The following is a 456,477-nucleotide window of genomic DNA, read 5'->3' as shown; positions in this document are numbered from 1 at the left end:
GCCGAAGGCGATGGTGGTAATGAAGCCGGACACCAGCACCGCGCCCGCCAGCCACCACGCGCCGATATCGAGCGACGCCTTGACCAGCATGGCCTTGGGCCAGAAGCCGGAGAATGGCGGCAGTCCACTTGCTGCGAAAAACAGGGCAAGCGACAGCCCACCGAACAGGGGCGCAGCGACCCAAAGGCCGGCAAGCTTTTCCAACCGATAGGAGCCGCCAAGGCGGGCGGCAATGCCGGCCAACAGATAGAGTGCCGTCATCAGCACGATCGAATGCAGCGCATAGGCGATTGCCGCGGCCAGCCCCGCTTCGCCACCGATGGCAATACCGGCCAGCATGTTGCCGATGCCGGCAATGACGACGAAGCCGAGGAGACGGCGGATATCCGATTGCGCCAGCGCGCCGAGCGCGCCGAGAACCATGGTAAGTGCTGCGGCGATGGCGATGACGAGGCTCAGTGCCTCGCGCTCGACCGGCAGCAGCATGACCATGACCCGGAACAGGGCGTAGACCCCGACCTTGGTGAGCAGGCCGGCAAACAGTGCCGAGACCACGATGCGGGGCGTATGATACGACGCAGGCAGCCAGAAGTTCACAGGGAAGGCTGCCGCCTTCATGCCGAAGGCCAGTAGAAAGAGGCCGGCCAGCGTCATCAGCGGCGCGGTTTCCCGGAGTTCGTCGGCCTTGGCGGCGATATCGGCCATGTTGAGCGTGCCGAATACGGCGTAAAGGTAGCCGACGGAAATGAGGAAGAGCGTGGTGGCGATGAGGTTCAGCACCGCATACTTCAGCGCCCCGTCGATCTGTTCCCGCTCGGACCCCAAGATCAGCAAGCCGAAGGACGAGATCAGCAGCACCTCGAACCAGACATAGAGGTTGAAGATGTCACCCGTCAGAAAGGCGCCGGAGACGCCGGCCATCATCACCATCAGGAAGGGATAGAAGCCGTAGCGACGACCGCTCGAACCGATGTCCTTCAACGCATAGACGCCGCCGGCAAGCGCCACCAGCGCTGACGCAAATGCCAGCAGCGCGCCGGTGAGATCCACGGTAAAGGCGATGCCGAAGGGCGGCAGCCAACGGCCCATCATCATGGTCACCGGCCCTTCGGAAATAACCCGCGCCAGAAGCGCCGCATCGGTGAGCACCAGCGCGACGAGGCCGGGAATGGCGACGTAAGGATGCAGCCGGATCGAATGGCGCATCATCAGGAGCACCGCACCGCAGAACAGGCAGAGCGCCACCGGCAGGATGACCAGCCAGTCACCGGTCGCGGTCGGCTCCATCACGAGCGCGCGGGAGAGATCGACGGGGGAGGATACGGCCATCAGGGAAGTTCCCCCGCCCGCATGGAGCATCGACCATCAGCCGAACGGGTGAGCATCTTCGCAAGATCCATCGTCAATACCCCAATGGCGGCAGCGGCTCGGCCTTCGGTTCGGCGGCGCGCATGTCGTCGGTGTCGTCGGTTCCGAGGTCCTGATAGGCGCGGTAGGCGAGCACCAGCAGGAATGAGAAGAAGGAGAAGGAAATCACAATGGCCGTCAGGATGAGGGCCTGCGGCAGCGGGTTGGCGGCATTGGCGGAAAGTGTATCGGCACCGGCCGGGATGATCGGCGGCACCTCGCGGGTCAGCCGGCCGGCGGTGAACAGCAGGAGGTTGACCGCATTGCCGAGGATGGCGATGCCGAGCAGGATGCGCACGACATGCTTGGACATCATCAGGTAGAATGCGGCGGCAAAGAAGATGCCGACGAGACCGCACAGCAGGACTTCCATCAGTCCAGCCCCCTTTCTTCCAGCGCCAGCGCAATCGAGGTGATCGCGCCGACAACGACGAGATAAACGCCGACATCGAAGGACATCACGGTAGCCAGCGGAACCTCGACGCCGAGGACTTCAGGATAGATCCACAGCCCGGTCATGAACGGCACGCCGAAGGCTGCGGAGATGAGGCCGGAAAGCGTCGAGAGCAACAGCCCCGCTCCGGCAATCGACAGCGGGTGAAAACGAAGCGACCGGCGCACCGCCTGCACGCCGAAGGCGATGCCATAGATGGCGAAGGCAGAAGCCGCGATCAGCCCGCCGATGAAACCGCCGCCCGGCTCGTTATGGCCGCGCAGCAGCACGAAGACCGAAAACATCAGCATCAGCGCGGTGATGAACGGGGCGAAAACCCGGAAGATGACCGTATTCATGGCGTCTTCTCCCTGCCGGCATTTTCAGCCTCGATGGCGGCAACCGATTTCTGTCCGGCAGCGACGGGCGTCACCCGGATGCGGATCAGCGCGAGGATGGCGAGGCCGGTAATCATCACCACCGAGATTTCACCGAGCGTATCCGTGCCACGAAAATCGACAATGATGACGTTCACGACATTGGCGCCGTGGGCGATCACCTTCGAATAGGTGTTGAAGAAATCGGTGAGCGCGGTGTCGAACGGCACCTGCGATGCCTTGAGAAGAAGCAGCGAGAAGCCGAGGCCGCAGGCAATGGCAATGCCGCCATCGACAACACGCTCGATCAGGGTGCGGTGATCGGCGGGCGAGAGCCTCAGCCGGGTCATGACCAGCGCGAGGATGACGACCGACAGCGTCTCCACCATGAATTGGGTGAACGACAGGTCGGGCGCGCCGAACAGCAGGTAGATGACGGCAACGGCAAAGCCCTGAATGCCGAGCGAGACGATGGCCGTCAGCCGGTCCTTCGAGCGCAGCACGGCGGCGAGACCGATGACAGCGATGGCGAAAAGCGCCAGTTCGTGGAAATGCACGTCGTCAGGCCAAGCGGGCATCTTCGGCAGTTCATCGAAGGCGAAAAGCGGGATCAGCAGCACCAGCGCGAGAAGTGCGAAGGTGAAGGTGACATAGACATCAAGCCGGCCATTCTGGATGATCCGAGTGACGCCGAAGGCGAAGCGCACGAGGCCCCGAATGAAGACATCGAAGCCGCGATCCGGGCCGGGACCGAGAATGTCGAGCAGGCGCTCCATGGCCTGACGGGCGCGGGAAAGGCCGAGATAGACGAGGACGCCGAGGATGACAGTGATGCCGGAGAGCGCCAGCGGCAGACCGATATGCGGTTCAAGGGAGATGGTGACGTTCTTCGTCACGCCGGAAACGGCGCTAGCCATGGGCGAGGAAACCGCCCAGTGCCATGCACCCGAGAAGACGGCAGCGGCGAGACCGCCGAGCGCCAGAGCGAGCGGTCCGAGCCAAAGGAGCGCCGGTCCTTCATGGGCGTGTTTCGGCGTTTCCACCTTCCGCCCGAGGAAGGGTTTCAGGGCGACAGCAAAGGCAATCGCGAACATCAGTGCGTTGCCGATGATTGCGGCGAGCGTGAAGACGACGGAACGCGGGCCGGAGCCCGCGAGCGCCGCATAAATCTCTTCCTTGGCGAGAAAGCCGAAGAAGGGCGGCAGACCGGCCATGGAGATGGCGGCAAGAAGGGCGGCGGCGAAGGTGACCGGCATGGCGGCGCGCAGACCGCCGAGCTTCGTCACGTCGCGGGTGCCGGCCTCGTGATCGATAAGGCCGGCGACCATGAAGAGCGCGCCCTTGAACAGCGAATGGGCGACCAGATAGAGGACGGCGGCCTCGACCGCATAGGCCGAACCGAAGCCGGTCAGCAGAACCAGAAGGCCGAGCGAGGCGACGGTGGTGTAGGCCAGCATCAGCTTGAGGTCGGTCTGGCGGATGGCGAGCAACGCGCCGACGAGCAGCGTGATGCCGCCGAAGAATGGCAGCAGGATTTCCCAGGCGGGCGTGGCACCCATCACCGGATTGAGCCGCATCAGCAGATAGACGCCGGCCTTCACCATGGTGGCCGAATGCAGATAGGCCGAGACCGGGGTTGGCGCCTCCATGGCGTTGGGCAGCCAGAAATGGAAGGGAAACTGCGCTGATTTGGTGAAGGCGCCACCGAGCACCAGAAACAGCGCCGCCATGTAGAAAGGGCTCTGGCGCAGGATATCGTCGGCATGAACGAGCAGCGAAAGCTGGGTGGTGCCGGTGATGTTCCAGATGAAGATCAGGCCGGCCAGAAGCGCCAGTCCACCGCCGCCCGTCACCACCAACGCCTGCAGCGCCGCGCGGCGCGAGGCCTCCCGCTCATGATCGAAGCCGATCAGCAGGAAGGAGGTGATCGATGTCAGTTCCCAGAAGACGAAGAGCATCAGGAAGCTGTCCGACATCACAACGCCGAGCATGGAGCCCATGAACATGAGGATGAAGGAGAGGAAACGCCCCTGCTGCGGATGGCCCTTCAGGTAGCCGCCGGAGTAAAGCACGATCAGCGCGCCGATGCCGGTGATCAGCAGCGCGAAGGTGAGCGAGAGACCATCGAGGAACCAGGAAAAGCTGAGATTGAGGCTCGGCACCCAGGCATAGCCGCCCGTGACCACCTCGCCACCGGCAATCTCCGGCACGAAGCGCAGAAGATGGATAAAGATGGCCAGTGGAACCAGCGCGATGAACCACGCAGCATTGGCGCCCAGGCGGCGCACGGCGACCGGGGCGAGAAGCGCGGCCGCAAATGGCAGGGCCATGGCAAGAAAGGTCAGGGCAACCCCATCTCCTGTCATCAATACTCCCCTGCTGCTTCCCGCAGCCTGATCCCCCGACGTCATTTGAGTGTCCGTTGTTAAGATATATGGTTGGGAGCCTCAAGCGAGTTCGCAAAGTGACGGGAAGAAACCGACGGACAACGTGTTCAAAATTAATTGAACTCGATCGGTGGACTGGCCGTGGCGGCGTAGCAGCGAATGGCGACCCCGCTGCCCGAAGCCGGGGCTATTCGGCGGTGCGGCTCTGTGGGGACTGCGCGGGAAGTTAGCCGCGCGCCGCAGACCACTTTCGGCGCAGGTAGACGATCTGCGCCGAAAGGCCGACCACGAGGAGGATGAGCAAACCAGCCTGGAAACCGAGGAGCAGCGGCGCATCGAGCGAGGTCACGAAGGGATGCCCGTCAGGCACCCGCCGCAGGATCTCGCTTACTGTCGGCAGCATCAGGAGGAAGACCGACAGGCTGAGACAGACGGTCTCGATATAACGCGCCAAGCGCGGAGAAACCGGCAGCAGCCCCGCTCCATAACCGGCAAGCACCAGCAACGCTGTAATGAGGCCGATGACATAACTGACCGGCTGGTGGGCGACGAAAAATACCGTGGCGGCACCGATCAGCATCGACACGAAATAAACGCCACCCGGAATGGACCGGGGCACGATGCGCCCATGACGGGCGAACATATAGAAGGCGACGGGGATGGCAGGCAGGCTGCCGAGTGTGTGCAACCAGCCGAGCGGGGAGATACCGAACATGCAGAGATCCTTTCACGGGTGTCGAAACGGGAATAAATCTACCTATCAGTTGGTAGGCAAATACAGCAAAAAGAGACGCGCCGCGCGGCATCACCCGCGAGCCTCGAGACGAAGAAGCAAGGGGTCGATGATCGCCTCGAACACTGCGGGATCACCATAGGCACGGGCCGACAGCATGGCTCCGTGTAACGTGGCCATGAAAACCTCTGCCTCCGCCTCAGCGGTCCCGGAAAGCGTGATGACGCCCTCTGCGCCGCCCCGCCGCAGCACCGAGGTCAACCAGCGCGACAGGGAACGGAAATGGGCCCTCACCTCCACGACGACATCCTCCGGAAGCACCGGGATCTGGGATGCCAACAGGGCGCAGACGCAGAAAGGTTCCGTGACATCGACAATGCAGGCCCGCCAGTATCCGGCATAGGCGCGCAACTGCGCCATTGGGTCGGATACGTTACGCTCGAGCGCGGCAAGCCCCGCTTCCGCCTCCTCGCGATAGCGCATGACCAGGGTACGGACCAGATCGGATTTGGCCGGGAAATGGTGATGGATACTGGCCTTGCGGATGCCGACGACATTGGCGATGTCGGCATAGCTGAATCCGTTGTAACCGCCTGCAATGATTAGCGTGCGAGCACAGCGGAGAATGTCGTCCGAGGTGGTGGAAAGGTTGCTCATGGGAGCTTATCTACCTACCAATAGGTAGACTGTCAATCCCGTGGCTTGAACGCTGCCCTGACCTGCGACGGTATACCGGGTGGAGCGGCGTCAGGTCAGCGATCCTGTCGAGGTATATGCAATCGGATCCCGCGTGTCCGACATTGCCGCCGATGGGTCGGTGTCCTATCTAGGAGGAAAACAAGGAGATGATCATGGCAGACCCCGTCAAACCGAAGATCGAGAAGAGCGATGCCGAGTGGCGCGAGCAGCTGACGCCGGAACAGTATCATATCCTGCGCGAGCACGGTACCGAGCGGGCCTTCACCGGCCCCTACTGGAACTCGTCCGAAAAAGGCCTTTATCGCTGTGCGGCCTGCGATGAGCCGCTGTTTTATTCCGACACCAAGTTCGATGCCGGCTGCGGCTGGCCGAGCTATTTCGAGCCGGTGAAGCCCGGCGCCGTGACCGAGCACCGCGATGCTTCCTACGGCATGGTGCGCACGGAAATCCGCTGCGCCAATTGCGGCGGCCATCTCGGCCACGTCTTCCCCGACGGCCCGAAACCGACCGGCCTGCGCTACTGCATCAACGGCCATTCGATGGTGTTCGAACCTGAGGCTTGATGAAAAGGCTCGACTATACAAGCCATTGATGGCGCGTTGCATGACACAACGACGCTCCGGCTTCCCATCTGCCTTGCCAGGCATCTCCCCCACAAGGAGGAGACCAACGTGTGACTAGTGTCGCATCCTTCGGCTAACCAATGAAGAAGGAGTCCACCCTGTATCCGGTGAACATGGGCAGGGCGACACCCCGATGTTTCCCCCCGTGTGGGGGAGATGGTCGGCAGACCAGAGGGGGAAACGGCGAGCACACGGCCCAAACCGACACTCCATTGTACCGAGCGAGCCTCCCCACTCACTCCCACAAAACCGCTTCGCACTTTTGCTGGAATTGCTCTATTTCTTTGTTTTGCGCATTTCCGGACGCAAAACCGGTTCCCACTTTTGCTGGAATTGCTCTAAGTTCCGCGCCACAGCATCCAAGGGAATCATCCGCGTGAGCAATGTCGTCGAATTCAGGAAACCGCCGAAGCCCAAGGAACCGAAGAAGGTGCCGCCGGGGCTGAAGAAAGCCCTGATCGTTGCCGGCATCATCGCGGCTTTCGTGTTGGTCTGGGGCTATTTCAACTTCTTCGGCGGCTGACCGGCCGTATCGGTGGCCATCGCGACGGCATTCTCTCCGCGCCAGCGCGTCGGGTTCATGCCGGTTACCCGCAGGAATTCGCGGTTGAAATTCGACTTGGTCATGAAACCGGCCTCGAAGACGATGCGGGTGACGGGCATATCCGTTTCAGCCAGAAGCCGGCAGGCCTCGGCGACGCGGAAATTGTTAACGTATTGCGAAACGCTCATGCCGTGGACACGGTTTACCGCATGGGAAACGGCGCGGGCCGGCAGGCCCATGCGACGGGCGAGCTTGCCGAGATTGAGGCCGGTATCGGCATAGAGGCGCCGTTCGCGGATCAACCGGTCGAGACCGGCAGCAACCGCCTCGTCCTCGCATGACACCTCCGGCGTCGCAGAATATGCCTCGGGACCTTCTGCTGATGTCTCCTCCGCCTCGCCAGACCCTTCTTCCGTGCCGGCAACGACGGCTGCAATGCCGAGCAGGAGCAGGATGACGGTGGTTGCCGCCGAGACCACCATGGCGGAATGCCGCCCGCCGCCGACCGCCATGTCGAGGCTGATGGCGACGTCGGTCAGAGCCGACGAAATCAGCGCAAGGGAGGCCAGCACCAGCGAGCGATGAGAACGCAGCGAACCGTCGAGGCGCGAGGCGACGAGGCCATCTGTGCCAAGGCGAGCAATCCAGGCGAGCGCTGCGCCATAACCCAGGAATTCCGCGATGATCAGGAGATCGATGGAGCTGCGCCACACCGGAAGCAACGCGGCAAGCGCCAGCGTCGGCACGAGATGTGGCCAGTCGCGGAGCGAAATGCCGCTTCCCTCCTCGCGGGCGAGATCGCGAAAGGCAAGATAGGTCAGCGGCGGCACGAGGCTCGCCAGCAGCGACAGGAGCGGCAGGATGGCCATGACGCCATAGCCCCAGCGCAGGCCGACCAGCAGGGTCTGCACCACATAAAGCGCCACCAGCAGCACGAAAAGATGATTGCGGGCAAGGCTTTCCCGCCCCTGCAGCAGGAGCCGCACGAGAAAGGTGGCGAGGAAAAGCGAGACGGCAAACGATAGCGGTACGAAGATCATCGGCAGGTCGGCGGGCATGAGGAATGAGATCTGATGTCGCCATATGGCCCGAAAGCGTGTTCAAGGTCGACCTGAAACGCGATCAAGGTCGCGGCCGCGACGCCCGGCATGCTCGATGGGGACGTCCCCACATCCAAAGGAGCACGCCCCATGAAAGTCCGAACCGCCCTCCTCTCCATCGCCGGCACGATCCTCGCGCTCGCGCTGATCGATGGAGCCGTCGCCTTCATTTCCACCCGCGACAGCCTCGCAGGCCCCGTCGATCTTTCCGGTGTATCGACGATCCGCATCGAGGGATCGGCAAGCGACATCCGCATCACCACCGGCTCCGAAGGCCCTCATCTCGCCGAACTGAAGGGCGAGCGCCGTGGCTGGGGCGCCATATGGCATTCCAGCTGGTTTTCCGATGCCTGCCCGGCGCGCGGCGAGATGCGGGTCGATGGCAACACGCTGATTGTCGATGTCGGAAGTACACCGCGTTTCTTCGACTGGTCGGACTGCACCATGGAGCTTGCCGCCGACATTCGGCCCGACTCGGCCGTCGTCATCGACCAGAAGGCCGCGCGCACCCGGCTCGACGGAGACTTCTCCGTGGTCGACATCCGCAGCGACGCCGGCGATATCAGCTTCAACGGCCATGCGGAAAACCTGACGATCTCAGGCGCGGCACTCAGGGCGCGGATCACCTTCAAGCGGGTCATGCAGAACGAAACGATCGCGATTTCCGGCAAGATGCTCGATGCGACGCTGCGCTTCCTGCAGCCAACGGCGGTCAGCTATCTGGTGGAAGCAACCGCCTCCTTCGTGGACAGCGCCCTGCCGAATACGCCGGGGGCAAAACCGGCAATCACCATCCGAGGCGAGATGCTGCGCGCGCGCATCGAATGACCTTGCCGCAATCGCATCGGCGAACACGTGGTGTGCGTCGCAAACAGAGCTTGTCAAAAGGCCATATTTCCAGAGTATTCTAAGCAAGATTGATTCGTATTATCGGTAATCGATGGTTTCGCTCGCGCTCGTTCTCTGGCTGCTGCCCGCCGCGCTCTTCATGGGGTTGACCTATGTGGAGGGCACGGCGAACGGCAATGGCTGGGATGGCGCCCGCATCCTCGGACTTGTCGCAAGCTTCCTCTGGCCGGCAGCCCTGCCGGCCTTTCTCGTCTATGCGAGTTGGTATTATCGTCACAACAAGGGCACACCGCCCGAGATGCGCCGCTACGAGGGCAATGGCGATCTCGCCGTCTTTGAAGGCTTTACAGCCTCAGTTCCATCGCGGCCAGATCGAGCCAGCGGCCGAACTTGATGCCGACTTCCCGGTGAATGCCGACGAGGCGGAAGCCAAGGCGTTCGTGCAGGGCGATCGAAGCCTTGTTCTCCGCCTCGATCGCCGCGATCATCACATGCATGTCCGCGGCCTTCGCCCGCGCGATCAAATCCAGCATCAGCTTTTTGCCGATGCCCGCGCCGCGGCAATCCTTGTCGACATAGACGGAATGCTCGACGGTGTGGCGATAGCCGTCGAAGGCCCGCCACTCGCCATAGGAGGCGTAGCCCGCCACCTTGCCGTCCTTCTCCGCCACCAGCACCGGAAAGCCTTTTGCACGGCGCAACTCCAGCCAGACGCGGCGGTTATCGACATCGATCAACACCTCGTTCCAGATCGCGGTCGTGTGCTCCACCGCATGATTGTAGATGTCGCGGATCGCCGGGAGATCGGCCTCGACGGCATCACGGATGAGAACGGGTTGCTGCATGACAAATTGTCCACTATATTGACGATATGTCTAATTTATCAGACGATTTCGACCGCTGTCTAGGGGAAAGAATCCGTACCGAACGGACAGCGCGCGGCTGGTCGCTCAGCGATCTTGCCGAACGCGCCGATGTTTCCCGGGCGATGATCAACAAGGTGGAGCGGGGCGAAAGCAGCCCGACGGCCGCTTTTCTCGGCAAGCTCGCCGGGGCGCTGTCGCTCAGCGTCTCCACCCTGATCGCACGGGCCGAAGCAAACGGCAGGCGGCTTTTCCGGGCCGGCGACCAGCCGGTATGGACCGACCCGGAAACTGGTTACGTGCGGCGACAGGTTTCGCCCGCCGTCGACATGCCGCTCGAAATCGTCGAGGTCTCCCTGCCCCCGGGCGCCCGGGTTCCCTATGATGCGGCGGCCTTCGCCTTCCTCCGGCAAATGATCTGGGTGCAGGAAGGCAGCCTCGTCTTCCTCGAGGGAGAGACCCGCCACCACCTCGAGGCAGGAGACTGTCTGGCGCTCGGCCCGCCCACCGACTGTGCCTTCATCAATGAAAGCGGCGAAGCCTGCCGTTACGCGGTCATTCTGCTCAAGGGGCGGTGAAGGGCGCACCGGCTTCCCTGACGCGCATCAGAAAGACCAGACCCTCTCGCATCACTTGAATGTTCGCAAGAATCACCCTCAAGTTGTCGTGGTTTCATTAGCCATTTTCGACGGAGGCCTCCATGCCAAACTTCATTGTGCCGCTTGTTATTCGTTATTTCTTGATATCGCTCGCGTTCACCGCAGCCCTGATAGCACTGGTTGCCCTGCTTCTTCATTTCAATGTAGTCGAGAAAGTGGGATCAAGTGCCGGTACAAGTGTAACTTTCGCCAGCGGGTTGCTAACCGGAGCATATTTTCGCAAACGCGAGGGCCGTCTCGCGGAATGGGACGAGTGCTGGCGGATTTCGACCGTTTTGTTGTTGCCGCAACTCGTGCTGGCGTTAATTTCACTGGCCATCTCCTATGCAGCAGGTGGCCTTCCCTTTGACGCATCATCACTGGCCTCAGGCACGCTTATCGGGATACTCGGCTTTGCCATCGTTTTTGGCTCACTACTGAACTGGATCGTAACCGCCATCTCATTCCGTTTCGGATCGAAAATGGCTCCAAGATCAGCAAAAGGCTGGCGAAACCTCAAAGGGTGATCGCAGTAAACACCGCCGAGTAATGCACCATGGCCGCGGTTAGCACGAAGCCGTGCCAGATGGCGTTCTGGAAGCGCAGGCGCTCCCAGACGTGGAAGATCACGCCGGCCGAATAAATGATGCCGCCAGCGAGGATGAGCGTCATGGTGATGCCGGGCAGGATCTGCGAAATCGGGCCCATGGCGAGCGCGCCGCTCCAGCCCATTGCGAGATAGAGCAGGATCGCCAGCCGGTCGTAGCGGCCGGGGTAACGACACTTCAGCCAGATGCCGATGATGGCCGTGAGCCAGATCGCGCCGAGCAGCGCCATGATGCGCCAGTCATCCGAACCCTTGACCAGAAACGGCGTATAGGTGGCGGCGATCAGTACGAAAATCGCGGAATGATCGAAGCGGCGCAGCATCCACTTGGTGCGTGAATTCGGCCACATGTTGTAGGTGCAGGAAACGCCAAGCGAGATGACGAGGCCGAGGCCATAGATCCAGGCCGCCGCCATTTCCGCGTGGGAAGACCAGACCGTCGCATAGAAGATCAGAGCGGTGGCCCCGACCAGCGCGAAAACCACGCCGAGGGCGTGGACGATGCCATCGGCCACCAGTTCGTGAAAATCATAGGGCCGCCCGAAGCGGAACTGATCGGTCATCGATGCAAACTTTCATTCATGCAAGGTCTTAAAGCTGAAGCACCGTGCGCCGATCCAGCACACAAGACACACCACAGCTCCCTGTATCAACGCATCGGGTCCTCCAGAAAATCGACCCCGATTTTCGGGCCAATGCGCCAAGGTTTCATCATGGGCGAATTCACCGGCCGGAACAAGTCAACCTTCGGACGGATCTGGAATACTCCGTGAGCACAGGCAAGCGCAATTCAGGGAAACCGCCGGCCTTTGACGGCAAACCTCCTCGGCTTGCGAAGCACCCGCCTTTCCCTTACCAATCCGGTATTTAGCGGTTTCACACTTCGAGGATCGACGACATGCGCTTCACCGTGCTCGCCACATTCGCGGCGCTGATTACCTATGTGTGGTTCATGGTGAAGGTGGCGCGCGCCCGCAAACAGTTCGGCGTCGAGGCGCCAAAGGTTTCCGGCAATGCGAATTTCGAGCGGATCTTCCGCGTCCAGCAGAATACCGTCGAGCAACTGGTGCTCTTCCTGCCTTCCCTCTGGCTGTTCGGTTATTATACCTCGGATGCCCTCGCGGGCCTGCTCGGCCTGTGCTGGACGGCCGCGCGCGTGCTCTATGCCTCGGAATATTATGCCGACGCCAGGAAGCGTGGACCGGGCGCGGCTCTCACGACGCTGATCGGCATCGTGCTGCTCGTCGGCGGCACGATCGGCGCATTGCTGAAGATGTCTTGACTTTCGCGGGAGAGGGCAAGAAGGCGCGTATGCGTCCCCGGACTGCTGAAAAAGTCCGTATTGAGCGCAGTCCTCCCCTTCTCTGTCATGCCGGACTTTTTCCGGCACCCAGCAGCGCGATGTCCATCGCGCAAGAGACTCTTTTGCGATCACGGACTTGATCGCGCTGGATTCCGGCTCGAGGCCGGAATGACGACAGTGGATGCTGCAGCGCCGGATCACAAAGATCGGACCAACCAAGACTTCCGCAAGTAGTCCGGGGACGCATACACGCGCCCTCGCACTATTTCATTTGCCGACACCCTTGCCTACTTGCCGGAGGCGCATTCCTGGCAGAAGGGCGCGTAGGGCACTGCCGCGAGGCGCTGCTCGGAGATCGGCTGGCCACACTTGACGCATGTGCCGAAGGTGCCGTTCGCGATGCGGTCGAGCGCCGCGTCGATCGCCTTCAGCTCCTTCTCGCCGACGTCGCCGAACTCCTCAAGGACTTCGTCGTTTTCAGCCTCGATGGCCTGCTCCTCGCTATCCTGATCCCGTGGCCGGCCAAGATCGGTGTCGATCTTGTGCAGGCGGGCCAGGATTTCCTGCTGCCGATCCTTGAGGATCTTTTCGTATCTTGCGGTGTCCATCCCGGATGTTTCCTCAATGTCTATATTTTCTGTCTGTTCTCCCGCCGTTCAGCGGTCAACAAGAACCGAGCATTTTGCGTGACGGACGACGCGGTCGGCGGTGGCGCCGATGAAGTAGTTGGCGAGATCCGGAATATGCGAGGCGATAATGATGAGATCGGCGCCGTGCTCGCCGGCAGCGGCCAGGATTTCACGCGCCGGAGCGCCCGAACGGATCTCGACGCGGGCGTCGATTGCGGTCTTTTCCTTGAGCTCGACCAGCTTCGCCTTGCCGTCCTTGATCGCGCCTTCGATGACATCCACCGGCAGGTCGATTGCCAGATAGCCCGGCATGTCCTCGACCACCGTCAAAAGAATGATTTCACCACCGGCATCGAGCAGCGAAGCGGCCTTGCGCAGGATCTTCTCGCCCTTGTCGAGCTGTCCGCAATCCACCGGAACAATAATTTTCTTGTACATGACTTTCTCCTTTTATCTGCGACCGTCCCCGCCGCGTTTCCTCTCTTTGTCCGTACCATGGTTCGCCGGGCCTCTTCCCGCATTGATCAGGATCAATTTTGGGCACCTGATTAAAGCGAAGGACCGTCAACAATCATCGAACGATAAATCCACTTTATCCGGTCTTACGTGAACGATGCGACGTATTCATATTAGACCCAAGCAGAGATGAGGAAAAGGATCGGTCTGCACGGACGGGCGTGGCGCAAGAGATGCCGCAGCCGCTGGCCGAAAACAACAAGCGTCGCCGATCCCCAGGAGATATCCATGACAGACACAAATACGATCAACGTAACGCAGAGCTTCGCGCTGACGCGGCCGGTCCATGTGGGCCGCAGCCATCTGGTGGTGAGCGATCTCGACCGGGTGAAGCAGTTCTACGAAACCATGCTCGGCCTTCAGGTAATCGAGCAGACGGCAAGCGGAGCCGTGCTCGGCGCGGGCGGCAAGCCGCTCCTGATGCTGACGACCGCAGGCAATGTGCAGCGCGCCCCGCGCAACGCCGCCGGCCTGTTCCACACCGCCTTTCTGCTGCCCGACCGCAACGAACTCGGTCACTGGCTCGCCCATGCCGTCGCGCATGGCGTGCGCCTTGACGGCGCTTCCGACCATCTGGTGAGCGAGGCGATCTATCTCTCCGACCCCGAGGGTAACGGCATCGAGGTTTATGCCGACCGTCCCGTCGGGGACTGGACGTTCCTGTCGGATGGAACCGTCGAGATGGCGACGCTGCATCTCGACCTGCAGGGTCTCTATGACAACGCTCCGAAGACCCGGTGGGGTGGCATGACGGACAGGGCGGCAATCGGCCACATGCATCTGCAGGTCGGCAACATTCCGGAAGCCAACCGCTTCTACGAAGGCGTGCTCGGGCTGAAGAAGATGGCCGTCTATCCCGGCGCAAGCTTCTTCGGGGCCGGCACCTACCACCACCATGTCGCCGCCAACATCTGGAACAGCCGTGGCGCGACCAGCCGCGAGGGAGCCATGTCCGGCCTCTCGGACTACTCGCTGACCTTCAACGACAGGAAAGCGCTCGATACCGCGCTCGCCACGCTGGAAAGCCTCGAAATCCCGGTCACCCGCTCGGCCGAGGGGCATGTGCTGAAGGATCCGTGGGGCATCGGCCTGACGCTGACCGCAGCGGAATGACGAAACCTCCTGAAAGAAGCAGGATTTCGGGATTTCTCCCGCCAGCATATTCACTTTACACCGAGTTCGACACCCTTAACGCGTCTCGGGGTGCCTAGGCGATTCTTTAGCCAGCATTCATGCTTCTTGCGCACATAGGAGAATGCCTTGCAGGCATTCTCCTCAAGGCAACTCACGAAACACTGAATGTAATCGGTCTTCTGGAAGCGCTTGTAGTCTCCCCCCGGCAGGTCGACGTCTGAATAACTGGTAAAATCGGAAACAATGACATCTTTCGACTTGGACGACGTATAGGCAGCTAATGCGTCGCTGTTGCGGATCAACGCGACTACGTCGTATTTCAGGAAGCAAACGCTGTATTTGGTGTTATATGTGATGGCCTTGCATTGGGCATCGCTTTCGCAAGCAGCTTTGCAGCCGAGATACGAGATGTCCGGACGGTTAGTATAATCGAAACCGATGGCGTCATAGCCGCTCATCTCAAGCATCACTGGAGCCAATGCTTGTTGGGGCGCGTTACTTTTCCTGACGTCACTTAAGTCAGCGGGTACGCTGGCCTCCATATTACCGAAACACTGGATATAATAGACCGATGGCGAAAGTTTATCTGCGAGATCCGCAGTTGATGACGGTGGCTGGTCAACAGTGTGATCACCCGAGGTACCCGTTATGCTTTGAGACTGGAGAAAAAGCTCGGCCACCGATGCGCGAATGGCGAAATTGACATTCTGGGCTGTGATACCGATGGCGTCAGCAACTTGCTTGGACAAGGTGGCACTGGTTATGCCTATCAGCATACCATCCTTATCCACGACAGGGCCGCCAGAATTACCGGGCTGAATTGGGGTCGATATCTGTATATAGCGTGTATCGTTCTGCGGACCGGCAAGAGCATTCACGTTTCCGGTCGTGATCTTGATGGAATCAGACAGAAGGCCGGCGAGCGGATATCCTATGGCAACAATATCCTCCCCCAAGCGAACTGGCGCGCGGCGGAACTCCAACGGCATCAGCGGCTTTGTCGATGAGACTTGTATCAGCGCGAGGTCATTAACAGCATCCACCCTGGAAGCAGAGACCGTTCCCACGCCTTTCACATCCACCCGCTCGCAACCATCGATCACATGCGCATTCGTTAGAATCCAACCGTCCGATGTGACAGCAAAACCAGTTCCCGAAGATTTTACCCCTTCGGCTTGAACGCAACAAAAACAAGATACGAACATCAACGCAGCTATCGCCGAAAGCTTCACCATCGCCCTACCCTCATGGTGAAGGAAGACTAGACGCCCAGCGGGAGGGTTTTCAACCTCTTCTTGTAAAACGGCCTGAACGGCGAAGAATTCAGCCGGCTATCGACGGTGGCGGAGTGATGGCATCTGTCTGCTCACGGTCCTCACTCCTGGCCTGAGCCTTCGGCGCCATGAGGCAGATGGATTGCTGGCGGCCCCGGAGCGGTTCGGAACTCGTGATTTCCCACAGATCGTTCTCGTTTGCCGCCTCGACCACCTGGCCGGAGGCCAGAAGGGGCACGCAGAACTGCTTGGTTGCCTGCTCTATGCGTGCGGCGACGTTGACGGCATCGCCGATCACGGTGAACTCACGGCGTTCGTCATCGCCGACGATGCCACAATAGACCTTGCCCCGGTGAACGCCGATACCCACCGAGAAGCGATCCGCCGCCTCGACGGAAGCGTTGCGTTCATCAATCAAGCGGAGGATCTCGCGGGCGCAGTTCAGGCTTCTCGCGGCATCGTCTCCCGAGGGATGGGGCACGCCGAACACCAGCATGGCGCCATCGCCCACGAACTTGTCGATCACGCCCCCATGGGCGCGGGCGGCCCGCTGGACGATGGAGCGAAAGGAGCGAATGAGTTTCGTCACCGCCTTGGGATCGAGCCCTTCTGCCATATGGGTGGAGTTGCGGATATCGACGAAAAGGATCGCCACGATCTGCTTGCGCCCCTGCCGCCACTCGTCGCTTTCGGTCACCAGCGGTACGATTTCCGGCGGCAGGAAGCGTGACAGTTCGGAAGTGGCGTAAGCCTCCCGTCGGGCGCGCCGCAGCAACGAGCGGGAACGATACATCACCACCACCGACGCAAGGCCCGTAAGCACGATGAGGGAGAGGCGGGCAATCGATGGCAATGGCGAGAACAGCGACGCGACGCCGGCGGTAACGGCCGTCTTCTCGCTATCCTCCCAGGGAAGGACAAAAGCGACGAGTACGAGCGCGAGGAAAAACAGGAACGTGGACCAGATCTGGATCGCCGGCTGATAGCGCAGCGCGCCGACCGTAAGCAACAGCGGAATCGCCCAGGTTACGGGGGCAGCAAAGATCCAGTTGCCCGAAAGACCATGGAAGGTCAGCGACAGGTAGCAGACCGTTGCCAGCATGGCGGCATCCATGAAGGCGAATACATAACGCATCCAGGAACTGAATTTGCCGAGTCTGATCAGGAAGAGCGCCAGAAGACCGCTGAGTGACAAGGTTGCCAGCGACAGCACGGACGGGACCTGCCAGCGCGCCGGCCCACCCCCCAGGCCGAACAGCGGCTCGATGAAATGCGGCATCAGCAGTACCAGAGCACAGAAAAGTCTGAGAACCGCAAGCGCCCTCTCGGCCTCGATTTCCGCATCCGGGATCGACTTCAGCGTGGTCAGTCTTCGCGCCGGAGATTCCATCGGAAAGTTTCCTCGGAGGGTTCGTTCAGGAGCGCCGTTTCATATAGGAAATTCTTCGGTAAACGCCAGAGCGCATCTGCGCGGCTAGCGCAAGGGCCCTGCCTCCTTAAGAAGCCCGGCCCGCCGTCCTGCCTGTCCCGAATCCCGTAATACCCTTCGTTTCATAATACGCCTTTTTCTGCTCGTACATCAGCATATCGGCGCGCTTGACGACGGCTTCCATGGATTCGCCGGGTTCGCTCGTCGCGGCCCCCAGCGACATTCCGAGCGGTGCGGTGGAATAGAACTGGTTATTGATCTTCAGAAGCTCGTTGATGGTATCCACCATGGCGGCTGCAGCCTTGGCGTCAGCGCCCGGCATCAAGACCGCAAATTCGTCGCCGCCGATCCGTGCCGCATGGTTGGGCTGGGAGACCGCACCGTTCAGGATCTCGCCGAACCGGCGCAGCAGGGCGTCGCCGGCATCGTGGCCGAGCTGGTCGTTCGCCTCCTTCAGCCCGTTCAGGTCGATCATGATCACCGAAACCGGGCGAAGCGGCTTGCGCTCCAGCCGGTTGATCTCGTCGGCGTAGAAGGCGCGGTTGTAGAGCTTCGTCAGCACGTCGTGCTTGCCGAGATATTCGAGATAAGCCTCGGCCTTCTTGCGAGCGGTGATATCCGCCAACGCCACCTGCACGCGGGACCAGTCCTTCTCATGTCCGGGAAAGACGGCAAAATGCAGCAGGATATGCCGCTCGGACCCGTCCAGTGCGTAGTTGATGACCTCGCGATGATGGAAGAGATTGCCGTTCCACAGCTCCATGAGCTGCTCGCGGAAGGGCTTTTCCATCTCGTCGCGGAAGATCTCGTTGAGACGCTGCAGCAGTGTCTGCCTGTCTGGAGCACAGAACAGATCGAGCGTCGCCTGATTGACGTCGAGGACGCTGATCTCGCTCATGCACTGGCGCACGAATTCCGGATGTACATCCATGAAGGTCCGGAAGTCGGTGATACCACGTTCGCGGACTTCCTCTATCAGCGACCGGATGGAACTGAAATCCTCGACCCAAAGCGACACCGGCGAATGCTCGAAGATACCTTCGGCGTAACGTCTCTGGATGTTTTCCGCCCTCCGCGCCTCTTCCCGGACGGTCACGTCTTCCGTCGTCAGGAGCAGCTTGCCGAGTGTGGTCTCGTATCCCGGCATGACGGCACCGCGAAGCTGGATATCCAGCCGCTTGCCGGAAAGGGTGTAGTTCACCGTCGCGCTCGAGAAGGTCTGCTTTCCGTCGAAGAGGTCGGCCAACTCATTGATATGGGTCTCGAGCATGTCGTCACGGAACACCTTTGCAGTGTTTGCCCTGAGATGATCGAGGTCATCGGCCTCGAACAGATCGAGCGTCTTCCGGTTCACGTCGAGCACGCGGATTCGGCGGGAACATTCCGAAACCCGCGAGACCTCCTCCCGCAGAAAGGCTTTGATATCCGTTACCCCCTGCGCGCGCCAGATATCGAACAGGGCTTTCACCTCGCTGAAATCCTCGATCCACATGGCGATCGGTGCGAGGTTGAAAATATCGGAATCAAATGCCTCGGGCATTGAACCTCCTGGGATCGAGGTTGGAAAGCATGCCGCTGCGGACTTGTTCCCGGCGACACCCGCAGCTTTAGCACTCAATGGTAAACACATCTTAAGGGAAGCGGTAACGGGCGACATTGCCACGTATGCCCGAAACGGACCTCGACAATGTTCCGATGGCGTCGCCCTCTGCCTACTGCCGCACCGCTCCGGCCACTTCCGTCCCGTCGAACATGTCCAGCCGGACGAAGACGGCACCGCGGGCCTTGAGAGCCGCCACACCCCTTGCAACACCCGCGCCCGAGTCGCGCTCCGGGTGGTTGACGTGGGATATGATGACGTCGCCATCGCGGGCAGCGGCGATGCGTTTGGCAACGGCGCCCGCAGGCAGCGAGGCGCCCTGGTCGCCGTTCAACGAGAACCCGGCGATGCGGTAGCCCAGCCCTTCGATCGCGGTCACGGAAGCCGGGGTGTAACGCGCCGTCGCGCCCCGGAACCAGTGCGGCGCGGCAATGCCGTCCTTAACCATCCATTTTGCGCCCTCCTCGACCTCGCTTACCACCGCCTCCATCGATCCTGCGGTCGGAATGCCGTAGACGGTTCCGGGACGATCAATCGCCGGCACATGGTTCAGGCCATGGTTTTCAAGCTCGAAGAGGTCCGGCCGGCTCTTGAGCAAGGCCAGCGCCTCGGCGTTCCTGCGCAGCCAACGGGCGGTGACGAAGATCGTCGCCGGGATCTGTTCGTCCAGCAGCACCGAGAGGATGCGCATGTCGACATGGCCGGAACAGGCATCGAGTGTCAGCGCGACGTGGGGGGCTGCGTGGTTGCCGCTCCATGGCACATTGAGACGTGGCTCCAGCGTGCCCTTGACCTCGGCTCCCGCGACAGCCGGCGGAACGGAGGGATCCGAAGCCATGGCGCGCGGGGCGGCAAGACCGCAGGCGAGGCAGGCGCAAAAAGCGCGGCGGGACAGGAGCATTGATCGGCGCATGAACAAAAAACCACCAGGAAGGACGAGAATCGCGGCGTCGAGCGCTCGTCATGAAAGGTCGGGAATGCTTCTTCCCGGAGCAAGCCAAAATTGTGGCGGGAAACGACCAAAAGCCGAGACAAGATCCTGTCGAACACAGTTGCAGGGATGCCCAACCCGTCAAGAAATATGCGATCGGAAACAAGATTATCCCGAGCAAAAACAGGGTTTCGCGTCATTTTTCCGCCACTCGCAAAAATCGTGGCCACGAACATTTTTCATTTCTTCATTGCATTACGTACGAGAAGGCCTATATTGCCTTTATCGAAGATTGCTTGTGACTTTGTCTAAGTGCTACGGCGCACGGTCAGATTTCCGCTCAACATCGATCAAGCCGGACGAATATCTCCCCGGCGAACTATACGATTGAAAGGAAATCGTTATGAATACCGGCACCGTAAAGTGGTTCAACAGCACCAAGGGCTTCGGCTTTATTCAGCCTGACGAAGGCTCCACCGACGTTTTCGTTCACATCTCGGCCGTTGAACGGTCTGGGATGCGTGAACTGACCGAAGGTCAGAAGATCTCTTATGATATCGTGCGCGACAAGAAGTCGGGCAAGAACTCGGCAGACAACCTTCGCGCTGCCTGATTGTCATTCGCCCTCGCTGACCACGGATGTACTGGCAGCAGCAGAGCGACACGCTCCAGGGTTTGAGTGACGAGAAGAGGTCGGGTTTATTCCCGGCCTTTTTGTTTTGTCCCGATTCCGTCTTTCATACGCAAGAGATGCTGCAAACAGGCATCTGACGGTTACTGCATCACGTACGCGCCTGCCTCCACGAACTGGATCGGGGGCGGATTTATCGTGACACCCGAAACAGGATAAGGCCATGAACTCTACAAACCCCGCAATCGGCAATGTGGTCGTTCTCAAAGACGGCTCCTCCGGCAGGGGCAGGAACCGAACTCCTTGCCGGATCGTTGCCATATTGCCGTCAGACGGCGGTGAAAAGCAGTATCGTGTTCGTTTCGAGGCAGAAAATTTCGAGCGGCGTATCGTGCTTTCGGATATCGATACTCTGGCAACGGAATCAGTGCTTCCGCAAAAGCCGGCGGGAAACACCCAGGACGAGCCATGGCTCAAGCCTTCCGCCGTCCGCACCAGCCGCTGATCTTCGGCGGCATTTCTGATAACCATAGACCTTAACCGTAGAAGGCGGTCCAGTACCGCAGAAAGGAATTCAATTGCAGGTTCTCGTTCGGGACAACAATGTTGATCAGGCTCTTCGCGTTCTCAAGAAAAAGCTGCAGCGCGAAGGCGTATTTCGTGAAATGAAGGCGCGCAGCGCCTATGAAAAGCCTTCGGAAAAGCGCGCCCGCGAAAAGGCCGAGGCCATTCGCCGCCAGCGTAAGCTTGCCCGCAAGAAGATGCAGCGCGAAGGCCTCCTGCCTGCGCCGAAAAAGGCGGTTCGCCCGGCCCGCTGACCTATCTGCCCTGGAGAGCCGTGGGTCTCTACGGACCCAGGAAGGCGCTCTGACCGTTTGACTCTGCGCATCGTGTAATCCGGAAGCGATTGCCACTCTCGGGCCGATGCGCCAGGCTTTGCGCCCGCACCGCGGGCGCATGCCCCATCCTCGGAGGATCCCCCGTGACTGCAACCAAGGATAAGTTCTTCAAACCGGAACGAATGAACGCGGGCGACAAAGCACGCGCGACGGACAACACGGCCCGCCAGATCATCGAATCGGAAGCCACGGCCCGTGACAAGAAAACCGAGAAGCTGAGAGCGCTCCGCCTCGAACGGGAAGCGGTGGAAGGCCCTATGGAAAAATCCGGTCAGAAAGCCGGGAAAACGACCAAGAAGGCAACCACTGCGCGATAATACAGCCTGTTTGCTCGTTTCCATGATGAAAACGCTGGATTTCACTTTGAGACTTCCGCGCCTCATCGACGCCGCCAATGCCAACCCAGGCCGAGTGCGCGTCGAACAGCCCGCCGCCACGACATACATTCCGCGCGCCTGCCTGTCTCTGATCTCGAGATATTTCCCGTAGAGCATTTCAGATCGCGACAGTCTCGCATCCACTTTCCTATCTTCCCATTTTTTCCCCAATTCCGAACGCAAACCGGTTTACACGTTTGGCCGAATTGCTCGATAAACGGACAGATGATCGTCCTTCATCGCCATTCAGCCCATTCATCGGAAACCAGTTCGTCATGTCTCCAGTCCTCCGCCGGATCGTCTATGTCTGCGCCTTCGAGGGGCTTGCCCTCTTATCCAGCACGCTCATCTTCGCCATGCTCGGAAATGACGCCGCATCCTCCGGCATTGCGGCGATTGCCGCATCGGCGGTGGCTGTGTCGTGGAATTTCGTTTTCACCACGCTGTTCGAATGGTGGGAGGCCCGCAATCCGGTGAAGGGTAGAAGTCCGCGCCGCCGGGCCGCTCATGCGATCCTGTTCGAAGGTGGACTGGCGATCGTGCTGACCCCCGTCCTGTCCTGGACGCTCGGCATGCCGATAATGGAGGCCTTCGCCACCAATATCGGGCTGCTCGCCTTCTTCCTCGCCTATACCTACCTGTTCAATCTCGGCTTCGACAAGCTGTTCGGCCTGCCTGCCTCCGCCCAGCCGCAGGGCTGAACTGCCCTGCGGATCTGCGGAGTTTGCCGCGCTATCGCTTCGTCGAGACGAGGCAGAAATAGGCGCCCTGCGGGTCAACGCATTGCAGGATGAAGCTGCCTCCGGGCACTTCCTGCGGCCCGAAGATTATGGTGCCGCCGCCTGCCTTAACGCGCTCCAGCGCCGCATCAATACCATCGACATTGACGTAATAGCCCCAGAAGGGCGCTGACACCTCCGCGGGCTTGGTCATCATTCCGCCAATCGGGGTGCCCTCCTGGGCAAAGCACTGGTAGACGCCCATATCGCCCATGTCGACCGCCATATCCTTGGTCCAGCCGAACATCTTCGAATAGAAGGCGAAGGCCTCTTCGCCATTGCCGGCCATCAATTCGTGCCAACCGAAGGTGCCCTGCGTGCCGGTCGCCGGCGCTGGCGGCATGGGACCATCCGGCATGTTCGGCTTGAAAAGACTGAGCACCGCCCCTTGCGGATCGGCGACCACAGCGAAGCGGCCAATGCCCGGAATATCCTGCGGCTGGTGATGTACCGCGCCGCCATTATCGGCAAATTCCTTCGCCTTGGCGTCGACATCGTCGACCCAGACATAACCCGTCCAGTTGGGCGGGATGTTGCGCGCGGTAAATTCCGGCGTCAGTTCCATCACGCCGGCGACGCCCATCTCGAAGCCCGGCACGTTGAAGAGCGTGTAGGACATACCGGGCATGCCGCTGTCCTTCGCCGTCCAGCCCGTGACCTTCGAATAGAAGTCGGTCGCCGCCACCGGATCGGGCGTCATCAGTTCGTACCAGATAAACCCGCCTTGCATGGGAAAAATCCTCTCTCTTTTATTGAGCCCGATTGTGTCGCTCCGGGAATGCCCGGTCTCTCGACGGGAGGGTGTAAGCTAGCCTCGCCGCCTCATTTCGCTGGTCATGAAGGTCCTGAAGGTGCCATCCGGCTGGCGCACGCTGCCGGAAAACTGCCGGTGGTCATCGTCGATGAATTTGATGACGTCGTGATAAATCGCCGTCTTCGAGGGATCGTCGAAATCCGGTCCTTCGGCTTCGAGCGTCAGCGTTTTGCCGTCCGGCTCCAGCCAGCCCTTGTAGACCCAGAAGGTGTCCATCATCGAGCCGATCCAGGTGCCTACATAATGGCCGGCGCGGGGATCGTAGCCGAGCGTCATGACCACCGAACCCCTCTGGCCATCGGGCATGACGCCCCCGCCCTCGCAGACGAACCAGAGACCGCCGACCGCATGCACCTTCTCGGTCCATGCCTTTTCGGGATCGGAGGGATCGTAATTGCCGTCGCTGGTCGTGGAGGTCACGATCCAGTCACCGATCAGTTTTTCAAGGAAGCGGTGCTCCTCCCGAGGTTTTGATGTTTCCATGGCCGGCCCTCCCTGCCGGATGCATCAGTGGCAACAACTCGCCGCCTTCGGCTTCTCCTCGTATTCATCATGGCGGCGGACGAAATCCATCGTCGATCCTTCGTTGCGGCCCTTCGGCGCGCGGTCGAGGATCATCAGCGTACCGATCAGCTCTTCCGGGCCGCGCGCATAGCTGGAATAGGTATGGAAGACATTGCCGGCGGCATCCCGGTAAAAGCTTGAGAGACCCGGCAGTTCGTCATGCGCCTGTTCCGTCGGCGTTTCCGTGAAATTGTAGGTCACATGGCCTGATGCCAGTTCCTCCGGGGTGAAGGACACGTGGAAATCCCGGTTGAAATCATTGCTGAAGGCCGACACCCAGGGGAAGCGCCAACCCATGCGCCGCTTGTAGGCCTCGATCTTTTCGATCGGAGCGCGTGACACGCTGACCAGCGTTACATCGTGGTGGTTGAGATGCGGCAGCGAGCCATCGAGATGATCCGCCAGGAAAGAGCAGCCGGGACAGCCTGCCTCCCAATCGGGGCCGAGCATGAAATGGTAGACGATCAACTGGCTGCGTCCGTCGAACAGGCCCGCCAGCGTCTTCGGCCCTGAAGGCGTGTCGAAAACATACTCCTTTTCCACCTTCACCCAGGGCAAGGCGAGCCGCTCGGCATTTAGCCGATCGCGGGCGTGGGTGACCTCCTTTTCCTTCTGCAGGAGCGCACGGCGCGCCTCCAGCCATTCCTGACGGGATACGACTGAATGTTCCATTCCTTCCTCCTCCGAAGATCTGCACATTCTGCGGCTCGCACAAGGCTACACCTCACGCCAAGACCATCAACGCTCCACTCCCCGGATCGTTCCACCTTGACATTTACGTTGATATCAACATATTTATGACATGTCAAACCAGCCCTCGATTCCCTTCTCCACAACCATCCATGTTCGCGATACCTGCCTTTGTCTGCATGCGCAGCGGGCAGCCCGGGCGCTCGCGCGCCGTTTCGATATGGCCATGAAGGGGGTCGGACTGACGAACGGGCAATTCTCGCTGATGATGGCGCTCAATCGGCCAGAACCGCCGCCCATGGGGCCAGTGGCGCATCTGCTCGCCATGGACCGCACCACCCTCACTGCCGCCCTCAAGCCGCTCACCCGCCGAGGATGGGTCTTGATCGAAGCGGATCCAAGGGACAAACGCGGCAAGCGGCTGCGACTGACCGAAGAAGGCACCGCCATACTCTCGGCCGCCCTACCGATCTGGCGAGAAACACACGCAGCCGTCGAAGCCGAACTTTCCTCGGGCGACGCGGATGGGCTGAGGCAAGACCTGATGGAAATTTCGCGATAGCGGAATGGCGCGCGTCATCCCGATGCGGGCACTCTTCCCCTGCCCTCCAAGGTGAGGAGTTGAAGTCACCATGTTCCGGGAGAGTCATGGGACAGCCAGCGTGTCCTCGCGGCAGCCGCCTGACGTCAATCAGCAGCCCGACCCCGTTCTAAATCTAACGGCAGTCGCATCCCGATTGCGTTGTGACAGACCTGAGCGGCCTCGTCTAGCCCGTCACGGTATTACGAAACGCCCGCCTCTCTTAACTCCGCGCCCGGAATAGAACGAAGAAAGGCCGGCATGAAGCCGGCCTTCAGACTGCTGACAAACTCTTCACCGAAACCAACGCGATCAAGTCCTTGATCGAAAATACCTCTCTTGCGCGATGGACATCGCGCTGCTGGATGCCGGAACAGGCCCGGCATGACGGAATAGGATGCCTCGGCTTTCAATAACGACCTTTGTCAACAACCTGAAGGCCGGCGTGAAGCCGGCCTTTGGCGGTGGATCCGTTGGGATATTCCGATGTCCGCGAAAGGCGGACCCGGAAGAAAATCAGGCGACCGAGACCGGAACCTCGGTGGAGGTGCGCATGGCGTGGCTGTAAGGGCACACGATATGGGCGGCTGCTACCAGCTTTTCGGCAACTTCGTGCTCGATGCCGGGGATCTCGGCAGTGATCGCGACTTCAATGCCGAAGCCGGTGCCGTCTTCGCGCGGGCCGATGCCGACGCGGGTGGTGATCTTGGTGTCTTCGGAAATCTTCACCTTTTCCTTGCCGGCGACGAACTTCAGCGCGCCGAGGAAGCAGGCGGAATAACCGGCTGCGAAAAGCTGTTCGGGGTTCGTGCCGGTGGCGCCATCGCCGCCGAGTTCCTTCGGAACGGTCAGCGTGACGTCGAGTACGCCGTTGTCGCTCACTGCGTGGCCTGCGCGGCCACCGGTGGCGGATGCCTGTGCGGTATAGAGAATAGCCATTTCGTATGCTCCTTTTGCTGGTTTGACCGGCTAACCGGGTTGTGCGGGTTGGCGATGCGCATTATGTATCGTACAATTGAATTGTGCGCAACTATCTTTTTTCACATTGCTTCCGAAACCGGAATTGACGACAATTCCACTGCGCACGGATAAGGGGCTCGATCGGCCATGGACGACAAGGAACTAGAAAAAGAACTGAAGCTGGATCGGCAGATCTGCTTTGCGCTCTACGGTGCTGCGCACGCCTTCACGCGGGCCTACAAGCCGCTGCTTGAGCCGCTCGGCCTCACCTATCCGCAATATCTGGCAATGATGGCGCTGTGGGAGGAGGACGGCCTGCAGGTGAAGGCGCTCGGCGAACGCCTCGGTCTTGATTCAGGCACGCTTTCGCCGCTGCTCAAGCGACTGGAACAGGCGGGATACGTCACGCGGCAGCGCGACAAGGTCGACGAACGCCAAGTCTTCATCATGCTGACGGAAAGCGGCCGGACGATGAAGGCAAAGGCTGTCGGCGTCATGCGCGCCATCGGTCAGGCGACCGGCTGCACGATCTCAGAACTGGAAAGCCTGCGCGACAATCTGAAAATGCTGAAAAACCAGCTCGACGCGCTCTCTTGAGGAGAGCGCTCATTCCGCCTCCCCTCCCCTTGGACGGGGAGAGGAAGGATCACGGCACGCCTTGTACACCGATCTCCCGGACGGGAGAACGACGGCTTACTGCCAGACGAGAATGCGGGCCTTGTTCGGCACGCGGTCGTAGAGGTCGATGATGTCCTGGTTCATCAGGCGCACGCAGCCGGAAGAGACCGCCTTGCCTATGGAGTTCCATTCCGGCGAACCGTGCAGGCGGTAAAGCGTGTCCTGGCCGTTCTGGAAGATGTAGAGCGCGCGGGCGCCGAGCGGGTTCTTGAGGCCCGGCGGCATGCCGCCATTGGCGGCGGAATACTTGGCGAGCTCCGGCTGGCGGCCGATCATCTCATCCGGCGGGGTCCACTTCGGCCACTTCTGACGCCACTGGATGACGCCGGCGCCCTGCCATGCAAAGCCCTCACGGCCGATGCCGACGCCGTAGCGCATGGCGGTGCCGCCGGATTCCACCAGATAAAGGAAGCGCGAAGGCGTATCGACGACGATGGTGCCGGGCGGCTGGCCGGTCGGGTCGACGACGCGCTGGCGATAGTAGCGGGGATCGATCTTCTGGTAGGGCACGGCCGGGATGACGAAGTCGTTGTCGTAGATCTCGCCATACATGGTGTCGAGTTCGGCCGAACCCGCCTGCATGGGGGAACTCATTACGGGGCTGCCGGGGCCGCCGCGATAGCTCACGGCAAAACCGCCCGGAGTTACGACGGGGCGCGTGGAGGCGCAACCGGCCAGAAGGCTGGCTGCACCTAACCCTGATAACGACAGAAAGGAGCGGCGGGAAAAGCTGCGCGAAGACGACATGGGCAAGGGAACTTCCTATTCAGAGACGACGCGAAACAACCGCAGAGCAAGACGCTCGAACCCGGTTTGTTCCGACATATCATGCAATGCAACAGGAATGTATTAACCTTGCAACGGAAGACCGGCTCAACTTTGCGAGAGGTGAGTGAATTTTTCATGAGGCGATGCGCATGTGCATCGCATGCACCGGCAGAGCACACCCCTCATCTTGCATCCGTGCCATAAAAGACCATTCATACCGGTGTCATGACAGTACGGGATATTGTTCTCGAATTTCGATATCGTATTTCGAGTGCTGCGCCATTCATGGTGGAAAATGGAACATCAGGAGCTTCTTTCAGGCTTCATCCGGCTGCATGTGCTGCATCACGCTGCCGAGAGCGACCTGCACGGCCTGTGGATGATCGAGGAGCTGGCGCATCATGGTTACAGGGTGAGCGCCGGCACGCTCTATCCCATGCTGCACTCCATGGAGAGGAAGGGTTATCTCACCTCCCGCACCGAGAAGATCGGGCGCACGCATCGCAGGATCTACAACGCCACACCCTACGGGATCGCCGCGCTGGACATGGCCCGTCAAAGGGCAAGGGAACTGTTTCGTGAAATCACCGGCTGAAACCATGAATGACGCTGTTGCCGACCATCCGCAGGGTACGCCGGAAGAAGTGTTCCGGGCTTTCCTCAAGCTCGGCCTGACCTCCTTCGGCGGCCCGATCGCCCATCTCGGCTATTTCCGCGACGAACTCGTGGTGCGCCGCAAATGGATCGACGAGGCAGGCTATGGCGATCTCGTCGCGCTCTGTCAGTTCCTGCCGGGACCGGCATCGAGCCAGGTGGGCTTTGCGCTCGGCCTCCTGCGCGGCGGTCCGCTCGGGGCGCTGGCCGCATGGGCGGCCTTCACTCTGCCTTCCGCGCTGCTGCTCATCTCTTTTGCCATGGCCGCGACAGCCTTCGGCGGCCCTGTCGGAAGCGGTCTGCTGCACGGATTGAAGATCGTGGCCGTGGCCGTGGTGGCCCAGGCTGTGTGGGGCATGGCGAAAAGCCTGACACCGGATCGCGAGCGCGCGGGCATCGCGCTTGCGGCCGTGCTGATCGTGGTATTTTCGGCAAGCGCTATCAGCCAGATCGGTGCCATCGCGCTCGGTGGCATTGCCGGGCTGCTGCTCTGTCGCAACGGCCCCGCCACGACGACCGGACATCTCTCGTTTCGTGTGTCGCGCCGTTTCGGCGCAGCGTGCCTCGTAGCCTTCTTCCTGCTGCTCGCCCTGCTGCCCGTCATCGCCTCGACTGCCGGAACACAGGGGCTTTCGCTGTTCGACGCCTTTTATCGCGCCGGCTCCCTCGTCTTTGGCGGCGGCCATGTGGTGTTGCCGCTGCTGCAGGCGGAAGTGGTCGACCGGGGCTGGGTCAGCGCCGGTGATTTTCTCGCGGGCTACGGTGCGGCACAGGCGGTTCCGGGACCGCTTTTCACCTTTGCGGCCTATCTGGGCACGGTTTCGGGACCGGCACCGAACGGCTTCTTCGGAGCCGCCATCGCGCTTGCCGCAATCTTCCTGCCGGGGTTCCTGCTGCTTCTCGGCGCGCTGCCGTTCTGGGATGAATTTCGCAGGAGACCGGTCGCGCAGGCCGCCATGCGCGGCGCGAATGCCGCCGTGGTCGGTATTCTGGGAGCCGCTCTCTACAGTCCGGTCTGGACAAGCGCGATCCTCGCACCGCGCGATTTTGCGCTGGCGCTGACCGGTTTCGTTCTTCTTGTGGTGTGGAAGACGCCGCCCTGGATCGTCGTGGCACTGCTGGCGGCGGGAGGTATGGGACTGGCCCTCCTCTAAGGGAAAACCCCAGAGCGTGGAAACGCTGCCGCTATGCGGGGAGCGGCAGCGGCGGCTGTCAGATGACGACGATCTGCGCCTTGGGTCCGACGCGGTCGTAAAGGTCGATCACATCCTGATTGAACATGCGCACGCAGCCGGAGGACGTTGCCTTGCCGACCGACTGCCAGTCGGGCGTGCCGTGCACGCGGTAAAGCGTGTCCTTGCCGTTCTGGTAGATGTAGAGCGCACGGGCGCCGAGCGGATTGTTGAGGCCGGCTACAGCACCGCCGCGCTCGGCGGAAACGCTGCGAAGATCGGGCTGGCGCTCGACCATGTCATTGGATGGCGTCCAGTGCGGCCATTTCCGCTTCATTTCGATCACGCCACGGCCCGACCATGCGAAACCGTCGCGGCCGAGGCCGACGCCGTAGCGGATCGCCTTGCCGTTGGCCTGCACGAGATAGAGGAAGCGCGCCTTGGTATCGACGACGATGGTGCCGGGAGCTTCCACCGTCTGGTAGCTCACTTCCTGGCGCAGGTAACGGGCGTCGACGCGATCGAGCGGGATTTCCGGCAGCGTGTGGCCTTCATCGCTGATGAGCCCGTAGACCACCTTGTGCAACGGATTGGTGACCGGCAGGCCGTAGGTCTGATGGAATTGTGTCTGGTACAACTCGCGCTTCTGCGGCACCGGCTGGGTGGCCGCAGGCTGAACGCGGGCCGGATCGTAAAAGACCGGAGCAACCTCGTCCTGGAAGACGTCGACATTCATCCGGCTCGTATCGGTCACGAACAGGCAGCCCGACAGGCCGGAGAGCGCAAGGCCGCTGACGGAAAGGCCGAGAGCCCGCAAGACGAGTGCGGAACGCGAAGAGGACCGCGTGGAAGAAGGCCGAGACACCATGATTCACCGTTTCTAGCCGACAGAATTTCCGGCACATTGGCAAACGCGGCTGGCGCGAAGCTTTCCTCCGCGCAATCTTCAGCCCTTTCCAGCCTTTCTGCCGACCGGCAAACGTACGTTTTTCAGCATGATCGAGGCGATGAGGCCAAGCCCGATCATTCCGGATGCCGTCAGGAACAACGGAAGGAAAGCATCGGCATAGACCTCGGCGATCGCGGCGCGAGTCGCATCCGGCAGGGAGGCGAGAACGCGCGGGGTCAGTTCGCGGAAATCCACACCGCCCGGCAGTTCGATGGACGCGCGGGCGAGGTGCGAGCTGATGATAGCCCCGTAGATCGAGATGGCGATCGCCGCCCCCGACATGCGGGTCAATGTCACCGTTCCGGTCGCGGCGCCGACATCGCTACGCGACGCGGCATTCTGCACGCCGACCACCGGCACTTGCTGGCCGATGCCGACGCCGATGCCCTGAAGCAGCATGACGGCGGCGATGAAGAAGAGCGGCGTGCCGGCATGCAACTGACTGAAGATGGCCATGCTGACGACACCGGTTGCGGTCGATGCGATGGCGAAAGGCTTGTAGAGGCCGGTATGCGAGATCACGCGACCGGCAGCCAGCGAGCCCGTGGCAATGCCGCCGGTGAGCGCGATAAAGAACAGGCCGGCGACGGTCGGCGACAGGCCGGTGGTCGTCTGCAGGAAGAGCGCCACGTAGTTCACCGAGCCGATGCCGATCGCGCCCGACACTAGCGAAATGACGAGCAGCAGATTGACCGTGGGATTGGCAAACAGCGAGAGTGGAACCACGGGTTCATCGACGCGACGCTCGACGAAAACCCAGCCGAGCGCGCAGACAACGCCGAAGGCGACGACGGCAAGGCTCTGCGGCGCAACCAGCGAGCCGAAAATCTGGGCGCTATCGGCCCACAGCACGACGCTTGCAACGGCGCCGGCCAGAAGCAGAGCACCGGCATAGTCGATCTTTGGCCGGCGGTGGGGCTTTCGATACGGCAGGAGAAATGCCAGCCCGCACAGCACAAGGATGCCGATCGGCAGGTTGACGAGGAAGATCGAACGCCAGCCGAAGAGGTCGCTCAGCGTGCCCCCGAGAACGGGGCCGACAGCGCCAGACGCCATCAGCACGAGGCTGGCATAGCTCTGGTAGCGGGCGCGCTCACGCGCCTCGAAAAGATCGGCGTTGATCGAGAAGATCGACACCATGATGCCGCCACCGCCAAGCGCCTGCAAAACGCGGGCTGCGATCAGCGTATCCATGGAGATCGCCATGCCGCAGACGAGCGAGCCGAGGGTGAAGATCGCCACCGCGGCCATGATGACGTATTTGCGGCCGAAGAGATCGCCCAGCTTGCCATAGAGCGGCATGACGGCGCTGGTCGTCAGCAGGTAGGCCGAGCCGACCCAGGCGAATCGCTCCAGCTCGCCGAACTCGCCGACGATGGTCGGCAGTGCGGTGGAGACAATCTGGTTGTCGAGCGTCGCCATGAACATCGACGTCAAAAGCAGCAGAAACACGAAAAGACGCATGCGCGGGTCCGGCACCAGCGGAACGAAGAGTTCTGCTCGGGCCGCCTCCGCGGCCAGCTTCTGCGGGGATTTCACATCCATGACGGGGGCTCCGGATTGAGGATTGTCAGTTTATGTGACTTTCGCAAATATTTGTCAATCGCACATATATGACAATAGCATCAAATTGCTTTGAGCTTCGCCGCATCTCTGCTATGGATTGGGAATGAACGACATGACCGACCAAACCGGCTCGCAGGAGCCCGCAATAGACGAGACGATCACCCTTATCGGCCGCTCGATGGGACGCATGCGGCTGATGATCGGCCGCCGCTTCATCGGCAAGCTGGCGATCAGCCGGGTCGGCGCGAGCATGGAGCTATCCCATCTCGACGTCATCGCCATGGTGCGCAGACTCGGGGACGGACAGGAAGTGACGATCGGCGCAATTGCCGAGCAATTGCGGGTCGATCCTTCCCGCTCAAGCCGGATCGTCGCCGATCTCGTGCGGCAGGGCCTCTTGAGACGCGAAGTCTCGCAGGAGGACGCCCGGCGCACCATCGTGGTGATCACGCCGTTCGGGCAGAAGCTTCTGGAAAAGGTGGACGAAGTGAAGCGCGAGACGATCCGGGAGATCGTTGCGGATTGGCCCCAAGGGGATATCGAACGTTTCGCCGAACTCTACGACAGGTTCATCAACGGCTTCGACCGTCGGCTGCAGCAGTTCGAGGCGGAAAACGTGGATCAGGCCGCGGATGATGATATGGCTTATGGAACGGCAAGATCTGCCTCCCGGAAATAATCAATTTATCGCTAAAACGTTTCCGCGTTTCTGCGAACCGCGAAAACCCTCTACCTGCTTTGTTTTTACGCATTTCCGTACGCAAAACCGCGAAACACTTTTGCTGGAAATGCGTTAATCGGCGGAACAGTGTCCCGGCCGGCCCTCCCCCAAGAAGGCCGGCCGGAGCCGGGCACGTTGGCAGCTACGATATGCTGTCGCCAGTCCGCCTAAAGAGACGCCAGCAAGCTGGACGCGCCCGTGTATCCTCGTGCATTCGCCGCACTCAGGCCGCAGCCGGAGGCTTCATCGCGGTGTAGATCTTCTTTCCCAGCACTGCCGCAATCGGCAGCGCAAGCACACAACCCGCGATAAAAGCGCCGGCGATCTGCCATGGCTCCATCATGCGCATTGCCAACACCGCGGTAACAGCACCTCCGCCCAACACCGTGGCACAGAGAATATACAAGACTGCTGCGAGACGAAACATCCGACCCTCCATCGTTCATCGCTAAAATTGAAACTATGCTTTCCTTGCAACACAGCATTGATCTGGCTCAAACGGTTTTTCCGCAGGGCAAAATGGCGTTTTTGTCGCACCGTTTGCCTTTGGATTGCCCCTCTCCTCTACCACCCATATCCGTCTTAACCGTGATCGGCGGCAGTGCTTGCCGCGCAACGTCGTTTCCGCCAAGTTCCGGATACTGAACAGGAGGCGGCATGCTGCGGCGACGCACGGTGATGATGGGGCTTTCGTCCGCCTTCATGGCGATCGATCCGCTGCGTCCTGCGCTCGCAAAGGCACAATTGCTGGCGCAGGCCGATCTTCGCGGCGCAATCGATGCAGGCGAAGCCGGCATTCTGCCGGGTGCCACAGACAACCAGAGCCGCAAGCTGCAGGCGCTGATCGATGCGGCTGCGGCCAGCGGCCAGCCGATCTTCCTGCCAGCCGGCACCTACCGTGTCTCCAATATCGAGCTCCGGGAAGGCACGCAGCTTTCCGGCGTGCCTGGCCTCACCCTGCTCTCCTATGGCGGCGAAGGGCATCTCATTTCCGCCCGTGACCTGAAGCACGTCTCGCTCACCGGGATCTCGCTCGATGGCGCGAACCGCTGGCTCGGCGACTACACGGAAGCGCTCGCCGCCTTTCGCGGGGTCAGCGATGTCAGGATCAGCGATTGCACGATCTCCGGCAGCCGCAAGCACGGCATTCAGTTCGAGCGCTGCGGCGGGCGGCTGGAACGCAGCCGCATCACAGGGGCCGGCGGCGCTGGCGTCATGGCCATCGAGACGAAGGCGATGGCCTTTTCGGACAATGAAATCGCCGATTGCGGCAATGGCGGCATCCTCGTGCATCGCTGGACGAAAGGCGAGGACGGCGCCATGGTCACCGGCAATCGCGTGACCCGGATCGGCGCGCGGGACGGCGGCACCGGCCAGAACGGCAACGGCATCAATCTCTTTCGCGCAGATAACGTGATGGTCAGCGGCAATCATGTTTCGGACTGCGCCTTTTCCGCCATACGGGCGAATTCGGCCTCCAATGCCACAATCAGCGGCAACCAGTGTTTCCGCTCCGGGGAGGCCGCAATCTATGCGGAATTCTCCTTCGAAGGTGCCTTGATCGCCGACAACCTCATCGACGGGGCAGCGTGCGGTATTCTGGTCGTCAATCTCGACCAGGGTGGCCGGCTTGCGAGTGTAACAGGCAATATTGTCCGCAACCTCTCCGAAACCGGCCCCTATGTGCATGACGGCGCGGGTTTCGGCTTCGGTATCGCCGTGGAGGCCGATACGGTCGTCTCCGGCAACGTGATCGAAAACGCGCCGAAATGGGGGCTGATGCTGGGCTGGGGTCCCTATCTGCACAACATCGTCGCCACCAGCAACGTGATCCGCAAGGCCGGTCGGGCCGGCATCGCCGTCTCGGTGGTCGAGGGTTCCGGCGACGTCGTCATTTCCGGCAACATCATCTCCGAGGCTCCGGCCGGGGCCATACTCGGCTATCGCTGGAACGACAAGGCGACCGGCGAACTGATCGACGGCAAGGAAAGCTTTCCGCACCTCACCATCGAGGGCAACCGGCGCTCGTAAGGGATAACGGTCAGCTTCTCTGCAGTGCCAGATGAGTGCCGAGCCCGACAAGGATGGTGCCACCTGCCCGCTGGACCAGTTTCCGGGCGGGACCGGACTGCTTCAGCCTTGCCACGATCATCCCGGCCAGCAGGACGCTGACGATATCGGCGAAGGTAAACATGGCATTCACCAGCAGCCCGAGAATGGCGAACTGCGCCCAGACCGGAAGCGATGCGCCGCTATCGACGAATTGCGGCAGGAAGGCCATGAAGAAAATGGCCGTCTTGGGGTTCAGCACCTCGACGGTAACGCTCTGCACGAAGGCCCTGCCCGATAAACCGCCCTTGCTGTGGGAGACTTCTCCTGTCTGCGCATCCTTGGAGCGGAAGAGCGAAATGCCAAGCCAGATCAGATAAAGCGCGCCCGCGAGCTTCACCAGCATGAAGGCCACCGGAACCGCATGAAACAGCACCGACAATCCGGCCGCGGCAGCGAAGATATGCGCATAGGAACCGATATGAATGCCGAGTACCGCCATGAATCCAGCCCTGCGCCCGCCGGCCATGGTGCGGGCGGCCGCGTAGAGCATCGCCGGCCCGGGGATGAAGGCGAAGAGCGCGGTGGTCACGAGGAAAGCAAGCAGTACATCGAGAGACGGCATTCACCCTTTCCTTGCTTCGTCGCAACCGGTGTTCTCAAAACAGGCGAACAGCATTCCACCAGGTCGGTCAAGAGCAGCCGTGTGGGGAGACCGAATCCTGCGAAAGGCCGGTCAATCGATCAAGACGGATCAGACAGTCTAAACTCACAGAAATGTTACAATTTCACTCTTATTCCACCAAGGATAAATCCGGAAGAACTTGGCCTCTCTCCACAATTTTCGAATAAACGTAAGAACTGCTTAAGGCAGATATGTTTGCATGCGATCAGAGCAACACATTCCGATCGCCATGTTTACAAAACTGCAGAATGCCATTCTCGAAATGATCGCAACCGGCACTCCGCTGCAGGAAACAGTCGATTTCCTCTGCCGGAATGTCGAGGCGACCATTCCCGATATCGTGTGCTCGGTTCTGATGATCGATCCTCAGAACCGCCTGCGGCATCTGGCCGGCCCCTCGCTGCCAGCGCAATATGCTGCCGCAATCGATGGTGTGCAGATCGGTCCGGAAGTGGGCTCCTGCGGTACAGCGGCCTTCACCGGCAAGCCGGTGACCGTGACCGACATTTCTACCCATCCCTACTGGGCAAATTACAAGCATCTGGCGCTCTCCGTCGGGCTGGTTGCCTGCTGGTCAACGCCGATCATCACGTCCGGCAAGGTGCTCGGTACCTTCGCATTCTACTTCCGCAAGACCCGTGGTCCCTCGCCCCTGGAGAGAAAGATCGTCGAGGCCAGCGTGCATCTCTGCGCTATCGCCATCGAGCGCGATCAGCGCGTGGCAGAGCGGCGCAGACTCGCCGAAACGGATGCATTGACACAGCTTCCCAATCGCAGCCGATTCAACGAAGTGGTGGCCGAACATGACGATAGCGGCAACTCCTGGGCTATCCTGCTCGCCGACATCGACAATCTGAAACTGGTCAACGACACCTTCGGTCATCTCGCCGGCGACGACCTGATCCGCACGGTTGCCGCGCGTATGGCCGAGATTTGCGAGCCGAGCCTGGTATTCCGGCTCGGTGGCGATGAATTCGCCGTCATCGTCTGCACCGCCGGCGGCACCACCCCGGGCGAGGTCGCCGAACGCCTGATTGCGGCGATCAAGCCCCCATGCATCTGCGCCGATCATACCATTTACCCATCCGTCACCATCGGAGGCGCCATGGCGCTCGCCGGGGAAAGCGCCCAGCAGGTTCGCCAGAATGCCGACTATGCGCTCTACCATGCCAAGGAGCGGGCGCGCGGCAATTATATCGAATTCGTGCCGGGGCTCGGCACCGCCATCGCCAAACGCTTTCGCGCCATTCAGGACGTTACCGAGGCTCTTCGCGAAGAGCGTATCGACGCCTATTATCAGCCGGTCATCGAATTGGCGACGGGCCGAGTGGTGAGCCTCGAGGCGCTTTGCCGCCTCAAGACCCACGCCGGCGATGTGATCGCCGCCGGTTATTTCCACGAGGCGACGAAGGACGCCAATATCGCATTCCAGCTGACCGACTGCATGCTTGCCAAGGTCGCGGATGACGCGCGCCGCTGGCTGGACGACGGTATTGCCTTCGGGCGGATCGGCATCAACCTCGCAGCTGCGGATTTCTATCGCGGAGGCCTTGCCTCACGCATATCGACGGCTTTCGGTGAACGGGGCGTGCCACTCGACAAGGTGATCGTGGAGATTACGGAATCCGTCTATCTCGACCAGCGCGACCAGATCGTCGCCTGCCAGATCCGCGCGCTGCGGGCGACCGGCATGGCGGTTGCGCTCGACGATTTCGGCACCGGGTTCGCCTCTCTCACCCATCTGTTGACGGTGCCTGTCGATATCATCAAGATCGACAAGACTTTTGTTCAGCGCATGATCGGCGACCACGCGGGCGCAGTCATCATCAAGGGCCTCATCGACATCGCCAATGGTCTTGGCATCAAGGTCACGGCGGAGGGCATTGAGACAACGGAACAGCTCGGCTCGCTTCAGGAGCTCGGCTGCACCGACGGACAAGGTTTCCTCTTCTCCCGAGCCGTCGACCGCGCCGAGATTGCCTCCCTGCTGAAAGAACGGGGCACAGCCCAGCCACACCCTTCCTGCCCCTCCCTTCTCGGCGCGACCGGTTAACTCCCTCTATCTTGCCCCTTCGGAACAGGCGACGGCGCAAGGCGGATGAGCGCCAGCGCATCCGGTGGCGGCTGGCGTTCGACCCTTCGATAAACCCGGCAATCGGCAGTGCGCGAAAGAAGCCTCTGATTGACCATCTCGCGGCGAAGGAGCGCATGATCGCCGAAGGCATGGCGGCGTTTCAGAAGGTCATTGACCTGCCTCTCAGTCATTTCTTCCCCAGCCGGGAATTCGGACCACAGCCGCCAGAGGCAAAGCTGCTGCAGGCTGGTCTTGGCCGGCCAGCGAGCCAGCTCACCCGCCGCATCGAAACAGCGCGCGGCAACCTCCACCTTCTGGAAATCGACCACAGGCGCTTCCGCGAGTGGTTCGGCCATGCGGCTTTCGGCGGCCCTTGCCGCCTTCAGATGCTGATAATTGCGATAGCCTGCCGCGCGCGACAGGATGTTCAGGATCTCGACATGACCGGGCTTTTCCGCGCGGGCGTCGAGCTCCCGCTTGATCGTGCGGGCAAGGGCCGAAAGATCGGGCGCCTCATAGGCATGAATGATACGCGACATCGTCTTTTCCTCGATATCGTGCCCAGAAAACCAGACTGGAAAAACCAGGGTATTCGGTGGTCACCGACTTCCGACCGGGCACTGGAAAAGTGGCTGTCGTGAAAATCGAAAAGTCAGGTTTAGCTCCCCTTTCGGGGCGGTGACGCCTGGGTGAACTGCGGACCCGAAGCAAATCCATAAAATTTCGGCTCCTCGAAGTCAACGATTGCGGCATTTCCATCATTAGAATTCATGTGCGGATCACAGCGGTTGAGCTTTTCATCCGAACGGCAGACGGATAGCCTTCGGCCCGCACCAACAGGGAAGAAATCATGCTGACCATCTACGGCGTCTACAAATCACGCGCGACACGCACATTCTGGCTGGCCGGAGAGCTTGGCCTCACCTTCAAGCAGGTGCCTGTCATCCAGGCCCGCAAGCTTGCCGATCCGCTGGCCGTGGACGCGCGGATCAACACCCGTTCGCCGGAGTTTCTGGCGGTCAATCCGATGGGGGCCATCCCCACCATCGACGATGACGGGCTGAAGCTCACCGAAAGCCTCGCGATCAACCTCTACCTCGCCAAGAAGCATGGCGGTCCGCTTTCGCCCAAGGATCTCGCCGAGGATGCGTTGATGATCCAGTGGTCGTTCTTCGCGGCGACCGAGATCGAACTCAATGCGCTGAAGATCTCGACGGCCAATGCCGAGGGACGGCTCGGCACCGATGCCGGCAAGGCGGAAGCCGATGCCGTCAGCCGCCTCCTGAAGCGCTCCTTCGGCGTGCTGGAAAAGCAGCTTTCCACCCACGACTACCTCGTCGGCAACCGCTTCACCGTCGCGGACCTGAACGTGGCGGAAATCGTCCGCTATGCCCAGCCCTACCAACCGCTGATGGAAGAGCATCCGCATGTCGCCGCATGGCTGAAGCGCTGCCAGGACCGCCCGGCCTTCAAGGCCATGTGGCTGACCCGCGCCGACGAACAGGAATAAGGGCCTCCCTCCTTGCGAACCGGAAAGAGGAGGCCTTCCGGCCTTTTTCGGGGCGCTGGCGAGCGCCCTTTCGGACATATCCTTGGGTCCGCCGACGCTCCCCCAAGGTCGTCATCCCGGCCCTGAGCCGGGATCCAGCGCGATCAAGTCCCTGATCGCAAAAGAGTGTTTTGCGCGATGGACATCGCGCCGCTGGATGCCGGAACAAGTCCGGCATGACGGAGACGGGAGCCTCGACGATCGATACGAGACTTTGTCAGTAAGCTGAGGGAGGCCTTTGGTCCTCCCTCGCCTTTTATCCAGCCAAGGCGTTACCTCGCCTGCCACAGGCAGACGGTAACACTCAGGCGCAGCCCGGCACGTCCTCCAGCCGGTGCCAGACCGGAATGCCGCGCTCGTTGGCGATCCGCACGTCGTTGTCCGCCCCCTTGGAAGCGCCCGGCAGGCGCAGCACACCCTCGCAAAGTTGAAGAAGACGGCCCGCGACCGGGTGGAATATCTCCTCGTAGAGATCGTCACCAACGCTCTTGCCGCCCGCCGCATGCCAGACCGGCAGCGCCACCCACTCTCCGATCATCGGCACGTGACCGGCCCTGAACAGGGCATGGGACGGCGCTTCCAGGCGCTTCAGGTTTTCGGCCATCTTCGCGGGATCATCCCCCGTTCCCGACCGGTAGGGACCTGCAATCAATATCAGCATTTCGTGCTCCTTTCATGTCGCATTGCTGAAACATGCGTGAATCTGCACGAATTTTCTGGAATGTCGAATCATTTCATGCATTATAACGCAAATACACAGACAAAAACGCAGGAAGCCGCATGCTTACCGATCAGCGCCGCGCCCATATTCTCGAAACCTTGCGACTGACAGGCCGCGCGCTGGCGAGCGAACTGGCCAAAGAGCTTTCGGTTTCTGAAGACACGATCCGGCGGGACATGCGCGATATGGCAACGGCGGGATTGCTGCGACGGGTGCATGGCGGGGCGCTGCCTGTTACGCCCGAGCTGCCGGATTTTTCCGCCCGCCAAAGCGTTTCCACGAGGGAAAAGGCAGCGCTCGGCGCACGCGCGGCAGCCCTTGTGAAGCCGGGGCAGATGATCTTCCTCGATGGCGGCACGACGACGGCCGAGATCGCCCGGCGATTGCCGAAGGACATGCCGCTGACCGTCGCCACCCATTCGCCGACGATTGCCGCCGAATTCGAACATCACCGGCAGATCGAGGTGATCCTGATCGGCGGGCGGCTTTACAAGCATTCCATGGTGGCGGTGGGTGCGGCGGCGATGACCGCCATCGACGCGATCCGCCCCGACATCTTCTTTCTCGGGGTTACCGCCGTGCATCCCTCACACGGTCTCTCGACCGGCGATTTCGAGGAAGCGGCAATCAAGCGGCATATCCTGACGGCGAGCGCCGAAACCTACGTGCCGGTGACCGAAGAGAAGATCGGCGCGCTCTCACCCTGCCTGATCGCGCCGCTCTCGAACATCGCCGGCCTGATCGTACCCTCAGGCATGGACGCGGAACGGCTCGCACCCTATCGCGAGGCAGGGACCGAGGTGATCGAGGGGTGAGGTCTCAGGAGCTTCGAGCTTCGATGCCCGCCGAAACGTATCTTGATGGCGGAAGTCCGGCGAAGCGGGTGAAGGCTGTGCTGAAAGCGCTGGCGGAGCGGTAGCCGACCCGTTCGGCGATTTCCTGAATGCCGATATTGCCCTTCGTGAGAAGGTTTCTCGCCAGCGTCATCCGCCAGGAAATCAGGTATTCCATGGGCGCCACGCCCATGGCGCGGCGGAAGCGCTTGAAGAATGCGGATCGGGAGAGCGCGGCTTCGCCCGCCAGTTGTTCCATTGTCCATTCCCGGGTCGGATGTTCGTGAAGCAGGCGGATGACGGGTGCGAGGCGCTCGTCGCCGAGGCCGCGCAGAATGCCGTGGGGTGCCGCCTCACCCGAGGTCGAGCGCAGCGTCTCCAGGAGCAGCACTTCCAGCAGCCGGGCGAGGATCATCTCGCGCGCCGGCCTTTCGTTTCGGGCTTCGTCGGTCACGAGCCCGACGAGGGCCGACAGCCTTTCGTCTCCGCGGATATGAAAGAACCTCGGCAGCAGGGACAGGAGCAGTTCCGCATCCGGCGATCCGAAGGAAAAATGCCCGACCAGCAGCCGTGCATTGGCGGGCGCATGCGGATCGCCGTGCCTGATCTCGCCCGGAAGCCGGGTGATCGTGCGCGGATCGACCGTCCCATCCAGCGTCTCCCCGCTGCCCGACATGGTGAAATTGTGCATGCCGGGAACCAGCACGAAATCACCCGCGCGCAGTTCGACTGGGGCGTTGCCATCCACCGCGAGGCGGGAAGCGCCCTCGATCACCACGCAATAGAACGGGTTTCCCGGACCATCGCGGGTGACGCTCCAGACGCCGCCGCCGCTGACCGCTTTGGACAAGCCCGCGCTCGGCTGCAGCAATGTGACCATCTCGGCGAGCGGATCGCTCAAACGACACTCCTGATAATGTTTGACGGACGATGCATTATGTATCGCATCACCAGAACGATCTACCCTTCTTTCATCCGATATTGAAAAGGAAAAGAAGCATGAAGACCGTTCTCATTACCGGAGCATCCTCCGGGTTCGGACTGGAAACCGCAAAGTTCTTTCTCGAAAAGGGCTGGAGGGTCGTGGCGACCATGCGCAACCCGCGCGCGGACATCCTGCCTCCTTCGGAAAACCTCGGCATCCTCGCTCTCGACGTCACGGATGCCGTCAGCATCCGCAACGCCGTCGAGGCAGCCGGCCCGATCGACGTTCTGGTGAACAATGCCGGCATAGGCTGGCTGAATGCTGTCGAGGGAACACCTATGGAGGTCGTGCGCGACATCTTCGAGACCAACACTCTTGGCACCATCGCGATGACGCAGGCGGTGCTGCCGCAGTTTCGGGAGCGCAGGCAAGGCGTCGTCATCAACGTGACATCGAGCGTGACGCTGATGCCCCTGCCGCTGCTTTCGGTCTATACCGCCAGCAAGGCGGCCGTGAATGCCTTCACCGACGTTGCCGCGCTGGAACTCGAGCCCTTCAACGTGCGCATGAAGATCGTCCTGCCCGGTCGTGCACCGGCAACCAGTTTCGGTGACAACGCCCGGTCAAGGATACAGGAACATGGCGGCTTCCCGGAAGCCTATGCCTCAGTGGTCAAATCCGTGTTTGCCGCGTGGGAGCAGCAGGGAGAGGCGGACATCACCCACGCAGCTGACGTCGCTCAGGCGATCTGGCGTGCCGCGACCGATCCATCGTCTCCCATGCGCATTCCGGCGGGTGCGGATGCGGTTGCGCTTGCGGGATAGTCAGACGAGTGGTTGCAGAAACAATACGAGCGGGCCTTGCCGGATTCATAGACGCCCGCAAGTAATTCGGTGAAACGGCAGTAGATCGTTGAATGGCGACCCCTCATCCGGCAGCAGCAGTTCAATCGCAAATCAAGGCATGGGCGTGGAGCCCCTCCCCCTTGTGGGGAGGGTTTGGGGGGCTTAGCTCCGTAGCAAACCCCCTCCCACCTGCCGCCCCCCACACAAGGGGGAGGGTTAAGAATGCTGCAACGCCTTCGCTTCGTCTCCTCCCGCTTGAGGGCGAAGGCTCGGTTCACGCGGCTCGGCACAGGTCAGCGGATAGGCCGAACCTCAGTCGAACAGCACGTTGGTAACGCGGACATCGCCGACGTGCAGGCCGATCCAGTTGTGCATGGAGTGGTTGGCCATGCCCATCAGGGCCGCGTGCTCGGCGCTGTCCTTTTCGAAGTAGCGGGCTAGAAGGGCGGCGATCATGCTTTCGGCGGCGCGGCTTGCGCCGTCTTCGCACTTGACGGCGAGCGATAGCCCCTTTTCCGGCAGGATGGCGCAGAACACACCTTCAGCGCCGGTCTTGGCGAAGATCTTGCCGGGCGCGACCTGCATCAGGCGGGTGCAGAAGCGGCCGGTGCCGGCGACATAGAAGGGTTCGGCCATGCAGGCCTCGATCAGGCGTTTCGAGGCTGCCGCACGTTGCGGCCCGATGCCGTTGCCGGTCGCCATCTTGGCGAAGCCGCGGGCGAGATCGACGAGCGGAACGGCATAGGTCGGGATCGAGCAGCCGTCGGTGCCGCAATTGTCGCGTGATAGCGGCGTGCTGGTCAGGTCGGCCATCACGGCGCGGATTTCCACCTGCAGCGGATGTTCGTAACCGGCATAGCCGCGCGGATCGTCGCCGGCATGGCAGCAGGCGCAGATGAAGCCGGAATGCTTGCCGGAGCAATTGTTGTGAAGGGCGGTCGGCTTTTCGAGCGTGCGGGCCTGATGGATCAGCGTCTTCTGCTCGAAGGACCAGTGGGCGCCGCATTCCAGCACGCTTTCGTCCCGCCCTGCCCGCTTCAGCATGGAGGCGGCCAGCGCCACATGCTCGTCCTCGCCGGAATGAGAGGAACAGGCAAGCGCCAGTTCCTTATTGCCGAAGCCATAGGCATCAGCGGCACCGGTTTCGATCAGCGGCAGCGCCTGCATGGCCTTGCAGGACGAGCGGGGGAAGGTCGGCGTCTCGATCTCACCGGCGGAATAGACGACATTGCCATCTCCATCCACCACCACGGCCAGACCGCGATGACGGCTCTCGACCAGTTTGCCTCGGGTAACTTCGACGGTGACGGGGGTGTGCATGACTTGCCTCGAGAGAACGATGTGAACGAGACAGCGTGATAGCCCGCATTCAGGAAATTGCCAACGGTGCCGTGTCCTGCCGGTTCAACGATATGCCGGAGACGAATTCCCGGACCATCCGCGCCACCAGCCCCGCATCTTCCCAATGGATGTTGTGCCCGCGTCCCGGCAAGGCCACGGCCGTCGATGACGGAGATGAAACGAAAGCATTCGCCAGCGCCCGCTGATGCTCCGGTCCGAACAGCGGGTCATCCTCGCCCGAAAGGCAAAGAACCGGGCACGTCACCTGCCCGGCCGTCGCGGTCCGGTTCGCGTCCGCGAGCCCGGTGAAAACGCGCTGCCAGACGGCGGCCTGCATTGCCGCCGCCTCAAGCCGCGCATGGCTAAGAAATTCCGGATCGACCGGACGGGCGCAGGCATGCCATTCGTCGAAAAACGGATCGGCGGGATCGATCGGGTCCGCCAGGGACCGGATCGCAGTCGAGATGTTTCCATCCTCGGCAAGGCGCGGCGTGAGCGAGCTTGCCAGGATCACGAGGCCCTGCGCCCGCTTTCCGAGCCGCGCACAAAGATCGACCCCGACCACGCCCCCCATGGAATGGCCGAGAACGATAGCCTCACCACGTCCAAGATGATCCAGCAGGGCCTCGACGTCTTCGGCAAACCCATCACATCCCGGCGACTGCCGCGCAGCGGAAGAGCCATGGCCCGGCAGATCGGGGATCAGCAGGGAAAACTGGGGCCAGAGCAATGACGCAAGTTCGGCATGGCTGCGGCTGCTGTCGGTGAACCCGTGCAGGAGAACCAGCAACGGCCCGGCGGCCCCTGCGTCGGATGCTTCATGGACATAGGCCAGACGCCGCCCGTCAGCGAGTGTCAGGCGGCATTTCTTCTGCTCCCAGCCGGCATGATCCACGGACATCAGAGACCCAGCGCGCCCTTGACGGCATCCAGTCCCGGCTTGCCATCGATGGTTTCGACGCCGGCGAGCCATGCCTCCAGCCGCTGCGGCTCATCCTTGATGGCCTTCACCGCCGCTTCCTCCGGCCCCATGCCGTCATCGATCAGGTAACCCATGCCGCGATTTTCGAAATCGACATCGAATGCGAGGTTGTTCAGGAGCTTCGCGACATTCGGGCATTCCCCGGCAAAACCCTTGCGAACATGCGTCGAAACGGTCGCGGCACCATAATCCGGCCCATAGAACTTATCGCCGCCGGTGAGATAACGGATCTGGAAGGCCGAGTTCATCGGATGGGGCGCCCAGCCCTGGAAGACGATGAACTCTTTGTTCTTCACCTTTCTGCGGACCTCTGCCAGCATGCCCTGCTCGCTGGATTCGACCACCTCCCAATCCGAAAGGCTGAAGGACGGATCGGCTATGACATCGAACATGGTGAGGTTGGAGCCGGGCTCGATGCCGTACATCTTCTTGCCGAACTGGTCGGAGAACTTGTGCAGGTCGCTGAAGTCGTGGACACCGGCTTCGTAGACGTAGTCCGGCACGGCGAAGGTGTATTTCGCACCCGTCAGATTGACCCTGACGGTCTCGACGCTGCCCTTTTCCTGATAGGCCTTGAAGTAGTTGACCATGGCCGGTTCCCAATAGCCCAGGAACACGTCGAGATCCTTGTTTTCAAGGCTGCGGTAGATCACCTCGACGCCGAGCATGTTGGTTGAGGGTTCGTAGCCGAGTCCCTTGAGCAGGGTCATGCCGATCCCGGTGGTGAAGGCAAGGTCGTTCCAGCCGGGTTCCGCCATGCGCACCGCCCGACACGAGGCCGGATCGGCGGCGAACGCGAGATGGCTCGACCCCAGCAAGGCGATGGCCAGCACCGATATTCCCATAGGCTTGAACATGCTGCTCCCCTTTATTGTCCATATGGATAATTTATTGACCAATGGGTCAACTATTGATCTTTCCGGAAAACATGTCAACGGTTGCCTGACTGTGGAGACAGCCATGAAACTGACCAGAATCAGCGTGATCCGCCGCCGGGAACTCAGGCTTGCCGCCTATGAGGTTCTGCAGAAGGAAGGGATATCGGGCGCAACGCTCGAAAAGGTGGCTGCCCACACCAACTCGTCCAAGGGCATCGTGCTCCACTATTTCCGCAACAAGCAGGAACTCTTCGAGCACGCGATGCGGGAAGCGAATTCCCAACTAAGGGATGCGGTGGCGGCGCGGCTGCGGCTCGCGACCACGCCGCACGAGCGGCTGGCGGCCGTCATCGAAGGCAATTTCGAGGAGCGTTTCTATCAGCCGGCCACCTGCCATGCCTGGCTGTCGCTTTGCGCCGAGGTGCCGCGCGAGCCGCAATTCGCCCGCATCCAGAAGGTCATCCACGCCCGGATGCGCAGCAACCTGATGTCGGCACTGGTTCATATCCTGCCGAGGGAGGAGTGCAACGAGGTATCCCTCGCGCTGACGACGCTGATTGATGGATTGTGGCTGCGTCTCGGGCTGGACAGCGGCGGCATCACGCGGGAAACTGCGCTTGCGCAGGTCTATGCCTATCTTCGCTATCGCCTGCCGGGCGGCTGGCCTCTTGCCGGGTGAGGCGGGAAACTGGCGTTCCAGGCCCTCTGAAGGATTAAAAGCCCAAAAACAAAAAGAGCCGCACGAGGCGGCTCTCCATGAGGTTTAGTCCGTTTGCGGACCCGGAGCGGAACATCCGATCCGAAAGAAGGCTGGTCAGGTCGAGGGCTGCCCCGTCAAGACCGACACCTTTCCGATGTCAGCAACACAGACCGAAATCTCATTAGACATTGGATCACCTTCCTTTCTCTACGTTGTCGATAACCCAAAGGTAGGAGCGTAGAACACATTCCGCAAGGCACGTTGTGTAACGGTTGGCGGGCATAAGTGAGTTGCAATTGGCCGGCGAAACCTTAACATTCGCATGCTTCTCGACGCTGCGTCGCAGCCTCACGCGGCCATCATTGCGGTCTTCCCCTGCACTTTACGCCAGTTTCAGCATGATCTTGCCGATGTGCTTCGAGCTTTCCATCAGGCGATGGGCCTCGGCCACCTGCTCGAAGGGCAATACCGAATGGATTACCGGCGTCACCTTTCCGGCCTCGATCAGCGGCCAGACATCGCTTACGAGCTCATCGCGAATGCCGCGCTTTTCCTCGGCCGTGCGGGGGCGCATGGTGGAGCCGGTCACGGTGAGCCGCTTGATCATGATCGGGGTGAGGTCAACCCTTTCCACCAGTGAGCCGCCGAGGAAGGCGATGATCGAAAGGCAGCCATCCTTGGCAAGGCTGGACAGGTTCTTCTGGAAATAAGCAGCGCCGATCATGTCGAGGATAGCGTCGACGCCGCGTCGGCCCGTCTCGGCCTTGATGACCTCGACGAAATCTTCCTCACGATAGTTGATGGCGCGCTTTGCCCCGAGGTCGAGACAGGCCTGACACTTTTCCACCGAGCCGGCGGTCGCGAAGACTTCGGCGCCAAATGCCTTTGCGAGCTGGATCGCGGTCGTGCCGATACCGGAGGTGCCGCCATGGATAAGGACCGTCTCGCCTTCAGTCAGCCCCGCCATCTGGAAGAGGTTCGCCCAGACGGTGAAGAAGGTCTCGGGAAGGGCCGCAGCCTTCACCGCATCGAAGCCCTTCGGAAAGGGCAGCGCCTGCCCGGCCGGAACCGCACAATATTCGGCATAGCCACCGCCATTTGCCAACGCGCAGACCTTGTCGCCGATGGAGAATTCATCGACGCCATCGCCGAGCGCCACCACTTCGCCCGCAACCTCCAGCCCGAGAATGGGGCTTGCATCCTTCGGCGGCGGATAGGTGCCCTGGCGCTGCGCGACATCCGGACGATTGACGCCCGCGGCTTCAACCCGAACAAGGATCTCGCCGGCGCGAAGCGTCGGCAACGGACCGGTTGCGATAACCATCTCTTCGGGAGCACCGAAAGAGGGAAGATCGACGTAACGCATGCTGGCGGGAAGCGACATCATCGGGTCTCCTGGGTTCCAGAGCATTTTTAGACGATAACAGAACCGTCTTCGATGCTCTCTCTGAGTGTCTGCATGCAATTCCGGACGCAAAACCGGATCCTGCTTCGGCTGGAATTGCTCTGGCGCGATGACACGACATAGGACACGCCGGACCTTCTGAAAAGGAGGCTCATTGACGCGCGCGACAAATCGCATCGCCACCGCATGCAACATTTGCCGGTAACCGGAAGGAAGGACCGCCCGCGAAAAGTGGATTTAGCCGCACCGGACATGAAACCCGGCGGATGATTTGAGGGCTCACAGACCGACCGGCAGGTCGCGTTCCTCCGCCGCGCCAAAAGCCCTGACCACAAGGCCCGCGTCGCTTTCCTTGGCCAGTTTCTTGAGTTCGGCGATCTCCGCGCCCACCCTGTTTAGATCGTCGATCACGAAGCCTCTCGGCAGTTCAAGCACGCCGATCGAGCAACGCATCAGCGGGAAATCCCGTTCGCGGCCGTGACGGTCCAAGCCTCGGATACGCCCCGCGCTACGATCGTCCTCCGAATAGAGCTGGACCACGTCGTCGTGGAAATCGGAGAGCAACCGGTCAAGGATTTCGGACAGTTCCTCACGGCTCCAGTCACGCACGCCGATGAAGAAATCGTCGCCGCCGACGTGGCCGAGGAAATCGCCTTCGGAAAAGAAATAGCGGCGCAGCAGCGCCGAGAACAGGCTGATGGCGTGATCGCCCATCTGGAAGCCGTAGTGATCGTTGAACGGCTTGAAATTGTCGAAGTCGCAATAGCAGAAATGACGGTCCTCATCGCCGTCCCGGCCGCTGTCCTGCATGAAATCGCGAATGGCGCGATTGCCCGGCAGACCGGTCAGCGGGTTCTGGTCCTGCGCCGTCTTCAACTGCTTTTCGTTGATGATGCGGATCAGCGAGGCGGCGGAAACGACACCGGCATAACGCATGTTCTCGGTGAGGATCACGCAATCGCTGCCGTCCATGTTGGCGAAGATCGTCATCAGGCGCTCGGCATCGGCATCGAGACCGACGATCGGGGCGCGGTCGACGAAATGAGAAATGGAGCGCTCGTAGACCTTGTTCTTCAGCAGGTCGCGGCCGAAGGGCTGGTAGATGTATTCCTTGAGGTGAAATTCGTTGATGATGCCGCGCGGCTCGCCATTGGCGTTCAGCACCGGGAAAAAGGACTGGCGCGGATTGCGCCGGAAAAGATCGAAGACGCTGTCGATGCTCTCATGTTCGAACACGGTCGGCAGACGCTCGATCTGCTTGCGGATCAGCACCTCGTCAAGCGACTGGGTGGAGCGGCGAACCTTGCCGATGTCCTGCAGATGGGGAAAGGCGGGCTTCAACTCGTTGAGCAGCGTGGTGGGCCGGGCGACGAACCAACCCTGCACGAGATCGACGCCGAATTCCCGGCAGGCGATGAATTCCGCCTCCGTCTCGATGCCTTCCGCGATCACCCGGACACCGAGCACATGGCAGAAGTTGACGATGTTCTTCACCAGGTGCCGCTTGCGCGGATTGCTGTCCATATTGGCGACAAAGTGCCGGTCGATCTTCACATAGTCGACCGGAAAATCGCAAAGCAGCTTCATCTCGCCATGGCCGACGCCGAAATCGTCGATCGCCAGCTTGAAGCCGGACTTCCTGAGCCGCGCCACAAGACCGGAAAACTCGGGAACGGAGGTGTTGTCGAAGCGTTCGGAAAGCTCGAAGCAGACTGAAGACGGCGGGATATTCGCCTTTCTCAGATGTTCGAGAATGCTGTCAACCAGATGGTCGCCCTCGGGGATCAGGCGGACATCGAGATTGAGAAAGAGCGTGGTGTCGGAAAAATCCGGAAGGGTAGCGAATTTCGCCAGCGCACGGCTGGCAAGCATCTGCTCAAGCGCAAGAAGCTGGTGGCTTTGCGCGGCCTGGTCGAGAATGTCGAGCGGGCTTTCGAAGCCGATCCGCTCGTGGCCTCTCATCAGGGATTCGTATCCGAAAACGGCGCCGGTACCGACTTCGACAATGGGTTGAAAGGCATTTTCGATGACCAGTTTGGCAAGCGCCAGCAACTGGTCATTGGCGAAGCGGCGCAAAACGCCGGCCTCCACCACTGCGCCCGGAACCATTTCTTTTTCTCCAAAACTGTTAATTTTTATGGCGTCAATGTGGCCTGCACTTCGTCAAGAAAACCTTTCCCGTACGTGAATGCTTCATGAAACTTTCATGACAATGTTCAAGCCGCCGGAGGCATCGGGAGCACCGGCGGCGGAGGGTTTCACCGTTTCAGTGCGAGACCGAGCGCAACCAGCGACCAGCCCTGCATGATGAGGTCGATTGCAAGGAAAAGGCCGAGTATCCACAAGCTGTTGACCGGCCAGCCGATGGCGATGATGATGCCGGCGAGCATGGTGACCACACCGCTCAGGACGATCCAGCCCCAGCCTTCCGCGCCCTTGAGTTTGAAGCCGACCCAGAGGCGAACGAGGCCGGCGAACAGCAGCGCAGCACCGATAAGCAGGGTCAGGATGGCCGAGGCAAGCAGCGGGTTGGCGAAGGTCAGGAGACCGGCCATCAGGTAAAGCAGCCCGCTCAAGGCCCAGAACAGCACGCTTTCCCAGCCTCGCACCTGGAAGGCGTGAGCCACATGCAGCGCTCCCGCGACAAGCATCAGCGCGCCGACATAATAGACCGAGACAACGGTGGCGAGAAAAAGGTTGGCAAGCGCGATGCCGCCGAAGATCAGCATGATGACGCCCAGCGCCACCAGCCAGCCCCACTTGGCACGCAATTCGGAAAAACGGACAGGCCTTGTTTCGTCAAGCATCACGGCATCTCCTTTAATCAATTGATCTAATTGCCTACCATCGCGCTTTCAAACTCTCGTGACAATAGAAGATAAAAGATAGCGCCCGAAAGCGACGGTGACAGGCCGGATCGTGACGCATTTTTTATTGATTGATGAGTCAATCAAAAATAAACTGACAGCATTACGACGGGTATTCCGGAAGGATCTTGCATGCCGAAAATCGGAATGGAGCCGGTGCGCCGCAAGGCGCTGGTCGATGCAGCGCTGCGCGCCATCGGTCATCATGGCTCGCTTTCCGTCACCATGTCGGAGATCGCCCGGCAGGCGGGCGTTTCGCCGGCTCTGGCGCATCACTATTTCGGCTCCAAGGAACAATTGCTGATCGAGACCGTGCGGGCGCTGCTGCGCCAGCTGCGGACCGATGCTGTCGCCGCACTGCGGCAGGCGCGAACGCCCCGCGAGCGGCTTTCCGCGGTCATCCGGGTGAGCTTCCATGCCGACCAGTTTGCCGACGAAACGGTCGCCGCATGGCTCGCCTTCTATGTCGAGGCGCAGCGCTCGGAAGAGGTCCGCAGGCTTCTGGAGGTCTATGCCCGACGCCTCAACTCCAATCTCGTTTCGGCGCTGAAGCCGCTTGCTTCAGCCGGTGACGCAAGCCGCATCGCAGAGGGCGCAGCCGCGATGATCGACGGGCTCTATATCCGGCAAAGTCTGAGGTCGGCACCTGTCAGCATCGAGGCGTCGGTGGCGCTCGTCGAAGACTATATCGAGGGGCAGCTGGCGGTATCGCGAGGCGGCATTTCATGACGACACCTCGTCGGACCGAGGCGGAGGGCGGTGCCGCCACACAGCACCAGACAAGAAATACCGGGGAACGAAGCCAGTGACGCAAAAGCCGAACATTCTGATCATCATGGTCGACCAGCTCAACGGGAAGTTCTTTCCCGATGGGCCGGCGGACTTCCTGCATGCGCCGCATCTCAAGGCACTGGCCACCCGTTCCGCGCGGTTCCGCAACAACTATACGTCATCGCCACTCTGCGCCCCTGCCCGCGCCTCCTTCATGGCGGGACAGCTGCCGTCGCGCACGCGCGTCTACGACAACGCCGCCGAGTATGTCTCTTCGATCCCGACCTTTGCCCATCACCTGCGTCGCGCCGGCTATTACACCGCGCTATCAGGCAAGATGCATTTCGTCGGGCCGGACCAGTTGCACGGTTTCGAGGACCGGCTGACCACCGATATCTATCCGGCCGATTTCGGCTGGACGCCGGATTACCGCAAGCCGGGCGAGCGCATCGACTGGTGGTATCACAACATGGGATCGGTGACGGGCGCAGGCGTCGCCGAGATCACCAACCAGATGGAATATGACGACGAGGTCGCGTTCCTCGCCAATCAGAAGATCTACCAGCTTTCCCGCGAGAACGACGACAAGGACCGCCGCCCGTGGTGCGTCACCGTTTCCTTCACCCATCCGCACGACCCCTATGTCGCCCGGAAGAAATACTGGGATCTCTACGAAGGCTGCGAGCACCTGACGCCGGAAATCGGCATGCTCGAGAAACAGGACCCGCATTCCGAGCGCATCCTGAAATCCTGCGACTATGCCAGCTTCGACATTACCGACGAGAACGTGCGCCGCTCGCGCCAGGCCTATTTCGCCAATATCAGCTATCTCGACGACAAGGTGGGTGAACTGATCGACACGCTGACGCGCACACGCCAGCTTGACGACACGCTGATCTTCTTCTGCTCCGACCATGGCGACATGCTGGGCGAGCGCGGGCTGTGGTTCAAGATGAACTTTTTCGAGGGTTCGGCACGCGTGCCGCTGATGATCGCCGGTCCGGGCATTACAGCCGGCCTGCATGTCACACCTACCTCGAACCTCGACGTGACACCGACGCTCTGCGATCTCGCCGGCATTTCCATCGATGAAATCATGCCGTGGACCGATGGCATCAGCCTCAAGGGCATGATCGACGGCGCGGTGCGCACCGCACCCGTGTTGATGGAATATGCGGCGGAAGCCTCCTACGCGCCGCTCGTCGGCATTCGCGAGGGCAAGTGGAAATACGTCCATTGCGAACTCGACCCGGAGCAGCTCTTCGATCTGGAGAGCGACCCGCTGGAGCTTGAGAACCTCGCCGCCGATCCGGCCCATGCTGACGTTCTCGCCGGCTTCCGCGCCAGGCGCGAGGCGCGCTGGAACATGGCCGAATTCGATGCCGCCGTGCGCGAGAGCCAGGCGCGGCGCTGGGTGGTCTACGAGGCACTGAGAAACGGCGCCTACTTTCCCTGGGATTACCAGCCTTTGCAGAAGGCGTCCGAGCGCTACATGCGCAACCACATGAACCTCGACAATCTCGAGGAATCCAAACGCTATCCGCGCGGAGAGTGACCATGCTGACAGTCTGGGGCCGGAGAACATCGATAAACCTGCAGGCGGTGATGTGGACGATCGCAGAACTCGGACTCGAGTATCGGCGGATCGACGCCGGTTTCACCTATGGCGTAAACGACACGCCCGAATTCCTGGCCATGAACCCCAACGGTCTCGTTCCCGTGCTCAAGGACGGGAACGACGAGCCGCTGTTCGAAAGCGCCGCCATCGTGCGTTATCTGGCCAGCAGATACGGCACCGGCCCGTTTTGGCCCGAAGACCTGTCGGCGCGCGCGCAGGTCGACAAATGGGCAGAATGGTCGAAGGTGACCGTCGCGGCGCTGTTTCTTGATCGCATCTTCGTGCCGCTCGTCCGCACGCCCTCTGCGAAGCGCAACCCGCAGGCGATTGCCGAGGCGGTCGTGCTGCTCATGAAACGGCTCCCCATCGCCGAGGCACAGTTCGGCAAGCACGACTTCCTTGCAGGCAACGACCTGACCGTTGCCGACATCATGTTCGGCCAGATGCTCTATCGCTACTATGATCTCGACATCGAGCGCGCCGACCTGCCCAAGCTGAAAGCCTATTACGCCCGGCTTTGCGAACGCCACGCCTATCGCGAGCACGTGATGGTCAATTTTGACGAAGTGAGAGTGAAATCATGAAAGCCCAGCCCCCCGCCTCCCATTTCATCGACGGCGAATATGTCGAGGACACAGACGGCACCGTCATCGAGAGCATCTATCCGGCGACGGGTGAGGTGATCGCCAAGCTGCATGCGGCAACGCCCGCCATCGTCGAGAAGGCGATCGCGTCCGCCAAGCGCGCGCAGAAGGAATGGGCGGCGATGAGCCCGATGGCGCGCGGCCGCGTGCTCAAGCGCGCCGCCGAGATCATCCGTGAACGCAACCGCGAGCTTTCCGAGCTTGAAACGCTCGACACCGGCAAGCCGATTCAGGAAACCATCGTCGCCGATCCGACTTCCGGCGCGGACGCCTTCGAATTCTTCGGCGGTGTCGCACCCGCCGCCATGAACGGTTCGCACATTCCGCTCGGCGGTGATTGGGCCTATACCAAGCGCGTGCCGCTCGGCGTCTGCGTTGGCATCGGCGCATGGAACTATCCGCAGCAGATCGCCTGCTGGAAGGGCGCGCCCGCCCTCGTCGCCGGCAATGCCATGGTGTTCAAGCCTTCGGAAACGACGCCGCTCGGCGCGCTGAAGATCGCTGAAATCCTGATCGAGGCCGGCCTGCCGAAGGGCGTCTACAACGTCATCCAGGGCGACCGCGACACCGGCCCGCTGCTCGTCAACCATCCTGATGTCGCCAAGGTTTCGCTGACCGGCTCGGTTCCGACCGGCCGCAAGGTGGCGGCAGCCGCCGCCGGCGGTTTGAAGCATGTGACGATGGAACTCGGCGGCAAGTCGCCCCTGATCGTATTTGACGACGCCGATGTCGAAAGCGCCATTTCCGGTGCCATGCTCGGCAACTTCTACTCCACCGGACAGGTTTGCTCGAACGGCACCCGCGTCTTCGTGCAGAAGGATATCAAGCAAAAGTTCCTCGCCCGCTTGAAGGAGCGCACCGAGGCGATCCTGATCGGCGATCCGCAGAAGGAAGAGACCCAGATGGGACCGATGGTCTCCTGGGCGCAGCGCGAGAAGGTGCTGGGCTATATCGAGAAGGGCGAGGCCGAGGGCGCAACGCTTATCACCGGCGGCGGCATTCCGAACAACGTTTCCGGCGAAGGCTATTTCGTCCAGCCGACCGTGTTTGCCGATGTGACCGACGACATGACCATCGCGCGCGAGGAAATCTTCGGGCCGGTGATGTGCGTGCTCGATTTCACCGATGAAGCGGAAGTGCTGGAACGCGCCAATTCCAGCGAATTCGGCCTCGCCGGCGGCGTGTTCACCGCCGATCTTTCCCGCGCCCACCGGGTGGTCGACCAACTCGAGGCCGGCACGCTGTGGATCAACACCTACAACCTCTGCCCGGTCGAAATCCCGTTCGGCGGCTCCAAGCAGTCCGGCTTCGGCCGCGAAAACTCGCTGGCAGCCATCGAGCACTATTCCGAGCTGAAGACCGTCTATGTGGGTATGGGCAAGTGCGAGGCGCCGTATTGAGAGCGCTTAACCGGACAGATGGCATCTCAAGCGAGATGCCTCTCCCGTTGCCGCTTGCGCTGCATGTGGCGTTCGAAGACGAATACGCTGCAAACGGCGCAAGCGCCTACGGAAAAGAGCAGGCTAGTGCCGGTAACTTCGTGCAACAGCAGACCCAAGAACATGCCCATTGCAAAGAAGAGTGCCCGAATCCGCCATATCCGCATTCGGTAAAAGATGGAGCGGACCTCACGGCGATCGCGGTAGATATTGTCGATCCCGGCACTGTTCTGTTCTCGCGAACGCTCAGCCTCCAACCGCTCGCCTTCGACCGCGTTCAGCTTTCGCAGCAGTTTATCCTGAAAGCCTTCCTCGGCCATTCGATACGCGCCCCCCTTGAGACGAATGTCCCCAAAGAGGTCGCATCGGCGCTTCGGGATTTCAACCGATACGCGTCACCAGATGCCAATAATTTCAACCATGCCTAACAAAGCTTGAGCGGACCAAGACCATGCAAAATGCAGATTTCATCATTATCGGTTCCGGCTCGGCGGGTTCGGCCATGGCGTACCGGCTGTCGGAAGACGGCAAGCATACGGTCATGGTGCTGGAATATGGCGGGTCGGATGCCGGGCCGTTCATCCAGATGCCGGCGGCGCTCGCATGGCCGATGAGCATGAAGCGCTATAACTGGGGCTATCTCTCCGAGCCCGAGCCGAACCTCAACAGCCGGCGTATCACCGCGCCGCGCGGCAAGGTGATCGGCGGCTCGTCCTCGATCAACGGCATGGTCTATGTGCGCGGCTCCGCGGAAGACTATACCCGCTGGGAAGAGGCCGGTGCGAAGGGCTGGGGCTATGCCGACGTACTGCCCTACTTCAAGCGCATGGAAAGCTCTCACGGCGGGCAGGACGGCTGGCGCGGCACTGACGGGCCGCTGCACGTCCAGCGCGGGCCGGTGAAGAACCCGCTGTTCAAGGCCTTCGTCGAGGCGGGCAAGCAGGCGGGTTTCGAAACGACGGACGACTATAACGGCGAGAAGCAGGAAGGCTTCGGCCTGATGGAGCAGACCATCTGGAAGTCGCGCCGCTGGTCCGCCGCCAATGCCTATCTGAAGCCGGCGCTGAAGCGACCGAATGTCGAACTTGTGCGCTGTTTCGCCCGCAGGATCGTGATCGAGAACGGTCGTGCGGTCGGCGTGGAAATCGAGCGCAATGGCAAGATCGAGGTGGTCAAGGCGAACCGCGAGGTGATCGTCGCCGCCTCGTCGTTCAACTCGCCGAAGCTGCTGCTGCTCTCCGGCATCGGGCCGGCCGCGCATCTGAAGGAGATGGGCATAGAGGTGAAGCTCGATCGTCCCGGCGTCGGCGCCAACCTGATGGACCACATGGAATTCTATTTCCAGCAGGTCGCGACCAAGCCGGTCTCGCTCTATTCCTGGCTGCCATGGTTCTGGCAGGGGGTCGCCGGCGCGCAATGGCTGTTTTCCGGCACCGGTCTCGGCGCATCCAACCAGTTCGAAAGCTGCGCCTTCGTGCGGTCCGCGCCGGGCGTCAAGCAGCCCGACATCCAGTACCACTTCCTGCCTGTCGCGATCTCCTATGACGGCAAGGCGGCGGCCGACAGCCACGGTTTCCAGGTGCATGTCGGCTATAACCACTCGAAGTCGCGCGGCAGCGTGACGCTGCGGTCCTCCGACCCGATGGCCGATCCGGTGATCCGCTTCAACTACATGAGCACCGAGGAGGACTGGGTGAAGTTCCGCCATTGCGTGCGGCTTACCCGCGAGATCTTCGGGCAAAAGGCGTTCGATCCCTATCGCGGCTCGGAGATCCAGCCGGGCGAGCACGTGCAGACGGATGAGCAGATCGATGCCTTCCTACGCGAGCATCTCGAAAGCGCCTATCATCCTTGCGGCACCTGCAAGATGGGTTCGAAGGACGATCCCATGGCGGTGGTCGATCCGGAATGCCGTGTTATCGGCATCGACGGTCTTCGCGTCGCGGATTCGTCCATCTTCCCTGATATCACCTACGGCAACCTCAACGGCCCGTCGATCATGACCGGCGAAAAGGCCTCGGACCACATCCTCGGCAAGCAGCCCCTGCCCCGCTCCAACCAGGAACCGTGGATCAACCCGCGCTGGGAGACCAGCGACAGATGAAATGACAAAAGCCGTCATCGACGGGTGACGGCACTTGCCTTCTGCCAAGTTGGGGGTCTAAGGCTTAGGGCCTGTGCCCGGCCGGAGAGTAGGTTCATTGCTTCAGCGCCCCGGCGCCGCAATTTCCGCTCCGCCGAGACGCAAAGCCTATGCCGAACAATTACAAAAAATCGAAACTGCTGCGGCGATCCCGCGTGATGTGGGGTTCCTGGCGAGTATGGAAGCCGCGCGCCGTGTTCTGGGCGGGGGCGTTGGCGATCGGTGTCATCTCGGTGGCCTTCGCCAAGCTCGCCGATGGCGCGCAACATCTGTTCAACAGCGTGCTCAATGCCGGACAATGGTCGTTCCTGCTGCCGCTTGTCCTGACTCCGCTCGGTTTTGCTCTCTGTTCCTGGCTGGCGTTCACGGTTTTTCCGGCGTCGCAAGGCTCCGGTATTCCGCAGGCAATCGCCGCCCGGCATCTGCGCGGCGATGAGGAACGCAGACGACTGCTTTCGCTCAAGCTTGTGCTCGGCAAGATCCTGCTGACGGTGAGCGGGCTCTTCTTTGGCGCATCGATCGGGCGCGAAGGCCCGACTGTTCAGGTCGGGGCCTCCATCATGCTGCTTTCCGCCCGTATCGGCGGAATGGCGCAGGCTCAAGGCCTCATCCTCGCCGGTTCGGCAGCCGGCATCGCCGCCGCCTTCAACACGCCGCTTGCCGGCATTGTCTTCGCCATCGAGGAAATGGGCCGCACCTATCAGGCGCGGGCGAACAGCCTCGTGCTGACCGCCGTGATCCTATCCGGCATCTCGGCGCTCGGGCTTGTCGGCAGCTACACCTATTTCGGCGCGACCTCGCTTTCGGTCGGAACGGCGCGCGAATGGTTCGCCGTCATTGCCTGCGGCATCGTCGGCGGCGCTTTCGGCGCGATGTTTTCGGCAGGCGCGCTTCGACTGTCGCAACGGATCAAGCGATGGGTGCAGACGGCCCCGCTGAAGCGCAGCGTGGCCGTTGCGACCGGTTGCGGGATGCTCGTCGCCATCATCGGCGTTGCCGCCGGCGGAAGCACTTTCGGCACCGGATATGAACAGGCGCGCGGCGCAATCGAAGGCGATGCGCTGCCCTATGGCTATTTCGTCGCCAAGCTCGCCGCCACTTTCCTGTCGATGGTCTCGGGCATTCCGGGCGGCATCTTTGCACCGTCGCTCTCGGTCGGCGCAGGGCTTGGCAGCAGCATCGGCCAGCTGCTCGGGGTCAGCATCGGTCTTTCCGCCGTGCTCGGCATGGCCGGTTACTTCGCCGGCGTGGTGCAGGCGCCGATGACCGCATTCGTCATCATTCTGGAAATGACCGACAGCCACGAGGGCATCATAAGCCTGATGGCAGCCGCCATGCTCGGCTACGTGACCTCGCGCATGATCTCGCGCGAACCGCTCTATCACGGCCTTTCCCGCGCCTGGATTGCAGAAGGCGTGCGTCTCAAGCGCGCGCTGGCCAAATCGGAGAATGAAGCGACCTGAACCGCAAGCGACTTCTCATCAATGCCAGCCTTTCAACGGAAGGCTGACACTGACCAGTTTCTAGGAAAACAGGTCGCCTCCAACGCTCGGGCATGCCTTCACGCAAACCGGTTCTCGCTTTCGCTGGAATTGGGCTAACCGGAGATCAGGTCGCCTTCCTGCCAGCGTTCCTTGCCCCAGTTGCGCAAACGCATGCGTGGCGCGATCAGGGAGGCGATGAACGGGGCGGAGACGAAGCTGATCACGACAACCGCCGGGATGAGGTATTTGGCCTGAGCCGCGAGAGCGGGTATCATCAAGACCATAACGGCGCCGACGCCGAAAACCACGGCGTTGATCATCATGGCGCAAATGATTTTCAGCCAGGTGTTGGTACTGAGCATAGCATAAACTCCCTTGGATTGTGATGTCCGTAGAAGTGTCGAAACCGCGTAAAGGTTCCCGTTTCCGCCCAGTTTCAGCGTTAGCACTGCCTCTCTCTCGAGGTTCGAGGACATCATTCACCGTGCAGCCGCCACCCGATCCAGTCCCCCTCCTTCCCTTTGCTAACCTGTTTGCCGATCCCAACTTCGTATTCGGGAAGTGGGTAGGTGGAGATAGCAGGGACGGAATAGTCCAGTTGCCGTTCTATGCCTTCTCAAAAGGCGCTCAGGATTTTCTGCGGGCCGTGGACAAGGGAAACTGGGTGCGTCCGGATGTAAACTGGCGTGGCGATGCCGAAGGCGAAAGATATCATCACCTCTGCTCGGAACCAGCTGCCGTTGAAACGGCGACCGTGGACGAAATCGCGCTCGTCCTTACCTCCCTGGTTCGTGGCGACCGGTACAGTGAAGGCATGCTGGCCAAGGCCTTTGAGGAAAGACTGATACAACGCCTTCTGGCCCGGATCGAAGCGTTGGCTGGCCAACGCCACCGCATTGAAAAACCTCGGCGTTTGGTCCAGATACCGGAAAGGTCAACAGTAGAGAGAAAACGAATGAACACAACAAAGCGTATCTTCATTTCCCTTCTGATCGGTCTTGCCGTGGCAGGCGGAGCCATGGTGAAGGACAAGATGACGAACGCCGAATGGGTGGTTTCACCAGAGCAGATCGCCGCAGCCAAGGCAGAGGGCAAGGCCGGTTTCGAGAGTTCACCGGGAACCGTTACCGTTCTGCCCATCCGTAGTGAGAAAGCCGACATCCTGCCGCTCACATGGGCGATCTTCGGAATTGCTGCTGCCGCAGTGTCCTTCGTCGTGCTGCGTCGCAAGTCGGCGTAAGGACTGAATCGGGCCTCGGAGACCTGACGCGAAACCTCAATTTTTGCACGAACCAATGCGTCAAAGGACTTGGGTGACCTTGCCTGCCGGGTCTTCGTTCTTGTTAAGGGGCCAGGTCTGAGACCGGCCCCTTTATTCTGCGCGCCGAGCGCTGCACCTCACTTCCGAAACAGCTTCCACCGCGTCGGGCGGAAGCGGATTTCGGCACCGACGGCGACCGGAGCGTCCAGCGGTACTTCAACCTCCAAATGATAAGGATCGTGGCCCTCATTGGCGATATCGATTTCGGCGATGCGGGTACCGGCGAGACGGCGGCAAGCCGTGACCTTGCCGTAGAGCGATGTCTTGTCATCGATGATTGCCACATCCTGCGGGCGGAAGAAGAGTTCTCCCGCACTGTCTGAACCCTGCTCGGAGATGCCGATCGGTTCGCCCTGAAACAGGACGGTGCCCTCGCGAACGGTCACGGGGATGTGGGAGGATTCGCCGATGAATGAGAAGACGAAGGGCGAGTTCGGCGTGTCGTAGACGTCGTCCGCCGAGCCCACCTGCTCGATTTTACCCTGGCTCATGACCACGACGCGGTCTGCGAGTTCAAGAGCCTCTTCCTGGTCATGAGTGACAAAGAAGGTGGTGTGGCCGGTGCGGTCGTGGAACTCGCGCAGCCAGCGGCGCAACTCCTTGCGCACCTTGGCGTCGAGCGCGCCGAAGGGTTCGTCGAGCAGCAACACCGTCGGCTCGATGGCCATGGCGCGGGCGAGCGCCACGCGCTGGCGCTGGCCGCCGGAAAGCTGGGCCGGATAGCGCTTTTCGAGGCCGGTCAGATGTACCATGTCGAGCAGATCGGAGACGCGCTTGCGGATTTCGGCGGCCGGTGGACGGGTCGCCTTCGGGCGGACCTTGAGACCGAAGGCGATGTTGTCGGCAACCGTCATGTGGCGGAACAGTGCGTAATGCTGAAAGACGAAGCCGATATGACGTTCCTGCACCGACTTTTCCGAGGCGTCGTTCTGGCCGAAGAAGATCTGGCCGGCGGTCGGCCGGTCAAGGCCGGCGATCAGGCGCAAAAGGGTGGTCTTGCCCGAGCCGGAAGGGCCGAGCAGCGCGATGAGTTCGCCGGAGCGGATCGACAGGGAAATGTCGTGCAACGCCGGGAACTGGCCAAACTCCTTGCGGATATTCTTGATGTTTACATCCATTGGGGAGAGACCTTTCAGTGTTTCCGGCTTGCCGCGATTTCGTCGCCGTAGTGCAGCTCGAGAATGGACTTGAGCGCCAGCGTGACGAGGGCAAGGAGAGCGAGGAGCGTCGAAACCGCGAAGGCTGCGACGAAATTGTATTCGTTGTAGAGAACCTCGATGTGCAGCGGCATGGTTTCCGTCAGGCCTCGGACATGGCCCGATACGACGGAAACGGCGCCAAACTCGCCCATGGCGCGCGCGTTGCAGAGCAGCACGCCATAGAGCAAGCCCCATTTGATATTGGGCAGCGTCACATACCAGAAGGTCTGCCAGCCGGAAGCGCCGAGCGAAAGGGCCGCCTCCTCGTCGCCGGAGCCCTGTTCCTGCATCAGCGGGATCAACTCGCGGGCGATGAAGGGGAAGGTCACGAAAACGGTCGCAAGCACGATGCCCGGCACGGCGAAGATGATCTCGATGCCGTAGCTTTTCAGCCAGGGGCCGAGAAAGCCCTGTGCGCCGAACAGCAGCACGTAGACCAGACCGGAAATGACCGGCGAAATCGAAAACGGCAGGTCGATCAGCGTGATCAGGAAGGTCTTGCCGCGGAATTCGAACTTGGCGATCGACCACGCGGCGGCGATGCCGAAGACGAGATTGAGCGGCACAGCAATGGCAGCGACGGTTAGCGTCAGGCGAATGGCCGAGACGGCGTCCGGCTCGGCGAGCGAGGCGAAAAACTCCTCGGCTCCCTTACGGAAGGCCTCGACGAAGACGACGACCAGCGGCAGCACGACGACCAGCAGCATGAAGGCGACGGCGATTGCCGTCAGTACCCAGCGCCAGACCGGCGTTTCGGTTGCGGCTTCGTGGAAGCTGGAACGGGAGGCATGAGCTTTATCGGACATTGCTGTACCTCCTGCGGCTCCACATCTGCAGAAGATTGATCAAGAGCAGCATGGCGAACGAGATCAGCAGCATGATCGAGGCGATCGAGGTGGCGCCGGCATAATGGAACTCCTCGAGGCGGATGACGATCAAGAGCGGTGCGATCTCCGAAACATAGGGGATATTACCGGCAATGAAGATGACCGAACCGTATTCCCCGACGGCCCGGGCAAAGGCCAGCGCGAAGCCGGTGAGGATCGCAGGAACCAGCGCCGGCAGCACGACGTAGAACAGCGTCTGGAAACGGCTGGCCCCAAGAGTGGCGGCGGCTTCCTCGACTTCTCGGTCAAGCTCCTCCATCACCGGCTGCACGGTGCGCACGATGAAGGGAAGGCCGACGAAGATCAGGGCAACCACGATGCCGGCCGGCGTGAACGCGATCTTGATGCCGAGCGGCGCGAACAACTGACCGATCCAGCCCTTCGGCGCGTAGAGCGCGGCGAGCGAAATGCCGGCGACAGCGGTCGGCAGGGCGAAAGGAAGATCAATCACCGCATCCAGCAGGCGGCGGCCCGGAAACCGGTAGCGTACCAGCACCCAGGCGGTGATCACGCCGAACACCACATTTATGCCGGCGGCGATCAAGGCCGAGCCGAAGCTGACCTCCAGAGAGCGGAGCGTCCGTTCATCCAGCGCTATCGAAATGAACTCCTGCCAGCCCAGTTCGGCGGAACGCCAGACCAGGGCGGCAAGCGGGATCAGGATGATCACCGTGAGGTAGAAGATGGTATAACCGAGCGTCAGGCCGAAGCCCGGCAGAATGCTCGGCTGTCGCCAGTTTTTCATGAATGTTCCCGTCATCGCGTCATCGCGCTTTTCATCATGCCTGCAAATCTTCATGCGACAAGCCCCGACCGTTCAAGATCGGGGCCTGCCGTTCGGGAGGATCGCCAATTTACCTGGCGGGCTTGTAGATCTGGTCGAAGATGCCGCCATCGCCGAAGTGGGTCGGCTGTGCCTTGGCCCAACCGCCGAAGATCGGATCGTCGATGGTGACGAGATCGAGCTTCGGCAGCTTCAGCTGGTCGGCTGGAACGAGTTCCGGCTTGGAAGGGCGGTAGAAGTGCTTGGCGGCAATCGTCTGGCCTTCAGCCGAGTAGAGGTATTCGAGATAGGCGTCGGCCACCTTGCGGGTGCCCTTGGCATCGGCATTGCCGTCCACGACGGTGACCGGCGGTTCGGCCAGGATCGAGAGCTTCGGCACGACGATGTCGAAGCTGTCCTCGCCGAATTCTGCACCGGCGAGATAGGCCTCGTTTTCCCAGGCGATCAGCACATCGCCGATTTCGCGCTGAGCGAAGGTGACGGTCGAGCCGCGGGCGCCGGTGTCGAGAACCGGAGCGCGCTTGTAGAGATCGGCGATGTATTCCTTGATCTTGGTCTCGTCGCCGTTGAACTCCTTGTTTGCCCATGCCCAGGCAGCAAGATAGTTCCAGCGGGCACCACCCGAGGTCTTCGGGTTCGGCGTAACGATCTGCACATCGCCCTTCACGAGATCACCCCAGTCGTGGATGCCCTTAGGGTTGCCCTTACGGACCAGGAAGACGATGGTGGAGGTGTAAGGAGAAGAGTTGTTGGGCAGGCGTTTGCGCCAGTCCGCCGGGATCTTGTTCGTCGCCTTGGCGATCGCGTCGATATCGCCTTCGAGGGCGAGCGTCACGACATCGGCATCGAGGCCGTCGATGACGGAGCGGGCCTGTTTGCCGGAACCGCCATGGGACTGCTGGATTGTGACGGTCTCACCCGTTTCGGCTTTCCAGTGTTTGGCAAAGGCGGCGTTATATTCCTTATAGAACTCGCGCGTCGGGTCATACGACACATTGAGGAGCTTCGTGTCTGCGTAAGCCATCGTAGCGGCGCTGGCACTCAGAGAGAGCCCGACCAGAAGGCCGCTTACCTGTTTCAGAAAGCTGTTCATGGCACTCGTTCCTTTCCTCTTTATCCCTGCCCTAAACTCTACCGGTCAGGTCGTGTTAGTCAACGCGGCCGAAAAAATAGCAAAACAGTACCTCCACGCGGCATCGCTCGGAAAATGATGGCCCAAAATGCGCATTCTCCGAGGAGAAAATCGTTCGCCAAAGCGGCCAATCGCAGAAAAACCGATTTCACGAGTCTGCACTTAAACGGCTGCCAATGACAGTTTTTTGCGTCGCAGCGTTATTTTGACTGTCAGTTCGCCCGCTCGAGCACGGCCGGTATCGGCGCATGCTCACCGAGCGGGTCGGCGAATGTCGTGGAGAACAGTACCGCCCGGGTCTCATCCGCGACACGGGCGAAGACGTGGCGGATCTCACAGTCGTTCTCGCCGTCGCAATCCTCGCAGCGGCGATAGGCAGTGAGCGAAAGGCAGGGCAAGGGCGCAATCGGTCCGTCGATCAGGCGCAGCACTTCGCCATAGGTGATCTCAGATGCGGGACGCAGCAGAAGGTAGCCCCCCTGCTTCCCACGGCGACTTTCGACGAACCCTGCCCGCTTGAGATCGAGAAGGATCTGCTCGAGAAACTTCTTCGGGATCTTCTGGCGGTCGGCAATATCGGAAATCTGCACGGGATCGCCGGTCTCGGCACGAGCCAGCACGGTCAGCGCCCGGAGCGCATATTTCGCCTTTTGGGAAATCATTGGATATCACCACTTGCCGCGAACCCGTATCCGCGTTTCGTCGGGATAGCGGAATTCGGACGCTTTTTCAAATCCCAGCCGTGGGTGTGAGAAGACAATGGCATTTTCGAAATTAAGTCTATTGATTTAGTAGAGTTAATGCACTACAGTTCGTCTCGGTCTAAATTCGGCGTTCAGCGCCTTGGGACTACCGCGCGACAAAACCGGGACGAATTCCCGCCTTTGTTCGCGCGAAGAGAGATATTTGCTCTTCATCTTCGTCTGCTTGAAAGGCAATTCCTGTTCGCATCCTGCGAAATACGGAATAATCCGGCCATCAGCAGGAAGAGAATTATGAGCATTCAAAATTCCCCCGAAGCCATTGCATCACTGGATGCCACCCTTGCCAAGGCCGATCTCACGGAGCGCCTGCGCCTTGTGTCAGCACTAGGCGGACGTGCCGTCTTCACCACCAGCCTCGGCATAGAGGACCAGGTCATCACCGCGGCCATCGGGCTTGCGGGACTGCCGATCGAGGTCGCCACGCTGGAAACCGGCCGGCTGTTCCAGGAAACGGTCGATCTGATCTCCGAAACCGAAGAACGGTTCGGCATCACCATCGCGAAGTTCGGGCCCGAGCAGGACGATATCGACGCCTATGCGGCGAAGTATGGCCTGAACGGCTTCTACGAAAGCGTCGAAGCCCGACACGCCTGCTGTCATGTGCGCAAGCTGGTGCCGCTCGGCAAGGCACTGGCCGGCGCCACCATCTGGATCACGGGCCTGCGCCGCGCACAATCCGGCAACCGCGCTGCAACGCCGTTTGCCGAATATGATGCGGAACGCAATCTTATAAAGGTCAATCCGCTGGCTGACTGGTCGATCGAGGATATCGACGCCTATGTCGAGTCTCAGGCGGTTCCGACCAACCCGCTGCACAAACGCGGTTATCCCTCCATCGGCTGCGAGCCCTGCACGCGGGCGATCAAACCCGGCGAGCCGGAGCGCGCGGGACGCTGGTGGTGGGAGAACGACGAAAAGCGCGAATGCGGCCTGCATGTCCCCGAAGCGGCGGCAACGCCGATCGCATCCAACATCGCCTGACCAAATCAGCCACAAGGGCTATCGAGAACGGATCCGGCCTTCCGGATCAACAGGACAGTACAATGCACCATTCCGAGTTCGATCCGCATTCCAAGGATATACCGGCCAAGCCGCCGCTCGATCCGCATCTGAAGGCGCTGGAAAACGAGGCCATCCACATCTTCCGGGAAGTGGCCGCCGAGTTCGACAAGCCGGTCATGCTCTATTCGATCGGCAAGGACAGCTCCGTCCTCCTGCATCTGGCGCGAAAGGCCTTCTATCCGGGCCGCGTGCCCTTCCCGCTGCTGCACATCGACACCGGCTGGAAGTTCAAGGAAATGATCGCGTTTCGCGACGAGATGGTGGAGCGCTACGATCTGGACCTGATCGTGCACACCAATCCGCGCGGAGCCACCGAGAACGTCACTCCCTTCAGCCATGGCTCGGCGCTCTATACCGACATCATGAAGACCGAGGCCCTGCGCCAGGCGCTCGATGCCGGCCAGTATGACGCGGCCTTCGGCGGCGCGCGTCGCGACGAGGAAGCCAGCCGCGCCAAGGAGCGTATCTATTCCTTTCGCACACCAGACCACCGCTGGGACCCGCGCAACCAGCGCCCCGAACTGTGGAACATCTACAACGGCATGATCCGCAAGGGCGAAAGCGTTCGCGCCTTCCCGCTGTCCAACTGGACCGAGGTCGATATCTGGCGCTACATCCAGGCGGAAGACATTCCGCTGGTGCCGCTATACTACGCCGCCAAGCGTCCCTATGTGGAGCGCGACGGCATGATGATCCTCGCCGAGGACCCGCGGCTCGAACTCCTGCCCGGCGAAGTGAAGCAGGAAGGCATGATCCGCTTCCGCACACTCGGCTGCTTCCCGCTTACCGGCGCCATCCGCTCGCACGCAACGACGCTGGAAGACGTGATCGCCGAGCTTGAAATCGCCACCGTATCAGAGCGTCAGGGCCGGGCCATCGACCGCGATCAGTCGGGTTCGATGGAGAAGAAGAAACGCGAAGGATATTTCTGAGATGACCGCAAGCGTAACCGTACTCGCCACGGCGATCCCCGAGGCTCAGCCGGCTCCCGTCACCCGCGATTCGCGTCCGCTGAGGCTCATCACCTGCGGCTCGGTGGACGACGGCAAGTCGACGCTGATCGGCCGTCTCCTGTGGGACACCAAGGCGGTCAAGGAAGACCAGGCAGCGACGCTGCGCCGTGAATCCTCCGGCAAGCAGAACGATCTCGGCCTGCCCGACTTCGCGCTACTGCTCGACGGCCTGCAGGCCGAACGCGAACAGGGCATCACCATCGATGTCGCCTATCGCTATTTCTCCTCGGAGAAGCGCTCCTTTATCGTCGCCGACACCCCCGGCCACGAGCAGTATACCCGCAACATGGCGACCGGCGCCTCGACCGCCGATCTCGCCGTGCTGCTGGTCGATGCGCGCGCCGGCCTTCTGGAACAGACGCGCCGCCACGCCACCATCGCCTCGCTGATGGGGATCAAGCAGTTCGTTCTGGCGGTCAACAAGATCGACCTGACCAATTACGACCGCGCCGGCTTCGAGGTGATCTCGAACGAATTCCGCACGCTCGCCCTTTCGCTCGGCGTGCGTCAGGTGACCGCTATCCCGATGTCGGCGCTGAAGGGCGAAAACGTCGTTTATTCCGGCGATGCCGTCATGCCCTGGTATGACGGTCCGACGCTGGTCGAGGCGCTGGAACTCGCCACCCTGCGTTCGGCCCAGACCACCGGCTTCCGCCTGCCCGTACAGCGGGTCAGCCGCCCGGGCGAAAGCTTCCGCGGCTATCAGGGCACGGTTGCCGGCGGCGCTGTGAAGCCGGGCGATGGCGTTGCCATCCTGCCGTCGGGCCAGATCGCCAACGTCAAGCAGATCGTCACCTTTGACCTCGTGCGCAATGCGGCCGTCGCCGGCGACGCCATCACGCTGGTACTCGACCGTCAGGTGGACGTCTCGCGCGGTGACATGATCGTCTCGCTCGACAGCCAACCGCAGACGGGTCTTGCCTTCGACGCGCAGATCGTGGCGCTGCAGCCGGACGGCATCCAGCCCGGCAAGCGCTACTGGCTGAAGAGCGGTTCGCGCCGCCAGCGCGTTCTGGTGCAACCGATCTCCCAGCTCGACCTGAAGTCGGGCAAGTGGAACCACGCCGAGGCGCTGCCGATGAACGCCATCGGCAAGGTGCATCTCGCCTTCGACGAAACCGCGATCTTCGATCCTTACGAGCAGAACCGGGCGACCGGCGCCTTCATCCTGATCGATCCGGACACCAACAACACGGTGGCCGGCGGCATGGTGACGGCGAAGCGCTCCGATCTCGGTGCACTGAACGCCAATGACGGCCGGGTCATCCTGTCGCTGCCGGCCGATCTCGCCGAACAGCTGATGGCGACCGAACTGCTCGCCAGCCGCCGCGACGAGGTGGAAACCCGCCGCGTCACCAATGCGGTCGCCCGCGACCTCTTCGACGGACTGGAAGGGTAATCATTTCGGTTTCGAAATCCACGGCGGGTAGCGAAAGCCAGCCGCCGTCAGACTGCTGACAAACACCCTTTCAGATTGTCTTTTGTGACGACAGTGCCACGTCCACGGTCGTCATTCCGGCCTTGAGCCGGAATCCAGCGCGATCAAGTCCTCGATCGCAAGAGAGTCTTCTGCGCGATCGACATCGCGCAGCTGGATGCCGGACCGAGTCGGGCATGACGGAGAAGGGTGCGTCAGCGATCAATACGGGACTTTGTCCGCAACCCGGCGGCGGGTGGCGAAAGCTGCCCGCCGTTTTCGTTTAAAAGAAGCCCTTTCGGGCAAAAGCGGGCCGCGATCAAACCACCATATCGAAGACCAGAACACCGGAGAGGCCGCCGTCGGTGGCCCGGACGATACGCTCGCCGACTGTGATGTGATCGGGATGACGAAGATAATAATCGCGGACGGTCTCGTCTTCGAAGGTCACGACAAAACCGTCGAGATATCCACCGTTCAGGCCTTCCGGCGAGACGTTCGCGCCAAACTTCACATCGATCATGCCGGGCACGACCTCCTTCAGCGCAACGATGGCATCATAGATCGCCTGTTTCTCGGCAGCCTGCGTGGCAGCCTTGAAACGCAGGAATACGCTGTGCTGAATCATGGATGTCTCCCTTCCTTGTCGTTGGCGGCAGGATAGGGAGAATGAACCGGTTGGCAAGGTACGAATGCGACGCAGCGTTTCGTTCCGGGGGAGCGTATCCGCTCGGTCCCCGTTCGCGCAGGAAATCCGCATTTTCCAACGCTCAAAGAAGGCCGCCTACTTCCCCTGCAGGAGCGCCTTGCCGAGATTGGGTTTCTTGAAGGGTTCCATGCCCTTGCGGGCAAGCTCGTCGGCGCGCTCGTTTTCCGGGTGGCCGGCATGGCCTTTGACCCAGTGCCACTTGACCTTGTGGCGCTGGTTGGCAGCGTCGAGCGTCTGCCAGAGTTCGCCATTCTTCACGGGCTTCTTGTCGGCGGTTTTCCAGCCGTTCTTCTTCCAGCCGAAGATCCACTTGGAAATGCCGTCCATGACATATTTGCTGTCGGTGTGCAGGTCGATCTCGCACGGGGTCTTGAGGGCGTTCAGCGCCGAGATTGCCGCCAGCAGTTCCATGCGGTTGTTGGTTGTCTCGGCTTCGCCGCCGAACAGTTCCTTTTCCACCTCGCCATAGCGCAGGATCGCCCCCCAGCCGCCGGGGCCAGGATTGCCCGAGCAGGCGCCATCGGTGAAAATCTCAACATGTTTCATCGGGTCATTCCATATTCGGCCGCGAATGCGATCTTCTGGTGGAAGCGCAGCTTGTGCAGATATTCGAGCGGGTCCTTCTTGACCACCAGCGCGCCTGCCGGCGTGGTCAGCCAGTCATAAAGGCGAGTGAGGAAGAAGCGCAGCGCCGACCCGCGCGAGAGGATCGGCAGTGCGGCGGCTTCGGCATCGGACAGCGGGCGCACCGACTGATAGCCCTCAATCATCGCCATGCCCTTGGTGACGTTATAGGCGCCATCCTTTTCGAAGCACCAGGCGTTGATGCAGATCGACAGGTCGTAGACGAGGAAATCGTTGCAGGCGAAATAGAAGTCGATCAGGCCGGACAACCCGTCTTCCAGGAAGAACACGTTGTCGGGGAAAAGGTCGGCATGGATGACGCCTTCCGGCAGGTCCTTCGGCCAGTTTCCGGCAAGGAAGGCGATCTCGCCGCCGATCTCGCCTTCCAGCCCCTTCTCCACCTCGTCGGCGCGGTCCTTTGACTTCGCCCACAATGTCTTCCAGCCTTCAAGCGACAGCGCGTTGGGGCGTTTCAAGGTGAAGCCTTCGCCCGCAACATGCATCTGCGCCAGCGCCTTGCCGACTTCACGGCAATGCTTCGCCTCCGGCTTCCTGAGCCACATGCCTTCGAGGAAGGAAATAAGCGCCGCCGGGCGGCCGGAGAGTTCCCCTAAAAGAGCACCATCCTTGCGCGGAAGAGGCAGCGGGCAGGACAGCCCGCGATCGGCCAGATGATGCATCAGGCCGAGGAAGAAGGGCAGATCGTTCTTCTCGACGCGCTTTTCATAAAGCGTCAGGATCAGCGGTCCCTTCGAAGTGTGCAGCAGGAAGTTGGAATTCTCCACCCCCTCGGCAATGCCCTTGTAGGACAAAAGCTCGCCCGCCTCATATTGCGCGAGGAAATCCTTGAGGTCGGTTTCGGTAATGTCGGTATAGACTGCCACTTCTTATGTCCCGCGATCCGTTCCGTGCTGCCGGCAATGATAACGCAAGGCATACACAGGGGGATGGGCGAGTGCCAGTCCCGGAACGACACGAGGCACAGGTTTCCGGGGCCGGAGAGAACGGAGCGCGTCGTCACAGCGCCAGAGAAACCCCGGCAGCCATGGCATCCCTCTCATTCGAGGGCGTCGCATCGGGATCGCGATCACGGGCAAAGCGACGGGGCGAACAGCCGACGATCCGCTTGAAGGCGGTGCTGAAGGCGGCCTCGGACTCATAACCCAGAGCGGGCGCGATGACGGAGACGGGTTGATCCGTGTTCTCCAGGCGGTCGCAGGCGAGCAGCATGCGCCAGCGCGCGAGATAGTCTATCGGCGCCATGCCGACGACCTGCCGGAACCGTTCGGCAAAGCTTGAGCGCGACATGCCGGCGACGAGGGCCAGCGCCTCGAGCGTCCAACGCTGGCCGGGCTCATCGTGGATCGCGCTCATCGCTCTGCTCAACTGCCTGTCCGACAGGGCGAGCAGCCAGCCGGCGCCGACCGAGCCTGCTCCATCCGCCAGATGCAGGCGCAGCGCCTGCACCAGAAGCATATGGGCGAGATGCTGGAGCACCAGAAAGCCACCGGGCTGCGGCTCCCGCATCTCCTGCATCATCCGCTCGACAGACCAACGCAATCCCGCCTCACCATTCTCATCCCTGATGACCACAATGGGCGGCAGGGCCTTCAACAAAAGGCCGGCATGCTGGCTTTCGAGGCCGAAGCGGCTGCTCACGGAGGAGAACGTGTCCCCATCATTGAGACGTGTCACGCGCCCAGGGCGCGAGGGATCGAAGATCCGGGAGGCCGGGACCGGCTTCACCTCCTTGCCGCTTGCCATGAGGAAGGGCCGACCGCTCGGAAGGAGCACGAAATCGCCCGTCTTCAGCCAAACGCCATCAGTCACACCTTCGACCGAGAGCCAGCATTCACCGGCTATCACCGCGACGCATTTTATGCCTTGCTGCTGGTCGGGGAACTGGATCGCCCACGGGGCCGCCGCCTCGAAACCCGCCGACAGATAGTTTTTCGGTTTCAGTAGCGACAACACGTTAGATAGCGGATCCATGAGCACATCTCGGACGATCGAAAAGATACTGCGGATTATAACGCATAGATCGTCCGCAGCAACGAGCTATCCTGTCACCAAAGCGGCCAGGGTGCCGCACGGCACAGGAAGGTAAAGATCATGCGCGTTTTTGTAACGGGAGCCACGGGCTTCGTCGGCTCGGCGGTGGTGCGGGAACTGATCAACGCAGGGCACAGCGTTCTGGGGTTGGCACGCTCCGACGCATCGGCTGCAGCACTTCTCGCCGTAGGAGCGGAGGTCCATCGCGGCGATATCGAGGATACGGAAAGTCTCGTGCGGGGCGCAGCCGTTGCCGATGGCGTCATCCATACGGGGTTCAATCACGACTTTTCCAAGTTCAAGGAAAACTGCGAAAATGACCGTCGCGCAATTCAGGCGCTTGGTTCGGCGCTGACCGGATCGGACCGGCCTTTGATCGTGACGTCGGGCACCGGCCTGCTGGGCGGACCGCATCTTGCGACAGAGGCGGATGACGTGCCCGCCTCCGCCGCAATACCCCGCGTGGCGACAGAAGAGGCAGTCGCATCCGTGGCTGCGCGAGGCGTTCGCGTCGCCGTCGTGCGGCTTCCACCCTCCGTCCATGGCGATGGCGACCATGGCTTCGTGCCGATGCTCATAGACATCGCCCGGCGCTCTGGACTCTCCGCCTATATCGGCGAGGGCACGAACCACTGGGCGGCCGTTCACCGGCTCGATGCAGCGAAGGTCTTCCGGCTGGCGCTCGAACATGCCACGGCCAGCGCGCGCTATCATGCGGTGGGCGAGGAAGGCATTCCGTTCCGCTCCATCGCCGAAGTCATCGGCCGCCGCCTCGGCATACCCGTGGTCGGCAAGTCAGCGGAGGAAGCAGCGGCGCACTTTGGCTGGTTCCAGCATTTCGCCGCGATGGACAGCCGGGCTTCCAGCCAATGGACCCGGGAGACCCTTGGCTGGCAACCGGTACAACAGGGCCTGATCGCCGACCTCGACAGGCCGGCATATTTCCCGGTTGAAGAAGAGGCGCGGCGGGGCGCGGGCGAATAAAACAGGCGGAATGCTCCGATATACGATCGTTTTTCCGGCTACGCCGGGTGGGAATATGCGGAAGCCTAGCCCGGCCCTTCGCTAGGGCTCAGCGCGTTCGTTGCTAAAAACGATCCTCTGGATCGTTTTTCCGGCTACGCCGAACGGGAACATGCGGAAGCCTAGCCCGGCCCTTCGCTAGGGCTCAGCGCGTTCGTTGCTAAAAACGATTCACTGGATCGTTTTTCCGGCTACGCCGTCGCAACTCACCCATTCACCCACGCCATGTCTTCGTGGGTGAGTTCGATCGAGCGCAATTCGCGGTTCACGAGGAAGTGCTCGTTCTCGATGGAGAATTCGGCGAGTTCGACGGTGGTGTCGTAGCGGGCCTTAAAGGCCTCGATGATCTCGTTGACGATGACCTCCGGAGCGGACGCACCGGCAGACAGGCCGACGGAGCGGATCGGACCCAACGCATCCCAATCGATCTCGGAAGCGCGCTGCACCAGAAGCGACTGCTTGGCGCCGGCCTTCAGGGCGACCTCGACCAGCCGCTTGGAGTTGGACGAATTGGGCGCACCGACGATCAGGAAGAGATCGCAGCCGGGGGCCGCCTGCTTCACGGCTTCCTGCCGGTTGGTCGTGGCGTAGCAGATGCTATCGGCCGACGGGTCGTTGAGGTTCGGGAAGCGCTCGCGGAGCTTGGCGATGACGCCGACCGTGTCATCCACGGAAAGGGTCGTCTGGGTGACATAGCCGAGATTGTCGGGATCGGCGGGCTGATAGGCCTGCGCATCCTCGATGGTCTCGATCAGCGAGACCGTGCCTTCCGGCAACTGGCCCATGGTGCCGATCACTTCCGGATGGCCCGCATGGCCGATCAGGACGACGTGGCGACCGAGGCGCTGGTGACGCATGGCCTGCTTGTGCACCTTCGACACCAGCGGACAGGTGGCATCGAGATAAAAGAGATTGCGGGCGCTCGCATCCGCCGGCACGGATTTCGGCACGCCATGGGCAGAAAAGACGACCGGCTGCGCACGATGCTCTTCCGGGATCTCGTCCAGTTCCTCGACGAAGACGGCGCCCTTGGCTTCCAGCCCCTCGACGACATAGCGATTGTGCACGATTTCGTGGCGCACATAAACAGGCGCACCATAGCCCTTCAACGCCAGCACGACGATCTGGATGGCGCGATCCACGCCGGCGCAGAAGCCGCGCGGGCCGCAAAGCCTTATCGTCAGGGGCGATCGGGAGACGTTCACATTCATCAATGGCCTGCCAGCAGCACGAGGATCAAGGAGACGACAGCGGGAAGCGCCTGGATATAGAGGATCTTCCGCGAAGCCGTCACGCTCCCATATAGGCCAGCAACGAACACACAGCCAAGGAAAAACAGCTTGAGCTGAAATGCAAATTCCGGTGAGGGATGCGCGAGCGACCAGAAAAGACCGAGCGCCAGAAAGCCGTTGTAAAGCCCCTGATTGGCGGCAAGAACCTTCGTCGCCTGCGCCTGCTGCGGCTTCATGGCAAAGGCTTTCAACCCCGGTGGTTTCGTCCAGAGAAACATCTCCAGCACGAGAATGTAGACATGTTCGAGCGCCACCAGCGCGACGAGAATATTTGCAATAGTGGTCATGATTTCCCCTCCCCCTTCGGCCGCCAGGCTACGGCCGTCCAGACCATTTCAGGCAAAAACGGAATCGCCTTCAATGCTCCATCTCTTCGTTTTGACGCAATTCCGGACGCAAAACCGGTTCCCACTTTTGCCGGAATTGCTCTAATTCTTGCGGCGGACGAAGGCGAAGGCGCAGACAAGCGCCAGCGCGAAGGCCAGTCCATACCACGTGATCGCATATTGCAAATGGCTGTTCGGCAGGTCGATCTGGGTCACCCCTCCGCGCGGCAGGCCGCCCGGCACAGGCGTCGCATCGGCATCGAGGAAGAACGGCAGCACGGCATCTCCCGGCAGGCCGACGCTAGCGGCCATGCGATCGAGATCCTTCCAGTAAAAGATGTTCTTTGCCTCGTCATTGTCCGGCACCATGAAGCCCGGCTTGCCGGGGAGCCGGGCGCGGGCAAGGCCTGAGATAGTCTGATCGCCCTGCAGCGCGCCTTGCGGCCGGTTCGTGGGCTCCTTCAGGTCATAGGGCACGAAGCCGCGATTGACGAAGAGATAGCGGCCATCGGAAAGCGCCAGCGGCGTGTAGATGTAAAAGCCTGCCTCGCCATTGAAAGTCGCGAGGAAATGCCGCTCCTTGTCGTTAAGATAGCGGCCTTCGGCGCGGGCAGCCCGATAATCGACATCGCCTCCTTCGCGCAGCACGGCCTCGAGGCCCGCAACGTCGAGCGGATCGGCATGGCGACGCGCCTCGATATCGGCGATCAACGCTTCCTTCCAGTGGAGACGCCGGACCTGCCATGTGCCGAGCGAAAGCAGAATGGCCATGGCGACCGCCACCGCGACGACGGTCACGGCAAAACGCCAGCCGCCGCTCTTGCGGCCGGGAACCCCGGTGTCAACCACGGTCGATCGTTCCCTGTGCGGCACTGTTTTTATACTGAAGCGCGATCAAAAGCGCCTTGATGGTCCGCAGCAGCCAGAGCGAAACGAAGATCGCCATGGGGCCGAAGAGCACGAAATGCAGCCAGACCGGCGGCTGATAGTTGATCTCGGTCCAGACCGCGAGGCCGACCACGATGAGATCGGCAAGCAGGATGACGAAGATCGCCGGGCCATCGCCGGAATCGGCAAAGGAATAATCGAGCCCGCAATTGCTGCAACGGGGCTTGAGCTTGGTCAGACCATCGAACAGACGCCCCTGCCCGCACCGCGGGCAACATGCCGAAAGCCCGGCCTTCACCGGATCGACCGGGGCGAAATGCGAATTATCCTCACTCATGATCTTCCTTCCCTTAAAGCGCCATGCGTCCATTCGGACGCGTAAAGGACGCTCCAAACTCCTGTATCTACGCATCGAGCTTTCCGAAAAGCGACTCCGATTTTCAGGCCGATGCGCCAGCATGCCGGGGCGGCGACGTGAGGCATTCGCCTCAGGCGCTGTCATACCCGGTTATATCGCTCGTACCGGCATCCGCAAAATGCGGCCTCCATTCCGGTTAGCCCAAGAAAAACGGCGCCCGCAGGCGCCGTTCGATTTCATCTTTTCATGATACGTCAGCCGGCCAGCGGCGCGCCCCAGCCACCCCAGATATAGATGGAGAAGAACAGGAACAGCCAGACCACGTCGACGAAGTGCCAGTACCATGCGGCGGCCTCGAAGCCGAAATGCTGCTTCGGCGTGAAATCGCCCTTGGCGGCACGCAGCAGGCAGACGGTCAGGAAGATCGTGCCGACGATGACGTGGAAGCCATGGAAGCCGGTCGCCATGAAGAAGGTCGAACCGTAAATCGAGTCCTTGAAGGCAAACGGCGCATGGGCATATTCGTAGCCCTGCACGAAGGAGAACAGCAGCCCCAGGACAACCGTCAGCGCGAGACCGTTGACAAGCCCCTTGCGATCACCATGAAGAAGCGCGTGGTGGGCCCAGGTGACACAAGTGCCGGACAGCAGCAGGATCACGGTGTTGTAGATCGGCAGATGCCAGGGATCGAGAACTTCGATACCCTTCGGCGGCCACTGACCGCCGGTGAATTCCACTCGGCTCGCCTGGATCGCCTCATGGGGGAACAGGCTGGCATCGAAGAAGGCCCAGAACCAGGCGACGAAGAACATCACTTCGGAAGCGATGAACATGATCATGCCGTAACGCAGGTGCAGCGACACGACGCGGGTATGCGCGCCCTCATGGGCTTCCTTGATGGTATCCGCCCACCAGCCGATCATCGTATAGAGCACGACGGCCAGGCCGATGAAGAACAGCCACGGATGGGCGAGTTCGAGGCCGAACAGCTTGAACGAGCCACCATTCAGGTAGCGCATGTAACCGACGCCGCCGAAGGTCATGAGGAATGCGCCGATCGATGCCGTGATCGGCCACGGGCTTGGAGCAATGATATGGTAGTCGTGATGTTTCTGATGCGCTTCGGCCATTTCAGCAATCCCCGAATGTCAAAATTTCCCTAGGGCCCGGCGAGCCGGACCCCTCCTCTCATAATTTCGGCTTTTCAGTCCCATCCTGCGGCAAGGCCGAAGCCACCGGCTTCTCCCCCTTGTCCGGATAGAAGGTATAGGACAGCGTGATCGTGCCGATATCCTTGGTCTCGACCGCCTCTGTGATGGCGGGATCGACGAAGAAGACGACCGGCATTTCCAGCGTCTCGCCCGGCTTCAGCTCCGTTTCCGTAAAGCAGAAGCACTGGACCTTGTTGAAGTATGCGGCCGCTTCCATCGGCGTGACGTTGAACACCGCCTGCCCCTTGGTTGCATAGGGCGAGCGATTGGTCGCAGTGTAGCTGATCTGGACGGTTTCGCCGATCTGCGGATCGATCGAGCGCTGGACCGGCTTGAAATCCCAGTTCAGCCCATTCGACACGTTGGCGTCGAAGGTGACCTTGATCTTCTTGTCGAGAATCACGTCGGACGCCTGCTCGACGCGCTGGGTCGTGCCGTTATAGCCGGTCACCTGACAGAAGAGGCGATAGAGCGGAACCGAGGCGAAGGATACGCCCACCATGCAGCCGACAAAAATGAGACAAGCGGCGAGGATCGTGCCGTTACTACGCCGTCCCTTCCCTGTCTCACCGGATGTCATCGTCAAGGTCCCCTCCCCCTTTGGCCTAGCCCATGTTGCCGATTTTAATCAGCGTCACGACGTAGAACAGAACCACCAGCCCCGCGAGCACGAGGCCGAGTGCAATGTTGCGCCCGCGGCGGGATTTCTTCTGCGCCTCATTTAGCTTGACCGTTTCCATCAGGCAGCGCCTCCGAACATGGCGGCAAGCGAGGCGACATAGTGGTCGACCAGCAGGCCGGAGAAGATGGCGAACAGGTAGAGAATGGAGAAACCAAAGAGCTTCTTCGCCGGCAGCATCTTCTCGTCCCCGTCAGGCATTCGCCAGACGGAGATGGAACAGAGCACGAGCAGCGCACCGAGCACGCCGGCGAAAATCCCATACCACAGTGACGAGAGTCCCGTGACGGTCGGCACGACGCCTGTAACGGCGGTGAGGACGGCATAGAGAGCGATCTGACGCTTGGTCGTTGTCTCGCCGGAAACATTCGGCAGCATCGGCACGCCGACCGCGCCGTAGTCACGCATCTTGAACAGCGCCAGCGCCCAGAAATGGGCAGGCGTCCAGAGGAAGATGATGAGGAAGAGAACGATGCTGTCGAGCGAAACGCCGCCGGTCACGCAGGCCCAGCCGACCATGGGCGGGAAGGCGCCGGCAGCACCGCCGATGACGATGTTCTGCGGCGTCGAGCGCTTCAGCCACATCGTATAGACGACGGCATAGAAAAAGATGGTGAAGGCGAGTAACCCGGCTGCGAACCAGTTCACGGCGAGCCCGAGGATCGACACGGAGAAGACGGAAAGCACAAGGCCGAAAGCCAGCGCCTCGTTTGGCGCGATGCGCCCGGCGGGAATGGGGCGGGTCGCGGTGCGGCTCATGACGGCGTCGATATCGGCATCATACCACATGTTCAGCGCGCCGGAGGCCCCGGCGCCGACCGCGATGCAGAGGATGGCAATGGCGCCAAGAACGGGATTGATGTGGCCCGGCGCCAGCACAAGGCCGGCAAACGCAGTGAAAACCACGAGAGACATGACGCGCGGCTTCAAGAGCGCGAAGAAATCGCGCGCACCCGCCTCCGAAAGGCGAACTTCGCCTTCGAACCCGAGTGTATCGCGATTGTCGATGACTGCCATTGTCTGCGTCCTGTCCTTCGATCCCTTTCGGGCATATTCTGCCGGGTGCCGCTCGACCGGGGAGCGGCACCCGCTATTCGTCGTGGGCTAATGCCCACGTTTACTTGATGCGCGGCAGCTGTTCCCACTGATGGTAAGGCGGCGGCGAAGAAAGCTGCCATTCCAGCGTGGTGGCACCCTCACCCCACGGATTGTCGCCGGCGACACGCTTCTTGGCGAAGGCCTCGAACACGCCGAAGAGGAAAATCAGAACGCCGACGCCCGAAATGTAGGAACCGATCGAGGAAACATAGTTCCAGCCGGCGAATGCATCGGGATAGTCGATATAGCGGCGCGGCATGCCCGCGAGACCCAGGAAATGCTGCGGGAAGAAGACCATGTTCACGCCGATGAACATAACCCAGAAGTGCAGCTTGCCTATGAACTCGCTGTACATATAGCCGCTCATCTTCGGGAACCAGTAGTACCAGGCCGCAAAGATTGCAAATACCGCGCCGAGCGACAGAACGTAGTGGAAGTGGGCGACCACGTAATAGGTGTCGTGCAGCGAGCGGTCGAGGCCGGCATTGGCGAGCTGGACGCCGGTAACGCCGCCCACGGTGAAGAGGAAGATGAAGCCAATCGCCCAGACCATCGGGGTGCGGAAGGTGAGCGAGCCGCCCCACATGGTCGCAACCCACGAGAAGATCTTGATGCCGGTCGGCACGGCGATGACCATGGTGGCGAACAGGAAGTAACGCTGCGCGGCGAGCGACAGGCCGACCGTGTACATGTGGTGCGCCCACACGACGAAGCCGACGGCGCCGATCGCGACCATGGCATAGGCCATGCCGAGGTAGCCGAAGACCGGCTTCTTCGAGAAGGTCGAGACGATGTGGCTGATGATGCCGAAGCCGGGCAGGATCAGGATGTACACTTCCGGGTGACCGAAGAACCAGAACAGGTGCTGGTAGAGGATCGGGTCGCCGCCGCCTTCCGGCGCGAAGAAGGTCGTGCCGAAGTTGCGGTCGGTCAGCAGCATGGTGATGCCGCCGGCGAGAACCGGGAGCGACAAGAGAAGCAGGAAGGCGGTGACCAGAACGGCCCAGGCGAAGAGCGGCATCTTGTGCAGCGTCATGCCCGGAGCGCGCATGTTCAGGATGGTGGTGATGAAGTTGATCGCGCCGAGGATCGAAGACGCGCCGGAAACGTGGAGCGCGAAGATCGCAAGGTCCACCGCCGGGCCGGGCTGGCCGGAGGTCGCAAGCGGCGGATACATGGTCCACCCGCCGCCGACGCCATAGGCGCCTGCCGGTCCCTCGACGAACATCGAAAGCAAAAGCAGCAGGAAGGCCGGAACGATCAGCCAGAAGGAGATGTTGTTGAGGCGCGGGAAGGCCATATCCGGAGCGCCGATCATAATCGGGATCATCCAGTTGGCGAAACCGCCGATCAGCGCGGGCATAACCATGAAGAAGATCATGATAAGCGCATGCGCGGTGGTGAAGACGTTGAACATGTGCTTGCCACCGTCGATGGCAGCATCGCCTTCAAAGCCGTAAACCATGGAAGCCAGACCGTGGAAGATCTGGATGCCCGGCTCCTGCAGTTCGGCGCGCATGGCGACCGACAGCGCACCGCCGATGATACCGGCGATGATCGCGAAGATCAGATAAAGGGTGCCGATGTCCTTGTGGTTGGTCGAAAAGAACCAACGATCCAGAAAGCTCATCTTGTGGTCATGGTGCTCGTGAGCATCGTGTGCGTGATCGTCGTGGGCAACAGTTCCAGCCATCGTCCTCACTCCCCTTAGTTCGAGACGTTTTCTGCGAGCTGGACGGCCTTGTCCCCGCCGTCGACAGCTGCCATCAGCGCCTTGTTGGCGCCCTCAAGATCCGAGCCGGCCGCATCCAGCCAGGCTGTATACTTCTCCTCAGAGACGACGCGGATCGCAATCGGCATGAACGCATGGTCCTTGCCGCAGAGCTCCGAACACTGGCCGTAGAACAGGCCTTCGCGCTCGGCCTTGAACCAGGTCTCGTTCAGGCGACCGGGAACGGCGTCGATCTTCACACCGAAAGATGGCATTGCAAAGGAATGGATCACGTCGGTCGGAGCGGCAGTGACGAGCAGGCGCACGGTCTTGTTGACCGGGATCACCATTTCGTTGTCGACAGCCAGAAGCCGCGGGTAGATCGACTTGTCTTCCTTGCCGGCGGCCGAGCGGTCCTCCTCCTTCAACAGATAACTGTCGAAGGCCAACTCCTTGTCGCCCTGATATTCATAGTTCCACTGCCACTGGGTGGCTGTCGCCTTCAGCGTCAGGTCCGGATTTTCCGGCTGGGTCAGCTGGGCTGTCAGGAGATTGAAGGAAGGAATCGCGAAAAAGAGAAGGATCAGAACCGGACCGACGGTCCAGACAACCTCGATCACCGAGTTGTGGCTGGTCTTGGACGGCACCGGATTGGCGCTCGCCCGGAACCTGATCGCCACATAGATCAAAAGAGCTAGCACGAAGAGAGTGATTGGAACGATAAACCACAGGGTATACTGCTCGAACCAGCGGATTTGCTCCATGATCGGGGTCGCAGCCGGCTGCAGGGTGCTCTGCCAGGGCTGCGGCTGGTCGGCAAAACTGCCGGAAGCGAAAAGCAGACAGCCCAAGGCGGCCGCTGCTGCGCGTGCTCTCATCATCACGGTTGTCTCTCCCAAAAGCGATTGATCCATATCAAATCAAAACGCAGAATTCATGCTATCCTCAATGTTTCAAACCACAGATCGGCCACAATCGCAATACGTTCGGCTAATACTGGACGCGGCATTTTTGCGCATCGTCAAATCCAAAACGCTCCCGCTTGCAGCGAGGCAATAAAGGATATGCCCGCCCACGCGGAAAGCCGACTAGCGAAGATCACCATGGTCCCAATTATGCCTCACTCGGCTGGAAAAGACGGGGCGGGGCTTTCATTTTCCCCGTCCGGACGACAAGAATGTCCGGGATGATTCGATTTCCAGAGGTACCCATGGGTCTTCCGAGACTTTTCCGGTCGGGTTTGACCGCAAGCGCCATCGCGATCGCCGCTCTTTCGATGCCGGCCTATGGTCAGCAACAGCAGCCCGGCACGATCCGCTCCAATCACGGCGCATGGTCGGTCATCTGTGATACGCCCGCCGGCGCTTCCGGCGAGCAATGTGCGCTGATGCAGAACGTCATCGCCGACGACCGGCCGGAAGTCGGCCTTTCCGTCGTCGTGTTGAAGACCGCCGACCGCAAGGCAAAGGTGTTGCGCATTCTGGCGCCGCTCGGCGTGCTCTTGAAAGACGGCATGGAACTGTATGTCGATAACAACAACATTGGCCGCGCTTATTTCACTCGCTGCTTCTCCGAAGGCTGCTATGTCGAGGTGGAGATCGACGACGAGCTGATGAAGATCCTGCGCGCTGGCAAGAACGCGGTCTTCGCACTGCGTGAATCGGCGGACCAGGATCGGGTCGGCATTCCGATCGAGCTGACCGGCTTTGCCGAAGGCTATGACGCCCTGCCCTGATCCGGAGCGGGCATTTCCCGATACAGGACTTCAACCTGACAGCCGCGGGCTTTCGCCTTGCGTGCTGCGCCTTGCCGTTGGCGACCGATGCGCCTACATCGGGGAACAGATGCGCGCGCCCTAAGGAGATACGACGATGACCCAGGACCTTCTCAGCCTCTTCGACTGCGACGAGGATACGCTGCGCCGCAGCGTCGCCAAGGCGCTCGAAGGCGCGGATGACGGCGAACTCTTCGTCGAGCACGCCCAGGCGGAATCGCTGACCTTCGACAATGGCAGACTCAAGGGCGGCTCGTTCAACACAGACCAGGGTTTCGGCTTGCGCGCGGTCGCCGGCGAGGCGGTGGGCTATGCCCATGCGGGCGAGCTTTCCCTTTCGGCGCTCGAACGCGCGGCCGATGCGGTCGGCGCCGTGACCCGGGGCTATGGCGGCTCCTATGCTGCGGCTCCTCAGGGCACCAACCGCAAGCTTTACGGCGAGGATAATCCGATCGGCGCGCCGACCTTCGAGGAAAAGGTGAAGCTGCTCTCCGAGATCGACGCCTATCTGCGCGACAAGGACGACAAGGTTCGCCAGGTCACCGCCTCGATTGCCGCGAGCTGGCAGGTGGTCGAGATCCTGCGCGCCGATGGCCACCGGGTGCGCGACATCAGACCGATGACCCGGATCAACATCTCCGTCGTGGCAGGCTCCGGCGACCGGCAGGAATCCGGCTCTTTCGGCACCGGTGGCCGCATGGCATTCGGTGACTTCCTCTCGGAGGAAAGCTGGCGCAACGGCGCGGACGAGGCGCTACGGCAAGCGCTCGTCAACCTGGAAGCGATCGATGCGCCGGCCGGGACCATGGACGTGGTGCTCGGCGCCGGCTGGCCTGGCGTGATGCTGCACGAGGCCGTCGGACATGGCCTCGAAGGCGATTTCAACCGCAAGAAGACCTCGGCCTTTGCCGGCCTGATGGGCGAAATGGTGGCCGCGCCCGGCGTTACCGTCGTCGATGACGGCACCATCGACGCACGCCGCGGCTCGATCACCGTCGATGACGAGGGCACTCCCTCCGGCTATAACGTGCTGATCGAGAATGGCCGCCTCGTCGGTTACATGCAGGACCGGCAGAACGCCCGGCTGATGGGCATGAAGCCGACCGGAAATGGCCGCCGGCAGGGCTATTCCCACCAGCCGATGCCGCGCATGACCAACACCTACATGCTGGGCGGAGACAAAACGCCGGAGGAGATCATTTCCTCCGTCAAGAACGGCATCTACGCCGTCTCCTTCGGCGGCGGGCAGGTCGATATCACCTCCGGCAAGTTCGTCTTCGGCTGCACCGAGGCCTATCTGATCGAGAACGGCAAGATCGGCGCGCCGGTCAAGGGCGCCATGCTGATCGGCAACGGCCCGGAAGCAATGAAGCGCATTTCCATGGTCGGCAACGACATGATGCTCGACAAGGGCATCGGCAATTGCGGCAAGGGCGGCCAATGGGTTCCGGTCGGCGTCGGCCAGCCGCATCTGCGCATGGACAAGGTGACCGTCGGCGGCACCCGGGCCTGATCCTCCGGTGCGGGCGGGGTCCGCTGAACGGCGGCCCCTCTTCTACATATCGGATCCCTGAAATGCCGAGTTCCGCCCCTCAGCTATCCGGGCGGAACCGCCACTTACGCTCGATCGCGTCATCGAGCGCCACTCCGTGATGACGGGCGAAAAGCAGCACATGGCCGAGCAGATCGGCGGTCTCGTCCTCCAGCAGACGATGCAGTTCCGCCTCGCCCATACCCTTGCTGCGGCTACGGCCGCTCACCCGGTTGACGACCTGCGCCAGTTCGCCGGTCTCCTCCACCAGCTTCAGCAGAAACCAGTCGGCATCCCGCTCCACCCCATTGGCCGCGGCATAATTGGCCGATGCCCTCTCGAATTGCGCAATCAGGTCGAGAATCATTTTGTTCCCTTTATGTTCTTGACTTTGTCGCGCGTTTCTGGAAGATTGTCCACCAGAGCTTTTCCATGAAGACGGGTCACGGAAATGCTTCAGCCTTTTGTTTTCAAAGCATTTCCAGACGCGCTACTGTTTCACGTTCTGGCCGGGCGTGCCCGCTCAAACGCAAACGAGCCCCGTAGGGCTCGTGGTCAAATGATACTCCGGAAGGAGGGAATACGGCGCCGCAGCGTTATCCGCGCGCCGGCATCAAGACGCAATCGTAGCGGTTCTTGACCAGCTTTTCGCAGGCAGTGCGGGCTTCGTCCTTGGTTTCGAAACCGGTGAAGCGGGCGCGGTAGAAAGTGGTGCCATTACGGGTGACGGCCTCGGTATAGGTGTCGAGACGGTTCAGGACGCCGCCGACCTTGGTCTTGGCATCGGCCAACAGGGACATGGCGGCTTCGGCGCTGGTGGCAGCAGCGATCTGGACCTGCCACTTGCCGCTCGGTTGACCGGAAGAGCCTTGAATGGAGGTCGCAGGTGCAGTCTTGGGTTTGCCCGTCTGAACCATGGAGGCGGAGACGGTTGCCTTCGGCGTGATCAGTGGGACGTCGCTTGCCATGGCGGCGCTGGCGACTTCCGTCGATTCGGCATAGGCGCTGCCATAGCGGCTTGCGGGAACAGGTGCGGTGCCGTTTGCCATTCCGATGACGGCGGCCACGGCATCCTGGCCGGCACGGGGTGCAGGGACCGGAACGGAAGGCTGGTCGTCGAGACGGGCAACGTCGACCGTCGCAGCCGGGGCGGAACCGGCCGAACGGCTGGCGAGGAGCTTGGAACCTCCGGACGCCTTGCGGATGTTGGCAGCGATCAGCTTTTCCATGATCCGGTCACGGCTGGCAGCGGAACGGCCGCCCATGACCACGCCGATAACGCGGCGGTCGCCGTCGACCACGGCGCTGACGAGGTTGAAGCCGGAAGCATTGGTGTAACCCGTCTTGATGCCGTCCATGCCCTTGTAGCGGTACATCAGGTTATTATGGCCATTGATGGTGCGGCCACGGAAGGCAAAGCTCTTGGTGGAGAACAGCTTGTATTCCTGCGGGAAGTCACGCAGCAGCGCGATGCCGAGGGTGGACATGTCGCGGGCGGTGGTGATCTGGCGATCATCCGGCAGGCCAGAGGCATTGACGAAAACGGTCTTGGGCATGCCGAGCGAGCGAGCCTTGGCGGTCATCATCGCGGCAAAACGCTCTTCCGTGCCGCCAAGCTTTTCGGCCATGGCGGCCGCAGCATCGTTGGCGGACTGAACGATCATGCCAAGAACGGCTTCGCGAACGGTGATGGTGTCACCCGGCTTGACGCGCAGCTTGGTCGGCGGTCGAGTGGCGGCATATTTCGAGAAGGTGACCGGGCTATCCCAGGACAGTTTGCCGCGGCGGATCGCGTCGAACGTCATATAGACGGTCATCATCTTGGTCAGCGATGCCGGATGATTGAGAGCATCGGGATTTTCTGAGGCAAGGACCTCACCCGTGCGTGCGTCAAGGAGAAACTGGGCGCTGCCGGCAAAGGCGGAGGAGGCAGTGGAAGCGATCGCAACAAGGAACGTAAACGCGATCAACAACTTATTCATGACACCTCCAAGGGCAGGCTAAATTTTGCAGAATGTCGGGACACCGGCGAAGCACTTCGTCTTGCTCGAAGCGAGGTCTGACTAAAGCAGAAATAAGGCGAGAATTGTGCAGTGCGGCCACAAGATCACCAAAGTTAACTAAAAGTTTCATGTTGTGAGTTAACAGACGGTAAATGGTCCGAAGCTGGATCATTCACCGGTTTTAGAGGCTCACGCGGCGAGAAAACCGCCGTCAGCCGCCAGCACGTGGCCGACCACGTAGGAAGACTGGTCAGACGCCAGCCAGACGACGGCTTCCGCCAGTTCCTCCGGCTGTCCCATGCGCCTGAGCGGCAGGCCGGCCGCAACCGTCGCCACATCGCCGACGCCGGCCGCGAGCATCATGTCGGTCACCACCCGGCCCGGCGCCACCGCATTGATGCGGATGCCCCGCGCGGCGTTCTCGATTGCCGCCGTTCGCATCATGGCGATCACAGCCGCCTTGACGCATTATAAAGTGCAAAGCCGGGATTCGGATTGCGCACCCCGCTGACGGAGGCATTGATGACGATCGCTCCGCCGCCGGTCTTCAGCATGGCGGGAATCTGGTGGCGCAGGCAATGGAAGACGCCGCGGACATTGGTATCGAACACGGCGGCGTAGGTCGCGTCGGCCTGTTCCTCGACCGGAGCACGCCGTTCCTGAAAACCAGCATTGTTGAAAGCGACATCCAGCCGGCCGAAGCGGGAAACGGTACCGGCAACCATTTGTTCGACATCGGCCTCGCTCGTCATGTCCGCCCTGATGAAGCAGGCCTCGGCACCGAGATCGCGGCAGGCGGCTGCAACCGCCTCGCCTTCCGCTTCCCGCCGCGCGGCGATAACCACCGCGCGAGCCCCCTCGCCCGCCATCTGCAGAGCCGTCGCCTTTCCAATCCCCGTTCCGCCGCCAGTAATGAGGCAGACTTTTCCTTCCATGCGATTTGACTGTGACATGCGGCTTGAACTCCCGTTGCTGCGGATGGTTGATCATTCGGCATTTATTTGACGGAGTCCATAAAAAATGAACGTCCAACCTCTAGGTGCGGAGAATCATTGGGCGAATGGGTGTGACGACCGACACAGACGATGTTCCACAAATGCAGCGGCACTTCGGTGGCGATGCGCCAGGAGTGGGACATTGCGGTCACCGCAGAACATTCTATCTTGCGATGTCGCAAAATCCGGAAACATGGGCCGCCTTCATCGGGAATTTTGCGACCGCCCCATTCCCATATTGGTTTACCCTGGGACGGGAACGCATTTGAAAACCTTACTGGAGACGAAGCATGTTTACCCACGTCATGATTGGAAGCAACGACCTCGAGCGGGCCAAAAGCTTCTACGACGCCACCTTCACCGCATTAGGCGGCCGGCACGGTGAGATGGATGCGAGAGGCAGGCTGATCTATGCTCACGAGGGCGGTCTGCTAATGATCACGAAACCTATCGATGGCAAGCCGGCGACCGCGGCCAATGGTGGGACTATCGGTATCGCCGCCGCGAGCCGCGACCATGTTCTGGCGTGGCATGCCGCCGGTACCGCGCACGGTGGCACAGCGATCGAGAGTCCGCCCACGGAGCGTCCAAACGGGTCATTCGTCGCATATCTCCGCGATCCTGACGGAAATAAACTGACCGCACGCACTCTGCCGTCGAAATGAGACAGGCGCCGGCAGCGCCTGGTGGATAGTGTGATTAACGCTCAAAGGCGAGTAGTCGTGGAATGTCGATTCGGGCCAGTTGCGGACGAAAATCGTTTCCACAACGGCATCTCGCCCCCATCTTGGCTCTGCTCCCCTTAACCCTCCACCGCCGCCATCTCGGTGAGCGCCACGGCGCCCTGCCCTTCATCCGCGAGGCAATCGCCGGGATTGATGACAGTGCATTTGGTCATGGAAAGGCAGCCGCAGCCGATGCAGCCGTCGAGGTTGTCGCGCAAGGCTTCCAGCATATGGATGCGGTGGTTCAACTGCTGCGACCAGCGGGTGGCTATCTTCTGCCAGTCGCGGTGATCGGGAGCACGGTCCTTCGGCAGAACGGAGAGTTGTTCCGCCACTTCCGCCAGCGGCACGCCGAGCTGCTGGGCGACCTTGATGAGGGCGATGCGGCGAAGCACGGCGCGGTCGAAGCGCCGCTGATTGCCTTCCGTGCGGTGGGAGGCGATCAACCCCTTGCGTTCATAAAAATGAATGGCCGAGACGGCCACACCGCTGCGACTTGCAATTTCACCAACCGTCAGGCCCTGCATTTTTTCTTGCTCCGGCTCTTTACCTCAACTTTGGTTGAGGTTGTAGCATCCGTCCGCAATGATGACCATGGAGAGGAAATACCGGGAAATGGATGCAGGAATGGAAGGCACAGACGGCATGGAACAGCACGGCACAGGAGCTTCCGATGTGAGGACATCCACAGGCCGCTGGGCGGAACTGCTGACACCCCGCTATCTCGCGACCACCACCATGTTGTGCGTAGGCGTGGCGCTCTATGCCTTCAACGGCTTTCTCGTCAGCACCGTGCTGCCGACGGCTGTCCGCGAGATTGGCGGCGCGGCATTGCTGCCGTGGTCGCTGACCCTTTATCTGATCGCCTCGATCGTCGCCGGCGCGAGTGCGGCGCTGCTCAAGCAGAGATACGGCGCGCGAAAGGTGCTGTTCGCCGCAGCAGTCGTTTTTCTCGCCGGCACGCTTACCGCCGCTGTGGCGTCGGACATGGAGACAGTGCTTGTCGGGCGCGTTTTTCAGGGCATCGGCGAAGGGATCATCGCGGCGATCTGCTATGCCCTGATCCCTGAAATGTTTCCGCCGGCTCTGGTGCCGAAGGTCTTCGGTGCGGAGGCGACCGTCTGGGCCGTTGCCGCCTTTGGCGGACCGGTGCTTGCGGGATCGCTCACGGAAACCTTCTCCTGGCGCGTCGCCTTTCTCGTCAACGCCCCGATCATCTGCCTTTTCCTGCTTCTCGCCGCGGTGATGGTGCCGGGCGGACGTAGGACGACCGGCGGCATGACCCTCAGCTTCCCAACCCAGCGCCTTGCCCTGCTTTCGGCCGGGCTGCTTGTCATGCTGGTCGCCGGGCTTGCGCCTTCGGCACCGGTCGCGGCAACGGCAGTCGCTACATCGCTCCTCCTGATCTTCGCCGCCGTTCGTCTCGACCACCGCGCGAATCAGTCGATCCTGCCGAAGGGCGCGTTTTCGCTCGGTTCCACACTCGGCCTCGGTCTCTGGGTGGTGCTGCTGATGCCGCTTTCGCAGGCAACGAGCGGTGTCTATCTTGTCTACTCGCTGCAAAACCTCTTCGGCTATGGGCCAACCCATGCTGGCGCGCTCGGGGCGCTGATGGCGATCAGCTGGAGTCTCACGGCCATCGGCGTCGCCAATCTCAGGCATGAAGGCGCAAGGCGGGCCACCATATGGGTGGGCCCCCTGCTGCTGGTCTGCGGCTTCACGGCTCTTGTCGCCGCCATTGCCGCCGGCAGCACCGGGCTGCTCGTTGCGGCGCAGATCACCATTGGCGCAGCCTTCGGTCTGAGCTGGGGCTATCTCAGCCAGATGCTGATGGAAACGACGCCGGAACGGGAACGCGACAAGACCTCGGCGCTTCTGCCCACGCTGCAATCGGCCGGCTATGCGCTCGGCGCCGCTATGGCGGGGCTATGGGCCAACGGCGCCGGACTTGCCTCAGCCGATACGCCGGAGGCCATGCGAACGATCCTGACGCTGACATTCGGTCTGGCGCTTGTGTGGGCAGTACCTGCCCTCCTCGCTGCCCGCCGGGCCGTCAGGCTTGCCGGTGCTGCACTCCTGACATCATGAGGTTGCTTGCGTCCTGATCGCGATGTGGCCATGCTTCCTGGCGGGTGCTGGCCAAACCCGGCAATCACGACGCGAGAACAGGCAGCGGGCCGTTCAGCAACGCTTAACGGCCCGCCCTTACTTTCGCTGCAGCGCAATGTTCAACCGGGCGCGAAACGGGGAAAGACGATGTCGGCACGACTGAACAGGATGTTGCGGCAGACGGCGATCACAGCCGGGCTCGAAGCCTCGCATGTGCTTTCCCGTCTCGGCGCAATGTCCTCGGCACGAGGCCGCGGCGCGATCTTCACGCTACATCATGTGCGGCCTCACACTCCGCGGCTTGCTGAACCCAACCGCCACCTGGAAATCACACCGGAATTCCTGGAACTGGCCATCCTGCAGTTAAAGAGCGACGGATATCGTTTCGTGGCGCTCGACGAGATCCCGGCGGCTCTCACCTCTTCCAACACCGGGCAGCCCTTCGCCGCCTTCACGCTGGACGACGGCTTCAGGGACAATGCGGAACATGCGTTGCCGGTGTTCGAAAGACACGGCGTTCCCTTCACGATTTTCGTCGCCCGCGGTTTTGCCGAGCGCAGCCATACGCTGTGGTGGGAAACACTGGATGAACTCGTCAACAATACGAGCCGCTTCACGTTGGCCGATCCCTCGGGCGGTCGGACGGTTTTCGACATCGCAGACCGCGCCGCCAAAATAGCCGCCGGAGATCGTATCGGCGCGACCATTGGCGGACCGGGGGAGAGCGAGGCGATTGCCGCGCTCGATGCCGCAGCGGTTGAAGCGGACGTCGACGCGCGGATGCTGGCAGACCGGCTGGTGATGACGCCGGACGAACTGAAGGCGATTGCCACCCACCCGCTGGCGAGCCTCGGCGCCCATACCGTCAGCCACCGGGCGCTCACCTTTCTCGACGATGCGACACTTGCAGAGGAGTTGTCCTTCAGCGCGGATTATGTCGCGGCGCTCACCGGTCGCCGTCCCACGAGCTTTGCCTATCCTTATGGAGACCGCCGCAGCGTCGATGCGCGAACAACCGCCGCCGTCAGCGCCGCCGGCTTCAGGCTTGCTGTCACAACACATCCGGGTGTGCTCCGGGAAAAATCCCTGGAAACGCCGATGCAATTTCCTCGCATCTCGCTCAACGGCTTCTATCAGAATCCGCGTTACGTCTCGGCGCTGGCTTCGGGCATTCCCTTCGCCCGCCGAGGATAACAGGGCGGCCCTGACACGTTAAAGTGAAAGGGCCACTTTCAGTTTTCGGTGGTCCTGCCTCAGGGGTACATACGCACCTTGGTCCAGGGCGAATCCAGCGTCTCGCGGCGGAATTCGATTCGATCATGCAGGCGGAACTTGCGATCGTGCCAGAACTCGATCGACTGCGGCTTGATACGGAAGCCGGACCAATAGGGCGGACGAGGAATATCGCCGAGCGCGAAACGGGCGGTATATTCGGCGACAGCCTTTTCCAGCGCGAAACGCCCCTCGAGCGGGCGGGACTGCTTCGAGGCCCATGCGCCGATGCGGCTTCCGAGCGCACGGGAGCGGTAATAGGCGTCCGCTTCCTCGTCGGAAACGATCTCTACCTCGCCTCTTAACCGCACCTGCCGGCGCAGCGACTTCCAGTGGAAGCACATCGCCGCCTTCTTCTGACCAAGAATTTCCTGCCCCTTCTGACTTTCGAAATTTGTGTAGAACACGAAACCCCGGTCATCAAATCCCTTGAGCAACACCATTCGCACATTCGGAAGACCGTGCTCGTCGACAGTGGCAAGTGCAACTGCGTTAGGATCGTTGATTTCCGAGGCTTCAGCGTCCTTCAACCAGTCTGCGAACAGCGCAAAAGGTTTCGACTCCTCGGTGAAGTCACCGGTTGTTAACCCCATTTCTGACATATTGCTTCAAATGCTCCAGAACGACATCATCTCGGCCCAGGGTCAAATCACTGGACAGGACGCCCATTGAGAGACATATCAAAGTGCGACGAGCGCCAAAAGGGTAACAGGATCGCAATGAAGCGAATGTTTGCCGTGTTAATTTTGACGCTCCCCCTTTGCGGGTGCTTCGGCGGCAGCATGGATCTCTTCGGTTCAGACAGCGTCGATCGTTCGATCTCCACCAATACGGTGGCAACGAAGCGCAACACATCCAGCACCTCTGACGAACTGACCGTTCAGAACGCAGTTTCGTCGGCCGATCTCGACAAGAATGCCGGAAATCCCCTGCCCTGGGCGAATGCCGCAACCGGCAGTGCCGGCGTGGTGACGGCAATCCAGGAGGAAAGGGACAACGGCATCGTGTGCCGCAACTTCTCCACCACCCGTCATTCCTATGAGGGGATCGCCTATTTCGCTGGAAAGACCTGCACCACCGGCTCCGGCCAGTGGCAACTCATGCGTTTCGATCGCAGTTCATAGTTCGGAAACCATATTCCCGTCAGGCCCCTTGCCGGGGAATGCGCCGTAACCACTGATTAGCATCTTCTTGTGATAGTTTCCGCTGTATTATGCCGAAACCGCCATGAGTTGGGCGGCACGGTGCGTTTTTGTTCATGCCGGCGCGTCAGATGACGGGATGCACGGCCGTTTGTGTTTACTGGTGGCTTAAATGCGCGATCTGTATTCTGTACTCGGCGTGAGACGAGACGCGGGAGCCGACGAAATCAAGGCGGCGTGGCGTACGAGGGCAAAGTCCGTCCATCCCGACCAGAACCGCGAAGATCCGAATGCTAATCAGCGTTTCGCCGAGATCGGCCGCGCCTACGAGGTGTTGAAGGATCCGAAGAAGCGCAACCATTACGACCAGCAGCGCAGCAAGGTTGAAGCGATGGAGCGCGAACAGACCATCATGCAGCAGCGCGAATCCGCGCGCGAAGCAGCACGCCAGGCGGCTGAAAAGGCCAAGGCCGCAAAGGCCAATGCCGAGCGGATCATGGCCGAGCTAGCCAAGGCGGAAGCCGAAAAGAACCGGGCCGAAAAGGTAGCACAATCGACAGCACAGGCTGCGCAGGCCGCGGCGGCTCAGGCTGCAGCCGCGCAGGCTGCCGCTCAGGCGAAAGCCACGCAGACCCCACCGTCCGGCCAGTCATCCGGTGGATCCGGTACTGCCTCCGCCGAGCAGCCGAAGGCAGGCCCCGTCGGCGAGACGCCTGAAGAAATGGTGTCGCGCATCTTCGGCGACACGCCGGAGGCTGCCGCCGCCGCTGAAAAGCTGAAGCGCGAAAACGAAAGCAAGGGCGAGAAGGCCGAAAAAGCCGACAGGACCGACAAAGCTGAAAACGCCGACGCCGCAGCGACCGCATCGAGGCCCGCCTCCATCTTTGCTCCGGTGGAACTCATCAGTTCTCTGGTGCGCCGATTCCGTGGTGTGCAGCCGGCGCCGGAAAAAGCTCCCGACCTGCATGTCGAGGCACTGGTTACCATAGACGACCTGCTGGCGCAGAAGTCCGTTCCGGTCACACTCGCCGACGGGCGAGAACTGCGCGTACCGCTTTCCGGAGTGAGCGAAGGCCATGTCGTCCAGCTCAAGGCACAGGGTCACAAGCTGCCGAACATGGCGCGCGGCGACGTCTATGCAACGATCCGCGTCACGAAGGACGAGAAGTTCCGGGTCGACGGATTCGATATCAGGACCGTCCTGCCGATTACGCTGGAAAACGCCGTCCTCGGTTGCGACACGCAGGTGGAAACACCAGCTGGACCTGTGGATATCACCATTCCCGCCTGGTCGAATTCCGATCAGGTCATCCGGCTCGAAGGCCAGGGACTTCCCGACGATACGGGTGGACGCGGCGCCGTTCTGGTCGAACTGCGCGTAAAACTCTGGGAAAAGCCAGACGATAAGGTAACCGACCTGATGCGCGTGATGCGCGAGGGGCTTTTTCTGTGAAGCCTTTGTAACAACTACACCCTTTGTTACGGCCCCTAACAGTTGATGATCCTGTCCAATCTTGAACCACGGATCGGGCTATGCCATAGGCAGGATCACTCGAAAGTATCAGGGAGCAAAACATGGCTCAAGGTTCCGGCCTTATGGCAGGCAAGCGCGGCGTCATCATGGGCGTCGCAAACAATCGTTCCATCGCATGGGGGATCGCGAAAGCCTGCCGCGACCAGGGAGCCGAAATTGCCTTGACCTGGCAAGGGGATGCGCTGAAAAAGCGCGTCGAGCCGCTTGCCCAGGAACTGGACGCGTTAATGGCAGGCGACTGCGACGTCACCGATCTCGCCAGCATCGATGCCGTCTTCAAGACGCTCGAGGACAAGTGGGGCAAGATCGATTTCGTCGTGCATGCCATCGCCTTCTCAGACAAGGACGAACTGACCGGCCGCTACATCGAGACCACTCGCGACAACTTCCAGCGGACCATGGACATCTCCGTCTACTCGTTCACGGCTGTCGCCGCGCGCGCCGAAAAGGTCATGAATGACGGCGGTTCCATCCTGACGCTCACCTATTACGGCGCCGAAAAGGTGATGCCGCACTACAACGTCATGGGCGTCGCCAAGGCCGCGCTCGAGGCGTCGGTGCGCTACCTGGCCGTAGACATGGGCGGCCGTGGCATCCGCGTCAACGCAATCTCGGCCGGCCCGATCAAGACGCTCGCAGCGTCAGGCATCGGCGACTTCCGCTACATCCTGAAGTGGAACGAGTACCACTCGCCGCTGAAGCGCAACGTCACGACCGACGAAGTCGGCAATTCCGGCGTGTATCTCCTGTCGGATCTGTCCACCGGCGTTACCGGCGAAGTTCATCATGTCGATTCCGGCTACCACACGGTCGGCATGAAGGCCGTTGACGCGCCGGATATTTCCGTCGTCAAGGAATAGTAAAGTCTGAGGTTCTGGCCGTGCTCATCTACATGATCCGTCACGGCCAGACCGACTGGAATGCCGAGGGTCGCCTGCAAGGGCAGAAAGATATCGGCCTCAACGATCTCGGCCGGGCGCAAGCCAGCGACAACGGCCGCAGGCTTCTTGAAGAACTCGGCGATCAAGCCGGAAACTTCGACTATGTCGCCTCCCCTCTCGGCCGCACGCGCGAAACCATGGAGCGGGTCCGCGCCGCCATGGGCTTTGATCCAGAGAACTATCGCCTCGATGAACGCCTCAAGGAAGTTTCCTTCGGCGACTGGGAAGGCTCGACCATTCGCGAGGTCAAGCAGCACTCACCTGAGAGGGTGAAGGAGCGGCGGCTGCACAAGTGGGACTTCATACCACCGGGCGAGGCTGCCGAAAGCTACGAAATCCTGTCATGGAGAGTTGGCGCCTGGTTGAATTCCGTGGAGCGCCCGACCGTCTGTGTCACTCATGGAGGCGTAGTGCGCAGCGTCTTCCGTCTTATCGGGCAATGGTCCAAGGATGAGGCCTGCGACATGAACGTGCCGCAGGATCGTATCCTGAAAATCGACAGGGACGGCTCCCTCGTCGCCTGGCTTTGAGCGCACCCTGCCCTTGACGCAGCGTGTCGCGTGACCGGTGTTACTGAACCACTTCCAGATCGTCGACGACGCGCTTGCCATCGACTTCGGTGTAGAAGACGATCACCTTCACGCCACTCTGCAGCCCGTCGAAATTGAACTCTTCCGGCAACGAGTAGGTCTTGCCGTCATCGAGCACGAGGCTGAGGTTTTCGACATTCACGGACTTGATGGTGGCTTCCACGTCGGAGCTGCCCGCCAGGACGCTAAGCGGAGACAGGAAACTCGCCGTTGCCAGAAGAACTGCAATCATGACCCGCATGCGATAAACTTTCGTCAAAAACGACTGATTCAGAATGTGTTTCAAAATAAGCCTCCAGAATGTGGCAAAAGTCGCCCGCAATGGTGTCAATTTCGGTGTGATTGATGACCGGAATTGAGGCCACGATCAAGACGCCGTGAAGCTTATCCCTGACCTGCCGTCAACTTTCCGCGGAAAGTCCGGAAAATCGCGCTTCTCAGGTCAGGACACAGCACCGAAATGACCTGAACGGACGACCGTAAATATTTCTCATTCAATGCTAAATTAACTACCGCTCCCTAGGATCGTTTGACATGCAGCAAGGGGTTCCGGGGACTTGAATTACAGCAAGACGATCATGGCGCGCGACGGAGAGGAACGATCCGGAGCGAGTTTCCTGCTGCTGGGTGGTGCACTCCTCAGCATGGCCATTGTCGGCGCCGGATTTATGCTCGACAAGTGGTCGACCGAAGCGAGAATCGGGGCGGTACGGCAGCATGTCGCCGAAGACCTCCGCCTGGTTCGCTCGTCCATCGAATCGCGCATCGCAAACGATCTAGCGGCGGCCAATCATCTCGCCGACATGATCGCGGCCGATCCAAACATTTCCACGACGTCGCTGACATCGATGGCCAAGAACCTCGTTTCGAGAGCCTCACATATCGATAGCGTGGTGTTCCGCCCGGGCGAGCGTCCCGGCAATACACCCGTCATCAAGATGCTTGGCGACCACACGCTGCTGCTCGACGTTCCCGTCCTGCTCGAGCCCGAGGAAGACAAGCGCTACTGGGGCTCCGTCGTCCTGTCGATGAATACCGCGAAAACGGTTGAGGCAAGCGGCGTTGCCGATCACGCAATCATCACGCCAACGCCCCATCTGGAGAATGAACATCTCGCCTTCTCCATCCGCGAGATGCGTGGCGATGGACCTGGCCGTTTACTTTTCGGGTCGGCTGAAATCACTCGCGATGACCCGGTCACCGAGCGGATCGATGTGCCCGGCGATAGCTGGGAACTTCTTGCCGCCCCGATAGGCGGCTGGAAGGCAACATTGGAAAACCGGCTGCCTGCACGACTGGGGATCATTGCCGCGGTTATTGCGATGATCGTTCCCGTCATCGTCACGCTGACGCTGCTCCGCGAGCGAAACCGCAACATTGCGCGGCTGAAAGCCCGCGAGGAGGCGCTGTTCGAAGTAACGCAACGTCTCAATCTGGCAATGGAAACCTCCAATATCGGCATATGGGAGCTGGAGGAAAAAAGCGGACAGATCTATTGGGATGAACGCGCAGCCGCCCTTCATGGCTGCGCGGCGAGCGCCGTCGACCGACAGGACAGGCTGGATGACTGGTATGGAGCCCTTCACCCCGAAGACCGTGAGACGATCGAACTGCGGATCTTCGCCAGCATTTCGGCCATCGGTAAACAGACTTGGGACATGCAATATCGCATTGTGCTTGCCGACGGTACGGTCCGTCACCTGCGCTCGGTCGGCGCGCACAGCATCAGCGCAAGTGGTGTGGACCGGCAGATCGGCATTGTATTCGACATCACCGCCGACGCCATGTTTACCGAGACACTCAGGGTCGCGAAAGAAACCAGCGAAATCAAGAATGCCGAGCTTGAGCTGGCGCTCGACGAACTGTCGATGCGCGAACATCAGCTGATCGAGCTTTCCCAGAAGCTCGATCTTGCGCTCGCCTCCTATAATTGCGGTATCTGGGAAGGAGATCCCGTCAGCACGACGGCGATCTGGGATGAGCGGATGCACCAGCTCTACAACGTGCCGAACAGGAACCGTCCGGTGACCCGGCACGAATGGCTGTCGGCGCTACACCCCGATGATCGACAAACGGCGCAGCTAGCGGCCAATCGCGCTATCAACGCTTCCACCGCAGTCAACACTATCCAGCGTATTCTGCTGCCCAACAACGAGCTGCGTTATGTGCGCTCTGTTGGACAGGTGCATGTCGGCAAGGACGGCAGGAAGAAGATTGTGGGCATCGCCTTCGACGTCACCGCGGACGCCAAGATCGCCGAGGAGCTGAGAACTGCGAAGACGGAAGCCGACGCACGCAACATCGAACTTGAGCTGGCGAAGAACCGCATCGAGTTCAACGCCCTGCATGATCCTCTTACATCGCTTGCCAATCGCCGCAAGCTCGACATGGAGCTGGAGGAGCTGACCCGGCAAGGCAGCAAACAGAGAACCCGGTTCTCGATCCTTCACCTCGACCTCGACCGCTTCAAGGAAATCAACGACACGCTCGGCCACGCCGCAGGCGACGCCATGCTGGTGCATGCCTCACGCGTGTTGAACCGCACCGTCAGCCGCGGCGATCTGGTCGCTCGTATCGGTGGCGACGAATTCGTCATTCTCGCCAAGCGCCAGACGTCGCCGCAGGAGTTAGCCAAGCTCAGCGAGACGATCATCCGGGAAATGTGCAAGCCGATCGATTTCGAGGGCTTCTCCTGCCGCTGCGGCGTGTCCATCGGGATTGCCCAGTCCTCGGGCCTCTTTCCCGATGCCGGCAAGGTATTGATCAACGCCGATATCGCTCTCTACCAGGCGAAGGAAAAGGGACGGAACCGCTTCGAATTCTTCACGCCGGATCTGCAGGCCAATATCTTTGCCCGCAAGCGCATGGCGGACGAGATACTCGCCGGTCTCGATCACGACGAATTCACCGTCTGGTACCAGCCGCAGTTCGCAGCCGACTCCATGGAACTGACTGGCGCCGAGGCGCTTGTGCGCTGGAGACACCCCGTTCACGGCATCCTGCCGTCGAACGAGTTCCTCAAAGTCGCCGAGGAGCTCAACGTGCTGGCGCGCATCGACCAGCTGGTGCTGGAAACCGCGCTCAAGGACCAGATGCGCTGGACCGCTCTCGACCTGCGACTGCCGCGCATCTCCGTCAATGTTTCCTCCCGTCGCCTGCATGACGAAAACCTCGTAGCTCAGCTCGAGGGGCTGAGCATCACGCCGGGTTCGATCTGTTTCGAGCTGGTGGAATCCATCTTCCTCGACGAAAGCGACGATGTGACGACCAGCAACATCGAGAGGATCAAGGCGCTTGGCATCGACATCGAAATCGACGATTTCGGCACCGGCCACACTTCCATCGTCAGCCTGTTGCGCCTGAAACCCAAGCGCCTGAAGATCGATCGCCAGCTCGTCATGCCGATCGTCACCTCACCGCAGGAACGCGCCCTGGTGCGCTCTATCATCGAGATCGCCCGCTCTCTCGGGGTGGAAACCGTGGCGGAAGGCGTGGAAAGCCACGAGCATGCGGCATTGCTTCGCCAACTCGGGTGCGATTTCCTGCAGGGCTATGCTTTCGCCAAACCTCTGCCCTTCGAGAACTTCACCCGCTTCGCGCAGGATCTTCCCCGGCGAAAGGCCTCATAAAGGCGACGCTGCGTTTCCAAGAAATGCTTGTCGCGCTTGGCGGTTTTCCACTATGAGTGTGCCGCAGTGAAAGCCGAGGCACCCGGAAACGGCGCAGGCCTCCCGCAAACCGGTTCGTCTGACATGTCCCATAACACCTTCGGCCATCTCTTCCGCGTCACCACCTGGGGTGAAAGCCACGGTCCCGCCCTCGGCGCTGTGGTCGACGGGTGCCCGCCCGGCATCCGCTTCACCCAGGACGATCTCCAGATCTTTCTCGACAAGCGCAAGCCCGGCCAGTCGCGCTTCGTAACGCAGCGCCGGGAAGACGATATCGTCAGGGTTCTCTCGGGCGTCATGCCGCAGGAGGACGGTTCGATGATCACCACCGGCACGCCGGTGTCGCTGATGATCGAGAATACCGACCAGCGCTCGAAGGACTACGGCGAGATCGCGCGGCGCTATCGCCCCGGCCATGCCGACTACACCTATGACGTCAAATACGGCATTCGCGACTATCGCGGCGGCGGACGCTCGTCCGCCCGCGAAACGGCAGCGCGCGTTGCCGCCGGTGCACTTGCGCGGCAGGTCATTCCCGGCGTCACCATTCGCGGCGCGCTGGTGCAGATCGGCAAGCACAAGATCAACCGCGCCAACTGGGATTGGGCGCAGGTGAACGAAAACCCGTTCTTTGCGCCCGACCCGGAAATCGTCCCCGTTTGGGAAGCCTATCTCGACGAGATCCGCAAGGCGGGCTCCTCCGTCGGCGCCGTTGTCGAAGTGATCGCAGAGGGCGTTCCGGCCGGTATCGGCGCGCCTGTCTACGGCAAGCTGGATCAGGACATCGCGTCGAACCTGATGTCGATCAACGCCGTCAAGGGCGTGGAGATCGGCAACGGCTTCGGCGCGGCCGAGATCACCGGCGAGGAAAATGCCGATGAAATGCGGATCGGCCCGGACGGCAAGCCGCTTTTCCTTTCCAACCACGCGGGCGGCATTCTCGGCGGCATTTCCACCGGTGAGCCGATCATCGCGCGCTTCGCCATCAAGCCGACCTCCTCGATCCTGACCGAGCGCCGCTCGATCGATGCCGATGGCCACGAGGTCGAGGTGCGCACCAAGGGTCGCCACGACCCCTGCGTCGGAATCCGGGCGGTTCCCGTCGGCGAAGCGATGCTCGCCTGCACGATCGTCGATCATTATCTGCGAGACCGCGGCCAGACCGGCCGCCTGAAGTGAGGCATTCCCATGAGCTATGACCAGAGCCGCGTCGTCGACGCCATCCGCGCCTTCGAGGCCGGCGAGATCGTCGTCGTCACGGATGACGACGACCGCGAAAACGAAGGCGACCTGATCGTCGCCGCCGTCCACTGCACTGCCGAGAAGATGGCGTTCATCGTGCGCCACACCTCCGGCATCGTCTGCGCCCCCATGCCGAAGGAGGAAGCCAAACGGCTGAACCTCAACGCCATGGTTGCCGAAAACGACAGCGCACACACCACCGCCTTCACCGTGACCGTCGACTTCAAGCACGGCACCACGACCGGCATTTCCGCCGAGGACCGCACGCTGACCGTGCGTAATCTCGCCAACCCGAATGTCGGCCCGGCCGATTTCGTCCGCCCCGGCCACATCTTCCCGTTGGTCGCGCGCGAAGGCGGCGTGCTGATGCGTTCCGGCCATACCGAAGCGGCCGTCGACCTCTGCAAGCTGGCCGGCCTGCCGCCGGTCGGAGTGATCGGCGAACTGGTCAACGACAACGGTACCGTCAAACACGGTCCGGAAGTGTTCGATTTCGCCGAGCAACATGGGCTGAAGCGCGTTTCCGTTGCCGACCTTATCGCCTATCGCCAGCGCAAGGAAACGCTGATCCAGCTCGCTTCGAGCTTCGCCGTCGAGACGCCTTATGGTCCCGCGAAGGCGCATGCCTATTCGCTGCCCTGGGATCCGATGCAGCATCTTGCCATCGTCTTCGGCGACATCCGCGACGGCGTCGACATTCCGGTGCGCCTGCACCTCGAACATGTCGGCCAGGACGTGTTCGGCAAGGATCGCCAGATCGACGCCATCATGAAACGGATTGCCGAAGCTGGTCGCGGCGTCATCGTTTACCTGCGCGAAGGCTCGGTCGGCGTCGGGGTCTCGACCACGGCCCGCACCGGCAATTTCGACCGCGAAGTGCACAACGAGGCCCAGCAGCGCGAAAGCGAATGGCTGGAAATCGGTCTCGGCGCGCAGATCCTGAAGGATCTCGGCGTCACCTCCATTCGCCTTTACGCTTCGCGCGAACGCCACTATGTCGGCCTCGAAGGCTTCGGCATCCGCATCAGCGGAACCGAGATCGTCTGATACGGCAATCCTTCCGCCTCCGGACGCCGGAGGCGGAAGGTTCGCCTTAGAGCGCCGGCCTTAGCCGGAGATTATCTCGCGAAACGTCTGGCGCCGGCGACGCAGAGAATGACGGCCGCGGTGACCGCGACCATGGACCAGCTCACCGCCTCGCCCAGCAGGGTTGCGGCCAGCACCAGCCCGAAAAATGGCTGTAGAAGCTGCAGCTGGCCGACGGCGGCGATACCGCCCTGCGCGAGCCCGCGATACCAGAATATGAACCCCACCAGCATGCTGAAGACCGAGACATAAGCGAGCCCCAGCCATGCAGGCCGCGCCGCATCAGCAAAGGATTGCGGCATGGTGAGAAATGCAAGCGCGGCCATGACCGGCAGCGACAGCACCAGCGCCCAGGAAATGACCTGCCAGCCGCCGAGCGTGCGGGAAAGCCTCGCCCCTTCCGCATAGCCGAGCCCGCAGACCACGATAGCCGCGAGCATCAGGAGGTCGCCGACCGGCGAAGTGGAGCCACCCTGCATCAGCGCAAAGCCTGCAACCAGCGCGCTGCCGAGGCAGGAGAACAGCCAGAAGGCCGGCCGAGGCCGCTCACCGCCCCGCAGCACGCCGAAGGTCGCGGTGGCGAGCGGCAGAAGCCCGATGAAGACGATGGAATGGGCCGAAGTGACATGTTTCAACGCCAGCGCCGTCAACAGCGGAAAGCCGACGACGACACCGAGCGCCACGACCGCCAGCGAGACGAGATCCGCACCCTTCGGGCGCTTTTCGCGAAAGAGCACAAGCAAGACCAGCGCCAGGGTGCCAGCGATTGCCGCACGGGCGACCGTCAGGAACACCGGATCAAAATCGGCCACCGCCGCGCGGGTCGCGGGCAGCGAGCCGCTGAAGATCAGCACCCCGATAAAACCGTTGATCCATCCGCTCGCCGTCCTGTCCATCATGTCTTTCCTTCGTTCACTGTAACGACAGGTGATAGGCGATGCCGGATGGATTTTTCAGGCACAATTCATTACAGTTTCAACAAACTGTAATGGTCAAATTGGCAGTACGGATGCTGAACACCATCGAAACGGATACCGGGACGCGGGTCGGGCAGGTCATGGCAACCATCCGGCAGCGGATCAGTGCGCGGACGCTTGCGCCGGGGGCGAAGCTTCCCTCGATCCGCGGCCTTGCCAAGATGATGGTGGTTTCCACCTCGACCGTGGTCGAAGCCTATGACCGGCTGGCCGCGGAGGGGCTGATCCTGTCGCGGCGCGGTTCGGGTTTTTATGTCGCCGGACACCTGCCGCCGTTGACGCTTGCGGAAATCGGTCCGAAGCTCGACCGCGCGGTCGATCCGTTCTGGGTGTCGCGGCAATCGCTCGAGGCGACCGAAGATGTGCTGAAACCGGGCTGCGGCTGGCTACCGGCCTCATGGATGCCGCAGGCGGAGCTGCGCCGTTCGCTTCGTCACATCGCGCGGGCGGACGACAGGGTGCTCACCGACTACGGCACGCCACTTGGCCTGCTGCCGCTGCGGCACCTCCTGTCACGGCGCATGGCGGAGCATGGCATAGAGGTGCTGCCCGACCAGATCATGCTGACGGAATCGGGCACGCAGGCCATCGACCTGCTGCTGCGGCTTCTCGTCGAGCCGGGGGACACCGTGCTGGTCGACGATCCTTGCTATTTCAATTTCCTGGCGCTCTTGCGGGCCCATCGGGTGAAGGTCGTTGGCGTACCCTATACGCCTGGTGGCCCCGACATGGCACTCTTTGCTGCCGCACTCACCGAGCATCGGCCGCGCCTCTACATCACCAATTCGGCGCTTCACAATCCGACCGGCGCGACGCTCTCGCCCGTCAGCGCGCACCGCATCCTGAAGCTTGCCGATCAGGCCGGGCTGACCATCATCGAGGACGACATCTTCGCCGATTTCGAGCTCGAGCCCGCACCGCGTCTGGCAGCCTTCGACGGTTTCGAACGGGTCATCCATATCGGCAGCTTCTCGAAGACGCTGACGGCTGCGGCCCGATGCGGCTTCATCGCCGCAAGACGGGACTTTATCGAGCGGCTGATCGACCTGAAGATCGCCACCTCCTTCGGCGGCAATGCCCTTTCGGCCGAACTGGTGCTCGCACTGATGAAGGACGGCACCTACCGGAAATACATGAACGGACTGCGCGACCGCCTGTCGCGCGCCATGGGAGAAACCGACCGCAGGCTGCGGGCGCTCGGCCTCAAGCCATGGATCGAACCGCGCGGCGGCATGTTCCTCTGGTCAGAACTGCCGGAGGGCCTCGACGCCGCCGACGTCGCCCGCCGGGCGCTCGCCGATAACGTCGTCCTGGCCCCCGGCAACGCCTTCAGCGTTTCGCAGACGGCGACGCGGTTCCTGCGGTTCAATGTTGGGCAGTCAAGTGATGCGCGAGTGTTTGCGGCGGTCGAGAGGGCGATGCGGGGGTGACGGGGGCCTCCCGACGTTTCCATGCATTAGAGTTCTGCGTGAGTCTGCTATCGGCCCAAAGCTATGATTGGCCGTCGAAAAAGGCGGCTCAAGCAATCTGATTTTCGATCGAGGTTTTATCGATCACTGAAAACACATCGGCTATTTTGCCGCCCTTCACCTCGTAAAACACGTTTTCTGCAAAGGAAATGCGTTGGCCGTTGATCTCCAAGCCAAGGAAGTTGCCTTTTGGTGAGCAGTTGAACATCAACCTCGCCGCAATAAGGGGCGGGTCGCAGGCCAGACGATCTATGACGAAACGTAGGTCGGGGATGTCCTCGAAGTCTTTGATCAGCATCGAGCGGTAGCCTGACAGCCCGAGCGGTCGACCATTGTGTTTGACATCGTCGGCAACATACCGCCCCAGCTCATCCCAATCCTGTCGATTTAAGCAACCTATGTACGCGCGATAAAAATCTTGCAGTGTCATGTTGCAGATACCATCAGATGAATCCCTTTTACCGTCGTGTGAACCAAGACGAGCGGAATACACGTTGTCATGCGCTCGCATCATGGGTCGCAAGGCTCACAACACTAACCTCAGTTTCCTCCAGTTTTACGGCAGTCGCGACGTCCGGTTTTGGCGCATTGTATTCGAACGTTCAAAGGCACCAACGGCGATCCTAAACATCTAGATGCGCCAGCTTATCCGGATTCTTGACGATATAGATCGCGAAAATCTTGCCGTCGCGAATGCCCAAAGCTGTTGTTTGGAGAATACCATTAGGATCAAGGCTTACAAATCCCGGCAAGCCGTCGATATTGGCGGTTCGCAGCAAGGTGGGCGCGGCTGCGGCCTTCCGCTGAGCGTGAACGAATAGTCGCAGCGCACGCTCCAAGCCGCGAATGACCTCTCGGAACGCCAGCACCTTGCCACCGCCGTCGCTATGTATCTCTACATCGCGCGCGAGCAATGCCGAAAGCGAAGTGACGTCGCCGTCACGCGACGCAGCAAAGAAAGCGCGGGCAATTCTCTCCGCCTCTTCCGGCCCGACTCTATAGCGTGGTCGTGCATCCTGAACATGCTTGCGAGCGCGCGAAGCGAGTTGCCGAACGGCCGCAGGGTCGCGATCAAGCACGACCGCGACCTCAGTCAGCGCTACGTCGAACACGTCGTGGAGCAGAAATGCTGTCCGTTCCAGCGGCGAAAGTCTCTCCAACGCCACCATCAGCGTAACGGTAACATCGTCAGCAACGGCTTCCTGCGCATCAAGAGGCTCGACCAGCGGCTCTGGCAGCCATGGGCCGACATAGATCTCGCGGCGGGCTCGCGCAGACTTCATCCGATCCAGGCACAACCGGGTGACGATGCGCGTGAGATAGGCGGTCGGGGTCTGAACTTCCTCTTCAACGCGTTCCCAACGCAGCCATGCATCCTGGACGACATCCTCCGCCTCGCTGATCGATCCCAGCATGCGGTAGCTGAGGCGCAGCAAGTGTTTGCGTTCTTGTGTGAAGTCCACAAGCCGTTGGTCGCTTGGCGACCCAACAACGTTCGCTTCATTGGCCATCATCGCCCTACGGATTTTGAGAGCCCGATCCGTCTCGTTCCTGCCGTACTGCCTCATGACACTTCCTCGTACCCGACCGCCAGCCCCTTCGACGCGCCAGGCCGCGCGAGTGTGACATGGCACATGCGAAAAATAAAATCAGACGAGCATGTCACGCCTCCTATTGCCGCGTCGTCAACCGAGCAGCGCCGCAGGTTGGCGCCAATTCAAGGAGACCATCATGAATGAGACCACGCGCCTCAACTGGTACGAGGTAGCACCCGCTGGAGCCAAGGCCCTGTTCGGCATCCATCACTACGTCACACACAACACGAATCTGCCTGAGGAACTTGTCCATCTGGTGTTCCTGCGGGTATCGCAGATCAACGGCTGCGCACATTGTATCGACCTGCACACCCGCGATCTTCTGAAGACGATGGCGGCCGACAAGGTCACTCTGGTCCCGGTATGGCAAGAGGTGCCGCACCTATTCTCCGAACAGTACCGCGTGGCGCTGGCCTGGGCCGAGGAGGTGACGCTAGTCAGCGAGACGCATGCTTCCGACCAAGCCTACGCTGCCGTTTCAGCAGTTTTCGAGCCTAAGGATTTGGTGGATCTCACAATCACAATCGCGGCGATGAACGCCTTCAACCGGCTGGGCGCACCCTTCAGGCTGCCGGTGAAGGCGCAGCCCTGAAGATGCGCGGGCGCCGTTGCTGAACCACGACGGCGCCATAGCGCTTGAGCAACCTCTGCTTATTGGCCCCGCTTGCTTGCAGTTCTGCGACCGCGGCGAGGTGAAAACAATCCCTCATCTACACGCCAGGGCAAGTCCCGTATTGGCGTAAGGCGGTCGAGCACATGTGCCCACACTCACCCCAGCCAGTCCTGCCTCAGCACCACCGTTTCAACGACCACGAAGCGGGCGGGTTCAGCTTGGAGTTTTTTGAGCACCCAGGCAGACGGTTTGACGCCCCGGCACCTGTGACCTTCCAATAAAGACGGCCATCGGTTCAGACGACCTTGCGGGCCATACCAACGGAGCGAGGTGCGGTTTCCGCGAAGCCGAACTGGGCGTAGAGGCGGTTGGCCGGGACGTCGGCGATCAGGCTGACATAGGCGGATTTCGGCAGCGTCGCGATGAAATCGGAGAGAGCCTGCATGATCCACTTTGCCAGTCCCCTACCCTGATGCGCCGGGTCGATGGCGATGTCGGTCACCTGAAAAAAGCAGCCGCCGTCGCCGATGATCCGGCCCATGCCGACCACCTCCTCGCCCCGCATCAAACTGACGCCGAAGATCGAATTCGGCAGGCCCTTCTCCGCCGCCTCCCGGGAAAAAGGGCTGAGGCCCGAGATAAGGCGCAGGCGCAGGTAATCCTCGATGCCGGGCACGCGGGCTTCGATGCGGTAATCGCTGTTGTCGGACATAAGTCCCCTCCCTTTTGAGATTTTATCCCCGCCACCCCTGGCGCAGCACCACTGTTTCGACGCCGGCGAAGCGGGCGATGCGGGTGAGTTCGGCCTGCAGCTTTTCCAGCCGGCCGGCGGAGGGCTTCACGCCCTTTTCCAGCCAGAGCCGTTTGACATCGAGCACACCCGTCTTGCGGTCGGCCTTCATGTCGATGCGGCCGATCAGGCGGTCGCCTTCCAGAAGCGGGAAGACGTAATAGCCGTATTCGCGCTTCGGCTCCGGCACGAAGATCTCGATGCGGTAGAAGAAGCCGAATAGACGCTCGGTGCGGTTACGGTCGCGGATCAGGGGATCGAAGGGGCTGAGCGTGCGGATGCGGGCCGATGGTTCGGGCGCATCGAGCAGTGTTTCCAGCCCCTCGGCGAAGGCGAAGGATGAGCGCGGCTTGCCGCCATCGACCGTTTGGATCGCCACTTCCTCCAGTTCGTCGCGGTGGCTTTCCACCCAGAGCTTTGCCTCCTGGGGACTGACCAGATCGAAGAAGGCGGCGATTTCGCCCGAGGTGGCAAAGCCCAGCCGCGTCAGGGCGCTTCGACAGGCCCAGTCGACAAAGGCGTCGTGATCGACCTCCGCCTCGAAATGTTCCTTGGGAATGACCCGTTCGGACAGATCGTAGATCTTCTGGAAATTCTCCCGTCCGGCAATCGCCAGCTTGCCGGTGTGCCAGAGATATTCGAGCGCCGTCTTCGAAGGATGCCAGTTCCACCAGCCGCCGGACTTGTGTTCCTTGGCCTTCACCTCGCGCGCCATGACCGGGCCGTTTTCCCGGATGCGTTCATAGGTTTGCTGGAAGGCCTGATCGAAGCCCTCGCCCTGCCATTTGCGCCAGTTTTCCAGGATCTTCGCCTCACGCCGCACGAAACGGTGCTTCCAGTAGGGAAAGAAGGCCGACGGAATGATCGAGGCGTCGTGCGTCCAGTGTTCGAAAAGCGTTCGGTCCTTCTCGATCAGGGCGGACAGATGCTCCGGCCGATAGGTCTGGTTGCGCGAAAACAGGATCTGGTGATGGGCGCGCTCCACCGTCGCGATGCTATCGATCTGCACGAAACCGAGGTCATGCACGAGATCGAGCAGCCCCGCCTTGCCAAGCGCCAGATGCGGCGGCCGGGAAAGCCCCTGCCGCTCCATGAAGATCTTTCGCGCCTGCGCATTGGAAACCGGAATCGCCATGAGCAGGAGGCTAGCGAATGTTCATGATATGTTCAATGCGTGATGCGAGTTTATTATTTCGCTTTCGTCGCGGGTCGGAGCAATGGCCCCTCACCCCGCCCTCTCCCCGCAAGCGGGGCGAGGGAGACGAAACGTTGCCACAAGTTCCTTCTCCCCGCCTGCGGGGGTGAGGAGCGGTCCGCGCAGCGGAGCAATCGATCAGGTGAATCGATTGCAGCGACGAACGCCCGGAGCCCGAGCGACGGGCCGGGCTACAGGGGGATGAGCGGCATTTCCCCGCTGCTTCGATGCATATTCCCCTCCCCGGCCCCAAGGTCTATAGAGACCTCCACTTGAATTTCTGGCACTTGAAAGTCGGGGGAAGCCGCTTGCAGATCACGTTCGACCGGGCCGAGGTGCGTTTCGGCGCGCATGTGGCGCTTCAGCCGCTCGATCTTGCGCTTGAGGAACACCGCATCGGCGTGATCGGTCTCAACGGTTCGGGAAAGACGACCTTCGCGCGGCTGATCAACGGGCTGGTGAAACCTTCCGCCGGACGCGTGACGCTTGACGGGCTCGACACGGTGAAGGACGAGAAGGCGGTGCTTTCCAAGACCGGCTTCATCTTCCAGAACCCGGCCAACCAGATCATCCTGCCGATCATCCGCGACGACATCGCCTTCGGGCCGAAGAGCCGGGGCATCAAAGGCGAAGCTCTGACGCAAGCGGTCGACGGTGTTTTGACGCAGCTCGGCATTACCCATCTGGCGGACCGGCGGCCGCATGAACTCTCGGGCGGCGAGTTGCAGCTTGCGGCGCTTGCCGCCGTGATCGTCACCGGGCCTGATATCGTGATCTTCGACGAGCCGACCAACCAGCTCGACCTCAGGAACCGCGCCATGGTGCAGGCGGCAATCGATGCGCTGCCGCAACAGGCGATTATCATCAGCCACGATCTCGACCTTGTTTCCGGCTATGGCCGTGTGCTGGTGTTTCATCAGGGGCGGCTCGCCTTCGACGGCGGGCCACAGGATGCGATTGCCCGCTACCGGAAGCTTGCCCTGCCATGAGAAGCCTTCATGTTGCCGGCAAGAGCCCGCTACACCGTCTGCCCGCAGCGCTAAAGATCGCCGGGCTGGCGCTTGCCGCCGTTCTCATATTCCTCACCCGCGATCCGCGCTTTCTGGTGCCGGCGCTCGTTCTGTCGAGCGGGCTTTATTTCAGCCTCGGCCAGCCGATTGCAGCCGCGATCAGGCCGCTTCGTCCGGTAATTGCGACGATCCTACTGGTCGGTCTCTTCCATCTTCTGCTGACAAGCTCCGAAGAGGCCATGGTCACGACACTCCGGCTTTCCATGCTGATGATGCTGGGCGCTGCCGTCACGGCCTCCACTACGGTCTCCGCCTTCATCGACACGATTACCCGCGCCGCCTCGCCGCTGGAGCGGCTGGGGCTCGTCAAGGCTGCAGATATCGGGCTTTCGGTCGGGCTGGTGGTCCGTTTCGTGCCGGAGATCCTGACGCGCTACGAGGCGATCCGCGAGGCGCATCGGGCGCGGGGTATCCGGCCGAAAGTCACCACAATCCTCGGGCCGCTGATCATTTCTACACTGAAGGACGCCGACAACATTGCGGCCGCCATTGACGCGCGCGGCATTCGCGGCCAATGAGCAAGGGCTGGGGGAAATTCGCAAGGCCGCCGCGATTGCGGGCGGGCCTAAGCAAGGGAGACACAATGAACACCCGCGACCTCGTCCTCGTTTCACTGTTTGCCGCAATCATCGTGGCGCTCGGCCTTATCCCGCCGATCACGCTCGGCTTCATTCCGGTGCCGATCACGCTGCAATCGCTCGGGGTGATGCTGGCCGGCGTCATCCTCGGGGCTAAGCGCGGGGCGCTGGCGCCCCTGCTCGTTATCCTGCTGGTGGCCATCGGCCTGCCGGTGCTCTCGGGCGGTCGCGGCGGTCTTGCCGTCTTCGCTGGGCCGACGGTCGGCTTTCTGATCGGCTGGGTTCCCGCCGCCTATGTCACCGGCCTGATTGCCGAACGCTTCGCGCGGCCGGCCATGGCGGCGCTGCCGCAGACGCTCGGGTTCTTCGCGGCGGCCGCCATCGGCGGTGTGGTGGTGCTTTATCTCTTCGGCATCGGCTATCTCGCCTTCGGCGCGGGCCTCGGGCTTGAAAAGGCGTTCCTCGGCTCGATGGCCTTCATTCCGGGCGATCTGCTGAAGGCTGCCGTCGCCGGTCTCGCCGGCCGCGCCGTAATGGTCGGCTATCCGCTGTTGCCGCAGCGGGCCTGAAAGATCGCGACAGGCTTCAAGCCGTCAGCCCTTCCTGAGCGCGGTGCCGCCCTCGCCGGCGGCATCGTTTTGTTTCGCCGCCCCGTGTCGGGCGGCGACATGCCTGAAGCCCTCGATCTGCATCCGCAGGCCGAAATCGAAGCGCTCGTCGCTGCTCTCGCCGGTGATTTCCGCCATCACAGAGACGGCGAGAGGATAGGCTTCCAGCAATTCCGGCGGATGGGCCGCCGCTTGCTGCTTCCCCTGCTTTTCCGTGAATGCCTGCTCCTCTATCGCAAAGCCGAGCACGTAATAGAGCAGTGTGAACGTGCCCCAGGCCGCCAGGCGCTCGTCGCCGCTCGCCTCCTTCAGACATTCCATCACATGAGACCCGACCCGCAGCACATTGCCGGAGACGGGAAACGTGCCGGCGAAGACGCGTGCGGCATCGCGACGTGACAGCAGGGCGCGGCGCAACTCGTTTGCGATTGCCGCGAGACGCGTGTCCCACGGTTCGCCCATCCGCATTTCCACCGCCACGGGCATCAGCAGGGCTTCGGCCATTCCGTCGAGAAGGGCATCCTTGTTGGCGAAATGCCAATAGAGCGATGGTGCCTGGATCTTCAGCGTTTCCGCCAGCTTGCGCATCGTCAGACCTTCCAGACCGCTCTCATCGAGCAGGCCCAGCGCAGTGGCGATCACCTCTTCCTTCACGACAGCCATGATTTTTCTCCATCGATCTCGCTTGACTCCCTAACATCGTTAGATCAACCTAACAACGTTAGATTGGAGATATGTCATGCAAAACTTTCACGAAGTCATCATTGTCGGCGCCGGGCCAGTCGGGCTTTGGCTTGCCTGCGAGCTCAGGCTCGCAGGTGTCGATGTCCTGGTCCTCGAGCGCCGCACGGAGCGCAGCCGGCAATCCCGCGCCCTGACCATTCACGGGCGCAGCATCGAGCTTTTCGCTCTTCGGGGTCTGGAGAAACGTTTCCTTGACGCCGGCCGGCCGATCCCGAGCGGTCATTTCGGCGTGCTCGACACGCGGCTCGATTTTTCCACCTTCGACAGCCGCTTCCCCTTCACGCTTTACCTGCCGCAGTCGGATACGGAGGCGCAGCTGGAAGAACGCGCCATTGAACTCGGCGCCAGAGTGGTGCGCGGCGAGAGCGTTACCGAGATCGAGGAGCAGGACGGGCAGGTTCTCGTTTCGACCGAGGGGGCGGTTCATGCCTGCGCCTTTCTGGTCGGCGCGGATGGTGCGAGAAGCATCGTGCGGGAAAGCGCCGGCATCCCGTTTTCCGGCGCACCGGCCCGCCACACGATGATGCTTGCCGATGTCGTGCTGGCCAATCCGCCGGCACGATCGGTCCTGTCGACGGTCAACGAAAACGGATGCGCCATGGTGGCGCCGCTTGGAGACGGGCAGCATCACCGCATCGTTCTGGTCGATCCCCTGCGCAGCCATGTGACCCGCACCGAACCGGTGACGCTTGAGGAAGTCACGCAATCCGCCCGGCGCATTCTGGGCAGCGATTTCGGCGCTCGCGATCCGATCTGGATGTCGCGCTTCGCGGACGAGACGCGCCTTGCCGACAGCTACCGGCGCGGACGTATCCTGCTTGCCGGCGATGCCGCGCATATCCATGCGCCGGCGGGCGGTCAGGGCATGAATGTCGGACTTCAGGACGCCATGAATCTCGGCTGGAAGCTGGCCATGGTGGTGCGCGGCCATGCTCCCGCATCGCTGCTGGACAGCTATGGCGAAGAACGTCGCCCGGTGGGTGAAGGCCTGTACAAGAACACGCTTGCCCAGGTCGCGCTGATGACCGAATTCAACCCGGCAACACTGGCGCTCAGGGAAGCCCTGAACGGGCTGTTGCAAATCCCGGCGGTCAACCACCGGCTGGCGGCGGAGCTTTCCGGCTTCGGCATCCGCTACGGTCGGATGGATACCGACGTCGTCGGTGCCGACCATCCAAAGGCGGGCACATCGGTTGGCGATGTCGACCTCGTGCTCGACGACGGCTCGGAGACCACGCTTTACCAACTGATGCAGGATGGCCGGTGGTTGGATCTTTCCCTTCAGCCGGGCACTCGCGCCGCACGCCCGCATTGGCTGCGTGAGGAGAATGTCGCGACCATCTCCGCCCACGCGAAGAGCGCCGCCCTGCCCGCCGATCTGCCCATGGGTCTGCCGGTGGCAATGACGATCCGGCCTGACGGATACCTCTATGCGGCAGCGTGAGATAGTGTCTATCGAAAGGCTCGACCCGCCGAGCCTCACGCAATCCTTCATCGGTCACATCGCCCAGATCGCCATTGCGCCACCTGCGTCAAGGCTTGCGGCGATCTCCGGACAGGTGGCGCTCGATGCGGACGGGAACCTCGTCGCGCCCGGCGATCATGCCGGGCAGGCGCGTCAGTGCTTCGCCAATATCCGGCATGCACTTGCTGCCATCGGGGCAGAACCGGAGCAGATCCTGCAGATGCGCATCCACGTCGTGGGTCATCGGCCGGAGCTGATCGGCCTCATATTCGAGGCGGGGCGAGAGGTGTTCGCCGAGCGCTGGCCGGTCACCGCCAGCACATGGATCGGCGTGGAAACCCTTGCCACGCCCGAATGGCTGGTGGAGATCGAGGCGCTGGTTACTGTTCCATCCTCGCCGTGATTACCCGGCTTCCGCTGACTCAACCCCGCCGCTGCATCCACCATGCGGCGGCGGCAAGCCCTATGCCCCCTAGCCACGGCGCGAGTGAGACGGCGAGCGCCGCGATATAGGTTTCGTAGGATTGCCCAGCCAAAAACCACTGCAGCAGCAGGGCTGCAATCCATCCGCCGACTGTGGCTGCGAACACCCAGGCTATACGGGTCTTCGCTCCCGGTGCGGCTCTTGTTTCGGGATTGCGCTTGCCGGAGACGATCCAGTACCAGATGCCCGCCATCAGAGCGCTGATCACCGCTACCAGGGGGCAGATGAAGAATGCCAGTCCCATGGCATTGGCGCCTTCGAGTTGCGACACCTCGAAGACATCGAAGGCCGCAAGTCCCACGCCGAGTGCTGCCAGATAACCGCCGACCAGAGCGGCGAGCATGACAAGCAGCGTTTTCAAAAGTCTCATCCCCATCGAGAACCTCCCCTTCCCCGAAAGCAGTTCCGAGCCGGTTTGCAGCCTGCACCGGTTCTTCACCAAAACCGATACGTTTCTCCGTATTGCCGCCCACCGCCCTCGCTTCCTAGGATCATCCCTGCTTGAAGGAGTGTCCAGTCCGTGTTTCCTGCTCACGGGGAAGCGGCGTCCACATAAGGTGGAGGACAGCAAGCGGACCCACCAACTTCGGGAGGAACTGCCATGAAATGGACTGCACCGAAATTCATCGAAGTCAGCTGCGGCATGGAAATCAACCGCTACGCACCGGCGGACGGTGACGAACCCGTCCTGTTCTGATCGCCCGGCGGGCACGGGGCGATGAGCAAACTTCGTTTCCTCGTGCTCGGCGCGGCCGCCGGCGGCGGGTTGCCGCAATGGAATTGCGGCTGTCCCAACTGCATGGCGGCGCGCGATCCGGCATCGGGCGTGACGCCGCAGACGCAATCGTCGCTGGCTGCCAGCGCCGACGGCGAACACTGGGCGATTTTCAACGCCTCACCGGACATCCGGGCACAGATTGAAAAAAATGCCTGCCTGCACCCGCGCGGCCTGCGCGGCAGCCCGATCCGTAGCGTCGTCGTCACAAACGGCGACATCGACCATATCACCGGCCTCTTGACACTTCGGGAAAAACAGCCGTTCACGCTGTTTGCCACGGCGGCGCTGATGGAGACGCTTCGGCAAAATCCGGTCTTCGAGGTTCTGGACCCGGCCCTTGTGGAGCGGAAGACGATTGCGCTCGACACCGTATTTTCTCCCCTTGCCGGGATGCGGATCCGACTGTTTTCCGTGCCCGGCAAGACGCCGCTCTATCTGGAGAAGGAAGGTCTAAGGCTCGGGCAGGAGAGCGAGGATACGGTCGGGGTGGAATTCCTGATCGGCGAACGACGGGCCTATTACATTCCCGGCTGCGGGGCGGTGACGCCGGCACTTGGCGCTCGTCTCAAGGGGGCCGACCTCGTCTTCTTCGACGGCACCGTCTTTACCGACCACGAGATGATTGCTGCCAGTGTCGGCCACAAGACCGGGCGGCGCATGGGACACATGCCGATCACCGGCGCGGGCGGTAGCCTGGCAGCGCTTTCCGCGCTTTCGCTCGCGCGGAAAATCTACGTGCACATCAACAATACCAACCCGATCTGGCAGGCCGGACCGGAGCGCCGGCAGGTGGAAACCGCGGGCTTCGAGATCGGCCATGACGGCATGGAGGTGAGTCTTGCAGACATCAGCATCCCCGCAGATATCGACGTCGCCTGAAAAAGCCGCCTTCGAGGCGCGTCTCAGGGCCATCGGCGCGGCACGCTATCACGACAAGCACCCCTTTCACCGGATGCTGCATGGCGGCGACTGTTCGATGACGCAGGTGCGCGCCTGGGTCATCAACCGCTATTACTACCAGAGCCGCATCCCGATGAAGGACGCCGCTTTCCTGTCCCGCTGCGAAAATCCCCGACTCCGGCGCATCTGGCGCAGCCGCATCGAGGATCATGACGGAGGCTTGACGGAGGGCGGCGGCATCCGGCGGTGGCTCCGGCTGGCGGAAGCCGTGGGGCTCGATCCCGATTATGTCGCCTCGACCCGCGGCGTTCTGCCGGGCACCCGTTTCGCCGTCGACGCCTATGTGCATTTCGTGCGGGAAAAGACACTGCTGGAGGCCGTGGCCTCGTCGCTCACCGAACTTTTCGCGCCGGCTATCCACGAGAACCGCATCGCCGGGCTGCTGAAACATTATGCCTTTGCCGACGACGCCGCCCTTTCCTACTTCCGCCAGCGGCTGAACGAAGCGCCGCAGGACGTCGCCTTCGGGCTTGCCCATGTGCTCGACCATGCCGACACATTCGAGAAGCAGGATGCGGCGGCGGCGGCGCTCACCTTCAAGACCGATGTACTCTGGTCGCAACTGGACACGCTGCATTCGGCTTACGTGGCGCCGGCGCGCATTCCGCCCGGCGGCTGGGACGGACGCGAGGGCGTGACGGGAGATCTCGACGACCAGCCCTTGCAGGGGGCGGCGGAATGAGCGGAAGCGACGCCCCTGCTGCCCCGGCAGTCACAGTCGATGGCGACACCGTCGCAAGGCTCGCCCGAGGCGTGAAGCTGCGGGAGGATCCGGTTCGCGGGCAGACCGTGCTGCTCGCCCCCGAACGGGCGCTGGCGCTGGACGAGATCGCGGTCGCCATTGTCCGAGCGCTGGACGGCAAGCGTAGCCTCGACGAGATCGCCGGGGATTTTTCCCGGCAGTTCGATGCGCCGAAAGAGGCCGTACTCGCCGATGTCGTGGCTTTCATCCGGGAGTTTTCCAACCGGCGACTGCTGGAGCTTGCGTCATGAACGAGCACTCAAGCCCCGCCCGCTTCGTCACCCAGCGTCCCGCGCCGCCGATCGCCATGCTGGCGGAACTGACCCATCGCTGTCCGCTCGCCTGTCCCTACTGTTCCAACCCTCTCGAACTCACCCGCGCCTCGGAGGAACTTTCGACCGTCGAGTGGATTGAGGTCTTCCGGCAGGCCGCCGGTCTCGGCGTGCTACATCTGCATCTTTCCGGCGGCGAACCCGCCTCGCGCCGCGATCTCGTCGATCTGACGCGGGCTGCAGCCGGTTTCGGCCTTTACACCAACCTCATCACATCGGGCATCGGGCTGACCGAAGCGCGCATTACCGAACTTGCCGATGCCGGTCTCGACCACCTACAGCTTTCGCTGCAGGGCGCGACGCCGGAAAAGGCCGATGTCGTCGGCGGTTATGCGGGCGGCTTTGCACGCAAGATCGCCGTTGCCGGCTGGACGCGCGGCGTGGGTATACCGCTCACGGTCAATGCCGTTTGCCACAAGCAGAACATGCGTGAACTCGAGGCAATGGTGGCGCTCGCCATCGAACTCGGTGCGCGCCGCATCGAGATCGCCACCGTGCAGTTTCACGGCTGGGCCGAACGCAACCGGCTGGCCCTGATGCCGACCCATGCACAAGTGGAAGCCGCGAACGCCTTCGTGGCGGAAGCCCGCCGCCGGCATGAAGGCGTGCTGGTGATCGATTATGTCCCGGCCGACCATCATTCCAGCTATCCGAAGGCCTGCATGGGCGGCTGGGGATCGAGCGGGCTGAACGTCACGCCATCGGGCCGGGTTCTTCCCTGCCATGCGGCTGAGACCATTAATGGGCTGACCTTCGACAACGTGCGGGAACGCGGGCTTGCCGACATCTGGTACGAAGGGAGCGCCTTCAACGCCTTTCGCGGCGATGACTGGATGCGGGAGCCCTGCCGAAGCTGCGCCCGCAAGCACATCGATCACGGTGGTTGCCGCTGCCAGGCCATGGCGCTTGCCGGCGATGCGCGCGCGACGGACCCCGTCTGCATGCACTCGCCGCTCCACGCAGCGCTTGCGGCGGCAGCCGAGGAGGATGGCCTCGCGGAACCTCCGGCCTTCGTCTATCGGGGTCGGCAGCCCTCCATCCAATCTTCATAGGACCACCTGCTCGCCCGCCACCCGGAGCTTATCGATGAACTGCGTTGAAATTGGCGATCGTCAGTTCCAAGGCGGGAAAGCTTTGTCTAAAACGCGGCGCGATCTTTCAGATTCGCTTCTCGCGTTTTAGTTCATTGTGTTGTCGCATGTCGTTGTTGCAAAACCGCTGCACACTTTTGCGCGACATGCTTTATGGTGCGTCGAGAAAATCAGACGGGGGGACAAGACATGTCGGCAATATTTGCGCGCATCGTCGCCATGATCGGCGCGGCGATGATCCTGATGCGGCGCTTCGGACAGAGCCCGGAAAGGCCGGCCATCGGCGGCGCACCGATCATTCCCGAAGCGAAAGCCCAGCGCATTCCGACGCTAAAGATGCCGACTGCGCGCGGCTGGATCGACGGCCACACGCCAACGGCGGCCCTCGGCCTGAAGGTCAACGCCTTCGCCAAGGGACTGAAGCATCCGCGCTGGATCCATGTGCTGCCGAACGGCGACGTGCTGACGGCCGAGGCGCTCGGCGTCGATGGTGGCCGGATCAGGACGCCCTTCGACTACGCCATGTATTCGACGATGAAGCGCGCCGCAGCCGTCGGCGAAAGCCCAAACCGCATCACGCTGCTGCGCGACGCCGATGGCGACGGCGTGGCCGAGGAGCGTCATACCTTCATGGAAGGACTCAACCACCCGTTCGGCATGGCGATGCTGCATGGCACCTTCTATGTCGGCAACACCGATGGCGTTGTCGCCTATCCTTATAGCGAAGGCGCGACCCATATAGCCGCGCAGGGACGCAGGATCGCCGATTTCAAGCCGGCCGGACACTGGACACGCAGCATTCTTGCAAGCCACGACGGCAAGAAGCTGTATGTCGGCGTCGGTTCGCTCAGCAATATCGCGGAAAACGGCTTCGAGGCGGAGGAAGGCCGCGCCTGCATCTACGAACTGGATCTCGAGACGGGGCATAACCGGATTTTCGCCGGCGGCTTGCGCAATCCGGTAGGCCTCGCCTTCGAGCCGACCACCGGCGACCTGTGGACCGTGGTCAACGAACGCGACGGCCTCGGCGACGAGACGCCGCCCGATTACCTGACATCGGTGAAGGATGGCGGTTTCTATGGCTGGCCCTATTGCTACTGGGGCCAGACAGTGGACGACCGCGTGTTGCAGAATCCGGGGCTGGTCGCCAGCGCCATCCGGCCGGACTATGCGCTCGGTGGGCACACCGCCTCGCTCGGCCTCTGCTGGCTTCCGGCCGGTACCCTGCCCGGCTTCCCCGACGGCATGGTTATCGGCCAGCACGGCTCGTGGAACCGCTCGACGCTCGCCGGCTACAAGGTGATCTTCGTGCCCTTCGAAAACGGCCGGCCTTCCGGCCCGCCGCGAGATATCCTCACCGACTTCCTCGCTCCCGACGAGAAGCATTCCTACGGCCGCCCGGTCGGCGTCACGATCGGCCCGGATGGCTCGCTGCTTGTGGCCGACGATGTGGGTGACGTGATCTGGCGGGTGACGGGAGCCTGAGGCGACGCTGAAGCAAAAAAAGAAAGGGCGGTTGCAAGACCGCCCTTTTCCGTTTGAAACCAGCAATAGCGCGTCGGCTCGAGAACTATGCCGCGCGGGCTGCCCGGACGGGTTGAGCGAACGAGGAGCGTGCAGGTTGCTGCCCGTAGCTTGCGCCATCGAGACGGAAATGCTGCGCCAGTCCGGCGAGGTTCTCCGCCTCATGTGCCAGCGACTGGCTGGCCGCATTGGTTTCTTCCACCATCGCAGCATTCTGCTGGGTCATCTGATCCATCTGGTTGACAGCAGTATTGACCTGGCTCAGTCCGACGGACTGCTCCTGGGTCGAAGCTGCAATCTCGTTCACGAGCGCTGAAATCTCGATGATCTGACGGACGATCTGATGCAGGGCTTCGCCGGTCTTGCCAACCAGAGAGACCCCCTGACCAACCTGCTGCGACGAGGTGGTGACCAGCGTCTTGATATCCTTCGCGGCGTTTGCGGAACGCTGCGCTAGCTCACGGACTTCCTGGGCAACGACTGCAAAGCCCTTGCCGGCTTCGCCCGCACGAGCGGCCTCGACTCCAGCATTGAGCGCAAGAAGATTGGTCTGGAAAGCGATTTCGTCGATGACGCCGATAATCTGACCGATTTCTTTCGACGACGCTTCGATCTGCGACATCGCAACAACGGCGTTTTCCACGATCCCACCGGACTGCTCTGCGGACGCACGGGCATCCACGGTCACATCCGCCACCTTGCGCGCGCCCTCGGCGGAGCGTTTGACAGTTGCGGTAATCTGCTCAAGCGCAGCGGCCGTTTCCTCCAGAGACGCGGCCTGCTGTTCGGTGCGTCGCGAAAGATCGTCGGAAGCCCGGCCGATCTCGACGGCGCCGCCCCTGACCGATCCGATCACGGTCACGACCGACCTCATCATTTCAAACAACTTGTCCGCCGCGACGTTGAAATTGGTCTTCAGCGACATCGCCTTGGGCTGCATCTCGGCAGTGATACGATGTGTCAGGTCGCCGGATGCAAGCGCGGCAAGCCCTTCGTTGATTGCCTCGATAGCGATGCGATCGTGCTCGGCATCAACGGCAGCCTTCTGCTGCATCAACATCTGTTCGTGAACGTCGGTCAACGAGCCACAGGCGCGGATGGTCCGGCCATCCGGCTGATGAATACAGCCGCCTGTCGCCCGGAACCAGCGATAGGTGCCGTCTCGCATCTTCAGACGATAATTGACCCGATAGCGAACCTTGCCGGTCCTGTCCTTGAGATGCTCGCCGAAAGCTGCAAAGGTCGGCTCTACATCCTCCGGATGCAGCCTGTCGGCCCACGACTGTACGACGTTCGGGAATTCCTTTTCGGTCTCGAAACCGATCATCCGGCGAAACTCCGCCGACCAGGTCCAGCGACTTTGCGGATGCATCGCGTCGCCGTTGAGCAGCACGGCTTCCCAGAGGCCTACTCCAGACGCCTCGTCTATCAGATTCGAACGCTCGGTGATAACAGCCAGACGGTTCCTCAGTTCATTAAGCTCTTTCGACTGACGACCGTTAAAAAACGCCATGCTTTCCCCCATCACGTTGGAATAACGTGCAAATTTTCGCCATACAGGCGGCATCACTAAACAGAATATTGCTTAAAAAGTCATGAATGTTAGACATTAGACCAAGTCGACCGAGCCTCTGTCACGACTGCTGTCGGGAGGTTATAATCAGTAAAGACACTTTGACGGACGGAGACATTGCTGACGGGAACACTCCCGCCCTTGTCGCGTTGTCAGGCAGCATTACGTGGGGCTTTCCAACATGAACGACGGATCGAAGGGATCTGGCTCCAGCCAGGAAACCACGGAGGCACGAGCGACGCGGGTGACGGACGTACGCCGCAGGGCCCCCCATCGCGTAAAAGCACGCAAGACCGCACTCGATCTCGCCATGATCTGGTCCGTGATCGGCATCTTCGTGATCCTTGCGGTGACGGCAATCCAACTCGCCTCGAGCGTGCTGATACCAATCACGCTTGCCGTGGTCGTCGGACTGATCCTCGGGCTTGCGGCGGACAGGCTGGGAGCGCTCGGCATTCCCTCCATGCTTTCCGCGCTCATTCTAACCACACTTTTTGCGGCCCTGATCTTCTTCATCGCCAACACGCTGATCGGACCGCTAAGCGACCTTGCCGCCAGCGCGCCCACCATGGCGGAAAAGGCAGTGGACCGCATCCTGCCCTATCTCCAACGCATCAAGTGGCTTCATATCACCAGCGCCAGCTTTCGCTCCGGCCCGATGTCCATGGAGGCGCTGATCGAAAACAGCAGCACCGTGCTTTCGACGGTCGCCGCACGGGTAACGCCCGCCGTGGTGCAAACGCTGATCTTCTTTGCCGCTCTCGTTCTCTTCCTCGGCAGCCGCCACGCCATCCGCAAGACGTTGATCGTCGCTTTCCGCGACCGGGCACGGCGACTTGCAGCAATCCGCACCTTCAACGCCATCGAACAGGCTCTCGGCTTCTACTTCGCCACGGCGTCGCTGCTCTACGCCGTGGTCGGTATCTCCATGACGATCATTGCCTGGGTAGGCGGGCTCGACATGCCGGTGCTCTGGGGCTTTTTCGCCTTTCTGTCGAGCTTCGTGCCCTTCCTCGGCGTCGCCGCCATGACGACCGCGCTTGCGATTGCAGGACTTCTCACCCATGACAGCCTGCTCTTCGGCCTGTTGCCCGCAGCCGCCTTCTTCGCGGTGCATATGGTGATGGAAAACCTGGTCACTCCGGCGGTCATGGGCCGACGACTGGAGATCAATCCCTTCGCCGTCTTCGTCGCCATTATCTTCTGGACATGGCTTTGGGGTGCCATAGGGGCGATGCTGGCAGTGCCGCTTTCGCTGATTGCCATCACCATCACCAGCGAATTGCTGCCACAGAACCGCATTCAGCCGAACCTCCCGGACTGACGGGCCTCCCGGTAATCGGAGGCACTTCAAGATTTTCGGCTAATTTGACAAAACGCAATCTCAACCTTCAAATCTTCGTATATATGATTTTTTATATGCAAAGCAAACGGGAGGTTGCTTCATGGCGCATGTCGTCGTACTCGGTGCCGGTCTCGGCGGCACCATCATGGCCTATGAACTGAGAGAGGCGCTGTCACGTGACGACAGAGTCTCGATCGTCAACAAGGGGACGAGATACTCCTTCGTGCCGTCAAACCCGTGGGTTGCCGTCGGCTGGAGGGACAGAGAGAGTATCGAGGTCGACCTGGAACCCGCATGTCGAAAACGCGACATCGCGCTCCATCCTCAAGGTGCCAAACGGCTGCACGCCGCAGAAAACCGCATCGAACTCGCGGATGGCGGCTTCATCGACTACGACTATCTTGTGATTGCTACGGGACCGGAACTCGCTTTCGACGAAATTCCCGGCTTCGGGCCTGACGCCAACAGCCACTCTGTCTGCCATATCGATCATGCGCTTGACGCCCGCGCGGCGTTCGAAAAGTTGCGAGCCAAACCCGGTCCGGTGGTGATAGGTGCGGTGCAAGGCGCTTCGTGCTTCGGCCCGGCCTACGAATTCGCCTTTATCCTAGAAAAGGCATTGCGGGATGCGAAAGTCCGTGATCGCGTGCCGATGACATTCGTCACATCGGAACCGTATATGGGCCATCTCGGTCTCGATGGTGTCGGAGATACCAAGAGCCTGCTGGAAAGCGCATTGCGCTCCAAACACATCAAATGGATCACCAATGCCAGGGTCAAGGAGGTCGGTCCCGACAAGGTCACCGTCGAAGAGGTAAACGAGGACGGATCCATCAAGGTCACGCATGACGTGCCGTCCGTCTACACCATGATGCTACCCGCCTTCCGCGGGGTGGAGGCAGTGCGTGATATCGAGGGGCTCACCAATCCGCGCGGCTTTATTCTGGTCGACCGGCATCAGCAGAATGGACGGTATCCGAATATCTTTGCTGTCGGAGTCTGTGTGGCAATCGCTCCCACAGGAAAGACACCCGTCCCTGTCGGCGTGCCGAAGACAGGGTTCATGATCGAGAGCATGGTAACGGCAACAGCAAAGAATATTTCTGCGTTGGTGCGCGGTGAAAAGCCGAAGGCACAGAGTACATGGAACGCGGTGTGCCTTGCCGACTTCGGCGATAGCGGCATCGCCTTCGTGGCGCAACCGCAGATCCCGCCTCGCAACGTCAACTGGTCATCCCAGGGAAAATGGGTTCATGCCGCGAAGATCGGGTTCGAGAAATATTTCCTGCATAAGATAAAAAGCGGACAAGCCGAACCCTTCTACGAAAAGCTCGCGTTGCAAGTGCTCGGCATAGACAAGGTGAAAGCAGTCACGTTCGACCAGGAATGACAGACGCGACCAGGAATGACAGACGAAACTGTCGGGCGGCTTCAAGCTACGAGGCCGCCTCTTCCTGAGGCGGGGTATCACCCTGCGCAGCAAGACGGTCGGTCACGTCGTCGGCAGTCATCGGGCGGCCATAATAATACCCCTGCACATAACGAATACCTGCTGCCTGCACCGCCCTCAGTTCGGCTTCCGTCTCGACACCCTCTGCCAGGCATGCGACGCCGAGATTGGCGGCAAGATCCGCAATCGCGCGGATGATGTTGCGGCCGACGGCTTCGTCCTCCTTGAGGCCGGTCACGAAGCAACGGTCCATCTTGATCCGGTGCAGCGGGAAGCGATGGATATAGGCAAAGCTGGAATAGCCGGACCCGAAGTCATCGAGAGCGATCTGGCAGCCCATCGCGTCCAATATCCCGAGCGAACCGCGTGCACGCTCGAAATCGGTCATCATCGATGTTTCGGTGATTTCCAGGATCAATCGTTCCGGCGCAAGTCCACTTTCCTGGACAAGGCCAACGATGTTTGCGATGGATCGTGGTGAGACAAGGTCGACGGCCGAAAGATTGAAGGAAAGCTTGACGTCTTCCGGCCATGTCACCGCAGCCGCCAACGCTTTCTGCAGAAGAATGCCCGTCATCTGTTCGATCAGGCCCGAGCGTTCGGCGGCAGCGATGAACCGGGCAGGATTAACATTGCCGAGCGTTTCGCTGCTCCAGCGGGCAAGCGCCTCGAAACCCACAATCTTCTGCCGCATGAGGTCGTATTGTGGCTGGAAGACCACGGAGAGCTCCCTGGCGAGATCGCTGCTGCGCAGTGTCTGGTCGATCCGCCCGAAGTCGTTCATCTCCGCTTCATGGCAGGCCGAGAAGATCAGCACACCGCCGCGGCCTCCCCGCTTGACGCAGGACAGGGCATGATCGGCACGCTCATAGATCTGGCGAACCGTTTCGCCGTTGGTCGGATAATGGGCGAAGCCGATCGATGCGGAAATCGAAATGCCGATGCCGGAAATCACGAAAGGCTGGCGCAACCTGTCGCATATGTCGCGGCCTACCGCGTTCAGGGTATCCCTGGTCAACACCTTCGGGATGGCCAGTGCGAACTCGTCACCACCAAGGCGCGCAATCAGATAGGCCGGAGGACAGACGGTCCTGATACGTTGTCCGACTTCGACCAGAAGGGCATCGCCGATGGCGTGCCCGTGCAGGTCGTTGACCGGCTTGAAGCCGTCGAGGTCGATAATGCCGACATAGACAGGGCTGCCGGTTTCCGACGCGCTCGCCACGAAGGCCTCGAGGGTGGAGAAGAAATGGCGCCGATTCGGCAAGCCGGTCAGGGAATCGATATCGGCCTGGAACTCGGCACGCGTACGCAAAAGGTCCGCCGCGATACGCGCGCGAACAGCCTTGAGAATGGCGGTCCGCATCAAAAGCGCCATTCCGACAGCGGCGAAGGTGCCCGCAAGACCGATCAGCGTATGTTGAAAGAAAATCTCCGGACCGGCGCGGTTTGCGAACCAGAGCATCGTTGCAAGAGACAGCGCGGATGAAGCGACGATAATCCTGACGCTGATTCCGGAGGTCGCAAAAAGCAACGTAGCGAACACGAAATAGACGAGTTTCTCCGGAATGAAGTCCATGAGAAGCGTAGCGGTGATGTTGAGGTAGACCAGCAGGTTCATCACCAGATTGGTCAATTCGAGCCGATGATAATCGCCATCACGCGTCAACCACTTCTCATGAAGATAGAGGCTTACAACGAAGGTCACGAAGGATAGAGCACCAAGCTTCTGGAAATGCTCGCCGTCCTGAAAAAGGAAGTGAACGACGGTGATCAGACAATAGTAGACAGCCGCCGGAGCGAGGAAACCCCGTATGATGGGCCGGAAGGCGCTGGCCATCTCCTGACGGAGGATGTCCGCGGGAATGTTGGCCACGACCTCTTCGTTGTCATCGGGGAAGATTGAGGGCCGCGCCGGGTCCGGGGATATCATTCTACTGCTGACCAATGCTGGATTACTTGTGAGAAGGCGTTTGAGGTCCGGCCCAGCCTTCATGCCAGCTTTGATCGCATCGGATCCATCCAGACAGTTTCCTGTTTAGCAGCAACCCATTGAAGAAAAATAAACGCCGCAGACCATTCCATGGCCATCCAACGGGTTTCTAGCGCCGAACCTTGGTATTAAGGCCACAGCGGCAAGTATAGCTTGGCAAGGTGCTTACATGAGCACAAAGCCCTTTGGTTCCGGCAGCGGCGGGAGATCCTTTTCACCCAGCGCCTCTCGCAGGTTTATCTCGATCGTCTCCGCAATGGCTCCTATCGGCAGATCGTTCGGGAGGTCGCCGAACGGCTCCTCCAGTTCGTCACCAAGAGCGTCGAGACCGAAGAAGGTGTAGGCAACGAGAGCCGTTGCGAAAGGCGTGAGCCATCCCAACACATCGGCAAAACCGAAGGGCAGAAGGAAGCAGAAGATATAGGCAGTGCGATGCAGGAGCAGCGTGTAACCGAAGGGAACCGGCGTGAAGCGGATGCGTTCGCAAGCTGACAGGACCGACGACATATCGTGAAGGCTTGATTCCAGTACGGAATATTCGATGTCGCTCAGAGCTCCCGTCGCCTTCAGCCGTGCTGTCAGGCCGCCCATTTCCCGCAGGATGAAATCCGGCCGGTTGCGGCTTTCGAGAAAGGCGACGTGGCGCTCCTTCGGCAAGCGCAGGAGGATGCGGCCATGATCGCCGCCAGGGCGCAGATGGATCAGCAGCGTATAGGAAAAGGCGATGGCGAGTTCCAGCAGGCGGCGCCGCGCAACCGGTTCTCCATCGAGCATCCGTCCCTCGAGGATCAGCGATTGGCGGGCGAGGCTGCGAACCGCGATGACCAGTTGCCCCCAGTGCTTTCGTGCCTCCCACCAGCGGTCGTAACAGGCGTTATTGCGGAAGCCGAGAAAGATGGAGAGCGCGATGCCGACCAGCGCAAGCGGCGCGCTGTTGAAGCCCGGAACCAGAGCCGGCCAGAACCGGTGCGCCAAAATCACCAGCGCCGACAGGCCAAAGACGAACAGCACCTGCGGAAAGATCATCGGCAGGACCGAGCCGCGAAGAATGAAGAACAAGGCGAGAAGACCGGGCCGGTCGCGGACGATCATGGAACGTGAACCTCTGTTACCCGGGGACCGGGCCTGACATTCGTCTATCGCTTTCATAGGCGATTTTGTCCAGCGTGCACCGGCAACGCATGGCGCCGGAAACCGGAAGAGCCAATTCAAACGGTTCAATCCACGCCTTGCGTCGATGTTACTCAATCCGTTTGAAAATATGGAATTATATTAGCGCAAAATTTCTTGACATATATACTCATGTTTGCGATCCGAGGCGCCGAAATCAAGACAGAAACTGTCCACTTTTCGAAAGGTTCTCGCGATGCTTTCTGATCGCCTGCTCACGCGCCTTGCCGTTTCGGTCGCGGCTATCGGCTTTGCCGCCACGGCTTCCGCCGATCCGATCACCATCGTCGACCAGGCGGATCGCACCGTCACGCTTCAAAAGCCGGCCGACCGCATCGCCTCGATCCCGATCCCGATGGCATCGACGATCATTGCCATGGATGGCGGCACCTCCAAGCTCGTCGGCATGAACCCGACGGCAAAATCGGCGATCGTGGAAGGCGTACTCGGCAGGATCTTCTCCGAGGCGAAGAACATTCCCTCCGACATCACCGCGCCGAACTTCATTCCCAACATCGAGGAACTGGCGGCCACCCATCCCGATCTCGTGATCCAGTGGGCGGATTACGGCGCCGATCTGGTCGACCCGATCAGCAATGCCGGCCTCAACGTCGCGCTGATCTCCTACGGCACCGAGGAAAAGACCCGTTACTACCACAACATGGTGGCGACCGCGTTGGGCAAGCCCGAGCGCGCGGCCCTGATCAATGGCTGGCGCGATACGGTGGCCAACGAAATGGCTGCCAAGGCGAGGGACATTCCCGCCGACAAGAAGCCGAAGGTGCTCTATCTCGGTCGGGCGCTCGAGAACCTCACGGCATCGGGCAACAAGGGCAACTACAACGCCTGGTACATCGACCTCGTTGGTGGCGTGAACGCATCTTCCGACGTACAGGGCAACGGCACGACGATCAGCCCGGAGCAGATCGCCGAATGGAACCCCGACGTGATCCTGCTCAACAGCTTCGAAGCCAAGCTCGGGATCGACCGTATCTATAACGATCCGATCCTCTCGCTCACCAAGGCCGCCAAGGAGCGCAAGGTCTACAAGATGCCGCTCGGCGGCTATCGCTGGGATCCGCCGAGCCAGGAAAGCCCGTTGACCTGGATGTGGCTCGCCAACCTGCTGCATCCCGACGTCTTCACCTACGACCTGCGCGGCGAAATGAAGAAGGCCTACCAGACCCTCTACAACTACGACCTCAGCGATGCCGATATCGACGGCATCCTGTGGATGGACATGCAGGGTGCGGAAACCGCCTACGCCCAGTTCAAGGCCAAGTGAAATGAGCGCGGTCGCGACTGAACCGGTGCGGAGCGGTGTCTCCGCACTGAGGATCGGCATCTTCGGACTGATGATCGCGGGACTGGTCGCGACCATGCTGTTTTCCATCGGGGCCGGCCGGTTTTCCGTCTCCGTGCCCCGCATCGCGGAAATCCTCCTCAACGGAGCCCTCAACCCCGGCACGATCCCGGACGAGATGGACGAGCGCATCGTGCTGCTGGTGCGCCTGCCACGAGTCTTGCTCTCGGCGCTGTCCGGCGCGGCACTCGCCGTTGGCGGCGCGTCGCTTCAGGGCGTCTTCCGCAATCCCCTCGTCTCACCGCAGGTGCTCGGCATCAGCCAGGGTGCGGCCTTCGGTGGCGCGCTTGCGATCCTTTTCGGCTATTCCGGCATCGTACTGCTCGGCATGTCGTTCATTCTCGGGCTTGCCGCGCTCATCCTCGTCGGCGCGCTTGCCCGGATCAACGGACGCACCGAGATCATTACGGTCATCCTTTCCGGCATGGTGGTCGGCGCGATGTTTGCCGCGCTGGTTTCCATCGTGCAGTTCGTCGCCGATCCGAACACGTCGCTGCCGGCCATCGTCTACTGGCTGATGGGTTCGTTTTCGACCGCCACATGGGCAAGGCTGTGGCTTGCCGTCCCCGGCATGGCGCTCGGTCTCTTCGCCGTCTGGCTGCTGCGCTACCGGCTGAACCTGCTGGCACTGGAAGACAGCGAGGCACGTTCGCTCGGTGTCAATCCCGACCGCGAGCGCTGGATCGTCTTTGCCGCCATATCGTTGATGACCGGCACATCGGTCGCGGTCGCCGGCATCGTCGGCTGGATCGGCCTCGTGGTGCCGCATGCCGCGCGCATCCTCGTCGGCGAGGATCACAGGGCGCTGATCCCGGCATCGGCGCTGCTCGGGGCCGCCTATCTCACCTTCATCGATACGCTGGCCCGCACGCTGACAGCGGCCGAAATCCCGCTCGGCGTGCTGACCGCGCTGATCGGCGCTCCGGTCTTCGGCCTGCTTCTGCGGCGTCACTTCAGGGAGGCGAACCGCGCATGATCGGCCTCGAAAACGCTTCGGTCACCTTTGGCCAGCGCACGCTCTTCCGCAATGTCAGTTTCTCGGTTCCCGTCGGCCGTTCACTCGCCATCCTCGGCCCGAACGGTCGCGGCAAGACCACACTGCTGAGAGCTCTTCTCGGCTTCCAGCGGCTTGCCGACGGCAGCCGTCACGCGCCGAAGGTCGCGGGTTATGTGCCCCAGCATGGGGCATCGCAGGCAAGGCTTTCCGGCCTCGATGTCGTGGTGATGGGCCGCGCGGCTCATCTCGGACTGTTCGGCCAGCCGCGCCGCGAGGACAGGGACGCGGCAGAGGGAGCACTAGCGGAAGTTGGCGCTTCGGCACTTGCCGGCCTGCGCTACGACCGGATGTCGGGAGGCCAACGCCAGCTGGTGCTGATTGCCCGGGCGCTCGCCACAGGATCGCAGGCACTGGTATTCGACGAGCCGACCTCAGCGCTCGATCTCGGCAATCAGGCAAAGACACTGGAACTCTTGGATGCGCTGCGCCTTCGGCGCAACTACGCCATCATCTTCACCACCCACGACCCGAACCACGCACTCGCCGCCGCAGACGACGTGTTGATGATGATGCCGGGCGGACGTGAGGTCCACGGCACCGTTGCCGACATGATCGAGCCGGAGCGGCTGACCGAGCTTTACGGCGTCCCGATGCGCTGGGTCGATGTCGCCGGACCAGTTGGCGAAACACGCCGGGCAATCCTGCCCGCATTCGCCGGAATTGAGGCAGCATGAGCACGATCTATCTGAAATCCGCCTATGGCAAACCGTCGCCGGGCATTCTGGACGCGGCGGCGCGCGGCGATGTCGTCATCGTCGAGCAGAAGGATCTGACGGCGGAGGTGCTCGCCGCCCACACGGGCCTCATCACCGGACAGCAGCTCGACCAGAACGCCCTTCTGGCGCTGAAGCCCGCGCTCGAAGCCTTTCTCGATGCCGGCGGACGCTGGTTCTTCAACGGCCATGTCGTGCGCGCCCTAGTGGACGGGATGGCACAATACCGGCCAATCGACGCTCCAAAGCGGGCGGATTTCGATCTCTCTTCCATCAATCCGCATCCGCTCTATGACGGTCTCGACCTGAAAAAGCTGGAAGCCAACAAGGGCGTGGCCGGTTTCTATGGCCGCGGCTGCAATCCCCTGCCGGAGGGTGCCGTTGCCATCAACGGGCTGGGACCGGCTCAGGTGCCGGTCGACTGGGTCTGGGCGCGGCCGCGTGGCGGGCGCATCTTCTCCCATGCCGGCAACGACCTCGCCAGCATGGGGATGGAATGGGGGCTGGCCCCGGGACTTTCCGCCCGTATCCTCGACTGGGTCAATGGCGGCCCCTGCCTCGATCCCTGGCCCGCAAATTCGGCAAAGCCTTCCGACAACCTGCCGCTGGCAGAGGCGGAGGCCTATACCGGCCCGAAATCCTCAGGCAAGACCGGCCGGCGCATCGTCACCCCCTCCTCCGGCACCTACTACAATATCCGCAGCCTCGAAGGGCCGCGCTATGCCGGGTATTTCGACGTGGTGACGGCACCAGAGAAACTCGGCGAGGTGCTGCGCCCCGACGATGTGCTCTGGGTTCCCTGCCGCACGCCCGCACATCGAATGATCGCGCAGAAAGACGTCGTTGCACACCATCTCGCCGCCGGCGGCACGGTCGTCGCGCTCGGGGAAAGCCATTCCGACCTTTGGCTTCCGGCCATCGACTTCACCGAGACGCCGACGAACTGGTGGTGGTGGCTCGACCCCGAGGCCGATCTCGGCGTGACGGTAACCGATACAGCTGCCTCCCACCCGCTGATGAAGGATATCGGCGACAAGGAGGTCACCTGGCATCTGCATGGCTGGTTCGTGCCGCCCGAAGGTGCCGAAGTTCTCGCCCGTGACGGAGAAGGCCGCGCGATCCTCTACGTCGACGACGTCTCGACACCCGGACGGATGATCATTTCCTCGCTCGATCCGATGTTCCATCACGGTTCGCATTTCATGCCGGCGACGACCCGTTTCCTCGACCGGTTCATTCCCAATCTGAGGGCCTACACCCATGCATGACACGATTACCGTCCGCGAAGGCGGCAAGAACCTCACTTTCACCTTCGCCGATATCAACGCCTATCACGGCGGCGGATTTCCGGGCGGCGTGGTGCATGGATTGAAGGCGATGCAGGCGGCTTTTCCCCTTCTCGCCGACACGCCGCCGGAGCGCCGCGAAATCACCGTGGTCACCGCATTTCCAGGCCCCGGCGGTCGTGATGCCATCGAAATGGCAACGCGGGTCCTGACGGACGGGCGGCTGACGGTCGACCGAAGCCTCGGCGGCAAGGATGTGATTTCCGATCCTCCCGGCCCCTATGTCTGGCGCTTCACCTACAGGGGCAAAACCGTCGAGGTGAGGATCAAGCCTGGCCATGTGCGCGAGGAGTTCGTCACGCTCGGCGCCAAGAAGGACAAGACGGAAGACGAAACCGCTCGCCACGAGGCGCTGAAGGTCGAGATGGCCGAACGTCTTCTGCCGCTGCCGGCAGGCGACATCTACGTGGCGAAGGTTCTCTGACGTCGTCCCCCCGGAATACCGGAGCGGGCCAAGCCTTTCCATCTCGGGAAAAGATCGCCGGCGGTCAACACCGGCGATCCGCGTCACACGACTGTCATACCGGCGGCCTATTCCCGCGGCTGGTTTTCATGATGTGTAGAACATGCCCTCAGACAGTCTTCTTCCCCGCCTCCGCTTCGGCCTGATCGCCGATCCGCAATATGCGCCGATCGAACCCAACCTGACGCTCAATCGCTACTACGCAAAGAGCCTCGACAAGCTTGAGGCCGCGATTGCCCGGCTGAACGCCGAGGATCTCGATTTCGTCGTCACGCTCGGCGACGTGATCGACCGGGATTTTGACAATTTCGACCGCGTGCTCGACGTCTATAGCGGCCTTCGCCACCGAACGCTCTTCCTGCCCGGCAATCACGATTTCGCCGTCGCACCGGAACATCTGGCGGAAATCCACGACAGGCTCGGCATGCCCTCGCCCTATTACGATTTCGTCTGCAAGGGCGTGCGCGTGATCCTCACCGATGGCAACGAGGTTTCGCTGTTCGCGCCACCGCCGGGCGACGCCCGTCGACAGGAGGCCGAGACCCGGCTTGAAGCATTGCGCGCCGCCGGCGCCGCGAACGCCCAGACGTGGAATGCCGGCATGAGCGCTGCGCAGACCGAATGGCTGGACGAACGGCTGAAACTTGCCGAAGCGACAGGCGAACCCGCGATCGTGATGGGCCATTATCCACTCGCTCCGGCAAACGATCACAATCTCTGGGGTGCCGAAGAGGTGGCTGGCGTGATCTCAAGATCGCCTGCGGCTCTGGCCTATTTCTGCGGTCATAACCACGCCGGCAATTACGGCCTGCTGAACGGCACCCATTTCGTCAACATGAAGGGCATGGTCGACACACCGGACGAGAATGCGTTTTCCGTGGTCGAACTGTTTGACGAACGGCTGGAAATCCATGGGTTCGGCCGCGAGGAAGACCGCCGGCTTTCCATCACGTCGGCGAATACCGCATCGATTGCCGGCTAGGCCATCTGGACGCGTGCCGGCGCGGCACTTGCCTCCAGCATCCTGTCGGTCGCAAGCGTCAGGCCATAGGCCAGCAGCAGCACCAGCGGTGCGAGCGGCAGCCCTTTCAGGCCAAGCAGAAGGGTAACGAGCGGCACGAGGGCGACCAGCACCGAGAGTATGATGCGCAGCATGGCGAGGCTCCGGGGAAGCGCCGGCTCCGGCCGGGCGGCAAGGGCCGCGAGAGCCGCCAGCGCGCCGAGATCATGGCTTTGCGTATAAGGCGAGATCAGGAAGGTGGCGTAGAGCAGGCTGCGGGAACGGGCAAGCGGCGACTGGAGCCGCATCAGGCTCCAGATAAAGGCCGCGATGGCGGCCAGCGCCACCGGCATATGAAACAGCCGGGCAGCTTCGGCGGGGAAGCCGAGGCTACGCATGGAGCCGAAGACAGAGGGCACCAGATTGGGAAAGAACCCGCCCAGATTGTTCATCAGGTAGATCTGGTAGGGCGCATTGAACGCGGCATAGCCGATCCAACCATTCACGCCGACAAGCGCAAGCGACAGCGCCACCATCACGAGAGCCGTCGCCACCGCGGCGAGGAAGGTGCGCCAATTGCCCTCGAAGATCAAAAGGACCGGCAGCAGAAGGCCGAGCTGCGGCTTGATCGTCAGCACCCCGATGGCGATGCCCGCGAGTACGGGATGACGATCGCGAAGGCCGAGACCGTAAAGCATCAGGGCCGCGGTCAGATAGCCGCTATCGGCAGCGAGGATATTGGCCAGAAGAAAGGGCAGCAGGAGCAGTGCCGAGAACGGCGGGAAATCGCGATCCTGCAGGCTGACGGCATGACCGTAAAGCGCCAGTGTCGCCATCAGGAAGACGAGCGCCGAAGGCAGATAAGGCATAAGGGAAAACGGCGCGAAAACCAGCAGCGCATGGGGAAGATAGCTCCAGTACTGCCAGCCGGCCCCGACCCCAAACACCGAGAGCACATGGGTAGAGTAGACTTCCGCTCCGCGGAAAAGCTCCATCGCATTTCCCGAGAGCAGCAGCGAGGATCCCAGCCACACATTCACATGGTTGCGGCCGGCAAAGACATCGGCATCGGGATTGATAAGGCCGAGCATAAACCCGACTAGAGCGGCAAAAAGTGCAATCCCGGCAAGCGAAATAATCAACAGAAGCGGCCGCTGCCGCCATCCTTTACGCCATGCCTCCTGCGACCCCGTCGTGATCATGCCAAACTCCCCGTTGGATGCGTCATCATATGGTTTCGCTGTTAAGAAAGCACAAAACCGGAATATTGCACTCAGGAATCCCTCATTCCCGAGCCATCAACCCATCCATCCATCCAGCGCCTTCTCAGCATATCCCCCTCTCCCCGGAAGAAAGTCGGCGCCAGCGAGCAGACGATAACCCGATCCACACGGAAATTGCGGATCGCCGAACGCAGTTCGCACCAGCCAACGAGATTCATCGTATCAGAATAATAAATCAGCGCTATCGGCCGCACACGACGCTCGGTCTGCCGGTCTCCGGCATCCCGATAGGTCAGATCGAGGGACTGCTCGTCCCGGATAGCTCCGCGAACGGCAGCAAGATCGAGCGTCGCGGGGGTGGCCGCCACGCTTCCCCAGGCCTTCAGCACCGGCGCCTGCAGGCTGCGCCTCAACGGCTCCGGCACGGCAGCGGAAATCTTGTCGTTGACGGTGCGCGCCGCCGTCTTGAGTGACCGATCCCCGGTTCGATCCAGAAGGGCCAACCCAAGCACGATCGCCTCGGTTTCCTCGACGGAAAACATCAGCGGCGGCAGGTCGAAACCGGGGCGCAGAATGTAGCCAAGGCCACGCTCGCCCTCGATAGGCACGCGCATCGCCTGCAATGCGACGATGTCGCGATAGATCGAGCGGGGCGTGACCTCCAGCCGCTCGGCGATTTCGGCCGCAGTGACCGCATGGCGGGAAAGCCGAAGGATCTGAATGATCTCGAAGAGACGCGCAGCCTTTCTCATTTCCTCAACTCCCGGCGAGACAACTGACACAATGATGTCAGTTGGGGACTTTTAAGAAAGCCCACAAACTCCTGTGAAACCGGAAATTTTTGACCTCCGGTGGACTTTCTTACCCGAGGATACTGACATGGACTACACGCAAACGCTCTGGCTGTTCTTTCTGCTGGTTTTCGGCATCATCATAGTGCCGGGCATGGACATGATCTATGTCCTGGCAAGCGCTCTTGCCGGAGGACGCAAGGCCGGCTTTACCGCGACGGCAGGCATGATGGCAGGTGGAACAGTGCATTCGCTTTACGGTACGCTCGGCACCGGCATCCTTGTCGCTTACGCTCCGCGTCTGTTCCTGCCCCTCGTGATTGCAGGCGCAATCTACATGATGTGGATCGGCCTTTCGCTGGCAAGAGGTACAATTACCGTCGGCACCGTCGATGGGGCGGGGCCAACTACGCTCCTCACCACATTCCGACGGGCGGTGACGACCTGCCTGCTCAATCCCAAGGCCTATCTCTTCGTGATCGCGGTCTATCCTCAATTCCTGAAACCCGTCTATGGACCGATCCTTGCGCAGGGTCTCGTGCTGGGGCTGATGACCGTTACTGTGCAGGGCGGCGTCTATGGCGCGGTGGCCTTGGCTGGTGACAGAGCCCGCCACCTGCTGACCGCGCGGCCGGCGATGACGATCTGGATCGGGCGCGCTGCCGGCGCCCTGCTGATCGTCGCTGCCGCGCTCACGCTAATCCACGGCGTCACCTCGGCCACCTAGTTTCCCGGAGAGATTTTTGGATAAAAATCAAATCTTTGACATCATTTTCGAGCATCACCGGAATGTGACTTCATTCCGCCTTGTGAATTTTGCAAACATCCAGTTGCCCCTCAGGCGCCCCCAGAACCGCCGGCACGTCCGGCCGACACAAACGGAGAAATCGATGAAGCTGAAACTTGTCATGGCCGCTGCCGCCATCGCCTGTCTCGGGATGAGCGCCGCGATCGCTGCGAACGAGGCGCAGGTCGTCCGGCAGGAGATGATGAAGAAGGTCGGTGGCGCAATGGGCGCTATCGGCGCCATCGCCAAGGGCGAGAAGCCCTTCGATGCAGAGGTCGTGAAGGCTTCGCTGACCACGATGTCGGAAGTCGCCAAGGCATTCCCCGACCAGTTCCCGGCCGGTTCGGAAGTCGGCCTCGACACCGAAGCCAGCCCGAAGATCTGGGAAAACATGGATGACTTCAAGGCAAAGGCACACGCCCTCGGGGCCGCCGCTGATGCGCAGCTCGCCGCCATGCCGGTCGACCAGGCAGGCGTCGGCGCGGTCATGAAGGCCGTCGGCAGCACCTGTGGCGACTGTCACCAGTCCTACCGCCTGAAGAAATAAGCGTCAGGCGAAATGCCGGTCGCCGCGCTTTGCATAAAGCAGAGCCGGCACCGGCATTTTGCCGCGTTATTTTTACAAGACAAGAGAGGCTGGAGGGTGCCATGGCATCGAAACTGCTGAAGGGACTTGGCGCCCTGGTCGCACTTGGCGCGGCGGGAGCCGCTGCCTTCGTGTTCATTACCGCGCCGACGAGACAGGATCCCTCGCACTGGGCCGATCTCGGCGAACCCGATCTCGTCAACGGACGAGACGTGTTTTTCGCCGGCGGCTGTGCAAGCTGTCACGCGGCATCCGGCGCGGAAGGCGATGCTCGCCTCATCCTTTCCGGCGGCGCGCCGCTGAAAAGCCCGTTCGGCACGTTCTACGCGCCCAATATCTCCAGCAGCCCGACGGCCGGCATCGGCAGCTGGACGCTTGCGCAATTCGGCGACGCCATGACCCGCGGCGTCGGTCGCAACGGCGAACATCTTTACCCGTCATTCCCCTACGGCTCCTATGCGCGCATGACGCCGAAGGACATCAACGACCTCTACGGCTTCCTCAAGACGGTGCCGGCCAGCGACGCCGTGGCGCCCGCGCATGAGTTGCCGTTTCCCTTCAACATCCGCCTTGTTCTCGGCGGCTGGAAACTCCTCTATTTCAACGACGCGCCGCGCGTCACGCTCACCGCGCGAGACGATAAGTTGAAGCGTGGCCAGTATCTGGTCGAGGGACCGGGCCATTGCGGCGAATGCCATACGCCGCGCGACGCGCTTGGCGGTTTCGAGGCCGGCAAATGGCTGGCCGGCGGCCCGAACCCGGAAGGCGAAGGTAAGATCCCCAACATCACGCCCGGCTCGGAAAGCATCGGCTCATGGTCGGAGGGCGATATCGTCGGCTATCTCGAAACCGGCTTCACGCCCGAGTTCGACAGCGTCGGCGGCTCCATGGTCGAGGTGCAGAAGAACATGGCGGCGATCACCGCCGATGACCGCGAGGCGATCGCCGCGTATCTGAAGGCGATACCGGCAGTGAAATAACACGATCCGGGGGCGTGGCGTTTCGCAAAGAACGTCACGCCGACCAGCCGGAAAGCAAGGCCGGCATTCCCCCACAGCGCCGAAAGCGTCGCTGCGAGAATTCTAAAATACAGCATCGCGCAAGCCTCACCCGACAGAGTGTCCGCCGTCACTTGGAGAGCGAAAACGGCATGAGCATAGAACGACGTCGGATGGAGAGCGCATTGCGCTCGCTGCTCGACAACTATCCCGACCCTGCCCTGCATCGCTGGGTCAATGAGACCGTTACCGCCTTCGAAAAACGTCTGTCCGGCATCGTAGACCCGCGCGAACGGGACCACGCCCAGCAGGCGGCACTGATCCTGATCAAGACGACGCTGCAGAAATGGTCGGAAAATCCTCCGGTCCGGCACTGAAGCAGAACGGCCTCACCCCCCTGAAATTTCTCGCCCGTTGCATGACTGGCGACTGACACGGCCTTTGCAGCCTCCGATAGTGGCTTCCGATGGTTCCCCGGAAGCGGCGCTTCGGGGATTAATAGGGAACACGATAGGGACGACCCTGACGGGGCTCGATTCGTGGCTGCCCCCGCAGCTGTGAGCGGTGAACGCCTGAACGACAACGCCACTGGAGCAATCCGGGAAGGCAGTTCAGGGGTCATGACTGCTCGGCGCATTAAGCGGCTATTTCCGCCGTCGCTTCGAAGCCTGATCCGATATGGCAGGAAGCCCCTGCCCCGAATTCGACTGGCGCATCGATGTCGATGCGCTGGTCTTCCTGCATGAAGCTTCAGGCTGCCGCAGCTTCGTCCACCGTCTGGCGTTTCGCAGCCTGACGGGACAGACCTCTCCGACACCTCAGGACTGCATGGACTGGTTCGGCCAGCATCACCCGGCCTTCCTTCTCGCCGCCGATCGCAAGCTCAGACGCGAAAGACCCGAAGGCGACGCCTTCAGCCTGAACAGCCGCGACATCCGCCGCGCACTGGAAGTGCTCTAGACCGCGTTTCGATCCGAATGAATCGGACCGTCGGCCTAAGGCTTTCTTTTTGCGCCATAATCTTATCGATCTTCGCTTCGCTCCGGTCGGATTATGCTCCAGGCCGCGTCATATCATCGATGCTCGGCGGAGAATGCCGTGATTTCGCTCTCGGCAGCCGGCCCCCAGAGGCCCAGCGCCTTCAGCACTTCCGCGGTAAACGTCACCGGAGAATTGCCGGGCGCGGTCACAATGCCGCCATCGGAGACGGCCTGCGGCCGGTCGACGTATCGCCCGGCACCGTGATAGCCGGGATATTTGCTGTGCGAGGCAAGCGAATTGCCGGTATGGGCGACACCATCCAGAACGCCGGTCGCCGCAAGCGCGCTTGCGGCCGCGCAGATGCCGCCGACGATCTTGCCCTTCGCATGGAAACCGTTCGCAAGCCCGGAAAAATCGAAGGCCTTGCCTTTTTCCCAGGCATAACCGCCGGGAATGACCAGCGCATCGGAGCTGGCCGGATCGATTTCGGCAAAGCTGATGTCGGGCGTCACCTTGAGACCGCCCATCGAGGTTACCGGCTTGCCATCCGGCGAGGCTGTGAGAACCTCACAATCCAGATAGTAGCGCGCGGCGGCCATCAGGAGTGCGGGTTCCCAATCGGCGAAGTCGTCCTGCAGGGCGACGATAATACGGGGCATGCGATTTTCCTTCGCAAACAGCGTTTCGTAAGCGGTCGAGACTCAGGACAGGGCCTGCATGTAGCGCATGCCCGTGACCGGACGCGGAACGAAATCCATGTGCTCGTAGAAGCGATGGGCTGCGAAGTTACCGGTGGCGGCGCTGACGGAAAGGTAGTCGCAACCGGACTGGCGCGCCATCTCTTTCGCACGCGCGACAAGATGCTGGCCGATGCCGTTACCGCGCTGGCCGTCACGGACATAGAGGTGATGCAGGTCCATGCCGCGCTTGCCTTCCTGGGCCTTGTAGAGCGGCACCAGAATGGCGTAGCCGATCAGGCCTTCGCCGCTATCGGCAACAAGGGCGGAAATCCATGGCATGGGGCCGAAGAGGTCGCGCTCCAGCTTTTCCGGCGTCATGGCAGAGGCGTCGCCATGATGGGCGGCGAGCGATGCAATCATTTCGTTGAGCGCCGGAAGATCCTGACGCTTGGCAGCGCGGATGATCACGACTGGGGGCCGTGGCAGGGTGATATCGTTATCTTCAGTCATTTTCGCTTCCCTTTTCGGTTACCGCCATCAGGAGAAGCTGCTGAAAACAACAAGGCCGCCTGACGGCGGCCTGTTGACAAGATGATCTGTCGGGCCGCCGGTTACCGGTAGGCCCAAAAATACGTGCAGGAGATGAGTGCGCGTGCGTCGATCATGGCTGCATGCAATGCACCCATTTCAATCGATTGTCAACGGCCGAAACATGAGCGTGCCGAAGCAGGCGTTTTCTGCAGAATCGTAACGTCATCGTGCCTTGCCTTTGCCGAAAAGCGCGCAAAAATAGCGGGGCTTGGATCTTGTGGATCGCTGTCATGACGTCTGATCGGAATTTCGAAAAAACAATCTCGCGCCGAGCCGTTCTCGGTGGACTTCTCGGCACGCTGATGCTGCCCGACATCGCCAGCGCACTCGATACACCCGTGAACCCGCCACTGATCGGCAGGGACTACGCGCACGATCGGCAAGCCTTCCGCACCCATCTTCTGACCAGGGGACCGGCACCGGACAAATACGAGACACTCGACCCTCCGGCCAATGCGGAGCGCGTCTTCTACACCTCCGGCCATAATGGCAACCTGCATCTTGCGGCATGGGTTTCGAAGCACCAGCCGTCGCACAAGCTGCGCCCCGGCGTCCTGTTCCTGCATGGCGGCAATGCCATGGGCGCCGGCCACTGGACGCTGATGAAACCCTATATCGACTCCGGCTACATGGTCATGATGCCGACGGTTAGAGGAGAGAACGGGCAGGCCGGCTCATTCTCCGGCTTCTATAACGAGGTGAACGATGTTCTGGCCGCCGCCGATCATCTCGCCGGCATGCCGGGGGTCGATGGCAACCGCCTGTTCATCGCCGGCCACAGCATCGGCGGCACGCTGACCATGCTGTCAGCCATGGCGTCGAACCGGTTCCGCGCCGCCGTTCCCATTTCCGGCAATCCCAATGCCTTCCGCTTCTTCCGGCGCTATCCGGAGGATATCCGCTTCGACGACAGCGATGTCCGCGAGTTCGAGGTTCGCACCGCGCTCTGTTATGCGCAGAGCCTGAAATGCCCCACATACCTGATGCACGGCACCAAAGAGCCGCATCTCAACCAGGGCGCCAGATTGATGGAAAAGCGGGCGAAGGCCGCCGGGCTTGCGATCGAGGCCAGCCGGATCGAGGGCGATCACACTACCGCCCTGCCGAAGGCCATATCCCGCTCGATCACCTTTTTCCGCAGCGTGGCCGCCTGATCCCAGGGAGCTTAACGGACAACCGGATTGCCGGCCTTGTCGGTCAGTCGCTTTTCGAATCCGACCTTGGTCAGGAGGAGATCCTTCTCTGCATAATGCACCACGTCGTCCGGACCGCGCGTGCCGACAACCAGATAGGTGACCGGCGCAGTCGAACGATTTTCCAGACAATGGCCAACCGCAACGCCAGCCTTGAAGGTCGCCGCGTCGCCTGGGTGCATCTCGGTCGTCTCGCCCCCTTCCAACAATGTGACCGTGCCGGACACGACCAGGACGAATTCATCCTCTCGCTCGTGCCAATGCTTGTGCGAGGAGCGTGAGCCGGGAGGCAGGGTTTCCAGAAAGGCACGGAACTGGGTCAGCCCTCCAGCATCGCTCAACAGCCGGGCCGAATAAGGGCCAAGCTCCACATAAATCCCCTCGCCTGCCCCTCGCTCCAGCGCAGCATCCTCCTGCCTGATCACCGGCATGCCCATCTCCTCAATGTTCGTGGTTGCACAGGCCGTGGTCGGACAGCGCTCGAATGACATAGCAATCGCCAACGCTATGCCCCCCGCAATGGGAGGCGATGCGCTCCAGTTCATCCTCCAGCTTCCTGAGGCGGGCGATCTTCTCGCGCACCTCGATCAGTTGTTCACGGGCGATATCGTCGGCGCGCTCGCAGGGTTCGTCGGGATGGCGGCTTAACGCCAGCAGCTCGCGGATTGCATCGATCGGGAAACCGAGATCGCGGGCGTGGCGGATGAAGGCCAGCCGCTCGAGATCGGCCTGCTCGTATCGACGCTGATTGCCTTCCGTGCGGTCGGCCGCCGCGATCAGGCCCATCTGCTCGTAATAACGGATCGTTGGCACCTTGACCCCGGTGCGCCGGGACAAATCTCCAATCGAGAACATTCCTGCGTCCTCTCCTGCCCTCAAAAACCTCTAGTCTCTAGAGAAGTTAGGACTTACCACTCGTGGAATCAAGAAGCAGGATTGCCGACACGAAAAAGGCGCCTAAGGCGCCTTTGAACTATCCGTATATGAGCGCCCCTCAGGCGTCATATTCCTCGAGGCTCGACTCGTACTCCCGGTAGAGGTCCTCTACCTTCTTGGCTTCACTGCGGTCATCCGACACCATAACACGTTGCGTTATGGAGGGCACAGGCTTGCGCCCGCCTTCAACCACCCAGAGAGTACTTGCCAGGGAGTTCGAAACCAACGAACTGCTGAAACCACCCGAACCGGCGTTGCGCGGCGTCGACACGGGCGCCTGCTCGCTTGCACCATCCTCGCCCTCGATGGAGGTCGGGATATATCTGTTCTGGTAATAATAGCTGTTCAGACTGCTGTCGATTCGCATGTCGGAAGCTCTCGTTTCAAAAGTTAACCATTCGTTAACCATCGAACCTTGCGCGAAACTTGCGTCATGCAGGTGAGGGACACAAACAAGGCTTGCCTAAAATTCAAAAGCGCGAACCGCGCCGCGAATCGGAACAGGCGCGACAAGGTCGCAGCAGGGTGACAAACCTACGGCGCAAGACGTTTCTTATGTCTGAAAGGATTTCGGCGGCCCGGATCAGGCCTCACCGAGGGCGTGCGCCATTTGCGACAGCTTGGCAACGGTATTGATATTGCGCGCCGTGCCGTGCCTGAGAACCGGCAGTTTCAGCCGCGACCGACCGACACCGATCGGATAATGCACATAGATCTCACGACCGAGGACGACGACCTCCTCGCCATCGGGCGCCATCAGACCAGACAGCGCATTATCGGGTAGCAGTTCTGCGAAGAAGGTCACCAGCAACTGACTCGGGATTGCGTCAGGAAAGGGATTGGCAGCGAGGATGGCGTCGAGTTCAGAGGCGCTGCGCACGAAAACACCGGGCGGCTTGCCAAGCCTTTCAGCCAGGCTCGCATCCAGCCGCCCCGCGACAGACGTCGCGTCTTCATCGTCACGGAAGATCAGGTTGCCACTCTGGATGTAGGTCGAGACGTCGCGAAGCCCGAGATCTTCCGCAAGCGCCCTCAACTCACTCATCGGGAGCTTTCCGGTGCCGCCGACATTGACGGCCCGGAGCAAGGCAATGTGGACGGTCATGCCATGGCTCCCTTTAAATCCTGACGCATCGCGCCCGGAAAAGGGGCGCGATGCGTCAGCCGTTACATCTTCCCCGCCACCTTGATGGCGAAGGCATATTCGAACGCGATTTCCTCGAGGCGCTGGAAGCGGCCGGACTTGCCGCCGTGGCCGGCGGCCATGTTGGTCTTCAGGAGGATCGGAGCTTCGCCTGTCGCCTTCTCGCGCAGCTTTGCCACCCACTTGGTCGGTTCCCAATAGGTGACGCGCGGATCGGTGAGACCGGAGAGTGCGAGGATCGGTGGATAGGGCTTCTCGCCGACATTGTCATAGGGCGAATAAGCGGCGATCCAGCGATATTCCTCTTCCGACTCGATCGGGTTGCCCCATTCCGGCCATTCCGGCGGGGTGAGCGGCAGCGTGTCGTCGAGCATGGTGTTCAGGACATCGACGAAGGGAACGGCGGCGATGATGCCGGCGAATTTCTCCGGCGCCATGTTGGCGACCGCGCCCATCAGCATGCCGCCGGCGGAACCGCCCTCGGCGATGATGTTCTCGTAGGAAGTGAAGCCCTCCTTCACCAGATGATCGGCGGCGGAGATGAAATCCTTGAAGGTGTTGACCTTCTTCTCCATCTTGCCGTCTTCATACCAGGAGAAGCCCTTGTCCTTGCCGCCTCGAATATGGGCGATGGCATAGACGAAGCCGCGGTCGGCAAGCGACAGGCAATTGGTGTTGAAGCCGGCCGGAATGGTGATGCCGTAGGCGCCGTAACCATAAAGCAGGCAGGGCGCGGAACCGTCGAGCTTCGTATCCTTGCGATAGAGAAGCGTGACCGGGACTTTCTCGCCGTCATGGGCTTCGGCGAAGACGCGGCGTGTGACGTAATCATCCGGATTATGGCCGGAAGGAACTTCCTGCGTCTTCAGCAGAACACGTTCACGCGTCACCATGTTGTAGTCGAAGAGCTGGGACGGCGTCGTCATCGACGAATAGGAGAAACGGACGACGTCGGTGTCGTATTCGGCGGCACCCTGAAGGCCGAGCGAATAGGCCTCCTCGGCGAATGCGATGGAATGTTCCTCGCCGGACTTGCGGTCGCGGATCATGATGACCGGCAGACCGTCGCGGCGCTCCAGCCACAGGAGATGGCGGGCAAACGCCATGTGGGAAAGGATCAGGCGACCCGGCTCGTGCGGGACGATCTCCTTCCAGTTTTCCTTGCCCGGCGCTTCGACCGGGGCCTCCATGATCTTGAAGTCCTTGGCGCCGCCGTCATTGGTGAGGATGTAGAAGACGTCGCCGCCTTCGGTCATCGAATACTCGATGCCCTCCTCCCGCTTTGCCACCAGCTTCGGCGCCGCCGTCAAATCCTTGGTCGAGAGCAGGTAATATTCGGAGGTCTCGTGGTCGTGGATATCGATGTAGATGTAGTCGTCGAGCAGCGAGCCGCCGACGCCCATGAAGAAGCCGGGATCTTCCTCTTCATAGACGAGCCGGTCCGCGGATTGCGGCTGGCCGATGATGTGATGGAAGACCTTCGACGGACGGTGGTTCTCGTCCTGAAGCGTATAAAAGAAGCTCTTGCCATCAGGCGCCCATGCGCCGCCGCCGCCGGTATTCTCGATCACGTCGGGCAGATCCTCGCCGGTTTCGAGATTGCGCACGCGCAACGTGAAATATTCCGAACCCTTGTCGTCATAGCCCCAGATGCCGAAGGCATGGTCGCTCGAATGATCAATGCCGGCGAGACGGAAATAGTCCTTGCCGGCGGCCTCCTTATCGCCGTCGAGCAGAAGCTTCCGACCCGATTCGTCCTTGTGGTCAGCGTCGCGGGGAATACGGAAATAGCGCGGCTGCTCGCCGCCGGTGACGAAGGCGGTGCCGTAGGCAAAGGGGCCGTCCTTCATCGGGATGGACGAATCGTCCTCCTTGATACGGGCTTTCATTTCGGCAAACAGCACCTTCTGGAGGTCCTTGGTATCAGCCATCGCCGCTTCCATATAGGCGTTTTCAGCCTCCAGATGCTTGCGCAGCTCCGCATCGAGCAGGCTCGGATCCTTGAACATCGCCTGCCAGTTGTCGGCCCGCATCCAGGCATAATCGTCAGTGCGGGTGATGCCGTGCCGGGTGTCGGTGACGGGCTTTTTGGCAGCACTCGGGGCAGCGGGCAGATTGTTGAAGACGGACAAGGCAGAACCTTCCTTCGCAAGGAAAACATGTTGGCTTCAAAGAGAGATAGAGAGGGGCAGCGCGGCGATCAAGGCGAAATCCGGCGGGGTGGAGAATGTTCCGGGCTGCGACAGGCAAGCGGCCTCGGGGTGGTTTTCCACGGTTTGATCGGGATCAATGCGCACGCTGCGACACCTTGACCTCCCCTGTCGCCTGATTTGATAAACGTCTATTTTTCCTCACTTTTGTACCAAATTCATCAAGCAAAAGTGATCAGTACTGCCCGCGACGGTCTCATTTGTGACGATTTGTCACAGGGTGGCCACTTAACCTTTTTCAAAAATGGGAGCAGGAAGGCCTCCGAAGAAGATCCTCCCAAGCTTTTTCTTCATAACGGACGGTCGCGCGGTCGGAACTTTGGCCGCCGGCCGTCAAGCAACAACCGCCAACCTGCATCGCCCCGGGCGAAGCGGGAGTGCTCTTGCTCGCCATGAAGAACGATATGACCATTCTCAAGAAGACTTTGCGCATCGCGCCCGTTCTTGCAGCGGCGTCGCTGCTTTCGGGCTGCAACTACGTGCTGCTCGATCCGTCGGGCTGGGTCGCGGAACAGCAGCGCGATCTGCTGATCTACTCGACCCTGCTGATGCTGATCATCATCATCCCCGTGATGATCATGGGCGTCTATTTTCCGTGGCGCTACCGTGCCAACCGGCCGGATAACACCGATTACGAGCCCGACTTCGATCATTCGACGAAGTTCGAGATCTTTATCTGGGGCGTTCCGGTCCTGATCATCGCCGCCCTCGGTACGCTGACCTACATCTACACCCACAAGCTCGACCCATACCGGCCGCTCGATGCAAGCTTCGGCAAGCCGATCGAAGTCGAAGCCGTCGCGCTCGACTGGAAGTGGCTGTTCATCTATCCCGAGCAGGGCGTCGCGACCGTGAACGAGCTGGCCATTCCGGCCGGTCGTCCGGTCAACCTCAAGCTCTCCGCTTCCTCGATGATGAACGCCTTCTCCGTACCGGCGCTCGCGGGCATGATCTATGCCATGCCGGCCATGGAAACGAAGCTGCACATGATCGCCGACAAGCCCGGCACCTTCTACGGCCGTTCGGCCAATTATTCGGGTCCCGGCTACTCGCAGATGGAATTCCAGACGCTCGCCATGACCGATGCCGACTTCGACACCTGGGTTTCCAAGGTTCGCGGCAGCGGCGTCGAGCTCACCCAGGATGCCTATATCGAACTGGACAAGCCGTCCTTTTCCGTTCCTGTCGCCTATTATGCCGGCGTGATGCCGGATCTGTTCCAGCGCATCGTCGGTCTGTGTGTCGAACCCGGCAAGGTCTGCATGCATCAGATGATGATGCAGGACGAGCAGGGCGGCGGCGGCCTCGACGGCCTGAAGGACAAGGGCCTCTACGAATACGACGAACACCGGGCACAGGATGGCCATGGCGAACTGATCACCTCCCAGCGCGAGACCCCGAGCGCCGAGACGATCGCCAAGGCAGCAGCAATCAACCAGCTCTGCACCTCCGAGACCCTGATCAGCGCCGCGGCTGCCGCCATGTCGCTCGCCCCCGAGAAAGGAGCTGAAAATGCTCTCTGAAAACCTTCAGCACCTGATCTTCGGGCGGCTGGATCTCAACGCCCTCCCTCTCCACGAGCCGATCCTCGTCGGCACCTTCTGTGCCGTCGTGCTGGGTGGCATCGCGCTGCTCGGCGCGGTCACCTATTTCGGCAAGTGGGGCTACCTCTGGAACGAGTGGTTCACCTCCGTCGATCACAAGAAGATCGGCATCATGTACATCATCATGGCGTTCATTATGTTCGTCCGCGGCTTTGCCGACGCCCTGATGATGCGCGCCCAGCAGGCCATGGCGGCCGGCGGGGCCGAGGGCTTCCTGCCCGCGCACCATTATGACCAGGTGTTCACCGCCCACGGCGTCATCATGATCTTCTTCATGGCCATGGCCATGATCACCGGCCTGATGAACTACGTCATGCCGCTGCAGATCGGCGCCCGTGACGTGGCCTTCCCGTTCCTGAACAACTTCTCGTTCTGGATGACGGCCGCCGGTGCGATCCTCATCAACATCTCGCTGTTCGTCGGCGAATTCGCACGCGTCGGCTGGCTTGCCTATCCGCCGCTGTCGGGTGCCGCCTACTCAACCGGGGTGGGGATGGATTATTACCTATGGGCGCTGCAGATCGCAGGCGTGGGTACGACGCTATCGGGCATCAATCTGATCGCAACCATCTTCAAGATGCGCACGCCGGGCATGACCATGATGCGCATGCCGGTCTTCACCTGGACCTCGCTCTGCGCCAACGTCCTGATCGTCGCCGCGTTCCCGGTCCTGACCGCTACGCTCGCCATGCTGACGCTTGACCGCTACATCGGCACGCACTTCTTCACCAACGACCTTGGTGGCAACCCGATGATGTACGTCAACCTCATCTGGATCTGGGGCCACCCGGAAGTGTACATCCTGATCCTGCCGATGTTCGGCGTTTTCTCGGAAATCGTCGCCACCTTCTCGGGCAAGCCGCTCTTCGGCTACCGCTCGATGGTCTATGCGACCGCCTGCATCATGGTCCTGTCGTTCGTCGTCTGGCTCCACCACTTCTTCACGATGGGCTCCGGCGCCAACGTCAACACCTTCTTCGGCATCGCCACGATGATCATCTCGATCCCGACGGGCGCCAAGATCTTCAACTGGCTCTTCACCATCTACAAGGGCCGGGTGCGGATGGAAGTACCGATGCTCTGGACGGTCGGCTTCCTCGTGACGTTTACCATCGGCGGCATGACGGGCGTTCTGCTCGCGGTTCCGCCGGTCGACTTCCAGCTGCACAACACGCTGTTCCTCATCGCCCACTTCCACAACGTCATCATCGGCGGCGTGGTCTTCGGGGTCTTCGCCGCGATCACCTACTGGTGGCCGAAGGCGTTCGGCTTCAAGCTGGACGACACCTGGGGCAAACGTTCGTTCTGGTTCTGGTTCATCGGCTTCTACTTCGCCTTCATGCCGCTCTATGCGCTCGGCCTGATGGGCGTCACCCGCCGCGTCTCGCAGTACATGGACACCGCCTGGCAGATCTACTTCATCGTGGCCGCCTTTGGCGCAGTCCTGATCGCACTCGGCATCGCCTGCACCTTCATCGGCATCGCCGTCTCCATCAAGAACCGCGAAGCCCTACGCTGCGGTCCCGATCCGTGGAACGGCCGTACGCTGGAATGGGCAACGACGTCTCCGCCGGCCCCTTACAACTTCCCGCAGACGATCCGTGTCCATGGCATCGACGCCTGGTGGAGCATGAAGAAGGAAGGCTTCCGCTGGTCGACGACCTACCGGCCGATCCACATGCCGAAGGGAACCTCGATGGGCCTCATCCTGTCGTTCTTCTCGCTGGTCCTGGGCTTCGCGCTGATCTGGTACATCTGGTGGCTGGCAGCTCTCGCCTTCCTCGCCGCGCTCGTCACCGGCATCGCCCATACCTTCAACTATGACCGCGACTACTACATCCCGGTCGAAGAGATCGCCAAGCAGGAAGCGCTGAGCAAGGAGGCGCTGGCATGAACATAGCCGTCAAGATCAACTCTCCCGTCACCGTCGTCGAAGAAGACGACGATCACGGCCACCACAGCAGCCCGACCTCGATCGGCTTCTGGGTCTACCTGATGAGCGACTGCATCATCTTCGGATGCCTGTTCGCCACCTATGCCGTGCTCGGCCGCTCCTTTGCGGGCGGCCCGGCACCGGCCGACCTGTTCGAGCCGGGCTTCGTGCTGGCCGAAACCGTCCTGCTGCTCTTGTCGTCGATCACCTTCGGCCTCGCCATGCTGCAGATGGACAAGTCCAACAAGTCGGGCGTGCTCGGCTGGCTCGCCGTTACCGGCGTGCTCGGCCTCGGCTTCATCGTCATGGAAATCTATGAGTTCCATCACCTGATCGAGATCGGCGCGGGCCCGCAGCGTTCTGGCTTCCTGTCGGCCTACTTCACGCTGGTCGGCACCCACGGCGTTCACGTCACCGGTGGCCTCATCTGGCTCATTACGCTGATGATCCAGGTCAGCCAGCGCGGTCTGGTCGAAGCCAACCGCCGCCGCCTGACGACGCTCAGCATGTTCTGGCACTTCCTCGACCTGATCTGGATCGGTGTCTTCTCCTTCGTCTATCTCGTGGGGATCGTACAATGAGCTCCAACAGCCACTCCACCGCTCACGCAGACCACGCCCATGGCGGCCATGACAGCCATGGCGATCACGGCGGCCACGGCAGCCTCTCGACCCTGATGATCGGCTTCGCGCTCGCCGCGATCCTGACCATCATCCCCTTCGGCTTGGTCATGGCCGAAGTCGAGATCAGCAAGACTGCGATGATCGCGATCATCATGGGCCTCGGCGCCGTGCAGGTCATCGTGCATCTCATCTACTTCCTGCACCTGAACAACAGCCAGGAAGAAGGCTGGACCATGGCGTCCACCATGCTCACCGTCATCATCCTGATGATCGTGCTGGCGGGTTCGCTCTGGGTCATGCACAACATGAACGCGAACATGATGCCCATGGGCAACGACGCGATGCAGCAGATGATGGGTGACGCCGAGACGACCGGTATTGCGCCGGAACCGGGCGCCGAACATCAGTCGCATTGATGACACTTGCGGGCGCCAGAATGGCGCCCGCTTCGTTTCAAGGACCGCTTGCCATGGCCGACCGCCTCTCGATCATCACCCGCCCGCGTTTCTGGATCGTTTCGGCGCTTGCAGCACTACTGACCACCGGCTTCGTATCCCTCGGCATGTGGCAGGTGCACCGGCTGTACTGGAAGCTGGATCTGATCCACAAGGTCGACGCGCGGGTCGCAGCAGCCGTGGTTCCCGCTCCCGCTAAGAGCGAGTGGGGCTCAATCACCCAGAGCAACGACGAATATCGCCACGTCACGCTGACCGGCATGTTCCTCAACGAGGACGAGGTGCAGATCTATACGCCAACCGTTCTTGGTCCCGGCTACTGGATCCTGACGCCGCTGAAGCGCGACGACGGCACAGTGGTCATGATCAACAGGGGCTTCGTGCCGGAGAACCTTAAGGACCCTGCGAAGCGCACGCCACCGCAAGGGGTGGTGACCGTCAACGGGTTGCTGAGGATTTCGGAAGATCGCGGCTGGCTGTTTTCACGTCCCAACGACGCCGAAGGGAAGAAGTGGTTTCGCCGAGATATCGGCTCTATCACCAAGACGCTCGGGCTTTCTCCCGCCGCGCCCTATTTCGTCGATCAGGAGGCCGGATCTGATCCGAGCGCATGGCCACGTGGCGGCATGACCGTGCTCAATTTCCGCAATTCCCATCTGTCCTATGCGATCACATGGTTCGCCATGGCAGCCATGACCCTGTTCATGTACGGCATATTCCTGCGTTTCGAGGGCTTCTTCGGCAAGAGCCGCGCACGCCCGGAAGGTCACGAAGCCGACGACGACGAGTGGGAGTGATTTCCCCTCCCCTCGCACGCCGACGGCGCTATGCGCTTCAGCCGTCGGTGCCGTGGGTCGAACGCGCCCAGTCCATGTAGAGGTCGAGAGCCTTGCGCGCGACCGGGCCTTCCTGGAACTGGCGATCGTCGAGACGGACGACCGGAACCACCTTGGAATAGTTACCGGTGGTGAAGACTTCGTCGGCGTTCATGAAGTCCTCGACCGAAAGCGTCACCTCACGCACATCGAAACCCGCCTGACGCAGCAGACCGATGATGCGGGCGCGTGTGATGCCGGCGAGGAAGGTGCCGTTCGCAACCGGCGTCATAACCACACCGTCCTTGACCATGAAGACATTCGAGGATGCCGTCTCAACGACATTGCCGTTCATGTCACGCACCAGCGCATTGTCGAAGCCGCGGCCGTGGGCCTCATGCAGCATGCGGCCGGAATTCGGATAGAGGCTGCCGGTCTTGGCGCCGGTCATGGCCGATTCCGGCGTCGGGCGACGGAAGGGCGAAAGCGTCAGCGACGACGGCTTGGCCGTGTTCATCGGAGCCTCGAACAGGCAAAGGGCGAAGCGGGTGGATTCAGGATCGGCGGCGACGACCGAGAACGGCGCGCCATGCTCGGCCCAGTACATCGGCTTGATGTAGATTGCCGTCTTGCCGTCGAACTTCTTGACACCTTCCCAGGCGAGCTTCTCGATATCCTCCGCCGCCACCGTCGGCTTCATTCCCATGGACAAGGCCGAACGATTGATGCGCTGGCAATGCAGGTCGAGATCCGGTGCGATGCCGTCGAACCAGCGGGCACCGTCGAACACCGTCGAGCCCAACCACATGGCATGCGACACCGGCCCGATGAGCGGAGGATTGCCGGAGATCCATTCTCCGTCAACATAGGTCCAGGTTGCGGTGCGGGCGGATGTATCGACGGCCATGGCGGTCTCCTGTTCTTGTCGTTGAAGCCATCAAGGGCAGGCCATGCCTTAAGGTCAAGGACAAACTCCGCGCGAAAAGCCAATTGGCAACAATCCGTGGCGCGGGCTTTTCGCTGCGCAAGATCTTTTCGTTGAATCAACAGCTTGTCAAATATATCGATCAAAATTAGTGATCGGTCGCATACCTTCGCGCCGCCGTTGCGGCGTGGCATAGTCCGGTCAATGGTTCGCCTTCGATCCGGCGATAGTCAGACCCAGGTGGGGAAGAGATGACAGCAGCCTTCGTCTTCGATGCCTATGGCACCCTGTTCGACGTGCATGCGGCCGTGCGCCGTCATGCCGAACAGGCCGGTCCCGACCATCTGCGCTTCTCCGAGATGTGGCGGGCCAAGCAGCTGGAATATTCCTGGGTGCGCACGCTGATGGGCAGTTATCGTGACTTTTGGAAGCTCACCGAAGAGGCGCTCGACTATACCTTCGCCCGCATGCCGGAGGTCGACCGGTCGCTACGCGCCGACCTGCTTTCGGCCTACTGGAAGCTCGACTGCTATCCCGAAGTGCCGGCGGTGCTGAAGAGCCTCAAGGCCGGGGGCGCGAAGGTCGCGATCCTCTCCAACGGCTCGCCGGACATGCTGGCCGCGGCCGTGAAGAACGCCGCGCTGGACACCGTGATCGACGATGTCTTCTCGGTCGATGCGATCCGCGCCTACAAGACCGCGCCCCAGGCCTATGACATGGTGACAACCGGCTACCGGCTCTATCCCCATGCTGTCTCCTTCCAGTCGTCCAACCGCTGGGACATCGCCGGTGCAAAGAAATTCGGCTTTCGCACGGTGTGGATCAACCGCACCGGCCTGCCGGACGAATATGCCGATCACGGACCGGATCTCATCCTGCCCTCGCTGGAGAGTCTGCCGTCGTAATATTGTCGCCACTGCCAGCCAGACATGGGCGACATCAATTCAGGGAGAACGTCATGGCATGGTCAGCCGAGCAATATCTCAAGTTCGAGAATGAACGCACCCGTCCCGCCCGCGACCTGCTTGCGCAGGTGCCACTTGGCGAGGCGAGCCATGTCTTCGACCTGGGCTGCGGCCCCGGCAATTCCACCGAACTCCTGACCGAGCGCTTCGGTGCGGGCGCAGTCACCGGGCTGGACAGCGATGAGGACATGCTGGCAAAGGCGCGCAAGCGGCTGCCGGACACACCCTTCCTTCAGGCCGATCTTGCGAGCTGGACCCCGCCTCAGCCCGCCAGCCTCCTCTATGCCAATGCCGTGTTCCAATGGCTTCCTGATCACCTGTCACTACTGGAACGCCTGATGGATCACCTGACACCCGGCGGCGTGCTCGCGGTACAGATGCCCGACAATCTCGACCAGCCAACACATCTGCTGATGGAGGAAACGGGCGCCGCCGGACCATGGAAGAACGCATTTTCCGGAGGACGCCTGAGGCGTGCGCGACTTCCCTCCCCCGCCAGCTACATGGAACGGCTTTCGCCAAAAGCTGCCCGCGTCGATGTCTGGCACACCATATACTATCACCCGATGGCCAATGCAGAGGCAATCGTCGAATGGGTGAAGGGCACCGGGCTTCGCCTCTATCTCACCGCTGCCGGGGCCGAAAACGAGGCCGCCTTTCTTGCCGATTATACCGACCGCATCCGGCAGGCCTATCCGCCCATGGCCGACGGCCGGGTGCTCCTGAAATTCTCTCGCTTCTTCGTCGTGGCGGTGAAGGCGTAACTTGTGTAAGAAACGCTTCGTCAATCAGGAGGGTCAACCGCCGGCCCTTCCATTCCGAAAGCACGCCCGATGAACAAGCCCTGGAAAAACCCTGTCATTCTTGCGCTCGGCGAGGACGGCGGCGACGTGACGATCGACACGACGGAGGCAGCCTCCTGGGCGATGATCGAGGACTGGCCGACCGAGGACGGACCGGCGCTCGACCGGGCGCTTCTGGTCTGCGCCGCCGTACAGGCCGGCAAGAAGACGGACGAGGACGCCCGTCAGGCCTTCATCGCCGCAGCTGTCGAAGCCGGGATTGCCATGAAGAAGTAAGCCGGCGCGCGGGCTTTCTTGTCCAACCCCCCGCCAGTTATTTACCTTACGCATTTTGCGGCAAGCAAACCGCCGAGCGCTGCTGCCGGAATCGGCCCAGTCCTCACTTCACCGCGCAGATGGCGTAGCGGTGCTGGGTGGCGCGTTCGAGGCCCTTCAGGAAGCTGAAATTCTTCTTCTGTGTGCGATGGATCGCCCGCATGTCGGTATCGACTGTGACAGTCGAGAAACCGGCCTCCCGCAAAAGGCTGGCGACCGCCTCGGCACGCGCGCCTTGTGAGAAATAGACCCGTGACAGGATGCTCTGGTGGGTCTCGGTCATCGCACCGGTCAAAGGACCGTTCTGCGGCTTGGCATCTGTGCTGCCCAGGCGGGAGGCAATGCCGGCGAGATGTTTGGCGATCCTGGCGACGAGGCCCGGATTGACGAAATCGCCGTCCACCACCAGCAACTTGCCGCCCGGCTTCAGCACACGGTGCCACTCGCGGAAGGCGGAGAGCGGATCGACCAGTGTCCAGACCAGATGACGGTTGGTTATGACATCGTAAGAGCCATCGGGCTCCATGGTATTTTCCGCATCACCCATCAGAAATCGGATCTGCCGACCGCGCGCCTTGGCCTTGGCACGCGCCCTTTCCAGCATGGGCTCCGCCCAGTCCATTCCCGTCACCTTGAAGCCGAGGTCATCCAGCAGATGCGAGACGACGGCAGTGCCGCAGGCAAGATCGAGCGCCGCCCTGCTCTCGCCTCCACCAAGATGACGGCGCAGCAGAGCGTGCCAGGCGGCTCGCTCCTCTTCCGAGAAAATCTCATGGCCGGGCTGGCTATCGAAGGTCTCGGCCCGCAGCGACCAGTAGGCTTTGATCTCGTCGCGAAGATCGTGGTTCGAAAGAGCTGCGGCAGTCTGCATCTCGGGAATTCCCATGAAATATGAGTGACATTGGAAGCTTTCTAAAAGATATTAGTTGACTATGAAAGTCATAAAATAATAGATCGCACCGAATTCCACGGAACAGGAGAGGACGACGTGCTCCATTTGAACAGGGTGGCCACCGCCGCCACGATTTCGCTCGCGCTTTTTTCAGGTATCGCGGAAGCAGGTGAGACGATCAGGATCAAGGACATCACGGGTCGTGAAGTCGAAGTCAATGTTCCCGTGGAGCGGGTCATTCTCGGTGAAGGCCGCCAGATCTATTTCACCGGCGCGCTCGATACGGATGCGCCGTTCAAGCGCGTCGTCGGCTGGCGAGACGACTTCCAGAAGGCCGACCTCGACGGCTACAACATCTATCTCCAGAAGTTCCCGGAGATGGCGAAGATCCCGACCTTCGGCGGCATGAAGGACGGCACATTCGACATCGAGCAGGCCGTGGCTCTCAAGCCCGACGTCATCATCATGAACACGGAAGCGAAGTCGGCGACCGAGGAAAGCGGCTATATCGAGAAACTCGCCAAGGTCGGCATTCCGCTTGTTTACATCGACTTCCGTGAGAAGCCGATGCAGAACACCGATGAATCCATGCGCATCATCGGCAAGCTGTTCGGCAAGGAAGCGCGCGCCGAGGAGTTCGTGAAGTTCCACGACGACCAGCTCGCCCGCGTCACCGACACGCTCGCCAAGGCCGGCGATATCAAGAAGCCGGTGGTCTTCATGGAGCGCGCCGGCGGTTATTCCGACGATTGCTGCATGTCCTTCGGCGATGAGAACTTCGGCAAGATGGTCGAGCTTGCCGGCGGCATCAACCTGGCCAAGGACATCATCCCCGGCACCTTCGGCACGGTGAACCCCGAGCAGATCATCGCCTCCAACCCGGATCAGGTAATCGTCACCGGCGCGAACTGGGAACTCTACGTGCCGGGTGGCGCATGGGTAGGCGTCGGCCCGGGCGCAGACAAGGCCAAGGCCGAGGAAAAGCTCGCGGCCCTGATGAAGCGCCCCGCCTTCACCGGCATCGAAGCCGTCTCGGAGGGCAATATCCACGCCATCTGGCACCAGTTCTACAACAGCCCGTACCAGTTCGTCGCCGTGCAGCAGATCGCGAAATGGCTGCATCCGGACCTGTTTGCCGATCTCGACCCGGAAGCGACATTCAAGGAACTGCATGAGCGCTTCCTGCCGGTCGCCTACCACACCGGTTATTTTGCCTCGCTGAAGGCCGGCCTCTGAACCCGGAACGGGCCGGCAACGCATGTCGCCGGCCCTCCACCCGGATAAGAACGCAAGACGGAAGGATGCACTGATGGCTGTTGCGACCGAAACCATGCCTGCAATCGAGGGGCGCAACCAATATCGGGCGATCTCCGCCCGGCGTCTGACGATCCTCGGCCTGATGTTGGCCGCGCTCCTCGTCAGCGTCGCAGCCGATATGGCGCTCGGCCCGGCCCGCTACACGCTGAACGAAGTCGTCTCCACCATCCTGTGGCCGTCCTCCGCGGGCGACCAGTTGCGGGTGGTGATCTGGGACATTCGCATGCCGGTGGCGCTGATGGCGGTCACCGTCGGCGCCTGTCTTTCGCTCGCGGGCGCACAGATGCAGACGATCCTCGCCAATCCACTGGCGAGCCCCTTCACGCTTGGCATTTCCGCCGCCGCAGGCTTCGGCGCAGCGCTCGGGCTGGTGGCAGGCGTTGCGATCTTCCCGACCGCCGTCCAGTTCATGATCCCGATCAACGCCTTCCTGATGGCCATGGCGGCGTCGCTGTTCATCTACGGCGTCTCGACGCTGCGCGGCGTCACGGTGGAGACCATCGTGCTGCTCGGCATCGCGCTGGTCTTCACCTTCAACGCCCTGCTCTCGCTGCTCGAATACCTCGCTTCAGAACAGGCGCTTGCCGCGGTCGTGTTCTGGACCATGGGTTCGCTCACCAAGGCGACATGGACCAAGGTTGCGGTTACCGGCGTCGTGCTGGTTGTCTGCGTGCCGCTTTTCGCGCGCAACGCCTGGGCGCTGACGGCGCTGCGTCTCGGCGACGACAAGGCCGCATCCTTCGGCGTCAACGTCAAGCGGCTCCGGCTGGAGACCATGATGCTCGTCAGCCTGCTGGCGGCCATTCCCGTCTCCTTCGTCGGCACCATCGGCTTCATCGGGCTCGTCGGTCCGCATATCGCCCGCATGGTGGTCGGCGAAGACCAGCGCTTCTTCCTGCCGGGATCGCTGATCTGCGGCGCGCTGCTGCTCTCTGTCACCTCCGTCGTCTCGAAGATGCTGATCCCCGGCGCGATCCTGCCGATCGGGGTCATCACCGCGCTCGTGGGCGTTCCCTTCTTCTTCTCGCTGATCTTCACCAACCGGAGGCGCGCATGGTAGCCCTCAGACTCGAAAGCCTCGGCGCTCGCTACGGCAGCAACCGGATCTTCGAAGACATCTCCACCGGCATCATCGAGGGCGGCGGGCTGACGGCTGTGATCGGTCCGAACGCCGCCGGCAAGTCGACGCTGTTCAAGCGCATCGCCGGCCTGCTCAAAGGCGAAGGCGTGGTGCATCTGAGCGGCGAGAGTGCACTCTCTCGACCGATCTGTTACATGCCGCAGGACACAGGCGCGAACGCCGTCCTGACCGTCTACGAATCCGTGCTGCTGGCCGCCAAGCAGGGGTCCGGCTGGAAGGTCGCCGACGACGAACTCGCCGATATCGACCGCATCCTGTCGTCTCTCAAGATCTCCGATCTCGCCTTCCGCGACCTTGGCCAGCTCTCGGGCGGCCAGCGCCAGCTCGTCGCCATCGCCCAGGCGCTGGTACGCAAGCCGGATATCCTTTTGATGGACGAGCCAACCTCCGCGCTCGATCTCTTCCGCCAGATCGAGGTGCTGCACTACATGCGCGAACTCGCGCGTGAGAGCGGCATCGCCGTGCTGATCGCGCTGCACGACCTCAACCACGCCATGCGCTACTGCGATCAGGCGATGGTGGTGGCCAATGGCCGGCTCGTGGCAAGCGGCCCGACGACAGAGGTTATCACCGCTGACCTCCTGCGCAAAGTTTACCGGGTCGACGCCCGCATCGAGAACTGCACGCAGGGGCGGCCGCTGGTGATTGTCGATTCCGCATTGGGCTAGCTTTATCACGCCGCCAGCCTTGAAGTCGGCGGCGAACGGCTCATTTTAAGGTCAGGCCTATGGCCCGGGCATCGTCTCGGGCCTTTTTACATTTGCACCCAAAGGAGATTTCCATGCAGATCGTTACTGCGAACGGCGCTCACATCCCTGCTCTCGGTTTCGGAACCTTCCGTGTTCCCGGTCCTGAAATCCTCAAGATCCTACCCCTGGCGCTAAAAGTCGGCTTCCGGCATGTGGACACCGCCCAGATCTACGGCAACGAGGCGGAAGTCGGTGAGGTCCTGAAAAATTCCGGCATTCCGCGCGGCGATATCTTCCTCACCACCAAGGTTTGGGTCGACAAATTCGCCGACAAGGACTTCATCCCCTCGGTGGATGAAAGCTTGAAGAAACTCAAGACCGACCATGTCGATCTGCTGCTCCTGCACTGGCCGAAGAGCCCCGTGCCGCTTGCCGACCAGATCGGCTCGCTCAACGCGCTGGTCGATGCCGGGAAGGTCCGGCACATCGGCGTGTCGAACTACAATACCGCGCTGATGGCGGAAGCCGTGCGGCTTTCCAAGGCGCCGATCGTTACCAACCAGGTCGAGTACCATCCTTACATCGACCAGACCGCCGTGCTTTCGGCCGCCCGCAGCTACGGCATGTCGGTGACGGCCTATTATCTCATGGCAGACGGTCGCGTACCGAAGGATACCCTGCTTCAGGACATCGGAGCGCGCCACGGAAAGACCGCCGCACAGGTGGTGCTGCGCTGGGCGATCCAGCAGCAGGGCGTGATCGCGCTTTCCAAGACCTCGACCGAAAGCCGGCTGGCGGAAAACTTCGCCGTGTTCGATTTCTCGCTTTCGGCCGAAGAGATGGACGCAATCCACGGGCTCGCCCGCCCCGATGGGCGGATCGTCAATCCGGGAAACCTCGCCCCGGCTTGGGATTGAGCTAACCGGGATTGAACGGCGAGCGTTTCCCGCTCAGCCGATCCGTCCGCCTGGCGCCTCGACGATCAGGTCAACAATCCAGCGGACGATGGGCATGACCACCAGCGCCGTGGGAAAGGCCACGACGTAAGACATCGCCCATGCCTGCAGGATAATGGCGCCGAGATCCGGCGCCATTCCCGTGGCGCGGATCGTGGCGATAGAGGCCACGATCCCGGACATCAGGAAAGACAGGATCATAGGCATGACGATATGCCGGCTACGTGCCGGCAGCTTCCGGCGTCCCGCGCGGGCGGGCTTTTCAACCGCGAGAGCGGCAGGCGTCACCCCGCTCACGCCAGCCACTCCCGCGAGATGGGCTCGGCGGATCTGAGGAAGCCCAGCTTGAAGAAGGCCTGAGTGTAGGGCTTGGCCAGATGCTCTTCCAGCGCGGCATTGTCGGCGAAATCCTCGACCAGCAGGAAAGCCGCATCGTCAGCCAGCGAGCGGTAGAAATCGAATTCCGCGCAACCCGGCTCTTCAACCGTATCCTTGCGCAGATCCAGAAGCGCGAGGCGCAACTCTTCCTGCCTTCCCGGCTCCATCGTCAGCCGAACGACGCGCCTCAGGCGGCGGGTTTCCTGATTGTCCGTCATGGGTAAACTCCTTTTTCCAGCGGTTCTGGTCTGCTATTGCCCGAGAGCCGCATTGGGCGCTATTCCCTAATACGGCACATCAAATGGGCAAATTCGCACAATGCTGGATTGGGACGATCTCCGCTTTTTCGTGGCGCTTGCGGACGAAGGTTCGCTATCGGCTGCTGCCCGCCGCCTCAAAGTCGATCACGCCACCGTCGCACGCCGGGTGCAGGCGCTGGAGGAGAAGGCCGGTATCCGGCTCTTCGACCGGCGCCCCCGCCGCTACCTGCTGACGGAAAAGGGTCGGCTGGTTGCCGAACGGGCGCGGCGCATGGAGGGCGAAGTCTTCGCGCTGGAACGCGATATCCTCGAAACCGAGGGCGAGGCGCCGGTGGAGATTTCGGTGAGCGCGCCGCCGGTGCTGACCTCATTTTTCCTGACGCCGAGGATCGCGGCTTTCTACGAAGCGAGGCCACGCATCAGGCTGCGGCTGGTGGCCGATGTGCGCAACGTCTCGCTGACCCGGCGCGAGGCAGATATCGCCGTCCGTCTCAGCCGGCCCACCGATCCCAGCCTCATCATCCGCAGGGCCGGCAGCGTGCGTTACCTGCTCCTCGCCTCCCCTGCCTATCTCGCGACGAGAAAGCCCGAGCAATACGGCTTCATCCTGTTCGACGAATTACTGGACGAAACGCCCCAGCAGGTCTGGCTCAAACGCATTTCGGCCGGCCGGGAGACGGTGCTTCGAACCAACGATCTCAGCGTTCAATGCGCAGCCGCCGCAGCAGGCGTCGGCATCGCCGCCCTGCCCGATTTCGTCGCAGCAACCTACGGCCTGCAGGTCGCCGGCGGTGAGGGAGAACACATCACGCGGGATATCTACCTCACCTATCATCACGACCTGCGCGACAGCGACACGATTGCCGCGACGGTCGGTTTTCTCGCCGAATGCCTGCGGCCGGAACGGCGAGGCCGAGACGGGCCATCCGGGCAATGATCGCCGCCCGGAATTTCCGGTCATTTCTTCGGCGGCACCATCTCGGTCTCGATCTGAAGCGCCACGTCCTCGCCGAGGGCGGGGACCGCGAAATCGAGACCCCAGTCGGTGCGCTTGACGATGCCGGTCGCGGAGAAACCGAGCCGTGGCAGCTTGTCCATCGGGTGCTTGGCAACGGAGCCGTTGAAACGGACGTTAAGGGTCACGGGATGGGTTTCCCCGCGAAACGTCAGGTCGCCGGTCACGGTGCCGGTGTTCTCGCCCGTCAGTGTGATGCTGTTGGCCTTAAACGAAATCGGCTTTCCGGCCAAAAAATCAGGCGTCGCGCCGATCTTCCTGTCGAAATCCTCGACCTGCGGGAAGGGAAAATCCGTTTTGACCGAAGTCGGGTCTATCGAAACCGAGAGCTTTGATTGCGCAGGGTTTTCCGCATCCCACGCAAGATTTGCGCTGACGGTGGAAAAGCGCGCGGTATAGTTGGACAAGCCGAAATGGCTGATCCGCCATGTCAGGCTTGTGTGAGCAGGATCGGAAACGTAGGTCCCGCTGGGCGCCGGCTTTGTCGCCGCCTCGGCCAAGGCCTGAACCGGGGCGGCGAGGAGAAAAACGAGGGCAAGTCTGTACATCTGGTGGTTTCCTTCATGGTTACGCTGCTGCCGCGATCAAGCGGCGAGCGCGATCCGGTCCGAGAGATCGCTGAAAGCCTTTTCGGAAAGGCTCGGGCGAACGGCGAACTCGATGATGGCGCAGAAGATTTCCGGCGGCGTGTTCTGCTGCATGGCGGAAAGCATCGCGGCCCGCTCCGCCGGGTTCATGGCCGGCACCATCAGGCGCAGGAAGGCCATGTTCTTTTCCGGCGACATGGAGGCGACGATGTGCATCTCGATCGTCGCGAGTTCCTCGTCTGTGCAGATCCTCCAGAGTTCCGGAGCCGTTACCGTTTCCTCCTCGTGCATGTGAGCAAGGTCTTCCGCAAGATAGGCGGCGAAGGCGAGGTAGAGCTTGCGACCGGCCGCCTGCTTGTGCATCGGCCAGGCCTTCTCGATGTCGCTCGCCAGTTTTTCGAGCGTGGCGAAGGCGGCGCGGTGATCGTCGTGCTGGTCCTCGATTGTGGTGGTCGAAGCACCGCGCGCCCGCAAAACGCCGTGAATATGCTCGTCCTCATGCATCACATGGGAGGCTGCGAAGACGATGAAGCTGCGCAGGTTGCCGAGCACGGTTTCGGCCTCGTCGGGGTTTTCGAAATCGGTCGAACCGATGCGGCAAAGCATGTCACAGCCGGCCTTGCGCAGGCCCTTGTGAATGGCGCCGTAGAGATCGTAACGGCCGGAGAGATCGGGAATGGCGGTCATTGAAACGCCGTGGGAAACGCTATGGGAAACGTCATGGGTCATGGGGTTTTCCTCCTTGTCTTCAGCCCGGACGGAACAGCCCGCCGGTGCGATGGGCAGGCTCTTAGGACACCCCGCCTCGACCCGCTTCCTAAATGCTTCCTAACGACGGCGGCTCGTTGCTAAAATTTTCCTATTTTCCTAAGATTGCGCTCAAACAGGGGAAGAGCGGTGATCGAGGCGGGGGTCGCAAGTTTCATCGAGGGGCGGGTGATGATCCTCATCGCCACTCGCAACGACGCCCATCGGCCGATGATCGGCCGGGCGACGGGCGCGCGTTTCGATTCCGCCAATGGACGAATTTCGCTTCTGGTCTCCGCCAGCCAGTGGCCCGATGCAGTAGCGCATGCCGTGCCCGAAGCGCCGATCTCGGCCACCTTCGTAAAGCCGGACAATTACAAGGCCTACCAGATCAAGGGACCGATCATTGAGGTACGCGAAGCCGACACCATCGATGAGGCCCGCGGCAGCCAATACGTCTCCGACATGCTTGCCGAAATGGGCGCGCTCGGGGTAAGCCGACTGCAGCTTTCCAGCACGCTCAGTGATCGCGACCTCGTGCGTATCACCTTCTTTCCGCGCGACCTGTTCGTCCAGACGCCGGGCCCTGAGGCCGGACGCCGGCTTGGCGAAACCGGAAACACAAAGCCATGATACGGCTCAGCACCATCCGCGACGCTTTCGAGGGCGTGATACCCTCCGTCATCGCGACCACCGACCGGGAGGGCATGCCGAACGCCTCATACCTGTCGCATGTCTATTACATCGATGACAGCCACGTGGCGCTTTCCAACCAGTTCTTCTCCAAGACGGCGGAGAATGTGGCGGTGAACGGCCTCGCCACCGTCATGGTGGTCGACGGGCATCTCGGCCTGCAATACATCCTCGACCTCGTCTACGAGACCTCGATGACCGAAGGCCAGGTGTTCGAAACCGTCAGCGCGCATCTCGACGTGATGAGCGTGGAACAAGGCATGGGCGGGATCATGAAGCTCAGAGCGGTCGACATCTACCGGGTGGAGGACTGTCGGCTCGTGCCACCGGCCCACCCTCTGGAGGAGCCCTCGCCGGAGGCGGAGGATCGGCGCGACCATCTGGATCTCACCCGCCGACTCACCGTGCAGCTTGCGGCGGAAACCGATGCCGAGCATCTGCTGGACAAGGCGCTGGAAGGACTGGAGACACTCTTCGGCTTCCGGCACTCGATGGTTCTGGTGCCGGACGATGAGCGGAAGCTGCTTTCGACCATTGCCAGCCGCGGCTATGACCGCTTCGGCTTCGGTTCGGAAGTCGCGTTCGGCGCCGGCGTGATCGGTATGGCGGCAGCGACATGCCGGCCGGTGCGCATCAGCGATTTTCGCCGCAGCCGGCGCTACGTCAACGCCGTCGGTTCAGCAAGCGGCATCACCGGCGTGGACCCGCTGCCGCTGCCGGCGCTTGCCTCGCCGCTCAGCCAGCTCGCCGTGCCGATGGTGGCGCAGGGACGGCTCGTCGGCGTACTGTTCGTAGAGGCCGAGCAGGCGTTTGCCTTCCGCCACCGCGACGAAGAGGCGCTGTGTATTGTTGCGGGGCATCTGGCGCTCTCGATGACGCTGGCGGGGCAGGAACGCGACCGGCCGGAGAGCGAGGTAGAAACGGAGGAGCCGGCGCCGGTCGATGCTATCCCTTCGGCCACAGGGCCGCTGCGTATCCGCTTCTATCCCCGCGACGGCTCGATCTTCATCAACAATGACTACCTGATCCGCGGCGTGCCGGGCCGGCTGCTGAAGCATTTCGTCGAGGAATATGCCAAAAGCGGGCGGCAGGATTTCCTCAACCGCGAGATCCGCCGCGACCGGAACCTGCAGCTTCCCGACTTCAAGGACAATCTGGAAACGCGTCTCATCCTGCTTCGACGGCGGCTTGAGGAAAAAGGCGGCCCTATCCGTCTCGGACGCGCCGAGCGCGGCCACATTCGGTTCGAGATCGAGGGCATGCCGGAACTTGTGGTCGTGGAGGAATAGCCGGCGATTCAGCCGATCTTTCGTGGGAAATCGCGAGTCTGACGTCCTCCAATGGCTTTCTGCACGCTCTTGTGCCATAAATGGCGGCGACACGAGGATATCGCGCCATAGGAAACGCTTCGACAGAGCAGGAAAATTCGCATCTCAGCGCCGCGGCAGCTGCCGTGTCGGGGCTGATGTGTATGTTGTTTGCTGCTCTGTTTGCCGTGGCGAGCGCAACCCCATGGCCGGACATCGACACGCGGCGGACGCAATCGGTGGACGCCCTGTCCACCAGTTCCAAGCCCGCGCTTGCCGGCAAGCGCGATCCTGCCCGTATCGTCCTGACAGCAGATCAGCGACAGGGTAGCAAGGCGCGGACATCGGACAATCCCGATGCCTCCGGTGCCGTACACGGTATTGAACTGCCTGTGTCCGTGTGGGCTTTGCAAACCATCGAGCGGGGCCGCAATCCCGATCATCTCGCGCCACCAAGCGCCTTCAATCCGCGCGCGCCTCCGTTCAAGGCCGCCTGATCCTTCATCCGACATTTCATCGGCACATCGTAAACGCGGTCGGACAGCCATGGCTGTTCGCTGACCGCACAAATGGATGCATAAAATTGAGAAACTCCACATGGAAGGTGGTGAGCTATATCCTCATCATCCTCGCGGGCATGCTCGTCGCGCTGCCCAACGTTCTGTCCGACAAGACTCTTGCAAGCCTGCCTAGTTGGCTACCGCACCAGAAGGTGTCGCTCGGTCTCGACCTGCGCGGCGGCTCGCATCTGGTTCTGGAAGTCGATCGCCCTTCGCTTGAAAACGAATGGCTGCAGAATCTGATGCAGGAATCGCGGTCCAGCCTGCGCGATGCCAAGATCGACACACGCACGGTCCAGCGCCAGGGCAACGCCATCCTGATCACGCTCGCCGATCCCTCGCAGCGAACAGCGGCAAAGCAGGAACTGGAAAAGCTCGGCAATCAGGTCACAGTCGGCGTCCGTACCGGCCTTGACCTAGACATCACCGATTCCGGCGACAACGGCATTACCGTCAAGCCGTCGGACAACGGCATCACCCACCGGATGTCCAGCGCCGTCGACCAGAGCCTTGAAATCATCCGCCAGCGTGTCGACCAGGTCGGCGTCGCCGAGCCGACGATCCAGCGCGTCGGCGGCGACCGGGTTCTCGTCCAGCTTCCGGGCGAGCAGGACCCGACCAACCTTCGCGCGTTGCTCGGCTCGACCGCCAAGATGAGCTTCCATCTACTCGGCAACCAGGGCGACCGAGGCGTCCGCATGCTGCAGGACGAACGCGGCCAGACCTATCCCGTCCAGGAGCGCGTGCTGCTTTCGGGCGACCGCCTGACGGATGCGCGGGTCGCTTTCGACCAGCAGAACAACCAGCCGGTCGTCAGCTTCCGCTTCGACCAGACGGGCGCCACCCGTTTTGCCCAGATCACCCGCGAGAATGTCGGCAATCCGTTTGCCATCGTGCTCGACGACAAGGTGCTCTCCGCGCCCGTCATCCGGGAGCCGATTACCGGCGGCTCCGGCCAGATCTCCGGCGCCTTCACGGTTTCCGACGCAACGACGCTCGCCGCCCTCTTGCGCGCCGGCGCGTTGCCAGCCAAGCTGACCGTCATCGAGGAACGCACCGTCGGCGCCGATCTCGGCAGCGACGCCATCGAGATGGGCATCATGTCCGGCCTCGTCGGCTTTGCCCTCGTCGTCGGCTTCATCATCGCACTCTATGGCAGCTGGGGGCTGCTGGCGGTCATCGCGCTGACCCTCAACGTCATCCTGACATTCGCCGGTCTGACGCTCTTCGGCGCAACGCTGACGCTGCCCGGCATCGCCGGTATCGTGCTCGGCATCGGTCTTGCCGTGGACGCCAACGTTCTCATCAACGAGCGTATCCGGGAAGAATGCCGCAAGGGCCGAAGCGCCTTTGCCGCCATCGATCTCGGTTTCGACAAGGCCTATTCGACCATCATCGACAGTAACGTCACCGCGCTGATCGCAACCGTGCTGTTGTTCTGGTTCGGCTCCGGCCCGGTTCGCGGCTTTGCCGTGACCATGGGCCTCGGCATCGCGATCTCGATGTTCACGGCCGTCTCGGTCGTCCGTGTCGCCATGGTGGCGATCGCCAACCGCTACAAGATGAAGACGATCAACATCCGACCGCTGCTGCCGCTCAAGCTGATCAAGGACGGCACGAAGATCGACTTCATGAAGGCCCGCCTCGTCGGCATCGGCATTTCCGCCGTGCTGTCGATCACCTCCATCGCGCTCTTCATCTCGCCCGGCCTGAACTACGGGGTCGACTTCAAGGGCGGTATCCAGATCGAGGTATCGACGCAGGAGCCGGCCGATCTCGCCGTCTATCGTTCCGGCATCGAAAGCCTCGGCCTCGGGGAAGTCGCGCTTCAGGAATTCGGCGACCGCAACCACATGCTGCTACGTCTCGAACGCCAGCACGGCCCTGAAACGGCACAGACCGAAGCCGTCGAGAAAGTTCGCGCGAAGATCGCCGAGATCAACCCAAGCGCCAAGATCGAGCGCACCGAAGTCGTCGGCCCGAAGGTCAGTGGCGAACTGGCAACCGCCGGCATCCTGTCAGTCGTGCTCGCCAGCCTTGCTATGCTGGTCTACATCTGGGTCCGCTTCGACTGGCCGTTCGCCGTCGGCGCGATCGCGACGCTCGTGCTCGACGTGACGAAGACGATCGGCTTCTTCGCGCTGACGGGACTGGACTTCAACCTGACGGCAATCGCGGCACTGCTGACGCTGGTCGGCTATTCGGTGAACGACAAGGTCGTGGTCTACGACCGCATGCGAGAAAACATGCGGCTCTACAAATCCATGCCCTTCCGCGACCTGATCAACCTGTCGATCAACGAAACGCTGGCCCGAAGCCTTTATACCTCGGCCACCGCCTTCCTCGCCATGCTGCCCATGGCGATCTGGGGCGGCAGCGCGGTGGAAAGCTTCGCCGTTCCGATGATCTTCGGCATCTTCATCGCGGCATCGTCTTCCGTCTTCATCGCAGCACCCATCCTGCTCTTCCTGGGCGACTGGCGCACCCGCAGGCAGAAGACCCACGCAGCAGCCGGCGAGCCGCAGGCGGAACAGGGCTGAACGAACAAGGCCGGCGGCGCTGCACGTCGCCGGCTCCCAAGGCAGCATCACCGACACGAATTTCCTTTGCCGTGCCGAGGCGCCGGTCGTCCGGGCAAGACTGGACATATCTGCACTGCTTTGCCATTCAGAGGTGGATCGTCACCGGGCCTGTCGATATGACGTCGGCCTGAAAGGCGAAACTCGATCGGGATAGGTGGTCAGCTAGCGTGACGGGTAACGGCAAGAGCTTTGTAAGTCCGGGAAACTTTCGCCTGTCGCGTCTGCGGCGGATGTTCAGCCTGGAGCGTATGGCGCTGATAACCCGCCGCACCGAATTCGGCCTTGCGGCGGCCGGCGCCGTCGTCGGCCTGTTGGCCGGACTGGTGGTCCTGGCCATGAGCTACATGACTACCCTCATGCACCGCGTGATCTTCGGTATCGAACCTTCTGCAAGGCTCAGTTCCTCGCAATTCGAAAACGACCTCACCCTTCTCATCGCTCCGATCGGCGGCGGGATCCTGCTCGGCCTCCTGCTTTATGTTCTCGCCAGCAAGCGAAAGCGGAAACTGGTCGATCCGATCGAAGCGAATGCCCTTCACGGAGGACGTCTGTCCCTGACCGACAGCGTGCTCGTTGCAGTGCAGAACATCATTTCCAATGGCTTCGGCGCATCGGTGGGGCTTGAGGCCGGCTACACGCAGCTCGCCGCCGGCATCGCATCAAAGCTAGGGATCAGGTTCAAGCTGCGGCGCTCGGACCTGCGAATGCTGGTCGGATGCGGGGCGGCTGGTGCGATCGCGGCCGCCTTCAATGCACCGCTGACCGGCGCCTTCTATGCCTTCGAGCTGATCATCGGCTCCTACACCATCATGGCGCTGACACCGGTGGTGGTCTCGGCGCTTGTTGCCACCTTGACCGTTCGCCTGTTCGCCTCTCCCGATTTCATCGTCAGCATCGGCGAATTCGGTGTTGTGGTCCCCGCCGACTTCGTACCTGCGATCCTGCTCGGAATTGTCTGCAGCGTCGTCGGCATCGCACTCATGCAGACTGTTTCCTACGTCGAGGAACTGGCGCGCAAAAGCTCGGTCCCACCGCCGTTGCGACCCGTTCTGGGTGGTGTCGCGGTCGGTGTGCTGGGGATGATCTCGCCGCAGGTCCTATCCGGTGGCCATGGCGCCCTGCACCTCAACCTGGCGCAGGATACAGCGGTCATCGCACTGCTTGGCCTTTTCCTGTTGAAGGCGCTGGCTTCAGCGATTTCCATCGGCTCTGGCTTCCGGGGCGGCCTGTTCTTTGCATCGCTGTTCATGGGAGCACTCCTCGGCAAGCTTTTCGCTTTCGCAGCTCCCTATTTCCAGGAGGCAACGCTGACGCCCGTGATTTATGCCATCGTCGGCATGAGTTCCCTCGGCGTTGCCGTCATCGGCGGCCCTTTGACCATGACGTTTCTCGCGCTGGAAGTAACGGGCGATTTTCCCATCACGGCACTGGTGCTGGCGGCAGTCATCACCTCGTCCTTCGTCGTGCGGACCACCTTCGGCTATTCCTTCGCGACCTGGCGCTTCCATCTGCGTGGAGAGACGATACGCAGCGCCCATGATGTCGGCTGGATCCGGAACCTCACCGTCGACAAGCTGATGCGCGCCGACGTAAAGACCGCAGACGCCGACATGAGTGTGAAGGAGTTCAGGAAGGTCTATCCCCTTGGCTCCACCCAAAGGGTCATACTGACGGATGAGAGCGGCAAATATGCAGGCATCGTGCTGGTTCCCGAGGTCCATGGCGGGCTGGTCGAGCAGGATGAGGCCGATAAGAGGATTGTCGAATTCGTGCGCAACAGGAAGGACGTGCTCCTTCCCCAGATGAATGCCAAACAGGCTGCGGCGCTGTTCGACGAGACGCACAGCGAAGCGCTTGCCGTCGTGAACAACCTGATCGAACAGAAGGTCATCGGTCAGCTCAGCGAAAGCCACACGCTGAGACGCTACAGCGAAGAGCTGGACCGCCGCAGGCAGGAGGTGTCAGGCGAGATCTGATCTTTGGCGAGAACCATCCTGCCCGCAAAGAAAAAGCCGCCGGACTTTCACCCGACGGCTTTTCGATTCAATGAGGGTTGCCTGGCTCAGACGAACTGGCTGAGGCCCGGAACGGAGGCGACGACTTCGTCGACCGCTTCATCGCCGGCATATTCGCGGGCAACCACGATGGTTTCCTTGGCGAGCGTTGTGATCTCGCCCATGCCGAGGCCCTGGGCCATGAGCTGCTGGCCGAGGCCCATGATGCCGCCACCGCCGATGGCGCTCATCAGGCCGCCGAGCAGGCCCTTACCCTCACCTTCGCCGTTGTACTTGGCCACAAGGTCCATGGCGCCCGGAATGGCTTCGATCATCTTTGCGACCGGACCGTCAGCAGCTTCGCGCTGCAGGAAGCCGAGCATCATGCCAACGGCCTTTTCGGCAGTCTCGGGTTCAATGCCAACCTTGTCGGCGATGCGGGTAACGAGTTCGTTCATGGTCTGCCTCCTGCGGAAATTTGACGTTAACGTCAACGTAATTGAACTGTTCTGCGAACTCAAGCGTCGGACAGCGACCCGTAGCAGTTTTCCTCGCCCGGTTGTGTTCCACGCGCTGTTGTCGATGTTTCACACTATCCTTATAAGAGCAAGGTGATGAATCGATGAAAGTTGTCGCATGCCGGCGTTGCGCCGTCGGGCGCACGGAAACAGGGAAGACAGGCATGCTCGAGAACGGGAAGCTCTACATCGGCACAAGCCGCAATCCGGACGACAGCCTCAACAAGCCGGAATATCTGGAGCTGAAATTCGGCAATCGCCACGGCATCGTCACAGGCGCTACCGGCACCGGCAAGACGGTGACGCTGCAGGTGCTGGCGGAGAGCTTCTCAAATGCCGGAGTGCCGGTGTTCTGCGCCGACATCAAGGGCGACCTTTCCGGCATCGCGGCCATGGGAGAGGCCAAGGACTGGGTGTCGAAGCGTGCCGAACAGATCGGCTTCAACGACTTCGCCTTTCAGGAATTCCCGGTCATCTTCTGGGATCTCTACGGCGAAAAGGGCCACCGCGTGCGCACCACCATCGCCGAGATGGGACCGCTGCTGCTGTCGCGCCTGATGGATGCCTCGGAAGCGCAGGAAGGCGTGCTCAACATCGCCTTCAAGATCGCCGACCAGGGCGGGCTGCCGCTGATGGATCTCAAGGACCTGCAGGCGCTCCTCAACTACATGGGCGAGCATGCGACGGAGCTTTCCAACCAGTTCGGCCTGATCTCCAAGTCGTCGGTCGGCTCACTGCAGCGTGGTCTGCTGGTGCTGGAGCAACAGGGCGCCGAACACTTCTTCGGCGAACCGGCTCTGAAAATTTCCGACATCATGCGCACGACCAATGACGGACGCGGCGCGGTTTCCGTGCTGGCCGCCGACAAGCTGATGATGAACCCGCGGCTCTACGCCACCTTCCTGCTCTGGCTTCTTTCGGAACTGTTCGAAGAGCTGCCGGAAGTGGGCGATCCGGACAAGCCGAAGCTGGTCTTCTTCTTCGATGAGGCGCATCTGCTCTTCAACGACGCGCCGAAGGTGCTGACCGAGCGGGTCGAGCAGGTCGTGCGCCTGATCCGCTCCAAGGGCGTCGGCGTCTACTTCGTCACCCAGAACCCGCTCGACGTGCCGGAGACCATTCTCGCACAGCTTGGCAACCGCGTGCAGCATGCGCTGCGCGCCTATACGCCGCGTGAGCAGAAGGCCGTGAAGACCGCCGCCGACACCTTCCGACCCAACCCGGCCTTCGACTGCGCAACGGCGATCACCACGCTCGGCACCGGTGAGGCGCTGGTTTCGACGCTGCAGGACAAGGGTATCCCGTCTATGGTCGAGCGCACGCTGGTGCGCCCACCATCGGGCCGCGTCGGCCCGCTTTCAGACAGCGAGCGGCAGGCTGTCATCAATGTCAGCCCGGTCGCCGGTCTGTACGACAAGGATATCGACCGGGAATCCGCCTACGAGATCCTGACGGAACGCGCCCGCAAGGCAGCGGAAGCGGAAGCCGCCAAGCGTGCGGCAGAGGAACAGGCGAACCAGAGCGGGAGCAACGACAGCGCCGCCGGCCGCTGGACGCTGCCGGGCTTCGGCAATGACAGCCAGGATGAAGCCCCGCGTTCGACCTCGAAGAACGGCAGCAACGGCACGCGCCGCTCTTCCGGCTATCAGCGCGAAACGGTTATCGAGGCCGCCATGAAGAGTGCGGCCCGTTCTGTCGCCACTTCCGTCGGCCGTGCGCTCGTGCGCGGGATTCTGGGCAGCCTGCGTCGCTGATCGGGATCGACTGGATGCGGTGGGAGAGCGGTCGCTCGCTGGCAGCGGCCGTCTCGGACTGCACTCAAGCCCGGTTTGAGCATGGCGCAAGCTATCTTCTCCGTCATGCCGGACTTGTTACGGCATCCAGCAGCGCGATGTCTATCGCGCGGGAGACTCCAGCCACTCCATAAATCCTGGAGTCTTTTCGGCTCGTGGACACTCGCCGGCTGGATGCCTGTAACAAGCACAGAAATGACGGGCGCGATAATTGCATCATGCTCGCCTGAGGCCTGGCCTCCTGTAGCCCTCCGAAAAGCCTGGTGAGATTTCAGCCCAAGCCGCCGCGCGCTTCACGGCAGGTAGGTGTAGAGCCAGTCGCGGATATCTTCCGGCAGCGGCACCGGCTCGCCCGTATCGGGGGCGGTTGCGATCCAGAGCATTTCGATCTCGGCCGCGAGCCGGTTTCCCGCTTCCACGGTCACGCTGAAGCCGATGGATTTGCCGCCGATCTTGTCGATATGCACCGTCAGTCGCGCCTCGTCGTCGAGCCTTAGCGGCTGGTGGAAACGACACTCGATCTTGCTTGCGATGAAATGCGGCTCATCCTCCAGCGGAGGCCGGTAGCGCCAGAAATGGGCAAGGGCCGCTTCCGCGTGGACGATATAGGCGGCGTTGTGCATGCGGCCATACATGTCGATGTCGCGGAAGGGTACGCGAAATCCGGAAACCTCCACCCGCTCGATATCGTCCATCACACCCAAGCCTCTGTTTCCCAACCAATTTAGGCCATCTAAGACCATTCAGCCCGTCATAACAAGGGCAAGGCTTTTCCGGTTCATTCCGAAGTCTCGGGGAAAAATGGCACCAACGGTGGATCATGACCGTGCGCTGCACTATGTTCGCCGCAGGCCGAAGGACCTGTATCGATGACCACACGCCTCTACGAACATGCCGTTTTCCTCGAGCATCACACGCCGCCCGGACATCCCGAGCGGGCGGACCGGCTGCGTTCGCTCAACATCGCGCTTGAGCATCCCAATTTTTCCGGGCTCGCCCGAAAGGAAGCGCCCATTGCCAACGAGGATGCGGTAACGCTCGTCCATCCGGAGGAATACCTCTTCTCGATCATGCGGCAGATCCCCGAGGAAGAGGACCGCATCAACCGCATCGAGAACGACACCTATGCCTCGCCGCAAAGCCTGAAGGCGGCGCTGACCGCCATCGGCGGAGCGATGGCCGCCGTCGACGATGTGATGGGCGGCGATCATGACAATGCATTTGTCGCCTCGCGCCCGCCGGGCCACCATGCCGAGAAGGCGAAGGCCATGGGCTTTTGTCTCTTCAACACGGTGGCGATTGCCGCCCGGCATGCGCAGCAGAAGCATGGCGTGGAGCGCGTCGCCATCGTCGACTGGGACGTGCATCACGGTAACGGCACGCAGGACATTTTCTGGGACGATCCGTCGGTCCTCTTCTGCTCCACCCATCAGATGCCGCTCTATCCCGGCACGGGAAAGAAGGACGAAACCGGCATCAGGAACAACGTGGTGAATGCGCCGCTGTCACCCAATGTCGGCTCGGAGCATTTCCGCGAGGCCTTCAAGAGCCGCGTGCTGCCGGCGCTGCACGACTTTTCGCCCGACCTGATCCTGATTTCGGCCGGCTTCGACGCCCATCACCGCGATCCGCTTGCGCAGATCAACCTCGTGGGCGAAGATTTCGACTGGGCGACGGGACGGTTGATGGAAGTCGCCGACCGTTTCGCCCATAACCGGGTCGTCAGCGTTCTCGAAGGCGGCTATGATCTCGAAGGTCTCGCCGAATCGGCGGGCCTGCATATCATGAGACTGATGAAGGGTTGAGTATGTCCGAAAGCGCCGTTCCCGCCGATATCTCCGGCTATTCCTTCGAGAAGGCGGTTGCCGAACTCGAAAGCATCGTCGCGCGGCTCGAACGCGGCGACGTGGCGCTGGACGAGTCAATTACGATCTATGAGCGCGGCGAACTTCTGAAGAAGCACTGCGAGGCCCTGCTCAACGCCGCCGAAAACCGGATCGAGAAGATCCGCCTCGACCGCGCCGGCAAGGTTCAGGGCACCGAGCCGCTCGACCGGGAATAACCCTCACCCCACCAAGGCACAGGCCAACCGCATATGGACCCCATCGCCACGCTCCTGCATCTCATGGCCATCCACATTCTGATGGCCATGCTGCCGGGGCCGAATACGGTGGTGGTCAGCTATTGCTCGGCCAGCGTTTCCCGCCGAGCAGGGCTGGTTGCCGCATTCGGCGTCACCTGTGCTTCCCTCGTCTGGCTTTCGCTCAGCCTTGCGGGCATCAGCATGCTGCTGATGCAGGCCGGCGAGCTTTACCGTATCGTCCGCCTCGCGGGTGCGGCCTATCTCATCTATGTCGGCGTGAAGATGCTGCGTTCGCGCGGCGGCGGTCTGGAAAACACCGGCAGGCCCGTCTATCGCTCACCCTTTCTTGCCGGTGCTGTGACCACGCTCAGCAATCCAAAATCGGCCGTGTTCTGGACCAGCGTATTCAGCGTTGTGCTTCCGGCCGGAGCGCCCGGTTGGTTCTACGGCACAGTTCTCGGCGTGATCGGCCTGCAGGCCTTCCTGTGGTACAGCTTCGTGGCACTCGCCTTCTCGACGCCGTTCAGCCGCCGGCAGTATGCCCGCGTCACGACCGTGCTCAACCGCATCTCCGGCGCCTTCATGATCTTCTTCGGCATCCGCATCGCCGACGAGGTGCGCCGGGAATTCGTGGCCCGCATCTGAGGTCCGGCCCGGCGGAGAAATATACGCCGCCTTATCAGGCATAACCGCACTGTCCTTTGCAGGAATTCAACCCTACATTAGCGACCGACGCAAATATGGAGGCCAAGACCCATGTCGTTCTTTCCCGGAAATGATCCCGTTCCCGGCGATGCATTCGCCTGTGACGCCATCGAGCACCTGATCATTCCGCGCACCAGCGATCTCGGCGGCTTCTCGGTGAGGCGGGCGCTGCCTTCGGCACGCCGCCGTCTGGTTGGTCCCTTCATCTTCTTCGACCGGATGGGCCCTGCCCTCCTGAAGGCCGGCGAGGCGATGGATGTGCGTCCGCATCCGCATATCGGGCTTTCCACCGTCACCTATCTTTTCGACGGCGAGATCAAGCATCGCGACAGCCTCGGCACCGAACTGGTGATACAGCCCGGTGACATCAACCTGATGACCGCCGGCCGCGGCATCGTGCATTCCGAGCGCACGCCGGAAAAGCTGCGCGGCAATCCCTTTTCGATTTCCGGCCTGCAAACATGGCTGGCCCTGCCCGACGACAAGGAAGAGATCGACCCCGCATTTGCCCACACCGAAAAGAACGCCATGCCGACCTTCGATGCCGCCGGAGCGAGCGGCCGCGTGGTGATCGGCAGCATCGGCGGGCTGACATCGCCGGTCAAATCCTATTCCGACACGCTTTATGTCGATGTGACACTCGTTCCCGGCGGCAGCTTCCCCTTCGACGCCAGCCACGAGGAACGGGCAGCCTATGTGCTATCAGGCGAAGTGGAGATTGCGGGCGATGTCTTCGCCGCCGACCAGTTGCTGGTTTTCCGTCCGGGTGACGCAATTACGCTTCGCGCCGGCGCTGCGGGCTGTCACATCATGCTGTTCGGAGGAGCAGCACTCAATTCGAAGCGCCACATCTGGTGGAATTTCGTTTCCTCCTCCAAGGAACGCATCGAACAGGCGAAGGAAGAATGGCGAAGCGGACGCTTCGATATCGTTCCCGGCGACGAGGAAGAGTTTATTCCTTTGCCCGAAGGCTTTTGACGGCTATATAAGCCCTTCGGCCTCGTTTGTGAGGCATCGCGCTTTTGTCGTCCGGCTAAATCCTGTAAAGGCGGACGACACGCCGAAAATGAAGACAAGCTCAAGAGTTACGCGCCAGTGACACCCCTTCCCGAGACTCCCTTGCTGGACAAGGTCAAGCTTCCCGCAGACCTGAGAGGTCTTGACGACCGCGACCTGCCGCAGCTCGCAGCTGAACTCCGCAAGGAAATGATCGACGCAGTGTCGAAGACCGGCGGCCATCTGGGCGCAGGTCTCGGTGTGGTTGAACTCACCATCGCCATTCACAAAGTCTTCGAAACGCCTGACGATCGCCTGATCTTCGACGTTGGCCACCAGTGTTATCCGCACAAGATCCTGACCGGCCGTCGCGACCGCATCCGCACGCTGCGCCAGGAAGACGGGCTTTCCGGCTTCACCAAGCGCGCCGAGAGCGAATACGACCCCTTCGGCGCGGCCCATTCCTCGACCTCGATCTCGGCCGGCCTCGGCATGGCGGTCGCCTCCGATCTTGCCGGCACCGACCGCAAGGTGATCGCCGTCATCGGCGACGGTGCGATGTCGGCCGGCATGGCCTATGAGGCACTGAACAATGCCGGCGCGCTCGATGCGCGGCTAATCGTCATCCTCAACGACAACGATATGTCGATTGCCCCGCCGACCGGCGCGATGAGCGCCTATCTGGCCCGCCTTGCCTCCGGCCGGACCTATATGGGCTTTCGCGAAATCGGAAAGAAACTCACCGCCTATCTTGGCAAGAACGTCGACCGGGCGATCACCCGCGCGGTCGGTCATGCCCGCGGCTATGTCACCGGCGGCACGATGTTCGAGGAACTCGGCTTCTATCACATCGGCCCGATCGACGGCCACTCCTTCGAGCACCTGCTCCCGGTTCTGCGCAATGTGCGCGACAACGCGCTTGGCCCCGTGCTGATCCATGTCGTGACGCAGAAGGGCAAGGGCTATGCCCCGGCCGAAGCCGCCGCCGACAAGTATCACGGCGTCAACCGGTTCGACGTCATCACCGGCGCTCAGGCGAAGGCAAAACCGAATGCACCGAGCTATACCTCGGTCTTCGGCGAAACGCTGGTGCAGGAAGCCCGCCTTGACGACAAGATCGTCGGCATCACCGCCGCCATGCCCTCCGGCACCGGCCTCGACAAGCTGCAGGAGGTCTTCCCCAAACGGACCTTCGACGTCGGTATCGCCGAGCAGCATGCCGTCACCTTCGCTGCAGGACTTGCGACGGAAGGCTACAAGCCTTTCTGCGCGCTTTATTCCACCTTCCTTCAGCGCGGCTACGACCAGGTGGTCCATGACGTTGCGATCCAGGGCCTGCCGGTCCGCTTCCCGATCGACCGCGCCGGTTTCGTCGGCGCCGATGGTCCGACCCATGCCGGTTCATTCGATACCGGCTTCCTCGCCAGCCTGCCCGGCTTCGTGGTGATGGCGGCTGCCGACGAGGCGGAACTGAAGCACATGGTGCGCACGGCCGTTGCTTATGACGACGGCCCGATCTCCTTCCGCTATCCGCGCGGCGAAGGCGTCGGCGTACAGCTTCCCGAACGCGGCGAAATCCTGGAAATCGGCAAGGGCCGTGTGATCCGTCAGGGCAGCAAGGTGGCGCTCCTCTCCTTCGGCACCCGCCTTGCCGATTGCATGCTGGCGGCCGAAGATCTGGAGGCAGCAGGGCTTTCCACCACGGTTGCCGATGCCCGTTTCGCCAAGCCGCTCGATCACGACCTGATCCGCCAGCTTGCCCGCCATCACGCCGTGCTGGTCACGGTCGAGGAAGGTGCGGTCGGCGGTTTCGGCTCGCAGGTCCTGCACTATCTCGCGACCGAAGGCCTGCTCGACAGCGGCCTCAAGGTGCGGCCGCTGGTTCTGCCGGATATCTGGATGGATCAGGCAAAGCCCGAGACCATGTATGCCAAGGCCGGTCTCGACCATACGGGCATCCTGAAAACCGTCTTTGCCGCGCTCGGCCAGAGCGGCGTTGGCGTCAACGCGGCCGGATAACATTTCCGGCGAACAGAGGGAGGCCGGCATGCGTTCTTCCATCGCCGCCAGTTTCTTGGCGCTGGCCTCGGCCTTCGCCGTCGGCCCTGCTGCCGCCGAGGACGCGGTGCAGATCCAGCGCAACATGGAAGCCTTCCTCAAGGCTGAACCGGCCTGCGCCGAATTCACCGACGAGTGCAGCATCTGCAAGGTCACGGACGGTCAGCCGGTCTGCTCGACGCCATCGATCGCCTGCATCCGGAAAGACTATGTCTGCACCCGCAAGAGCGGGGAGTAGTGCAGACGCGATGCGACTTGGGTCGTCGCGCGTTTGCTGCTCGTGGCTTCTACCAACATCATCTTCACGATCAGCAAAGTGCGGCTGACACCGCCTTGTCCCGGCAATCTATGGGGCTTGAAGCACGATGGTGCCTTTCACGAGCTACAGCAGCTAAGCACCCGTAATCTTGTGATGAGCGATTCCAATCAGAACCCTCAACAACAGAATATTGTAATGCAAAAATCCAAACATACAAACAATCAAAAGCAGATATTCTATCGAATAGTAAATATCAAAATCATATCGTCCATACACAAAATCTTCAAATTTGCCATTTTCAAGTTTCGGAAAATATAAAAAAATAATCGATAAACAAATAAAAATCACAAATAATATGTTTATTAATCTTGGAAAATCATCTAAATTATACACGTTTCTATTTATCGACATAATTAATATTAAAATTGTGTATAATACCATAATAATAAATATTATCGCATTACTAAAACAAACATAATTTTTATTAACTTCAATTATATCTAAATAAAGCAATACCTTAAAAATTACATCATAAAAAAATGAAAAAGTCATCACCGCAAGCATTATGCGATCATCTATTTTCATTTTAGGATTTTTTTCGAAAAAAATATATTTATTTCTCATCTTTATAACTATACAGCATTCCCTGAATTTCGTTTTTTGATAAAATTGCGACCCGATCATACGCGGTCGTCTTACTTTGCCTGGCATCGATAACTTTATAAATTGAACCCGTAGTCTCTTTCAAGCAAAGCCTATACCGCGTACACAAATCGGTAGCCGCCGAGGACGCGGCGCAGGTTCAGCGCAACATGGAAGCCTTCCTCAAGGCGGAACCGGCCTGCGCCGAATTCACCGACCAGTGCAGCATCTGCAAGGTCACGGACGGTCAGCCGGTCTGCTCGACGCCATCGATCGCCTGCATCCGGAAAGACTATGTCTGCACCCGAAAGAGCGGCGAGTAACGGCGGCAAGATCGCAACGGTTTCGTCGCCCTGAAATCGGGGCAGCGTTGCTCCCGCTGGACTTCCGCCCCGCGCCCCGGTAGACCGGAGCCCAATCCAGACAAGAAATCGTAAGAACGCAGCCCAAACCTGCGCCCCCACCTGCGCCCCAAGGGAGGCCGTGATGCAGATGTCCGCCATTGCCGAAGACTTCGCGCCCGACTGGGCGGCGATTGCCGTGGTGATCCTGGGCGTCACGGCGTTTTCCGTCGGACAGGGTCTGACCTATCCGCTGATCGCGCTGGTGCTGGAAAGCCGTGGCGTTTCGTCGAGCCTTGCCGGCCTTAACGCTTCCGTCTTCGCGGCGGGCCTTGCCACCTCGACCCTGCTGATCGGACGGCTGACCACGATGCTGAGAGGCGACCGGCTGATCGTCGCCGGCCTTATTGGTGCGTCCGTGTCGCTGACCGCATTCGCGATGTTCGACGCGGTCTGGGTGTGGTTCGTCGCCCGTTTTCTGCTCGGGGTCTCCACCAGCATCATCTTCACCATCAGCGAGGCATGGCTGAACACCGCCTGTCCCGACCGGCTGCGCGGCCGGGTTTCCGGCATATACGGCGCCAGCATGTGCGCGGGCTTTGCCGCAGGGCCGCTTGCCATTCCCTTCGTCGGCACGGAAGACGGCTTCGCCTTCGCGCTGGTTGCCGTCTACATCGCCTTCGTGGCCTTCGCATCGGTAATGCTCGGACGTTTCGCCCGGACAAGGCCGGAGCGATCGTCGGCTGGCGGACTGATCCAGTTCGTGCGGCTTGCGCCCATTCTGGTGCTGATGGTCGTCGCCTTCGGCTTTTCCGACATCGCGGCGATCTCGACCATTCCGCTCTACTTCGTCGAGCGCGGCTATTCCGAGAACTTCGCCGCCTTCGTCGTGACCATGGTGGCGCTGCCGACGGCGCTTGCGCAGCCGTTGGTTGGCTACCTGCTGGACCGCATTCCGCGCGGGATCATCACCGTCGGGTCTGCCGTCACCTGCGGCGCAAGCTTCATGGCCTTGCCCCTCCTGACATCCGAAATCGCGCTGCTGGTCACCGTCTCCGTGCTCGGGGCGGCAAGCTTTTCGCTCTATACCTGCGCGCTGACCCTGCTCGGCGACCGCTTCCGCGGCGGCCTGCTGGTTTCGGGCGCTGCCGCCTATGGTCTTGCCTATGCGATCGGCAGTGCTGCCGGTTCTGGTGCGATGGGCGTCATCATGGATAGCGTGTCACTGGATGCCGGACCGCTTTCCATCGGCATCACCATGCTGGTCTTCGCCGGCATATTCGCCTTCGGCCTCGCGCGTCGTCCAGCGGCAAGGAAGGGCTGAGCGATGCTCGAAACCTCGCCTCCCGAAATCTTCGACTGTCAGTCCTGCGGCGCGTGCTGCGCCTATTCGGCGGAATGGCCGCGCTTCTCGCTGGAAAGCGACGAGGAAATCGCCGCCATTCCCGAGGCGATGATCGCGAAGGACGAAAGCGGCATGAAGTTCGAGAACGGACGCTGCGCGGCACTGACCGGTGAAGTCGGCAAACATGTCGGCTGTTCGGTCTACATGGTGCGCCCGCATGTCTGTCGCACCTGCATGCCGGGCGACGAGGAATGCAAGATCGCCCGTGCCGAATTCGGCTTCAGCCTTGCGGGCCTGCCGGATCCGGATCGTTATTTCAGCTGATCGCCCGAGCCTGCATACAGCTCAGTTCTTGGGAATGGTGACGGAAATGGTGTCCGCCGTCAGCTCGCTGCCGAGTTCGACGGTCTGGGCTTGCTTATCGTAGACGCAGATATAGCTGACCGTGGCGTCGCCACCCTTGGCCTTGCCGCTGAGGACCGCCAGACCGAAGCGTTCCGAGCCGAAGGGATCGACCGCAATCGCGGCCTTCTCGATCATCGGCTCTGCAGCCTCGATGCACTTCTTCTTCACATCGGCGGCGAACTCTTCCCATGCGCCATCGGACGAAGCGAGTGCCGGAACGGTAAGCGCAAAAAAGGCCAGTGAAGCAGATAGGCTGCGGCGCATCGAAAGCTCCTCAAGGTTTTGTTTCGACTGTTTTTAACGGACTGAAATGAATGCTGCGTGAAGAGGGTCGCCGGCAGTGAATTCTTTCTCCGGAATGGAACAATTTTGACCTTTGGCAGGTTGCCTCCCGAAGGTTCCGCTCCTATGTTCCGGTCACCCGCCGAATTCGCAATCTGTTGCCAAAAGGAGATTTTACCATGGCTTTTGAATTGCCCGAACTTCCCTACGCCTACGACTCGCTTGCGCCGTTCATGTCGGCCGAAACGCTGGAATATCACCACGACAAGCATCACAAGGCTTATGTCGACAACGGCAACAAGCTTGCTGCCGAAGCCGGCTTGGCCGACCTGTCGCTGGAAGAAGTCGTCAAGAAGTCCTTCGGCACCAACCAGGGCCTCTTCAACAACGCTGCCCAGCACTACAACCACGTCCACTTCTGGAAGTGGATGAAGAAGGACGGCGGCGGCAACAAGCTTCCGGGCAAGCTGCAGGGCGCTATCGACAGCGACCTCGGCGGTTACGACAAGTTCAAGGCTGATTTCATTGCAGCCGGCACCACGCAGTTCGGCTCCGGCTGGGCATGGCTTTCCGTCAAGGACGGCAAGCTCGCTATCTCCAAGACCCCGAACGGCGAAAACCCGCTGGTTCACGGCGCCTCCCCGATCCTCGGCGTCGACGTGTGGGAACACTCCTACTACATCGACTACCGCAACGCTCGTCCGAAGTATCTCGAAGCCTTCGTCGACAGCCTGATCAACTGGGACTACGTTCTCGAACTCTACGAAGCCGCAGCGAAGTAATCCTCGCCGCCGTTTCACCGGCTTGTCGGAACACCCGGCACGGAAACGTGCCGGGTGTTTTGCTTTTCATGTACTGGCTGGAAAGCCTTCCGCTCAGCCGGCGGGCTTGAGCGAGGAGATGATGTCCAACAGAACTTTGCTATGCTTTTCCTGCTCACCCTTGGTTCCCCAATAGGTGACGACGAGGAGCTTGCCACGCTTCGGCGAGACCAGTGACACGCCAATGCTGACATCACCGTCCTTGTCGGTGCCGCTCCAGTCGAAATTGGTCATTTCCATGCCGTTGAACTTGTCCTCGGACTGCTTTTGCGTCGCGGGATCGATCTTCACGCCGTTATCTTCCAGAAAGGCGAAGACATCATCGATCACCTTGTCCGTCGTGTCGCTTTCGGCGACGTCGATGGAGAGATAGATCGCGCCGTCATCGGAGGTCGCCTCGATGCCGGATTCCGTTTCGGACGGACCCCAGTTGTCGGGAATGGTTATGGATGCGATCGGCTCGTCGCTTGGGAATTCAAGCGTCGCAGCCTGGGCTGCGCCTGAGAGTGAGAAAGCCAGGATGGCAGCGGCAAGGATGGTCTTCATCGGTTGATACCTGCTGAGAGGAAAGATTCGGAAGCGAATGCCTCGTGTCCCCCGCGTACCGTGTTCCCCGACGCAGCCAGGTCCTGCTTCATTCGCCGATTGCTAGCGATAGCCCGAGATCATCGAGCTTGCCTAACTTTTTTGGGGAGAACACCGGACCGATATCAGGAACATTCCCGCCCCTTTCGCGTTCTCCCCGTCGAGAAGTTTCAACGAGACCGAAAGGAAGAGACGATGGCTTCGACCAACAACAGCGACATCATGAACGAGTTGCGCAGCCTGCAGGCACAGGTCATGCATTTCAAGGATCTGCTGGCCGAGGAAGGGGACCGGGTGTCGGGAGAAGTGCGCGGCCGCGCCGCCACGGCATTGAACGGCGCCTCGCGCAAGGCCCAGGACGTCGCGGCTTACGCCAAGGACGAGGCCGGCACCGTTGCATCGGTCGTGCGGGAACATCCAGCCGCCACCTCGACCGCGCTGGTAACCGTCGGCATTCTCGGCGGCCTGATCGGCTATTTCCTCGCCAGCGCTACCCAGCCCACGCGCAACAGCAGCAGCTGGAACTGGCGCTGAGGTCCACATAGCAAGGTGGCCGCTCGCGCTGCCGCCGATAGCCTGTAACAAAAAAGCCCGGCAATTCGCCGGGCTTTTTTGTTGTGACTTAATGTACAGGATCAGAATTCCGACCATTCCTGCTTGGCTGCCGTCGCCGCCCCTCCACCAAATGCGCTGGAGATGCGACCTGCGAGAGCGCGCGCGGGAGACGCCGCGGGTTTCGCATCTCGACCGGCCACGCTCGGAGCGGAAGCCTGACGCTCGGAGCCGAGTTGGAACTGCGCCAGCAGGGCATTGAGCGAGGCCGCTTCGGTCGCCAGCGAATGGCTGGCTGCCGTCTGTTGTTCCACCATGGCGGCGTTCTGCTGAGTGCCCTGGTCCATCGAGTTGACGGCGGTGTTGATCTCCTGCAGGCCGGTTGACTGTTCGCGGCTTGCGGTAACGATCGCCGACACATGGTCGCTGATTTCCAGAACCGCCTGCACGATCTTTTCAAGCTCGGTTCCCGTTTCATCGACCAGCGCCACGCCGTTACCGACCTGTGCGGAAGAGGTCGAGATCAGCGACTTGATTTCCTTTGCTGCGTTCGCCGAACGCTGGGCGAGCTCGCGCACTTCCTGGGCGACGACCGCGAAACCCTTGCCAGCCTCGCCGGCGCGGGCTGCCTCGACGCCGGCGTTCAGCGCCAGGAGGTTGGTCTGGAAGGCGATGTCCTCGATTACGCTGATGATCTTGCCGATCTCGCCGGAAGACTTCTCGATCTCGGTCATGGCAGCAACAGCATTGCCGACAACCTGACCGGAGCGCTCGGCGCCGGCACGGGTGCGGGCAACGAGAGCGCCGACATCCTCGGCGCGGCGAGCCGTATCCTTGACCGTGGTGACGACCTGTTCGAGAGCGGCCGCGGTTTCCTCGACGGAAGCCGCCTGCTGTTCGGTGCGCTTGGCGAGGTCGTCAGCCGAGGCGCGGATTTCCGATGCACCGGCATTGATCGCGGCGGCGTTGTCGCCAACGGAACGAAGTGCGGCCTGGAGCTTGTCCAGCGAGGCATTGAAGTTCAGCCGGAGAGCATCGAGACGGGCGGCGAAAGTCGAATTGATGCGATAGGCGACGTTTCCGTCCGCAAGCGCCGTGAGGCCGGTGGCGAGCTGGTCCATGGCGAAGCCGATCTCTTCGGCCTCGCGAGCCTTCTCGGCCTCGGCGCGGCGACGCTCCTCTTCGGCCTGGGCACGCATGGCTTCCGTTTCTCCCGACAGGCGCAGCTTCTCGATGGCAGCGTCCTTGAAGACGACGACGGCTTTCGCCATCTTGCCCACTTCGTCACCCCGGTCGAGGGCCGGAACATCGACGTTGTGCTCGCCATCTGCTAGGCGCGTCATGGCGGCGGTCATGCCGACGATCGGTACGACGATGGCGCGGGAAAGCTGCCAGATGAGGAATACGGCGACGACGCCCGCGATGCCGCCACCGACGACCAGCGCGAGCTCCAGGTTGAAGTGGGCGCTTTCCAGAGCCTGATGGTTGCGGACGGATACCTCGCTGATCTGGGTCTTGATCTTCGCGGCTTCAGCGCGGAAGGCATCGAGCTGACCCTTGGAAGCGTTGCGGCCGATCTCGACGATCTCGGAAATCTGCTTGTCCGTATCCTTGCGAGCGGCGAGCTGCGGCTCCGAAAGCTCCTTGTGGAAGATGTCGGCTGCGGACTTCATCGAATCCAGCGATGCGACGATCGACGGCATGTCGGCAGCCGCCTTCCTCGCTTCCGCGATATAGGTCAGCATCTTCTCACGATTGGCAAATACGTCGGCATAGGTGCTTTCGCTGCGAAACAGCAGGTAGCCACGCAGGTTAACCGCCTGCTCCAGCATGGTTTCCAGTGCCATGTCGGAGAGTGCGAGGACGTGTTCGGACTTGCCCTGTTCCTGCGCGGCAAGCTTAGCGCGATAGGCCTCGACGAAGACAATGGCGGTCGCGATGAAGCAACTGGCCATGATGCCGAGGAAAGTCAGGATCAGCTTCTTGTTGAGTGAAAGGTTCTTCAGGGACATGCAATCAGTCTCTTTCGCCTGGCGATCAACGAGAACAGTTGCATTGAACCGAACTCTACCGCCGCATCGGGCATGATTGCGCTTTCGATCGGGAATACCGATGAACCGCTCCGAAAGCGGGCCATGGATACCCCCGACGAGGCCGCAGCGCGATCCATCATGGATGCACCCAAATGTGCGGCCTTACAGGCAATCGACCGAATATAGACCGATTGCCCTTATTTTTTGGTTATGAACTATAGACAAATTGCGCCCTTCCCCGGAGAGAGAGAAGTGCTTTCACTTAGGCTCATTCGGAAGCTACCAGCAGCAGGATATCGAGATCCCTTTCCGGATAGAAATCCTCGGCCTTCATTTCGAAGGTGGTCGGGCCGGTCTTCTTCACACCCTCGCCGCAGAAACTGACGAAGTTGTTCGGCTTGCCCTTGTCGATGGTCAGCTTGAAGTTCTTGATCGGGCCACCCCAGTTGGCCCCTGTCGTCAGGACATAGGAGATCCAGTTTTCCGTGTAGTATGGTCCTTTCCCGTCCTGGCTGGCCTTTTCCAGCTTTGCCGCCGTGCGCATGAAATCGTCATCGAGACAGTAACGCGTCTTGTATGTCTCATAAGCGTATTCGGTCGGTTGACCATTCTCTATGAAGGTCATGGCGACCGTGCCGCCGACGCTTGGCGTGTAGGAATGATGAACTTTCACATCCTTGCCGGCGGGAAAGGTCGTCTTCCACCAGTAGGCGGATTTCAGGGTCCAGAGCGGCGCCGGGTGATGTTCCCAGCCATTGCCGGTATCATAGGCATCGTCATAGACGAGGCCGCGCGACATCCAGTCGGCCAGCACGTCTTCCGGTAGTTTTTCGAGAGCGGGGGCGGTCGCGTCACTGAAAGGCTGGAGAGGTACGCCCTGCGCGGTCACCACATCCGTCATATCAATACCTGTGGCATAAACGCGCTGCTGGAGTTGCGGCGTAATCGGCTGCCCGTCCTGGGTGACGGAAAAGCCGAGGAAATTATCCTTTTCCAAGTCCGGCAGAGATATGTTGACATCCGGCCCGGCGGTGATGTCCGGCATGGGAAAGGCGACATAGGATACAATGTCCTTGTCGGTGCCGTTGTGGAAGACGTAGTTGACCTCGACGCGTTCAGACGAAATGAAAAGCTCTTCCGACGTCATCTCGACTTCAGTGGTCTGCACATAGACCAGACCGCCGGTTTTCACTTCGGCCATGGTGTCATTGGCAAGCACAGGCATTGCCCCCAGAACACCAATAGCGGCCAACAGAGCCTGCTTCATCATCTCTCTCCCTTTTGAGCCATCCGGCGACACGCATCGCGATACGCCGAGTTAGCGGGGCAAAGACGTGAAGGTCAATCGTGGAAGGTCACAGGCACTCGCTTCCTTTCAACGAAAAACCCTCCAGCCATGAACCGGAGGGTTTCGCTCTATTCAATCGTGTTCGAGCGCGCTCAGAATTCCGTCCACTCGTCAGCCTTGAGGGCTGTGTTACCCTGAACCACGGGCATCGAGCGGCGGGCGACCGGTGCCGGGGCCGACTTCGGCGCGCTGCGGATCGCCGGAGATGCCTCGGCCGGAGCCTGACGGCTGCCAGCCAGCCTGAAGCGGGCTATCAGATCGCTCAGGCGCGCGCTTTCCATGGCGAGGCTTGCGCTTGCGGCATTCGATTCCTCGACCATCGCAGCGTTCTGCTGGGTCACCTGGTCCATCTGGTTGACGGCGGTATTAACCTCGCTCAGACCGTTCGACTGTTCCCGTGCCGAGGTGGCGATGGCGCTCATGTGATCGTTGATGATGAGGATGAGCTCCTCGATCGACTTCAGCGCGACGCCGGTCTCGCGAACCAGCTTGACACCGTTCTGCACCTCGCCGGCAGAGTTCTGAATGAGACCCTTGATCTCCTTCGCGGCCTGGGCCGAACGCTGGGCGAGTTCGCGGACCTCCTGTGCCACGACGGCAAAGCCCTTGCCCGCTTCACCGGCGCGCGCTGCCTCGACGCCGGCATTGAGGGCCAGCAGGTTGGTCTGGAAGGCGATTTCGTCAATCACGCTGATGATGTTGGAAATCTGGCTCGATGAGTCCTCGATCCGGCTCATGGCACTTACCGCTTGAGAGACCACAGCACCGGAATGGGTGGCGCTAGCCGTTGCCTTGGTCGCGACTTCACGGGCCTCTTCGGCCCGCCGGCTGGAGTTGGAGACGTTGACGGTGATCTGGTCGAGCGCGGCAGCCGTTTCCTCAAGCGAGGCAGCCTGCTGTTCGGTACGGCGCGACAGATCCTCGGCACCGGCCGAAATCTCGCGGGTACCGTTATCAATGGTGCGGGTCGCACCGGCGACGGCGGCCAGTGTTTCACCAAGCTGTTTCACTGCCGAGTTGAAGTCCGCCTTGAGGCCCTCGAAATCCTCGGAAACCTGTTCGGTGATCTGGAAGGTAAGGTCACCGCCTGCAAGGCTCTTCATGCCGACCGCAAGGGCACTGGTGGCTTCGAGCAGCTTGCGGCGAGCTTCTTCCTCGGCACGACGCTGAAGAACGACACGCTGTTCCTCGTTCGAGCGGCGCTGTTCCTCGGCCTCTTGCGACAGGCGGATGTTTTCGATAGCGGCTTCGCGGAAGATCTGGACAGCACCGGCCATGGCGCCAATTTCGTCGGTGCGCGTGGAGAATGGTACCGGCGACGCCGTGTCGCCACCGGCCAGCCGGCGCATGGATTCGGTGATCTTCTGGATGGGCGCGGCAATGCCGACCATGGCGAAAATCGCTGCTACTATAACAATCGCAAAAACGATGGCGACCGTGACATAGGTCGATATGACAGCCGAATGATAGGTGCTCTTGGAGATTGCGACGGACTTTGCAGCGCCATCGACATTGATCTGCACCAAACCTTCGAGGAGCCCCAGAATGGGCTGCATCATCTTGCGCATGTCGTCCAACACGGCCAGCGCCTCGTCATTGCGGTTGCTGCGGGAAAGGTCCAGCAAATCCGCGCCGCGCTTGTTGTAAGCGTTCACGCCATCCCTGATCCGGTTCAACAGGTCACCTTCTTCCTTAGAAGAAACGAGCGGCTCGTATTGCTTGAGCGCGCTTTCAAACCGCGCCAGCCGACCTGCAACCATCTTGTCGGCTTCGGCGATAGCTTCCGGCGTACGCGCAGTCACATGGTTGAGATAGCCGAGACGAAGGTCGAAAATCGCGGTTTCCAATTCCTTGGCCGCCTTGACGCTGGGCAGCCAGTTTTCGGAAACGTCTGTTGAAGCCTTGTCGATGGCTTCAAACGAACGGATCGTCAGCCAGGCGAAAGCACTGGTGATAAGTGCGATCGCGACAAAAATTGCAATGAGGGAGGTCTTTATGTTCGGGCGCGACATGCGGTGCCTATCCTGGGTCCGGCCGTTGCCGGCGGGGTGAATACCTTCGCCGCGGTCTCGACGTCATGGCGTCCGCTTGCACTTCTTCGCCGCATCCATCGCGGTGCATCCTGGCGACTGCGCGCCATCGGTGTATCTATCCGACATGAATAAAAATTCTCTAAATTTCCAATACCTACTATACGAAAGTTGATGCTTCCGAGCGGGCGGAGATTGTTCCAGCAAACCGTCTCAACCGACTTTATCTCCCTTGCAGGCGCGCTGCGCGGGCGAATCCCAACAAAGCACTTGCGCTCCGGCGTGCATGTCGCCATTGACAGGCGATGTCATCAAAGCCCGAACCCCAGCGCCTCGACCAGCTTCTGGTCGCCCTCGACCTCTTCGCCAGCCGCTCGCGCGCCCGCGACGCGATCCAGCGCGGCACGGTGAAGATCGACGGCAAGGTCGTCACCAAGCCGAGCCTTGTGTTTTCGGCCGATCATGAATTCTCGATCGACGATCCGGCACAGGACTACGTGTCGCGTGCCGCACTGAAGCTCGTCGCGGGTCTCGACCATTTCAAGCTCGACCCTGAGGGACGCGAATGTCTCGATGTCGGGGCCTCGACCGGCGGCTTCACCGAGGTCCTGCTGAAGCGCGGCGCGGGCCATGTGACATCGATCGATGTCGGCCATGGGCAGTTTCATCCGCGGCTGGCGAGCGACGAGCGCGTGACCAATATAGAGGGTCTGAACGCCCGCTACCTCGAGCCCGAGGACATCGACGACCGACCCATCGACTTCATCGTATCGGACGTATCGTTCATCTCGCTGAAGCTGGCGCTCGCACCCGCTCTCGATCTGGCCGAACCGGGCAGCCACTGCCTGCTGCTGGTCAAACCGCAGTTCGAGGCGGGCCGCGATGCGATCAGCAAGGCTGGCCTCCTCAAAGAGCCGGAAAGCGCACCTCTCGTCGCCGCCGAACTGGAGCGCTGGCTTGTCGAAGACATGGGCTGGGAAAGCCTCGGTCTCATCCCCTCGCCCATTGCGGGCGGCGACGGCAACGAGGAGTTCCTGCTGGCGGGCCGCAAGCCGGAGGACGAGGAATGAGTACGGAAACCGTCACCATCGACAGCCTCGGCGCGCAGGGAGACGGCATCGCCCATGGCGCAGCCGGACCAATTTACGTTCCCTTCTCGCTGCCCGGTGAAAAGCTCGCCATCGCCCGCATCAAGAACCAGGGCACGATCATCTCCTATACCGAGACATCAAGCGAACGCATCGCACCCGCGTGTCGCCATTTTGGCCCTGACGGTGTCGGAGGAAGCTGCGGTGGCTGTTCGCTGCAGCATATGGCCAAACCCGCCTACAATGCCTTCAAACGGTCGCTCGTCGTCTCAGCGCTGAAGTCCAAAGGCATCGACGTGCCGGTTAACGAGATCATCGAAGCCGATCCGGGCCAGCGTCGGCGTGTGGTGTTTGCAGCACGGCGAACCGAGAAGGAACTGCTGATCGGCTTCAACCAGGCGGAAAGCCACCACATCGTCGCCATCGAGGAATGTCCCATCGCCTCGGCAGGCATCCTGTCGAGGCTCGATGCACTGAAGAAGATCGGTTGGGCCGCCACGACCAATGCCGAGCCCTTCCGGATGACGGTGATCGAAACGCTTTCCGGTCTCGATATCGCGCTGGATGGCATCAAGACGCTCGCCGACAAGGAACGCCGCGCCATCACGGAAACGGTGCTTGCGATGCGCGGCATAGCCCGCGTCTCGTTTAATAGCGAAGTCGTGATCGAACAGCAGAAACCGGTTCTCGATTTTTCCGGCGTCGCCGTTTTTCCGCCGCCCGGCGCCTTCACCCAGGCCACCATCGCCGCCGAGGAAGCCATGGCGCAGCTGACGCTTCAGCATGTCGGCAAGGCCAAGCGCGTCGCCGATCTCTTCGCCGGCGTCGGCACGTTTGCGCTCAGGCTCGCCCGCACCGGGCAGGTGCTCGCGGTTGAGAGCGAGGAAAAGGCGCTGAAGGCGCTCGACTTCGCCGCACGCAACACGCAGGGGCTGAAGCCCGTCAAGGTCGAGAAGCGCGATCTTTTCCGCCGGCCGCTGATGACCGCCGAACTCAAGACCTTCGACGCCGTGGTCTTCGACCCGCCGCGCGCCGGCGCCGAGGCGCAGTGCAAGGAACTCGCGCGCTCCACCGTCAAGAAGATCGTGGCCGTGAGCTGCAATCCGCTCTCGCTTGCCCGCGATCTCGCGCTGCTGACAGCCGGCGGTTACCGCATCGACAGCGTGACGCCGATCGACCAGTTCCTGTGGTCGCCGCATGTCGAAGTCGTGGCAACGCTCAGCAGGAGCTGAACCTTCGCTCAATAGGTGTAGAGCGTACCCGAGCCTGTGACGTTGGCGCAGCGGCAACGGCCGCCAACGCGACCGGGCTCGGCCGGGCAAGTGAACTGTCCGCTGATCTTGGCGCTGGCCGGCGGATCGACCGCGCAATAATAGCGTTGCGGACGCACACCGGGCTGCGGCTTCGGCCGGTTGGACTGGCTGTTGACGATGGTGCCGCCGCTCTGGGCAAAAGCCACGGCCGCCGTCAGCGGCTCCAGCATGGCGGTGGCGGTCACGATCAATGCGAGGGCGAGGCTTCCAGCTGAAATCTTCACCGTTCGGCTCCTCCGTTTTTCCTCCGGCGATAAGAGACCGCCAGTGATTAAAGAAACACCAAGAGGCGAGATTATGGTCTCGCCTTGTCCCCTGTATTCTCACGTCATCTGTCTGGGATTTATCAGCGCCCCTTCATGAAGCTCTGGAAAGAGGCCATGGCCTCGGCGCTCTTCAGGCGTTCTATGAAATAGGTGAGTTCCTCTTCCATGCGGGCGAGCAGTGCGCCACGGTCGCCGCGCAGCAGGTCGCGGGTGATGCGCATGGCTTCCGGCGGCTTGGCGGCCAGCGAGGCTGCAAGCTTCAAGGTCTCTGGCTCGACGGCTTCGGGGGCAACGATCTTCCAGATCAGGCCGGCATCTTTCGCCTCGGCGGCGGAGAAGCCTTCACCTGCGGCGAGCAGGGCAAACGCCCGCTGCTGCCCCATCATGCGAGGCGCAAGCAGGCTGGAGCCGGCTTCCGGCACCAGAGCGAGATCGACGAACGGGGTCTTGAACAGGCTGCGTTCGGAGGCAATCGTCATGTCGCAATGCATGTTGATGGTCGTGCCGATGCCGATGGCAAGACCATCAACGCCCGAGACAACCGGCTTCGACACGCTCCAGATCGCCTTCAGCACCTCGAAGGCCGCCGGCTGATCGACGGTTCCGGCCATGGCATAGGCGAGGAAGTCGGCCATGTCGTTACCGGCGGAGAAACAGCCTTCCGTTCCCAGCAGCGCAATGGTCCGGATCGCCGGATCCGTCTCGCCTTCGAGAAGACCGGCGGTCATCTTCTGGTACATCGCCCTGGTGATGGCGTTCTTCTTTTCCGGGCGGTTGAAGCGGATCACCAGAACACCGGGATAGGCCTCGGGGCGTTCGATCAGGATATGGTCAGTCATAAAATCTTTCCCAGTTGGCGTTGCATTCCCGATTAAGGGAGGCTGATTCAAACGAAAACTCCCGCTCCGGCCTGCCGGTCCTCTCTCCCGCAGGTGGGGGAGAGCCTTAGGAACCGTCCTGCGCCCCAACCGGATCAAAACGGTGACGGAGGCCAAGCCCCTGCCCCTTTTGTAGGGAAGGGCTGGAGACGGGTACTAGCCGAGAAGTGCACGAGCGGCCGTCAGGCTCGCTTCACCGTTGATCACGCGATCCTTCAGCGCGGCCGTTTCGGCAATCAGGTTTTCGGCGGCAAAGCGGCAAAGCGCAACACGTTCAAAACCGCCGGTTTCAGCGTCGGCGAGCGCGCCCTTGGCGAGATAGGCACCCGTCAGCGCCAGGCCGAACAGCCGCTGGTAAGGGGTGGCGCCCGCAAGTGCTGCGGCGGTGTTGCCCTCGGCGATCCGGACGAGCAGCCATTCGGTCGCCTCATCGAGATCAGCAAGGCTCGCCTCCAGACGGTCGGCCGTGGTGCCGAAATCGTCCCGGTTCAAGCCACGAACGGAGGAGACGATTTCCCTGAGTTCGGTGATGAAGCCCCTGACGTGGTCGCCGTTCGACAGCGGCAGTTTGCGGGTGACGAGGTCGATTGCCTGAATACCGTTGGTGCCTTCATAGATCGGGGCGATGCGGGCATCACGCAGGTAACGGGCTGCACCCGTTTCCTCGATGAAGCCCATGCCGCCATGAACCTGAATACCGAGCGATGCGACATCGACGCCGGCATCGGTGGCGAAGGACTTGGCAATCGGGGTGAGTAGCGCCGCGCGCTCCTGCCAGTGGGCGGCGCGGTCCGCCCGCGCGTGATGGGCCATGTCGGTTGCGTGGGCGCAGGTGTAGCAGATGGCGCGCGCGCCCTGGGTCAGCGCCTTCATCGTCACCAGCATGCGAGCGACATCGGGATGCTCGATGATCGGGCTCATTCCCCCGGTCTGGCCTGAACCCGACCAACCCGGGGCCTTGCCCTGCGTGCGTTCCTTCGCGAAAGCCACCGCCTTCTGGGTGGCGGCCTCGCAAATCGCCACGCCCTGCATGCCGACAGCCAGACGGGCATTGTTCATCATGGTGAACATGCAGGCGAGGCCCTTGTTCTCCTCGCCGATCAGGTAGCCGATCGCTCCGGCTTCATCGCCGTAGCGGCCATCGCCATAGATCATGGTGCAGGTGGGCGAGCCATGGATGCCGAGCTTGTGTTCCAGCGAATGGCAATGGAGATCGTTGCGGGCCCCCAACGAACCATCGTCATTAACGAGAAATTTCGGCACGAGGAAGAGCGAGATGCCCCGCGTGCCGGCTGGCGCATCCGGCAGGCGGGCCAGAACCAGATGGACGATGTTGCGGGTGATTTCGTGCTCGCCCCAGGTGATGAAGATCTTCTGGCCGAAAATGCGATAGGTGCCGTCGTCACGGCGCTCGGCGCGGGTCTTCATCACGCCGAGGTCCGAACCGGCATGGGGTTCGGTCAGGTTCATGGTGCCGGTCCATTCGCCGGAGACCATCTTGTGCAGGTATTTTTCCTTGAGTTCGGCGCTGCCGTGAGCCGTCAGGGCCTCGACGGCACCCATGGTCAGCGTCGGACCGAGCGCGAAGGCCATGGAGCCAGAATTCCACATTTCGAGTGCCGCGACGTTCAGCATGTGCGGCAGGCCCTGCCCACCATAAGCGGTCGAAGCGACGAGCGAATTCCAGCCGCCCTCTGCCCAGTGACGATAGAGATCCGCCCAGCCATCCGGCACCTCGACCTTGCCGTCCACGAGACGCGCGCCCTGCCTGTCGCCGATTTCGGCAAGCGGCGCGACTTCATCGCTGGCGAAGCGGCCGGCCTCTTCAAGGATGGCCTCCACCAGATCGTCGCTGAGATCACCCAACTGCCCCTCTTCCAGCGCATCGGCCATGCCCGCCACGTGTTTCAGCGTGAAAGCGATTTCCTCAACCGGTGCCTTGTACATGGACAGCCTCCTGCTTTGCCGTTGCCCCATCGGACCCTTTCTCCACCCCCGGAAAGGATCCCGCAACTGGTCTTTTGGCTAGTTTATTTTTACGTAAACGTCAAATCTTTTGCTGAAGCTCCCTCTTCGAACACCTCTCCTCCTGCCAGCCGGAAGGCGTTCAGCGGCAAGCCGATCCACCCAAACTTGGGCGATACAGCGCCGCCCGGATTGCCGTACCTCATTGGGATTACTGCGATCCCGGATGCCATCTATGACCCTCGACCGATCTCTCTCACTCGTGACCGCGATCCTGCTCACCATCATTCTCGGACTGGGGGGCTACATCGTGGTCGATGGCACTCGCCAGCAGCTTGAAGCCGCCAAGGCCGACGAAATGCAGGCAACCGCCCTGCTGCTCACCTCGTCGATGGCGCAATCGGCCAGCCTTTCGGCAACCCATGCCGACCGGATCGCGAAGGACCCGCTCGTCCTCAATCTGATGAAGCAAGGGGACCGGGACGGACTGACCTCGCTTCTGAAACCCACCTATGACGCGCTGGCCAGCGAAGCCGGCGTCAACATGCTGCATTTCCACACGAGCGACATCAAGAGCTTCCTGCGCGTGCAGGATCCGAAGAATTTCGGGCAGGATCTTTCGACAATCCGCCCGATGATCCTTGCCGCCAACCGCAGCCATATCCTTCAGAAGGGGCTGGAGGTCGGGCTTGCCGGTCTCAGCCTGCGCGCGGTCGCCCCGATGCTGGAGGGCGAAACACTGGTCGGCACGGTGGAAGTCGGCGTCGACCTCAAAGCACTGCTGGAAATCGCCAAGTCTGCATCGGGCGCCGATTACGCCCTGTTCCTCAGCCCGGCGATGACCGGCATCACCCCGAAGGACAGCACCGTGAAGGCCGAAGGCGCCGGACTTGCCATCGAATCGGCAACCGACACCGCGCTTTTCCAGAAGCTCTACGACCGCCGCGCCATCGGTCTTTCCCGCGAGCCGACATCCGCCATGGTGGAGCTTGACGACCACAGATACGGGACTTTCGCGCAGCCGCTTCTGGACTATTCCGGCCGGATGATCGGGACAATCTTCATTGTTCGCGATTTCTCCACGATCGAAAGCGGTTTTCTGCGGTCAATCGCGATGGCAGCGATCATTGCCGCCGTCGGAGGCATCTTCGTCTTCTCGATCGTCACCGTAGTCCTGCGGGCAGTTTTGATCCGTCCACTTGCCGATCTCGTCGACCATGCGGAAACGCTCGCATCGGGGAAGATCGAAGGCGTTTCATCCGAAAGCAGCGGTCATGGCGATCTCCGGCGGCTCAGGGACGCCATCGACAGGCTGTCAGCTGGCAATATGGGCGCGGATAGCAAAGCCCATCACGGAGATGCCCCGTGAAGCCGATCCTTCTGCGCCTGATCCTCGCCACTGCCAGCTGGCTCGCTTTCGCCTTGGCGGGAACGGCGATGGCGGATGAGACCCCTCGCCTGCCCAAGGGCATTCATCTGCCGCTCGCCGTCCATTCCTCAATGAGGGTGCTGGACATTTCCAGGTTCAACGAGACCTCGGGCGAAGCCTCGATGACGATCGAGACCACCGAACGCTGGAAGGATCCGACCCAGGCTTTCGATCCCAAGACCACCGGCTTTGCCCGTTTCGACTATGTCGGTGCCGAGGCCGAAGCGAAGCTCGCCAGCATATGGACGCCGGCGACAGAGATTGAAAACCGCATCGGCGAGCCCAGATCCGGCTCCGTCGCCTTGACGATGCGGGCGGACGGCACGGTGACCCGTATCCGGCGGATCGATGCCGATTTCCGGGTTGAAGTCGACATGACGACGTTTCCATTTGACCGACAGATCCTGACACTCTCGCTGGTCACGCCGCGACACTCGGCCGACGAGGTCATCTTCGTGATGAACGATATCGACCGGGAACTTGCATCGGTCGCATCCGAGCTTTCAGCCAACAGCTGGACGGCCCGATCGCTGCAATTCGTGATGGAGCGTTTCTACGGATGGAATGCCAAGCCCTTCGTGCGGATCAAGGCATCGACGGAGATACAGCGTAAATGGCAGCATTACGTGCTGCCGATCTTCGTGCCTTTCGCTGCGGTTCTATCGGTGTCACTGTTCCTGCTGTGGGCACCGGCACGATTGTCGGGAGACGAGGCCTCGATGACCTATTCCGCCTTGCTGGCGCTTGCGGCTCTCGGCTTCACCTACGAATCGAGCTTTCCAGGGGCCATCTCGATGAACTCGCCCGTCGCCTTCATGGTCTCGCTCGGCTATTTCTATCTGGTGGTGGTATTGCTGATCTCGATGCTTTTGACCGACGCCAGTTTTCCCGGCCGGAGACGATATCCGCATCTGGTGGAAGCCATCCGCGACAACATTCGCTTCTCGGTTCCCGCAAGCTTCCTGCTTATCTGCATCTGCTCCGTGTTGTTGTCGCTGCTGTGAAGCAAGGGCTGTAATCGAACTGTCACAATGCAGGCATAGAAGCGCTGGCGGGCCGTTTCCGGAGCAGATCGATGCATCCCCTCGCCACGAAAATTCCCGGCCTCGTCTGGGGCTATGTGATCAATGCGTCTTCCGGTCGAGCTACCCGCTTTTCGCCCGAAACCGACCCCACCGACATCAGGATCGATGAAGGCAGTTTCGTCTGGCTGCATCTCAATCTCGCCGATGCGCGCTGCACCGCCTTTCTCGAGAACTTTCCCGGCCTGAGCGAGCCGGCGCGGGCTGCACTGACCACCCACGAAACACACGCGGCGCTGACCGTGGACGAACAGGCATTCTACGGCACCCTGGTCGATTTCCAGCGGGAGTTCGACGCCACCACCCGCGATATCGGCTGGCTGCATTTCGCGCTGTCCAGCGGCTTCATCATCACGACGCGACTGCAACCTGTCAGATCGATCGATCCCGTGCGGGCAGCAATCGAAAAGAACGCGGCGAAGTTTCGTCAGCCGATCCAGATCTTCGAAGCGCTGGTGGTGGAGTTCCAGCGAGGCATCATGTCAGTGGTGCTGGAACTGACCGATGAGCTGAACGCCATCGAGGATTTCGTCTATGATAGCGAACTTCGTGACGAGCGCCGGCGGCTCGCGCCAGTGCGGCGCGTCGTCGTGCGGCTGCACCGGCACCTGCGCACCGTGCTGGCGCTGATGCGCCGGGCAGCGGCAACGGACGACGATGAATTGCCACCGGGCTTCGAGGATGTGGCGGAAAGGTTGGTGAACCGTCTGGAGGCCGCCGACAACGACGTCTACGCGCTACAGGAGAGGGCAAGATTGCTGCACGAAGAAATCGATTCCAAGCTTTCCTCGGAAACCAACCGTCACCTCTACATCCTGTCGCTAATGACGGCCTTCCTGCTACCTCCGTCGCTGGTCACCGGCTTCTTCGGGATGAACACCTCGTCACTGCCGTTTGCCGAGGGCATCGGCGGCACGCTCTGGGCCGTCGGCTTCATCGCCGTCTCGATCCTTGCTGCATGGCTGATCCTCAGGCGCGCCGGCATCCTTTGAAACGGGCATCCCCTCAAAAACGAAATGCCCGACCAGCGGCCGGGCATTGTCAACTCAAACGAAGTGCCTGCAATCAATAGTAGGGAGACAGGCACTGACGGCGTGGGCCGTAGTTCGGCTGGAAGGTGTTGCTGTAGGAATCATAGGAACGATAACGGGCATAGCACCACTCATAGTGCCGTGGGTTGATGCCCGTGGCACGGCGGGGCGCAGCCGGCGGCGCAGCGATGGCTCCGCCGATAATGGCGCCTGCGCCGAAGGCTGCGAGCGGATACCACCAGCCGTCATTATGACGACGGTAGCCCGGGCGGTAATCGCGATAGCCACGGTGGCCGTGATAATATCCCGGAGGCGGACGGCGATAATAATCGACCGCCGTCACATCGGACGTTGCGGTGACGGGCGCAGTCACCGGCATCGCCTGCGACGGCACGAAGCTCGTCAGGACGACAGCGGAAGCCAAGGCAACAGCAGCCCAGCGCTTCATCATGTTTGTCATATCGGTTCTCCATTCCCTGCTTTGTCAGGATGTACAAGGCGTGTCTTGCACGACGGGCGAAAACAATCACGGGGTCGACAAGACGTGACAGTACGCTATCCGGTCCATCCTGAACCCATTATTAACATCATAAAGCTGTAGGGAACTTGCGACACATCACTATTGATTGAAGACCAGCCCCGAACTTCGCTTTAGCGAACGGGAAACGCAGCACACGGATCATTGTTCCGCTGCCTGCTCGGGGGGCACTAAGAAAAGCGGCGGATTGCTCCGCCGCCTTTGATGAGGATGGTCATGCGCCAAGCGGGACCGCTGTCTCAGGCTTCTATTTCCAGATCACCCTTCGGACGCGAGCAGCAGGCGAGAATGTAGCCCTCGTCGATCTCGTCATCGAGGATGCCGCCGTTGTGGTTCATCTCCACCTCGCCGGAGAGTTTCATCACCTTGCAGGTGCCACAAAGACCAGACTCGCAGGCAGCGCCAATGCGCACACCCGCTGCACGCGCGGCCTGCAGGACCGTATGACCGGGCTCGCAAAGACCTTCCTTGCCGGACATGGTGAAGGCGACCTTGGTTGCAACGGCGCCATCGGAGTGGTCGGCAACCACCACCGGCAGTTCCGGGGCAACCGGCTGGAAGGCTTCCTCGTGGTAGTTCTTCATGTCGAAGCCAGCGCCCGACAAGGCTTCGCGAACTGTCGCCATGAATGGTTCGGGGCCGCAGCAGAACACGGTGCGCTCAAGGAAGTCGGGAGCGAGAAGCGCGATCTTCGCCTTGTCTATCCGTCCCTTGAGACCCGACCAGAGCTGACCACGGGCAATCTGCTCGACGATGAAGCCGAGCGTCAGGTTCGGCATCTCGCGCGCCTTGGCTTCCAGCTCCCAGCGGAAGATGATGTCATCCGGCGAACGGGCGCAGTTCAGGAACACGATGTCGCTGTCGGGCGCACGATCGCCCATGTCACGGGTCATCGACACCATCGGAGTAACGCCGGAACCGGCCGAAATGAAGAGGTACTTCCTGCCGGGGTGCTTGGCGTAGGAGAAATCGCCGAGCGGACCGATCGCCTTCAACTTCATTCCGGGCTTCAGGTTGTCGAACATCCAGCGGGTGCCGATCGAATCCTTCTGCGCCTTCACGGTCACGGCGACCGTGTAGGGGCGCGAGGGGCTCGACGACAGCGTGTAGGTCCGCATGACCGGTTCTGGCGACGCCGGGATCTCCAGCGTGACGAACTGACCGGGCAGATAGCGGAACCAGTGGCCGGACCGGTCGGGCCGGAATGTGAAGGTCATCACATCCGGCGCCTCGGGCGTCACGGCCACACATTCGAGGCGATGCTCCCTGTCGGACCAGGGACGCATCTCATCGACATGACGATAGGTCACGGCAACTGTCATCTCAGGCGACCGCGGACAGGCGGGCCTTGTCGCCCTGCAGACGGTTGATCATGAAGTTCGAGTACCATTCGACGAACTGCATGACGCCGCCTTCGTGGTCGGCCGAATACGGACCCGGCTCATAAGCCGGGGAACGGATGCCGAAGGCGTTTTCTTCGACGATGGCGCGGTCCTGATCATTGGTCATGTTCCAAACGTGCGTCAGGTCCTCGACGTTGTAGTCGACGCCCTCGACGGCATCCTTGTGGACAAGCCAGGTGGTGGTGACCGCGGTTTCCTCGGCCGAAATCGGCAGGACGCGGAAGGAGATCGCATGGTCGCCCAGCATGTGGTTCCAGGTCGTCGGGTAGTGGAACAGCAGCATGGTGCCGATGTGGGAAATCGGAACGTCGTCCGACAGCGGACGCTTGATGGCGCGCTTGCCGTCCATGGTGTAGCTCTCGGCATCCTGGATCAGCGGCATTCGGGCAACGCGGAACTGGCCGGTCGGGTCCATCTTGAACTCGCTCGGAAGGCCGGCAGCTTCGCAACGGGCCCAGTGCTCGGAGATGAACGGATCGTCCTTGGCGCCCTGAACGCCGGTTGCCGTCGGAGCTTCCGGGTAGGTACGGCAGAGTTCCGGGTGGTTGCCGGCACAGTGGTAGCACTCGCGGTTGTTTTCCCAGACGAGCTTCCAGTTGCCCTTCTCGATGATGGTGTTCTTGTGGGCTACCTTGGCTTCCCAAAGGCGATGGGGCTTCATGTAGGGCTCGATGGTCGCGCGAACCGGAGCAAAATCGGACGGCTCCTGGGCGAGGCAGACGAAGATATAGCCGCCGACGCTTTCGCAGGCGACATGCTTCATGCCGAACTGCGCCTTGTCGAAATCCTCGCCCATCTGCCGAGCGAAGACCAGCGAACCGTCGAGGTCATAGGTCCACTGGTGATAGGGACAGACGAGCTTGGCGGAAGCGCCGCTTTCCTTGGTGCAGACGCGGTGGCCGCGATGCCGGCAGGTGTTGTGGAACGCGCGGATCACGCCGTCCTTGCCGCGTACGACGACAACAGGGTAATCCCCGATCTGGACGGTGAAGTAATTGCCCGCCTTCGGGATCTCGCAGTCATGGCCGATGAACAGCCAGTCGCGATACCAGATGGTCTCCATGTCGAGCTTGAAGTAATCCTGGTCGATATAGAACGGCTGCTCGAGGCTGAAGCCTTCGCGGCGGTTCTTCAATTGGCGCAATACCGTGCCCTGCAAATCCATCGTCGTCCTCGTTTCGTTACGGCAATGGCGAGGGACGAGTACATGCACGGGACCGGCCCCTGGGAAAAGACCGACCGAACCTGTCTCGGGCCGCCCGCCGCGACCTTCAATCTTTTCTCTCTCGAGGCTGGTTTCCGGGCTCTGGAGACGTCCGGGTGACCGGACTGCGTGGAGCGCCTTCCCAGGAAGACTTCCCAGTGGCTTTTTGCCCTTACGCTTTTCTCCACCACCGTTGCGGGGGCAGCGCCGGATTTTGACCGGCTTCCCAATTTCCCGCCCTCCCTAGCAGGGCGGCACCTTGAGCTTGAAATTATCTAATCACAATTACTTAGGTTTCGCTGCATTGCGAAACGACACGGCATCAAATGTTTGCGACATGAACGCAGATGTCAGGCTTGCGTGACATTTCCAGGAATATTTCATTTTTTCATGCAGTTAAGAAATTCACCTCCGGAAACCCGGGCAGTCCATGGCGCAAAATGACAAGGAAAAATACGCGACATTCGACGCACCTCGCGCATGGCAAGCCTCGCGAAACCGTAAGCGCCGATAATTGCGACAAATTGTCGTTAATCACTCTCGTTCTAGAATCATCCCGGTTGCCACTCCCGATCGAGCCTCGCCATGCAGAAGCTGAGATACTACGCCGCCCCGAAGAAGCCTTCCGCGCCGCTGACACCATCGACGCGGGCCGTGCACACGGAGTTCCTGCGCACGGGACGTATTCTGCGCCGCCGGGAAGACTGGCTGCCGGAAGAGAAACGCTACCTCACCCATGAAGAGGTTGCCGAAAGAACGGGTCGGCGGCTCGAAACCGCCGGCGAGACCACTCACAGCCGGATCAACGGATTTCACCGATCGATCCAGTTCCCGAAGCTGATCTTTCACAAGACACTCGATAACAGGCCACATCTCGGCTACTGCCATGTCACGGCGGCGCGGACGAACTTCGCGAAATACGCCGATGTGAAATGGGCCTTCTACATAGCTAATTTCTTCGCCGAACTGGGCGAAGGCGACCAGTTCTTCGAACAGATCCGGACGAACTATTCGCGCATGTATTTCGCCGTCGCAATCCAGCCGGACCAGTCGAGCAAATCCATGGCGATCGACCGCTCGATCCGCGAGAACGGGCTATTGTTTCGCACCCACGATCCGAAGGAAGCGCTGAAGAATGTGCTGATGCTCGGCGCGCGCGATGCGCAACTGCGCAAGATCATCGCCAGACTCTAAAGTCATTCCAGGCGAGCCTCAGAAGCGACCGACGGGGGACTTCTTGTAGATCAGCCAGTCCTTCGGCACGTAGTCGTTCGCGCCGTAGATGGTGACCGTGTTGCCACCGGCGGCGCGCGAGGATGCAAGCGCTTTTTCCGCGAAATTGGTCAAATCGAAGGCGTTGGGGGCCTGTTCCGACAGGCAGATGCCGAAGGACATCAGCACCTGGCCAAGCGCACGGCCATTGCCGGAATTGACGACCGCCGTCGCCTTCAGCTTGGAGCGTATCAGATCGACGATACGGCTCACCTCGTCCTGCGCGGATGTATAGAGCAGCATGCCGAAACGACCACCATCGAAGCGACAGGCGATATCGCCTCCGCCTGCCACAGCCTGCATGACCTTTGCCACCTGCTTCAGGAAACGTTCCGCGACGGCCGGGCCCATCTGCTCGGAAAGACGGGCGAAATCATCGATTTCGCCAATGGCAATGCCGCACAGCACTGGCATTTCGGGATTGGTGTAAACCTTGGCGACAGCCTTGTTGAAGGCGCGACGGCTGGAAAGCCCGGTCAGCGGATCGACGAACTTGGTGGCTTCGGCCTCGTCTGCCTCACGCTGCATGTCGGCAAGGGCTACCGTCTTGTCGACAACTGCCCTGACGACATTGCTGTTCTGGCTGGCGCGCTTTTCGGTCGCGACCTTTAGCGCCTTGATCGATTGACCGAGTTCCGGGTGATCGTCCTCCGCGACCGTCTGGATGACCTTGGAGGCATCGCCGATCAAGCGACCATAATCGCTGAGAGAGACCTTTTCCTCGTTTAGCAGGGAGATGAAGTTGCTCATCTCGGCGCGAACCTGGCCGTTCTGGCGAGCCAGAAGGCCGTCCTCGTGATGGTGCGGAAGGTATTTGCGGCCGAGCGCATCGAGCGCTTCCTGTGTCTTCACCTTGCCGAGCGCGATGAAATCGCGAACCAGTTCCGGATTACCACCCGCATACGCTTCGTAGACCAGTTCGTAATTTCTGGGCAGGCCGTCGATTCCCATCTGATGCATGGCGGTTGCGACACGAAGAGCGATGCTTGAGGCGGGATTCTTGACTTGCTGCATGGTTCTTTTTTCCGGCGGGTGAAGGCGAAAGGCTGGAACGGGCGGACTATAGGCGCAACATTTCTTTCTTTCGGTTACGTCGGTAGATAAAGTTTTACGGATACGCTCCGACGGTGTCCCGACGCCTGCCGAGAACTGTGGAAAACCCCTGTAGACGCCTATGAAATCAACGTTTGCTCCCACCCGCCAAGACGCGCTATTGACGGCGGAACACATGACGAGAAGGCGTTGATACATGGCTCGGGTGATACCGATCGACAGCGATAGGCAAGGCGTAATCGATGCGGCCATCGAGATCCTGTCAAAGGCGCGACCCGTAGCGCTGCCGACCGAGACCGTTTACGGGCTGGCGGCCGACGCGACCGACCCGGTGGCGATCACCAGCATCTATGAAACCAAGGGCCGGCCGCGCTTCAATCCGCTGATCTGCCACATGGCGGATCTCGCCATGGCGGAACGCTACGCCGACTTCGATCCCATTTCCCGTGCGCTTGCAGCCCGTTTCTGGCCGGGGCCGCTGACGCTCGTCGTTCCGCTCAAGGCCGGAAGTTCCATCCACCCGCTTGCGACCGCCGGGCTCGACACCGTGGGCATCCGGGTGCCCAAGGGATTTGCCGGCGACCTGATCCGCGCCTTCGACAGGCCGCTGGCCGCTCCCAGCGCCAATTCCTCCGGCAAGATCAGCCCGACCACGGCGGAGCATGTGGAGGCCGATCTCGGCGGGCGCATCGACCTCATCGTGGATGGCGGCCCCTGCCCTGTCGGCGTCGAATCCACCATCGTCAAGGTGGAGGACGGCCGGATACGGATGCTGCGTCCGGGCGGAATTGCCGCCGAGGACATAGAAGAGGCGACCGGGCTTGCTGTCGAACGCCTGAAACCCGCCGGCACGGCTGCAATCGAAGCACCCGGCATGCTCGCCTCGCATTACGCCCCGAACGCCCATGTGCGGCTCGACGCGCAGTCCATTGCCCCGGGCGAGGCGTTGATCCGCTTTGGCGATGCTGAGATCGCGGGCGAGAAGGACGCATCCATCGTGCTGAACCTCAGCCGGCACGGCGATCTGGCAGAGGCGGCGGCGAACCTCTTCGGCTATCTCAAGCAGGCCGACCAGGCCCGCCCTTCCGGCATCGCGGTCATGCCGATCCCCATGCAGGGGCTTGGCGAAGCGATCAACGACCGACTGAAACGCGCCGCGGCTCCCCGCAGCGCATAGGAGAACAATGTGAGCAGCGCCCCCCTGTCCGAAACCTTGAAGGCCTTCGTGGCGATCGTGGGCGAGGCCAACGCGCTGACCGCCGCATCGGACATCGCACCCTATCTCGTGGAAAGCCGGGGGCTCTATCACGGCTCCTCGCCGCTGGTGCTGAAACCCGGATCGACGCAAGAGGTTTCCGCCATCATGGCGCTCGCCAGCCGGACGGGCACGCCCATCGTGCCGGCCGGCGGACGCACGGGCCATGTGGGCGGCCAGGTGCCGCGCGACGGCCTGTCGGACGTCGTGCTCTCGCTTGAGCGCATGAACCGTATCCGCGAGATCGACATTTCCGGCGATGTGATCGTGGCCGATGGCGGGGCCATCCTCGCCGACATCCAGAAGGCAGCAGCCGAGCACAACCGTCTGTTTCCGCTCTCGCTCGGCTCGGAAGGCTCCTGCCGCATCGGCGGCAATCTCTCCACCAATGCCGGCGGAACCGCCGTGCTGGCCTATGGAAATGTCCGGCAGCTTTGCCTCGGGCTGGAGGTGGTTCTGCCGACCGGCGAGATCTGGGACGGGTTGCGACGGCTGAAAAAGGACAATAGCGGCTACGACCTGCGCGACCTGTTCATCGGCGCGGAAGGCACGCTCGGCATCATCACCGGCGCGGTCCTGAAGCTCTTTCCCCGCCCGCGCGGCCATCAGGTTGCCTTTGTCGGCCTTGCTTCGCCTGGGGATGCACTCGCGCTGTTCGAACGCGCCTCGACGCTCTGCGGCAGCGCTCTTACCGGTTTCGAGATCATGCCGCGCATCGGCATCGACTTCACCACGAAGCACATCGCCGGCGTTCGCGATCCTCTGCCCTCGGCCCACCCATGGTATGCGCTGATCGATATCTCAACCTCGGATTCCGCCGAAACCGCGGAAAGGATGATCGCCAGTCTGCTGGAAGAAACCCACGACACCGGACTGGTGAAGGACGCGGTCATCGCCTCCTCACTCGCCCAGCAGGAGGCCTTCTGGCGCTTGAGGGAAAGCATGTCCGATGCACAGAAGCCGGAGGGCGGCTCGATCAAGCACGACGTCTCCGTGCCCGTTTCCAGCGTGCCGCGTTTCCTCGCGGATGCGAATGCGGCGGTGATGGCCCGCATGCCCGAGGCCCGCATCGTTTCGTTCGGCCATCTCGGCGACGGAAACATTCATTACAACATCAGCCAGCCGATCGGCGCCGACAAGGCTGCGTTCATTGCCCGCTGGCGGGAGATGAACGCCATCGTGCATGCCGTCGTTCATGCGCATGGCGGCTCGATTTCGGCCGAGCACGGCGTCGGCCAGTTGAAGCGCGACGAACTGGCGGCAAGCCGTCCGGTTATCGAAACGGAACTGATGAAGCGTATCAAGCTGGCTTTCGATCCAGCCGGCATCATGAACCCAGGCAAGATGGTTTCGACGCAATGAGCGGAGACAAGATCAAGCTGACACTCAGGCTCGACCTGCCGAACGGGGTTCGCCTCGGTCCCGGCAAGGTGTCGCTGCTTGCCGGCATCGCCGAGCACGGCTCGATCCGGGCAGCGGGCGCGACCATGGGCATGTCATACCGCCGGGCATGGCTGCTCGCCGACGAAATCAACCGCATGTTCAAGGAACCATCGATCTTCACCCGCCACGGCGGCAAAAGCGGCGGCGGCGCAGGATTGACGCCGTTCGGAGAAACATTGCTCAGCCGTTGCCGAAAGATGGAGGCTGAGAGCCGCACGCTTCTCACCGACGATCTCTCATGGCTTGAGGACATGAGCGCACCGGACTTTCAGCCCGCAGGCAGTGGCGCGAAGGATGCGCACGAGGATTAGCTCATCGGGAAACAGAGAGTGGTGCTCTGCGGTCCCCCAATAGCCCCCCCCGCAAAACGCCCCCTTATCGAGGCCCGTCTCTCACCACCGGCTGCCCTATTTTACCGCACCGCCTGCCGGAAAATGGCTTCGGAGGCGAGCGATACGGTCTTGAACAGCAGATGCACGGGGGAACCGGTGGCGAGGCCGAGGCTCTTGGCGGACCGGCGCGTGACCTCGCAGATCATCTGCTCGCCGCCGCAATCGACCGAGACCATGACAGAGTTCCCTTCCTCGCGCAGACCGATAACGACGCCGTGGAGTCGGTTGAGCGTGGAAATGCCTTCCGGCAGGCTGGTCGCAACGACGATTTCGCTGACCGGCACGAAGACGCGGATTCGGGTGCCGACCGCCACATCTGTCTTTCGGAGAAAGAGCGGCCCGGCCGCGCTTTCGGCAAGGGTAATGCCATCCTCGGCGCTCTGGTCGGTAACCGTCGCATGCAGGAAATTGCCCGGCTGGACGCCTGCGCCCGGGGCCAGAATGTCGAGCACCTCGTCCGGCGCACCAATTGCGGTGGCGCGCCCGCGAAAAAGCGCGATCACGCGTGTCGCAAGGCGGGCAACCTCTTCCAGCGAGTGGCTGACATAGAGGATCGGAATGCCGACCTCGTCGCGGATGCGCTCGATGTCGGGCAGGATCGCCGCCTTGAGTTCGACATCCAGCGCCGACAGCGGCTCGTCCATGAGGAGAAGGCGCGGGTTCGACATCAGCGCCCGACCGAGCGCCACGCGCTGCTTCTCGCCGCCCGACAGGCCGGAAGGACGCCGTGTCAGCAGGCGGGAAATGCCGAGCAGATCCGCCACGCGGTCAAGGCTTTCGGTCCGCTCTGCAGCGGGTACGAAACGCGTACCGTAAAGCAGGTTCTGGCGCACGGTCAGGTGCGGGAAGAGCCTTCCCTCCTGAAAGACGTAGCCGATACGACGGCGATGGGGCGGCACGAAGTGGCCGGTCGCACCATCGCTCCAGACCTGGTCATTGAAAACGATTCGTCCCTTCGTCGGACGCACCAGACCGGCAACGAGATTGATGAGCGTGGTCTTGCCGGAACCGGACGGGCCAAAGAAGACGGTCAGCCCCTGCCCGACCGAAAAATCGGCCACAAGATCAAAACTTCCCTGATTGTGCTCGATATCGATAGTCAGCATCAGGCGCTCCCCATCCTTGCGGCCAGCCGCCGCGACAGAACCTCGGATGCCACCAGCGCCGCTAGCGAAACGGCAATGGAAATCAGCGTCAGGCGCATGGCCTGGAGATCACCGCCCGGCACCTGGGTATAGGTGTAGATGGCCGAGGCCAATGTCTGGGTTTCACCGGGAATGTTGGAGACGAAGGTAATGGTTGCGCCGAACTCGCCCATCGCCTTGGCAAAGGACAGCACCGTACCGGCAGCGATGCCCGGCAGGATCAGCGGCAGCGTGACAGTCAGGAACACCCACACCGGCGGCGCACCAAGCGTCGAGGCTGCCGATTCAAGCTTGCGATCGACGGCATCCAGCGACAGGCGGATGGAGCGCACCAGCAGCGGAAAGCCCATGACGGCGGCGGCCAACGCAGCCCCCGTCCAGCGGAAGGAGAAGACCAGCCCGAACCACTGGTCGAGAAGTGCACCGATGGCACCGCGACGTCCGAAGGTGATCAGCAGCAGATAGCCAGTGACGACCGGCGGCATGATGAGCGGCAAATGCACGATGCCGTTCAACAGGGTCTTGCCGTAAAAATCACAGCGCGCCAGAAGCCATGCGACGAGCACCCCGAAAGGCAACGAGAAGGCCACGGCGGTAACCGCGACCTTCAGGCTGAGCAACATGGCTGTGGTTTCTTCAGGAGTAAGCGTCACCCGAACGATGCCTTGACTGCGATAGCGTCAATATCAATTCGTCTTGGAGAGCACCGTGAAGCCGGCGGCGGTGAATATTGCCCTGGCCTTTTCGCCATGCAGGTATTCGAGGAAGGCCTTGGCGTCAGCATTCTTCGATTCCTTCACCAAAGCAGCCGGATAGACGATCTCAGGATGGCTTTCTTCCGGGAAACGGTCAACGACCTTTACGTCCTTGTCGGCCTTGGCGTCGGTTTCATAAACGATACCGAGCGGGGCTTCGGCGCGGGAAACGAGGAGAAGTGCGGCGCGAACACTATCCGACTGGGCGATGTCAGCCTTGACGCTGTCCCATACGCCGAGCTTTTCCAGTGCCGCCTTGCCATAGAGACCGGCCGGAACCGATTCCGTGTTGCCCATGGCGAGCTTGCCGCCGGCGAGAAGATCCTTGAGCGGGAAGCCTTCAGCGATCTTCGTGGTCACGTTCGAATCTTTCGGCGCAACGAGAACGATACGGTTGCCGAGCAGGTTGGACCGAGTGTCGGCGGCGATGAGGCCCGCCTTGTCGAGATAATCCATCCACTTCAGGTCAGCCGAAAAGAAGATGTCTGCCGGCGCGCCTTCCTGGACCTGCTTGGCGAGAGCGGAGCTGGCTGCAAAGGAAACGCTGGTTTCCTTGCCGGTTTCGGCCTTCCAGGCGGTGGAGATATCACCCAGCACTTCCTTGAGGCTGGCGGCGGCAAAAACGGTTACCGGTCCGTCGGCAAAAGCGGAGGATACCGGCTGGACAAGGAAGGCGGCGGCGACGACTGCGGCCTTGGCAACCACGCGGAAGGAGCGAAACGAAACGGACATAAATGACCTCTCTAGCTATCGATATATTTTGTTGGCTATATCGATAGCGAAAAAAAGGCAGCCGGACAAGAGAACCGAACCCGCCATCTCCCTAATTTGACTTGAAGCGAAACGCCTTTGCAGCAGGCACTGAAAGCCCGCCGCAACCGCTGCGGGCTTGCCGCGCCGTCGTCCCAAACACCGACACCTTGTCACCTATATTCACTTTTTCGAAACCTTGCCTCGTCTGAAAATGCTAACCATTTGGCGCAGCAAAGTTTTTTTAACCGCGATTTTTAAGCTGTCCGGAACAGGGCCTCGGTAAGGTCAGGCTACAGAGGACGAAAAGTCCCGATCAGAAGAACGCATGAAGCGCTCTCGGGTAAAACAAGGGTAGCATGAAGATGACGAACACGGTTTTGAAGCCCGCATGGGCAGGGGCAACGTTGCGACTGGATCCGTCCCGTTTTCCGCAGCAGGTCACCTACGCATTGCGCGGAGCGTCCGGCGATGTCACCATTACGATTGACGAACGGGGCGCAGTCCTCAGAAAGATCCTGCAGGGCAGCGGTTTGCCGCTCTCGTTCGCGCTGCCGGCCCGCGCCTTCAAGGGGGTCGCTGCCCGCGCGATCGACCATGGAGACGGAGAGGTTACCGTGACACTCGAACTGCACCATGAAGACCCGGAACTCTGCATTCCGCTGCTGGTCGCCCATGATCTCTGCGATATCGCCGCAGACTGGCGCAACTGGTCCGACGCCTTCCGCATTCCCATGCTGATGGTCGAGGCCGATGGCGTTGCCCGTCCGCTCGAGGAGCACCTCGGCGACGTCCGCGCCCGAGAAACCCAGCCGCGCCGCCGCCATTCCTATTTCGCCGAACGCCGGCCGCGCTTCCTCGTGCGCCGCACCACCGGGAAGCTGGGCGTGACCATGAAGATTTCCGGCAAGGAAATCATCGCCCGCAACTGATCCGTTAACAGGGTCGGCACATACAAAAGGGGTCCGAACGGCGTTCTGACCCCTTTGTCGTTTCAGAACGGAACACAGGTCAGGCAGCAGCTGCGCGTTCGACCTCGACCGTGACATGCGACAGGTCGGGAATGCGGGCGAGTTTCTCGCGATAGTAGGACGGGGCGTGCGGTTCAGTCGCCGTCAGCGAAACGATGGCGCCGTGATGGCCGGGGCCAAGCTGCCAGACATGCAGGTCAGCGATCGTCGCCCCCTCCGGTTCGATGATTGCGCGAATTTCATCCGGCAGGTCCTCGCTGCGGGGAACGTAATCGAGAAGGACACCACCCGCCTGGCGCATCAGGCCATAGGCCCAGCGGGCAATGATGACCGTACCGACGAGGCCGATGATCGGGTCGAGCCAAAGCCAGCCGTAAAAGCTGCCGGCAAACAGACCGGCAATGGCGAGAACCGATGTGAGCGCATCGGCGACCACATGCACATAGGCAGCTCGCAGGTTGGTGTCGCCACCGCCATGGGCGTGACTGCCTGCATGAGCATGGCTGCCGGCGTGATCGCGTTGGCCATAATGATGACCGTGGCCGGCGCCGTGATGGTCGTGATCGTCCCAGAGCAGCCAGGCGCAGACGAGATTGATGACGAGACCGAGGACAGCAACCGCGATCGCCTCGTTGAAATCGATGGCCACCGGATTGCGGAAACGCATCAGGCTTTCCCAGCCTATCAGCAGCGCCACCATGGCCAGCACGATTGCGCTCGAGAATGCCGCGAGATCGCCGAACTTGCCGGTGCCGAAGGTGAAGCGCTCGTTGCCGACATTCTTCAACGCATAGCGATAGGCGAGCGCCGAGATCAGGATGGCGCCGGCATGGGTTGCCATGTGCCAGCCATCCGCCAGCAGGGCCATGGAACCGAACAGCGTTCCGGCGGCGATCTCGCCCACCATCATGACCGTGGTGATGGCGATGACCGCCCATGTCTTGCGGGCGTTGCGCTGGTGGTCCGCGCCCAGGAACATGTGTTGATGGCTTGCGGGCAGTCGCGGCTGGCCAGAAATATGGGGATGCTGATGGGGGTGAAAATGCGGATGATGGTGATGGTGATCGTCGTGGTCGTGCGTCATTTCAGATAGCTCCTGATGACATCGATGAGTTCTGCAGCCCCCCTGGCGCGCTCGGGGTTTTCCTCGCGGTCTGGATTGACCACATGTTCGCGGATGTGATCCTCGATCAGTTCCGCCGTCAGGCCGGTGATCGCGCCACGGACCGAAGCGACCATATTGAGAACGTCGCCGCAGGGCGCTTCCGCCAGCAGCGCGGTTTCGATGGCTTCCATCTGCCCCTTCATCCGCCGGACACGGGCGAGCAGCTTTGCCTGATGTTTTATCGTATGACTCATAATATAGGGGGGTACCCTATTTTGAGACAAAAGGCAAAAGCAAATCGCCCGGCAATTCCGGGCGATGGATCAGGTCTTCATGCAGTCTGGAAAATCAGGCGAAGGGAATTGCCAGAAGCAGGCCAGCAAAGAGGATCAGGCCGACGCGGTTGTTGGACTTGAACAGGGCAAGGCACTGGTCTGCATTATCGATATCGATAACGACGATCTGCCAGACCAGCATGCCGAGCGCGACAAACAGGCCGAGATAGGCGAAGAAACCTACACCCGCCGCGATGAAGGCTGCCAGAAGCAGCAGGAAAGTTATGCCGTAAAGGGCAATCAGCCAGTAACGTGTATCATCTCCGAACAGCCGCGCGGTGGAGCGAACACCAACGAGTGCGTCGTCCTCCTTGTCCTGATGGGCGTAGATCGTGTCGTAACCGATCGTCCAGGCGACGGCGGCAACGTAAAGCAGCACGGCGGAGAGCGATAGCGCGCCCTGCAGACCGGCCCAGCCCATCAGCCCACCCCAGGAGAAGGCGAGACCGAGGAAGAATTGCGGCCAGTCGGTAAAGCGCTTGGCGAAGGGATAGATGGCAACGATCGCCAGCGACAGGATACCGAGGACGATGGAAAAGCCGTTGAAGCAGAGCAGCACCGCCAACCCGACCAGCGCCTGAGCCAGGATGAAGATCTTCGCTTCCTTGCGGCTGACGCGGCCCGACGGCAAGGGCCGAGAGCGGGTGCGCGCGACCTGCATATCGATATTGTGGTCCACGAGATCGTTATAGGTGCAGCCCGCCCCGCGCATGGCCACCGAACCGACGAAGAACAGAAAGAGATGAAAAAAGAAGAGCGAAAAGGACAGACGCCCTTCCGACGCCAGCGCATTGGCGGCCATGGCCGACGACCAGAAGCACGGCCACATCAGCAATTGCCAGCCGATCGGCCTGTCCCAGCGCGCAAGCTGCGCGTAGGGCCACCAGCTGCGAGGCAGGGTTCGGTGAACCCAATTATCGGAACGCGCATCGGCGACGCGGCCGGCGAAGTCATCTGTCTGTTGCATCAGGCCATCTAAGGGCGCGGCCGGAGTCCGGTCAAGCGGGATCGCCGCCCGCCGCTACAATCGACGGCAATTCAAGATTGCATTTATTTTTATAATGCAATTTTTAAAAGAATTCACATTGCATCGGATCGATATCAATGATTGTATTTTTTAATAATGCAATCATTGGGGGAATCAATGCGAGATCACATGCTACTCATCGCAACAGGCGCAGCGCTCGCCGGCTGTACCGTAACAGGGGCGCCCAAACCGCCCCCGCAAGCGACGCTGGAAAGCATCCAGCCTCGTGGCTATGCGTCGGTAGCGCCGACGAGCGGAATCGAGGTGGGGCACCTCTACTTTTCAGGGCAAGGCAACAGACCGAAATTCGTCACTGGCAACGGCACCGTCTACAATGCCATGTGCTACGACGACTTCCTGAAAACCGGTGCGCTGAAAGAGATTGACCAGCATGTCATCGTCGAAGAGCCGGTCAGGGTGGTGAAAAAGACTGTGGATGCGAGCCGGACATATGGCGCAGCTCTCTCCACGGGTGAGCTGTGGCGCATTGGTCAGGTTTCCGCAGATGCAGGAGGCAAGGGTTCACGCGTCTATACGCTGGAGAACGTCCGCGAATTGACCCTGACGGATGCGGGCGCGAAACTCGTGATGGCGAAGATCGGCAACGAATGCCGCGCGCTTATCAAGGAACGAAAAGCACACGGCAGCGATGTCATCCTCGTTCTCAACGCGCTGCGCGCCGATAAACTCACGGACGTCACCAACCAGTATGCCGGGGCCTCGGCGGGCGCTGCCGTCGGCGGCACAGTGACGACTGCGGACGGCAAGACAAAGGTCACAGGTCGTGGCATCGGCGGGACGCTTGAGGGCCGTAGCGACGACACCACCGAGTATTCCTACGTCGTGGTGTCGATCAACCCCGACAAAATCTAGACGTTCCGCGTCAGGTGTTTCCTGAGGCGGAACCGTTTCGGGCTGCTGCCGGAAATGCCGACACTGCTTCGGCCTCAATCGAGGCTGAAGCCGAACTTGTAGCTGGCGGAAACGCCGAACATGAACTGGTTGCGGGAGCCGCGTTCCTGAACCAGCGAGCTGTCGCCGGCGGTGCCAACCAGTCGGGAGTATTCGGCAAAGGCGCTGGTGGAGAGCTGTTCGGTCGCCTTCCAGGTGAGCGCGGTGCCGACACCGACTGACTGCCAGCCGCCATCCGGATCATACTGGCTGAGGCCGGATGCTGCTGATTCCTCGGCATTCACACCATAATAGGCCTTGGAGTAGCCGCTCGTTGCGTAACGGGCGCGCGGACCACCGGAAAGCTGGATATCCGGGGCGATATCGGTGAAGACATCCGCCGAAAGATCGGCAACGAGGCCGTCATGGCTGCGGATGCCCTGGCGCAACTCGCCACGCAGACGGACAAAATCGGTCGGGTAGACATCGACGAAGCCGCCGAGTTCGGCGCCCCACTTGACGTCGGAAAGTCCCTTGATGTCGCGGTAGTCATCGGAATCGCGCGCGGGCACGAACTTGCCGGCGATACCGGCGCGGAACATGTCGGTATCGACGATAGCCAGCGATGCGCTGTCGTTGCGCGACGAGAAACGCGAGCCGCTGCCCTGACGACCGAGCGAGATGATCGGCGAGAAGGAGAGCTTGCGGCTATCGGCGCCTTCGAACTTCGGGCCGGAAATTCCGGCGCCGCCAAGTGTAAGGTACCAGTCGCCGGACCATAAATGTTCGCCAGCATGGCTTTCGGTGGCAATAATACTGAAAAAGCTCGCGGAAACGAGAGCAAGCGCCGGCTTTCGCATGGGTCGATCCTAAAAAACGCAATACTTAAATTCTGCTGATCTGCAGAGAGGATGCGTTAAAATCGCACGAATGCATTACCGGAGCATTAACCAAGACGGAGCCGCAGCCCCGTCCCTCCCGGGTTGCTCCCATCCGCCGGCAGTTCTAGAATTCCACCTTCTCCAGCGGCGCCCTTGCCGCTTCCGCCGCCTTCAGCTTCGCCTCGGCTTCGGCGATGTAATTGCGGTTGTCGGGCACGACGAACTGGCTCTTGGTGATCTGCATCTGAAAGATGAAGAAGTTCTCGTGGGTGAAGGCCATTTCCGAGCCGGCGAGATAGAACTCCCACATCCGGAAGAAACGTTCGTCGTATAGCGCCACGGCCTCGGCCTTGCGGGCAAGGAAACGCTGACGCCAGTGCCGGAGCGTGTAACCGTAGTGAAGCGGCAGGATCTCCACGTCGCGGATCAGCAGGCCCGACTTCTCGACTGCGGGCAACACCTCGGCCAAGGAGGGAATATAGCCCCCAGGAAAGATGTATTTTTCGAAGAACGGGTTGTTGTAAAGCGCCGGATAGGGCTGGCCGATGGAGTGGAGCACCATCACCCCGTCATCCTTCAGGAGCTCCGAAACCTTTCCGAAGAAGTTGCGATAGTTGGATGGCCCGACATGCTCGAACATGCCGACGGAGACAATGCGGTCGAAGGGCGTCGCTCGCATGGTGCGGTAGTCCTGAAGATCGAACCGGACGCGAGGAGAAAGACCGCGCTTTGCAGCCCGGCCGCGCGAAACGCGCAACTGTTCGGTCGAAAGCGTGATACCGTTGACCTCGACGCCCGCCATCTCGGCGAGGTACATGGCCATACCGCCCCAGCCGGAGCCGATTTCCAGTACCCGCTGGTCCTTCTCGAGACGAAGCTTAGCCGCGATATGCCGCTTCTTGGCAAGCTGCGCCTCATCGAGCGAAATGCCGGCGGGTTCGAAATAGGCGCAGGAATATTGCCAGTCCTCATCGAGGAAAAGGTCGAAGAGTTTGGCGGAAAGATCGTAGTGATGTGCAACGTTGCGGCGGTTGTGATTGACCGGGAAGAGACTGCAGATCCGGGTCAGACAATAGCGCGCCAATCCGCGCCAGATCATGCTGAAGTTCAGGCCCTCGGAAAGGGTATTCGATTTGATGAGAGCGAGGAGGCAATAAATATCGCCTTCTTCGACGATCATCCGACCGTCCATGTAGATTTCACCAAACCTGAGCTGGGGATCGGAAACCAGCTCATTTTCTGCCTTTTCATCGGTGAAGCGCAAAGCGACCAATTCGCCGCTGCCATCTCCGATCGTCTTTATCCGGCCATCCGCAAAAGCTACGCGGAGATTTCCCTTTTGGATGATCTTTGTCAGTAAGTCCTCAAGCCTTGAGGTCATTCATTGCCCCCATAATGCCTTATACAAACGTCTAAAATCTATCGCGTCTGCCTCGCGAGGCAAGCACGCCATTGTTATAGAAGCTTCATATTTTTTGAGGCATCGTTCAGCGAAGGTCTTTCGGGGGCACACCTCGGCCGAGTTTTAAGCAGTGTTGTATCGCCATCCAGCGCGATTTCGGGGCACTCGCTCCCCCGCTTGCCAAGCCCTTGTTTTCACGCATGCCGCACGAAACAACCATGAGATCTTCGTGCGGCATGCGGTGAAGCCCTGGCCTGTTTTACTTCTTGCGCATGGCTTCGGCCAGAGCGGCACCCAGACCGCCGATGGCAGGCGCGTCCTGGCGTCCGCCCGGATTGCCGCCCGACTTGCCGCCGGAGTTGCGCATGTTGGACTGGCCACGATTATCTCGGGCCGACGGGGCTGGCGCCTCGCCTCCATCCTTGCGCATGGTAAGCGCGATGCGCTTGCGCTTGACATCGACCTCGACCACGCGAACCTTCACGACATCTCCCGCCTTGACCACCTCATGGGGATCCTTGACGAAGCGATCGGCGAGCTGGGACACGTGCACGAGGCCGTCCTGATGGACGCCGATATCGACGAAGGCGCCGAAGGCGGCAACGTTGGTGACGGTGCCTTCCAGCATCATGCCGGGCTTGAGGTCGGTGATCTCGTCGACGCCTTCCGCAAAGGTCGCCGTCTTGAAGCTCGGGCGCGGATCGCGGCCCGGCTTGTCGAGTTCGGCAATGATGTCCTTGACGGTCGGCAGGCCAAACTGCTCGTCAATGAACTTGCGGGGGTCGAGCCCCTTCAACAGGGCGCTGTCACCCATCAGGCTGCGCAGGTCGCGGCCGCAGGCAGCGACGATCTTCTTCGCCACACCATAGGCCTCCGGGTGCACCGAAGAGGCGTCGAGCGGTTCCTTGCCGTTCCGGATGCGCAGGAAGCCCGCACATTGTTCGAAGGTGCGGGCGCCGAGACGCGGCACCTTCAGCAGATCCTTCCGGCTTTCGAATGCGCCGGTCTGGTCGCGATAGGAAACAATGGCCTCGGCAATCGAGCCGCCGAGACCCGAGACGCGGGCGAGCAGCGGCACAGACGCCGTGTTGAGGTCCACGCCAACGGCATTCACCGCGTCTTCGACGACCGCATCGAGCGAGCGACCGAGCTTGCCCTGATCGACGTCGTGCTGATACTGGCCAACGCCGATCGACTTCGGCTCGATCTTCACCAGTTCGGCCAGCGGGTCCTGCAGGCGGCGGGCGATGGAGACGGCGCCACGCAGCGAAACGTCGAGGCCCGGGAATTCGCGGGCGGCAGCTTCCGACGCCGAATAGACGGATGCGCCGGCTTCCGAGACGATGACCTTGGTCGGCTTGGCGGCGGTCGAAGGAAACTGCGAGAGCATGTCGGCCACCAGCTTTTCGGTCTCGCGGCTGCCAGTGCCGTTACCGATGGCGATCAGTTCGACATTGTGCTTGCGGATGAGGCCCGCGAGCTCCACCTGCGTGCCGCGCACATCGTTCTTCGGCGGGAAGGGATAGACGGTCGTCGTCTCCAGCAGCTTGCCGGTGCCGTCGACAATCGCGACCTTGACGCCCGTGCGGATACCCGGATCGAGGCCCATGGTGGCGCGAGAGCCGGCGGGGGCGGCGAGCAACAGGTCCTTGAGGTTGCGGGCGAAGACATGGATCGCTTCTTCCTCTGCACGTTCGCGCAGTTCGCGCATCAGGTCGAGCGACAGCGAAACGGAAAGCTTCACGCGCCATGTCCAGCCGGCGGCCTCCATCAGCCACTTGTCGGCCGGGCCGGCCTGACGGATCTCATAGGCTGCGGCGATGGTGCGTTGCGCCGGCTTGACCGGCGACGGATCGTCCTTGTCGACCTCGATCGAAAGCGTCAGCATCTCCTCGTTCCAGCCGCGCAGCATGGCGAGCGCGCGATGGCCCGGAACCGTCGCCCAACGTTCGAAATGATCGAAATAGTCGGCGAATTTCTCGCCGGCATTCTCCTTGCCCTCGACCACCTTGGAATAGAGAACTGCGCGATCCTTCATGTCATTGCGCAGACGGCCAATCAGGTCGGCATTTTCCGAAATCGCCTCGGCGACGATGTCGCGCGCGCCTTCGAGAGCCGCCTTCACGTCGGGAACATCGGCGTTGATATAGGCCTCGGCCAGTTGCTGGGGATCGGCGGCGCGGTTGGCCCAGATGGCATCGGCCAGCGGCTGCAGGCCCTTTTCGCGGGCGATTTCCGCGCGGGTGCGGCGCTTCGGCTTGTAGGGGAGATAGATGTCCTCAAGCTCGGCCTTGGTGCCGACCTGGAAAATCTTGACCATCAGTTCGTCGGTCATCTTGCCCTGCGAGGTGATCGACTCGACGATCGCCTTGCGGCGGGCGGCAAGCTCGCGCAGATATGTGAGCCGCTCGGCCAGATCGCGCAACTGCGTATCGTCGAGACCGCCCGTCACTTCCTTGCGGTAACGGGCAATGAAGGGAACGGTCGCGCCTTCGTCCAGCAACTGCACGGCGGATGCCACCTGATCGGGGCGAGCCTTGATCTCGGAAGCGATGATCGCGGCGATGGATTTGTTGTCGTCGGCCATGATGATCCGGTGTTCTCCAAAATTTGCGAGCCGCGACCATAGCGGCAGCGACGACGAAGGCAACGCGGGCGCCCGGGGTTCCACAGGAAAGCGCCGGAAGCGCATTTGACGCTTTTCGCCTTGACCTTTCAGTCCCCTGCCCTTAACCGCCGGGATCATGGCATTCGGAGGGCAGGCGATGAAAGTTCTGTTGATCGGTTCTGGCGGACGCGAGCATGCACTCGCATGGAAGCTGGCGCAATCGCCTCTGATGGAGGCTTTCTACGCGGCTCCCGGCAATCCGGGGATCGGCGAACACGCGACGCTGGTGCCGATTTCCGCCGACGACCAGGAAGAGATCCTCGCCTTCTGTCGTGGACACGACATCGACTTCGTCGTCGTCGGCCCGGAAGCGCCGCTGGTTGCGGGTCTAGCCGACAAGCTGCGCGCGGAAGGTTTTGCCGTCTTCGGCCCGTCTGCCGCCGCAGCCCAGCTCGAGGGCTCCAAGGGTTTCACCAAGGATCTCTGCGCCCGCTACGACATCCCGACTGGCGCCTATCAGCGCTTCAACAACGCGCCGAAGGCCAAGGCCTATATCCGTGCGCAGGGTGCGCCCATCGTCATCAAGGCCGACGGTCTTGCGGCAGGCAAGGGCGTGACGGTGGCGATGACCGTCGATGAAGCGCTTGCGGCCGTCGATGACTGCTTCGAGGGCGCATTCGGCGAAGCCGGTGCGGAAGTCGTGGTCGAGGCGTTCCTCGATGGGGAGGAAGCAAGCTTCTTCTGCCTCTCCGACGGCAAGAGCCTGCTGGCGCTCGCAACGGCCCAGGATCACAAGCGTGTGGGCGACGGAGATACCGGCCCGAACACCGGCGGCATGGGCGCTTATTCTCCTGCTCCGGTGATGACGCCAGAACTGGTGGAGCGCACCATGCGCGAAATCATCGAGCCAACCATGCGCGGCATGGCGGAAATGGGCATGCCCTTTTCCGGCGTGTTCTTCGCCGGCCTGATGATCACCGCAAAGGGTCCCGAACTCATCGAATACAACGTCCGCTTCGGGGACCCGGAATGCCAGGTGTTGATGATGCGGCTGAAGAGCGATCTCCTGCCGCTCCTGCACGCAGCTGCGACAGGCCGGCTGCACGAAGTTTCCGCCGAATGGCGGGACGAAGCAGCCCTCACCGTCGTGATGGCATCCAAGGGTTATCCCGGCTCCTACGCCAAGAACACGCCGATCGGCACAATTCCTGAAGCTGCAGGTGACGCCAAAGTCTTCCACGCAGGCACCGGGCTCAGGGATGGAAAGCTGGTTGCCACCGGCGGACGCGTCCTGAACGTCACCGCGCTGGGCCGCGATGTAGCGGAAGCCAAGGACCGGGCCTACGGTCTGGTCGACAGGATTTCCTGGGACAACGGCTTCTGCCGCCGGGACATCGGCTGGCGTGCCATCGGCCGCGACAAGACCTGACGGCAGTTTCTGGCCTGATAGACGCTTCCACCCGTCAAAAAACGATGCATCGATAAAATTGTAGCGATGCATCTGACCGGATAGCAACGAACAGCGGCTATTTTCCCCTTGAAAGACATTCGGGGAACTCGCCATGCGCAATCTCGTTCTGACGTCCATTCTGCTGGCTGCCGCCGCTCCGGCCCACGCCTCTTCCATCGAGGTAGTCGGCCCGCAGGCAGCGAAGGGCAACAGCATCATCGTCATGTCCTGCGCCAACTGCCCTGCTCCGCAAGAGGTGCAGGTCAAGAGATCCTATGTCGTACCGCATGTCGCCGGGGGCAAACAGTCAGCCGAAATCGTTGAGGTGAACGGCGAAAAAAAGCTCAAGCGAACCGAAGCCTGGATGGGCGGTTCGCCGGTGGTTTTCATGAGCAAGGCCGAGGGCTGGGCGACCGACGGCTCCGTCGTCACCGCGGCCGGGCCGCAGGAAGACGGCATCGACGCGCAGGCGACGACCGCTGCTGTTCCGGTGGCGGCGCCCGCTCCTGCCGCCACCGCCGGGATGACCGGCCGCTCCGAGCCGAAGCCGCTTGATGTCACGACCTTCGATCTGCGGCTGAAATAAGTCGCCGTCCCCTTCCCTGCCCCACCCAGCCTTACGATCCGGGCTGATCGGGCCTGCCGCGCCAATGCGGAGCAAACGCCTCGGCAAAACCGGGGCGTTTTTGCTACCTGTAGATGAAAAACCCCACCCCCGAAACAAGCACAACTACCATGGCGCGACATCAAAAAAGACGCGCGTCAATTTCAAATTGTATATTGGTTCCCAATAGTTATCTAAAATCTTGAAACGGTATCACTTGAGACTAAAACCCTCCTATTTTTTGGGGTTTATTTGTTGTCGGGCCGATATAATTCAAATTTTACACAAAGGCCCGCATTCTCGCCCTATACCCCCGGAAGCCGCATGATGCATGTGCACTGGCGAGTGCAGAGGAACCTCGCAAGGATCGGCAGAACGCCGCCGGACCCTTTGATTGAGCGAGGACCTATGAAAAATCTAAAGATTTCCCACCAGTTGCTTGGGTTGATCGGTGCCCTGATGATCGCATTCGGCATCGCGACCTATTTCCAGATCAATTCGGCAGCGGACGCGATCTATGCCGAGCGCACCGACATGTTGCGCACGCAGGTCGAATCCGGCCTTGCCATCATCGAGAGCTACGACGCCCGGGTAAAGTCTGGCGAGCTTACCAAGGAAGAGGCACAGAAGCAGGCCTTCGCGGTTCTCTCCAAGGCAAAGTTCGAACCGAACGGCTATCTCTTCGGCATCTCCTATGATGTGGTGACGGTGTTCCATCCCAATCCGCAGCAGGTCGGCGTGAACAGCAAGGGGCAGCCGGACAAGAAGGGCAACATGTTCCGCGAGGAAATGCTCGAAAAGGGCAAGAAGGGTGGCGGCGTAACCCACTACTTCTGGGAAAAGCCCGGCGACAAGAGTGGTGAGGTCTTTGAGAAGGCCGTCTACAGCAAGTCCTACGAGCCCTGGAACATGATCGTTGGTACTGGCGTCTACATCGACGACCTGCAGCTCAAGATCAACGCGATGATCTGGAAGGCCATGATGATCGGCGCAACGCTGGTCGTCCTCGGCCTCACGGCCGGATGGCTGGTGATCCGCGGCATCACGCTTCCTCTCAAGGCCATCCACAATGCACTGGAGGAAGTGGCCAACGAGAACGTCTCGCTCGCCATTCCACATACCGACATGGGCAACGAGGTCGGGATGATGGCGAAAGCCACCAAGGAACTGCAGGAAAAGGTGCGTGAGCGCCATGCACTTGCCGCCCGTCAGGACGAGCAGCAGATGCAGCTCGACAGCGAGCGCCAGCAGAATGCCGACATGCAGCGGACAGAAGCCGAGCAGCAGGCCCGCGTCGTCTCCACCATAGGCCAGGCGCTGGAACAACTCGCCCACGGCGACCTCACCGTCCGTTGCGGCGATATCGGCGCCAAGTATTCAGGCCTGCGCGACAACTTCAACGAGGCGCTGTCCCATCTCGAGGCAGCCATGGCAAAGGTCAGCTCCAAGGGCGTCGACATCGGCGGCTCGAAGGAAGAGATCCGCCGCGCCTCCAACGAGCTTTCGCAGCGCACGGAGCGTCAGGCAGCCAATCTCGAGGAAACATCTGCCGCCCTTGACGAACTGACGGTTGCCGTCCGCCAGACCGCCGACGGCGCACAGGAGGCCGCCAAGCGCGTCCATGCCGTCTCGACCGAGGCGTCGCGCTCGGATGCCGTCGTGGCCCAGGCGATCGACGCAATGAGCGGCATCGAGCACTCGTCATCGGAAATTTCCAAGATCATCGGCGTGATCGACGAGATCGCCTTCCAGACCAATCTGCTGGCACTGAATGCCGGCGTTGAAGCCGCCCGCGCCGGCGAAAGCGGCAAGGGCTTTGCGGTCGTCGCGCAGGAAGTCCGCGAACTCGCCCAGCGCTCGGCTGCTGCCGCAAAGGAGATTAAGGAACAGATCTCGCGATCGTCCGGTCAGGTGCAGAACGGCGTGCAGCTCGTCGGCGAGGCAGGCGAGGCGCTGAAGCGCATCTCCGACCAGATCAAGGCGGCGAGCGACATCGTCACCAAGATCGCCCATTCCGCATCGGAACAGGACACCACACTGCGCTCCATCTCCTCGTCCATGAACCAGCTCGACGCGGCGACCCAGCACAATGCGGCCATGGCGGAAGAAACCACGGCCTCAGCCGAGGCGCTGGCCAACGACACAGAGGAACTGCTGAACCTCATCCGCGGTTTCCGGGTTTCCGGACAGGGTATGCAGTCCTCCGCCGGTCTCGGCGCAATGGCCGAAAGAATGCGCCGGGCCTCCTGACCCGCTCCACGCGTATAATCCGAATATAGCAACAACCGCCGGCAGAAATGCCGGCGACTTTTTTTGGTTCGCTCGCCAAGACTATCTGGAATGCTTCAATTTTAGGAAAATGTTTAAAGTTGAAGTTCCATAGTATTTTCATTGATGCGATGCAGCATCTTCCTTTGGCGCATCATGCGCTCTTCCAGAAACTGTTGTGATCCATGCCGCCGCCGCTTTCCCCGGTGACGGACGCCCTTTCATGTTGTCCGAAAGTCAACTGCGATGAAGAACCTCAAGATCTCCTCCCAGCTCATTTTGCTGGTCGCCGTGCTGATGGTGGCCTTCGCGTTTACCAGCATCTACGAAATTCGCTCGTCGGCCAAGGCCATCTACAACGAGCGCTACGAGATGCTGCGGACCCAGACAGAGACTGCGCTTTCCATCATGGCGCGCTATCATGATCTGGAAACCAAGGGCGAGCTTACCCGCGAACAGGCACAGCAGCAGGCATTCGACATTATCAACGACCTGCGTTTCGAGCCGGATGGCTATTTCTTCGGTTATGACTACAAGGGCATCCGCCTCATCTATCCCGGCAAGAAGGGCCTGGGGAAGGATTTCTCCGGCCTGACCGACAGCCAGGGCAACAAGTTCCTGATGAACATCATCGACACCGCCAAGGCAGGCGGCGGCTGGACCGAATTCGAATTCTCGAAGCCCGGCAATCCTGAAGATGCGCTTTTCCCGAAGGCCGCCTACTCCAAGAACTTCCCTGCATGGGAGGTCATGGTCGGCACCGGCGCCTATCTCGACGATCTCGATGCCAGCATCATGAAGGACGTGACCGGCGTTCTCATCATTGGTTTCTGCGTACTGACCTTCGGTGTCGTGGCAGCATGGTACGTCATTCATGGCATCACCCGCCCGCTCAAGGCCATTCATAACGCGCTGGAGGAAGTGGCCAACGAGAACGTTTCGCTCGCCATACCTCATACCGACATGAGTAATGAAGTCGGCATGATGGCCAAGGCCACCAAGGAATTGCAGGAAAAGGTGCGTGAGCGCCACGCCATGACTGCGCGACAGGAAGAGCAGCAGATGCAGCTCGACAGCGAACGCCAGCAGAATGCCGACATGCAGCGCTCCGAAGCCGAACAGCAGGCGCATGTGGTCTCCACCATCGGCGCGGCCCTCAAGGAACTTGCACAGGGCGACCTGACCGTGCGCTGCGAGGATCTCGGCAACAAGTATGCGACGCTGCGCCACAATTTCAACGAAGCGCTTTCCCGTCTCGAAGAGGCCATGGGGCGCGTCAATCTCAAGGGCAATGACATCGCCGTCAGCAAGGAAGAGATCCGCCGTGCATCCGGCGAGCTTGCCCAGCGCACCGAGCGGCAGGCCGCGAGCCTGGAAGAAACTTCAGCCGCTCTGGACGAGCTGACGGTTGCCGTTCGCCAGACCGCCGAGGGCGCCCGCGAAGCTGCAAACCGCGTCAATGCCGTCTCCTCCGAAGCACGCCAGAGCGATGCGGTCGTTGCTCAGGCGATTGCAGCGATGAGCGGCATCGAGCACTCAGCCAACGAAATCTCCAAGATCATCGGCGTGATCGATGAAATCGCCTTCCAGACCAACCTGCTGGCACTGAACGCAGGCGTTGAAGCTGCTCGCGCCGGAGAGAGCGGCAAGGGCTTTGCCGTTGTTGCGCAGGAAGTTCGTGAACTTGCCCAGCGCTCGGCGGCCGCTGCCAAGGAAATCAAGGACCAGATCGCCCGCTCTTCGACCCAGGTGGAACAGGGCGTGCAGATGGTCGGCGAGGCAGGCGAAGCGCTGAAACGCATTTCCAGCCAGATCGAAAGCGCCAACGACATCGTGTCGAAGATCTCCTACAGCGCGCAGGAGCAGGACACGACGCTCCGTTCAATCTCTTCTTCGATGAACCAGCTCGACACCGCCACGCAGCAGAACGCCGCCATGGCCGAGGAGACCACGGCTTCGGCAGAGGTGCTGGCCAACGACACCGGCGATCTGCTCGAACTCATCCGCGGCTTCAGGGTCGGCGGTTCGCAGGCAAGCAGCCTTTCCAACATGGCGAACCGCATGCGCATGGCAAGCTGATACAAACCTTCAACGCGGGGGCGTGAGGGAAGCCGTCGGACGATGAGTGTCCGGCGGCTTTTTGTTTTTTTGGGCAGCAGGAGTCCGGTGATGGCTGGGCACAGCGGTGTACCATATTACATCGGCGAACTCGTGACTCACCCCCCTCTGCCTTTCCAGGCATCTCCCCCTCACGGGGGAGATCGGACAGCTGAGGCCACCCACTCCCCTCTTTGATGGAAGAGTTCTTGGATGGCTTGCAAAGAGGGCAGGACGCCGAGAGGCTCGCCGTTCTGCGGATCTCCCCCCTTGAGGGGGAGATGGCCGGCAGGGCAGAGGGGGTAAGCCAGAGACGCAGTTGTGTCGGGTCCTTTGAAACGGATCGTTTACACGCCCTATTTCTCTGTTGTGCGTAATTCGCGGACGGCAGACCGCTTACCTGCTATTTGCGCAGCCGTTCCGCCAGCAGATCGATGTCACGATGGGAAAACACGTCTATCCCCGACCGGCGGAAAAGTGCCGCGGTCACGCCGCGGCCCGCATGTTTTATTCCGGCAAAGGAGCCATCATAGATCAGGCCCGATCCACAGGACGGGCTGCCATCGATCAAAAGCGCGAAAGTGCAGCCATTGTCGCTTGCGAAGGCGAGAGCCCGTTCGGCGCCGGCCACGAACTCCGCAGTTACATCGCCGCCCGTCACCTCGATGACGCGGGCCTTGCCGTCCAGCACGTCCTCGCCGGTAAGGCCGTTCTCGATCTCCGCCGGCGGACGCGGAACGGCCATGCCGCCCGCCATCTCCGGACAGATCGTTACCAGCCGCCCCTCCTCCCGCCAGCGATCAATCGCGGGATGGACGAGCAGCTTGCCCTTGCCGTCATAACGGACGGCGTGGCCGAGAAGACAGGCGCTGATGAGGATCCTGTCCATCGCCCGCGCCTCCGGATTACCCCGTGATCTTGGAGAAATCCGCGACCGTACCCGTTGCCTCGCGGATGGCCTTCAGCAGCGCCAGTCGGTTTGCGCGGATGGCAGCGTCCTCGTCATTGACCAGCACGTCGTCGAAGAACGTGTCGACAGGCGCTCGGAGCTTCGACAGGGCCTGCATGGCCGAGCGGAAATCTTCCTTGGCGACGGCATCGGCCGCTTCCGCGCTCGCCACCTTGATGGCGGCAAAGAGCGCCTGTTCGGCATCGAGCTTCAGCAGCGCTTCCGACACGGCATCGGCAACCACGGTGCCCTTCTTCTCTTCGGCGGCCAGAAGCTGGGTCGCACGCTTGGTGCCGGCCAAAAGGTTCTTGCCGTCCTCGGAGGTGATGAAGGCGGTCAGCGCCTCGGCACGACGGGCAACCATCAGCAGGTCGTCGGCCTCCGGCGTCAGCACGGAATCGATGATATCGTGGCGCGCACCCTGATCGCGCAGATAGACCTTCAGGCGGTCATGGAAGAAGGACAGGAGGTCGGCAGCGAATCTATCTGCTTCATCTTCGATTGCGGCACGTCGTTCCGACTCTCCCATTCCATACCCACCGCCCGACATGGCAACGCATATTTCGAGGAAAGTATCCCCTATAAATCCGCCTCCAAAATTCTCTGGAAGGGTCGCTGGTGCAAGCAGTTGCATCTTGATTAGGCCCAAAAGCGGCAGGCGAATGCCCCGCTCCAGAATGATGCGCACGACACCCAACGCCGCACGCCTCAGAGCGTAGGGGTCCTTCGATCCAGTCGGCTTTTCGTCGATGGCCCAGAAGCCTACGAGCGTGTCGAGCTTGTCGGCAAGGGCTACCGTGATGGCGACCTTGTCATCCGGCACACGGTCGGACGGGCCCTGCGGCTTGTAGTGGTCCTCGATGGCGGTTGCGACCGAGCCATGCTCGCCCTGCAGCAGCGCGTACTTGCGGCCCATGACGCCCTGCAGTTCCGGGAATTCGCCAACGGCTTCGGTGCGAAGGTCGGCCTTGGCCAGCACCACGGCGCGGTCGACCAGCGCCGCATCGGCGCCGACGATCGGGGCGAGTTCCCTGGCCAGCGCGCGGATGCGGGAAACGCGCTCGCCCTGCGTGCCGAGCTTGGCATGGAAGGTGACGTTCAGCGCGTCGAGCTTGGCCATGCGCTGGTCGAGCGGCTTCGACAGGTCGAGGCCGAATTTTTCGGCGGAGGCCTTCAGCGTTTCCAGATCCGGCAGGTCGGCCTGGTCGCGCTTCCAGAAGTGCAGCGCATCCGAAAGGCGGGCGCGCACGACCTTGCCGTTGCCGTGCATGATCTCCTTGCCGCCATCCTTCGCCTCGATGTTGGAGACAAGAACGAAATGATTGGAGAGGCCTTCGGTCTCGCCATGCGGACGGGTGACGAAGCACTTCTGGTTGGTCTTGATGGTCAACCGGATGATCTCGGCCGGGATCGTCAGGTAATCCGTTTCGAAAGTGCCGAGCAGCACATGCGGATATTCGACAAGGCCGGAGACCTCTTCCAGCAGGCCTTCGTCCTCGACCAAATCGAGGCCGTTGGCGAAGGCGAGATTGGCAGCGTCCTGCGCGATGATCTGCTTGCGGCGCTCGGCATCAAGGATGACCTTCGCCTTTTCAAGGCTCGCGACGTAATCATCGAAACGGCGAACCGTGATGGCGGCCGGCGCGTGGAAGCGGTGACCATAGGTGACGTTGCCGGCGGTGATGCCGTCGATCTCGAAGGGGATGACGACGGTTTCATCATGATCGGAACCGAAGGTGCAGACGATCGACTGCAACGGGCGCACCCAGCGCAGCGCCTCCGTACCCTTGCCCTCAACGCCACCATACACAAGCCCCTTCGGCATGGAGGCATAACCGGAACGCATGGGCTTCGGCCAGGGGAAGGTGCGGATGATGCCCGGCATGACCTCGGCGACGATTTCCTCCGCCGACCGACCGGACTTTTCCAGATAGGCAACGTAGAAATCACCCTTCTTCGGATCGGTCTTGACGGTTGCCTGATCGATGGAGGTAAGGCCCGCGCCGCGCAGGAAGCCATCGATGGCGGCCTGCGGAGCATTGACGCTCGGCCCCTTCTTCTCTTCGCGTACATCGGCGGAACGGGCGGTGAGGCCGCGGATGTCCAGCGTCAGCCGGCGCGGTGTCCAGTATTCGCGCGCACCCTCGTAACTCAGACCCGCCTCGACCAGTGCATCGGTTACGAGTTTCTTAAGGTCACCGGCAGCCTTGCGCTGCAAGCGGGCCGGGATTTCCTCGGAGCGAAGTTCAAGCAGAAGATCGGGCATGTTCTCTTTCCTGCCCCTCCCTTGAAAGGAGGGATGGACCAAAAGTCCGGTGTGGGCTGATTAAAAAGCTAGCCCCTGCTAGCAAAATTCAGCGCGGGTAGACAATCGCGAAATGGCACCAACGAGCGGGAATTAGCAGCATCGCGTGACCATCGTGCCGCATAAGTCACCCCCACCCGCCGCTTCGCGGCGACCTCCCTCCTCAAGGGGGAGATAATGACTGCGCAGCAACCTACCACCCGCCACCGCCACCGCCGCCACCTCCGCCACCGGAGGAGCCGCCGCCGCCGGAAGAAAGGCCGGAGGACGAGCTTTTCGGCGGTTCTGGAAGTGTGGAGGCGATGGTGGATGCCATGGACGAGGAAAAGCCACCGATGCGACCGCCGAAATCGCCGGGGCTTGCGCCATGATACCAGGCCGGCTGATAGGCGGCAGCGCCAGCCTCCGCTGTCGCGAGCCACGTCTCGAAGGTTCGCGTCCACGGCTTTTCCACGCCGAGTGCAACCGCATAGGGCAGCAGCGTCTCAAAATGCTGCGGCGACATCTTCGGCGCGCCCTGCATGTTCATCCGGTCCTTTTCGGCAAGCGTCATGTAGATGCGCAGTCCCTCGATGCCGTCCATCAGCTTGCGGCCGAGCGGCGTCGGCGCGCCCATCAGGAAGAAAAAGAGCGCGTTGGCAAGCACCACGCCGCCAATGGCTGCGAGCACACCGAGCTGATGGCTTTCCTCCAGTTCGACGAAGATGGCCAGCAGGATGCCGGAGAAGACGGCAAGCGCCACCGCAGCGACCGCGGCCAGCCCGATGATGGAGAAGATGCGGACGGGAAGCGATGCCCCACGGCGCAGGCCCTTGCCGAGATTGACGGCGAAGCCGCCGAGAAAGACCGCGAAGAAGATCGGCACGAACATCATGCCGATCGTATCCTCGCTCAGATCGCCGAACATCAGCAGTGCAACGAAGACCGCGCCGCTCAGCACCACGCCGCCGAAGATGTAGCCCGAATTCGAACGGTAATACCTGCCGCGATGTTCCTTCTCGATGGCCGAGCGGAACCTCTGCCCCACCGACTGCACACGCCGGCCATTGGCCTTGTCGATCACCAGTTCCGATCCGGGCTTGCCCACCTCCACGATCAGCGTCGCCTGCCCTGTCGGCAGCTTGCCGTCCAGCGGCTTGTCCGTCCGGCGGATGACAATGGATTTTTCGAGGTCGTCAAGGACGACATAGCCCTTCACCGCCAGATCGAGGGCCGAGGCGGAAAGCGCCGTCCAGCCCGCGCCTGAAAATCCCTTGTTGTCGATGTAATTCACCAGTGCCGGGGAAATACCATCGGGTGCATCCCAGCGCGGCACGATAACGCCACCGGCCGGATCACGCCCGACCGCAAGCCAGGACCGAAGGTAATAAACGAAGACGAGAACGAGGCCGCCGAAGCCGATGATGTTGGCGAGATTGTCGCGCAGCAGCCACCAGAGGTTCTGTTCACTGGAAGGCGCTGCGAGCGCGCCCTTCGGCAGGCCGACTGCAATGGTCAGCCCCTGCTCCGGCAGCAGCGGCGCGGTGGTCTCGAAATAAACGCCCTCACTCGTGCGCAACATTCGCGCGTTGCGATCCGTCGCGCCCAGATAACCCGTGTAATAGGCCGTTTCGGTTGGCTTCACACCTTCTGGCAGGACAACGGTGGCCGACGCTTCATTGATGGGAAACCGCCAGCCATTGCCGGTCACGTTCCAGTAGAGTTCATCATGATCGTCGAAATAGCGGATCTGCCGGCCGGTGCGGTAGACGATGCGGTAGGTATAGTCCCCGGGGGCAAGATATGTATCCGCCGATCCGGCATAGATGCGGATGCCGCCCGAAATGCTCTCGGTGTGCCAGGCTTCCGGCTCGCCATCCCGCTCGACCGACAGGAGTTCGAAATCAACCTTGGTGCGGCGACCCTTCGCATCCTGAGCATAGAGCGGAAAATCTCGGAATATGCCGCGCCTGATGTCGTTGCCCTCGGCATGAACCGTAATGGTCTCCGTGACCTCGAGGCTGGCGTCAGTGGAAACGGCGATTTGCGCATCGTAGCTGCGGATGAATTCCGCAGCCGTGGCAAGCACCGGCGAGAGCGCGAGCAGGCAGGCGAAGCAAAGGGCGGCAAGCGGACGGAAGGACATGCGGGGCTCCGGAGCCGATCAGAACTTCACGCTCGGCACGGCCCGGTCGGCCTCGTTGGCAATCTCGAAATAGCCGGCCTTGCCGAAACCGAAATTGCGGGCGACGAGGTTGGACGGGAAACTGTCGACCTTGACGTTCAGATCGCGGGCGGCGCCGTTATAATAGCGGCGCGACATCTGTATCTCGCCCTCGATGGTCTCCAGCGACTTCTGCAGTTCGAGGAAGTTCTGGTTGGCCTTGAGATCGGGATAGGCTTCGGCAAGCGCGATCACCCTGCCAAGCGCCTGACCGAGCAGGCCTTCCGCCTGGGCACGACCGGCGACATCGCCCGAGGGCACCGCCTGCGCCTTGTTGCGCAGTTCGACCACCTCTTCGAGCGTACCCTTTTCATGGGCGGCATAGCCCTTGACCGTTTCGATCAGGTTGGGAATGAGATCCGCGCGCCGCTTCAGCTGCACGTCGATGCCCGACCATGCCTCCTCGGTCATCTGCCGGGATTTGACGAGGCCGTTATAGACATAGACAACGTAAAGGGCGACGGCGGCAAGAATAACGAGGATCGTAAACATGAAATGGGGCTCCCAGCTTTGACGGGCGCAGGTTAACCGGTTGCACCGTCAAAGTCATGATGCATCGAACGGTCGCGCCAAGAATGGGGACGAAGGTATCAACGGCATCCGGGCGTGCGCTGAGAAAGCCTATGCTTCCTGCACCGCAGGCCTGATCAACCAGTCTGGCTCGTAGGTTGTGATACCGGCATCGCTTCGCCATTTGTCGAACTTGCTGGTCCATGTGGTCTCGGCATCGAGCGCGATGGCAAACGGTAGATAGCGTTCGTAGGTTTCCACCGACATCGCGGGGCCCGGGATTTCACCCAGCATGTAACGACGCAAGAGGAAGACGTTGTCGCGCATGTCGCGAATTTGTCCGGTAAGCGGCTTTGGAAGTGACAAAGCAATGACCAGCAACGCGACCAATAATCCGATGGCAATTGTTGCCGACATCTGTTCCGGGTAAGGCGGATGACGAACGACATAGATCAGTAGCAGGAAGAACACCGCCGGAAGCCCAATCAGCTTAAGAATTGCGGCTTTCAATGCTCCCATATCGTCTGTCGCTAATCGTCCAGCTAGTTCCGGACGCCTCGCCATTTGAATGTATACCATTGCGATTGTCGCAACCACCAACATGGCACCCATGAAATATTGTAACCCGGAGAGATAAGCGGTCAGCGCACAAATGGAGAGAAGCGTGAACAAAAGCACCCATTCCGCCGATCTCCCTTGCGTCTGAAATTCAGTATATTCTTTCAGAGCAGCCGCCTTGTATTCGGATTTTCCACCTTTCAAAGCTTCGACAATGCTCAGTCTGGCGTCACTCAGCGGTAGCCAGGTCAACTGCCCGCGTGCAACCCGGAGCGATAGCGGCCACGCCTCTCTGGAAAAAGGCGAGCTTAGACCGCCCACCCGGTCCGTTACATTGCGTCGCTCTGCCTCGCCGGACGCATCAGCAGACGAAAGACGAAACTCTCCCATGATGGCCAGACGGCAGATGGATCCGAAAAAGCCAGTTGCGCGCCAATCAGCCAAACCTTTCCGAAAGAGATAGGCCGCAAGCGCCGGGGACGTGCGCTGGAGTAGTTCGTGATCGATCGACGCCAGATTTGACGCTTCATTGCGTTTCAGTTGCTTCAATCTCAACCAAATGAAGGAAGCCGCAATCATGGATCCAAGTGCAGCCAGCACCGCATTTGAATAATCGCTCAGCCACCAGCGAATTGGGTCGAGATCGCCAGCCGTGCGGAACGTGCCCAAAGGATATTCGATTTCAATGTCGGGCGAGACGCGATCGGCGTCTCCCGCATCAAAGGACACAAGGAATTCGTTTCCACCTCCGCTTTCAATTTTGTAGCCTCGCTCAGCACTGCCGCTCGAAACGAGCTTTCCGCCCGCCGGCACGGTCAACTTGACCCTTTTCTCCGCGCGAAGGTCGTGGATGCTTCCCAGATAAGCGGGCAGAGCAAGGATCTGACGCCCCGCCTCCTCGCGCACCAGCCGGCCGAGCCGATAATCGATGCCGATCGCGTTCATGCCGACCGGCAGGTCCGGACTGCAATGCTTGCAATGTCTCTCGCCGATGTAGATCGAGCGGCCCCGGACTCCGTTTTCGATGGAATAGTGTTCTTCACGCCCCTCGCGTCGAGCGGCCAGGAATACGAAATCCCTCCAGTGGGCCGATCCCCGCGCGTTCTGAAAACGCTGGGGTATGTCGACATAGACACCGCCATAGTTCAGCGGAACCAGCGCCCGAACCAGAAATGTCTCCGATACGCGCGCGAAACCGTCACGGGACACGGTAACGGTGCTCTCGGCGGAGCGCACTGAGAACTCCTCGTCGAAATCATTGCAGGCGGTCAGAAGCGGCAGCAAGGCGATGAGGAGAAGCCATGCGAAAAGACGTCTCCACTTACCCGGCAGAGTAACGAACGGGGAAGGCTCGGGAAAAGGGGCGCGTTTCAAATAAGATACCGAATCTATGCTTAAAAGTATGACGGCCGAGAAGACAATGTCTTCCCGGCCGTTGCAACTTGAAAGAAGTGTAGATCCCGGCATGCAGGCGAGATTTCGCCCGCGCCCCCCTTTTCAGGCGGCCTTGCCGAAGTTTGCACCGCCGGCGTCGGTGAGCAGGAAGGCTTCGCCGCAGGCCTTGGCAAGCGTGCGGACGCGCAGGATATAGCTCTGGCGTTCAGTGACTGAGATCACGCCGCGGGCATCCAAGAGGTTGAAGACGTGGGATGCCTTGATGCACTGGTCATAGGCCGGGAAGACGCATTTGTGCAGGCGCTGGTTATCGCTGTCGGCCGGAGCGCCGGCGGCGAGCAGGGCTTGGCATTCCTTCTCGGCGTCGATGAAGTGCCGATGCAGCATTTCGGTGTTGGCATATTCGAAGTTATGGCGGGAATATTCCTGCTCGGCCTGGAGGAAGACATCGCCATAAGAAATCTTCTCGTCGCCTTCGCGGCCGTTGAAGTTGAGGTCGTAGACGTTGTCGACGCCCTGCACATACATGGCGAGGCGTTCCAGTCCATAGGTCAGTTCGCCAGCGACCGGCGAGCATTCGATGCCGCAGACCTGCTGGAAATAGGTGAACTGGCTGACTTCCATGCCATCGCACCAGCATTCCCAGCCGAGGCCCCAGGCACCGAGCGTCGGGCTCTCCCAGTCGTCCTCGACGAAGCGGATATCATGCAGCAGCGGATCGAGGCCGATGGCCGCGAGCGAGCCGAGATAAAGCTCCTGCAAGTTCGACGGGTTCGGCTTCAGGATGACCTGATACTGGTAATAGTGCTGCAGACGGTTGGGGTTTTCGCCGTAGCGGCCGTCGGAAGGACGGCGCGAGGGCTGGACGTAAGCCGCTTTCCACGGCCTGGGGCCGAGAGCACGTAACGTCGTCGCGGGATGGAAGGTACCGGCGCCGACTTCCATGTCGTAAGGCTGGAGAACCGCGCAACCCTTGTCGGCCCAGTAATTGTGCAAGGTCAGGATCAGGGCCTGAAACGAGCGCTTGGGGTCCATATGGGGGGCGATGGTGGTCTCGGTCATGGGATTTTCGTCCGGAGCTTGTCTTGCAAAGATGGCCCGTCTGGTGCCACGACAGGGCGAAGGGGTCAAGTGATGCTTGGGCAGTGCAGCCTGCCACCATTTAGATAAACGGATTAGCGACCGTCGTTCCGCCCTCGATCAGCAGGCCGTGCTGCATGTCTTCCGAAAGGCAAGAGGGACAGCCAGCCAGACAAGCAGCAGACAACATGAGGCTGTCGTAAAAGGACAGGCGGTATCGCTCGGCAATGTCGAGCGCCATTTCATGGGTGCGGCGATCCAGCGGGAATATGTCCTCGGCCAATAAGCAGATGTCCGCGATGGCAATGCGCACTTCGGGAGCCGTCATGCCTAGTTTGCGAAGTGCGACATTGGCGAATTCATTCAGCGCCTGAGTCGAAAGCACGAAGGGTTGCGCAAGGCACTCCTGCGCACGTCCGGCCTTCTGATCATCGCTGAAAGCATAGATCAGGATATTGGTGTCAAGGAGAGGGGGATTCATCCGCGGCGTTCGTTCGCTTCGTCGCGATCAAACGTCCAGCCCGCCGGCAGACTGATCCTCGCGTTGCGAATACGCGTCAGAGCCTGTTCCCGGCTATCCTCCCGTCCGATCTCGAAAGTGCGGGAGCCACTCACGCGGACATTGACCTCGTCGCCTTCCTTCAGCTCAAGCGCTTCGGCAACGGCCACAGGAATGCGAATGGCAAGACTATTACCCCATCGGGAGACCTGCATAGAACCCTCCATGATATACATTTCACAATGTATATCATGACTATTTCACGAACAAGCCGAAAGGCTATTCGTCCTCGTGCCGCACGCGGTATTCGCCGGTCTTTTCATCCTTGACCAGCGTGCCGTGGGCAGAGTTGCGGCGTTCCTTGTGGACGCGCTTCGCCTTGGCCGAAAGCTTCTGGGCGTCGTTCACGAAACGGCGGTAGAACCAGTAGACCCCACCGATGAGAACGATGAAAAATATGATCCGCGACATGTTCCTCCCGCGATGTCAGAGCCCGTAACGGCTCCACAATGCTCTCTCTTCCAGCGTTTCGGCAAGACCGGAGACGGCGACTGCGGCGATCTCGCCCATGCCATCGGACGAAACCGAGACCCCCGGCACGCGACGGCCGAAGAAATCCCGGGCACCGGAGACAAGTTCGAGCTTCGCATCCTTGCCGTAGCGCTTCTTGATCTCACTGCGCATATCGCCGAGGCTGTCGACGAGGCCGAGTTCCAGCCCGCGACGGCCGGTCCAGAAGAGGCCGGAGAAAAGCGAGGGATCATCGGACAATACGCTGCCGCGACGGCTCACCACCATGTCGATGAAGACCTGATGGATCTCGAGCTGCAGCGTCTTCAGATATTCGATGTCGCTTTCCTTTTCCGGCTTGAAGGGATCGAGGATCACCTTGTTCTCGCCGGCGGTATAGACGCGCCTTTCGACACCGATCTTCTTCAGGAGTTCGGGAAAACCGAAACCGCCGGAAACGACACCGATCGAACCGACGATGGAGGTCTGGTCCGCGATGATCTCGTCGCCGGCGAGCGCGATCATGTAACCGCCGGAAGCCGCGACATCCTCAACGAAGACCAGCACGCGCTTGTGCTTTTCCTCCGCCAGCGCGCGGATGCGCTCGAAGATCATGCGCGACTGCACCGGTGAGCCGCCGGGAGAATTGATCGACAGTACCACTGCCGGGCTGTCCTTCTTCGCAAAGGCCTTTTCCAGCATGGGGGCAACGCCGGCGAGATTGAGGTTCTGCTTGAACTTGCCGCCCCCGCTCATGATCGCGCCATGCAGGCGCACAACAGGAATGACGACGCTATCGTTCCTAAATCTCTTCGGCAAAAGGCGCTTCAACCATCCGGCCATCAAAACTCACTCACTGACTTGTTACGTGTTCAGACAACACATGTAGGAAGATTGGTGTCAGGCGCAATGCCTGCCGATAGCGTCGCTTACCGGCGAAAAGAGTGGCCGTCAAATCGGCGCAGGGCGCGAGAACCGGCGTCTGCTGCTGCATTGAAGGCACTTCAAAGCGGATGCGTCGAAACCGACCATCGAAAGTCGCGCCATGCCGGTCAAAGGCACTTGCGCGCTGCACAAACAGGGCATAGCTATTGTTGCGAGTTATTCGCATTCAAGAAATGATATTCCATGGCCGAACCCGGCATCAGCGATACGCCTCAGACCGCCTGGCGGCGAGAACGCGGCACACCGTCGCTTTCGGAAACACACGCCACCATCCCGGTGAAAAGCAGTAGCCCCTTCTGGCGGCGGGCTCTCGCGTTTCTCGGACCCGGCTATCTCGTTGCGGTCGGCTACATGGATCCGGGCAACTGGGCGACGTCGCTCGCCGGCGGCTCGCGTTTCGGCTATACGCTGCTCGTCGCCATCCTGCTTTCGAGCAGCATGGCAATTCTGTTGCAGGCGCTTGCCGCGCGTCTTGCCATTGCATCCGGCCGTGACCTCGCCCGCGCCTGCCGGGATGCCTATCCGAAGCCGGTCAGCATTGCGCTCTGGGTGATCGCGGAAATCGCCATCGTGGCGACTGACATCGCCGAAGTGATCGGCACGGCCATCGGCCTTCAGCTGATCTTCGGCCTGCCGCTTGCCGTCGGCGTTCTCATCACGGCCGTCGATGTCTTCATCGTGCTGTTGCTGCAGCGCCTCGGTTTTCGCTGGGTGGAAATCTTCGTCATCACGCTTACCGCAGTCATCGGCCTGAGTTTCGCCGTGCAGCTTGCGCTTGCCCGACCTGACTGGTCGGAAGTGGCCACAGGTTTCATTCCGACAATGGATGTCGTCACCAACCCGGCCATGCTTTACATCGCCATCGGCATCATCGGCGCGACCGTGATGCCGCACAATCTCTACCTGCATTCCGGCATCGTGCAGACCCGAAGCATCGAGGACAACGACAAGAGCCGCAGGATGGCCCTGACGTTCGCGACCATCGACTCGACGCTGGCGCTCTTCTTCGCCTTCCTGGTGAATGCCTCGATCCTGATCCTTGCGGCAGCAACCTTTCACCGCAGCGGACATCAGGAGGTTGCCGAACTCGGCGACGCCCATGCGCTGCTGTCACCGCTGCTCGGCAGCTCCGTCGCACCGACGCTTTTCGGGATCGCGCTGCTTTGCAGCGGCCTCAACTCGACGCTGACCGCCACACTTGCCGGCCAGATCGTCATGGAAGGCTTCCTCGACATGAAGCTGAAGCCTTGGGTGCGGCGGCTTCTGACGCGCGGCCTTGCCATCATCCCCGCCGGCTTCGTCGCCATCTGGTACGGAGAAAGCGGCACGGCGGAACTCTTGATCCTCAGTCAGGTCGTGCTCAGTCTGCAATTGCCCTTCGCCGTCTTCCCGCTGGTACTGATGACCGCGGACAGCACGAAGATGGGCGCGCTCGTCTCGCCCCGCTGGCTGTCGGCAATCGCGTTGCTGATCGCCATCGTCATCACCGCACTCAACGTCAAGCTTGTGGCGGATTTCGTGACCGGCTGACCGATGCTATAGGGGCTGGCTCAGCCACGCGGATATGCGGCGCGGCCGTTATTCAGATCGTCGACGAAAGCCGAGAACTTGTGGCTTTCGGGATTGTCATGCATCAGGAGCGGCGAGCGAAAGTTCAGCCGTGCACGCGATCCCTTTATCGCGGTCACGAGTATACGCACTGCATTCTCCCCAACTCGCGGATAGACCGGGGTGATCTCCAGCCCGCCGAAGCGTTTGCCGCAGGCGGCGATGATCTCGGCCACGGATTGCGGGCGCGCGATCAGTGACAGCTGGCCTCCGGGCACCATGATCGCACCCGCCGTCCTGATCCAGCCCTCGAACAGTCCTTCCGTCATAGCGTGCGCCTCCGCCTTCAGGGCATCCGGTGTCTTGCGGTCGCCGGCATCGTTGAAGGGTGGGTTCATGATGACATGTTCGAAGCTGTCATCGGCAAGCCCTGCCGCAACGCGCGCCCTGCCGGTCAGCGTGACATCGGCCTCGACGACCCCTACCCGCGAGCGAAACGCCGCGTTCTCAGGCAATTCAAGGCTCTTGCGGGCGTACGCCGCCATATCGGGCGAGCGCTCGACCAGCGTTACCCGTGCGCCCTCCAGCCGTGCCGCAACCGCAAGGCCTGCGGCGCCGGCACCAGCGCCGAGATCGGCAAGACGGATCGGCTTTGGCGCATCGACCAGCGAGGCGAGCAGCATGGCATCCATGCCGGCGCGGTGCCCCCTGCCCTTCGGCTGGACGAGATGAAAGCGACCGCGATGGAAGGCATCGATAGTATCAACGACCACGCCTGGGACCGAGCCTGACAAGGTTACTCACCCTCGTCGCGCAGTTCATCGGCGAGACCCGCGTCGATCAGCAGTTTGCGCGCTTCTTCCGCCTGCTCCTCGGCAACCAGAAGCCGTCGCGGCAACATGCCGAGCGATCCCTCCAGAATGCTCATGGCCTGATCGGCAATCATACAGGGAATTCCCGCATCCTTGAGCAGGCTTTCGGCAAAAGAGAGGAGAACGGCGTCGTTGGTGCGGATAATCTCGTACATTTTACCTCGAAACCCCCGTGAAAAAGGCGGGATGCACCAATTCGTGCTTGCTGTTGATGTCGCCACTTTTTATTGTCGCCCCCAAAATGCAATTGGAGTCCGGTGCGTTGGGCGTAGTCATACCGCTTGAGGAAAACAAAAACAAACAGGCTTCCGTCAAGCCACTGGTGGACCTGACGAAACAGGGTATGGAGCGGGTCAACCAGTTGATCCTGTCCAAGGCCGGTTCCGACGTGCAGATGATCCCGGAAGTCGCAAACCACCTGATCTCGTCCGGTGGCAAGCGCCTGCGGCCGATGCTGACGCTCGCTTCCGCGGCACTGTTCGGCTATGAGGGCGATGGCGACGTGAAGCTCGCAACCAGTGTCGAGTTCATGCATACCGCGACCCTGCTGCATGACGACGTGGTGGACGAAAGCGATCTTCGCCGCGGCAAGTCCACGGCTCGCATGATCTGGGGCAATCAGGCAAGCGTTCTCGTCGGCGATTTCCTTCTCGGCCAGGCCTTCCGCATGATGGTGGAAGTCGGCTCGCTCGAAGCGCTCGACGTCCTGTCAGGGGCCGCTTCGGTCATCGCGGAGGGCGAGGTTCTCCAGCTTTCGGTTGCCAAGAACATGGAGACCACCGAGGACGATTATCTCTCGGTCATCCGCGCCAAGACGGCGGCCCTCTTTGCCGCAGCAGCCGAAGTCGGCCCAATCATTGCCGGCGCCGACCGCGCCGGCCGCAACGCGCTCAAATCCTACGGCATGAACCTCGGCCTTGCTTTCCAGCTCGTCGACGACGCCCTGGATTACGGCGGCAAGGCAGCCGATCTCGGCAAGAATGTCGGCGACGATTTCCGCGAAGGCAAGATCACCCTGCCGGTCATCCTGTCCTACCGCCGGGGAACCCAGGCCGAACGGGAATTCTGGCGCGAGTCCATCGAGGGCGCCCAGAATGACGATGCGCGGCTGGAAAAGGCGCTCGGCCTGATCACGAAATACGGTGCCCTCAGCGACACCATAGCTCGTGCACTCCATTATGGCACCATTGCCCGCGACGCGCTGGCGCCCCTGCCCGAAACAGCCTACAAATCCGCGCTGTTGGACGTCATCGACTTCTCCATCGCCCGAGTGAACTGACCGGGGCACTCGGGGATTGAACTGTGACATTGCCTTGCGGGCCTGCTTCAAAAAAGCCATGCTGTTGAGTGAAACATGGCATGTTACGGGGTAGATGCTGTTCTGCACGCCTCCTTATCGATTCTTGAAAGGCTCATTCATGCGGCAAAGCTTTGCCCTCCGTCTTCTTACCGGCACGGCGCTTTCGCTCCTGGTCTCGATCCTGCAGGCGGGATTTGCCGCCACCACGGCTTCCGCCGAGGACAAACCGGCTCAGACCGAGAAGGTCGACATCGATAGCGTGGATACCTTTGCCGGCGCGTTTCTCGCCGCCCGTACGGCTGATGCCGATCGCGACTATCCCAATGCCATCGCCTTCTACAAGAAAGCGCTGGCCATTCAGCCGAACGAACTGGACATCCAGGAACGGCTGATGATCTCGCTGCTGATGAATGGCGATTTCGATGAGGGCGTGGAACTTGCCGAAGTTCTGAAGCAAGATGCAGCTGTCGACCGTGTGACGTCCGTTGCCCGGGCTTTCCGAGATATCCGCGACGGCAAATATGCCGATGCGCAGAAGATCCTCACCTATACCGGTCCAAACGATCTCGACCGGCTGATGAATCAGCTCCTGATAGCCTGGTCCAAAGTCGGCGAAGGCAAGGGCAAGGAAGCGCTGGAGATGGTTGAGGGCCTGAAGGGGCCGAACTGGTACAGCATCTTCAAGAACTACAATGCCGGCGCAATCGCCAGCGTGATCGGCGATACGGATGCCGCCCGTCGCCACTTCAACGAGACCGTGACCGACAGGGCCGGCGGCGCGACCGCCCCCGACACGTTCATGCGGGCCGTGATGTCGCTCGCAACGCTCGAGGCGCAGACGGGCAACAAGCAGAAGGCGCTCGACGCCATTTCCGCCGGCGACGAAATGATCACGAATTATGCGCCGTTCAAGGCGCTGCGCGACCGGATCTCCAAAGACGAAAAGCCCGAGATGCTGGTGAAAACAGCTGCCGAAGGTGCAGCCGGTGTACTCTTCTCCATCGGCGGCGCGCTCAACCGCGACGGCGCGGAAGATACCGTATTGCTCTATTTGCAACTCGCCCACGCGCTCGACCCCAACAGCGCCGATACGCTGATACTGCTAGGCAGCATTTCCGAAAGCGCAAAGCAGCCGGAACGGGCAATCCATTTCTATGGCCTGGTGCCGGCTTCTTCGCCGATGCGCCGCATCTCCGAACTGCAGCTTGGCCTCACCCTTGCGGAAACCGGCAAAGTCGATGAGGCGCGCAAGCACCTCAAGTCGCTGATCGATTCGGATCCCTCCGACATCCGCAGCTACCTCGCCTATGGCAGCGTGCTCTCCGACGCCAAAGACTATGCGGCGATGGCAGAGAATTACGACAAGGCTGTCGAAATTATCGGTAACGCTCCTCAGAAGAGCCACTGGTCCATCTTCTTCCAGCGCGGCATCGCCTATGAACGGCTGAAGAAGTGGGATCAGGCCGAGCCGAACTTCCGCAAAGCGCTGGAGCTCAACCCCGACCAACCGCAGGTCTTGAACTATCTCGGCTATTCCTGGGTCGACATGAACCGCAATCTGGAAGAAGGCCTCGACATGATCCGCAAGGCGGTCGAGCTTCGCCCGGATGACGGCTACATCGTCGATTCACTCGGCTGGGCTTATTTTCGCCTCAACCGCTTCGATGACGCGGTGACCGAGCTGGAGCGCGCCGTCGAGCTGAAGGCCGGCGACGCCACGATCAACGACCACCTTGGCGACGCCTACTGGCGGGTCGGCCGACAGCTCGAAGCCACCTATCAGTGGAAGCGGGCGCTGGCCTCCAAGCCCGAGGAGGCGGAGATCCCGAAGATACAATCGAAGATCGACAAGGGCCTTCCCCCGCTCGAAGCCGATGCCGCCAAGGCAGCTGCCCCGACGACTGAGAAACCGCCCGAACCGGCCCCGGTCGAAAAGAAATCCTGACGGCCGTGATTTCAGGCAGCCCGAAGAATGAGGCGGAGGTCGTCGAGGCGGCGCCCGCCAAGATCAATCTCGCGCTGCACGTGACCGGGCAGCGCGCGGACGGCTATCATCTTCTCGACAGCATCGTCACTTTTGCAGAAGATGCCTGCGACCGACTGACCTTTACGCTGGCTGAGCAGGATGGCTTTTCGCTCAGCGGGCGGTTTGGCGCCCTGCTTTCTTCCGATGCGGCCGGGCAGGACGGTAATCTGGTGCTGAAGGCGCGAGACACCCTGCGTTCGGCGCTCGAAGAGCAGGGGCAAAGCGCTGCGCCCGTCGCAATCATGCTGCAAAAAAACCTGCCGATCGCCTCGGGCATAGGCGGCGGCTCCGCCGATGCGGCTGCGACCCTGCGCGGCCTCATGCGCGTGTGGAACGCCACCCTGCCCGCCGAAGCGCTTTCCACGATCGCGCTGAGGCTCGGCGCTGACGTTCCGATGTGCCTCGCCGGCCGGCCATTGCGAGCGCGCGGTATCGGCGAGGACATCGAGACGCTGCCCGCCATGCCGGCGCTTTCCATGGTGTTGGCCAATCCGCTGAAAGGCGTCTCCACGCCGGAAATCTTCCGGCGGCAGACGCAGAAGGACAATCCGCCGGTCGGTACGCCACCTGATGGTTCCGACATCGGCGAATGGCTGGCTTTCCTGAAGACTGCGCGAAACGATCTGGAGCCGCCGGCACGCGCGATCCTGCCGGATATCGACTTCATATCGCAGATGTTGGTGGAAAGCGGAGCGCTTTTCGTTCGGATGTCCGGCTCGGGCGCAACCTGCTTCGGCCTTTATGGCGATCATGCCGCAGCCGAAACGGCTGCCGCAAAGCTTTCCCGAGAGCGTCCCGACTGGTATTTTCAGGAAACGAAGACGACCGTTTAGCTACGCCTTTCCTTCTCAAGCCATGCCGGCGCAAGGGCGGCGAAGGAACGGAAGGTAGCGCGCTGCAGGAGAACCATCTTGGCCCGTATCGACGAGACACGCCCCTTCATCCCTGTCGGCATTGCCGTCCTGACCGTTTCCGACAGCCGCACTCTGGCTGACGACAAATCTGGAGATACGCTCGCGGCCCGCATTCTCGATGCCGGCCACCGACTTGTGGACCGAGCGATCGTGACCGATGATAGCGAGCGCATCTACAGTCAGGTGCATGCCTGGACGCTCTCGTCTGAAATCGACGTCGTCATCACTACCGGAGGCACAGGCTTCACCGGCCGCGATGTAACCCCGGAAGCGCTGGAACCCCTGTTCGAAAAGAAGATGGACGGGTTCTCAGCGGTCTTTCACCGTATCTCCTATGAGAAGATCGGCACGTCCACCATCCAGTCGCGAGCGACGGGTGGCGTTGCCAACGCTACCTTCATCTTCGTGCTGCCGGGATCGCCGGGGGCCTGCAAGGACGCATGGGACGGCATTCTGAAGGCCCAGCTAGACTATCGGCACATGCCCTGCAATTTCGTGGAAATCATGCCGCGGCTGGATGAGCACCTGAAGCGCGGCAGTCAGGCTTAAGTTAACCGCTGGCGGCTGCTTCGCCGACGCGAGTCTGGCGCGCAACCCAGGACGGAATGATCTCGCTCGCAAGCTGTCTTGGCTTCTGGCCGACTGCAAACTGATCGAGTTCCATGCCCGATTTGGCAACAGCAATAGCAATGCGCTTCGGCATCAGGAGGCCGTTCTCCAGCGGCGGCAGCTTCCGGCCGATGCGCTGATAGAAGGGGCGCCGGTAATAGCGTGATGCTGAAAAGCGCGCCGGCACCTTGTTGAGGGCGATGTATTCGGCGATCTCGTCGATCCAGCCATGAGAAGGCCGCGCACCCGGCTCAACCAGGAGCAGCCATTCGCCGCGCACGGCGCGAAGCACATCCTTTATGTCCCACTGAACATAGAAGCGGCAACCGGCCGCATCGGCAATGCGGGACGTGCCATCGCGCGAACCGTGGTCGAGAACCACCACGTCGCTCACAAGCCCCTCGACTGCACCTGCCACCAGAACGCCGAGCGTTTGCGCGAGCTCGGGCTCCTGATCGCGGCATTCCATGATTACTGTCAGCATCGCTTAGGTTTATCGCATCGCCCAAGCAATTGCCACAATCCATTTTTCATTTTTGTTCTTGCAATGTTCTCATTTTGCCGGTAGGAATTTAATCATCAACGGCGAGCTGCACGCAGCCGCGAGGAGCAAACATGAACGAGCTGTCACTTGTGGGACAGGCTGCATTCCAGCCTGCCAATACGGCAGATATTGCCGATGCGATGGTTTCTGCTTCCGGTCTCAGGATCGAGATTGATCGTCGTCGCGGACGCGGCGCCGGGATGAATCCTTCCGGCCGTTTCGAAGACAAGGAGCGCGTCGCCTTTGATGACGGCTGGTCGACGCTCGAGGACATGCCGCCCTTCCGCACCGAGGTACAGGTCGAGAAGCCGCGCACGGCGATCACCCGCAATGAATCGCCCGATATTCCCTTCGACCGCTCGATCAATCCCTACCGGGGCTGCGAGCATGGCTGCATCTATTGCTTCGCACGACCGACCCACAGCTATATGGGGCTTTCGGCCGGACTTGATTTCGAGGCCAAGCTGTTCGCCAAGCCGGATGCACCGCGGCTGCTGGAGCGGGAACTCGCCAAGCCCGGCTACAAGCCGCGGACCATCGCCATCGGCACGAATACCGACCCCTACCAGCCAATCGAGCGGGAGTGGCGCATCATGCGGCAGATCCTCGAAGTACTGGACAAGGCCAACCATCCAGTGGCGATCGTCACCAAGTCGGCGCTCATTCTGCGGGATCTCGATATCCTCTCCTCCATGGCCGCACGCGGGCTGGCCAAGGTGGCGATTTCGGTCACGACGCTCGACCGCAAGCTGGCGCGCAGCATGGAGCCCCGCGCCTCGACGCCGAGCCGCAGGCTGGAGGCGATCCGCGGCCTTTCGGAAGCGGGCATCCCGACAGGTGTTCTGGTCGCCCCGGTGATCCCGGCGCTCAACGACCACGAGATCGAGCGAGTGCTGGATTCGGCCAAAGCCGCCGGCGCCACCGAGGCCGGCTATGTCCTGCTGCGGCTACCTTATGAGGTAAGCCCCCTCTTCCGCGACTGGCTGCTGCAGAATTATCCCGACCGCTACCGGCATGTGATGTCGCTGGTGCGGTCGATGCGGGGCGGCAAGGATTACGATGCCGAGTTCGGCAAGCGGATGAAGGGTGCCGGTCCCTATGCCTGGCAGATCAGCCGCCGCTTCGAGATGGCGACCAAGCGGCTCGGCATGATCCGCCGCAGCATGCATCTGCGCGACGACCTGTTCACGCCCCCGGATGGCAGCGGCGTGCAGCTGTCGCTGCTCTGAACGAAGTCAGCAATTTTGAATTTTCCGGCTTTCCTGGCCGGAAAGAAAGCTTCCGGTGCCATCCGCCGCCTCGCACCGGAATGACAGGTCCCCCGGCAGCCGCAACGATGTTTCCGTGCCCCCTCACGGACATCGATGCCGGGGACTTGCAGGAGATCGGGTGCGCGTGCGATTTTCTGCCGCATGAAACGTCGCACGCCACCCGATTCTCCATCTCTTTTCGACACGCTCGCCCTCGGCCCGGATTTCTCCATCGAGACGATGGCGATGAAGGATGGGCTTTTCCCCGTTGCAGGTACGGATGAAGCCGGACGCGGCCCCCTTGCCGGCCCGGTGGTCGCGGCGGCGGTCATTCTCGATCCCGAAAACATTCCCGCCGGCCTCAACGATTCCAAGAAGCTGTCGATGGCGCAGCGCGAGGCTCTATTCGAGATCATTCTCGAGAATGCCACGGTCTCCATCGCCTCGTCCTCGTCCCGCCATATCGATGAGCGGGATATCCGCAAGGCAAGTCTCGATGCCATGCGCCGTGCCGTAGCGGGCCTCACGCTCGCGCCGCGCCATGTTCTGGTGGATGGAAAGGATGTACCGCCCGGGCTCATCTGTAGCGGCAAGGCGGTAGTCAAGGGGGACGCGCGGTCCGTCTCGATCGCCGCCGCCTCGATCCTTGCAAAGGTCACTCGGGACCGGATGATGGCGCGGGCGGGGTTCCTCTATCCGGATTACGGTTTTGCGGGGCACGCGGGCTACGGCACCGTCCAGCATCGCGCTGCTATCGCGATCCACGGCCCCTGCCCGCTGCACCGCATGAGTTTTCGTCCTCTCAGAAAAGACGAAGGGAGCGAGACGTAACTGGCTGACGGCTCGCTTCCGTCATCTTCCGACCACCCAGCCGAACCGCGAAGCAAGCGTATACACTCACGCAGGTTCTCACACATTTAAAGTCCGCCTGCAGAAGCCGCTGGTCGAATGCTATGTCCGCCAGCTCGCCCGGCGTAATTCCGCCGGAAGAAGAAACCGCCTCAGGACCCGGAAGTGTGCGAAGGGAAGACATCAGGCATTGCACGCGTTCTGTCCTCGTCGGGAACCCGCGAGGGGGACATCCGAAACGGCACCGCAAGATCAGCCAAAGAAAAACCGGGGCCACCTTGCGGCAGCCCCGGTTCTAAACATTTGACCTCGAGAGCAACGCTTAGTTCAGGCGAGCCTTCACTTCGCCGAGCGCACCCTTGAACAGGCTTTCCTGAACGGCCGCATCGGCCTTCTTGGCAAGCACGTTTTCGGCTGCAGCTACAGCGAGATCAACAGCTGCGGCACGAACGGCGTTGACGGCGTCAACTTCGGCCTGCTTGATCTTCTGCTCGGAAAGCGCGTTGCGACGGGCAACGAACTCCTCGGTCTTCTGCTTGGCTTCCGCAGTCAGGGCAGCGGCTTCACGTTCGGCAGCGGCAACGATGGCAGCAGCTTCGGCTTCAGCTTCCTTGCGCTTGCGCTGGTATTCGGCCAGCACGTGCTGAGCCTCTTCACGCAGGCGCTTTGCTTCGGCAAGCTCGTTGCGGATCTTGTCGGCGCGCTCGTCGAGAGACTTTGCGACCATGCCCGGAACCTTGAGGTAGATAACCAGGGCGAAGAAGAGAAGAAGGCCAACGAAGGCGAAGAAAGTAGCATCGAAATGCATGATCATGCCCCCTGCTTGGCTGCGGCGCTGACGGCAGCCTTGATGTCGGCTGCAGTTGCCTTGGCACCAACCAACTGCTCGACGATTGCACCGACCGTATCGACGGCGATCGTGTCGACTTCGGCGAATGCCTTGGCCTTGATCTCACCGATGCGGGTTTCGGCCGCTGCGAGCTTGCCTGCGAGTTCTGCCTCGACAGCGGCGCGATCTGCATCGGCCTTTGCCTTGGCGGCGTCGCGGGCGGAACCAGCAATCTGGCCGGCCTTTGCCTTGGCAGCGCTGAGTTCGCGCTCATAGGTTTCGATCGCGGCATCCGCCTCGGACTTCAGCCGCGAAGCCTCATCCAGATCCTGCGCAATGCGATCATGACGATTTTCCAGAATGCCACCAACGCGCGGCACGATCACCTTCTGCATGAGCACGTAGAAAAGGCCGAACGTGATCACCAGCCACAGAAGCTGAGACGGATAGGTCGTCTGGTCGAATGGCGGGAATACGCCGCCACCATGACCCGCTTCGCCGGGAACACCGGTTTCCGTGTGGGTCTGGCCCTCTGCCGGTACGTCTTCGGCATAGGCGGGGGTCACAAACATGCTCACCTCCAGGTGTACTCTCAAATGCTCAAGGATCACGGACGCCGGATAGCGTTCCGTGATCCCAAACTCCAGCCGTTATCAGACGGCGAACAGGAGAAGGAGAGCAATGAGCAGCGAGAAGATGCCCAAAGCTTCCGTAACGGCGAAGCCGAATACCAGACGGCCGAACTGGCTGTCAGCGGCAGACGGGTTGCGCAGAGCGCCCGACAGGTAGTTGCCGAAGATGTTGCCGAGGCCCAGAGCCGTGCCGGCCATGCCAAAGCAAGCCAAACCTGCGCCGATGAACTTTGCTGCTTCCGCTTCCATGAATGAACTCCTTCGAGATGGTTGTTGCGGCGAATGACTGACGCCTGACTGACGCCAATGTCGGTTATCCTTAGTGCCCGCCGGGGTGAATTGCGTCATTGAGGTACATGCAAGTCAGTACCGCGAAGACGTAAGCCTGCAGGAAGGCGACGAGGAACTCGAGACCGGTCAGGGCGACGGTCATGATGAGAGGCAGGATTGCGCCACCGATACCGACCGCGCCAAGCGCGCCCAGCGAAGCGACGAAGCCCGCGAAAACCTTAAGCGTGATGTGACCGGCCAGCATGTTTGCGAACAGACGGACGGAAAGCGAGATCGGACGCGACAGGAACGAAATGATTTCGATGATCACGACCAGCGGCAGAAGCGCGCCGGGAACACCGCTCGGCACGAAAATCTGCAGGAAATGAAAACCGTGCTTGTAGAAACCATAGACGAGGACCGTACCGATGACGAACAGCGCCAGCGCGAAGGTAACGATGATCTGGGACGTGACGGTAAAGAAGTAGGGCATCATGCCGAGCAGGTTCGCGGTCAGCACGAACATGAACAGCGAGAAGACCATGGGGAAGAACTTCATGCCATGGCTGCCGGCGCCTTCGCGCAGCATCGAGGCAATGAATTCATAGGACATTTCAGCGACCGACTGCGCACGACCCGGGATCAGGCCACGGTTCGAGGTCGAAAAATACAGAAAGCCAGCGGCGCAAGCGACGGTCGCGACCATAAAGAGCGACGCATTGGTGAACGAAAAATCAATTCCGCCGAGTTCAATCGGCACAATCTTCTGGATCAGGAACTGATGAGTCGGATCGTTTGACACCTTATGGTCTCTTTCGCTTTAGTCCGCCTTGGCGGGGATCTGCCTGACTTGCGCTCGAACGGCTTTCAGCCGTCGTCACGCCCATTCTTCGTCTGCCCATCGCGATCCGCCGGATGGGGCGTCGATACGACACCCGCCGAACGAAGCACGTTCAACACACCGGCACAAAAACCGAGAAGCAGCAAAACAATCATGCCCCACGGCGCAGTGCCGACAAAACGGTCGATGAGATATCCCAGAATAGCCCCGACAACGATGGCGGAAATGAACTCGCTCGAAAGCTTCATTGCTTGGGCATAGCCTTTACGGCTTTGCTCGGCACTCTGCTCCGCGGCTTCGTCACCCCTCGCCTCGGCGCCTCGCTTTGCCAGTTCGGCAGCAAGGTGCTTGCGACGCTCTTCCAGATCCCTCTGATCGTCACCCGTCATGGCTTCCTCCATCCGTTCTTCGATTCAGGCAGGCGATTGATCTGCCAGGAACACAAGAAACGGCAGGAAAACGCCCCTCCGGCCCGTTCTGAAGTCGGCCGCACCATAATTTTGAGAGCCCCCATAGTCAAGGCATTGGAGACCCAAGTTTCACCACAAATTAACCGGGGAAAATCATAGACTTAAGTCGCAAGTGCCGATTCAGGCGGCATGACGGCGATCAAACCGGGTCACTTCGCCGCGGAATCGCCAGCCGGGCGAGTACAAATGGCGACCGGCTCCGGGATGCTCAGCTCCAGCCGCCACCATAGGTGCGATAGAAAACATGGAGACCGATCCGGCCGACCTTTTTCATGGTGCGGGCCCAGTTCGGTTTCACATAGACGGCATGATAGTGCGTGGCGGAGCCCACCTCGCTCAGCCAGATCTTGCCGGCGGTGACGGCAAGCGCCACTTCGCGGGCCACTTTCCAGTGATATTGGGAGTTAACCCGATCCTTGATGTTATCGCAGGCGAAGGAGAACTGGCAGCGATTGCGCCAGTCCTCGTTCTGATAGACCACGCCGCAGATGCTGTCGGGATAGGCGGGATTGCGAACGCGGTTCAGAATCACCTGGGCGACGGCCGCCTGCCCCTTCACCGATTCTCCACGCGCCTCGAAATAGATGCCGGACGCGAGGCACTGCTGTTCGCGGGCGGAGAACACCGATGGCGGCAGTACGCTTGCGGCCCAAGCATGATCGCTCGGCCCGATCCTGGGAACGAAGCGCCCCTGCTCCGGGTCCTTCTTCAAAATGGCATCAAAAGGCGAGACCTTCGCGTAATCGGGATCGGACGGGGCGTAGGCCGTGGCCAGCACGTCGGCATTGCGGTTGGTCACGAGACCAGCCAGCAGGCTCGGCACGCCGGGATCGTATTTGGGTTCCTTCTTCTTGAAATAGAAGCTGGCGAGTTCGACTGGCTTGCCCTTCGGCTTGACGAAGGCGGATTCTTCGGACGAACGCTTGCGCGGCTCGAGCAGGGAGCTGGTGCGCTTCAGTACGGAACCGGCGGTGAAGGCTTTGGGCGGCAGCATCGGCTCGATGGCGACCACACGGCCTTTCTTCAGGTCACGGGTCACGCGGTCCTCATCCGGCCGGGGATCGGCTACCTTCTTGCCGCCGTCGAAGGCGATCTTCCGACCATCCGGCAAGAGCATGCCGCTTTCCTCGGAAAGTACCGATGATCCGTTACTGCCCGCGAAGGCAAGCTCGGCCTGATGGAGGGAACCCGCGGGAGACGGCGTCAGCACCACGCGCCAGTTGGCGGAGCCCGTGTCCAGTCCGGAGATCAGTCCGGCGAGATCACCCTGCGCGGCGACCGACGGGAATGCGAGCCAGGAGACCAGACCGAAAACCACGGGCGAGGCCCAGGCATCGAAACGGGAACGGGACAGCTTCAACAGACGGCTTTTCGAACGCAAAACCGGTACTCCAGACGTGAACTCGGTTACATTAGAAAAACATCTCCCATTAACCTTGATGCTTGGTTAACAGCCCTGCCCAGCGAAGCCTGCCACCAGACGAAAAAGGCCGCCGGAAGCGTCCGGCGGCCTGACATTCTCGTGATCGATGTGGATCACTCAGATGATCACATGGGAACCGAGTTCGACCACGCGGTTGGCCGGCAGGCGGAAATAGTCCGAGGGATCGGCCGCCGTATTGGCGAGAGATATATAAAGTCTGTCCTGCCAGTAGGGCATGCCGGACTTGGCATCGGGCACGAGCTTGCGCCGGCCGAGATAGAAGGAGGTCGACATGATGTCGAACTTCAGTCCACCGCGGCGAAGGCTGGCAAGCGCCTTCGAGACGTTCTGGGTCTCCATGAAGCCGAAGCGGATTTCCACGCGACTGAAACGTTCGGACAGGTTTTCCACCACGAAGCGTTCGGCCGGGGTGGCGCGCGGCCGGTTCACCGTTCTGATGGTCAGGATGATGTTGCGCTCGTGAAGCACATGGTTGTGCTTCAGATTGTGCAGGAGTGCGGCAGGTGCTGTTTCCGGATCGCTGGTCAGGAAGATTGCGGTGCCCGGAACGGCAACCGGCGCATGTTCGCTCTTCTTCTCGACGGAGGCGATAAAGGGCTGCAGCGGCACGTCGGCATGACGCGTCTTGGCAAACAGGATCGACGTACCCCGACGCCAGGTCCACATCACGACGGTGAAGCCCGCGGCAAACAGCACCGGCACATAACCGCCGTCGTGGATCTTCAGCATGTTGGCGCCAAGGAAGACGAGCTCCAGTGCCAGGAGCGGCAGCAGTACGACCGTTGCCAGAGCCGGCGACCATCTCCAGCGGGTGCGGACAAATTCGAAGGCCATGATAGTGGTGACCACCATCGCGCCGGTGACGGAAATGCCGTAGGCGATGGCAAGCGCCTCGGAACTGCCGAAAAGCAGCACGAGAGCGAGAACGCCGAAGAGCAGCAGCGCATTCACCGAAGGCAGATAGATCTGACCCGTATGCGTTTCCGAGGTGAACATGATCTGCATTCGCGGCAGGAAGCCGAGGTGGATCGCCTGACGCACCAACGAGAAGGCGCCGGTGATCACTGCCTGGCTGGCAATGATGGTGGCGGCAGTCGCCAGAATGACGACGGGCAGCAGCGCCCATTCCGGGAACATCAGAAAGAACGGATCGGAGGCGGTCTCCGGATGCTTGAGCACAAGGGCGCCCTGACCGAGATAGTTCAGCACCAACGCCGGAAAAATCAGCACGAACCACGCCCACTGGATCGGCCGGCGGCCGAAATGACCGAGATCCGCATAGAGCGCCTCGGCGCCAGTCACCGTCAGAAAGACTGCGCCCAGCACGACGATGCCCAGAAACTTCTCGCGCACCATGAAGTCGATCGCATACCAAGGATTGAAGGACGTGAGGATGCCGAAATCGTCGGTGATGTGCACTACGCCGCCGGCTGCCATGACGAGAAACCAGAGGGCGGTGATCGGGCCGAAAAACTTGGCGACCGCCCCCGTGCCGTGGGATTGCACGGCGAACAGCCCGATCAGGATGCCGACGGAAATCGGTACGATGTAGCTCGATAGCGAGGGTGCAACGAGCTTCAAGCCCTCGACCGCTGACAAAACGGAAAGAGCTGGCGTGATCATCGAATCACCGAGGAAGAGCGCGGCACCGATCAGGCCGAGAACCATCAGGACGGCGCTGTGGCCACCAGCGTTCTTGGAAAGGAGAGCCAGAAGCGACAGCGTACCGCCCTCGCCCTCGTTATCCGCGCGCAGCAGGAAGAGCACGTATTTGATCGTCACGATGATGGTCAGCGCCCAGATGATGAGCGAGATGAGACCAATGATTTCGGCGCGGGTGATGCCGTCATGAGCGATCGGCTTCAACGCTTCGCGAAACGCATAGAGCGGGCTAGTACCGATGTCGCCGTAAACGACACCAACCGAACCGAGCGCTAGAAAAAAGAGACTTTTCCAGCCCTTGCTCTGTTGCGGGTCTTCGCAGGTTTCCTGGGTCATGGGGCAATCAGGCTCGTCAGAGCCAGCCTTTCCAGCGGAAAAACAAGAAGGGGATGATGGCCGAAAGCAGCATCGCGACAAGTGCGATGGCATAGCCATGGGTCCATGCCAGTTCCGGCATGAACTGGAAGTTCATTCCATAGATAGAAGCGACAAGCGTGGGCGGCAAGAACACCACGGATGCGATCGAAAAAATCTTGATGATGGCGTTCTGCTCGACATTGATCAGACCTAGCGACGCATCCAGTAGGAACGTGATGTTGTTCGAAACGAAAGCGGCATGTTCCGACAAAGACTGGATGTCGTGGGCAATGACGCTGCACAGTTCTTCCGCCTCCTGATCCTCCCGGACTTTCGGCAGGGACCGCAGGAAAACCACGAGCCTCGATAGAGAAACGAGGCTGTCGCGCGCCTTGCTGACCAGACGGTGATGACCGGCGATATCGATCAGTTTGTCTTCAAGGAAACGCGGCGGGCGGCGCTTGGCAGCCTTACGGTCGACGAACACCGTGGCGGAAAGCTCATCGAGCCGCGCGATGCCGATTTCGAGAACCTCGGCGGTGCGGTCGACAATCGTTTCGAGCAGTCGCGCCATCAGTTCCGCGCCGGTCCGGCACTTTCCGTGCGTGCGCAGGAGCGCCGCGCTGAAGAGTGCGAAGGCGCGCGGCTCGGCGTAACGGATGGTGACGAGCCGGTTTCCGGCGAGGATGAAGGCGACGTCGGTCAACTCTGCCAACGGATTCTCCGCCCGCCAGACGAGCGAGGCGGTCATGTAGATGCCTCCGTCCTCGACATAGAGTCGACTCGACGGTTCGATGTCCTTCAGGTCTTCCCGTGTCGGCAGCGGTATGCCCAGCAGGCGCTCCACCAATGCCTCTTCGGCAAGGTCGGGGTGTATAAGATCAAGCCACAGTATATCCGCTTCGAGCGCATCTCGCGGCTCGGCGGCCTGGATGATCTCGGCCTTTCCATCCACATGATAGGCTCTGATCAAATTGCAGACACTTTCATAGCGCCCCCAAGGTCCGTTTCGGCCGGCGAGACAAACACCGCTTCCACAAAAATTGCAAGCGGGATTTCGCGGAAGCGCCTCACGACCGCCTAAAGTCGTGCCAGTAGCCCAAAAAGGTCAACAACCCAAGCGAGTAAAATTGATCTGGATCAACGCAATGACATCTTCCTCCCGTAATCTTCTTCCTCGTGAGGCTGGGATTTTATCATGGAGGATATGATGAACGAGAAATCATCGAATTTTCTTCCCGGTTTATGGTCCGACATTCCCTTCGCCGGCCTGCGAAAGGAAATGGATCAGGCACTTGAGAGCTTTTTCGGCAAGCGAAACCTGCTCAGCGGTTCCGAGGGTGACAAATTCATCGCCCCCTCGATCGATATTGTCGAGAACGACAGCGCGATCACAATGACCGCGGAATTGCCGGGGATTGCCGAACAGGACATCGACCTTTCCATCCAGAACGGAGTTCTCAGCCTGAAGGGCGAAAAGAAGATGGAAAAGAAGGACGACAAGGACAACTACCACGTCGTGGAACGGCGCTATGGCAGTTTCCAGCGCTCAATGCGTCTGCCGTCCAGCGTCGATGAGGCCGCCGTATCGGCCCGTTTCGAAAATGGCGTGCTGACCGTAACGCTTCCCAAGAAGCCGGGAGCGGCTCCCACGGAGCGGAAGATCGCGATCGAAAAACAACAATAGATCGCGTTATCCCGCCGCCTCTATCCGCCTGGGGGCGGCGGTTGAATTTGCAGAGCCGGCCGCCGTTTCGCGACGGCGGTCGGCTCTGCATTTTCGGCAACTTACTCGAATACGATCGACGGTGCAGCGCGACCGGAAGCCGTCTGCACGCCCTGCCAGACCTTCTCGGCGATCTCCCGATACACCTTGGCCTGCGGACCTTCCGGATCGGAGACCACGACCGGGGTGCCGGCATCCGAAGTTTCGCGGATGGCAATCGTCAGCGGTACCTCTCCAAGGAACGGCACGCCGATCCTTTCGGCTTCGGCTTTTGCGCCGCCGTGACCGAAGATATCGTAGCGCGCACCGGTGTCCGGCGCGATAAAGTAGCTCATGTTCTCGACGATGCCGAGAACCGGAACCTCGACCTTCTTGAACATGTTGAGGCCCTTGCGGGCATCGATGAGCGCCAGATCCTGCGGGGTCGATACGACGACCGCGCCGGTCAGCGGCACCTGCTGGGCCATGGTCAGCTGGGCGTCGCCCGTGCCCGGCGGCATGTCGACCACCAACACGTCGAGATCGCCCCAGGCGACCTCGCGGAGCATCTGCATCAGCGCCGACTGCACCATCGGGCCACGCCAGATCATGGCCGTGCCCTCGTCGACGAGGAAGCCCATCGACATCGCCTTGATGCCGTAGTTTTCCATCGGAACGATGATGCGGTTCTCGATCTGCTGGGGACGTCCGGTGATGCCGAGAAGCTTTGGCATGGAAGGGCCATAGACGTCGGCATCGAGAATGCCGACCTTCAGGCCGTTCGCCTTCAGCGCCAGCGCGAGATTGACAGCCGTCGTCGATTTTCCGACGCCACCCTTGCCGGAGGCAACCGCAATGATCGAGGCAATGCCGGGAATGTTCTGCTTGGCCTGACGCGGCGAAGCGTTTGGTGCCGGTGCATGTGCGTGAGCGTGAGCGTGCCCATTACCGGAGCCGCGGACGGGAGCAGCGGACGGCGCGCCGGGCTTCTTTTCTGCCGTGAGGCTTACCAACGCTCCCTTCACGCCGGGCATGGATTTCACTGCGCGTTCGGCCGCCTGGCGCAAGGGCTCCAGTTCGTTGGCACGTTCAGCCGGAACGGTGATGGAGAAATACACCTTGGCGTCGGAAATGAAGACATCGGACACCATGCCGAGTTCCACGATGTTGCGGTCGAGATCCGGGCCGCGGACGGTCTTCAGGGTTTCCAGAACCTGATCTCTGGTGAGTTCGGTCATGCCATCCTCTCTAAGCTTTCATGAAGCGTAGATAATCGACCGTAAAGCCTTCGCCAACCGGCAAACGACAACGGAAGCGCAAAAGAGGATGTGGCACATTATCCAGAGTGCCTGGCAGAAAATCCAGAGTGCCTGCCAGAAACGGAAAAGCCGCCGTCAGACCGTGCCCGACCATGGCACTATCGACAGCGGCTTGTCCTTGCAGCACCTTCGTGGGTGCGTTGCAGCGTCCCCTCTGGACTTGCATATTGCGATGCAGAAACCGTGCCAGTTTTCATTCACAGAAACTTTCACATAAATTTCATAAGCATAGGTCGAAAGCGACAGTTGCGGCGCAGAATACGACTGCACAATGATATGCCCGAAGAATGGGCGGCAGCGTGTTGCAAGGCACAAAAAAGCGCCATTCAGCCTGCCGCCTGTGCCACAAGATAGTCCTCGAAGCGGTCCGGATCGAAGGTCTTGCCGTCGAAAAAGCCGTCAGGTCCAAGCACCAGCCGTCCCCTGGAAACGCCGACATATTGCGGGGAGGCCAGCGCGCCCTCCACCTTGAGATTAGCCCCCGGCAGCGGTGCAAAGACGGGTTTCAACGCCTGCCTGTAGATGTCCGGCCGGTAACTGTCACGTGCGACGGCCATGGAAAGCGGCGTGTGGCGACAGTCGGCCCATCGAACCATCTGGCTGTAGAACCACAAGGCGTGGCTTTGCCACGGGAAGGTTGCCGCCCTCCCCTCGAACAGCAGCACGTCGCCTACCTCGATGCTCTTATCAGGGGCCACGGGCAACAGCCCGGTGAGGGCGGGAAGCAGCAATTCACCACCCAACGCGAGATATTGAGGGGCCGCCAGAATGCCGGCGAGTTCCTCGATGTTTTCCGTGTTGGCGCACCACTGCGCGGCCCGATAGAGCGCACGGAGCAATCCCTCCAGTTCTCGGCGGTTGCCCTCGCTCCATCTCTGGGACATGCCGAGCACCTTACCGGGGCTCGATGCCCAGAGCGCCGACTTCAGGGTCACGATCCGCCCCTGATCGCGCCCGACGAAGCGACTGTTCCACGGCTCGGCGAGACAGCAGCCATCGAGATTGCCCTGCTCCAGCGCATCGCCGATCAGGCCGGCGGGCAACGCGACGATTTCCACGTCGACGACGGGATCGATCCCGCAGGCAGCCAGCCAGTATTTCAACTCGTAGAGACAGCAGGACAGACGGTGGGCGACGGCGAACCGCAACCGTGGCCGATTGGTTTGCCTGCGGCCATCGACAACCGTTTTCAGCGCGTCGCCGGCCCGACGTGGTTCGAGATCCTGCATCATTCCGGCCTCGAGCATACGGCGATAAAGCGACACAGAAACGGTTATGGCATTGCCGCCGAGCCCAAGCGCCATTGGCGCGACCAGCGGCACCTCCATCGGCACCAGGGCGAGATTGCAGGCGATCGGCATGGGGGCCGGCATGTGCGCTCCGTGGAAGCGGCCGGCTCCGACCGCCTCGCGGATCGCTTCCCAGGAGTTCTCCCGCACAAGGGTAAGTTTCAGGCCTTCATCACCGGCAAAACCCTTTTCAAGGGCGGCGATCAGGATCGCGCTATCCAGAAGCGGCAGGAAGCCGAGGACGATCTCTGGCCGGTTCGGCATGGCGCTACATGCTCCCCGCCTTAAAGCCGCGACGCCCGCCCGCCGGGCGGGCCGGAAACCGGCAAGCCATCAATCTCGTTGATTTCAGTGTCTTTCCTCGCGTGATCGGCATGCATGCATTTCTTGCCGAAAAGCAATTCCAGCGCAATGACCAAAGGCCAGCTCCATGAAACGAGACAACCGCACGATTACTTGATCAGGCCGAGCCTCAGGGCTTTGGCTACCGCCTGCGTCCGGTTCACCGTATCGAGTTTCTTCGTTGCGCGGTTGAGGTAATGATTGATCGTGTGTTCGGAGAGGCCGAGGATTTCGGCAATCTCGACGCTGGTTTTGCCCGCCGCAGTCCAGTTTAGACAATCGATCTCGCGCTCCGTGAGCATGTCGGTGGCGCGATTGTCGAGATCGCGGATTTCCGCAAGACGGTTGTAGATGTGGATGGAGAGAAACATCAACTCCATCATTTCCGCCGTGGAAAAGATCGATCGGTCCCCGCAGAAGGATACGGCGCCGCGAATACCGGATGCATCGTGGGCCGGGAAGAAAGCGCCGCGCGGCATCCTGAAGCGGTTAAACAAAGCGTGCGAGATCTCCATCGTCCGGGGATCGCGCTGCTTGCTCACATGTTCAATATCGTAGGTGAAGGGCGTAGTGGAGACCCGCAGACGTCCAAGCAGGGGGCTACTGGAAAGAAGCGGTGTCTGATCATATTCGGTCAGCAGGTCGGCCGGCCAGTTCGTGATGATCGAGTTGCTGGAAAGGTCGAGAGACGTAGGCGACGGCATGTTGAGGACCATGAAGGCCCGCGCACCATAGGATTCAGTCAGCCGCTTCATGAAACGGAAAACATCGAACTGCGTCTTGAAGCTACCGATCTCGGCAACCGCGGCAGCAATTCGCTCGGAAGCGTCGGGGTCAATCGCTGTCATGGCAAATGTTTCTTCGCATGACTCCAAAAATCTGAAAATGCAAATTGCTCTCCTTAGACAGCCGGCTTCCCTCAGAACGAAAGAGCGGCGACCGGAGGCCAGGCCGGAAAAACCGGCATGCAGAAAACAACACCAAACAGCCCCTGAAGGCTATTGATGTCTCCCCTGAAAGCGGCTCGTTAGAATTGCACCTTGCGCGTCGTAGATTATTGATCCGGAATAAAGTGAACTCCGAAGAACGGCACGTGTATCAATGTGCAGACGAATCCGCCCTACCCACCGTCGCCGAGCTTAGCCGCAGACGCGCGGGCTAGTCCAGAAGCCAGCTTTATTTTACCGTAAAACCCTGTCAAACAGAGGCAAGTATTCCGCATTGCCTGTGGGTGGTCTGGAATCAGGGAGAAAAGTGCGTGCCATCACATCATTCGTTTGCAGGAAACGTGCTGGTCGATCACCGGCTAGAACTTGGGGAAGGGCCGGTTTACGACCGGGAAAGCGACACACTCTGGTGGTTCGACATTCTCGGCAAGGCGCTCTGGTCACTGGAGCTGGCCACCAATACGGCGACCCGCCACGATCTACCGTTCATGGGCAGTGTTCTTGCCATCATCGATGAAAACCGCCAGCTCATCGCCGGCGACGCGGGACTTTTTCTGCGGGACCGCGCTACCGGCGAGCTCACCCCCTTTGTCGAGCTTGAGCCGGACCGCCCCGGCAACCGTTCCAATGACGGCCGGGTTCATCCCTCGGGAGCGTTATGGATCGGCACCATGGGCAAGACTGCCGCCGACGGCGCCGGCGCCATCTATCACGTCGCCGGAAACAAGGTCATTCGTATCTTCGACAAGATCAGTATTCCGAACTCCATCTGCTTCTCGCCGGACGGCAAGATCGGGTACTTCGTCGATTCGAAGATCAACAAGCTGATGCGGGTCGATGTCGATGCGGAGACCGGCCTGCCGACCGGAACACCCAGTGTGCTGATCGACGGCACCGGCCGCGAAGGTGTGTTCGATGGCTCGGTGGTCGATGCCGAGGGCAACATCTGGAACGCCCGTTGGGATGGCGGCGCAGTCGATCGTTACGACGCGGAGGGACGCCACATCGCCCGTTACGCAATGCCAGCGAAGCGGGTGACCTGCCCGGCCTTCTTCGGCCCGAACGCCGACCGGCTGATGGTGACCTCCTGCTGGGAAGGGCTCGATGACACCTCGCGCAAGGCCGACGCGCTGTGCGGCGCGACGTTCGAACTCGGCGTTGCGGTCAAGGGGCAGCACGCCCCCCGTTTCCGCCTGTGAAACAGCTTCGGCTAAGATATCGACTCGGGCGCGCAAACCGCCGTCCGCGTCGATTGTTCCCTGAATTTCGAAAAATTTAGCTGCAATTCCAATGGGAACGATTGCGCCGCCCAGACATTTTCCTCTCGAACCGACGCGATGCCCTCACTTCATCGGCAGTCGTGACGGTCGCCAAGATCATCTGAGAGGAAAGGTAGGTCCATGATGAAGAAGACCCTCAACACCTTCGCTGCAGCCGTGCTGCTTGGCTCCACTGCAATCGCACCCTTTGCCTATGCACAGGACGCCACCAGCCCCGCTCCGGCATCGCGGACGATGCCGGCTCCGGCTGAAAATGGCGCGGTGCCGTCGACCGGCGCCATGGTGCCGTCCGAGAGCAGCGCGGCAACCACGGGCGGTTATCTGACGCAGCAGAGCACGACGCAGATCAGCGCCAACGATTTCATCGGCCAGTCGGTGCACACGGCAGGCGATGAAGCCATCGGTGACATCAACGACCTGATCATCGAGGAAAAAGGCGGCATTGTCGCTGCCGTGATCGGGGTCGGTGGGTTCCTCGGCGTCGGCGAAAAGGACGTCGCCGTGCCGATGGACAAGATCACCGTCACCCACGACACGGCAAAGAACGAGGTTCGCCTGACGACCACCGAAACGGCGGAAAGCCTGAAGGCCGCGCCGGAATTCAAGACACTCGACAGCACCACCACCTCGTCGACGGTCAATCAGTGACCCGGAACGTGGGACGTGCGTAACGACTGACGGGCGGCGCCGCGATGGCGCCGCCTTTTCGTATGCGGTTCTGATGATCAGCCCATCATCCCGTTTTCGATAAGCAACATCAGGCGCGAGCGGTCGCCCCGCCGCGAGGTGTATCCGGCAACGGAAAGCCCCCGTTCTGGTTGATAGTAGGCGGCCGAACCCCAGAAGCCGATGTGCCAGAAGAAGCGTCCCTCGCCGTCGCCGCTGGCGAAGACGCCCAGCCGATAATCGGCTCCCCCTTCATGCGAACCTGGCTTCAACATTTCCGAAAGCGTCTCTTTGCGGCGGAACACGCGCCCTTCGAAGATCGCCGCCATGGCTTTTGCCAGATCGGAAGCAGACATGACGAGCCCGCCGCCGCCATAGAGATCCATGGTCGGATCGAAGCGGAACACATCCTTATTACGGAAGAACTGCCGCCCGTGAAGCGACACGCCATCCGGGGCCGGCTCCATCGCCTCCCACCACGTCGTCGACAGGCCAAGAGCATCGAAACCCATACGTTCACGAACCACCGAGGCAAGCGGCTGGCCGAGCCGGGTCTCGACGATATCGCCCAGCAAGATATAACCGGTATCTGAATAGCGGAACCGCGTTCCGGCCGGGGTGTCCGGACCACCTCTCGTCATACAGAGCCGGACCTGTTCCTCGCGGGTCCAACGCCTGCCCGGCTCCTCCAGGATCAGGTCGAGGAAGCTTTCATCGGCATGGTCGTGCAGGCCGGCGGAATGGCTGAGCAGATGCCGGATGGTGATGCGGTCGACATCGTAGCCGCCCCCACGGAGAATATCGGCAATCGGCACACTTGTCCTTGCGCCGACCGGATCGTCCAGATCGAGTTCGCCGGCTTCCCACATCGAAAGAACGGTCGCGGCAACGAAGGTCTTGGTGTTGCTGGCGCTGCGCATCGGAGAGGACGCGTTGAGCGACAGCCCGGCGGCTGCCGGGGACGCGATCCCCGTCAACACGCCGTTTTCATAGACCGCCACCGCCATAGCGGCCGGCTCCTGCGCCATCAGCGCTTCGAGACGGGTCACCGCATCGGATTTTCTGCCGGAACCATCCCCGGCAGTCCTCTCAGATCCGCGAAACCCGCCTTCCATACCGCTCTCCCCCAAAGACGCAGCGTGACCTCACGCTGTTGGAGTGCCGATCTGATTGAATGAGATCGGCACTCCAAGATCTTTTTCTTGAAGCATAATCTTGCCGATCCTCGTTTCACTCCGGTCGGATTATGCCCTAAAGAAGGCTACAATAGCGCAGCGCATCATAGATCGCCGCATGAATATTGCGGCTTTCGATGGCATCACCGATGCGGATGAGATCGAAGGCAGCACTTTCGTCCTTCACCGGCAGCGGCGATTGCCGGGCGATGAGGGCTGGATAATCGACCGCGCCGCGATTGCGGGATAGCGGCTTGAGCTCCAGATAGAGATCCGCGTTCGCCATGGTGCCATGCTCGACCACCACCTGCGCCACGCGCCGCTCCACCGTGACCGGCGAAAAATCCGAGCCGAGCGTGGCGACGAGGCCATTGCCATCGCGGCGGACCGAAGCAAGCCGCGTATTGATCGTTACGCGCACGTTCTTCTCGGCAAAGGTCTTGGCATAGGGGACGTGGTTCATGCCGCCCATTTCCGGAGCGAAAAAGCGTTCCGGGGAGACGAGTTCCAGCTCTACGCCAGCATTGGCGATCACTTCCGCAGCGCTCATTCCCTGATGCCCGCCATTATCATCGAACAGCAGGACCGGCCCTTCGGGCTTCACCGCGCCGGCGAGAATATCCCAGCTCGACACGACGAGATCGTCACCGGCTTCCAGTTCGGGCGACTGGGCGATGCCGCCCGTCGCCACGATGACGAGATCCGGCGAGAGAGCCAGCACGTCTTCGGCGGAGGCATAGGTATTGTAATGGATCGGAACGCCGAGCCGTTCCAGTTCGGCGAGACGCCAGTCGACGATGCCGATCATTTCCTTGCGGCGCGGGTTGCGGACCATCAGGTTGATCTGCCCGCCGGCCTCCCCGGTCGCTTCCAGAACCTCAACCGTGTGCCCACGTTCGGCCAGAACACGGGCGGCCTCGAGCCCTGCGGGGCCGGCACCGATCACCACAGCCTTGCGCGGCTTTTCGGCTTTCGGCAGGTCATGGGGAATGAGCGCCTCGCGGCTCGTCGCCGCATTGTGAATACAGAGCGCCTCGCCGCCTTCATAAATGCGGTCGAGACAGTAGGTCGCGCCGACGCAGGGGCGGATCTGATGTTCCCTGCCCTCGACGATCTTGCGGACGATATGGGGGTCGGCGATGTGGGCGCGCGTCATGCCGACCATGTCGAGCTTGCCTTCGGCGATCGCATGGCGAGCGGTGGCGACATCGGCGATACGGGCCGCATGGAAGACCGGGAATTTGGTCGCAGCCCTCACCTCTCCGGCGAAATCGAGATGCGGCGAGGCCGCCATGCCCTGGATCGGGATGACGTTGTTCAGCGCCGCATCATGCTCGATATGACCACGGATGATGTTGAGGAAGTCGATCTTTCCAGAACCGGCGAGGCGGCGGGCGATCTCGACACCTTCCTCTTTTGACAATCCCTTGTCCCAATCCTCATCGGCGACCATGCGGATACCGACGATGAAATCCGGGCCTGTCGCCTTGCGCACGGCGTCGATGACCATGTTGGAGAAACGCATGCGGTTTTCGAGGCTGCCGCCGAACTCGTCCTCGCGGCGATTGGTCGCCGGAGACCAGAAGCCGTCCATGAGATGGCCATAGGCCTCGAATTCAATACCATCGAGGCCCGCCGCCTGCATCCGCTGAGCGGCGGAGGCGTAATCCTCCACGATGCGCTCGATATCCCAATCCTCGATCTCTTTCGGAAAATGCCGGTGGGCGGGTTCGCGGATCGGCGATGGCGAAAGAACCGGCAGCCAGTCGCCCTTGTTCCAGTTGGTGCGGCGGCCAAGATGGGTCAGCTGGATCATCACCGCCGTCCCGTAGCTATGACAGTCATCCGCCAGCCGCTTCAGGTGCGGAACGATCTCGTCCTTCCAGGCCAGCAGGTTGCCGAAGGCCGGAGGAGAATCCCGGCTGACGCTTGCCGAACCGGCCGTCATGGTGAGCGCAATGCCGCCCTTCGCCTTTTCGACGTGATAGAGGCGATAGCGCTCACCCGGCATGCCGGCATCCGAATAAGCCGGCTCGTGCGCCGTCGACATGATGCGGTTCTTGAGGGTCAGATGCTTGAGCTGAAAAGGCTGGAGCAAAGGGTCTTTCGATAATTCCATGATGATGTCTGTCCAGTTTCAATACCAGGCGTCGGGTTTGGCGCGCATGTTCCGTTCGACATAGTCGCGCAGTGCTTCGTCAATGGCGAGGTCCAGAGGCGGCGCTTGATATTCGGCAAGCGTCTTCTTCCACTGCTTGTTTGCGCGGGTCGCCATGTCGGTCGATCCGGCTTCTGCCCATTTTTCAAACGGCTCGTTGTCGGAGACTGCCGAATCCCAGAACGCCGTCTGGTAATTGCGCATGGTGTGGGCTGAGCCGAGAAAATGGCTGCCGGGCCCGACTTCCAGAAAGGCATCCATGGCGAGCGTGTTGTCATCGACCACGACGCCGGCCATGTAGGAATGCAGCGCGCCGCAGAAATCCGTGTCCATGACGAACTTCTCGTAGGACATGGACAGCAGGCCATCGACGAAGCCGGCAGAGTGCAGGATAAAATTCGCCCCGCAATGGACGGCCGACAGCATGGACATCACGCCCTCCTGCATGGCCTGCGCATCCGGCAGCTTGGAATTGGAGAAGTTCCCCGCACAACGCAGCGGCAGGTTCAGCCGGCGGGCAAGCTGGCCGATGACCATGGAGCCGATCGCCGGCTCCGGCGTGCCGAAGGTGGGAGAACCCGACCGCAACGACATGGAAGACAGGAAGTTGCCGAAGATCACCGGCGCGCCCTTGCGCTCCAATTGGGTCAGGGCACAGCCCGCCAGCGTTTCGGCATAGGACTGGGCGATGGCGCCGGCATTGGTGACCGGTCCCATGGCGCCGCCGAGGATGAAAGGCACGATCACGGCGGCCTGGTTGGCGCGGGCATAGGCTCTCAGCGCCTTCGTCATGGTGCCGTCCCAGACGAGCGGCGAGTTGACGTTGACATTGCCGAGGATGACGCAGTTCTGATCGACGAAATCTGCACCGAAAAGGATACGCGCCATCTCGATCGATTCTTCCGCCCGCTCTTCCGCCGTCACCGAGCCCATGAAGGCGCGGTCGGAATATTTGATATGGCTGTAGACCATCTCCAGATGCCGCTTGTTGACCGGCAGGTCGACGGGTTCGCAGATGGTGCCGCCGGAATGATGCAGCCAGGGGCTGGACTGGCCGAGCTTGATGAGGTTGCGGAAATCCTCGATCGTGCCGTAGCGGCGGCCATTGTCCAGATCCATGACGAAGGGCGAGCCATAGGCCGGCGAGAAGACGACGTTGCTGCCGCCGATCTCGACGTTGTTTGCCGGATTGCGCGCATGCTGGGTGAAGGTTGCGGGAGCCGTCGACACCACCTCCCGCAGCATGCCCGGTTCAAAGCGGACGCGAACGCCGTCGATCTCCGCCCCTGCCCGCCTCCAGTGATCGAGCGTGACCGGATCGTCGCGAAACTCGATGCCGACCTCGGCGAGAATGCGATCCGCCGTCTGTTCGATACGGACGAGGTTCTCCTCCGAGAGAATGTCATAGGTCGGAATGTTGCGCCGGATGAACGGTACTTTGAGCGATGGAGTGCCGCCGCCCTCCCGCCGCGCCGGCCTGTTGCCGCGCGTGCGGCGCTCCCTGCGATCCAGTTCCAGTGCATCACCCGTCATGACCGTTCTCCCTCTTGTTGGAGCGAAGGCTAGCGGCGATCAAAGCTATTGTGACGCTGGAAAAAACCGCGACTTGCGATAAGCTCAGTTTATGAGTCAATTTCGCCGTCTGCTGCCGTCCGCCAACTCGCTCGTGGTCTTCGAGGCTGCGGGCCGGCATGAGAACTTCACCCGCGCCGCGGAGGAACTGGGCATGTCCCAGGCCGCCGTTTCCTATGCGGTGCGTGCGCTCGAGGAACAGCTGGGCGTCACGCTGTTCCAGCGCATGCATCGCTCCGCCCGGCTGACGGAGGCTGGCGAGCGCTTTCATGCCGACGTCGTTGCCGGCCTTTCACGGATCGAACGTTCGGCCGAAGACATTCGCGCCAAGGGCCGTGAGGTGAACGTGACGCTCGCCGCCTCGACCGCCTTCGCTTCCATGTGGATGCTGCCGCGGCTGGCGAGACTTCGGGAAGACCTGCCCGATATCGACCTGCGCATCCAGACCAGCGTGCGCGACCTCGACCTGGAAGAGGAAGCCATTCCGCTCGGCATACGTGGCGGCGACCCGAAGGATTGGCCACGTTACCATGCCGCTCTGCTCGCGCCGGAGATCATCACCGCCGTCGCAAGCCCCGCCTTCATCGAGCAGAACGGCCCGGCGGAGAGCCCCGCAGACCTGACGCGCCACCGGCTGATCTGGCTCGAGGAGCCGGTGCGGCAGGCATGCAATTGGCCGGAATGGTTTGCCAGCTCCGGCATCGACTACGCACCGAAGGGGCGGCGACTGGCGATCAACGATTACGTTCTGGTGATCCAGGCGGTGTTGGCGGGGGAAGGCATCGCGCTCGGCTGGAACCATCTGATCGAGGGACAGGTGCGCTCCGGCCAACTGGTGCAGGTCGGCCGGCATGCGCTGGTGACCGGAGAGGCTTTCTACGTGGTATGGCCGCGCTCGCGAGAACTCAATGCCTCGGCGGCCAGAGTGCGGGACTGGCTGCTAGCGGAAGGTGAAGGCTTCGGCCGGGACAGGTGAAGGACAGCTTCAGGCGTTTTGCAAACGTTGTGGTGAAGGTCGGCTGAAACGTTTCAGGAAGAAGCCCGGTCAACCAGCGCGAATTCGTGATGATGTTCGCTGAGGTAGCGCAGGGTGGAAGCCGCATCGGCCGGTTTGCCGAAAAAGTAGCCCTGCCCCATGCCGCAGCCGAGTGCCCGCAGCCTGTCTGCTTCGGCAGCCGTCTCGATGCCTTCCGCGACAACTTCGAGATCGAGCCCCTCGCACATGGTGACGATGGCCTTGATGATGTGCTCCGAGGTGCGGTCCGTGGTGATGGCAGACACGAAGGCCCGGTCGATCTTAACCTTGTCGAAGGTGAAGTCGCGCAGGCGGCCAAGGCTTGACTGGCCCGTGCCGAAGTCATCGAGAGAGATCTTGATGCCGAAATCGCGCAGTTCGCTGAAGATGCGGTGCGCGGTATCGGCGCAACCCATGACGGCCGTTTCGGTGATTTCCAGCTCCAGTCGCCGAGGATCGAACCCGACACTGTTGAGGATCGACAGCGTATTCAGCGTGGTGCGCGGATCCATAAGCTGGGCCGAGGAGAGATTGAACGAAAGGAAGAGTTCACGTGGCCAGGCGAGCGTTGCTTCCGCCGCCTTGCGCAAAAGAGTTTCGGACAGCGTGTCGATGAAGCCACGCTCTTCCGCAAGCGGCACGAAGACGGCCGGCGAGACGAAACCGAGATCGGCATCGTTCCAGCGTGCCAAAGCCTCGAAGCCCACGACGCGGTTGTCCGTGAGCCGGACGATCGGCTGGAAATGCACGTCGACGGTATCGGCGATGATGGCATTGCGCAGCGCCTGTTCGAGCTGCGTGGCGCGCTTCATCTCCTGGGCGATTTCCCGCGAGTAAACGGTGATCTGACCGCGGCCGCGGCGCTTGGAGCGATAGAGCGCCGTTTCGGCACTCTTCATCAGCTCCTCGAAATCGGCGCCGGCAAAGGGATAGACGGCAAAGCCGAGCGAGGCCGAGAGGCGGACGTTGCGATCACCGAGATCGTAAGGTGCCGAGAGGACGTCCTTGATCATCTGGCCGGTTCGTTCGGCGCTGATACGCTCGAAGATCAGCGGCAGGATGATGGCGAATTCGTCTCCGTCATGACGCGTGACGGTCGCGCCATCAGGCACGCAAGCCTTCAGCCGGTGCGCCACCTGGCAGAGGATTTCGTCCCCGGCGACGGAACCGAAAAGATCGTTGATAGGCTTGAACCCGTCCAGATTGACGATGCCGACCGTGAACGGTGCCGGATCGGCGGCGCGCTCGGATGCCAGAAGCCGGACCTTGTCACGCAGGCGATAGCGATTGCCGAGCCCGGTCAACTGGTCCGTATAGGCCATGGCCTGAAGCTCGTTCTGGCCGGGCTGCGGCGGCGTAGCTGTTTCGGCTTGGCCCATCGGCTGATCCTGAGAGGTTCCTTTCACATTGCCGAAGATGAGCGCCAAACATTAAAAAAATTCTAGCTATTCCCGCAGGTTGACTACAGTTTGTCGTCCATTATTTAGGGGGTTGACAGCGTTTTCTTCAGCCGGCGGCCACGGCCTGCAGAGCCGGAACATGCCGCTTCAGAACGGCATCGACTGCATCGGGGCTCAGCGGCTTGAGAATGACATCGTTCATGCCCGCGGCCAGGCATTCTTCCCGGTCGCGATCGAAGGCCTGCACCAGCACGCCGATAACCGGTGTCACGTCTGCAGGACCTTGCGCCAGTTCGCGGATCTTCCGGCAGGCCTCGAAGCCGTTCATCGCCGGCAGGGTGATATCCATCAGGACGACGGCCGGCTTCAGCTCCTGCCAGAGCCGCACGGCCTCAGCGCCATCGCGCGCGATGCGATAGGAATGGCCGAGCCCTTCAAGAATCTGAGAAAAGACGATCTGGTTGATCTCATTGTCCTCGGCGACGAGGACGAGCGAACGCTCGCGAGACGGAACCGACGGGGCCAGCGGTTCGGCTTCGGTGGTGGTGATTTCCCAGTCGTCGGCGACAGCAGCCTGCTTGCCATCCTTTGCCGCCAGCTTGTTCAGCACGAGGAAAGCCAATTCTGTATCGAGTTGGAAACCATCCAGCGCGATCGTGGAAATCCCTTCCTCGAGCGCAAGCTCCAGGCACTTCACATCCATCTGCGTGTCGACGACCATCAGGTCGATTGTCACACCGACGGAACGCGCCACGGTTAGAAAGGCATCCTCCTCAGTGGGGTTTCGCACACAGCAGACATCGATGCCAAGACGCTGCAACGTCTTCAGACTCTTCGCCTCGAAATCGAGATCCATGGTGACGATGAGCGCCTTGCGTCCGGCAAGCTTCGCCGCTTCGGCCTCGAAGCGAAGGCACTCGTCCTCGGGCAGGACCTGATAGGATGTTGACGATGTCGAAAACGCATCGTCGTGAGAGGCTCCTTCCGCCGTATCGGTGGCAAACTGAGAGGAGGCCGCCTCGAAACTGGTGACGATGAAATAGCGGCCAGGTTTGCCGACACGCTGGCTTCGCACCACGGTCCGTTCGCCGGCAGGGTCCGAAGGAAGTTCGGTAAGGATTGCGGCCGGCACTCCGGTTTCCAGAACGTGGCGGGTAGCGCGGTTGAGCTTCGCGCACAGGTCTCCGCTAAATACCCCGTCGAGCAAGCCGCCGAGAACGACGTCCGCACCGGCATTCATGCGAGCACAGAACGACTTGTTGACGGCGACCACGCAGAGATTACGGTCCTGCACGAAGACCGGATGGGGAAGGTTGTCGAGGATCTCCTCGGTCAGCTGCACCCGTTCCACATCGGCGCGCCACTGTTCCTCGCGCTTCTTCTGATCGGAGATGTCACTGATGATGCAGATACCGTAGCCGGAAGAGAGGCGGCGCTTGGAAAAGCGCGCCCAGCGATTCCTTGCATCGCGGCGCTGGGTATCGAAACGCTCCCGCCAGTGGACAGAAATCTGCTCGGCGATCCATTCCTCGCGGGTCGTGGCGCTACCCTCCCCGGCGGACATACGGTCGCGTCCGCCGCCATCATAGACGGCACCGAGGAAATCCCTCAACCGCGTTCCGGGACGCGTCACTTGAGATGTCACGGGAAGATAATTGCCGACAGTGCGGCTGACATATACGAGTTGGTCGTTGCGATCATAGACGATGAGGGCGGCACCTATCGCATCGGATACGGCATCAAGCATGCCGGCCTGCAATGTCGCAGCCCGTTCCTCCCCGCCACTCATCCCTGCGTTTCTGCCCGACATTTCATTGTCCGGGCCCGGTGCAAACTCTTTCACACTACCGCCTCAAAGAACCTAACACCTGCCGGTGTTCGATCGCTATTGTCCAGACAGCACCTCTAGGCCTGAGATAGACCCCGAGGGCGCTGCAAACCTTGTCCTGCTCCACAAATTTTTCGCTCAATCGTTTCCGAATTCACGCAATCATGCAGCCGTTGCACACGCAGAACATGCCGGGGAAGCGCCTGAGACGGCAAAACGAAGCGAAATCCGGAAACGGTCCGGCCACCGTCTCCACTCCTGCCGGTGAACCGGCCATGCCAATACAAAAACATTTCAAGCCATAACTATGCTATCGGCAGTCCATTAAGGCGGTATTAATGGCTTCGCCCAGAGTGCGCCACTTTCAGGCGGATAGATGCAGTTGGCCCTTTCCTCGCCAGCCCGAATCCCGGAAAATGGACCGATGGTCATCAAGCAGCTTTCAGAAACCCTCATCAACCAGATCGCAGCCGGCGAGGTCATCGAGCGCCCCGCAAGTGCCGCGAAGGAACTGATCGAGAACGCCATCGATGCCGGAGCAACCCGCATCGAGATCGCCACGGCCGGCGGCGGCAAGAGCCTGTTGCGCGTGATCGACAATGGTTGCGGCATGAGCGCGGAGGATCTCCAACTTTCGATCCGCCGTCACTGCACTTCGAAGCTCAAGGATTCGCTCTTCGATATCCATTCGCTGGGTTTCCGTGGCGAGGCATTGCCCTCCATCGGCTCGGTTGCAAAGTTGACCATCACAAGCCGGCTGCAGGGTGGCGCGCAAGGCTCTGAAGTCGCAGTCGTCGGCGGCAAGGTCGTGCCCGTCAGGCCGGCGCCGGCCAATCCGGGCACGACGGTCGAGGTGCGCGACCTGTTCTTCGCCACGCCCGCCCGCCTGAAATTCCTGAAGACGGAAAAGGCCGAGGCAGGCGCAATCACGGAGATCGTCAAGCGCATGGCGATCGCCTTTCCTGGCATCCGCTTCGTGCTCTCGGGTACCGACCGGACGACCCTCGAATTTCCCGCCACCGGCGATGACCGCCTCGCCCGCATCGCGCAGGTTCTGGGCAGCGATTTCCGCGACAACGCCATCGAGCTCGACGCCGAGCGCGAGGATGTCCGGCTCGGTGGCTTTGCCGGCGTGCCGACCTTCAATCGCGGCAATTCCACCCATCAATATGCTTTCGTCAACGGGCGACCGGTGCAGGACAAGCAGATACTCTCCGCCATTCGCGGCGCCTATGCGGAAACCATTCCGCAGGGCCGCTATCCGGTGGCGGTGCTTTCGCTGGAACTCGACCCGGCGCTGGTCGACGTCAACGTCCACCCGGCAAAATCCGATGTACGGTTCCGCGATCCGGGACTGGTGCGCGGCCTGATTGTCGGGGCGATTCGCGATGCCATGAGACGGGAAGGCGACCGCGCCTCGACCACTGGCGGCGGCGGCATGCTGCGTGCCTTTCGTCCCGGTTTCAGCCCCGCCGCTTCTGCTGCCCCCTCACCATCCGGCGGTTGGAGCTTCGCGAATTCGCCGAGCCGGCCATTCAGCCCGGCCGCAGCTTCGACCGCTGGCTTCAACGAGACCGTGCAGCAGCCGGCATTCGCAGCGATGAACCTGCCGACCGCGCGGGCCGAAACGCCCGAGGGTTCGTCTCCCGCGTCCGACGCGCGTGCTGAAACACCGGCCCCTTCCTACCCGCTGGGGGCAGCGCGGGCGCAGGTGCATGCCAACTATATCGTCGCCCAGACCGAGGACGGGCTGGTGATCGTCGACCAGCATGCGGCCCATGAGCGGCTGGTGTTCGAGCAGATGCGCAAGGCGCTGACCGGCCGGCGGCTTCCCTCGCAGGGGCTTCTCATTCCCGAGATCGTCGACCTGCCGGAAGAAGACTGCAACCGGCTGATGACCCATGCCGTAGCGCTCGAACAGCTCGGGCTCGCCATTGAGCGTTTCGGCCCCGGTGCTGTCGCAGTGCGCGAAACGCCCGCCATGCTTGGCGAAATGGACGTCGCAGGCATGGTCCGCGATCTTGCCGACGAGATTGCCGAATGGGATACCGCTCAGGGACTTTCTGCCAAGCTGGAGCATGTCGCAGCAACCATGGCCTGCCACGGTTCGGTGCGCTCCGGCAGGCAGTTGCGGGTGGAGGAAATGAACGCGCTGCTGAGGCAGATGGAAGCGACGCCCGGTTCTGGCCAATGCAACCACGGGCGTCCGACCTATGTCGAACTCAAGCTCACCGACATCGAGCGGCTGTTCGGCCGCAGCTGATCTGCAGCACACATCCTTTTATTTGCTCTGGAAATTGGTGGGAGGGCGCGTTATTGCAGTTTCGTGAAAGGCGCAGGAGACCACCCATGAACCGTTTCGAAGGCAACGGAAACCGCGAGGCGAAGATCCGCTACCTCGATGCCGACTTTCAGATCCTGTCGCCGGGGTCCTACGTCGTGTGTGCGGTTACCGGAAAGCATATCCTGATCGACGAGCTGAAATACTGGAGCGTCGCGCGCCAGGAACCTTATGTTGATGCCACCGCTTCGCTGGAAGCGGAAAAGCGCGCAGGCGCACTGCCGAACCAGAGGCGCTGATCCCGCCTCTTCTTCAAGCCTTGCTCTTTTCCTTCAGCTTGCGTGCCCGGAAGGCCTCGATCGCGCGATCGAGCACATAGGCCGGAGCCTGCGGATCGCCGAAGGCCATCTCGACCTCGACCACATGGCATCGACTGGCAAGTTCGGCTGAACGTCCGTGTCCGCCAGCGAGCCGGACGATATCCTTCGCAGTGGTCGCCAGCAGCAGATCCTGCTTGTCCGCATCGGCCATCAGGGCGTCGACCTCATCGTCGGTCAGGTGATGGTGATCGGGGAAAGGCCGCAACTCTGCAACGACAGCACCCAGACCTTCCAGTGTGCGCTGGAACTTCATGGGATCGGCAATGCCGGCGAATGCCAGCACCCGCTTGCCGGCGAGACCGGCATCGCCTTTCGGTTTCAGGGCGGCAACCATGACCGCCTTGCCCGCGCGCGCCGCCTGACGCACCAGCCTGTCGGCGGCGTTTCCGTTGCCCACTTTCAGGATGGCATCGAGATGGCGCATCTGGATCGCGATCGGTGCCCGTACGGGGCCACTCGGTACGAGGTGGCCATTGCCGATGCCGCGCACCGTATCAATCACCACCAGGGCAAAATCGACCGTAAGCCGGGCGCTCTGGAAGCCATCGTCCATGATAATGATATCGACGCCTTCCTTCACCAGTCGCTCAGCTCCTGCGACACGGCGGCGGGAGATGACGGTCAACGCTTCCTGAGCCAGCAGCAGCGGCTCGTCTCCGACATCCGCGGCCCTGTGGTGATGGGTATCGACGACGGTGGTGACATCGAGGGAGCCGCCATAACCACGGCTGAGAAAGCCGGGCTTCAATCCCTTGGCCTTGGCCGCGCGCGCAAGCGTCAGCGCGGTCGGCGTCTTGCCAGCGCCGCCAACCGTGAAATTGCCGACGCAGACGACGGGAACCGGGGGGGCATGGCGGCGCTTGCGGCCCATGCGCCAGCCCGCCACCCGTCCATAAATGAGGGAGAAAGGCAAAAGGCAAAAAGCCCGCCAGTCGGCTTTCGTCCACCAGAATGGCGGGGCATCCGATACCATGGCCGCGCGTTCCCCTCTTCTCCCCGACCGTCCCCACGGCCATATCCGCGGCCAAGAAAACGCAGGAGAAGGGGTTTCGTCAAGTCGCGACATGACAGGGAACCTCGCCCGGCGCTCAGCCGAGCACGGCTTCGAGTTCGGTGATGTCGTTCAGAAGGACATCGCAGGCTTCCTGAAGGGACTGACGTGAACCCGTACCGGTGAGAACCGCGACCTTCAATCCGGCCCCGGCATTACGTCCCATGTGAAGATCGTGATTGTTGTCCCCGACGACTGCGACCTGGCTGGGTGCAAGGCCCGTTGCAGCGCAAAAGCCAAGGACCATTCCCGGTTGGGGTTTGGTACCGTGACCGCTGTCATAGCCGGCAACGAAATCGACATACGGGCCGATGCCGAAGCGGTCGATGGTGACCCGGATCGATTTTTCATTGTCGCTGGAGGCAATACCGAGCTTCAGACCGCGGCCATGCAGCTTGGCAAAGAGAGGGGCCAGTTCAGCGACCGGAACGGACTGCTCGGCCGCACCTGCAAAGAGCGCATCGATCTGCGGCACCAGCGCCTCGGCAGAAAACGGAGAACCGGCGGCGGCAAGGCCTTCGGCGATCTCGCGCGTATTTCCTGCGGCAAGCAGGCTGTCTGGCACAAGATGGCCTGTTTCTGGGTCCATGCCGCAGGCCTGCAGCAGGCGGTCGGCCAGTCCAGCGTCACCGTCGGCCGCCAGCAGCGCCACCGTCCGGTTGACCGGCGCCCAGCTTGCGTCGAAATCCAGCAGCGTGCCGTCCTTGTCGAACAGGATTCCGGCGATGTCATTGGTATCAATCATACGTCCCCCTCAATCGGCCGACCGTCAGCCCTGGCTTACGATGCGCGGTTCAAGCCGTGCCTGCACGGTCAGGGGATTGATATAGGGTTCGAGGCCCTTCATCGTCGCGGTCAGCGCGCCGCGCATCTCCTGCATGCTTTCCATGCCCGCATCAATCATCTTGTGACGGGCAAGGTCGTTCGTCATCAGGAAATGAACCGCCTTGGCCAGCATTTCGGCGTCGCGGACGATACGGGCATTGCCGTTGCGCACGAGCCGCTGATAACTCTCGCGGAAATTGCCGACCTGCGGACCGGACAGCACAGCACAGCCGAGCATGGCTGGTTCCAGCGGATTTTGCCCACCTTCCGCCGTCAGCGAACGGCCGACGAAAGCGATTTCCGCAAGGCGCAGGTAAAGACCCATCTCGCCGATGGTATCGCCGAGCAGGACATCGGTGTCCGGCGTGATCGGATCGTTGCGGGTGCGACGGGCAACCTTCATGCCGCGCTCCACCATCATCGCCTCAATTTCATCGGAACGTTCCGGATGGCGCGGCACCACGACCGTTAGCAGGCCGGTATGGGCGCGTAGCGCCCGATGCACCATGGTTGCGATCTTTTCCTCGCCCTCGAACGTCGAAATCGCAGCCCAGGTCTTCCGGTCGCCGATCTGCTGCTTGTAGCGGTCCAGCACCACCGGATCGCAGGGCGGCGCATCGCTGTCCACCTTGATGTTGCCAGAGACGATGACCGGCCAGGCGCCGAGATCGCGGTAACGTTCGGCGTCCACATCCGACTGGGCAATCACCATCGACAGTTTGCCGAGCAGCGCTTCGGCAATCGCCTGATGCCGCTGCCAGCGCTCGAAGGAACGGTCGGAAATACGTGCGTTGACGAGGATCTGCGGAATGTGCCGCTTGTGCAGCTCCATCAGCGTGGTCGGCCAGATTTCCGACTCGACCGACAGCGCCACATCGGGCTGCCAGTAATCGAGGAAACGGCGCACCGCCGGCTTTACATCGAGCGGAACATACTGATGCAGCACCTCATCCTTCAGCCTGTAGCGGGCGATTTCTGCAGAAGTCACGGTGCCAGTAGTCAAAAGCACGTTGATGTCGCGACGACGTAGCTCACGCATGAGGGGAACGACTGCGAGCGTTTCACCGACGCTTGCGGCATGCAGCCAGACCAGCGGTCCTTGCGGACGATCGACGGCGGGATAACCGAAGCGCTCGAGGCGACGGGAACGGTCCTCCTTGCCCTTGGCCGCGCGGAAGGCGAGCAACGGCCCCGTCAATGGATAAGCCGCAATACCCGCCCAACCGTAGCAGGCGATGGCAAGGGATGCCAATCCGTCACTCATCGCCATGGGCCGAAACCATTCATGTTCGTCATTAATGCCATGTCGCCCTTTCAGGAGCCGGCGGTGCAAAAACTACGGAATGCGAGATAACTGAGTTCAAAACGTGACATCGGCGATCACCAAAAGCCGAAACAAGCCCGCGATCGCCTGTGGAAATCCATTCGTCAGCCCTTGGCAGAGGCCGTATCACCTGGGGTAAGCAACCGGTGCATGTGGACGATAAAGTAACGCATGTGCGCGTTATCGACCGTCTGCTGGGCCTTCGACTTCCAAGCAACGAGAGCGGAGGCATAATCCGGGAAAATACCAACGATATCAAGGTCGTTCAAATTGCGGAATTGGACCTCTTCGAGGTTCGACAATTCACCGCCGAAGACGAGGTGCAGAAGCTGTTTCTTATCGTTGGAATCCGTCATTTCCGGTCTCTTTCCATTCAAATTCGCCTCCCTCTTTCCTGTGATCGATTTTGACGCAAAGGTCAACTACGAGGCTTGGGAAACAGGTGTTTCAACAGGGTGTAAAGCTCGGAAATCGTGGCTGCGCACAGCTCTCCATGACTGACGTCCGGGCGATTATAAAGGAGCGCCTCACCCTTCAGATCAGTGAGTCTGCCACCGGCATTCTGCAGAATGAGGTCGGCGGCAGCGAGATCCCAGTCATGGGCGTTGCGCTTGACCAGCGTCGCATCGATCCGGCCATCTGCAACCAGCGCCAGCCGATAGGCAAGCGACGGGATATGCTCGACGCGCTCGATGCGGGACTGCGCCTCTTCATCGAAACCGGCCACGATATCCTGCGGCGTCGCCACCCGCAGTTTCTCGCCCGGTCGGGCGTCGGAAACGCGGATAGGCTGTCCATTTCTGGTGGAAGGCAAACCTGCCACAGCAGCGAAGGTCTCCTCCAGCGCCGGCGCGACGAGCACGCCTGCGACAGGGCGTCCGTCATGCACCACTGCGACGCTGACGCACCATGTCTTGCGCCCGCCGATGAAGGCGCGTGTGCCGTCGATAGGATCGACGACGAACACGGTTCTGCGGCCAAGGCGCGCCGGGTCGTCGTCGGTCTCTTCCGACAGCCAGCCATAATCCGGGCGGGCCGCGCGAAGCCGTTCTTCGAGACACTTGTTGGCGGCGTAATCCGCAGCGCTGACCGGGGACTGACCCTCGTTCTTCCACCAGACTTCAGGCGACTGGCCGAAAAAGCCGAGCGCTATCTCTCCCGCTTCCCGGGCGGCGGCCGAAATCAGATCCAGGTCAGCCTGCCAGTCGAACCCCTTATCGGCGGTCATTTCATTTTCCTCTGCCACCCGGCTCCCGCCTCTCAGCGCCCTGCGAGCGTCATGCCCTCGATGGCAATGGTCGGAGCGGCGACACCGAACTTGCGGTCGATATCATTTGCGGCGGTCACGCGCATGAACATGTCCTTGAGGTTGGACGCGATGGTCACCTCGGAAACCGGGAAAGCCAGTTCGCCGTTCTCGATCCAGAAACCGGTCGCGCCACGGCTGTATTCGCCGGTGAGCATGTCCACGCCCTGCCCGATCAACTCGGTCACGTAGAAACCCGTACCAATGCTGCGGATCAATTCCTCGGGCGAAATGTCTCCCGGTTCCAGCGCGAGATTGGTGGAGGACGGGGAAACCGTCGTGCCGCCACGCACACCTCGGCCATTGGTGTGGAGGCCAAGCTCGCGGGCCGCGGACGAAGACAGGAACCAGTGCTTCAGCACGCCGTCCTCAATCATCGTCATCGCCTTGCCGCTCACGCCTTCGCCATCGAACGGACGCGACGACGAGCCGCGGACCTTCAACGGATCGTCTGTGATGTTGAGGCCGGCCTTCAGCACCTGCTCACCCATCCTCTCGCGCAGGAACGAGGTCTTGCGGGCAACGGAGGCTCCATTGATTGCGCCTGCAATGTGTCCGACGAAGCCACGCGCAACGCGTGGATCGAAGACCACGGTCACGTTCTTGCCGGTCGGGACCTGACGCGGATTGAGGCGCTTGACCGTGCGCTCTCCGGCCCGGCGGCCGATTTCTTCGGCGTTGTCGAGATCAGCGAAGAACAGGCGGCTGTCGTAATCGTGATCGCGCTCCATGCGCGTGCCCTCGCCGGCAATCACGCCGACCGAACGGGAAAAACGCGAAGCGGCATAGCTGCCGGAGAAGCCGTGGGAGGTCACGAGGACCAGTCCGCCCATGCCGGCGGATGCTCCGGCGCCCACCGAATTGCTGACACCTTTGACGGCAAGTGCCGCTGCTTCAGCAGCAAGAGCCGCGTCCGCGAGCGCTTCGCTCGATACTTCGGTCGGATCGAAGAGATCGAGGTCCGGGTAACTCAAGGCGATGTCGGCCTTATCGGCGAGACCGGCGAAGGGATCTTCGGGAGAGACCTTGGCCATGGCGACAGCGCGCTCGGCCAACTGCTTCAGGTCGAAGCCCGGGTTGGCGGACACGCTCGCCACCTGCCTACCGATCAAGACACGGAGCGAGAAGTCGTCGCTTTCGGAGGAATCCGTCTGCTCGACCTTGCCGAGACGAACGCTGACGGACTTCGAGCGGGAGCGCACTACCACGGCATCCGCACTGTCCGCACCTACCTTTAAAGCGAGGTCGACAAGTTGCTCGGCGCGTGAGAGAAGGCTGGCGGAATCAATTTGGCTGGACATGATTTGGCCTTTCATTCCCGCTCCATTTATTGTGCATTACAGGATGCATCAAGGGTCGGAACCGCGATTCCCGATAACGGCACGACAGACAACAGGAGAACGCTGCATTGTCGACCGCACCGCAGGCGCTTTTCTCTGAAACCTTGTTGCTGCTGGGTGGCGCCGTCGTCGCCGCACCGCTGTTCCGCAAGCTCGGCCTCGGCACGGTTCTCGGCTATCTCGCGGCAGGTGTGGTCATCGGACCGACGATGCATCTCATCACCGATTCCGAACAGGTGCTCGGCGTTGCCGAACTTGGCGTCGTGTTCCTGCTGTTCGTCATTGGCCTCGAACTGAAGCCGTCGCGCCTGTGGACCATGCGCAAGGATATCTTCGGCCTCGGCACGGCGCAGGTTCTGGTGACCGGCCTCATCCTTGCCGCCGCCGCCGTCTATACGGGCCTTATGGAATGGCGCGGCGCGCTGGTGGCAGGCTTCGGGCTGGCGCTGTCCTCCACTGCGTTTGCCCTGCAAATCCTCAACGACCAGGGCGACATGAACAGTCGCTACGGCCAGCGGGCGTTCTCCGTTCTCCTTTTTCAGGATCTGGCCATCGTGCCGCTGCTGGCCTTGGTGTCCATTCTCGGCAGCAACCAGACGGAAAGCAGCCAGGCGGCACTTGCCGATTTCGGTTTCGCCATCATCGCGATCGTCGCGATGGTCATGGCCGGCCGTTACCTGCTGACACCGCTCTTCCAGATCATCGCCCGCACCGGCGCGCGCGAGGTGATGATTGCCGCCGCGCTCTTCGTGGTGATGGGATCGGCGCTGCTGATGCAGGCCAGCGGCCTGTCCATGGCCATGGGCGCATTCCTCTCCGGGGTGATGCTGGCCGAATCCTCCTATCGCCACGAGCTCGAAGCGGATATCGAGCCGTTCCGCGGTATTCTGCTCGCACTGTTCTTCATGGCCGTCGGCCTGTCGATGGAGCTCGGCGTCATCGTCGAGAATATCTGGACCATCGCCGTCGCCGTCCCCACACTGATGGTCATCAAGGCCATTATGCTCTACGTCCTGTGCCGCGCTGGCGGCTCGGACCGCGACGACGCGGTGCGCATCGCGTTGCTTCTGCCTCAGGGCGGTGAATTCGGTTTCGTGCTGTTCACCACGGCGGCTGCCTCAGGCCTCATCGACGGCGCCAAATCCTCGTTGCTCATTTCCATCGTCACTCTGACGATGGCGCTCACGCCGCTTGCCACGCTTCTTGCCCGCCGGCTGGTGGGCCGCAGCGAAGTTCGGGAGGAACTGGAAGAGGATTTCGAGGGCGCCGGCGCGGACGTACTGATGATCGGCTTCTCTCGTTTCGGCCAGATCGCCGCGCAGATCCTGCTCGCAAGCGGCCGCGATGTGACGATCATCGACGATTCCGCCGACCGTATCCGGCAGGCCGCCTCCTTCGGCTTCCGTATCTATTTCGGCGACGGTACTCGGCTCGACGTGTTGCGGGCGGCCGGTGTCGAAAAGGCCAAGGTCGTCGCGATCTGTACGCAGAAGAAGGAAGTGACCGACAAGATCGTCGATCTCATCAGCGCGGAATATCCTGATGCCCGTCTCTTCGTGCGTTCTTATGACCGCATTCACAGCCTGTCGCTTCGCGCCCGCGACGTCGAATACGAACTTCGCGAGACGCTGGAATCGGGCTTGCTCTTCGGCCGCCGAACCATCGAGGCACTGGGCGCCAGCGAGGATGAGGCATACAAGATCGGCGAGGACATTCGCCGGCGTGATGAGGAACGACTGAAGCTGCAGGCGACCGAAGGTATCCAGGCGGGAAGGGACATGCTGCTCAACCGGCCGGTGCGCCCGGAACCGCTGGTCAAGCCGAAACGCGTTGCCGCCGATGGCTTCGCCGCCGATGTCGGCCTGCAGCAACCGCAGGACGTTGTAGCGGTTCCAGACTGAGCGGGAGCTGCTGTCCGGCCTTCACCGGCGCAGGAAATCCTCAATACGAGCGTCCAGATCGCGCTTCAGCACATCCTTGATGCTTTCGGTCGCCTCTATGACCTGGCGCGCCTTCAAAAAATCCAGAACGCGGAAGGCATTGACGTTCGGACGCAGAAAGATATCCGGCGCACCGAGCTTCAGCTTCAGCGCTATGTTCGATTGCATCATCAACTGCGAGGCACCGAACAAGCTGTCAATACGGTTCGGGGACTGGCTCGGCTCGCCCTCCGGCCCGCCGACGACATCGACGCCGATCACGATGTCGACCGCATCGCTCAGGTGGTCATAGGGAACGGGGTTGAAGATGCCACCATCGATCATCACCCGGCCGCCGAGATGGACGGGCATGAAAAGGGCCGGTAAGGCGGAGGATGCAGCGATCGCCTCGAAGAGGTTTCCCTTCTCGCAGACGACTTCGTGCTGGCCGTAATAATCGGTAACGATGATCTTCAGCGGGATGCCGAGCGCGGCAAAATCGGCGGGAATGGCTTCCGGCAGGAAGGCTTCGAGGATACGATGCAGGTTGAACTGGCCGAATTTGAAGCCGCCGAGCGCATCGCGCATGGTCGCGGGCCCGAGGCTCCACAACCGGTTGGCGATGATCGAGCGCTTGCCGATGGTCTCCAGCACATACTGACGGATCTCCGCCCCCGTCATGCCCGCCGCCATGCCGGCCCCAATAATCGCGCCCATGGAGGAGCCGGCAATCGCTACCGGGCGGATGCCCATCTCATCCAGAGCCTCGATCACGGGGATATGGGCAAAGCCCCGCGCGCCGCCGGCGCCCAGAGCAAGTCCGACGGTTGGCATTCCCCTTTCGTCCGTCCGCTTCGGGGAGATGGTCAACGCGCCTGCATCGTTCATGGTAACCTGCTTTCGTCAGACGAGATCAGGATGGCCTATAGGAGAAGAAGTACATTTTCGTGTCACCGAAGGTGCGCTCCTCCAGGAACGCGAAGGCGGGACCAACAGAGACGGTCACATCGGCACGCTCTTCCAGAATGGCCAGAGCGTCAGGCGCCAGCCAGCCGCCCTTATGAGCGGCCTCGAAGGCCTTTTCGCCGAGACCCTGACCATAGGGCGGATCGGCGAAGAGCAATTGGAAAGGTTCGATGTTGGATGCCGTCCCGAGGTCCGTCGCGTCGCGGCGCAGGATCTTGGCGCGACCATGCAGGCCGAGCGCATCGATGTTTTCCCACAGCAGGCTGCGACCCTCGACGCTATTCTCGACGAAGAGCGCAGAGCGACAGCCACGCGACAGCGCCTCTATGCCGACGGCGCCCGTGCCCGCGAAAAGATCGAGCACGCGGGTACCGTCCAGCGAACCCGGATGGGCATGGGACAGGATGTTGAACAGACTTTCGCGCGTCCGGTCGATGGTCGGCCGGATGGCATTGGTCTTCGGAGCGGCCAGTGACCGGCCGCGGAACTCTCCGCCGACGATCCGCACCGCCCGTTACCTCTTGCCCCTGGCGGGACCACGCCCGCCGGAAGGCTTGCCACCGGAGGGTTTTCCGCCAAAGCTCTTGCCACCGGGGCCTTTACCGCCGAAGCTCTTGCCGCCAAAAGTCTTGCCACCGGGACCCTTGCCACCGCTCGGGCGATCACCACGCGGCTTGCCGGAGAAGCCGCCGGGACCGCCGGCTCGTTCACCGCTTCCTGCGCCATCCCTGGCTCCAAAAGGCTTGCCACCCTTCGGCTTGCCTCCGAACGGACGGTCGCCGGCCGGACGGCTGTCGGCACTGCGGGGACCCCGCGGCTTATCGCCAAACGGCCGTTCACCGAAATTCCGTTCGCCTCTTGGGCGATCGTCACGGGGGCGGTCGTCACGGGGACGGTCACCGCGAGGCTTGTCACCGAAAGGCCGTTCACCTCTGGGACGGTCATCGCGAGGACGATCCTCACGAGGCCTGTCAAAACGAGGACGATCACCGAAGGCGCGATCTCCGCCGGTGCGAGCCGGACGGGCCGCACGGTCGCCTCTTTCGGGGCGATCACCAAAGCCTCGCTTGGCTCCGAAACCTTCGCCACGATCCTTCGACGAACGATCCGGGCCTTCGGCTCGGATCCATTCACCCTCTTCGTCACGCGCACGGCTGACCTGCACACGCGGACCGTCATCGCGGCGGGCGAAATCGGAACCGCCCTTGCGGTCAGGGTCGAAACGGGTCGAGGCCTTCGTCGGCTTGCCGTCCTTGCCGCGGCCGTAGCGGTTGCTGGGAGGCGCCCCTTCGCGACGGGTATGCGGTTGCCTTTCGGCGTCAGCGCCTTCACCAGTCTTCTTCTCGGCAACCGGACGGGCACCAGGGGCCATCCATACATTGGCTGTGCGCGACTTCAAAGCCGGCGCACGCTTGGGACGGTCGGCAAAGCCTCCACGGTCCTCATCGCGTCCGGGGCGATCGCCAAAGCCGCGCTTGCCGCCATCACGTTTACCTTGGGGCTTGCCGCGTGTTTCCTCACGGCGGGTGTCGAGGCGCTCGAGCGCCCGCTCGCGACTGTCTTCGCGACGTCGGTCGCCACGCGGGTTTTCCTCGCGCGACCAATCGGACCTCGCAGCCTTCTGGCTGACCGGTGCCTCCTCTTCGTCGGACGACCCGTGTTCATAGATCGGCGCATCGAAGTTCGCCTTGGCGTCCTCGATCAGGCGCGGCCCAAGCTGGTCGCGCAGCATGCGGCCGCGAACCTCAACGACCTTGCCTTCCGGCAGGTCACCGAGCTGGAACGGACCGTAGGAAATGCGGATCAGGCGGTTCACATCGAGACCGAGCGCGCCGAGCACGTTCTTGATTTCGCGGTTCTTGCCTTCGCGCAGGCCCATGGTGATCCAGACGTTGCGACCCTGGGTACGGTCGAGCGTCGCGTCGATGGAACCATAGAGCACGCCGTCGACGGCGATGCCTTCCTTGAGCTTGTCGAGTGCGGGCTGGTCGATCTCGCCATGGGCGCGCACGCGGTAGCGGCGCAGCCAGCCGGTGGTCGGCAGCTCGAGCACGCGCGCCAGACCGCCATCATTGGTCAGCAGCAACAGGCCTTCGGTGTTGATATCGAGACGGCCGATGGACATCACGCGCGGCAGTTCTTCCGGCAGGTTGTCGAAGACGGTCGGGCGGCCCTCCGGATCGGAGTTGGTGGTCACCAGTCCCGCCTGCTTGTGATAGAGCCAGAGCCGCGTGCGTTCGATGCCCCGGATCACTTTGCCGTCAACTTCGATCCGGTCTGCAAGCGTAGCGTTGACGACCGGGGTGTCGAGCACCTTGCCGTTCAGGCTCACGCGGCCTTCCATGATCATCCGCTCGATATCGCGGCGCGAGGCCACGCCTGCGCGCGCGAGCAGTTTCGAAATGCGTTCGGGCTTCATCGCCTCGTCGCCGGAAACCTCAGTCGTGCTGCGTGCAGCCTTTGGCTCCGGCTTCCTGTCGGCGCCGGCCGGTTTGCGGGTGAGCGGCTTGCCGCTGCGATCGGTGGGTTTGCCCGTCGGTCGCCTGGACTTGTCTTTAAATGTCATTTGCTGTTTGCCTGTCGTTTGGGCTGTCGTATCAGGTCACGCGGCCTTGGTTAAGAGGAAAGTTGTTCGATGACGGAGACAAACGGCTTCATGGAGGCCGCCCTTGAGGAAGCGCGGGCTGCGGGAGGCCGTGGAGAGGTGCCTATCGGAGCCGTCGTCGTCCATGAAGGATCGATCGTTGCGCGAGCGGGAAACGAGACGCGGGCGCTGCGCGACATCACGGCCCATGCCGAAATCCTTGCCATTCGACGTGCGGCAGAGACGATCGGAGACGAAAGACTATCCGGCGCAGACCTCTATGTGACGCTGGAGCCCTGTACGATGTGCGCGGCGGCCATTTCGTTTGCACGCATTCGTCGTCTCTATTATGGCGCGGAAGACCCCAAAGGGGGCGGCGTCGACAATGGCGTGCGTTTCTACCGGCAACCCACATGCCACCATGTGCCGGAGGTCTATTCCGGCATTGCCGAAATGGAATCAGCCGAGATCCTGCGCGGCTTTTTCAGGGACAGGCGCGAGAGCCATTGAAGACTGAAGCCGCGGACTTGCCGCAGCGGGCATAGACAGTCAATGCAAACGGCCTTGCCGTGCCTTTATCAGGCCGGCTGTCGGCCGACTTCCAGCCCGTCGAAAACGATGCAATCACGACCGCCCGATTTGGCCCGATAGAGATAGTCGTCAGCCTGACGGAAAAGATCCACGGGATCGAAAACACCGTTGACTGAAGCAACGCCGATACTGACGCTGAGAGGGACCTTGCGTCCATCGACGACGAGATCGGCTTCGACAACCGCCCGCCTTATCCCATCGGCAATGGCGGCCGCGCGGGTGCGCGTCGTGGCGTGAAGGAAAACGAGGAACTCTTCGCCACCGATGCGGCCCCACAGATCATTGTCATCGACCGCATTCGAAATCGCCGCCGCGATGGACCGCAACGCTTCGTCGCCAACCAGATGGCCGAAGCCATCATTGATCTTCTTGAAATGATCGGCATCGGCAATCAGCAGCGCCGCCGGCCCCTCATAGGACGGGGCTATCTCTTCGAGGGCCGAAAACAACGCGCCGCGGTTGAGGCCGCCGGTCAGGGCATCCCTGCGAGCCCTGATCCGCAGGTCTTCGTGAAGCAACCGCAGTTCGGCATGCATGTCTTCGAGTTCGACATGCATGCGCGCAATCTCGTCACGCTGACGTCCGATCACTTCGGTCTGGTGGAATTGCCAGGTGGTGGCCGGGCCCGCGATCACCAGCGGGCAGAACACACTCATCCAGAAACCTGGGCCGTCAGGGTGGCCGCCCAGCATGGGCACCAACAGGAGGCAAATGGAGACCGAGGCCACCACGGATGCCCCCGTGACGATCGCTGCCTTTAACGCCGTTTTCCTGCTGACCCGAAACATGCCGTACCTTATGGGCAGCGCAGGTTAACGTTACGTGATGTTGATCTGGCAAGAAAGCCCTTCTGACGTTTGCCTTCCGCGCAGCCCCGACGGATGAATAATCAGCCTGCGGCAAATTCCTTCAGCTTTTCGCCGGCGAGCCTGTAGCGGATCCATTCCTTCTGAGGCTCGGCGCCGATCGAGTCGTAGGCACGGATCGCCGGCTCGTTCCAATCGAGCACGCTCCACTCGAACCGGCCGCATCCCTTTTCAACCGCAATGTTCGCGAGGTGGCGCAGAAGCATCCTGCCGGCGCCGGAGCGCCGGTAATCGGGAGTGATGTAAAGATCTTCCAGATAAAGGCCGTTGCGGGCCTGCCAGGTGGAATAATTAAAGAACCAGATTGCAGAACCGACAGGCTCACCATCAGCCTCGATAATCGTCGCCCCGGTGACGGAACCCGGCCCGAACAGACTTTCCCTCAGGCTTTCCTCCGTCGCCTCCACCTCATGGCCGGCGTTCTCAAAAACAGCGAGTTCGGTGATGAAGCGCAGGATGGTGCCGACGTCATCGGGCACAGCATCCCGTATGGCAAACGTCATCGGGCAATTCCCTTGGAAGTTCAGATACGGAAAAGGCAGGTCGTTTCCGGCCTGCCCCAAAAATTCGATTTAACCCTGAACATTCCCGGTGAACACGAGATCGCCGAAAATGCTCCAGTTCAGGATTATTGGAACGGCATCCACCAGGAAGACGAACCCTGTTTCGCAGCCTTGGCTTCCTTCTTGCGGCGCTTTTCCTTCTTGGCTTCCGGTTCACCGAGATCCGTCAGCGTGGACTCATCGGCCTGCCGGTATTCAGCCGGCGGATCAGACAGGAAACGGCGCTGATCGAGATAGGCGCCCTTCTGCTGCTTGCGCGCCTCGCGGAAGGCTTCCCACTTCTGCGTTTCCGTCATTGTGCCGTTGGTGCCGTAGCCGGCGAGCAGCGGAGAGCGGTAGCGCGGATTGTTCGCGTTGGCGTCGGCTTCTGCAACCAGTCGAGCACGAGCGTCTTCCGGCGCTTCCAGCCATTCCGGGTTCGACTTGCTGGCAAGCGACTGCTGCGGAGCGACCAGAGTGTTCTGATCCCCCTTAGGCGGCATGACCAACGCCGGGCGGGGATTGTACTTGGCATTCGCATTCTTGTTGGGATTGGAACCGATGGACACCGCCGAGCCGACGTCATCGACGAGCTGCTCCATAGCCGTCTTGTCGGTACCGTAGGTCGGGCTGCCAACGCAACCGGTCAATGCGGAACATGCGAGCAGGAGGCCGGCCATTCCGACGCCAACTCTGAACAGATCTGCCGATTTCATGAATGCCTTCGAGCCTCGCCGCTGATTATGCTTGTGCCGAATATACTATCACCCCGCGTGATAGGAAATTCCGGCCATTTTCAGGCACATTTACCGGATGACAGGCGAAAGCGCAAATCATCCGGTAACATTTCGTTAATGGCGCGCAGCCAGTTCACGCAGCGCTGCCGCATCGCGGGCGGAAACATCCGGGTATTCCGGATCCGAACCCACGTCCGGCGTGATCTTCCACGAGCGGGCGCATTTGCGGCCTTCGGCAAGCCTGGGCTCGACCGAAACCTTGCCCACTTCCGCGAGGCGGAAGGCATCCACCGGACCTTCATCAGCAACGACGGAGATGGCCGAGGTGATGCAGATCTCTGCGAAATCCTGACCTTCCAGCGCCTTGAACAGTTCAGCGTCGCCGACGTGAACGACGGGTGCGGCTTCCAGCGAGGAGCCGATACGCTTCTCGCGACGCTCGATCTCCAGAGCGCCGGTGACGACCGTGCGGACCTTGCGGATCTTTTCCCACTTCTCATCCAGAGCAGGGTTGAGCCATTCGGCCGGAACGGACGGGAACTGCTCCAGATGCACAGAGACGGCCGACGGATTGCGCGACAGCCATGCCTCTTCCATGGTGAAAGGCAGCATGGGCGCAAGCCAGGTGACGAGGCAATCGAACAGCTTGCGGATCACGGCAAGCGCCGAGCGGCGCTTCAGGCTCGACGGCGCATCGCAGTAGAGCGCATCCTTGCGAACGTCGAAATAAAAGGCCGAAAGCTCGACGTTGGAGAAGTCGATCAGCGAACGGGTGATCTTTTTGAAATCGAAGCCGTCGTAGCCCTCGCGCACGACCTTGTCGAGCTCCGCCAGCCGATGCAGCATCAGCTGTTCCAGTTCCGGCATGTCGGCAAGGGCGATTTCCTCGCCGGTGTCGTGGGCGAGCGTACCGAGCATCCAGCGGACCGTATTGCGCAGCTTGCGATAAGCGTCGATGTTGGTCTGGATGATGGTCTTGCCGAGGCGCTGGTCTTCCCAGTAGTCGGTGGTCATGACCCAGAGACGCAGGATATCCGCGCCCGATTCCTTCATGACGTCCTGCGGGACCACGGTATTGCCGAGCGACTTCGACATCTTGCGGCCCTGCTCGTCCATGGTGAAGCCATGAGTGACGACCGCATTATAAGGCGCACGTCCGCGCGTCGCACAGCTTTCGAGCAGCGACGAGTGGAACCAGCCGCGATGCTGGTCGGAGCCTTCGAGATAGACATCGGCCGGCCATTTCAGGTCGGGGCGATCTTCCAGTACGAATGAATGGGTCGAACCGGAGTCGAACCACACATCGAGAATGTCGCGGACCTGGGTCCAGCCTTCCGAAGCGCGGGCGCCAAGGAAGCGCTCGCGGGCGCCGTCGGCAAACCATGCATCGGCGCCTTCGGCCTCAAAGGCTTCAAGGATGCGGGCGTTGACGGCATCGTCCAGCAAAACTTCGCCATTTTCATTGACGAAGACGGCGATCGGAACGCCCCACGCGCGCTGACGCGACAGAACCCAGTCCGGACGCGTCTCGATCATGGCGCGCAGCCGGTTCTGGCCACCGGCGGGCACGAAGCGCGTGTCGTCGATGGCGGCCAGTGCGCGGGTGCGCAGCGTCGTCGCATCGCCGAGGTCCTTGTCCATGTAGACGAACCACTGCGGCGTGTTGCGGAAAATGACCGGCTTCTTGGAACGCCAGGAATGCGGATAGGAGTGCTTCAGGCGGCCGCGGGCAAAGAGCTTGTCGGCAGCGATCAGCGCCTTGATGACGCGGTCGTTGGCGTCGCCCTTCTTGCCATTGTCGTCCATGACGCGGGCACCGTCGAAGCCGGGAGCATCGGCGGTGTAGAAGCCTGCGTCATCGACGGTGAAGGGGATGCGGGACGAGATGCCGCGCGCTTCCAGTTCGCGGGCAGACGCCATCCATGCATCAAAGTCCTCGCGGCCGTGGCCCGGCGCAGTATGCACGAAACCGGTGCCCGCATCGTCGGTGACGTGATCGCCGTCAAGGAGCGGAACCGGGAAATCGTAGCCCAGATCGGCCAGCGGGTGGGCTGCGGTGATCGCGGCAAGCTCTTCCGGCGCAACGTCGCGCAGGAACTTCAACGTGAGCTTGGCCTTGGCAGCCGCCTCGTCGGCGAGGCGGGTCGCGAAGATCAGCTTCTCACCCGGCTGGGGGCCGAAATCGTTCGTGGCGCTTTCCACCTCATAGAGGCCGTAGGGAAAGCGCGATGAGAAGGAGATGGCCCTATTGCCCGGAATGGTCCAGGGCGTGGTAGTCCAGATGACGACGGAGTTGCCCTTGAGATCTTCGGCACCCTCCACGACCGGGAACTTCACCCAGATCGTGTCGCTTTCGACGTCGGCATATTCGACTTCGGCTTCCGCCAGTGCAGTGCGTTCGACCACAGACCACATGACCGGCTTGGAGCCGCGATAGAGCTGGCCGCTTTTCGCGATCTTCAGGAGTTCGCCGGCGATGCGGGCTTCAGCATGGAAGTTCATCGTGGTGTAGGGGTTTTCGAAGTCGCCCTCGATACCGAGGCGCTTGAACTCCTGTGACTGGATGCTGATCCAGTTGGCGGCGAAGTCGCGGCATTCCTGACGGAATTCGTTGACCGGAACCTCGTCCTTGTTCTTGCCCTTCTCGCGATACTTTTCCTCGATCTTCCATTCGATCGGAAGGCCGTGGCAGTCCCAGCCGGGAACGTAGTTAGCGTCGAAACCACGCATCTGGAAGGAACGGGTGATGACGTCCTTCAGGATCTTGTTCAGCGCGTGGCCGATATGGATGTTGCCGTTGGCATAGGGAGGTCCGTCGTGCAGGACGAACTTCTCGCGGCCGGCGGCGGAAGCGCGCAGCTTTTTATAAAGGCTCATCTCCTGCCAGCGCTTGACCATTTCCGGTTCCTTCTGCGGCAAGCCGGCGCGCATGGGGAAATCGGTCTGGGGCAGGTAGAGAGTGGAAGAGTAGTCAACTTTTTCAACGGTATCGGTCATGATCTTGCCATCGAAGGCGCCCGGAGCGGGTCGCGAATAATGTCTTGGAATTCAAGGTGGCGGTAGCGCTCGCGAGGGAAGCGCCAAAATCCCGGACCCTTCGGCTCTTTCAAAGAGCGCGAAAGGCCGGGCCAATAATTCGAAGGGACTTGGTCAGCCGAACCCTGTTCATGGTGGCGGTTCTTTAAGCGGTTTTGCCGCGAAAAGGAAGAGGCGCGCCGCAAGTTTGTCGCGGCGCGAATCCATGCCTACTGACTGGAAGCGCCAACTCGCGCCGCCCTGCGTAACGCGCCACCCGCTCAGAACGCGATTTCCGCGTCGAGCGGGCTGATCGGGGCGACGCCAGCGAGAAGCGCTCTTGCCTCCTCCTCGTCCTTGCGGATCTGCTCGACCAGTGGCTCCAGTCCGGCAAACTTCAACTCGTCGCGCAGATGGCCGAAGAAGGAGACGCGACAGTGCTCGCCATAAAGGCTGCCGGAAAAGTCGAACACGAAGGTCTCCAGCAGGGCCGCGCCGTCGTCGGTCACGGTCGGGCGATAGCCGAAGCTCGCGACACCGTCGTGCAAGGAACCATCGGGCCGGCGCAACCGCACGGCATAGATGCCCGGCTTCAACTCGGCTTCCGGAGGCAACGCCATGTTGGCAGTTGGGAAGCCGAGCGTGCGGCCAAGCTGCTGGCCCTTGATGACCTCGGCCTCGACCGTGAAGCGATAGCCCAGCAATCCGGCGGCCTGCGCGACATCGCCATCCCGCAGAAGGCTGCGGATACGGCTCGAAGAGACCACCTCGGAACCCTCGTCACGGAAGGCATCGATCAACGTGACACCGAAGCCGTAGCGCCTGCCGGACTCCATCATGAAGGCCGGGCCGCCTTCCCTGCCCTTGCCGAAATGAAAATCGAAGCCTGTGACCACCTCCGACGCGCCAAGCCATTCGACCAGTATGGAGTGAACGAACTCCTCGGCCGAGCGGTTCGAAAACTCGCGATCGAAGGGATATTCGATGACCGAGTGAAAACCCATCGCCTCCAGCAAGCGCGCCCTGAGCGGGGGCGGCGTCAGGCGAAACACCGGCTGGTCCGGCCTGAAGACCGATCGCGGATGGGGCTCGAAAGTCAGCACAAGCGCGGGAACGCCACGTTCCCTCGACAGATCCAGCGCACGGTTCAAAACCGTCTGATGGCCGCGATGAACCCCGTCGAAATTGCCGATGGCGATGACGCCACCTTTCAGGCTCTCGGGCAGCGGATTCTTCTTCTCGTTGCGATGGAAAACAGTCATGTCCGGGTCCCGGTTCAGGCGAGCCTCTGCATCCAGTATTTGGGAGCAGCGTTCTCACGCTTCAGATAGGCGTTCAGGATCGCCTCGTCCGGCTTGCCGTTGACGGTGTATTCCGCGGCATGAATGCCACCGGAGATATAGAGGAGATCCAGACCGGCATCGAGAGCGCCACGGACATCGGTGGGCATGCCGTCACCAATGGCCAGCACGCGGGTTTTCGCAGTCTCGCCGCCCCTGATCTTCCCCGCCGCCGCCATGGCTGTATCGTAAATCGGGCGATAGGGTTTTCCGGCTACCCGGGTTTCGCCGCCCAGTTGCTCGTAATAGGCCGCGACAGCGCCCGCGCAGGGGATCATGCGCGAACCGCGCTCGACGATCAGGTCGGGATTGGCGCAGATCAGCGGCACGCCACGCTTCCGAAAGGCGACCAGCATGTCATGATAGTCTTCAGGCATTTCGGTCTCATCGTCGAAGAAGCCGGTGCAGACGATAGCCTCCGCTTCATCCGCAGAAACCCTCTCGACGGCGAGCCCGTTCAGCAGGGGAAAATCACGATCGGGACCGAGGAAGAAGATTTTCTTCGGGCCGGCGGCGATCAGTGTGCGGGTCACGTCACCGGAGCTGACGATCCCGTCGAAGGCCGTGTCCGCGACACCGATCATCTTCAACTGGCTGACGACATCGGGCGACGGGCGTGGCGAATTGGTGATGAGCACCACGGTGGTGCCTGCCTCCCGCGCCGCGGTCAATGCCTCCGAGGCAGACGGGAATGCATCAATACCGTTGTGCAGCACGCCCCAGACATCGCAGAGAATGACGTCGTAGTTCTTGCTGACGTCGCTCAGATTGGAGATGCGTTCGGCCATCATGATTTCCCGATTTCAATTTATGTCAGCGGTGACATTGCAAAGGATAGCCGCCATGGCAAGGGGCTTTGCAGCTCCCCCGGCGAAATAGCTGATGTGCAAGGATGTGATGACGGGCCGAGCGCGTCAGCGACCGATGCACCCAACGTGAAATCATCCAGCCAGCGTGAAGACGCGCTTCATGTCATACGTTCTGTCACGCAGCGATGTTAACGTTGTGAGGTGAAATTTTTTCCGTGGGTCGCGCTTGACTCATCCCAAGGCCACCCCTATCTCAACGCCGCTAGCACTCTCTCGGAGGGAGTGCTAACAATTTCCGTGCGGATCCACTACGGTCCGTCAATGTCATTTGATCGAGGGATTAGACAATGGCAAGCACATCTTTCCGCCCCCTGCACGATCGCGTTGTCGTAAAGCGCGTCGAGTCCGAAGAGAAGACCAAGGGTGGCATCATCATTCCGGACACCGCCAAGGAAAAGCCTGCTGAAGGCGAAATCGTTGCCGTCGGCCCGGGCGCCCGCGACGAAAACGGCAAGGCCGTAGCTCTCGACGTCAAGGTCGGCGACCGCGTTCTGTTCGGCAAGTGGTCGGGCACCGAAGTCAAGCTCGACGGCGTTGACCTTCTGATCATGAAGGAAGCCGACATCATGGGCATCATCGGCTGATTTCCAGCCTTTTGCCTTCATCGACATATCGCTGACACCCCTTTTCAGGAGTTATCAAAATGGCAGCTAAAGAAGTAAAATTCGGCCGCTCTGCGCGCGAAAAGATGCTGCGCGGCGTCGACATCCTCGCTGACGCAGTGCAGGTAACCCTCGGCCCGAAGGGTCGTAACGTCGTTATCGACAAGTCCTTCGGCGCTCCGCGCATCACCAAGGACGGCGTTTCGGTCGCCAAGGAAATCGAACTGGAAGACAAGTTCGAAAACATGGGCGCCCAGATGGTCCGCGAAGTTGCTTCGAAGACCAACGACATCGCCGGCGATGGCACCACGACCGCAACCGTTCTGGCTCGCGCCATCGTTCGCGAAGGTGCCAAGGCTGTTGCCGCCGGCATGAACCCGATGGACCTGAAGCGCGGTATCGACCTCGCTGTTGCAGAAGTCGTCAAGGACCTGCAGGCAAAGGCAAAGAAGATCTCCACCTCGGCCGAAGTTGCCCAGGTTGGCACGATCTCCGCAAACGGCGACAAGCAGGTCGGTGACGACATCGCAGAAGCCATGCAGAAGGTTGGCAACGAAGGCGTCATCACCGTCGAAGAAGCCAAGACCGCTGAAACCGAACTCGAAGTCGTCGAAGGCATGCAGTTCGACCGCGGCTACCTGTCGCCCTACTTCGTGACCAACCCGGAAAAGATGGTTGCGGACCTCGAAGACGCATTCATCCTCCTGCACGAAAAGAAGCTCTCGAACCTCCAGGCCATGCTGCCGGTTCTCGAAGCCGTCGTTCAGACCGGCAAGCCGCTCGTCATCATCGCTGAAGACGTAGAAGGCGAAGCTCTTGCTACGCTCGTCGTCAACAAGCTGCGTGGCGGCCTCAAGATCGCTGCCGTCAAGGCTCCGGGCTTCGGCGACCGCCGCAAGGCCATGCTGGAAGACATCGCAATCCTCACGGGCGGCACTGTCATCTCCGAAGACCTCGGCATCAAGCTCGAAACCGTCACCCTCGACATGCTTGGCCGCGCCAAGAAGGTTTCGATCTCCAAGGAAAACACCACCATCGTTGATGGCGCCGGTGAAAAGTCCGACATCGAAGGCCGCGTAGCCCAGATCAAGGCGCAGATCGAAGAAACCACTTCGGACTACGACCGCGAAAAGCTGCAGGAACGTCTTGCCAAGCTCGCTGGCGGTGTTGCCGTCATCCGCGTTGGCGGCTCGACCGAAATCGAAGTCAAGGAACGCAAGGACCGCATCGACGACGCTCTGAACGCAACTCGCGCTGCAGTTCAGGAAGGCATCGTACCGGGCGGTGGCGTTGCCCTGCTCCGTTCGGCTTCCAAGATCACCGCAAAGGGTGCAAACGATGACCAGGAAGCTGGCATCAACATCATCCGCCGTGCTCTGCAGTCCCTGGTCCGCCAGATCTCCGAGAACGCCGGTGACGAAGCTTCGATCGTGGTCGGCAAGATCCTCGAAAAGAACGAAGACAACTACGGCTACAACGCCCAGACGTCCGAATATGGCGACATGATCGCCATGGGCATCGTCGACCCGGTCAAGGTTGTTCGCACGGCTCTGCAGAACGCAGCTTCGGTTGCTTCCCTGCTGATCACCACCGAAGCCATGATCGCCGAGCTGCCGAAGAAGGACGCTCCGGCCGGAATGCCTGGCGGCATGGGCGGCATGGGCGGCATGGACATGATGTGATAGGCGCCAGCCTATCGCAGCCATGACCATAAAGCTTCGCCCATGCACTTGAAGTGGTTCAGCGCGTTTGACGCGCTGAACGGGCGGCATGGACATGATGTGATAGGCGAAAGCCTGCACATCTGAGCCATCCGGTTCAGTCTTGCGAGAGGGCGGCCTTCGGGTCGCCCTTTTTCGTTCAGCAAACCTCTAAACGGGATCAGCGACTTCAAGCGGCTTAGCATGAGCGCCCGGGTCGTGGTTCGGCATGCACACGACATGAAGCCGATGTCTCATATCTGAGCCACTCAGCTCAAAATTCAGAAAGACGACCTTCGGGTCGTCCCTATTCGCTGTACGGTGTCAGTCAGGCTCAGTTGATCGGACACCTCAACCGAGCCGGGCTCAAGAAGCCATCAGACGGGTATGATGAAAGCGGATCAGGCCTTCGTTGGCCCGTTTGCGACCGCTCCAGGAAATCAGTCTTCGCAAGAGGCGACCGAACGGGACGGGCAGCAGTCAAACCCGCCTTATGCAACCACACGTCACTTACAGTATTTCGTTTATTTATTTATGTAAATATTCTAATTAAATCTCTGGATTTCTTCTTGTCGCTTCCGACCCGTTCAGAAATGCTTCAAAACGACACAGCGAAAGGGTGCAATTTGTGTGAGAAAAACAGGTCACTTGACGAAATCTTCGGACCCGACTGAGGGGCAACCGTTTTCACCCTGCGAAAAACATGATATCGACTCCAGAAATCCCTAATTCGATAGGGGTATGCAGCAGGTTTATTTTCGTCTTTATTCAACTACAAGATTCCGCATATCATTCAAAAAAATCCATTGCGAAGAAAACAAAAAGTTAATAACCCTTCGCGAGTCAACCGGTGCGTCCCCGAGTCCAACGGGACGGTACACTACCCTTGGTAACCATCCTGCCAGAAGGAAGCCATCGGGCGAGAACACCGAATGAAACTTATGCGCGAAGTATGTACTTGTACTTTGGCAAAATATAAGTAACTGGTAAAATTATACAGTCTCGAGCGATCATCGTCCCTCTGGGATCCGCTGACGCGCGGGGGAATGCAAAACAGTTTGAGTCCCGCACCGGGTTTCCGGTTACACCGTCAATACTGAAACTACTCCGAGAGCACTACGCTTCAATTCGGCTTTCGACTTGAGGACCGCCTTGTTTAAGATTGCCAGAGCCAATACCCCTACCTCCCACTCCCATGCCTTTCCAGAGGCAGAGGAAGACGAGTCCACTATGGTTTCGCAGTTCACCGTCTCGGAAAGCTGGGAGGGCGATCTTTCGAATGGTGTCATCAAGCTGGGAGAGCGGGCGACCGCGCTGCACGGCTTGGCAACGGCAGAATGCGGCCTGCTCAGCATGATGCGTTGCTATGAGCCAAATGACCGCGCTCACATTCTCGAGCTTTTCGAGCAGGCAGCTACCTCGTCATCGCGTTTCTGCTATTCGACGACGATTCTGCATAATGACGGACATCGCCAGCCGGTATTCTGCATCGGTGAATCCGTCGGCCTGGAGCAGGACAGTGACGGCAGCATGCTCGGCCTCTTCGTATTTCCGCGCTTCAAGCTTGCGCCCGGCGCGCATCTGCGCAGCTACGGCTAAACTTCCTCACAATCGGGAAGCAGAAAAAGCGGCCGATCCGGCCGCTTTCGTTTTTGGACGCGGCGGGCTCAGGGTCGCGCCGGAACGTTGAGGCCCTTCTGGCTCGCCGGCCGGTTTTCAGCCCGCGCAACCCACTCCATGACCTTGGGATAGTTTTCCAGCCCGATCACGTCTGCCGCTTCATAACCGACCTTCAGTCCGCGCACCCACGGGAAGGTGGCGATGTCGGCAATCGTGTACTCGTCGCCAGCCATCCACGGGCGGGTCGCAAGCTCGCCTTCCAGCACACCCAGCAGTCGGCGCGCTTCGTCGCGATAACGCTCCATCGGATAGGGATTGTTGGCGACCTTATCGGCGGCGTATTTGTAGAAATGCCCGAACTGACCAAACATCGGGCCGACGCCGCCCATCTGGAACATCAGCCACTGCAGCACCGAGTAGCGTCCTGCGGCGTCTCTCGGCAAAAGCTTGCCGGTCTTCTCCGCCAGATAGATCAGAATCGCGCCAGACTCGAAAACGCCAATCGGCTTTCCATCCGGGCCATTCGGATCTATGATTGCGGGAATACGACCGTTCGGGTTCAGCGATACGAACTCCGGTGACTTCTGCTCGTTGGTGCCGAACGAAACGAGATGCGCCTCATAAGGCAGTCCAAGCTCTTCCAATGCGATCGATACCTTCACGCCATTTGGTGTCGGCAAGGAATAGAGCTGGATGACGGACGGGTCTTTGGCGGGCCATTTCTTCGTGATGGGAAAGCTCGATAGATCAGCCATTATTTTCTCCTTTGGGGGGAAGGACTAGTCCGACGTCGTTCTCAATTATCGAACGAATAGTCAAGCATCGTCCAACTATGCGGGACAATCAAAAACGGGCATTAAACGAGGGAAAGTTTTAACGCCTTGCCGGTCTGCGGAGCCCGGCCACACGATACATAGGAGCTTCCGATGTCCAATAGCAACAACGCGATCATCCTGATCGCCCGCATCCTTCTTTCCTTCATGTTCATCTATGCCGGCTTCGGCAAGCTGACCGACCCGAGCGGCACCGCCGGCATGATTACCGGCGCTGGCCTCCCGGCCGCCACCGCGCTTGCCTATCTCGCTGGCCTGTTCGAACTGGTCACCGGCCTCGCCGTCCTCGTCGGCTTCCAGACCCGGATCGTCGGCTGGGCGCTCGCCCTTTTCTGCGTATTCACCGCTCTCGTCTTCCACAGCGGCACCGTTGCCATCGAAGGCTGGCCGGAAGGTGCTCTTGGCTGGATCAATGCGCTGAACGGCATCATGCTGATGAAGAATATCACGCTCGCCGGCGCCTACATCCTGCTCGCCACTTACGGCCCGGGCGCATACTCGGTCGACGCACGCCGCGGCGTTCTCGCTACGGCCTGATAGTTCCCTGCTCCCAAGCAACAAAAGGCCCGGCGGATCCTTCCGCCGGGCTTTTTGTTTTCCGACCATACAATGAAATCAGACCTTGCGTGCAAGCCAGACAGTTGCCCCGCCGCATTGCGGATCTTCCGCCACATGGGCGATCACCTCGAAGCCGTTCTCTCCAAGGAGTTGACGGTATTCTTCGGGGGAAAGGCTGGCGTGATAGAGCGGTTCGCCCTCGAAGGTTCCCATGGCCACGCCCTCCGATGGCCCTGACGTGAACATCAGCATCGCACGCCTGGCGGCATGGGCAGCGAAAAGCGGGAACATCGCGCGCTGGGCATCCGGCGTCAGGTGAAAGAAGCTGTGCCAGGCCATAATGCCATCGAAAGTGCGGGCGAGCGAAAGCTCGCGCATATCGGCCACCTGCCAATCGCCTTGAGGCAACCGCTCACGACACAGATCGATCAATGTCGGCGACGAGTCGATACCAGTCACCTTCATTCCCCGCTCCAGCAGGCAAGCCGCCAAGGGTTCGCCGGAGCCGCAGCCAAGGTCCAGCACGGGGGAACCTTCCGCCAGTTGCCCAGCGAAACGGTCGATCCAGGATCTTTCGAAGAAATGCTTCGACCGCAGGCGGTCGAAGGCACGCGCATGACGCTCGTAGAGGCCGACGACATGGTCCGCCTCGCCCATGGCTTTACCGAAGCGCCGCCTGGACGGCCGCGACGATCTCGGCCACCCGGGCATTGCCCTCGTGTTCCGGCTTGCGCGCACGCACGAGGCAGGCCTCGGAACGCAGGATCACGCCATCGGAAAGGATCTTCAGATGGTTGGCGCGCAGTGTCGAACCGGTGGAGGTGATATCGACGATGATATCCGCCTGCCCGGCCGCGGGAGCCCCTTCCGTCGCACCAAGGCTTTCGACGATGCGATAAAGCTGGATGCCGTGGCTTCCCGAGAAGAACTGCTGGGTGAGGCGCCAATATTTCGTGGCAATCGCCAGACGCCGGCCATGGCGGCTGCGGAAGTCCGCAGCGACATCACCGAGGTCGGCCATGGTATCGACATCCAGCCAGATTTCCGGCACGGCGACGACGACATCGGCATGGCCGAAACCAAGGCGGGCGCAGATTTCGACGCGCTTGTCGGCCTCAGCCAGCCCTTCGCGGATCAGGTCCTCACCGGTGACGCCGAAGTCCACCGTTCCCGCACCGATTTCGCGCGCAATCTCGGAGGCGGAGAGGAAAGCGATCTCGACATCGTCGAAGCCCTCGACCCGCCCCCGATAGGAGCGGTCGTTGCCGACGGCAACGATCTTCAGCCCGGCGCGTTCGAGGACGGCAGAGGAGTCTTCCTTCATTCGGCCCTTGGAGGGCAATCCGATGGTAATCGTCATGAACGTTTTCCTTCCGCCTCGATCCGGTCGAGCCAGAGCGAAAAGCCGACCGCCGGAATGCGGCTTTCGGCACCGAGCAAGGTCAGGAGGTGATCGAAGCGACCGCCGCCGGCAAGCACTGCCGGATGGTCCTTCGCCGCGACTTCGAAGACGAGGCCGGTGTAATAGTCGAGTGGACGGCCGAAGGCCGCACGATAGGTGATGCTTGCGAGATCGAGCCCGGCATTGGCAAGGGCCGCAACGCGCTCGTCGAAACGGGAGATGGCAGCACCGAGCTTCAGGCCGGCAGCATCGGCAAAGCCGGCGAGCGCCGAAGTCGCTTCCGGCAACGGGAGTTCCAGCGACAGGAACTCCCTGAGCAGGATGAGGGCCGCGCCGTCGAGCCGGGTTTCAGCCAGTTCCTGCTTTTCCTTGAGCCGCCTTGCGATCTCCACCGGCGAACGGCTGGCATTGGTGGAATAGCCTGTCGCCTGCATGGTTTCGTCGATATGCGCGACCAGCGCCGCATCGTCGCCGGAGGCCAGCAGGTCCGAGACCATCGGGTTCAATCCTTCGACAGGATTGGGGCTGCCGAGACGCTTCAGCAATTGCTCGATCTGGTCGGCGTTGCCGAAGGCCTGAATGAGGCGCTTCTGCCAGCCCGCCGGCAGGCCGAGCGCCTTGACCACGGCCTCGAACACCGCCTGGTCACCCAGCATGACGGTCAGTTCCCTGCCCGGCAGCAGACGCGCGAGGATGGCATAGGCATCGCCGATCGCACGGGCGTCGGCGGCGGCGATACCGGTATTACCGAGATCCTCGATGCCGGCCTGATAGAACTCGTTGGCGCCGTCGCGGCGCTGTCGAAAGACCTCGCCGAGATAGGCATAACGCTTCGGCGTGCCGGTCGCGGTCTCGATGTGGCGCAGGCAGACCGGAATGGTGAATTCCGGCCGCAGGCACAGGCTTTCGCCGCGCTCGTTCTCCGTCATGAAGATGCGCCGGCGCAGATCTTCGCCCGCCATGTCGAGGAAAGGCTCGGCAGGCTGGATCACGGGCGTATCGACCCGAACGGTCGAACGCGCCGAGAATTCCTCAAGAATGGTGTCGGCGAAATCCGGCATGTTGATCAGGGGCATGGATAAGCTCTTTCCGCGGAGACGGCATACCCCCTCTGGCCTGCCGGCCATCTCCCCCACAAGGGGGGAGAGGATTCGCCGCGCGCGCTCATACCAATGGCAATGCGAGCGCCCGATACACCTTGCCCCGTTTTTTGATGCAGAGAACTGCAGACTGACAAAACGGTAAGCATCGGGGACGGCAAACACCGACCTGCCCCCTCCCCCTTGCGGGGAGGGTTGGGGAGGGGAAAGTCCACAAAATCAGACATCGGCCTGCTTCGCCCGACGACGGTCTTCCGCCTGGGCTGCGAGAATTTCCAGAACCTTCTCGACCAGTTCGCCCTCCGGCACCACGGCCTGGGCGACGCGGGCCTCACGCCATTCGGCATTGTCTGTGATCTCGCCCGAGAGGCGCTTGCCCTCGATCAGGTCCTTGATCTGCACCACGCCCTCTGCGCGCTCGTCGCCGCCCTGAATGATGGCGAGGGGCGAACCGCGACGGTCGGCGTATTTCAGCTGGTTGCCGAACTTCTTCCAGTTGCCCTGATACATCTCGGCGCGGACACCGGCGGCACGCAGCGCTTGCGTGAACTTCTGGTAACGGCCCATGCTCTCGACATCGCCGTCCATGACGGTGACCAGAACCGGCGCGACCACGTCGTCCTGACCGAGCTTGCCGAGGTTCTTGAGCGCCGTCATCAGGCGCGAGACGCCGATGGAGAAGCCGGTGGCCGGCACCGGCTGGCCCATGAAGCGCGATACGAGACCGTCATAACGACCGCCTCCGCCGACGGAGCCGAAGACGACCTTTTCGCCCTTTTCGTTGGTCACGTCGAAGCTGAGTTCAGCTTCGTAAACCGGGCCTGTGTAATATTCGAGGCCGCGGACGACGGAAGGATCGATCTTGATGCGATCAGGGCCATAGCCCGCGCCCAGAACGAGGCTGCGGATGGTGTTAAGTTCGTCGACGCCCTCGGTGCCCTTTTCGGTGCCCGCGACGAGTTCGGCCAGATGTACCGCGCTCTCGGCGTAATCGGTGATGCCGACGAAGAACAGCACCTTGCGGATCTGCTCGGCATCGAGCCCCGCGCCTTTGGTGAAGTCGCCGGACTCGTCCTTGCGGCCTTCGCCGAGCAGGAGCTTCACGCCTTCGGTGCCGAACTTGTCCAGCTTGTCGATGGCGCGCAGAACCGACAGACGGCGAGCGGCGTTTTCGTCACCACCGACACCGATCGCTTCCATCACGCCGTCGAGAACCTTGCGGTTGTTGACACGGATCACGTAGTCGCCGCGCTGGATGCCAAGGGCTTCCAGCGTATCGGCCATCATCATGCACATTTCGGCATCGGCCTGAACGCCCGGCGCACCGACCGAGTCGGCATCGAACTGCATGAACTGGCGGAAACGGCCCGGGCCGGGCTTCTCGTTGCGGAACACGTAGCCGGCGCGGTAGGTGCGGTAGGGAAGCTGGATCTCGTTGAAATTTTCCGCGACATGGCGGGCCAGCGGCGCGGTCAGGTCGTAGCGCAGCGACATCCACTGGTCGTCGTCGTCCTGCAGCGAGAAGACACCTTCGTTGGGTCGGTCGGCATCCGGCAGGAACTTGCCGAGCGCGTCGGTATATTCGAACAGCGGCGTCTCGACCGGATCGAAACCATAGCGCTCATAGACTTCACGGATCTTCGCGGTCATTTCGTTGACGGCGCGGATATCGGCAGCCTCACGATCGACAAAGCCCCGTGGCAGGCGGGCTTTGAGTTTCTGCGGTTTCTTGGACTTGTCGCTCATGGTGGGAACCGGGAATTCTTGTGTTTTCAGGTTGCCGGTGTCTTAGAGGATCAAGGTTTGGGCGGCAAGTATATTGATCGGGGACATCCGGTCTTTATACTTGTCGCGCTTGCGTTTTTTGCCCTTCTGCGGCTAGTTCGGCGGCGAATGAAGCCTGCCGAAGGAGGCGAGGAGAGCCGATGATCGAAATCGTGGAACTGCCGGAACTCGTCTGCATCGGCTACGAGATTGAAGCAGACTGGCAGGACCTGGCCACTCTCATGCCTAAACTCTGGCAAAGGCTATTCGCTGCCGATACCGGCGCGACGTCGTTTCTCGAAGTATCGAGCGAACCGGCGGAGGGCCGTTTCCGGGAACTGGTGGGGTTTCTTGCCGCAGGATCGACCGAGATACCCGATGGCATGACGAAGCTCCTTCTGCCGGCACGGCCTTACCTACGCCTCCACTATGAAGGTCCACTCTCGGGCATCGCCTCGGGTTTCCAGCGCCTCTACGACCATGCGGCGGCGAGCGGTCAGAGAACAGGCGACCTGAAGCTCGACTTCGGCTACACGCCCGGCCTCACCGATACCCGCCACGAACTCCACGTCGCGCTGGAACCGCAGCCGCTTCTGCTCGGCTGAGGCAAGGCCATGGAGACAAGGCCGCGATGATCCTCGAAGCCCTGAACTATGCCGCCACATGGCCGTTGACGATGCCGGCCCATCGAGAGGCCATCCGCTATTCGGTCAATCTGTGGTCGCGGGCGGGACGCTGTGCTGCGGCCTGGCGGGAGCATGAGGGAAACAGCAAGGCGGCCATCATCGCGGCCATGGGCGCGCTGAAACAGCGGCGCACAGCTGTCGTGCTCGGCTCCGGCCTGCTGCGCGATGTCCCGATCATCGCGCTTTCGCGGGCATTCGATACCGTGGTGCTGGTCGATCTGGTGCATCTTGCCAGCATTCGCGGCTGGCTCATGCTCAAGGGCCTGAAGAACGTGCGGCTGATCGAGCGCGATCTTGGCGGCTACGATGCGCTGAAAGCCGGACAGGAATCAGAGCCTCTCGCTTTTCTCAGGCAGGTGCCTTTCCTTGATTTCGTCGTCTCGGCCAATCTCCTGTCGCAGATCGGCACCGGGGCCATGAAACGGCTGGAACGGGAACCGCCGGCATCAATGCCGGAAGACACGCTGCCCCGGCTGATCCGGGCGCATATCGACGGCCTTGCCGGCCTGCCCTGCCAAAGCCTTCTCGTCACCGACATTTCCTATGAAGTGATCGACTGGACCGGCAAACGGCACGAGACATTCGACCTGCTGCATGGCGTCGACGTGCCTGTTCATCGCGCCGAATGGGAGTGGCCGGTGGTGCCACAGGGCGAAGAAAGCAAGGACTACCGCATCGTGCACAAGGTCATCGCCTGATGGTGCGCCTCATTTCGACCGTCGGCTGACCGTTTCCGACATCGGCCTTGCTTTCGACGAAATCGCCCCTACCTTCGTTGCCATGACGTTGCTACTTCGTGCCTTTCTGCTGCTTGCCGCGCTGGCTTATGGCGCCATGCCCTTTACCGGCATGGCGATGCCCGTTGGTGCGTCCATGCAGATGGCTGCAGTAACGGCAACACAGGCAGACGAACCCGCCCATGCCATGCATGGGCGCATGAAGCACGACACGGCCAAGGCTAAGCACGCCGAGACGGCAAGCACAGACGCCGATTGTCCGCATCCGGGCAAGACCGACCGCTCCGCCCACTGTTCCGCCTGCCTGACGCTGCCCGCCAGCCTCGTCATTGCCGATGCGGGCTCGCCGACCCGTTCCGCCGAGGCTATCTCCCTTGTCACAGCTTTGCATTCGCAGCCATCGGCGCCGCTTACTCCCCCTCCCCGCGCCTGAAGACGCTTCTTTTTCGAACCGATAACGGCCCAAGGCCGAAACAGATTCCGTCTGAACGACAAGGAAAACCCCAATGCTATTCAAGGCACTCTTCACGGCATCCGCCATTCTTCTCGCAAGCTCCGCTTACGCCCAGGAAACCATGTCCCATGACCATATGAACATGAGCGGCATGACCATGGATCAGCCGGCGGGGGATCAGCCGGCGGGCGACCAGTCGCCTTCCAGCCAGGCATTTGCTGAGGCAAACGCCAGGATGCATGGCGACATGGCGATCGAATACACCGGCGACACCGATGTCGACTTCGTTCGCGGCATGATCCCGCATCATCAGGGCGCAATCGACATGGCGAAAATCGAGTTGCAATACGGCAAAGATCCGGAAATTCGCAAACTCGCCGAAGAGGTCATCAAGGCCCAGGAAGGCGAGATCGCCATGATGAAGGAATGGCTCGCCAAGCACGGCCAGTAAAACAGAGGAGCCTCGGGCTAGAGCGTTTCCGCTTTTCTCCGAATCGCGAAAACCCTCTACCTTCTTGTTCTTACGCATTTCCGTACGCAAAACCGCTTCGCACTTTTGCTGGAAATGCTCTAGCCCGCCTGCTCGAGGCTCATCCTTTCCAGCATGGACGCCGCCCGGCTGGGGCGGCGTTCCTTGTGCCGCAGGATGGAAAACTGCCGGACCGGCAGCGAGAAGTTCACGGCTACCAGTTCACCGCTTGCCAGCCGGCCAGCCGCCGCGATGCCCGAGACAACGGCCGCGCAGGGACCGGCGGCGACGGCCGACAGCACGGCCTCGTTGGATGGCAAGGTCAGCACATTTCTCAAAAGAGCCGGATCGACGCCGAGACCGCGAAGCGTATCCTCGAACGCAGCGCGCGTGCCCGACCCCTTCTCGCGCATGATCCAGCCCGTTTCCTCGGCCAGTTGACTGGCGGAAAGCGACTGGCCGTTGGAAAACGCATGTCCCGGCGCAACGACTGCCAGAAGCGCGTCGTCTGCCACCTTCATAACCGCAAGCGCGGGATCATCGACCGCTCCCTCGGCGAAGCCGATATCGGCAGTGCCGGCATTCACCGCCTGAGCCACCGAACGGGTGTTGCCGATGGTGAATTCCAGTTCGATGCCCGGATATTCCGCATGAAACCGCATTAGCAGAGGCGGCAGCCAATAGCTCGCCACCGTCTGGCTTGCCTGAACCGCAAGCCGGCCGCGTGATAATCCCCCAAGCTCCGACAGCATCAGTTCGGCTGAGCGGGCGCGGGCGAGCGTGGCGCGGGCCTCGTCGAGAAACAGGCGGCCTTCCATGGTCAGTTCGATGCGTCGCCCGACCCGGTTGAACAGGGCCACACGGTAATAAGCCTCCAGATTGCGGATCGCGGCGCTGACGGCCGAGGGCGTGAGACCGATGGCCTCGGCAGCCCGCGTCAGGTGCTCGCGTTCGGCAACGGCGACGAAGATGGAAAGTTGCTCGAAGGTCATCGTCAAACGTTCGTTTTTATCGAATGAAATATGACTTATTATGCGATGGAAGTCGATAATCAAGCGACCGATAATTCGCCTGTCAACCACAGGTGTCCGCCGCTATGAAACCGTTTCAAGCTCCATCCGCCATCCTTCCGGGTCTCGCCCTCTGTCTTGCCGTTGCCGCATCCGGCCTTGCGCTGGAGCATGTGGAAGTTCTGCTGATCGGCGCGCGGCCGCTGGAAAGCCTCGTCTTCGCCATCCTGATCGGGGTCGCGCTGCGGTCCAGCATCAGGTTGCCCGCCTCGTTCGACGCCGGCATCACATTTTCCGCCCACTTCGTTCTGGAATGCGCGATCGTGCTGCTCGGCGCCTCGATCAGTGTGGAGGCCATAAGCGCTGCCGGGCCGCTGCTGGTCGCGGCTATCGCATCGGTCGTCCTGCTGTCGATCGCCGTCAGCTTCACCATCGGACGGCTCTTCGGCCTTTCGCCAAAACTCGCCTTTCTCGTCGCCTTCGGAAATTCGATCTGCGGCAACTCCGCAATCGCCGCCTCCGCTCCGGTGGTGGGAGCGGACCCGGAGGATGTCGCTGCGTCCATCGCCTTTACCGCTGTGCTCGGGGTCGCCGCCGTGCTGCTCATGCCGCTTGTCAGCATCGCGCTCAATCTCAGCGCCGTGCAGTATGGGGTGTTCGCCGGCCTGACCGTTTATGCCGTGCCGCAGGTGCTGGCGGCCACCGCCCCGATCGGCGTCGTCAGCCTGCAGACGGGGACGCTGGTCAAGCTCATCCGGGTGCTGATGCTCGGGCCGCTTCTCTTCGTCGTCGGGCTGGTGCGGGGCGCTTCGGGGCAGCGTATCTCGCTTCGCCACATGCTGCCGTGGTTCATCGTTGGCTTCGCCATCATGGTGATGCTCAGGTCCGCAGGTATCCTTGGCGAACCGCTGCTTGCCCGCCTTTCCAATCTTTCCACCATCTGCACGACGGTCGCCATGGCCGGTCTCGGGCTTTCCGTCGATATCAGGTCCCTGAGGAAATCGGGCGGCCGGGTGGTGCTGGCGGCCTTCGCCTCGCTGATGGCGCTTTGCGGGATCAGCATGACGATGATCCTCGCCATCGGCATCATGTGAACTCGCCCTGCGACGGCGTCGTCAAAACTCGAAGACGCAGCAGCATTGTCTGCGCGCAATTCCAGGCGCAAAACCGGTTCCCATTTTTGCTGGAATTGCTCTATTCTGGCGACCAATCGCAGGAAGAGACATCACGATGAATACGCGCTCTCTCGCCGTCATCGGCTTCGATGCCGACGACACGCTCTGGCAAAACGAACAGTATTACCGGCTGACGGAAGAGCATTTCCGCGACTTGCTCGCCGATTTCGCCGAGGGCGAGCATGTCTCCGAACGCCTGCTGGAGGCGGAGCGGCGCAACCTTGCCCAGTACGGCTTCGGAATCAAGGGCTTCACGCTGTCGATGATCGAGACCGCGCTGGAGATCACCGAGGGACGAGCTCCGGGGAAGGTGATCAACGAGATCCTTTCGATCGGGCGCAACCTGCTCAGCCATCCCGTCGAGACCATGCCGCATGCCCGCGATGTGCTGGAGACGCTGGCGGGTGAATATTATCTAGTGCTGATCACCAAGGGCGACCTGTTCGACCAGGAGCGGAAACTCGCCCAGTCCGGCCTTGGCGATTATTTCGACGCGGTGGAGATCGTCTCCGACAAGACGGCGACCACCTATCGGCGCATCTTCGGCAAGACGCCCGACGGGCCAGAACGGGCGATGATGATAGGCAATTCGCTGAAGTCCGATGTCGTACCCGCGATTGCCGCCGGCGCCTGGGGCGTGTTCGTCCCCCACCAGCTGACATGGGTGCTGGAACAGGTGGACAAGCCGGAACAGGCACCGCGTTTCCGCGAAATCGCCCATCTCGGCGAACTGCCGAAACTCATTACGGACATCGGCTGAAAAAGCGGAGACAGGGATGCACAGCTTCAACGAGATTTGGGCGATTGCGGCCGGGCGCAAGGGAGGAGACACAGCGGTAGAGGCCGCGCTGCAATATCCGAAGACGCGCGACGAAATCGCTGAAACACCCGACGACCGGTTCCTGTCGATGATGACCAGATGCATCTTTCAGTCGGGCTTCAACTGGAAAGTCGTGGATGCCATGTGGCCCGGTTTCGAGGCCGCTTTCGACGGCTTCGACATTGCGCGTTGCGCCATGCTGCATGACGAGGATTTCGAGCGGCTGGTTTCCGATAGCCGGATCGTGCGGCATGGGCCGAAGATCCGCTCGGTGCAGGAGAACGCGGTCTTTCTCTCCGACCTGGCAAGGGAACATGGCAGCGCCGGCCGCTTCTTCGCCGATTGGCCGGCGGACAATTATCTCGGCCTTACCGATCTCCTGAAGAAGCGGGGATCGCGGCTCGGCGGCAATACTGGCCAGTATTTCCTGCGTTTTTCCGGTGTCGACAGCTTCATCCTCTCCCAGAGCGTGGTGAACCGCCTGATTGCGGAAGGCATCGTCGAAAAGGCCCCTTCCTCGGCCAAGGAAAAGGCCGCCGTGCAGGCAGCCTTCAACACATGGCGCGCCGAATCCGGGCGTTCGCTGACAGAGATCAGCCGCGTGCTCGGGATCAGCATCGACTGAAGGCGGCGTGTGGTCCCGCTTTCAATTTGATCAGACTCAAACAGGCCGGACGAATTCCGTCCTCAATTGTTCCACCTGTGGCCGGCAGCAGCAGCCCTCGATGTGATCGTTGACCATGCCCATGGCCTGCATGAAGGCGTAGACGGTGGTCGGGCCAACGAAGCTCCAGCCGCGCTTCTTCAGGTCTTTCGACAGGCGCACAGATGTCGGAGAGGTCGGATTGGCGCGAAGCGTCTCGTAGTCCATGCTTGCAGGTCGCTCCTCGGGGCCGGGCTCGAAGCTCCAGAAATAGCGGGCAAGGCTGCCGAATTCCGCCTTGAGATCGACGGCATGGCGGGCATTGTTGATGGTCGAGACGATCTTGCCGCGATGGCGGATGATGCCGGCATCGGCGAGCAGGCGGGCGATGTCGCCATCATCGAACAGCGCCACCTTGTGGAAATCGAAACCTGCAAAACCGGCGCGGAAATTCTCCCGCTTCCGGAGGATGGTGAGCCAGGAGAGACCGGACTGGAAACCCTCGAGGCAGATCTTTTCGAACAGGCGGAAATCGTCGGTAACCGGCCTGCCCCACTCCTCGTCATGATAGCGCCGGTAGTCCTCGAGGCCGCCATGCCAGAAGCAGCGCGTCAGCCCGTCTTCGCCCGTAATCAGTCCCGTCTTTTCCATCTTTTTCCATTTTCCGATTGAATCGGCCAGACGTTTACCATTTGTTCACTAATTTTCCAAACCGACCGCTAACCCTGACGAAAGGTTTACGGCACAGGCGGCCTTTTAATGAACACGCATTTACCAATTGTGGCGACGCGGCTGGCACGATCGCGTCAACGAGGCCGCTCGGCCCCTGTTTTCGGAAAAATGTAGCGAGTCGTCCGATGTTGAAGAAGTCGATATTCCTGGCCGCCTGTGCCGGCCTGATTGCCGCAACGCCCTCCCTTGCCGATGACCGGTACCAGACGCGCCCGCCGGTGATCGTCAGCCCCGACCTTTCGGCCCCGTGGGTGATGCAGCTCGGCGGCGCCACGCGCCCGGTCGTCTATGCGCCGAACCCGGTGCAGCAACCGCGCCAGCAGGTCCGCACCTACCAGCAACGCCCGGTCCAGCAGCGCCCCGTGGCTCAGCGCAGGACGCCGATGCCGCAGGCCACCCAGCCGCAGATAGTGCAGCCGGCCGCCATGCGTCCAAACCAGCCAATGAAGACACAGATCGATCCGGTATTCCTGCCGCAGATGGTCGCCTACGACACTCCACACAAGCCGGGCACCATCGTCATCGATACCAACAACCGTTTTCTCTATCTCGTGACCGGTAACGGACAGGCCAAGCGCTACGGCGTCGGCGTCGGCAAACCGGGCTTCGAATGGGCCGGCACCCACAAGATCACCGCCAAGAAGGAATGGCCGGACTGGACACCGCCGAAGGAAATGATCTCCCGCGAAGCTGCCAAGGGCCACTACCTGCCGGCGCGAATGGATGGTGGACCGGAAAACCCGCTCGGCGCCCGCGCCATGTATCTCGGCTCCACGCTCTACCGTATTCACGGCACCAACGCGCCCTGGACCATCGGCAACGGCGTCTCATCCGGCTGCATCCGCATGCGCAATGAAGACGTCGTCGATCTCTACGAACGGGTCGGCGTGGGCACGAAAGTCATCGTGATGTAAATCACACAGCATGAGTGATAGTCCTGCAAATGGCCGTGCATTGCCGCTATTTCTTATGAGCAAATGCTGAAAGGCTTGCATTGAGACGGGAGTCGGATAGGCTCGCGTTTCCGTGATTTGGGGGATCTCATCATGCAGAAATACGTGAATGTGCTTGCGGCAGCGACGATCATGGCGACAAGCGCGCTGGCTCCGATCGAGGCCCAGGCCTTCAGCGGCAATCGTCCGGCGACGACCAGCGACGTGACGCTGGCGGCAACTCAGCCGAAGCAGGTGGCAGAAAAGTTCAAGCGGCGCGTCGTCCGTCTCGTGACCGACGAAAAGCCCGGAACGATCATCATCGATACCAACAACAAGTTCCTTTACTATGTCGAAGGCAACAACCGCGCGACCCGTTATGGCGTGGGCGTCGGCCGTGAAGGTTTCGGCTGGTCGGGCGTGGTCAAGATCGGCCGCAAGGAAGAATGGCCGAGCTGGCGTCCGCCGGCTGAAATGCGCGCCCGCGAGGCCAAGAAGGGCCATATGCTTCCGGTCGTTCAGGAAGGCGGCGTCGACAATCCGCTCGGCGCGCGCGCCATGTATCTGTTCAAGGGTGGCCGCGACACGATCTTCCGCATCCACGGCACCAACCAGCCCTGGACCATCGGCCTGAACATGTCTTCTGGCTGCATCCGTATGATGAACAAGGATGTCGAGCACCTCTACGAGCGTGCAGACATCGGCTCGAAGGTCATCGTGGTCGGTCCCGGCAACAAGCAGGGCGATGTGAGCTTCGAGGACCGCGGCATCGACATCCTGCGCACGATCCTCGGCGGCTGAGGCCTGAGACAACCGAATCACGGCAGGCGGCATCCCATGCCCGCCTGCCGGCATGGGCTGCCGCGGCCAATTCTGGCTTCACCATCCGCCAAGCGCGTCGCTCACCTTGACAAAAGGCTGTTTGCCAGACGTCAGCCGCCGCTTTCACGGACTGGTGATGCAAAATGGAAACAGACTTGCCGCCGAAATTCCCATATAAAACTTGTCAGTCATAACTAGATTTTTCGGGTCGCCACCATGAACATCAAACTTCGTTTCCTGCTCTGTGCATCGGCTGCCGCCGTCGCTCTGTCTGCGTCGCTCGCCCATGCAGAAATGACGATCTCCGCTTATGGCGGCGCCCAGTCAGCACCCCACAGCGATGTTGAAGTCTCCGACCAGCCGGATTTCACCGCCGGTTGGGAAGGCAAGTCCTTCTCCATGCCTCCCTACTACGGTTTCCGTGGCACCTGGTGGCTGGAAGATCTCGGCCAGCCGAACCTCGGCGTCTCGATCGACTACAGCCATGCCAAGGTCTACAGCAACGACAGCACCCGCGCCGAAGCCGGCTGGAGCCACTTCGAATTCACCGACGGCCTGAACCTGCTGACCCTGAACGCGCTTTACCGCTTCCCGATCGAAGGCACCAAGTTCGTGCCTTACGTCGGCGCCGGCGCTGGTATCAACATCCCGCATGTCGAAGTTACCCGTCCGTCGGGCGTTACCTCGGAATTCCAGGTCGGCGGCGCGACCATTCAGGCGCAGGCCGGCGTGGCTTACCAGTTCACCGACCGTTGGTCGGCCTTCGTAGAATACAAGGGCAACTACTCGTGGGTTGACGTCGACATCGACAGCGGCGCTTCGCTGAAGACTGACGTCATGACCAATGCGGTCAACGCCGGTATCACCTTCCACTTCTAAGATGCGGAGCCCCTTCCTCGAAGGGGCTAGTGCAAATCGCAGACGACCGAAGCCCCGTGTGACAGGACAATGTCGCGCGGGGTTTTGTTATCTGTCGACGTCGATATCCTGATGTCGTAATCGCCCTGGAAACGTTCATTCTTCCGGGTGGACGTGACGAAGATCGTCAGTTCGAAACTGCCGACCAGTTGTTTGTCCTGCAGGTCCGACGATAGTTGCAGGCGAAGCTCTTGGTCGTTCATCGACTGCTGGGCGAGTACGGGAGTATCGAAACGCAGGTGACGAAACGCCGGCGGCACCTTTTCATCCTTGATACCGACCACGCCCCGGAAGTTCACCAGCTTGCCCTTATCGCTTGCGCTGATATCGCTTTCGATCGACAGCCTCAGGACCTCGTCAGCGGCCGCGCAATAAAGGCGTTCCGCAGCGTGAACCGGCGAGAATGCGGCAAGCAGCAGGATGGCGAGGCCAACGGTTACGACACGCATTCGATCTTTCCTTCCGGTCGGCAATCATGTCCCGGCGGAAGAAGTTTGCATCAGCATTGCCTTAAAAAGCATGAATGATCAGGCCGAACCGTCAGGCCAATCCTGGGGGCTTCTCCCCGCCATAGGCCCAGTCCAATAGCTCGACCGTGTGCACGATCGGGACTGATGTTCCCGAGCCGATCTGGGTGAGGCAGCCGATATTGCCGGCGACGATCACGTCGGGCTTGGTCGCTTCAAGGTTTTTCACCTTGCGGGCCTTGAGTTTGGCCGAAATCTCCGACTGCATGATGTTGTAGGTGCCGGCGGAACCGCAGCAGAGATGACCTTCGGCCGGATCGCGGACCGTGAAACCCGCATTTTTCAAAAGCGTCTTCGGCGCCATGGTCACCTTCTGCCCGTGCTGCAGCGAACAGGCAGAGTGATAGGCGACCGTCAGGTTCTTCCGCTCCTGCACCGGCAGTTCGAGTGTCGAGAGATATTCGGTTACGTCCTTTGCCAGGGCGGATACGCGCTCCGCCTTGCCCGCATAATGCGGGTCGAGACGCAGCATGTGGCCATAATCCTTGATCGTCGTGCCGCAGCCAGACGCGGTGATGACGATGGCGTCCAGCCCGCCATCCTCGATTTCGCGGATCCAGACGTCGACATTGCGTCTCGCACTGGCAAGAGCCTGCTCCTCGCGCCCCATATGGTGAACCAGAGCACCGCAACAGCCCTCCCCTTCCGGCACGACGACCTCTATGCCGAGACGCGTCAGCAGACGAACCGTCGCGGCGTTGATGCCCGGGTCGAGGACGCCCTGGGCACAGCCGGTGAGGATCGCAACCCGGCCGTGGCGCGCTCCTGCCGCCGGATGCACCGCCGGTCGGGCGATTGCCGAAACCGGAGGCACGGAAGCTGGCGCAAGGTCCAGCATGGCGCCGAGCGGTCGCAATGCCGGCACCCGTTTCAGGAGACCGGCGAACGGACGCCCGAGCCGCGCAAGCCGGAGAGCGGCGCGGAACCGTGCAGGATAAGGAAGGGTCATCGCCAGCACGGCGCGGGTCAGCCGGTTCACCAGCGGGCGGCGATAGGTCTTTTCGATGTGAATGCGGGCATGATCGACCAGATGCATGTAGTCGACGCCGGAGGGACAGGTCGTCGTGCAGGCAAGGCAGGAAAGACAGCGGTCGATATGGGTCACCAGATCCTTGTCGGCCGGCCTGCTGTTTTCCAGCATGTCCTTGATGAGGTAGATACGGCCACGAGGGCTGTCCAGTTCGTTGCCGAGCGTCACATAGGTGGGACAGGTGGCCGTGCAGAACCCGCAATGGACGCATTTACGCAGAATGCTCTCCGCCTCGGCGATATGCGGATCCGTCAGCTGTTCTGCGGTGAAATTGGTTTGCACGTCCTGCCTCCCAGCGGGCGGCGGCTCCCTCGCCTTGCTCCCGCGTGTTCCTGTGTATCCAGTGTCAGATCCACCAACTCAACGGCTTGTCGATGGGCTGGCCGGCCGAAGCTTTCTGAAGGCCGATGATGCAGCGGACGACGACCCAGACGACCGTGGCGATGCCGAGTAGAACGCCGATCACGGCGATGGTCAGCAGTATGGAAATCACACCGTAGAGCAGACCGATCCAGAAGGTGCGAATGGCCCAGGTGTAGTGCGTGTCGACCCAGCCGCCTGCCTTGCCGCGGTTGAGATAGGCGAAGATGACGCCGATGATGGTGCTGATGCCGATGACGAAGCCGAGGAGATAAAGGGCATAGACAAGCTGGACATTGAGCTTGCCGGGTTCCAGCCAGCCGTCCGGGCGCTCAGAGCCGGGAAGTGGCGAGATCGGATCCGTCATTTCATATCTCCTTTGACCATGCGGCCGGGGTTGAATATGCCGCGCGGGTCGAATTTCTCCCGGACCCGCTCCGAAAGCAAGGCAACCGCAGGTGATAGCGGCTCGAAGGCGGACACACCGGCACGGGCCGAGGGGCGGGCTCTCATCAGCGTAGCATGACCGCCGCCAGCGGCCTTCACGTAACGCCGCAACAGATCCGCCTCGGGATCGGCTTCCATGCGCATCCACACAAGACCGCCCTGCCAGTCGTAGAATGCATCGATGCCGGCTTCCAACCGAAGTGCGGCAACGAGCTTCCAGCCTTCCGAGGGGGCGACAGACACACGCCAGAGCGGCCGCTCCGTGCCATCGGCATAAGGATGGACATCACGAATTTCGCGCCAGAGCCAGGCCGTCTGTTCCGGATCGAGCCGCGATACGGGACCGTGCGATGTGAGCGCCATCGCGAGCTTGTCGGCCCGGACGGCAACGGAGGCTTCGATACCTTCCAGCCTGAGGACGGTGGCCGGGCCATCCTTCAGCGCCCCGCCGATGAAGCGACTACGGACGGTTTCCGGCAGGTGAGCGGCCCCCGACACCTCGACCGACAGCGCCATGGCTTCCGCCATCGCCTTTGCCGCCTCGGCATCTTCGAGACCTGACACCACGATCGTCACGGCCGTCTTGGGCTGCGGCAACACCTTGAAGGTCACCTCCGTCAGCAGGCCGAGCGTGCCATGGGATCCGGCCATCAGCTTGACCAGATCGAGACCGGTGACGTTCTTCATCACCCGGCCGCCGGCCTTGATGACTTCCCCGTGACCATTGACGAAGCGGACTCCGAGCAGATGGTCGCGCGCGGCGCCGGCAGTGAACCGGCGGGGACCGGAAGTATTGGTGGCGAAGACCCCGCCAATCGTCGGCTGGCCCATGGTTCCCATCATGCCCCGATGATCGGCGGGTTCGAAGGCCAGTGACTGGCCATGAACGGATATCGCCGATTCGATATAGGCAAGCGGCGTTCCGGCTCGCGCGGTCAGGACCATTTCCGCCGGATTGTAAGTAACGATACCGGTAAGCCCGGTCGATCGCAGCTCGGCAGCACCCAAAACGGCGTTGCCTAGACCGGCGCGCGTTCCGCCGCCCGATATGGCGAGCGGCACGGCCTTTTCGGCATGGGCGCGGATCATCGCCGAAGCCTCGATTTCCGACTGCGGGATCAGCATGGAATGCCTCCGGGATGTCCCGCGCACTTACCTTCTGCCGGATGGATCAGGCAGAAGAAGCGGACAATCGGGTGAGGGAAAGCACTTACAGGTGCAACAAACAAATCCGTCACCCCCGGCCCTCCAGCGGAAAGACCTTGGAAGGGTTGAGGATCCAGGTCGGGTCGAAGGCGGCGCGTGCGGCCATCTGCTGGGCGAGATCGGCCTCGGCATACTGGTGGCGCATGAGGTCGCGCTTCTCGATGCCCACGCCATGCTCTCCGGTGAGACAGCCGCCAGCATCGACGCAGAGCTTGAGGATTTCCATGCCTGCAGCCTCGGCGCGGGCTGCATCTTCGGGATCGTTGATATTGTAGAGGATCAGCGGATGCATGTTGCCGTCGCCGGCATGGAAGACATTGGCGACGCGAAGACCGTAGCGATCGGTGATCTCGGAGGTTTTCCGCAGCACATCGGCAAGCTGGCTGAGCGGCACCGTGCCATCCATGCAGATATAGTCGGCGATGCGGCCAGTCGCTCCGAAAGCCGATTTTCGACCCTTCCAGATCAGAGCCGCCTCAGTTGCCGACTGGCACTCACGCACAGTCTTCACGCCGTGCTTGCGGGCGATATCGCAGATATCGGCCAGCATGGCGTCCATCTCCGCTTCGGAACCTTCCACCTCGACGATCAGCAGCGCTTCGACATCGAGCGGATAACCGGCCTTGGCAAAGGCCTCGCAGATGCCGATCGCAGGCTTGTCCATGAATTCGATGGCAACCGGAACGATGCCTGCGCCGATGACATCGGCGACACAGGAACCGGCGGCTTCCGCGCTGTCGAAGCCGAACAGGACGGGCCGCGCGCCTTCCGGCTTGGCGAGCAGCCGCACCGTCGCCTCGGTGACGATGCCAAGCTGGCCTTCCGAGCCGCAGACGAGACCGAGCAGATCGTAACCCGCTGCATCCAGCGCCTTGCCGCCGAGCTCGATCACCGTACCATCGACCAGCACCATCTTCACGCCGAGCAGGTTATTGGTGGTGACGCCGTATTTCAGACAGTGTGCACCACCCGAGTTCATGGCGATGTTGCCGCCGATCGTGCAGGCGAGCTGGGAGCTGGGATCGGGCGCATAGAAGAAGCCATCGGCACTGACGGCATCGGAAATGGAGAGGTTGGTGACACCCGCCTGAACGGTGGCGCATCGATTGGCGTAATCGACCTCGAGAATTCGTGTCATGGCTGAAAGGCCCAGAACAACCGCATCCTCCTGCGGAATGGCGCCACCCGAAAGAGAGGTGCCGGCACCACGCGGCACGATCGGAATGCCATAGCGATGACAGTATTTCATCACGGATGCGACCTGCGCCGTCGTCTCGGGCAACACCACTGCAAGAGGCCGGCGGCGATAGGCGAGGAAGCCATCGGTTTCGAAGGGAACGAGTTCGACCGGCTCATGCACCAGCCGCTCGGCAGGCACGAGTTCGGCGAGATCGGCAACGATCTCCTTGCGCCGCGCGAGAATGGCGGCATTCGGCTGCAAAAACGCAATCGCCTCGGTCATGTCTCCCCCCAAGCGCGGACGTTTCAGCGATACATCCGCCCAGCCGCCTCATCAACTGGTATTGTTTCTTTACCACTTCAACCAAGGTCGTGCAAATGCTATACACTTATGACAAAATTGGAAACAATATGGAATACTCATGACGAATCTCGGCGACCTCGAAGTCTTCGCCAGGGTTATCGCGACAGGCAGCATGTCGATGGCGGCGCGCGATCTGGGGCTGTCACCTGCCGTTGTGTCGAAGCGCATCAAGCGGCTGGAGGACCGGCTGGGAACGCGGCTCCTGCAGCGTACAACCCGGCAGATCTCGTTGACGGAGGCGGGACAAGGCTTTCACCAGCGCATCCTTGCCGTCCTTGCCGGCATTGAGGAGGCGGAAACCTATGCCTCCGGACGCGCCTCGGAGGTCTCGGGCACACTCAAGATTTCCGCACCCACCTCCTTCGGCCGCATGCATATCGCACCGCATCTCAAGGCCTTCATGGATGCACATCCGGATCTCGCCATCCAGTTGGTACTGTCCGACGAATTCACTGACATCGTCGGCGGCGGTTTCGATCTGGCGATCCGCATAGCGGAACTGACCGACTCGACACTGGTGGCGAAGCGGCTCGCCCCCGTCCGACGTCTGCTCTGCGCCTCGCCGGATTACATCACGGCGCACGGCATGCCTCGGAACATCGACGACCTGAAACGGCACCGCTGCCTGCCCGCCCACAACCACGACGTCTGGCGACTGGAGGGACCGAAGGGCACGCTCAACATCCGGCCGGAAGGCATGCTGATCACCAATTCCAGCGAAGTCATCCGCGAGGCAGTGATCGCCGGCCTCGGCATCGCATTACGCTCCACCTGGGACATCGGCGAGGAGCTGAAGACCGGCCGGCTCGTGCAGGTGCTGCCAGCCTATGAGGGCTCGCACAATGTTACGCTATCCGCCGTCTACCCCAGCCGGCAGTTCCTGCCGGCCAAGGTGCGCCTGTTCATCGACTATCTCGCCGAACTCTACGGCCCCGTGCCCTATTGGGAGCAATAAAGCCCTTTCAGTTCACGGCGGCCCGCCCGACGATGACGATGTGCAGCGCGCGGGGACCATGAGCCCCGAGCAGCAAGGTCTGCTCGATATCGGCCGAGCGCGAGGGTCCCGTGACGAAATTCACCGTGCGGGACATGTCGCCGCCGCGAACGGAGCGGAACCGCGCCCATACGCTTTCCATATCGCCGGAAATCTCGTCGGCGCGCAGCACGACGATATGGTGCTCAGGCAGGAAGGTCAGCGTCACCGGGTTGTCCGGGCCGGACAGAAGCGCCAGCGTGCCGGTTTCGGCGAAAGCTCCAAAGGCGTGGCTGACGGTGGCGAGATCATGCCCGTCCGAAGCGCCGTGCCGGATTTCGAGCGTCGCTTCACTCGACCACGGCGCTGCGGCAAGCCGGGGATCGGCACCGATGCGGATCGTGGCCGGCAGGTTGCGGCGCTTGAGATAGTCGCTGACCGCCGCCGGCAGGGCATCGAGCGTCTCGATCCTTTCCGTCGTCGCGCTGTACTTTTCCGCCATGGACACGAAGAGAGCGAGGCGCTCTTCCGGCGGCAACTGGCCGCGCGCCGGGATGACGCCGGTCGGGTGGTCCGCGAGACGCGCGGCAACGCTTGCCTCGCGAACGGTATCGTTCGACGGCACCTTCAGCGAGGAGCGGATCTTGTGGAGGATGGCTTCCTTGCTGTTCATGGTCATGCTCCCCGTTTGCCCGCCTGCCGCGCCGCCCATTGCTGCATGAATGTGCCGCCTTCCGGCGCTGGAAGGTCGCGGTATTTCGTCCAGCCGCCAGCCAGCGGCAGCGCTGCGATACGGTGCCTGCTGCCGCCGAGCGCGGAAAGAACGCTTGCCCCAAGCGAGGTCGCCATCCGGTAAAGCTTCGGCCTTCTCGCGAAGAAGGCCCACACCGAGAGGCCATAGCGGCTTGCGGCCGGCGCAAGATGGCGCTCGAATTCGCGCTCGCGCCAATGACGCATCATCTTCGGCAGCGGAATGCGCATGGGGCAGACGCTTTCGCAGCGCCCGCAAAAGGTCGATGCATTCGGCAGATGGCCCGATTTGTCGATCCCGAAGAGCGACGGCGTCAGCACCGCGCCCATCGGACCGGGATAGACCGAGCCATAGGCGTGGCCGCCGACAGCGTGATAGACTGGACAGTGGTTCATGCAGGCGCCGCAGCGTATGCAGCGCAGCATCTCCTCGAAATCTGTGCCGAGCATCGAGGTGCGGCCATTGTCGAGCAGCACGACGTGATATTCTTCGGGACCATCGGGATCTTCCGCCCGCTTCGGACCTGTAGAGAAGGTGGTGTAGACCGACATGTCCTGACCGGTGGCGGAACGGGCAAGCAGGCGGAGGATCTGCGAACAGTCCTCCAGCGTCGGCACGATCTTTTCGATGGACGCGACGACCACATGCACCTTGCCCAGCGTCTGGGTAAGATCGCCATTGCCCTCATTGGTGACGATGACCGACGAGCCGGTTTCGGCGACCAGGAAATTCGCGCCGGTAATGCCGACATCGGCCTGAAAGTAGCGCTTGCGCAGCACTTCGCGGGCTTCCGCCAGCAGTGTTTCCGGCGCGGTCAGATCGCGTCTCGCATCGAGATGGGTGTGGACGCGACGAAAATCCTCCTCCACCTGCTCCTTGTTCAGGTGAACGGCCGGCGCGATGATGTGGCTCGGATGTTCGCCACGCAGCTGGATGATGTATTCGCCGAGATCGGTCTCGACCGGCTGGACACCGTGCGCCTCGAGATATTCGTTGAGGTTGATTTCCTCGGTAATCATCGACTTGCCCTTGGTGACGGTCTTCGCCTTCACCCTGCGACAGATGTCCATGACGATGCGGCGCGCATCCTCGGCGCTTTCCGCCCAGTGCACATGCCCGCCGGCCGCGATCACCTTGCGCTCATAGGCTTCGAGATAAAGATCGAGATGGGCGAGCGTGTGGTTCTTGATCTCGCGGGCGTGGTCGCGCAGTTGATCGAACTCCGGAAGCGCCGCAACGGCTGCGGCGCGCTTGGCGATGAAGCCCTGCTCGACATTCTTCAGCGCCTTCTGGAGCTGCGGATCGTGAAGCGCGCGGGCGGAATTTTCCTTGAACTGCGGCGCAGTAAACTGCATGGGCTCTCCCTCCCCTTACTTCCCTGTGCCGGCGATCGGCGCCGTATCCGTCATGCCTGCCAGCACCTCCGCGACGTGGCGAACCTCCACCTTCGAGCCCTCGCGCTTCAGCTTGCCGGCCATGTTCATCAGACATCCCATATCGCCGGCGAGCAGCATGTCTGCACCCGTCGCCTCGATGGTCGCGGTTTTCTTGCCGACGATAGTGCCGGAGATATCGGAATATTTGACGCAGAAAGTGCCGCCGAAACCGCAGCAGACATCGCTGCCGGCCATTTCCTTCAGCTCCAGCCCCTCGACGGACGCCAGGAGCTTGCGCGGCTGCTTCTGCACGCCGAGTTCACGCAGGCCCGAACAGCTGTCGTGATAGGTGACGCTGCCGGAAAGACAGGCTTCGACGCCGGCCACGCCTCTGATGTCGGTCAGGAATGAAACGAGTTCGAACACCTTGTCCGAGAAGCGCCGACAGCGCTCTTCCCATTTCGCATCGCCCTTGAAGATCTCGGGATAGTGATGCTTCAGCATGGCGCCGCAGGAGCCGGAGGGTACGACGACATAGTCGTAGCCTTCGAACAGTTCGATCACCTGGATCGCCAGATCCCGCGCATCCTTGCGGTCGCCGGAATTATAAGCCGGCTGACCGCAACAGGTCTGCGCCATCGGCACATGCACCTCGCAGCCCGCATCCTCGATCAGCTTCGCGGCGGAAAATCCGACGCTCGGGCGGAAGAGATCGACCAGACAGGTGGCAAAGAGGCCGACACGCGGTCGCGTCGACTGGTTTTCCGGGATCATGATGAAGCCTCCGGCTTGTCGTTTGTCTTGAGTTGATTGTTGTTTCGGGACCCGCGTCCCTGGGATGAATTGCCATCGCGGCGGATCAGGCGAAGCTTCGCGACACGCCCCCACTCGTCGGCGCGGACGGACTCATCGACAGCCTGCATGACGAAATCTATGTGCGACTGGGCTGCCTTCTTGGCTTCGTCCGCCTGACCGCCGACGATGGCATCATGAATCGCAAGGTGTTGTTCGAGCAGGCGTTCGCGGGCATTGGACAGCGCGAAGACCGCTTTGCGATTGTAGAAGATGCCCTCGGAAAGCAGGCGGTAGCATGCCCGCATGGTGTGCAGAAGGATAATGTTGTGCGCGGCTTCGCCGATGGCATTGTGAAACTCCACATCGGCGGCAAGCTCATCTTCCGCACTGCCACTTTCATGTGCCCGCTTCATGTCATCTACGATGCGCGACAGAAGCGCCCGGTCGGTATCGGTGGCGCGGCGCGCGGCAAGTTCCGCCGTCAGTCCTTCGAGTTCGCGGCGATATTCGAGATAGTCGCGTGTCGCCCTTGCGTGCCGGGAGATCAGTTCGGTGATCGGCTTCGAGAACACCTGGCCGATGATATCGGCGATATAGGTGCCGCCCCCGTGATGACTGACGACGAGGCCACGCGCTTCCAGTTCCTTCAGCGCCTCGCGCAGAATCGGCCGGGAAACGTCGAAGGCCTGCGCCATGTCGCGCTCTCCCGGCAGCCGGTCGCCATCGCGCAAGACCCCGTCGAGGATCAGGCTCTCGATCTGCTGAACCACTTCAGCCGCTGTCCGGCTATGGCTGATCTGGGCAAAAAGCCCCTCGTCCCTCTCGCTCAACCCACGTCCTCCTCAGATGCGCTATCTAGCAAGCGGAAAGCGAATTGGTCAAATTATTTGTCCACTTTCGCCGTGGGCCGTCCATGCGCTTGACGGGTGTTGGCCCAAGTGTTGCCCGGAGTGTGGCAATGACGCATTCCCGCGTCATTCTGCTGCGGTGCGGCAAACAGACCGCTGACATCCCTATCTGACATTTGCTAAGGAGATCAGGACTGTCGGCGCATGGAGGCAATTGATGTCAAAGGGGAACTTCGCATTTCCGGTCGCGCCGGAACGGGCGCTGGCGCTCGGGGAAATTCACGCACGGCCTTATGCTCTGGTCAAATCCTCTCGTGTCATCTTCCAACTCGCCTTCACCATGGATGGCGGCTCGGCGGTGCATCATAGCGTTCTGACGGAAGTCTCGCGCGCCCGCGGCGTTGCGCCGCCGGACAAGAACGCCCGCCACCATGCCATGCCATGGGGACAGGGAACGCTACGCTGGGAGCGGCACACCGAGTTTTCGACCTGGTTCTGGGACGGGCCGCTGCCGGAGAAATTCGGCGGCGAGGTGATTTCCCACCCGTTTGGCGACGGCTTTTCACCGCCCGGCCCGCTGATGTCCGGTATTCGGCTGGAGATCCGGCCGGAAGGTCCGGAGACGGACGAGGCCATGACCATGTTCGACCCCGCGAGCCTCTGTTATAGCCACCTGAAGAACGGGCAGGCCTCGGTGCTGACCGACTTCCGGCAGGATGGCGATGGGCTGACACGCATCCTGCTCATCGACCGCAGCCTGACGGAAGCCGGACGCGGCGCGCTGGTACAACGCCTGCTCGACATCGAGACCTACCGCACGCTCGCCATGCTCGGCCTACCGCTGGCGCAGACGCTTTCACCCGAAATCCGGCGGATCGAGGATGGCCTGACCGGCGTCACGCAGCAGATGAAGATGCATGCGCGCGCAGAGGCCGACGGCATTCTGGCCGAAATCACCCGGCTTGCCGCCGAACTCGAGGCCAATGCGGCGCTCAGCCTCTATCGCTTCGGCGCAAGCCGCGCCTATGACGGAATTGTCGGCGAGCGCATCAAGACACTCGACGAGGCGCCTGTGCCCGGTTACGAAACGCTCGGCTCCTTCCTGGAGCGCCGACTTGCCCCTGCGATGCGCACCTGTCAGTCGGTCGAGGAGCGGCAGGCCAACCTTTCGCGCAAGCTGTCGCGAGCGACCGGCCTCGTCAGAAGCTGGATCGACGTGGAACTGGAGCGCCAGAACTCCGACCTTCTGAACACAATGAACCGCCGCGCCGAAATGCAATTGCGCCTGCAACAGACCGTCGAAGGTCTGTCTGTGGCGGCGATCTCCTATTACATCGTCGGCCTCGTAGGCTACGCATCGAAGGCTGTCAGCCACGACCTGCTGCCGGTCGATCCAGCGGTCATCACCGGTGTGTCGGTGCCGATCGCCGTTCTCGGCGTCTGGTGGGTGGTCCGGCGCATCCGCAAAAGCCACTCCGAAGGGCACTAAGTCCTTCTTCCGCCTGTCTCTTTGGCCATAGAAAGAATGGATGAAGAGGCAGACGGCGGAGTTTTTTTCTCATTCGAGGGAACATTGCCCCGTTTTGAGCGTTCGTTTTCCGTTCTTGCGAAACGTAATTGCTCAATAGGGGTTTGATATGGTGCTGGACGTTCACGAGACGCCGCGCATTGCGCTGGTCTCCACCCATGGCTACGTAGCCGCCCATCCGCCGCTTGGCGCCGCCGATACCGGCGGTCAAGTTGTCTATGTGCTGGAGCTTGCCAAGAAGCTCGCGCAGCTCGGTCACAAGGTCGACATCTATACCCGCCGCTTCGAGGACCAGCCGGAAATCGATACGGTGGACGACGACGTCCGGGTGATCCGCATCCCCTGCGGCGGGCGCGATTTCATTCCGAAGGAATATCTCCACCGCCACCTCAACGAATGGAACGAGAAGGCCCTGCGCTTTATCCGCCGGGAGAACCTGTCGTATCTCTTCATCAACAGCCACTACTGGGATGCCGGCGTCGCGGGCCAGCGGCTTTCCGAAGCGCTGAACATTCCCCACGTCCATACGCCGCATTCGCTCGGCCTATGGAAGAAACGGCAGATGGAGACGGACTATCCGGAACGGGCCGACAAGTTCGAGCTGGAGTTCAACTTCAAGGAGCGCATCCAACATGAACTGATCGTCTACCGAAGCTGCCAGCTGGTGATCGCAACCACGCCGATCCAACTCGACATGCTGATCGAGGATTACGGGCTGAACCGCAACCGGGTGCACATGATCCCGCCGGGATATGACGACAACCGCTTCTACCCCGTTTCCGAGTCCTCCCGTCAGATGATCCGCAATCGGCTCGGCTTCACCGGCAAGACCGTGCTGGCGCTCGGACGGCTTGCGACCAACAAGGGTTATGATCTTCTGATAGATGGCTTCTCAGTATTGGCGGAGCGTGTGCCGGAGGCGCGGCTTCGGCTAGCGCTCGGTGGAGAGAACATGGATGCGCAGGAAACGGCCATCCTGCAAAAGCTCAAGGATCAGGTTGCTGAACTGGGACTTTCGGAGCGGGTGGAATTCTCGAGCTTCATTCCGGATGAGGAGTTACCCGATTACTACAGGGCCGCCGATCTTTTTGTACTGTCGAGCCGCTACGAACCCTTCGGCATGACCGCCGTCGAGGCGATGGCGAGCGGCACGCCGACCGTCGTCACCATCCATGGCGGGCTTTTCCGGGCGGTCAGTTACGGTCGACATGCACTGTTTGCCGATCCATTCGACCGGGAAGATCTCGGCATTACCATGATGAAGCCGTTCAAGCATCCACGGCTCTATGGTCGACTTTCGCGCATGGGTGCGCACAAGGCCCGCAGCCTCTTCACCTGGACCGGCATCGCGCAACAACTGGTGGCTCTGGTGGAAGGACGCCCCGTCGCGCAGGCACTCGACGAGGCCGACTGGGCCGAGCCCTGGAATGATGGCGACTGAGATGCCTTTTCGACTGTTCTCCGCAGACTTGGACGGAACGCTCGCCGGCGACAGGGAGGGCTCTCGCCGGTTCAGCCGTTACTGGCAAAGCTTAGAACCGTCGGAGCGTCCGCTGCTTGTCTACAATAGCGGTCGACTCATCGACGACATCGTTGCCTTCACGGAGCAGGAGGAACTGCCCCGGGCGGACGCAATGATCGGGGGCGTCGGCACCATGCTCGCCTCCCGCTCTTTACCCGACATAGGAGAGGACTTCGACCGAACGCTTGCCGAAACGGGTTACGACGTCGAACGGATCGAGGCACTCGTCGGCGCGGAACGTGGCATCACGCGTCAGCCGGAGCGTTATCAGCACCGTTTCAAATCCAGTTGGTTCCTGCATGATGCCAGCCCGCAGGAACTCGAAAACCTGCTGGGGAAGCTAAGCGATGAAGGGCTTTCTGTACGCATCGTCTATTCGAGCAATCGCGACCTCGACATTCTGCCCGCCAATGCCGACAAGGGGTCGGCATTGGCGTGGCTCTGCGAGCGGATAGATGTGGCTCCAGACGAGGTGATCGTGGCAGGCGACACCGGCAATGATCGCAGCATGTTCCTGATGGAAGGCGTTCGAGGCATCATCCCGGCCAACGGGCTGGCGGAACTGACAAGCCTCGCAAAGGAACGCGAGACCGCTATTTTCCGGGCACGGGCAAGTACCGCTGACGGGGTGATCGAAGGGCTTGCACACTGGTCAGGCGAGCAAAAAGATACGAAAGCAGTTGATCGCGACTGATTTGACCAGCTTTAGCCAGGCCGCGACTGAGCTATCGCTTGACGAAGGGTTCAACACCCCCACCTAATAGAAGCGGTTTTGTCGTAACGATTCTCCAGATTGTCAAAAAGGTGACATTTTCGGAACCGACAAAATCCGAAGATGAATAAGGAATCGAGGTGCCTCTTTAATTGACCATAGTCAGTCGTATCGCCAATGAGGTCCAACTCATGCTGCGTCGTCCGCCAAGACAGCAATATGCAGCCATTTGCTACCGTGTGCGCAAGAACCAGACGGAACCTGAGGTACTGCTGCTGACCAGTCGCGATACCGGACGATGGGTCATTCCCAAGGGTTGGCCCATGTCCGGCAAGAAAGGCTATGCGGTTGCGGAACGCGAGGCTTATGAAGAAGCTGGCGTGAAGGGCAAGGTCGCGGAGAAGCCGATAGGTCATTACGACTATCTCAAGGGGATGGATGGCGGCCTTAAGATCCATTGCCGCGTGCAGGTGCACACGCTCGAGGTCAAGAACGAGCTGAAGGACTTTCCCGAAAAGGGGATGCGCCGTAGCGAATGGGTGAACTGCGAAGAGGCGGCCGCTCGCGTACAGGAACCTGAACTCAAGGTACTGTTTCACAAGTTCGCCCAGAGGTTTTCCGGCATCCAGCCCCAAGCAATCCCGGAAGCCGGCGAATAACGCGCCTGTCACAAAAACATCATATTGAATTATCCCGTCTTTGCTAATAGCAAACGGCAATAAGGGTGCGTCGAAGCCCCGAAGAATAACCTTCCCCGGGGAACAATAAAGGGCACGGCGCGAAGCGCGGGACTGGCTGATAACCAAGCCCGACGGACGCGCGCAAACGGGCCCGGGACATAGAGGAACCAAACCGACCGATGGCTAAGCCTCCGCCGACGCTCGTCAAGCCGACACTCGATAAGGACCTCGACAAGGTCACTTACGTCGAGCAGGCTGCGCAGCAGGTTTCCCGGCGCATCATTCCCCTCGGCATAGGGCTTCTCTTCCTCGTCATCGTCACGATTTTTTCGGGCATCTATTTAACCGGCCAGCCCGGTGCAACTCTTTTGATCGCGGCATCGGCGATGGGCGCCTACATGGCCATGAACATCGGCGCGAATGATGTAACCAACAATGTCGGCGCAGCGGTAGGGGCGCGGGCCATTTCAATCACTGGCGCTTTGGCGCTTGCCGCGACCTTCGAAATCGCCGGCGCAATGATTGCCGGCGGAAACGTCATTTCAACGATCTCAGAAGGCATTCTTGTGCCTGACCGGATCGAGGTGCCGCAGGCCTTCTCGTTTGCAATGATGTCAGCTCTTCTGGCCGCCGCCCTGTGGATCAATATCGCAACCTGGGCAAAGGCTCCGATTTCAACCACACACTCGATCGTCGGCGCAGTGATGGGCGCAGGCGTGGCGGCGGGCGGTTTCTCCGCTGTAAGCTGGAGCGCGCTGGTCGGCATTACCGCAAGCTGGATGTTGTCACCCCTGCTGGGCGGTGCGATCGCCGCGCTGATCCTCTATTTCATCGAGGAGTTCATAACCTATCGCAGAGACAAGATCGCAGCCGCCCGACGCTGGGTGCCCGTCCTGATCGGCGTGATGACAGGCGCTTTCGCCACCTATCTCACCATCAAGGGCATCGGGCAAGTGTTTCGCGTCGACAGCACGCAGGCGATGCTTCTGGGTCCCGGCTGCGGACTTCTGGCCTGGATCGGCAGCATTCCGCTGATAAGGCGGCAATCGAGAGGTCTCGAAAACCGCAACCAGTCACTGCGCAAACTCTTTCGACTGCCGCTCGTTCTCTCGGCCGCGTTGCTTTCCTTCGCGCATGGAGCCAATGACGTGGCAAACGCAATCGGACCGGTCGTGGCGGTGGTGCATGCAACTCGGGTACAGGAAATCGCCGCGGCGGCCATCCCTCCCATCTGGGTAACGGCCATCGGCGCCTTCGGCATTTCGATGGGTCTTCTTCTATACGGCCCGCGTCTCATCCGCCTCGTCGGCGAGCAGATTACCAAGCTCAATCCGATGCGGGCCTACTGCGTGTCGCTATCGGCCGCGACCACCGTCATTCTCGCTTCCTGGTTCGGCTTTCCGGTGAGCTCGACCCATATCGCCGTCGGCGCCGTATTCGGCGTCGGATTCTTCCGCGAATGGTATACACGCCACTCACGACGGCGCATCGAATACATGAAGATGAAGGCCGACCACTGGGAAATCGAGGATACGCGCGAGCACGATCCCGTCGAAACCCGCCGACGCCGTCTGGTGCGCCGTTCGCATTTTCTCAGCATCATCGCCGCATGGAGTATTACGGTTCCGGCCTCCGCGCTACTTGCAGCGCTGATCTTCTGGGTTATGTTCCACCTCTTCCTTTAACCCTGGAACGAGAAATGCGCGCGAATTACCGGATGCAACGACTGCACGTCGAGAACGATATCAGACCTGGCAAGGGGTTCGAGACGACATCCGACCAGTTCAACTACCTCGCCAATGTCCTCCGGCTCAGCGAGGACACCGAGATCCTCGTGTTCAACGGTCGAGACGGTGAGTGGAAGGCGAAGCTTACCTTCCCTACGCGTAAGAAGATCGTTCTTCTTCCCGTTGAGCAGACCCGCCCACAACCCGCAGACTGCGACCTCAGTTTCCTGTTCGCTCCCCTCAAGGTCGGGCGAATGGACTACCTGATCCAGAAGGCAGTCGAGATGGGAGCCGGGGTGCTTCAGCCGGTGATGACCCAGCATGTGCAGGGCAAGATCACCAGCATAGAGCGGCTGCAGGCCAATGCGGTCGAGGCGGCCGAACAATGCGGAATTCTTGCCATTCCACAGGTGCTTGGCCCGCAGCGGCTGAAAGATCTGCTTGAACGCTGGCCGGCCGAGCGCCGGATCATCTATTGCGACGAAGACAGCGCGACGCAAAACCCGCTACCGCGGCTTTCCTCGATCGAGGAGAAGCATCTGGCCGTGCTGGTAGGCCCGGAAGGCGGCTTTTCGGACGAGGAGCGGGGGCTGCTGCGCAGTCTGTCTTTCGTCACCGCCATTCCGCTTGGTCCCCGTATCCTTCGGGCCGATACGGCAGCGGTCGCGGCACTCGCCGTCGTGCAGGCCGCCATTGGCGACTGGCAATAAGATGACGAAACGCAAACGTGATGGATTTCCATGCCGCGGATGGATTTTTTTGACCGGCCGTTGAAAGATTTTTTCTTGCGCCGTCCCGAAATCCAGTCCAATCACCTTGCCCAATGGACCGGTGCGCACACCGGCAAGACCCGATAAGGTGTACTCAATGGCTCGTGATACCACCGACCATACTCCCCTCACCTCCGTTGAGGAAATGGCCGAATATCTTGCTTCCGGCAGCAAGCCGGAGGAAGCGTTCCGGATCGGAACGGAACACGAGAAATTCGTCTTCTTCCGGGCCGACAACTCCCCCGTTCCCTATTTCGGTGATGCCAGCATTTCCGCCCTGCTGAAGGGCATGCAGGAAAAACTCGGCTGGGATCCGATCATGGACGGTGAGAACATCATCGGGCTTGGCGAACCCACCGGCATGGGCGCGATCTCCATCGAGCCCGGCGGCCAGTTCGAACTGTCCGGTGCGCCGCTCGAGACGATCCATCAGACCTGTGCTGAATCGAACGGTCACCTTGCTACGTTGCGCGAGATCGCCGAGCCGATGGGCATCCGCTTCCTCGGCATCGGCGGCAGCCCGAAGTGGACCCTTGCCGAAACACCGCGCATGCCCAAGTCGCGCTATGACATCATGACCCGCTACATGCCGAAGGTCGGCAGCCACGGCCTCGACATGATGTATCGCACCTGCACGATCCAGGTGAACCTCGACTTTTCCTCGGAAGCCGACATGCGCCGCAAGATGCGCGTCGGCATGAAGCTGCAGCCGCTGGCGACGGCGCTGTTTGCCTCCTCGCCCTTTACCGAAGGCAAGCCGAACGGCCTGCAATCTTGGCGCGGCGAGATCTGGCGCGATACCGACAATGCGCGCTCGGGCATTCTGCCTTTCTCGCTCTCCGACGATTTCGGCTTCGGTGACTATGTGGAATGGGCGCTCGACGTGCCGATGTATTTCGTGGTGCGCGATGGTCGCTATCACGACTGCACCCACATCACCTTCCGCCAGTTCATGGCCGGTGCACTGAAGAGCGAGCTCAAGGACTGGCAACCAACACTCGGCGATTGGACCAATCATCTCTCGACGCTCTTCCCCGACGTGCGGCTGAAGCGTTTTCTTGAAATGCGTGGCGCCGATGGCGGCCCGTGGCGCCGTATCTGCGCTCTTCCCGCCTTCTGGGTAGGCCTGCTGTACAACGACGATGCACTCGAGGCGGCAGACGAACTGACGCGTCAATGGACCTTTGCGGATGCCAATGCGCTTCGCGATGCCGTGCCGGTTCAGGGCCTCAAGGCAGCAATCGCCGGACGCAGCCTTTTCGACGTCGCTCGCGATGTGATCGACCTTTCAAGCCGCGGTCTGAAGGCACGTGCCCGCCTCAACGGCGAAGGTCAGGATGAGAGCATCTTCCTCGCCTCCCTCGAAGAGGTTCTGGCCAAGAAGACGACGCTCGCCGAGGATCTTCTGGCGCTCTATCATGGCCGTTGGAACGGTGAGATCGACCACGTCTTCGAAGAGTTCCAGTACTGACGCGTTCGGCGCCATCGCATGATGGCGGCACTATCAGCGCCCGTAACCGAAGGTGTTCACAGCGAAAATAGCTGTCGCCGTCTTCACCCTGTCGTAGAAATCGGTTTTCGCCTGTCATTTTCCCGCTATAGTGGCTTCAATGCGTTGCAAGCACGGGGGGAATGACGACGATGTTGCCGCTTTTCGAGATGATGTTGCAGGCGCAGAACGGCATGGCTATGGACGCCATGGCCAAGCAATTCAATCTTGCCCAGGAACAGGCGGCAAAGGCCGTCGCGGCCCTCATGCCGGCATTCTCCTCCGGTTTCAAGCGCAACGTCACCAACCCTTACGATTTCTCCGCCCTCCTCGGCGCCATGGCTTCGGGCAATTACGGCAAATACTTCGAGGACATGAGCAAGGCGTTTACGCCGCAGGGCATCAATGACGGCAATCAGGTGCTGGAAAAGCTGTTCGGCTCCAAGGAAGTGTCCCGGGCTATCGCAGCGCAGGCGGCGCAGTTCACCGGCATTGGTCAAGACATCCTGAAAAAGATGATGCCGGCAATGGCCGATACCATCATGGGCGGCCTGTTCAAGCAGACCACCGGGCAGTTTCCGGAAAGCAACGTCTTTGCCGGAACGCCGATGGGCGCGATGATGCAGCAATGGCTTGAGAGCACCGGCTTTCAGCCGAAGGCGCAGCCCAAGCCCCAGCCGAATTTTTTCGACAATCCGTTCACCCGCGCCTTTCAGGAGATGATGGGCGGCGGCGCACCGAAACCGCAGCCGGCGCCGGCCACCACCAATCCGTTCTTCGACAATCCTTTCGCCAAGGCGTTTCAGGAGATGATAGCGGGTATGCAGACCGAAACGCCCGCAGCCAAGACGCAGGCTTCAGCCGCCAAACCGCAGGAAGAGCAGCCGCAGGCGGCAGCGTCCCAGGCGGGAGCCAACCTCAACGACATGATCAACGTCATGTTCGATAGCGGGCTGGAAGTGCAGAAGAACTACCAGAAAAGCATGGAGCAGATCTTCGACAGCTATCTTGCAGCATCGAAGACAACCGCACCCGAAGCGGCTCCGGATACGCCGAAGGGCTGACGCCGTTTCATTCTTGTTTCCGGAAAGCCGGCGTGGCCGCCCCTTTGCAGCCACTGTTGATGTCATTCAGCGCGAGATTATCGTATTGCGCACCGAGGTATGGCCGGGCTCTTCATTGCCCTGTCAACGGGCTCAGAATTCTTCCCAGCTCTCGTCCTTGCTCTTAGACCCTGTGCCCGCCTTGCCCATACCGGAGGACAGCTTGTCCAGCAGGGCGCGTGCCGGCGATGCCACGGAACGGGCGGGAGCCGGAGTGTTAGCCGATGCAAGCCGCAGCTTAGTTACCGGTTTAGCGACTGGCGCCGGTGCGGGTGCAACCGTTTCCGTGCGTCTGAAGCCGGTTTCCCGCAGGTCCGCGAAACGTTGTTCCGAAGGGATCGCGCCTTTTTCGACCGTGAACTGACCGACGAGACCCATTAGCATTTCCGCATCGCGCGACAGGCCGGTCATTTCGGCATTGGTCTGCTCGGCGGCGCGGGCGTTCTGCTGGGTCACGTCTTCCATCCGGCCGACGGCAGAGTTGATTTCCTTCAGGCTGCTCGATTGTTCGCGGGCTGCACCCGCGATGGAATGGATGTGATCGCCGATTTCGACCACCTGACCCGCGATGTCGGACAGAACCCCGCCGGCATCCCGAACGAGGCTCACGCCGCTTGATACTTCCTCTCCGGATTTGGTGATCAGCGCCTTGATGTCCTTCGCGGCGTTGGCTGAACGCTGGGCGAGTTCACGCACTTCCTGTGCGACGACGGCAAAGCCCTTGCCAGCCTCACCCGCACGGGCCGCCTCGACACCGGCGTTCAGCGCCAGAAGGTTGGTCTGGAAGGCGATTTCATCAATGACGTTGATGATCTTGGAGATCTCGCTCGAGGCATTCTCGATGCGTTCCATCGCATTGACGGCACCGCTGACGATCTGGCTGGAGCGGTCGGAATTGGCGCGCGCCTGGCTTGCGAGCTGCGAAGCGTTCTCGGCGCGGTCGGACGACTGGCGTATCGCCTCCATAATCTGACGGATCGAGGCGGACGTCTGCTCGAGTGCTGCGGCCTGCTGTTCCGTGCGGCGGGAAAGATCCGCCGTCGAGGAACCGACCTTGCCGCTCTTGCGGTTGATCTCGTTGACGTTCGAATGAACGGCGGAAACGGTGTGCGACAGCCGTTGCAGCGAGGCGTTGAAATCCACGCGCAGACGATCGAGATTACTCGACAGCGGCTTGTGAATGACCGCCGTCAGATCGCCGCTCGCCAGCCTCTGCAGGGCCGTGCCGAGCACATCGATCGCTTCCGTGAGTTCGGCCTGTTCCGCGGCCTTCTCCGCATCGCGGGAACGGCGCTCCTGATCGCCGGCCATCCGGCGACGTTCGGCATCGCTTTCCAGCTCCCGTTTCTCGATTTCAGCACGGCGGAAGACGGCAACCGAGCGCACCATATCGCCTATCTCGTCCTTCCGGTCTTCGCCCGGAAGATCGATATCGGTATTGCCACCGGCAAGGTCCTCCATGGACTTCACCAGAGCGGAGATGGGGCGGGTGAGTGTGCGCGAATAGAGGATCGCCACAATCGAACCGATCAGAATGAGGAGCCCACCGAAGGCAACCGAAACCAGGGTGGTGGTCCTGAGGTTCGCGGCGATTTCATCCTCGCCGATCAGGGCGATGACGGCCCAGCGCGTACCGGCGAATTCCAACGGGGAAGCCGCCGCATAGCTCGTCATGTCACGATAGCCTTCGACCTTGCCGGTCATTTCCTGTCCGTCAACGGCAGCCTTGACCAGTGGCGAATTGACGACAACGTGGAGCGCATCGTCCGCGGAGGTATGGATGCTGTCGTTGATGACCTCACCCTTGGTGCTGACGAGGATTGTCTCACCCGTTTCGCCCAGACCCTTCTTGTTCGAATACATCACATTGAAACGGGCATTCGGAAGCTGGTAGGCAAGGACACCGATCGCGCGGCCATTCTGCATGATCGGAGTGGCCACGAAGGATGCGGCATTGCCTCCCGAGGGACCGTAAGCCTCGAATTCCGACATAGCGATCTCGTCGCCCTTCGATTTCAAGGCCTTTTGGAACACGGTGGCCAGACCGGTATCCTTGTAGGGCCCGGTCAGCAGGTTCGTGCCGAAATCACGTTCCTTCATCACCGAGTATACGATCGTGCCGGCGGGATTGATCAGGAACAGGTCGTAATAGCCCTGGCCCTGGAGGTGCTTGAGAAAGGCAGGATGATACTGCTTGTGGGCGCGGTCGTAAGCATCCTTCTTGGCGGTGTCGAGCTTGTACTTCTCGCCTGCCGGATTCGGATTCTCGTCGATATAGCGCGTCTGCAGCTCCTTGGCCGGATCGTCGCCGAGGAAGTTCATGCCACCACTGAAGGCAAACAACGACTGTTGCGTGGTGAAGCTGGTCGAAATAGCCGAGAGGTCGAGGCGAACACCATCGAGGTAGCCTCGCGCCTCGTTACGGCGACCGTCTGCCGTGGCCTCCAGCTTCTGATAGACCTGAGCCGTCAGCGTGCGGTGTTCGAGATAAAGATTAATGGCCATGGAAGCCGAAAGGCTTACCAGGGTGAAGAGAGCGGCAGCAACAGGCAGCTTTCGCGAAATGCGCATCTGAAGGGCTCCGTGACAAGGCGGGCATAGATCGACACAATTCGTCTATGGCTGCCATATCAACGTTAGCAAGCCGTTACCTCCGCCTAAAACTTCGGCAATTGGTAGCGCTATCCACATAAAAAAGCCCGGCGAGGAACTTCCGTCGCCGGGCAAGTAAGCAGGGTTTATTGGCTATCACCCTGCGGGGATCAGTAAGGCCGGGTGAAAGTCACCCGGCAGAATCATGTTCTCTCAATCGACAGGCAGACCTCGCAGGGCGCGGCGCGCATGATTGCGCGCCGCGTGTGAAAGCTGCTGCGAAGGATCGTCCGCGATGCCGGACATGCCGAGGATCCGGTTGACTTCGGATCGGGTCAGCCCGATGTCGCGCAACTGGAAATCGTCAAGTTCGGCAAGGCAGTTCGCAGCACGTCGGTTGCGCATGGCATGCCAAACGGATCGCACCGTCACAAGGGCAGCAACCAGACGCTGAATTGGCGTTTGCCGCGGCAGGGCGATATCGAGTTCGATCATCCGTTCGGTCGTGCTCATGACAGTCTTCCTTTCGATTCGGCACGAGAAAATGCTCCCCGCTGCAACCGCAACGGAGGTGAACCATAACCATTGGAGGAGCTCGGGGCCCTTCTCCGACAAGCACTGATTTGCAGCCTGAGGATGCCGAAAGGCTATTGATCAGTCCAACGAATGTTTCTAATAGTTATCATCAAGTCGTCTTATGGATTGTTCCCATGTCTGCACCCCTCGATATCGACCAGCTTCAAACGTTCATAGCGATCGTGGATACGGGCAGCTTCACCAAGGCAGCCGCGCGTGTCTTCAAGACGCAATCGGCGGTCTCGATGCAGATGCGTCGGCTCGAAGAGCGGATCGGCAAGCAGCTCTTCATAAAGGACGGCCGCGGCAACCGACTGTCGGCCGAAGGCGACAAGCTTCTGAATTACGCGCGGCGGATCATCCGTCTGAATAGCGAGGCGATTGCGGCCTTCGACGACAACCGCCTCGAGGGAACGCTCAGGATCGGCACGCCGGACGACTATGCCGACCGATACATGCCGGAAATCATCGGCCGCTTTGCCAAGACCCATCCCAATGTCGAGCTCTATATCGTCTGCGAACCGTCTGCGGATCTTTCGGAGAAGATGTCGAAAGGTGAACTCGATATTGCGCTGGTGACCCATAACCCGCAGCTGCGCCAGTCCGACGTGGTGCGGACGGAACCGCTCTGCTGGGTTGGCTCGGCCAACCATCCGCTGAAAGATGACGCGCCCGTGCCGCTTGCCGTCGGACGGCGTGACTGCCAGTGGCGCCAGCTTGCCTGCTCGGCGCTCGATGCGGACGGGCGCGAATACCAGATCCTGTTCACCAGTTGGTCGTCTACCGTCGTTGCGTCGGCAGTCCTCGCCGGCATGGCCGTCTCCATACTGCCGGAATCGGCGCTAAGAACCGGCATGAAGGTACTGACCCAAGCCGACGGCTTCCCCCCGCTCCCCCCGGTACAGATCGGCATCATGAAGCGGCCCGGCCTTTCGAGCTCGCTGATGAACGCGATCACCGATCACATCACTGCCTGCCTCGACAACATCACGCCCGCCAATGTCGAAGATGATCTCGACGGCGATGTAAAAACCTATCCGCGTTACTATCCGCGCCTGCGTGCCGGCCACATGATTCCCGGCTGGTAAGGCCGGGAGACCGCCAGCAAGTCTGCCACCCGGTCGTGGCTGTGTTACGGAGATCTAGAGCATTTGCGGCGAAAACGGGGGCGCCTACAATGCTCTAACCTTTTGTTTTTACGCAATTCCTCACGCAAAGCCGGTTCCCACTTTTGCCGGAATTGCTCTAGCCGTCGAACTCGAAAAGGGTTCGGGCGCCCATGGCTTTCCATTCGGCAAGGTATTTCTGCGCGCTTGCCTCATCGCGCACCATGGCAAAGCGGGCGAGCGCACCGCTAAGATAAAGCACCATATGAACACGCAGTCGAAAGACTTCCAGGTGCTTTTGATCAACAAGATGGTGTAGCGCAGCGACAACGATGTCGGTCAAACGATCGAGATGCGCAAGGTTGAGCACCTGAAAATCGCGGTCCGTCATACCCGCCATCCAGACAGACAGATAGGTGCGGTCGGCCCGGTAGATCTTGTAGAAATCATCGAAAAGCCGCGACAGCATATCGATCGCCTGGGCGGTCGATTTGACATCGGGAAAAGCTGCGGTCGCGTGCTCCTGCACCACCGTCGTATGGCGATCGTGAAAGGCCCTGATAATCGCGGCTTTTTCCGGGAAGAACTGGTAGAGGGAACCGACCGGCACGCCAGCGCGAGCCGCTATATCGGTCATCTTGAGATTGGCGACACCGTGCTCGGCGATGAGGTCGACAGCGGCTTCCATGATAGCATCCAGACGCTGGATGCTACGCTCCTGCTGCGGCTTCTTTCGCAACTGAAGCCGGCTGCTGATTTTCTTCGACGTCATCTTCCCGTCCCTGACCCGCTTCCGGCCCATAAGCCGGCATCAGGCCACATAGACGAGGTTCTATGCGCTTTTCCCTAAAAGAAAAGAACGCAATTTAACCGTAGGCGGAAAAACAAAACCGGAGCCGCAGCAACTGTGTCGCTGCGGCTCCGGATGTCACATGTGACACGGTCAAGCGTCACCCAGCCCCGATCAGGTGAGATCGAAACGATCCGCGTTCATCACCTTGGTCCAGGCCGCCACGAAATCGCGCACAAACTTCTCCTTATTGTCGTCCTGGGCATACACTTCCGCATAGGCGCGCAGGATGGAATTCGAACCGAGCACGAGATCCACGCGGGAGGCCGTGTATTTCGCCGCACCGGTCTTGCGGTCGCGGATGTCGTAAGAGTTGCTGCCGGTCGGGACCCAGGAATAGGCCATGTCCGTCAGCGTCGTGAAGAAGTCGGTGGTCAGCGCTCCGACGCGATCGGTGAATACACCGTGCTTCAAGTCGCCATAATTGGCGCCGATCACCCGCAGACCGCCGATCAAAACCGTGAGTTCCGGAGCGGTGAGCCCCATCAACTGGGCGCGATCAAGCAACATTTCTTCAGGGCTGACAACATAGTCCTTCTTCTGCCAGTTGCGGAAGCCGTCGGCGAGTGGCTCGAGCACCGCGAAGCTATCCACATCGGTCTGCTCGGCCGTGGCATCGCCGCGACCCGGCGAAAACGGAACCTCGACATCGAACCCGGCGGCTTTTGCCGAGAGTTCGACACCGACATTGCCAGCGAGCACGATCACGTCAGCGACGCTGGCCCCGGTCTCCGCCGCAATGCCTTCAAGAATGGCCAGCACCTTTGCCAGACGCTCGGGCTCGTTACCTTCCCAATCCTTTTGCGGGGCGAGGCGAATGCGAGCGCCGTTTGCGCCGCCGCGCTTGTCGGAACCACGGAAGGTGCGAGCACTATCCCAGGCAGTGGCCACCATCTCGCCGGTAGTAAGACCGCTGTTGATGATCTTGGCCTTGACGGCTACGACATCATAATCCGTGCGGCCTGCCGGAATGGGATCCTGCCAGATCAGGTCTTCAGCAGGCACATCCGGGCCGAAATAACGCGATTTCGGGCCGACATCACGATGGGTCAGCTTGAACCAGGCGCGGGCGAAGACGTCGGAGAAGTGGTCCTGATCGTCCTTGAACTTCAACGAAATCTCACGATAGATCGGATCGACCCTGAGCGCCATGTCGGCATCAGTCATCATCGGATTGCGGCGGATCGACGGATCCTCCACGTCGACCGGACGCTCCTGTTCAGCAATCGCAATCGGTTCCCACTGGTGCGCGCCGGCAGGGCTGGTCACCAGATGCCATTCATGCTCGAAAAGCATCTTGAAGTAGCCGTTGTCCCACTTGGTCGGTTCGGTGGTCCAGGCGCCTTCGAGACCGGACACGACGGTGTCACGGCCGATACCGCGGCCGTGGGTGTTCAACCAGCCAAGCCCCTGGAACTCCGGACCGGCCGCTTCCGGATCCGGGCTTAGGTTGGCCGCGCTGCCATTGCCGTGGCATTTGCCAATCGTGTGGCCGCCGGCGGTGAGCGCCACGGTTTCCTCGTCGTTCATGCCCATGCGGGCGAAGGTCTCGCGCATCTGAGCAGCGGTGGCGAGTGGATCGGACTTGCCGTTGACACCTTCCGGGTTGACGTAGATGAGGCCCATCTGCACAGCGGCGAGCGGATTTTCGAGGGTCTCCGGTTTGGTCACGTCGCCGTAACGACCGTCGCTCGGCGCCAGCCATTCCTTCTCTTCACCCCAGTAGGTGTCTATTTCCGGATGCCAGATATCCTCGCGACCGAAGGCAAAACCAAAGGTCTTCAGGCCGGCAACATCATAGGCGATCGTGCCGGCGAGCGCGATAAGATCGGCCCAGGAGATCTTGTTGCCGTACTTCTTCTTGATCGGCCACAACAGGCGACGGCCCTTGTCGGTATTGACGTTGTCCGGCCAGGAATTGAGCGGCGCGAAGCGCTGATTGCCGGTGTTGGCGCCACCGCGACCGTCGGTGACGCGGTAGGAGCCTGCGGCATGCCAAGTAACACGTGCCATCATGCCGACATAGCTGCCCCAATCAGCCGGCCACCATTCCTGGCTATCCAGCATCAGCGCACGCAGGTCGGCCTTGAGTGCCTCGACATCGAGCTTCTTAAGCTCTTCACGATAGTTGAAGTCCTTGCCGAGCGGATTGGTCTTGGTGTCGTGCTGGTGCAGGATATCGAGGTTCAGCGCATTCGGCCACCAGTCCATCACGGATTTGCCCGTTGCGGTATTGCCACCATGCATTACCGGACATTTGCCCGCGGGTTTCACATGCTCGTTCATTCCGACCTCCTGTTTTTTTGTGAACGCCTTATGGGGTCACATTCGGCGAAAACTTCGATAATCTCCAATTGTCTTTTTTGGATCTTTCGATAAGAAATTCCTATCATGCTGACCATCCGACAAATGCGCTATTTCGAAGCCCTTGCCACCACCCTGCACTTTGGCCGGGCGGCGGAAATGGTGCATGTCAGCCAGCCGGCGCTGTCGGCGCAGATCATGGAAATGGAAAAGCATCTGGGCGTAACGCTGATTGAGCGCACCCGGTCCGGAACACTGCTGACACGGAAGGGGTTGGAGGTTCTCGGCCACATCCGCTCGATACTGGCGGGCGTCGACCGGCTGGAGGAGGCGGCGCGATATGGCTCAGGAACCCTCGACGGACTGCTCAGGCTCGGCATCATTCCGACAGTCGCGCCCTATCTGGTCCCGAAACTCGTGCCGTTCCTGAGGCGGGCGCATCCGCTTATCGAACTGGAACTGAAGGAAGCGGTGACCGGCAGACTGGTGAACGACCTCTCGGAAGGCAAGCTCGACGCGATCATCGCAGCACTGCCAATCGAGGCCGATAACGTCGTCAGCAAATCGCTCTTCACCGACCGCTTCTACATGGCCATGGCCGACAACGAAAGCGACGTGCTCCTGTCTCCGATGACCGAAACGGAGGTCGATCCGGAACGACTACTGCTGCTGGAAGAAGGCCACTGCCTGCGCGATCAGGCGCTTTCGGTTTGCAAGGCGGCGAACAAACGCAGCCTCGTCAATTTCGGCGCGACGTCGATGACCACGCTTTTGCAGATGGTGTCACACGATATGGGCCTGACCCTCATCCCGGAAATGGCAATAGAGACCGAAACCGCCCGCAATGCTATCCGCATCGTGCCCTTCGCCGATCCGCAACCATCCCGCGAAATCGGCCTGATCTGGCGTCGGTCCAGTCCACGACGGGCCGACATGGAAGCTCTGGCGGAGGCCATCGTGGCAAGTCACGAAAACGAAAAAGGCCGCGCATAACACGCGGCCCTCTGTTCAAACGAAGAACAATCAGGCGAGATCGAGGACGATGCGGCCGTCGATTTTGCCTTCTTCCATGCGATGGAAGATATCGTTGATGTTCTCGATCTTGTCCCAGGAAAAATGAGACTTCACCTTGCCTTCGCCGGCGAAGACCAGGGACTCCTCAAGATCCTGACGCGTGCCGACGATGGAACCGCGCACCGTGATGCGCTTCAGAACGGTGTCGAAGACCGGCAGCGAAATAAAGCCCGGCGGCAGACCAACCAGCGCCATCGTGCCTTTAGAGCGCAGGAAGCCATAAGCCTGTTCCATGGCCTTGGGAGAGACGGCGGTGACGAGCGCACCATGCACACCTCCTGTTGCCTTCTGTACCTGAGCAATGGCATCAGCATCACGGCCGTTGACCGTCACATCAGCGCCAAGTTCCCTGGCAAGCTTCAGCTTCTCATCGAAGATATCGGCGGCAACGACATGCATGCCCATGGCCTTGGCGTACTGAACGGCCATATGGCCGAGACCGCCGATGCCGGAAATGACCACCCATTCGCCGGGGCGAACTTCGGTTTCCTTGAGGCCCTTGTAGACAGTGACGCCAGCGCAAAGGACCGGGGCAGCCGGGCCGAATTCCAGATTGGCCGGAAGCATACCGACGAAATCAGGATCGGCGAGACCATACTGGGCAAACGTGCCATTGACGGAATAGCCGGTGTTCTGCTGGCTGCCGCACAGGGTTTCCCAACCGGTGCGGCAAGGCGTGCAGCAGCCGCAAGCGGTGTGGAGCCAAGGAACGCCGACGCGGTCGCCTTCCTTGATGCGGGTGACGCCGGCACCGAGCTTGGCGACGTAACCCACACCTTCATGACCCGGAATGAACGGCGGATTGGGCTTAACCGGCCAGTCGCCGTTGGCAGCATGCAGGTCGGTGTGGCAAACGCCGGTAGCCTCGTATTTAACGAGGATCTGTCCGGGGCCCGGTTCGGGGATAGCGACCTCCTCGATCACCAGAGGCTTGCCGAACTCCCGCACCACGGCGGCCTTCATCATAGATGCCATATCGATCTCCCTGGTAGATGACTTTGGATTGAACTCACATTCAGCCGCGCAACGTGACGACCGCGAAGCTGGAGGGAAGCTAGCCCAAACCGCCTATGCATTTCTTGATCCGCATCAAGCCGAAGACCGAAATCGAAAACCCGGCGTCGCACATCTGCGACAGCCGGAAGCTGCAAACGATGCTGCACCGCAACGTTCAGGCAAGGTATTTTTTCAGGAACGGCACGGTGCGTGACCAAGCGAGATCGGCCGCCGCCTTGTTGTAACGGGCAGCCGAGGAATCGTTATTGAAGGCGTGATTTGCGCCTTCATAAATGTGGATTTCGAAGGTCTTGCCATCCCTCTCCAGGGCTGCCCTGTAGGCCTCGATACCGCCATTGACCCTTTCATCCAGGCCCGCATAGTGCAGCAAAAGAGGCGCCTTGATCTTCGCAACGTCTTCCGCAGGCGGCTGCATGCCATAATAGGCAACCCCTGCCCCGAGTTCCGGCGAGGCGACGGCCAGCCGGTTGACCAGCCCCCCGCCCCAGCAGAAGCCGATGGCGCCGACCTTGCCGTTCACCTTGTCGTGGCTTGCGAGGAACGCGCGCGTCGCTTCGGCATTGGCGACGGTCGCCGCCATGTCCAGCTTCGAAAACATCTCGCGCGCCTGATCCTCGTTTTCCGGCGTACCGCCCTGCGGCGAGAGGAAATCGGGAGCCAGCGCCACGAAACCTTCGAGCGCCATCCGGCGGGCGACATCGCGAATATGCGGATTGAGGCCGCGGTTTTCATGGATGACGATCACACCCGGCAACTTGCCGGCGGCATCCTTCGGGATTGCCAGATAGCCCTTCATCTCGCCAGAAGCCTCGGGATAGGTGACATCCTGCGTCACCAGCCGCGTGTCATCGTCCGCAACCATGGCGGCATTGGCCTTGCTGGCTGCGAGCATGGGGGCGATCGCCACCGCGGCAGCGCCGGATCCGGCCAGCATGGTCAGCTTTTCCATGAACCGGCGCCGGTCGAGCGTCAGGTGGGTGTATTCGTCATAGGCGTCGATCATCGCCTGTGTGATCTTCGGCGTGTTCATGGGATCTCCTCCTCAGTCGTATCATCAGCCGCACGAATTCTCGTGCCTGAATGAATGATAGGAGCCCCGAACGATGGGCCAAGACACATGCGCGTGAGCGCCGGTCACTTTTAAGAGGTCGCCATCCAGACGGCGAGCCAGATCCACATTCCGCCAAGAGCAAGAAAGCCGGCCATAAACGCGGGAAAACGCAGCGCCATGCGATTGCTGGTCACGTGCACGGCCGCATGGGCATAGCGCGTGGCAACGAAGATCCAGGCGAGGACGACTGACACCAGATTGTCCGCCTCGGCGATGAACAGAAGAATGCAGCAGATATAGAAGAGAACCGGCAGTTCGAACTGGTTGGCGATACAGTTGCGGACCGACAGCGTTTCCGGCGGATCGTTACGGCCCCAGCGCATCGTCTCTTCGTCGAGACGACCTTCCCGCCGCAAACGCTGACGGCGCAGGCGCAGCAATCCGTAAAGACCGTAAACAAGGAAGACTTGGGCGAGAATGGGCCAGAAAATCTGGAAGCCTGTCATTGAAGACATCTCCGTCCGCGGCAAAATGCATAAAACATGAATAGGGAGAGACGGCCGGAATTATCCGGCCGTCCATGAAACGGAAGCGATCAGGCTGCGCCCGGATAGTTCGGGCTTTCGCGGGTGATGGTCACGCCATGCGGATGGCTTTCGCGGAGACCGGCGCCGGAGATGCGCACGAAGGTCGCCTTCTCCTGGAAATCCTTGATGTCGTGACCGCCGACATACCCCATGGCAGCCTTCAGACCGCCTGCGAGCTGGTGCAGCACGGCCGAAACCGGACCCTTGTAGGGAACCTGCCCCTCGATGCCTTCCGGAACGAGCTTCAGCGTGTCGCGCACTTCCGCCTGGAAGTAACGGTCAGCGGAGCCGCGCGCCATGGCGCCGACGGAACCCATGCCGCGATATGCCTTGAAGGAGCGGCCCTGATAGAGATAGACCTCGCCTGGGCTTTCATCCGTGCCGGCAAGCAGCGAGCCCACCATGACGGCCGAAGCACCGGCGGCAATCGCCTTGGCCAGATCGCCGGAGAACTTGATGCCGCCGTCGGCGATGACCGGAATGCCGTGCTTTTCGGCTTCTTCGACCGAGGCCATGACGGCTGCGAGCTGCGGCACGCCGACACCGGCGACGACGCGGGTGGTGCAGATCGAGCCCGGACCGATACCGACCTTGATGCCATCGGCACCGGCGTCAATCAGGGCGCGAGTGCCGGCGCCGGTCGCGACGTTGCCGGCGATGATGCGAACCGAGTTCGACATCTTCTTTACGATCGAAACGGCATCCAGAACCTTCTGGGAATGACCATGGGCGGTATCGACGACGATGACGTCGACACCCGCATCGATCAGCCGTTCGGCGCGTTCGCGACCATCGTCACCGGTCGAGATGGCAGCGGCGACGCGCAGGCGACCATGAAGGTCCTTGACGGCGTTCGGGTTGAGCTGCGACTTCTCGATGTCCTTGACGGTGATGAGGCCGATGCAGCGACCGTCATTATCGACCACCAGCAGCTTTTCGATGCGGTGGGAATGCAGGAGGCGCTTGGCTTCGCTCTGCTCGACGCCGTCGCGCACGGTGACGAGGTTTTCCTTCGTCATCAGTTCATGGATCTTCTGGGAATGGTCAGAAGCGAAGCGCACGTCGCGGTTGGTCAGGATGCCGACGAGACGACCGGGGCGGCCACCGTTCTCAACGACCGGGATGCCGGAAATGCCATGCGCCTTCATCAGCGCCAGCGCTTCGGCAAGCGTTGCGTCTGGGCCGATCGTCACCGGATTGACGACCATGCCGCTTTCGAATTTCTTGACCTGACGGACTTCCTCGGCCTGCTCGATCGGGGTCAGGTTACGGTGAATGACGCCAAGCCCCCCGGCCTGGGCCATGGCGATGGCGAGACGGCTTTCGGTGACCGTATCCATGGCGGAGGAAAGGATCGGCAGCGAAAGGTCGATGTCCTTTGCTATCCGGGTTGCGATGTTGGTCTGACCCGGCATGATCTCGGAGTGCCCGGGCTGCAGGAGGACGTCGTCGAAGGTGAGCGCTTCCGCGCCGGTTGCCGAGGTTACGATGCGTGCCATTGCCAATTCCTTCGGTTGAATAGGCAGAATCCTCCGGGAAAGGGGTGTCTCCCCCGGACGCTCCTGCATGAAATGCTTGGAAGTTGGCGAGGGCTGGTAACACGTTCATGACAGGAAGGGAATAGGAAAACCTCGACCGACGCGCATTGCAGACCTGCAAAACAGCAAACGCAGCATCGGATGGGCGATTTTGGTGCATTGCGAAAGATTTTACCGATTTTCCAAACCGACCTTGAAAGGTCTCTCCGTATGATCGCTGCAGGTTCAAGAACGGGCCTGGGGAAACAAGGGGTGAATACGATGAACAACCTGCAGCAGCGCGCCCGCGCATTCGAAGATCAATATGCACACCAGCAGGAAATGCTGTTCAAGGCGGAAGTCCGCCGCAACGTCATGATCGGCAAGTGGGCTGCGGAAGCGATGGGCCGCACCGATGGCGAATCCTATGCCCGCGAACTGGCGCTAACCCAGGTGAACGAACCTCACCGGCTGCTGGAGCGCCTGCGTCATGACTTCGAAGCGGCTGGCGTCGAGGTGAAGGAAAGCGAAATCCAGACCCGGATGCTAGAAATGCTGCATCAGGCAGCAGACGAACTGCACAATCAGGGTTAAGCCCTCACGACGGTTTCGTTCGGAGATTCAGGCCGGATCAACTCCGGCCCGAATACCGTTCAGCATTCAGATGTCGAACTGATAGGCCTTGGGCACGAAACGGTAACCCGTATCGATCTTTTCGACATAGCCGACGGCAGGAAAAGGCATGTGGTAGCCTAGGAACGCCAGGCGATCCGCCGCCGCCATGTCGAATACGCGCTTGCGGGTCGCGGCAGCCGCGGCCTTATCCATGTCGAACTTGACCTCCCAATCCGGACGCTGGAGCGACAGCACGAAATGGTTCGCCGTATCCGCTGTCAGGAGCAGTTGGCGCCCCTCCGATTCGAGCCGGTAGATCATGTGGCCCGGTGAATGGCCGAACGCAGCCTCGGCGGTGATGCCCGTGACGACGGAGGCCCCGTCCTCCACGAAGGTCGTCTTCTCGGCGAGCGGCTGCACACTGGCGAGCACACCCTTGTGCCCGTTTTCAGCAGGCGTTCCGACGCGAGCCGAATCGACCCAGAAATCATATTCCGTCCGTCCTGTCACATAGCGCGCATTCGGGAAGGCCGGCTTGCCGCCTTCCATCAGGCCACCGATGTGATCGCCGTGCATGTGAGTAAGCACGACGATGGAGACGTCTTTCGGCTTGTAACCGGCAGAAGCCAGCCCCTCAACCAAACGTCCGCCGCCCTTGGCCCGGGCACCCTCTCCGAGGCCGGTATCGAACAGAACGACATCCGAGCCGGTATTGACGAGTACGGGCGAGAAGCTGTTGACGAACCGGTCCTTCGGCAGGAAATTCCGGTCGAGCAGTTCTCCGACAGTCTCCGGCGACTGATCCGTCCCGAACGTTTCTCCGGGTGCTCCGGAGGGCATTGCACCGTCCTTGACCACGACGACCTCGAAGCTACCGAGCTTGAACCCATGGGTGTCCGGCAACAATGCACGATCGGCCTTCGTCGGCGTTTCGGTCTGCGCCACCGCCGCGCGGGTCATGATCATCGGGGCAGCCAGGGCCGCGAACCCTGCGCTACCAAGCAATACGCGCCTGTTCATTGCTGTCATTACCCACTCCTCTTTCAAGCGATCCGCTCTCAAACGATCCATGGAGCCGCCGGATGACGGCCATTCGGGCAAAATAGGCAATCCTGTCGTTCAGGAAACCGGCCTCACGCAGACGTGATCCGACGTGCGGCAACACCATTGGCAGACGCCTCCGCTCCGGCTAAAAAGGCATCGCTTGGCCCTCCCCCGCCGCGCAGGATTCCCACCTGATGAACCGCATCACCCCGCTCATTCTCGCCGTTGCGCTCTTCATGGAGCAGATGGACTCGACGGTGATTTCCACGGCGCTGCCGGCGATTGCGACCGACCTTGGCGTCGGCCCGATCACGCTGAAGCTGGCGCTTACCTCCTATATGGTGGCGCTTGCGATCTTCATTCCCGTCAGTGGATGGATGGCGGACCGCTACGGGGCGAAGAAGATCTTCCGCGCGGCCATCCTCGTCTTCATCGCCGGCTCCATACTGTGCGCGACCTCTCAGTCACTCATCGCCTTCGTTGGCGCCCGCTTCCTGCAGGGTATGGGCGGAGCGATGATGACGCCCGTCGGACGTCTCGTACTGCTTCGGACAACAAAGCGTAGCGAACTCGTCTCCGCCATGGCGCTCCTGACCATTCCGGCCCTTGTCGGCCCACTGACCGGTCCGCCGATCGGCGGCTTCATCACCACCTATTTCAGCTGGCAGTGGATCTTCCTGATCAATGTGCCAATCGGTTTCGCTGGGGTGTGGCTGTCCACGGTCTATCTCCCGGAAGTACCGCCGACCTCAACCTCGGCAATAGACCTCAAGGGTTTCGTCTATATGGCACTCGCCACCTCGGGCGTGGTGTTCGGCCTCTCCGTCGTCAGTCTGCCGGCACTGCCGCTGCAGGTCGGCTTTGGCGCAGTCGCCATCGGGATCATCAGCGGCATTCTCTACGTGCAGCACGCGAAGCGTCATCCCGCGCCGCTGCTCAACCTCGGACTCTTCCGCAACCGGGCCTTCCGCGCCTCGATCACCGGCGGTACGATCTTCCGCATCTCGACCGGTGCCGTGCCCTTCCTCATGCCGTTGATGCTGCAGCTCGGCTTCGGCATGACGCCCTTCCAGTCCGGTCTCATCACCTTCATCGGGGCAATCGGCGCGATCACCACCAAGTTCATGGCACGGCGCGTCTTTGCCGCGGCCGGCTTTCGTAGCGTGCTGATCGTCGCGGCACTCGGCGGTGCCACGATGACGGCAGCCAATTCCTTCTTCTCGCCCGGCACGCCCCATTACGTGATCATGGGCTTTCTGCTTGTCGCAGGCTTCTGCCGCTCATTCTTCTTCACCGGCGTCAATTCGCTGGGTTATGCCGATATCGAGGATGAGCAGGCCAGCCAGGCGACCTCCATGAGTTCGGTCATGCAGCAGGTCAGCCTCGCGCTTGGCGTCGCCGTCGCGGCCGCCATTCTCGAGGCCAATATCGCACTTCACGGGCGGGAGCTGTCGCTTGTGGACTTCCACCTTGCCTTCGCGGTCGTCGCAGCGCTCTCGCTTCTGGCGGTGATCCCCTTCATCGGGCTGGCCCGCGATGCAGGCTCCGCCGTATCAGGTCATCGCCGGCCAGCAGATGTGGGCGAGGACATCCCCGTCAAATAAAGCTCAGTCCGTTTTATTCCGGCCGTTCGCAGACGGCGGAAAGCTTGTTGCCATCGGGATCGCGCACATAGGCCGCGTAGAAATGCGCGTGAAAAGGCCTGAGACCCGGTGGGCCGTCATCCGTGCCGCCATTGGCCAGGGCTTCGGCATAAAACGCACCGACCGCTGCACGGGTCATCGCTTCCAACGCGACCATAGAACCATTGCCACGGGTCGCGGGCTTCTGGTCAAAAGGTTTTGTTACCCAGAGACGGCAGCGCACATCGTCATCCGCGCCGTAACCCGCCTCAACCGCATCCGTCCGCTTGCGCTTCAGGCCAAGCGGGGCGAGTGCGGCATCATAGAAAGGGATGGCGCGGGCGAGATCATTGGTGCCGATCGTGACATAAAGCAGCATGGCGGCGGCTCATTCCTCGGCTTCAACCGTCTCGTCTTCCGCATCCCGCGTTTCGGACGCGCGGCGCCCCTTGAAGCCCTTGGCCAGCAGGAACATTTCCACCGATTCGGCACGCGACGACCCCGGCTTCACATGAACGACCTGACGGAAATTCTGCTTCAGCATGGTGAGCAGTTCCTTTTCCGTGCCGCCCTGGAAGGTCTTCGCCAGGAAATGGCCACCTTCGGCCAGCACCTCCACGGCGAAATGGGCGGCGACTTCGCAGAGATGCATGGTGCGCAGATGGTCCGTCTTCTGGTGGCCGGTCGTCGGGGCCGCCATGTCGGAGATGACGAGGTTGGGTGTGCCGCCAACGGCTTCGATCAGCTTCTGCGGCGCATCGGGATCGAGAAAGTCGAGTTGCAGAACCTTGACACCCGGAAGGGGCGCCATCTCAAGGAAGTCGATCGCGGCGACGCGGATGTCCTCATCGGTCGAACCGGTCACGTTGGCTGCAATCTGCGACCAGCTTCCGGGAGCGGCACCCAGGTCGATAACGCGCCTCGCGCCCTTGAGAATCTGGTGCTTCTCGTCAATCTCGAGCAGCTTGAAGGCGGCGCGCGCACGGTAACCCTCCAGCTTCGCCCGCTGCACATAGGGATCGTTGATATGGCGTTCGAGCCAGCGGCGGGACGAGGCCTTGAGCTTGCCCTTCTTGACCTTCTGGCCGAGCTTGCGGCCAGTACGGTTGCCGCCCACGGGTGGTTTGGTCATTGCGTCAGCGCTCCTTATGGGGCCGGCGCGGACGGCCTCGCCGCCACACTCCGTCATCGGCCATCATGTCTGTCAGCAGTCCTTCCCTCAAGCCCCGGTCGGCAACGCGCATGCGGCTCGATGGCCAGCGACGGCGGATCGCCTCCAGAATGGCGCAGCCGGCCAGCACCAGATCGGCACGGTCCGGGCCAATGCACGGGTTGGCGGCGCGTCCCGCATAGTCCCATGACAAAAGCTTTGCCTGCATGGCCGAAACCTCGGCATCCGAAAGCCACAGACCATCCACCTTGCGGCGGTCGTAACGGGGAAGATCGAGATGGACACCGGCAAGCGTCGTCACCGTTCCGGACGTGCCGATCAAATGGAAACCATCCTCACCCGCATTCGACCCCGACGCCGGCGGGCAATCGAACCGCTCCAGCATTCCCTGCACTTCCTGTATCATCGCCTCGAAGACGACAGGCGTGACATCCTTGCCGCCATGACGCTCAGACAGGGTAACCACGCCGACGGGCAGCGATGTCCAGTGGGTGATGTGATTGGCCAGACGGCTCGAACGATTCTCACCGATGCGAATGACCGCGATCTCGGACGAGCCGCCGCCGATATCGAAGAGTACGACCGAACGCGCCTCGCGGCCGACCAGAGAAGAGCAACCGGATACGGCAAGCCGCGCTTCCGTCTCACGGTTGATGATTTCGAGCTCAAGCCCGGTCTCGACCGTCACGCGCGCCAGGAATTCCTCGCCATTTTCAGCAGCGCGGCAGGCTTCGGTCGCAATCAGCCGCATCCGCCTGATCTGGCGGCCCGCAAGTTTACCCGCGCAGACGCGCAGCGCCTCGACGGCGCGGTCCATAGCTTCAGCCGAAAGCCGACCATTGGCCGCAAGCCCTTCCCCGAGACGAACGATGCGCGAGAAGGCATCGACCACGCGAAACTGGCCCGGACGGGTGGGCTGGGCGATCAGCAGGCGGCAATTGTTGGTGCCGAGATCAAGCGCGGCGTAGAGATCATCCGGCCATTGCTCATGGCCTGACGTTCCCCGTCCTCGTTCCGTCTGGTGCTGCGGATTGCGACGGTTACCGTGATGGTGGTGATCGCCGGAGTGATGCGGACGGGGATGATGATGCGGCTGGGCAGGCGCCGCTTCCGGCGTCGCCTGCCGGGCGGACGTGGCCTGCGGCTGCGCGCCGGCAGGAGCCAACGGCCGCACATGCGGACCACGACGGTTGCGGCTTCGACGACGCTTCTTGCCCGCACGGCCATCGGCGGCGAGTGCATCATGCGTCGTGTTTTTGTCGGAAGAGGTTTTCTCGACCACTTGCGCTGCAATCGCCTCGGGCCCTTTATGGCCCGAACGATTCCGCCGACGCTTCTTGCGCTTGCGAACGGGGCCATCGGCCGCGTCGATATCGGAACGTCGCGTAGCAGCCGCCTGATGCGCAGCATGCTCCAAAGCCTGAGAGACAGCACCCGCCTGCGGCGCTGCACCCCTTTTGGCCTTGCCGCGCCGGCGGGAACCCCCACCTTTGCGCTTACCCGTCGACGCCCCCTCGCTTGGCGGCCTCTGGCCGCGATCGGGGTCTGTCACTGTCTTGCCCATCGCGCCGCGCAAAGGCTCCGACCTTGGCCGAAGTCATGCTGCAGGCGTCTTTTCGATTTTCGTTGGTAAAATGATATCAGCGAGCAGCCCATTAGCCAAACTGTTTTTACCACTGTTTCGAACAGCTTGCCCCCGCGCTCTGAGCTCATGTCATTTTTTTGCAAAGTTTTTTCAAAACGGGTATTTGCAAGCAGCAATCTTTTTGGTTATAAGCCCGCTCACCGACGGACGCCCAAGGCGCTTCGCTCCGTTGGGGAATAGTTCAATGGTAGAACAGCGGACTCTGACTCCGTCGATCTTGGTTCGAATCCAGGTTCCCCAGCCAATTCTCCCTAAAAGCCCTTAATTCCTTGATTTTCCAGTCGCGCCGGATATCGTTTTGGCATCATTGGCGACCTGATGCCGAAAACTTGTGCCGCGAGGTGATGCCCACGCGATACAAGCGGGGCGTACTTCAGTTGGCAGGCAAGGCGATGCCTTATGGCGGCTCGCGATAACGTCGCGAGCCACAAGCGAAAGCGCCTGTTCGCGCAACGCGGCGCCTTGAAACGGACGCCTACACAATTTCCCTGTAGAGATTGGCGTAGGCGGTCGTCATGCTCGCAGCACTCATGACACTTTGCGCCCGTTCACTCGCTTTGGAGCCCGCTGCACGACAGAAAACGTCATCGAATAACAAGCGATTCATTGCCGCCGCCAAAGCTGCCGGATCTTGGGGCGGAACGACTATTCCGGTTTCACCATCCTGATTGACGAAACTGGTCCCCGTCCCGATCTCGCAGCTGATCATCGGCTTGCCGAACATCGCGGCTTCCACAAGCGAGAGGCCGTATGCTTCCGACCGCAAGTGGGACGGAAAGACAAAACCACGACAGATCTCCAGCAACGCGGCCTTCGCCGAATCCGGCAGTGCTCCAAGGAAGTGAACGTTCGTTAAGGAGACAGATCCGGCCTTTTCCTGCAGTTCCTGCCGCGTGGGACCATCACCGACGATGACGATATCGGCGTCGACGGCACGCGCCGCATCAAGGAGGATATGAAGTCCCTTATAATAACGAAGGACACCCACGAACAAAAAGAACGGCCTTGCAAAACGGCTACGCCATTTCGCCTTTTCCTCCTCGCTTGCCCGGGGATAGTCGGCAGGGTCGAGACCGATCGGAACAACTGACGTCTTCTCACGATGTCTCTGAAGCACCTCGCTCGTCATGAGATAATTCGGTGACGTAGCCACTATCCTGTCCACATTTGACAGGAAGCGATGCATGAGCGGAGCATAGAGACGTAACAATGTCTTCTGCTTCACGATGTCCGAATGGTAAGTAACGACGGACGGTTTGCCCGGCGGCGACAGCAGATGAACGACATCCATGAACGGCCAGGGGAAGTGGTAGTGAACCACATCTGCGCTGGCGCTGAGTTCACGGAACCTCGAAAAAGCCTCGCGCGAAAAGCCGGTAGATGCGAACTCGAGATCCAGCTTCGCTTTGTAAGCCATATGACCATCGAACTCGCGGGTGTTTTCGACCGGCGAACGGCTGAGAGACAATACATTGGCTTCGATACCGTGAGCGAGACCTCCTTTTGCCAACGCATGGATCGTTCGCTCAACACCGCCGAAAGTGTCCGGCCAGTAGGTCTTGAAGAAATGTAGCACCTTCACCAGTCACAACCTTCCGATGTCCGCTCAAAATGGGTATCGGGTTCGCCCCGTTCAGGCCCAGCGCGTTTAAGGTGGTGCTACTCGATAGGCAACTTGCAGGCAAGTCGATGCCTCGAACTATTCCGGCAGGCGAATGAGCGACAAACAATATTCCAGAACACAAACAGGCCGGAGCAACCACTGCAGTTGCTCCGGCCTTACTCACCGTCCCCCTTTATTCCCCCGACGGCAAGCAGAAAGCGTTTTTCGGTCAGTTGGTCGCCTGGCCCCGGAGCACGCGCCAGTCGGGGCGGCCGAGGTTGAAGGGCCATGCGTGCACATCTCGGTCGTTGAAGTAGACGACCTCGACAAGTGCCGGGAATTCGTCCCGTTTGAGCGTGGCCTCCTGCATCCAGGGCATGATGTAGCTGTCGCTTCCTTCGTAGCCGAATTCTGCGACCCAGACCGGCTTGCCGAAGCCTTCCACCAGATCGTATCCCTGCTTCAGGCTCTGTGGGAAGTTACGAGGCGCGCCATAGGCCCGCTCGTCATATCCCTCGAGACCGAAGACAGAGAGACCTACCAGATCGACATAGTTGTCTCCCGGATAGTAGGGCGTGAGGTTCGGCAAACCCTTCGGCGACCACATGCGATCCGCCTTCGGGGCCTCCCGCCGCAGGATGTCCATCATCCGCCTGTAGGCGGTGATGTAATCCTGCGGCGCCCACCCGGCCCATGAAAAGCGGCCCGAAGTATCTTCCATTTCCTGTCCCCAGCGCACGATGACCGGGCTCTTCATCTGGCCGATCAAGGCGGCGATGGTCTGCATGTTGAGGTCGTAGTCGCCACGCATCACCTTTTCGCGCAACTGTCCCGAGGTCAGGCGCCAGCTGACATCCCACGACCAGGGTTCGATGGTGATGAGCAGGTTGCGGTTCCTCTCCAGCGCATAGGCATCGGCGAGTTTCAGCGAGTCGAGATCGACGTCTTCCCACGGCAGGAAGAGCCCTTCCGTCGAGACGTTGTGCTGGCTTGCGAAATCCCCGTGCGGATCATAGGCGCCGAAGCGGATGCCACCATCGTGGACGACGGGCCTCTTGTCCCGGATGGTCTGGGCCGTTGAATTGGCAAGGCCGCCAATACCCTGCGCTCGTGTCAGTGGATAGGAACCGGCGACGACCAACGACGTGACCGCCGTTGTCAGCAGGGTTCTTCTCTTTATGTTTTTCATCGCATTCCTCCTTCCTTCTTCAATTTGCCGCCAGGTTTTTCTTGAGATCGAGCGCGCGGCTGCTGATCGTGTCGGCAGCAATCAGCCTGCGGAACTCGTCGCTGGTCCGCTCCGATGCATGGCGGAAGACATACCAATGACCAAAGGGATGGCGACGCTGGTAGATCGTATCGCCTATCTTGACGTGACCGAAACAGGTTGCCGCCCGGCCAGCACCATCGCTTGCCGTCCATTTGGCGAAGATGCAGAGCTTGCCGTTGTTATCGACGACCCACCTGCCCTCGCCGAGGGACTGTTTGCCTTTCTCGTCGGTATAGGCGACGAAACGGCGCCCCTTGGCGTCGAAGCGACCTCCGCCTGTGCCCCACACCCAGGTCTTGCCGCTGTAAATCGCGGTCAACTCGGCCGCGCTCAGCGGCTCGACCTTCTTCTGCGAGGTGGCGCTGGTGGCAAAGGCGGCTGGCGGCAAGAACAGGGCTAGCGCCAGGCATGCGATGCCACCAGTCCTCAGGTATTTTTTCATTGTACCCTCCCTTTCTACAAATGCGCACGGGCACTCCGGCCCTGCGCTACGCATTGGGTTCAATTGCATGCGTACTTTCCGGCTGAGCAGCGCCGAAACCGTTCCAGCGCAGATGGAATTTCACCGTTTTCGTCTTGCCGCCGAAGCCGGCGCCGGCAACCGTGAACTGGGTCTTGGTGACACTGAAAACATTCTGCCCATGGGCCAGAGCCTCGAGCGACCCAACACCATGCTGGCCAAGCTCAGCACCGCTGACGCCGACCACAAGCACGCAACTCGCCAAAACGAGCCCGATGCCACGGGAGCGGGTTACAGCGCGGAAGCCGTTCTCGAAGGCGTGTCGCGTAACGATCAGGCCAGCAGCCATCGCATAGACCGCCGCATTGACGCAGACGAAGATGTAGAAACCGCGCGCAGCACCTTCACCCGGTGCAAACGCCATGGCGGCCGCCGAAAAGCCGGCCAGCACGGCATACGGCATGAGAATGCGAACCGGCAGCAGCCGCACTTCCTGCTTGCCCTTGGGCGTGATGCGGAAATCGACGAAGCTGCGGGTGATGCGATCGCGAACGGCGAGCAAGGTTCCGGCAAGCGACCACGGCCAGCGCAACAGGATGAACGCGATACCTTCCCAGCCGAACAGCTTGGCATCATGGGGGCGGTAGGTCCCGCTTCGCCTCCAGAAGATGGCGAGACCGATCAGCACCAGGGAAACCGGTGCGAAATGAATGAGAAAATCCGGATAGCTGACGTTGACGAAGACCTTGCCGGTCAGGAGCGCCACCAGCGGCATCGCAAACATCAGCGCCATGAAGCCGGAAAACAGCGGATACCAGAGCTGCGAGAAGATGAACTGGAACTTCAGCCGCGGCGGCAGCTTGCGGACCATGGGTGCGGAATACTGCAGCAGGAGCGTCGTGAGGCTGCGGGACCACTGGAATTCCTGAACGCAAAGATCGGCGAAGGTTTCCGGCCCGTCGCCATGGGCGATCGCATCGATCGCATGCACGCCGCTCCAGCCGCCGGCATTCATCATCAGCGTGGTCGAATGGTCCTCGGCCAGTTCCGGGCCGAGGCCACCGATCTCACGCAGCGCCTTCGTGCGCACCGCATAGTGCGAACCGATGCAGAGCGGCGCCCAGCCATTGTTGTAGCCCACCTGCAAGGCGCCATGCAGGCTCGCTTCGGCATAGAGCCGTCCGCGCGCAGCCCAGCTCGATGCGGCATTGGCGTCGCAGATGCTCGGTGCGGAAACATAACCGACCGCCGGATCAGAGAAGGGACGGATCACCTCCTGCAGGTAGTCTGGGTCAGGCACATGATCGGCATCGAACTGCGCGACGAAATCGTAACGCTCATAGCCGTAACGATCATAGAAATAGGCGAGATTGCCTTCCTTGCAGCGCGTGCGACGTGGCCATTCGGCGCGGTGGTATTCGGCAACGCCCTTGCGGGTAGAGATGAATATCCCGTGTTCCCCGCACCAGCGTCTGGTTTCGGCCTCCGGATCCTCGTCGGCCAGCCAGATGTCGAAATCGAGGCCGCGCTGCGACAGCATGGCGGAAAGCGTCTTGCGCACGACCTCGAAAGGTTCCGACGGAGCCTTGGTTACGACCATGGCGACGCGACCGCTTGGCAGAGGTACCGAGCGCCGCATGCGCTTCGCATTGAAGAAGATCAGGATGAAATAGGCAGGGATGAGCGATATCCAGGCCATGACGAGCGTGATCAGGGCAAATGGCAGCCAACCGATGACATGCGACGGATCGAACCACCAGATCCAGAAATTGGCGAGCGCCCCGAACCAGCAGAGCATGCCGAAAAGGTAGACGAGCCAGGAGCGCCCAGCGAACACCGGCTCCATCATCTGGCTGCGAGCTTCCTTCCGGGCAACACTTGAGCCAATTCTCGGGACCACGCTCATCGAACAACCTCCAGACCGAAGCTGGGGCTTGCCGTGCGGATGATCGTGTCGATATCCGAAAGGCGCGGCACAAAGCCGAGTTTGATGCGTGCGCTCGCGGTATCCGCGAAGAGCACCGGCGGATCGCCGGGACGGCGCGGCTTGAAGATGACCGGAACCCGCCGACCAGTAACCCGGTCGATTGCCTGCAGGACCTCATCGATCGAGGTGCCCTGGCCGGAACCGAGATTGAGGCGCAGCGTGTCGCCACCATTCGCCAGATGCCGGACGGCGGCGACATGGGCATCGGCCAGATCGCTGACATGGATATAGTCACGAATGCAGGTGCCGTCGTCGGTCGGGTAGTCCTGACCGAAGATCTCCAGCCGATCGAGCTGGCCGGCAGCTGCGAGCAGCGCCCGCGGAATGAGATGCGTCTCCGGCTCATGCCGTTCGGAAAGCTCGCCGTCGGGATCGGCACCCGCAGCGTTAAAGTAACGCAGGGCGACAAAGTTCAGACCATAGGCCTGCGCATAGTCATCGAGCGCCATTTCGAAGATCAGCTTGGTGCGGCCATAAGGGTTGACCGGCTCCTGCACGCTGTCTTCGCGGATCGGCAGCTGCTCGGGAATGCCGTATGTCGCGCAGCTGCTGGAAAATACGATCCTGCCGATGCCTGCCGCGAGGCAGGCATCGAGCAGGCTGAGGCCCGCCGCCACATTGTTACGGTAGTATTTTTGCGGGTTGGTGACGGATTCCCCGACATAGGCATTGGCAGCGCAGTGGATCACGCAGTCCGGCGCGAACCGGTCGAAAGCCGCCCGCAACGCACCGCCATCCGCGATATCGGCCTCGATCAGCGGTCCCCACCGGACCGCATCCGCGTGTCCGGTGGAAAGGTTGTCGTAGGCCACAGGGATGAAACCCGAATGGGAAAGTGCCTTGCAGATATGGCTGCCGATGAAGCCGGCGCCTCCGGTAACGAGAACGGTGCGGGACATCTTACAATGCCTCCGCGGGTTCGCGTCCTTCCGTAGCGGCCTGGCCGATCACGGCATCGAAGTAACGGATGGTCTTTTCCAGTCCGTCCCTCAAGGACACGCGCGGCTGCCAGCCGAGTTCTTCCGCCGCCCGGGAAATATCGGGGCGGCGCTGCTTCGGATCGTCGACAGCAGCTGCAAGATGCACTATGCGCGACCGGGAATTGGTCAGGTCGCGGATCAGTTCGGCGAGTTGGAGAACCGGGATTTCGACCGGATTGCCGAGATTGATAGGTCCGTTGCAGTTAGTGCCGGCGCCGGAGAAGCGCATGAAGGCCTCGATCAGGTCATCGACGTAGCAGAGCGAGCGGGTCTGGTGACCATCGCCGTAAATCGTCATGTCCTGGTTCTGCAGCGCCTGAACGATGAAGTTCGAGACGACACGCCCGTCATCCAGGCGCATGCGCGGTCCATAGGTATTGAAGATACGGCCGACCTTGATATCGACGCCATACTTGCGGTGATAGTCGAAGAACAGCGTCTCGGCGCAACGCTTGCCCTCGTCATAGCATCCTCGCGGCCCGATCGGATTGACGTTGCCGCAATAGCTTTCCTGCTGCGGATGCTGGAGCGGATCGCCATAGACCTCGGAAGTCGATGATTGCACCACGATCGCGCCGTTGCGTCGGGCAAGATCCAGCGCGTTCAGCGCCCCGAGCACGCCGGTCAGCAACGTGCCGACCGGGTCGCGCTGGTAGTCCGGCGGCGAGGCCGGCGAGGCGAAGTTGAATATCAGCGAGGCATCGACGTCATAGGGATCACGTACGTCGTGTTCCATGACGCGGAAACCCGGTTTCGACAGAAGGTGCCGGATATTTTCCCGGCGCCCTGTCGAGAAATCATCGCAACAGATGACGCTGTGACCGGCATCCAGCAGGCGTTCGCAGAGATGCGAACCCAGGAAACCCGCACCGCCATTGACGAGAACCATGCGAGGAAAAGGTTCGGACGACATATCCAAGGAAGGCGAACCATCGGAGAAGAGCTTACGCATTACACACACCCCCAGCCTCGGGATCATGCAAAAAAGATCCCGAACTCGACTCAATGAACAACATACTCCACAAGACTTAGACCAAGTGTACCAAAGTAGAACACATGTCCATTTGGACAATACTCGCTGGTTAAGCTTGCGTTAATACAGATACTGTCCCCATTTTTATTCCGGTCAATCAATATTTTCGCAAAAACCCGATATGATTATACGTAGTACTTTCTGGTTATAATTTGTTAAGCATGACGCTTGATGCCCCGAGACAGGGGCCCTCCCAGAGGCCTCTCCCTGCGCATCGTCAGAAAATGCTAATACACGCCTGTCAAAATGGCCCCGAATCGGTCACATTGATCATCAATGCGACCTACGGCGGAAGAGACACATGCGGGGATACGTGAAGGCGGGCAGCGAAAGCTCAAGCGGAATGCCCTGGCTCAGCATGGCAGGCTTGATTACGCTTGCGGCATTGTCGCTTGAATCCTGCTCCGTTGCAGACGCAGAGCTGGCGACCAACGGGGCCCTACCGAGCAAACAACACGAAGAAACGATAGGCAAAACGCGACCGGACAATACGGAATACGGCTACAGCAACGCCGATGAAATGAGCAAGGCCAGTGCCGACAAGGATACGATCGCGGCGCCGCAAGCCCGGGAGACGAAGACCGCCTACCTGGGCTCTGCGCCATATATATGCTCCGCCAGCGGCTTCGGTCAGAAGTCGCGCTGCTTCCTTCGTTGAGGCCGCTTCAAGGCATCGTTAGTTCTGCCGTTTGCCCTGACCGTTGCTCGCTCTGTCGTTGTTGAAGAAGCGCGAGGCCGCCTCGGTGCGGTTGCGCACATGCATCTTCTTGTAAATGTTGCGTATGTGAACCTTCACGGTGTTTTCCGAAAGGTTCAGCCGGTCAGCGATGATCTTGTTCTGCGTACCCTCGCAGATGAGATCGAGGATCTGCACTTCTCTCGTGGTAAGAGCCGCCATATCCCCGTTCGGGAGAGTGAGGGTATTCGACCTTGCTGCCGTGACAAGGCCGCTTTCATACGAAGCCTCGACAAGGGGGGCATCGCTGCTCAACCGCTGCAGCAGAGATGAAGGGAAGTGCTCCCCACCCTTCGCAAGCAGGTCGACCGCCGCCAGAAACACATCAAGCCGCAGGTTGAGCGGCAAAATCCCATCAATTGTGCGGGCTTCGGCGAGATTGCGGTAATAGGCGTCCAATGGCCCCACGCCGTCGACAACGATACCGATCGATGCCCCGTCCTCGTTGCGCCGCAGCCTCAGAAGTGCGTTCTGTATATCTGCGGAGGAAAGACGATAAAGCAAGATCAAACTTGCGCCATTCTCTTCATTTTCGCTTACATCCCGCATTGTCGGGCGAACGATAATGTCATGATTTGGGAATTTTCTGGAAAGGACCTCGGCCAGGCATTCAGCCAAAAGATCCTGCCTTGCGATCATAAGTATAGAATTACCCTGAACTACCCCTGGCATATGGCGTGCGGGGTCACTTATATGTGACTCACTCATAAACATACATGCCTCCCCTTGGCGTTAGCTTACTCGTTACATGTAGATCCGCGGGGGAGCCGCATTTGGCCCCCAATCCCTTTCATTGATTTAATTATTAGTTAATTATGTTAGTTCGAAAAGCAGGGGTTGGAAATGATCATTTTGGGTTATTCGGCGTCAAAAAAACCACAAACCCGGGCATATCGCGACTTTTTTAGGCACACTCGAACATTTTCCACACATTTTCTCTCCTCCGCAATTTGTGCTTCCTCCCTTGGTTTTTACTGATTTTTTCGGAGCGGCAAAAATGTTTCCCAAAGGTATATCCAGGGCCAAGTCCCGAAACTGAAAGTATTTTCAGGCTTCCATCAGCACTCATGACTAATCCGATTTTGTAGCTATGAACGGCTACCATTTTCCTGTTGAGTTTATGTGTCAGAAGAGGACGGACGTGGTCTTCATAGTAATTCTGTTCGACGTAGAGATCATTTCAACCCGCTGATCAATAAAGCCATCTAAAAAATTGGCCCGTTGTGCTTCTGCACTTCGGAAAAAGGGAGAGTGCGTCTTGAGGGACCAATAGACCCTCAAAACGAATAAGCCTCCGCAGATGATTTCGTGAATTGTACGTCTGCGGTCAACAACAATACGGAGCAAGCGCGAAACAGGTCCCATTTGAGATGAGAGGGATTTTCGAATGCTGCTCCATTTTTTTGGAGGAATGGAAATGTCTTACGGCTATAACCCGCAGGGTGACGAGACCAATGTCGGCGCTCTGGCTGACGGCTTTGCCAACAGCGCGATCAACTCCACGGAAGTGGATGACGGTTCGACTGGCTATGTCGGCGGTGTAGCGAATGGCGACAACCGCGAAAATAGCGAGATCAACACGGATAACAGCATCGACGTGGATCTCGACTCTAAGATCGACGTCGATGTCGCGACCGACAACGGCAACAATCGCGACAACGAATATGACTGGAGCTACGACAGCAAGTCCTATTCCAATACCGAGACCGATACCGACATCAAGACGATCACGGACAACGACACCACGACGGTGACGGACAGCTACAACACTTCCGAATATGACTGGAGCTATGACAGCAAGTCCTACTCCAACACGGAAACCGACATCGATACCGACATCAAGACGGTCACCGAAACAGACACCGATATCAAGACGACGACCGACAGCTTCAACATTTCCACGAGCGACAGCTTCAACTCGGCCGACAATGATTTCGGCCAGCTCGACAACGTGCACGACTTCGGTAATCTCGGTATCGCCGGCGGCGACCTGACCTTCGAGATCGGTGACGACTTCTCATTCACGCTCAATGTCGACAACATCCTGAACGACTCGCTCAATGGCGCGGGCAACGACAGCGGCTTCAATGCGGTCCAGGCAAGCCACCTCGCCGACCAGGACACGGCGTGGGAAGTGCGTATGGAAAACGGCGGAGCGCAGAACTATCTGAGCGCGAATGGCGGCACAGCCAACGGAAGCGAAGGTATGGATCTCGATGCCAAGGGCTGGGATCTTTCGGCTGGCGACGACGTTTCCAGTGCGAGCACCGCCGATGCTTCGGCGATCCTTGCCAATTCTGGCTTCCACTTCGAGTTCGTCCAGGGCGCGAACCTGCTGAGCAACACCATCGACAGCAGCGTCATAGGGGGCGACTCCTATGTCACCCATACCGGCGAGGATACCGGCGCCTGATAGTTCCCTCCCCAAGGCAAAAGGGACTGCACCGGCCGCGCCGGTGCAGTCCAGCGGCTTGAGGCTGCGTCAGCGAAGACGGCAAAGTGACGGACATTTCCGTGTTTCATGGTCGTCTCCCGCATGGGCAGGGAGGTGGATATGCAGATCGACAGGATTTCCGAAATCATCGCCCACTTTATCGGGCATTTTGACAGCGTTATGGACGAGGCGCGGCTGCGTATCGGCTATACGGGCGGTCAGGTGCATGACAATGCTCCTGCGCCCAGCGAGGAACTCGAAGCGCTGGATCCCAAATTCGCTTCCGACCTCGCACTAAAAGACTATGTTCCAGGCGTCGAATACCAGGACAACGGCGTTAAGCACTTCGATGTCGGGGGACGAGCCTATTTCGATCCGCTATCGACACAGGAGCTCAGGGATCTCGACGAAGGCTTCGGGGGCGGTTTCAGACTTCCGCGCATGGGCGTGAGCGAGCCGAACATCCCGATAGAACCCGATGAACGCCTCTTGGTCCATCCGGGGCCGGGGTCGGCGATCTCGCATATGGCGCAGATCAATCTGCTTTTCGACGACGACTACCTGAACATGACCAGCGACTATCACGCGAAGCTGGATACCAGCTACGTCGTCGAGCGACTGGCGGAATTCGCGACCGACGCAGTGCGCTTCACGCCCTTTTCCGATCTCGACCGCACCGACGCCTACGAAAGCCTGCAGAAGATCGCGCAGGAGGTTCATGACTACAAAGAGGATCTGGTTTCCAATAATACCACATCGATCGGCGAGGACGCCGAGGTGAACTTCGTGCTGGCCGGGGACGAAATCCACGGTACCTATGTCAACGGAGTGATCACGCAAGAAGCGCCCTCCCTCAACGATTTCATGCCGGATCGCGGACTGGCGGAGCCGGAAGACGATCCGCAGAAGAGCGAAACGCCGCTCGAACAGCCGGGACCCCAGAACACGCTCGACATCACTGCGGGCGCCAATGTCGTTGCCAACATCGCCAGCTTCACCACGACGGGCGTGATTACCCCCGTCATGAGCGTAATGGGCAACTACCACCAGATCGATGTGATCACGCAGGCCTATGTCTACAGCGACAACGATACCAACGCCTTTGCCCAAAAAGGATGCGGCAATGGATGGGATGGCGAAAACAGCAGCCATGCGCCGACCGTCGCAGCGAACATCGCCACATTCGACCGAACCGAATTCGGCGGCACCGGAGCCGACAGCCAGGCGGCGCCGGATCAGGATCCCACCTATCCTTCGGACTGGCGCGTCAGCGTCATCGATGGGGACGTCTGTTTCGTACAATGGATCGAGCAGTACAACTTCGTCACCGACAACGACCAAATGGTCGTCACCACGACCGGTTATGAGACCACCGTACTGATCGGCGGCAATGCCGCGTTCAACATCACTGCCTATCTCGGGCTTGGCCAGCAATATGACCTGGTGATCGTCGGCGGCAATGTGCTCGACATGAACATCATCAGCCAGCTGGCTGTTCTCTATGACAACGACACGATTACCGGCGAAGCGGGCGGCACCGACAACGTGAATACCCAGACGGGGAACAACCTTCTGTGGAACGAGGCTTCGATCCACAACGTCGGCAGCAACGATCGTTTCGAGGCAATGCCCGACTATATGCAGCAGGCCCAGCAGAACATTCAACACGGCGATCCGAACATGCCGGAAACGCTAGGAACCGACCCCAATTTCGTCGGTCACGAATGGCTGAACGTTCTCTACATCACCGGCAACCTCTACGATATCACCTACATCAAGCAGGTGAGCATTCTCGGCGATTCCGATCATGTCACGCAGGCCGCGTCGGATTATCTCGCCAACACCCAGACCGCCAACATCACGATAGACACCGGCAGCAACGCGATCATCAACATCGCCGAGATCGTCGACTACGACAGCTTCGGCGGTTCGACCTATGTGGCGGGCCAGACGTATTCCGATGCCATCCTGATCCAGGGAGGACTCGTGGAAGACGACCACACACAACCGCAACCGACGAACAACCAGCTTGCCAACGAAGTCATCGCCTTTCTCGACAATGATCCCGCGCCCCCCAACACGGATGACATTGTCTTCAATTCGGCAGACGACCTCGGTGGACCTCATGCAAGTCCTGCGGACGTGATGCAAACAATGATCGCCTGAAGGACGATCTGGGGGGAGACACATGAACCACGTATCAAAGGACGAATTGTCGAGAAGCAAGGCAATCGACCTGGAGCCGCAGAACCTGTCCGGACCGCCGTCCGGCGACGGCTCCGCAGACCCGGCGAGCACAGGCATTTCGGCGATCGACAATGTGATCGGAGACCTGAAGAGGCTGACCGATTCAGCGTCGAAACTCGTGGATAATTCAGGCGACACACGGCCTGCCGACGGCAGAACGCCGGACGAAAGCAGAGAAGACAAAGTTCGCGTCGTTCCGCCACCACAGATGCCGAAAACACAGGCCGTCCGGATCGGCCCGCCTGTCCAGCCACGCCCCGCCCTCGATCGGTCCGGTACAGGGAGAATGCCAGGCCTTATCCCGGCGTCTGTGCTGGCGTCTCGGGAGCCGAAGCCCGGCACCCCGACGATCGAAGACGTAATCGAGAACCTGAGACGCCTCGACAACGCCGCATCGCAATCTTCGATGCGCCGAGGCGTCGCCACAGAGGCCGCAGTCGCGCAACCGAAAGGTCCCACCTCCAGGGGATCGCAGGCAAACGCTCAAGCGGCGCCGCCGAATGTCGCGGCTGCGGCGCCAAACGGGTCCGCCGGACGGGCGGCCGCCCCAGCCCAAAACAATAACAAGAGCGGGGCGGCCGTCGCGTCGGAGGCTGCGGCAAAGCCGGCAGTAAATACCGAGACGGTGGCAAGACGCGACCAGCCTGTCCGGGAAATCGACATCACACCGGTTCCGGACACGCCATTCGGAAAGACAATCGAAAACGACCGGGGGCCGATCCGCAATAACGAACGACGTCCCTCCGACGGTAGCGGCGGTGGCGGCAAGGACTCTGACGACAAGGGCAATGGCGGCGGTGGAAATGGTGGCCAAGCCGGCTTCCACAAACGCAGCGGCCCGGTGAACTTCGCCGCGAGCCTGGCCAAGGGTATCGCCGCCGTGAGGCGCAACATGATGATTGTGATGGTTTTCACCATTGCCATCAACGTGCTGTTGCTCGCCATTCCGCTCTATCTCTTCCAGATCTCGGACCGGGTTCTCACCAGTCGGTCGATGGACACGCTGATCATGCTGACCATAGCGGTCGTGGGCGCCGTCCTGCTTCAAGCCTTTCTCGATGCGATCAGGCGTTTCATCCTGATGCGCACGGCGGTCGAACTGGAGGTACAACTCGGCGCTCCCATTCTCAGTGCCGCGGCGAGAGCCTCGCTGCACGGCACAGGCAAGGACTACCAGATCCTGCAGGACCTGCAGCAACTTCGCGGCTTCCTGACGTCAGGCACACTGATCGCTTTCCTCGACGCGCCGTTGATGCCGCTCTTCGTGCTGGTGGTCTATCTCGTTCACCCGCATCTCGGGCTCATCATTCTCACGTGCTGCGCCGTGCTGTTCTTCATCGCCTTCCTCAACCAGCGGTTCACGGCTCGTCATTTCGCCGAGGCCAACGGCTTTGCCGGCCGTGCGAATTTTCATCTCGAATCCATGTCGCGCAATTCGCAGATCATCAATGCGCTCGCCATGATCCCGGAAGCGGTGCGGATGTGGGGCCAGGAGACAGCGGGCTCGCTCAAAGCCCATGTCGCGGCCCAGGACAGAAACATCATGTTCGCCGGCCTCTCCAAGGGCTGCCGCATGATCACGCAAATCGCCCTTCTCGGCTGGGGGGCTCATCTTTCGCTTTCGGGGCAACTGACCGGCGGGATGGTGATCGCCGCATCGATCATCTCCGGCCGGGCTCTTGCCCCGATCGAAGGTGCAATCGAGGGCTGGAACCAGTTCAACAAGTCGGCCTCGGCTTATGGCCGCATCAAGCAGTTGCTAGTGAATTCACCACTGAATTTCCCGCGACTTCGCCTGCCCAATCCCGAGGGGCGGCTCGACGTGGAGCGCATTCTCTTCGTGCCCCCGCCGCAGAAAAAGGTGATCCTCAACGGCATCTCCTTCTCGCTTCGCAAGGGTGAATCGCTCGCCATCATCGGCAATTCCGGTTCCGGCAAGACGACGCTCGGCAAGATGCTGGTCGGCTCCATTCTGCCGACATCGGGCAATGTGCGCCTCGACCTGATGGACCTGCGCAACTGGGACCAGCGGCAGTTCGGCGAAAGCATCGGTTACCTACCCCAGGACGTGCAACTCTTCCCTGGGACCATCAAGGCCAATATCAGCCGCATGCGCGACGACGTCGAGGACCGGCAGATCTTTGAGGCGGCAAAGCTTGCCGATGTACACGAACTGATCGCCGGCTTCCCACAGGGGTATGAAACCGTGGTGGCGGCCGATGGCGCACCGCTTTCGGGCGGCCAGAAACAGCGCATCGCGCTTGCACGCGCCTTCTTCGGCGATCCGAAGTTCGTAGTGCTCGACGAGCCGAACTCCAATCTCGACACGCTTGGGGAGACCGCGCTTGCACGCGCCCTCATCCACGCGAAAAAGCAGGGTATCACCACTGTGACGATCACCCAGCGCCCTGCCCTCCTGCAGGTGGTCGACAAGATCCTCGTGCTCAAGGACGGATCGGTCGCCATGTTCGGCGAACGCGCGGACGTCCTGAAGGCACTGAGCAATAGTGCCGGCGCAGAGGCCCCGCGCCTCGACAAAAAGTGAGTGAGTACCATGGCACGCAGCGTTACAGTGAAAAGAGAAGCTGGCCCGGTCGAGTGGTACAACGAAGTGCCACGTTCGATCCGGCGCCATACGGTGGTCGGCCTGGCCGTTCTGTTCAGCACCTTCGGCGGTTTCGGCTTCTGGGCGGCGACCGCGCCGCTGGCGTCCGCGATCATCGCGCAGGGTAGTTTCGTCGCGACGGGTAACAACAAGATCGTTCAGCACCTCGAAGGCGGCATCATCAGGGAAATGAAGGTCAGCGAAGGCGAGATGGTCAAGGAAGGCCAGGTGCTTCTGACGCTTGATCCAACTGCCGCGCTCGCAGACGAACGGGCCTTGAAGCTCCGACGTCTCAGGCTGGAAGCCGTGGTCGCGCGTCTCAGGGCGGAAGCCGACGGCAACAAGCAGTTGAACCTTCCCGATATCGTCATGAAGGAAGCGAGCGATCCCGAGGTCAATGCCATCATCGAGAGCCAGAACGTCATCTTCCACAGCAAGCAGGTCAAACTGGAGGAGCAGCTTAACCTCATTCAGAAGAACATCGTCTCACTGGAGTTCCGCTTCGCAGGATACCAGGGCCAGAAGGAATCCTTCGAAAAGCAGATCGCTCTTTTGACCGAGGAACGCGATTCCAAGGCCAAGCTCGTCAAGGTCGGCTACCTGCGCAAGATGGACCTGCTCGCCATGGAACGGGCCATTGCCGACGCGCTCGGCGACCTCGCCCGTCTCGAAGGCGAACTCAACGAGAACCGCGCGCAGATCGCCAAATACCAGCAGGAAGCCGTGATCGCGATCAACTCCAACAAGCAGGCCGCGCTCGACGCGCTTGAAACGGCTGAATCCGATCTCGACAGCGTTCGCGAGCAGATGACGGAGGCCGCAGGCGTGCTCGAACGCACGGTCATCCGCTCGCCTGTCACCGGTACCGTCGTACGCTCCTATTACCACACTGCCGGTGGCGTCATCACCACAGGAAAGCCGATCATGGAAATCCTGCCCGCCGGGGTTCCCCTGATCATCGAGGCGCAGGTATTGCGTACCTCGATCGATCAGCTTCGCGAAGGGCAGACCGCAGCAATCAGGCTTTCGGCGCTCAATCGCCGCACCACACCCGTGCTGACAGGCAAAGTGTTCTACGTCTCTGCGGATTCGATCGAAGAAGGCACGGTGGGCGCCCAGAGGGACGTCTACATCGTCCGAGTGGAACTACCGAAGGAAGAACTGGCGCTGGTGCATGGCTTCCACCCCGTTCCGGGCATGCCGGCCGACGTGCTGATCCAGACATCGGAGCGGACGTTCTTCGAATATCTTTCGAAGCCGATCAGCGACAGCATGTCTCGTGCATTCAAGGAGTTGTGACTGGGCAGGCAATCTCAAAACAGGCCAGAAGGGTAACGCGCAATGGGAAACATGCCGGATGTTTTGTTGGGAGTCGGCCGGCTGAATTACGTCTGGACCAATACGGAAAGTCTGCTGATCTATGTCATCGCCCACCTTCTGGCCGTCGACAAGGAAGCGGCGATCATCGTTTTCCTGACGCTCAATACCACAAGGGCCAGGATCGATCTCGTGGAACGGCTCGCCAAGCGTCGCTCCACCCCGAAAGCCGACCGAGAAGCCGTGTTGTTCGCCATGGCGCGGCTCAAAAAGGAAGCCAAGGTCCGCAACAAGTACAATCACAGCATCTATTCATTCGACGAGAGCGGTGACATCTCCAGCACCCAGCTCATGCGGCTTGTCGAGACAGACAGCGAGATCCGCTACGGCAAGGTCGAGCAGATGGACGAAAAGGAGATGCGGCAGCTCGAAAGCTCGATCGCGGAAATCACCGATATCAGCAAATCGCTCTGGGCTTTCATTCACAAGAGCCCGCATCTGGCCAAGGAGATCTGAGGCTGAGCTTCCAAAAGTTATGTGTTGAAGGGGGAAATGCGGTGCGGATAGACATCATCGATACAGTGGAGGCCTTCGCGGCCGTTCGCCGGAACTGGGACGAGGTGTTCATGGCGGACCCGGATGCCCAGCACTTCCTCTCCTGGACATGGCTGAACCGCTATCTCTCTCATCGCCGACGCTGGTTCATCCTGGCTCTCAGGAAAAGCGAACCCGGTTCTCCCTATCTCGCCTTCTTTCCCCTGCGTCTGCAGACGAAGGCCAATGCCGACGGTATCTTCACCGACGAGATCATCATGGCCGGCAATTTCGCCGCCGACTACACCGGCTTCATCACCCTGCCGGACTACGAGCAGCAGGCCATTACGGGCTTTGCCGCCTATCTCAGACAGGAGCGGTGGACCCAGATCAAGCTCGACTATTTCAGCGGCCCGCCCGGCCGGAGCGAAGCGCTGACCCGGGCGCTGCAGGGACCGGAGGTGATGTTCCGCAATAACGTGCCGCGCAACGAACAGCAGATCGACAACACCATCTGTCCGGTCATCCATCTGCCCGACAGCTGGGACGGCTATCTGGAACAGCACATGAGCGGCCAGACCCGACAGAAACTCAGGCGCTTCCTGCGTAAGGTCGAGGGTGGGGACGAATATCGCATCACCATGGCGACACCGGAAACGATAGAGCGCGACCTCGATATCCTCTTCGGCTTCTGGAGAGTGCGGTGGACGCCGATCAAGGGAGAAGGAAACGCCGAAAAGATGATCCGCGCATCCCGTGAAGTGCTGATGGATTGTTTTGCCGACGGCAATCTCGACGTGCCGGTGCTCTGGCACGGCGAACGCCCGCTCGGGGTTCTCGCCAACATCATCGACCGTCAGAAGAAAGCTGTCCTGTTCTATATCACCGGCCGCGACGAGACATGGACTACGCCCTCGCCCGGTCTCGTGCTGCACGGCTATTGCATCCGGAAGGCGATCTCGGAAGGCTTTCGCACCTACGACTTCCTGCGCGGCAACGAACCCTACAAATACATGTTCGGTGTCAAGGAACGGCAGATCTCCTGCACGCTTTTCCGGACCCGAAACGGTCTCAATCTCGGCGGCCTCATCAACCCGCGCAGTGTGCGTTTCGTCTATGAGCGCGCGCTCGACCTCTATCATTCCGGCAAGAAACCCGAGGCGGAAATGGCCTTTCGCCAGGTTCTGGCTGCGATGCCCGATCATCGCGGCGCGGAGTTCGGCCTTGCCAACCTGCTTTTCGAACGCGGTGAAATGAGCGCGGCCGAGGCTTCCTACCGCGCCCTCATTCCGCGGCTTGCCGATCCCGTACCGGTGCTTTTGAGGCTTGGAGACGTGCACCTCGCTACCCGGCGCTACGGCCAGGCCATTCAAACATTGCGGAAGCTCTGCAAACTTGCCCCGCACCATGTCGAGGGCCGCTACAAGCTGGGCGTTGCATTGTTGGCGGGACAACGCTTGCGGGAAGCTGCCACTGTTCTCGCAGAAGCCGGCCGCGTTCATTCCGACGACCGAGCCAAGAAATTCTATGCGCAAAAGGCGCGTGATGCCCTGTCGCGCATTGCCTTCACGCTCGATCCCCGTCCGGATTCTGCCTTCTATCCGGACCTTGCATCCTTCGGCGGAGGCCCTGACATCCCGCACCTTCATTGAACGATGGTGGGCTGCGACCGTAGATCGCGGATGGAAGTGCAGGGGTTGACGCAACCGGACGTTTCCGGAGATGACTTGTCATGCGGCGGCGACACGCCGCCATCGCAGCGAACGACTGGCTGGATAGTGGATCTGCGATGCCCATGCCTGCCGGCCGCTGGATACCGAACCGATGACTTCCGCTCCCATCATCCGCTTCCATGGCGCCTCCGGCACGGTGACCGGCTCCTGCTTCCTCGTCGAAAACGGCGGTACGCGCGTGCTCGTCGATTGCGGCATGTTCCAGGGATCGAAGAGCGAGAAGGAACTGAATTATCGATCCTTTCCGTTCGAGCCGACCTCCATCGAGGCGGTGATCCTGACCCATGCCCATATCGATCATTCGGGACTGCTGCCAAAGCTCGCCAAGGTCGGCTATGACGGACCGATCTTCGCCACCCGCGGCACGATCGATCTTTGCTCGGTGATGCTGCCGGATTCCGCCCATATCCAGGAAAGCGAAGTCGAGCAACTCAACCGCCGCAACCAGCGTCGCGGCCGCGATACAGTGGAGCCGATCTATACGGCGGAGGATGCCGCGCGCGCCGTCACCCTGATGCGCACGGTCGAACTGGAACGCTGGCAGCAGGCAGCAGAGGGGATACGCTTCCGGTTCTGGAATGCCGGCCATCTGCTCGGCTCGGCGTCCGTCGAAATGGAGATCGACACGCCCGCCAAACAGCTGCGCGTGCTCTTTTCCGGCGACATCGGCCCGAGCCACAAGCTTCTGCAATTCGACCCGGAGGCGCCTGATGGTTTCGACTACGTCATCTGCGAAAGTACCTATGGCGATACCGATCGTGACGATGTTTCCGACCAGACCCGGCGGGCGGCGCTCAAGGCGGAGGTGAAAGCGGCCACCAACATCAACGGGGCGTTGCTGATCCCCTCCTTTGCAGTCGAACGCACGCAGGAACTGCTGGCCGATCTCGTCTACCTGATGAAGACCGGCGATATCCCCACCTGCCCGATCGTGATCGACTCGCCGCTCGCCACGCGGGCAAGCGAGATCTTCCGCCGTCATGCCCGTGAACTGGAGAACGGCCAGATGCTGGCAGAGGCCATGGAGGCGCGCAATGTGCGCTTTACGGAAACGGTCGAGCAGTCAAAGGCCATCGACCACATGCACGGCTTCCACATCGTGATCGCCGCAAGCGGCATGTGTGACGCGGGACGTATCCGACACCGGCTGAAGAACTGGCTCTGGCGCGAAGAGGCCACCGTGCTGCTGGTCGGTTATCAGGCTGCCGGAACGCTCGGACGCATTCTCGAGGACGGCGCGCAGACGGTGCGCATCCAGGGGGATGAGATCACCGTCCGTGCCCGCATTCGCCGCCTCGACATATATAGCGGCCACGCCGATGGCCCCGAACTTGCCGCCTGGGTGAAGGAACGGCTGCCAATCACGTCAGGCGTCTTCCTCGTGCATGGAGAAGAGGCGGCGCTTGCCGGGCTCGGGGAACGTCTCTCGGCCTTCCTGCCGCTGGAGCGGATCTTCATCCCGCGCCTCGACAGCGCCTTCGAAATGACAGCCGGAGGACCAACCGACATTTCCGAGATCAGGGCGCCGCGCATCGATCCCGCCCGGCCCGGCCACAAGGACTGGCATAACGACCTGCAGTCGCTGGTGCTCGACCTTCAGGACGAACTCAAGCGCGCCGGAGACGACAAGGCGCGCGGCGTCATCCTCCGGCGGCTTCGGCGAGCGCTGAGCGAATAACGGACGAAGAACCTCCACTCATTGCGCGGGCGATGGGCGGGAGAGGACGAAGGTGGCGCAAGCGACGAGAATGGCACCGACCAGAACCTTCAGCCAGAGCTGCGGCGGGCCGCCGAACCAGACGATGGCATAGCTCGCCGTCATCAGCGAAACGGAGGCGATCTTGGCGTTGCGCGAGATCGCGCCCTCCCGCCGCCAGTCGGTCAGCGGCTTGCCGTATTTCGGATGTTCGAGCAGCCAGCGCTCGAAACGAGGCGACGACCGGGCAAAGAGCCCGGCGGCGAGGATCATGAAGGGGGTCGTCGGCAGGACCGGCAGGAAAACGCCCACGATGCCGATTGCCACCATTAGCCACGCGAGCCCCAGTATCAAGATCCGCATCGCTGACCTCCCCTTCTGTTTGATGCCAAGCTCGGTGCGAGAAGATACCGAAGGCTCTGCTGTGGCGACATGCGATAAAGCAAGAAATGAGGCACAGCGGAACAAATCACAAGATTACGGCGCGCTTTGGCTTCTGTTTGAAATGGTCGGCCGGCTTTGTCTGCCCTAGGGGCCGGTGCTTATGGACTTCCGGTTCGTAAGCACCTTCGGAAAGGCGTTCGCGTTGCCGGCTCCTTTTTCCTTTGGCGCCGTACGTTCCAGATTTGCAACGGTTCGGCCGATTTCACGAAATGTGGCGATTTTTCGTTTGCGCCGCACCAAGGCGGGTAGCATCTTCCGGTTTCATCATCATCGAAATGGAATTCAGGTAACATGTCTGCAGATACCATCGTGCTCGGCGCCGGCATCATCGGCGTCTCCACCGCCATCCATCTGGCGCGTCGCGGAAGGTCGGTGGTGCTGGTGGACCGCCGCGGCGCAGGCGAGGAAACCTCCTTCGGCAATGCCGGGCTGATCCAGCGTGAAGGCGTCGTGCCCTATGGTTTTCCGCAGGAAGTCGCCACGCTGGTGCGTTACGGCCTCAACAACCGCATCGATGCGCATTACCATCTGCGCGCCATGCCGAAGCTCGTGCCCTTCCTGTCGCGCTACTGGTGGCATTCAAACAAAGTGCGCCATAATGCCATTGCCCGCGCCTATGCGCCGCTCATCGAAAACTCGATCAGCGAGCACAATGACCTGATCGAGGCAGCCGGCGCGGAGCATCTGATCCGCAAGAACGGCTGGATGGAAATCTTCCGCACCAGCGCCAAGCGGGATACGGAATATGCCGAGGCGGAGCGGCTTGGCCGCGAATACGGCGTGAAGTTCGAGGAACTCTCCGCCGCCGATCTGGCGAAGGAGGAGCCCGACCTGAGGGGCGAATTCACCGGTGCGCTGAAGTGGTCCGATCCGTGGTCGGTCCTCGACCCGCACGGCCTGACCACGGCCTATCTCAAATATTTCGAAAGCCTCGGCGGGCGTTTCGTCAAGGGCGACGCCACCACGCTTGCCCGGAAGTCCGGGGGCAAAGGCTGGCAGGTGAAAACCGATAACGGTCTCGTCGAAGGCGGTGAAGTCGTGCTGGCGCTCGGCCCATGGTCCGAGGACGTGACCCGGAAGCTCGGCTACAGCTTCCTTGTCGGCGTCAAGCGCGGCTACCACATGCATTACGCACCGGCCGGCAAGGCTAAGCTCAACAACTGGACGATGGATAACGAGCGCGGCTATTTCCTCGCCCCGATGAACAAGGGCATCCGCCTGACCACCGGCGCCGAATTCGCCTTCCGCGATGCGCAGAAGTCGCCTGTGCAGATCGAACGCGCCGAAAAGATCGCCCGTTCGATCTTCCCGCTGGCCGAGCGGCTCGATCCGGAGCCGTGGATGGGCGCACGCCCCTGCACGCCCGACATGATGCCGATTATCGGCAAGGCTCCGCGCCATGACGGCCTGTGGTTTGCCTTCGGCCATGCCCATCACGGCTTGACACTCGGGCCGGTGACCGGCCGCCTGATCGCCGAAGCGATGACCGGTGAGAAGCCGTTCATCGACATCAGCGCATGGCGGCCCGAACGCTTCAACCCTTGAGAATTATGCACGTTTTTTCGGCGGCGCACAAAAGCGCCGCCGAAATCGCCCTCATGGGGTGGAAATCTATCTTCTTCAATGCTAGGGTGTTTTCGGTCAATTGACCAAAAAGCTGCAGTCGTTGCGGCAGACCGGATAAAAACAGGCGATATAAACCGCCAACGGTCGAGGGGCACTGAAGTACCGGCAGGAAAATGGCACGTTTCTTGATCTATAACGCGAAGACCGCTCACAGTTAGCGCTGCATCTTCAACCGCGCGTGCGTTTTGCATGCCGACAGATCTCAGAAGTGTTTTTCATTTTTCCGGTGGCCCATGGACATTGATAGCTACGCACGAGCCTTTTTTGCAGAAAACCCCGATATCGAAGTGCTGGAAGCCTTCGTAATCGACGTTAACGGCGTTCCCCGGGGAAAGTGGATCCCCCGCGAGCGGGCGCTCGATGTGTTGACCAAGGGCATGGCGATCCCGCGCTCGGTTTATGCGCTTGATGTCTGGGGCCGCGACGTCAACTCCGCCGGTCTTGCCGAAGGAACAGGCGATCCGGATGGCATATGCTTCCCCGTGCCCGGCACGCTGTCGCGCGTCACCTGGCTGTCGCGCCCGACGGCGCAGGTTCTCCTGCAGATGAAGAACCCCGATGGCACCGGCTTCTTCGCGGATCCCCGGCAGGTGCTCGCCAATGTGCTGGAGCGCTATGCCAAGCTGAAGCTCACCCCGGTGGTGGCGACCGAACTCGAATTCTATCTGATCGACCCCGTCCGCTCGGCGCTCGACCCGGTCCGGCCGCCGAACACCCGCGACGGCCGCTGGCACACCGGCCAGACGCAGGTTCTATCGATCTCCGAACTGCAGGATTTCGAGGAAGTCTTCCACGGCATATCTTCGGCCGCCCGCGCTCAAGGCGTGCCGGCCGATACGACGCTGCGTGAAAACGGTCCCGGCCAGTACGAGATCAACCTCAACCATGTGCCGGATGCGCTCGCCGCCGCCGATTATGCGTTACTCCTGAAGCGCATCGTCAAGGGCGTGGCCCGCGCCAACGATCTCGACGCCACTTTCATGGCCAAGCCCTACGGCACGCAGGCCGGCAGCGGCATGCATGTCCACTTCTCCGTGCTCGATGAGAATGGCAACAACATCTATGTCGGCGAGGACGGCCCCTCCGACGCACTAATGCATTCGGTCGGCGGCCTTCTGGAAAACATGGGCGAGAGCATGGCCGTGTTTGCGCCCCATCAGAACTCCTATCGCCGCCTGCGCCCGTCCGAACATGCGCCGACCTACGCCTCCTGGGGCTTCGACAACCGTTCCGCCGCGGTGCGTGTCATTACAGCTCCCAAGCCGGCTACCCGCATCGAGCAGCGCGTCGCAGGTGCTGACACCAATCCTTATCTGGTGCTGGCGATGATCCTTTCCGCGGCTCTTGCCGGTATGAAGGAAAAGACCGCTCCCGGCGGCGCAATCAGCGGCGACGACCACGCGATCAATCACGAGCCCCTGCCGACCAACTGGGACCTCGCCCTGCAGCGTTTCGCCAAGTCCAGCTTCGCCTATGCGGCGCTCGGCCAGAAGTATCGCAGCCTCTATACGGCCTGCAAGCAACAGGAACTCTCCGAATTCTCCCTGCGCGTCACCGATGTCGAATATGACGCCTACATCCGCACGGTGTGACCCATGACCAGCACGAACCAGACCTCCGCCACCAATCCCGGCCACGCCCCCTCCTGGTATGCGCATAGCGCCAATGACAAACGCGTCCGCGAAAGCCTGAAGGGCGAGCATACTGCCGATGTCTGCGTGATCGGCGCCGGCTTTACCGGCATCTCGGCAGCACTGCAGCTTGCGGAAAACGGCTTCAAGGTGATCGTTGTCGAGGGCGAGCGCATCGGCTTCGGCGCGTCGGGTCGCAATGGCGGCCAGATCGTCAACGGCTACAGCCGCGATCTCGAGGTTATCGCCCGCCGATACGGGCCGGACAAAGCGGCAAAGCTCGGCGCCATGTCGCTCGAAGGTGGCAACATCATCCGTGAGCGCGTGGCGAAGTACGGCATCCAGTGCGATCTCGTCGATGGCGGTTTCTTCGCCGCCTTTACCGACAAGCAGGTGCGCGAGATGGCGCATGTGAGAGCCAACTGGGAAAAGCACGGTCATACCGGACTTGAGATGGTCTCGAAGGCCGAAGTCGGCAAATACGTGAAAGCCGACCGCTATGTCGGCGGCATGATCGACCGCTTCGGTGGCCATATCCACCCGCTCAATCTCGTGCTCGGAGAAGCCGCGGCATTCGAGAGCCTTGGCGGACAGGTCTTCGAAAAATCGCGCGTCACCGGTCTCGACATGGGCGCCAATCCGGTCGTCCGCACGGCCGAGGGCTCCGTGAAGGCGAAATATGTCCTCGTCTGCGGCAATGCCTATCTCGGCACCATGCTGCCGAAGATCACCGACAAGATGATGCCCGTCTCCAGCCAGGTCATGGCGACCGAACAGCTCGATCCGAAGCTCATCGAGGAACTGCTGCCGGCCAACTACTGTGTCGAAGACGCCAACTATGTGCTCGACTATTACCGCCGCACGGCCGACAACCGGCTGCTCTATGGCGGCGGCATCGGCTATGGCGGCCAGGACCCGGCAAACCTGACCGGCGTCATTCGCCCGAACATGCTGAAGACCTTCCCGCAGCTCGCCAATGCGAAGATCGAATTCGCCTGGAGCGGCAATTTCGCGCTGACGCTCACACGCATTCCGCATATCGGCAAGCTCGCAGACAACGTCTACTTCTCCCATGGCGACAGCGGCCACGGCGTGACGACCACGCATCTGCTGGGCAAGATCCTCGGCGAAGCCGTCGCCGGCCATGCGGAGCGTTTCGACGTCTGGGCTTCGCTGCCGGCCTTCCCCTTCCCCGGCGGCAAGACCTTCCGCGTGCCACTCACCGTTCTCGGCGCATGGTGGTACGGCCTGCGCGACAAGCTCGGCGTCTAAAGGAGAGCGGCATGACAATCGTTACCGTCGCGGCAACCCAGATGGCCTGCAGCTGGGATCTCAAAGGCAATATCGAGCGGGCCGAAAAGCTGATCCGCAAGGCGGCGGCCGATGGCGCGCAGATCGTCCTGATCCAGGAGCTTTTCGAGGCTCCCTATTTCTGCCAGGACCAGATCGCCGAATTCTTCGACATGGCGAAGCCCTTCGAGGGCAATCCTCTGATTGCGCATTTCGCGAAGCTCGCGGCTGAACTGAACGTGGTTCTACCCGTCAGCTTCTTCGAGAAGGCCGGGCAGACCTATTTCAACAGCGTCGCCATCGTCGATGCGGATGGCGCAGTGCTCGGCCTCTATCGCAAGAGCCATATCCCTGATGGTCCCGGCTATACGGAGAAGTATTACTTCTCTCCCGGCGATACCGGTTTCCGCGTCTGGCAGACGCGTCACGCGAAGATCGGCGTCGGCATCTGCTGGGATCAGTGGTTCCCGGAAGCCGCCCGCGCCATGGCTCTTCAGGGTGCCGAACTGCTGTTCTATCCGACCGCGATCGGCTCGGAACCGCAGGACCCGACGATCGACAGCGCCGCCCACTGGCAGCGCGTGATGCAGGGCCACGCCGCTGCAAACGTCGTCCCGGTCATCGCTTCCAACCGGATCGGGAAAGAGGCGGGCCGCAAGGGTACCGAACTTACCTTCTACGGCTCGTCCTTCATCGCCGACCAGACCGGAGCCAAGATCGCCGAGGCAGACCGGACCAGCGAAACAGTGCTTACCGCCACCTTCGATCTCGAGGGCATTGCGAAGCAGCGCTCAGCCTGGGGCCTCTTTCGCGACCGCCGGCCGGAACTCTACCGTCCACTCATGACACTGGACGGCCGCGCTTGAGCGGTGTCAACATCAGGCGTGAAAACGAAATTTAACCGTCAGTACATGCTTCTCGATAAAATACGCAGGTAAGCCGCATCGGTTTAACACCTCGAAAACCTTTCGCCCGATAATTGCTTTCAGGCGAAGGGTACGTCTCATGGGCGAAATGCATTCAGGATACAGGAACCGGCAGCCATGGCGGCACCGTGCATGGCCGGTCCCGCCATGGCTGATGCTTGCCGCCGCCGTCTTTGTCGCATGCCTGCTTGGAATATTTTCACGACCGATCGGTTCGCTGGCAACGGTATGGCCGGCAAACGCCCTGCTCCTTGGCCTTCTCCTACGGTTTGAAAAGATGTCGACACCTGTCGGCTGGGTTGCGGCTTTTGCTGCATATCTTGCCGCCGACCTGTTGACAGGAGCTTCCCTCGGCAAGGCATTGATCCTGAACAGTGCCAATATGGCCGGCGTCGCTACCGGTTATCTGGTCTGCTCGCGCTTGCCCCGGGATGTCAGGCAATTGCGACATCCTTCGTCGATGCTGTATCTCGCTCTTGCGGCGGTAGCGGGTTCTGCCGCAGCCGGTCTCGTTGGCACCGTCGCAAATCCCCTTCTCTTCAACAGCAGCAGCCTGAGCGGCCTTTTCTTCTGGTTTTCCGCAGAACTGGTCAACTACATAACCATTCTTCCGGTCGTTCTCGCCTTTCCCCACCGGGCGCATTTTTCCGGTTCTCTTGCCAAAATCGGTTCACTTCCAAAGCCCGAAAAACTCGCCCCCGCCGTTTCACTGCTCCTATCCTGTATTGCAGCGGTTCTCGTGGGCGGAGGAGGTGCGATTGCCTTTCCGGTTCCTGCGCTCCTCTGGTGCGCCGTGAGCTATTCGGTATTTGCGACATCGGTCCTGACGCTGTTCTTCAGCCTATGGACCATTTTTGCCATTTCCGCAGTCCTGTCGCCAACGCCAGTGGAGGCGACGAACGAAATTACCCTCATTTCAATCAGAATGGGCGTCGGCCTGATCTGTCTCGCCCCGGTCATGCTCGCAAGCGCCACGACCGCACACAACGAACTGGTCCTCCGCCTTCGGCATCTGGCATCTTACGATGCGCTGACCGGCATTGCGAACCGACGGGCATTCAGGGAACAGGCCGGACTTATTCTGCAGCAATCGCGGCAGCACTGCGTCACCTTGCTGATGGATCTCGACCATTTCAAAAACGTCAATGACACCCTCGGTCATGCTGCGGGCGACGCCGTGCTGGTCGCTTCCGCGCAGCGCATCCGGGATAGTCTTCGAACCGATGATGCGTTGGGACGACTAGGAGGCGAGGAATTTGCCGCCCTTCTCTCTGACTGCACCGTATCGGAAGCCATGGAGATTGCAGAAAATATCAGACGCGCGGTTCAAGAGGAGCCCATACATCTCGACAATGGACAGGCAATCCATGTCACACTCAGCATCGGACTTGCTGTCGCTTCCGAAGAAACACAAGATTTCGACCTGCTGTTAAGGCAGGCCGATGAAGCACTGTACGAGGCCAAAAAGAACGGGCGAAACCGCATTGCCCTGGCGGCCTGAGGTTCGTTCCGCAAATGGCCGACACTCAATCGGCGGCCATCAATGCCTCCAACGCACGGTCCACGATGGCATCGACGCTCGCATCGATGCTCACAGTGACGACACCCGGCTCTCCCGTCGGCACCTCCAGCGTTCGCAGTTGGCTCTCCAGCAGCGAAACAGGCATGAAATGGCCCCTGCGCGCGCCCATGCGGGACAGAAGCAGTTCCGGCGTCCCCTCCAGAAAGACGAAGGAAAGTCGGCCCGACATCGCCTGCCGCAGCCGATCGCGGTAGATGCTTTTCAGCGCCGAGCAGGAAACGACGATCCCCTTGCCGCTGTTCCGTGCCTCAGCCATCAGCGTTCCGATCGTCTCCAACCAGGGCCAGCGATCCTCGTCCGTCAACGGAATTCCCTGCGCCATCTTCGCGACATTCCCGGCAGGATGCAGGCTGTCACCCTCGATAAAGGCGAGGCCCAGCCGTTCGGCCAGCAGGGCGCCGACCGACGACTTGCCGCAACCGCTGACCCCCATGACGATGATTGCCCGCGGCGCTACTGGTTTCGTCTCAGCCAAGGCGGCCTCCTCCCTGCAATATGAATATCGCCAGGGAAACTAGACGCGCCGGAGGGGAAATCCAAGCCGACTTCCAACATCGCCCGAGACCTCAGGCCGCAAGAATGGAGGCCGCGACCTTCTCCGCCATCATGATGACAGGCGCATTGGTATTGCCACCAACCAGTGTGGGCATGACCGAGGCATCCACTACCCGCAATCCCTCGACGCCGCGCACACGCAATTGCGGGTCCACGACCGAATTCTCGTCTGCCCCCATCCGGCAGGTGCCGGCGGGATGATAGATGGTATCGGCTCGGGCGCGGATCGCCGAGGCAAGTTCGCTATCCGAGTTGCCGATAGGGTAAAGCTGGCTGCGGCGATAACGGTCCAGCGGAGCTGCCTCCATGACATCGCGCATTACCCTCGTTCCGGCTATCATGCCGGCCAAATCCCGCCCATCCGACAGATAGGCCGGGTCGATCAGAGGTGCCGTGAGTGGATCAGCACTCCTCAGGCCGACACGGCCTCGCGAATGGGGACGCAACAGACAGACATGGCACGAATAGCCATACCCCAGATGCAGCCGGCGGGCATGATCGTCGACCATCGCAACGACAAAATGCAACTGAATATCAGGACGATCGAGACTCGGATCGGTTTTCAGGAAGGCCCCAGATTCCGCGAAGGTCGAACGAAGCAGGCCTGTACCCTCACGCCGCCATTCGCCTGCCGCCCGCGCCATGGCGCGAGCGCCGGTCAACCCGATGCCGATCATATCGGAGTCGTCGGAGCGATAGACGAGCGTATAATCCAGGTGATCCTGCAGGTTGGCGCCAACCTCCGGACGATCCGCCACCACGGCTATGCCGAGGCGCCGCAATTCGTCGGCCGGACCGATCCCCGACAGCATCAGCAGCTGCGGCGACTGTAGCGCCCCACCTGAAACGATCACCTCACGCGACGCGTAGACTGTCGCCTCCCGGCGTCCCTGCCTGTAAACAACCCCCACCGCTTTGCCGTTCTCGATCAAAATGCGCGTCGCTCGACCGCCAGTGATAACGGTGAGGTTTGCCCGTCCGAGATTGTCATGCAGGTACGCCGCCGATGCAGAACAGCGTTCGCCCTTTTTCGGCCCCTGCCAGAACTGCGTCGCCTGATAGAGGCCGAACCCCTCTTGATCGGCTCCGTTGAAGTCGTCGTTTATCCCGAAGCCACGTAACTCTCCCGCCTCGATGAAAGCGTGATTGATGGGCCGTGCCCAATCGGGATCGCTTACCTGCAGGGGACCGCCGGCGCCGTGCAGCGCGGTGCCGCCGCGAATGTTGTTTTCCGATTTGCGGAAATAAGGCAGCACTTCGGCAAACGACCATCCCTCACAGCCCGCCGCAGCCCAATCGTCATAATCCGAGGCATGACCCCGGACATAGAGCATGGCGTTGATCAGGCTTGATCCTCCGAGCCCCCTGCCCCGAGGCTGGAAGCCGCGCCTGCCGTTCAGGCCCGGTTGCGGCTCGGTCACGAAACACCAGTTGGGGCCTTTTACCCGTCCGGGGACAATGGCGGCGGCCCCGGAGGGAACGCGTAGCAGGAGATCGCGACCAAGCCCTCCCGCCTCGATCAGGCAGACTTTCACGGCCGGGTTCTCGCTCAATCGCGACGCCAGAACGGATCCCGCCGACCCACCGCCGGCAATGACATAATCATACATTAAAGACGCCCCTCCCAAAGCCCCCCGCGTTCGATCAAACGCTTGCGGAAGTAGTCCACACTTCCGTTTACGTAAACGTACTTCTTGGATCGAAGGCCCTCAAGGGGATCAGCCGCACAGCGGAAGACTTTTTCTGTACAAAGGAGCGGAGGACATTGCCGAAAGGGCAAGCGAAAACCCCGCCGGCCGGCTGGCGCAGCGGGGTTCAAAAGGTCAAGAAACTGCGGCTCTGCTCAAGCGGCCGGAGCGGAAATCGCGGCCTTCGGCTCGAAATCATTGATGCCGAGCAGGAAATTGATCTGCGGGCGTGCCTTGACCAGATCATCAATGGTGTAGCCGCTAAGCACTTCGAAGAACGCGCCCAGCGCCTTGCGGAGCGCAGAGTTCAGACCGCAGCTGTCGATGAGCGGACAATCGACATCACCATCGTCCTCGAAACATTCAGCCATGGCGAAACTGTCTTCCGTGACCTTCACCACGTCGAAAAGGGTAATCTTCTCTGCCGGCCGGCCGAGGCGAACGCCGCCATTACGGCCACGGACGGTTTCCACCAGCCCAGCCTTATTCAGGGGCTGAAGAATTTTGAACAAGAACAGCTCGGACACGCCGTAGGCCTTGGCGATTTCCGGGATCCGGCTCAGATGTTCCTTGTTCGCAGCGCAATACATGAGCATCCGCACGGCGTAATTTGTCTGCTTTGTCAAACGCATGCCTGACTCCCTAGCTCGTTTCCGCTTTATATAACGCCTTTTGCAGTTTTGAACAATTCCAAAATACTCAAGTTCAGGATTCACGTGATCGTGAAACGCCCCCAGACGGATTGACAGCTTTCCGAAATTCATGATTAGAACACTCAACTAATTATATATTTGGGATGCGCTAAAGGAGATTTCCATGCTTTCGACAAAAACAATGCGCGTGGCGCTTCTGGCCACGGCGTCTTTCGGCGCACTCGCCGGCGTTGCGTTTGCGGATGGCGAAGTCAATATCTACTCCTATCGCCAGCCGGAACTCATCCAGCCGCTGCTCGACGAATTCACCAAGGAGACCGGCATCGCCACCAATGTTCTTTTCCTCGACAAGGGATTGGTGGAGCGTATTTCCGCTGAAGGCACCAATTCCCCGGCGGACGTCATCCTGACCGTCGATATCGGCCGTCTCATCGAAGCCAAGGATGGCGGCGTCACCCAGCCCGTGCAGAACGACATCATCAATAAGGACATTCCGGCACAGTATCGCGATCCGGCAGGCGACTGGTTCGGCCTGACCACTCGCGGCCGCGTGGTCTATGCCTCGAAGGAGCGCGTTCCGGAAACTGCCATCACTTATGAGGAACTGTCCGATCCGAAGTGGAAAAACCGCATCTGCATACGCGACGGCCAGCACTCCTATAATATCGGCCTCTTCGCCTCGATGATCGCCCATCACGGTGCCGAATATACCGAAAAGTGGCTGACGGGCCTGAAGAACAACCTTGTCCGCAAACCTGACGGCAACGACCGCAGCCAGGCAAAGTCGATCATGTCCGGCGAATGCGACATTGCGCTAGGCAACACCTACTACGTCGGCCTGATGCTGACCAACGACAAGGACCCGGAAGAGAAGGAATGGGCGGCCGCCATCAAGGTGCTGTTTCCCAATGCCGCCGACCGGGGCACCCATGTCAACATATCCGGCATGGCATTGGCAAAGAATGCCCCCAACAAGGACAACGCCATCAAGCTGATGGAATTCCTGTCCTCCGGCAAAGCACAGGAAATCTATTCGGAGCAGGTCTTCGAATATCCGGTCCTGCCGGGCGCGAAGGTGTCCGAGGTCGTCGCCTCTTTCGGCCCGATCAAGCCCGATCCGCTGCCGCTGGTCGATATCGCCGCAAACCGCAAACTGGCTTCCGAACTGGTCGACAAGGTCGGCTTCAACGACGGCCCGACCCAGTAAGCGCGGACCCGGTTGGTCATGACGAAAGGGGCGGCTCCAAGCTGCCCCTTTTCATTTTACGATCTCCTTCGCCCATTGATCGATCTGTCGGCGGCGCTCAGGCGTGCCGGGATGGGTCGAGAGGATGGAGGTCTCCCCGCTGTCACCGAGTTTTTTCTCGATCAGCTCGAAAAAGCGTCCGATTGCCGCGGGATCGTGACCAGCCTTGGACATCAACTCGACGGAAACATGATCCGCCTCGCTCTCGGCAGAGCGGGAATAGGATAGAGACACCAGCGCTGCGCCGTTTGTCAGGATATCCTCGCCGGCAGAGCCGATATCGCCGGCAATCAGCATGATGAGACCTGCCGTACCAGCCGCGCGATAAACCTGGCGCAGCGAATGCGTCTTCTCCACATGACCGATCTCGTGCGCCAGAACTCCGAGGATCATCTCGCTGTCGCCGGCGGCAAGGTCGATAAGCTCGTCGGTGATCACCAGCGTGCCGTCCGGCAACGCGAATGCGTTAGGACCGATAACGCCACCTTTTCGGAAATTGAGATTATAACCATCTCGGCCCCGTGCCGAATGCTCGGCCAGCGCCTCGAACTTTGCCGTCAACTCGTTTTGCTGCGCTTCGGGCAGTCCACTCTTGGAAAATACGGTCTGATCGAGCGAGGCGAGCGTTCCTGAAGACATCAGCTTCGGAACCACAGGCGGCGTGACGGCAACAGCGACCTCAACCAGCGCCGGCAGGGCGAAACGATAGACGAGGCCTCCCAGCAGGACGATCCCGAGAACGAAAGCGATCAGCCGGGGATGGAACCTCTCCAGCTCATGGACGAACCCATGGTGGCGGGAGCGGGTTTTCCTCAGCCATCCATCGATGGCGTCATTATCAGCGGTCTCGAATGTCGATCCGTCGACGAAGCCGATGCGGCGGGGAATATTGCCGATACGATCGGATATCGTCACCCGGCGGGCGTCGTTGAACGCGGCGGGATCGCCCGCCTCCCCGTCGATGCGCACCAGAAGAGTGGTATCGCTCACAAGAAGCGTCGCCGCCAGCGCCTTGCTGGAACGTGGCGGATGCCAATGTCCCCGGGCGATGATCCGCGCTGCGTTGCCCGTCACGTCAGAAGCCAAAGTCGAAGCCTTCCATATCGATATATTCGGCTGTCACCGCCGAGCCCGTATCTTCGATGGAAGCAATGACTTCACCGATATCGCCATCGAAGGCAATGCCGGAATGTTCGATCGTGTAGCGTCGCTCGCGGATCGCCGCCCACGGCCGCATCAGTCCGAAGGACATGACGGACACCACAAGGTTCGAGACCACGATCCAGAAATAACGAAACCGCGACAGATCGCTGTAAAGCCTGTGACGTCCGTCAAGCAATGTCGCCTGCATGACGACATTGCGCACGCCAACCCGATAGAAAATGGCAGCGACGGCATAAAGCACCAGCAGCGGAACCACCGTTCCATAGATGGCGCCCACAATCCGGATGGTGCGCTCTTCCTCGGTGAGGAAATCCATATTGGACGCGCTTGCAGCATAGAACAGGAAGCCCAGTCCCGCCGCGATGACGAAGCCCACAAGCGAAATCAGCGCTGACACCCACCAGACGCCATAAAGCTTGCCGATACGAGGATCTGTCGCAAAGGCACGATCGCCGTAACGCAGGTTGTTGAAAACATAGCGGTAGAGCCAGCGGCTGGCGAAAGGCGCCAGAATGCCGAGCGATATGATCGAGACGAGGCCGCCGAGGATGATCGCGACGAAAGCGCCCCAGGTTTTGCCGAGGAAATCGAAACGGATATTGCGATAGCTGGTCACGCGAGCATTGAAGCGCAGGCTGCGCGAGACGATCCACGGCAGTAGGAGCAGCATGCCAAGCGCCAGTGCCAGGCCGATAAACGGCTGGAACATCAGAACGATGTTATAGACGATCAGATAGGCAAAGACGATCAAGCGGCCGATGAAGATCTGCTTGCCACGGGCATGATAGTCGAATGAATGACCATCGACGAAGGTATTTCCATAGAAATAGCGGTTTCGTCTCACCTTCGCCCAGGCGGAATAGATACCGACGGTGACGATCGTCAGCAGGATGTTGACGATCCAGATGCCGAAATATTCGCCGGCTCGTCCGCGAAACTCGCCGCGCGTCACGGCGGAAGCCGGAATGAATTGTGCTGTTGTCATTTTCGCCCCAGTTACCCATGCCAATTCTGCAGATTCGGCCCCCCGACCGCATCCGCAGATAGACCTGCCACGGCCACGCCCTTGTCGCAAGTTGTGCGCAACGAAAAAACGGGCCCCTTTCGAGACCCGTTTTCGAAGTTCTTCCAAGTATTTGCAGACCTCTCACTGGTAGAAAGGTCAAGAGCATCGCTTCATCGTCGGCATGACGAATTCGGCGCCGTCCTTGATGCCCGCCCGCGCGACTGCGGCACACGCAATGTCGCGAGGACGCGCAAGCAGGAAGCCCCGGAGGGCATCACTTCATCGTCGGCATCACGAATTCGGCGCCGTCCTTGATGCCCGACGGCCAGCGGCTGGTGATCGTCTTGGTGCGGGTCCAGAACTTGATCGAGTCCGTGCCGTGCTGGTTGAGGTCACCGAAGGAAGAAGACTTCCAGCCACCGAAAGAGTGGTAGGCGAGCGGAACCGGGATCGGAACGTTGACGCCGACCATGCCGATGTTGATGCGGGAAGCGAAGTCACGGGCGGCATCGCCGTCGCGGGTGTAGATCGCAACGCCGTTGCCGTATTCATGCTTCATCGGCAGGGCGAGCGCATCCTCGTAGTTCTTGGCGCGAACGACAGAGAGAACCGGTCCGAAGATTTCTGTCTTGTAGATGTCCATGTCCGGGGTGACGTTGTCGAACAGGCAACCGCCGACGAAATAACCGTTCTCATAGCCCTGAAGCTTGAAATCGCGGCCGTCGACGATGAGGTCGGCGCCTTGGGCGACACCGCTGTCGATCAGCGACTTGATGCGAGCCTGGGCTTCCTTGGTGACGACCGGGCCAAGATCGGCCTTCTCATCGGTGTAGGGACCGATGCGCAGCGCTTCCACCATCGGCGTCAGCTTTTCGATCAGACGGTTGGCGGTTTCCTCGCCGACCGGAACGGCAACCGAGATCGCCATGCAGCGTTCGCCAGCGGAGCCGTAGCCGGCACCCATCAGCGCGTTTGCGGCCTGGTCCAGATCGGCATCCGGCATGATGATCATGTGGTTCTTGGCGCCGCCGAAGCACTGGGCGCGCTTGCCGTTCATGGCAGCGGTGCCATAGACGTAGCGGGCGATCGGGGTGGAGCCGACGAAGGAAACGGCGCCGATTTCCGGATGGGTGAGGATCGCATCGACGGCGCCCTTGTCACCGTTGACGACGTTCAGGATACCGGCAGGAAGACCGGCCTCGATCATCAGTTCGGCAAGGCGGATCGGAACGGACGGATCGCGTTCGGAAGGCTTCAGGATGAAGGCGTTGCCGCAGGCGATGGCCGGAGCGAACATCCACATCGGGATCATGCCCGGGAAGTTGAACGGGGTGATGCCCGCACCGATGCCGACCGGCTGGCGGATCGAGTACATGTCGATGTTCGGGCCGGCGCCTTCGGTGAATTCGCTCTTGGAGAGGTGCGGAATGCCGATGACGAATTCGCAGACTTCAAGACCGCGAATGATGTCGCCCTTGGAATCCTCGACCGTCTTGCCATGCTCCTTGGAGAGCAGTTCGGCCAGTTCATTCATGTTCTTGTTCAGGAGTTCCACGAACTTCATAAACACGCGAGCGCGGCGCTGCGGGTTGGTCGCCGCCCAGCCGGGCTGCGCGGCCTTGGCGTTCTGCACGGCAGCATCGAGCTCGGCATCGGTCGCAAGCGCTACCTGCGCCTGGATTTCGCCGGTTGCAGGGTTGTAGACGGGCGACGTACGACCGCTGGTGCCGGCGACGTGCTTGCCGCCGATGAAATGACCGATCTCACGCATGGATGTTCCTCCTGTTATGGTCGGCGACAGTATGCGCTTCAAATTTCACATAGCAATGACATGAATTGCGCATCCGTTGTGCGAATTTTATAGCTATGGATCGTTTAGATCGTCAGGGAACGATGGGCGTTCACGCCGGCGCGCACGCCCGCGGCACTGGCGAAACTGCCATTATGCATGGGGCTTGCCGCGTCTCCCGCAGCGAACAGCCCGGATATGCTGGTCGCGCCCCAGTCATCGACCCGGATGAACGGCCCCTGCGGGCCATCCGCCATCTCGGCGCCGAGCATCTCCGCAAGGGGCGTCGCCGGGCGGACCTTCGTCTGCACGAAAAGCGCTTTCAGCGGCACAAGCAGACCGTCCGCGAGTTCGGCACCCTTCAGCCTCCCGTCTTCAGACACCAGCCTGACAATCCCCAGAGGCTCCAATCTTGCCCCACGTCGATCCATCGCCACCAGATCTTCTTGCGAAAGCTCGACACCCGCCTCGAGAAAAACCGTGGTATCGCCCCAGTCGGGCAAAAGCAGCGCCTGATGCATCGCAAGCGGCGAGGACGCCAGAAGGCCGATCGGTCCACCGCCGATCTCGTAACCGTGGCAATAGGGGCAGTGCAGCACATCCCTGCCCCATAGTGGCTCCATGCCTTCGATCGCCGGAAGGGTATCTGTAACACCCGTCGCGAGGATCAGCCTGCGGCTCTCGAAACTCTCCCCGGAACCGAGTTCGATGGCGAAGCTGCTGGAAGTCCGCTCAGCGGCAACTGCCACCCCTTCTCGAAGCGTAAAGGTGGGATAACGCTGCAGTTGATCGAGAGCCGTCTTACGAATGGCCGCCGGGCTGACACCATCCTGTCCCAGGAAGCCGTGCAAGGCCTCCGCGAACCGGTTTCGCGGCCGGCCGGCATCGATGATGAGCACTTGCCGTCTGGCACGTACCAACTGCATGGCGGCGGAGAGACCGGCGAAACTTCCGCCAATGACGATTGCATCGAAAAGCATGGTCGTTCCTTTCATATTATGTATCTTTTAATGTTACGAATCTGATTGCACGTCAAGACATGTAACTTTCATTGTTGCGGGAAATATGCTCAGGCTCTATGCCTGCAAGAAGAAAATCCATCCGGAGAAGCGATCATGCGTGGCGACAGCCGCCTGTCCCGAATGTTGCACGTCCTGATCCACCTTGAGCGCGGCGGCCGGCCGATGACCTCGGAAATGATCGGGCAAATGCTGAACACCAATCCCGTGGTGGTCAGGCGCACCATGGCCGGCCTGCGGGAACAGGGTTATGTGCAGTCGGAAAAGGGCCATGGCGGCGGCTGGACACTCGCCCGGCCACTGAACGAGATCACGCTGCTCGACGTTTACGTGGCGCTCGACCGACCCGAAATGTTCTGCCTCGTGCCCTCGTCCGATCACGCAGAATGTCTGGTCGAAATTGCCGTCAACTCGGCGCTCGAAGATGCACGGCGCGAGGCAGAGGCCCTTTTGCTGCGACGTTTTGCGACGATCCGCCTTTCGGATGTCGCCGGCGATTTCGAGCGAAGGATGTCGGAACGCTTCGCAGCGAAGTCGGCGCCAGACGATCCCGCTTGATGGCACACCCAACGCACGCTAAGCATTGCTGTGCATTTTTCGACACAAGGTATGCGAAATGGACTGGGACGATGTGCGCATGTTCCTTGCTGTGGCCCGTACCGGCCAGATCCTCGCAGCATCGCGGCGGCTCGGGGTCAACCACGCGACCCTGTCGCGCCGGATCACGGCTTTGGAAGAAGCCTTACAGACGCGGCTGCTCGTGCGCCGCACCAATGGCTGCGAACTGACGCCCGAAGGCGAGGTCTTCAGCCGCGCCGCCGAGCGCATGGAAACGGAGATGCTGGCGGCGCAATCGGATATCGGCCGCGTCGATAGCGCCGTCGCCGGCACCGTGCGCATCGGTGCGCCGGATGGTTTCGGTGTGGCCTTTCTCGCTTCCCGTCTCGGAGAGCTGACCCGGCGTTATCCCGCCCTCAAGATCCAGCTCGTGCCGGTTCCGCGCGCCTTCTCGCTTTCCCAGCGTGAGGCGGATATCGCCATCACCATCGAACGGCCGGAACAGGGACGGCTCATCTCTTCGAAACTCACCGACTATACGCTCGGCCTCTATGCTTCGCGAAGCTACCTCGATCAAGCCGGGATGCCCGGAACCGTCGAGGCGCTGAGGGAACACCGGCTGATCGGCCATGTGGACGATCTCGTCTATTCGGCGTCGCTTGCCTATACCGGCGAGGTGATGCGTGGCTGGGATTCCGGTTTCGAGATTTCATCGGCCATCGGCCAGACAGAAGCCGTGCGCGCCGGCTTCGGCATCGGTATCCTGCACGACTACATCGCCCGGCAGCATGGGGAACTCCTGCGCGTGTTGCCGGATGTCGTGATACGGCGCTCGTACTGGACCACCTATCACGAAAGCGCCCGCGAACTCGTGCGCGTGCGCACCGTCGTCTCCTTCCTGCAGGAACTCATCGACGAGAACAGGCAGATCTTCGTCTGAGATCAGCGGCAGGTCAGGGTGATCGCCTGCGGCACGACCAGTCCGCCGAAATAGGCCCGATCCGGCCGGTCGGTGACCGTGTAGGCACAATGCCCCTCACCGCCCCGGATCAGCACCGGCCTGTCCTCGGCAAGCCGGAAGGCGACCGTATAATCCCGATCCCGCTGCATCATCGTCAGGCTTTGCCCCGCCCCCATTGCCACAGGGGCCTCCAGCCGGAAGCCGACAGTGATCGATACGCTGCCGGGCTGGACGGCCGCATGGAAGGCATCGGGTTCTCCCAGATCCAGCGGCTGCTCTCCGAGAGCCAGTTCGGTCAGGAAGTCCCTGTCGCCGAGATCGGCGGTCAGGGCCTCACGTAACTCGTCGACCTCGCCGTCATCGAACATGCCATTGCCATCGTGATCGAAGCGGGAGAGCAGCCGGACGCTGTATTTCTCGTCGAAGGCAAAGCTTTCGGCAACGGACACCAGCCGCCCGTCCCTGATATCGAACAGGACACGCGCAGTGACCGCGATATCGGGATGGGCAATTGCGGAGGAAGCGGACGCCAACACAAACAGGCAGGCGACGGCGAAAGGATGATGACGAGAGGAAAGGCTCATTTTGCCTCTCCCGCGCGGTCCAGCTGCTCCAGCACGGTCTCGAAGCCGGCGAACTCCCCTGTCTCCACCACCGCCGGAAACGGCGGCGGAACGAGGCCGTTCTGTTTTGCTGCGAGATGCGCACCGCCGTAGAGAAAGCCGATGGCGATCAGCCAGCTTGCGAAGATGCGCGCCCCGATCATCGCCCATGCCTGGCGAAAGGCGGCGGCGAGAAACGCCATGCCGGCGACGAGCCAGATCTCTGCGAAACATGCCGAAGGCAGATAGCTTCGGGCGTGCAGGGTCACATCTCCCAGCAGCCCGGCAATCGCCAGAACGGCTCCGGCCGGAACCAGCAGAGGTAGCGCCAGCCATAGCCGGATGCCACGCGGCAGAACCAGCGGAAAGCCGATCAGCAGGCAGGCCATGGGGCCGGCAAGAAACATGTTGGCCGCGGCACCCGGCACCGGCGCCATCAGTTCATAGAACTTCTCGCGCAAGACAAAGCCAAGAGCGATGCCGGCAAGAAGGAGAACGACTGCCCGCGCCAATGCCTTGCGCGGCAACTGCCCGATCAGGATGCCAAGCCCCAGAAGCGGCAGCAGGCGCTCGGCGGTCAAAACCGAGGCCAGCGGCCAGTCGACATAATCGCCCGGCGATTTCAGAAGGAAGGAAAGGAGGATGACGGCACCTCCCCCGATGGCAAGCACAAGGCCCGGCCAGAGCGGGAGAGAACCACGGGATGGCGACGCAATGGGCACAGGCTCAGGCGACGAGGAAATAGACGCCGCCGAGACCGATCAGGCCACCCACGGCGCGGGAGAGTTCCCCACCCCGAAAGCGCTGGAAGGCAAGACCGACGGAAATGCCGAGAAGGTGGATAAGGCCGGTTGCGACGACAAAGCCAATCGCATAATCGGCCGGATCGGTGGCCGTTGGCAATTCCGCGCCGTGAGCATAGCCATGGAAGATCGCAAAGACGCCGATCACCAGCACTGCCAGCCATTCCGGCGGACGCCAGACGAAGGCGATCGCCGCACCCAGCACGATGATAGAAAGCGCAATGCCGCTTTCCACTGCCGGCAGCGGCACTCCGGCAATGCCCATCATGCCGCCGATGACCATGATCAGCGGAAAGGCAATCGGCAGGCTCCATACGGAGCGCCCGCCCATCTGCGCGCCCCAGAGACCGACGCAGAACATGGCGAGCAGGTGGTCGGCACCGGATAGCGGATGCTCGAAGCCATGAAGAAAGCCACCTGCCTCGCCCTGCAGGATATGAGCCTCGGCAACAGCCGGAAGCACGAGCGAAGCGGCAAGCCCGAGAAGGGCCGGTACAGCAAGTGCTCGCGGCATCTTCGAAATCAGCATCGTCAAATCTCCAAAATCGCTCGCCACTCTCAATCGATCAGCACTCTTGCCGCGATGACTGCCCACAAGACTTGCACCTGGCAGCGGCGCGAACGAACTATATCCGAATCGCCGATGATTGTAGATGGATCTGTGTCGCAGTCGTGGCGGGTTATGCTGCGCGCGTCACCTCCGGAGAAATTTCATGACCCGTTTTCTGCAGCCGCTCCGTCGTATGTCCGCGCCCAGGCCGGCCTTGCCCCAAATTCTTGCGTCCGCGGTCCGCACGGGTGGCTTTGCATCGCTCGTCGCAATCGCTCTTCCTTCGATAGCTGCTGCACACGATCTTGGCGGTCCCATGGGCGGTTTCGGCAGCGGTTTCGGTCATCCGCTTGCGGGTTTCGATCACTTCCTCGCCATGCTGGCCGTCGGTCTCTGGGGCGCGCAGATGGGCGGTCGCTCGGTGTGGACGCTGCCCGCAACCTTTCCGCTCATCATGTGCATCGGCGGTATCTTCGGCATGTTCGGCCTGATCCCGGATGAAACGATCAGGATCGCCATCGCCGTTTCACTAATGGTGCTCGGCGGCGTCATCGCCGCCGGATGGCGTGCACCCGAATGGGCAGCCCTGGTAATCGTTGCCCTGTTCGCCCTCTTCCATGGCTACCCGCACGGCCAAGCGACCCTCCGGGCCGCCGATCCCGCAGCCTTCACTGTGGGCTTCGTGGTTTCGACCGGCGCCATCCATATCCTCGGCATCGGCGTAGGCTATGGTCTGAAAGGCATATGGAACGGCAATCTGGTGCGCGCGCTCGGCGGCGTGATCGCCGTTTGCGGGGTGTATTTCCTGTTCAAGTAGGCGGCACAATTCCGCACCAGCGGAGCTTGAGGCCACTTGGGTACTTGCCTCTACAGCGCATGACGGGCACGCGGCGCGTTCCACCTCGTCATTCCTGTGCCTGTCACGGGAATCCAGCCAGCCCAAGTCTTTGGGCTGAAAGGGTCTTTTGACCCGACGGTCGTCGGGTCGCTGGATGCCCGTGACAAGCACAGGCATGACGGAAGGATGACTTTGTGACCGCCGGAACCGGTAGACTCGCTTCGCCGGCGCTCTGAGGCCTGCCGCAACGGCAGGCCCTTGTTCGGCGTTAGCGCAATCTTGCGCACGCCTCAGCAATACGCTTCAGCGCCTCCACGAGTTCGCTTTCCGCGCTCGCATAGGAAATGCGGAAGAAGGGCGAGAGACCGAAGGCGGAACCCGGCACCACCGCAACATTGGCGTCTTCCAAGAGATAGGCGCAGAAATCGGCGTCGGTCGCGATCAGCTTGCCGCCCGGCGTGGTCTTGCCGAGAACGCCGGCGCAGCCGGAGAAGGTATAGAAGGCGCCTTCCGGCACCCGGCAATCCAGCCCTTCGATGGCGTTGAGGCCGGCGACCACGAGATCGCGGCGGCGCTGGAAGCTCGCCTTGCGCTCTGCCAAGAAATCCTGCGGGCCGTTCAACGCCGCAACGCTCGCCGCCTGGCTGACCGAGGACGGGCAGGACGTCGCCTGGCTCTGCACCACGGCCATGGCCTTGATGAGATCGCGCGGACCGCCGGCATAACCGATGCGCCAGCCGGTCATGGCATAGGCCTTCGAGACACCGTTGACGGTGAGGATGCGGTTCTTAAGTCGCGGCTCGATGGCCGCCGGGGTGACAAAGCGGAAATCGTCGTAGACGATGTGCTCGTACATGTCGTCGACCAGCAGCCAGACATGCGGATGGCGCAGCAGGACATCGAGGAGCGGCCGGTAATCTTCCTCGCGATAGGCCGCGCCCGACGGGTTCGACGGCGAGTTCAGGATCAGCCAGCGGGTCTTCGGCGTGATCGCGGCCTCAAGCTCTTCGGCCTGCAGACGGAAACCGGCCTTGGCATCGCAGGCGATCAGCACCGGTTTGCCCTCGGCGATCTGCACGATATCGGAATAGGACGTCCAGTAAGGCGTCGGGATGACGACTTCGTCGCCGGGGTTGAGCGTCGCCATCAGCGCGTTGAAGAGGATCTGCTTGGCGCCGGTCGCGACCGTGATCTCGTCCAGCGCGTAGTCGACACCGTTCTCACGGCTGAACTTGTCGCGGATCGCGGCCTTCAGTTCCGGCGTACCATCAAGGGCGGTATATTTGGTCTGGCCTGCCTGCAGCGCCTTCCAGGCGGCTTCCTTGATATGATCGGGCGTATCGAAGTCCGGCTCGCCGGCACCGAGGATGATGACCGGGCGACCCTCGCGCTTCAGCGCCTGCGCCTTCGCGCCGAGCTTGACGATTTCAGAAACGCCGATGGACGAAATACGCGAAGCCGGCTGGAACGCAGCTTCCTCGACCTTGGTATTGATGCTCATTGCGCAGTCCTCGTTGCCTGATAGCCGCCCTTGCGACGTGAATTGATGATGTGTGCTAGCCGAAACGAACCGTGCCGAGGCTACCCGGCGATGTCAGGGCTTTCAGCCCGGCCGCCAGCTCCTTGATCTTGCTGTCCGTATAGAGATCGTAATAGCTCTGGTTCTTGCGGCCGATGGCGTGTTCGGCGCTGAAGCTTCCGGTGAAATCGCCAACCGCGATGGTGAAGACCCAATCGCGCAACCGCGTCTCGAAATCCCTGTCTGTCGCGGCGGAACTGTCCTTCGGCACGACGAGATTGAAGTGCACGCCGCCATCGCCGATATGGCCGAAATCGCAGATCGTCACCTCCGGGAAAACCGAGGGCATATCGGCCTTCATCCGGTCGCAGAAGGCCATGATGTCGCCACGGCGGAAGGACAGGTCGAAGGCGATCAGCTTGCCGGAATGCTTGACGCCTTCCGAGAGGGCATGGCGCAGCGCCCACATTTCATGGGCCGGGCCGACAAAGGCATCCGCCAGCGGCGCATCGTCGCTTTCCCATATTTCCGCAAGAACCGCTTCGAGAACTGCGTCCAGCGACTGCTCGCCCTCACGCGGCTCCCAGGTGCGGGATATCTCGCAGAGGATCACATAGTCCGGGATGACGCCGCCCTGAAATGGATTGCGCAGCGACGGCACATGATCGAGGGCCGCGGCGACGGCATTCCTCGACATGCCCTCGAAAGCCGAGAGATAGGCGCCGAGCCGCTGTTCCATGGCCCGGAGCAGCGGCATGACATGGGCGCCGCTTGCCGGCACCAGATAGGCAGTGGCGACCTGTTTCGGCAGCGCCTCGAGGTTCAGCACGCATTCGGTGATGACGCCGAAAGCGCCGGCGGTGCCAATGAACACCTGCTTCCAGTCGACGCCGGTGTTGTTCTTGCGCAGATCGCAGTTGAGGTCGAGAACCGTCCCGGCCTCGTCGGCCAGTACAACCTTCACGCCGAGCGTGTTGCGCCTGACATCACCGTATTTCAGGAAGCGGGAACCGCCCGTATTGGTCGAAAGCATGCCGCCGATGCGCGGATCGGCTCCGAGATCGATCGGGAAGAACAGGCCGTGCTGCTCGAGCCGCTGGTTGACGTCCGAAAGCCGGAAGCCGGCATCCAGCGCCAGCGAGCGGTTGTCGAGATCGAGATCGAAGCGCTGCACCATCCGGTCGAGGCTCAGAACAACCTGCGTGCCCGAGCCATCCGGCGTCGATCCGGAGACGAGACCGGTATTGCCGGACTGGGGGATCAGCGCGATGCCGTTTTTCACGCAATAAGCAACGACCGCAGAGACCTCTTCCGTGCTTGCCGGTCGAAGCACCAGAGCAGCGACGCCCTCGTCGTACCGCGCGCCGGTCTGGTAGGCCACCATGGCGGCGGGATCGCTGACGACACCCTTCTCGCCAAGGATCTTTTCAAGCGCCGAAACATGCTCCCGGTCGATCATCGTCTTGCTTTTACTCCGCTGCCTGCAGGGCCGAGAGCAGACGGCGACAATCGTCGATCGATGCCTGCTCGATGCCCGCGTAATGGTCGAATTCGTTCAGCACCTTGGCGCCGAGATCGGTTTCGAAACGCTGCTGGTTCGGGCTGGCCACGAAGTCCTGCGTTGCGTCGTCACCGAGATTTGACTGGAAGATACCGGCTGCGCTGACCGGCAGGAAGTCTTCGTAGACGATCGGGTCGAACTGCACGAGACCGTCCGCAATCAGGCAGTCGAGGGTTGCGGATGCATCCGCCCTGGTCTTGCGGCCCTTTTCCGTCAGCGAATAGGCGAAATAGCCAAGACCTTCGACGCGGATCTCTTCCCAGGTATCCGGGAACGGCACGAAGGCTTCGGCAAGCGCCTTTTCGTATTCGGCGGCGTTCGAGCCATCGGCAGCCGGGCGGACGATCTTGCGGGAAGCGCTCAGCAGATCGTCGTAGAGCGCACGGCCCTTCGGGGTCAGCGCAATGCCGCGCTGTTCGATCTCGCCGAAGCGGGCGGTGTGCGAGCCTTCCTTCCACTCGCCGCCCTCGCCTTCGAACAGAACCGCTTCGTTGAGAGCCTTGAACGAGGTCTGGCGCAGCAGGATCGCGCATTTGCGGGTCGGCGGTCCCTCGACGACAGCCTTCGGCGCGATGCCGTATTCCGGCATGCGGGCCTGCACGAGATCGATATCGAGCGTGCGCGGGGTCAGGTGGTTGATGTGCGGCCCCTTGAAGGACACGACGTCGGCAATCAGGCGATGGGCGGCGTGCAGCCGGTCATACATTTCGGCGCTGACGCGCGCCTTGTCGTGCCAGCGGAAGGTTTCGAGCGCTTCCGAAACGAAACGCTCGGCATCGGCCTGGGTCAGCCCACCCTGCTTTTCGGCCTTTTCCGTAAGTTCGACTGCGCCGGGCGTGAAGATCTGCCGGGTGGCAAGCGTCGCTTCTGCCTCGGCACGAAGCTTTTCGTCAGCGATCAGGTCGAGCCGCAGAAGCGAAGTGAAGACGCGGAAGGGGTTCTTCTTCAGGCTCGCATCGCCGACCGGGCGAAACGCAGTCGAATGGACAGGGACGCCGGCCGTCGACAGGTCGTAATAGCCGACCGGATACATGCCCATGACGGCGAAGACGCGGCGCATCATGGCGAGTTCCGCCGGCGTGCCGAGACGGATCGCACCATGGCGTTCCTCGGAAATGCGGTCGAGAGAGTCAGTCTCCTCGAGACGTTCCCTCAGCTTCGGATCGGCGGCGAGCGTCTCCTCGTTGACCTTGGCCACCAGCTCCATCAGCGTGCCATAGGCCGGCACCTCGTTACGGTACATGGCGGACATGGCGGCGGAAAACATCGAGCGGATTTCATCGCTCGATACGAAAGCGGACTGGGTCATCTGGGCTGCTCCACGAAATACGGCTGGATCATTCGTAAAATGCCTTATACCCTCACGGAATTCCAAATGATGCTGACGAATGTCAATGACTTGATGCGAAAACCGAATGACTCTGAGCCGCCGTACCATTCCTGACGCCACTACGCTGCAGGCCTTCGAATGCGTTGCCCGCCATGGCAGCGTGACCCAGGCCGCCAATGAGCTGAACCTGACCCAGAGCGCGGTGAGCCGCCAGGTCAAGGATCTCGAAACACAGCTTGGGCTTCTGCTGTTTGACCGGGTGCGCCAGCGCGTGGTGCTTTCCAGCGACGGCCAGCGCCTGCTGCCGCAGGTGCGCAAGATCCTGCAGCAGACCGAGGAGATGATGCTGAGAGCCATGGCGTCGGCGCAATCGGAGCATCAGCTTTCCATCGCGACGCTTCCGACCTTCGGCAGCCGCTGGCTCATTCCCCGGCTCTCGGATTTTGCAACGCGCTATCCCGGCAAGAGCTTGAACATCGAATCCCGTTCCTCTCCCTTCGATTTCGAGGAAGAGGATTTCGACATTGCCATCCATTACGGCCAGCCGGTGTGGGCGCGGGCCACCTGCCATTTCCTGTGCAGCGAATGGATCGTTCCGGTGGCGAGCCCCGCCATGCTCGACGGAATCGGAGACGAAGACCTCAGGCACCTTCGCCACCGGCCGCTGCTGCACCTTGCCACCCGCCCGAAACTCTGGGCTGAATGGTCGCTTGCCAACGACATCGAACTGGAAAGCCCCTATCGCGGCAATCGTTTCGACCAGTTTGCGATGATTATCGAAGCAGCCGTCGCGGGCCTCGGCTATGCGCTCGTACCGCGCTACCTGATCGAGCAGGAGCTTGCCGACGGACGGCTCAGGATCATCATCGACCGTCCCATGAAGACCGACAACGCGTATTTCCTCGTGCTGCCCGAGGGACGCATGAAGAAGCCGGCAAGTCTCGACTTCTGCAACTGGATGCTGGGTCAGGTGGACGATCTCGACCGGGCCGCATCAGGCAAGTTCGGCCTGAGCTGATCAACGGTCGGAGGTCGAGTCCTCAGGTTTTGCCGCCGGCTTCCAGATCGAGGGGCCGGCATAAGGGTCGGCCAGCGCCGCATCAGGCCGGCTCACCGGATATTTGATGCCCGAAATGCTGGCCGCCATCTTGTTTGCGCCGTTCTTCTTCAGAAGCGCGCGAAAGCTCGGATGCATGCCGCCATCCACATAGGCGAAGACGGCAGACGATTTCACCGAAGACATGGCGATTTCGACCTTTTTGTTCTCCGCGTCGAGCTTCGCCATCAGGTTCGGATCGGCCGTGGACATCGCCGGCGGGCAGGCCGCCAGCGGATCGGTCGGCTCGCCACCTTCGAATTCCGTATTGAAGACATAGCGACGACCGCAGACGGAAACCTTGGGCTGGCGACGCGTAAATTCGAAGGCGTCATAGCCCTGCTTCAATGTCCGCCAGAACGGCAGGTTGGGATCGTCCTTGTGGAGCGCCATGTTGTCGGCGGTCATGCGGAAGGGATAGGCCTGAACCTGGAAACGCTCCTGCCCGCCGGCCAGCGCCTTCTGTACGATGGCGTAGATCTCGCCCACGCCCTGATCGGTCATTGCATAGCAGCCGGAGGAAGAACATGCACCGTGCACCATCAGCGCATCGCCGGTATAGCCGAGCGCCGATTCAAGCCGGTTGGGATAGCCGAGGTTGAAGGATGCGTAATACTGGGAGTTCGGGTTCAGCATGCCGGCGGAGACATGGTAGAAACCCTCCGGCGCCTGACGGTCGCCATTGGTCATTTTAGGACCGAGTTTTCCCGACCAGCGGCACATCGGATAGGTCTTGAACAAGGCATACTGGCCGCTGGCATCGACCTTCCAGACTTCCAGCTCGCTTTCCTGCTTGAAGATGCGCACCAGAACGGGGCTCGCCGGCGACATCTTTTTCTTCTTCATTTCGGCAATCGTCTTGCTCGAAAGCTGGGGTGCCGACTTCGACAGATCGTCGAGACCATCGGCCACGCAACCCGATAGAAGCACCGCGACCGCTGCGGCGATAACCGATCTTGCAACGACCCTTTTCAGGGTTGCGGCCGGAAGACGAAATGAGGCAGTCGATAACATCATCACTATCCAATGAAAGCCGTTTGCGGCATCGGACCGATCGAATATCGGACGACCGCGATACGGATGTCACTCCGGACAGGGTCGTACAGTTGGATTAATTGCCCGTTAACCAGCTACGCAGCCCCGCCCCACCTGCGTGAGCAGGATCTAAAACCCGCCACGGCAACATCCGCAAGTCCCTGCAATCATAAGCATGGCCGGAGCCGATCACATATACGTCAGATCGGCCCCGAAACTATTCGCGAGACGCTTCCGACCCTACCGGACGGGTCGCAACAGACGCAAAGCGTTCATCGTCACCAGCACCGTCGCCCCGGTATCGGCCAGGATCGCCGGCCACAATCCCGTTATACCGAGGATCGTCGTCACGAGAAAGACGACCTTCAGACCGAGCGAGATGGTGATGTTCTGGACGATATTGCGCATAGTCCGCTTCGACAGCTCCACCATCTTCGCGACGTCGCCGACACGGCCGTGCAGGATCGCCGCATCGGCGGTCTCGAGTGCGACATCGGTGCCGCCACCCATAGCAATGCCGACATTGGCTGCGGCGAGCGCCGGCGCGTCGTTGATGCCGTCGCCGACCTTACCGACCACAAGGCCTTCCCTCTGTAGCTCTCCGACGATGCGCTGCTTGTCCTCGGGCATCAGTTCGGCGCGAACCTCAATCCCGAGTTCGGCACCGATGGCCTCCGCCGTGCGCCGGTTGTCTCCGGTCAGCATGATGGTCCGGATACCTGCATCCGAGAGTGCCTTAAGCCCCTCGACCGCATCCGTCCGAGGTTCGTCGCGCATGGCGATGAGGCCGACGAGTTCGCCGCCGTTGACAAGCGCTGAGACGGTCTTGCCATCGTCGTTGAGGGCTGCGATCGCCCGCAACTGCTCTTCCGGAATGGCCACCATTTCAGCGGCAGCCTTCGGCGAACCGAAGAAGATCTCGACGCCTTCGACGGTTGCGGAAACTCCCTTGCCGCCATGGGCCCTGGCATTCGAGGCCGGGGGAATATCGACACCATCAGCCGTCGCCCTTTCCAGCACGGCGAGCGCCAGAGGATGGCTGGAGCCTACTTCAAGTGCTGCAGCCAGCCGGACGACTTCGGCGGCGGACCTGCCGACCGGCACGACGTCAGTCACCTTCGGCTTGCCCTCGGTGAGCGTGCCGGTCTTGTCCAGTGCTACGGCCGTCAACCGGCCGAGACCTTCCAGAACCGCGCCGCCCTTCATCAGCAAACCGCGACGAGCACCGGAGGAAAGCGATGCAGCGATGGCGGCGGGCGTGGAAATCACCAACGCGCAGGGGCAGCCGATCAGCAGGATGGCAAGCCCCTTGTAGATCCATTCGCCCCAGTCGGCACCGGCAACGAGCGGCGGCAGGATGGCGACCAGCGCCGCGACCACCACGACACCCGGGGTGTAGTAGCGCGAGAAGCGATCGATGAAGCGTTCGGTCGGGGCCTTCGATTCCTGGGCTTCCTCGACCAGCTTGACCACGCGGGCGATGGTGTTATCTGCAGCTGCCGCGGTCACGCGGACCCTCAGCGCCGCATCGCCATTGACCGTGCCGGCGAAAACGCTGTCGTCGAGCCCCTTGCGCACCGGCGTGCTTTCGCCCGTTACCGGGGCTTCATCGATTGCGCTTTCGCCCGATACGATCACGCCATCGGCGGAAATGCGGTCGCCGGGGCGAACGAGAATGACCGAGCCTACGCCAAGCGATTCGGCGGGGACTTCGCGGGTCTTGCCGTTTTCTTCCAGCAGCGCGGTCTTCGGCACCAGTTCGGTGAGCGCGTTGATGCTGGCGCGCGCCTTGCCGGCGGCAACGCCTTCCAGCAACTCTCCGACGAGAAAGAGGAAGACAACAGCGGCCGCTTCCTCGGTGGCATTGATGATCAACGCGCCGACGGCGGCGATGGTCATCAGCATCTCGATGGAGCACGGCGTTCCGGCAAGCGCCGCCATCACGGCGCGCCGGGCAATGGGTACCAGACCGACCAGCATCGCCACGATGAAGGCATAGGTCTCGACTTCAGGAAAGATCAGGCCGACCGCATAGGCCGCGACCAGCGCAAGGCCGGCGAAGATCGTCAGTCGACCCTTCTTGCTCCGCCACCATGGACCATCGGACGGGCCATGATCGTGTCCGTGCAGGCCTTCAATGCCGCCTGCAGCCGGGGCAGCGGCGGCCGCGTGGTCATGTCCATGGTCGCCGGTTTTTCCGTGGTCATGGTCATGTCCATCATGGCCGTGGTCATGATGATGCCCATGATCGTGTCCGCTGCAAGCATGGCCGGAATGATCGTGACCCTCACCATGAGCGTGGTCGGGATCGTGCGAGCAGGACGGGCCATGTTCATGTTCGACGGGCTTTTCTTCCACAGCGGGAAGCGGCGTTGCGAGATAACCCAGCCCCTTCACCTTCCGGCCGATGGCCTCGATATCGCTGGTCGCGTCATGGCTGACCGTCATCGTCGCCCGCGTCACCGAGACGGAGACATCGGAGACACCCGGCATGCGGCGCACGGCCGTATCGATCTTGGAAGCGCAGGAGGCGCAATCCATGCCTTCCACCCTGAAACGGGTCTGTTTTGCATCGCTCATCATCGTACCTCATTCCTACGAGGGACGTTCTAGGACCTCTAGTCACTAGAGGTGCAAGAGGTATTTGAGAGATATTTTTGAAAGAATTCCGACGGCTTTAAACGGCAGGACGGACATAATCCGGCATCGGGTAAATCATAGTGATTTGGAGAAAATGGTACGGTTGGGGGGTCTCGAACCTCCGACCTCAGGTGCCACAAACCTGCGCTCTAACCAACTGAGCTACAACCGCACATCCGACGTTCCGAACGTCATGACGCGTCACATACGGGTAGTCGCTTTCTTTTTCAAGCTCTTTCTGCAGCAAATGCAAAAGGGGTCGGGCATGACCCGACCCCTTCGCGTTTTTCGGACCGGAATTCCGGCCGATCAGGCAGGCTTGAAGCTCGATACGACCTTCTCAACGGCTTCCTTGCCCGGCTTGGTAACGGTTTCGGCAACCTTCTTGGCGGCTTCCTGCATCGCCTTGGCCTGCTCGATGGTCACTTCGGCCTGCTTGCGGAAGAAGGAGGTCTGCAGCTCAACAAGTTCGGCGACCGACTTCACGCCGAGCAGAGCTTCCATATGGGAAAGCGACATGTCAGCATTGGTACGCAGCGCGTCGATGGCCTTGAGACCGAGTTCAACGGAGCCAGCCTGGGCCGACTGCACGGTGGTCTCGACAGTCTTCGACGCTTCCTCGGTAGCCGCTTTCATCTTGGCGAAAGCTTCCTTCGACTGGGCCGCGCCCTTTTCGGCGAAGTCACGGAAGCTTTCCGAAAACTTGGAAGGGTCGAAAGTGGAAAAGGAAAAAACGTCCTTCGGATTGGTAGCAGCCATTTGAGTGATCCTCGGTTGTGAGGCCCGTTTGCGGGCTCGAATGCATTTGATAATTCTTATATAACACTTTGAATTGTGCGTTGCAATATAATTGTGCGTTGCAGCATTCAATTTTTCCGCGTAACAATTCGTACACGCCGCGATTAACCTTGTTCCCCGAAATCAGGAGTGCTTGCTGGACCGCGGACCCGCGCATAGGTATTAAAAATCTGTTAATTTGCAGTGCATGCCGGCAATTGCTAATACAGGTCCCACGATGCCCGCTCAGTATCCGTTCATCGACGTCGCAGTTCACGAGAGTGTCCGCGCCCGCTTCGCCCGGGGCGAGGCTCTGGTGGTGTTCGCGCCCGCGCTGGACAAGGTTTTATGGGCCAATGGCGTCGGCGCACGCTTTTTCGGCAACGCCTCCATCTATGACTTCATCGAGGACGGCCCGAACCGCAGCGACGTGACTTTCCGGCAAATCGAGGGCGTCGCCCGGCAGCTTTCGAAGATTGGCGACATCAGGCCGCTGCTTATGCGCGTTGGATCCGGTTTTCAGCGCGTCCCGGTTTCTGCCTCGGTCGAGATGGTGGAACTGCGCAAGGGGGAACCGGTCGTGCTGCTGGCAGTGCCGCTTGCAGCGAAGACCGCGACGACAGCCGAGCGCGCCATCGACATGCTTGCCGGCTTCGATGATCCGGATACTCATATGGCCGTGCTCGACGGCGATGGTGCGGTGGTCGCGGCATCTGCAAATTTCACCGATCTCGGCGTCACGCCGCATACGGCCCGCATGCTGGTCAATCTCGTCGGCGCCGACGCCCACCACCTCATCAAGCGGCCGACACCTACGGGACGCGGCTATCTGCCGGCGGCAATCGGCAAGCTTTCCGACGATCCGGCCCTTCATCTGCTTTTCGTGGTCGAGACCATTCTCGGCACCATGGATCCAACCGATGGCTTCGAAGTCGATGAAGCCGAACCCGAAGTCTCCGCCGAAACACCGGAAGCGCCCCTGCCCGTCAGCGATGCTGTGCCGGAGGTCGTGACCGAGGCTGAACCGGTTGCGGAAGAAATCCAGCCGTCCACGGATGCCCGCCCATCTCCGGGCGGATTTGCCGACGTGGTCGAAGCTCTCGGCGACATCGAGGAAATAGAGGAAAGCGCCGAGGAACTGGCAGAAGAGGCCGTCGACGCCTCCAGCGAATTCCAGGCCGAGGCCGAGGTACCGGTGGAGAACGACGACAGCCAGCCTGTCGACGAGGCGCAGGACGTTTCTGCATCCCTCGTGGAGACTGTCGAGCCCGAGAACATGGCAACGCCTGAAGTGGAAGAGCCGGAACCGGCTGCCGAACAGCTCGTCTCCACAACATCCGAAGACAAGGTGACGCCTGCGGAACCTGCCACAGCCGGGCCGATCTCCGCGCCGACGAAGACAGGCTTTATCTTCTCGCCATCGCGGCGTGCCGTGCGTTTCGTCTGGAAGATCGATGCCGACGGCCGCTTCTGCGACGTATCGGACGAGTTTGCCCAAGCGGTCGGTCCGCGGGCTGCCGACATCAACGGCGTTGCCTTCACCGATCTCGCGGCCCTCTTCAATCTCGATCCGGACGGCAAGATCGCCGAACTCCTGAAGAAGCGCGACACCTGGTCCGGCAAGACGATCCACTGGCCGATCGAGGGTACGCCGCTTATGGTGCCTGTCGATCTGGCCGCCCTTCCGACCTATACCCGAAGCCGCGATTTCGACGGTTTTCGCGGTTTCGGCATCGTACGTTTTGCCGATGCGATCGAAGATCCGAACCATACCGGCCTGACCTTCTTCGAGCCGGGCCATACGGTCGAAACAGAGGCAGAGGCATCAGGCGAAATTGACGCCGCGCCGGCCAACGAAGACAGCTCGTTGGAGCATGCCGAAGACCGTGAGACGGAAAACGTATCGCATGAAACCGAGAGCGCCTCTCAGGAGGGCGAGCTGGCCATATCCATCCCCGAGGAGGCCGCTTCGGAAACTACGGCGTTTGAAACGGAACCGACCGCGCCCGTGTCCGTAGACGTTTCCGCCGAGCCAGTCGAGGAAACCGCCGGAGCATCTCACGAGGCTCCTGCTCAGGAAGTCCCCGTCTTCCGAACGCCCGCTTATGAACCGCCGGCGCTGCAGATTGCGGAAACGCCGAGCCGGCGCCATTCCGACAAGGTGGTCCAGCTCGAGGAACGCCGTATGCGCGAACGCGACGGCCTGACGGTTGGTGAAAAGGCCGCCTTCGAAGAGATCGCCCGCAAGCTCGATCCGCTCGGGCTCAGGCTTCGCAGGGATGAGGGCCCCGTCACTCCTCCTGGCGAGACGGGGATCGCTGGGGCCGAGAAACAGACCAAATCGTCCGAAGGCAATTCGTCGGCCGCTGGCATGCAGCCGACACCCGCAACGGAGCCCGTGGTCTCTGCACGCGTGGCCGAGACCACGGCCAATGCGCCGCAACCGGTTTCAGCTGAAGCCTCGGTCATTCGCCTGAAGCGCGACAACAGCCTGACGGCCGAGATCATTGACCTGATGCCGGTGGCGCTGCTCGTGCATGTCGGCGACCGGCTGATCCATGCCAATCCGGAGTTTCTGGCCCTCACCGGCTACGCCTCGCTCGATGAATTGCAGGAAACCGGTGGTATTGACGCGCTGATCCAGCGGCAGGACCTTGATCAGGCCGGCTCCGAGGCCGGCCAGATCGTGGTGGTGCGGGCCGACGATACGCTCGTTCCGGTGACCGCGCGCTTGCAGTCCGTGAAGTTCGATGACGCTTCCGCGTTGATGCTGGCTCTGGTGCCGGTCTCTGGAGGAAGCAACCGGGCGCTGGCCGAAACGGCCACCGTCGAAGAACCGCAAGCCCAGCAGGCGGCGGCCGAACATCTCGCCCACCTGCAGGTCGAAGTGGATGAACTCCGCTCGATCCTTGAAACCGCGACAGACGGTGTCGTCATTATCGACGCCGACGGCGTCATCCGCTCGATGAACCGGGCGGCAAGCGCCCTCTTCAATTTCGACGAGGAAGAGACCCGCGGCAAACCCTTCGTCATGCTCTTTGCCCATGAGAGCCAGAAGTCGATCCTCGACTATCTCGGCGGTCTTTCTGGTCATGGCGTGGCAAGCGTGCTGAACGATGGTCGCGAGGTCATCGGGCGCGAGGCATCGGGCGGTTTCCTGCCGCTGTTCATGACCATCGGCCGCCTGACGAGTTCGAATGGCTTTTGCGCCGTGATCCGCGACATCACCCAGTGGAAGCGGACGGAAGAAGACCTGCGCAGCGCGAAGCGCGCCGCCGAGACGGCGAGCGCCCACAAGACCGACTTCCTGGCCCGCGTCAGCCACGAAATCCGCACCCCGCTCAACGCGATCATCGGCTTTGCCGACATGATGGCCAACGAGCATTTCGGACCTGTCGGCCATCCGCGCTACAATGAATATGCCAACGACATCGTCCGCTCCGGCCGCCATGTGCTGGATATCGTCAACGACCTCCTCGACATCTCCAAGATCGAGGCGGGCGAGATGGATCTCGACTTCACCGCCGTCGGCCTCAACGAGACGGTTTCGGCGGCGGTTGCGATCGTCCAACCGCAGGCCAACAGCCAGCGGGTGATCATCCGCACGGCGCTGTCGCAATCGGTTCCGAACGTCGTCGCCGACCTGCGTTCGATCAAGCAGATCGTGCTCAACATTCTCGCGAATGCCATCCGCTTCACCCCGTCCGGGGGACAGATCATCGTGTCGACGGCCTATGAGGCAAACGGCAGCGTTGCGCTTCGTATTCGCGATACCGGCATCGGCATGACCCGCTCGGAACTCGAACAGGCGATGAAGCCCTTCCGGCAGGTTTCGGCCGGCGCGCGCAATCGCGGCGATGGCACCGGCCTCGGCCTGCCGCTCACCAAGGCGATGGTCGACGCCAACAGGGCGAATTTCTCGATTTCCTCGGCCCCGAACGAGGGCACCCTGGTCGAGATAACCTTCCCCTCGCCTCGGGTTCTCGCCGATTGAGAAACGCCTTTCCCCGATGCGCAGCGTTCTGCGAGCGGGGATACGCCGCCAGCGATCTCCGATTTTCCGCAGAAAGGATGTGGAGCGGCGGGCACCGCCTGAGCCGGGAGGAAGCTCGCGCCCGCCGCTCCACTCTTGCCGTCGTTACGGGGTGATTAGTGTGGGTTACGCCGCTATCTTATCCCCACCACCTCCGCAGACGGCTTGAAACTGTTGCAATATGTTCCGGCTTGCCGGGTCACCATGTCTCCGCATCGGCAGCCGCGGAAGGTCCGTAGCAATCCCGTTCCAACGCCTCTCGCGCCTTCGCCTGTTGGTTCTGAGCGATCATGCCGCCCGCCGTGGATGCGACCTGGGAAGCGAGGGCGCCGCCGCGCCCGCCGAAACCGACGAACCCGCCAGCCATGCCGAGCATGTTGCCCGCCATCGCGGAATTCATCTCGCGTTTCAGCGCAGCCTCGCAATCGGCCTCGCGCCCCATTGCGGGGTTGGCTGCATGCGCCATCTGTTTTGAAGCGGGCGGCATTTCCGCCGGCTTGGACTTAGCCTGTTTGGCAGCGGGCTGACTGACGGTCGCTGGCTTGATCGCCGCCGGATCGCCGCCGGCGGATTGCGTCTGGTTGCATCCGGCGACGCAGGACAGGAGAAGAACGACGACGCACCTTCTCAAGGCCGCCTCCGGATACGCGACCGGCGCGTGTTGCGAAATTCGAGGCATCGCAGCAGCATGGCAAGAATGAATGCAGGCATGTCTTTCCTCCTTCATGAGACAGGATTCTGCAGAAATCGAAACGACAGCTTCGGGCCGGAAGCGCCAAGGGAAGCAGGCCCCGCCCGCCCGGGGCGGGGATCAGAACAGGACCTGGAAGCGGGCAGCCCCCGAAATCTGCGCATCCAGGCCTTCCGTCGCCGCATGGCCCGACAGCGAAATCACAGCGTTTTCGGTTACCCTCAGGTCGATATCCGCGCCGGCACGAACCCATGTTTCAGCAAAGGTGCCCCCGCCGAGGTCGAAACCGTAGAGACCCACGACCTGGCCCTTCGCCCGGGATGCATCGCCCGTCGCATGCACCAGTTCCATCGAGCCCCTGAGGGTGATCGCCGATGTCAGTTCAGTGCTGGAGGCAAGGCCAAGGCGGATCTCGCTGGTGGTGACGACCTGCTCGTCGAAGCGGCTTGGGAAAGGACCACCCGTTTCGGTATAGGCATCGACCGTTGTCCTGCCCCAGGTATAGGCGAGGTAGGGCGAGAAGCCGGTGGAACCGAGGCTGAACGCATTCTGCCAGTCGGCGCGCAAACGCAGGATCCCGCTGCGCATGTCGGTATCGCCATCCGAATAGGCCATGGCCGCGCCGTTGGAATAGCCGCGGTGAATATCGGCATCCCAGCCGCCGTAAAGGCCCGTTGCCGAGAAAAGGACAGGCACGCCTTCCGGATGCCAGTTCAACTCGCCGATAGCGTACTGCCCATCGAGATCGGCATCGCCATTGTTCATCAGATCCTGCTGCGAATGCAGCACGCCACCGCCGAGCCCAATGCGCATGGTTCCGTCGAGCAAATCGCCACAAAGGCCAGCTTCCGCCAGGGAGACGCCGGTGTTGCGGCCATCGTCGTAATGGGCGATGTCGCCGTTCGTCCAGCCGCAGACACCGTTCGCCTGCGTCGGATAGTTCATCATCGGCCGGTGATGGGCGCCGGTCAGCGGCACATTGGCGACCATGCGCCCGGCCCAGCCGGCATAGCCCGCGTCGTAGAGGGTCCGGTTGTATTCGCTGACGTTCATGATGCCGGGCGGCGGCGTGGGACCGGGATTGTGGCCGGGATCAGGATCGGGATCCGGCACCGCTACCCGGGCGATGAAGGCGGTTTCGCCGCCCTCGCTTTCCGGATCCTCCATGCGACCGACGATGACACCGCCGTCGTCCGACACGCCCGTTGCCGATTTCAGCACCACGTCACCGATATCGACTCCGCTCTGCGCCAGCCAATCGGAAACCTTGATCATGCCGGTCTCACGCGTCCAGCGGAAGGCACGGTCGTCATAGGTATCGTCGTCGTCAGACCTTCCCACGACGATGCTGCCATCGGCATTCACGGCAAGGGCTTCGCTGGATTCGCCGCCGAGGGTTCCGAGATCCTCCATCTGGGGATTTGCCACGCCGCCACGCGTGCCGCCCTCTTCCCACCGGAAAGCATGAATGCCGTAAGGTCCCGCATGCCCGGACCAACCGATGACGACGCGACCATCGCGACTGATGCCATTGGCCATCGATTCGCTGCCGCCCAGCGTTCCAAGATCCTGTACCGCCGAAATGTAGTTCGAGGTGATGTTTCGCATGTCCCAGCGAACAGCGTGGTAGTTGCCGCTCGCGACATTGCTCATTCCGGCCGCGAAGAGGCCATCCCCGCTAATCGCCTCGGCCATGGAACGCCCCGTCGGCGTCAGCGAGGCAAGCACATGCATCTGTCGGTTATCGATGACACCCGTGGTCGCGCCCTCCACCCATACGAAGGCGCGAGGCAGCCAGGGACTGTCACTGCTGTAGGAATATCCTGCAACGCGCCTTCCGTCATCGGAGATCGCGGTGGCAATGGAGTCTACCGCGGTACTCACACCATCAAAGGAGCCGAGATTCTCAAAGCCCCCATCCAGCGTCCAGCGAAATGCGTTTCGGATGGTCGAGTCAGCCATATTGGCGGCGCCGACGACCGCGCCGGCGTTCGAGACATCGAAGACGATCGTTGGAGCGGACGGCACCATTTGGCCGATGTTGTAGGTCGTGCCGGTGCTCATGTCGTAGAGGAAGCTGTATTGGTTATCTTCGTTATCTGTATCGAAGCCTTCACCGACGACGAACCTTCCGTTCCCGCTCACACCATTGGCCTGATACCAGAGCGTATCCGGCGTCGCGTCTCCAAGATTACGAAACTCGGCATGAACAGGCGATGGCGTCATCAATGCTGTCGACCCCATGAGGGCGATCAGCGCGAGCCGGAACTTCCTTGCCCCACCATGTCCCTTTTCGGTTGTCCGCTTCAACGTCATGCTCCAGTCTCCCAACGCTTTGTGATGACCTTTCGGCCTTGCGTCCTATTGCCCGCAGGCAACGGAGATGATCAACGCGACGGACACGCGCGCATAACCAATTGCAGCGGCGCATAACTTTTTGTCCGGATGGTAAAAATACATGCGAAACGGCTAAACCGCCCCTGCGATACAGGGACGGCTCGAAACTGTTCTGCACTATACTTGGAGCCTCAGCCCGCTTCGCTTTCCCGGCGATGCTGGCCCGGCGGAACGCCGAAGCGACGGCGATAGGCACTGATGAAATTCGACAGCTGATTGTAGCCCACCATCCATGCCAGATGCTTGAGCGGGATATCCCGCTTCTCGCAGATCATCTTGTGGGCTGTCTTCATGCGGGCATCCAGAAGCGCCTCGAAAACCGTCATGCCGTAGACATGACGGAAACCCTGATTGAGCCGGCGGGGAGCAAGCCGCACCAGCGCAGCAAGCTCGTCAAGACTCGGCGGGGTGCGAAGATCCGCCATCAGAAGGTCATGCGCCTCCCGCACGCGGGCAAGGTCGCGCGGCGTGATGGGCGGCGGTGAAGCGGGGCTTTCGGCGAGGTGGTCGAACTGGTGGGTCAGCAATTCCAGCACCTTGCTCTCCCGCCAGAGCATGGCCATGTTGCCCCGGTATGGCGGCTGCAAAAGGTCATGGGCGGCGCGCATCACGGCGCGGTTGAGTTCGAACATGTGCAGGATGGGCAATTGTCCATCGTCCAGCGCGGCCCGCACCAATGGCGGCAGTCCGTTCTGTTCCGCCAGGGCATCCAGTGCTGCCGGCTCCAGCAACAAGGTCACAGCCCGCCACTGCTTGCCCGCCTCGATATGATAGGTGATCTCGCGCTCGGCGAGACTGAGCACGAAAGAGCGACCGCCGCACTTCCAGTTCTGCCGCGCATTACCCTTAGCCTCGATCGCGCCGGCGCCATCCAGCATAGCGCCGAATACGAGATTGCCGGCGGGCGCATCCCCCTGTGCGGTGAGCCTCCATGCATGGGACGACACGCCTTCGACACGATAGAGTGCAATGCCCGACCGTACCGGAATACGCTCGATGAAACCGGAAAACGGCCCGTCATCGAACACGATGCGTCCGTCCGGATCAAAATTCTGCGCCATGCTTGCAACAGCAGTTTCGGCGACCCAAGCCATCTCATCCATGTGGCCAGCTCTCACTCACCCACCAAACGTTATAAATATGCATGATGCATATATATGTTTTTCGAACAAGACAAGGCTATCGACTCCTCTCAGGCGCCTTGATGGCGAGGGCCCCTTTGATAAGGCCGCCTCCTGTTGAGGACAGGTTTCCTTCGGGTCCGGTTTCCGATAGACCATCGATCAAGGACTTCGCCTTCCCGCCGTCCTACAATTGCAACCAGACCGGAGACGCCCGACTTGTCCACGGATGCGCCCGCAATACCGCATGCTGAAATCTCTCCCGTGCAGAGGAGGCAGAGCGTCATCGCGCTCGCAGCGATCGTCATCTCGATGCTGGTGGCGATGCCGATCGTCGCCATATTCGTGATCGGATTTACAGGAGATGGCGGCAACTGGGGGCACATGCTGACGAACGTGGTGCCGCGGGCAGGCCTGCGCACACTCTGGCTGCTCGCCGCGACAGGTGCCGTGACCGCCATCGTCGGCATCGTCAGCGCATGGCTGGTGGCGACCTGCGAATTTCCGTTTCGCCGTGTCCTTTCCTCCGCCCTCGTGCTGCCGCTGGCCATGCCGTCCTATCTCGCGGCCTATGCCTTCGGCGAATTCCTCGATTTCACCGGCCCCGTTCAAAGCGCCTACCGCGCGCTTTTCGGCTTTCATTCCGCCCGGGACTACAGCTTTCCTGACATCCGCTCGCTCGGCGGCGGCGTTCTGGTGATGTCCGCAGTACTCTACCCTTACGTGTACCTTTCCTGCCGCTCGATGTTCATGATGCAGGGGCGCACGGCAGCCGACGTCGCCCGCACTCTTGGTGCCAGCCCGTTCCGGGTGTTCGCGAAGGTTCAGATCCCGATGGCACGACCTGCGATCATGGTCGGACTGACGCTGGTGATGATGGAAACGCTGAACGACATCGGTGCAGTCGAGTATCTCGGCGTCAACACACTGACCTTCTCGATCTACGATACCTGGCTCAATCGCGGCAGCCTTTCGGGTGCGGCGCAGATCGCCTGCATCATGCTGGTCTTCGTGGTCGGCCTCTTGGCGCTCGAACGCTGGGCGCGACGCCAGCAGCGTTTTTCCACTCACAAGACGACCTCCGTCGTTTCCGATGCGGTGCGGCTGAAGCTGAAGGGTTTCCGTAAATGGGGGGCGACCCTCTTCTGCCTTCTGCCTGTTCTGGTGGGCTTTGCCATTCCTTTCGCCGTGCTTGCGGGCTTTGCCCTGCGCCGGCTGGAGAACTTTGCGCAGCCACGCCTCCTGAAGGCGCTCGGCCATTCGGTAATGATCTCGTCCTCCGCCGCGATCGCGACCGTCCTCCTCGCCTTCGTGCTCGCTTATGCCGCCCGCGCGCATCGCTCGCCCGCAACCACGGTCGCAAGCCGTGTGGCCTCGCTCGGCTACGGCATTCCGGGCACGGTGCTCGGTATCGGCGTGCTCATGCCCTTGGCGAGACTTGATAATCTGGTCGACGGTGCGATGCGTTCGAATTTCGGGATTTCGACCGGGCTTCTTCTCACCGGTACGGGCTTTGCCATCGTCTATGCCGCCACCGTGCGCTTCCTCACCATGGCCGAAGGCAACATCGATGCCGGTTTCCAGAAGCTCTCACCCCATCTCGACATGGCTTCGCGCACGCTTGGGAGAAACGGTTTCCAGACCTTCCGCGAGGTATTGCTGCCGAACATGCGGCCGGCGGTGCTGACCGCGGCGCTGCTGGTCTTCATCGAGTCATTGAAGGAATTGTCGGCAACGATCCTGCTGCGTCCCTTCAACTTCAATACGCTCGCGACCCTCGTCTACGAGGATGCCTCGCGCTCGAAGGTGCAGGACTCCTCGGTTGCGGCGATCATCATCATTGTTGCCGGCCTGATACCGGTCATCATGGTCTCGCGCTCGCTCAACAAACAGCACTGACAGCCATCCCCAGACAATCCGGGCAAGAAAAAAGGGCGGCTAATGCCGCCCTGAAGATATGCTGTTCAACTGGAGTCGAGTCGATCACAACATCATGTCTTATCGGAACCGGAGGTTCGCCATCACACGCTCATCGTGTGCACCCAAGTTGCCCTTAGGTATGACAAACGGCAATTAACAAGTCGTTACCATGGCCGCTGGGCGTCATCCCGAAAAATGGGGAGGGGCGCATCGCCTCCCCTCTGGAAAACAACCTAGGACTGCAGATCGGCGAGGCCGGCAAACAGTTCCAGCGCTTCCGGATTGGCAAGCGCTTCCTTGTTCTTCACGGGCCGGCCATGCACCACCTCGCGCACGGCCAGTTCGACGATCTTGCCGGATTTGGTGCGCGGGATATCCGCGACGACGATCACCTTTGCCGGCACATGCCGGGGCGATGCCCCGACACGGATGCGCGTCTTGATCGCCTTTTCCAGTGCATCATCGAGACTCCGTCCGGCAGCGAGGCGGACGAAGAGCACCACGCGCACGTCGTCATCCCATTCCTGCCCGATGCAAAGCGCTTCCAGCACTTCTTCCATCTGCTCGACCTGATTGTAGATCTCGGCCGTGCCGATACGCACCCCGCCCGGATTGAGCGTCGCATCCGAACGGCCGTGAATGATCAGGCCACCATGAGCGGTCCATTCAGCAAAGTCGCCGTGGCACCAGATGTTGTCAAAACGCTCGAAGTAAGCGGCGCGGTATTTCGCGCCGTCCGGGTCGTTCCAGAACATCACCGGCATCGACGGGAAGGCCTTAGTGCAGACCAGCTCGCCCTTCTCTTCGCGCACGGGATGGCCCTCGTCATCCCAGACATCGACGGCAAGGCCGAGGCCCGGCCCCTGGATTTCTCCACGCCAGACCGGCTTCACGGGATTGCCGAGCACGAAGCAGGAGACGATATCCGTTCCACCGGAAATCGAGGCGAGATGGACGTCTGCCTTGATGCCCTCGTAGACGAAGGTGAAGCCTTCCGGCGACAGCGGCGAACCGGTCGAGGTGATGAGGCGCAGGCTGGAAAGGTCGTGCGTCGTCTTCGGCGTCAGCCCACCCTTGCGGACCGCGTCGATGAACTTCGCCGAGGTCCCGAAGATCGCGAACCGCTCCTCCTCGGCATAATTGAACAGGATATTGCCGTCCGGATGGAAGGGTGAACCGTCATAGAGGCAGAGCGTGGCGCCGGATGCGAGGCCGGAAACCAGCCAGTTCCACATCATCCAGCCGCAGGTGGTGAAATAGAAAAGCTTCTCAGCTTCCTGCAGACCGCAATGGAAGCGATGTTCCTTGAGGTGCTGCAGCAGCGTTCCGCCCGCGGAATGGACGATGCATTTCGGCACGCCGGTCGTGCCGGAGGAAAACAGGATATAGAGCGGATGCGAGAACGGCAGCGGCACGAATTCGATAGCCTTCGCCTCGTAAGGCGCGACCAGATTGGCGAGCGTACTGGCACCGGGAACGGCCGCCGCAAGCGCCTCGGCGTCACCGGCGTAGGTCACGACCACCAGCGGCGACCCAAGTTTAGCCGAGACCGCCTTCACCTTTTCGGCGACATCCTGCTTTTTACCATTATACCAGTAGCCATCCACGGCGATAAAGAGCTTGGGCTCGATCTGCCCGAAGCGGTCGAGAACGCCCTGCTCGCCGAAATCCGGAGAACAGGACGACCATATCGCGCCGAGCGAGGCGGCCGCCAGCATCAAAGCCACCGTTTCAGGCATGTTCGGCATCATCGCGGCAATGCGGTCGCCCTCGCCGATACCACGCGCCCTGAAGGCCTGTTGCAGGCGCGACACTGCGCTCGTGAGGCGATCCCAGGACCAGCGGTCCTCGGCCTTGTCCTCGCCTCGAAAGATAATGGCGTCGCCATCGCCGGAACCCGAAAGCAAGTTTTCGGCGAAATTCAGTTTTGCCTTCGGAAAGAAGCGCGCTTCCAGCATGATGTCGCCGTTTTCCAGGACGACATCTCCCTTGTCGCCCTTCACGCTGCAATAGTCCCAGACGGCAGACCAAAAGCCGGCGCGATCCTTGATCGACCAGGCATGGAAATCGTCGTAATCGGCAAATTCGCGGCCGATCCGCTCGGCGCTCCATTGCATGAACTGGTACATCGGCGTCTGCCTGATGAAGGCGTCCGAGGGCGCCCAGAGCGGCTTGTCTTCTTGCATGCGTTCCTCCTCACAAGACCACGAAGGTATAGCAGTTTGCAGCGCAATATAAAGTGTTGGAAAACGCCCGCCATTTGCAAGAGAACGGCAATTCCTATATCCGGCGTCAACGACATGGGAGACAATGCCGGCTAACGGTTCATGGCGGGCAAAGATCACAGGCAGGGTTGAAATGGCGATGACCACCGATCCGGAAAAGCCCGTCTCGCGGCGGCTGCCGCCGCGGCGAGCGTTGCGGATCGCGCTGGTGCTGCTCAGCGCCGCCCTGCTTGTCTTCGTCATCTCGCGCGCGGCCGCACCCTACCTCATATCAAGCGGCCTCGTACGCTCGGCCATGGAGCGGGCAGTTGCCCAGTGGACAGGACACCGGGTTTCCATCGAGGGAACGCCCGAAATCGTGTTCTGGCCCGAGCCCCGCGTCACCCTCAACGCCGTCACCATCAGCAAGCGGACCGACAACGGCCAGAAAGTGCTCGGGCGGGTGGAAAAGCTTTCGGCTTCCTTCGGCCTCTATTCGGCGATCAAGGGCAGCCCCCGCTTCAGTTCGTTCCGGTTCGTCAAGCCGGAGGTCTTCGTCGATCGCGACAAGGACGGTCGTCTTGACTGGGCAAGCGAAGGCCTTCTTTCCGCCGCTGTCCGACGGGTCGCCAATCAGACCGACGGCGGGCAGACATTGGGCCGCGATCTCGATACGCCGATCGGATCGATCACGGTGGAAAACGGCAGCGTTCGACTTAACGATGCCGCTTCCGCCCGGGATTACACGCTCAGCGGGATTACGGCCGATATCTCCTGGCCACGTCTTTCCGGCGCGCTCACAGCCGAGGCATCACTCTCCTTTGCCAACCGGCAGTTCAAGCTCGATTTCTCGTCCGCCCAGCCGTTGTTACTGTTCGGCGGTAAGGAAGCAGCCATGTCGGTTGCACTTGACGGCGCTGCATTTTCATCATCCTTCGATGGTAACGCCGGCATCGGGGGCGGCAACATCGTCTCGGGTGACGTGGCAATGAGCCTCAAGGACGTCCCCGCCCTCTTCGAGTGGGGCGGCATCCGGATCGCCGGCCTCGAAAAGCTCAAGACAGCCGCGCTCCGCGCAAAGCTTTCGACCGTTGATAACGAACTGCGCTTCGAGGGCCTGCAATTCAATTTGGATGATACACACGGCAGCGGCATTCTCGGCCTCTCCCGCCCAAAAGACGGCAAACCCCTGCTCAGCGGCACGCTCGCGTTTGACCAACTCGACATCGCCGACCTGCTCAGCTCCTTCTCGCTAGATCTGCCGAGCGAACAGGAGACGGAAGAGGCACGCCAGCCGCGCCTTACCCAATGGCTGGATTTCGACCTTACGCTTTCCGCAAGCAAGGCAGCACTGCCGCCCCTCGATCTTGGCGATGTCGCCGCGAGCATTCTTCTGACCGGCAAGACGGCCAAGTTCGACATAGCCGACGCCTCCTTCGAGGGCGGGGACCTGACGGCGAGCTACACCGGAGCCGAAGGCGATTTTTCGGGTGGCGGCAGCCTGACGCTTGCGGTTCGCAACGCCGATTTCGGCGCAGTCCTCGACCGGATGGGCCTGAAGGGACCGCTGCCTCGCGGGCGCGGATCCGTCGACATGTCGATGAAAACGGAAGATCCGCTCTGGGCAACCGATCTGTCCGAAATCTCGGGCAAGCTATCGTTCACAACGGAAAACGGTGTTCTGCAGGCCGTCGACAGCCGGAAGTTCCGCGAGTTCGCGGCGACGAAGGCCTATTACCAGCTCAGTGCTGCCAGCGGGGAATCGGGTCTGCCCTATGACCGACTGGAATTCGCCGCCAGCTTCGCCGGCGGCTCCGCCGAAATCGAAAAGGCGCGCCTGAGCGGACCGAACGAGACGCTCACGCTTTCCGGCCTCATCCCCTATCAGGACCGGGCGCTGGCTGTCTCTGGCGATCTCACGGCTTCCGATCCTGCCCGAGAAAACGAGTTTCCGCATCTCCGCTTCTTCATCGGCGGCTCCTGGCCGGATCCGGTGATCTCGCCGGTTTCCCTGCCGATGGAGGCTCCCCGGCCGGAGGGGGTCCCGGCCACCCCCGCGCCATAACAGCAAACTCTCAGCCCATCACGCCGCCTGGGCGGCCTCATGCTCATCACGCTGGCGTTGAAGTTCCTGCTTCTTGGTCATGATCGAGGCGAAGATGACCCCGGTGGTCACCAGACCGATCAGAATGGAACAGACGGCGTTGATTTCCGGCGTTACCCCGAGGCGCACTTGGCTGTAGATCTTGATAGGCAGGGTCGTGGCCCCCGGGCCAGTGGTAAAGCTCGCGATCACCAAGTCGTCGAGCGACAGGGTGAAGGCCAGCATCCAGCCAGAAACCACCGCCGGCATGATGAGCGGCAGGGTGATCTTGAAGAAGGTCTTGACCGGCGGGCAGCCGAGGTCCTGAGCCGCTTCCTCGAGGCTCATGTCGAAGGTCAGGAGGCGGGACTGCACGACGATCGCGACATAGCACATGGTGAAGGTCGTGTGAGCGATCGTCACCGTCATGAGGCTGCGGTCGATGTTCATTGCGACGAAGAGCAGCAACAGCGACAGGCCGGTGATGACCTCCGGCATGACCAGCGGCGCATAGACCATGCCGGAAAACAGCATGCGTCCGGGAAACCGGCCAAACCGCACCAGCGTCAGCGCCGCGAGCGTGCCGAGGACCGTGCCGAACGTGGCGCTCATGATACCGACGCGCAAGGTCACCCAGGCCGCATCGAGCAGCCCCTGGTTCGACCAGAGCGAGGAGTACCACTTGAGCGAAAACCCGCCCCACACGGTCACCAGCTTGGAATCGTTGAAGGAGTAGACGACCAGGATCAGGATCGGCAGATAGAGAAATGCAAATCCCAGCGTCAGGACGGTCGAATCGAGCTTACCAGGCTTCATCGTTCCACCTCACGCCTTCTGTTGCTGGTTCTGGAAGATCATGATCGGCACCACCAGCAGGAGGAGCAGCACCACCGCAACTGCGGAGGCAAGCGGCCAGTCGCGGTTTCCGAAGAATTCCGTCCAGAGCGTCTTGCCGATCATCAGCGTGTTCGGCCCGCCGAGCAGGTCAGGGATGACGAATTCGCCGGTAATCGGAATGAAGCAGATCATTGCGCCTGCGATCACGCCCGGAATGGAGAGGGGGAAGGTGATGCGCCAGAAGGCTTTCCATGGCGGGCAGCCGAGGTCGCTTGCCGCCTCCAGCAGTGTTCCGTCGAGCTTTTCCAGCGCCGAATAGAGCGGCAGCACCATGAAGGGCAGATAGGAATAGACAATGCCGATGAAGACTGCGGTCTCTGTGCGGAAGATCTGAACCTGCTGGTCCGGTCCAAAGATGCCGACTGACTGGAGCAGCAACGTCAGCAGCCCTTCCGGCTTCAGGATACCGATCCAGGCGTAGACGCGGATCAGGAACGAGGTCCAGAACGGCAGGATGACCATCATCAGCAATGTCGGGCGGATCGCCAGCGGCGCGCGCGCCATGGCAAGCGCCATGGGATAGCCGATGATCAAAAGCAACACGGTCGAGATCAAGGCGATCCTGAGCGACGACAGATAGGCGCTGTAATATAACGGGTCTTCGGTCAGGAAGAGGTAATTCTCGAAATCGAGTTGCGAGAAGAAATCGCCGATCTTGTCGAACCCCTGAAACAAGGGAACGTAAGGCGGCATGGCGATCGCCGTGTCGGACAGCGAGATCTTCACGATAATCGCGAAGGGCGCCACGAAGAACAGCGCCATCCAGGCATAGGGGATGAGCACCACCAGCCAGCGGGCCGGGGCGGAATGGGGCGTCGGGGCTGCGGTTGCGTCGCTCATCGGCCCCTCCTCAACGCGTCAGTACGAGGCCCGCTTCCGCGGGCCAGGTCAGCCATACCTTGTCGTCGATGGTGATCGGGCGGTCCACCAGACGCGAAACATTTGCCTGCGCGGCGCGGAAGGTCGAGCCATCGGCGAGCTTGACGATGAAGACCGAGAAGTCGCCGAGATAGCCGATATCCCAGACTTCTCCCTGAAGCGCGTTGACCGTCGTATCGGAAGGCGCATCCGTCGAGATGCGGACCTTTTCCGGGCGAACCGCGAAGGCCACGGATGTACCGGGATCGGCCGCGCAGGACGCCTGATCCACCGTCACGCGGAAACCGCCTTCGCAGATAACCGTCGCCCTGTCGCCTTCCCCGCGCTTTTCGACGGCCTCGAGCTTGCCCTCGACGATATTGATGTCACCGATGAAGTCGGCGACGTAGCGGCTGTTCGGCGCCTCGTAGATTTCGGCCGGGGTCGCCACCTGAACGATGACGCCCTTGTCCATGACGGCGATGCGATCGGAAACCGTCATCGCCTCCTCCTGGTCGTGGGTCACGATCAGGAAGGTCAGGCCCAGCGTCTGCTGGATGTCCATCAGTTCGAACTGCGTTTCCTCGCGCAGCTTCTTGTCGAGCGCGCCGAGCGGCTCGTCGAGCAGCAGCACCTTCGGCCGCTTGGCGAGCGAACGGGCGAGCGCCACGCGCTGGCGCTGACCGCCGGAAAGCTGGCTCGGCTTGCGCTTGGCGAACTGTTCCAGCTTGACGAGCTTCAGCATTTCCTGAACGCGCGCCTCGATATCGCCCTTCGGCAGATTGTCCTGTTCCAGGCCAAAGGCAATGTTCTTCTCCACGCTCATATGCGGGAAGAGCGCATAGGATTGGAACATCATGTTGGTCGGGCGCTTGTAGGGCGGCGTACCGGAAATGTCCCTGCCTTGCAGGATGATGTGTCCTTCGGTCGGCTCCTCGAAGCCTGCGAGCATGCGCATCAGCGTGGTCTTGCCACAGCCGGACGGTCCAAGCAGCGAGAAGAACTCGCGCTCATAGATGTCGAGGGTCAGGTTGCTGACGGCGGTGAAATCGCCGAAGCGCTTCGTGACATTCTCGAACCGGATGAACGGCTTTGCCTGCGGGTCGTTCCAAGGAGAAAATTTGCGTTTGACCGGTCCAAGAGATTTCGCCATCGCGTGACCCAATGTTGAGAAAGTGAAATTAGGGCTGAAACAAAGCCGGGCGGAAATTCCGCCCGGTAAAGTGTCTTTTCTAATCAGCTGCCCGTCTTGATCTGCGTCCAGACCCGGTTCAGCACGCGCTGCTCCTTGGGCCCATAGGGCGAGATCGTGAATAGTTTCTTTGTGGTCTCTTCATCCGGATAGACCGACGGGTTCTTGAACACGGATTCATCGAGGAACTGCTGCGAAGCAAGGTTGCCGTTGGCATACTGGACGTAGTTCGATGCCTTGGCGATGACTTCCGGCTTCATCAGATAGTTGATGAACGCATGGGCTTCATCGACATTCTTGGCATCCGCAGGGATCGCCAGGTTGTCGAACCACATGTAAGTGCCTTCCTTCGGGATCACGTAATCGATCTTGACGCCGTTATTGGCTTCCTCTGCGCGGGCCTTGGCCTGCAGCACGTCGCCCGACCAGCCGATGGTGATGCAGATATCTCCATTGGCGAGATCGTCGATATAGGAGGAGGAATTAAAGGTCTTCACGAACGGCCGGACCTTCATGTAGACGTCGCCGCCGGCTTCGAGATCGGCCGTCTCCTTGCTGTCGGGGTTCTTGCCGATATAGTTCATCGCAATCGCGAAGGTCTCGTCGGAGGCGTCAAGAATATTGATGCCGCAGGACTTGAGCTTCTCGGCGTTTTCCGGTTTGAACAGCACGTCGAGGCTGTCGATCTTGACGTCACCCAGAGCGGCCTTCACCTTGTCAATATTGTAACCGATGCCAGTGGTGCCCCACATGTAGTTGACGGCGTACTCGTTGCCGGGGTCATACTTGGCCAGACGGTCCATGACCGCCGGCCACATGTTCGAGAGGTTCGGAAGCTTGGACTTGTCGAGCTTCTGGAAAACGCCGGCCTGGATCTGGCGGGCAAGGAACGGGCCGGTGGGAACCACCACGTCGTAGCCGGAGCCGCCAGCCAGGAGCTTGGTCTCAAGAATCTCGTTGGAATCGAAGACGTCGTAGACAACCTTGATGCCGGTTTCCTTGGTGAAATCCTCAAGGATGGATTCGTCGATATAATCCGACCAGTTGTAGACATGGACCACGCGATCCTCGGCCTTTGCCGCGCCGGCAAAAACAATAGCTGCCACGGCCACGGAAGCCCAGCGAATGAAATCGGCTTTCATCTTTTCTCCTGTTCCTGATTCAGGCGGGCAGAGCGCCCATCGCCATTCCCATTGTTTTTTTTGACAGACTAAGAAGGAATTGGTCGGGCGACAAGTTAAATTATGCGCGACGCAACATCTTCCGATGTCATTGAAAATCGAAGGCCGAAAGCCCCGTCACCATCTCATCCAGGCCAAGCGGGCGGGTGACCGGCGGTTCCGCCCGGGCAAGACAGCCCTGCCGTTCGCACAACCTGCAGGCAGTTCCGACGGCAACCGGGGGTGTCGATGCAATCGCCTGCCCGTAGACGATTTCCTCGCGGTGAGCGATATCGCAACCAACAAGCAGGGCCGTGCGCCTCACCCGCTCTGAAAATCCGGCCTGCGGCCCCTCAAGCGTGCGCGAAACCGTCAGGAACCCCGCACCATCCGGCATCTCTACCGCATCGACCAGAACCTGCCCCGGCTGTGCGAAGGCGGCATGGATATTGAGCTTGGGACAGCCGCCGCCGAACTTCGCCTGCGGATAGCCTTGCGCACCGGCCCGTCGAAACCGGTGACCTGCCGTATCCACTTCCAACATGAAGAACGGCACGCCCGATGCGCCCGGCCGCTGCAGCATGGTCAGCCGGTTCGCAACCTGCTCGTAGGAGACATTGAAGCGCGAGCGCAGGATATCGATGTCGTAACGAGCCCTCTGTGCCGCCGAGAGAAAGGCGCCGTAAGGCATGGTCACGGCATGGGCGGCGTAACGTGCCAGTTCGAAACGGCCGAGCCGCTTGGCTTCCCCGTTGGAAAAGGCCAGCGCCTCCAGTTCCGCGGCGATCTCATCGCCCAGCGCCAGCAGACTTGCCTCCATGGCCACCTCTCTCAACTGATCGAAAGGCGACAGACGCTCGGACAGGAAGAGCCGCATGGAGTGCCGGTCATAGCGCCGCCTGAGGTTCGGCATGGTGTGGATCGGCAGGGTCCTGACGACAATACCATGCTGGGTTCTGAGCCAGGCCTTCAGCGCCGCGCCGAGATCGTCTCCCGGCGACAGTCCGAGAGAGGCATGAAAGGCCTCTGCCGCGTCCTCGATGCGAGCATAGAAATTCGCCCGACGCTCCAGCTTCTCCCGCACCTCATCGACCGGAAGCCGGGTGCCCGAGATTGAGGTCTCATGCCCTTCCCGCGCCAGAAGCTCGGCAAGATCCGTGAGCCGCGCCGCCTGTTCGCGATAGGCGCGGTAAAGCTTGACGATGCCAGCGGCGGCATTGGGCGCGGCCTCCGCCACCTCGATCAGTTCCTGATCCCCCGGCACCTCGCCCGACAACAGCGGATCGGCGAAGACCTCGCGCAACTGGCCGGCAGTGCCACCCGCCTCACCCTGCAACTCGTCGAGATCGACCTTGTAGACAGCGGCAAGCTTCAGGAGCAACTGGACAGTGAGCGGCCGCTGGTTGCGCTCGATCAGATTGAGATAGGACGGCGAGATGTCGAGCGCCTCCGCCATCGCCGTCTGGGTCAGTCCCAGACCGTTGCGGATGCGGCGCACGCGCGGGCCGGCAAAAATCTTGTTTTCCGCCATTCTCCACCCCTTTTACAAAATCCAGACAACTTGTCGCCTTCTGAGGATTTACAGTTTTTACAAATTTACATCACCGAATTGTCAAACACAAGACAGCCTAACCTCTTTCATCTCTTTGTTTTATCGTTTTTTCTGGTGGTTTTGTGCAGCGCGCTGTAAATCTAGTCACATCAAAAGCGAACCAATCGGGACAAGAAAGCCGGGCGGCGCGCATACCATAGCACAAGGGAGTGACTTATGACTGATTTTTACAATCTCGTTCCTAGCGCATCAAAGGACCGTTTCGACGGCATCGAGCGTCCGTACAGCGCGGCAGACGTCAAGCGCCTGCGCGGTTCCGTAGAGATCAAGTATTCGCTCGCCGAAATGGGCGCGAACCGCCTCTGGAAGCTGATCAACGAAGAGCCTTTCATCAATGCTCTCGGCGCTCTCTCGGGCAACCAGGCCATGCAGATGGTCCGCGCCGGCCTGAAGGCCATCTACCTCTCCGGCTGGCAGGTCGCCGCCGACGCCAACACCGCGTCCGCCATGTATCCGGACCAGTCGCTCTATCCGGCGAACGCTGCTCCTGAACTGGCCAAGCGCATTAACAAGACGCTGCAGCGCGCCGACCAGATCGAGACATCGGAAGGCAAGGGGCTTTCGGTCGATACCTGGTTTGCCCCGATCGTTGCCGATGCGGAGGCGGGTTTCGGCGGTCCGCTCAACGCCTTCGAGATCATGAAGGCCTTCATCGAGGCGGGCGCTGCCGGCGTTCACTTCGAGGACCAGTTGGCATCGGAAAAGAAGTGCGGCCATCTCGGCGGCAAGGTTCTGATCCCGACCGCCGCGCATATCCGCAACCTGACAGCTGCCCGTCTGGCCGCCGACATCATGGGCGTTCCGACGTTGATCGTCGCCCGTACCGATGCGGAAGCCGCCAAGCTTCTCACCTCGGATATCGACGAGCGCGACCAGCCCTTCGTCGACTATGACGCGGGCCGCACGGCGGAAGGCTTCTATCAGGTCAAGAACGGCATCGAGCCCTGCATTGCCCGTGCAATCGCCTACGCGCCCTACTGCGACCTGATCTGGATGGAAACCGGCAAGCCGGACCTCGAACAGGCCCGCAAGTTCGCCGAAGCCGTGCACAAGGCGCATCCGGGCAAAAAGCTCGCCTATAACTGCTCGCCGTCGTTCAACTGGAAGAAGAACCTCGACGACGCGACGATCGCCAAATTCCAGCGGGAGTTGGGTGCGATGGGCTACAAGTTCCAGTTCATCACGCTCGCCGGCTTCCACCAGCTGAACTACGGCATGTTCGAGCTTGCCCGCGGCTACAAGGATCGCCAGATGGCTGCCTATTCGGAGCTGCAGGAAGCGGAATTCGCCGCAGAGGTCAACGGCTACACCGCGACCAAGCACCAGCGCGAAGTCGGCACCGGTTACTTCGATGCCGTCTCGCTCGCCATCACCGCCGGCCAGTCCTCGACCACGGCGATGAAGGAATCGACCGAGACCGAACAGTTCAAGCCGGCCGCCGAGTAAGCATCACGCCCCCGCTAACGGGCACATCGAGATTACCCCTCCCCAATCACCGGCGGGGAGGGAACACAGACAACTTCAAGAACCCCGAATAGAGAGGAGAAATACCATGACCCCGCAGACCCGAGTCAAGGAACGCGCCGAAGAACAGGCTTCCGCAATGACCGCCGACCAGCAGGCAATGATCCGCATGGTCGCCAACGACCTGCACCGTCTCAACCAGTCGGTCATGAAGGCCGTTGACGCGGGCGTCTCGGTCGAACTCGTCCGCTCCGCCCGCCATCACGGCGGCGAAGGAAACTGGGGCGATCTTCTGATCCCCGTCATCGTCACCCAGGGCAGGAACGCTGCCTGAGGTAAATCCATCCGGCACCCTGCCCGGATCGGTTCCCGCGCAATGATCGTCACGCTTCGGGGGGAGTTGTGTCGAGCGTTGCGCGGGTTTTGCCGTTGGCCCATGTGCCGCCGCAATACGAAATGGCGCGCAATGTAAAGACGCCAATCTGTCAAATGCCCTCATAGCGTGTTATTGTCTTTGCGCGTCTTGGGAGGGCTCGGAATGGTACTGGAAGTACAGGACATCGAGCAGATCGCAGAACAGCTACCTTATCCCGATGCGGGCAACCGGCAGATCGCAGAAATCATTCAACTCGCGGAAATGGCGAGGCCACGCGACAAACTGTTCGGAGCCGCCGTAAATCTTCAGTTGCTGACCGAAGGTCTCATTCCGGGCATCGAGCAAACGGGCTTGCCAGCAATCAGGCCAGCAATGTTGCCTGTCAGAACGTTCAACGTCAGTTACGGCTTTATCTCTCTCAGCGCGGGTTTGGCAGAAGAGATAGAAGGACCGGTTTCGGCGCACGGCAACTTTACCTTCGGAATATCGGTTCTTGCCACGGCTCCCGCCGGAGAACTATGGCAGGAACGACTCGACTTTTCCGTCGAATTCGCTGGCCGGCGATTTCCCGTGATCGTCACGCATACCGATTTCGAGCCCCAGGGCGTCCCGCCCCATCCCGGCCATCCAAGCAAGATCGGCAGCAGCGCGTGCTGGGTCAAGTCGAATGCCGGAACGCCTCCTTTTGATCGGGGCATTTTGACCGCCCGGCACGTCATCGATCAATTGTCGCTCCAGACCTTGATCGATCTCGATCCCTCCACGGACCACAACAGGCCGGGCAAGGGATATCTCGCAGATGGCGGCCATTGCATGGTCGACGCCGCCGTCATCGAGATCAATGCGGCGGATTGGCCAGCCGGCTTGAGCCCGCTCAAGCTACTCGGCCCGTTCCCCGATCCGAACCAGAAGCCCGCACCCGCACTTCTGATCGCGCCCGGTGACGCCATCACATTTGATGGACGGTTCACGGCCCCGGCCAACAGCTCGGTCCTGTCGCACCATCCGCTTCCCGGCTATTGGGGCTCGATGATGGGCCAGCGACTGGTGCTCGACGCAGGGGGAGTAAGCGGAGACAGCGGCGCGCTCGCCGTCCACAACCATACGGGCGCCGGGGCGGGCATCTACATGGGCACCATAAGCAATGGCCAGGGTGGCAGAAGCGGCCTCTGCCAGGATCTCTATCAGGCCGTCCAATATCTCGAAGTCGATCCTTACCTCTAACAACGGGAGAACGACATGACCAAGCTGACCATCATGGTGCCGATCGCTGCAGCAGCGATGCCGGAAAGAAAGCGCAAGGCGGACGAAGGCGGCGAAGAACAGAGCATGCTGGGAGGTGCAAGGCGCCTTTTCGGCGTCGAGCCCAGGGAGATGCAGCAACTGGACAAGAGGCTCGATGAGATCATCGGTGAGTTGCAGAAAGTCATCGGCAGGATAGAGAAATCACCGGTCGGGCAAATGGAACTGAGGAGCGTCGAGGTCGGCCTGGCCATCAGTGCCGAAGGCAGTATCGGCATAGCCACCGCCGGCGTGGAAACGAACATCACGCTCTCCTTCGAACGCGCTTAAACGGCAGGGTACCGATTGTCCGGCATGTTTCGAACGGCCCTCGCCACGGGCTTTTGCCGAAGGCACCGACAAAGGAGGATTGCGATGGTTCCATGCGATCATCCCGGAAAGCTTGCCGATGGCGAGGATCGTTTCGGCACGCCGATGCATTTCCTCAACGGCCGCTTCGACATCAAGGTCTCCGCCGCCGATACCGGCGGAGCGCTTTGCATCATCGACACCCTGCGCGACCGGGCGGGCGGCCCACCGCTCCATTATCATGAACATCAGGACGAGTGGTTTCTGGTCCGTGAGGGCAGTTTCCTGTTCCTGATCGGCGACAGGTTCCATCGCGCCGGGCCGGGAGATTCCATCTTCGGTCCGCGTGGCGAGCCGCATGCCTTTCGCTGCCTGACGGCACCGGCCCGCCTCTTGCTCGTGTTCCAGCCGGCATTGCGGATAGAAGAATTCTTCGCCGGCGGCACAAGGCTCGAGCAGGCGGAGACTGCGGCTTTCGATGCCCTGAGCCTTGCCCATGGGATCGTCAATATCGGCCCGCCCCTCCGCGGCGACGAACCCGTCGAGGGATAGCGCCGTCATCCCTCGCGGCTCGGCCTCCTGCCCGCGAAAAGATCGGCATGCGCCCGCATCAGCCGCGTCATACGATCGACGACAGTACGGATTTCCGGTCGATGGCGGTCGTCATTGTTCATCACGATCCATTGGCGATGACGCAGCGCCTCGATCTCGCCACCGACACGTTCAAGCCTCGCCTCCAGATCGCCGACGATGCAAGGCAGCACGGCGACACCTGCGCCGGAGATGGCAAGATCCCGCAACGCGGGCGGCCGATTGACCGTAACGACGATGCTTTCCGGCCGGTTTTCATGCGGCCAGCGCAGATAGGACGAGATGGCGTTTTCCGTGTCGACCGCCAGCCAGCGAGTTGCGGCTTCGACACTATTTCGCGCCTTGTAGGCGGCATAGGCGACCTCGCCGAGCAGCACCTTCGCCAGGTTCTGCTCCTCCGGTTCGAAGGCCCGGATGCCGATGTCCGCTTCCCGATGGGCAAGGCTTGCGCGCTGTTCGGCGATGAAGAGATCGATGCGGAAATCGTCGCGCGCGGTGCAGATCGCGGAAAAGTTCTGGCTGACAAGTCGGGCAACCCATGTGCCCGCCGCAATCCGCACCAGCGCGCGCGCCGCCGCGCCCTGCCTCCAGGTCTCGACCCTGCGGATCGCGGCTTCCATCTCAGCAAGATGGGTTAGAAGCTCGTGGCCGTCATCGGTCAAGCGATAGCCCGTCTGACTGCGCAAGAAGAGTTCGCGACCAAGCTGGCGCTCCAACTCGACCATGCGCCGGCCGATGGTCGCGGGACTCAGGCCGCTCGCGGTGGAAGCCCCCGTCAGCCCTCCCCGACGGGCGACCTCGATGAAAAGCTGATAGGCGTCCCAGGCGATGTTTTTCATGAGTGAAAGACATCGCATGATTTACGACGTTTATCCATCTCAAATGACTGTATAGATCGGAAGACGGATTTTGGACCGAAAAGGAGATCCGTCATGCATAGCACTCTGGCAACGCTCATCGCACTGACCGGTCCGCAGCGACCACCTGCAAGAACAGTCGAAGCCGAACAAAGCTTTTACGAAACCCACACGGGACCATTCGGCGGCCACTTGTCGAGGCGGTTCCGGGTAATCGGTTGGCGTTTCAGGCAGCTGATGGCGCGAACGAAGCTATCGAAGCGCTCAGCGGAAAAGAGCCGTTCGTCTTGAGGAAACATCCGCGGGTCGCGGCGTCCGTGCGACAGGCGCTCGCGGGCCGCGAGCGGACATCCTGCCGAAAATGTCGATGCTTCAGCCGGCGAGGCCGATAGCGAGGGCAGCGATGGCCGCGGCCGCACCAAAGCAGAGAATTGCGAGGTTGCGAAGACGCGCCATTTCGGCGTCACGCGTTCTGGCAATGGCGATGGCACGGGGCTTACGATCTTGTCTGTTCATCGGCTCTATCCTGGAGATTGCCGTTCAGGGAAAATCAATGCCGTTTCTGCGCGGCAATCCGGTCCGACCTCATGTCCCATTCCGCGACGCCACTTGCACCGCTGAATTCCGGCTCAGGTCGAGAATGAGCTAGCCACGTTAACAAGAACTAAATTACGGCATTAAGCTTGCGCAGAACACCATGATTGCGGAAATTTTGTTGCTCCGCACGCGAGATGCCACCCTTGTGACAATTCCGTCACATATTTTCGCCCGCGGCACGGCCCGAAGCCCAGGCCCACTGGAAATTATAGCCACCCAACCAGCCGGTGACATCCACGCATTCACCGATGAAGTAGAGGCCGGGCACGGATTTCGCCATCATCGTCCGCGAGTCGACGCCAGCGGTATCGACACCACCGAGCGTCACTTCGGCGGTTCGATAGCCTTCCGAGCCGGCTGGCTTGATCGGCCACCGCTTGAGGAATGAACCGACGGCGTCCAGAACCTTGTCGGAAAGGTCGGCAAGCGGCCGTTCGACGCCTTGTCGTTCGGTCACATATTGCGCAAGCCTTTTCGGCAGATGCTGCGCCAGCACCGTCTGCACTGCCTGTCTTCCGTTCTCCTTCTTCGCAGCCTTCAGCAGGGCGGAGAAATCGAGATCCGGCTCCAGCGACAACGTGATTTCATCGCCCTCCCGCCAGTAGCTGGAAATCTGCAGGATGGCAGGACCGGAAAGCCCCCGATGGGTGAAGAGCAGCGCCTCGCGAAACGCCGTCTTGCCGTGGCGCGCCTCGGCCTCCACCGCAATTCCGGAAAGCGGCGAAAGCTCTGCCAGCAGATTGGGCTCCAGCGTCAGCGGCACGAGACCGGGCCGGGTCTCGGTCATCGCCAGACCGAACTCCTCGGCGATGCGGTAGGCGAACCCGGTCGCGCCCATTTTCGGGATCGACTTGCCACCGGTCGCCATCACCACCGCCCGGGCCTCGACAACGCCGTCATTGGTGGCGATGCGGAAATTGTCCGCGCCCTTCTCGACGGCACCGATTTCTGTTCCGAGCCGCAGTTCGACGCCGCCGGCGCGCATCTCGTCCAGCAGCATGCGGATGATGTCCTTGGCGCTGTCATCGCAGAAAAGCTGCCCCAGCGTCTTCTCATGCCAGGCAATCCCGTGCTTCTCGACCATGGCGATGAAATCGGAGGGTGTGAAGCGGGCGAGCGCCGATTTGGCGAAATGCGGATTGGCGGAGAGGAAGTTCTTCGGCCCGGCATGGATGTTGGTGAAATTGCACCGGCCGCCCCCGGAAATGCGGATCTTTTCGCCCGGCGCCTTTGCATGATCGAGCACCACGACCGAGCGGTCGCGCTGCCCCGCCGTCAGCGCACACATCATGCCGGCAGCACCGGCGCCTATCACAGCAACATCAAATATACGCGCCAATTTCCGGCTCCTGCGGCAAAGAATATCTGTCTTTTCGATCGCTTCCCCAAAGTCAATGCGCTTTCCCCCCTCGCCAATTCAAGAAGTCCGCGTATGATGACCTCATCAACAACCCCAACCGGTGAGACATGCCTCCGAAGAAAAATATGCTCAGACCCCAAGGCGCAGCGTCCAAAAAGGTGAGCATACCTCCGGATCCCGGGTCTAAGCGTGGGGTAAAAACGTGGAAGGAAGCCACCGCATGGCTTCGCGCCCGCGGCATCGAGGACATCGAGTGCATCACGCCCGACCTCGCCGGCGTTCCGCGCGGCAAGATGATGCCGTCGTCGAAGTTCACGTCGAACACCTCGCTCGCCCTGCCGTCGGCGCTCTACCGCCACACGATCTCCGGCGAATACCCGGAAGAGACCGGCAATTTCCGCTACGAGCCGCGCGACAGCGACCTGAAGCTGGTGCCCGATCTTTCGACGCTCTCGGTCGTTCCGTGGGAAACAGACCCGACGGCGCAGGTGATCTGCGACATCGTCAATTCGGATGGCGAAAACGTTTCCTACACGCCGCGCAACGTCTTGAAAAACGTCCTCAAGCTTTATGAGGACAAGGGCTGGCGGCCCGTGGTCGCGCCGGAAATCGAGTTCTATCTCGTCGCCATGAACGACGATCCGGACTATCCGCTGCATCCGCCGAAGGGCCGCTCGGGCCGCTCCATTCTTGGCGGTCAGGGCTATTCCATCGCCGGCATCAACGAGTTCGACGAACTGATCGATGACATCTACCACTTCTCGGAAAAGCAGGGTCTCGAGATCGACACCCTGATCCATGAGGAGGGACCGGCCCAGCTCGAAATCAACCTGCGCCACGGCAATCCGATCGAACTCGCCGACCAGGTCTTCCTGTTCAAGCGCACGATCCGCGAGGCGGCACTGAAGCACGGCATCTACGCCACCTTCATGGCCAAGCCGATGCAGGGCCAGCCGGGTTCGGCCATGCATATCCACCAGTCGGTGGTCGATATGGAGACGGGCAAGAACATCTTCTCCAATTCCGATGGCTCCGCTTCGAAGGAATTCTTCCACTTCATCGGCGGCATGCAGCTCTTCGTGCCGAAGACGCTGGTGATGATGGCGCCTTACGTGAATTCCTACCGCCGCCTGACGCCCGACATGTCGGCGCCGGTGAACAATGCCTGGGGCTATGACAACCGCACCACGGCTTTCCGTGTGCCGGTGTCAGATTCGGCTGCGCGCCGCGTGGAAAACCGCCTGCCGAGTTCGGATGCCAATCCGTATCTCGCGCTCGCGGCCTCGCTTGCCTGCGGCTATCTCGGCATTGTCAAGGAAATCGAGCCCACGGCAGCGGCCGAAGGCACCGCCAACGAGGGCTCGGTGGAGCTTCCGCGCGGCCTGCTTGAGGCGGTGTCGCTGCTCGAATCCGATCCCGCTCTCGCCGAAGTGATGAGCGAGGAATTCATCGGTCTTTATGCCGGCGTGAAAAGGGGGGAATTCGAAACCTTCATGCAGGTGATCAGTCCGTGGGAACGCGAATTCCTGCTCTTGAACGTCTGAGAGCGAGGGAGTTCTCCCATGTCATGGCAAAGTCCGATAGCACCGGGTATCTCCTGGTATCAGGAAACCGTGGCCGAGCGGCCGGAATATCCGGCCCTCGACGGTTCCAGACAAACCTCCGTCGCCATCATCGGCGGCGGTTTCACCGGCCTGCAGGCGGCCTATCATCTGGCGAAATCCGGCGTTTCGGTCACTTTGATCGAGGGTTGCCGCATCGGTGACGGCGCATCCGGCCGCAATGGCGGCCAGCTCGGCACCGGACAGCGCTCCTATCCCGACGAGCTTGAGGAAGAACTCGGCTTCGAACGCTCCAAGGCGCTGTTCGACCTTGCCGAGAACGCCAAGAAATACCTGTTCGACTTCGCGGACGAGCACGGCATCGACATGGACTACCTGCCGGGTCAGCTCAACGTTTCCCACAAGGCGAGTTACGAGCGCGAATACCGGCAATCCGTCGAGGCGATCGTCACCCGCTATGGCTACCCGCACATGTCCTTCATGGACGGCAGGGAAACGGCGGAACGGGCCGGCTCAAAACGCTTCTTCTGCGGAACGCGAGACATCGGCACCGGTCATATCCATCCGCTGAAACTCCTGATTGGGCTTGCCAAGGCGGCGAAGGATGCCGGCGCCGGGATCTTCGAAATGACCCCGGCGAAGTCGATCCGGCAATCCGCCGGAAAGACGCTGATCGAAACGCCAACCGGAACGATCACCGCCGACAAGGCTCTGATCGCCACCAACGCCTATATCGCCAACCTCGAGCCGGTCACCGCCGCGCACGTCATGCCGATCCATTCCTTCATCGGCGCGACCGTACCGCTCGACAGGTTTCCGGAGGTCATTCCGGGCTCGGAAGCGCTCGCGGATTCCCGTTTCGTGGTGCGCTACTGGCGCAAGACCCGCGACGGACGGCTGCTATTCGGCGGGCGCGAGGCCTATACGGCAGACGCCCCGCGCGACATTTCCTCCCACATCAGGCGCCAGATCGCGGAGATCTATCCGCAACTGGTTGACATCGAGATCACGCATGCCTGGGGCGGCTGCGTCGGCATTACCATGCCGCGCAAGCCCTTCGTCCGCGAAGTGATGCCAGGCGTCATGTCCATCGGCGGCTATTCCGGCCACGGCGTCATGCTGTCAAATTACTGTGGCAAGCTTTATGCAGATTCGATCACAGGAAAGACCGGCGAACTCGACCTTCTGAAAGACCTGAAAGTCCCACCCTTCCCCGGTGGCGCGAAGTTCCGCAGCCCGCTGCTGTTCCTCGCCCTCACCTGGTTTGCACTGCGGGATAAATTCTGATTTTTTTGCAGGCGCGTGCTTTTCAGGCTCGGGACCACTGGCTTTTTTAAATCGATTAGATTAGAAACGAAACCGACAGTGCCGAGAAAGAGAAGCCCACATGAGCAGCCAGATCATTCCCGTGGAACCCTTCGACTACGTCGTCTTCGGCGGCACCGGTGACCTTGCCGAACGCAAGCTCCTGCCGGCGTTGTATCACCGGCAGCTTGCCGGCCAGTTGAGCGAGCCGACGCGCATTATCGGCGCATCGCGCACGCCGATGACAGACGAAGAGTACCGCAAATTCGCGCAGAATGCGCTGAAGGAACATCTGAAGCCCGAGGAATACGACGAAGCGTCGGTCGCCAATTTCTGCGCCCGCATTTTCTACGTCCCCGTCGATGCCAAGTCGAATGACGGCTGGGATAAGCTGAAAGCGCTGCTCGACAGCGGGAAGGAACTTGTCCGGGCCTTCTATCTGGCCGTTTCTCCCGCGATCTTCGGCGATATCGCCGACAAGATCCGCGATTTCAAGCTCATCACCAAATCGACGCGCATCGTCGTGGAAAAGCCGATCGGTCGCGATCTCGCATCCGCTGAAGCGCTGAACGACACCATCGGCCGGGTGTTCAAGGAAGAGCAGATCTTCCGCATCGACCACTATCTCGGCAAGGAGACGGTGCAGAACCTGATGGCGCTGCGCTTTGCCAACGCGCTCTACGAACCGCTGTGGAACTCAGCCCATATCGACCACGTGCAGATCACTGTGGCCGAATCCGTCGGGCTCGAGGGACGCGTGACCTATTACGACAAGGCCGGTGCGCTGCGAGACATGGTGCAGAACCATATGCTGCAGCTTCTCTGCCTTGTGGCGATGGAAGCGCCGCACTCGATGGATGCGGAAGCCGTTCGCGACGAGAAGCTGAAGGTCCTGCGCTCGCTGAAGCCGATCACCTCGGCTAACGTGGAAAAATTCACCGTGCGCGGCCAGTACAAGGCCGGCGCTTCCGCTGGCGGCCCGGTCAAGGGCTATACAGAAGAGCTGGAAGCGGCTTCCGACACGGAAACCTTCGTCGCCATCAAGACGGAAATCGACAATTGGCGCTGGGCGGGCGTGCCCTTCTACCTACGCACCGGCAAGCGTCTGGCGACCCGCGTTTCGGAAATCGTCATCGCGTTCAAGCCGATCCCCCACTCCATCTTCGATGACGCCGCCGGGCGTATCGAGGCCAACAAACTCGTCATCCGCCTGCAGCCGGATGAAGGCGTCAAGCAGTGGCTGATGATTAAGGACCCCGGTCCGGGTGGCATGCGTCTTCGCCATGTCTCGCTCGACATGAGCTTCGCCCAGGCCTTCGACGCGCGCAACGCCGATGCCTACGAGCGCCTGCTGATGGACGTCATCCGCTCCAACCAGACGCTGTTCATGCGCCGCGACGAGGTCGAGGCCGCGTGGAAGTGGGTCGATCCGATCCTCAAGGGATGGGAAGACATCGGCCAGCGCGCCCAGGGCTACACCGCCGGAACCTGGGGCCCGAGCCAGGCGATCGCTCTCATCGAGCGTGACGGCCGGACATGGCACGAGAATGACTAGGAACGGGCAGATGGCATATCGCATGCACGCTTTCGAAAGCCGTCCGGCGCTGGCCGAGGGGTTGGCGAACCGGGTGGTCAAGGCGCTCGACGCGGCGATCGAACTCAAGGGCTCTGCCACCATCGCCGTATCCGGGGGCTCCACGCCCAAGGCTTTCTTCGAGGTCCTGTCCAACAAGCTGGTTGAATGGGACAAGGTGACGATCACTCTCGTCGACGAACGTTTCGTGCCGGCAGACAATGCGCGTTCCAATCATCTGCTGCTCTCCACCCACCTGCTGAAGGGTCCGGCGGCGGCGGCGCGCGTCCTGCCTCTCTACCATGAAGCCGCCTCCATCGAGGATGCGGCAGCGGTCGCAACCGATGAGGCAAACGCGCTCGGCGCACCCTTCGATGCCGTGATCCTCGGCATGGGCAATGACGGTCACACCGCCTCCTTCTTCCCCGGCGGGGATCATCTGGCCGAGGCGCTCGACCTTGCGCTGCCACGCCGGGTCATGACCATGGAAGCCGAAGGTGCCGGCGAACCCCGCCTCACCTTCTCCTTCTCCGCTCTTCACGATGCCCGCTTCCTCGCGCTTCATATCGAGGGAGCGGAAAAGAAGGCCGTGCTGGACAAGGCCCTTGCCGGCAGCGACGAAAACGAGATGCCGATCCGTGCCGTCCTTGGCCGGTCGGCAACGAAACCCGATATCTACTGGGCTCCCTGACGCGTCAGGATAGCCTGGGGCGTTTCCGCTTTTCTCCGAATCGCGAAAACCCTCTACCTCTTTGTTTTACGCATTTCCGTACGCAAAACCGCGACACACTTTTGCTGGAAATGCTCCAATGCCGTCCGTAAGCGGACGTTGACCAATCTGACCCGGCGTGCCGGGCCTTGCGTGGCTGAAAGCGCCCGATTGAGCGCCGCCGCGCGTCACGACAGGAGGATTGTCCGATGAGTGCCGACAACCGTATAGAAGCCATTACCCGCCGCATCGTCGAGCGTTCGAAGCCGACCCGCGAGGCCTATCTCGACCGCGTGCGCAGCCAGATCTCCAAGGGCGTGCATCGCTCGGTTCTGTCCTGCGGCAACCTCGCCCATGGTTTCGCCGTCTGTTCCCCCGGGGACAAGGCCGCCCTGTCAGGCGATCAGGTTCCCAACCTCGGCATGATCACCGCCTATAACGACATGCTTTCGGCTCATCAGCCGTTCGAGACCTACCCTGCCCTGATCCGCAAGGCGGCCCATGAGGCCGGCGGCGTGGCGCAGGTCGCGGGCGGCGTGCCGGCCATGTGCGACGGCGTCACCCAGGGGCAGCCGGGCATGGAACTCTCGCTCTTCTCGCGCGACGTGATCGCCATGGCGGCCGGCATCGGCCTGTCGCACAACATGTTCGACGCTGCCGTCTTCCTCGGCGTCTGCGACAAGATCGTGCCCGGCCTCGTGATCGCGGCGCTGACCTTCGGCCACCTGCCCTCCATCTTCATTCCCGCGGGACCGATGACATCAGGCCTTCCGAACGACGAGAAGTCGCGCATCCGCCAGCTTTATGCGGAAGGCAAGGTCGGCCGTGCCGAACTCTTGGAAGCGGAATCGAAATCCTACCACGGCCCCGGCACCTGCACCTTCTACGGCACCGCGAACTCCAACCAGATGCTGATGGAGATCATGGGCTTCCATATGCCCGGCTCCTCCTTCATCAACCCCAACACGCCGCTGCGCGACGCGCTCACCCGCGAGGCCGCCAAGCGTGCGCTGGCGATCACCGCGCTCGGCAATGAGTTCACGCCCGCAGGCGAAATGATCGACGAACGCTCGATCGTCAACGGCGTGGTCGGCCTGCACGCCACCGGCGGCTCGACCAACCACACACTCCATCTCGTCGCCATGGCCCGCGCCGCCGGCATCCAGCTCACCTGGCAGGACATTTCCGACCTGTCGGACATCATCCCGCTGCTTGCCCGCGTCTATCCAAACGGCCTTGCCGACGTGAACCACTTCCATGCCGCCGGCGGCATGGGCTTCCTGATCAAGCAGCTGCTCAAGGCCGGTTACCTGCATGACGATGTGCGCACCGTCTTCGGTCAGGGCCTTGCCGCCTACACCATCGATCCGAAGCTCGGTGAGGATGGCAACGTGGTTCGCCAGCCATCGCCGGAGGAAAGCGCCGATCCGAAGGTGCTCGCCCGCATCGAAGCCCCGTTCCAGCCGAATGGCGGTCTGAAGATGCTGACCGGCAATCTCGGCAAGGCGGTCATCAAGATCTCGGCCGTCAAGCCGGAACGCCATGTCGTCGAGGCCCCGGCCATCGTTTTCCATGACCAGCAGGAGCTGCAGGACGCCTTCAAGGCCGGCAAGCTCGACCGCGATTTCATCGCCGTCGTGCGCTTCCAGGGTCCGAAGTCGAACGGCATGCCGGAACTGCATCGCCTAACACCGCCGCTCGGCGTGTTGCAGGACCGCGGCTACAAGGTGGCATTGCTCACCGACGGCCGCATGTCCGGCGCGTCCGGCAAGGTGCCTGCGGCTATCCATGTCACACCTGAGGCCGTCGATGGCGGCGCCATCGCGAAGATCAAGGATGGCGATATCGTCCGTCTCGATGCCATCGCCGGCACGCTGGAAGTGCTTGTCGATGCTGCCGAGTTCGCGGCACGCACACCGGCGGCGCCTGATCTCTCCCACAATGAATTCGGTCTCGGACGCGAACTTTTCGCCCCGCTCCGCCGCGTTGCCGGCGCTGCCGACATGGGCGCCAGCGTTCTCTACTGATCGTCCTGATCCTCTCAAGGATTGCACTCATGATGCCCCGGAAACGAGATATCGCTTCCGGGGTTCATTGTATCTGCATCCCACGATAGAGCGCGACATTCATCATCTATCGGACGCGGTGTTCGCTAAGTCCGCGTTTAGCATTCCTCAACCCTGCCGATACTGCAACGGCATTTCTCTCAAATTCTAGGCATTCAGAGCCGGGAAAATTGACATCTCCCCACCATGCTGTCGGCACCACCCGCCCAGCGGTGCCCGGCTCCAATCTTCTCTGCCGGGTGCTTCATCCAACAGTTGCCGCAGACGAGTAGAGCCATGCAAACCGCCCCAGTCCAGCAGTCCCACTATTACAAATCCGCCATCGCAGAAGTTCACGGCGACGAGATCGCCTTCCTGCTCGGCGGCAATCTGCATCGCGAGCCGCGGCAGAAGTGGCAGGGCAAGGTGCCGGCGGAGCTCGGCGCTCTCATCGAGGTGGAAGCATCCGCCGATGGCAATATCCTTGCGATTCACCCGATTGGCGGCGCCGTACAGGTGCAGAAGGCAGACGACAGCGTGCGTTATCCCGCCTACGAGGAAAAGACGGTGATGGTGAATGGCAAGCCCGTTCGCTGCATCCGCCGCACGGGCTATGTCGCGTCCTCGAACCGCACCCAGCACACCAACATCCATACCAGCTACGACCATGACGGCCGCGGCCACGTGCAATCGACCCAGTGGCAAACGAGCGACCTGCGCCTGCGTTTCGCCGACGGTCAGGAAGATCACTTCAATCTCTCCTTCCTTGCCACCGTCAATCCCGGCGACTTCGTCAGCGTCGTCAGCTTCTATCACGAGAAGAAGGACGTCGGTTATACCATCGCCGCGCAGAACCACACGATCGGCAAGTACTTCTCGACCAAACTCGACGGCGGAATGATGGCAAGGCTCGGCATTTCCCGGTTCATTGCCACACTCGTTTCGGGATGGACGCCTGTAACCCTGATCCTCTTTATTCTCTACCAGTTCACCAGCGCCTGGGGCTTTTCCATCGGCGGCCTTATCGGCGCAGCCATTCTGGGCGGCCTTCTCTGGGGCGGAAGCCTGATCGTTCTCGGCACCGCCTACATGATCTTCTTCGGACGCGGCATCAATCGCCGCGTGGACGATATCCTCGCCGACTTCTCGCCCTGGTGAGATTGCTGACAAACAGCCATTGGGTTGTCTTTTGTGTGACGACAGTGCCATATCCACTGTCGTCATTCCGGCCTTGAGCCGGAATCCAGCGCGATCAAGACCTTGATCGCAAAAGACTCTTTTGCGCGATAGACATCGCGCAGCTGGATGCCGGAACACCTCCGGCATGACGGAAAAGGATGCGTCGGCGATCAATACGGGACCTTGCCAGTAACCCGGAACGCGCCTTTCCTGTCATACGGGTTCGTTCAGCCGAAGGCCGAACAAACGATATAGGTCACCCAGGAAATGGCGGCCGCAGCCGGAAGCGTCACCACCCAGGCGATCACGATGTTGCCGGCGATGCCCCAGCGTACCGCCGAGACACGACGGGCGGCCCCAACGCCGACGATGGCGCCGGTGATGGTGTGGGTAGTCGAAACCGGAATGCCGAGCCAGGTCGCTCCGAAAAGCGTCAGCGCGCCGCCCGTCTCCGCACAGAAGCCCTGCATCGGATTGAGCCGGGTGATCTTCGAACCCATGGTATGGACAATGCGCCAGCCGCCAAAGAGCGTGCCGAGCGCCATGGCCGTCTGGCAGGAAATCACCACCCAGAAGGGCACATAAAAGGTGTCGCCGAGATAGCCCTGCGAGAACAGAAGCACGGCGATGATGCCCATCGTCTTCTGCGCGTCGTTGCCGCCATGGCCGAGCGAATAGAGCGAGGCCGAGACGAACTGCAGCACGCGGAAGGAACGGTCGACGGCAAAGGGCGTCTGGCGCACGCATATCCATGCGACGATCAGCACCAGCAGCAATGCCAGAAAGAAGCCGATCATCGGGGACAGGAAGATCGCGGCCACCGTCTTGGCGAGACCGTAGAAGACGATCGAGGCGCTGCCAATCTTGGCTATACCGGCCCCGACCATGCCGCCAACGAGCGCGTGAGACGAACTGGACGGAATGCCGAAGACCCAGGTGACGATGTTCCACACGATCGCGCCGACGAGTGCGGCAAAGATCACCTGCGGGCTGACGATCGCGGGATCGATGATCCCGGTTCCGAGCGTTTCCGCCACATGCAACCCGAAGAACATGAAGGCGATAAAATTGAAGAAAGCGGCCCAGCCGACGGCGAACTGGGGGCTGAGCACGCGCGTCGAGACAATCGTGGCGATCGAGTTCGCGGCGTCGTGCAGACCGTTCAGGAAATCGAAGAAGAGCGCCACGCCGACGAGGGCGATCAGGAGAGGCAGGGCAAGCGTGGCATCCATCAGACGTTCTCGATCACGATGCCGCTGATCTCATTGGCGACGTCCTCGAAGCGGTCGACGACCTTTTCCAGCTCGCCATAGATCTCGCTGCCGATCAGGTAGGCCATCGGATCGCTGGAGCCGTAACGCTTGAACAGTTCCTTGAGGCCCTTCTCGTAGAACTCGTCTGAACGGCCCTCGACGCGCATCACCTCCTCGGCGATTTCGCTCAGGCGATGGGCGTTGGCGCCGATCTTGTTGAGCAGCGGAATGGCCTCGGAAATCAGCCGGGCGCATTCCGCGATCATGATGCCGATCTCGCGCATGCCCGGATCGAAGCTCGTCTGCTCGTAGAGCCGGATAGTCTTGACCGTCTTGTGCATCATGTCGATCGTGTCATCCATCGACTGGATCAGATCCTTGATGTCGCCCCGGTCGAAGGGGGTGATGAAGCTGCGGCGCACCGCCAGCAGGACTTCGCGGGTGATATCGTCGGCTTCGTCCTCGAGGTCGATGATTTTCTGGCCGTGCGCTTCGATGTCCCCCTCGCCGGCGAGCAGGTCCTTCAGTGCATTGGCCGCTCCTACCACCGTGCGCGTGTGGCGCTCGAAGAGAATGAAAAATCCGTCTTCGCGGGGAAGAAGCTTCTTGAACAGGCTAATCATGCATTCATATCCAGTCGATCATGTCCCTTTGCATGCCCCTTGGCATATCCCGTGGAGGGACTGTCATAAAACTGTCATAAATGAAAGAAGAGTGCTGCAAAAGCTGGAAATCCAAGATAATCGTGGACTGTCACATTCTACTTTCCACCCCCTTCCAGCCTTCCTCCGAGATCCCGTTGGCCAAGAAAAAGACGTTCCTCATGAAGCTCGCCGATACGGGCGGCACGCTGTTTGCCGCCGACTGGCTGGAGCAATACGCGGCGATCTGCTTTCGTCGCGCCGCTGGAGGAAACGGGTTTGAGGTTCTACTGATCACGACGCGAGGATCGGGCCGGTGGGTCATTCCCAAGGGAAGCCCGATGAAGGGCAAGACTCCTCGGGAGGTTGCAGCTGTCGAGGCCTTCGAGGAAGCCGGCATCAAGGGAAAGGTCGGCAAGAAGCCGCTCGGCCGCTACAGCTATGTCAAGCGGCTGGATAATGGCAAGGATGCTCCCTGCATCGTCGAGGTCTTCACGGTGGAGACGACCTCCATCGCGGAAACCTTCAAGGAACAGGGCCAGCGCCAGTTCCTTTGGGTGCGCCCGACCGAAGCGGGCGGCTACGTCGAGGAGCCGGAACTGCGCGGTCTGTTCGCCAGGCTCGACGCGCGCCTTCGCGAAAACTCGCCGGATATCGCCTGAGCCTCCTCACCGCGCATATCCGGCCGCACATATCTGGTAAAGAGGGCGCGACGTTCCGCACCCTCCGATCATCGGAAGCCCGCCGGATCAGGCCTGTCCGCCGTTACGGCGGGCATCGACGCTGATCGGCCCCGGGCCGGCCGCCACCAGATAGAGGAAGATGAAGCAGAACAGGATGGCTGCCACACCACCATTCTGGGAGGGGAAGAAGTTCTGCGGGAAATGCGCGATGAAATAGGCGAAGGCCATCAGGCCGGACAGGATGAAGGCCGCGGCGCGGCTCATGAAACCGATGAGCAGCAGGAAACCAAGGGTCAGTTCCAGCAGGCCGGCGATCCACGGCATCGACATCACCGGCGGCACGCGCTCGGCCACGGGGAAATGCAGGATTTTCTGTGTTCCGTAGCTGAACAGCACGAGAGCGGAGACGATGCGCAGCAGGCTGAGGAGGTAGGGGCTGGCCTGATTTAGTCTTTGCTTCACGGGGAAGGCTCCTTGGAGGTTGATCTGCGGAGGGGAGGAATTCCGAGATGGGAGAACCCTCCGATAGCGCATCCGGCGTGCCGCTCAACACACGTTAACCCACCGTTTATCACGTTCCGGTGAGACCTCCTGGAGCCGCGAGCTGGTCGCCGCCACTGAAGGCGGCGACGCTCTTTCAGGCCGCAGCCGGCACCGGGCGCAGCTTTACGCCGAGCAAAATGCCGATTGCTGCAACCACCAGCACCAGACTGCTTGCGGTGAAGACGCCGGCCGCGCCGTTTGCGTCGAAGACGATGCCCCCGACCGCGGCCCCCATGGCGATGGCGAACTGGATCGCCGCGACCAGCAACCCGCCGGCGCTTTCCGCCTCATCCGGAACATTGCGCGCGAGCCAGGTGGACCAGGCGACCGGCACGCCGCCGAAGATCAACCCCCAGACGGAGATAATGATCGCATTGATGGCGAATGGCGCGTCGCTGGCAACCAGCACGAAGCCCATGACCGCCAGCAGCAACGGCATCAGTGTCAGGGTGAGGCGCAGGCTGTAAGCGATCATCGGACCCGCCAGCAGCGTGCCGAGAAAATTGGCGAGCCCGAAGCCGAGCAGCACGGACGACACCACCTCGATGCCGGCCGAGGCATCCGTTTCGAGGAACGGCCGCAGGTAGGTGAAGAAGGCAAAGTGTCCGGCAAAGACCAGAGTCGCGGCAGCGATCCCCAGCGCGATGCCCGGTCGGGCGAGAACTTCGCCGAGCGTGCGCAGGCTTGCGGTGCCAGTCGGCTTGAGCTTCGGCAGCGAGATGAACTGCATGACGAGAGCGGCGAGCCCGAGCCCAGCGGTCATGACGAATACCGCGCGCCAGCCAACGAGCGCACCCAGGTAGCTGCCGAGAGGGGCGGCAACGATGGTTGCCGCGGAGACGCCGCTGAAGATCATCGACAGCGCCCGCGGCACCAGAACAGGCGGCACCAGCCGCATGGTCACCGCCGTCGCCATCGCCCAGAAGCCGCCCAGTGCCGCACCAAGCAGCACACGTCCGATCAGAAGCAGCGTCATGCCGGGAGCAAACGCCACCATAAGATTGGAGAGGATCAGTAGGAAGGAGAAGAACATCATCAGATGCCGCCGGTCGATGCTGCGGGCGGCGGGGGTGATGAGCAGGCTGGCGACCATGCCGACCACCGCCGTCGCGGTTACCGCCTGACCGGCCGCCCCTTCGGTGATGTTCAGCTCGGCCGCAATCGGTGTCAAAAGGCTTGCCGGCAGGAACTCGGCCGTCACCAGCGAGAAGACGCCGAGCGCCATGGAAACGACCGCCCCCCAGGCCGGCTTGTCGGCGCCGGTTCCGGCAGCGGCGCCGGATGGATCGAATGTGGGATTCATAGGCTTGTCCTCGAAATGCGCAATTCCGGCGGAAACTCCAGAGGGCTCCGCCTGCCGCGAATTGCAGAAGCAGGAAAGAAAGCATCCCGGCCGTTGGGAGCCGGCCGGGAATGTTCCGGTGAATGGTACGTTCCAAGGTTAGGCTGGACTCGCCGGACGATCCATGTCACAAACTCCGCGATGCTTGATCGAAAGTCCGAAAATTCGGCAATGTCAGCCGGCATGTCCCCAGATCCGGATCTCGTGAGCGAATTGCTCATGGGCATGCGGCTGGTCGGCCTCGACTATCAGCGGATCGAAGCCACCCCACCCTTCGGGCTCTCGTTCGGCGAGGTGGAAGGTCGCGCCCAGTTCCATTTCATCGCCCGCGGTCCGGTTCACCTGCGCACGCCGGGCGGCCTGTTTCACACCATGGACACCGGTTCCGCCGTGCTTCTGCCGCGCGGCGGCAGCCATGCTCTCGTCTCCTCTTCCGAGATCGAGTGCCAGGATGTGCGGGCGCTCGTGCCAAAGCCGATCTGCGCTTCGGTCAGCGCGGTCAATGCCTGCAACGGCGAGACCTGCGCTGAAGACGGACGCGCGCTCATCTTCAGCGGCTGCATGGAATTCGATCTCGGCGGCCTGCATCCGCTTGTTTCGATGATGCCGGAGGTCATGCTGGTCGGCACGCTCTCGGACCGCTATCCGGAGATACTGCCGATGCTGGAGGCGATGGAGCGCGAGGCGAAAACCGCCCGCGCGGGCTTCGCCGGCATTCTCGCGCGCCTTGCCGATGTGGTCGCAGCCTTCATCGTCCGCGCCTGGGTCGAATGCGGCTGTGGCGACGCCACCGGCTGGATCGCGGCCCTGCGGGACCCACGGTTAGGACGGGTGCTCGTCGCCCTTCACAAGGAGCCGGGCCACGACTGGACCGTCGCCGAACTCGCTGACAGGATGGGAGCCTCTCGCTCCGTCTTTGCTGAGCGCTTTCTCGACGTCACCGGCATGACCCCCGTCCGCTACCTCACCGAACTTCGCATGCGGCTCGCATCCCAGTGGATCGCCAAGGACCGCATGCCGATCGAAACGGCAGCGCTTCGCCTCGGCTATGGTTCGCAGGCCGCCTTCAGCCGCGCCTTCAAGCGCGTCATCGGGCATCCGCCGGGGGCCGCCTCGTCGGCAAGGACCGGCGGCTGATCGGTTACAGTCCGCACCAGGGCATCAAGGCGGGACAGGCTTGCGGTATGTCATTAAGATAATACACACCATCATTATATAAGCTCACCCTCATGTGATGTGAGCGGGGGCATCGCCTCCATGGGGCTCCCGACTATGCGTCACTGGCTGGACGCAAGGCGACTGCGGCGCGGCAACTGGTCATCGACAAAGTCGTTCTAGGGGGGAATTGCAATACATGTTCGGAATGACCAATGGCGGGCTGCGCGCCCGCATCGATGCGCTCGAAACGATTTCGGCCAACATCATGCTCGCCGATGCCAAGCTCAACATCGTCTATATGAACGGCGCCGTGCGCGACCTGTTGCGGGATGCGGAAAGCGACCTGAAGAAGGAATTGCCCCGCTTCGAGTTCGCAAAGCTGATCGGCAGTAATATCGACATCTTCCACAAGAACCCCTCCCACCAGCGCAACATGCTGGCCAACCTGCAGAAGCAGCACAAGGCGACCATCTGGGTGGGCGCTCACGCCTTCGATCTCATCGTGACGCCGCTGAAACGCGGCAACAAGCTCGACGGTTTTGCCGTTGAATGGGCCAATGCGAAGGAACGCCTGCAAAACCTCGACTACCAGAACCAGATCGAGGCCATCAGCCGCGTCCAGGCGATCATCGAATTCTCCCCCGATGGCACGGTGATCAGGGCGAACGACAACTTTCTCAAGGCGCTCGGCTATTCGATGGACGAGATCCGGGGCAAACATCACAGCATGTTCGTCGACCCCGACTATGTCCGCAGCCCGGAATACCAGGAATTCTGGGCTGCGCTGCGCAACGGCCAGTTCCAGGCCGACGAATTCCTTCGCATCGGCAAGAACGGCAAGAGGGTCGTGATCAATGCCTCATACAACCCCATCCGCGATACGAAGGGGAATGTCATCAAGGTCGTGAAGTTTGCGATGGATGTCACCGAGCGTGTTCATGCCGTCACCACCATCGGCGACGGCCTCAACAAGCTCGCCTCCGGCAATCTCGCCTTCCGGCTCGATCAGCCCTTCGGCGCCGATTTCGAAAGCCTGCGCAGCAATTTCAATGAAGCGGTATCCGGACTTGCCGAAGCCCTTGGATCGGTCGCGACATCCGCCGGCCAGATCGACGCCGGCTCGCGGGAAATCAGCCAGAGTGCCCAGGATCTTTCAAAACGCACCGAACAGCAGGCGGCATCGCTGGAGGAAACAGCCGCCGCGCTGGACGAAATCACGGTCAATGTCCGAAACGCTTCGGCACGGGCGGACGAAGCCCGTCAGGCTGCGGAAACTGCCAACGCCAGCGCCGTTCATTCAGGCTCGGTTGTCGCTGATGCGGTCAGCGCCATGGCGCGCATCGAACAGTCGTCGAACCAGATTTCCAGCATCATCGGCGTAATCGACGAAATCGCCTTCCAGACCAACCTTCTGGCGCTGAACGCCGGTGTCGAGGCGGCCCGCGCCGGCGAGGCCGGCAAGGGTTTTGCCGTCGTCGCACAGGAAGTGCGTGAGCTTGCCCAACGCTCGGCACAGGCAGCGAAGGAGATCAAGGAACTGATCCGCAACTCCTCCGAGGAGGTGAAGGGCGGCGTGAGGCTCGTCAGTGAGACAGGAGAAGCGCTGCGGACCATTCAGGACAATATTCTCTCGGTCAACCAGCACATGGAAGCGATCGCTACCGCCTCCCGCGAACAGGCGACCGGTCTGTCCGAAGTCAATACGGCCGTCAACCAGATGGACCAGATGACCCAGCAGAACGCCGCCATGGTCGAGGAAAGCACGGCCTCTGGCGTCGCTCTCAGCCAGGAAACCGAACGACTGCGGCAGCTTGTCTCCCGCTTCGACCTCGGCACCTCCTCCGGTCCTGCCGGGGCCGTTCCCACGTATCGTGCGGCATCGTCCACACATGGCGTGGCCCCAGCCCGCCGCGCCGCACCGCGTCCGGTTCCTGCCGTCGCCGGCAATACCGCCCTGAAAGCCGACGACTGGCAGGAGTTCTGAACGATCGCTCGCCTTCCTTCCTCGGCCCCTCATCCCCTGCCGGTGTCCCCGGTTGCGGGGATGAGGAATGGTCGGCAACGGAAAGATCAGAGCTTTATGCCTATCATCCAGGGTTCTCAGCGAACTTTGGAATACAGGAAAGCGTCCCTTGGCTCCTTCGACAAATTTGGAAGGAGGAGGTGCCGCCGAAGCACTGCCTCCTGGACCATTCCAGCCTTTTCCATCACACGGGCCGAGGCCATGTTCATGACGTCACAAGCCGCCTCGGTCCGATAGATCGCAGGATGGGACAGGGCATGCGCGACAGCCCATCGCACCACCTCGCTTGCGACGCCCTGCCCCCAGCGGTCCTTGCGTATGAGCCAACCGTAGGAGACTCTTGATCAGACCGGCCGCGCATCAAATCTCCCGACAAGGTCGCTCGGCACATCTCGCCGACAAATTACCGCCGGAAAAGTGGAGCCAACTTCCCACTCGCGACTGGAGCGTTCTGCAGCTTCCCGCGTTTGGGAAAGGTCTGTATGCGGACACCAGGAGAGATACTTCGTCACGTCCGGGTCAGTCGCCCAACCCGCAAAGATAGCGCCGGCATCCGACGGCAGAATCCGCCTTGCGAGAAAGCGATCCGTGAAGAATTCCTCTGGAAGGCGATACTCCGCATCCATTCTGTGACCCTGGGCGTTCGATCCCGTCTCCCTGCGGACGCATTGCTGAGACGCTGCCGATGGCCTTTGGCCGTTCGTGGAGTGACGAGAATGCCCGAGATCCCGCTACTCCGGCGCTGTGTCGATATCTCCGCTGATCTCAGACAAGCCAACCTTCATTTTGCGGTGAACCGTCGATTGTGCCCTTGTTGTTAGAGGTATCGTTTTCGATCAACAATCGCCCCCGAAGTCGGTCGATAGCCCGTTGAAAAACGGCCGGATCATCCATTGCCCGAGAAAGAACAATTGCTCCTTGAATAGCAAGAACGGCCTCTTCCGCGAGGATGCGCGATTGATCGGCATCACGGCCCTGCCGAATAAGCGCTGACTGCAAGGCGTCCACCCAAGCTACGAAATAACCTCGGATGGCTTGCGCGAAGAGGTCACGCGTATTGGCGACTGCCAAGGCGCCGACGAGGCACACGCGCCTGCCGGACCTGAAATATTGGTCCGTCGAGGCGAGCATTGCACCGATGGCGCCATTAACATCGCTCTCGTTACGCAACGGGGAATATACGGCATCCTCGAACCATTGGCCGATATCGTCGAGAACAGCCCGCACCATCTCTTCCTTTCCGTTCGGGAAGAAGTGGTAGAGGCTGCCCTTGCCGAGGCCGGTAGCCTTGCCGATCAAGGCAAGGCTTGCGCCTTCATAGCCATGTTCGCGGAAAACTTCGGCCAACGGGGCTATGGCGTCGGCTCTTTCAGCGACCATGCGGGCCATGATTAGAGGCCCAGATCGCTGAGGCCGGCGTGACCATCCGGCCGACGGCCAAGAGGCCAGTGGAACAAACGATCGCTTTCAGCAATCGGCATTTCATTGATGCTCGCGTGTCTGTGCGCCATCAGGCCGTCCTCTGCGAATTCCCAGTTCTCGTTGCCATAAGCGCGGTACCAGCGGCCACCATCGTCGCGATATTCATAAGCGTAGCGTACCGCGATGCGGTTACCGGTGAAAGCCCAAAGCTCCTTTATGAGGCGGTATTCGTGCTCCTTGTTCCACTTACGTGTCAGAAATGCCTGAGCTTCTTCGCGATTGCTCGCGAACTCGACGCGGTTCCGCCAGCGAGTGTCGAGCGTATAGGCCAGAGCGACTTTGGCCGCGTCTCGAGAGTTCCAGCCGTCTTCGGCCAGCCGAACCTTTTCGATGGCGGTTTCGCGAGTGAAAGGGGGAAGCGGGGGACGTGACATCTTCAGTTCCTTGTCCAGTTGAGATGATTGTACCGATTGGTAATTACTTTACCGATCGGTACAATCGCGCATGACTATATCGTTGTCAAGTGGCATTTCCGTCTGGCTGTTTGAGATCGCTTTGGAGCGGCGCGTGATAGCCTCGTTGGCGGCGACTGCCGATCAGGCCGGAGCATTCTCACTCTGGTGCGATCACGAGGCAGGCCGTAGGCGTCAGTGTACTGTCTCGAAGACGGAGTTAATCTGACCTGGGTCCTGTTACCCAAGCGGATTCCCAAATCCCGAGAAGGATGTTCTTAGGGTCGGATGCCCCTGGCGCGACATGCATGAGCGTTACGGCGAGTGGAATTCCGTCTATATCCGCTTCCGCCGCTGGGGCCGAACAGTGCGTGTGCGATGCACTCCTTGCAACCCGGTCGAACTGGGGCTGACGGATGACTGGCAGCACATGATCGACAGCACCACGGTTCGCGGCCACTCGCAGGCTGCGGGCGCTAGAGGGGGACTTGTCAGAAGGCTTTTGGTCGATCACGCGGCGGTTTTACGACAAAAATCCACGCCCGCGCGGGCGGTCAAGAACGCCCTCTTTCTTCCCCGTTTTCCCTCCAAATCCCCGCCCCTAGCGTCCGTGCCTACAATCCATCCGTCCCGTCGCGGTTACACCGGCTTGCGTTGCCGGCGAGGCGGGACCGGTGATCCGGGTGTCTGTTCGAAACGCGGAACAGGCTCCGGGGGCTGGATGAGAATGGTCTCCCTCTCGCCTGAAACAGGGCGGGGCGTGCCTGCAGGGCACACATGACTGGACCGGCGACTGGCCGCCAAAACGGCCTTTCGTGGCGTCACGAACGAAAATGTTCGCGAGCGCAACCCTGGAAAGGTGCCGTCATCCGCGCAGAGAGACCGAGTTCGTCCGGAAAAACACACCGAACGGGGCGCCGGAAGGTGTCACTTATTTTTACTTTACGAGGCAGCTTCCAGCGCCCCGACCGACCCTTCCGCAGGGAGGGACATCGAAATCCAGCACGACACGGGGCCTCCGGCTCGCGTGAAGGAGAAGTCATGCGCAGCGACAAGAACCAGAACGACAGAAGCGATAATGATGAGGGCGCCGTCCGGCGAACCCATGAACTCTGGCGGACGGACGTGCATGAGCGGGAGGTTCGTCTGGCCGCGACGCTTGCCGCCGCTCCCTATCAGTGCCGCATTCGCAAGTGCCGTCGGGATGAGGGCTGCAGCGGGCCTATGGTGCCGAGCGCATATCAGGCCGTCGCCGTCGAGGCGCAGCGCATGCTCGGTTTTTCCGGAGACGCCGTTTCCCGACTGCCCCTGTGCCTGGCCGAGATCGACGAGGCGAGCTTTCGGCGCTGCATGACGCAGCTACCGTACCTCCGGGAACGACTGGGGCTGGTCAAGCTGCCCCGTTACGACAGGCGCCTGCGCGGACGCCCCTGGTCCCCATGCGATAAAGCCTCTGATGGTCCCGACAGATCGTGACGGTATGGCGGACCTCTCCGTCTCACATCATCGCAACGTATTTCGGCAGTTCCGTCATGCGCGGCACCACGATGAGTGTCTTGACCTCGCCCCGTTTGAAGGCATTCAGGAAGCGGTTGTAGTCCTCGAACACCACGCAGCCGGAGGAGTCGCCACGCGTGCGCAGCAGATAGGTGTGGGTGAGGAAGCCATCGCGGCCATACATCTTTGCGTCGCCGACCGGAGTCATGCGGATTGCTTCGATGCCGTGGAAACGGGCTTCGCGCATGCGCAGGCTATAGACGTTCGGCGGCGTGGGGCCGCGGTTCTTCATGTGCACGAAGCGCGGATCATCGCGCATCTGAGCGCGGCCGGAATGGGCCTCGAGCTTCTCGCCGTTCGGCATGTGAACAATGCCCGCGGAAATGTCATAGACGGCAACGCCCCTACCCGGCAGCTTCGGCTTGCGCGAGAAGAGCGACGGACGATCCTCCTCGTCATCCATGACGAGCGGGTTGCCGGGCTTTGCGTAAGCGAGCTCGACGGTCGCGGGTTTCTGCCTGCGGCCAGCCGGCTTGGCGGGAGACACGGCCGGCTGACCGGGCTTTGCCGTCGGCATCGGGCCGCCGTCAGGCAGTTCCTCATGATCGTTGATCGCGGGTTCGGAAAGCAATTCGACGAAGGGCTGTTCGCGAGGATCCACCCCCATCGGAACGACTTCCTTCGCCGGCATGGCCGCCGCATAGGCAAGCGCGGGACCAGTCGCAGCGGTGGCGGTGGCGGGCGCAATCGAAGCGGTCATGACCGGATCAGCGGCCTGTACTGTCTTTTGCTTCTCGGCTTCGGCAGCGGCAGCGAGCTGCAGAGCGGTACGCTCGGCAACGGCCGCCGCAAGATCGCGCCTCAAGCCATCGAGAGCCTGCGGGTTGCTTGCATAGTCAAAGCCGACGAGATCGAGCCGGTCCGACTTTTCGACCGATGCCAACTGCATGGAGGCCGGCAGCATGAGGAGGTCGACGTCGTCGGTATCCGCGATTGCGGCGGCGAGCCTCGCACGCGCCTCTTCCATGGCGGCGAAATTGATGGCGTTCGCAGTAACGGTCGCCCGCCTGTCCGACTTGCTATCCGTCCGCACTGCCGGAACAGGCGTGATCCGTGCGCTTTCAAGACGGATGGTGGATGTCGATGACGGACCGGAGGTGAACATGTGCACGGTCGCGATCGCAGCGGTGGCCCAGAGGCCAAGTGCGGCGCCGACGCCGATGATCGTCGGCCTGGACCAGGACTGTCGAGCCGACGACGTGCGGTTCGATGCACGGGGAGCACTGCCGCGCGGCGCAATGCCACGCGTGTCTGACTTGCCAGAGGACGCCATACTCTTACTCGCTACCAAAAACCTCACATCACCGGCGGCCGTCATGGCACACGCGGCGTTACACGTCCCGGACGAGGAACCGCCACCATTTCCTGCGGCCGTCCCGATCCCTGCCGGACATGCTAAACAATGAAGAAACTTGGTAACCAAGAGGTTTACGGCGCGCGAAATCTTGATGCATGCCGCAAAAGGCAACAAGAAGGCGGCGGCAGGATGCCGTCGCCTCGCGTTAATGAGCCGCAGGCGAGAGTATCCTCAAACCGCTCTCGTCAAGCCGCCATCGACGCGGATGTTCTGGCCGGTGATGTAACCCGCTCCCTCGGAAGCCAGGAAGGCAACTGTCGCGGCGATCTCCTCGGACTTGCCGTAGCGCTGCATCGGCACGCTTTCGCGACGCTCCTCCGTACCCGGCAGGCTGTCGATCCAGCCCGGCAGAACGTTGTTCATGCGGATGTTCTCTGGCGCGTAGGTATCGGCAAAGATCTTGGTGAAGGCAGCAAGCCCCGCCCGCGCCACGGCGGAGGTCGGGAACATCGCGCTCGGCTCGAAAGCCCAGGCAGTCGAGATATTGATGATGACGCCAGACTTCTGCTTCTGCATGACCGGCGTCACCAGCCGGGTCGGACGGATGACGTTGAGCAGATAGGTGTCGATGCCCTTGTGCCAGTCCTCGTCGGTGATTTCGAGGATCTGGGCGCGCGGACCATGGCCGGCACTGTTGACGAGCACGTCGATACGGCCAAAACGGGCAAGCGTTTCATCGACGAGACGCTTCAGGTCGTCATTGGACTGGTTGGAACCGGTGACGCCGAGACCGCCAAGCTCCTTGGCCAGCGCTTCGCCCTTGCCGGACGACGACAGGATGGCGACCTTGAAGCCATCGGCAGCAAGCCTTTTGGCGGCGGCGGCGCCCATGCCGCTTCCGCCGGCGGTGATGATTGCGACTTTATCCGACATGGCGATCTCCTTGCATCTGTCCGTGCGGGAGGATTCCGGTGTTCGTTCGGAAAGTCGAGTCAGAAAAGGCGAAGAGCGATCAAGAAAAGCGAAAGGCCGGCAGGGCTTCCATCCCGCCGGCCTTTCGCGAATAATGTCAGCAATGACTTACCAGGAACGGACGTCCATCACCTTGTCCTTGTGCGCCGGATGGGTGGAGAAGATGAAGATACGATCGAGTTCCTTCTGGTTGAGAAGACGCAGGAAACGGACTTCGGCGGTGTTGTTGGCAAAGACCTTCATCAGCAGGCAACCGATCTTGGTGATGCGGGCATCGGGAATATCGAGATAGAACTGCTGCGGGAGATTGTACTGGGTGAGAAGACCGATCACTGCCCCTGAAACAGAGATGCGGATGACGTCGCAACGGCGTGCCGCCATGTGCATCACGCCCTTCTCGGTATACTCGATCCGCGCGGCATTCATCGTGTCTTCCATCGGGAACCGCGCTTCGCGGTCATACATGAAAGACTCTTCACGTTTCAGGTAATTGGCACGCATTTCCGTCCCGCCTGGCTTTTCAGTTCTTGTTGGGAACAATCTAGCAGCCGGAATTTAACAGATGGTATTGAGAAAGGCTTGGAGTTGATCCCCAAAGAGGTTCCGTCGTCGACAGGGCAAACGGAACCTTACCTTTTTCCGGATCATTTTCGATAAGTATGACCGTCTGCGTTAAACAGATGCAACTTGGTCCGGTCGGCCGCAAACCGCAGGCGATCGCCCTTGCGGATCTCTACCGTGCCCGGCAGCTTGACCGTGATCGGTTCATCTTCGACGGGGCCATCGACATAGATCAGCGTGACTTCGCCGAGCTGCTCGACGATGGAAACCGTGCCCTCGAAAAGATAGTCGTCGCCTGTGACGATCGATATGTCTTCCGGGCGCACGCCGAAGCTAGCCTGCTTGCCGGCATCGGCCTCGGGCGTTGCGATATCGACGGCGAGAGACGTGCCGTCGAGCAGCTTGATCGTCGTCTGGCTGCCGCCGGTCGCGATGGTTGCCGGCATGATGTTCATCGCCGGAGAGCCGATGAAGCGGGCAACAAAAAGGTTGGCCGGACGATCGTAGAGTTCGAGCGGCGCGCCCACCTGTTCGATACGGCCAGCCGACAGCACGACGATGCGGTCGGCAAGCGTCATCGCTTCCACCTGATCGTGGGTAACGTAGATCATCGTGGTGTCGGGCATGCTCTCGTTGAGCTTGGCGATCTCAAGCCGGGTCGCGACACGAAGGGCGGCGTCGAGGTTCGACAGCGGCTCATCGAAGAGGAAGACCTTCGGATTGCGGCAGATCGCGCGGCCGATGGCCACACGCTGGCGCTGGCCGCCGGAAAGCGCCTTCGGCAGACGGTCGAGATAGGGCGTAAGCTGCAGGATCTCGGCCGCGTTCTTGACGCGGCGCTCGATCTCCTCGCGGCTTTCGCCGGCAATCCGCATGCCGAAGGCCATGTTGTCGTAGACCGTCATATGCGGATAGAGCGCATAGGACTGGAAGACCATGGCGATGCCGCGCCGGGAGGGCGGTACGTCGTTGACGACCTGTCCGTCGATGATCATCTCGCCGCCAGTGATATCTTCCAGCCCGGCGATCATGCGCAGCAATGTGGACTTACCGCAGCCAGAAGGACCGACGAAGACGACGAATTCGCCTTCGGCAATTTCCAGATCGATGCCGTGCAGGACTTTCACCTGCCCATAAGTCTTGCGGATGTCCTTCAGAACGAGGCCCGTCATTGTCTTCCTCCCCAATCAGGCCAGACGCGCGAAATATGCGCCCCAGGCCGGAAGCTCTACCTTGTTGTCTGCGATAGTGCTCGTAAAGCCATGCCCCTCCAGAGCCTGCCAGGCACCGACCGGAAGCACGGTGTTGGCGGGTTCCGCACTCATGTTGAAGACGCACAGAACCGTTTCGTTGCCAAGCGTGCGGCTATAAAGAAGTACACTGCCATCGACAGGATAGAAGGCGATGTCACCCTTGGCGAAGGCCGGATGTCCACGCCGGAAAGCGAGGAAGCGGCGATACTGCTCCAGGACGGAATCCTCCCTGCCCTGCTGGGTATCGACGGCCTTGATAACGTGCTCGACAGGAATCGGAAGCCAGGTCTTTTCGGCAGTGGAAAAGCCTGCCTTGGCCGCATGGCTGTCCCACACCATCGGGGTGCGGCAACCGTCGCGGCCCTTGAACTCAGGCCAGAACTGGATGCCGTAGGGATCCTGCAAATCCTCGAAGGCGATATCGGCTTCGGTGAGGCCCAGTTCCTCACCCTCGTAGATGCAGGCCGAGCCGCGCTGTGTCAGCAGAATGGCGGCGAGTTGCTTGGCGAATGCATCCTGATCGGCGACATCGGCTCCCCAACGGGTGACGTGACGCACGACATCGTGGTTGGAAAAGGCCCAGCAGGCCCAGCCTTCCGGCGCTGCCTTGGCGAAGTCCTGCTGCACCTCGGCGACGCGCGCCGGCGTCAGCGGATCGGGCGCCAGGAACTCGAAGGCATAGCACATCTGCATCTTATCATTGCCGGATGTGTATTCGCCGACGATCTCAAGACCACGCTGGCTGTCGCCGACCTCGCCGACAGCCGCAATCGCCGGAAACTCTTCGAGCACGGCGCGGAAGCGCTTCAGGAACTCAAGGTTCTCAGGACGGTTCTTGTCGTAGAGATGTTCCTGGAAGTTGTAGGGATTGACCGCCGGCGCCGTCGAGGCGTTGCGGCGTTCCGGAGCGAGCGCCGGGTTGTCGCGCAAGAGTTTGTCGTGGAAGTAGAAGTTGATGGTGTCGAGACGGAAACCATCGACCCCACGCTTCAGCCAGAAGCGCACCGCATCCAGAACCGCGTCCTGAACCTCGGGATTATGCAGGTTGAGATCCGGTTGCGAGGTCAGGAAGTTGTGCATGTAGTACTGCATGCGGGTCGGGTCCCAGTGCCATGCGGAACCACCGAAGATCGACAGCCAGTTGTTCGGAGGCGTGCCATCCGGCTTCGCATCGGCCCAGACATACCAGTCCGAACGCGGATTGCTCCGGCTCGACCGGCTCTCGACGAACCAGGGATGCTGATCGGATGTGTGGGAAATCACCAGGTCGATCATCACCCGGATACCTAGGCGATGAGCCTCGGCGATCAGGCCGTCGAAATCGGCAAGCGTACCGAACATCGGGTCGACGTCGACATAATTGGACACGTCGTAGCCGAAATCCTTCATCGGCGAGGTGAAGAAAGGCGAGATCCAGATCGCGTCGGCACCCAGTTCGGCGATGTGCGGCAGGCGGGCGGTGATGCCCTTGAGGTCACCAATGCCGTCACCGTTGGAATCCTGATAGGAGCGCGGATAGATCTGGTAAATCACGGCGCCGCGCCACCAATCCTTGTCGGGAGAAAGGGGCGATTGCACTAATGCGGTCATGCTCTTTCCTTATGCAAAAAACGAAGTGGTCGGGTTCTCAGAACTGCCACGTCAACCACCCTTAACCGAACCGGCCAGCAGGCCGCGGACGAGGTAGCGCTGGAGCGCGAAGAAGACGAGCAACGGCACGATGATGGTAATGAAGGCCGAGGCGGTGAGGATTTCCCACTTGCCGCCGCGCGAGCCGAGAAGGTTGACGAGACGGCCGGTCAGGACCAGTTCGTCATTGCCGGTTCCCAGGAAAACCATGGCGACCAGCAGGTCGTTCCAGGTCCAGAGGAACTGGAAGATGGCGAAGGACGCGAGCGCCGGATAGGACAGCGGCAGCACGATCTTCGTGAAGATTGTGAAATCCGAGGCACCGTCGACGCGAGCGGATTCCATAATTTCCCGCGGCAGGCCGGCGATATAGTTCCGCAGCAGATAGATCGCCAGCGGCAGGCCGAAGCCCATATGGGCGAGCCAGATGCCGAGATAGGTCTTGGACGGCACACCGAAGAACGCGCCGATGCCGTTATACATCTTCAGGAGCGGGATCAGCGACATCTGCAGCGGCACGACCAGCAGACCGACGATCACGGCGAGAATGAGCGACCGGCCGGGAAACGGCATCCACGCCAGCGCATAGGCAGCAAAGGCCGCAACCAGGATCGGGATGATGGTCGCGGGAATGGCGACCGTCAGCGAATTGATGAAGGACTGGCCGATGCCCTCCGCCATCAACACGTTGCGATAGTTTTCCAGCGTGAAGCGCGGCGGAATGGCGGCCGTGTAGAAGATGCGCTGGCCGCGCGTCCCCTCGAAAGCCTTGGGCGAGGTCAGCCGGAAATCGCCGTTCGCCTCGACCGTCAGCTTGACGTCGTCCTTCAGGTCGGCGGTAGCGCCGGCCTCGAAGGCTGCCGGGTCCTGGCTCGAATTGCCGAAGGTACTGACCGTTCCCTTTCCCCCCTCAAAGACGTTGCCTGATATGACGAAGGTGCCGTTTTCCTCGACCTGCTTATCCGCGGCGGGAGCACGATAGATCGCATTCTGGGTGGAGGTCGAAAGCGCCGTCCACCAACCGGAGGCGACGATTTGGTCCTTGTCGCGGATGGCCGAAATGAACAGGCCAGCCGTCGGCAGAGTCCAGAGGATCACAAGGAAAAGAACGGAAAGATGGACGAACCACGTCAGTGGCGAGCGAACACTGCCTTTATGCATCTCAGCGTCCTTCCATTTCCCGACGGGCGTTGCGGATGTTCCAGATCATGATCGGCACGACCATGATCATGATGACGACGGCAATCGAGGCGCCGCGACCGAAATCGCCGCCGCCACGGAACATCCAGTCGAACATCAGGTTCGCAAGCACCTGCGTCTGCCACTGGCCATTGGTCATCGCCAGCACGATATCGAAGACCTTGAGGACGAGAATGGTAATGGTCGTCCAGACGACGGCGATGGTGCCCCAGATCTGCGGCACCTTGATCTTGAGAAAAATCTGCCAGGGGTTGGCGCCATCGATCACGGCAGCCTCGATGGTTTCCTCCGGGATACCGCGAAGGGCCGCCGACAGGAGCACCATGGCAAAGCCGGTCTGTATCCAGATGAGGATGACCATGAGGAAGAAATTGTTCCAGAAGGGCAGCGTAATCCATATCTGCGGTTCGCCACCCAACGCCACGACAATCGCGTTCAGGATGCCGATCTGCTCCGAACCGGCGTCGCGATAGTCGTAGACGAACTTCCAGATGACCGATGCGCCGACGAAGGAAATCGCCATCGGCATGAAGATCAAGGATTTGGCGATATTGCCCCACCAGATGCGGTCGGTGAGCGCGGCGATGATCAGCCCGAACAGCGTGGAAGCCGCCGGCACGACGATCAACCACAGCATGTTGTTGAAAATCGACTGGCGAAATTCGGCATCGTGAAGCATCCAGCGATAGTTCGCGAGACCGACGAAAGTGGTGCCTGCCCGATCGAACAGGGAATAGGCCACAGACGAAAACACCGGATAGACCAGATAGATCGACAGCGACACGATAGCCGGGCCGAGGAACAGCCAGGGGCGAACGAGGCTCGCACGACGGATGTTTCGCGAGGCCTGTGCCGTATCGGCAAGCCTGGATGGAAAGATCAGATCAAGCAGCAGGTTGGAGCCATAGAAATAGCCGATCGCCCCGGCAATCCCGATCACGATCGTCAGCAGCGCGTACAGTAACTGTTGCAAAGACATCCCCTCCCGACGACAGCAAGGCTGACGATGCCGCCCGTTACGGCGGCGGCATCGTCATGGCTTGTTTGACGGTTACTTCAGGCCGTCCCAGGCCTTCTGGATACCGGCGGCGACATCGGCAGCGGACTTGCCGCCGGTGTAGTCGACCATGCCCGTCCAGAACGCGCCGGCACCGATCTTGCCGGGCATCAGGTCGGACCCATCGAAGCGGAAGGTCGTGGCTCCGAGTAGAATGTCACCCTGCTTGCGCATCGGTGCGTTGGCATAAGCGTCCATGTTCACCGCCTTGTACGGCGTGAGGAAGCTGGACTGCGCCATCCAGAGTTCATGTGCGATCGGCGTCTTCAGGAAGTCGATGAAGGCGCGGGCAGCCGGCGTGTCCTTGGTGATCATGGCAAGCGTGCCGGCGCCGAGAACCGGATTGCCGAGTTCCTTCTTGCTTTCATAGGGAGGCATGTAGAAGAAATCGGCATCCTGCCCAACGACCGTGCCTTCCGGGAAGAAAGACGGGATGAAGGACGCCTGATGATGCAGGTAGCACTTCGGCGGGGAGGTGAAGAGGCCCTTCGGGCTATCGCGGAAGTCGGTGGAGGCAACGCCCGCCGCACCACCGTCGACGAACTTGTCGTTCTTGGCGAACCAGCCGAATTCCTCGATGGCCCCGATAACGGCCGGATCGTCGAACTTGATCTCGTTTGTTACCCACTTGTCGTAGACGTCGGCGGACTGGGTGCGCAACATCATGTCCTCAACCCAGTCGGTCGCCGGCCAGCCGGTCGCACCGCCGGAACCGAGACCGATGCACCATGGCGTGCCGCCATCGGCGACGATCTTCTCGGTCAGGGCCTTGAGTTCCTCCATGGTTTTGGGAACTTCATAGCCTGCGTCCTCGAAGTTTTCAGGCACGTACCAGACCAGCGACTTCACATCGATCTTGTAGGGGAAGGCATAGATGGCGGCCTTGCCATCCTTGCCCTTATAGGTGGAAAGGTCCACCCAGGACTGGCCGGCGGCATAGTTCTGCAGCAGCCAATCCTTGTTTTCCTCGCCGAGCGGCACGAGGTAACCCTTGGTGGCGAGATCGGCGATGAGGCCCGGCTGCGGCAGGATCGCGACATCCGGCGGGCTACCGGCCTGGGTGTCGATGACGATCTGCTGCTCATAGTTTTCGGAGGAGGAATACTTCACATTAATGCCGGTGGCATCCTGAAAGTAGGCGAGAACGCTTTCGAAAAGAGCCTGGTCCTCGCCGCGCCAAGGCCCGAAAATCGTCACCGACTGACCCGCCATGGCATGGGACTTCTTGAATTCCTCTAGGCTTGCCCAGTTGAATTTCGAATCCTCACCGGGCTTGAATTTCAGCTCCGCAGCGCCTGCGGCTCCTGCAAAGAGCGCGACCGCCGCGACAGTCATCAAAAATGTTTTCTTCATGTGAATACCTCCCTCCACACAACCGGCGAACAAGGCCGCCTTATTCGCCGCAGCTTTCTCTCAAAGCGCTTTGGCGCTGAAGTCATCCCACCGACGGCAAAGGGGAGTCAAGCACATTTCGACTTCTGCCGCAAATCGCCGCAACGTCTACGAGCAAAATGCCCGTGGGGTATCTGGCCCTTCCATTTTCCTGTTTCGGCCCATTGCCGGGACTGCTAGAAAAATGAAAGCGCTTTGGTCTGCAGGTGGAGGAAACGCCCGGCAGGACAGGGTCGCAGGGAGGTCAGCATATCGTGAATCTGAAACAATTGTCCGAGCTTCTCGGCCTATCGCAAACGACGATCAGCCGAGCGATAAACGGCTATCCGGAAGTCAACGAAGAGACGCGAAAACGCGTATTGAAGGCGGCGCAGGAGACCGGTTACAGACCGAATCGCGCAGCGCAGCGTCTCGCAACCGGCAAAGCCGGCTCGATCGGGCTGGTTCTGCCGACGGCTCCTGGACATTATTCCGACGTCCATTTCGGCGAATTCCAGAGCGGCCTGGCGGAAGAAGCACTTCGCCACGACTTCCATTTCGTCATCACGCCATCGCATCCGCGCGATGAGGAGCAGGCAATCCGCTGGCTGGTAGCAAGTGGTAGCGTCGATGGCTACTACCTCGCCTACATGCGCGAAAACGATCCCCGCATCGCCATGGCGAAGTCGCTCGCGGTGCCGTTCATCGTACATGGCCGGTCCCACGGCCTGCCCCTCGACTATCCGTATCTCGACGTCGACAACGAGGGAGCGTTCCGCGATGCGGCAGAGCTTCTGCTGCGGCTCGGACACCACCGCTTCGCACTGCTCAACGGCCCGGAAGATTTTGATTTCGCCCTCAGGCGCAAACTCGGGACGATGGCGGCACTCCGGGAAAAGGGGCTCGAACTCGCTCCGTCGCATATGCGTCACACCGTGATGACGGACGAATTCGGCTATCGCGGCATGGCCGAACTGCTGGAACTGCCGGAGCGGCCGACAGCGGTTCTCTGCGCCAGTACGGTTCTGGCACTGGGCGCGGTGAGGGCAATCAACAAGGCGGGCCTGAAACTCGGCGAGGACATCTCGCTGATCGCCCATGATGATGTGTTGCCACTGTTGAAACCGGAAAACTTCACCGTGCCGCTGACGACCACGCGCTCTTCTCTGAGGGCCGCCGGCATCAGGATCGCCCAGCGGTTGATCGCGGCGATCAACCGAACGCAACCTCAACCGCCGGAACACGAACTCTGGAAAACCGATCTGGTGATCCGTGCGTCAACTGGCCCGGCGCCGCAATAATGGCACCGCATCTGAGGGCCTGCGGACACGACGCAGGCCCGTCAAGGTCTGACCGCGTCAGAACTTCGGAGCCTGACGGCCTGCCGCGCGATAGGCGGCAATCACGGTATTGGCCATCAGCATGGCGATGGTCATCGGGCCGACACCGCCCGGAACCGGCGAAATCGCGGCCGCAACCGGTGCGCACTCCGCAAAATCGACATCGCCGACCAACTTGTTCTTGCCTTCGCCCTTTTCCGGGGCGGGAACGCGGTTGATACCGACATCGATCACGGTTGCACCCGGCTTTACCCAGTCAGCCTTCACCATTTCGGCGCGGCCGACGGCGGCGACGAGGATGTCGGCACCGCGTGCAATGCCGGCGAGATCGCGGCTACGGGAATGGGCAATGGTGACGGTGGCGTTGGCGTTCAGCAGCAATTGCGCCATCGGTTTGCCGAACAGGTTGGAGCGGCCGATCACCAGCGCGTTGAGGCCGGAGAGATCGTTACCGTGGATCTGCCTCACCAAGATCATCGCACCGGCGGGCGTGCAGGAGACGAGACCGGTTTCCATATCGCCGGTGGCGAGCTTGCCGGCATTGACCACATGCAGGCCGTCGACATCCTTTTCCGGCAGGATCGACTGGATCACCGCATCGGAATTCAGATGCTTAGGCAGGGGCAGCTGAACGAGAATGCCGTCGATTTCCGGATCGGCATTGAGTTCGGCGACCAGCGCCATCAGCGTCTCCTGGCTGGTCTCTTCGGGAAGCGTGTGCTGCACGGACTTGAAGCCGCACTGCTTTGCCATCTTGCCCTTGGAGTTCACATAAGCGTGGCTTGCCGGATCATCCCCGACAATCACCACGGCCAGACCCGGCTTGCGACCCGCCTCGGCCTCGAGTTTCTCGGCCGCGTCCTTCACCGCTGCGACAACCGATGCGGCTGCCTGCTTGCCATCAATCACCGTCGTCACGATAGCATCCTCTTGCTTGCGTTCCGGCCAATCTAGGCAAAGCATATCGCCCGGATTTGCCTGTCCCCGCCCTATGCTGTCAAAATACGGCAATTTGCAAGGGGCAAGAGAGCACCAGCGACACTAAAGCGTATCGCGGTCCAGCAGTCGCTCCGTACGCTTTGAATCCTTTTTATCGCATGTCATTGCCGCAAAACCGCTGCACACTTTTGCGCGACCTGCTTCAGGCCTTGCCACCACGCGCCGGATGCTGAGGACGTGTAGACTTGCCGCCGGCGGCATTGCGCTCGGAAAGCTTGTAGCGAAGCACATTATAGAGGAAGACAGGAATCCCGAGAACGTAACGACGCCAGAGGCGTTCGGGCTCGAGCCAGAGGCGGTAGGCCCACTCCAGACGCAAGCTTCGCAGCACGGAGGGGGCGCGCGGAACGCGCCCCGAAGCGAAGTCGAAGAGGGCACCGACGCTCATGACGACCCGGGCATGTCTGGTCTGGATATTGCGATCCACCCACTTTTCCTGAAGCGGCGTGCCCATGCCGACGAGCAGAATATCCAACTTCTCCGCATCCAGCGCCGCCAGAACCTCCGAACTGTCCTCCTTGTCGAAGAAGCCATCGGAGATCGGGACAAACCTGTGCCATGGGGCGTGCCGCTGGAAACCTGCCGTCGCCGCGTCGAGTACTTCCGGCGAACCGCCGAGCAGACCGATACGTCTGGGGGTAACCATATATGTGAGCAGCGCCGGCACGAAGTCCGTGCCATTCAGGTTGGCCACGAACTTTTCGCCATTCAGCATGTGAGACGCGATGTCGAGGCCGACGCCATCCGGCAGTACGACCGAACGCCCCAGGACATCGCGGAAACTCCGGTCGGAAAGCATGATATTGGCATTATTGGCATTCAGGAACGTAATATGGGTTTGCCCCATCGGCAGGCTTGCCAGTTCATTGACGAAGGACAGAGCGCCGTCCCAGGTCAGGTCGTAGACCGGGCAGCCAAAGATCGGCAGGCGCGGCGCCAAAAGGGAAAATGTCGGCGACGGGTTCATGCCACCCTCCTTGCGGCGAGGACGCAGGAAAGTGCTCCCACCGAGCCGGCAGGCAGGAACGGAAGGAAGCCCGGTAAAGATCGGATGAGCACTGAGGACCGCATGACGCCACGTAATACGAGAAACGATGAGGCAGTCTTAGCAGGCCGGACTGAAGGTCAGTTTAAACTTACCGTTAAGATTCGGGAGGCCGGATTAACCATTCATTGAGGACGCTCTGCGCAGCACCGTCGGCAGTCCCATCCGACGGAAGTCCGTCCTTCCGTCAACCCGCCCTCGCCTATGGGCAGTCCGAACACTATACGCGTGATCGCCAATCTTGTGGCGACGGGCTACGGGAAGTGGACGTCGGCTGCGGCTTCATTCTGCCGGAATGCGCAACCTTAAGGGGAATCGGGCGTCATCACCCTCGCGATCCGATGAATCCGGCAGGATTTGGGCAGGCGATATCAATCAATATCTCATTTGCCTCATTTAACGTTTTCCCCAAGGAAAATTGTATCAAGATTGACCATAACCCACTAAATCTAGTGCAAATCGGCTGACTATGGTTAATCAATTATTAATTAATCCCCGCAACTTTCCACCATTGTCTCCGATTCCTCCGATTCGTACTCCTTGTGCAATCGAGGCACTACACTGATTCGGAGGCGGACGAATGATCGTAGTAGTTGACGAGCGACAGCTCGTGACGGAGGGATACACATCCCTCTTCGGAAGAGAAGGCATTCCATCGACCGGGTTCGACCCCGTCGAATTCGGCGAATGGGTCAATACGGCCGCTGACGCCGACATCGCGGCCATCGAGGCGTTCCTCATCGGCCAGAGCGACGAGAGCTTCGCCCTGCCAAGGGCCATTCGCGAT

Annotated in this window: 431 protein-coding genes, 2 tRNA genes, 6 pseudogenes and 2 riboswitches (1 of these 441 only partly in view); of the genes and pseudogenes, 204 read left to right on the top strand and 235 right to left on the bottom strand. The window is 61.1% G+C overall.

Features of this window, described 5'->3' with window-relative positions; all coding sequences use genetic code 11:
* From H4I99_RS02185 to H4I99_RS02160, 6 genes are all read right to left on the bottom strand, one after another.
* On the bottom strand, positions 1-1,329 hold the 5' portion of the coding sequence (locus H4I99_RS02185) for a Na+/H+ antiporter subunit D (RefSeq protein ID WP_163904183.1). 252 nt of this gene lie to the left of the window's left edge; 1,329 of the gene's 1,581 nt are visible here — the first part of the coding sequence; it begins with the start codon at positions 1,327-1,329; its stop codon lies beyond the left edge, outside the window.
* 73 nt (positions 1,330-1,402) lie between these two features.
* Positions 1,403-1,780, bottom strand: a complete 378-nt coding sequence (locus H4I99_RS02180; RefSeq protein ID WP_163904181.1) for a Na+/H+ antiporter subunit C — start codon at positions 1,778-1,780, stop codon at positions 1,403-1,405.
* Positions 1,780-2,199, bottom strand: a complete 420-nt coding sequence (locus H4I99_RS02175) for a Na+/H+ antiporter subunit B (protein WP_163904180.1) — start codon at positions 2,197-2,199, stop codon at positions 1,780-1,782. The genes H4I99_RS02180 and H4I99_RS02175 overlap by 1 nt, the downstream gene beginning before the upstream one ends.
* Positions 2,196-4,583: a putative monovalent cation/H+ antiporter subunit A gene (locus tag H4I99_RS02170; protein WP_163904178.1), complete on the bottom strand. Its 2,388-nt coding sequence runs from the start codon at positions 4,581-4,583 to the stop codon at positions 2,196-2,198. Before H4I99_RS02170 ends, H4I99_RS02175 begins: the two co-directional genes overlap by 4 nt.
* A 247-nt stretch (positions 4,584-4,830) precedes the next feature.
* Entirely contained in the window at positions 4,831-5,319 is a 489-nt protein-coding gene (locus H4I99_RS02165; RefSeq protein WP_163904176.1) for a hypothetical protein, read from the bottom strand.
* Between the two features lie 90 nt (positions 5,320-5,409).
* A complete protein-coding gene (locus H4I99_RS02160; protein ID WP_163904174.1) occupies positions 5,410-5,994 on the bottom strand; it encodes a TetR/AcrR family transcriptional regulator in 585 nt (194 codons plus the stop codon).
* A gap of 194 nt (positions 5,995-6,188) precedes the next feature.
* Between H4I99_RS02160 and msrB the strand changes: the two genes are divergently transcribed.
* Together msrB and H4I99_RS02150 are read left to right on the top strand one after the other, a co-directional pair.
* Positions 6,189-6,599 carry a peptide-methionine (R)-S-oxide reductase MsrB gene (gene msrB, locus H4I99_RS02155; protein ID WP_099059917.1) on the top strand — a complete coding sequence of 137 codons (411 nt, stop codon included), beginning with the start codon at positions 6,189-6,191 and terminating at the stop codon, positions 6,597-6,599.
* Between the two features lie 436 nt (positions 6,600-7,035).
* A complete protein-coding gene (locus H4I99_RS02150; RefSeq protein WP_164490793.1) occupies positions 7,036-7,182 on the top strand; it encodes a hypothetical protein in 147 nt (48 codons plus the stop codon).
* Here the strand turns inward: H4I99_RS02150 and H4I99_RS02145 are convergent.
* Entirely contained in the window at positions 7,158-8,261 is a 1,104-nt protein-coding gene (locus tag H4I99_RS02145) for a helix-turn-helix domain-containing protein (protein WP_163904172.1), read from the bottom strand. The two genes, H4I99_RS02150 and H4I99_RS02145, sit on opposite strands and share 25 nt — an antisense overlap.
* 132 nt (positions 8,262-8,393) lie before the next feature.
* On the opposite strand from H4I99_RS02145, the gene H4I99_RS02140 reads away from it, so the two are divergent.
* Both H4I99_RS02140 and H4I99_RS02135 read left to right on the top strand, forming a co-directional pair.
* Positions 8,394-9,131: a hypothetical protein gene (locus H4I99_RS02140; protein ID WP_163904170.1), complete on the top strand. Its 738-nt coding sequence runs from the start codon at positions 8,394-8,396 to the stop codon at positions 9,129-9,131.
* A 112-nt stretch (positions 9,132-9,243) separates the two neighbouring features.
* The gene (locus H4I99_RS02135) at positions 9,244-9,546 is read left to right on the top strand and encodes a hypothetical protein (protein WP_163904167.1); all 303 of its coding nucleotides are present in this window, start codon (positions 9,244-9,246) and stop codon (positions 9,544-9,546) included.
* Here the strand turns inward: H4I99_RS02135 and H4I99_RS02130 are convergent.
* On the bottom strand, positions 9,497-9,997 hold the full coding sequence (locus H4I99_RS02130; RefSeq protein ID WP_163904166.1) for a GNAT family N-acetyltransferase: 501 nt from the start codon (positions 9,995-9,997) through the stop codon (positions 9,497-9,499). The two genes, H4I99_RS02135 and H4I99_RS02130, sit on opposite strands and share 50 nt — an antisense overlap.
* A gap of 26 nt (positions 9,998-10,023) precedes the next feature.
* On the opposite strand from H4I99_RS02130, the gene H4I99_RS02125 reads away from it, so the two are divergent.
* Both H4I99_RS02125 and H4I99_RS02120 read left to right on the top strand, forming a co-directional pair.
* Positions 10,024-10,593, top strand: a complete 570-nt coding sequence (locus H4I99_RS02125; protein WP_163904164.1) for a helix-turn-helix domain-containing protein — start codon at positions 10,024-10,026, stop codon at positions 10,591-10,593.
* Between the two features lie 122 nt (positions 10,594-10,715).
* Positions 10,716-11,180: an ABZJ_00895 family protein gene (locus H4I99_RS02120; RefSeq protein ID WP_163904162.1), complete on the top strand. Its 465-nt coding sequence runs from the start codon at positions 10,716-10,718 to the stop codon at positions 11,178-11,180.
* Here H4I99_RS02120 and trhA read toward each other — a convergent pair.
* A complete protein-coding gene (gene trhA / locus H4I99_RS02115) occupies positions 11,170-11,823 on the bottom strand; it encodes a PAQR family membrane homeostasis protein TrhA (protein ID WP_163904160.1) in 654 nt (217 codons plus the stop codon). The two genes, H4I99_RS02120 and trhA, sit on opposite strands and share 11 nt — an antisense overlap.
* A 335-nt stretch (positions 11,824-12,158) precedes the next feature.
* On the opposite strand from trhA, the gene H4I99_RS02110 reads away from it, so the two are divergent.
* On the top strand, positions 12,159-12,542 hold the full coding sequence (locus H4I99_RS02110) for an MAPEG family protein (protein ID WP_163904158.1): 384 nt from the start codon (positions 12,159-12,161) through the stop codon (positions 12,540-12,542).
* A gap of 308 nt (positions 12,543-12,850) precedes the next feature.
* Here H4I99_RS02110 and H4I99_RS02105 read toward each other — a convergent pair whose 3' ends face one another.
* Both H4I99_RS02105 and H4I99_RS02100 read right to left on the bottom strand, forming a co-directional pair.
* On the bottom strand, positions 12,851-13,171 hold the full coding sequence (locus tag H4I99_RS02105) for a TraR/DksA family transcriptional regulator (RefSeq protein WP_163904156.1): 321 nt from the start codon (positions 13,169-13,171) through the stop codon (positions 12,851-12,853).
* 48 nt (positions 13,172-13,219) lie between these two features.
* Entirely contained in the window at positions 13,220-13,630 is a 411-nt protein-coding gene (locus H4I99_RS02100; RefSeq protein WP_163904155.1) for a universal stress protein, read from the bottom strand.
* A 306-nt stretch (positions 13,631-13,936) separates the two neighbouring features.
* Between H4I99_RS02100 and H4I99_RS02095 the strand changes: the two genes are divergently transcribed.
* Positions 13,937-14,821, top strand: a complete 885-nt coding sequence (locus H4I99_RS02095; protein ID WP_163904153.1) for a VOC family protein — start codon at positions 13,937-13,939, stop codon at positions 14,819-14,821.
* Positions 14,822-14,871: 50 nt separating this feature from the next.
* On the opposite strand, the gene H4I99_RS02090 is transcribed toward H4I99_RS02095, so the two are convergent.
* The 4 genes from H4I99_RS02090 to H4I99_RS02075 form a co-directional block, all read right to left on the bottom strand.
* Positions 14,872-16,077: a trypsin-like peptidase domain-containing protein gene (locus H4I99_RS02090; RefSeq protein ID WP_163904151.1), complete on the bottom strand. Its 1,206-nt coding sequence runs from the start codon at positions 16,075-16,077 to the stop codon at positions 14,872-14,874.
* Between the two features lie 88 nt (positions 16,078-16,165).
* On the bottom strand, positions 16,166-17,506 hold the full coding sequence (locus H4I99_RS02085) for an adenylate/guanylate cyclase domain-containing protein (protein ID WP_163904149.1): 1,341 nt from the start codon (positions 17,504-17,506) through the stop codon (positions 16,166-16,168).
* A gap of 106 nt (positions 17,507-17,612) precedes the next feature.
* Positions 17,613-19,085, bottom strand: a complete 1,473-nt coding sequence (locus tag H4I99_RS02080) for a sensor domain-containing diguanylate cyclase (RefSeq protein ID WP_163904147.1) — start codon at positions 19,083-19,085, stop codon at positions 17,613-17,615.
* A 172-nt stretch (positions 19,086-19,257) separates the two neighbouring features.
* Entirely contained in the window at positions 19,258-20,058 is an 801-nt protein-coding gene (locus tag H4I99_RS02075; RefSeq protein ID WP_244624843.1) for a polysaccharide deacetylase family protein, read from the bottom strand.
* A 50-nt stretch (positions 20,059-20,108) separates the two neighbouring features.
* On the opposite strand from H4I99_RS02075, the gene H4I99_RS02070 reads away from it, so the two are divergent.
* The 6 genes from H4I99_RS02070 (at position 20,109) to H4I99_RS02045 (ending at position 22,684) form a co-directional block, all read left to right on the top strand.
* Positions 20,109-20,378, top strand: a complete 270-nt coding sequence (locus tag H4I99_RS02070; protein ID WP_164490794.1) for a hypothetical protein — start codon at positions 20,109-20,111, stop codon at positions 20,376-20,378.
* Between the two features lie 101 nt (positions 20,379-20,479).
* Entirely contained in the window at positions 20,480-20,689 is a 210-nt protein-coding gene (locus H4I99_RS02065) for a cold-shock protein (RefSeq protein ID WP_163904145.1), read from the top strand.
* A 241-nt stretch (positions 20,690-20,930) separates the two neighbouring features.
* Positions 20,931-21,212 (top strand): cold-shock protein, encoded by a 282-nt coding sequence (locus H4I99_RS24400; RefSeq protein WP_244624842.1) that lies wholly within the window; start codon positions 20,931-20,933, stop codon positions 21,210-21,212.
* A 73-nt stretch (positions 21,213-21,285) separates the two neighbouring features.
* Positions 21,286-21,525, top strand: a complete 240-nt coding sequence (gene rpsU / locus H4I99_RS02055) for a 30S ribosomal protein S21 (RefSeq protein ID WP_163904143.1) — start codon at positions 21,286-21,288, stop codon at positions 21,523-21,525.
* 164 nt (positions 21,526-21,689) lie between these two features.
* Positions 21,690-21,923 carry a hypothetical protein gene (locus H4I99_RS02050; RefSeq protein ID WP_163904141.1) on the top strand — a complete coding sequence of 78 codons (234 nt, stop codon included), beginning with the start codon at positions 21,690-21,692 and terminating at the stop codon, positions 21,921-21,923.
* Positions 21,924-22,258: 335 nt separating this feature from the next.
* Positions 22,259-22,684, top strand: a complete 426-nt coding sequence (locus H4I99_RS02045) for a PACE efflux transporter (protein ID WP_163904139.1) — start codon at positions 22,259-22,261, stop codon at positions 22,682-22,684.
* Between the two features lie 31 nt (positions 22,685-22,715).
* Here H4I99_RS02045 and H4I99_RS02040 read toward each other — a convergent pair whose 3' ends face one another.
* The 3 genes from H4I99_RS02040 to H4I99_RS02030 all read right to left on the bottom strand — a co-directional run bounded on the left by H4I99_RS02040 (position 22,716) and on the right by H4I99_RS02030 (position 24,812).
* Positions 22,716-23,501, bottom strand: a complete 786-nt coding sequence (locus tag H4I99_RS02040; RefSeq protein ID WP_425314354.1) for a VOC family protein — start codon at positions 23,499-23,501, stop codon at positions 22,716-22,718.
* 69 nt (positions 23,502-23,570) lie between these two features.
* The gene (locus H4I99_RS02035) at positions 23,571-24,059 is read right to left on the bottom strand and encodes a DUF1579 domain-containing protein (RefSeq protein WP_163904135.1); all 489 of its coding nucleotides are present in this window, start codon (positions 24,057-24,059) and stop codon (positions 23,571-23,573) included.
* Positions 24,060-24,083: 24 nt separating this feature from the next.
* Positions 24,084-24,812 (bottom strand): DUF899 domain-containing protein, encoded by a 729-nt coding sequence (locus H4I99_RS02030; protein WP_163904133.1) that lies wholly within the window; start codon positions 24,810-24,812, stop codon positions 24,084-24,086.
* A gap of 130 nt (positions 24,813-24,942) precedes the next feature.
* Between H4I99_RS02030 and H4I99_RS02025 the strand changes: the two genes are divergently transcribed.
* The gene (locus tag H4I99_RS02025) at positions 24,943-25,392 is read left to right on the top strand and encodes a MarR family winged helix-turn-helix transcriptional regulator (RefSeq protein ID WP_163904131.1); all 450 of its coding nucleotides are present in this window, start codon (positions 24,943-24,945) and stop codon (positions 25,390-25,392) included.
* A 534-nt stretch (positions 25,393-25,926) separates the two neighbouring features.
* Here H4I99_RS02025 and H4I99_RS02020 read toward each other — a convergent pair.
* Entirely contained in the window at positions 25,927-26,349 is a 423-nt protein-coding gene (locus tag H4I99_RS02020) for an organic hydroperoxide resistance protein (RefSeq protein ID WP_163904126.1), read from the bottom strand.
* A 168-nt stretch (positions 26,350-26,517) separates the two neighbouring features.
* On the opposite strand from H4I99_RS02020, the gene H4I99_RS02015 reads away from it, so the two are divergent.
* Positions 26,518-26,967: a MarR family winged helix-turn-helix transcriptional regulator gene (locus tag H4I99_RS02015; protein WP_163904125.1), complete on the top strand. Its 450-nt coding sequence runs from the start codon at positions 26,518-26,520 to the stop codon at positions 26,965-26,967.
* 96 nt (positions 26,968-27,063) lie between these two features.
* Here the strand turns inward: H4I99_RS02015 and H4I99_RS02010 are convergent, their stop codons facing one another.
* Positions 27,064-27,795: a L,D-transpeptidase gene (locus tag H4I99_RS02010; protein WP_163904123.1), complete on the bottom strand. Its 732-nt coding sequence runs from the start codon at positions 27,793-27,795 to the stop codon at positions 27,064-27,066.
* A gap of 316 nt (positions 27,796-28,111) precedes the next feature.
* Here H4I99_RS02010 and H4I99_RS02005 point away from each other — a divergent pair, with 316 nt between their 5' ends.
* Both H4I99_RS02005 and chrA read left to right on the top strand, forming a co-directional pair.
* Complete coding sequence (locus tag H4I99_RS02005; protein WP_163904122.1) at positions 28,112-28,411, top strand: PadR family transcriptional regulator; 300 nt, start codon at positions 28,112-28,114, stop codon at positions 28,409-28,411.
* Positions 28,412-28,415: 4 nt separating this feature from the next.
* Positions 28,416-29,624: a chromate efflux transporter gene (gene chrA, locus H4I99_RS02000; protein ID WP_163906165.1), complete on the top strand. Its 1,209-nt coding sequence runs from the start codon at positions 28,416-28,418 to the stop codon at positions 29,622-29,624.
* Positions 29,625-29,682: 58 nt separating this feature from the next.
* On the opposite strand, the gene H4I99_RS01995 is transcribed toward chrA, so the two are convergent.
* Positions 29,683-30,510, bottom strand: a complete 828-nt coding sequence (locus H4I99_RS01995; RefSeq protein WP_163904120.1) for a L,D-transpeptidase — start codon at positions 30,508-30,510, stop codon at positions 29,683-29,685.
* Between the two features lie 78 nt (positions 30,511-30,588).
* Positions 30,589-32,136, bottom strand: coding sequence for an MDR family MFS transporter (locus H4I99_RS01990; RefSeq protein ID WP_163904118.1), 1,548 nt, complete (start codon positions 32,134-32,136; stop codon positions 30,589-30,591).
* Positions 32,137-32,260: 124 nt separating this feature from the next.
* Here H4I99_RS01990 and H4I99_RS01985 point away from each other — a divergent pair, with 124 nt between their 5' ends.
* Complete coding sequence (locus H4I99_RS01985; RefSeq protein ID WP_163904116.1) at positions 32,261-32,836, top strand: MarR family winged helix-turn-helix transcriptional regulator; 576 nt, start codon at positions 32,261-32,263, stop codon at positions 32,834-32,836.
* Positions 32,837-33,101: 265 nt separating this feature from the next.
* Here H4I99_RS01985 and H4I99_RS01980 read toward each other — a convergent pair whose 3' ends face one another.
* Positions 33,102-33,305: a hypothetical protein gene (locus H4I99_RS01980; protein WP_163904114.1), complete on the bottom strand. Its 204-nt coding sequence runs from the start codon at positions 33,303-33,305 to the stop codon at positions 33,102-33,104.
* A gap of 230 nt (positions 33,306-33,535) precedes the next feature.
* Here H4I99_RS01980 and H4I99_RS01975 point away from each other — a divergent pair, with 230 nt between their 5' ends.
* On the top strand, positions 33,536-34,909 hold the full coding sequence (locus tag H4I99_RS01975; protein ID WP_163904112.1) for a TIGR03808 family TAT-translocated repetitive protein: 1,374 nt from the start codon (positions 33,536-33,538) through the stop codon (positions 34,907-34,909).
* Between the two features lie 10 nt (positions 34,910-34,919).
* On the opposite strand, the gene H4I99_RS01970 is transcribed toward H4I99_RS01975, so the two are convergent.
* Positions 34,920-35,552 (bottom strand): LysE family translocator, encoded by a 633-nt coding sequence (locus H4I99_RS01970; protein ID WP_163904110.1) that lies wholly within the window; start codon positions 35,550-35,552, stop codon positions 34,920-34,922.
* Positions 35,553-35,841: 289 nt separating this feature from the next.
* Between H4I99_RS01970 and H4I99_RS01965 the strand changes: the two genes are divergently transcribed.
* Positions 35,842-37,665, top strand: a complete 1,824-nt coding sequence (locus tag H4I99_RS01965) for a bifunctional diguanylate cyclase/phosphodiesterase (RefSeq protein ID WP_163906163.1) — start codon at positions 35,842-35,844, stop codon at positions 37,663-37,665.
* Here H4I99_RS01965 and H4I99_RS01960 read toward each other — a convergent pair.
* Positions 37,662-38,225, bottom strand: coding sequence for a DUF2087 domain-containing protein (locus H4I99_RS01960; RefSeq protein WP_163904108.1), 564 nt, complete (start codon positions 38,223-38,225; stop codon positions 37,662-37,664). The two genes, H4I99_RS01965 and H4I99_RS01960, sit on opposite strands and share 4 nt — an antisense overlap.
* A gap of 311 nt (positions 38,226-38,536) precedes the next feature.
* Between H4I99_RS01960 and H4I99_RS01955 the strand changes: the two genes are divergently transcribed.
* Positions 38,537-39,196 carry a glutathione S-transferase family protein gene (locus H4I99_RS01955; protein ID WP_163904106.1) on the top strand — a complete coding sequence of 220 codons (660 nt, stop codon included), beginning with the start codon at positions 38,537-38,539 and terminating at the stop codon, positions 39,194-39,196.
* Between the two features lie 343 nt (positions 39,197-39,539).
* Here H4I99_RS01955 and H4I99_RS01950 read toward each other — a convergent pair whose 3' ends face one another.
* Positions 39,540-39,896 (bottom strand): DUF4406 domain-containing protein, encoded by a 357-nt coding sequence (locus H4I99_RS01950; RefSeq protein ID WP_163904104.1) that lies wholly within the window; start codon positions 39,894-39,896, stop codon positions 39,540-39,542.
* Positions 39,897-40,015: 119 nt separating this feature from the next.
* On the opposite strand from H4I99_RS01950, the gene H4I99_RS01945 reads away from it, so the two are divergent.
* Entirely contained in the window at positions 40,016-40,771 is a 756-nt protein-coding gene (locus H4I99_RS01945) for a DeoR/GlpR family DNA-binding transcription regulator (protein WP_163904102.1), read from the top strand.
* Positions 40,772-40,775: 4 nt separating this feature from the next.
* Here the strand turns inward: H4I99_RS01945 and H4I99_RS01940 are convergent, their stop codons facing one another.
* Positions 40,776-41,690: an AraC family transcriptional regulator gene (locus H4I99_RS01940; RefSeq protein ID WP_163904100.1), complete on the bottom strand. Its 915-nt coding sequence runs from the start codon at positions 41,688-41,690 to the stop codon at positions 40,776-40,778.
* A 98-nt stretch (positions 41,691-41,788) separates the two neighbouring features.
* Here H4I99_RS01940 and H4I99_RS01935 point away from each other — a divergent pair, with 98 nt between their 5' ends.
* Entirely contained in the window at positions 41,789-42,538 is a 750-nt protein-coding gene (locus H4I99_RS01935; protein WP_163904099.1) for an SDR family oxidoreductase, read from the top strand.
* A 333-nt stretch (positions 42,539-42,871) separates the two neighbouring features.
* Here the strand turns inward: H4I99_RS01935 and H4I99_RS01930 are convergent, their stop codons facing one another.
* The 3 genes from H4I99_RS01930 to choX are packed head-to-tail and all read right to left on the bottom strand — an operon-like array spanning position 42,872 to position 45,739.
* Positions 42,872-43,879, bottom strand: coding sequence for an asparaginase (locus tag H4I99_RS01930; protein ID WP_163904097.1), 1,008 nt, complete (start codon positions 43,877-43,879; stop codon positions 42,872-42,874).
* Between the two features lie 49 nt (positions 43,880-43,928).
* Complete coding sequence (locus H4I99_RS01925; RefSeq protein WP_163904096.1) at positions 43,929-44,801, bottom strand: alpha/beta fold hydrolase; 873 nt, start codon at positions 44,799-44,801, stop codon at positions 43,929-43,931.
* Complete coding sequence (gene choX, locus H4I99_RS01920; RefSeq protein WP_244624840.1) at positions 44,801-45,739, bottom strand: choline ABC transporter substrate-binding protein; 939 nt, start codon at positions 45,737-45,739, stop codon at positions 44,801-44,803. The genes H4I99_RS01925 and choX overlap by 1 nt, the downstream gene beginning before the upstream one ends.
* Positions 45,740-45,842: 103 nt before the next feature.
* Here choX and betI (H4I99_RS01915) point away from each other — a divergent pair, with 103 nt between their 5' ends.
* Positions 45,843-46,439, top strand: coding sequence for a choline-binding transcriptional repressor BetI (gene betI, locus H4I99_RS01915; RefSeq protein ID WP_163904094.1), 597 nt, complete (start codon positions 45,843-45,845; stop codon positions 46,437-46,439).
* 403 nt (positions 46,440-46,842) lie between these two features.
* Here betI (H4I99_RS01915) and H4I99_RS01910 read toward each other — a convergent pair whose 3' ends face one another.
* The 3 genes from H4I99_RS01910 to H4I99_RS01900 form a co-directional block, all read right to left on the bottom strand.
* Positions 46,843-47,844 (bottom strand): NAD(P)H-quinone oxidoreductase, encoded by a 1,002-nt coding sequence (locus tag H4I99_RS01910; RefSeq protein ID WP_163906159.1) that lies wholly within the window; start codon positions 47,842-47,844, stop codon positions 46,843-46,845.
* Between the two features lie 300 nt (positions 47,845-48,144).
* Complete coding sequence (locus H4I99_RS01905; protein WP_163904093.1) at positions 48,145-49,974, bottom strand: bifunctional diguanylate cyclase/phosphodiesterase; 1,830 nt, start codon at positions 49,972-49,974, stop codon at positions 48,145-48,147.
* A gap of 149 nt (positions 49,975-50,123) precedes the next feature.
* Positions 50,124-50,672 (bottom strand): HdeD family acid-resistance protein, encoded by a 549-nt coding sequence (locus tag H4I99_RS01900; protein ID WP_163904091.1) that lies wholly within the window; start codon positions 50,670-50,672, stop codon positions 50,124-50,126.
* Positions 50,673-50,864: 192 nt separating this feature from the next.
* Between H4I99_RS01900 and betI (H4I99_RS01895) the strand changes: the two genes are divergently transcribed.
* From betI (H4I99_RS01895) to H4I99_RS01865, 7 genes are all read left to right on the top strand, one after another.
* Entirely contained in the window at positions 50,865-51,461 is a 597-nt protein-coding gene (betI, locus tag H4I99_RS01895) for a transcriptional regulator BetI (protein ID WP_163904088.1), read from the top strand.
* Between the two features lie 76 nt (positions 51,462-51,537).
* Complete coding sequence (betC, locus tag H4I99_RS01890; protein WP_163904086.1) at positions 51,538-53,058, top strand: choline-sulfatase; 1,521 nt, start codon at positions 51,538-51,540, stop codon at positions 53,056-53,058.
* Positions 53,059-53,060: 2 nt separating this feature from the next.
* Positions 53,061-53,705: a glutathione S-transferase family protein gene (locus H4I99_RS01885; protein ID WP_163904084.1), complete on the top strand. Its 645-nt coding sequence runs from the start codon at positions 53,061-53,063 to the stop codon at positions 53,703-53,705.
* Entirely contained in the window at positions 53,702-55,165 is a 1,464-nt protein-coding gene (gene betB / locus H4I99_RS01880; protein ID WP_163904082.1) for a betaine-aldehyde dehydrogenase, read from the top strand. The genes H4I99_RS01885 and betB overlap by 4 nt, the downstream gene beginning before the upstream one ends.
* A gap of 47 nt (positions 55,166-55,212) precedes the next feature.
* Positions 55,213-55,632 (top strand): hypothetical protein, encoded by a 420-nt coding sequence (locus tag H4I99_RS01875; protein WP_163904080.1) that lies wholly within the window; start codon positions 55,213-55,215, stop codon positions 55,630-55,632.
* A 23-nt stretch (positions 55,633-55,655) separates the two neighbouring features.
* On the top strand, positions 55,656-57,308 hold the full coding sequence (betA, locus tag H4I99_RS01870; protein WP_163904078.1) for a choline dehydrogenase: 1,653 nt from the start codon (positions 55,656-55,658) through the stop codon (positions 57,306-57,308).
* Positions 57,309-57,457: 149 nt separating this feature from the next.
* Positions 57,458-58,810 (top strand): chloride channel protein, encoded by a 1,353-nt coding sequence (locus H4I99_RS01865; protein ID WP_163904076.1) that lies wholly within the window; start codon positions 57,458-57,460, stop codon positions 58,808-58,810.
* Positions 58,811-58,944: 134 nt separating this feature from the next.
* Here the strand turns inward: H4I99_RS01865 and H4I99_RS01860 are convergent, their stop codons facing one another.
* Complete coding sequence (locus tag H4I99_RS01860) at positions 58,945-59,193, bottom strand: hypothetical protein (protein WP_186663189.1); 249 nt, start codon at positions 59,191-59,193, stop codon at positions 58,945-58,947.
* A gap of 23 nt (positions 59,194-59,216) precedes the next feature.
* On the opposite strand from H4I99_RS01860, the pseudogene H4I99_RS24800 reads away from it, so the two are divergent.
* Both H4I99_RS24800 and H4I99_RS01850 read left to right on the top strand, forming a co-directional pair.
* Positions 59,217-59,651, top strand: a pseudogene (locus tag H4I99_RS24800) (DUF6508 domain-containing protein); the annotation flags it as partial.
* A gap of 135 nt (positions 59,652-59,786) precedes the next feature.
* On the top strand, positions 59,787-60,071 hold the full coding sequence (locus H4I99_RS01850; RefSeq protein ID WP_163904072.1) for a hypothetical protein: 285 nt from the start codon (positions 59,787-59,789) through the stop codon (positions 60,069-60,071).
* Between the two features lie 158 nt (positions 60,072-60,229).
* Here the strand turns inward: H4I99_RS01850 and H4I99_RS01845 are convergent, their stop codons facing one another.
* The 5 genes from H4I99_RS01845 to H4I99_RS01825 form a co-directional block, all read right to left on the bottom strand.
* Positions 60,230-61,270: a sulfate/molybdate ABC transporter ATP-binding protein gene (locus tag H4I99_RS01845; RefSeq protein ID WP_163904070.1), complete on the bottom strand. Its 1,041-nt coding sequence runs from the start codon at positions 61,268-61,270 to the stop codon at positions 60,230-60,232.
* Positions 61,271-61,284: 14 nt separating this feature from the next.
* A complete protein-coding gene (gene cysW, locus H4I99_RS01840; protein WP_163904069.1) occupies positions 61,285-62,157 on the bottom strand; it encodes a sulfate ABC transporter permease subunit CysW in 873 nt (290 codons plus the stop codon).
* Positions 62,147-62,983 carry a sulfate ABC transporter permease subunit CysT gene (gene cysT / locus H4I99_RS01835; protein WP_163904067.1) on the bottom strand — a complete coding sequence of 279 codons (837 nt, stop codon included), beginning with the start codon at positions 62,981-62,983 and terminating at the stop codon, positions 62,147-62,149. Before cysT ends, cysW begins: the two co-directional genes overlap by 11 nt.
* Positions 62,984-63,092: 109 nt before the next feature.
* On the bottom strand, positions 63,093-64,115 hold the full coding sequence (locus H4I99_RS01830; protein ID WP_163904065.1) for a sulfate ABC transporter substrate-binding protein: 1,023 nt from the start codon (positions 64,113-64,115) through the stop codon (positions 63,093-63,095).
* A gap of 251 nt (positions 64,116-64,366) precedes the next feature.
* Positions 64,367-64,816, bottom strand: a complete 450-nt coding sequence (locus H4I99_RS01825; protein WP_163904063.1) for an RrF2 family transcriptional regulator — start codon at positions 64,814-64,816, stop codon at positions 64,367-64,369.
* A 333-nt stretch (positions 64,817-65,149) separates the two neighbouring features.
* Here H4I99_RS01825 and H4I99_RS01820 point away from each other — a divergent pair, with 333 nt between their 5' ends.
* The 3 genes from H4I99_RS01820 to cysN all read left to right on the top strand — a co-directional run bounded on the left by H4I99_RS01820 (position 65,150) and on the right by cysN (position 68,392).
* Positions 65,150-65,899, top strand: a complete 750-nt coding sequence (locus H4I99_RS01820) for a phosphoadenylyl-sulfate reductase (RefSeq protein WP_163904061.1) — start codon at positions 65,150-65,152, stop codon at positions 65,897-65,899.
* A gap of 62 nt (positions 65,900-65,961) precedes the next feature.
* Positions 65,962-66,912, top strand: a complete 951-nt coding sequence (cysD, locus tag H4I99_RS01815) for a sulfate adenylyltransferase subunit CysD (RefSeq protein WP_163904059.1) — start codon at positions 65,962-65,964, stop codon at positions 66,910-66,912.
* A 1-nt stretch (position 66,913) separates the two neighbouring features.
* Positions 66,914-68,392, top strand: coding sequence for a sulfate adenylyltransferase subunit CysN (cysN, locus tag H4I99_RS01810; protein ID WP_163904057.1), 1,479 nt, complete (start codon positions 66,914-66,916; stop codon positions 68,390-68,392).
* Positions 68,393-68,729: 337 nt separating this feature from the next.
* Here cysN and H4I99_RS01805 read toward each other — a convergent pair whose 3' ends face one another.
* From H4I99_RS01805 to H4I99_RS01790, 4 genes are all read right to left on the bottom strand, one after another.
* Positions 68,730-69,038, bottom strand: a complete 309-nt coding sequence (locus tag H4I99_RS01805; RefSeq protein ID WP_163904056.1) for a Dabb family protein — start codon at positions 69,036-69,038, stop codon at positions 68,730-68,732.
* A gap of 156 nt (positions 69,039-69,194) precedes the next feature.
* A complete protein-coding gene (gene rnhA, locus H4I99_RS01800; RefSeq protein ID WP_099057024.1) occupies positions 69,195-69,665 on the bottom strand; it encodes a ribonuclease HI in 471 nt (156 codons plus the stop codon).
* Positions 69,662-70,627, bottom strand: a complete 966-nt coding sequence (locus H4I99_RS01795; RefSeq protein ID WP_163904054.1) for a homoserine kinase — start codon at positions 70,625-70,627, stop codon at positions 69,662-69,664. The genes rnhA and H4I99_RS01795 overlap by 4 nt, the downstream gene beginning before the upstream one ends.
* A 133-nt stretch (positions 70,628-70,760) precedes the next feature.
* Complete coding sequence (locus H4I99_RS01790) at positions 70,761-71,735, bottom strand: AraC family transcriptional regulator (RefSeq protein ID WP_163904052.1); 975 nt, start codon at positions 71,733-71,735, stop codon at positions 70,761-70,763.
* A gap of 120 nt (positions 71,736-71,855) precedes the next feature.
* Between H4I99_RS01790 and H4I99_RS01785 the strand changes: the two genes are divergently transcribed.
* Entirely contained in the window at positions 71,856-72,779 is a 924-nt protein-coding gene (locus tag H4I99_RS01785; protein WP_163904050.1) for an SDR family oxidoreductase, read from the top strand.
* Between the two features lie 245 nt (positions 72,780-73,024).
* Here H4I99_RS01785 and ispH read toward each other — a convergent pair whose 3' ends face one another.
* The 10 genes from ispH to coxB all read right to left on the bottom strand — a co-directional run bounded on the left by ispH (position 73,025) and on the right by coxB (position 81,262).
* Entirely contained in the window at positions 73,025-74,029 is a 1,005-nt protein-coding gene (gene ispH / locus H4I99_RS01780; RefSeq protein ID WP_163904048.1) for a 4-hydroxy-3-methylbut-2-enyl diphosphate reductase, read from the bottom strand.
* A complete protein-coding gene (locus tag H4I99_RS01775; protein ID WP_163904046.1) occupies positions 74,029-74,397 on the bottom strand; it encodes a DUF1304 domain-containing protein in 369 nt (122 codons plus the stop codon). Before H4I99_RS01775 ends, ispH begins: the two co-directional genes overlap by 1 nt.
* 141 nt (positions 74,398-74,538) lie before the next feature.
* Positions 74,539-75,285: an SURF1 family protein gene (locus H4I99_RS01770; protein ID WP_425314348.1), complete on the bottom strand. Its 747-nt coding sequence runs from the start codon at positions 75,283-75,285 to the stop codon at positions 74,539-74,541.
* Complete coding sequence (locus H4I99_RS01765) at positions 75,278-75,661, bottom strand: DUF983 domain-containing protein (protein WP_163904044.1); 384 nt, start codon at positions 75,659-75,661, stop codon at positions 75,278-75,280. The genes H4I99_RS01770 and H4I99_RS01765 overlap by 8 nt, the downstream gene beginning before the upstream one ends.
* A gap of 275 nt (positions 75,662-75,936) precedes the next feature.
* On the bottom strand, positions 75,937-76,812 hold the full coding sequence (locus tag H4I99_RS01760) for a cytochrome c oxidase subunit 3 (protein ID WP_163904042.1): 876 nt from the start codon (positions 76,810-76,812) through the stop codon (positions 75,937-75,939).
* 58 nt (positions 76,813-76,870) lie between these two features.
* Positions 76,871-77,473, bottom strand: coding sequence for a cytochrome c oxidase assembly protein (locus H4I99_RS01755; RefSeq protein ID WP_163906153.1), 603 nt, complete (start codon positions 77,471-77,473; stop codon positions 76,871-76,873).
* A 25-nt stretch (positions 77,474-77,498) separates the two neighbouring features.
* Positions 77,499-77,633, bottom strand: a complete 135-nt coding sequence (locus H4I99_RS24640; protein ID WP_099057014.1) for a cytochrome c oxidase system small membrane protein — start codon at positions 77,631-77,633, stop codon at positions 77,499-77,501.
* Entirely contained in the window at positions 77,633-78,589 is a 957-nt protein-coding gene (locus H4I99_RS01750) for a heme o synthase (protein WP_163904039.1), read from the bottom strand. Before H4I99_RS01750 ends, H4I99_RS24640 begins: the two co-directional genes overlap by 1 nt.
* A gap of 100 nt (positions 78,590-78,689) precedes the next feature.
* On the bottom strand, positions 78,690-80,363 hold the full coding sequence (gene ctaD / locus H4I99_RS01745) for a cytochrome c oxidase subunit I (protein WP_163904037.1): 1,674 nt from the start codon (positions 80,361-80,363) through the stop codon (positions 78,690-78,692).
* 14 nt (positions 80,364-80,377) lie between these two features.
* A complete protein-coding gene (gene coxB, locus H4I99_RS01740) occupies positions 80,378-81,262 on the bottom strand; it encodes a cytochrome c oxidase subunit II (protein WP_163906150.1) in 885 nt (294 codons plus the stop codon).
* Positions 81,263-81,591: 329 nt separating this feature from the next.
* On the opposite strand from coxB, the gene H4I99_RS01735 reads away from it, so the two are divergent.
* Together H4I99_RS01735 and tldD are read left to right on the top strand one after the other, a co-directional pair.
* Entirely contained in the window at positions 81,592-82,116 is a 525-nt protein-coding gene (locus tag H4I99_RS01735) for an invasion associated locus B family protein (RefSeq protein ID WP_163904036.1), read from the top strand.
* Between the two features lie 136 nt (positions 82,117-82,252).
* Positions 82,253-83,668 (top strand): metalloprotease TldD, encoded by a 1,416-nt coding sequence (tldD, locus tag H4I99_RS01730; protein WP_163904034.1) that lies wholly within the window; start codon positions 82,253-82,255, stop codon positions 83,666-83,668.
* Positions 83,669-83,747: 79 nt separating this feature from the next.
* Here the strand turns inward: tldD and H4I99_RS01725 are convergent, their stop codons facing one another.
* From H4I99_RS01725 to H4I99_RS01715, 3 genes and pseudogenes are all read right to left on the bottom strand, one after another.
* Complete coding sequence (locus H4I99_RS01725) at positions 83,748-84,053, bottom strand: MazG nucleotide pyrophosphohydrolase domain-containing protein (protein WP_163904032.1); 306 nt, start codon at positions 84,051-84,053, stop codon at positions 83,748-83,750.
* A 229-nt stretch (positions 84,054-84,282) separates the two neighbouring features.
* Positions 84,283-85,668, bottom strand: coding sequence for a serine hydrolase (locus H4I99_RS01720; protein WP_163904031.1), 1,386 nt, complete (start codon positions 85,666-85,668; stop codon positions 84,283-84,285).
* A 210-nt stretch (positions 85,669-85,878) separates the two neighbouring features.
* A pseudogene (locus tag H4I99_RS01715) lies at positions 85,879-86,624 on the bottom strand (glucose 1-dehydrogenase).
* Between the two features lie 350 nt (positions 86,625-86,974).
* Between H4I99_RS01715 and H4I99_RS01710 the strand changes: the two are divergent.
* Complete coding sequence (locus tag H4I99_RS01710) at positions 86,975-87,349, top strand: VOC family protein (protein ID WP_163904029.1); 375 nt, start codon at positions 86,975-86,977, stop codon at positions 87,347-87,349.
* A 137-nt stretch (positions 87,350-87,486) separates the two neighbouring features.
* Here H4I99_RS01710 and soxR read toward each other — a convergent pair whose 3' ends face one another.
* The gene (gene soxR / locus H4I99_RS01705) at positions 87,487-87,936 is read right to left on the bottom strand and encodes a redox-sensitive transcriptional activator SoxR (RefSeq protein ID WP_163904027.1); all 450 of its coding nucleotides are present in this window, start codon (positions 87,934-87,936) and stop codon (positions 87,487-87,489) included.
* A gap of 100 nt (positions 87,937-88,036) precedes the next feature.
* Here soxR and H4I99_RS01700 point away from each other — a divergent pair, with 100 nt between their 5' ends.
* Together H4I99_RS01700 and H4I99_RS01695 are read left to right on the top strand one after the other, a co-directional pair.
* Complete coding sequence (locus H4I99_RS01700; protein ID WP_244624838.1) at positions 88,037-89,497, top strand: MFS transporter; 1,461 nt, start codon at positions 88,037-88,039, stop codon at positions 89,495-89,497.
* 168 nt (positions 89,498-89,665) lie between these two features.
* A complete protein-coding gene (locus tag H4I99_RS01695; protein ID WP_163904025.1) occupies positions 89,666-90,712 on the top strand; it encodes a polysaccharide deacetylase family protein in 1,047 nt (348 codons plus the stop codon).
* A 59-nt stretch (positions 90,713-90,771) separates the two neighbouring features.
* On the opposite strand, the gene pdxH is transcribed toward H4I99_RS01695, so the two are convergent.
* Positions 90,772-91,392: a pyridoxamine 5'-phosphate oxidase gene (pdxH, locus tag H4I99_RS01690; protein ID WP_163904023.1), complete on the bottom strand. Its 621-nt coding sequence runs from the start codon at positions 91,390-91,392 to the stop codon at positions 90,772-90,774.
* A 66-nt stretch (positions 91,393-91,458) separates the two neighbouring features.
* Between pdxH and H4I99_RS01685 the strand changes: the two genes are divergently transcribed.
* The 4 genes from H4I99_RS01685 to H4I99_RS01670 all read left to right on the top strand — a co-directional run bounded on the left by H4I99_RS01685 (position 91,459) and on the right by H4I99_RS01670 (position 94,937).
* The gene (locus H4I99_RS01685) at positions 91,459-91,914 is read left to right on the top strand and encodes an RT0821/Lpp0805 family surface protein (RefSeq protein WP_425314347.1); all 456 of its coding nucleotides are present in this window, start codon (positions 91,459-91,461) and stop codon (positions 91,912-91,914) included.
* A gap of 190 nt (positions 91,915-92,104) precedes the next feature.
* The gene (locus H4I99_RS01680) at positions 92,105-93,385 is read left to right on the top strand and encodes a DnaJ C-terminal domain-containing protein (protein ID WP_163904020.1); all 1,281 of its coding nucleotides are present in this window, start codon (positions 92,105-92,107) and stop codon (positions 93,383-93,385) included.
* A 122-nt stretch (positions 93,386-93,507) separates the two neighbouring features.
* Positions 93,508-94,326 carry an enoyl-ACP reductase FabI gene (fabI, locus tag H4I99_RS01675; RefSeq protein WP_163904018.1) on the top strand — a complete coding sequence of 273 codons (819 nt, stop codon included), beginning with the start codon at positions 93,508-93,510 and terminating at the stop codon, positions 94,324-94,326.
* A 20-nt stretch (positions 94,327-94,346) separates the two neighbouring features.
* Complete coding sequence (locus H4I99_RS01670) at positions 94,347-94,937, top strand: histidine phosphatase family protein (RefSeq protein ID WP_163904016.1); 591 nt, start codon at positions 94,347-94,349, stop codon at positions 94,935-94,937.
* 40 nt (positions 94,938-94,977) lie between these two features.
* Here H4I99_RS01670 and H4I99_RS01665 read toward each other — a convergent pair whose 3' ends face one another.
* Complete coding sequence (locus H4I99_RS01665; RefSeq protein ID WP_099056998.1) at positions 94,978-95,238, bottom strand: DUF1344 domain-containing protein; 261 nt, start codon at positions 95,236-95,238, stop codon at positions 94,978-94,980.
* 316 nt (positions 95,239-95,554) lie between these two features.
* Between H4I99_RS01665 and H4I99_RS01660 the strand changes: the two genes are divergently transcribed.
* The 3 genes from H4I99_RS01660 (at position 95,555) to ribB (ending at position 100,954) form a co-directional block, all read left to right on the top strand.
* A complete protein-coding gene (locus tag H4I99_RS01660) occupies positions 95,555-98,626 on the top strand; it encodes a putative bifunctional diguanylate cyclase/phosphodiesterase (RefSeq protein WP_425314346.1) in 3,072 nt (1,023 codons plus the stop codon).
* A gap of 123 nt (positions 98,627-98,749) precedes the next feature.
* Positions 98,750-99,844: a chorismate synthase gene (gene aroC, locus H4I99_RS01655; RefSeq protein WP_163904014.1), complete on the top strand. Its 1,095-nt coding sequence runs from the start codon at positions 98,750-98,752 to the stop codon at positions 99,842-99,844.
* Positions 99,845-99,853: 9 nt separating this feature from the next.
* Entirely contained in the window at positions 99,854-100,954 is a 1,101-nt protein-coding gene (ribB, locus tag H4I99_RS01650) for a 3,4-dihydroxy-2-butanone-4-phosphate synthase (protein WP_163904013.1), read from the top strand.
* Positions 100,955-101,025: 71 nt separating this feature from the next.
* Here ribB and H4I99_RS01645 read toward each other — a convergent pair whose 3' ends face one another.
* Positions 101,026-101,889, bottom strand: coding sequence for a DMT family transporter (locus tag H4I99_RS01645; RefSeq protein ID WP_163906141.1), 864 nt, complete (start codon positions 101,887-101,889; stop codon positions 101,026-101,028).
* Between the two features lie 113 nt (positions 101,890-102,002).
* Between H4I99_RS01645 and H4I99_RS01640 the strand changes: the two genes are divergently transcribed.
* A complete protein-coding gene (locus H4I99_RS01640) occupies positions 102,003-103,400 on the top strand; it encodes an aminotransferase-like domain-containing protein (protein ID WP_164490795.1) in 1,398 nt (465 codons plus the stop codon).
* Positions 103,401-103,488: 88 nt separating this feature from the next.
* On the opposite strand, the gene H4I99_RS01635 is transcribed toward H4I99_RS01640, so the two are convergent.
* Both H4I99_RS01635 and H4I99_RS01630 read right to left on the bottom strand, forming a co-directional pair.
* Positions 103,489-103,869, bottom strand: coding sequence for an ester cyclase (locus H4I99_RS01635; protein ID WP_163904011.1), 381 nt, complete (start codon positions 103,867-103,869; stop codon positions 103,489-103,491).
* A gap of 193 nt (positions 103,870-104,062) precedes the next feature.
* A complete protein-coding gene (locus tag H4I99_RS01630; RefSeq protein ID WP_163906138.1) occupies positions 104,063-104,953 on the bottom strand; it encodes a sigma-70 family RNA polymerase sigma factor in 891 nt (296 codons plus the stop codon).
* A 217-nt stretch (positions 104,954-105,170) separates the two neighbouring features.
* On the opposite strand from H4I99_RS01630, the gene H4I99_RS01625 reads away from it, so the two are divergent.
* Positions 105,171-105,626 carry a carboxymuconolactone decarboxylase family protein gene (locus H4I99_RS01625; RefSeq protein WP_163904009.1) on the top strand — a complete coding sequence of 152 codons (456 nt, stop codon included), beginning with the start codon at positions 105,171-105,173 and terminating at the stop codon, positions 105,624-105,626.
* 316 nt (positions 105,627-105,942) lie between these two features.
* Here H4I99_RS01625 and H4I99_RS01620 read toward each other — a convergent pair whose 3' ends face one another.
* Together H4I99_RS01620 and H4I99_RS01615 are read right to left on the bottom strand one after the other, a co-directional pair.
* A complete protein-coding gene (locus tag H4I99_RS01620; protein ID WP_163904007.1) occupies positions 105,943-106,359 on the bottom strand; it encodes a GNAT family N-acetyltransferase in 417 nt (138 codons plus the stop codon).
* Between the two features lie 22 nt (positions 106,360-106,381).
* Complete coding sequence (locus tag H4I99_RS01615; RefSeq protein WP_163904006.1) at positions 106,382-107,572, bottom strand: winged helix-turn-helix domain-containing protein; 1,191 nt, start codon at positions 107,570-107,572, stop codon at positions 106,382-106,384.
* Between the two features lie 368 nt (positions 107,573-107,940).
* Between H4I99_RS01615 and H4I99_RS01610 the strand changes: the two genes are divergently transcribed.
* The 3 genes from H4I99_RS01610 to H4I99_RS01600 all read left to right on the top strand — a co-directional run bounded on the left by H4I99_RS01610 (position 107,941) and on the right by H4I99_RS01600 (position 109,849).
* Entirely contained in the window at positions 107,941-108,621 is a 681-nt protein-coding gene (locus tag H4I99_RS01610; protein WP_163904000.1) for an energy-coupling factor ABC transporter ATP-binding protein, read from the top strand.
* Positions 108,618-109,220, top strand: a complete 603-nt coding sequence (locus H4I99_RS01605) for an energy-coupling factor transporter transmembrane component T family protein (protein WP_163903998.1) — start codon at positions 108,618-108,620, stop codon at positions 109,218-109,220. The genes H4I99_RS01610 and H4I99_RS01605 overlap by 4 nt, the downstream gene beginning before the upstream one ends.
* Positions 109,221-109,285: 65 nt before the next feature.
* Positions 109,286-109,849, top strand: coding sequence for a biotin transporter BioY (locus tag H4I99_RS01600; RefSeq protein WP_163903996.1), 564 nt, complete (start codon positions 109,286-109,288; stop codon positions 109,847-109,849).
* A gap of 24 nt (positions 109,850-109,873) precedes the next feature.
* Here the strand turns inward: H4I99_RS01600 and H4I99_RS01595 are convergent, their stop codons facing one another.
* Positions 109,874-110,551 carry a TetR/AcrR family transcriptional regulator C-terminal domain-containing protein gene (locus H4I99_RS01595; RefSeq protein ID WP_163903994.1) on the bottom strand — a complete coding sequence of 226 codons (678 nt, stop codon included), beginning with the start codon at positions 110,549-110,551 and terminating at the stop codon, positions 109,874-109,876.
* 76 nt (positions 110,552-110,627) lie between these two features.
* Between H4I99_RS01595 and H4I99_RS01590 the strand changes: the two genes are divergently transcribed.
* The gene (locus tag H4I99_RS01590; protein ID WP_163903992.1) at positions 110,628-112,076 is read left to right on the top strand and encodes an FAD-dependent monooxygenase; all 1,449 of its coding nucleotides are present in this window, start codon (positions 110,628-110,630) and stop codon (positions 112,074-112,076) included.
* Complete coding sequence (locus H4I99_RS01585) at positions 112,063-112,500, top strand: RidA family protein (RefSeq protein ID WP_194362004.1); 438 nt, start codon at positions 112,063-112,065, stop codon at positions 112,498-112,500. The genes H4I99_RS01590 and H4I99_RS01585 overlap by 14 nt, the downstream gene beginning before the upstream one ends.
* A gap of 19 nt (positions 112,501-112,519) precedes the next feature.
* On the opposite strand, the gene H4I99_RS01580 is transcribed toward H4I99_RS01585, so the two are convergent.
* Positions 112,520-112,957, bottom strand: coding sequence for a hypothetical protein (locus H4I99_RS01580; protein WP_163903990.1), 438 nt, complete (start codon positions 112,955-112,957; stop codon positions 112,520-112,522).
* A 225-nt stretch (positions 112,958-113,182) separates the two neighbouring features.
* Here H4I99_RS01580 and pqqA point away from each other — a divergent pair, with 225 nt between their 5' ends.
* The 6 genes from pqqA (at position 113,183) to H4I99_RS01550 (ending at position 117,969) form a co-directional block, all read left to right on the top strand.
* Positions 113,183-113,278 carry a pyrroloquinoline quinone precursor peptide PqqA gene (pqqA, locus tag H4I99_RS01575; protein ID WP_099056987.1) on the top strand — a complete coding sequence of 32 codons (96 nt, stop codon included), beginning with the start codon at positions 113,183-113,185 and terminating at the stop codon, positions 113,276-113,278.
* A gap of 21 nt (positions 113,279-113,299) precedes the next feature.
* A complete protein-coding gene (pqqB, locus tag H4I99_RS01570; RefSeq protein ID WP_163903988.1) occupies positions 113,300-114,238 on the top strand; it encodes a pyrroloquinoline quinone biosynthesis protein PqqB in 939 nt (312 codons plus the stop codon).
* Complete coding sequence (gene pqqC, locus H4I99_RS01565) at positions 114,198-115,001, top strand: pyrroloquinoline-quinone synthase PqqC (protein WP_194362003.1); 804 nt, start codon at positions 114,198-114,200, stop codon at positions 114,999-115,001. Before pqqB ends, pqqC begins: the two co-directional genes overlap by 41 nt.
* Positions 114,998-115,312: a pyrroloquinoline quinone biosynthesis peptide chaperone PqqD gene (gene pqqD / locus H4I99_RS01560; protein ID WP_163903986.1), complete on the top strand. Its 315-nt coding sequence runs from the start codon at positions 114,998-115,000 to the stop codon at positions 115,310-115,312. Before pqqC ends, pqqD begins: the two co-directional genes overlap by 4 nt.
* A complete protein-coding gene (pqqE, locus tag H4I99_RS01555) occupies positions 115,309-116,445 on the top strand; it encodes a pyrroloquinoline quinone biosynthesis protein PqqE (RefSeq protein ID WP_163903984.1) in 1,137 nt (378 codons plus the stop codon). The genes pqqD and pqqE overlap by 4 nt, the downstream gene beginning before the upstream one ends.
* Positions 116,446-116,673: 228 nt before the next feature.
* Positions 116,674-117,969: a PQQ-dependent sugar dehydrogenase gene (locus H4I99_RS01550; protein ID WP_163903983.1), complete on the top strand. Its 1,296-nt coding sequence runs from the start codon at positions 116,674-116,676 to the stop codon at positions 117,967-117,969.
* Between the two features lie 85 nt (positions 117,970-118,054).
* Here H4I99_RS01550 and H4I99_RS01545 read toward each other — a convergent pair whose 3' ends face one another.
* Positions 118,055-119,521 (bottom strand): methyl-accepting chemotaxis protein, encoded by a 1,467-nt coding sequence (locus H4I99_RS01545; RefSeq protein WP_244624834.1) that lies wholly within the window; start codon positions 119,519-119,521, stop codon positions 118,055-118,057.
* A gap of 226 nt (positions 119,522-119,747) precedes the next feature.
* Here H4I99_RS01545 and H4I99_RS01540 point away from each other — a divergent pair, with 226 nt between their 5' ends.
* The gene (locus tag H4I99_RS01540; RefSeq protein ID WP_425314345.1) at positions 119,748-120,905 is read left to right on the top strand and encodes an AI-2E family transporter; all 1,158 of its coding nucleotides are present in this window, start codon (positions 119,748-119,750) and stop codon (positions 120,903-120,905) included.
* Between the two features lie 121 nt (positions 120,906-121,026).
* The gene (locus H4I99_RS01535; RefSeq protein WP_163903980.1) at positions 121,027-122,316 is read left to right on the top strand and encodes an NAD(P)/FAD-dependent oxidoreductase; all 1,290 of its coding nucleotides are present in this window, start codon (positions 121,027-121,029) and stop codon (positions 122,314-122,316) included.
* Positions 122,317-122,362: 46 nt separating this feature from the next.
* On the opposite strand, the gene H4I99_RS01530 is transcribed toward H4I99_RS01535, so the two are convergent.
* Positions 122,363-124,252 (bottom strand): putative bifunctional diguanylate cyclase/phosphodiesterase, encoded by a 1,890-nt coding sequence (locus H4I99_RS01530; protein ID WP_163903979.1) that lies wholly within the window; start codon positions 124,250-124,252, stop codon positions 122,363-122,365.
* 282 nt (positions 124,253-124,534) lie between these two features.
* Positions 124,535-125,461, bottom strand: a complete 927-nt coding sequence (locus tag H4I99_RS01525; RefSeq protein ID WP_163903977.1) for a bestrophin family protein — start codon at positions 125,459-125,461, stop codon at positions 124,535-124,537.
* A 274-nt stretch (positions 125,462-125,735) separates the two neighbouring features.
* Here H4I99_RS01525 and H4I99_RS01520 point away from each other — a divergent pair, with 274 nt between their 5' ends.
* From H4I99_RS01520 to H4I99_RS01495, 6 genes are all read left to right on the top strand, one after another.
* Positions 125,736-126,824, top strand: coding sequence for an ABC transporter substrate-binding protein (locus tag H4I99_RS01520; RefSeq protein WP_163903975.1), 1,089 nt, complete (start codon positions 125,736-125,738; stop codon positions 126,822-126,824).
* Position 126,825: 1 nt separating this feature from the next.
* Positions 126,826-127,878 carry a FecCD family ABC transporter permease gene (locus tag H4I99_RS01515; protein ID WP_163903973.1) on the top strand — a complete coding sequence of 351 codons (1,053 nt, stop codon included), beginning with the start codon at positions 126,826-126,828 and terminating at the stop codon, positions 127,876-127,878.
* Complete coding sequence (locus tag H4I99_RS01510; protein ID WP_163903971.1) at positions 127,875-128,633, top strand: ABC transporter ATP-binding protein; 759 nt, start codon at positions 127,875-127,877, stop codon at positions 128,631-128,633. Before H4I99_RS01515 ends, H4I99_RS01510 begins: the two co-directional genes overlap by 4 nt.
* Positions 128,630-129,940 carry a hypothetical protein gene (locus H4I99_RS24320; protein ID WP_194362002.1) on the top strand — a complete coding sequence of 437 codons (1,311 nt, stop codon included), beginning with the start codon at positions 128,630-128,632 and terminating at the stop codon, positions 129,938-129,940. Before H4I99_RS01510 ends, H4I99_RS24320 begins: the two co-directional genes overlap by 4 nt.
* Entirely contained in the window at positions 129,933-130,442 is a 510-nt protein-coding gene (locus H4I99_RS01500; RefSeq protein WP_163903969.1) for a hypothetical protein, read from the top strand. Before H4I99_RS24320 ends, H4I99_RS01500 begins: the two co-directional genes overlap by 8 nt.
* A gap of 142 nt (positions 130,443-130,584) precedes the next feature.
* Positions 130,585-131,463, top strand: coding sequence for a metallophosphoesterase (locus H4I99_RS01495; RefSeq protein ID WP_163903967.1), 879 nt, complete (start codon positions 130,585-130,587; stop codon positions 131,461-131,463).
* Here H4I99_RS01495 and H4I99_RS01490 read toward each other — a convergent pair.
* Both H4I99_RS01490 and H4I99_RS01485 read right to left on the bottom strand, forming a co-directional pair.
* On the bottom strand, positions 131,460-132,683 hold the full coding sequence (locus H4I99_RS01490) for a glycosyltransferase family 87 protein (protein WP_163903965.1): 1,224 nt from the start codon (positions 132,681-132,683) through the stop codon (positions 131,460-131,462). The genes H4I99_RS01495 and H4I99_RS01490 overlap by 4 nt on opposite strands.
* 71 nt (positions 132,684-132,754) lie before the next feature.
* The gene (locus tag H4I99_RS01485) at positions 132,755-133,456 is read right to left on the bottom strand and encodes a helix-turn-helix transcriptional regulator (RefSeq protein WP_163903963.1); all 702 of its coding nucleotides are present in this window, start codon (positions 133,454-133,456) and stop codon (positions 132,755-132,757) included.
* A gap of 127 nt (positions 133,457-133,583) precedes the next feature.
* Between H4I99_RS01485 and H4I99_RS01480 the strand changes: the two genes are divergently transcribed.
* From H4I99_RS01480 to H4I99_RS01460, 5 genes are all read left to right on the top strand, one after another.
* On the top strand, positions 133,584-134,222 hold the full coding sequence (locus tag H4I99_RS01480) for a LysE family translocator (protein WP_163903961.1): 639 nt from the start codon (positions 133,584-133,586) through the stop codon (positions 134,220-134,222).
* A 163-nt stretch (positions 134,223-134,385) separates the two neighbouring features.
* Positions 134,386-134,829, top strand: coding sequence for a c-type cytochrome (locus tag H4I99_RS01475; protein ID WP_163903959.1), 444 nt, complete (start codon positions 134,386-134,388; stop codon positions 134,827-134,829).
* A 101-nt stretch (positions 134,830-134,930) separates the two neighbouring features.
* Positions 134,931-135,848: a cytochrome c gene (locus tag H4I99_RS01470; protein WP_163903957.1), complete on the top strand. Its 918-nt coding sequence runs from the start codon at positions 134,931-134,933 to the stop codon at positions 135,846-135,848.
* A 170-nt stretch (positions 135,849-136,018) separates the two neighbouring features.
* A complete protein-coding gene (locus H4I99_RS01465) occupies positions 136,019-136,243 on the top strand; it encodes a hypothetical protein (protein WP_163903955.1) in 225 nt (74 codons plus the stop codon).
* A gap of 73 nt (positions 136,244-136,316) precedes the next feature.
* Positions 136,317-136,538, top strand: a riboswitch (cobalamin riboswitch).
* A gap of 6 nt (positions 136,539-136,544) precedes the next feature.
* Positions 136,545-136,826, top strand: a complete 282-nt coding sequence (locus tag H4I99_RS01460) for a hypothetical protein (RefSeq protein WP_163903953.1) — start codon at positions 136,545-136,547, stop codon at positions 136,824-136,826.
* Between the two features lie 113 nt (positions 136,827-136,939).
* On the opposite strand, the gene H4I99_RS01455 is transcribed toward H4I99_RS01460, so the two are convergent.
* Together H4I99_RS01455 and H4I99_RS01450 are read right to left on the bottom strand one after the other, a co-directional pair.
* Positions 136,940-137,506 (bottom strand): DJ-1/PfpI family protein, encoded by a 567-nt coding sequence (locus H4I99_RS01455; RefSeq protein ID WP_163903951.1) that lies wholly within the window; start codon positions 137,504-137,506, stop codon positions 136,940-136,942.
* A 42-nt stretch (positions 137,507-137,548) separates the two neighbouring features.
* Positions 137,549-138,037, bottom strand: coding sequence for a GNAT family N-acetyltransferase (locus H4I99_RS01450; RefSeq protein ID WP_163903949.1), 489 nt, complete (start codon positions 138,035-138,037; stop codon positions 137,549-137,551).
* A gap of 311 nt (positions 138,038-138,348) precedes the next feature.
* Between H4I99_RS01450 and H4I99_RS01445 the strand changes: the two genes are divergently transcribed.
* The gene (locus H4I99_RS01445; protein ID WP_163903947.1) at positions 138,349-139,272 is read left to right on the top strand and encodes an alpha/beta hydrolase family protein; all 924 of its coding nucleotides are present in this window, start codon (positions 138,349-138,351) and stop codon (positions 139,270-139,272) included.
* An 11-nt stretch (positions 139,273-139,283) separates the two neighbouring features.
* On the opposite strand, the gene H4I99_RS01440 is transcribed toward H4I99_RS01445, so the two are convergent.
* From H4I99_RS01440 to H4I99_RS24635, 6 genes are all read right to left on the bottom strand, one after another.
* Entirely contained in the window at positions 139,284-139,742 is a 459-nt protein-coding gene (locus H4I99_RS01440) for a cupin domain-containing protein (protein WP_163903945.1), read from the bottom strand.
* A 10-nt stretch (positions 139,743-139,752) separates the two neighbouring features.
* Complete coding sequence (locus tag H4I99_RS01435; RefSeq protein ID WP_163903943.1) at positions 139,753-140,166, bottom strand: MerR family transcriptional regulator; 414 nt, start codon at positions 140,164-140,166, stop codon at positions 139,753-139,755.
* Positions 140,167-140,305: 139 nt separating this feature from the next.
* Positions 140,306-140,614: a hypothetical protein gene (locus H4I99_RS01430; protein WP_163903941.1), complete on the bottom strand. Its 309-nt coding sequence runs from the start codon at positions 140,612-140,614 to the stop codon at positions 140,306-140,308.
* A 216-nt stretch (positions 140,615-140,830) separates the two neighbouring features.
* Positions 140,831-141,352, bottom strand: coding sequence for a DUF1697 domain-containing protein (locus H4I99_RS01425; RefSeq protein WP_163903939.1), 522 nt, complete (start codon positions 141,350-141,352; stop codon positions 140,831-140,833).
* A gap of 62 nt (positions 141,353-141,414) precedes the next feature.
* The gene (locus tag H4I99_RS01420) at positions 141,415-143,523 is read right to left on the bottom strand and encodes a S9 family peptidase (protein WP_163903937.1); all 2,109 of its coding nucleotides are present in this window, start codon (positions 143,521-143,523) and stop codon (positions 141,415-141,417) included.
* Between the two features lie 36 nt (positions 143,524-143,559).
* Complete coding sequence (locus tag H4I99_RS24635) at positions 143,560-143,688, bottom strand: hypothetical protein (protein ID WP_280513846.1); 129 nt, start codon at positions 143,686-143,688, stop codon at positions 143,560-143,562.
* A 317-nt stretch (positions 143,689-144,005) separates the two neighbouring features.
* Between H4I99_RS24635 and cyoA the strand changes: the two genes are divergently transcribed.
* Genes cyoA through H4I99_RS01395 form a run of 5 tightly spaced genes read left to right on the top strand, consistent with a single transcriptional unit; the run spans position 144,006 to position 149,013 of the window.
* Positions 144,006-145,124, top strand: coding sequence for a ubiquinol oxidase subunit II (cyoA, locus tag H4I99_RS01415; protein WP_163903935.1), 1,119 nt, complete (start codon positions 144,006-144,008; stop codon positions 145,122-145,124).
* Entirely contained in the window at positions 145,114-147,099 is a 1,986-nt protein-coding gene (cyoB, locus tag H4I99_RS01410; protein ID WP_163903933.1) for a cytochrome o ubiquinol oxidase subunit I, read from the top strand. Before cyoA ends, cyoB begins: the two co-directional genes overlap by 11 nt.
* Positions 147,096-147,719 carry a cytochrome o ubiquinol oxidase subunit III gene (cyoC, locus tag H4I99_RS01405; RefSeq protein ID WP_163903931.1) on the top strand — a complete coding sequence of 208 codons (624 nt, stop codon included), beginning with the start codon at positions 147,096-147,098 and terminating at the stop codon, positions 147,717-147,719. The genes cyoB and cyoC overlap by 4 nt, the downstream gene beginning before the upstream one ends.
* On the top strand, positions 147,716-148,177 hold the full coding sequence (cyoD, locus tag H4I99_RS01400) for a cytochrome o ubiquinol oxidase subunit IV (RefSeq protein ID WP_163903929.1): 462 nt from the start codon (positions 147,716-147,718) through the stop codon (positions 148,175-148,177). Before cyoC ends, cyoD begins: the two co-directional genes overlap by 4 nt.
* 53 nt (positions 148,178-148,230) lie before the next feature.
* Positions 148,231-149,013, top strand: coding sequence for an SURF1 family protein (locus H4I99_RS01395; protein ID WP_163903927.1), 783 nt, complete (start codon positions 148,231-148,233; stop codon positions 149,011-149,013).
* A 37-nt stretch (positions 149,014-149,050) separates the two neighbouring features.
* Here H4I99_RS01395 and H4I99_RS01390 read toward each other — a convergent pair whose 3' ends face one another.
* Complete coding sequence (locus H4I99_RS01390; RefSeq protein WP_163903926.1) at positions 149,051-149,938, bottom strand: branched-chain amino acid aminotransferase; 888 nt, start codon at positions 149,936-149,938, stop codon at positions 149,051-149,053.
* A 269-nt stretch (positions 149,939-150,207) separates the two neighbouring features.
* Between H4I99_RS01390 and H4I99_RS01385 the strand changes: the two genes are divergently transcribed.
* From H4I99_RS01385 to H4I99_RS01375, 3 genes are all read left to right on the top strand, one after another.
* A complete protein-coding gene (locus H4I99_RS01385; protein ID WP_163903924.1) occupies positions 150,208-150,861 on the top strand; it encodes a haloacid dehalogenase type II in 654 nt (217 codons plus the stop codon).
* A 53-nt stretch (positions 150,862-150,914) separates the two neighbouring features.
* A complete protein-coding gene (gene tam / locus H4I99_RS01380; RefSeq protein ID WP_163903922.1) occupies positions 150,915-151,685 on the top strand; it encodes a trans-aconitate 2-methyltransferase in 771 nt (256 codons plus the stop codon).
* 69 nt (positions 151,686-151,754) lie between these two features.
* Positions 151,755-152,000: a DUF982 domain-containing protein gene (locus tag H4I99_RS01375; RefSeq protein ID WP_163903920.1), complete on the top strand. Its 246-nt coding sequence runs from the start codon at positions 151,755-151,757 to the stop codon at positions 151,998-152,000.
* Between the two features lie 103 nt (positions 152,001-152,103).
* On the opposite strand, the gene H4I99_RS01370 is transcribed toward H4I99_RS01375, so the two are convergent.
* The gene (locus H4I99_RS01370) at positions 152,104-152,910 is read right to left on the bottom strand and encodes a class I SAM-dependent methyltransferase (RefSeq protein WP_163903918.1); all 807 of its coding nucleotides are present in this window, start codon (positions 152,908-152,910) and stop codon (positions 152,104-152,106) included.
* Positions 152,911-153,027: 117 nt separating this feature from the next.
* Here H4I99_RS01370 and H4I99_RS01365 point away from each other — a divergent pair, with 117 nt between their 5' ends.
* The 4 genes from H4I99_RS01365 (at position 153,028) to H4I99_RS01350 (ending at position 156,995) form a co-directional block, all read left to right on the top strand.
* Positions 153,028-154,167, top strand: a complete 1,140-nt coding sequence (locus H4I99_RS01365) for an ABC transporter substrate-binding protein (RefSeq protein WP_163903916.1) — start codon at positions 153,028-153,030, stop codon at positions 154,165-154,167.
* A 73-nt stretch (positions 154,168-154,240) separates the two neighbouring features.
* Positions 154,241-155,308: a FecCD family ABC transporter permease gene (locus H4I99_RS01360; RefSeq protein WP_163903915.1), complete on the top strand. Its 1,068-nt coding sequence runs from the start codon at positions 154,241-154,243 to the stop codon at positions 155,306-155,308.
* Positions 155,302-156,057, top strand: a complete 756-nt coding sequence (locus tag H4I99_RS01355) for an ABC transporter ATP-binding protein (RefSeq protein WP_163903913.1) — start codon at positions 155,302-155,304, stop codon at positions 156,055-156,057. The genes H4I99_RS01360 and H4I99_RS01355 overlap by 7 nt, the downstream gene beginning before the upstream one ends.
* 113 nt (positions 156,058-156,170) lie before the next feature.
* Complete coding sequence (locus tag H4I99_RS01350) at positions 156,171-156,995, top strand: aldo/keto reductase (RefSeq protein ID WP_163903911.1); 825 nt, start codon at positions 156,171-156,173, stop codon at positions 156,993-156,995.
* A 33-nt stretch (positions 156,996-157,028) separates the two neighbouring features.
* Here the strand turns inward: H4I99_RS01350 and H4I99_RS01345 are convergent, their stop codons facing one another.
* Entirely contained in the window at positions 157,029-157,331 is a 303-nt protein-coding gene (locus tag H4I99_RS01345; protein WP_342345152.1) for a DUF2798 domain-containing protein, read from the bottom strand.
* Positions 157,328-157,630, bottom strand: coding sequence for a putative quinol monooxygenase (locus tag H4I99_RS01340; protein WP_163903910.1), 303 nt, complete (start codon positions 157,628-157,630; stop codon positions 157,328-157,330). Before H4I99_RS01340 ends, H4I99_RS01345 begins: the two co-directional genes overlap by 4 nt.
* A 100-nt stretch (positions 157,631-157,730) precedes the next feature.
* On the opposite strand from H4I99_RS01340, the gene H4I99_RS01335 reads away from it, so the two are divergent.
* Positions 157,731-158,609: a LysR family transcriptional regulator gene (locus H4I99_RS01335; protein WP_163903908.1), complete on the top strand. Its 879-nt coding sequence runs from the start codon at positions 157,731-157,733 to the stop codon at positions 158,607-158,609.
* Between the two features lie 20 nt (positions 158,610-158,629).
* Here the strand turns inward: H4I99_RS01335 and H4I99_RS01330 are convergent, their stop codons facing one another.
* Both H4I99_RS01330 and H4I99_RS01325 read right to left on the bottom strand, forming a co-directional pair.
* Positions 158,630-159,235: a YceI family protein gene (locus tag H4I99_RS01330; RefSeq protein WP_163903906.1), complete on the bottom strand. Its 606-nt coding sequence runs from the start codon at positions 159,233-159,235 to the stop codon at positions 158,630-158,632.
* A gap of 36 nt (positions 159,236-159,271) precedes the next feature.
* Positions 159,272-160,003 carry a hemerythrin domain-containing protein gene (locus H4I99_RS01325; protein ID WP_163903904.1) on the bottom strand — a complete coding sequence of 244 codons (732 nt, stop codon included), beginning with the start codon at positions 160,001-160,003 and terminating at the stop codon, positions 159,272-159,274.
* Positions 160,004-160,171: 168 nt separating this feature from the next.
* On the opposite strand from H4I99_RS01325, the gene H4I99_RS01320 reads away from it, so the two are divergent.
* The 5 genes from H4I99_RS01320 to H4I99_RS01300 all read left to right on the top strand — a co-directional run bounded on the left by H4I99_RS01320 (position 160,172) and on the right by H4I99_RS01300 (position 167,139).
* Positions 160,172-160,654 carry a hypothetical protein gene (locus H4I99_RS01320; RefSeq protein WP_163903902.1) on the top strand — a complete coding sequence of 161 codons (483 nt, stop codon included), beginning with the start codon at positions 160,172-160,174 and terminating at the stop codon, positions 160,652-160,654.
* The gene (locus H4I99_RS01315) at positions 160,651-162,003 is read left to right on the top strand and encodes a GAF domain-containing protein (RefSeq protein ID WP_163903901.1); all 1,353 of its coding nucleotides are present in this window, start codon (positions 160,651-160,653) and stop codon (positions 162,001-162,003) included. Before H4I99_RS01320 ends, H4I99_RS01315 begins: the two co-directional genes overlap by 4 nt.
* A 182-nt stretch (positions 162,004-162,185) precedes the next feature.
* Positions 162,186-162,518, top strand: coding sequence for a hypothetical protein (locus H4I99_RS01310; RefSeq protein ID WP_163903899.1), 333 nt, complete (start codon positions 162,186-162,188; stop codon positions 162,516-162,518).
* Between the two features lie 86 nt (positions 162,519-162,604).
* Positions 162,605-165,121 carry a protein translocase subunit SecD gene (secD, locus tag H4I99_RS01305; RefSeq protein ID WP_163903897.1) on the top strand — a complete coding sequence of 839 codons (2,517 nt, stop codon included), beginning with the start codon at positions 162,605-162,607 and terminating at the stop codon, positions 165,119-165,121.
* A 290-nt stretch (positions 165,122-165,411) separates the two neighbouring features.
* Positions 165,412-167,139 carry a chloride channel protein gene (locus tag H4I99_RS01300; RefSeq protein ID WP_425314344.1) on the top strand — a complete coding sequence of 576 codons (1,728 nt, stop codon included), beginning with the start codon at positions 165,412-165,414 and terminating at the stop codon, positions 167,137-167,139.
* 86 nt (positions 167,140-167,225) lie between these two features.
* On the opposite strand, the gene H4I99_RS01295 is transcribed toward H4I99_RS01300, so the two are convergent.
* The gene (locus tag H4I99_RS01295; protein ID WP_163903895.1) at positions 167,226-167,615 is read right to left on the bottom strand and encodes a hypothetical protein; all 390 of its coding nucleotides are present in this window, start codon (positions 167,613-167,615) and stop codon (positions 167,226-167,228) included.
* A gap of 224 nt (positions 167,616-167,839) precedes the next feature.
* Between H4I99_RS01295 and H4I99_RS01290 the strand changes: the two genes are divergently transcribed.
* Positions 167,840-169,429 (top strand): helicase HerA-like C-terminal domain-containing protein, encoded by a 1,590-nt coding sequence (locus tag H4I99_RS01290; protein WP_163903893.1) that lies wholly within the window; start codon positions 167,840-167,842, stop codon positions 169,427-169,429.
* 332 nt (positions 169,430-169,761) lie between these two features.
* Here H4I99_RS01290 and H4I99_RS01285 read toward each other — a convergent pair whose 3' ends face one another.
* Entirely contained in the window at positions 169,762-170,163 is a 402-nt protein-coding gene (locus H4I99_RS01285; protein ID WP_163906124.1) for an acyl-CoA thioesterase, read from the bottom strand.
* Between the two features lie 174 nt (positions 170,164-170,337).
* Between H4I99_RS01285 and H4I99_RS01280 the strand changes: the two genes are divergently transcribed.
* From H4I99_RS01280 to H4I99_RS01240, 9 genes are all read left to right on the top strand, one after another.
* Positions 170,338-171,273 (top strand): histone deacetylase family protein, encoded by a 936-nt coding sequence (locus H4I99_RS01280; protein WP_163903891.1) that lies wholly within the window; start codon positions 170,338-170,340, stop codon positions 171,271-171,273.
* Positions 171,274-171,275: 2 nt separating this feature from the next.
* Positions 171,276-171,530, top strand: coding sequence for an exodeoxyribonuclease VII small subunit (locus H4I99_RS01275; protein WP_099056925.1), 255 nt, complete (start codon positions 171,276-171,278; stop codon positions 171,528-171,530).
* Between the two features lie 33 nt (positions 171,531-171,563).
* Positions 171,564-172,196: a LysE family translocator gene (locus H4I99_RS01270; RefSeq protein ID WP_163903889.1), complete on the top strand. Its 633-nt coding sequence runs from the start codon at positions 171,564-171,566 to the stop codon at positions 172,194-172,196.
* A gap of 111 nt (positions 172,197-172,307) precedes the next feature.
* Positions 172,308-173,234, top strand: a complete 927-nt coding sequence (locus H4I99_RS01265) for a pirin family protein (protein WP_163903887.1) — start codon at positions 172,308-172,310, stop codon at positions 173,232-173,234.
* A 117-nt stretch (positions 173,235-173,351) separates the two neighbouring features.
* Complete coding sequence (gene dxs / locus H4I99_RS01260; RefSeq protein ID WP_163903885.1) at positions 173,352-175,271, top strand: 1-deoxy-D-xylulose-5-phosphate synthase; 1,920 nt, start codon at positions 173,352-173,354, stop codon at positions 175,269-175,271.
* A 28-nt stretch (positions 175,272-175,299) separates the two neighbouring features.
* The gene (locus H4I99_RS01255; RefSeq protein ID WP_163898885.1) at positions 175,300-175,548 is read left to right on the top strand and encodes a hypothetical protein; all 249 of its coding nucleotides are present in this window, start codon (positions 175,300-175,302) and stop codon (positions 175,546-175,548) included.
* 833 nt (positions 175,549-176,381) lie between these two features.
* Positions 176,382-176,534 carry a hypothetical protein gene (locus H4I99_RS01250; protein WP_164490796.1) on the top strand — a complete coding sequence of 51 codons (153 nt, stop codon included), beginning with the start codon at positions 176,382-176,384 and terminating at the stop codon, positions 176,532-176,534.
* 163 nt (positions 176,535-176,697) lie between these two features.
* Entirely contained in the window at positions 176,698-177,876 is a 1,179-nt protein-coding gene (locus tag H4I99_RS01245) for an MFS transporter (RefSeq protein ID WP_163903883.1), read from the top strand.
* A gap of 3 nt (positions 177,877-177,879) precedes the next feature.
* A complete protein-coding gene (locus H4I99_RS01240; protein WP_163903881.1) occupies positions 177,880-178,221 on the top strand; it encodes a YkgJ family cysteine cluster protein in 342 nt (113 codons plus the stop codon).
* A gap of 21 nt (positions 178,222-178,242) precedes the next feature.
* On the opposite strand, the gene H4I99_RS01235 is transcribed toward H4I99_RS01240, so the two are convergent.
* Positions 178,243-178,566: a hypothetical protein gene (locus tag H4I99_RS01235; RefSeq protein WP_163903879.1), complete on the bottom strand. Its 324-nt coding sequence runs from the start codon at positions 178,564-178,566 to the stop codon at positions 178,243-178,245.
* Positions 178,567-178,763: 197 nt separating this feature from the next.
* On the opposite strand from H4I99_RS01235, the gene H4I99_RS01230 reads away from it, so the two are divergent.
* Positions 178,764-179,366: a superoxide dismutase gene (locus H4I99_RS01230; protein WP_163903877.1), complete on the top strand. Its 603-nt coding sequence runs from the start codon at positions 178,764-178,766 to the stop codon at positions 179,364-179,366.
* A 93-nt stretch (positions 179,367-179,459) separates the two neighbouring features.
* On the opposite strand, the gene H4I99_RS01225 is transcribed toward H4I99_RS01230, so the two are convergent.
* Positions 179,460-179,951, bottom strand: coding sequence for an SIMPL domain-containing protein (locus H4I99_RS01225; protein WP_163903875.1), 492 nt, complete (start codon positions 179,949-179,951; stop codon positions 179,460-179,462).
* A 234-nt stretch (positions 179,952-180,185) separates the two neighbouring features.
* Here H4I99_RS01225 and H4I99_RS01220 point away from each other — a divergent pair, with 234 nt between their 5' ends.
* Positions 180,186-180,524: a hypothetical protein gene (locus tag H4I99_RS01220; protein WP_163903873.1), complete on the top strand. Its 339-nt coding sequence runs from the start codon at positions 180,186-180,188 to the stop codon at positions 180,522-180,524.
* Between the two features lie 101 nt (positions 180,525-180,625).
* On the opposite strand, the gene H4I99_RS01215 is transcribed toward H4I99_RS01220, so the two are convergent.
* The 3 genes from H4I99_RS01215 to H4I99_RS01205 form a co-directional block, all read right to left on the bottom strand.
* Positions 180,626-182,554 (bottom strand): methyl-accepting chemotaxis protein, encoded by a 1,929-nt coding sequence (locus tag H4I99_RS01215; RefSeq protein WP_163903871.1) that lies wholly within the window; start codon positions 182,552-182,554, stop codon positions 180,626-180,628.
* A gap of 289 nt (positions 182,555-182,843) precedes the next feature.
* On the bottom strand, positions 182,844-183,845 hold the full coding sequence (locus H4I99_RS01210) for a DUF4424 domain-containing protein (protein ID WP_163903869.1): 1,002 nt from the start codon (positions 183,843-183,845) through the stop codon (positions 182,844-182,846).
* Positions 183,846-184,015: 170 nt separating this feature from the next.
* Entirely contained in the window at positions 184,016-185,935 is a 1,920-nt protein-coding gene (locus H4I99_RS01205) for a methyl-accepting chemotaxis protein (protein WP_163903867.1), read from the bottom strand.
* A gap of 323 nt (positions 185,936-186,258) precedes the next feature.
* Between H4I99_RS01205 and H4I99_RS01200 the strand changes: the two genes are divergently transcribed.
* Positions 186,259-187,023 carry a TlyA family RNA methyltransferase gene (locus H4I99_RS01200; RefSeq protein WP_163903865.1) on the top strand — a complete coding sequence of 255 codons (765 nt, stop codon included), beginning with the start codon at positions 186,259-186,261 and terminating at the stop codon, positions 187,021-187,023.
* Complete coding sequence (locus tag H4I99_RS01195; RefSeq protein WP_163903863.1) at positions 187,020-188,273, top strand: class I SAM-dependent RNA methyltransferase; 1,254 nt, start codon at positions 187,020-187,022, stop codon at positions 188,271-188,273. Before H4I99_RS01200 ends, H4I99_RS01195 begins: the two co-directional genes overlap by 4 nt.
* 8 nt (positions 188,274-188,281) lie before the next feature.
* Here H4I99_RS01195 and H4I99_RS01190 read toward each other — a convergent pair whose 3' ends face one another.
* From H4I99_RS01190 to H4I99_RS01180, 3 genes are all read right to left on the bottom strand, one after another.
* A complete protein-coding gene (locus H4I99_RS01190) occupies positions 188,282-188,578 on the bottom strand; it encodes a hypothetical protein (RefSeq protein WP_163903861.1) in 297 nt (98 codons plus the stop codon).
* 122 nt (positions 188,579-188,700) lie between these two features.
* On the bottom strand, positions 188,701-189,459 hold the full coding sequence (locus H4I99_RS01185) for a crotonase/enoyl-CoA hydratase family protein (protein WP_163903859.1): 759 nt from the start codon (positions 189,457-189,459) through the stop codon (positions 188,701-188,703).
* 195 nt (positions 189,460-189,654) lie between these two features.
* Positions 189,655-191,445: an acyl-CoA dehydrogenase family protein gene (locus H4I99_RS01180; protein WP_163903857.1), complete on the bottom strand. Its 1,791-nt coding sequence runs from the start codon at positions 191,443-191,445 to the stop codon at positions 189,655-189,657.
* A 253-nt stretch (positions 191,446-191,698) separates the two neighbouring features.
* Here H4I99_RS01180 and H4I99_RS01175 point away from each other — a divergent pair, with 253 nt between their 5' ends.
* From H4I99_RS01175 to H4I99_RS01165, 3 genes are all read left to right on the top strand, one after another.
* Positions 191,699-192,832 carry a cache domain-containing protein gene (locus H4I99_RS01175; RefSeq protein ID WP_163903855.1) on the top strand — a complete coding sequence of 378 codons (1,134 nt, stop codon included), beginning with the start codon at positions 191,699-191,701 and terminating at the stop codon, positions 192,830-192,832.
* Entirely contained in the window at positions 192,829-193,896 is a 1,068-nt protein-coding gene (locus H4I99_RS01170; RefSeq protein ID WP_163903853.1) for a ligand-gated ion channel, read from the top strand. The genes H4I99_RS01175 and H4I99_RS01170 overlap by 4 nt, the downstream gene beginning before the upstream one ends.
* A gap of 71 nt (positions 193,897-193,967) precedes the next feature.
* Positions 193,968-194,966 (top strand): transporter, encoded by a 999-nt coding sequence (locus H4I99_RS01165; protein WP_163903851.1) that lies wholly within the window; start codon positions 193,968-193,970, stop codon positions 194,964-194,966.
* A gap of 73 nt (positions 194,967-195,039) precedes the next feature.
* On the opposite strand, the gene H4I99_RS01160 is transcribed toward H4I99_RS01165, so the two are convergent.
* The 3 genes from H4I99_RS01160 to H4I99_RS01150 all read right to left on the bottom strand — a co-directional run bounded on the left by H4I99_RS01160 (position 195,040) and on the right by H4I99_RS01150 (position 198,111).
* A complete protein-coding gene (locus H4I99_RS01160; protein ID WP_163903850.1) occupies positions 195,040-195,465 on the bottom strand; it encodes a BA14K family protein in 426 nt (141 codons plus the stop codon).
* 317 nt (positions 195,466-195,782) lie between these two features.
* Complete coding sequence (locus H4I99_RS01155) at positions 195,783-196,865, bottom strand: FAD-binding oxidoreductase (RefSeq protein ID WP_163903848.1); 1,083 nt, start codon at positions 196,863-196,865, stop codon at positions 195,783-195,785.
* Position 196,866: 1 nt separating this feature from the next.
* Positions 196,867-198,111 carry an aromatic ring-hydroxylating oxygenase subunit alpha gene (locus tag H4I99_RS01150; RefSeq protein WP_163903846.1) on the bottom strand — a complete coding sequence of 415 codons (1,245 nt, stop codon included), beginning with the start codon at positions 198,109-198,111 and terminating at the stop codon, positions 196,867-196,869.
* 108 nt (positions 198,112-198,219) lie between these two features.
* A riboswitch (cobalamin riboswitch) is annotated at positions 198,220-198,427 on the bottom strand.
* A 308-nt stretch (positions 198,428-198,735) separates the two neighbouring features.
* Between H4I99_RS01150 and H4I99_RS01145 the strand changes: the two genes are divergently transcribed.
* Positions 198,736-199,344: a DUF6656 family protein gene (locus H4I99_RS01145; RefSeq protein WP_163903844.1), complete on the top strand. Its 609-nt coding sequence runs from the start codon at positions 198,736-198,738 to the stop codon at positions 199,342-199,344.
* 18 nt (positions 199,345-199,362) lie between these two features.
* Here the strand turns inward: H4I99_RS01145 and H4I99_RS01140 are convergent, their stop codons facing one another.
* Positions 199,363-200,436 carry a GGDEF domain-containing protein gene (locus tag H4I99_RS01140; RefSeq protein ID WP_163903842.1) on the bottom strand — a complete coding sequence of 358 codons (1,074 nt, stop codon included), beginning with the start codon at positions 200,434-200,436 and terminating at the stop codon, positions 199,363-199,365.
* Positions 200,437-200,671: 235 nt separating this feature from the next.
* On the opposite strand from H4I99_RS01140, the gene H4I99_RS01135 reads away from it, so the two are divergent.
* Genes H4I99_RS01135 through H4I99_RS01125 form a run of 3 tightly spaced genes read left to right on the top strand, consistent with a single transcriptional unit; the run spans position 200,672 to position 203,484 of the window.
* Complete coding sequence (locus tag H4I99_RS01135; RefSeq protein ID WP_163903840.1) at positions 200,672-201,652, top strand: L-threonylcarbamoyladenylate synthase; 981 nt, start codon at positions 200,672-200,674, stop codon at positions 201,650-201,652.
* 9 nt (positions 201,653-201,661) lie between these two features.
* Positions 201,662-203,092 (top strand): FAD-binding oxidoreductase, encoded by a 1,431-nt coding sequence (locus H4I99_RS01130; RefSeq protein WP_163903838.1) that lies wholly within the window; start codon positions 201,662-201,664, stop codon positions 203,090-203,092.
* Positions 203,089-203,484, top strand: a complete 396-nt coding sequence (locus H4I99_RS01125; protein ID WP_163903836.1) for a winged helix-turn-helix domain-containing protein — start codon at positions 203,089-203,091, stop codon at positions 203,482-203,484. Before H4I99_RS01130 ends, H4I99_RS01125 begins: the two co-directional genes overlap by 4 nt.
* Positions 203,485-203,585: 101 nt before the next feature.
* Here the strand turns inward: H4I99_RS01125 and modC are convergent, their stop codons facing one another.
* Genes modC through modA form a run of 3 tightly spaced genes read right to left on the bottom strand, consistent with a single transcriptional unit; the run spans position 203,586 to position 206,197 of the window.
* Positions 203,586-204,671 (bottom strand): molybdenum ABC transporter ATP-binding protein, encoded by a 1,086-nt coding sequence (gene modC, locus H4I99_RS01120; RefSeq protein WP_163903834.1) that lies wholly within the window; start codon positions 204,669-204,671, stop codon positions 203,586-203,588.
* Entirely contained in the window at positions 204,671-205,363 is a 693-nt protein-coding gene (gene modB / locus H4I99_RS01115) for a molybdate ABC transporter permease subunit (protein WP_425314343.1), read from the bottom strand. The genes modC and modB overlap by 1 nt, the downstream gene beginning before the upstream one ends.
* 33 nt (positions 205,364-205,396) lie before the next feature.
* A complete protein-coding gene (gene modA / locus H4I99_RS01110) occupies positions 205,397-206,197 on the bottom strand; it encodes a molybdate ABC transporter substrate-binding protein (protein WP_163903832.1) in 801 nt (266 codons plus the stop codon).
* Positions 206,198-206,580: 383 nt separating this feature from the next.
* Here modA and H4I99_RS01105 point away from each other — a divergent pair, with 383 nt between their 5' ends.
* The gene (locus tag H4I99_RS01105) at positions 206,581-207,147 is read left to right on the top strand and encodes a DUF6101 family protein (protein WP_163903830.1); all 567 of its coding nucleotides are present in this window, start codon (positions 206,581-206,583) and stop codon (positions 207,145-207,147) included.
* Between the two features lie 79 nt (positions 207,148-207,226).
* Here H4I99_RS01105 and dmeF read toward each other — a convergent pair whose 3' ends face one another.
* From dmeF to ubiA, 3 genes are all read right to left on the bottom strand, one after another.
* Positions 207,227-208,165, bottom strand: a complete 939-nt coding sequence (gene dmeF, locus H4I99_RS01100; protein WP_244624876.1) for a CDF family Co(II)/Ni(II) efflux transporter DmeF — start codon at positions 208,163-208,165, stop codon at positions 207,227-207,229.
* 101 nt (positions 208,166-208,266) lie between these two features.
* Positions 208,267-208,545 (bottom strand): metal/formaldehyde-sensitive transcriptional repressor, encoded by a 279-nt coding sequence (locus tag H4I99_RS01095; RefSeq protein WP_163903819.1) that lies wholly within the window; start codon positions 208,543-208,545, stop codon positions 208,267-208,269.
* 94 nt (positions 208,546-208,639) lie between these two features.
* On the bottom strand, positions 208,640-209,593 hold the full coding sequence (ubiA, locus tag H4I99_RS01090) for a 4-hydroxybenzoate octaprenyltransferase (RefSeq protein ID WP_163903817.1): 954 nt from the start codon (positions 209,591-209,593) through the stop codon (positions 208,640-208,642).
* A gap of 189 nt (positions 209,594-209,782) precedes the next feature.
* On the opposite strand from ubiA, the gene H4I99_RS01085 reads away from it, so the two are divergent.
* Positions 209,783-210,526: a hypothetical protein gene (locus H4I99_RS01085; protein ID WP_163903815.1), complete on the top strand. Its 744-nt coding sequence runs from the start codon at positions 209,783-209,785 to the stop codon at positions 210,524-210,526.
* A gap of 74 nt (positions 210,527-210,600) precedes the next feature.
* Here H4I99_RS01085 and H4I99_RS01080 read toward each other — a convergent pair whose 3' ends face one another.
* The 3 genes from H4I99_RS01080 to H4I99_RS01070 form a co-directional block, all read right to left on the bottom strand.
* On the bottom strand, positions 210,601-211,404 hold the full coding sequence (locus H4I99_RS01080; protein WP_163903813.1) for a MipA/OmpV family protein: 804 nt from the start codon (positions 211,402-211,404) through the stop codon (positions 210,601-210,603).
* A 145-nt stretch (positions 211,405-211,549) separates the two neighbouring features.
* Positions 211,550-212,806, bottom strand: a complete 1,257-nt coding sequence (locus tag H4I99_RS01075) for a cyclopropane fatty acid synthase (protein ID WP_163903812.1) — start codon at positions 212,804-212,806, stop codon at positions 211,550-211,552.
* 280 nt (positions 212,807-213,086) lie between these two features.
* Positions 213,087-215,414: a Tex family protein gene (locus H4I99_RS01070; protein WP_163903811.1), complete on the bottom strand. Its 2,328-nt coding sequence runs from the start codon at positions 215,412-215,414 to the stop codon at positions 213,087-213,089.
* Between the two features lie 178 nt (positions 215,415-215,592).
* Here H4I99_RS01070 and purD point away from each other — a divergent pair, with 178 nt between their 5' ends.
* From purD to H4I99_RS01050, 4 genes are all read left to right on the top strand, one after another.
* Positions 215,593-216,864 carry a phosphoribosylamine--glycine ligase gene (gene purD, locus H4I99_RS01065; RefSeq protein ID WP_163903810.1) on the top strand — a complete coding sequence of 424 codons (1,272 nt, stop codon included), beginning with the start codon at positions 215,593-215,595 and terminating at the stop codon, positions 216,862-216,864.
* A gap of 133 nt (positions 216,865-216,997) precedes the next feature.
* Complete coding sequence (locus H4I99_RS01060; protein WP_163903809.1) at positions 216,998-217,471, top strand: plant virulence effector HPE1-like domain-containing protein; 474 nt, start codon at positions 216,998-217,000, stop codon at positions 217,469-217,471.
* 426 nt (positions 217,472-217,897) lie between these two features.
* Positions 217,898-219,739: a methyl-accepting chemotaxis protein gene (locus H4I99_RS01055; protein WP_163903808.1), complete on the top strand. Its 1,842-nt coding sequence runs from the start codon at positions 217,898-217,900 to the stop codon at positions 219,737-219,739.
* A gap of 264 nt (positions 219,740-220,003) precedes the next feature.
* A complete protein-coding gene (locus H4I99_RS01050) occupies positions 220,004-221,836 on the top strand; it encodes a methyl-accepting chemotaxis protein (protein ID WP_163903807.1) in 1,833 nt (610 codons plus the stop codon).
* Between the two features lie 421 nt (positions 221,837-222,257).
* On the opposite strand, the gene H4I99_RS01045 is transcribed toward H4I99_RS01050, so the two are convergent.
* The 10 genes from H4I99_RS01045 to H4I99_RS01000 all read right to left on the bottom strand — a co-directional run bounded on the left by H4I99_RS01045 (position 222,258) and on the right by H4I99_RS01000 (position 232,706).
* Positions 222,258-222,743 carry a 2-thiouracil desulfurase family protein gene (locus H4I99_RS01045; protein ID WP_163903806.1) on the bottom strand — a complete coding sequence of 162 codons (486 nt, stop codon included), beginning with the start codon at positions 222,741-222,743 and terminating at the stop codon, positions 222,258-222,260.
* A 16-nt stretch (positions 222,744-222,759) separates the two neighbouring features.
* Positions 222,760-225,069, bottom strand: coding sequence for a glycine--tRNA ligase subunit beta (gene glyS, locus H4I99_RS01040; protein ID WP_163903804.1), 2,310 nt, complete (start codon positions 225,067-225,069; stop codon positions 222,760-222,762).
* A gap of 232 nt (positions 225,070-225,301) precedes the next feature.
* A complete protein-coding gene (locus H4I99_RS01035) occupies positions 225,302-227,233 on the bottom strand; it encodes a DUF2207 domain-containing protein (protein WP_163903802.1) in 1,932 nt (643 codons plus the stop codon).
* Between the two features lie 18 nt (positions 227,234-227,251).
* Complete coding sequence (locus tag H4I99_RS01030; RefSeq protein ID WP_163903800.1) at positions 227,252-227,803, bottom strand: LemA family protein; 552 nt, start codon at positions 227,801-227,803, stop codon at positions 227,252-227,254.
* Positions 227,804-227,932: 129 nt separating this feature from the next.
* On the bottom strand, positions 227,933-229,753 hold the full coding sequence (locus H4I99_RS01025; RefSeq protein ID WP_163903799.1) for a DUF2207 domain-containing protein: 1,821 nt from the start codon (positions 229,751-229,753) through the stop codon (positions 227,933-227,935).
* A gap of 123 nt (positions 229,754-229,876) precedes the next feature.
* On the bottom strand, positions 229,877-230,836 hold the full coding sequence (locus tag H4I99_RS01020) for a glycine--tRNA ligase subunit alpha (protein WP_163903797.1): 960 nt from the start codon (positions 230,834-230,836) through the stop codon (positions 229,877-229,879).
* Between the two features lie 100 nt (positions 230,837-230,936).
* A complete protein-coding gene (locus H4I99_RS01015; protein WP_163903795.1) occupies positions 230,937-231,335 on the bottom strand; it encodes a PIN domain-containing protein in 399 nt (132 codons plus the stop codon).
* Positions 231,332-231,568, bottom strand: coding sequence for an AbrB/MazE/SpoVT family DNA-binding domain-containing protein (locus tag H4I99_RS01010; protein WP_163903793.1), 237 nt, complete (start codon positions 231,566-231,568; stop codon positions 231,332-231,334). Before H4I99_RS01010 ends, H4I99_RS01015 begins: the two co-directional genes overlap by 4 nt.
* A gap of 64 nt (positions 231,569-231,632) precedes the next feature.
* On the bottom strand, positions 231,633-231,824 hold the full coding sequence (locus H4I99_RS01005) for a hypothetical protein (RefSeq protein WP_163903791.1): 192 nt from the start codon (positions 231,822-231,824) through the stop codon (positions 231,633-231,635).
* A gap of 15 nt (positions 231,825-231,839) precedes the next feature.
* Positions 231,840-232,706, bottom strand: coding sequence for a S49 family peptidase (locus H4I99_RS01000; RefSeq protein WP_163903789.1), 867 nt, complete (start codon positions 232,704-232,706; stop codon positions 231,840-231,842).
* Positions 232,707-232,991: 285 nt separating this feature from the next.
* Between H4I99_RS01000 and H4I99_RS00995 the strand changes: the two genes are divergently transcribed.
* Positions 232,992-234,338 carry an Nramp family divalent metal transporter gene (locus tag H4I99_RS00995; RefSeq protein WP_163903787.1) on the top strand — a complete coding sequence of 449 codons (1,347 nt, stop codon included), beginning with the start codon at positions 232,992-232,994 and terminating at the stop codon, positions 234,336-234,338.
* Between the two features lie 20 nt (positions 234,339-234,358).
* On the opposite strand, the gene H4I99_RS00990 is transcribed toward H4I99_RS00995, so the two are convergent.
* Positions 234,359-235,129 (bottom strand): tRNA1(Val) (adenine(37)-N6)-methyltransferase, encoded by a 771-nt coding sequence (locus tag H4I99_RS00990; protein WP_246225572.1) that lies wholly within the window; start codon positions 235,127-235,129, stop codon positions 234,359-234,361.
* Between the two features lie 23 nt (positions 235,130-235,152).
* Positions 235,153-235,383 carry a putative signal transducing protein gene (locus H4I99_RS00985; RefSeq protein WP_163903785.1) on the bottom strand — a complete coding sequence of 77 codons (231 nt, stop codon included), beginning with the start codon at positions 235,381-235,383 and terminating at the stop codon, positions 235,153-235,155.
* Between the two features lie 107 nt (positions 235,384-235,490).
* Between H4I99_RS00985 and H4I99_RS00980 the strand changes: the two genes are divergently transcribed.
* The 4 genes from H4I99_RS00980 (at position 235,491) to moaB (ending at position 240,017) form a co-directional block, all read left to right on the top strand.
* On the top strand, positions 235,491-236,507 hold the full coding sequence (locus H4I99_RS00980; protein WP_163903783.1) for a polyprenyl synthetase family protein: 1,017 nt from the start codon (positions 235,491-235,493) through the stop codon (positions 236,505-236,507).
* A gap of 139 nt (positions 236,508-236,646) precedes the next feature.
* The gene (locus tag H4I99_RS00975; protein ID WP_163903781.1) at positions 236,647-238,473 is read left to right on the top strand and encodes a tetratricopeptide repeat protein; all 1,827 of its coding nucleotides are present in this window, start codon (positions 236,647-236,649) and stop codon (positions 238,471-238,473) included.
* Positions 238,470-239,387, top strand: a complete 918-nt coding sequence (locus H4I99_RS00970) for a 4-(cytidine 5'-diphospho)-2-C-methyl-D-erythritol kinase (protein WP_194362021.1) — start codon at positions 238,470-238,472, stop codon at positions 239,385-239,387. Before H4I99_RS00975 ends, H4I99_RS00970 begins: the two co-directional genes overlap by 4 nt.
* Before the next feature lie 78 nt (positions 239,388-239,465).
* Positions 239,466-240,017 (top strand): molybdenum cofactor biosynthesis protein B, encoded by a 552-nt coding sequence (moaB, locus tag H4I99_RS00965; protein WP_163903777.1) that lies wholly within the window; start codon positions 239,466-239,468, stop codon positions 240,015-240,017.
* Between the two features lies 1 nt (position 240,018).
* Here moaB and H4I99_RS00960 read toward each other — a convergent pair whose 3' ends face one another.
* Positions 240,019-240,561 carry a glycosyltransferase family 2 protein gene (locus H4I99_RS00960; protein ID WP_163903775.1) on the bottom strand — a complete coding sequence of 181 codons (543 nt, stop codon included), beginning with the start codon at positions 240,559-240,561 and terminating at the stop codon, positions 240,019-240,021.
* Between the two features lie 131 nt (positions 240,562-240,692).
* Between H4I99_RS00960 and H4I99_RS00955 the strand changes: the two genes are divergently transcribed.
* Positions 240,693-241,850, top strand: coding sequence for a PA0069 family radical SAM protein (locus H4I99_RS00955; protein WP_163903773.1), 1,158 nt, complete (start codon positions 240,693-240,695; stop codon positions 241,848-241,850).
* 183 nt (positions 241,851-242,033) lie between these two features.
* Positions 242,034-242,702 (top strand): ribonuclease HII, encoded by a 669-nt coding sequence (rnhB, locus tag H4I99_RS00950; RefSeq protein WP_163903771.1) that lies wholly within the window; start codon positions 242,034-242,036, stop codon positions 242,700-242,702.
* A gap of 340 nt (positions 242,703-243,042) precedes the next feature.
* Here the strand turns inward: rnhB and H4I99_RS00945 are convergent, their stop codons facing one another.
* From H4I99_RS00945 to H4I99_RS00910, 8 genes are all read right to left on the bottom strand, one after another.
* On the bottom strand, positions 243,043-243,528 hold the full coding sequence (locus H4I99_RS00945; RefSeq protein WP_186663187.1) for a F0F1 ATP synthase subunit B: 486 nt from the start codon (positions 243,526-243,528) through the stop codon (positions 243,043-243,045).
* A 2-nt stretch (positions 243,529-243,530) separates the two neighbouring features.
* Complete coding sequence (locus H4I99_RS00940; RefSeq protein ID WP_099056861.1) at positions 243,531-244,121, bottom strand: F0F1 ATP synthase subunit B; 591 nt, start codon at positions 244,119-244,121, stop codon at positions 243,531-243,533.
* Positions 244,122-244,202: 81 nt separating this feature from the next.
* Positions 244,203-244,430, bottom strand: coding sequence for a F0F1 ATP synthase subunit C (locus H4I99_RS00935; protein ID WP_046796018.1), 228 nt, complete (start codon positions 244,428-244,430; stop codon positions 244,203-244,205).
* Positions 244,431-244,500: 70 nt separating this feature from the next.
* On the bottom strand, positions 244,501-245,253 hold the full coding sequence (locus H4I99_RS00930; protein ID WP_163903768.1) for a F0F1 ATP synthase subunit A: 753 nt from the start codon (positions 245,251-245,253) through the stop codon (positions 244,501-244,503).
* Positions 245,254-245,318: 65 nt separating this feature from the next.
* Positions 245,319-245,681: an AtpZ/AtpI family protein gene (locus H4I99_RS00925; RefSeq protein ID WP_163903766.1), complete on the bottom strand. Its 363-nt coding sequence runs from the start codon at positions 245,679-245,681 to the stop codon at positions 245,319-245,321.
* A gap of 289 nt (positions 245,682-245,970) precedes the next feature.
* Positions 245,971-247,143: a cell wall hydrolase gene (locus H4I99_RS00920; RefSeq protein ID WP_163903764.1), complete on the bottom strand. Its 1,173-nt coding sequence runs from the start codon at positions 247,141-247,143 to the stop codon at positions 245,971-245,973.
* A gap of 159 nt (positions 247,144-247,302) precedes the next feature.
* Complete coding sequence (locus H4I99_RS00915) at positions 247,303-249,204, bottom strand: potassium transporter Kup (protein ID WP_163903763.1); 1,902 nt, start codon at positions 249,202-249,204, stop codon at positions 247,303-247,305.
* Between the two features lie 16 nt (positions 249,205-249,220).
* The gene (locus tag H4I99_RS00910) at positions 249,221-250,198 is read right to left on the bottom strand and encodes a magnesium transporter CorA family protein (protein WP_163903761.1); all 978 of its coding nucleotides are present in this window, start codon (positions 250,196-250,198) and stop codon (positions 249,221-249,223) included.
* A 225-nt stretch (positions 250,199-250,423) separates the two neighbouring features.
* Here H4I99_RS00910 and H4I99_RS00905 point away from each other — a divergent pair, with 225 nt between their 5' ends.
* Entirely contained in the window at positions 250,424-250,912 is a 489-nt protein-coding gene (locus H4I99_RS00905; protein WP_163903759.1) for an Hsp20/alpha crystallin family protein, read from the top strand.
* Positions 250,913-251,013: 101 nt separating this feature from the next.
* On the opposite strand, the gene apbC is transcribed toward H4I99_RS00905, so the two are convergent.
* The 3 genes from apbC to H4I99_RS00890 form a co-directional block, all read right to left on the bottom strand.
* Positions 251,014-252,168 (bottom strand): iron-sulfur cluster carrier protein ApbC, encoded by a 1,155-nt coding sequence (gene apbC, locus H4I99_RS00900; RefSeq protein ID WP_163903757.1) that lies wholly within the window; start codon positions 252,166-252,168, stop codon positions 251,014-251,016.
* Between the two features lie 407 nt (positions 252,169-252,575).
* A complete protein-coding gene (locus H4I99_RS00895) occupies positions 252,576-253,802 on the bottom strand; it encodes a CmpA/NrtA family ABC transporter substrate-binding protein (protein WP_163903755.1) in 1,227 nt (408 codons plus the stop codon).
* A gap of 188 nt (positions 253,803-253,990) precedes the next feature.
* A complete protein-coding gene (locus tag H4I99_RS00890) occupies positions 253,991-254,728 on the bottom strand; it encodes an autoinducer binding domain-containing protein (RefSeq protein ID WP_163903753.1) in 738 nt (245 codons plus the stop codon).
* Positions 254,729-255,138: 410 nt separating this feature from the next.
* Here H4I99_RS00890 and H4I99_RS00885 point away from each other — a divergent pair, with 410 nt between their 5' ends.
* Positions 255,139-256,026 (top strand): SMP-30/gluconolactonase/LRE family protein, encoded by an 888-nt coding sequence (locus tag H4I99_RS00885; protein ID WP_163903751.1) that lies wholly within the window; start codon positions 255,139-255,141, stop codon positions 256,024-256,026.
* A gap of 204 nt (positions 256,027-256,230) precedes the next feature.
* On the top strand, positions 256,231-256,755 hold the full coding sequence (locus tag H4I99_RS00880; RefSeq protein ID WP_163906117.1) for a PRC-barrel domain-containing protein: 525 nt from the start codon (positions 256,231-256,233) through the stop codon (positions 256,753-256,755).
* A 77-nt stretch (positions 256,756-256,832) separates the two neighbouring features.
* Here the strand turns inward: H4I99_RS00880 and H4I99_RS00875 are convergent, their stop codons facing one another.
* From H4I99_RS00875 to H4I99_RS00865, 3 genes are all read right to left on the bottom strand, one after another.
* On the bottom strand, positions 256,833-257,822 hold the full coding sequence (locus H4I99_RS00875; RefSeq protein ID WP_206110869.1) for a serine hydrolase domain-containing protein: 990 nt from the start codon (positions 257,820-257,822) through the stop codon (positions 256,833-256,835).
* Positions 257,823-258,024: 202 nt separating this feature from the next.
* On the bottom strand, positions 258,025-260,067 hold the full coding sequence (locus tag H4I99_RS00870; RefSeq protein WP_163903749.1) for an NADH:flavin oxidoreductase: 2,043 nt from the start codon (positions 260,065-260,067) through the stop codon (positions 258,025-258,027).
* 18 nt (positions 260,068-260,085) lie between these two features.
* Positions 260,086-261,639: a trimethylamine methyltransferase family protein gene (locus H4I99_RS00865; RefSeq protein WP_163903747.1), complete on the bottom strand. Its 1,554-nt coding sequence runs from the start codon at positions 261,637-261,639 to the stop codon at positions 260,086-260,088.
* Between the two features lie 91 nt (positions 261,640-261,730).
* Here H4I99_RS00865 and H4I99_RS00860 point away from each other — a divergent pair, with 91 nt between their 5' ends.
* Complete coding sequence (locus H4I99_RS00860) at positions 261,731-262,654, top strand: LysR substrate-binding domain-containing protein (RefSeq protein ID WP_163903745.1); 924 nt, start codon at positions 261,731-261,733, stop codon at positions 262,652-262,654.
* 53 nt (positions 262,655-262,707) lie between these two features.
* Here the strand turns inward: H4I99_RS00860 and H4I99_RS00855 are convergent, their stop codons facing one another.
* Both H4I99_RS00855 and H4I99_RS00850 read right to left on the bottom strand, forming a co-directional pair.
* Complete coding sequence (locus H4I99_RS00855; protein WP_163903743.1) at positions 262,708-264,072, bottom strand: putative bifunctional diguanylate cyclase/phosphodiesterase; 1,365 nt, start codon at positions 264,070-264,072, stop codon at positions 262,708-262,710.
* Between the two features lie 127 nt (positions 264,073-264,199).
* Positions 264,200-265,903 carry a response regulator gene (locus H4I99_RS00850; protein WP_163903741.1) on the bottom strand — a complete coding sequence of 568 codons (1,704 nt, stop codon included), beginning with the start codon at positions 265,901-265,903 and terminating at the stop codon, positions 264,200-264,202.
* Between the two features lie 442 nt (positions 265,904-266,345).
* On the opposite strand from H4I99_RS00850, the gene mutL reads away from it, so the two are divergent.
* Positions 266,346-268,184, top strand: a complete 1,839-nt coding sequence (mutL, locus tag H4I99_RS00845) for a DNA mismatch repair endonuclease MutL (RefSeq protein WP_163903740.1) — start codon at positions 266,346-266,348, stop codon at positions 268,182-268,184.
* A gap of 86 nt (positions 268,185-268,270) precedes the next feature.
* Positions 268,271-268,501 (top strand): DUF2093 domain-containing protein, encoded by a 231-nt coding sequence (locus H4I99_RS00840; RefSeq protein WP_163903738.1) that lies wholly within the window; start codon positions 268,271-268,273, stop codon positions 268,499-268,501.
* Positions 268,502-268,514: 13 nt separating this feature from the next.
* Here the strand turns inward: H4I99_RS00840 and lpxK are convergent, their stop codons facing one another.
* From lpxK to H4I99_RS00810, 6 genes are all read right to left on the bottom strand, one after another.
* Entirely contained in the window at positions 268,515-269,555 is a 1,041-nt protein-coding gene (lpxK, locus tag H4I99_RS00835; RefSeq protein ID WP_163903736.1) for a tetraacyldisaccharide 4'-kinase, read from the bottom strand.
* A 115-nt stretch (positions 269,556-269,670) separates the two neighbouring features.
* Positions 269,671-270,378: an HAD family hydrolase gene (locus tag H4I99_RS00830; protein WP_163903734.1), complete on the bottom strand. Its 708-nt coding sequence runs from the start codon at positions 270,376-270,378 to the stop codon at positions 269,671-269,673.
* A 24-nt stretch (positions 270,379-270,402) separates the two neighbouring features.
* Positions 270,403-271,722, bottom strand: a complete 1,320-nt coding sequence (gene waaA, locus H4I99_RS00825) for a lipid IV(A) 3-deoxy-D-manno-octulosonic acid transferase (RefSeq protein WP_163906113.1) — start codon at positions 271,720-271,722, stop codon at positions 270,403-270,405.
* A gap of 164 nt (positions 271,723-271,886) precedes the next feature.
* Positions 271,887-272,138 (bottom strand): DUF4170 domain-containing protein, encoded by a 252-nt coding sequence (locus tag H4I99_RS00820; RefSeq protein WP_163903732.1) that lies wholly within the window; start codon positions 272,136-272,138, stop codon positions 271,887-271,889.
* 62 nt (positions 272,139-272,200) lie between these two features.
* Positions 272,201-273,010 (bottom strand): 3'(2'),5'-bisphosphate nucleotidase CysQ, encoded by an 810-nt coding sequence (locus H4I99_RS00815; protein WP_163903730.1) that lies wholly within the window; start codon positions 273,008-273,010, stop codon positions 272,201-272,203.
* Positions 273,011-273,042: 32 nt separating this feature from the next.
* Positions 273,043-274,389 (bottom strand): TldD/PmbA family protein, encoded by a 1,347-nt coding sequence (locus tag H4I99_RS00810; protein ID WP_163903728.1) that lies wholly within the window; start codon positions 274,387-274,389, stop codon positions 273,043-273,045.
* A 107-nt stretch (positions 274,390-274,496) separates the two neighbouring features.
* On the opposite strand from H4I99_RS00810, the gene H4I99_RS00805 reads away from it, so the two are divergent.
* Positions 274,497-276,329: a monovalent cation:proton antiporter-2 (CPA2) family protein gene (locus H4I99_RS00805; protein WP_163903726.1), complete on the top strand. Its 1,833-nt coding sequence runs from the start codon at positions 274,497-274,499 to the stop codon at positions 276,327-276,329.
* Between the two features lie 21 nt (positions 276,330-276,350).
* On the opposite strand, the gene H4I99_RS00800 is transcribed toward H4I99_RS00805, so the two are convergent.
* The 3 genes and pseudogenes from H4I99_RS00800 to H4I99_RS00790 form a co-directional block, all read right to left on the bottom strand.
* Complete coding sequence (locus H4I99_RS00800; RefSeq protein WP_163903724.1) at positions 276,351-277,235, bottom strand: patatin-like phospholipase family protein; 885 nt, start codon at positions 277,233-277,235, stop codon at positions 276,351-276,353.
* Between the two features lie 25 nt (positions 277,236-277,260).
* Positions 277,261-277,821, bottom strand: a complete 561-nt coding sequence (gene rsmD / locus H4I99_RS00795) for a 16S rRNA (guanine(966)-N(2))-methyltransferase RsmD (RefSeq protein WP_163903722.1) — start codon at positions 277,819-277,821, stop codon at positions 277,261-277,263.
* A pseudogene (locus tag H4I99_RS00790) lies at positions 277,805-279,879 on the bottom strand (pseudouridine synthase); the annotation flags it as partial. The pseudogene H4I99_RS00790 and the gene rsmD, both read right to left, overlap by 17 nt.
* A 69-nt stretch (positions 279,880-279,948) precedes the next feature.
* On the opposite strand from H4I99_RS00790, the gene H4I99_RS00785 reads away from it, so the two are divergent.
* Positions 279,949-280,407 (top strand): nucleoside deaminase, encoded by a 459-nt coding sequence (locus H4I99_RS00785; protein ID WP_163903719.1) that lies wholly within the window; start codon positions 279,949-279,951, stop codon positions 280,405-280,407.
* 68 nt (positions 280,408-280,475) lie between these two features.
* Here H4I99_RS00785 and H4I99_RS00780 read toward each other — a convergent pair whose 3' ends face one another.
* The 6 genes from H4I99_RS00780 to H4I99_RS00755 all read right to left on the bottom strand — a co-directional run bounded on the left by H4I99_RS00780 (position 280,476) and on the right by H4I99_RS00755 (position 287,776).
* The gene (locus H4I99_RS00780; protein WP_163903717.1) at positions 280,476-281,276 is read right to left on the bottom strand and encodes a GGDEF domain-containing protein; all 801 of its coding nucleotides are present in this window, start codon (positions 281,274-281,276) and stop codon (positions 280,476-280,478) included.
* A 101-nt stretch (positions 281,277-281,377) separates the two neighbouring features.
* The gene (locus tag H4I99_RS00775; protein WP_163903715.1) at positions 281,378-281,857 is read right to left on the bottom strand and encodes a GNAT family N-acetyltransferase; all 480 of its coding nucleotides are present in this window, start codon (positions 281,855-281,857) and stop codon (positions 281,378-281,380) included.
* A gap of 125 nt (positions 281,858-281,982) precedes the next feature.
* Positions 281,983-282,612, bottom strand: a complete 630-nt coding sequence (locus H4I99_RS00770) for a hypothetical protein (protein WP_163903714.1) — start codon at positions 282,610-282,612, stop codon at positions 281,983-281,985.
* 135 nt (positions 282,613-282,747) lie between these two features.
* On the bottom strand, positions 282,748-285,630 hold the full coding sequence (ileS, locus tag H4I99_RS00765) for an isoleucine--tRNA ligase (protein ID WP_163903712.1): 2,883 nt from the start codon (positions 285,628-285,630) through the stop codon (positions 282,748-282,750).
* Between the two features lie 299 nt (positions 285,631-285,929).
* Positions 285,930-286,910 carry a bifunctional riboflavin kinase/FAD synthetase gene (locus tag H4I99_RS00760; protein ID WP_163903710.1) on the bottom strand — a complete coding sequence of 327 codons (981 nt, stop codon included), beginning with the start codon at positions 286,908-286,910 and terminating at the stop codon, positions 285,930-285,932.
* 14 nt (positions 286,911-286,924) lie between these two features.
* Positions 286,925-287,776 carry a TIGR01459 family HAD-type hydrolase gene (locus H4I99_RS00755; protein ID WP_163906112.1) on the bottom strand — a complete coding sequence of 284 codons (852 nt, stop codon included), beginning with the start codon at positions 287,774-287,776 and terminating at the stop codon, positions 286,925-286,927.
* 368 nt (positions 287,777-288,144) lie between these two features.
* Here H4I99_RS00755 and groES point away from each other — a divergent pair, with 368 nt between their 5' ends.
* The 3 genes from groES (at position 288,145) to H4I99_RS00740 (ending at position 291,758) form a co-directional block, all read left to right on the top strand.
* Positions 288,145-288,441, top strand: coding sequence for a co-chaperone GroES (groES, locus tag H4I99_RS00750; protein ID WP_099056823.1), 297 nt, complete (start codon positions 288,145-288,147; stop codon positions 288,439-288,441).
* A 59-nt stretch (positions 288,442-288,500) separates the two neighbouring features.
* Positions 288,501-290,141 (top strand): chaperonin GroEL, encoded by a 1,641-nt coding sequence (gene groL, locus H4I99_RS00745; protein ID WP_163903708.1) that lies wholly within the window; start codon positions 288,501-288,503, stop codon positions 290,139-290,141.
* 1,170 nt (positions 290,142-291,311) lie between these two features.
* On the top strand, positions 291,312-291,758 hold the full coding sequence (locus H4I99_RS00740; RefSeq protein ID WP_163903705.1) for a hypothetical protein: 447 nt from the start codon (positions 291,312-291,314) through the stop codon (positions 291,756-291,758).
* A gap of 68 nt (positions 291,759-291,826) precedes the next feature.
* Here the strand turns inward: H4I99_RS00740 and H4I99_RS00735 are convergent, their stop codons facing one another.
* Positions 291,827-292,534, bottom strand: a complete 708-nt coding sequence (locus tag H4I99_RS00735; RefSeq protein WP_163903704.1) for a glutathione binding-like protein — start codon at positions 292,532-292,534, stop codon at positions 291,827-291,829.
* Between the two features lie 171 nt (positions 292,535-292,705).
* Here H4I99_RS00735 and H4I99_RS00730 point away from each other — a divergent pair, with 171 nt between their 5' ends.
* A complete protein-coding gene (locus H4I99_RS00730; RefSeq protein ID WP_163903702.1) occupies positions 292,706-293,149 on the top strand; it encodes a DoxX family protein in 444 nt (147 codons plus the stop codon).
* Between the two features lie 78 nt (positions 293,150-293,227).
* Here the strand turns inward: H4I99_RS00730 and H4I99_RS00725 are convergent, their stop codons facing one another.
* The 4 genes from H4I99_RS00725 to hisS all read right to left on the bottom strand — a co-directional run bounded on the left by H4I99_RS00725 (position 293,228) and on the right by hisS (position 297,418).
* Complete coding sequence (locus H4I99_RS00725) at positions 293,228-293,827, bottom strand: class I SAM-dependent DNA methyltransferase (protein ID WP_163903700.1); 600 nt, start codon at positions 293,825-293,827, stop codon at positions 293,228-293,230.
* A 4-nt stretch (positions 293,828-293,831) separates the two neighbouring features.
* On the bottom strand, positions 293,832-294,530 hold the full coding sequence (gene hisG, locus H4I99_RS00720) for an ATP phosphoribosyltransferase (RefSeq protein ID WP_163903698.1): 699 nt from the start codon (positions 294,528-294,530) through the stop codon (positions 293,832-293,834).
* Positions 294,527-295,648 (bottom strand): ATP phosphoribosyltransferase regulatory subunit, encoded by a 1,122-nt coding sequence (locus H4I99_RS00715; protein ID WP_163903697.1) that lies wholly within the window; start codon positions 295,646-295,648, stop codon positions 294,527-294,529. The genes hisG and H4I99_RS00715 overlap by 4 nt, the downstream gene beginning before the upstream one ends.
* A 243-nt stretch (positions 295,649-295,891) precedes the next feature.
* Entirely contained in the window at positions 295,892-297,418 is a 1,527-nt protein-coding gene (hisS, locus tag H4I99_RS00710; RefSeq protein WP_163903695.1) for a histidine--tRNA ligase, read from the bottom strand.
* Positions 297,419-297,597: 179 nt separating this feature from the next.
* Between hisS and H4I99_RS00705 the strand changes: the two genes are divergently transcribed.
* The 4 genes from H4I99_RS00705 (at position 297,598) to copM (ending at position 299,764) form a co-directional block, all read left to right on the top strand.
* Positions 297,598-298,041 (top strand): GyrI-like domain-containing protein, encoded by a 444-nt coding sequence (locus H4I99_RS00705; protein ID WP_163903693.1) that lies wholly within the window; start codon positions 297,598-297,600, stop codon positions 298,039-298,041.
* A 26-nt stretch (positions 298,042-298,067) separates the two neighbouring features.
* The gene (locus H4I99_RS00700) at positions 298,068-298,820 is read left to right on the top strand and encodes a hypothetical protein (RefSeq protein WP_163903691.1); all 753 of its coding nucleotides are present in this window, start codon (positions 298,068-298,070) and stop codon (positions 298,818-298,820) included.
* Between the two features lie 82 nt (positions 298,821-298,902).
* A complete protein-coding gene (locus H4I99_RS00695) occupies positions 298,903-299,292 on the top strand; it encodes a hypothetical protein (protein WP_163903689.1) in 390 nt (129 codons plus the stop codon).
* 73 nt (positions 299,293-299,365) lie between these two features.
* Positions 299,366-299,764, top strand: a complete 399-nt coding sequence (gene copM, locus H4I99_RS00690; RefSeq protein ID WP_164490797.1) for a CopM family metallochaperone — start codon at positions 299,366-299,368, stop codon at positions 299,762-299,764.
* 119 nt (positions 299,765-299,883) lie between these two features.
* On the opposite strand, the gene H4I99_RS00685 is transcribed toward copM, so the two are convergent.
* A complete protein-coding gene (locus tag H4I99_RS00685; RefSeq protein WP_163903687.1) occupies positions 299,884-300,774 on the bottom strand; it encodes a LysR family transcriptional regulator in 891 nt (296 codons plus the stop codon).
* Positions 300,775-300,878: 104 nt separating this feature from the next.
* Here H4I99_RS00685 and H4I99_RS00680 point away from each other — a divergent pair, with 104 nt between their 5' ends.
* The 3 genes from H4I99_RS00680 (at position 300,879) to H4I99_RS00670 (ending at position 303,412) form a co-directional block, all read left to right on the top strand.
* Positions 300,879-301,886, top strand: a complete 1,008-nt coding sequence (locus H4I99_RS00680) for a YeiH family protein (protein ID WP_163903685.1) — start codon at positions 300,879-300,881, stop codon at positions 301,884-301,886.
* Between the two features lie 136 nt (positions 301,887-302,022).
* Positions 302,023-302,727, top strand: coding sequence for an HAD family hydrolase (locus H4I99_RS00675; RefSeq protein ID WP_163903683.1), 705 nt, complete (start codon positions 302,023-302,025; stop codon positions 302,725-302,727).
* Positions 302,728-302,743: 16 nt separating this feature from the next.
* Entirely contained in the window at positions 302,744-303,412 is a 669-nt protein-coding gene (locus H4I99_RS00670; protein WP_163903681.1) for a DNA-3-methyladenine glycosylase I, read from the top strand.
* A 36-nt stretch (positions 303,413-303,448) separates the two neighbouring features.
* On the opposite strand, the gene H4I99_RS00665 is transcribed toward H4I99_RS00670, so the two are convergent.
* Positions 303,449-304,081, bottom strand: a complete 633-nt coding sequence (locus H4I99_RS00665) for a DNA-3-methyladenine glycosylase I (RefSeq protein WP_163903679.1) — start codon at positions 304,079-304,081, stop codon at positions 303,449-303,451.
* Positions 304,082-304,287: 206 nt separating this feature from the next.
* On the opposite strand from H4I99_RS00665, the gene H4I99_RS00660 reads away from it, so the two are divergent.
* From H4I99_RS00660 to H4I99_RS00650, 3 genes are all read left to right on the top strand, one after another.
* The gene (locus H4I99_RS00660) at positions 304,288-305,076 is read left to right on the top strand and encodes a L,D-transpeptidase (protein WP_163903677.1); all 789 of its coding nucleotides are present in this window, start codon (positions 304,288-304,290) and stop codon (positions 305,074-305,076) included.
* A 132-nt stretch (positions 305,077-305,208) separates the two neighbouring features.
* Positions 305,209-305,895 carry a L,D-transpeptidase gene (locus tag H4I99_RS00655; protein WP_163903675.1) on the top strand — a complete coding sequence of 229 codons (687 nt, stop codon included), beginning with the start codon at positions 305,209-305,211 and terminating at the stop codon, positions 305,893-305,895.
* A 237-nt stretch (positions 305,896-306,132) separates the two neighbouring features.
* Positions 306,133-306,795: an outer membrane protein gene (locus H4I99_RS00650; RefSeq protein ID WP_163903673.1), complete on the top strand. Its 663-nt coding sequence runs from the start codon at positions 306,133-306,135 to the stop codon at positions 306,793-306,795.
* Between the two features lie 26 nt (positions 306,796-306,821).
* Here H4I99_RS00650 and H4I99_RS00645 read toward each other — a convergent pair whose 3' ends face one another.
* From H4I99_RS00645 to H4I99_RS00625, 5 genes are all read right to left on the bottom strand, one after another.
* Complete coding sequence (locus H4I99_RS00645) at positions 306,822-307,283, bottom strand: hypothetical protein (protein ID WP_163903671.1); 462 nt, start codon at positions 307,281-307,283, stop codon at positions 306,822-306,824.
* A 91-nt stretch (positions 307,284-307,374) separates the two neighbouring features.
* Positions 307,375-308,673: a glycolate oxidase subunit GlcF gene (gene glcF / locus H4I99_RS00640; protein ID WP_163903669.1), complete on the bottom strand. Its 1,299-nt coding sequence runs from the start codon at positions 308,671-308,673 to the stop codon at positions 307,375-307,377.
* Positions 308,674-308,737: 64 nt separating this feature from the next.
* On the bottom strand, positions 308,738-309,118 hold the full coding sequence (locus H4I99_RS00635) for a DUF4870 family protein (protein ID WP_163903667.1): 381 nt from the start codon (positions 309,116-309,118) through the stop codon (positions 308,738-308,740).
* Positions 309,115-310,323, bottom strand: coding sequence for a glycolate oxidase subunit GlcE (gene glcE / locus H4I99_RS00630; RefSeq protein WP_163903665.1), 1,209 nt, complete (start codon positions 310,321-310,323; stop codon positions 309,115-309,117). Before glcE ends, H4I99_RS00635 begins: the two co-directional genes overlap by 4 nt.
* Before the next feature lie 109 nt (positions 310,324-310,432).
* Entirely contained in the window at positions 310,433-311,866 is a 1,434-nt protein-coding gene (locus tag H4I99_RS00625; RefSeq protein WP_163903663.1) for an FAD-linked oxidase C-terminal domain-containing protein, read from the bottom strand.
* A gap of 139 nt (positions 311,867-312,005) precedes the next feature.
* On the opposite strand from H4I99_RS00625, the gene H4I99_RS00620 reads away from it, so the two are divergent.
* Positions 312,006-312,902, top strand: coding sequence for a LysR family transcriptional regulator (locus H4I99_RS00620; RefSeq protein WP_163903661.1), 897 nt, complete (start codon positions 312,006-312,008; stop codon positions 312,900-312,902).
* Positions 312,903-312,909: 7 nt separating this feature from the next.
* Here the strand turns inward: H4I99_RS00620 and H4I99_RS00615 are convergent, their stop codons facing one another.
* Genes H4I99_RS00615 through H4I99_RS00600 form a run of 4 tightly spaced genes read right to left on the bottom strand, consistent with a single transcriptional unit; the run spans position 312,910 to position 316,672 of the window.
* Positions 312,910-313,593 carry a LutC/YkgG family protein gene (locus tag H4I99_RS00615; RefSeq protein ID WP_163903659.1) on the bottom strand — a complete coding sequence of 228 codons (684 nt, stop codon included), beginning with the start codon at positions 313,591-313,593 and terminating at the stop codon, positions 312,910-312,912.
* A 2-nt stretch (positions 313,594-313,595) separates the two neighbouring features.
* Positions 313,596-315,026, bottom strand: coding sequence for a LutB/LldF family L-lactate oxidation iron-sulfur protein (locus H4I99_RS00610; RefSeq protein ID WP_163903657.1), 1,431 nt, complete (start codon positions 315,024-315,026; stop codon positions 313,596-313,598).
* A 15-nt stretch (positions 315,027-315,041) separates the two neighbouring features.
* The gene (locus tag H4I99_RS00605; RefSeq protein ID WP_186663186.1) at positions 315,042-315,821 is read right to left on the bottom strand and encodes a (Fe-S)-binding protein; all 780 of its coding nucleotides are present in this window, start codon (positions 315,819-315,821) and stop codon (positions 315,042-315,044) included.
* Positions 315,818-316,672 (bottom strand): FadR/GntR family transcriptional regulator, encoded by an 855-nt coding sequence (locus tag H4I99_RS00600; protein WP_163903655.1) that lies wholly within the window; start codon positions 316,670-316,672, stop codon positions 315,818-315,820. Before H4I99_RS00600 ends, H4I99_RS00605 begins: the two co-directional genes overlap by 4 nt.
* A gap of 235 nt (positions 316,673-316,907) precedes the next feature.
* On the opposite strand from H4I99_RS00600, the gene H4I99_RS00595 reads away from it, so the two are divergent.
* From H4I99_RS00595 to H4I99_RS00560, 8 genes are all read left to right on the top strand, one after another.
* A complete protein-coding gene (locus H4I99_RS00595) occupies positions 316,908-318,179 on the top strand; it encodes a DUF3422 family protein (protein WP_163903654.1) in 1,272 nt (423 codons plus the stop codon).
* A gap of 148 nt (positions 318,180-318,327) precedes the next feature.
* Positions 318,328-319,659 (top strand): glycosyltransferase family 4 protein, encoded by a 1,332-nt coding sequence (locus H4I99_RS00590; RefSeq protein WP_163903652.1) that lies wholly within the window; start codon positions 318,328-318,330, stop codon positions 319,657-319,659.
* A complete protein-coding gene (locus H4I99_RS00585; protein WP_163903650.1) occupies positions 319,646-320,434 on the top strand; it encodes an HAD-IIB family hydrolase in 789 nt (262 codons plus the stop codon). The genes H4I99_RS00590 and H4I99_RS00585 overlap by 14 nt, the downstream gene beginning before the upstream one ends.
* A gap of 170 nt (positions 320,435-320,604) precedes the next feature.
* Positions 320,605-321,111: an NUDIX hydrolase gene (locus tag H4I99_RS00580; RefSeq protein WP_186663185.1), complete on the top strand. Its 507-nt coding sequence runs from the start codon at positions 320,605-320,607 to the stop codon at positions 321,109-321,111.
* Positions 321,112-321,311: 200 nt separating this feature from the next.
* On the top strand, positions 321,312-322,817 hold the full coding sequence (locus tag H4I99_RS00575; RefSeq protein WP_163903648.1) for an inorganic phosphate transporter: 1,506 nt from the start codon (positions 321,312-321,314) through the stop codon (positions 322,815-322,817).
* Positions 322,818-322,831: 14 nt separating this feature from the next.
* Positions 322,832-323,569, top strand: coding sequence for a 16S rRNA (uracil(1498)-N(3))-methyltransferase (locus tag H4I99_RS00570; protein ID WP_163903646.1), 738 nt, complete (start codon positions 322,832-322,834; stop codon positions 323,567-323,569).
* Between the two features lie 157 nt (positions 323,570-323,726).
* The gene (locus H4I99_RS00565; RefSeq protein ID WP_163903644.1) at positions 323,727-325,100 is read left to right on the top strand and encodes a glutamate--cysteine ligase; all 1,374 of its coding nucleotides are present in this window, start codon (positions 323,727-323,729) and stop codon (positions 325,098-325,100) included.
* A gap of 170 nt (positions 325,101-325,270) precedes the next feature.
* On the top strand, positions 325,271-326,182 hold the full coding sequence (locus H4I99_RS00560) for a DUF937 domain-containing protein (RefSeq protein WP_163906104.1): 912 nt from the start codon (positions 325,271-325,273) through the stop codon (positions 326,180-326,182).
* A gap of 132 nt (positions 326,183-326,314) precedes the next feature.
* Here H4I99_RS00560 and H4I99_RS00555 read toward each other — a convergent pair whose 3' ends face one another.
* Positions 326,315-328,792 (bottom strand): methyl-accepting chemotaxis protein, encoded by a 2,478-nt coding sequence (locus tag H4I99_RS00555; protein WP_163903642.1) that lies wholly within the window; start codon positions 328,790-328,792, stop codon positions 326,315-326,317.
* Between the two features lie 234 nt (positions 328,793-329,026).
* Complete coding sequence (locus H4I99_RS00550) at positions 329,027-329,326, bottom strand: DUF1127 domain-containing protein (RefSeq protein ID WP_163903640.1); 300 nt, start codon at positions 329,324-329,326, stop codon at positions 329,027-329,029.
* A 197-nt stretch (positions 329,327-329,523) separates the two neighbouring features.
* On the opposite strand from H4I99_RS00550, the gene H4I99_RS00545 reads away from it, so the two are divergent.
* Positions 329,524-330,477, top strand: a complete 954-nt coding sequence (locus tag H4I99_RS00545; protein WP_163903638.1) for a LysR substrate-binding domain-containing protein — start codon at positions 329,524-329,526, stop codon at positions 330,475-330,477.
* 157 nt (positions 330,478-330,634) lie between these two features.
* Here the strand turns inward: H4I99_RS00545 and H4I99_RS00540 are convergent, their stop codons facing one another.
* Together H4I99_RS00540 and katG are read right to left on the bottom strand one after the other, a co-directional pair.
* Positions 330,635-331,267, bottom strand: coding sequence for a TetR/AcrR family transcriptional regulator (locus H4I99_RS00540; protein WP_163903636.1), 633 nt, complete (start codon positions 331,265-331,267; stop codon positions 330,635-330,637).
* Between the two features lie 192 nt (positions 331,268-331,459).
* Positions 331,460-333,631 (bottom strand): catalase/peroxidase HPI, encoded by a 2,172-nt coding sequence (gene katG, locus H4I99_RS00535; RefSeq protein ID WP_163903634.1) that lies wholly within the window; start codon positions 333,629-333,631, stop codon positions 331,460-331,462.
* Positions 333,632-333,736: 105 nt separating this feature from the next.
* On the opposite strand from katG, the gene H4I99_RS00530 reads away from it, so the two are divergent.
* Positions 333,737-334,642 carry a hydrogen peroxide-inducible genes activator gene (locus H4I99_RS00530; protein ID WP_163903632.1) on the top strand — a complete coding sequence of 302 codons (906 nt, stop codon included), beginning with the start codon at positions 333,737-333,739 and terminating at the stop codon, positions 334,640-334,642.
* A gap of 30 nt (positions 334,643-334,672) precedes the next feature.
* On the opposite strand, the gene adhP is transcribed toward H4I99_RS00530, so the two are convergent.
* From adhP to guaB, 4 genes are all read right to left on the bottom strand, one after another.
* Positions 334,673-335,698 carry an alcohol dehydrogenase AdhP gene (gene adhP / locus H4I99_RS00525; RefSeq protein WP_163903630.1) on the bottom strand — a complete coding sequence of 342 codons (1,026 nt, stop codon included), beginning with the start codon at positions 335,696-335,698 and terminating at the stop codon, positions 334,673-334,675.
* Positions 335,699-335,894: 196 nt separating this feature from the next.
* Positions 335,895-336,770 carry a dienelactone hydrolase family protein gene (locus H4I99_RS00520; protein ID WP_163903628.1) on the bottom strand — a complete coding sequence of 292 codons (876 nt, stop codon included), beginning with the start codon at positions 336,768-336,770 and terminating at the stop codon, positions 335,895-335,897.
* Positions 336,771-336,880: 110 nt separating this feature from the next.
* Positions 336,881-337,297 carry an MAPEG family protein gene (locus H4I99_RS00515; protein WP_163903626.1) on the bottom strand — a complete coding sequence of 139 codons (417 nt, stop codon included), beginning with the start codon at positions 337,295-337,297 and terminating at the stop codon, positions 336,881-336,883.
* An 89-nt stretch (positions 337,298-337,386) separates the two neighbouring features.
* Positions 337,387-338,877, bottom strand: a complete 1,491-nt coding sequence (guaB, locus tag H4I99_RS00510) for an IMP dehydrogenase (RefSeq protein ID WP_163903624.1) — start codon at positions 338,875-338,877, stop codon at positions 337,387-337,389.
* Between the two features lie 300 nt (positions 338,878-339,177).
* On the opposite strand from guaB, the gene H4I99_RS00505 reads away from it, so the two are divergent.
* Positions 339,178-339,489 (top strand): DUF1476 domain-containing protein, encoded by a 312-nt coding sequence (locus H4I99_RS00505; RefSeq protein ID WP_244624869.1) that lies wholly within the window; start codon positions 339,178-339,180, stop codon positions 339,487-339,489.
* A gap of 66 nt (positions 339,490-339,555) precedes the next feature.
* Here the strand turns inward: H4I99_RS00505 and H4I99_RS00500 are convergent, their stop codons facing one another.
* Positions 339,556-340,530 (bottom strand): MBL fold metallo-hydrolase, encoded by a 975-nt coding sequence (locus tag H4I99_RS00500; protein WP_163906102.1) that lies wholly within the window; start codon positions 340,528-340,530, stop codon positions 339,556-339,558.
* Between the two features lie 218 nt (positions 340,531-340,748).
* Here H4I99_RS00500 and H4I99_RS00495 point away from each other — a divergent pair, with 218 nt between their 5' ends.
* Positions 340,749-342,158 carry an MFS transporter gene (locus H4I99_RS00495; protein ID WP_163903620.1) on the top strand — a complete coding sequence of 470 codons (1,410 nt, stop codon included), beginning with the start codon at positions 340,749-340,751 and terminating at the stop codon, positions 342,156-342,158.
* 13 nt (positions 342,159-342,171) lie between these two features.
* Here the strand turns inward: H4I99_RS00495 and H4I99_RS00490 are convergent, their stop codons facing one another.
* From H4I99_RS00490 to H4I99_RS00480, 3 genes are read right to left on the bottom strand one after another with little or no spacing between them, the layout of a single operon-like run.
* Positions 342,172-342,555 carry a VOC family protein gene (locus H4I99_RS00490; protein WP_163903618.1) on the bottom strand — a complete coding sequence of 128 codons (384 nt, stop codon included), beginning with the start codon at positions 342,553-342,555 and terminating at the stop codon, positions 342,172-342,174.
* Between the two features lie 9 nt (positions 342,556-342,564).
* A complete protein-coding gene (locus H4I99_RS00485) occupies positions 342,565-343,308 on the bottom strand; it encodes an RlmE family RNA methyltransferase (RefSeq protein WP_163903616.1) in 744 nt (247 codons plus the stop codon).
* Positions 343,309-343,312: 4 nt separating this feature from the next.
* The gene (locus tag H4I99_RS00480) at positions 343,313-344,899 is read right to left on the bottom strand and encodes a Ppx/GppA phosphatase family protein (protein WP_163903614.1); all 1,587 of its coding nucleotides are present in this window, start codon (positions 344,897-344,899) and stop codon (positions 343,313-343,315) included.
* A gap of 263 nt (positions 344,900-345,162) precedes the next feature.
* On the opposite strand from H4I99_RS00480, the gene H4I99_RS00475 reads away from it, so the two are divergent.
* Positions 345,163-345,236: transfer RNA gene (locus H4I99_RS00475), tRNA-Gln, on the top strand.
* A 231-nt stretch (positions 345,237-345,467) separates the two neighbouring features.
* On the opposite strand, the gene H4I99_RS00470 is transcribed toward H4I99_RS00475, so the two are convergent.
* From H4I99_RS00470 to H4I99_RS00445, 6 genes are all read right to left on the bottom strand, one after another.
* On the bottom strand, positions 345,468-346,574 hold the full coding sequence (locus H4I99_RS00470; protein WP_163903612.1) for a glycosyltransferase family 4 protein: 1,107 nt from the start codon (positions 346,572-346,574) through the stop codon (positions 345,468-345,470).
* A 250-nt stretch (positions 346,575-346,824) separates the two neighbouring features.
* Entirely contained in the window at positions 346,825-347,784 is a 960-nt protein-coding gene (locus tag H4I99_RS00465; protein WP_163903610.1) for a glycoside hydrolase family 26 protein, read from the bottom strand.
* A 19-nt stretch (positions 347,785-347,803) separates the two neighbouring features.
* A complete protein-coding gene (locus H4I99_RS00460) occupies positions 347,804-348,307 on the bottom strand; it encodes a DUF995 domain-containing protein (protein ID WP_163903608.1) in 504 nt (167 codons plus the stop codon).
* A 46-nt stretch (positions 348,308-348,353) separates the two neighbouring features.
* On the bottom strand, positions 348,354-350,231 hold the full coding sequence (locus H4I99_RS00455) for a glycosyltransferase family 2 protein (RefSeq protein ID WP_163903606.1): 1,878 nt from the start codon (positions 350,229-350,231) through the stop codon (positions 348,354-348,356).
* On the bottom strand, positions 350,228-351,211 hold the full coding sequence (gene galE / locus H4I99_RS00450) for a UDP-glucose 4-epimerase GalE (RefSeq protein ID WP_163903604.1): 984 nt from the start codon (positions 351,209-351,211) through the stop codon (positions 350,228-350,230). The genes H4I99_RS00455 and galE overlap by 4 nt, the downstream gene beginning before the upstream one ends.
* Before the next feature lies 1 nt (position 351,212).
* Positions 351,213-352,205 (bottom strand): UDP-glucuronic acid decarboxylase family protein, encoded by a 993-nt coding sequence (locus H4I99_RS00445; RefSeq protein ID WP_244624868.1) that lies wholly within the window; start codon positions 352,203-352,205, stop codon positions 351,213-351,215.
* Between the two features lie 421 nt (positions 352,206-352,626).
* On the opposite strand from H4I99_RS00445, the gene H4I99_RS00440 reads away from it, so the two are divergent.
* Positions 352,627-352,983, top strand: a complete 357-nt coding sequence (locus H4I99_RS00440) for a hypothetical protein (RefSeq protein WP_163898882.1) — start codon at positions 352,627-352,629, stop codon at positions 352,981-352,983.
* A gap of 18 nt (positions 352,984-353,001) precedes the next feature.
* Here H4I99_RS00440 and H4I99_RS00435 read toward each other — a convergent pair whose 3' ends face one another.
* The gene (locus H4I99_RS00435; protein ID WP_163903599.1) at positions 353,002-353,775 is read right to left on the bottom strand and encodes a helix-turn-helix transcriptional regulator; all 774 of its coding nucleotides are present in this window, start codon (positions 353,773-353,775) and stop codon (positions 353,002-353,004) included.
* Between the two features lie 697 nt (positions 353,776-354,472).
* Here H4I99_RS00435 and H4I99_RS00430 point away from each other — a divergent pair.
* The 7 genes from H4I99_RS00430 to H4I99_RS00400 all read left to right on the top strand — a co-directional run bounded on the left by H4I99_RS00430 (position 354,473) and on the right by H4I99_RS00400 (position 365,609).
* Positions 354,473-355,474, top strand: coding sequence for a fibrinogen-binding protein (locus tag H4I99_RS00430; RefSeq protein WP_163906100.1), 1,002 nt, complete (start codon positions 354,473-354,475; stop codon positions 355,472-355,474).
* Between the two features lie 141 nt (positions 355,475-355,615).
* Positions 355,616-357,661 (top strand): hypothetical protein, encoded by a 2,046-nt coding sequence (locus H4I99_RS00425; RefSeq protein ID WP_163903597.1) that lies wholly within the window; start codon positions 355,616-355,618, stop codon positions 357,659-357,661.
* A gap of 22 nt (positions 357,662-357,683) precedes the next feature.
* Entirely contained in the window at positions 357,684-360,287 is a 2,604-nt protein-coding gene (locus H4I99_RS00420) for a type I secretion system permease/ATPase (RefSeq protein ID WP_425314342.1), read from the top strand.
* Between the two features lie 9 nt (positions 360,288-360,296).
* Positions 360,297-361,646, top strand: coding sequence for an HlyD family type I secretion periplasmic adaptor subunit (locus H4I99_RS00415; RefSeq protein WP_163903595.1), 1,350 nt, complete (start codon positions 360,297-360,299; stop codon positions 361,644-361,646).
* A 42-nt stretch (positions 361,647-361,688) separates the two neighbouring features.
* Complete coding sequence (locus H4I99_RS00410; protein WP_163903593.1) at positions 361,689-362,180, top strand: hypothetical protein; 492 nt, start codon at positions 361,689-361,691, stop codon at positions 362,178-362,180.
* A 41-nt stretch (positions 362,181-362,221) separates the two neighbouring features.
* Positions 362,222-363,850, top strand: a complete 1,629-nt coding sequence (locus H4I99_RS00405) for a GNAT family N-acetyltransferase (protein WP_163903591.1) — start codon at positions 362,222-362,224, stop codon at positions 363,848-363,850.
* A 172-nt stretch (positions 363,851-364,022) separates the two neighbouring features.
* On the top strand, positions 364,023-365,609 hold the full coding sequence (locus H4I99_RS00400) for an MBL fold metallo-hydrolase (RefSeq protein ID WP_163903589.1): 1,587 nt from the start codon (positions 364,023-364,025) through the stop codon (positions 365,607-365,609).
* A gap of 18 nt (positions 365,610-365,627) precedes the next feature.
* On the opposite strand, the gene H4I99_RS00395 is transcribed toward H4I99_RS00400, so the two are convergent.
* Complete coding sequence (locus H4I99_RS00395) at positions 365,628-365,990, bottom strand: YbaN family protein (RefSeq protein ID WP_163903587.1); 363 nt, start codon at positions 365,988-365,990, stop codon at positions 365,628-365,630.
* Between the two features lie 372 nt (positions 365,991-366,362).
* Here H4I99_RS00395 and H4I99_RS00390 point away from each other — a divergent pair, with 372 nt between their 5' ends.
* The 4 genes from H4I99_RS00390 to aguB all read left to right on the top strand — a co-directional run bounded on the left by H4I99_RS00390 (position 366,363) and on the right by aguB (position 371,484).
* A complete protein-coding gene (locus H4I99_RS00390; RefSeq protein WP_163903585.1) occupies positions 366,363-367,616 on the top strand; it encodes an NAD(P)/FAD-dependent oxidoreductase in 1,254 nt (417 codons plus the stop codon).
* A gap of 314 nt (positions 367,617-367,930) precedes the next feature.
* Positions 367,931-369,289: a glutamine synthetase family protein gene (locus H4I99_RS00385; protein WP_163903583.1), complete on the top strand. Its 1,359-nt coding sequence runs from the start codon at positions 367,931-367,933 to the stop codon at positions 369,287-369,289.
* 3 nt (positions 369,290-369,292) lie between these two features.
* Positions 369,293-370,600, top strand: a complete 1,308-nt coding sequence (locus tag H4I99_RS00380; RefSeq protein WP_163903581.1) for an NAD(P)/FAD-dependent oxidoreductase — start codon at positions 369,293-369,295, stop codon at positions 370,598-370,600.
* 11 nt (positions 370,601-370,611) lie between these two features.
* A complete protein-coding gene (gene aguB, locus H4I99_RS00375; RefSeq protein ID WP_163903579.1) occupies positions 370,612-371,484 on the top strand; it encodes an N-carbamoylputrescine amidase in 873 nt (290 codons plus the stop codon).
* 322 nt (positions 371,485-371,806) lie between these two features.
* On the opposite strand, the gene H4I99_RS00370 is transcribed toward aguB, so the two are convergent.
* Positions 371,807-372,187, bottom strand: a complete 381-nt coding sequence (locus H4I99_RS00370; protein ID WP_164490799.1) for a hypothetical protein — start codon at positions 372,185-372,187, stop codon at positions 371,807-371,809.
* Between the two features lie 150 nt (positions 372,188-372,337).
* On the opposite strand from H4I99_RS00370, the gene H4I99_RS00365 reads away from it, so the two are divergent.
* Positions 372,338-373,045 carry a diguanylate cyclase domain-containing protein gene (locus H4I99_RS00365; RefSeq protein WP_164490800.1) on the top strand — a complete coding sequence of 236 codons (708 nt, stop codon included), beginning with the start codon at positions 372,338-372,340 and terminating at the stop codon, positions 373,043-373,045.
* Between the two features lie 25 nt (positions 373,046-373,070).
* Here H4I99_RS00365 and H4I99_RS00360 read toward each other — a convergent pair whose 3' ends face one another.
* The 3 genes from H4I99_RS00360 to rirA form a co-directional block, all read right to left on the bottom strand.
* Positions 373,071-373,559, bottom strand: a complete 489-nt coding sequence (locus H4I99_RS00360) for a gluconokinase (RefSeq protein WP_163906096.1) — start codon at positions 373,557-373,559, stop codon at positions 373,071-373,073.
* A 133-nt stretch (positions 373,560-373,692) separates the two neighbouring features.
* Entirely contained in the window at positions 373,693-375,291 is a 1,599-nt protein-coding gene (locus H4I99_RS00355; RefSeq protein ID WP_163903567.1) for a GMC family oxidoreductase, read from the bottom strand.
* A gap of 233 nt (positions 375,292-375,524) precedes the next feature.
* On the bottom strand, positions 375,525-376,001 hold the full coding sequence (gene rirA / locus H4I99_RS00350; RefSeq protein ID WP_163906094.1) for an iron-responsive transcriptional regulator RirA: 477 nt from the start codon (positions 375,999-376,001) through the stop codon (positions 375,525-375,527).
* 202 nt (positions 376,002-376,203) lie between these two features.
* Between rirA and H4I99_RS00345 the strand changes: the two genes are divergently transcribed.
* Positions 376,204-377,229 carry a Fe(3+) ABC transporter substrate-binding protein gene (locus tag H4I99_RS00345; protein WP_244624864.1) on the top strand — a complete coding sequence of 342 codons (1,026 nt, stop codon included), beginning with the start codon at positions 376,204-376,206 and terminating at the stop codon, positions 377,227-377,229.
* Positions 377,230-377,280: 51 nt separating this feature from the next.
* Here H4I99_RS00345 and H4I99_RS00340 read toward each other — a convergent pair whose 3' ends face one another.
* The 4 genes from H4I99_RS00340 to H4I99_RS00325 form a co-directional block, all read right to left on the bottom strand.
* Complete coding sequence (locus H4I99_RS00340; RefSeq protein WP_163903563.1) at positions 377,281-378,354, bottom strand: M48 family metallopeptidase; 1,074 nt, start codon at positions 378,352-378,354, stop codon at positions 377,281-377,283.
* On the bottom strand, positions 378,344-379,417 hold the full coding sequence (locus H4I99_RS00335) for a YjgN family protein (protein ID WP_163903561.1): 1,074 nt from the start codon (positions 379,415-379,417) through the stop codon (positions 378,344-378,346). Before H4I99_RS00335 ends, H4I99_RS00340 begins: the two co-directional genes overlap by 11 nt.
* A gap of 295 nt (positions 379,418-379,712) precedes the next feature.
* The gene (locus tag H4I99_RS00330) at positions 379,713-381,209 is read right to left on the bottom strand and encodes a CoA-acylating methylmalonate-semialdehyde dehydrogenase (protein ID WP_163903559.1); all 1,497 of its coding nucleotides are present in this window, start codon (positions 381,207-381,209) and stop codon (positions 379,713-379,715) included.
* A 104-nt stretch (positions 381,210-381,313) separates the two neighbouring features.
* Complete coding sequence (locus tag H4I99_RS00325) at positions 381,314-382,207, bottom strand: NAD(P)/FAD-dependent oxidoreductase (RefSeq protein WP_163903557.1); 894 nt, start codon at positions 382,205-382,207, stop codon at positions 381,314-381,316.
* Between the two features lie 135 nt (positions 382,208-382,342).
* On the opposite strand from H4I99_RS00325, the gene H4I99_RS00320 reads away from it, so the two are divergent.
* Together H4I99_RS00320 and H4I99_RS00315 are read left to right on the top strand one after the other, a co-directional pair.
* Positions 382,343-382,804 carry an Rrf2 family transcriptional regulator gene (locus H4I99_RS00320; protein WP_163903555.1) on the top strand — a complete coding sequence of 154 codons (462 nt, stop codon included), beginning with the start codon at positions 382,343-382,345 and terminating at the stop codon, positions 382,802-382,804.
* A gap of 58 nt (positions 382,805-382,862) precedes the next feature.
* On the top strand, positions 382,863-383,744 hold the full coding sequence (locus H4I99_RS00315) for a LysR family transcriptional regulator (RefSeq protein WP_163903553.1): 882 nt from the start codon (positions 382,863-382,865) through the stop codon (positions 383,742-383,744).
* Between the two features lie 2 nt (positions 383,745-383,746).
* Here H4I99_RS00315 and H4I99_RS00310 read toward each other — a convergent pair whose 3' ends face one another.
* The 3 genes from H4I99_RS00310 to H4I99_RS00300 are packed head-to-tail and all read right to left on the bottom strand — an operon-like array spanning position 383,747 to position 385,699.
* Positions 383,747-384,349 carry a DUF1007 family protein gene (locus H4I99_RS00310; RefSeq protein WP_163903552.1) on the bottom strand — a complete coding sequence of 201 codons (603 nt, stop codon included), beginning with the start codon at positions 384,347-384,349 and terminating at the stop codon, positions 383,747-383,749.
* A complete protein-coding gene (locus H4I99_RS00305; protein WP_163903550.1) occupies positions 384,346-385,089 on the bottom strand; it encodes a hypothetical protein in 744 nt (247 codons plus the stop codon). Before H4I99_RS00305 ends, H4I99_RS00310 begins: the two co-directional genes overlap by 4 nt.
* Before the next feature lie 4 nt (positions 385,090-385,093).
* Complete coding sequence (locus H4I99_RS00300) at positions 385,094-385,699, bottom strand: HupE/UreJ family protein (RefSeq protein WP_244624831.1); 606 nt, start codon at positions 385,697-385,699, stop codon at positions 385,094-385,096.
* A 184-nt stretch (positions 385,700-385,883) separates the two neighbouring features.
* On the opposite strand from H4I99_RS00300, the gene H4I99_RS00295 reads away from it, so the two are divergent.
* The gene (locus H4I99_RS00295; protein WP_244624830.1) at positions 385,884-386,537 is read left to right on the top strand and encodes a HupE/UreJ family protein; all 654 of its coding nucleotides are present in this window, start codon (positions 385,884-385,886) and stop codon (positions 386,535-386,537) included.
* Between the two features lie 289 nt (positions 386,538-386,826).
* Here H4I99_RS00295 and H4I99_RS00290 read toward each other — a convergent pair whose 3' ends face one another.
* From H4I99_RS00290 to hglS, 3 genes are read right to left on the bottom strand one after another with little or no spacing between them, the layout of a single operon-like run.
* The gene (locus H4I99_RS00290) at positions 386,827-388,059 is read right to left on the bottom strand and encodes a pyridoxal phosphate-dependent aminotransferase (RefSeq protein ID WP_163903548.1); all 1,233 of its coding nucleotides are present in this window, start codon (positions 388,057-388,059) and stop codon (positions 386,827-386,829) included.
* A gap of 55 nt (positions 388,060-388,114) precedes the next feature.
* Positions 388,115-389,536, bottom strand: a complete 1,422-nt coding sequence (locus H4I99_RS00285; RefSeq protein WP_163903545.1) for an FAD-binding oxidoreductase — start codon at positions 389,534-389,536, stop codon at positions 388,115-388,117.
* A gap of 10 nt (positions 389,537-389,546) precedes the next feature.
* Positions 389,547-390,947, bottom strand: coding sequence for a 2-oxoadipate dioxygenase/decarboxylase HglS (hglS, locus tag H4I99_RS00280; RefSeq protein ID WP_163903544.1), 1,401 nt, complete (start codon positions 390,945-390,947; stop codon positions 389,547-389,549).
* A 106-nt stretch (positions 390,948-391,053) separates the two neighbouring features.
* On the opposite strand from hglS, the gene H4I99_RS00275 reads away from it, so the two are divergent.
* Positions 391,054-391,986, top strand: coding sequence for a LysR family transcriptional regulator (locus H4I99_RS00275; protein WP_163903542.1), 933 nt, complete (start codon positions 391,054-391,056; stop codon positions 391,984-391,986).
* Here the strand turns inward: H4I99_RS00275 and H4I99_RS00270 are convergent, their stop codons facing one another.
* The 4 genes from H4I99_RS00270 to H4I99_RS00255 form a co-directional block, all read right to left on the bottom strand.
* Positions 391,987-393,081, bottom strand: a complete 1,095-nt coding sequence (locus H4I99_RS00270; RefSeq protein WP_244624828.1) for a L,D-transpeptidase family protein — start codon at positions 393,079-393,081, stop codon at positions 391,987-391,989.
* A gap of 258 nt (positions 393,082-393,339) precedes the next feature.
* Positions 393,340-395,679, bottom strand: a complete 2,340-nt coding sequence (locus tag H4I99_RS00265) for a heavy metal translocating P-type ATPase (RefSeq protein WP_163906086.1) — start codon at positions 395,677-395,679, stop codon at positions 393,340-393,342.
* Between the two features lie 155 nt (positions 395,680-395,834).
* Positions 395,835-395,911, bottom strand: a tRNA-His gene (locus H4I99_RS00260).
* A 137-nt stretch (positions 395,912-396,048) separates the two neighbouring features.
* Complete coding sequence (locus tag H4I99_RS00255) at positions 396,049-396,498, bottom strand: phasin (protein ID WP_163903540.1); 450 nt, start codon at positions 396,496-396,498, stop codon at positions 396,049-396,051.
* 256 nt (positions 396,499-396,754) lie between these two features.
* Here H4I99_RS00255 and H4I99_RS00250 point away from each other — a divergent pair, with 256 nt between their 5' ends.
* A complete protein-coding gene (locus H4I99_RS00250; protein ID WP_163903538.1) occupies positions 396,755-400,510 on the top strand; it encodes a PAS domain-containing sensor histidine kinase in 3,756 nt (1,251 codons plus the stop codon).
* A gap of 238 nt (positions 400,511-400,748) precedes the next feature.
* Here the strand turns inward: H4I99_RS00250 and H4I99_RS00245 are convergent, their stop codons facing one another.
* The 3 genes from H4I99_RS00245 to H4I99_RS00235 form a co-directional block, all read right to left on the bottom strand.
* The gene (locus H4I99_RS00245) at positions 400,749-401,180 is read right to left on the bottom strand and encodes a hypothetical protein (RefSeq protein WP_163903537.1); all 432 of its coding nucleotides are present in this window, start codon (positions 401,178-401,180) and stop codon (positions 400,749-400,751) included.
* 180 nt (positions 401,181-401,360) lie between these two features.
* The gene (locus H4I99_RS00240) at positions 401,361-403,556 is read right to left on the bottom strand and encodes an autotransporter domain-containing protein (RefSeq protein ID WP_163903535.1); all 2,196 of its coding nucleotides are present in this window, start codon (positions 403,554-403,556) and stop codon (positions 401,361-401,363) included.
* Positions 403,557-403,768: 212 nt separating this feature from the next.
* Positions 403,769-404,740 carry a helix-turn-helix transcriptional regulator gene (locus H4I99_RS00235; RefSeq protein ID WP_163903533.1) on the bottom strand — a complete coding sequence of 324 codons (972 nt, stop codon included), beginning with the start codon at positions 404,738-404,740 and terminating at the stop codon, positions 403,769-403,771.
* A gap of 330 nt (positions 404,741-405,070) precedes the next feature.
* Between H4I99_RS00235 and H4I99_RS00230 the strand changes: the two genes are divergently transcribed.
* Positions 405,071-406,657 carry an ABC transporter permease gene (locus H4I99_RS00230; RefSeq protein WP_163906084.1) on the top strand — a complete coding sequence of 529 codons (1,587 nt, stop codon included), beginning with the start codon at positions 405,071-405,073 and terminating at the stop codon, positions 406,655-406,657.
* A gap of 254 nt (positions 406,658-406,911) precedes the next feature.
* Here H4I99_RS00230 and H4I99_RS00225 read toward each other — a convergent pair whose 3' ends face one another.
* Positions 406,912-408,864: an acetoacetate--CoA ligase gene (locus H4I99_RS00225; RefSeq protein ID WP_163903531.1), complete on the bottom strand. Its 1,953-nt coding sequence runs from the start codon at positions 408,862-408,864 to the stop codon at positions 406,912-406,914.
* 172 nt (positions 408,865-409,036) lie between these two features.
* Here H4I99_RS00225 and H4I99_RS00220 point away from each other — a divergent pair, with 172 nt between their 5' ends.
* Positions 409,037-410,947 (top strand): AsmA family protein, encoded by a 1,911-nt coding sequence (locus tag H4I99_RS00220; protein WP_163903528.1) that lies wholly within the window; start codon positions 409,037-409,039, stop codon positions 410,945-410,947.
* 18 nt (positions 410,948-410,965) lie between these two features.
* Here the strand turns inward: H4I99_RS00220 and H4I99_RS00215 are convergent, their stop codons facing one another.
* From H4I99_RS00215 to H4I99_RS00195, 5 genes are all read right to left on the bottom strand, one after another.
* Positions 410,966-411,781, bottom strand: coding sequence for an ABC transporter permease (locus tag H4I99_RS00215; protein ID WP_163903526.1), 816 nt, complete (start codon positions 411,779-411,781; stop codon positions 410,966-410,968).
* A gap of 9 nt (positions 411,782-411,790) precedes the next feature.
* A complete protein-coding gene (locus tag H4I99_RS00210; RefSeq protein ID WP_163903524.1) occupies positions 411,791-412,702 on the bottom strand; it encodes an ABC transporter permease subunit in 912 nt (303 codons plus the stop codon).
* A gap of 10 nt (positions 412,703-412,712) precedes the next feature.
* Positions 412,713-413,873, bottom strand: a complete 1,161-nt coding sequence (locus H4I99_RS00205; RefSeq protein WP_163903522.1) for an ABC transporter ATP-binding protein — start codon at positions 413,871-413,873, stop codon at positions 412,713-412,715.
* An 83-nt stretch (positions 413,874-413,956) separates the two neighbouring features.
* Positions 413,957-415,054 (bottom strand): polyamine ABC transporter substrate-binding protein, encoded by a 1,098-nt coding sequence (locus H4I99_RS00200; protein ID WP_163903520.1) that lies wholly within the window; start codon positions 415,052-415,054, stop codon positions 413,957-413,959.
* 127 nt (positions 415,055-415,181) lie between these two features.
* Positions 415,182-416,603 carry a helix-turn-helix domain-containing protein gene (locus H4I99_RS00195; protein WP_163903518.1) on the bottom strand — a complete coding sequence of 474 codons (1,422 nt, stop codon included), beginning with the start codon at positions 416,601-416,603 and terminating at the stop codon, positions 415,182-415,184.
* A gap of 237 nt (positions 416,604-416,840) precedes the next feature.
* Here H4I99_RS00195 and aceA point away from each other — a divergent pair, with 237 nt between their 5' ends.
* From aceA to H4I99_RS00170, 5 genes are all read left to right on the top strand, one after another.
* The gene (gene aceA, locus H4I99_RS00190; RefSeq protein WP_163903517.1) at positions 416,841-418,130 is read left to right on the top strand and encodes an isocitrate lyase; all 1,290 of its coding nucleotides are present in this window, start codon (positions 416,841-416,843) and stop codon (positions 418,128-418,130) included.
* 106 nt (positions 418,131-418,236) lie between these two features.
* Positions 418,237-418,482 carry an SMc00767 family acetate metabolism repressor gene (locus H4I99_RS00185; RefSeq protein WP_099056702.1) on the top strand — a complete coding sequence of 82 codons (246 nt, stop codon included), beginning with the start codon at positions 418,237-418,239 and terminating at the stop codon, positions 418,480-418,482.
* 204 nt (positions 418,483-418,686) lie between these two features.
* Positions 418,687-419,748, top strand: coding sequence for a hypothetical protein (locus H4I99_RS00180; RefSeq protein WP_163903515.1), 1,062 nt, complete (start codon positions 418,687-418,689; stop codon positions 419,746-419,748).
* Positions 419,749-419,763: 15 nt separating this feature from the next.
* Positions 419,764-420,096 (top strand): Pepco domain-containing protein, encoded by a 333-nt coding sequence (locus H4I99_RS00175; RefSeq protein ID WP_163903513.1) that lies wholly within the window; start codon positions 419,764-419,766, stop codon positions 420,094-420,096.
* A gap of 84 nt (positions 420,097-420,180) precedes the next feature.
* A complete protein-coding gene (locus H4I99_RS00170; RefSeq protein WP_163903511.1) occupies positions 420,181-420,666 on the top strand; it encodes a cupin domain-containing protein in 486 nt (161 codons plus the stop codon).
* 5 nt (positions 420,667-420,671) lie between these two features.
* Here the strand turns inward: H4I99_RS00170 and H4I99_RS00165 are convergent, their stop codons facing one another.
* The 3 genes from H4I99_RS00165 to H4I99_RS00155 form a co-directional block, all read right to left on the bottom strand.
* Entirely contained in the window at positions 420,672-421,544 is an 873-nt protein-coding gene (locus tag H4I99_RS00165; RefSeq protein WP_163903509.1) for a LysR family transcriptional regulator, read from the bottom strand.
* 390 nt (positions 421,545-421,934) lie between these two features.
* On the bottom strand, positions 421,935-422,078 hold the full coding sequence (locus H4I99_RS00160; RefSeq protein WP_163903507.1) for a hypothetical protein: 144 nt from the start codon (positions 422,076-422,078) through the stop codon (positions 421,935-421,937).
* A 238-nt stretch (positions 422,079-422,316) separates the two neighbouring features.
* A complete protein-coding gene (locus tag H4I99_RS00155; RefSeq protein WP_163903505.1) occupies positions 422,317-423,498 on the bottom strand; it encodes a BaiN/RdsA family NAD(P)/FAD-dependent oxidoreductase in 1,182 nt (393 codons plus the stop codon).
* A gap of 128 nt (positions 423,499-423,626) precedes the next feature.
* Here H4I99_RS00155 and H4I99_RS00150 point away from each other — a divergent pair, with 128 nt between their 5' ends.
* The 6 genes from H4I99_RS00150 (at position 423,627) to H4I99_RS00125 (ending at position 431,871) form a co-directional block, all read left to right on the top strand.
* Positions 423,627-425,063 (top strand): glutamine synthetase family protein, encoded by a 1,437-nt coding sequence (locus tag H4I99_RS00150; RefSeq protein ID WP_163903503.1) that lies wholly within the window; start codon positions 423,627-423,629, stop codon positions 425,061-425,063.
* 18 nt (positions 425,064-425,081) lie between these two features.
* Positions 425,082-426,368 (top strand): NAD(P)/FAD-dependent oxidoreductase, encoded by a 1,287-nt coding sequence (locus H4I99_RS00145; RefSeq protein WP_163903501.1) that lies wholly within the window; start codon positions 425,082-425,084, stop codon positions 426,366-426,368.
* Positions 426,369-426,468: 100 nt separating this feature from the next.
* Positions 426,469-427,941, top strand: a complete 1,473-nt coding sequence (gene zwf / locus H4I99_RS00140; RefSeq protein ID WP_163903499.1) for a glucose-6-phosphate dehydrogenase — start codon at positions 426,469-426,471, stop codon at positions 427,939-427,941.
* Positions 427,942-427,951: 10 nt separating this feature from the next.
* A complete protein-coding gene (pgl, locus tag H4I99_RS00135) occupies positions 427,952-428,650 on the top strand; it encodes a 6-phosphogluconolactonase (protein WP_163903497.1) in 699 nt (232 codons plus the stop codon).
* A gap of 227 nt (positions 428,651-428,877) precedes the next feature.
* Positions 428,878-430,695, top strand: coding sequence for a phosphogluconate dehydratase (gene edd, locus H4I99_RS00130; protein WP_163903495.1), 1,818 nt, complete (start codon positions 428,878-428,880; stop codon positions 430,693-430,695).
* 315 nt (positions 430,696-431,010) lie between these two features.
* A complete protein-coding gene (locus H4I99_RS00125; protein ID WP_163903492.1) occupies positions 431,011-431,871 on the top strand; it encodes a hypothetical protein in 861 nt (286 codons plus the stop codon).
* A gap of 248 nt (positions 431,872-432,119) precedes the next feature.
* On the opposite strand, the gene H4I99_RS00120 is transcribed toward H4I99_RS00125, so the two are convergent.
* Positions 432,120-433,124, bottom strand: a complete 1,005-nt coding sequence (locus tag H4I99_RS00120) for an inorganic phosphate transporter (protein ID WP_099056690.1) — start codon at positions 433,122-433,124, stop codon at positions 432,120-432,122.
* Entirely contained in the window at positions 433,124-433,768 is a 645-nt protein-coding gene (locus H4I99_RS00115) for a DUF47 domain-containing protein (protein ID WP_163903490.1), read from the bottom strand. The genes H4I99_RS00120 and H4I99_RS00115 overlap by 1 nt, the downstream gene beginning before the upstream one ends.
* A gap of 200 nt (positions 433,769-433,968) precedes the next feature.
* On the opposite strand from H4I99_RS00115, the gene H4I99_RS00110 reads away from it, so the two are divergent.
* Positions 433,969-434,448, top strand: coding sequence for an NUDIX hydrolase (locus H4I99_RS00110; protein WP_425314353.1), 480 nt, complete (start codon positions 433,969-433,971; stop codon positions 434,446-434,448).
* Positions 434,449-434,535: 87 nt separating this feature from the next.
* Here H4I99_RS00110 and H4I99_RS00105 read toward each other — a convergent pair whose 3' ends face one another.
* Both H4I99_RS00105 and H4I99_RS00100 read right to left on the bottom strand, forming a co-directional pair.
* On the bottom strand, positions 434,536-434,931 hold the full coding sequence (locus H4I99_RS00105; RefSeq protein ID WP_099059875.1) for a DoxX family protein: 396 nt from the start codon (positions 434,929-434,931) through the stop codon (positions 434,536-434,538).
* Between the two features lie 175 nt (positions 434,932-435,106).
* A complete protein-coding gene (locus H4I99_RS00100; protein ID WP_163903484.1) occupies positions 435,107-436,315 on the bottom strand; it encodes an MFS transporter in 1,209 nt (402 codons plus the stop codon).
* 180 nt (positions 436,316-436,495) lie between these two features.
* Between H4I99_RS00100 and H4I99_RS00095 the strand changes: the two genes are divergently transcribed.
* Both H4I99_RS00095 and H4I99_RS00090 read left to right on the top strand, forming a co-directional pair.
* Complete coding sequence (locus H4I99_RS00095) at positions 436,496-437,491, top strand: AraC family transcriptional regulator (protein WP_163903482.1); 996 nt, start codon at positions 436,496-436,498, stop codon at positions 437,489-437,491.
* Positions 437,492-437,708: 217 nt separating this feature from the next.
* Positions 437,709-439,496 carry a methyl-accepting chemotaxis protein gene (locus H4I99_RS00090; RefSeq protein WP_163903480.1) on the top strand — a complete coding sequence of 596 codons (1,788 nt, stop codon included), beginning with the start codon at positions 437,709-437,711 and terminating at the stop codon, positions 439,494-439,496.
* 116 nt (positions 439,497-439,612) lie between these two features.
* Here the strand turns inward: H4I99_RS00090 and H4I99_RS24395 are convergent.
* From H4I99_RS24395 to H4I99_RS00075, 3 genes and pseudogenes are all read right to left on the bottom strand, one after another.
* Positions 439,613-439,858 (bottom strand): annotated as a pseudogene (locus H4I99_RS24395) (GNAT family N-acetyltransferase); the annotation flags it as partial.
* Between the two features lie 442 nt (positions 439,859-440,300).
* The gene (locus H4I99_RS00080) at positions 440,301-440,924 is read right to left on the bottom strand and encodes a TetR/AcrR family transcriptional regulator (protein WP_163903478.1); all 624 of its coding nucleotides are present in this window, start codon (positions 440,922-440,924) and stop codon (positions 440,301-440,303) included.
* A 2-nt stretch (positions 440,925-440,926) separates the two neighbouring features.
* The gene (locus H4I99_RS00075) at positions 440,927-441,391 is read right to left on the bottom strand and encodes a nuclear transport factor 2 family protein (protein WP_163903476.1); all 465 of its coding nucleotides are present in this window, start codon (positions 441,389-441,391) and stop codon (positions 440,927-440,929) included.
* Positions 441,392-441,683: 292 nt separating this feature from the next.
* Between H4I99_RS00075 and H4I99_RS24795 the strand changes: the two are divergent.
* Together H4I99_RS24795 and H4I99_RS00065 are read left to right on the top strand one after the other, a co-directional pair.
* Positions 441,684-441,979: pseudogene (locus tag H4I99_RS24795) on the top strand (transposase); the annotation flags it as partial.
* A gap of 471 nt (positions 441,980-442,450) precedes the next feature.
* Positions 442,451-442,885 (top strand): hypothetical protein, encoded by a 435-nt coding sequence (locus tag H4I99_RS00065; RefSeq protein WP_163903474.1) that lies wholly within the window; start codon positions 442,451-442,453, stop codon positions 442,883-442,885.
* Between the two features lie 22 nt (positions 442,886-442,907).
* Here the strand turns inward: H4I99_RS00065 and H4I99_RS00060 are convergent, their stop codons facing one another.
* The 8 genes from H4I99_RS00060 to H4I99_RS00025 all read right to left on the bottom strand — a co-directional run bounded on the left by H4I99_RS00060 (position 442,908) and on the right by H4I99_RS00025 (position 452,288).
* Entirely contained in the window at positions 442,908-444,239 is a 1,332-nt protein-coding gene (locus tag H4I99_RS00060) for a DUF2778 domain-containing protein (protein ID WP_163903472.1), read from the bottom strand.
* Positions 444,240-444,494: 255 nt separating this feature from the next.
* Entirely contained in the window at positions 444,495-445,196 is a 702-nt protein-coding gene (locus H4I99_RS00055) for an SDR family oxidoreductase (RefSeq protein WP_163903470.1), read from the bottom strand.
* A gap of 147 nt (positions 445,197-445,343) precedes the next feature.
* Positions 445,344-445,700 (bottom strand): hypothetical protein, encoded by a 357-nt coding sequence (locus H4I99_RS00050; protein ID WP_163903468.1) that lies wholly within the window; start codon positions 445,698-445,700, stop codon positions 445,344-445,346.
* Positions 445,701-445,879: 179 nt separating this feature from the next.
* A complete protein-coding gene (locus H4I99_RS00045; protein ID WP_163903466.1) occupies positions 445,880-446,968 on the bottom strand; it encodes an ABC transporter ATP-binding protein in 1,089 nt (362 codons plus the stop codon).
* A gap of 15 nt (positions 446,969-446,983) precedes the next feature.
* On the bottom strand, positions 446,984-448,639 hold the full coding sequence (gene bglA, locus H4I99_RS00040) for a beta-galactosidase BglA (protein WP_163903464.1): 1,656 nt from the start codon (positions 448,637-448,639) through the stop codon (positions 446,984-446,986).
* A 51-nt stretch (positions 448,640-448,690) separates the two neighbouring features.
* The gene (locus tag H4I99_RS00035; RefSeq protein WP_163903463.1) at positions 448,691-449,839 is read right to left on the bottom strand and encodes a carbohydrate ABC transporter permease; all 1,149 of its coding nucleotides are present in this window, start codon (positions 449,837-449,839) and stop codon (positions 448,691-448,693) included.
* A 1-nt stretch (position 449,840) separates the two neighbouring features.
* Complete coding sequence (locus H4I99_RS00030) at positions 449,841-450,851, bottom strand: carbohydrate ABC transporter permease (RefSeq protein ID WP_163903462.1); 1,011 nt, start codon at positions 450,849-450,851, stop codon at positions 449,841-449,843.
* Positions 450,852-450,929: 78 nt separating this feature from the next.
* On the bottom strand, positions 450,930-452,288 hold the full coding sequence (locus tag H4I99_RS00025) for an ABC transporter substrate-binding protein (RefSeq protein WP_163903461.1): 1,359 nt from the start codon (positions 452,286-452,288) through the stop codon (positions 450,930-450,932).
* A 293-nt stretch (positions 452,289-452,581) separates the two neighbouring features.
* On the opposite strand from H4I99_RS00025, the gene H4I99_RS00020 reads away from it, so the two are divergent.
* Positions 452,582-453,607 (top strand): LacI family DNA-binding transcriptional regulator, encoded by a 1,026-nt coding sequence (locus H4I99_RS00020; protein ID WP_163903460.1) that lies wholly within the window; start codon positions 452,582-452,584, stop codon positions 453,605-453,607.
* Positions 453,608-453,664: 57 nt separating this feature from the next.
* On the opposite strand, the gene folD is transcribed toward H4I99_RS00020, so the two are convergent.
* Positions 453,665-454,564, bottom strand: coding sequence for a bifunctional methylenetetrahydrofolate dehydrogenase/methenyltetrahydrofolate cyclohydrolase FolD (folD, locus tag H4I99_RS00015; RefSeq protein WP_163903459.1), 900 nt, complete (start codon positions 454,562-454,564; stop codon positions 453,665-453,667).
* 223 nt (positions 454,565-454,787) lie between these two features.
* Positions 454,788-455,612 carry a WecB/TagA/CpsF family glycosyltransferase gene (locus H4I99_RS00010; protein ID WP_163903458.1) on the bottom strand — a complete coding sequence of 275 codons (825 nt, stop codon included), beginning with the start codon at positions 455,610-455,612 and terminating at the stop codon, positions 454,788-454,790.
* 658 nt (positions 455,613-456,270) lie between these two features.
* On the opposite strand from H4I99_RS00010, the pseudogene H4I99_RS00005 reads away from it, so the two are divergent.
* Positions 456,271-456,477, top strand: a pseudogene (locus H4I99_RS00005) (DNA-binding response regulator); the annotation flags it as partial.

Origin of the sequence: Paenirhizobium daejeonense, from assembly GCF_014280875.1 — a bacterium.
GTDB lineage: Bacteria > Pseudomonadota > Alphaproteobacteria > Rhizobiales > Rhizobiaceae > Allorhizobium > Allorhizobium daejeonense.
Note: the sequence above shows the minus strand (reverse complement) of the source record. Positions and strands in the feature narration are given on the sequence as shown.

Bases quoted from the DNA above. Each gene is read 5' to 3' on its own strand.
- H4I99_RS00565 (WP_163903644.1), top strand. From the start codon at position 323,727: ATGGCTCGTGATACCACCGACCATACTCCCCTCACCTCCGTTGAGGAA.
- H4I99_RS01950 (WP_163904104.1), bottom strand. From the start codon at position 39,896: ATGCTGATATTGATTGCAGGTCCCTACCGGTCGGGAACGGGGGATGAT.
- H4I99_RS01250 (WP_164490796.1), top strand. From the start codon at position 176,382: ATGGAAGCCTTCCTCAAGGCGGAACCGGCCTGCGCCGAATTCACCGAC.
- H4I99_RS00170 (WP_163903511.1), top strand. From the start codon at position 420,181: ATGGTTCCATGCGATCATCCCGGAAAGCTTGCCGATGGCGAGGATCGT.
- H4I99_RS02135 (WP_163904167.1), top strand. From the start codon at position 9,244: ATGGTTTCGCTCGCGCTCGTTCTCTGGCTGCTGCCCGCCGCGCTCTTC.
- H4I99_RS01355 (WP_163903913.1), top strand. From the start codon at position 155,302: ATGGTAGCCCTCAGACTCGAAAGCCTCGGCGCTCGCTACGGCAGCAAC.
- H4I99_RS01255 (WP_163898885.1), top strand. From the start codon at position 175,300: ATGCGTTCTTCCATCGCCGCCAGTTTCTTGGCGCTGGCCTCGGCCTTC.
- cysN (WP_163904057.1), top strand. From the start codon at position 66,914: ATGACCGCAAGCGTAACCGTACTCGCCACGGCGATCCCCGAGGCTCAG.
- H4I99_RS01590 (WP_163903992.1), top strand. From the start codon at position 110,628: ATGCAAAACTTTCACGAAGTCATCATTGTCGGCGCCGGGCCAGTCGGG.
- ribB (WP_163904013.1), top strand. From the start codon at position 99,854: ATGAGCTATGACCAGAGCCGCGTCGTCGACGCCATCCGCGCCTTCGAG.
- H4I99_RS00675 (WP_163903683.1), top strand. From the start codon at position 302,023: ATGAATACGCGCTCTCTCGCCGTCATCGGCTTCGATGCCGACGACACG.
- H4I99_RS00330 (WP_163903559.1), bottom strand. From the start codon at position 381,209: ATGCGTGAGATCGGTCATTTCATCGGCGGCAAGCACGTCGCCGGCACC.
- H4I99_RS01825 (WP_163904063.1), bottom strand. From the start codon at position 64,816: ATGATTTCCCAAAAGGCGAAATATGCGCTCCGGGCGCTGACCGTGCTG.
- H4I99_RS00175 (WP_163903513.1), top strand. From the start codon at position 419,764: ATGACCAAGCTGACCATCATGGTGCCGATCGCTGCAGCAGCGATGCCG.
- H4I99_RS01125 (WP_163903836.1), top strand. From the start codon at position 203,089: ATGAGCGGAGACAAGATCAAGCTGACACTCAGGCTCGACCTGCCGAAC.
- H4I99_RS00870 (WP_163903749.1), bottom strand. From the start codon at position 260,067: ATGGAATTATCGAAAGACCCTTTGCTCCAGCCTTTTCAGCTCAAGCAT.
- H4I99_RS00755 (WP_163906112.1), bottom strand. From the start codon at position 287,776: ATGGCCGAACGCATCTCCAATCTGAGCGACGTCAGCAAGAACTACGAC.
- H4I99_RS02030 (WP_163904133.1), bottom strand. From the start codon at position 24,812: ATGGAACATTCAGTCGTATCCCGTCAGGAATGGCTGGAGGCGCGCCGT.
- H4I99_RS00890 (WP_163903753.1), bottom strand. From the start codon at position 254,728: ATGACAGCGATTGACCCCGACGCTTCCGAGCGAATTGCTGCCGCGGTT.
- H4I99_RS00815 (WP_163903730.1), bottom strand. From the start codon at position 273,010: ATGACCGCCGATAAGGGGTTCGACTGGCAGGCTGACCTGGATCTGATT.
- H4I99_RS00055 (WP_163903470.1), bottom strand. From the start codon at position 445,196: ATGTCGGATAAAGTCGCAATCATCACCGCCGGCGGAAGCGGCATGGGC.
- H4I99_RS00345 (WP_244624864.1), top strand. From the start codon at position 376,204: ATGCGCGTGGCGCTTCTGGCCACGGCGTCTTTCGGCGCACTCGCCGGC.
- H4I99_RS00100 (WP_163903484.1), bottom strand. From the start codon at position 436,315: ATGAATCCCACATTCGATCCATCCGGCGCCGCTGCCGGAACCGGCGCC.
- choX (WP_244624840.1), bottom strand. From the start codon at position 45,739: ATGTTCAAGCCTATGGGAATATCGGTGCTGGCCATCGCCTTGCTGGGG.
- betA (WP_163904078.1), top strand. From the start codon at position 55,656: ATGCAAAATGCAGATTTCATCATTATCGGTTCCGGCTCGGCGGGTTCG.
- H4I99_RS00205 (WP_163903522.1), bottom strand. From the start codon at position 413,873: ATGGCGAAATCTCTTGGACCGGTCAAACGCAAATTTTCTCCTTGGAAC.
- H4I99_RS01105 (WP_163903830.1), top strand. From the start codon at position 206,581: ATGACGAACACGGTTTTGAAGCCCGCATGGGCAGGGGCAACGTTGCGA.
- H4I99_RS01155 (WP_163903848.1), bottom strand. From the start codon at position 196,865: ATGACAGTTGCCGTGACCTATCGTCATGTCGATGAGATGCGTCCCTGG.
- modA (WP_163903832.1), bottom strand. From the start codon at position 206,197: ATGTCCGTTTCGTTTCGCTCCTTCCGCGTGGTTGCCAAGGCCGCAGTC.
- H4I99_RS01045 (WP_163903806.1), bottom strand. From the start codon at position 222,743: ATGGACAGGATCCTCATCAGCGCCTGTCTTCTCGGCCACGCCGTCCGT.
- H4I99_RS02070 (WP_164490794.1), top strand. From the start codon at position 20,109: ATGAAAGGTCGGGAATGCTTCTTCCCGGAGCAAGCCAAAATTGTGGCG.
- glcE (WP_163903665.1), bottom strand. From the start codon at position 310,323: ATGCTGATCCCGCAGTCGGAAATCGAGGCTTCGGCGATGATCCGCGCC.
- H4I99_RS00905 (WP_163903759.1), top strand. From the start codon at position 250,424: ATGGAGGATATGATGAACGAGAAATCATCGAATTTTCTTCCCGGTTTA.
- H4I99_RS00665 (WP_163903679.1), bottom strand. From the start codon at position 304,081: ATGGAAAAGACGGGACTGATTACGGGCGAAGACGGGCTGACGCGCTGC.
- H4I99_RS01925 (WP_163904096.1), bottom strand. From the start codon at position 44,801: ATGTCCGTGGATCATGCCGGCTGGGAGCAGAAGAAATGCCGCCTGACA.
- H4I99_RS01135 (WP_163903840.1), top strand. From the start codon at position 200,672: ATGGCTCGGGTGATACCGATCGACAGCGATAGGCAAGGCGTAATCGAT.
- H4I99_RS00505 (WP_244624869.1), top strand. From the start codon at position 339,178: ATGAACAACCTGCAGCAGCGCGCCCGCGCATTCGAAGATCAATATGCA.
- H4I99_RS00945 (WP_186663187.1), bottom strand. From the start codon at position 243,528: ATGCATTTCGATGCTACTTTCTTCGCCTTCGTTGGCCTTCTTCTCTTC.
- waaA (WP_163906113.1), bottom strand. From the start codon at position 271,722: ATGAGTGACGGATTGGCATCCCTTGCCATCGCCTGCTACGGTTGGGCG.
- H4I99_RS01360 (WP_163903915.1), top strand. From the start codon at position 154,241: ATGGCTGTTGCGACCGAAACCATGCCTGCAATCGAGGGGCGCAACCAA.
- H4I99_RS01550 (WP_163903983.1), top strand. From the start codon at position 116,674: ATGTCGGCAATATTTGCGCGCATCGTCGCCATGATCGGCGCGGCGATG.
- H4I99_RS01175 (WP_163903855.1), top strand. From the start codon at position 191,699: ATGACCCTCGACCGATCTCTCTCACTCGTGACCGCGATCCTGCTCACC.
- H4I99_RS00605 (WP_186663186.1), bottom strand. From the start codon at position 315,821: ATGATCCCGGAAAACCAGTCGACGCGACCGCGTGTCGGCCTCTTTGCC.
- H4I99_RS00960 (WP_163903775.1), bottom strand. From the start codon at position 240,561: ATGCTGACAGTAATCATGGAATGCCGCGATCAGGAGCCCGAGCTCGCG.
- H4I99_RS01315 (WP_163903901.1), top strand. From the start codon at position 160,651: ATGATACGGCTCAGCACCATCCGCGACGCTTTCGAGGGCGTGATACCC.
- H4I99_RS01200 (WP_163903865.1), top strand. From the start codon at position 186,259: ATGTCATCAAAGCCCGAACCCCAGCGCCTCGACCAGCTTCTGGTCGCC.
- H4I99_RS01970 (WP_163904110.1), bottom strand. From the start codon at position 35,552: ATGCCGTCTCTCGATGTACTGCTTGCTTTCCTCGTGACCACCGCGCTC.
- H4I99_RS01145 (WP_163903844.1), top strand. From the start codon at position 198,736: ATGCAGAAGCTGAGATACTACGCCGCCCCGAAGAAGCCTTCCGCGCCG.
- cyoC (WP_163903931.1), top strand. From the start codon at position 147,096: ATGAACATAGCCGTCAAGATCAACTCTCCCGTCACCGTCGTCGAAGAA.
- guaB (WP_163903624.1), bottom strand. From the start codon at position 338,877: ATGGCACGCATCGTAACCTCGGCAACCGGCGCGGAAGCGCTCACCTTC.
- betB (WP_163904082.1), top strand. From the start codon at position 53,702: ATGAAAGCCCAGCCCCCCGCCTCCCATTTCATCGACGGCGAATATGTC.
- aceA (WP_163903517.1), top strand. From the start codon at position 416,841: ATGACTGATTTTTACAATCTCGTTCCTAGCGCATCAAAGGACCGTTTC.
- pdxH (WP_163904023.1), bottom strand. From the start codon at position 91,392: ATGTCAGAAATGGGGTTAACAACCGGTGACTTCACCGAGGAGTCGAAA.
- H4I99_RS01440 (WP_163903945.1), bottom strand. From the start codon at position 139,742: ATGCCGGTGATCAGGCAGGAGGATGCTGCGCTGGAGCGAGGGGCAGGC.
- bglA (WP_163903464.1), bottom strand. From the start codon at position 448,639: ATGACCGCATTAGTGCAATCGCCCCTTTCTCCCGACAAGGATTGGTGG.
- H4I99_RS02065 (WP_163904145.1), top strand. From the start codon at position 20,480: ATGAATACCGGCACCGTAAAGTGGTTCAACAGCACCAAGGGCTTCGGC.
- H4I99_RS01395 (WP_163903927.1), top strand. From the start codon at position 148,231: ATGGCCGACCGCCTCTCGATCATCACCCGCCCGCGTTTCTGGATCGTT.
- H4I99_RS00415 (WP_163903595.1), top strand. From the start codon at position 360,297: ATGGCACGCAGCGTTACAGTGAAAAGAGAAGCTGGCCCGGTCGAGTGG.
- H4I99_RS00355 (WP_163903567.1), bottom strand. From the start codon at position 375,291: ATGTATGATTATGTCATTGCCGGCGGTGGGTCGGCGGGATCCGTTCTG.
- H4I99_RS01185 (WP_163903859.1), bottom strand. From the start codon at position 189,459: ATGACTGACCATATCCTGATCGAACGCCCCGAGGCCTATCCCGGTGTT.
- H4I99_RS00380 (WP_163903581.1), top strand. From the start codon at position 369,293: ATGACCAGCACGAACCAGACCTCCGCCACCAATCCCGGCCACGCCCCC.
- H4I99_RS00550 (WP_163903640.1), bottom strand. From the start codon at position 329,326: ATGAGCACGACCGAACGGATGATCGAACTCGATATCGCCCTGCCGCGG.
- H4I99_RS01830 (WP_163904065.1), bottom strand. From the start codon at position 64,115: ATGAACAGCTTTCTGAAACAGGTAAGCGGCCTTCTGGTCGGGCTCTCT.
- H4I99_RS00295 (WP_244624830.1), top strand. From the start codon at position 385,884: ATGACCCGTTTTCTGCAGCCGCTCCGTCGTATGTCCGCGCCCAGGCCG.
- H4I99_RS02020 (WP_163904126.1), bottom strand. From the start codon at position 26,349: ATGGCTATTCTCTATACCGCACAGGCATCCGCCACCGGTGGCCGCGCA.
- H4I99_RS01965 (WP_163906163.1), top strand. From the start codon at position 35,842: ATGTTTACAAAACTGCAGAATGCCATTCTCGAAATGATCGCAACCGGC.
- H4I99_RS00770 (WP_163903714.1), bottom strand. From the start codon at position 282,612: ATGAAATCGGCAGATCTGTTCAGAGTTGGCGTCGGAATGGCCGGCCTC.
- H4I99_RS01765 (WP_163904044.1), bottom strand. From the start codon at position 75,661: ATGAGTGAGGATAATTCGCATTTCGCCCCGGTCGATCCGGTGAAGGCC.
- H4I99_RS00725 (WP_163903700.1), bottom strand. From the start codon at position 293,827: ATGGGCGAGGCGGACCATGTCGTCGGCCTCTACGAGCGTCATGCGCGT.
- H4I99_RS02145 (WP_163904172.1), bottom strand. From the start codon at position 8,261: ATGCCCGCCGACCTGCCGATGATCTTCGTACCGCTATCGTTTGCCGTC.
- H4I99_RS00485 (WP_163903616.1), bottom strand. From the start codon at position 343,308: ATGACCAAACCACCCGTGGGCGGCAACCGTACTGGCCGCAAGCTCGGC.
- H4I99_RS00560 (WP_163906104.1), top strand. From the start codon at position 325,271: ATGTTGCCGCTTTTCGAGATGATGTTGCAGGCGCAGAACGGCATGGCT.
- H4I99_RS00110 (WP_425314353.1), top strand. From the start codon at position 433,969: ATGAAGCTCGCCGATACGGGCGGCACGCTGTTTGCCGCCGACTGGCTG.
- H4I99_RS02165 (WP_163904176.1), bottom strand. From the start codon at position 5,319: ATGTTCGGTATCTCCCCGCTCGGCTGGTTGCACACACTCGGCAGCCTG.
- H4I99_RS01300 (WP_425314344.1), top strand. From the start codon at position 165,412: ATGGCGCTGATAACCCGCCGCACCGAATTCGGCCTTGCGGCGGCCGGC.
- H4I99_RS00420 (WP_425314342.1), top strand. From the start codon at position 357,684: ATGAACCACGTATCAAAGGACGAATTGTCGAGAAGCAAGGCAATCGAC.
- H4I99_RS01775 (WP_163904046.1), bottom strand. From the start codon at position 74,397: ATGACCACTATTGCAAATATTCTCGTCGCGCTGGTGGCGCTCGAACAT.
- H4I99_RS02085 (WP_163904149.1), bottom strand. From the start codon at position 17,506: ATGGAATCTCCGGCGCGAAGACTGACCACGCTGAAGTCGATCCCGGAT.
- H4I99_RS00065 (WP_163903474.1), top strand. From the start codon at position 442,451: ATGCGCAGCGACAAGAACCAGAACGACAGAAGCGATAATGATGAGGGC.
- H4I99_RS00145 (WP_163903501.1), top strand. From the start codon at position 425,082: ATGTCATGGCAAAGTCCGATAGCACCGGGTATCTCCTGGTATCAGGAA.
- H4I99_RS01785 (WP_163904050.1), top strand. From the start codon at position 71,856: ATGCGCGTTTTTGTAACGGGAGCCACGGGCTTCGTCGGCTCGGCGGTG.
- H4I99_RS01545 (WP_244624834.1), bottom strand. From the start codon at position 119,521: ATGGCGTTTTTTAACGGTCGTCAGTCGAAAGAGCTTAATGAACTGAGG.
- H4I99_RS00540 (WP_163903636.1), bottom strand. From the start codon at position 331,267: ATGACGTCGAAGAAAATCAGCAGCCGGCTTCAGTTGCGAAAGAAGCCG.
- H4I99_RS00180 (WP_163903515.1), top strand. From the start codon at position 418,687: ATGGTACTGGAAGTACAGGACATCGAGCAGATCGCAGAACAGCTACCT.
- H4I99_RS00935 (WP_046796018.1), bottom strand. From the start codon at position 244,430: ATGGAAGCGGAAGCAGCAAAGTTCATCGGCGCAGGTTTGGCTTGCTTT.
- H4I99_RS00860 (WP_163903745.1), top strand. From the start codon at position 261,731: ATGAGTCAATTTCGCCGTCTGCTGCCGTCCGCCAACTCGCTCGTGGTC.
- H4I99_RS01370 (WP_163903918.1), bottom strand. From the start codon at position 152,910: ATGCAGACTGCCGCAGCTCTTTCGAACCACGATCTTCGCGACGAGATC.
- H4I99_RS00880 (WP_163906117.1), top strand. From the start codon at position 256,231: ATGAAGAAGACCCTCAACACCTTCGCTGCAGCCGTGCTGCTTGGCTCC.
- H4I99_RS02025 (WP_163904131.1), top strand. From the start codon at position 24,943: ATGTCAAACCAGCCCTCGATTCCCTTCTCCACAACCATCCATGTTCGC.
- soxR (WP_163904027.1), bottom strand. From the start codon at position 87,936: ATGCAGGGCCTGACGGTTGGTGAAATTGCAAGTCGCAGCGGTGTGGCC.
- H4I99_RS02160 (WP_163904174.1), bottom strand. From the start codon at position 5,994: ATGAGCAACCTTTCCACCACCTCGGACGACATTCTCCGCTGTGCTCGC.
- H4I99_RS01460 (WP_163903953.1), top strand. From the start codon at position 136,545: ATGGCAGGAAGCCCCTGCCCCGAATTCGACTGGCGCATCGATGTCGAT.
- H4I99_RS00315 (WP_163903553.1), top strand. From the start codon at position 382,863: ATGGACTGGGACGATGTGCGCATGTTCCTTGCTGTGGCCCGTACCGGC.
- glyS (WP_163903804.1), bottom strand. From the start codon at position 225,069: ATGCCCGATCTTCTGCTTGAACTTCGCTCCGAGGAAATCCCGGCCCGC.
- H4I99_RS01465 (WP_163903955.1), top strand. From the start codon at position 136,019: ATGAGCATAGAACGACGTCGGATGGAGAGCGCATTGCGCTCGCTGCTC.
- H4I99_RS01980 (WP_163904114.1), bottom strand. From the start codon at position 33,305: ATGTTTCGTCTCGCAGCAGTCTTGTATATTCTCTGTGCCACGGTGTTG.
- H4I99_RS00775 (WP_163903715.1), bottom strand. From the start codon at position 281,857: ATGACGTTTGCCATACGGGATGCTGTGCCCGATGACGTCGGCACCATC.
- H4I99_RS01140 (WP_163903842.1), bottom strand. From the start codon at position 200,436: ATGCAGCAAGTCAAGAATCCCGCCTCAAGCATCGCTCTTCGTGTCGCA.
- H4I99_RS02005 (WP_163904122.1), top strand. From the start codon at position 28,112: ATGGAACATCAGGAGCTTCTTTCAGGCTTCATCCGGCTGCATGTGCTG.
- H4I99_RS00625 (WP_163903663.1), bottom strand. From the start codon at position 311,866: ATGACCGAGGCGATTGCGTTTTTGCAGCCGAATGCCGCCATTCTCGCG.
- H4I99_RS00300 (WP_244624831.1), bottom strand. From the start codon at position 385,699: ATGCTGATTTCGAAGATGCCGCGAGCACTTGCTGTACCGGCCCTTCTC.
- H4I99_RS00200 (WP_163903520.1), bottom strand. From the start codon at position 415,054: ATGAAAGCCGATTTCATTCGCTGGGCTTCCGTGGCCGTGGCAGCTATT.
- H4I99_RS00645 (WP_163903671.1), bottom strand. From the start codon at position 307,283: ATGCGTGTCGTAACCGTTGGCCTCGCCATCCTGCTGCTTGCCGCATTC.
- H4I99_RS01230 (WP_163903877.1), top strand. From the start codon at position 178,764: ATGGCTTTTGAATTGCCCGAACTTCCCTACGCCTACGACTCGCTTGCG.
- H4I99_RS00220 (WP_163903528.1), top strand. From the start codon at position 409,037: ATGGCGATGACCACCGATCCGGAAAAGCCCGTCTCGCGGCGGCTGCCG.
- H4I99_RS01280 (WP_163903891.1), top strand. From the start codon at position 170,338: ATGACCACACGCCTCTACGAACATGCCGTTTTCCTCGAGCATCACACG.
- H4I99_RS02010 (WP_163904123.1), bottom strand. From the start codon at position 27,795: ATGTCGTCTTCGCGCAGCTTTTCCCGCCGCTCCTTTCTGTCGTTATCA.
- H4I99_RS00465 (WP_163903610.1), bottom strand. From the start codon at position 347,784: ATGAAAAACATAAAGAGAAGAACCCTGCTGACAACGGCGGTCACGTCG.
- H4I99_RS00735 (WP_163903704.1), bottom strand. From the start codon at position 292,534: ATGGCTGATCTATCGAGCTTTCCCATCACGAAGAAATGGCCCGCCAAA.
- H4I99_RS00455 (WP_163903606.1), bottom strand. From the start codon at position 350,231: ATGAGCGTGGTCCCGAGAATTGGCTCAAGTGTTGCCCGGAAGGAAGCT.
- H4I99_RS01245 (WP_163903883.1), top strand. From the start codon at position 176,698: ATGCAGATGTCCGCCATTGCCGAAGACTTCGCGCCCGACTGGGCGGCG.
- H4I99_RS01210 (WP_163903869.1), bottom strand. From the start codon at position 183,845: ATGATGAAGCAGGCTCTGTTGGCCGCTATTGGTGTTCTGGGGGCAATG.
- cyoA (WP_163903935.1), top strand. From the start codon at position 144,006: ATGACCATTCTCAAGAAGACTTTGCGCATCGCGCCCGTTCTTGCAGCG.
- H4I99_RS00780 (WP_163903717.1), bottom strand. From the start codon at position 281,276: ATGTTTCGGGTCAGCAGGAAAACGGCGTTAAAGGCAGCGATCGTCACG.
- H4I99_RS01510 (WP_163903971.1), top strand. From the start codon at position 127,875: ATGATCGGCCTCGAAAACGCTTCGGTCACCTTTGGCCAGCGCACGCTC.
- H4I99_RS00595 (WP_163903654.1), top strand. From the start codon at position 316,908: ATGTCAAAGGGGAACTTCGCATTTCCGGTCGCGCCGGAACGGGCGCTG.
- H4I99_RS02120 (WP_163904162.1), top strand. From the start codon at position 10,716: ATGCCAAACTTCATTGTGCCGCTTGTTATTCGTTATTTCTTGATATCG.
- H4I99_RS00695 (WP_163903689.1), top strand. From the start codon at position 298,903: ATGACGTTGCTACTTCGTGCCTTTCTGCTGCTTGCCGCGCTGGCTTAT.
- H4I99_RS01240 (WP_163903881.1), top strand. From the start codon at position 177,880: ATGCTCGAAACCTCGCCTCCCGAAATCTTCGACTGTCAGTCCTGCGGC.
- H4I99_RS02100 (WP_163904155.1), bottom strand. From the start codon at position 13,630: ATGTACAAGAAAATTATTGTTCCGGTGGATTGCGGACAGCTCGACAAG.
- H4I99_RS01475 (WP_163903959.1), top strand. From the start codon at position 134,386: ATGAAGCTGAAACTTGTCATGGCCGCTGCCGCCATCGCCTGTCTCGGG.
- H4I99_RS01330 (WP_163903906.1), bottom strand. From the start codon at position 159,235: ATGTACAGACTTGCCCTCGTTTTTCTCCTCGCCGCCCCGGTTCAGGCC.
- H4I99_RS01010 (WP_163903793.1), bottom strand. From the start codon at position 231,568: ATGCAGGTCTCCCGATGGGGTAATAGTCTTGCCATTCGCATTCCTGTG.
- H4I99_RS00325 (WP_163903557.1), bottom strand. From the start codon at position 382,207: ATGCTTTTCGATGCAATCGTCATTGGCGGAAGTTTCGCCGGTCTCTCC.
- H4I99_RS01095 (WP_163903819.1), bottom strand. From the start codon at position 208,545: ATGAGTCATACGATAAAACATCAGGCAAAGCTGCTCGCCCGTGTCCGG.
- H4I99_RS01945 (WP_163904102.1), top strand. From the start codon at position 40,016: ATGCTTACCGATCAGCGCCGCGCCCATATTCTCGAAACCTTGCGACTG.
- cysW (WP_163904069.1), bottom strand. From the start codon at position 62,157: ATGTCCGATAAAGCTCATGCCTCCCGTTCCAGCTTCCACGAAGCCGCA.
- H4I99_RS01225 (WP_163903875.1), bottom strand. From the start codon at position 179,951: ATGAAGACCATCCTTGCCGCTGCCATCCTGGCTTTCTCACTCTCAGGC.
- H4I99_RS00285 (WP_163903545.1), bottom strand. From the start codon at position 389,536: ATGATCGACCGGGAGCATGTTTCGGCGCTTGAAAAGATCCTTGGCGAG.
- H4I99_RS01665 (WP_099056998.1), bottom strand. From the start codon at position 95,238: ATGCGGGTCATGATTGCAGTTCTTCTGGCAACGGCGAGTTTCCTGTCT.
- H4I99_RS00500 (WP_163906102.1), bottom strand. From the start codon at position 340,530: ATGAACAGGCGCGTATTGCTTGGTAGCGCAGGGTTCGCGGCCCTGGCT.
- cysD (WP_163904059.1), top strand. From the start codon at position 65,962: ATGCACCATTCCGAGTTCGATCCGCATTCCAAGGATATACCGGCCAAG.
- H4I99_RS24640 (WP_099057014.1), bottom strand. From the start codon at position 77,633: ATGGAAACGGTCAAGCTAAATGAGGCGCAGAAGAAATCCCGCCGCGGG.
- H4I99_RS00670 (WP_163903681.1), top strand. From the start codon at position 302,744: ATGCACAGCTTCAACGAGATTTGGGCGATTGCGGCCGGGCGCAAGGGA.
- H4I99_RS01275 (WP_099056925.1), top strand. From the start codon at position 171,276: ATGTCCGAAAGCGCCGTTCCCGCCGATATCTCCGGCTATTCCTTCGAG.
- groES (WP_099056823.1), top strand. From the start codon at position 288,145: ATGGCAAGCACATCTTTCCGCCCCCTGCACGATCGCGTTGTCGTAAAG.
- H4I99_RS24320 (WP_194362002.1), top strand. From the start codon at position 128,630: ATGAGCACGATCTATCTGAAATCCGCCTATGGCAAACCGTCGCCGGGC.
- H4I99_RS00820 (WP_163903732.1), bottom strand. From the start codon at position 272,138: ATGACGGATTCCAACGATAAGAAACAGCTTCTGCACCTCGTCTTCGGC.
- H4I99_RS01035 (WP_163903802.1), bottom strand. From the start codon at position 227,233: ATGTCCTTCCGTCCGCTTGCCGCCCTTTGCTTCGCCTGCCTGCTCGCG.
- H4I99_RS00120 (WP_099056690.1), bottom strand. From the start codon at position 433,124: ATGGATGCCACGCTTGCCCTGCCTCTCCTGATCGCCCTCGTCGGCGTG.
- H4I99_RS01390 (WP_163903926.1), bottom strand. From the start codon at position 149,938: ATGGCCGTCGATACATCCGCCCGCACCGCAACCTGGACCTATGTTGAC.
- cyoB (WP_163903933.1), top strand. From the start codon at position 145,114: ATGCTCTCTGAAAACCTTCAGCACCTGATCTTCGGGCGGCTGGATCTC.
- H4I99_RS01620 (WP_163904007.1), bottom strand. From the start codon at position 106,359: ATGTCCGACAACAGCGATTACCGCATCGAAGCCCGCGTGCCCGGCATC.
- H4I99_RS00490 (WP_163903618.1), bottom strand. From the start codon at position 342,555: ATGCTGCTTTATGTCACGATCGGCACCAATGATCTCGCCCGCGCCATC.
- H4I99_RS00680 (WP_163903685.1), top strand. From the start codon at position 300,879: ATGAAACCGTTTCAAGCTCCATCCGCCATCCTTCCGGGTCTCGCCCTC.
- fabI (WP_163904018.1), top strand. From the start codon at position 93,508: ATGGCTCAAGGTTCCGGCCTTATGGCAGGCAAGCGCGGCGTCATCATG.
- H4I99_RS00895 (WP_163903755.1), bottom strand. From the start codon at position 253,802: ATGCCGAACCGGCCAGAGATCGTCCTCGGCTTCCTGCCGCTTCTGGAT.
- H4I99_RS01860 (WP_186663189.1), bottom strand. From the start codon at position 59,193: ATGCTCAGTACCAACACCTGGCTGAAAATCATTTGCGCCATGATGATC.
- H4I99_RS02170 (WP_163904178.1), bottom strand. From the start codon at position 4,583: ATGACAGGAGATGGGGTTGCCCTGACCTTTCTTGCCATGGCCCTGCCA.
- H4I99_RS01430 (WP_163903941.1), bottom strand. From the start codon at position 140,614: ATGCGAATCGACAGCAGTCTGAACAGCTATTATTACCAGAACAGATAT.
- H4I99_RS00150 (WP_163903503.1), top strand. From the start codon at position 423,627: ATGCCTCCGAAGAAAAATATGCTCAGACCCCAAGGCGCAGCGTCCAAA.
- H4I99_RS00095 (WP_163903482.1), top strand. From the start codon at position 436,496: ATGCTTGATCGAAAGTCCGAAAATTCGGCAATGTCAGCCGGCATGTCC.
- aguB (WP_163903579.1), top strand. From the start codon at position 370,612: ATGACAATCGTTACCGTCGCGGCAACCCAGATGGCCTGCAGCTGGGAT.
- H4I99_RS00290 (WP_163903548.1), bottom strand. From the start codon at position 388,059: ATGAGCATCAATACCAAGGTCGAGGAAGCTGCGTTCCAGCCGGCTTCG.
- copM (WP_164490797.1), top strand. From the start codon at position 299,366: ATGCTATTCAAGGCACTCTTCACGGCATCCGCCATTCTTCTCGCAAGC.
- H4I99_RS00460 (WP_163903608.1), bottom strand. From the start codon at position 348,307: ATGAAAAAATACCTGAGGACTGGTGGCATCGCATGCCTGGCGCTAGCC.
- H4I99_RS00590 (WP_163903652.1), top strand. From the start codon at position 318,328: ATGGTGCTGGACGTTCACGAGACGCCGCGCATTGCGCTGGTCTCCACC.
- H4I99_RS00975 (WP_163903781.1), top strand. From the start codon at position 236,647: ATGCGGCAAAGCTTTGCCCTCCGTCTTCTTACCGGCACGGCGCTTTCG.
- H4I99_RS00400 (WP_163903589.1), top strand. From the start codon at position 364,023: ATGACTTCCGCTCCCATCATCCGCTTCCATGGCGCCTCCGGCACGGTG.
- H4I99_RS00575 (WP_163903648.1), top strand. From the start codon at position 321,312: ATGGCTAAGCCTCCGCCGACGCTCGTCAAGCCGACACTCGATAAGGAC.
- H4I99_RS01600 (WP_163903996.1), top strand. From the start codon at position 109,286: ATGAACACCCGCGACCTCGTCCTCGTTTCACTGTTTGCCGCAATCATC.
- H4I99_RS01020 (WP_163903797.1), bottom strand. From the start codon at position 230,836: ATGACCGAGACCACCATCGCCCCCCATATGGACCCCAAGCGCTCGTTT.
- H4I99_RS00940 (WP_099056861.1), bottom strand. From the start codon at position 244,121: ATGTTTGTGACCCCCGCCTATGCCGAAGACGTACCGGCAGAGGGCCAG.
- H4I99_RS00715 (WP_163903697.1), bottom strand. From the start codon at position 295,648: ATGCCCCTGATCAACATGCCGGATTTCGCCGACACCATTCTTGAGGAA.
- H4I99_RS00270 (WP_244624828.1), bottom strand. From the start codon at position 393,081: ATGATGTTATCGACTGCCTCATTTCGTCTTCCGGCCGCAACCCTGAAA.
- H4I99_RS01500 (WP_163903969.1), top strand. From the start codon at position 129,933: ATGCATGACACGATTACCGTCCGCGAAGGCGGCAAGAACCTCACTTTC.
- H4I99_RS01445 (WP_163903947.1), top strand. From the start codon at position 138,349: ATGACGTCTGATCGGAATTTCGAAAAAACAATCTCGCGCCGAGCCGTT.
- H4I99_RS01425 (WP_163903939.1), bottom strand. From the start codon at position 141,352: ATGACCGTCCACATTGCCTTGCTCCGGGCCGTCAATGTCGGCGGCACC.
- tam (WP_163903922.1), top strand. From the start codon at position 150,915: ATGGCATGGTCAGCCGAGCAATATCTCAAGTTCGAGAATGAACGCACC.
- H4I99_RS00440 (WP_163898882.1), top strand. From the start codon at position 352,627: ATGCGGGGATACGTGAAGGCGGGCAGCGAAAGCTCAAGCGGAATGCCC.
- H4I99_RS00705 (WP_163903693.1), top strand. From the start codon at position 297,598: ATGATCGAAATCGTGGAACTGCCGGAACTCGTCTGCATCGGCTACGAG.
- H4I99_RS01515 (WP_163903973.1), top strand. From the start codon at position 126,826: ATGAGCGCGGTCGCGACTGAACCGGTGCGGAGCGGTGTCTCCGCACTG.
- H4I99_RS00090 (WP_163903480.1), top strand. From the start codon at position 437,709: ATGTTCGGAATGACCAATGGCGGGCTGCGCGCCCGCATCGATGCGCTC.
- H4I99_RS01645 (WP_163906141.1), bottom strand. From the start codon at position 101,889: ATGGACAGGACGGCGAGCGGATGGATCAACGGTTTTATCGGGGTGCTG.
- pqqD (WP_163903986.1), top strand. From the start codon at position 114,998: ATGAGCGGAAGCGACGCCCCTGCTGCCCCGGCAGTCACAGTCGATGGC.
- H4I99_RS00385 (WP_163903583.1), top strand. From the start codon at position 367,931: ATGGACATTGATAGCTACGCACGAGCCTTTTTTGCAGAAAACCCCGAT.
- H4I99_RS01290 (WP_163903893.1), top strand. From the start codon at position 167,840: ATGCTCGAGAACGGGAAGCTCTACATCGGCACAAGCCGCAATCCGGAC.
- zwf (WP_163903499.1), top strand. From the start codon at position 426,469: ATGAGCAGCCAGATCATTCCCGTGGAACCCTTCGACTACGTCGTCTTC.
- H4I99_RS00275 (WP_163903542.1), top strand. From the start codon at position 391,054: ATGACTCTGAGCCGCCGTACCATTCCTGACGCCACTACGCTGCAGGCC.
- H4I99_RS00985 (WP_163903785.1), bottom strand. From the start codon at position 235,383: ATGTACGAGATTATCCGCACCAACGACGCCGTTCTCCTCTCTTTTGCC.
- H4I99_RS00620 (WP_163903661.1), top strand. From the start codon at position 312,006: ATGACGAATCTCGGCGACCTCGAAGTCTTCGCCAGGGTTATCGCGACA.
- H4I99_RS01085 (WP_163903815.1), top strand. From the start codon at position 209,783: ATGCTACTCATCGCAACAGGCGCAGCGCTCGCCGGCTGTACCGTAACA.
- H4I99_RS01325 (WP_163903904.1), bottom strand. From the start codon at position 160,003: ATGACCCATGACGTTTCCCATAGCGTTTCCCACGGCGTTTCAATGACC.
- H4I99_RS01205 (WP_163903867.1), bottom strand. From the start codon at position 185,935: ATGTCGCGCCCGAACATAAAGACCTCCCTCATTGCAATTTTTGTCGCG.
- H4I99_RS01680 (WP_163904020.1), top strand. From the start codon at position 92,105: ATGCGCGATCTGTATTCTGTACTCGGCGTGAGACGAGACGCGGGAGCC.
- H4I99_RS01595 (WP_163903994.1), bottom strand. From the start codon at position 110,551: ATGGCTGTCGTGAAGGAAGAGGTGATCGCCACTGCGCTGGGCCTGCTC.
- H4I99_RS01985 (WP_163904116.1), top strand. From the start codon at position 32,261: ATGAACGACATGACCGACCAAACCGGCTCGCAGGAGCCCGCAATAGAC.
- H4I99_RS02110 (WP_163904158.1), top strand. From the start codon at position 12,159: ATGCGCTTCACCGTGCTCGCCACATTCGCGGCGCTGATTACCTATGTG.
- H4I99_RS00810 (WP_163903728.1), bottom strand. From the start codon at position 274,389: ATGTCCAGCCAAATTGATTCCGCCAGCCTTCTCTCACGCGCCGAGCAA.
- betI (WP_163904088.1), top strand. From the start codon at position 50,865: ATGCCGAAAATCGGAATGGAGCCGGTGCGCCGCAAGGCGCTGGTCGAT.
- H4I99_RS01605 (WP_163903998.1), top strand. From the start codon at position 108,618: ATGAGAAGCCTTCATGTTGCCGGCAAGAGCCCGCTACACCGTCTGCCC.
- modC (WP_163903834.1), bottom strand. From the start codon at position 204,671: ATGCTGACTATCGATATCGAGCACAATCAGGGAAGTTTTGATCTTGTG.
- H4I99_RS01070 (WP_163903811.1), bottom strand. From the start codon at position 215,414: ATGGCCGACGACAACAAATCCATCGCCGCGATCATCGCTTCCGAGATC.
- H4I99_RS01075 (WP_163903812.1), bottom strand. From the start codon at position 212,806: ATGACCTCAAGGCTTGAGGACTTACTGACAAAGATCATCCAAAAGGGA.
- cysT (WP_163904067.1), bottom strand. From the start codon at position 62,983: ATGAAAAACTGGCGACAGCCGAGCATTCTGCCGGGCTTCGGCCTGACG.
- H4I99_RS01495 (WP_163903967.1), top strand. From the start codon at position 130,585: ATGCCCTCAGACAGTCTTCTTCCCCGCCTCCGCTTCGGCCTGATCGCC.
- rnhB (WP_163903771.1), top strand. From the start codon at position 242,034: ATGAAACGTCGCACGCCACCCGATTCTCCATCTCTTTTCGACACGCTC.
- H4I99_RS01470 (WP_163903957.1), top strand. From the start codon at position 134,931: ATGGCATCGAAACTGCTGAAGGGACTTGGCGCCCTGGTCGCACTTGGC.
- H4I99_RS00915 (WP_163903763.1), bottom strand. From the start codon at position 249,204: ATGACCCAGGAAACCTGCGAAGACCCGCAACAGAGCAAGGGCTGGAAA.
- H4I99_RS00310 (WP_163903552.1), bottom strand. From the start codon at position 384,349: ATGAGCCTTTCCTCTCGTCATCATCCTTTCGCCGTCGCCTGCCTGTTT.
- H4I99_RS01535 (WP_163903980.1), top strand. From the start codon at position 121,027: ATGGCGCATGTCGTCGTACTCGGTGCCGGTCTCGGCGGCACCATCATG.
- H4I99_RS01975 (WP_163904112.1), top strand. From the start codon at position 33,536: ATGCTGCGGCGACGCACGGTGATGATGGGGCTTTCGTCCGCCTTCATG.
- dmeF (WP_244624876.1), bottom strand. From the start codon at position 208,165: ATGTTCCTGGGCGCGGACCACCAGCGCAACGCCCGCAAGACATGGGCG.
- H4I99_RS00250 (WP_163903538.1), top strand. From the start codon at position 396,755: ATGCCCGCTCAGTATCCGTTCATCGACGTCGCAGTTCACGAGAGTGTC.
- H4I99_RS01955 (WP_163904106.1), top strand. From the start codon at position 38,537: ATGCTGACCATCTACGGCGTCTACAAATCACGCGCGACACGCACATTC.
- hglS (WP_163903544.1), bottom strand. From the start codon at position 390,947: ATGACCCAGTCCGCTTTCGTATCGAGCGATGAAATCCGCTCGATGTTT.
- H4I99_RS01580 (WP_163903990.1), bottom strand. From the start codon at position 112,957: ATGGGGATGAGACTTTTGAAAACGCTGCTTGTCATGCTCGCCGCTCTG.
- H4I99_RS00520 (WP_163903628.1), bottom strand. From the start codon at position 336,770: ATGAACACGCCGAAGATCACACAGGCGATGATCGACGCCTATGACGAA.
- H4I99_RS00855 (WP_163903743.1), bottom strand. From the start codon at position 264,072: ATGGGCCAAGCCGAAACAGCTACGCCGCCGCAGCCCGGCCAGAACGAG.
- H4I99_RS02175 (WP_163904180.1), bottom strand. From the start codon at position 2,199: ATGAATACGGTCATCTTCCGGGTTTTCGCCCCGTTCATCACCGCGCTG.
- H4I99_RS00555 (WP_163903642.1), bottom strand. From the start codon at position 328,792: ATGCGCATTTCGCGAAAGCTGCCTGTTGCTGCCGCTCTCTTCACCCTG.
- ctaD (WP_163904037.1), bottom strand. From the start codon at position 80,363: ATGGCTGGAACTGTTGCCCACGACGATCACGCACACGATGCTCACGAG.
- H4I99_RS00025 (WP_163903461.1), bottom strand. From the start codon at position 452,288: ATGAAGAAAACATTTTTGATGACTGTCGCGGCGGTCGCGCTCTTTGCA.
- galE (WP_163903604.1), bottom strand. From the start codon at position 351,211: ATGTCCCGCACCGTTCTCGTTACCGGAGGCGCCGGCTTCATCGGCAGC.
- H4I99_RS00045 (WP_163903466.1), bottom strand. From the start codon at position 446,968: ATGACGGGCCTCGTTCTGAAGGACATCCGCAAGACTTATGGGCAGGTG.
- H4I99_RS00240 (WP_163903535.1), bottom strand. From the start codon at position 403,556: ATGACGTTGAAGCGGACAACCGAAAAGGGACATGGTGGGGCAAGGAAG.
- H4I99_RS02075 (WP_244624843.1), bottom strand. From the start codon at position 20,058: ATGCGCCGATCAATGCTCCTGTCCCGCCGCGCTTTTTGCGCCTGCCTC.
- H4I99_RS00530 (WP_163903632.1), top strand. From the start codon at position 333,737: ATGCTGACCATCCGACAAATGCGCTATTTCGAAGCCCTTGCCACCACC.
- H4I99_RS00235 (WP_163903533.1), bottom strand. From the start codon at position 404,740: ATGGATGAGATGGCTTGGGTCGCCGAAACTGCTGTTGCAAGCATGGCG.
- H4I99_RS01485 (WP_163903963.1), bottom strand. From the start codon at position 133,456: ATGAGAAAGGCTGCGCGTCTCTTCGAGATCATTCAGATCCTTCGGCTT.
- H4I99_RS01865 (WP_163904076.1), top strand. From the start codon at position 57,458: ATGCCGAACAATTACAAAAAATCGAAACTGCTGCGGCGATCCCGCGTG.
- H4I99_RS00830 (WP_163903734.1), bottom strand. From the start codon at position 270,378: ATGATTGATACCAATGACATCGCCGGAATCCTGTTCGACAAGGACGGC.
- betI (WP_163904094.1), top strand. From the start codon at position 45,843: ATGAAACTGACCAGAATCAGCGTGATCCGCCGCCGGGAACTCAGGCTT.
- H4I99_RS00840 (WP_163903738.1), top strand. From the start codon at position 268,271: ATGAACCGTTTCGAAGGCAACGGAAACCGCGAGGCGAAGATCCGCTAC.
- H4I99_RS00445 (WP_244624868.1), bottom strand. From the start codon at position 352,205: ATGTCGTCCGAACCTTTTCCTCGCATGGTTCTCGTCAATGGCGGTGCG.
- H4I99_RS00195 (WP_163903518.1), bottom strand. From the start codon at position 416,603: ATGGCGGAAAACAAGATTTTTGCCGGCCCGCGCGTGCGCCGCATCCGC.
- pqqA (WP_099056987.1), top strand. From the start codon at position 113,183: ATGAAATGGACTGCACCGAAATTCATCGAAGTCAGCTGCGGCATGGAA.
- H4I99_RS01525 (WP_163903977.1), bottom strand. From the start codon at position 125,461: ATGATCGTCCGCGACCGGCCCGGTCTTCTCGCCTTGTTCTTCATTCTT.
- H4I99_RS00545 (WP_163903638.1), top strand. From the start codon at position 329,524: ATGTCTGCACCCCTCGATATCGACCAGCTTCAAACGTTCATAGCGATC.
- H4I99_RS01720 (WP_163904031.1), bottom strand. From the start codon at position 85,668: ATGAATAAGTTGTTGATCGCGTTTACGTTCCTTGTTGCGATCGCTTCC.
- H4I99_RS01700 (WP_244624838.1), top strand. From the start codon at position 88,037: ATGGAAGGCACAGACGGCATGGAACAGCACGGCACAGGAGCTTCCGAT.
- edd (WP_163903495.1), top strand. From the start codon at position 428,878: ATGAGTGCCGACAACCGTATAGAAGCCATTACCCGCCGCATCGTCGAG.
- H4I99_RS00850 (WP_163903741.1), bottom strand. From the start codon at position 265,903: ATGTCGGGCAGAAACGCAGGGATGAGTGGCGGGGAGGAACGGGCTGCG.
- H4I99_RS00080 (WP_163903478.1), bottom strand. From the start codon at position 440,924: ATGGCCCGCATGGTCGCTGAAAGAGCCGACGCCATAGCCCCGTTGGCC.
- H4I99_RS00210 (WP_163903524.1), bottom strand. From the start codon at position 412,702: ATGAGCGACGCAACCGCAGCCCCGACGCCCCATTCCGCCCCGGCCCGC.
- adhP (WP_163903630.1), bottom strand. From the start codon at position 335,698: ATGGCATCTATGATGAAGGCCGCCGTGGTGCGGGAGTTCGGCAAGCCT.
- H4I99_RS00230 (WP_163906084.1), top strand. From the start codon at position 405,071: ATGCTGGTGGCGATGCCGATCGTCGCCATATTCGTGATCGGATTTACA.
- H4I99_RS01885 (WP_163904084.1), top strand. From the start codon at position 53,061: ATGCTGACAGTCTGGGGCCGGAGAACATCGATAAACCTGCAGGCGGTG.
- H4I99_RS01285 (WP_163906124.1), bottom strand. From the start codon at position 170,163: ATGGACGATATCGAGCGGGTGGAGGTTTCCGGATTTCGCGTACCCTTC.
- H4I99_RS01015 (WP_163903795.1), bottom strand. From the start codon at position 231,335: ATGAATCCCCCTCTCCTTGACACCAATATCCTGATCTATGCTTTCAGC.
- H4I99_RS00215 (WP_163903526.1), bottom strand. From the start codon at position 411,781: ATGAAGCCTGGTAAGCTCGATTCGACCGTCCTGACGCTGGGATTTGCA.
- ileS (WP_163903712.1), bottom strand. From the start codon at position 285,630: ATGACCGATACCGTTGAAAAAGTTGACTACTCTTCCACTCTCTACCTG.
- H4I99_RS00060 (WP_163903472.1), bottom strand. From the start codon at position 444,239: ATGGCGTCCTCTGGCAAGTCAGACACGCGTGGCATTGCGCCGCGCGGC.
- H4I99_RS01480 (WP_163903961.1), top strand. From the start codon at position 133,584: ATGGACTACACGCAAACGCTCTGGCTGTTCTTTCTGCTGGTTTTCGGC.
- H4I99_RS00995 (WP_163903787.1), top strand. From the start codon at position 232,992: ATGGCCGAACCCGGCATCAGCGATACGCCTCAGACCGCCTGGCGGCGA.
- H4I99_RS02180 (WP_163904181.1), bottom strand. From the start codon at position 1,780: ATGGAAGTCCTGCTGTGCGGTCTCGTCGGCATCTTCTTTGCCGCCGCA.
- H4I99_RS00265 (WP_163906086.1), bottom strand. From the start codon at position 395,679: ATGAGCGATGCAAAACAGACCCGTTTCAGGGTGGAAGGCATGGATTGC.
- H4I99_RS01160 (WP_163903850.1), bottom strand. From the start codon at position 195,465: ATGACAAACATGATGAAGCGCTGGGCTGCTGTTGCCTTGGCTTCCGCT.
- H4I99_RS01900 (WP_163904091.1), bottom strand. From the start codon at position 50,672: ATGCTTGACGAAACAAGGCCTGTCCGTTTTTCCGAATTGCGTGCCAAG.
- H4I99_RS00515 (WP_163903626.1), bottom strand. From the start codon at position 337,297: ATGACAGGCTTCCAGATTTTCTGGCCCATTCTCGCCCAAGTCTTCCTT.
- H4I99_RS01910 (WP_163906159.1), bottom strand. From the start codon at position 47,844: ATGTCGCTTCCCGCCAGCATGCGTTACGTCGATCTTCCCTCTTTCGGT.
- H4I99_RS01805 (WP_163904056.1), bottom strand. From the start codon at position 69,038: ATGATTCAGCACAGCGTATTCCTGCGTTTCAAGGCTGCCACGCAGGCT.
- H4I99_RS01195 (WP_163903863.1), top strand. From the start codon at position 187,020: ATGAGTACGGAAACCGTCACCATCGACAGCCTCGGCGCGCAGGGAGAC.
- H4I99_RS02095 (WP_163904153.1), top strand. From the start codon at position 13,937: ATGACAGACACAAATACGATCAACGTAACGCAGAGCTTCGCGCTGACG.
- H4I99_RS01080 (WP_163903813.1), bottom strand. From the start codon at position 211,404: ATGCGAAAGCCGGCGCTTGCTCTCGTTTCCGCGAGCTTTTTCAGTATT.
- H4I99_RS01695 (WP_163904025.1), top strand. From the start codon at position 89,666: ATGTCGGCACGACTGAACAGGATGTTGCGGCAGACGGCGATCACAGCC.
- H4I99_RS01750 (WP_163904039.1), bottom strand. From the start codon at position 78,589: ATGGCAGTCATCGACAATCGCGATACACTCGGGTTCGAAGGCGAAGTT.
- H4I99_RS01490 (WP_163903965.1), bottom strand. From the start codon at position 132,683: ATGATCACGACGGGGTCGCAGGAGGCATGGCGTAAAGGATGGCGGCAG.
- H4I99_RS00050 (WP_163903468.1), bottom strand. From the start codon at position 445,700: ATGTATGACCGCGAAGCGCGGTTCCCGATGGAAGACACGATGAATGCC.
- rirA (WP_163906094.1), bottom strand. From the start codon at position 376,001: ATGCGTTTGACAAAGCAGACAAATTACGCCGTGCGGATGCTCATGTAT.
- H4I99_RS00395 (WP_163903587.1), bottom strand. From the start codon at position 365,990: ATGCGGATCTTGATACTGGGGCTCGCGTGGCTAATGGTGGCAATCGGC.
- H4I99_RS01585 (WP_194362004.1), top strand. From the start codon at position 112,063: ATGCGGCAGCGTGAGATAGTGTCTATCGAAAGGCTCGACCCGCCGAGC.
- H4I99_RS01055 (WP_163903808.1), top strand. From the start codon at position 217,898: ATGAAAAATCTAAAGATTTCCCACCAGTTGCTTGGGTTGATCGGTGCC.
- H4I99_RS00035 (WP_163903463.1), bottom strand. From the start codon at position 449,839: ATGCATAAAGGCAGTGTTCGCTCGCCACTGACGTGGTTCGTCCATCTT.
- H4I99_RS01845 (WP_163904070.1), bottom strand. From the start codon at position 61,270: ATGGATGTAAACATCAAGAATATCCGCAAGGAGTTTGGCCAGTTCCCG.
- H4I99_RS02015 (WP_163904125.1), top strand. From the start codon at position 26,518: ATGGACGACAAGGAACTAGAAAAAGAACTGAAGCTGGATCGGCAGATC.
- H4I99_RS01340 (WP_163903910.1), bottom strand. From the start codon at position 157,630: ATGACGGACAATCAGGAAACCCGCCGCCTGAGGCGCGTCGTTCGGCTG.
- H4I99_RS01760 (WP_163904042.1), bottom strand. From the start codon at position 76,812: ATGGCCGAAGCGCATCAGAAACATCACGACTACCATATCATTGCTCCA.
- H4I99_RS00125 (WP_163903492.1), top strand. From the start codon at position 431,011: ATGCAAACCGCCCCAGTCCAGCAGTCCCACTATTACAAATCCGCCATC.
- H4I99_RS01935 (WP_163904099.1), top strand. From the start codon at position 41,789: ATGAAGACCGTTCTCATTACCGGAGCATCCTCCGGGTTCGGACTGGAA.
- katG (WP_163903634.1), bottom strand. From the start codon at position 333,631: ATGAACGAGCATGTGAAACCCGCGGGCAAATGTCCGGTAATGCATGGT.
- H4I99_RS00320 (WP_163903555.1), top strand. From the start codon at position 382,343: ATGCGTGGCGACAGCCGCCTGTCCCGAATGTTGCACGTCCTGATCCAC.
- H4I99_RS02140 (WP_163904170.1), top strand. From the start codon at position 8,394: ATGAAAGTCCGAACCGCCCTCCTCTCCATCGCCGGCACGATCCTCGCG.
- H4I99_RS01850 (WP_163904072.1), top strand. From the start codon at position 59,787: ATGAACACAACAAAGCGTATCTTCATTTCCCTTCTGATCGGTCTTGCC.
- tldD (WP_163904034.1), top strand. From the start codon at position 82,253: ATGACCCAGGACCTTCTCAGCCTCTTCGACTGCGACGAGGATACGCTG.
- H4I99_RS00435 (WP_163903599.1), bottom strand. From the start codon at position 353,775: ATGTTTATGAGTGAGTCACATATAAGTGACCCCGCACGCCATATGCCA.
- H4I99_RS01295 (WP_163903895.1), bottom strand. From the start codon at position 167,615: ATGAACGAACTCGTTACCCGCATCGCCGACAAGGTTGGCATTGAACCC.
- H4I99_RS01930 (WP_163904097.1), bottom strand. From the start codon at position 43,879: ATGCACACCCCCGTCACCGTCGAAGTTACCCGAGGCAAACTGGTCGAG.
- H4I99_RS01335 (WP_163903908.1), top strand. From the start codon at position 157,731: ATGCTGGATTGGGACGATCTCCGCTTTTTCGTGGCGCTTGCGGACGAA.
- pqqB (WP_163903988.1), top strand. From the start codon at position 113,300: ATGAGCAAACTTCGTTTCCTCGTGCTCGGCGCGGCCGCCGGCGGCGGG.
- H4I99_RS00410 (WP_163903593.1), top strand. From the start codon at position 361,689: ATGGGAAACATGCCGGATGTTTTGTTGGGAGTCGGCCGGCTGAATTAC.
- H4I99_RS01995 (WP_163904120.1), bottom strand. From the start codon at position 30,510: ATGGTGTCTCGGCCTTCTTCCACGCGGTCCTCTTCGCGTTCCGCACTC.
- groL (WP_163903708.1), top strand. From the start codon at position 288,501: ATGGCAGCTAAAGAAGTAAAATTCGGCCGCTCTGCGCGCGAAAAGATG.
- H4I99_RS01235 (WP_163903879.1), bottom strand. From the start codon at position 178,566: ATGCGCCGCAGCCTATCTGCTTCACTGGCCTTTTTTGCGCTTACCGTT.
- H4I99_RS01635 (WP_163904011.1), bottom strand. From the start codon at position 103,869: ATGACACTGCAAGATTTTTATCGCGCGTACATAGGTTGCTTAAATCGA.
- H4I99_RS00115 (WP_163903490.1), bottom strand. From the start codon at position 433,768: ATGATTAGCCTGTTCAAGAAGCTTCTTCCCCGCGAAGACGGATTTTTC.
- H4I99_RS01005 (WP_163903791.1), bottom strand. From the start codon at position 231,824: ATGTCGCGGATCATATTTTTCATCGTTCTCATCGGTGGGGTCTACTGG.
- chrA (WP_163906165.1), top strand. From the start codon at position 28,416: ATGAATGACGCTGTTGCCGACCATCCGCAGGGTACGCCGGAAGAAGTG.
- msrB (WP_099059917.1), top strand. From the start codon at position 6,189: ATGGCAGACCCCGTCAAACCGAAGATCGAGAAGAGCGATGCCGAGTGG.
- H4I99_RS00360 (WP_163906096.1), bottom strand. From the start codon at position 373,559: ATGGGGGTCAGCGGTTGCGGCAAGTCGTCGGTCGGCGCCCTGCTGGCC.
- H4I99_RS00585 (WP_163903650.1), top strand. From the start codon at position 319,646: ATGATGGCGACTGAGATGCCTTTTCGACTGTTCTCCGCAGACTTGGAC.
- H4I99_RS00160 (WP_163903507.1), bottom strand. From the start codon at position 422,078: ATGAACAGACAAGATCGTAAGCCCCGTGCCATCGCCATTGCCAGAACG.
- H4I99_RS01220 (WP_163903873.1), top strand. From the start codon at position 180,186: ATGGCTTCGACCAACAACAGCGACATCATGAACGAGTTGCGCAGCCTG.
- pgl (WP_163903497.1), top strand. From the start codon at position 427,952: ATGGCATATCGCATGCACGCTTTCGAAAGCCGTCCGGCGCTGGCCGAG.
- H4I99_RS00610 (WP_163903657.1), bottom strand. From the start codon at position 315,026: ATGCAGTTTACTGCGCCGCAGTTCAAGGAAAATTCCGCCCGCGCGCTT.
- H4I99_RS01615 (WP_163904006.1), bottom strand. From the start codon at position 107,572: ATGGCGATTCCGGTTTCCAATGCGCAGGCGCGAAAGATCTTCATGGAG.
- H4I99_RS00010 (WP_163903458.1), bottom strand. From the start codon at position 455,612: ATGAACCCGTCGCCGACATTTTCCCTTTTGGCGCCGCGCCTGCCGATC.
- H4I99_RS00185 (WP_099056702.1), top strand. From the start codon at position 418,237: ATGACCCCGCAGACCCGAGTCAAGGAACGCGCCGAAGAACAGGCTTCC.
- H4I99_RS00700 (WP_163903691.1), top strand. From the start codon at position 298,068: ATGATCCTCGAAGCCCTGAACTATGCCGCCACATGGCCGTTGACGATG.
- H4I99_RS01060 (WP_163903809.1), top strand. From the start codon at position 216,998: ATGCGCAATCTCGTTCTGACGTCCATTCTGCTGGCTGCCGCCGCTCCG.
- H4I99_RS01960 (WP_163904108.1), bottom strand. From the start codon at position 38,225: ATGTCGCGTATCATTCATGCCTATGAGGCGCCCGATCTTTCGGCCCTT.
- lpxK (WP_163903736.1), bottom strand. From the start codon at position 269,555: ATGGTATCGGATGCCCCGCCATTCTGGTGGACGAAAGCCGACTGGCGG.
- H4I99_RS01050 (WP_163903807.1), top strand. From the start codon at position 220,004: ATGAAGAACCTCAAGATCTCCTCCCAGCTCATTTTGCTGGTCGCCGTG.
- H4I99_RS01265 (WP_163903887.1), top strand. From the start codon at position 172,308: ATGTCGTTCTTTCCCGGAAATGATCCCGTTCCCGGCGATGCATTCGCC.
- H4I99_RS01725 (WP_163904032.1), bottom strand. From the start codon at position 84,053: ATGATTCTCGACCTGATTGCGCAATTCGAGAGGGCATCGGCCAATTAT.
- coxB (WP_163906150.1), bottom strand. From the start codon at position 81,262: ATGATGAGAGCACGCGCAGCAGCGGCCGCCTTGGGCTGTCTGCTTTTC.
- H4I99_RS01790 (WP_163904052.1), bottom strand. From the start codon at position 71,735: ATGGATCCGCTATCTAACGTGTTGTCGCTACTGAAACCGAAAAACTAT.
- H4I99_RS00650 (WP_163903673.1), top strand. From the start codon at position 306,133: ATGAACATCAAACTTCGTTTCCTGCTCTGTGCATCGGCTGCCGCCGTC.
- H4I99_RS01150 (WP_163903846.1), bottom strand. From the start codon at position 198,111: ATGGATTTGCAGGGCACGGTATTGCGCCAATTGAAGAACCGCCGCGAA.
- H4I99_RS01215 (WP_163903871.1), bottom strand. From the start codon at position 182,554: ATGTCCCTGAAGAACCTTTCACTCAACAAGAAGCTGATCCTGACTTTC.
- H4I99_RS01375 (WP_163903920.1), top strand. From the start codon at position 151,755: ATGAACAAGCCCTGGAAAAACCCTGTCATTCTTGCGCTCGGCGAGGAC.
- trhA (WP_163904160.1), bottom strand. From the start codon at position 11,823: ATGACCGATCAGTTCCGCTTCGGGCGGCCCTATGATTTTCACGAACTG.
- H4I99_RS02045 (WP_163904139.1), top strand. From the start codon at position 22,259: ATGTCTCCAGTCCTCCGCCGGATCGTCTATGTCTGCGCCTTCGAGGGG.
- H4I99_RS00760 (WP_163903710.1), bottom strand. From the start codon at position 286,910: ATGACTGTTTTCCATCGCAACGAGAAGAAGAATCCGCTGCCCGAGAGC.
- H4I99_RS01310 (WP_163903899.1), top strand. From the start codon at position 162,186: ATGTTGTTTGCTGCTCTGTTTGCCGTGGCGAGCGCAACCCCATGGCCG.
- hisS (WP_163903695.1), bottom strand. From the start codon at position 297,418: ATGAGCGACAAGTCCAAGAAACCGCAGAAACTCAAAGCCCGCCTGCCA.
- purD (WP_163903810.1), top strand. From the start codon at position 215,593: ATGAAAGTTCTGTTGATCGGTTCTGGCGGACGCGAGCATGCACTCGCA.
- H4I99_RS01350 (WP_163903911.1), top strand. From the start codon at position 156,171: ATGCAGATCGTTACTGCGAACGGCGCTCACATCCCTGCTCTCGGTTTC.
- H4I99_RS02105 (WP_163904156.1), bottom strand. From the start codon at position 13,171: ATGGACACCGCAAGATACGAAAAGATCCTCAAGGATCGGCAGCAGGAA.
- H4I99_RS01520 (WP_163903975.1), top strand. From the start codon at position 125,736: ATGCTTTCTGATCGCCTGCTCACGCGCCTTGCCGTTTCGGTCGCGGCT.
- H4I99_RS00925 (WP_163903766.1), bottom strand. From the start codon at position 245,681: ATGACGGGTGACGATCAGAGGGATCTGGAAGAGCGTCGCAAGCACCTT.
- H4I99_RS00635 (WP_163903667.1), bottom strand. From the start codon at position 309,118: ATGACGGATCCGATCTCGCCACTTCCCGGCTCTGAGCGCCCGGACGGC.
- ubiA (WP_163903817.1), bottom strand. From the start codon at position 209,593: ATGCAACAGACAGATGACTTCGCCGGCCGCGTCGCCGATGCGCGTTCC.
- H4I99_RS01625 (WP_163904009.1), top strand. From the start codon at position 105,171: ATGAATGAGACCACGCGCCTCAACTGGTACGAGGTAGCACCCGCTGGA.
- H4I99_RS00225 (WP_163903531.1), bottom strand. From the start codon at position 408,864: ATGCAAGAAGACAAGCCGCTCTGGGCGCCCTCGGACGCCTTCATCAGG.
- H4I99_RS01165 (WP_163903851.1), top strand. From the start codon at position 193,968: ATGCATCCCCTCGCCACGAAAATTCCCGGCCTCGTCTGGGGCTATGTG.
- H4I99_RS00660 (WP_163903677.1), top strand. From the start codon at position 304,288: ATGTTGAAGAAGTCGATATTCCTGGCCGCCTGTGCCGGCCTGATTGCC.
- H4I99_RS00370 (WP_164490799.1), bottom strand. From the start codon at position 372,187: ATGCGCCCGGTGGGGAAAGGCGAGAACGACCGGAAGAATGGTTATGTA.
- pqqE (WP_163903984.1), top strand. From the start codon at position 115,309: ATGAACGAGCACTCAAGCCCCGCCCGCTTCGTCACCCAGCGTCCCGCG.
- H4I99_RS24400 (WP_244624842.1), top strand. From the start codon at position 20,931: ATGAACTCTACAAACCCCGCAATCGGCAATGTGGTCGTTCTCAAAGAC.
- H4I99_RS01630 (WP_163906138.1), bottom strand. From the start codon at position 104,953: ATGATGGCCAATGAAGCGAACGTTGTTGGGTCGCCAAGCGACCAACGG.
- cyoD (WP_163903929.1), top strand. From the start codon at position 147,716: ATGAGCTCCAACAGCCACTCCACCGCTCACGCAGACCACGCCCATGGC.
- H4I99_RS00430 (WP_163906100.1), top strand. From the start codon at position 354,473: ATGGAAATGTCTTACGGCTATAACCCGCAGGGTGACGAGACCAATGTC.
- H4I99_RS00255 (WP_163903540.1), bottom strand. From the start codon at position 396,498: ATGGCTGCTACCAATCCGAAGGACGTTTTTTCCTTTTCCACTTTCGAC.
- H4I99_RS01755 (WP_163906153.1), bottom strand. From the start codon at position 77,473: ATGACATCCGGTGAGACAGGGAAGGGACGGCGTAGTAACGGCACGATC.
- H4I99_RS00425 (WP_163903597.1), top strand. From the start codon at position 355,616: ATGCAGATCGACAGGATTTCCGAAATCATCGCCCACTTTATCGGGCAT.
- H4I99_RS00865 (WP_163903747.1), bottom strand. From the start codon at position 261,639: ATGACGGGTGATGCACTGGAACTGGATCGCAGGGAGCGCCGCACGCGC.
- H4I99_RS00730 (WP_163903702.1), top strand. From the start codon at position 292,706: ATGTCCAATAGCAACAACGCGATCATCCTGATCGCCCGCATCCTTCTT.
- H4I99_RS02130 (WP_163904166.1), bottom strand. From the start codon at position 9,997: ATGCAGCAACCCGTTCTCATCCGTGATGCCGTCGAGGCCGATCTCCCG.
- H4I99_RS01000 (WP_163903789.1), bottom strand. From the start codon at position 232,706: ATGGCCGGATGGTTGAAGCGCCTTTTGCCGAAGAGATTTAGGAACGAT.
- aroC (WP_163904014.1), top strand. From the start codon at position 98,750: ATGTCCCATAACACCTTCGGCCATCTCTTCCGCGTCACCACCTGGGGT.
- H4I99_RS01640 (WP_164490795.1), top strand. From the start codon at position 102,003: ATGCTGAACACCATCGAAACGGATACCGGGACGCGGGTCGGGCAGGTC.
- H4I99_RS00655 (WP_163903675.1), top strand. From the start codon at position 305,209: ATGCAGAAATACGTGAATGTGCTTGCGGCAGCGACGATCATGGCGACA.
- H4I99_RS02080 (WP_163904147.1), bottom strand. From the start codon at position 19,085: ATGCCCGAGGCATTTGATTCCGATATTTTCAACCTCGCACCGATCGCC.
- hisG (WP_163903698.1), bottom strand. From the start codon at position 294,530: ATGACGATTACCATCGGATTGCCCTCCAAGGGCCGAATGAAGGAAGAC.
- H4I99_RS00495 (WP_163903620.1), top strand. From the start codon at position 340,749: ATGAACCGCATCACCCCGCTCATTCTCGCCGTTGCGCTCTTCATGGAG.
- H4I99_RS00955 (WP_163903773.1), top strand. From the start codon at position 240,693: ATGAACGAGCTGTCACTTGTGGGACAGGCTGCATTCCAGCCTGCCAAT.
- H4I99_RS00335 (WP_163903561.1), bottom strand. From the start codon at position 379,417: ATGACAACAGCACAATTCATTCCGGCTTCCGCCGTGACGCGCGGCGAG.
- H4I99_RS00615 (WP_163903659.1), bottom strand. From the start codon at position 313,593: ATGAACAGCAAGGAAGCCATCCTCCACAAGATCCGCTCCTCGCTGAAG.
- H4I99_RS01735 (WP_163904036.1), top strand. From the start codon at position 81,592: ATGGGTCTTCCGAGACTTTTCCGGTCGGGTTTGACCGCAAGCGCCATC.
- ispH (WP_163904048.1), bottom strand. From the start codon at position 74,029: ATGAATGTGAACGTCTCCCGATCGCCCCTGACGATAAGGCTTTGCGGC.
- rnhA (WP_099057024.1), bottom strand. From the start codon at position 69,665: ATGAAACATGTTGAGATTTTCACCGATGGCGCCTGCTCGGGCAATCCT.
- H4I99_RS00390 (WP_163903585.1), top strand. From the start codon at position 366,363: ATGTCTGCAGATACCATCGTGCTCGGCGCCGGCATCATCGGCGTCTCC.
- H4I99_RS01435 (WP_163903943.1), bottom strand. From the start codon at position 140,166: ATGTTCTCGATTGGAGATTTGTCCCGGCGCACCGGGGTCAAGGTGCCA.
- H4I99_RS00785 (WP_163903719.1), top strand. From the start codon at position 279,949: ATGACGGAGACAAACGGCTTCATGGAGGCCGCCCTTGAGGAAGCGCGG.
- H4I99_RS02035 (WP_163904135.1), bottom strand. From the start codon at position 24,059: ATGGAAACATCAAAACCTCGGGAGGAGCACCGCTTCCTTGAAAAACTG.
- H4I99_RS02125 (WP_163904164.1), top strand. From the start codon at position 10,024: ATGTCTAATTTATCAGACGATTTCGACCGCTGTCTAGGGGAAAGAATC.
- mutL (WP_163903740.1), top strand. From the start codon at position 266,346: ATGGTCATCAAGCAGCTTTCAGAAACCCTCATCAACCAGATCGCAGCC.
- H4I99_RS01990 (WP_163904118.1), bottom strand. From the start codon at position 32,136: ATGGATGTGAAATCCCCGCAGAAGCTGGCCGCGGAGGCGGCCCGAGCA.
- H4I99_RS01905 (WP_163904093.1), bottom strand. From the start codon at position 49,974: ATGGTTCCGGGCGCAGTGGTGGAGGCCGGCGTTTTGCGCCGCTTCGCC.
- H4I99_RS01455 (WP_163903951.1), bottom strand. From the start codon at position 137,506: ATGCCCCGTATTATCGTCGCCCTGCAGGACGACTTCGCCGATTGGGAA.
- H4I99_RS01385 (WP_163903924.1), top strand. From the start codon at position 150,208: ATGACAGCAGCCTTCGTCTTCGATGCCTATGGCACCCTGTTCGACGTG.
- H4I99_RS00165 (WP_163903509.1), bottom strand. From the start codon at position 421,544: ATGAAAAACATCGCCTGGGACGCCTATCAGCTTTTCATCGAGGTCGCC.
- H4I99_RS01820 (WP_163904061.1), top strand. From the start codon at position 65,150: ATGAGCATTCAAAATTCCCCCGAAGCCATTGCATCACTGGATGCCACC.
- H4I99_RS00800 (WP_163903724.1), bottom strand. From the start codon at position 277,235: ATGAACGATGCAGGCGCGTTGACCATCTCCCCGAAGCGGACGGACGAA.
- H4I99_RS01180 (WP_163903857.1), bottom strand. From the start codon at position 191,445: ATGTACAAGGCACCGGTTGAGGAAATCGCTTTCACGCTGAAACACGTG.
- H4I99_RS00685 (WP_163903687.1), bottom strand. From the start codon at position 300,774: ATGACCTTCGAGCAACTTTCCATCTTCGTCGCCGTTGCCGAACGCGAG.
- H4I99_RS02090 (WP_163904151.1), bottom strand. From the start codon at position 16,077: ATGGTGAAGCTTTCGGCGATAGCTGCGTTGATGTTCGTATCTTGTTTT.
- H4I99_RS01710 (WP_163904029.1), top strand. From the start codon at position 86,975: ATGTTTACCCACGTCATGATTGGAAGCAACGACCTCGAGCGGGCCAAA.
- H4I99_RS01450 (WP_163903949.1), bottom strand. From the start codon at position 138,037: ATGACTGAAGATAACGATATCACCCTGCCACGGCCCCCAGTCGTGATC.
- H4I99_RS01030 (WP_163903800.1), bottom strand. From the start codon at position 227,803: ATGTTTACGATCCTCGTTATTCTTGCCGCCGTCGCCCTTTACGTTGTC.
- apbC (WP_163903757.1), bottom strand. From the start codon at position 252,168: ATGACCGAACTCACCAGAGATCAGGTTCTGGAAACCCTGAAGACCGTC.
- H4I99_RS00570 (WP_163903646.1), top strand. From the start codon at position 322,832: ATGCGCGCGAATTACCGGATGCAACGACTGCACGTCGAGAACGATATC.
- H4I99_RS00075 (WP_163903476.1), bottom strand. From the start codon at position 441,391: ATGTCACGTCCCCCGCTTCCCCCTTTCACTCGCGAAACCGCCATCGAA.
- H4I99_RS01270 (WP_163903889.1), top strand. From the start codon at position 171,564: ATGGACCCCATCGCCACGCTCCTGCATCTCATGGCCATCCACATTCTG.